The organism is Rubinisphaera italica (assembly GCF_007859715.1).
Lineage (GTDB): Bacteria > Planctomycetota > Planctomycetia > Planctomycetales > Planctomycetaceae > Rubinisphaera > Rubinisphaera italica.
In genome coordinates this window covers 3,413,558-3,874,930 of the sequence record NZ_SJPG01000001.1, presented here as the reverse complement: position 1 = coordinate 3,874,930, position 461,373 = coordinate 3,413,558, and the positions used below count along the sequence as shown (strand labels likewise).

Genomic DNA, 461,373 nt, shown 5'->3' with positions numbered 1-461,373 from the left:
ATTGCCTACACGCCTCCACACTAACGGGATCGGCTGGTGGAACAGTCGGGTTGGTTTTAGAGATATCACCGATGGAACCAGCAACACATTGATGATTAGCGAGCGTTCCGTGAAAAGCGCGGCTGGCATCTGGCCGGGGGTGCGGTCGAATAGTTCAGAAACCGATCAGGTAACCGACACAAGCTACGGCAATGAAATCAATTCCGGACTGAATTCATTTTCAAGTCCACATCGAGGTGGAGCCAACATATTATTATGCGATGGCTCAGTGCGATTTCTCAGCGATCAAGTCGATTCACAACCTCGTGGTCCTGGACAAGGCGACGTCGGAGGCCTTTTTCAGAAATTAGGCTGCCGAAATGATGGTCAGGTTGTGGGTGAGTTACCCGGAGAATAACCAACGCGTCAACAAACAGGGGGCTTGAGCATTGCCCCCGTTTAAAATCTCTTCCAGCAATAAACCCGTAGGTCAGGCTGTGCCTGACGAAATCATGGTTCGCAAATTCTGAGCGTCAATACGCACTCAACTCGTCACTCTTCTACCCGAGTTGAACGCACTGCCGGGTTGCCAGCAGTGGACCCCTTCAACTCTCGATTGGTCTTGGCAACTTATGCCGTGGTCCACTTTGCAAATTGCTCTTAATAAGTTGGCAGTGGATCCATTGGAGCGAAAGCTGTGGTTGGGTAAGGAGTGCTGTAGGTTGGATATCCACCATAAGCAACTGGTCCATTGCTGGGAACTCCCAGGTTAACGCTGGAACCTGTTGGGCTGTAGTAGCCACCACCGCCCGTTGGGGCTCCATAAACTCCGCCAGCTGGTGCACCGCAAGCACCGCCGCATGGTGAGCAGCCGCCGCCGTAGCCGGCACAGCGTGATCGGAAACATCCAACAGTCGACATCAGCATCAAACCAGTGATCGCAAGTGTTGCCAGGCGAGTCATTTTCGAGGTTCCTTTATGAAGGGATTTGTGAGCCTGTTCTGCGATTTTTACCACATCGCAGGCTCAGCAGTTCAGGGTCTTGAATGGTGACAGACATTTTCATGTCTGTCTTGAGAAAGGTTTTCGTAACGAAACGCGTACCGGATGGGCAATCAAATGTGCGTCTCGTTGAGTCGGAAAAGTACGGGAAACCATTGAAAACGGTCAATCGAAATTATTTCAATTCTCGGAAAGACTGGATGTTTGATTAAAGTCGAAACTCTTACTTGCGTTTGAGCCTATTATTACAGTCTGAAACGCCGTTGTGCGTCTCTCTGAAGAACCGTTGTAATCGTTACAAGTTGGCTCGGAATTCCTTCTTGCACAGTGACTCCAAAAACAAGAAACAGCATTTCGACGGTTTTTGACCTAAAGTTGATTTGCACCCTCTTCTGGAAGAGTTGAAATCCTGAGGTTGATTTCCCATTCAGAAGTTCGGGCACAATCTTGCTATTCCCGGAAATATTTCATCCATCCAGGTCGGGCCGTTCATGAGTCAGCAGACAACTTCACAAGTGATTGACTGGAGTGCGATTCGTGTTCAGCTTCTCCCTGAAGGTGCAGAATCGCTGCTACCATCCTCCTGGAAACTTCCCATACTGCCTCAGGCAGTATCCGAATTTCTGCAGCACGCCAGCAATCCCAATTATGACATTAAAAAGCTGACGAAAATCGTTGAGCAGGACACCAGCCTGTCATGCAAATTACTCAAGCATGTCAATTCATCGGCCTTGGGATTGCGTCATCGGATTTCTACAATTCGAAATGCCTTGATGGCTTTGGGGATTCGGCGAAGCAAAATGCTGATTCTGACAGCTGCTGTGCATGCAACGGTTAAGAAGTTCAATTCCCGTTTATTCGATCTTCATGAATTCTGGGCGGATAATCTGGAGCGAGCCAGATTTTCCCGAGCGGTTGCCGAGAAAATTGGCGCGGATGTCGATCTGGCTTATACCGGAGCGATGCTGCAGGATTTTCTGATCCCGATTCTCGGCCATACCAATCTCAAAGAGTATGTTTCCTATTGGAATGACAGTCACAAGCCTGTTTGTGATCTGTATGAGTATGAACATAATAAATTCGGTGTTCAACATGCCCAGGTGGGCGCTATTTGCCTGATGAAGTGGAATGTCCCAGATGATCTGATCTGCAGCATTCTTTGCCATCACATGGATTATGAGCATCTGGATCGTTTAGGACTGGTCGGTACTCACGTGCAGGCCGTCGCGGCTTCATCACTGATACCGACTTCGATTTTGCAGCATCGGGAACTGGCGATTCCGCTATCGATCTGGGATCAACACGACAGCGGATACGATTTGTTCGAAATTGCTGAAAAAGTCGATTCTGAATACACAACTGAAAAAGACGCCGGCAGTCATCGGGAATCGTTAGCCGTGCGAATTGAAGAATGCCTGATGAGTCATCTCTCCAGCGGTGGGCTTCTAACCGAGTTGAAAAATCGTCAGCTTGGAAATTATATCTTGGAAGAGTGCATTGGAAACGGTGCGAGTGGGTCTGTGTATCGTGCCCGACATACGATGATGAATCGCCCCGCAGCTGTGAAAGTGCTTTCTCAGGAAAAACTAACCGAAAGTGACATCGCCCGTTTCGAGCGGGAAGTGCAACTGACGAGTCTGCTGCAACATGCCAATACCGTTTCCATCTATGATTTCGGTCGGACGAATGATGGAATGTTCTATTATGCAATGGAATATGTGAACGGGTATTCGTTGAAACAACTGGTGCAATTATACGGTCCTCAGCCTGAAGGACGTGTGATTCCTATACTTAAGCAAGTTTGTGGTTCAATCGAGAATGCTCATCGAGCCGGGCTGGTGCATCGCGACATCAAACCGGAAAACATTCTGCTTTCACGTAAGTTGCACATGTCCGATCATGCGACCGTTCTCGACTTTGGACTGGTTCGAAATTTGCAGGAAGAAGACGGCTCCAATGAAAAAGTCATTACTGGTACTCCGCTGTATCTGGCTCCCGAGACAATCAGTACGATGGGAACCAGTTCGATATCGAGCGATCTCTATGCCATTGGAGCGGTTGGCTATTTCCTGTTAACTGGACAGCCATTGTTTACAGGAAACAACGCCGTGGATATCTGTCTGAAGCAACTTTCTGAAGTCCCAATCTCCCCTTCTAAACGACTCGGCCGTAAAATTGATGAAGATCTCGAACGACTGATTATGAATTGCCTCAATAAGTCGATAGAAAAACGACCGGATTCCGCTTTTGCACTGGCCGAGCAATTGGCGAGATGTGAGCAGGTCTCATTCTGGAATGAAGATCAGGCAGCCGCCTGGTGGGAGGCTCAAAGTTCATTGCCCGAGGAAACTCGTCTGGGAGAAAATGATCCGACATTGATTTGCGACCTGGATGAGACAAAGTAGCAGACTGGGTTATCAAACCGTCGACAAAAAAATCATAAGACAGATTTTTTCCATGAGAGCATTTCTAAATGCAGTGTGCTTTCGCATGTACGATTATTTGCTTAAATCGCTGCATTTGCTCCTGCTGAACGCTACAGGTAATTTTTGAATATGCTCTGGGATTTATCTCTGATCAGTTGATCGAGTCGGGATTGGCAATATTTTCGTGCTGATAGGGGATGGGATCGTTCTGCAGTTGGCAGAGTGCATTGAGGGCGGCTTTTTGTTCGGCTTCTTTTTTGTTGGCTCCCCAGGCAGGGGCAAAAGTTGTTGGTCCGACGACGGCGGCCACCAGAAAACTTTTGTTGTGATCCGGCCCGACCTCTTCGACAAGACGATAAGTCGGAGTTTCGCTCAGCTCTTTCTGCGTGTATTGCTGGAGCAGACTTTTTGAGTTCCGAATATGTTCGGACTCAGCCGCATGAGAGATCAGATGTTCGAGATTACGATTGATAAACGCAAACGCAGCCTCAAAACCTCCATCGAGATAAATCGCCGCGATAACGGATTCAAAAATTCCTGCCAGAACCGAATGGGGAAGTTCCGGCGACAGATGCAGGCCTTTGCTCATCAAAACGAATTGCTGCAAACCGAGAGAAATCGCTGCTTGAGCGCATGCTGTCCGGCTGACCACTTCCGATTTCATTTGCGTTAATGGGCCCTCTTCGTCGTTTGGGTTGAGGGCAAATAGTCGATCGCAAACGATAGCCCCGAGAATCGCATCTCCCAGAAATTCCATTCGTTCATTGGACTGCAGCCGAGTCGGTGCAATCGAAGCGTGCGTTAAACTCGTCTTCAATAGCGATCTCTGTTTGAATGTATACCCCAGTGTCTGTTCACAGGCAGTCAAGAGAGCTTCGCTCAGAAAGCTATCGTCAGATTCCGTCGTCATGTTCAATTCGATTTCGTGTCAGATCAAAGGCTGAAAGAGCTGAATTCGCTCTGGAGACTGGAGGACTTCGTACTAAAAGGTGAAGTCACCGAAATAATTCTAAAAATATTCCGGCTTCAAGAATAGCAACTTGAGCAGATCAACGGCATAAGAATTATCGTGATTGAACCAAGTGTCGGAAATCTTTCGACGATTCAAGTCGGCCCTGCTGCCAATGGCATTCTCTGAGTTATGAACATTAAACCTCTGTCCTTTATAAGGAAATGGAAGGAAAAAGAGTGAATTCTCGGATATTCGGGCAGCGCGATACCACTTTTCCTGCTTGACTTTTAATCCCTGCATACATACTGCTTGATGTGGTCTGGGAAATTGTATCCAACTGGCATTGAGAATTGCTTTCAAATGTTTAAAACAAAGTTATTGGAAAATTTGTTCCAGCGCACGCCCTGGTGCCTGCGTAGTTAAGTATTGATCACTCAATGTGGTCATCTCCTCGCGGGCAACCTACCAATAAAGACTTTTCATGCAAGTCTCGCCAATTCAAGGAAAGGACACAAAGATGAAATTCAGGACACCGGATTCCCAGCTCAGGCAAGGGAGTTCAAATGCATTAAGTGTATGGGCCATGGCTGTTTCGGGCTTATGCCTGGCTATTGCAGCTGCGATTACGATTGGTCAGGATCGGGGTACGCCGATTTCGCCGAACCAGGAAATTCTCTCTGCTCAGGATTTATCAACTGCCTTCCGAACGATTGCCAAAGAAACATTTCCCGGCATCGTCGCGATTGAAACGCGTGGGATCGCTGTCGAGTCGACCGGCGGAGGTTTGAATCTCGAAGACTTCTTCAAGAGCGATCCTCAGTTCGAGAAATTCTTCAAACAGAATCCAAATCTGAGACCGAAATCCGATTCTCAGCCGAAGCGAAAAGTTGTGCCTCAGGGACAGGGTTCCGGATTCATTATCGACACTGAGGGTCACATCCTGACTAACAATCATGTTGTGGAGGATGCCGAACTGATTACCGTTCGACTTTCCGACGGTCGCGAATATGAAGCGAAACTGATCGGGACCGATCCACGTTCCGATGTCGCTGTCATTAAAATCGAAGAGGAAGGGCTTGAACCAATCCCACTCGGTAACAGTGACGAAACCCAGGTGGGCGATATCGTGTTGGCCTTCGGGAGTCCGTTTGGACTGGAATTGACAATGACTCAAGGCATTATCAGTGCCAAAGGTCGTGGCCCCGGTATCAATGAACGAGAAGATTATCTGCAGACCGATGCCGCGATTAATCCGGGTAATAGTGGTGGCCCGCTGGTCAACCTGCGTGGGGAAATTATCGGCATCAACACTGCGATTTCATCCCGCAGCGGTGGCTACGATGGTGTCGGCTTCTCAATCCCAATCAACATGGCCAAATGGGCTGCTGACCAGATTATGGAAAGCGGATCTGTTCGCCGTGCTTACATTGGTGTGGTTATTCAGCCGATCAATAATGCCTTGGCGAATCAGTTGGGGCTGCATGTGAATGAAGGAGCCATTGTCTCACAGATTATTCCAAACTCTCCTTCCGACAAAGCGGGTCTGGAAACAGGCGATGTGATCCTGAATTTGAATGGTCGCTCTGTCGGTGGCACACGAGAATTGCAGGGTATTGTCGAGCAGCTTTCCGTGGATAAATCGTATCCAATGGAAGTCTTCCGCAATGGCAAAAAGAAGAAACTGACGATCACGATGGCTGAAATGCCAAGCACACTTTCACTGACTTCTGGAGACGAGGGTGATTCTCCCGAACGTCAGGAGGAAACCGAATCGTACAATGCCGAGAGTCTTGGCTTAAATGTTCAGGACTTGACTGACGACCTGGCAGAACAGTTTGGATATCCTGAGAGTGCTTCCGGCGTGATTATCTCTTCTGTCGAAGCGGATGGAGTGGCCGGGCGAAACGGATTGCAAGTCGGAGAATTGATCGAAAAAGTCGGCCAGAAAAAAATTGGGTCTCTGGAAGACTTTCAGGCAGCCATGAAAGATGCAGACCTCGACAAAGGCGTGTTGATGCTCGTTCGTCGGGGGAACTTCACGCGATTCCTGGTCATCAAATCCGATGCCCGTTGATAGCGAAGTAATTCGCTGAGTGTGCAGGTTGAAAAGCCTGAAACATCTTCAGAAAAAGGAGTGAGTTGCACGTGCGACTCACTCCTTTTGTCATTGAACGATCTAGAGAATATTCAAAGATGAACTGCAGCGTCCGGCAGGAGCAAACACAGCGTTTTCAGGGCATTGGCAGTCCAAGCGACTGCAGAAACCATTTGACAATGGTCTCGTGCTTTGTTTCCACTAAATATTAGGATGCAACTGGCTTTGCCAGTGCCTTGTAACTTCGGTGTTAGTCTCGACTTGCACTGGCGAAGTCAGTGGCACACAAATCGAAGTATTAATCGGAACGATCCATTCGTAATCAATTCTGGTTATCGGAAATCTTCACTCGTGAATGTTTCATCTGTGGCAATCGTCACTTCTGTAATGGTGAAACGTCCATTCCTTTGTGGCGTTCCTTCAACTGTGACCAGGCTGCCAGGTTTAATGTATTTGGCATCAGAAAGACTGATGGAAACGGAGATGTTTTTTTTCATGAGAATGGGAGCGGTGTTTTTACCGGACAATGTGATCAGCAGTCGCTCGAAATCTGCATAATCCGGATCAGGTCCTCGTCCAGTGATTTCTCCCGAGATGAAGTAATCTCCTTTGCTTGTCCCCGGTTTTGGGGGAGCTTTGGCGAACGTTCCGACCGGTAAGCGTCCTTTCAGTTCAGGATAGACGACGAATGATTTCCCCATCAAAGTTTCCTGGTTGGGACGATTGATGATCCCTTTCACAAAGAAGCCATTGACCAGCATCGACTCATCTGATTTCGCTCTAACTTCGACCGGGACACGTGAATTGAGCAGGAACTCTTTCTCTTCGCCATCTTCAGTGGTTATGATCAGCGTTTTATTACGGCCTTTTGCATCCAGGCTAACCAGCTTGCCTGTGATGGTCTCTGTCTCTGATTGAGCAAAACTTGATTGCGAGTTCAGAAGAAACGACGCCATTAAAAACAGGCATAGATGATGAGTCAATATTCTGTTGTGAAACAGCATGAATAGCTCCTTGATGAAGAACGAATGTTCGTTGATGGGTTTAATTCATTACAACGGTCTAACCCTTCGACTTCAACCCAAATGTACTTTTAAGTGATTGTTGAACGATTCAATTGAAGACACTCGTAATTTGCGAGCAGTCATTGATAGCAAGTGAATGAGTATGGTCCAGTCTATTCCACTCGAAGCAGAATCATTAAATGCTTTTACCGAATTCGCAAAAACTCGAATTCAATCGCAATCTGAGGAATCACTTCAGGAATGTCTGGCCGTATATTGCGAAGTGCAGGAACTCAAGCAAGCGTTGGCTGAGATTGGAACTCTCCATGAAGCGGCAGCAGGATGTGGGTATTCTCGCAATGAGTTAGAAGCCCAATATCAGGCCCGGCTCGATCGTTTACTAAACCTTCCTGAGTAACTTTTGCCAGGGTGCAGGGGACTCTCAAAGAATACTGATCAGCCATCCCAAAAAAGAGGTTGCGGAAATGTCGAAAACAAAGATCCTGTACGAAGGTCGCTTTCTGGAACTGGTGGCACAGGGGAAATGGGAATACGTCCGTCGCAATAATTCCACAACCACCATCGCGATTCTGGCATTAACGCAAAATGATGATTTGTTGTTTGTGGAGCAGATGCGTCTGCCTGTAGGGGGGCCAGTCATCGAATTGCCGGCTGGTTTAGTCGGAGATGATGGTGATGTGACCGAGCAGCCAATTGTCGCCGCGATCCGGGAGTTGGAGGAAGAAACCGGCTACACGACTGAAAAAATTACCGAACTCGGCACTTTCTGTTCCTCGGCAGGACTGACCAATGAACAGACCACAATGTTTCTGGCGATCGACTGTCGTCAAATCGGCTCTGGAGGCGGTGTCGCAGGCGAATCGATTCAAATTCACAAAATTCCCCGAAAGAATGCTGCCTCCTGGCTGCTGGATCGCGTAAAATTGGGAGAACTGATGGATGGAAAAGTCTGGACTGCATTAGCACTTGCACAACGTCGCAAGTGGAAAGTGCCTAAAAACTAAATCAGAATCCGCAATAATCGTTCTGTCTCATAAAAGTGGATTCTGACTCCGGGAAACGATATGAAATTGAGATTACGACAATGGGTTCGTACCCTGTCAGGGTTTTATTTTGGGTGTCTAATCGCTGCAACGCACTCCGTTGTCGTGCTTTATAACGTTCTGTACCCGAAATTTAGACATTGGCGAACGACGAGTGCTTTATCGATCTGCCTGTTACTGGTGAGCTCGCAGACGCTACAAGCGGATCAGCAGTTAGAGGAAGAATTTCCGCCCATTGAAGGAACGGATCAGGCTGAGGTTCTCGAAAAGTATCGAACCAAAATTGAGCAAATCACAACAGAACTCTCGGCCTTGCAGCTGAAAACTCCCACGTCTCTTTCCTTAAAAGCTAATGATTATGCGTGCTATTTCGACGCCCCCTACTTTGCTCAATATCGGAATGGGAATCAGCAGTACCGATTTCTGATCGGGAGGCTGGTCATTCTGAATGAATCCAAACAGGAACTCTCTTTCAATCCGCGAACTGTGAAGTTGACCGTCGATGGGCAGGAATATGAATATCGACCAGTTGAGGATTACACAGGGCACGCTACATTCCGCAGGCAAAATCGGCATTACAATTTGACCGAATTGAATGTGCCAGAATTGTTGACGATTCCTGCTGGCAAAATTGCTTCTTGTTGGATTGTCTTTAACGAACTCGATCCCGGCTCGGATACCCCTCAGCTCGATTTGGCCTGGAAAATGGGAGACCGTCCTGTATCGGTGAATCTCACTTTAGCTGCTCGTGCCCAAATTGAATGGCGTCAGGAACAGATTGGCCCACATGGAATTATCGCGGTCGGCACAATTCACGGTGAAGTGAATCCACTGAATCTCTCGACGATCATCAATCAGATGATTGATCTGGCGACGAAGAAAGTGGCACGGGTCATTATTCATTTCGATGAAGAGGCGCCCGAACCCGATCCGCATCTTCAACAATGGTTTGAGCTGGCTTCACGAATGGCGGGGCAGAACTCTACCCAGCAAAACACTTGGGAATTCCCGCCGATCCCCTCGTTAATTCAGGAATTACACCTCTCCAATTTTCCGGGCAACAGTAATTATTATTCAGGAAATATTGCCGCGAATAAGCACAAAACACTCAACGAAGCCTACATCGCTGCTTCTCATTCCATATATCAAACGATTCCCCAGAAGGATCTGATTGAGGAAATTCGTTCTGGACATCGCCTGTCTCAATGTGCGGCTTTGATTTACGGCTCCGTACGTTTACCGCGCACGTTCTATCCGGAAATTGCTGAGATTATCACTCATTCCGATGATCTGGATTTGCAGAAAGCAGCACTTACGGCTCTGGCAGAGTTTCCACAGTCAGAATCGCTCGAACTGCTTCGCAAGTATGCTCTGGATCCGAACGAAGAACGTGCTCAGGCAGCGTTAATCAGTCTGGGAAGTTCTCGTTTTCCACAACATCATCAGACATTGCTCAAGATGCTGCAGAATGAGGAGTCGATCCAGAAACAAATCGTGAAAACAATGGCGAATTTTCCACGACCGCTCTGGTCAGAAACGCTCGAACGCTTTGCCCGCGAAGGGGACGATGAAATTCGACAGGAAGCCTTGCGGGCACTCGATTCTCTGGGGCATCCCGACTTGCGAAGCATCCTGACAGAAATTCTGGCCGACGAAGACGACCCGCTCAAAACAACCGCTCTGGAAATTCTCTCCGGACAGGATGATGAACAGAGCCGTCAGTTAGTCATTAATTATGCGTTGAATCAAATTGAACATTCCTACCCGGAACCTCAATCGTTGACAACAATTACCCGCTTTCGCGCGCAGCGGGCGATTCCAATTCTGCTCCCTTACCTGAAGCAGGAACATCCCCATCGAAATCAGGTGGTGCAAACATTAACGGCCATTGGTGACAATCGGATTATCGATCCGCTACTCGAATTGTATCCCGATTTGAACGCTGCCGAACAGCAGACGGTCCTGCGGGCAGTTGCCATTATCGACGAAGGTCGATTTATGAAATTTGCTCCAGAGGCTTTGAAATCGAACGAACAGCAGAATGTGTCTGTGTTAATCAGCCTGTTGCAAGGATCTGCCAGTGAAGACGCAGTAACCGCGTTAATCGCGATGATTGAAGAATTGCCTGACGAAAGTTCTTCAAAAACTTCGCTGATCCGCTCCCTCGGTGGTTTTTCCAATCGTCAATCGCGGGAATTTTTGACGAATCTCCGGGATAAGTCTTCCGAACAAATCAGTCGCTCGGCTGCAGCCGCCCTCGAAACCTCTTACTCCCGTTCTCCATTGAGCCATATTTATCAACAGGCACTCTCGACATTACGTAGCGGGAAAGCGGATCTGGCGGTTAAACAGTTAACGCTCGTACTCGATTCCGATCCAATTTACCCTCAGGCTTTGCAGGCTCGAGCACAGGCTTATCAGAATCTAGGTGACTTCGATGCCGCTCTAACGGACTATCTAAACGTTTTGAAAATCGATCAGAAATGGCCATCGGCTCAGGGATCAACCGGGCAATTGTTAACGTCTCTGACTCGCTTCGAAGAGGCTCGAACTTATCTCGACAAAGCGATTGAGCAGGAACCCGAAAAAGCTTCCTGGTATTCTTCGCGTGGTCATGTCTATTCGATGCTCGAACAATTTCCGGAAGCCGAGGCGGATTATCGTAAGGCATTAAAAATTGATCCCGATCTCATGACCGCTTTAACGGGCGTCGCGCTGTCGTTGGCAATTAATGGTAAGATTGATGAAGCCATCGAACAGTTGAAACAGGGACGTGAGAAACATGGGGACGATTCCATCTTTGCTTACAACGCCGCCTGCACATATGCCAGGGCGATGGAATATGTGATTCAGCATCCTGAACAGTATGTACCAGACGAGCATAAGGCACGGATTGATCGCCTGCGCGATTTCGCATTTGAAGAACTTGATCGGAGTGTTGAACAGGGATATCAGGACAGTAAATGGACACAGAACGATCCTGATCTCAAAAGCCTGCAGGATGATCCTCGTTTTGCGAAAATTCTGAAAACAATGAACGACCCCAAACCAGAAGATGCGAAGACCCTTGGCCTGGATCTGGATGTAAAACCATAATATCTACATTCGCTTAGATGCCATTTAACAAGCACGAAGCGCAAGCGAGTGTGTTTTAAAACATATTTTATCACCACCGCTCTCGCTTCGTGCTTGTAGGATTATTGAACTTCTTCCCCAGCAAAACAACATTTCATGAATGACCTGCAGAATCGCTCCGCCCCCATAAGTAAACCAAAAATTGGAATCGTAACCGTTTCAGATCGGGCGAGCCGGGGGGAATATGAGGATCTCGGTGGACCTGCGATATTCGATTATCTTCAGACGGTGCTCGTGACACCTTTCGAACCGCGAGTCGTTGTGATTCCCGATGAACAATCTCTGATCGAAGCCGAACTGTGTCGACTGGCCGATGAAGAACTCTGCAGTCTGATCATCACAACTGGAGGAACCGGGCCAGCAGCCCGTGATATCACTCCCGAGGCGACGGAAGCCATTTGTCAGAAAATGATGCCGGGCTTTGGCGAGTTAATGCGAAAAGTTTCCCTCGATAAAGTCCCGACGGCGATTCTTTCCCGGCAAACCGCTGGCATCCGTAATGGGAGTCTTATTATTAATCTTCCCGGAAAGCCGAAAGCGATTGCCGAATGCCTGGACGCTGTATTTCCGGCCGTGCCTTATTGCATCGACTTACTGGGCGGTCCTTATTGGGAAACGAATCCCGATCATTTGATTGCTTTTCGCCCGAAACAAAAGTAGCGTGCAGTGTCACGATTGTTTTTTCAAAGGGCCAGTCATGCGATATTCAATTCCAATCTTCCTGCATATACTTCTACTCACAACGATTGCTTCAACTTCTTATGCGGATGAGAAACCACTCCGGTTGACGTGGGAGAAAAACATCCTGCAGATTCATGGCGACTCCATCCCGGGTGGCGTGATTGAGATCTGGTATCTGGAAGCCTATTGCCGTCCCGGTTCGACGGATCGAGACTGGCATCAAACCGTGATTCCTCACGAGACGGTACTGATTTCCAGTAATGACGACGGGGCTCAACTTCAGTTGAAGTGTAATTTGGAAGATGGAGTTGAGGTTGTTCACACGATAAAAAGCTCTAGCGATGAAGTCACTTTTCAAGTCAAAGCTCACAATCCGACAGAGAAAGTATCTCAGGCTCATTGGGCACAACCCTGTATGCGTGTCGGAGGATTTACTGGCTGCGATGATCCTGCTGAAAAGTACGCTTACATTCAGAAAAGTTTTGTCTTCCTCGATGGCAAACTTGCGATGATGCCAACGACTCCCTGGTCGACGACCGCTCGATACATTCCCGGGCAAGTCTGGGCGGCTCCCGGAGTGGATCGCAATGATGTGAATCCGCGGCCATTAAACACCGAAATTCCCAGCAATGGATTGATCGGTTGCTTCAGCAAAGACGACTCGATGATTCTGGCGATGGCCTGGGAACCGTATCAGGAATTGTTTCAGGGAGTGATCCGCTGCCTTCACAGCGATTTTCGCATTGGTGGCCTGAAGCCGGGCGAGACAAAAATGATCCACGGCAAAGTTTACCTGCTGCCAAATGATATTGAGGGACTGTTGAAGAGATATCAGAAGGATTTCTCAAATCAATAATGAAATGAGAATGGTCTCTTAACGAAATTGCAGACAGTTGCTGTAAAAGATGATTGAAAATGAAATCCATGAAATATGTGATTGGGTTGGATCTCGGTACAACATCGATTTCGACGGTTGCGATTGAACAATCGGGCAAAACTCTGGCAGCTGTGAATCATGCACACGAAGCAGCGATAAAGTCTGAGGATGATCGAGTCGCAGTTCAATCGACAGATCTGATGCTGCAGGTTTCGCAGAAATTGATTCGAGAAATTGTCCAGTTCGTCGATTGCTCTCCAAGTGCCATCGGTCTAACCGGACAGATGCACGGCTTTGTCTGTTGTGATGCTTCCGGATTCGCGATTTCCGACTTCATCACCTGGCAGGACAAACGAGTGCTTGCCTCTACCGACATTGAAGATGAAACGTGGTTGAGTGCGTTGCAGAAACGCTTGCCTGAGAACCTGCAATCGAGATTGGGCTGCCAGATTCGACCGGGATACGCCTTGGCAACGCTGGACATGCTGAATCGTTCCGGGCAATTGCAGGAGAAGCTTCATCATATCTCTGATATCACAGACTGGATTGGAAGTCAGTTAACCAGCACTCCTGCCCGAATTGACCCAACATTTGCAGCTTCCTGGGGTGTCTATAATTTGCAGCAGAAGTCGATTGATCAGGACGTGATTAGAGCAGCGGGACTTAAACCGAAATGGTTTCCTCTGTTGGAGTCGAACTGGAAAATACGCGGGACTACGACAACGCAGATAGCTCGAGAATGGAACTTGGCAGAAGGAGTGCCGGTCTTAACTGGAATTGGAGATCATTCTGCTGCAGCACGGGCAACGATTGAAAATCCTGAGAATGACCTTTTAATGAATGTCGGCACCGGTGGGCAAATCGCCTGGTGCACGAAAGACATTCAACCAACGGATGAGATTGAAGTTCGACCATTTTCAGAAAATCTGTTGCTGAATGTTGGCGCGGGATCAACTGGCGGAGAGGCCTGGTTCTGGTTTGCAGAATCTGTGCAGCAATGGTTTCAGGAAATGGGAGTTGAGCTCTCTTATACCGAAGTGCTCGAACGGCTCAATCGATTAAGTCAGGTGCCCGCAGACATCAATAACATTGAGCCTGTTTATTGGGAACCGTTTTTTCAGGGAACTCGAAATGAGACTTCGCGTCGAGCTTCAATCAGCAATATCGGTCGCCACAATTTCAACTTGAGTGAAATGGCACGCGGACTTTTATGTGGGATTGTCGATTCGCTGTATCGGGTTTATAAAAACTCAAAGAACCCACTAACCGATTTGAAACGTCTTATTGTGAGCGGGAATTATTTTGAGCATCACGAATGGCTGGCTCAATATCTTGCGAAACGTTATCGCATCGATGTGGTCACGCCAGATTTTAAAGAGCAGTCTGCCGTTGGAGCCGCGATGCTGGCTGGAAGAGAAGTGTTCAAGAATGAAGACCTGTGGAAGCACTTCCCGATTTCTTACCGAACGCTTGCAAAATCATCTCATCATTGAAATCTGAAATTGATGACGATCTGTTATTGCAGTAGTAATCCATCGCGCGATCTGCGATCGGCCTGGTCAGCAGTGGATGAATTTCCCGGTTGCGGTTGAGGAGCCGAGGAAGGACTTCCGGTGTCAAATCCCGGAAACGGAGGAGCGACGGATTCATCTTGAGCAGTCGATTTCGCAGCCGCGTTCACGGTGCGATATTCTTCAAGATCCGCCTGTGTGAAGTAGGGAGACTCCCGCTGATTCTCAGGCTCCGCGGTGCTGCTCGTGATCGAGACTTTGCCTGCGGTGCCATTCTGATCTGGCATTTTGATGAACTGATTCTGCATCCAGGCGCCGGAGGGCTGGTCGAGTTCGTACTCGGTAATCGCTTTAGGCTTGTCGCGTAGTGATCTGTTTGCGACTGCGGTCGGGTGCTGCATCAACTGATCTCGCCCGAGATGCTTAACGGGGCAGCCTGCGATTTGGGGAGCTTCCCACAATGAGGAGGGCATATGAGGCGGATTGATTTCGACACCATTGAGTGTCAGTGTCATGGTTTTATCTTGCTGAGCCCAGTTCAACTTGATGTGGCGAGGCAGTTTGGCCGATGTGTTCGGGAATTTTTGATAGTCAGTCAACTTAGCACTGGCGACCAGGCGATGGTCGGCATCGAAAAGTTCATGCTCGCGAACTTCTCCTTTTCGCAAATCAACCGTTGTGATTTTGCGAACAGTGTGTCCGGTTTCATTCGTATGATGACTGACCAGTTTCGCGATATAAGGGTTTTCGGGGTCACGGAGTAATTCTGCATTCGCTCCATCAATTTCTTTCACGCCGAGAACTTCCATCATCCAGTCGGGTTGGACAGGGACGGGCAATTGTTGCTGCATGACGGCGAGATCTTGATGACAGACGGCCAGAATTGCCTTGGGTTCCATTTCCCGCATCCAGAACCAGAGGTCAGTAGAATTCGAGCCAATTTCGACTTCGCTTTGACCAGACAGGGGACCAGAAACGGTCATCCGCAAATGATTCGGCTCTTCAACGGCAATCATCGCTTTGAGGGGAACTGGTATTCCAGAAACTCCCACCTGAGCAGAGGTCGCCCGCCAGGAGTGAATAGGAATCGTGCATTCGTTAACGACGGCCAGAATATCTTCTTTGGTGGCATCGGATGGGATGCGCGCTGTGCCGTGAAACATCGCTGGCCACTGTGGGGGCATTCCCCAGGATGAAAAGCGGCAACCAGGCAGGACACACAGTCCAATCAGCATCACGCAGCGCAATACGCTGTCTGTTATTGCTGAGCGGTTCGTCACTGCGGCCTCCTTGCCGATTCGTCTCTGTGAAGCGTCATCCCCGCGAAGACACAGCCATTTCTGAAGTTCATCCAGAAAGGTGGTCTCTTGGGCAAACTAAGATCATTAAGCAGCGTTACGCAAAGGTTGCTGTCCTAAGGTTTGAATTTCCGCTTCCAGACGAGCCACTTCACTCTGGCTCAATGCTTCTTCAGTAATTTCGTAAGTTCCTTCGCCACGAGCACCTTGAAGCTGCATGATGCGAAGACCTTCGGATTCGGTTGTTTGTTCGTGAATCAGCTGCTTTTTGCGGACGAGCAGGAGCGCCAGAACATATCGTAATTTTTTTTGATAGTCGTTGGCCTGTTCACAATACTCCGTGAATAATTCGTAAAGGCGATCCAAGTCGAGGTACCCGGCTGGTTTACTTTCCGGTTCCGGCACTTCAGTCCGCCAAACACCTAAGGCTCCTTCGGGAACTCCTTGCCAGGCAGCCGAAGAGAAATCGAGCCGTTCGAATCGGCCATTCTTTTCGACTAGTACCGAGTAACACAGGTCACCCGGTTGTAATGGTTCTCCACTGTAGGAGCAAGTTTTAGAGAGTGGTTTGAGGCAATAGTCCATGACATTCGAACCAGTGAATGATAAAACGATGAAGAAAAGGTGACGCTGGACGAATGTAGGTAAATTTCCCGCTTGAGGTAAATACTGAAAATGCCTGTTTCTGTGTGTAAAAAATGCAAAAATGGTAACCACCTGGGGCTCAATCTTTATTCTCATCAGGCTCGATGCAATGTCCGCCATGTTGAACCATAATCGTTTGTACTGTGTGCGGCTGGATTTGACTTTGTTTAGAGCCAAGTCGATTGAAATCCACAATCACTGCCGTTTCCTGGGATTTCAATCGGGCATTCAACAGGTCTGTCACATCAGGTTGAGATGTTCTTCGCAGCATGACCGCAGCAAATACGAGAAATAAAATTGTACCGCCAGACATCATGGCTATAAACAAAGGCGGAGGCTCACTGACCATCTGCTGAATGGCCAATACTCCTATGGCGACAACGAATAGTGCCAAACAAAGCAACTGAATGATTGCCATTGGCGAAAGAGAGGATTCATCAAGTTGATGATGGTCGTAAAATCTGACAAACGGATTTGAACTGGTCCTCGACTGACCAGCGACTGAGCCCCGCATTTCAATTTCTGAAGCCGCGGATTCCGCTTCCTGTTTTGAATTAAAAATACCAACAATTGGTCTGGACATGTTTCCTCTCCTTTATGGGGAACCTTTTCTTTCACTCGCTATTTCAAGTGGACTGTCTCGTTACATGGAAATCGATTTGTTCATCGGATGCGGAACATGCAGATCGCTGTCCCGCGTTTTCCAGGCCAGCATTGCATTTTGCTCTTCAGTGAATTTGGCCAGATCTTCCAAAAACGTAACCATCTCTGCACCTTGCAACTGCTGGGCGATCTGATGATAAAAGACGCTCAGAGATGTAAAAAACATGTGTGTTGTAACAAGTAGATCTTCCTCATATTCAGCATGAGCAGGATCGAGCTTATGAAAGAAACCCTGGATTTCTTCATCCGGTATGAATTGAACCCATGTTTCCATGATGGCAGGATCTTGATCGATAATTGAACTTAACAGTCGATTCTCAAAATGCTTTTCACAATCGCGGATCGTTTTCAAAATCATCTGCCCTTGCGGATCGTCAGCAGGAACCACTAATGCAGCCAATTCTCTTCCAAACTGAGTGTGTAATCCCTGAATGCGGTCGATCACTTGATGAATTTGCAGATAAGACATAGCTGTCACCCCTCTTAAAATAGAATTTCCTCATCTCATCAATGGTGCATGGCGTGTGCCAAATGAAGAGAGAACTCTTATCTAAGGGAAATGTCAGTCTAATTCTGCTTATTGGCTCGAAATCTGAGCGATTTCTTCTCAGACTGAGTGTTCATCGATCAATTTCAAGGCGCACTTGTGCATTTTTTTGGGGTGCAATTTCAACTTATTGGCCTCACTCCAATTGTCAGCAGTCTATATATGGGTTTTTAATCAATGGATCTTGGTGTAAAGAATTGCACGGCTGTGATCACAGGAGGGGCTTCCGGAATTGGTTTGGCCATCGTGCAGGCATTTCTCAGCGAGGGATGTCGAATTGCGATTGTTGATTTGAAGCCACCAGTCGATTCCAGTCTCCTCGATAATGAGCAGGTTCTGTATTGTCCCACAGACTTAATGGAACTCCACGCATGTGAGAAAACAGTCGAAAACGTTGTGAGCAAATTTGGTGGAATCGATTACCTGATCAATAATGCAGGGACGAATGATTCCGTGGGATTGGAGTGTGCCCCCGAGAGATTTTCAGAGTCTCTCCAGAAGAATCTCGTTCATTATTTTTCGATGACTCATTATTGTCTGCCGCATTTAAAAGCCAGTCCCGCCGGAGCGATCGTGAACATCAGTTCGAAAGTCGCAGTGACTGGCCAGGGGGGAACCTCCGGTTATGCGGCTGCTAAAGGTGGTGTCAATGCGTTGACCAGGGAGTGGGCTGTTGAATTGGCGCCAGCTGGAATTCGGGTCAATACGGTTGTTCCAGCAGAAGTCTGGACAAAAATGTATGAGAACTGGCTGGGGAAGACTGCTGATCCTGCGGCAGAAAAACAAAGAATTGAAGCAAGCATCCCCTTGAATCATCGCTTTACCACGCCGGAAGAAATAGCCGCGATGGTTGTGTTTCTGGCTTCGGCTCAGTCGTCTCATACGACGGGACAAATTGTTTATGTCGACGGAGGGTATTCTCATCTGGATCGTCGTCTACAATAGTGTCGTGTTGCTCGACGGATTTTCATGAGCGATCCTCTCGACCTGTTCCACTAACTTTTTTAGAGTGCATTTTGCAAAACGACAACGTCAACTCCGAGCGCACTTCTGAGACGCCGACTCCTGAAATATTACCGGTTGGTATTGAGCAACAGCAGGAGCGAACGGAATGGGAACTCTGGAATTTGCTCACGCTGGCAGCTCATCATGTTTTTATGAGACTGGCCTGGATCTTCAAAACCGAAACAGTCATTATGCCAGCCTTTCTGGATGTGATTGCGGGAGCGGGCTGGATTCGCGGTTGTCTGCCGATTTTTAATCGGATCAGTCAGAGTATTGCCCCCGTCCTTGCCTCAGCAAGTTTGCGGAACATGCCCTGTAAAGTCCGCATGATGAAACAGACCACCATGCTGATGGCGTTTCTGTTTGGCTGTCTTTCGTTTTTATGTTTGAACCTTGGCAAAGAAGCGATGCCCTGGTTTCCGGCTGTCTTTCTCATCATCTACGCCATGTTTTTTGCTGCTACTGGTGTCAATCAGCTTTCCTTCAATACCTTGCAGGGAAAATTAATCAGACCGCATCGAAGAGGGCGCCTGATGTCGATTGCCGGCATGGCAGGCTCGCTGGTGGCCATGGTGGGGGCTTATTTTCTGTTGACGGAATGGCTGGCCATTCCCGAAGGTCGTGGGTTTTCCTGGATTTTCGGTTTCACTTCGCTCTGTTTTGTTTTTGCCAGTGCGATCCTGTGGATCGTTCACGAACCGGCAGACAAACAGGGAACAACGGAGTCTCATCCGGGCAAACTGTTCCGCAATGTCTGGCGAACTTTACGCGAAAATCGTTCGATGCAACGCGTTGCACTGGCGGCGATGCTCTTTATCTGTACGCTTCTGCTCTTCCCGCATTACCAATGGCTGGGCAAGGAAGTCCTCGGGGCCGGTCCCACGGACCTGATGATGTGGGTGATTGTGCAGAATTTGTCCGTGGGAATCTTCAGTTGGATCACAGGGTATTACGGAGACCGCTATGGTTATCGTATTGTGATTCGTGTGGAGATGTTCGCATTGGCATTTGTTCCGATTGTTGCGATTGGCCTTTCCGAAATACTGACTGCCGAAACGAGAGGCTGGTACACGCTCACTTTTCTTCTACTCGGGTTGACTCCCGTGACAATGAAAACGATGTTCAATTATGTCCTTGAACTTGTGGAGGAGGAGCAGCATCCCCACTATTTAAGCACTCTCAACGTTTGCATGGCGGCTCCCTTATTCTTCGCCCCGTTGGTTGGCTATCTGATCGACTGGAACTATCGACTGATTTTCCTGATTATCGCAGGAATCGTCTTTACCGCGGGCCTGCTCACCTTCCGCATGGATGAGCCGCGCCTACACCTCAAAAATGAATCGGTACATAGGTAGAACGCATGGGAGGAAGATATCCTCCCTCTAAAAAACAGGAACTCTGATATCTTTCAGAATCCATATTTACTCTTGGCAATCTCATCGACGGCACTCTCGATAGAGCTATTGAGAAACTGATTGTCTTCGTTGTAAGACTCATCTCGTCGGCCATTGCATAATACCACAACATTGAATCCATCGATTCGCTGGAGAGCCATCGCAGTTGTTCCGGGTAAACTTCCGAAATACGTCCAGTAATATCGTTGTGGATTACGAAGCTTACCATCGAGCCAGTATTGTTCCATGTACTTGCACAGTGCGGGAGCCGAGGCGATTAGTCCGCCATGAGAATCCATCACTTCCACGCGAAGTGTTTTGATGGGGTATTCCACTTCTCTCGGATCCCAGTCACGCGGACGATCCCGGCCTTGCTGAATGTCTTTGATGCCAAGCGGATCAAACAACTTTTCCTGAACATACTTTTGGTAAGGCATTCCCGAGGCTTTTTCGACGACTCGTCCCAGCAGGCAGTATCCGAAGTTGGAATAAGACGAACGGGAGCCGGGATCGAACTGCAGCGGTTTTGCCAGCATAAAGCGAATCATATCTTCCGGCTGAGCTTTCCCCCGCAGCCGATATTGCTGTTCGACTTCGCGAGCACGAAACATAGGGTCAAACGTTTCATCACGATCCCAGCCTCCTTCATGCTTGAGCAGATGAGCCACGGTGACGTCTCGCCAGCGCGGATCAAACTCTTTCTTACGTGGTTCACTCAATTCCAGCAGATCGAAGATTTTGTCATCGAGAGAAAGTTTTCCATCCCGAATCAGAGTTTTGATGGCCGAGGATGTGATCGACTTACTGACACTGGCAATCCGCATCAAGGCATCGGCTGGAGTTTCAATCGTGTGCTCCGTATCTTTCCAGCCATAACCCTTAGAGTAAATCATTTTTCCATTGCGGGAGATCGCAATCGTGACGGCATCGCAGCCGATCAGTTTCTGAAATTCTGCGATCGCTTCGTCGATAGCTGCGAATTGTTCGGAGTTATCTGGGCTATTTCCGGGTTGTTCTGCATTGAGGGAAGATGTCAGGAATACTGCAAGGAGACAGAACCAAATCAAAGACAGACATGAAGTAGAGAATCGTGTCATCTTGAGATCTCCTTGAATCAACCTAAGATCGCCGAACAAAACTGAAGACAGATTGTATGAAAACTAACTAACCATCAAAATCGAATTTATAGAACCACAGAGACACAGAGGGCACGGAGAAGTTTTGTAGTTCAATGCGTACCCAAGTTTTGAATATCTTGATGGTTACAGATTTTCCCAATTGAAAAATCTCTCTGTGGTTTTCATTTTCTCAAATTCGTAATGTCGATTTATAAATTCTGATCCAATTCATGATATTGGGTTTGTTTAAGGCTCTCAATAAAAAAAGGGTATGGCAAAGTTATTCACTTCACCATACCCAATGTTTTGTCGCAATGATATTCCAGGAGAGTCAATTAGACAGGCTCAACTTCTCCGTTTGGCAGCACCTTCATGCCGGGGCCCGCTTCCTGTGGGGGACGGGAAAGAATTCCCACAGTGATCGCTTCGTCGGAATCACTTTCTTTGAGGACGCCGACGATTTCGATCATGTTGCCTTCTTCAATGGTCAGGCCGAGGTCGTCGTTCAAGGTGCGGAAAATCAAAGAATCAACACGCTTGAAGCAATTGAGCAGATCTTTCAGATCAAACTCAAAAGCCATGCGGGCACGTTTGCCGTCGTGCTTGCCGCCAAACATTTCGCCATCGCCCAGATAAAACAGGACCTGCCAGCAGTTCTCGTTAAAACGGCAGTCGTATCCGACGCGGGCGGCATCGGCTACTGGCGTGAAGAGGTCGGCGGCATCGTAAATGAATTCGGTCAGCCAGCCGGGGCGAAAACTTTTCTTATCTCGGTTTTCCGCCCACTGTTCGGCTTGCTTAATGAGGTTTTCAAGTGAGGTGTGTGAATGCATTGTTCGGGTCCAAATTGAGTCTGGTAGTCGATCGTTGATGCTGTCCATGTTTACAGAATTCCGTCCCGGAACATGCAATCCCTGCATTAAATCACTCACTCGTTAATGTCGATTCAAGTGCAACATTCATGAGTCAGTTTCAGCAATGGCGGCTTATCAAACCAGCCCTGCTGGGGTGCTCCAGTGTTTTGAAGGCAGAGCCTCGCCCGCTCTTCGGGCATTTGCGATGAAAGTCGATTCGTGGTATCACCACATGATGACTTCGTCGGTCCTTCAACAAAAGCGATCCTGCTTTGAACTGTTCCTCGAATGACTCCTGTCAATCGCGGCGAAGGTGGAGAATTCATTTCTCACACAGAAGCGTTTCGCCTGCAGAACAATCTCTCGCGTCCTGCAAGAAGTATCGAACCGGATGAGGGTCTTACGCCAATAATTTTTTCAGAGAGGCTCGACAGGCCCCGAATCGTGCCATAAATCAGGAACGTGCCACAGGTATCGATCCTGAGTTCTCCTCTTCGCGAAATGGCTCAAATTGTTGTTATTTCGCTGGACTTGTTACAATGTCCTTCAGACGATGATCAAACTCTCATGTTTAACTGGGTAGTCTGCATCGACTTTGCGGCCTGTTTCAATTATTTCGGTAATCCTTCTCTCCAGATGTCTCTGCTAATGATCAATTTGCCTGAACAAACTCTCCCTTTAGGTCACGACGAAGCCGTTCGCAAAGCCAAAACTTTAATCGAAGCCCTCAGTTGGATCCGAGAATTCCGGGATCGTCACGTGGTGATCAAACTCGGTGGCAGTGCCCTGGAAGAAGAAGAGTCCGTTCGCAGCTTTCTGACCGATGTCATCTTCATGGAAACAGTCGGCATGCGACCGATCCTGGTGCATGGCGGCGGCAAGGCGATCAGTCAGGCAGTGAAAGAAGAAGGGATTACCCCGCAGTTTGTGCGTGGTCGTCGTTATACCGATGAACGAACTCTCGAAATCGCCGCTCGTGTTCTGGCGGGAGACATTTGTGAACAACTGGTCGGGGAAATTCAGAGCCAGGGTGGCCGGGCGATTGCGTTAAACCATCTGACACAATCAGTCCTGATCGGTGAAAAACTCCAAATGAAGGATGAAGAGGGGGAACCGATCGACCTCGGAGAAGTCGGACATGTCGTCGGCATCCATCGCGATGTCCTGCTCGCGACTTGCCGCAGCGATACCATTCCGGTTCTGCCATCGATCGCTCTCGACATAGACAATCGAAAACTGAACGTCAATGCCGACACTGCAGCCGCGGCTGTCGCGAAGTTCATTCATGCCGAAAAACTGATTTTCGTCAGCGATGTCCCCGGCATTTTCCTCGATCGAAATGATCCGACCACATTACAGTCCCACCTGAACGCGACTCGCTGTCGAGAACTGATTGCCAGCGGCGTGATCGATTCCGGAATGGTCCCTAAAGTCGAAGCGGCTCTGGAAGCATTGCAGGCGGGTGTCAAAAAAGTCCACTTGGTCGATGCCCGCATTCCGCATTCGCTGATGCTGGAGATTTATTCGAATCAGGGGATTGGGACTGAAATCGTTCTCTAAGATTGCCTGTCACATCCAGCAGCATTGATTTTTGGCGTTCACCCTGCGTATAACAGTTCTTTGATGTTCAAACTTCGAAGGCCGAAGACTGGTCTTTAATTTGTACTGAATTTGTGACAAGACGCCGTGAATTTCACAGTTAATAATTAACTCAGGAGCAACTTTGATGAAAACTGTTCGTATGATGACGCTGGCTATTGCAGCCGTCGCTTTAATTTCTGCACCAGTGATGGCTGGTGAGTGGGTTTCCTTATTTAACGGGAAAGATCTTGATGGGTGGATCCAGAAAAATGGGACTGCCACTTATAGTGTCGAAGACGGAACTATTGTGGGTGTCACCAGCGATGGCAGCCCGAATTCATTCCTCTGCTCAAAGAAAGACTATGGCAACTTCGAACTCGAATTCGAAGTGAAAGTTCACAACAGTCTGAATTCCGGCGTGCAGATTCGTTCACAGACCAAAGAAACCGACAAAAAAGATACCTTTGGCCGGGTCAATGGTCCCCAGGTTGAAATCGAAGCCAGTGGCAGCAACGGAGCCGAGGCTGGTTATATATATGGTGAAGCGACTGGTCGTGGCTGGTTGACACCTCAGGATCAACTCGTTCCTCACAAAAAAATGAAAGATGGCGAGTGGAATAAATTCCGCGTCGTCGCGAATGGCCCACACATCCAGACCTGGATCAATGGTGAAATGGTCTCCGATTTGACTGACGAAGCTATTTATGAAACTCACCCCAAAGGCTTCATCGGCCTGCAGGTCCACGGCATCAAAAAGGGTGACGGCCCGTTTGATGTTGCTTGGCGTAACATTCGTATCAAAACGATTGACTAATAATCTGATCTCAATTCTGGATGAAATCGGGTGACCCAGATAGCTTTGCTATCTGGGTGGACGAAGTCCACAAGAGGTCTTCCGTTTGATGATGATCTCTGCAGAAAACTTTTATTGTCATTATGATACAAGCACGAAGCGCAAGCGAGTGAGTCTAATGACACCTCAATCAAGTGACACACTCGCTTGCGCTTCGTGCTTGTCGTTTTCATGCTTTTATCATAAGTGATTCCGTCTCATGCCTGAATCGACTGCAGATCAATACGATGGCGATGTCCTGCATGATCCTTATGTGCAGCAGGCGTTGACTCGCTATCAGTTGGGTTTGCCACGCTTGCCGACTGCGGGACGGAGTGGGGAATTACTGGGGCGAGGCACCGGAAGTTCGCTTGAATTTCAGGAGTATCGAGAGTACCTGCCGGGTGATGACCTCAGGCATGTCGACTGGAATGCTTATGCCAGAACCGATGCACTGATGGTCCGTCTGTTCCGGGAGGAGATCAGCCCACGCACAGAAATTGTGATGGATGCATCGCTCTCGATGACGACACAGAATCATGTCAAGGAAAAAGTGTCGCTGCAGTTGACCAGTCTGTTTGCTCAGCTGACCAGCCGGCTCGGTGGGCAACCTTCCATTCGGGCTTTGAATTCTGCCCATCCCCCACTCAAACTCGATTTGAATTCGCTTTCGCGAACATCTCTTATCAATTTTGATGGGACGCAATCTCTATCTGAGTTAATGGCAGAGAACGCTCTTACATTCAAACCTCAGTCCGTGCGGATCATCATCAGCGATTTTTTGTTTCCTCACGATCCGGATCAGTTGCTGAAAAGACTTTCCTCTCGTGCCAGTTCCTTGTGGCTGATTCAAGTACTGGCTGACTGGGAACGCAATCCAAAGCCAATGAGCGGGCGCCGTTTGATCGACGTCGAAAACAATCATCATGCCGATATGGTCATTTCCGCGCAGGCAATCGCGACTTATAAACAACGCCTCAATCACCTGCGGGAAAGTCTCACCGTTGCCTGCCGTCGTGCACATGCATCCTTTGTGCAACTGACTGCGGAAAAGGGATTGGAATCTCTCTGTCGGGATGAGCTGGTGGAAGCAGAGATGCTGCGAGTGAATTGATATGGCCCTGTTGAATTGTTGAATGTAATGAGAAATTCACAATGTCCATTTCATTCGACAAAAGACTTCTTAGAATGAAGAGAATCAATTCTCAGTGACTCAGCAGCTAGTTTCTGGAGGAGACTCCATTCATGACCGCATCTCAACAACACAATGATTCTCAAGCAATTGAGACAATCATCCTACAGGATGAAAACGATCAGGCTGGATTGATTCAACAGATAGAGAACTGTTCCAGTGATCTATTAGGAATCACGAAATCATCGGAGATGACAAAACGGGATCTTCCAGCTGGAGAAGCCGATTGTCAGTGGTTGCCACAGGTCAGTAATTCCTTTGCGGATTTCGTGTATCATGAACTTGGCGGACAAATGGCCTCGGTCTGGTTGCCACTTGCTGATGAAGGTTTGATAATCGCGGCTCGTGATTCCTGGTTATCAGTGCTGAAGAAATGCGAATCCTGGCAAGAAGCTCTCGTGAAGCTGAGGTGGAAAGATGTTTCTCCTCTATCCTGTCTGGCAATCGACTGGTCGAATTCTCAAACATTCCTTCCTATCCTTGAGCCACAAGAAGATCGAATATCGAGTGAGGCAACAAGACAAGTATTACAGCAGGCAGATGGCTGGTTGCCGGCTTTTTTTAATCGGAAAAGTCCAGATTTTCAAGCCGTGCTGGCTGGGCTTTATCAGTGGTACGATGCCCTGCATATGTCACATGAATTCTCCCAATCAGTCCAATACACGGGCCGTCATAAAGCAGGTGATTACTGGCATGCGATTATGCATCGTCGAGAAGGGGATTATTCAAATTCGAAATACTGGTTCAGAAATGTCGGCTCTCATCCTTTATATCCGACTTTGAAAAAAGCAGCCGAGGATCTGGCTGAACACTCTGCACTCCAATTACCAGCCTGGTCGCCGGAACAATTTGTCGATTTGTGCAGTCGGTCGGAACCGGGGAGTGATCATGAGAAATATGCACGTCGTATTCAGGCTCTGGAAATGGTCTTGTTGATGCGTCATACTTTGGACGATGCAACTTTGTAACGGAAATGAATGTGTGGGGTTCTTTCTACAGCCTGAGTAGCCTCGCCTATATGGCGATTCTGATTTGGATGCTGATCGATTGTGTTCAACGGGAACAGGATCGAGGCATCTGGATCTGGGTGATGCTATTATTGCATCCGCTCGGGCTCATCGCTTACTTTTTTGCTCGTTATCTTCCTCGTCGAGATATGCGATGGTTACATCGCTGGATGGCTCGATTTCGGACGCGCGAACTGCGTCAGTTGGAAATCGCCTCACGACAAATTGGAAATGCGTATCACTGGATCCAACTGGGGGAGAAGCAAAAGGAGTTGCACAAGTACTCCGATGCGGTGAATTCTTTTCGAGAAGCACTCTCCAAAGAAAGTGATAACCTGCAGGCGAAATGGGGACTGGCGATCAGTCTGGAAAAAACGGGACAGCCGGAGGAAGCTCTCGATCAGGTGGAAGCGATCTTTCAGACGCAACCCGATTATAAATTTGGAGATGTGTCGCTGGCCCGCGGTCGATTGTTGATGGAACTCGAACAGTGGCAGAAAGCCGAATCTCACTTGCGGACCCATGTGGACCGCTGGCGGCAGCCGGAAGGTTTGTATCGATATGCGGTTTGTCTACATCACGACCATCAGGATCAGGAAGCTCGGGAACAGATACAGTCTCTGCTAATGGATATCGAGGCCAGTCCGACATCGATTGCCCGTCAACAACGAGGCTGGAAGAGAAAGGCTCAGTATTTGCGGCGACAGCTGTCAGGATAACGGCAATCTGGTTGATGAATTCTTAATGCTTAAGTTGTGCTTGTAGGACCAATCTGACTTGATATGATATCAGGCTCACTGACTTGTATGGAGTTAACACTGATTTGTTTGCGTTGTTCTGTTGAAACAGTCAATGGACTGCGTTGCAAGTATTGAAACACCAACTAAAAGAACATTCAGACTCAGGCCTGATTGCAAGGATGCGTGAATGGATTCCGTAACCAAAGAACGGATACTTCGATATAGTGTTGCAGTTTTTAGCACAATCATTGCAACGATCCTGCGTATGGAGCTAGATCCCTGGATTGGGGATCGTGTTCCTTTCGGGACCTATCTGCTGTCGGTTCTGCTAACCGCATCCATTGCTGGCACAGGTCCTGCCATTGCCAGTCTGTTTCTGGGTATTCTGGCAGCCACAATTTATATCCTGCCACAAACACAGGGAACCTACTTTGCCGCTCCAGGCGATTTGCTGGCTCTGGGGATTTATGCGATTGTTGGAGCCGCGACCATCTCGCTGTTTTACAGCACGACGCGTCAAAACCGGGTTCGTTGCAAACAACTCGAACAGATCGAAATTCTGACAGCTGAGTTGAAAATTGCCGATCGACGTAAAGATGAATTTCTGGCTCTGCTGGCCCATGAATTACGTAATCCACTCGCTCCCATTCGTAACGGATTGCTGTTGCTCCAGCAGGAAGAAATGGACATCAAAGAGCATAAATCCGTTGTGAAAACCATGTCGCGACAACTGACTCAACTCGTCAATATCGTTGATGACCTGCTTGATGTTTCTCGCTTTGTGCATGGCAAAATTCGTTTGGAATTAAAGCATATCGATCTGCGCGATCTGGTCGAATTCGCTTTGTGCCAGGCGAAAACGGCGATGGAAGAACGTCATCATCATGTTCAGATTTTACTGCCTGCTTCCAAGGTGATCGTCAATGGGGATCGGAATCGAATTACTCAGATTATTACGAATCTGCTGACCAATTCTGCAAAATATACCCCCCGTGAAGGTCGTATTCAGGTCATTCTAGAGAAGAATGCTGATGACGCCACAATTAAAGTGGTTGATAACGGCATCGGTATTTCGAAAGAGATGCAGCAACACATTTTCGAACTCTTCACCCGTTCGGATGTTGCCGTTCAGCGAGACCAGGGTGGCCTGGGTTTAGGATTGCCCATTGCACGTCAATTTGCCTTAATGCATGGAGGTCGCCTCAATGTTGTGAGCAATGGGACTGATCAAGGTAGCCGTTTTGAATTTTCAATTCCTTTGGTGAAGGAAGTGCAGGTCAAGGGGCTAAAGATTGAATCGGATTCGAGTTCAGGGCTCTTCCCTAAACTCCCTGCTCCCGAGGAGGCTCCTGTCGAATTTTACGATCAAAAAGTGCTGATCGTCGACGATAATGTCGATGCCGCCCAGACGATGTCCAGCTTATTGTCCTTCTACAATTTTGACACGGCCATTTGTCACGATGGATTTGAAGCCTTGCGGATGGCCGAAACACAACATCCAGGTATTATCCTGCTTGACATCGGCATGCCAGGAATGGACGGTTATGAATTGGCTCGGCGATTGCGACAGGAGTATGGTGAGACTCCATTAACCATGATCGCGGTTACAGGCTGGGGAGATGAGTCCGATAAGCAAAAATCACGGGAAGCTGGGATTGATCATCATCTCGTCAAACCTGTCGATCCCGATAAACTAACCGATTTAATGCGAAAAGCATCAACCGTCAGCAAGAATGCTTAACGGAGGGATGCGAAGCCGGTTTGATTTCTTTAAGATGGGGCTGAACTCAATTCTACCCCATTTTAGACACCGGATTTCCGATGAGCAGTCAAACCCAGCCGAAACGCGTTCTTGTCAGCGTGAGCGACAAAACCGACCTCTTGCCCTTTGTTCAAAAACTTGTGGAACTCGGTTTTGAAGTTGTCTCGACGGGCGGCACCCGCAAGCATCTGCAGGACGCTGGGGTCGCAGTGATCGACATTTCAGAATACACCGAATTTCCAGAAATCATGGATGGACGTGTCAAGACTCTCCACCCACGCGTTCATGGAGGATTGCTCGGGCGACCAGATCTCGAAAGCGATGCCGCCGCAATGAGCGAACACGGCATTCAACCGTTTCAGATGGTTGTCTGTAATCTCTATCCGTTTGAAGCCACTGTCGCCAAACCAGATGTGACCGTTGCAGAGGCTATCGAAAATATCGATATCGGCGGTCCGAGTATGATTCGCTCTGCCGCCAAGAATCATAAATATCTGGGCGTTGTGACTTCCCCTTCTCAGTACAAGCAGGTCACCCAAGCCTTGAAGGACGATGTTTTCGACGAGGAATTTCGGCGAAAGCTGGCGATGCAGGCGTTTGGTAAAACTGCTGCTTACGATGCTGCGATCAATTCCTACTTTCAGAATTTGCAGGATGAAGCCGGTGAGGATTTGCCGGAAATGCTGAACCTGTCTTTCCGACAGCAGGATTCGCTCCGTTATGGTGAGAATCCTCATCAGCGAGCCGCGTTTTATGTCGAGCCGAATGCAGAAGCCTCAACCATCGCGGCTGCGAAACAGCTCAATGGAAAAGAACTTTCCTTCAATAACCTGCTCGACCTGGATGCGGCCTGGGGACTGGTGACCGAATTCGAGGAACCAGCCGTATCGATTATGAAGCATAATAATCCGTGCGGCTGTGCAATTGCCCCTGTATTGAGTGATGCTTTTGCGAATGCTTATGCAGGTGATCCTGTTTCCGCATTTGGCTCGATTGTCGGAGTGAATCGGGAGGTCGATTTGGAAACCGCAGAGAAAATGTGTGAGCCGGGGCAGTTTATCGAGGCAATTATCGCTCCTGGATATTCTGAAGATGCCTTTGAATTACTGACCACGAAACCGAAATGGCGCAAGAATGTTCGACTTATGAGCTGCCAAATTCCGACACCTTCTCAGCGACAATTGCTCGATTATCGTCGCGTCGCTGGCGGATTATTGGTGCAGGATCGCGATACTCTTCCCGAGCAGGAAGGGGAATGGAATGTGGTGACTGATCGCGAGCCAACCGAGAAAGAACTGCGTGATTTGAAATTTGCCTGGTCGGTTTGCAAGCATGTGAAGTCGAACGCGATCGTCTTTGTTAAAGATGGCATGGTGACAGGTGTTGGTGCAGGTCAGATGAGTCGTCTCGATTCCGCAGAAATTGCTGCAAAAAAATCCGAAGATCGCTGCCTAGGTGGTGTGGTTGCCTCCGATGCATTCTTTCCGTTCCGCGATGGAATCGAACAAGCCGCTCAAGCAGGAATACTCGCCGCAATTCAACCCGGCGGTTCCCGCAACGACGAAGAGGTCATTGAAGCCGCCAACAAAGCCGGAATAGCGATGATCTTTACCGGCCGCCGTCATTTTCGTCATTAAGAAAAACGAGGTGATTGGGGTTGAAGGAAGTGAGCCTCCAGAATTTAACGATCTGGGGGCTTCGCTGCGCTACGACCCCAGCCACCCAACGCGACTTCTGACACTATGGATCTCCTCTCTATATTCTGAGCTATGCTTTATGGACGAATGTGTCCGATGATGTTTTCTCAGAGGAATGAGCGGATGAAATGCAAGTCATGTGGCGGCCCGGTCCGAGTTAATGATCATGCCGGTTATGAACTTTGTCAGCATTGTGGAACGAGAAATCGTTGGGAATCGATCGAATGTTCTCTAGAGGGACTTCAGGTTCTCGATTTGCCATTAGAGTCGAATTGTCCCCGTTGCCACGAGCAACTCTCCGCTGCGACGATCGATAAATTACCGGCCAGGCATTGCACAGGATGCGAGGGAACTCTGATTTCCACCGAAGATTTCGGATTCCTGATCCGTTCTCGTCGAGCCAGCTACAAAGGGCCTGAAGAGAAACCGATCCCCCTGAATCCGCAGGAACTCTCGGAACGCTGCGATTGCCCAGACTGTCAGCAAACAATGGAATGCCATCCCTATTTCGGTCCTGGAAATGTGGTGGTCGATTCCTGCGCAGGTTGTGGTTGGATCTGGCTGGATGGAGCCGAATTCAATCGACTCGTTTCCTCTCCAGGGCTGCGAGCGAGATATTAAGTCTGCGTGATTGCCAGTTCTTACGCGATTGGACAAACCCAGGCGAGCTGGTTTTCTGCTTTACTTTTGCGTAGCAGGTGGTGCCAGTGATTTTTCCAGCTGAAGATCGAATAGAGCGGTGACGGTTGGCTTGTTGTCGCTCGATTTTTCTTCTTGCTGAAGTTCTTCTGGTTCAATGGAGATTTTCTGGGATCCCGGCAGGGGCAGTACAATGGGAGCGTGATATTCATCGGCAGGGGCATCGTCAGGAGCAGCGGTATACACTTCGTGAGTTTGATCCTTCAAAACATGCGTTCCGCCGTGTCCACACCCCCGATTGATGTAACAGGCGATTTCTCGTCCCAATTCGGGATTGGAATAGTACATTGCCCAGGCATGACGAAAGCCGACTTCAAAAGTCAGATCGATTTCCTGAACCTTATTGGCATAAGGCCCAAGTTTTCTACGGTCAAACATGGTTGTCCCTGTCGTCGACAATGCTCGTCCATATTTCGGACCGACTAACGGATAGACAATTAATGCGACGTCTTTGCGGTTGACCAGAGTCAGCATGCATCGAACCTGTGATAGGGCTCGACCGAATTTCTCGTTAGGAGTAAGCCATTCGTGATTGATGGCAGCCGCGGCGAAGATCGCACGAATTGTTCGACAGCCTCCCGAGCAGGGGGGTTTGACACAATTCAAAACTGCTCCACCACCACGATAGTGCAGGCTGGAGGCAATCACGCGGGTTCCATGACTATGGCCCATCAGGCAAATGGAAGAGGTGGCAGGCAGGCAATCGATGAGATGTGCGAGATAGATTCCATTGTGGTCTGCTCGAAAACCATTGTGAACCACACTCAGGCTCGGTAATAAAGTATCGATATCATCGCTGGGCCAGATGAAGAAAATCATGTTCAGCGGGTTGCATCGATTGGAATTTCGCAACCAGCTGTAGGTAAAACGAGCTTCGTTGAGAGCGTGATCGATGTTCACAAAACTTCCGTGCACGAACATGCAAGTTGGTGCGGTCGGGTTGAGGGAAGCCTGCATTTCACTCATCGAACCCGGACGCATCGGCCCGTTGACGGGTTTAAAGTAGCAACGGTAATTGAATGATTTTGGACAGACACCGGGAGTTTGAGGCATCGCATATGTGCTTACGACCCAATAACCTTCGCCATTCGAGCAGTTCTTGCATGCCTGAGCGAATAAGTCAGTCGCTGGCAGACTGCAGAGCAGGATTGCCAGAATGCGAATTGAAATACGCTCTAGAAGTTGAATCACGTGACTGGACTTTCTGCAAACCACCAGCAGACAATGAAAAATGGTGACCGATCAGATCAAATTTGACATTGCCCGGAAAATGATGATCGAATTCCGCTGACGAATGCGCATAGTGAGAGCGGACTGATCTCTCTAATCCACCATTTTATCGGCTATTCGTCAAACAGAATGCGGTAGGAATGGTCTAACATTGCAAGAAACAGGCCAGTTGTTCCAATTCGGCAATATTATGACAATATTTCAATGAATTCGGTCCTCCCGACTGAGAAAACTTTATCAATAAACGTTATTTTTCGTGCTTTGAAGTCAATTTAACGGGATTGCCCTGCATTCTCCGTCGTTAGATTTGAACTTTGAGTCGAGTATCGCTAAAATCACCGATCCATTTGGAACAGAGTTATTGAAACATTGGTTACGAGCTCGTAACGTATTTCGTGGAAACAGTTTATGCCGAATTCAGTCAATGCCAAAAAGGCCCTTCGTCAAAGTCAGAAGCGTCGTCTGCACAATCGTGCTCAGCGCTCTACTCTTCGTACGACTATTAAAAAAGTTCGTACTTTGGTTGAAGAAGGTAAAGTGGAAGATGCTCAGGCCGCATTTAAAGTCGCTACAAAAAAACTTGATCAAGCCGCTGCCAAGCACCTGATTCACCGCAATGCCGCTGCTCGCACAAAAAGTCGTTTGTCAAAAGTGCTCAAAGACGCGGGAGCGAAAGTCGCTTCAGGACAAAGTTCGTAACGTCAAGCCTCACAAAGAGGTTTTGTCTGAATGAAACATGAAAAGCCTGTCCAACTGGACGGGCTTTTTGCATTATTGTCACTGAAGTCTGTAAGATTGTTAATCCTGATGGACAGAGAATTCGTTAATTTGAATTCATGAAGCTTTCAGTTGATACACTTTTACAGGAGATGGAATGTCAAACCGCGCTTCCATAAACGAGCGTATCGTTGCTGGCATTATTGGAGCAACGTTTGGTGGAATTGGCTTGACCGTTCTGATTTCCATGTGGGCGATGCCATTTCACAGTTTTCATTCCCCACCTCTTTTCTTTCGCTTTTTTGCCTCATTTATCGCCCTTCCATTCGTGGCTTTGGGTGGCGCGGGATTGTTTACTCTGTTCACAGGCATTTCAACTGCCCCCAAAAGTTCAGTTGAGAAAATGCAAAATTCCATGCAAACAATGATGTCAAAGCATGTGAAAACTACCAGAACTGGTTCCTTGCGGCAGGTTTGCCCAAACTGTGGTGCTCCACGGGGTGAAGTGGAAGTTTCGCCTTCGGGCGATGTGAAGTGTCCGCATTGTAAAGCCTGGTTTAATGTGTTTGAGGAATCTCAGTGAATGAAATCAGGCTATCTACTGATCTGATCTTTCTGATTGCACGGGATTCGTGATAGACTACCATTCAGAAAATGCCACTGCAGAGAAAGTCAGGGAGGGCAAGGATGCCACTGCTGGAATGTATTGATCTGGTGAAGGACTACCCGGGCGGAAAACGAGCCGTCGACGGAGTCAGTTTTGATATCGAACGGGGCGAAATCGTCGGACTGCTTGGTCCGAATGGAGCCGGGAAATCGACCACGTTCAAAATGACCTGTGGTCTGGTCACACCAACCGAAGGCAAGGTTCTGCTCAATGGGAAAGATGTCACCCGCTGGCCGATGTATAAGCGAGCCCGACAGGGAATGGGCTATCTGCCGCAGGATGAGTCAGTCTTCGGAAAACTTTCGGTGGCCGATAATATCCGGGCCATTCTGGAATTCATGCCGCTCAGTTATCGCGAGAGAAAACATCGAACCGATGACCTGCTTGATCAGTTTGGTTTGCTCGACAAGAAAAAGCAGATCGCAGGCACCCTGTCCGGTGGAGAACGCCGCCGTCTGGAAATCGCCCGTTGTCTGGCCAGCGATCCTGAATTGATTCTACTTGATGAACCATTCACGGGGATCGATCCGGTTACCATTAATGGTATTCAGGATATCATTTACGATCTGCGGGATCGCGGCATTTCTATCTTGCTAACTGATCACCGGGAACGTGAAACGCTCACGATTACCGATCGCAGCAACGTCATTTGTGCAGGCCGGGTGCTCGTTTCGGGAGATGCCGAAACAGTGCTCCGCGATGAATTGGCTCAGCGGCTGTACTTCGGCAGCCGATTTGATGCCGATTCGATCATCGAAGAGAAGGGTAACTTCCGGGTTAAAATGCCGGAAAAAGATGCCGCTTGATAGTTGGCGGCAGGACTAGGCCATTTTCAAATGGTTTCTGCAGTCGCATGGACATCAAATGTCCTAAAAACACTGTGTTTGCTCCTACTGAAAGCTGCAGGTAATTATTGAATATGCTCTAGAAATAAAAAAATCTGGGGGCTTCGCTACGTTTCGCCCCCAGCCACCCTGTTCAAGAAATGGGGAATCAACGAACCTTCATCACTACCAGAGTACAGTCATCAGTCTGACTGGTTGTGCCGGTGAATTCCTGGAGTTGTTTGACGACCGCATCGACAATAGTTGTCGAATTCAAATCGCATCGGCCGACGATTGCTCCCAGACGGTCCATACCGAACTGAGTGTCATCGGTGCCGAAGGCTTCTATGATTCCATCGGTGTAAAGTACAACTCGATCACCGGAAGAGAGTTTTACGGTTGCGTCATCGTAAGTGATCTCTGTACTGATCCCCAGCGGAATTCGGCCTGCTCGATTGAGTGTGGAAACTGGTGATGCTCCACAACGTCGATGAATTGGCGGGTTGTGGCCAGCTGAGGCGTATGCCAGTGATTTATCCTGCGGATTGTAAATGGCGTAAAAGGCAGTCACGAAAATGCCACTTCTGGTCGTAAAATTCTGGCAGAGATGCTTGTTGATATGTGTCATAAACTGACTGGGCAACTCCTGCGACCCGGTATAGGTATGAGCGATCGTGTGCATAATCGCCATCACGACCGCTGCCGGTGTACCGTGACCACTCACATCGGCAATGAAGATTCCGAGCCGACCATCTTGGAGCGGGAAGAAATCGTAATAGTCTCCACCTGCTCTTGCAGATGGTTCATAATAGGTGGCCAGTTCAAGATTCGGGATTTCTGGCAAAGTCTCCGGCAGCAGATCGCGCTGAATTTGGCCAACGGTTTTCAGTTCCCGATCAACTTCCTGATAGGCACTCTCCAGTTCGCGAGCCTTAATGAGGTTCTGGACAGCCTTGCCAAACAGATTTCCCAGCCACACCAGTGCGGAAAGATCTTCCTCTTGAAACCCACTGCCTTCTTCTTTCAATCCGACAATCATTTGAGTGGCATCCCCTTTGTCGAACAAAGGGATAACGCGGAGTGAGTTCATATTCCCAATGAGATCGCGTTCGCTTTCATTGAGTTCATCAGTCAGATTATTGATAATCGTTGGTTCGCCGTTGAGACACAGGTTTTTCAGCAGACCGTCGCCCAGAGGCTGAAAACTGTCCAAATCTCCCCATGGGAGAACTGGTTTGTCCCAGTTGCCCATGCTGGCATAAAGAACCTCATCCGAATTCATATCCGGCCGAGCCAGTGCGATGACTCGGTCGACCGGATAAAACTGTCGAATTCGCTGGACGTATTCCCGAACAATATCAGCTGGATCGGAATACTTGCTGATTTCCCGCATCATATCGGTCACATCTTCCAGACGGGAAGCAGACAGAGTCGCGGAGAAGGGGAGTGTGTTTTCTTCAATTGGCATTACGAAATCCCATTTATTGTGAGCAGTTTACTTTCCTTTTCCTGGGGGGAGAAGGTGGCCGAAGGCCGGATGAGGGGAAGACTTCGACGTTCTTTTTGAATAAACCTCGATTTCTCCCTCACCCTAACCCTCTCCCTGAGGGAGAGGGGACTGTTAATTTCCTTCTGGAGTTACTCGTCTTAAATCAAAGGCTGCCATCTGACGATGATCGCGTACATAGACGATGCCGTCGGCTAATGCCTGAGGGTTCCAGACTTTACTGGAGTCAGGCAGGACCATCATTGAAGTGAGCTCGCGGAACTCGGTTGGGTTCGGTTCAATCAGATGCAGATTGCCGTCCTCGGCCATGACAACAATTGTACCGTCGGCATAGACAAGTTGACCGTGTCCGAAGCGGCCGGCTTTCCATTGTTTCTTGCCGGTCAACGGCTCGATGCACATCATGATGCCTTCATCGAGTCCGTAAATGTAACCTTCCCGGTAAATGACACTGGTAAATTTACTGCGGAGAGTGCGTTCTTCGTGCCAGACCTTTTCGACGGTCCATGAGTTCTTCTCAATTCCTTCAGCGTTGGTATCAACTGACTTCTGCACATCGACCACTGCACTTCCCATCGCGTAGCTGGCAGAAATGAAAATGTGATGTCCATCATCGAGCAGGACCGGCTGAGCCGAGTTCACGCCAGCTACGTTTTCAAAGGGGTAGTGCCAGAGGGTTTCTCCGGTTTCGATATTGCAGGAACGCAAACCTTTGCCCTCAAATATAATTAATTGCTCGACATCGTGAATGTTCATCATGATGGGAGAACTATAACCACAATGATTGGTTTTATTATCCTCGGTATATTTGGATAAACCTGCCGCCTGCCAGATCGTTTTTCCTGTTTCGGGATCGAGGGCAATTAAGCCGTCCCCATCAGGTCCACCTGGGTTGAAGATGATATGATTTTCCAGAACGAGTGGACTGGATGATTGTCCCCAGATGACATTCGGGATATTGAGATCGTCGAGCAGATTACGCGACCAGATCACTTTTCCAGTGAAAAAATCAAGACACAGGGCTTCTCCTGCAGCTCCGGCGATAAACACACGTCCTTCGGAAATTGTTGGTGTTGTACGCGGCCCCAGTCCTCCCATCGCTTCGTAAAATCGAGCAGGGTAGGAGTGAATCCACTTGAGTTGACCGGTGGTCGCGTTGTAGCAGGTCACCGCTTCCTGATTTTCTCGTTGTTCGAGAGTAATCACAGAATTGCCAACAACAGCCATCGAGGCATAACCTGCGCCGACATCGGTTCTCCAGAGTTCTTGCGGAGGATTCGCCTGCCAGTCTTTGTTTAAGGGAGGACTGACAAGGATGCCATCAAAATTTCTTCCACGATAGGCGGGGAAATTTGTGGGGGATTCTTCATAAACTCCGACTTCTTCCTGAACAGGACTCGCATGAGCCTGCTGGAGTATTGGAGGCGGTTCCCAGCGATAGACGAAATTCATTTTCATATCGCCGTCGAATTCGACTCTACGTATGGAAGCCGCCCAGCCGAAACCTATCAGAAGCAAGGGGATCATAATTGTCAAAACGGTTCGTCGTGAAAAAAATGAGAGGAAACTGAACCAGAATGCGAGTATCAATCCTAGAAGTGAAGACATGGAGAACGAGATCAGGTTCACCAGGGCATCGCCCTGAATGGGATCGTAGATGAATTGAGCCCAGACCAACCCCAAACCGAGCAGGACAGTGGCAAAAATCGGTAAGAACGAAGAGCGATACCACTTCCGCTTTTGTGATACTTGAGCTTTCGACTCGGAATCCGTGTTTGCAATGGATTCAGGAGGATACGATGATTGTTGATCAGGGATTTCGTTCATGCATGGAGTTCACAATAAGAAATGGGTTGTTTTGATTCATATTAGACAGCTGATTGTACCCCGGAAACCCCATTTGCGTTGTGCAAGAGTGAGAACCTCTCGAATTTTTCATCGCATCAATAAGATCTGATGGCTATCAGTAGTTCACAAAATCTGCTAAACGTGCCTCATGTTGGTCGGAACCGATTGGTCATGAATAAAATGTGTCATGTGGCCATATTTTCCATTCGACTTGAAACTGCAGAATAATCAGGGAGAATACATTTTTGATCTCTGGCACATTCATCATTCCATAGGAACCGCTGTTGTGAAATTAAGTCATCTGCGAGAAGCGGTTCTGCCTCGATATCGGCGGAAATATCCCATCTATGGGCCAGTCGAGGCAGAAAAACTGAGGATCGCATCGCGATTTAATGCCGAGTTGATGGATGTAATTCGCCCCTTTGTTCAACCGGGAATACGGACATCGGAGCTCAATGAAATCGCTCATCGTTACACCGTGGAACATGGGCATCAGCCGGCCTGCCTGGGCTACCGAGGATATCCCAAAACGATTTGCACAAGCGTGAACGACGTTGTCTGTCACGGTATTCCTGATGAGACCGTTCTCAAAGAAGGAGATATCATCAATGTCGACATGACAACGATTGTCGATGGCTGGTATGGGGATCAGTCGGAAACATTTTTAGTAGGACAGGTGAGCGACGAAGCACGTGCGGTCACCCAGGTTGCTTTTGATTCTTTGTTTGTGGGCATTCGAGCTATCAAACCTTATGGCATGGTTTACGATATCGCCAAAGCGATTACTCGCTATGCACAGGGGCGTGGATATGGTGTCGTCAGGAATTATCAGGGACATGGGATCGGCCAGAAGTTTCATCAGGAACCGGGCATTCCCCATTTCCCACATGAATCGACAAAGAAAAGTATCATTGTTCCAGGCTGCTGTTTTACGATCGAGCCAATGATCAATACTGGTCAACCAGAAACGATTGTCGAAAGTGATGGCTGGACGGTGCGAACGAAAGATCATTCGTTGTCGGCTCAATTTGAACATCAGATTCTGATGACCGAAGAAGGACCGGAAATTTTGACACTGACGAAAAATGGTCCCCAGGAGGGACATCGTTTTGTGTAGTGCACTGTTTGCTTCCGATTTGAGATAAATCCAATAAGCTGCCAGGCAGCGTTAGAACTAAAAGTCATTATGATTGAACATGTTGAAGTTGGAGGAGTCACCTTACACCTTTCTCAGCCGGATACGACGGAAAGTCCGTGGATTGGACAGGGAGAAGTTCTCAAGCAAATTCTTGCCTGCTGGCTTGTGGTCGACAAGCTGGACCAGCCTTTAGCACCACGTCTTGTGGGAACGCCAGGAATAGGAAAAACGACATTGGCGATGGCGGCGGCCCGGGAGCGTCAGCAGTCCGTTTACATTTATCAATGCACGTCGGATACCCGGCCTGAAGATTTGCTCGTCACTCCAGTACTGGGTGAAAAAGGGACCATTCAGTATCATGCCTCGCAACTGGTCACGGCGATGCTGACGGGGGGGATTTGTGTGCTCGACGAAGGGAACCGCATGAACGAGAAGTCGTGGGCTTCGCTGGCACCGCTGCTCGATCATCGTCGGTATGTCGAGTCGATTGTAGCCGGAATTACAATCGAGGCTCATGCCGATTTCCGCTGTGCAGTCACCATGAACGATGATGAATCAACCTTTGAAATACCGGACTACATTTTAAGTCGTCTGCAGCCGACGTTACAGCTGTCGTATCCAAATCGAGATGATGAGATGGCGATTCTCAAATATCATCTTCCGTTTGCCGATGACGAACTCCTCGATCTGACGGTTGAGTTCTTGCAAAAATCCCATCAACTCAAACTCGATTTCTCCACCCGCGATGGATTGAATCTGTTGCGATATGCTCTCAAGCGAATTGCTCAGGATCCGAAACACCCGCTGGCAAAAGAGGTCGCCTGGAGAGAATCGCTGGAACGCTGCCTGGGAGATGATGCCCACGATTTGCAATCGCTGGCCGATAAAAAGAATCAGGCTCTCGGGGGAAGTTCACTGCCAATGGGACTGGGCGATTTCTTTTTTGATCCTAACGATCCCCTGCATCCCGATTACGACGATGAAGAAGATGATGATGACTATGAGGAAGATGACGAAGACTAAGAACGCCGAGCATTAGCGTTTGAGTTTTCGTTGTTCCAAAGAGGCACCTTGTGAACTGCTTGAAAATCATCTGGCCAGGCACGCAATAGTGTGCATTTGCTTCCTTCTTGTCGTATTATTGGGTCCAAGTTCGTATGGAATTGCGTGGGAATCGCTTTTACGGTTTGCCCTGACTCGGTTTGCCCGTAAAATAATGAAAAGTCTGAATCTGACAGGTGCTTGCCAAGACGAGCAATTTAACCATCAAAGAGGACTTAGAGGACACTTCAGCGCGTCATGTGAATCTTCCCCCGAACTTTCCTCCATCTGCCTGCCTGAATATCGTGACAACATCTGCACCAACATCGTTTTCAACCGAATTGCCCATGGCATTCGATTTTTCGTTTCCGACACGCGTGGTTTTTGGCTCGGGATCTTTGAATCAGCTGGGGGGACTTGTCCGGGATTATCAGGGCTCTCATGTATTTTTGATTACAGATCAGGGATTGGCTGCAGCGGGGCATGAACAACGGGCACTGGAATCCCTGAAAGAAGCCGGTATTTCCTGGACGCTTTTCGATGGAGTCACGCCAAACCCCACCACAGAGGATGTTCAGCGAGCGATCGAATCGATCAATGGTCAGACGATTGATTTTATTGTTGGACTCGGCGGTGGAAGCAGTATGGATTGCGCCAAGGGAGTCAATTTCCTGCTGACAAACGGCGGTCGGATGGAAGATTATTGGGGTGTGGGCAAAGCAACCAGGCCAATGCTTCCCTTCATTGCCATTCCAACAACAGCGGGAACGGGAAGTGAAGCTCAATCCTTCGCATTGATCGCCAATCCTGAGACACATATGAAAATGGCTTGCGGCGACAAAAAAGCAGCAGCCAGAGTTGCGATACTCGATCCCGACCTCACTTTGACGATGCCCAAGAAAGTCGCTGCGGTGACCGCTGTCGATGCGCTGAGTCATGCGGTGGAAACCTATGTCACCAAAAAGCGAACATTCGTTTCCCGGATGTTTTCGCTGGAAGGCTGGAAATTATTGACGCAAGCTTTTCCAGTGATGTTCAAGAATTCCGCAGATTTGCAGGCTCGGGAGCAAATGTTACTGGGAGCCCACTGGGCTGGAGCAGCGATTGAACAATCGATGCTCGGAGCGGCTCACGCATTGGCGAATCCTTTGACTGCTCATTTCAATACCATTCACGGAATTGCTGTTGGTGTCATGCTTCCTCATGTGATTCGCTTCAATGCAGAAGTCGTCCCTCAGTTATATGGGGAGCTGGCCGAAGCGATTGGCCTGTGTGCCGAAGATGATCCTGAAGCGGGAGAACGCGTTGCCGAATATGTGCGGCATCTGGTTGAACTGACTGGATTGCCTGTCACCTTGAAAGATGCAGGAGTCGAACGGAGCAAGATCGCTGTGATGGCTCCTGAAGCCGCAAAGCAATGGACCGGAACATTTAATCCTCGCCCCGTCGATGCCGAGAATTTACAGGAGTTGTACGAATGCGCGTGGAACTGAAATCACTGTTAAGATTCACCTGTATGGTGATTGTGACTTTAATGTTTTCCCATTTGTCTTTGGCACAATCCCCCGATCAAACGGGAGACTGGGCCAGTTTTCGTAATGGGAACTCTCTGCACGGAGTCGCCACTTCTTCATTACCCGATAAGCTTACACAACTTTGGACCTACGATTCCAAAGATGGCATCCCGGGGACTCCTGCCATTGTCGATGGACATGTTTATTGCGGATTGCTCGATGGTTATGTCGTTTGCCTGAAACTGAAAACTGGCGAAGATGTCTGGAAGTATCGTTCGATTGAAGATGTCGATCCGAAGTCGTTTGCTCCTGGTTTCAAAGCGGCTCCTCTGGTGACTGAGTCAAGCGTTTTTATTGGCGATGAAGAAGGCATCTTTCATTGTCTGGATCGCAAAACCGGCAAGAAGAAATGGACTCATGAAACGTTTGGCGAAATCGTCAGCTCGGCTTCCATTATCGATGACCGCATCATTTTTGGATCTTACGATAACTCTCTGTATTGTCTTAAAGCGGAGACGGGCGAGGAACTCTGGAAGTTTGAAACCGAAGGGTATGTGAACTGCACCCCGGCTATCATCAACGGCTTTACGTTCGTAACAGGTTGCGACGAACAGCTGCGTGTGATTGATGTGGTCACCGGCGAGCAGGTGAAAATTATGCCGCTCAATACCTATTTAATTGCCTCACCCGCCATCATGGGCGACACGTTATACGTTGGCACGTATGCCAGCGAAGTGATTGCAGTCAACTGGAAAAACCTGACAACCGAATGGGCGTATCGAGCAGCGGTGGGCGAATTCCCGTATCACTCCTCAGCGGCACTCACGAAAGAACTCGTGGTTGTCGGCGGGCGCGACAAGGTTGTGCATGCCATCAATCGATTAAATGGGGAAGAAGTCTGGACATTTGCAACACGCGGAAAAGTCGACAGCTCACCGGTAGTTGTTGGAGAGCGGGTTTTTGTCGGTAGTGATGATGGTTACATTTATGGACTGGAGTTGAATACAGGAAAAGAACTCTGGAAAGAACGCATCGGCCGAAAAGTTCCAGGCTCCCCAGCTGTCGGGGAACAGGTTCTGGTGATTGGTTCAGCAGAAACCAATGGTAAATTATTTGCCTTCGGACAAGCTCCATAGGATGAATTCATCAGATTGAAGGTCAGTCACGACAACAAGGTCAGTCACGACAACAAAGTGCATTAAAGTTATTGGATTCCCAAAACAAAGCCCAGACAGGGCACGAAAGAGTAATTGAACATGGCTACGGAACTTCCACTGACGGAAAAGAAACAGACAGAAGTCGGCAGCTACTTCATCAGTAACTACCCGGCTTATTCAGTCTGGAACAAGCAGGATATCCCCAGCGCGAAAGAAGCTTTGAACAGCGAGCCGGATGTTTCTGTTCCATTTGGAATTTATACTCACATTCCCTTCTGCCGCAAACGCTGCAAGTTTTGTTATTTCCGGGTCTATATTCAGCAGAATGCTAAGACAATTCAGCGTTATGTACAGGCGGTCGATGATGAACTGAGCATGCTTGCAAAGCTTCCCGCTGTGAAAGGACGCCGTGTTGAATTTGCTTACTTTGGTGGAGGCACACCTTCGTATCTCAGCTCGAAACAACTACTGCAGCTACGGGATCGTCTCAGTCAATCGGTCTCCTGGGAGACGGCTCAGGAAGTAACGTTTGAATGTGAACCGGGCACGCTTAATCTTGAGAAAGTCAAAACACTCAAAGAAATCGGGATCACACGAGTTTCTCTCGGCGTGGAAAGCTTCAACGATGAAATCCTGGAAACAAACGGTCGGGCGCATTTAACCGATTCGATCGAAAAGGCTTACGGCTGGATTCAGGATGTCGGTTTTCCGCAGGTGAATATCGATCTGATTGCCGGAATGATTGGCGAGACCGATGAGAACTGGCATCGCAATCTCGACAAGGCTCTCGAAATGGGAGCCGATAACATTACGATTTATCAGATGGAACTTCCTTTTAATACGATCATTTCACAGGAAATGAAGGAGACCGGAAAAACATCACCTGTTGCGGATTGGCCAACAAAACGACGCTGGGTCAGTGAAGCAATCGACCGCCTGCAGGCAGCCGGCTATCACGTTGCATCTGGTCAGGAATTTGTGAAAGATCCGGAAAAAGATCGCTTCCTGTATCGCGATCACTTGTTCCGCGGTCACGATATTTTGCCACTTGGTGTTTCTTCGTTCGGACATATCCAGGGCGTCCATTATCAGAATAACGATCAACTCGAAGAGTACATCAGCATTGTGGAATCTGGCGAACTGCCGATTAACCGGGCGTATGTGCCGACGCCTCAACAGCAGTTGATCCGAGAGTTTATTCTAAGGCTCAAAGAAGGTGTCGTCGAAACGGATTCGCTGGATGAAAAATATGGCGTCAAAACAATCGACGAGTTTGCAGAAGCCTTGAAAAATCAGGAAGAAGCCGGCTATCTGGAAGTTCATGGCACAAAGGTCCAGGTCACTCGAAAAGGTTTGCTGCAGATTGACAGTTTGCTACCTGAGTACTTCGAAGAAGAATATCGACGGATTCGATATACCTAAAACAGACTCTTGAATCGCTATAATCGGCAGGTTCGTTACAACAGAATTACCTGTTTCGAACCTGATCGATGAGTCCATCATCGCGATTTTTTCAGTGATCTCATCGGGTCGAGTTGATACATTCAATCTCCGAATAGTCCCGTCTCCCACTGGGAGAGGGTTAGGGGAATCGAGGTGAACTTAACATGAACATCGAAGGAATCCCCTCATCCAGCCTTCGGCCTTCTCCCTAAGGAGAAAGGAAGATGACCGCTGCCCAAGGAGAAGGAACGTCTTGGGCTGTTAATTTCTGTAACGAAATATTCCCACATTCCTGAACCCTATTTGCTCAAAAAATCGCCGTGAATGCACTCAAGGAATTACAATCTCTGCTCGAATTATTTCCGGACAATCCTCCGCTGCTCGAATCTGCAGAGCATGTCGCCGGATCGACCACTCCCGAACCGTATAAAAGTATGCTCGTGCACGATCATCATATGACGGTGACGATGGAAAACTATCACAAATCGACCGTCGAGGTACAGGTGCTCGATCGTAATCCCGATGAATTCAATTACGGACGAAAAATCCTGCTGCTCAAAGAAGGAACTGATGAAGTCGTTCAGTTCGGCATTGTTCGCTTCAACTTCGAATACGTCACTGATGACGTGAAGCAGGAAATTATCGATGAGAATATTCCCCTCGGCCGCGTTTTGATCACTCATAATGTGCTGCGTCACATCGACCTGGGAGCAATTCTTAAAGTCAAATGCGGCCCAACTCTGGCAAAACACTTCAATTGTGAAGTGGGCACAGAGACTTACGGTCGACTCGCCACCATCTTCTGCAACAATCGCCCAGCGGTCGATCTCCTCGAAATTTCCTCGCCGCTTTCGTGAAAGAGAATAACGAAGTATATGATACTTTAGAGTTCATTCCTTCTCTTTGCATAACACCACGGCCATCACTTCGTTCTGGGATGTGCCACCTGCTCAGCATTCAAAATGGTTCTGTATCGATTATTACGGTTAAGCCGACCTGAAGAATGCCAGTCTCTGCGGATCACTTCTGCATGATGCCTTTTTTCAACATAGAGTTTACTGAGTGAATGCGCCACTAATGGCGTTACATTCAGGTTTCCGTATTGAAAATGTGTGCCGCCGAAGGAGTCGGTTATGTTAGCCGAGGATATCTCAGGATCAACGAACTCAGCCCCATCTGTTACGCAAATGCGGACAGCATCTGTTGATGTCGATTCGCTGATTGTCGGGCGGGCCATCAAATCGCCTTTGCACGACCAGCATGGAGTGTTGCTGCTTTCAGAAGGCGCGATTATCACTGAAGTTTTCAAGCAGAAACTTCGGGATCGGGATATCAAAACGATTGAGGTGCATACCGAAGATGCCAATATCATTTCGACAACGCATGTCGTTCAGAACCTGACACGTGCCCAAGGGCATTCCTCGCACCATGAGGGCATTGATTCACAACTACAAAAAACAATCGATGATGGATTGCAGTTTGTGACCAATGAAGGGCCGGCTTCGAGAGATTCTGTTCGGTGGCACGGCAAGGTTGGTTATGAGCAATCGACTCGAGAGGTGATCGACACGAAAGGGAAGGAGCAATGCGAGGTGCTTGACCAGTTGATGCATTCTTCGCTATCAGCCGAAAGTATTGATGGTTTTCAATTGAGTCGGACTGTCTCAGCTTCCTTATCAAGTCTGCGAGACGATTTTGATTGTGTCAATGCGTCTGCTCTTCATTTATCAGAAGATGCCAGTCTGGCTCGTCATTGCTATCGAATGTCGGTCCTGAGCATGAGTATCGGTATTGAAATGGGGCTTAACGAAGAAAATGTCTGCCGAATTGGTGTGGCTGGTTTACTCCACGACTGGGGAATGTTGAAAGTTCCGGAACATATTCGCAATCCTCAACGGCCGCTGACCTATTCCGAGAAATTGGAATGTCAAAAACACGTAATGTATTCGGTCGATTTGCTTCAGAAAGTTCAGGGGTTGCCAACTTTGGTCGCGCTGGTCTCTTATCAGGTCCATGAGCAAATGAATGGAACCGGTTATCCGCGTGGTCGCCGAGGTTCCAATATTCATCTCTTTGCCCGGATTTTAAATCTGGCCCACCACTATGTGGAAATGACAACCAAACTTCCCTACCAGGATGCAATTGCTCCTTACGATGCAATGCTCAAGCTGTTCGCAGGAGCCAAACAGGGATTGTTTGATCCGTCAGTGCTCCGGGCGATGTTACGAGCTCAGTCTCTGTTTCCTGTCGGAAGTCTGGTGATGTTGTCGACCGGTCGCATGGCACGTGTCTTGCGAGCCAATGGCGATCACTACACCGAACCTGTTGTGCAAGTCATTCAGGACGAACAAGGTCAGACACTGCTGCCGGATTCAGAGAAAAGCGTGATTATTAACATGTCTGAAGATAACTGTTATGTCACACGCGCCTTACCGATTTTGCATGGACCAGAACCAATTCCGGCACCACACTTCCTCAAAAACCCAAACTCATTGAAAAAATTACAAAAGCAGGAAGCTTGAGTTTGGTTCCTGTGAGAAAGTTGCAGGAAACGGTCAGAGATGAAATCATCTTGCCTCATTCACGGGGGATATGTTAAATAGCCGGGTGGTTGTGAACTGATCGCAGCCAGGTAACGTCTTGATGCATTCCAGGAGGGAATGACAATGGGCAGAGATCAGTCAGTGTAAACGTTTACCAGGGATGGTTCGTTGTCCAAAATACTCCATATTTCCAATAAGGATGCTGGCGAAAATCACGTCAGTAATGGAAGTGTCTGGACATATTTCACCTGGTGTTTACCGGTGGGCCTGCTGGCCTGTGCCTGGTTGAGCCTCTCTTATGATATTCCTGTGTCCCGCTTTTTTCAAAGTGGTCAGATTCCCGGTTTCCTGCGTGAAATTGTGGAAAATACGGAACCGTTCGGGCACGGAATCGGCGTTGTGATTTTAATGATGACATGCGCCATTGTGCATCGCGAGCGATCTGGAAGCTATGTTTATGCTGGTGCAATCGCATTGGGAGCCGGCCTGTGTACGAACGTACTTAAGTTTGGCATCGGTCGCTCGCGCCCGCGTGATCTCGATCTGGCAAACTTGAATCTGTCAGAAACATTTTCCGGTTGGTTTCCCTACTTGAACGGTGTTACGACCAGTCAAAGTTTTCCTTCGGGGCATACCACCGTTGCCTGGGCATTAGCGGCTGTTTTTTGCCATTTGCATCCCCATGCTCGGATGTATTTCATTGGGCTGGCGATGTTTGTCGGCTACGGACGCGTTCAGTGCAGTGCTCATTTCCCAAGTGATGTTCTTGTGGGGGCAGCGCTGGGTTGGACTGTCGCATCAGTTGCCGTACGGAGACTTCCCGTCGCATTTGAAAATCATAACCAAAAAAAGACTTCAAATATTACAACTCAAAATTCTCCTCAGGCACAAGCGGCCTGATCATAATTTCAACTTGCCAACACGCCCTTCTTATCTCGGGAAGCGATCTATATCATGTCTGCAAATCAATCCTCGCTGCTTAGCATTTCAGTTGTTGTTCCGATTCACAATGAAGAAGAAAACATTCCGATTCTTCATCAGCAGTTGCACGGCGAACTGTGTGAGACCGGTCGCGAATACGAACTCATCTTTGTCGATGATGGTTCGACCGATTCGAGTCTACAGAAGTTGAGCGAGTTGTCGCAGAAAGATGAGCACGTTGTTGTGGTTCAGTTTCGTCGAAATTATGGACAAACTCCTGCGATGCAGGCCGGGATTGATTACGCGTCCAATGATGTCGTGATCACAATGGATGGCGATTTGCAGAACGATCCAACTGATATCCCCATGATGATTGAGAAAATCGAAGAGGGATACGACCTTGTGCATGGCTGGCGAAAAAATCGGCAGGATGCGTTTATTAATCGAAAATTGCCATCCAAAATCGCCAATCACATTATCTCAAAAACAACCGGTTTTCCGATTCACGACCTCGGCTGCACACTCAAAGCGATTCGTCGCGAGATTGCACAGGAACTCGAGCTCTATGGTGAAATGCACCGCTTCATTCCGATTCTGGCTCATCGTCGCGGAGCCAAGTGTGTTGAAGTCGTGACCAAACATCACGCTCGTCGTTTCGGACAAACCAAATACGGCATCGGCCGAACGACTCGCGTTGTGCTCGATTTGATTACCGTCAACTTTCTGCTCAAATATTTCGATAGTCCGATGAAACTGTTCGGGAAAGCCGGGATGTGGTGCTTTGGAATTGCCGTACTTTCTGGATTGGCGACCGTCGGTATGAAAGTCTTCGGCAATGTCGATATGACTGGCAATCCTCTGCTGCTACAGACAGTGCTTTCCATTATGGTCAGCCTGCAGTTCCTGAGCCTGGGAATTATCGGCGAAATCTGCACGCGATTGTATTACAGCAATTCGCAGAATCGACATTATTCCGTTCGTCAGGTCCTCCGTCAGCACAACAACGGACCGGCTACTTTGCCGGCTCGTGCTGCTTAAGCATTCACAATGATCAGTCGATGCAGGTCAAAAAAATATCAGGCCTGCATCGATTTCAAAGTAGAATGAATTGCGAGAAATGATGAAGCGATGTCAGAAACATTTCAAATGCTTTTTGATGCTCATCAGCTTGTCCAGTTTCTTGAATCCTCAACGTGCATTCGGTTTTGGAAAACTCTTCTCGGTCAGAGTTGCGGTTGATGAGTCGGATGGTGATCATCAAAAAAAAGAAAAACCGCATTCTCATCATCACCATCATGGTTGCGAATGCTCTGAGTGCTGTGACGATGATGACGATGGCTTCTTCTCCCAATTATTTACCGCAGGGATCACTTCCCCGTGGTGGGGACCACCAATTGCTTTGGCAGATAACTCTGCAGAGTCCGGCAAATTTCTCTCTACTCCCTACGAGAATAGCCATCATGGCCTGATGGATATTGAGCCTTTCGGGCAACTCGATTCTCAGGATGTACAGTTCCGATTTCTTGCCGACTACGGCTCGGATTTTTCAGGCTTAACGCGAATTGGCGGTCAGTTCGAAGTCGATACCGCCTCCCGCCTCGGCTTTGAAACTTCCTGGAATCAGTTTCAGGAAGACCTGGGCACCACGACCGATGAACTGTGGCTCGGAGATGCGAACATTACATGGCGATTCGCTCAAAATGAAGCGATGCAATTTCATACCGGCGTCGGACTGAACTGGTTGAATGCTGCCACAAACACCGATACCGGTTTTAACTTCACTTACGGTTTCGACCTCTTCCCGATCAAACCCTGGGTCTTTCGAGGCACGATGGATTTGGGCCGCATTGGCGATACAAGTCGAGTCCACTTCCGTGGAGATGTCGGTCTCGTCTGGAAGCATTTTGAAATCTTCACCGGCTATAATCTTGAACGAATCAGTAATGTGAATCTGCAGGGTGTCTCTGCTGGCATTCAGTTTCGGTTTTGAATAACTATGTAACAGCTATTTCAACAGCTGGCAAAATCGTTCGTAAGCGGTTTGCCATTCTGAGGAGTTCTGTGGTTCAAAACGTCGGGATTCTGTTGATTGGCGGACAATCTTTCGAATCTCACTGAGCGATTCAACTTCGCCAGCCGTGCGGGCCTGAATGAGCAGGTTCCCCATGACGGTTGCTTCGACAGGGCCAGTAATTACGGGGACTCCACAGGCGTTAGCAGTGAATTGATTGAGCAGATCGCTATTGGAACCCCCGCCGACAATGTGAATCACTTCGACCGTTTCGCCAGTCAGTTCCTGAATTCCTTCCAGAACATTGCGATACTTCAGTGCGAGACTTTCCAGAGCACAGCGGACGAGTTGTCCGGGAGTTTCGGGAACGGGTTGTGAATGATCTTTACACCACTGTTGCAATGCGACGGTCATATCATCGGGATGTAGAAACGGATGATCGTTCGGGTCAACCAGCGATCGGAACGGTTCGGCTTCCTCGGCCAGCATCGTCAGTTCGGCGTAGTCGTAAACTCGGCCTTGTTTTTCATAGGCACGTTTACAACCCTGAACGAGCCACAGACCCATCACATTTTTGAGGAGCCGATAGGTTCCGTCGACACCCCCTTCATTGGTGACGTTCATCTTCAGAGCCGCATCGGTCAGAATGGCATCCTGTACTTCAACACCAATCAGCGACCAGGTTCCCGAACTGATATAAGCCCAGTTCGCTTTGCCTGTATGTTCGGTCGGCACGGCAGCCACTGCGGCAGCGGTATCGTGAGTTGGCGGGGTAACAATCGGGATTTTTCCGAGCCCCGTCTCCTTCATGATGCAGTCTCTAAGAGTCCCGAGTTGAGTTCCCGGTGTGACCACTTCTGGGAAAATCTCAGTCGGCAATTCAAATTTATTCAACATGTCGTAGGCCCAGTTGTTTTCCGTCGGGTGAAAACATTGGGAGGTTGTCGCATTTGTAAATTCAACGACTCGGCTACCACATAAGAGCCAGTGAAAGTAATCGGGAATCATCAGGAATTTGTCGACGATCGCGAGCACATCCGGATGTTCTTTCTGCATCGCGAGAAGCTGATACAGCGAGTTGATTTCCATGAACTGCAAGCCAGACTGAGCAAATATCTCGGCTTTGGGAACGCGAGAAAAGGCAACATTCATCATGCCTTCGTTGCGAGTATCGCGATAATTATAGGGGATACCCAGGACTTCGTTTGTTTTGGAGAGCAGGACATAATCGACTCCCCAGGTATCGACACCGACCGAGACAATCGAATCGCCATAACGCTCAGCTGCTTTAGTCAGGCCGATCAGAATTTCTTTCCACAAGCCGACGAGGTTCCAGCGTAATGTTCCGGCTATGTTTGTCGGGCCATTGGCAAAGCGATGCAGTTCATCCAACTGCAATCGCGTTCCATCAAATCGGCCAGCCATCACGCGACCACTCTCGGCTCCCAGGTCGATTCCCAGATAAACTCGTTCACTCATCGTCAGTTATTTCTATTGCGGTTAAAAATGCGTTCATCAATTGATCAACATACATTATCGAATCAGGAAAGGCGAGCCGAGCCAGTCATGACTCGGGTGGAAGTGGTATCCTTTCCTTCTCCTTGGGGAGAAGGTGGCCGAAGGCCGGATGAGGGGATCACTTCGACGTTCAATAAGTTTCCAACTCCAATGCCCTCACCCTAACCCTATCCCAGGGGGAGAGGGGACTCGTCTTAACAAATTATTTCTTATCCGGATCGATTCCCAGTTCCGCCAGCAGAATTTTTAAGTCTTCCCAGACGAGTTTCTTCGCAGGAGGATTTCGCAGTAGATAGGACGGATGATACGTGCAGAGCACGCGGGCACGTCCTCGTTCAAACAACTCCCCTCGCATACGACCGATCGGCGTTTTTGTATTCAGGACATTCTGAGCGGCGATTGTTCCCCAGCAGACGATGTAATCGGGATCGACCGTCTCAATTTGAGCCTGCAGAAATTCACTGCAGTTGTCGGCTTCAATGGGAGAAGGATTCCGATTTCCGGGTGGACGGCAACGAAGAATATTGCAGATGTAAAGTTCTTCACGTGTCCAGCCGCAGGCTTCAATGATTTTATCGAGGAGTTTTCCGGCCCGACCGACAAACGGTTCGCCCTGTTTATCCTCATCGGCTCCCGGAGCTTCTCCGATGAACATGACCGTCGCTTCAGGATCACCCACTCCAAACACGGTTTGCGTGCGCGTCTCTGCCAGTTCTTTGCATTTGGTACACTTGGAGACCCGGCCAGCAATCTCGGTCAGACAGCTGACTCGTTCTTCGCGATTCATCGTTTGTGGTAAACTCGGTTTTGTCACAATGGTTTCCTGTGGTGCTGACGTTTTCGTGATTTGTTCTGAGGGACTTGGTTTTGAGGGTGGGCTTTGTAAGTGTGTCGGTGCGGATGTTGAAGGAGCATCCCGTCTTGTCGGTGCAGGAGTCGATGGAGCTGCATGCCGATCTGTTGTAACCGGAGCCGCTTCCAGTAATCCTTGTACCTCTGAGGCCTGCGCAAGTTCACTCACGCCGGCGCGGTGCCAGGATTCCAGAGTCTGAATGAGAAGTCGATCGAGTTGCATGGAAGATGAGTTATTACTTAGTTGAAAGAGAGATCCTGAAGATAATTGTCGATCCCCGGCGGATCCTCCTGTTGCAATTGACTCAATATCTCCTGACGTTTTCGGCGGTATTGACTGTGGGAGTATTGATACTGCTCCATCTTCTTTTTGGCTTTGGCGGTCTGAGTGATGATCATGATAATCATGAATCCGCCAAACAGGGCAAATGGAGGAAAGAAAAACAGAGTCATTAAAGTCCAGAATCCTGCGAACACAATCCCGAAACCGGACGCGACTAACATGGTTGTATCGGGAATCGACATCTCTCCATTTTTGCCTTTGATCATAAACGACTCCCGCTTCATCATCCATTCCCGGTCGAGTCGTTCCAGTTCGTTTTGAAGACGGATTGTGTCCAGATTGCTGGAATCATTTTCTGAAGATTTCAATGACTGTGGCTGAGGTTGATCCAGATGCAAAAGAGAATTGCAGTAGCCACACTTGGCTGATGTCGCCTTGGCAGGGACTTCCAGCGGGGCACTGCATTGTTCACAGGTGATGGCCCTGAGTTTCATATTGATAATGTTGCTTTAGAAATTTCGTTTTGAGTCTTTAACAGACTATGTTAATCGGTTTGGTCTTCAGTTTCACGTACCAGCTTGACGAGATGTTCTCCCCGGGCTTCATAGTTCAGAAATTCATTAAAACTGGGATAGCCGGGGGACATGAGAATCGTGTGATCCCTCTGAGAATTCTCCCAGCACCATCGCCAGGCAGAGTTGAGATTGTCCTCCACTGTTTGAGGTGTTTCCGTGTTTTGTTGTGCAAATATCCCGGCTAATCGATTTCCTGCAGGTCCCACCCAGGTAATTCCACGTATCATTTGATGCTTTGTCAAACGATCAAGGAGCAATGAAGGATCATCCAAAGAGTCTGCACCGCCAATAATTATCCAGGTTGGTGAACAGAGAGTATCGATGGCTGCCAGAGTTGCGATGGGAGAAGTCGATTTTGAATCATTGATGATGGTGCGATGCAGCGAGTTCGGGATCTTTTCAAGCCGGTGAGGTAATCCCGAATAATGATGCAGAGCCTCGAAAATGACTGACTTTTCGATTCCCAACCATCGAGCAACTCTCATCGTGGCAGCCGCGTTATTTTGATCGTGAGCAGGCCAATCGGGAAATTCTCCGTTTAAGTCTTCTACCCGATAATAAACCCGCTCTGCTTTTCCTGGCCATGATTCACTCCGTTGAGATTCGGGAAACACGCTCAGTTGTGTGGAGTTCTGCCCCTGAAACATCACCGCTTTCGCCTCCCGATACGCCTCAGCTGAGCCATGCCATTCGAGATGATGCGGGATCAAATTTGTGAGCACGGCTGCAGTGAAATCGGGTTGAACTTGTCTGAGGTAATCAAGTTGAAAGCTGCTCAATTCCAGAACGACAAAATCCTCAGGCTGTATTTGTTCCACAATCGGAAGCAGACTCTTCCCGATATTGCCTCCCAGATGAGCTTTGTTTCCAGTTACTTGCAGGATTTTCGCAAGCATGGCTGCTGTGGTCGATTTCCCAACCGTACCTGAAATCGCAAGAACTCGTCCTTTACAGGCATTCAGGAACAAACCGATTTCCGTAAAAACAGGCAGTCCCACTCGTCTCGCAGCGATGATACAAGAATGTTGCGGACGGATAGCCGGTGAAGCGAGGAGGGCATCACAGTTTTTCAAAGAGTCTACCGTCTGCGGACCAAACTGAAATTCAATATCTGAATATTGAGAGAGTCGTTCGATGGAGTCAGACAGCGTTTCCGGATGAGCAGTATCTGTAATTCGTATCTGAGCACCGTGCTGTAGCAGATGTTCAATGGCGGCCACTTGTCCTCCGAAACGCCCCAGCCCCAAGGCACAGATGCGTTTTCCAGCGAATGATCTACGATCTGGTTGCAAAACTGTTTAATTCCTGAATGTCAATAAACTTGGGCGGCACATCTTAGAACTTACTGAGGGGCGTGGTCTTAACGTAGTCTCAGTTTAGTGTCGTTCACCTGGGATGGGAAGAATTAGTTTCGTGAGACATTCGCGCACCAGAAAGCGGTTGAGTGGGTGCAAGCAATGAGCCGAAAAGCGGTTACGGCAGCTGGGAACGGGATTCCGAATCCTCTGAGCCTGGAAAAATTTTATGCCCTGCGATGCTTTGAAAGTATGTTCAATCAGAGTTTTGAGCGAAACTTGCATAGCCAGGAGGGTTCTCTCATTTGAAGAGAACCACTCATTAAAAATCCTTGCAATCAATTTATTTAAGCGTGAAACTGCTTGTTGTCTTAAGTGTCTAAGTGCGATTGACACATATTGCGGTTAATTACTACTTAATGCCTACCTTTGTTGACGATAAGTGCTTTGAAAGCAATGGGTTCCGCATTCCGAGTTGGCATGGGATTTGCGGCATGAAATTTCTTCAGTTAATTGACAATGCTATGCAAAGTATGAAAAATGAATCATGTTGGTGAAAAATAAAATTTTGGCAGAACGGAACTCACCGCTGTGAAACCTGATGTACAAGCATTGTTGTTGGCTGAGAGAATTTGGCAAATAGGCAGTGAAGGGTACATTATTGCTGGAACCTTTACGTCAGTGAGGATTGTAAAGGATGTGGCTCATAAAGTTGTTGAGGACGATACTGGAAATACAACCAAATATGTAACAAGCGGTTCAGCAGGTGCTCCATGGGTTTACGTTAGCTTGACCAACGTTAACAGCGTTACCTCAATACAACTTCAATTTACATGCTTAAAAAAAAATCGAACTCTGTTCGGAATGCCTGTTGAGATCGAATGTAAAGATCGTTTGGCAACAGTGGAAATGGCTCTTCAGCTCCCTGACTTGCGCGATTATATAACTGGGGAAGAAGGCTACTATGCGATGGAGGTGATAAGTGAAGGAGAGATTATCGGTTCTTGTAGGATAAATACATATTACAAAGACAATACTGGGGAATAAATAATGACTGGATCAATATTAATTAATCGTGAACAGCGGCCAATCGAATTAACTGATTGGGAACCGGTCCATGCATTTCGCTGCCATGTTGCAATCGAAAAAGATGCGGATGATTTATTTTCAGTGATCGTATTAAATCTTTCAGGAGCAGGTAGTTCAGGGCCTAATGAAGAAGTAGCACTTGAAAGAACTAAGGAATCTGTTCTTGGGTTGCTTGAATACTATGATGAAAACGGCATAGATATTCCTTGGTTAATGCCTAAAGAGTACGAATCACAGATTCCCGACAACTGCAAGTTGAAATGGATCCTGGTTGATGGCGACTAAGATCCCGAGGATATCTGGAAAAAAAGCGATTAAAGCATTCCAGAAAGCTGGATTTGAAGTTGTTAGAACTAAGGGCAGTCATCACATTATGAATAAAGAAGACCACCCAAGTCCTCTCAATATACCAGTACACGGCAATGAAGACATGGGTATTGGATTGCTCAAAAAGCAAATCACACTTGCCGGTTTGTCTGTTGAGCAATTTATTGAATACCTAAATTCATAATTGCTCAAAAGTGTGCCACGTGAAAGGCACACGAAAAAACGTAGCCGAGTGAATCCCAGCGGAAAGTAATTACGCCAGATGACTGCAATCCCAAGCGGGAAAGTCATTTGGCGTTTATTTATTTACGGAATATTCAGACTGATGATCCTATGTTCCGCGGGTTTTCGATGTTATTCTACTTCAATTCACTATCATATCGCAGCTGGCAAGTCTTCAAAACCAGTCGGTTTGAGTCAGCTCTTATTGTATTACAAGAAATTACGTTCCATGTCGTCGGATCTTCCACGTATCATACTCAAACCACGCCGTTCTCAGCCGTTTTTCACTGGTCATCCTTGGGTCTTTGCCGGAGCCATTTCTCAGATTCCTGAGGGACTGAATGTTGGGGATGAAGTCGTCCTTTATTCCCATGAAAAAAAGGCCATCGCTCGCGGTCTTTACAATCCCGAGAGTCAAATTCGGGTCCGGCTGTACTCCTGGAATCTCGACCAGCCCCTCGATGACGATTTCTGGAGACAACGACTGATCGGCGCCATCGAACTGCGACGGCAGATGTTTCCTGTTGAAAACGACATCCGTGCCTGCCGATTGATTTTCAGTGAAGCCGACGGCATTTCCGGTTTGACGGTCGATCGTTTCGGCGACTGGCTCACCGTGCAGATTACAAGTCAGGCTTTGGCAACACGTTCCGAATTTCTCATCAATCAACTCGATGAGTTGCTCAGTCCGCTCGGCATCTGGCTGCGAACGGAAAAGGGGATGAAAGAAGCCGAGGGAATGACGATGCAGGATGGCCTGCTGCGGGGCGATCCGCCGCCCTCGCCGCTGTATATCGTCGAAAATGAACTCGATTACATCATCAATGTGCAGGAAGGTCAGAAGACAGGCTTCTATTACGATCAGCGCGATAACCGTCTGGCAGCCGCAAAATATTTGCAGGGCGATGTGCTCGATGTCTGCTGCTATTCGGGCGGGTTTACTCTCAATGCCCTTAAGCATGGACGAGCTAAGCATGTGACTGGAGTCGATTCCTCTGGTGGAGCGATTCAGTTAGCGCAAGACAATGCAAAGTTGAATCAGCTGGAAGATCGCTGCGAATTCGTTGATGCCGATGCTCTCAAATTCTTAACGACGACCGACCGTATGTTTGATGGCATCATTCTCGATCCCCCCAAATTTGCCCGCGGTCGCAAGGGAATTCAACGGGCGATGAAGGCTTACTTCAAATGGAATGTGGCCGCGATATCCCGCCTGAAACCGCAGGGAATCCTCGTCACCTGCAGCTGCTCCGGTATGGTTTCCTTTGAAGAATTCGGCGAAGTCATCCGCGATGCCGCCGCAGAAACCGGCCGCTTCGTCCGCATCCTCGAAACCCGCGGCCAGGCAGCCGATCATCCCGTGAGTGCCTTCTGCCCGGAGAGTTCGTATTTGAAATGTTTGATTTGCGCGGTTGAGTAAGAAATATGTTACTCGGATGGTCTTCTGAACTAAGAGGGTTAGTCCTTGCGACTTCGCTCAATTTAAGCTGAAATTGATTTCTTGCCAGATTAAATTTTTTCAAGAAATGAAAAAAAAGAGTCAATTTTCGGTTACTGATCGCATAAAGCATAGGTAAAGTGAACATATCATGATTATATAATGCGATTCTGTTTCGTTATTTAGTTTGGGGAGGTTTCAATGAGGTCGAAGAGAAGAGCATTCACACTAATTGAACTTCTGGTCGTGATCGCAATCATTGCCATACTGGTCGCACTGCTATTACCAGCTGTTCAACAGGCGAGGGAAGCTGCAAGGCGTTCGTCCTGCAAAAATAATTTGAAGCAGATTGGGTTGGCTTTTCATAATTATCACGATACACATTTCGTGTTTCCTATGGGGAATCGCTTTGTGGATCCACCGGGAGGGCATAGCCATCCTTATTCCAAGAGTGCTCCATCAGATGATCAATATAACTCCTGGGGATGGCCGTATTTTATTCTCCCGCAAATTGAATCCAGTGCACTGTACGATAGCTTTGACACCAGTCAGCCCCCTTACACACCGCACGATTACGATAGTGGATGGGGCCAGAATGGTCCTACTCCAAATACGACGAATCAAGTTCCCTGCCAGCAAATGCCATCAACTTTTGCCTGCCCGAGTGCAATCGCTGCAGGGGCTCCCAGAAGTTACAAAGATTACGCGATTAATGCGGGAACGCCTTTGTGTTGTCCAGAGCGGTCCAGTTCTGCGACCGCCTACAATGGGATGGGATTTATGAACAGCAGCCTCAAGTTTAAGGATGTTGTCGATGGAACTTCCAATACGATGCTCATTATGGAGCAGGTTCGATATACCAAAGATCCTAATGATCCCAATGCTCACAATCACTTTTTATTGGTAACCCATCAATCGGAAGGTTATGCCAGTACTGATCGACCGCCCAATCAGCTGAATAACAATTTCGGTCGAGTCTCTCGCAGCGAACATCCCGGAGGAATTCAGGTTTGTCTTGTTGATGGGAGTGTTCGCTTCATCAGTGATAATATCGATTTGACGACATTTCGTAGAATTTCAACAAGATCACTTCGGGAAACCGTTGGTGAATTTTGATTTGTCTTTGCGGATTTGATGTCTTGTCTACGAGATCTCCAGAGGCTAAGTCGCCAGTCTCTGGAGATCTCTTTTAATTAAGCCACTTAAAATTCAATTGATTCATCCTTCACTAGACTGTTCAGGAGTGCGTTACGTTGATAGCAAACATTTTTCGATCCCTTCACGTACTGTTGGTCTCATGCGTAGTCAGCAGCGGCTGTCTGGTGATTCTTGCCGGATGCGGTCAAGGCTCAGGAGCACCAACATTGCATCAAATGAATGGAACTTTAACAATCAATGGCAAACCGGCTCCCGATCTTAATGTCGTCATGCACGTTGAAGGGAATCGCCCCAGTTCTGGACTGACAGACGCGAACGGAAAATTTACGATGCATTACACGTCCACTCAAACTGGGGTTGTCGCAGGGGAAAACTATATCACACTCTCGCCAGCAAATGGAGATACAGAATTGTTTCCAGTCCCAGAAGAATTCAAGGAAGTTGTCGAAAGATATGGAGAAGTTACTAAAGCCTTCAAAATGGACATCGACAAAGATTACGATAATTTTGAACTGAATCTTCAGTAAATCGATTTTCAGAACCGCTCATATGCAATAGCTTTCAACGGCTCAGTGCTTTTCATATCACTTCCGATGCGCTATGCTTATGAAGAGTTCACTCGATTAAAAAAAGACTGGAGCCGATCATTTTTTCAGTTTATCTTGCAGAATTCGATCAATTGCAGACTTTGCGGGACCGCGTCGAGCTGGTGCTGAAGTCGCTGCCGGAAGAAGTCCAACTCGACTTTCTTGAGGATTCCCGCTTTCGCATCGCTCTCGAAAATTATGAGCCCGGTAAGGGCTGGTCCATTTTCATGGAAACCCCAGGTCCGGTGGGCTCGGGCAGTCGTTGTGTGGTGTTACGACCGAAGCTGGATGATTTATCCCACGAGTTTGCCTGTTATGTAATTGCCCATGAATTTGCCCATGCCTTTTTAAGAAATGGGGGCTGGGGTGAAATTACGGATGAAGAACAGGCGGCAGATTCTCTGGCGGCTCATTGGGGATATCCACGGCCGTAATTTGATAGAGGAATGTCATCAGCAGGCACATTTCGCTTGTGCCACATGATTATTGGGCTCTTATGGTCTCTCTTTAGGGAGTGAGCGGAAGTCTTGCCGATCGGGGCTGTTGATATCTTCAAAACACCATTGTTCATCGACCCATTCGAGCATCACAACGTAAGATTCCGATCTGGTTGCCCCAAATTCGACGGCTGCGGTATTGGATCCGCGATAACGAACGGTGAGTGGTTCGGTTGGTTTCCACTTGGAAATGGCTTCCCAACGCCAACCTGAGGTGATCGAATTGTAACGAGGGTGTTTCTGACCGAACTCGGCTAATGCAGCAAACATTTCCTGATTGCCGGGAGTGCTTAGGGCAGAAAGTGATTGGAACTCCTTCTTCTTGTAGGCTTTCAGGCAGGCGACTGCGATTTCTTTGGCATTCTGGCGATCAAGTTTTTCTGATGATCCTGACTTCTCTTTTGCAGGAGATTTCATATTTGGAGGAGCCGGAGGTGTGTCTTCCGGAGCGGCTTTGGGATTGAGTGGAATTGATTCAGGTGACTGTGTTTTTGGAGCAGGCTTCTCGGGTTTATTCTGCTGCTCTAGCTTATCTTTCAGTTTACTGCCGACTTTTTCCACCTGAGCATGAGCTGGGCCGACTAGAAATCCAGTCACGATCAATGAGAAAAACAGGAATCGAGCAAGCATGATGGTTATCCCGGAATGAGGTCCACTGATGAGGCGATGTATATGACATTCATTTTCAATAAGACTTCATTATCCACAGACAGGAATGAAATTCTACAGCAACTTTCTCTTATTGGCATTCGGTCGATTAAATACTGAAATGAGATCCTGTCGCTGGAACAGTCATTGATAACAGATGAACGTTTTTGAGATTCAGCGCATAAAAAAAGAAATCGCCGCAACGATGCCCATTCGTTACGACGATTCCCGACCCTGAAAGATGAACAGGAGTGTGAGGTCCTGTTCAGGTGAGCAATTTGCTCTGGTTCAGTTTTCATATTCTTTGTCGCTGGTTTCCTGCAAACAGGACGTTTGCAGGAAGTTGAGAGCGACGATTTCAAGCATTATGAATGCTTTAGTTCAGTTCGATTCCGAGGAGTTGTTCCTCTTCTTCCTGGATAATGATTCGTGGTGTCACCATCAGCATCAAGCTTTCGGTTTCACGACCCACACCCGAGTTCTTAAACAGTCGGCTGACATAAGGAATCTTGTTCAAGATCGGCACACCAGCCATGTTTCGTCCTTCTCGCAATCGTTTGACACCCCCGAGGAGGACAGTACCTCCATCTGGAACACTCACGACTGTTGAAACGAAGACCTGTTCCTGAATCGGCTGCTGCACGGTCATAGAACCGCCACCGATGTTACCTTGCTGACCCTGTTGGCCCTGCTGACCTTGCTGTTGGCCTCCGCCTTGGTTTCCAATTCCGCCTTGGCCGCCACCCTGGCCACCGAAGCCGCCGATGCCGCCGAAGCCGACGTTACCGCCTCCTCCGCCACCTTGGCCACCAAAGCCACCTTGTTGACCACCCTGGCCGCCAAATCCACCTTGCTGCTGGCCACCTTGCTGGCCACCACCGATTCCACCGCCACCCGAGAAGGTGAAGGTTTGGACGTCGGTAATGTTGGTGAAGGTTGGGAGCACAGAAAGTCGTACATAACGTCGGTCGGCTGAGATAACAGCTAGAACTTCCAGGTTGACCCCTTCGTTGATGAACTGAATCTGAGGTTGGAACCCAACATTGAACACACTGACCGATGGTGTCAGACTGATGACGAATGGTCGAGAGACCTGGTCGGCCACTGTGGCCCGTTGTCCGTTGAACAACGTCACTTTTGGTGCAAACAGGATGTTCGATCGCTCATCAGACTGAGCAGCCTGGATGAAGAAGAAGGCTTCAATATCGGACAGCACAGCGAATCCAACCTGGAGACCAACTTCAGGATTGAAGTTACCGAAGTCTGGTACACCGACCTGGAAAGAACCTTGTCGGAAGGGAATGTCGAGGTCCTGGCTGAAGGAGTCAGGAGAGTTCATTCCGACAATCGTTCCACCGGACTGGTAATTATCGCGGTTGACCAGGTTGAGCAGTGGACTTTGACTGAACAGACCACCGCCGGTCTGACCCTGCTGACCCTGCTGTCCCTGCTGATTCTGTTGGTTATTATTGTTATTATTGTTGTTGTTGTTATTATTTCCGCCACCACCGTTTTGTCCGCCGCCGGTCGTGTCAACTGTTCCGAATGGAGGCAGTGGAACACCGTTGGAGTCGGTTTCAGGTCCGCCGATGGTATCCTGAACATTGAAGTCGAAGTCGATTCCGATTCGTTCGAAGAATCGATCGGAAACGGTGATGAAGCGAACTTCAATCGTTACCTGCAAATCTTGCAGACGTCGCAACTGTTTGAGCAATTCCGCAATTTCATCGTGGACAGACTGTGTCTGACGAATAACCAGGGAGAGTGTTGAAGCGTTCTCACGAACAACTCCGTTACCACCGAGTTGATCCCACGATTCCGGACGAACAACACTTGTGATCAATTCTGAGAGTGCATCGAAATCAGCATCGTTCTGTCGTGGATCACGACCTTTCGTGCTGGTTAATCCATTTCCATTGACCGCACCAGCCATCGCCAGTGGATCGCTGATTTGCGACATTGAGTTGCCGAATGGTTGATTCGGGTAGCTCATGTTGGAACCACCAAGTGGAGTCGCTCCCATCACGCCGTTGTTCGGTGCGAACTGTCCAGTCAGTACTGGCAGAGGCACGACCAGGTCGGCGACGTTGTAAACGATTGGTTTCAATTCACCCTGCAATCGCAGGCTGCTTGTCACTTTCAGAACATCGTCATCAATGCTGTAGTCGAGACCATAAGGTTCGAGCAACAGATTGAAGGCTGATCGCAGTTTGATGCCATCGATATGCATCGTAACTGGAGTGTTACTGCTGGCTCCGACTTCTTCCAGACCTTGTTCGTCGGTCCAGATGTTGATGTCGGCCAGTTGAGCGATTTGACGGAAGACTTCTGAGAGGGGTTCGTTATCGAAGTGCAGCGAGATTGGCTGGCTGAGGCTGTCGATAATTTCCAGTTCTTCAGGAGATCGTTCACGGTTATCCGGTCCGCCAAACTGCTTTCGCAATTTGGACATCTGAGCCCACTCTTTGGCATCGGGATAAGCAATCGAATCTTTGGCAACAGGATTGATCGAAGACTGATCGACCTGATCCAGTTGAGTCCAGAAGTTTTCTTCTTTACGATCTCTGAGATCATCGTTGGAGGCGTTTCGTCGAGCGAATTTCGCTTTCCAGACCATCAGTTCGGTCACAGGTTCATCGGGAGAAAGTTCTTTGGCTTTCTTGGCGACGATTTCCGCTTCCGGATAACGTCGTTCCCGCATCAGCCGATTGAACTCTTCCGTCATATCGGCCAGATCCTGTTCGACACGAATCTGCAGTTTACGTTCCTGTTCAATTTGACCACGAACTTCGTCGTTACGTTTTTGCATCGAAATCAATGGTTCGCGTTGTTCACGATACTTTTCAATCGATCCGCGTGAGCTTCGCAATCGGGAAACCAGGGCATCAGCCTGTTGTGGTGGCAGGCTTGAAGCCGCCAGAGTTGTCATGGCCTGATCGATCAGATCCAATGCTTTCTGAGAATCGGTTTCGCGAAGTCGTTCGGCTTGATAAATCGCATTGAAAGATTCACTGCGAAGGCGATCGAATTCGATAGACTGCTGCTGACGAACCATATTGATTCGATCGGATGGCTCATTCAGGTCGGTATCGAGCACCTGACCATTGACCATCTTGATTTTCTCGTTATGAGACGTCGACAGGTCCCGCAACAGATCCTGCAATTGCTGTTTCTGTTGAGATGTCAAATCGCTTTGATTTTCAAAGGCAACCAGGAAGGCATCACGAGCAGCTGGACGGTCATTATTTCGCAGGTGACCAATCCCTTCGCGATAAGCTTCCTGACCATTCACGACACCGTTGACTTCAACAGGAGGTGCTGAGTTTTCAGCAATTTCGTATGGAGTGGGAGTTGCAGTCATTTTTGGAGTTGCTTCAACACCAGCAATTGGATTGACGTCCGTTTCCCAGACAGTTTCCGGGACCGGTGTCACTGGCGTTTGTGCCAGCATCTGTTGTTTTTCAACCGAGTCGATTTGCGCCATGATCAATTCAGGACGTTCATCGAAGATGTTGTAAGTCACATCGAACTGATTGGCCTGAGCCACTTTGGCACGAGCCTGTGCGAGATTCCCGCGGGCAAGATCAGCCTTGGCTTCATTCAACAGTTTGATTGCCGTTTCACGCTGACGGGTTGAAGTCAAGTCGGCAGTCACTGTTGGCACAGGTGCAACAACCGCTTCTGTTTTCGGTTGTGGCTGGCTGGCAATCATGCGTGAGTTTGAAGCCCGTTCAACCATTGCCAGAATCTGATCAGGCTTTTTGTCGAACAGGTCGTAGGCAACTGGCAACTGGCTGGCTTGTTTGGCCAGGTTACGAGCGTCATCGAATCGACCTTCATGAACAGCCTGTTCTGCGGCTGTCAACAGTTGTTGAGACTGCTGTTTTGCCTGACTGTTCGGTTTAGTCTGCCAGTTCTCTGGTGTGGCAGTTGGTGTCGTATTTGTAGTTGCAACAGGAGTTGCAGCCGAAGTTGTGTTCTCAGCGACTGGAACAGTTTTCGGTTCGGTAATGAACGGACTGTTCTCGAAGCCGGATGCCAACTGATGCTGAGCCGGAGAAGTTTTCAGGCGTGCGACATCAGCCAGAATATGTTCTGGACGTTCATCGAACGGACCGAAAGTTGCCTGCAAAGCGCGAGCTTCCTCGGCTTTCTGCATGGCTGCTTCGGCATTGCCAGCCTGTAAATACTCACGAGCTGTTTTGACCAGATACTGAGCGTACGCATCGCGATCTTTCGGCTCTTCTGAAGCAGGATTCTGTTCTGATACTAAATCAGGTGAAATCCCTTTCAGTTCAGCAATGAGATCACTTGGTTTCAGCTCGTTTTTGGTAAACGTGAGCTGAAAGCGTTTTGCCAGATCGTGAGCCGCAGTCGCTCGACGAAGAGCTTCGGCTTGATCGCCTTTTTCTTTCGATTCCAGCGCGAGTCGTAACTCGTTCTGGATTCGCTGGCGAATCACGGTTTGCTGAGCAATCGACTCCGATCCTTCAATAGGACGGAAGCCGTCGGTTGCTCCTGCGAAAGGATCAGCAGGCTGAGCCTTCGCGTTCGGATTTGTACCTGCGGCTGGTTGCTGCGCCCATGGGGGCAGTGCCGAAGATTGTTGATGGTCCTGGGCCTGGCTTAAGTTAAACAGCCACAATGTCGCTGATGCCAGTGCTCCACATGCCATAAGTCCAATGACCCTGGTCAATTTCCAATCCTCCTTCAGGCCGGTCGAATTCTCAGCATTCGATTTCATGATGATCTTCTTGCGAAGTGGGGTCGATGGGGTGAGTGCAGTTAGTGTGTCAAACGACTTGTCGCTGGATACGTTCATCCAACTGCATAACAAAATAGTTCTGTCTGCCCGTGAATTCCGGATGGAAAACACATCGAGACAAAGAGAAGTGATTTAATTCGATAGGAACTATCGAGTGATGTATCCGATCAATTTGCCTGACGTCAAGTCGCCTTGTCGGCAGAGCATTTTCGATCAATGTTTTGGTGTTTTTACAAAAGGCGTGTGGCCGAATGACCGTTCGAATTGAATTTCAATTCTTGTATGCTTGTGAGTGACAAACTTGATTCAGGATGATTCCAGAATGTCATCGCGATTTGATAGGAATAATGAGGTCTGTATCTTAGTTATCGTGTCGATTCGCCTGGATGTTGATTCCAATTGAGTAAATTGAGGAAAAATTAACAATAAATGAAATATCGCGTTCTTCACTCTGACGAACTCGTCATAAATTATCTGATCGTTAAAGTCTTTTCGATTGGCTAGTGTCGAGAGGCCAGTGGTGAGTGTCAATTACTTCTTTGGCCGCTTAACTCTCAGCTGTAGGTCACAAACTGTAGGGTGCGTCTTGACGCACCCTACTAATATTCTGGCCACGTTATGGTCCCGTTTTTCCAAAATCTCGCATCGCTTCTGCCAGTTCGGGATCATTATCGAATATGGTTTCAATAGTGGCTGTTTTCTTGAGTTTTGCCACGACTTCCTGTTTTTTGTTTTTCTGCAGTTCCGTAAGGATTTTCTTGCGGATTTCCAACTGGAGATCCTCAAACGGTGTGATGTGGGCATCTTCTCTTGCCACGACTTTCACAACTCGGAATCGATCAGAAGCTTCCATGATTTTACTGATCCCGCCAACCGGCATCGTGAATAATTGCTCGTCGATCTCTGTATCTGAGAGGCTCCCTTTTGTGGTCCAGTCCCATTCGCCGGAAAGTGAGGCGGTTGGGCCATCTGAATATTTCTTGGCAACTTCGCCGAAGGTTTTGCCGGCCTGGAGATCCTGAACCGCTTCGTTCAGAACTTTCAGAGCTTCATTTCGTCCGCCATGTTTATTGAAGGAAACGCGAATTTCCTGCCACTTCACTTTGGACGGGAACGAGTAGTCAGCCAGGTGATTGTTATAATACTCAAGAAGTTCCACGCGGCCAATTTCCGCTTTCACTTCTGATTGTGTAGAAAGATACTGCATCGCCAACTGATGTTTGCCAAATGTTTTACGCAGCATGGCCAGCGAAGTGCCCTCTTTCTCCAGCTTCTCATTCAATTCGACAGAGGAAGACGATTGTGTTTTTTCGAGTAGTGAAAGGACGTGCTCTTCAAATGCCTGGTCGAGGACACTATCAAGTTTCTCAGCCTGCTCCTGCTTGAGACTGGTGCGCATCGCATGAGAGAGGAGTGTGCGTTCGATTTGTGATGGCATATCCCGTTTGAGCAGTTCCCGTTGAGCTTGGACGTACTGCTCTTCCGGCATCTTTTCCTTCATCATCTGCATTTGCTTCGAATAAGGAGCAAAGATGTCGCTGGCCAGAATCTGATTGCTGTTCACGACGGCCACGACAGCCGAGTCATCGATAGGATCGGGAGTGATGGCAGAAACTTGAGAAATTCGTACGATTTCACCCGTCGAGGATCCATCCGAAAGAGCGGCTGTCTGCTGAATTTCTGAGACGGCTTTTCCGCTTTGACTGTCATCGAGTGTCAAACGCGGTGGAGCCGGTCCGACCACCGGGTTGTTTGGTCGAACCCGATTAAAATGTTCTTTGAAAGATTGGCATCCCAGGCAGGCAACCAGAGATGTAATACCGAGCATACCCCAGGATGTTCCTGACCACTTTCGGCGCGCAGCCGGGCGTGTGAGGAATCGTGCAGCATGCGGAATCTTTGGGTCCGTTGACATATCAGGCGTTTCACGGGAGACGAGTTTTGTTGACATGCTCACCCCGGACGGGGCTTGCAGAAGGGCTCACAGCTTGCAGATTACTCGTTAAGTTGAGAATTCCGCCTTCAGTAAGCACCGGTCTTAAGGTGGGATTGGGCTTATAGCTCGAATCTCATCGATCCTGCAACACGGATTTCAGGAATTCCAACATCTTTTGTTCATAGCCGGGAGAATTTTCCTGCAAGTCGCCCGGGACGGGAACATAGATTGTATGAGCATCAACCAGGCGCAAGTCGTGTTTAGATAACTCTTTAAAGATTCTCATCTTCTGCGGGGTTCGCCCAGAAAGCACAAAAAACTTGCCTTCAATACGAATTTGATCGATCGAAATCAGGCGGGAATAAATTTGTAACTCTTTCAGCCCCAACAACATTTCTACGGATTCTGGAGGTGTCCCGAAGCGATCTCTGAGTTCTTCCCGCACGTCATTGAGCTGCTGTTCATCTCCGACAGCGGAGATTTTTCGATACATTTCGATCTTGTGGCGTCCCGGTGGCAGATAATCGCTCGGCAAAAACGCATTGATTGGCAAATCGATATTCACATGAGGATGCTCACGCGGAGGCTCATTCTTCAGATTCCGCACCGCATTATCGAGCAAATGGCAATACAGCTCGTATCCGACCACCGAGATATGCCCACTCTGTTCGGTTCCCAGAATATTCCCTGCTCCACGTATTTCCAGATCTCGCATCGCAATCTTAAAGCCTGCTCCCAGTTCGCTGTACTCTTCGATGGCCTTCAAGCGACGGGTCGCAGTCGTCGAGAGAACTTTGCCTTCTTCGACAACCAGATAGCAATAGGCCCGATGTTTATACCGCCCGACGCGTCCCCGTAACTGATGCATATCGGCCAGTCCATAACGGTCGGCCTGATGGATGAAAATCGTGTTTGCATTCGGAATATCGAGCCCACTTTCAATGATCGTCGTCGCGACCAGCACATCGGTTTTGCCGGTCACGAAGTTGAGCATCTGAAATTCGAGTTCATGTTCGCTCATCTGACCATGCACAATCCCAAAACTCGCCTCAGGTACAATCTGCTGCAATTTGTCCGTTAAATCTTCTATGTCGTACACTTTATTGTGCACAAAATAGACCTGCCCATTCCGGTTCAATTCGCGAACAATCGCATTTCGAATCAATTCTTGATCCCAGCGACCAATTCTTGTTTCAATCGCCTGGCGTCCGCGTGGTGGTGTCTGCAGGTTGGAAATATCGCGAATGCCTAGCAGCGACATGTGCAACGTTCTCGGAATTGGTGTCGCGGAAAGCGTGAGAATATCAATTTCCAGACGCAGGCGTTTGAGTGTCTCTTTCGCCTTCACGCCAAAGCGTTGTTCTTCATCGATCACAATCAGCCCGAGGTCTTTAAACTTGATATCCGGCGAGACAATTCGATGAGTTCCGATCACCATATCGACCGAGCCGGCTGCCAGTCCATCCAGAATTTCCTTCTGCTGTTTCGCCGTTCGGAAGCGGGAAAGCATCTCGATATTGAAGGGATATTCGCCCATACGTGTGCTGAAAGAGCGATAATGTTGTTCTGCCAGAACGGTCGTCGGAACCAGCATGGCGACCTGTTTTCCACCATCCATCGCCCGAAACGCGGCTCTCATCGCCACTTCGGTTTTGCCGTAGCCGACGTCCCCACAAATGAGCCGATCCATCGGACGCGGACGCTGCATATCATCCCGAATCGAATCCATTGCCGACTTTTGATCGGGCGTTTCGTTGTAAGGAAATGCGGCTTCAAACTCTTCCTGCCAGTGGGAATCGGCTGGATAAGTGATCCCGACTTTCGCTTCACGGGCGGCTTGCAGACGAATCATATCGGCTGCCATGTCCTCAATCGCCTGCGAAACCTTTTCCTTCTTCTTACTCCAGGTATTCGTACCGATTTTTGACAGCCGGGGCAGTGCTTTACTCGCTCCAACATACTTCTGCACGAGATGAATCAGCGAAACCGGCACATAAATCCGCAGGTTATCGGCGAATTCGATGACCAGATTTTCTTCGAGCCGTTCTTCGGCATCGACCATCTTCATGCCGCGATATTTGCCAATCCCATGACTGACATGCACAACCAGATCACCTTCAGACAGTTCCAGAAAACTGTCAATCGCTCGCGTTTGCAGCGTCCGCTTTTTCTGATTCGGGCGGACATCCCGACGTCCATACAACTCGTGATCGCTGACAACGAGAATGCGCTGCGAAACGAGCCGAAATCCTTTGGAACAACGTCCCAGACAAAGCCGCGTGCGAGAAATCAAATCGGGATGTTTTTCCTGAATCAACTCGGTTAAACGGGATCGCTCTCCTTCATTGAGACAGCAAAGTAAGACGATTTCATCGGGAGCAAGCGACTGTTTCAGTTCCAGTAGGGGATCGGAGTCGCCGACAGCAAATCGCTCGATCGATTCGGTCCGCAATTCACAACTTTGCTCAAGACTTCCAATTGAAATGGCTGAAATACTGACAGAAGGAAACTGCGTACAGGCTTCAATCGCCCCTTTGACATGGAACAATCCCGTTCGATCCTCCAGCCGATCCAGATACAACTTGCCTTCATCATTGAGTTCCTGCAGTTCGGAGAGCACAAACCAACTCGATGTGGGCAGGTAAGAAGTGAGATGCTGAGAAAACTCTTTGGCGGGATTGAACGCTTTCTTTCCTTTTGCCGATTCTGAGGGAAAAAGTGTGAGTTCGATGGAATCGAGCGTTTCAATTTTTCGCTGAGATCCGACATCAAAAGTCCGAATCGATTCGACTTCGTCCCCAAATAATTCAATGCGATAAGGTTGCAAGGCATCCGTCGCAAACAGATCGATTATCCCCCCATGAATCGCAAATTCACCCGGGAATTCAATCGCAGTGGTCCGTTCAAAGCCTCTTTCCACGAGCCAGCGGGAGAATTCATCGAGATCAATTTCGTCACCCACGCTCAAAGGGCGAGAGAACTGACGGAGTTGTTCCGCAGAAGGAACGGGCTGCATGAGGGCTTCGATAGAAGTGACCATGCAGGTAACTGGTTGATCGTTTTCACCAACCGCTGCCAACTGCTTTAAGAGGCTGAGCCGTTGACCGTATTGCGGATCCGACATTCGCCAGTTGGCCGGGCTGCCATCAATTACGGGAAAAACAGCTGGTTCTTCCCCTAAAAACTCAGCCAGATCGACCGCCAGTTCATCGACATCCGACGCCCGGGGGGCGACAACAGTCAGAGTTCCCTCACAGCTTTTCACAAAAACGGCAGCTGCCAAGGCGCGCGCAGAACCCCAAGCACCGTCAATTGTTCCGCTCTCTCCCCGCGCCAGCGCAGAGACTATATTTGCCACCTCAGGAACGGACGCCAACAACGGAACCAGATCAGGAATCCCGGAGATGGAAACCTCCCCAGCCACCTTCTTCTGCTTCGTGGTCATCCAAACATTGTAGAGTTTGCGGAAAGAGCGTCCAGCGAATAGGCAAAAATGGAATTCTGCTAAGAACCGAGTAGAACTCGCGGAAGTACGCGGTTATTCAGATCATGCTTGAACATGACTGTCATCTTGGATAGGGATAGTCATGAATAAGAAATTAATCTGTTTTTGCATTTTTGAATGAATACTTTTTCGATACTTCTTCAGGAGTACCAAATTCTTTGATTAGATGCTCAGCGACAAACTCACCATAAATGTGATGACAATATGCGTTTGGATGAGTGTCGAATTCGGAAACGCGAAAATCAGTCCCCTCATATTTTTCAATATAGTTTTCTATCGTCCAGTGGGTGACGTTAGCTTTCTTACATAATGACTCAATAATTTTTATATACTTTAACTGCTCACGTTGAACGTTCGCGTCAGAGAAAATAAAAACGCGAAATTGAATACCTGCAGATTCGCAAAGTTGCTCGATAGACATTAGTGAGAGTAAAAAACGTTCCTGTGTAACTGACTGCTCCCACTCTTCAAGAGAATGTCCTTCCCAAGCTCCCTGACTAGGAAGGAAGTCACTTAAAGTGGTTGCGTAAATGAAATACTCCGGATTCAAATCCTTGATCAATTCTTCTGTACGCATTTCCACATCGACGGCTGACGCCCCTGAAAATCCCCGATTAATAAATTCAACTGGAAAACCTTCTTTATGTAACATCAACTCCGCTTGATTCGTGAAGATTTCACTTTCTTTCACGCATGCACCATAAGTATAGGAATCACCAGTTACTAATACCCTCAAACGGTCAGTGCGTTTCGGAGGTGTTGGAGCAGAACGTCGATACCCTTGATCATCGACAATGTGCAAAACCCCCATGTAACAAAATATGTTATAGAATTCGTCATCGAATTTTATAACTGGTAGATTATATCTCTTCAGGCCGATTGGAATCTCTTCTTCCTGCACTTCTTGTGCTGAGCTAACGCTGACTTCATTTAATTCCTGACTACTCTTCCTCGCTGAAACTCCAGCAACCCCGATGCATGAAATCAGCAGTAACACTAGTAAAATGGCGGCAAACTTCTGATAGTTGCCAACGATCATGGCAATCGAAAAATTTATTTTGCCGTGACTCAATTTTAATAAGGGTAATTCTAAATATTTGTACGAGACTATCGCCAATATCAGGGAAACTCCAACAGCTGCAATCCCTGATGTCCATCTGGGTTGGATATCGGAATCGGTAAAGCCGAACATGAAGTATACTGGCAAGTGATACAGATAGAGGCCATAACTGACCCGCCCAATCTCTCGTAGAACTGGAATTCTCCCCAGTGATTTCCAGCAGAGCCCCAGCCCAAACAGGCCCGCGCTCAATAAATGAACACAAGAAGGATTCACAATACCACGAGCCAGAACCCGAGCTGTCTGAGTATATAGCTGAAGATCGCACCAGATACTCATCAAATAATAAAGGAGTCCGCTGACTAGAATGGAAGCAATAGACCAGAATACGAGACTCTGATATATCTTTTTGGTCTTCACGGAGTCTTTTTTCGACAGGGAATCCTCAAATATTGCGACCAGACAACCCCAGGAAATCGCTGTAAGTTGGGTGAACGTTATTCGCTGGAGCAGACCATAAATTTCGAGTCGTTGAAATCCATATTCCTGTAAGATTCGCTGTGTTGCCCAGGAGAACACAGGAGTCAACAAAATGATTCCAATTGCAAGTACAGCTGCAAACCGAATTCGAAAGACTAACAAAGTTATAGGCCAGATCAGATAAAAATGTTCTTCTACGCATAAACTCCACACATGGGTGATAGGTGGAATGGGGGCATTCACAAACTCGACAAGAAAATAATCCATTTTTCCTGTGACATACAGAAAATTGAAGCAAAACGTCGCTGCCCAGATCAGTTCTTTAGCGGGCCAGACAACTGCCAGGACAAAAAGCATCGCAAAATAGGGTGGAAGAATCCGTGCGGTTCGACGCTCGTAAAATCGGATCAGGTTCTGGTCTTTGTGGATTAAACCACGCGTAATCAGGAATCCGGAAAGAGCAAAGAAAATCCCGACTCCGACTGCTCCCAGGTTCTCAGGAATCCATCCCAGTCCGCTGAGTGTCTTCAAATGTGCAAATAATACGAGTAGACAGGCAATGGCTCGCAGTGAATCCAGTTGCGGGAGATATTTGCCAAACGTGGAATTAATAGTAGTAAATTGATCGATTTCCGTAGAGTTCATCTTCAATTTCAAGATATCAGAGTATGGAATTGTGCTACAATTCCATCTAATCATTGCTTCTGACAAAGAAGTTTCGTAGATACTCGTTCAAGATTAATATTGTATTAAGGGGATCGCATAAAGATCAGACTTTCAGGTTCCTGTAAATCATTCTTCACCTCTTGATCTCACGAAATCGTTAATGCACTATCTTCATACAATAATATTTTCAGTGTTGTTACTAATTTGTAGTCTGATAGGCTGCGAGCAGTCAGAAATCGTTCAGGAAGGGGATGCGGTCTGGTATGAGCCTGAGGGCCAGATTACCCAGCCGGAAGAGACATCCTCTGTTCCAATGAATACGGAATCTGAAGTCTTCGTTTTGAATACGGAGTCGATTCATGAAGACAAGAAATACGGAATCGGTGTCTCGCTAAATGGGTTCCGACCGTTTCCAGATGACGATCCCTGGAATCAGAAGATTGATCAGGCCGAAGTCGACCCAAAGTCGGATCAAATGCTGGCTTATATCGGTCTGCACGGGCAATTGCATCCCGATTTTGGTTCGGGAACCTGGGAAGGGGCAAAAATCGGTATCCCATATATTGTTGTGCCGGGAGAGCAGCCTCGCGTTTCTGTGAAATATGAAGCCTACGGCGAGGAAAGTGATGCCGGGCCTTTTCCCCTGCCATTTGAGACGCCCGTCGAAGGTGAGCCGTTTGATCGCGGAGATCGTCATGCGATTGTGATTGATCGTGACAACTGGGTGCTGTACGAGTTGTATCGCGCGTTTCCACAGAACGGAGGAGCCAGCTGGCAGGCCGATAGTGGAGCGATTTTCGATTTGAAGAAGAATACCAAACGTCCACGCGGGTGGACCAGCGCCGACGCTGCTGGTTTACCGATCTTTCCGGGATTAGTCCGCTATGAAGAAGTTGGAGAACTCAAAGAAATCCGCCACGCGATTCGCTTTACACTCGACAACACACGGCAAGCTTTTGTTCCACCTGCTTCGCACTGGGCCAGCAGTAACGATCATCCTCTGTTGCCACCACTGGGGATGCGTGTCCGCTTGAAGCAGGATTTTGACCTCAGCAAGTTTCCAGCCGACGTGCAGGTGATTCTGCAATGCCTGAAAACTTACGGCATGATTCTAGCCGACAACGGCAGCGACTGGTTCATCTCCGGCTCCCCCGATGAACGCTGGAACAACGACGAACTTCGCACATTGCGGCAGGTAAAAGTCAAAGACCTGGAGATCATCAAAATGGATGGGTTGATGACACCTTATAGCTTTTAAGGTATTAGATTTCATAGAATAGGGTGGTACGCCCCTGAGCATCGCGAAGTGCGTGGTCTTGTGCAATCGCCACGCCCATTACTTCGTTCGGGGACGTGCCACTCAACTTTTACGCCAGAATCGAATGCAATAAGGACGCCGAGGGGATCCCCTCATCCGGCCTTCGGCTACCGCTCCCCAAGGAGAATATAAGATTATTGCACTGCTAAGCAGCTGAACTTTTTCAAAAGAGGGTGGCTGGGGTCGTGGCGAAGCTCTCAGATTCGTGAAGTGTGGCACTGGCAGAACCAGTGGCACACAATTCGAAAACATTGGACTACGCTGCTCGTTCTCTCAACGCTGGTTGGGAATCATTCGCTTCTTCAAGCTGATCCAGCAAATTGCGAATCACCTGCTCGGCTTCTCGGCGGTCGTTTGTGCGGGATTGCTGTTCGGCTTCCCAATCTTTGCGGGCGGCAATCAGGCGGCTGCGTTCCTGCTCGGCAATCTGCTTTTGGTGTTCCCATTTGATCAAACCATCGGTCATCCAACGGCGGGTAGCCGTCTCGTGTTTTTTGATCTCCTCAAGATACTCGTGTAACTTGTTGAAATCGTCGCGCAGTGTACTCGCGATCGTTTCCACTTGCATACGACTCTCTTGAAAGTCACTTGAAAGTCGCTCATGCAATTCCTGCATCCGGCTTTCATCGACGTCTTTCCCAGAAGCGACGGCCAATTCCGAACGGAAGGCTTCGATTTGCATCCGAAGTAGCAAGGTCTCGCGATGTTTGTCTTCGATTTCCGTACGAACAAGTTGAATTCGTTCCTGCTGATGCAATAAAAACGCCTGCTGACGATGCAACTGGTCTTGCTGTTCCTGATGCCGATGATTGAGCTGCTGGCGTTGAATATGCCATTCATTCTGATCTCGTTCGAGGTCGGCACGTTGACGATTTGTGGCTTCGCGCTCCTGTTCCAACTGTGCTCGAACGACACTTTCTTCCCGGTCGAGAGCCTGTACACGAACTTCCAGAATCTGCCGTGCTTGAGCGGTCTGCTTCTTAACCATCCGATTTTGCTCGGCGAATTTTTGCAAAGCTGCCAGCGATTTTTGAGAATCCTCCCTGGCGATCCGCTTCTGCTGTTCTACTTGAGTGCGCAAGCGTTCCAGATGATCTTCCTGGAGTTTTAATCGGCGAGTCGCCTGTGCCTGTTGATGAGAGAGGTCTTCGAGTTGTGTCTGACAGAACTCTTCAAACTGCTGCCGTTTGTCGGCGAGCATTTCGTCCGTTTCCTGCTGAACACGTGCAATTTCTTCCAGACGGGTGGTGCGTAAATGTTCGACTTCGTCTTCCGTTTCGCGGAGTCGTTCTTCCTGCTGAGCTTTTTCGATTTGCCAGGTTTTTTGAGCAGCGATCAACTCTTCCTGATCAATTTCAATTTGACGGGCTTCGTCTTCGAGGCGTTGCTGACGGCGTTCGACGGTTGATTCCCGCTCGGTCACCATTTCTTCACGCTGATCGAGATCGAGCTGAGTTTGCTGGACCGATCGGGTGAATTTCTCCTGACGTTCGTCGAGCTCTCGAGCTTTTGCGTCGACCTTCTGTTCCCGATGATCGAGCTCAGTCAGCCGAATTCTCAACTGATCGAACACGCGGCCCGCTTCGGAAAGCAGGGCATCTGGGGCAGGTTCAACCGGTTTTGTGGCAGGAAATTGCGGGCGAACAGTGGACGATTCCTTCAAATCCACTCGCGGTCTGTGACCAATCGACTGAGCCTCGGTTTTCTGTGGAAAACGAGGGGCAACTGGCTTCTGAGATTCCTCCGCTGAGGATGCATCGCTCACGGGGACTCCTTTCCCTACGAGACTGTCATTTCGTGTCCGCAGTGCGAACTGTGCAATAATTGCAATAAATCGTTACAAGCACGAAGCGCAAGCGAGTGTGTGCATTCTGCGTCAAGGACACACTCGCTTGCGCTTCGTGCTTGTATTTTCATCTGCTGCAGGGATCCTCCCTGAGAACAAGTGAAAAACAGCTGCGTCACTGATAACGACAATGACGCAACTGATGTTCTCATTGCAACTTCCGTGATTATAGGTGTTTATCGAGAGTTGCTGCAAGCTGTTCTTTCGGAACGACTCCCGTCAAACGTTCGACCAGTTCGCCACCTTTGAAGACCATCAGAGTTGGAATCGCGCTGATGCCGTGTTCTGAAGCGGTATTCGGGTTATCATCGGTATTCAGTTTGCCGACGCGTGCTTTGCCTTCGTAATCGTTGGCGAGCTCTTCGATGGTTGGGGTCAGCATTTTGCAGGGGCCGCACCAGGGAGCCCAGAAATCGACGAGAACTGCCTGATCTCCCTGCAATACTTCCGTTGAGAAATTGTCATCGGTAAACTCAATCACATTACCACCGGCCATTTTCGTAATCCTTGATTTTCGTCAGCTTGTGCCGGTCTTGGACCCGCGTTCCTGAACTGTATTTTGATAAAAAGTAAATTGAATCGACAACGATTCAGTAATTCACCCTTCGACAGCGTTATTATAGAAGCGTCGATTGTGGTGTCAACATTTTCGGGAATCCCCCAGTTTTACTCATTTGACCTTTTGCCAGACTTCGCAGACTATGCAGTGTAAGAACAAAATGACAATCTTTAATAGCCATTCCAGTTTCACCCAGACGGTTGGTTGGCAATGTTCATTCCTCTTCTCACATGCAATGTTGCTACCCCTTGTGGTTATATGTGCAGTAGTTTTTCATGTAGAGATGACATGGGCACAGGAATCGCCATTTGGGATCTCGGAAACACAGGCGGTTTCTGTTGAGAATCTCAGTCCCTGGCTGACGGAGATTCCTCTGAAAATCAAACGCACGGGTTTCCTTCCGGAAGAGAATGAAACCTATTACCTCGTACTCGGTTACGCCAGTTCTGCGAATTCGAAAGAAGTTAAGGATGCAGCGACTGATTTTTTGAAACAACGCTGGGAGCAATCCAAGTATAGTCATCTCCCTTTTGAACAATTCCCGGTTTATGTCGATATGTACCTCAATCCAAAAGCCTATCAGGGGCGGCCGGTCACCATGTCCGGGCATCTACAGCGGACTGTCATCAGTGAGCCTGGCAAAAATGAACATGGTGTCGATCAACTTTGCGAAGCCTGGTTGTACACGGACGACTCTCAATCGAATCCAACCGTCGTGCTTTCCACGAGCTTTCCAGAGGGCATGCCCATTGGTGAGCAGGCGATCGATCATGTGACCGTCACAGGCTATATTTATCGCATGTATACTTACGAAGCTCGCGATACGGGCCGTTTTGCTCCTGTTTTGATGGCTAATCACATTCAATGGACACCTCCGCAGGCTAAAAATTCGTCCGACTATTCACTCCTGCAGATCATTTTCATCTTTGGACTATTGCTCGGACTAAGCCTCTTTATCGCCTTGGTGTTGCAGCAACGCTGGCTAGTGAAACGCGAACAGGAACGCATCGCTCAAAGTTTGCTGGAAGAAGAGCCGCCGAAGTTTTAACGATTTTGCTTTCCCAGGATTATTTATTCCTTACTTCAATATTTACTTGAATCAGATTTTTATTCGCAGATGACTTACCCTCCCTCCGAGCCCATTGCACATCCTGTTCGACTTGCCGTTCTAATCTCCGGCGGTGGGACGACACTTGATAATTTCATGACGAGGATTCAATCGGGAGAACTGAAAGCAGAGGTCTCACTGGTCATCGCTTCGCGTCCCGATTGTGGCGGCATCGAAAAAGCAAAACGGCACGGTTTGCCGTTGGAAATTCGCCCGCGAAAAGAGTTTAATTCCGTTGCTGAATTCAGTCAGTCGGTCTTTGAAGCCTGCCGTCGGCAGAATGTTGAACTTGTCATTCTCGGCGGCTTTCTGAGCCTGTTGGAAATCCCGGACGACTTTATGTGGCGAGTGATGAATATTCATCCATCATTGATCCCCGCATTTTGTGGACAGGGGTTTCATGGCGCGCGCGTGCACGAAGCGGCTTATGAGCGAGGTGTGAAAGTCTCGGGCTGCACCGTCCATTTTGCAGATAATCAGTACGACCACGGCCCGATCATCCTGCAGCGAACCGTCGCAATTGACCATCAGGATCAGCCAGCCGACATTGCAGCGAAAGTTTTTGTGCAGGAATGCGAGGCATACCCGGAAGCGATCCGCCTGTTTTCACAGGGGCGATTAAGTATGGAAGGGAAGCGGGTTGCGGTGAGATAATAAAGGCGACCCGAGTCAGTCATGACTCGGGTGTTGTCACGATTCCTGTGCGATCTTTTTTATAATTCGCCGTTAATGACCCAAACCCACCCGAGCCATAACTGGCTCGGCTCGCCAGTGTAATTGCTGTAGGTCAGGCTGTGCCTGACGAAATTCAACGTCAAATGTTAATCATGTCAGGCAATAGCCTGACCTACAATTTATAGACAAATTTCCATGCTCAGTGTTTCCGAAGCTTTCCAACTCATTGAACAAACCATCCTCCCCGCATCCGTCTGTGAAGTCCCTCTTTCTCAGGCAGCAGGGCGAGTCTCTGCCTGCGATGTGATTTCCGATAGCGATTCGCCTCCATTTAACAAAGCGTTGATGGATGGTTTCGCGATCCGCACGCTGGATATTCAGGATGATGTCCGACTGAAAGTCATCGAACGAATTACGGCTGGTGAAGTTCCTCAATGTTCTCTCGAACCAGGAACCGCCATTCAGGTGATGACGGGGGCTCAGTTGCCAGCCGGGACTGACGCGGTCATCCGAATTGAAGATGTCCTCACGCCTGAGGAAGACGAAATTTCCTTCACCATTGACTCGATTTCCCCAGGTCGAAACGTAATGTCCCGTGGCGAAAGTATGCAGATGGGCGAAGTCGTCGTCGCCTGCGGAGAGCGGCTCGCGTTTCCGAAAATTGCTTTACTGGCAGAGTTGGGACGCAGCAAAGTCTCGATTATCCCACAGCCAAGTGTCGCCGTTCTGGCAACAGGCAATGAACTCGTACCGATCGATCAGACGCCGGGACCTGGACAAATCCGCAATTCCAACGAAACGATGCTGGTCGCTCAGGTGGAAAACGCAGGCGTAAAAGCAGTCCCGCTGGGAATAGCCCGGGATGATCGGGACGATTTGCGATCCCACATGAAAACCGGCCTGCAGTCCGATTTCCTCTTACTTTCCGGCGGAGTTTCTGCGGGAGTGCTCGATTTGGTACCGAGTGTGCTGGCCGAACTCGGGGTTCAGCAGGTCTTTCATAAAGTGCATATGAAACCCGGGAAGCCAATCTGGTTTGGAGTCCGACCAGCTGATGCAGAGAATTCTCGTCCCTGCTATGTGTTTGGTTTGCCCGGAAACCCGGTCAGTTCCATGGTTTGCTGTGAATTATTCGTCAAATTTGCCTTGAATCGGATCGAAAATCTTCCGGGGCTACCTGCAGAAAGTCGGAAAGCCCGTCTGAGGCAAGCTCATCTAGTCAAAGGAGACCGTCCGGTTTATTATCCCGCCAGAATTACCCACAACGATCACGAATTAACGGCGACCCCGGTCCGCTGGGTCGGCTCGGCTGATTTGCGAGGAGCATCGGAAGCGAATGGCATGATTCTGTTTACTCCGCGTGATGCAGAGTATCAGGAAAATGAAATCGTTGATGTGTGGAAGTGGATTGAAATAATTTGACAAAGTACCACGGGGCTTTGACCCGTGTTGGGTGGGTGGCACGACCCTGAATGAAGCGAAGGGCGTGGTTGTTGCAATCGCCACGCCCATCACTTGTTCTGGGACGTGCCACCCTGCAAACGTAATTGAAAACATAAATACAAGCACGAAGCGCAAGCGAGTGTGTCATTTCGAGTGTCCTTTAACTCACTCGATTGCGCTTCGTGCTTGTAAAAGAATGATTGTCGACAACAGAAAATCGAGACTCTCATGGATGATGCAAACACGATGACGGCTCCAGAAACGCAGACGCGACAGTCTCAATCAGTCCCAACGGAGAAAAGGAAACGCGGTCGCGTGGAATTGAGTGTTCAGCAGATTATTGAAAAGGCAGAAAACGAGCCTGTCAAATTTCGTTATGCGGCGATCTGGTCAGCCTGTGCGGGACTGATGCTCTGGGCGAGTTATCCTCCTTTGAGTTGGAGTCCACTGGCGTGGGTTGCCATCCTGCCCTGGTTACTGTTGATACGCATCGAACAACCGACTCGCCGCATGCTGTTCGCCTCTTATGTCGGCGGATTATGTTTTACAATTCCAGCTCTGCAGTGGATGCGTTATGGCGATCCGCTCATGTATATCGGCTGGATGGCGCTCGCGTTTTATATCGCCGCGTATGTCCCGGCATTTATCGGAATTACTCGAATCGCCGTTCATCGCTGGAAATTACCTTTATTGGTCGCGGCTCCCGTTGTCTGGACAGGACTCGAATACTTACGCGGTTTTCTCTTCACTGGCTTCGGCTGGTATTATCTGGGACATTCGCAAGTGCTATGGCTCGAACTGATTCAAATCAGCGATCTTGTCGGTGCCTACGGCGTCAGCTTTGTGATGGTCCTGTTTGCTTCGGCTGTCGCTTTGCAAATTCCAGCCAGCTGGATGCGTCGCATCGGGATTCTCAAGCCAGGTGCAGAACAAATCGAACCACGAGCCATGCGTTCGCTTATCATCGCCACTGCCGTACTCGGATCAACCCTCGGCTACGGCTATTACCGTTGTTCAGTTGCCGACTTCCAGCCTGGACCCCGAGTCGCATTGATTCAGGGAAATTTCCGGGCCTCTCTGGTTGTTCCGCCCAATGAGTATGAAGAATCGTTTCTGGTTCATAATGAATTGACGGGCATGGCAGTTGAACATCAGCCGGATCTGATTGTCTGGCCTGAAGGCATGTTTCGTTATGCTCTTCTCGAAGCCGATGAAAATCTCTCGGCAGCCGACTTAAGCCAGATTGCTCCGCATATTTCTCCCGGCAGTTGGAGAAACAGCGATGTGAATAGTACCTTGGCCACAATGAGTGAGAAAGCCGGGGCGGCTCTCGTGATTGGTCTGGGTGCCTACGTCGCTTCGACTGATGGACTGGCACAATACAATGCCGCTCAGTTTGTGACTCCCGAAACGGGCATCGATCAACGCTACGACAAACTTCACCGTGTTCCCTTTGGAGAATACATTCCCGGTTCCGACTATCCATTGCTCTCAGGATTCTTCCCACAGAACTTCGGCCTGACTGCCGGCAAGCAAGCGGTTCCGTTTGATTATGAATCGTGGCGTTTTGCTCCGGTCATCTGTTTTGAAGATACCGTCCCACATGTCACGCGAAAAATTACACACGCGATTGAATCGCAATCGGAAAAGCCCGTCGATGTGCTGATTAACCTCTCGAACGATGGCTGGTTTGCAGGATCAAGCGAACACGATCAGCATCTCATCACGGCTCAGTTCCGAGCCATCGAATTGAGAAAGCCACTTGTCCGAGCCGCCAATATGGGAATCTCATCCTGCATTGATGGCAATGGTCAAGTTCTCGAACCCGAAGTCTTCATGACCAAAGATCAAGTCAACTGGCAGCCCCGCGAAATTTCTTTTATCGATCCTGATACGGGAACGTATCGCAAGAAACTGGAAGCAGTACTCGTGCAAACGGTGCCCCTCGATAATCGCAGTAGTCTGTATCTAATGCTCGGGGACTGGTTTGCGGCTTTTTGCCTGTTCGCTTGTGGAGCGTTGATTTTGTCACGCTGGTTTCCGAAGCGCGAGACGGCTAACAGCAACGCTTAATCCCAGTTTCATCGGGGCGATTTTTCACATTTTAGTGTTCAAGTTCCTGACGAGCGGTTATGATCAGTTTTCGTTGATTCGTACATGCGAATGACTGATTCATAAGTTAAATCACTTGATGTGTTGATCTCACACTTCCATTGTGAGTGTCTTTGTCAAAGTGATGAAATCCACAAATCCCCGGCAGGAAATCGATGGTTAAACTTCTCGCAACAGCAGTTTTACTGGTCGTGTCATCTCTCCACGCCAAAGCAGCCGATGTTGATTATGTACACGATGTGCGGCCCATTCTGCAGAAGCATTGCTATTCCTGTCATGGAGCCGAAACGCAGAAAAGTGGACTCCGTCTCGATATCAAATCCGAAGCGTTCAAAGGGGGCGATGGTTGGGGGCCGAGTCTGATCGCGGGGAAGTCTGAGGAAAGCCCAATCATTGAACTGGTTTCCAGCGATGACGAATCTTACCGGATGCCACCGGAAGGAAACGGACTCAGTGCAGCAGAGATTGAAACGCTCACACGCTGGGTCGATGAAGGTGCCAACTGGCCAGACGGCGTCGATCTTGCCAAGCTGGAAGACCGGATGGATCACTGGTCTTTCAAACCGCTGACTTCACCAGATGTTCCTACGGTGGAGAATTCGGAATGGGCTCGCAATGAGATCGATCGTTTTATTCTTGCGAGGCTGGAACAGGAAAACCTGAACCCTGTGACTACTGCGGATGCGACCACCTGGTTGCGGCGCGTGACATTGGATCTGACAGGACTTCTGCCGACTCCACAGGAGTTGAACGAGTTTATTGAAGATGCCGAGCATGGCGAGGCGGCTTATGAGAAAGTCGTCAATCGCTTGCTGGCATCTCCGCGCTACGGCGAGCATTTTGCGCAGCATTGGCTGGATGTCGTTCGTTATGCCGATACGCACGGATTTGAAGTGAACACCGAAAGACCGAACGCCTGGCCTTATCGCGATTATGTGATCGAAGCGTTCAATAAAGACACGCCTTACGATCAGTTCATTAAAGAACAGCTGGTCGGCGATGCGATGGGAACTGATGCAGCGACCGGTTTTCTGGTCACCGCTTCTGTCTTATTGCCGGGACAAATCGGGAAAGATGCTCCCTCGATCCGACTGGCTCGACAGGATGCATTAGACGAGATTGTAAACAATATCGGCCAGACGTTCCTCGGTCTGAGCATCGGCTGCGCCCGTTGTCACGATCACAAATTCGATCCGATTTCAGCCAAAGATTATTACTCGATGCAGGCCTTTGTCGCTGGAGTTGAGTATGGGGATCGTCCGATGCAGACTCCCGAAACCGAAGCGTTACAACTTCAAGCGAAGTTGCATCGGAAACGAGTAGAAGAGATTGATCAACAATTACTCGCCTTCGTACCACTGGCACATCCGCGGCAGGACGCTAGTAATAACTCAGGCACGACCAGTGCCGAGTTGAACGTCGAATCCTTTTCTCCCATCGAGGCAAAGTTCGTTCGGTTCACCATTCACGATTGCAATCTGCATCCGAAACTCGGATTGATCGAGCCCTGCATCGACGAATTTGAAATCTGGACCGATGAAGAGTCTCCCCAAAATATCGCCCTGGCTTCACACGGCACAAAGGTGACAGCTTCAGGCAGCCGGATTTCAGCCAGTCATAAACTCGAACATATTAATAATGATGTGTATGGAAACTCGAGCAGTTGGATGTCCGACACTCCAGGAACCGGTTGGGTGATCTTTGAACTGCCGACTGCGACACGGATTTCAAAAATCATTTGGAGCCGCGACCGCAACGGACAATTCAACGACCGACTTCCGACCTCCTATACCCTCGAAGCTGCAATTTTTGAAGACGATTACACACAATTGAAATATGTTCCACCACAGCGTTCGCCCGTTGTCACGACTATGAATACGGATCGTTTTGTACCAGTCCGTGCAAAACGACTCCGATTCACTGTCCTCGCGACCAATAGCCTTGAACCCTGTATTGATGAACTCGAAGTCTACAATACAAATGGCCAGAACATCGCCCTGGCCAGTCAGGGAACAACCGTGAAAACTTCGGGCGAAACCATCGTCAGTAATCGACATGAGTCTCAGTTTCTAAACGATGGGAAATATGGCAATTCACGAAGCTGGTTGTCTAATCAGACCGACCAGAGTTGGGTCGAACTGGAATTCACTCAAGAACAGGAGATTGATCGCGTTGTCTGGGGGCGGGATCGAGAAGGAAAACTGAAGGATCGGTTGCCGATTGAGTATCAAATCGAAATCAATGCCAACGAAGAGACGTGGCAACTGATTGCAGACTCTTCGGATCGGAAATCATGGAGTGCGAAGGACGAGCAGAAATCAGGTTTTTCAACGGTCGGTTTGAGCAATGAAGAAGCCAAAGCGGCCAACCGATTATTGAACGAACAAAAAAGTCTGAATGCGAAAATCAAGTCTGCCGAGAATGGTCAGCTGGCATTTGCGGGCAAGTTCCGCAAGCCGGATGAGATCCATCTGCTCCGTCGTGGCGATCCCGAGCAACCAGCAGAGAAAGTAACTCCAGCTGTTTTGAGTTCACTGGACGAGTTCACGCTTCCCGCGACAACTCCCGAGCAGGAGCGTCGAATACAGCTTGCCGAATGGATTGCAGACCCCGAGAATCCACTGACGGCCCGGGTGATGGCAAACCGCATCTGGCAATGGCATTTTGGGACTGGATTTGTCGATACCCCGAACGACTTTGGTCGTAATGGCACTAAGCCGACGCATCCGGAATTGCTGGACTGGCTGGCACAGGAGTTGATACGCTCAGACTGGTCTGTCAAACAGATGCATCGGAAAATAGTCCTCTCGTCGACGTATCGCCAATCAACTCAGTTTAATGCAGAAGCTGCCAAGATTGATTCGGAATCGCGCCTGCTATGGCGGTGGCCAGCGCGACGGATGTCAGCTGAGTCGATTCGCGATTGTATTCTCGCCGTCAGTGGGCAGTTGAATCTGAAAATGGGCGGGCGGGGATATAACCTGTTCAAACAACGGGGCGGACTTTCCGGCTATACACCAATCGAAACGTTTGAACAAGATGGACTGCGTCGAATGATTTACGCACACAAAGTGCGTCGCGAAAGAGACGCGGTTTTCGGAGCCTTTGATTGTCCGGATGGCGGACAAAGTCAGGCTCGACGTATCGAATCGACAACACCAATTCAGGCACTCAATCTATTCAACAGCCGCTTTGTTATCGATCAGGCAGAAGAGTTTGCGAAGCGTGTTCAGTCGGAAGTGGGAGACGATACGAATCAACAGGTTCAACAGGTCTATCTGGTTGCACTGAATCGCAACCCCAGCGATGAAGAATTGAAGGATATTGAGCCGATCGTCCGTGAGTACGGTTTAGCAACACTGTGTCGAGTTCTGTTTAACAGCAACGAGTTTTTGTTTATTCCATAATATTTACATACTGGGCGGCCCCAAAAGATTCTTTCGGGGCGGCGCTGCCGTAAGAGATTTTGCTATTAAACATGATATCTACTGAAAAACCTCTTATGGACTTCGTCACCCAGATGTGTAGGTCAGGCACTGCCTGACGACTTTCAAGGTGGTACGCACAATTCGTCAGGCAGTGCCTGACCTACAGTTTTCCAGCATAGAGACGAACCATGTTCAATTCAAATCCGCAGATTTCAATCAACGGCCGACAGCTCTTGAATCGCCGTGGTTTTCTCAACGAATCGGCGACGGCTCTCGGCTCAATCGCTCTTCTGGATTTACTGGCAAACGATCGCCTGCTCGCAGAACAGCCTGCGATTAATCCTGCTCACCCCTTTGCACCGCGGGCCAGTCATTATCCGGCTAAGGCAAAAAATGTCATTGTGATTTTCTGTGCGGGAGCCGTCAGTCAACTGGAGACCTGGGACTACAAACCGGAGCTCATCAAGTATGACGGGCAACCCCTCAAAGGTGGTCCGGCTGTCACGTTTCAGGGCCCAGCAGGAGATCTGGCTCGGCCGCAGTATGAGTTTCGTCAACGGGGAGAAACCGGGAAGTGGGTCAGTGAGATGATTCCTCATCTGGCCGAGTTGACCGATGACATCGCCTTTGTGCATTCCCTCACCAGTAAAAGTAATACGCACGGCCCCGCAGAAAATTTTCTTTCGACAGGAACGCCACTGGATGGTTTTCCGAGTCTCGGTTCGTGGGTCAGTTATGCACTGGGAAGCGAGAATCAAAATTTGCCCGCTTATGTCGCCATTCCTGATCCACGCGGCGTCCCTCAAAATGGTTCAAACAACTGGGGCCCAGGATTTCTACCAGCTGCGTTTCAGGGAACTCCTTTAAGTTCCAAAGAGCCGATCCGTCATCTGAAACCTCCAAAGATTTCTTCAGAGGCTGATCGTGAAGCCAGGCAGCTCCTACAGCGAATGAATGAGCGTCATCTGGATAAGCATCCCGGTGACAGCAAACTCGCTGCTCGAATTGCCAGTTACGAACTGGCGGCTCGCATGCAGTTGAGCGTGCCTGAGATTACCGATTTGGATTCCGAACCTGCCCACATCCTCAAAAGTTATGGAGCGGATGATGAATCGAATCCGATCCGCGCCGCGTTTGCCCGCAATTGCATTCTTGCTCGCCGTATGATTGAAAGTGGTGTCCGTTTCGTTCAGTTGTTTAACGGAGCCTATGCCAGTGGCGGGGAATTGAATTGGGATGGTCACAGCAAACTCAAGGAACAATATGACAAACATGCCTCCATTTTGGATCAGCCAACTGCGGCAATGATCAAAGACATGAAAGAGAGAGGATTGTTAGAAGATACCCTGGTCGTCTGGTGTACGGAATTTGGCCGGATGCCGTTCTTCCAGAAGGGGGCCAAGGGGCGTGATCATAATCCCGATGGCTTCACTTGCTGGCTGGCAGGCGCGGGCGTTAAGCCCGGGGTGAGTCATGGGGTGACGGACGAGTTCGGTCAGAAAGCCGTGCAAGATATTCATCCGCTTTACGATTTCAACGCCACGATTCTGCATCTGCTCGGACTTGACCACGAACGCCTGACCTTCGAACACAACGGCATCGAACGCAGGCTGACCAATGTTGAAGGACATTTGATTAAGGAAGTACTTGCTTAGAACTTCCCGTAATGAAGACCCGGGTGGCGGGGGCGCTCTCGAAGAGAAGCCCCCGAATAATCGAACTTCCGGGGGCTTCCACTAACGCGGATCGCCCCCGCCACCCAGAATATTTTGACAAAATTATGTTTTGTCAGCGGTTCTGAATCAACTGATGATTGGCTCAACAACATGACCATGTACGTCGGTCAGTCGGAAATTTCGGCCAGCGTAGCGATAGGTCAGTTTCTCGTGATCCAATCCAAGTAAGTGCAATAATGTCGCGTGCAGGTCGTGCATGTGAACTTTGTTTTCCACAGCTGTGGAACCGAGCTCATCGGTGGAACCATAGGAAAGTCCGGACTTCAGACAATCGCCAGCCAGCCAGGTTGTGAAACCTCCGGGGTTGTGGTCCCTACCGGTTCCATTGCTTTGTGAGTAAGGAGTTCGTCCAAACTCCCCGCTCCACCAGACAATGGTATCTTCGAGTAACCCCCGTTGTTTGAGGTCCTGCAGCAGGGCTCCAATTGGCTTATCGACAGCGCGAGCATGTTGTTCATGTCTGGGCAGATTAGAATGCTGGTCCCAAGCGGGGTTAGCCGAGTTGTCGCCGTAGTTGACCTGGATAAAGCGGACACCAGACTCACAAAGTCGACGCGCCATCAGGCATTGCCGACCGTAATCATCGGTTTCCTTATCGCCGATGCCATACATGTCGAGTGTTTCTTTGGTTTCCTGATTCAGGTCCAGCACATCGGGTACATTGTTCTGCATTCGCCAGGCGAGTTCAAAGGAATTGATGACCGCTTCGAGTTCGGAATTTTGAGAATGAGAGCCTAATTGCTCCTGATTCAGATTTTGAAGGAATTCGAGTTGTCTGCGTTGTTGAGTGGGACTCAAATTGGCATTGGATAAATTCCGGAGCGTGGCCTCTTTAATCGCTTTACTGGCATTGCCAATTGCAGTCCCCTGATAAATCGCTGGGAGAAATGCGTTTCCATAATTCCGTGGACCGCCGTTTCCTGTGGAAGGACTCAGGGAGACAAATCCGGGAAGATTCTCATTTTCGGAGCCGAGGCCGTAATTGACCCAAGAGCCAAAGGAAGGTCTCACAAAATTTGTTGAGCCGCAATGCAGGAATAATGTCGCTGGTCCATGAGCGACACCATCCGTGTGCATGGAATGGACAAAGGTCAGATCATCCATGTGGCTGGCTGTTTCCGGGAATAAATCAGAAGCGGCTCGGCCCGATTCCCCATACTGTCGAAATTCCCAAGGCGATTTCATGACATGTTGAGACGTTCCCCGCTTTCCGGTCTTGGCAATCGTGCGTGCGTCATTGAAAGTAAAAGACTTGCCATGATTGGCTTCCAATGCCGGTTTGTAATCGAACGTATCAACCTGACTGGGACCACCCTGCATGAACAAAAAGATAATCCGTTTAGCCCGGGGGGGATGATGTGGCTCTTTAATCGATTGAAGTGATGAACTTTTCTTGCCGGCAGTCGCGGTATTTTCTGCACAGAGGCCAGCCAGAGCCAGTCCTCCGAATCCACATGCGGTTTTCTGGAGTACATCTCGGCGTGTCATTGGAGTTTGATAAACATGGTCCATGGAATAACTCCTCAGGCTATTTGAGATATCGAAATTCGAGGCTGGAAAATAACGACTGCACAAACTGAGTCCAGGCTTCCTGGCTTGAACTCAGTTGTGTTGTCGATTCGATAAAATCACGGCTGATTTTGCGTTCGGTGTTCGTGGGATGTCTCGCAATCGTCAGCATGTAGGCATGATCAATTCGAGAGTCTGCATCATCGAACGATTCTGATAATAGCTGTGTTGCGGTTTTACTTGCCTGCTTGCGAACAAAGGGATGGTTCATCAGGAACAATGCCTGCGGAGCGACGGTACTGACATTGCGCCGCCCAGAGACCATACTCGGATTTGCGAAATCAAACGCCTCAAAAATTTCTGGCAGACTGTTACGGAACACAGGGGCATAGACACTTCTGAGAGGTTCCTTGAATTGAAAACCGTAGTCACTGGAGAGATTCTCCGGGAATGTTCGACCACCGGGTGTCAAATCGAGTTGCCCGGAAATTGAGAGCATCGCATCACGGAGTGACTCGGCATCCAATCGATTTCGATGACAATGCGATAACAATCGATTCTCTGGATCTGTGGCTGGAGTCGTCCCAACTGAGGAAAGGCGATAGGTTCGCGACATCACAATCGAACGAATCAACTTCTTAACGGACCATCCCTCTTCGACAAATCGGGTCGAGAGATAATCGAGCAGTTCCGGATGAGAGGGACTCTCTCCCGTCGTTCCGAAATTATCGACCGTCCGGACAAGTCCAACTCCGAACAGCCAATGCCATACGCGGTTGGTCATCACTTGAGAGGTTAAAGGATGCTCGGGATCTGCCATCCATTTTGCCAGTTCCAGTCGCCCACTTTCATCGCTAGGCATCATCGGAGCAGCACCATAGTTGGCCACCTGAAGCACGCCCCGGGGAGCAATTTCGCCAAGGTTGTGCACGTTGCCACGAATATGAATCGGCAGGTCTTCGCCTTTGTCCTCTTCAAGAACAGTCATCGTTTTCGGAATGACGGGAGCCGATTTCTCCAGCTTCTTGAGTTTCACTTCCAGTGATTGGATCTCTTGCTCAATCGATTCAAACTTCTGTAATTCAGCCAGCTGCGTCTCTTCCTCTTTGGTACTCGACTGATTGGATGATTTCTGGTCAGCCAGCTCAGATTCATCGACAGGAAGAAATTGAACCGCATCGGCAATCACGTGCCCAGTCGTTCCTTTGTTTTCGACCAACACAAAACTCTGTCCAGCGACTTCGAATCGATAGGTTCCCAATGAGACAAAGCGTCCATCAATTTTGGGTGGCTGTTTCTGATTCAGGAGTATTCTTTTTTCACCATCGGCACTGAAAACTGTAATCGGAACATCGACGGCTCGATTTACCGAATGACTGTAGGCAAACCGAACTTCATAGCGGCCATCCTTGGGCAACTTAGGGAGAAATGTGATCGTCTTGTCGCCCTTACCATTGGCTTCATCATGGCAATAACCATCTCCGACATAGTTCTTGAACGACTGGGAATCTTTCCAGGTGCCGACTTTACGAGCCTCGGAATCATCAACGACAATGCCAGGCAAGTCAGCAACTGCGACAATCTGATATTTGGGAGTTGTATTCTGATTGGCCGGTAGCTGTGATTTTAGCTTAGCAATCGATGTTTCCAATGCGGTTACAGAGGCATTATGAGCATCCAACTTTTGTCGAACTTCATTGGATACAGGGAGAGGAACCTCGATCCATTTGGAGATATTGGCATGATTGAGAGCTTTGACATTTTTTAGAATGCCCGCCATGGCGTAATAGTCGCGGGTGGGGATCGGATCGAATTTGTGATCGTGACAGCGGGCACAGGTAATGGTTTGAGCCAGGAATCCTCGGCTAATCACATCCAGTTGCTCGTCAACGAAATCCATTTCCAGTTTTTGCTTATCCTGATCTTCCAGATTGCTGTTGCCCATTGTTAGAAATGTTGTGGCAATCAGATTTCGTTGACGCTGTTCCAGAGATGTACTGTCAATTAAATCGCCCGCGAGTTGCTCGATGACAAATTGATCATAAGGGCGGTCATCATTAAAAGTGTCAATCACATAGTCTCGATATCTCCACGCTTCGGGCATGACAAAACCGCGCAACGTGACGGACTCTGCATAACGAACAACATCCAGCCAGTGGCGTCCCCAGCGTTCGCCGAAATGAGGGGAGTTCAATAATTCATCCACCACTTGCTCATAGGCTTGCGGAGAAGGATTATTGACAAAAGCTTCGATTTCTACGGGAGTCGGTGGTAATCCAATGAGGCTGAAATAGAGACGACGAATTAAAACTTCTTTGTCGGCATCTTTCGTCGGTTTATGACTAGCTGCTTCCAATCGGGCGAGAATAAAGTGATCGATTTCATTGGCTGGCCAGGATTGATCGTACACTTCAGGAATCGCAGGATTCGAAACGGGTTGATAGGCCCAATGGCTGCGACCCGCCTCAATATCAATTTCACGTGGCTTTCCTGTGGTCGTTATTGCTTCGCGGGGATCAGCCGCTCCGTCACGCACCCAGTGTTCAAAATCGGCGATGACGTGCTCAGGCAGTTTGCCTTTGGGAGGCATCTCGAAACTGTCGAACTTCAGTGCGGAGATGAGCAGACTTTCATCAATATCATTGGGCACAACAGCGGGGCCGGAATCTCCACCGGTCAGGAGACCATCGCGGGAGTCGAGAAGTAATCCGCCCTGCAGGTTTTTGGAATCCGCGGCATGGCACTCATAACAATGAGTGACGAGGACAGGACGTATTTTCTTTTCAAAAAAATCAAGCTGCTCGGAAGTCGGTTCTTCTGCGCTAATTTCTGAATTCAGAAATTGCGAGACCACTAAGAGAAGGAGAATTCTCACAAGCATATTCACAGGATATTTCTGTGCTTGCATGTATTATGCTCCGTTGACAATGAGAGATTCGCTTGTTTCGAGGCGTTGTTCAGTTGCGGAGATCCCGAGTTGATCTCAATAGAAAACCTTTTGCCACCAGATATGACCAGTGGCATAAGGTTATGAATCAAATTGATTATCGTGTCAGTCGATCGATCAGGTATTCTGTCGAGTTTTTGAACTCTGGATTCTCAACACCGGGTGTCACCAGCAATACTTCCACTCCAGTTGATTCGAGTTTTTCAGCAAGCTTGACCCCCATGACTCCGGAATGAGTCGGGTCTTTGGGAGAAGAGCCGACGACGGGAACTTCTCCGCGATAGAACAGGGCGATTGGAGGATCATCTTTGGAAACGAGCTCAATTGGCGAGTACTCATGAATCCAGGGAAGAACGTCCTGACGGTTATCAATCAGAGCCTGAAAGTTTGGAAGTCCGAAGGCGTGAGCGCCGTATCGGTAGTTGGGCATCCATTCGCGTAATTCTTTGGGATCGAGAGAAACCTGTGCGCCGTTGACGGCTGCACAATAGAGCCGGGTGGATTCGTGACTGATCGGATCGTCGCTGTTTGGATCGGCCATGTCATCGTGGAATGCAAGCCACAATGAAGTGCAAGCACCGGCAGAACCTCCGGTCGCTCCGATTTTTTTCTTGTCCAGATTCCACTCGTCCGCCTTGGAGCGAATGAACTGCAATGCACGAGCCGCATCACCTAATGGTGCTTTGACGGGTGGAACTACGTTTTCTGCAACTCCGTTCTGCACGTATCGGTAGTTGATTGCAATGACGGTGATCCCGCGATCCAGGAACGGCTTCGGATTGGTTTTCTTATCGCCACCTCTCCAGCCTCCGCCATGAATGTAAAGGACGACGGGTGTCGGTTTGTCGGACTTGGCCGGGTAGAAGTCCATCACATTTCGCTCGTGAGGTCCATACTTCACATTCATCTGAGGTTTTAAATCTTCAGCGTGAACGGCTACTCCGTAAGACAGGACAAACATCAGCATGACAAAGCGGCGGATCATTGTGTGCTCCTAAGGTTGGTTGGTATGGATGTGTTGATGCGTGAGGTATTGTCAGCATAACCAGAAGCGGACTTGTACTGCCAGTGTTTCGTCGAAACTCCGGCTAAAGAAATTTTGCTTCACCACCGTTGTCCGCATTTCTTCAGTCCATTAGTGGAGCGAAGGTAAAGATAACTTTGCACATTCATTTCGTGATATGGAGCAAGTAATTCAACTGTGGCTCTCTGATACAAATTGAAAGAGACACCTTCCACTTCATCCAGAGTTAGCCAGGCATTTTCAGAGATTTCGTAGAGTTCGCCTTCAATATTATGACCGTTGGGGTCATGTACCAGTCCCGGGTATTCACCGCAGTCGTAAAGAAGATAGCTGGCTTCTGTTTTGGCTTCTCCAATGAATTTTGCTTTCTGGAGATAATGGTCGCGGCAGTAGCCCCGTTTTAATGTGCCGTAGACGAACAGGAGGGGGGATTCTGAAGTCATCATCTGACCTTAGTTTTCGGGACGCAAGCATGAGGTGGAAACTACCTCGCCCATCACTTTGTTCTGAGAGTGCCACCCAGTTTTATGCTTGTAATGTGTATCAATGACTGGGAAGGAATATGCAGGACAGACTGGAAGCCTGTCCTGCCGGTTAATTGACTTTAACGATTAGGCAGTTGGGATCAATTCTATTGAAAGAGATTAATTTGGCGCTTTTAATCTCTCTGATAATGATTCGCAGTCGAATGATCGCAACGAATGTGATTGGACTCAATCCTCAGTGTGGATTCTTTCGATAGCCAATAAGGGTTAATCCCTACATTCAATCTTTCTGGCATTTCTGGCCGGGTCTTCAGAAATGCATCATGATAATAATTCCGCTGGAATTTATGGCGAGCAACTCACTGAACGTCGCCGAAATCCCCAGCAGAACATTCCCGGAAACAGGTTCCTGTGCTCGAATATATCGACAACTTCTATCGAAATTACAGTCGGCATTTACTGGTGCTGATGTTCATTTCGTTGCCATTGCTGGCTTACGAAGCGGCTCAGATTCCAACGAACAACGATGTCGAAACCTGGTTGCCTGCTCAGTCGGAATTGAAACTCCGCTATGATCGATTTCGGCAGGACTTCGGCAGTGAAGAGATGCTCGTTCTTGGCTTCAAAAATGATGCCAACAATCCTCAACTGGTTTCTGCATTGGCAGAACGGCTTGAAACTCTGAAGGGGGTTCGTCAGGCGTGGGATTCGAAACGCTTTCGGGATGTGATGCGTGAATTGCAGGTTCCAGAAGAAGCAATTCAGGAGCGTCTGATTGGTATGACGGAATCGGTCGATGGAAATTATCGAGCGATACTTGTGCTGCTTTCCGAAGAAGGGACTGCTGATCGAGGGCTTGTTGTTCAGGCAATTCGGGATCAACTCGAGTATTGTCAGATCACCACCGAGCAGTTCGCCTTTGCCGGTGGTCCAGTCATCGTTTCCGAATTGAATCGGCTCGGTGGTCCGAAGAATAATCGCAAGTTCTTCCTGCTCACGTTATTCCTGGGATTTCTGTTGCTGCTGGCAATGCTGCGAGACTGGCGGACCAGTGCATCAATGATTTTGCTGACAGTGTGGGCGATTCAGGCAACAACTGCTGGCGTGAAGTTTCTCTCGGGTGAGATGAATTTCATTCTGGGAGCATTACCTGTGATGGTGATGGTTTTCACGCTGGCGATTTCGATTCACTTTCTGCATTATTTTGACACGTTTCGCAATCGAACTTTTGCGGTTGCTCGCGGTTTGAGTGCCGCCTGGAAACCTTGCCTGTTTGCGACATTGACGACCACGATTGGTCTGGCGTCATTGTGCATGAGTGACATTATGCCGGTTCGACAATTCGGATACGCAGCTTCGCTTGGATGTGTGGTCTCGATGGTCACTTCACTGGTGATGATGCCAGCTGTCGTTTCCGCACTCGGATTTCCTGGATTTGGGGAAACCTCTTTGCTGAAAGTTCAGCGAAGTATTTTTGCGAAAGTGATCCGCTTCCGTCATGCCGGAGTTGTGATTCCACTGGTCCTGGTGGCGGTGACAGGAATAGCCGTTCCAGAATTGAGAAGTCGGCTCGAACCACTCGATTTTCTACCATCCTCCAATAAAGTATTGACTGATTTTCAGGAGATTCAGGAAAATCTGACCACTCTGGATTCGATTGAAATCATTGTGGATTTCGATGGGAATGAAGGAGCGTTTCTGGATCGGATGGATGAAGTTCGGGCGGTGGAGCGGTTGGTTTCAGTCCATCCCTGGGTGCGGAGTACTTCATCACCGGCCAGTTTTTTTCCGACGATCGATCAGATGCCAGAATCGACTCGTGATATCGGCTTGCTGTTAAAGTCAGCTAACTCACGAGCAGATGAGAGCGATTATCTGGCATGTGGGCAGCGTTTCTGGCGAATTTCAGCACGCATCGAGCCGGAAGCTCGAGAACATCAAACGCAACTGGTTGCTGAAATCCAGAAGAGCCTGGCTGGTTATCAAGTCGAAATTACAGGTCTGTCTCCACTGGTGAAGCAGGCACAGGATCAGATTTTCGATGGCTTCTGGTCGAGTTTTGGGACTGCATTTGTGATTATCACAATCGTAATGATGATCGCGTTACGCTCGATCACCATTGGTCTGTTCGCGATGATTCCGAATTTGACACCTTTGCTGATTGTGTTTGGATTACTGGCCTGGTTTGAAGTTCCGATTGATATCGGCATGATGATGTCGGGCAGCATTGCATTGGGTATTGCTGTCGATGGGACGTTCCATTTTCTGCTTCGATATGAATCCGAATTGAGGAAGGAAGGGGACTCGGCTGTAGCTTCGGCTCTGTCATTGGATCATACGGGCCCGGCGATTGCCGAAGCAGCGATTATTGCAGCGGTTGGAATGCTGGCATTGAGTTTGAGCCAATTTGCTCCGACCGCACGCTTCGGCATGTTGATGACTGCTCTTTTAATCGCCGCATTGATTGGCGATCTGGTCCTGTTACCAGCGATGCTGGCCTTGCGTTCACGGAAACGCTCCATGTCTGAAGAGGAGGATCAAGCTGTCCGGTTAGAGCTCCGTGGGCCACATCAGCTTCAATCATTCCAAAACTATTCCGCAGCAGGAATGAAATAATACGGAGTGGCCATACGGTACTCACGATAGTAACGACTGCAACTCCAATCGGAAAAGTCTGCTTATTCTGCCAGCTTCATGGCCGATATGCTCTTATAACTGGTTTTCTTTCAACATATTATTGACATTTCATCCTGTTGAGGCAAATCTGTTAGTCTGGGGTATTTATGGACCATGGAACGACAATAATGATTAATACTGCGAAATCCGAGACAAATTATTTATTAATGACTGGGGCGACCGGGCTGTTAGGTCGTTACCTGATGAAGGATCTGGCGATCGCTAACGTTCCGTTGGCTGTTGTTGTGCGTCCTTCGCGTCGATTGTCTGCGGAGTCCCGCATAGAATCGATCATGGAATCGTGGGAAGATCAACTGAATCGCCCATTGATGCGTCCAGTGGTTCTGGCTGGAGAACTTTGTGAAGATTCTCTGGGCATGGAACCCAATGATATTCGCTGGGCAATCGAAAATTGCACAGGCATGATTCACAATGCCGCTTCTCTTTCTTTTGTCAGCACCGGTCCCGAAGCCGAGCCTTATCGCTCGAATGTTGGCGGAACTAAAAATGTGCTGCAGTTTTGCCAGGAAGCCGGCATTCGCGAGTTCCATCATGTTTCCACAGCTTATGTTTGTGGACTGCGGAATGGAACGGTTCTGCCATCCGAGCTCGATGTCGGTCAGGAATTCGGCAATCCTTATGAAGAGAGTAAGGTGATGGCTGAAAAAATGGTCCGAGGTTCCGATTTTATCGACTCGCTGACCGTCTATCGTCCCGGCATTATTGTGGGAGACTCCAAGAATGGTTTTACGAATACCTTCCATGGATTTTATGCAGCCGTTCAGTTGATTCATACAATTTTGAGGAATCAGGATCTTGTGGGCGAGACAGGATTTTCTGATGTCTATCCAACGAGAATTAACCTTGATGGCACCGAAAGTAAAAACCTTGTCCCTGTCGACTGGGTTTCGGCAGTGATGGCTCATATTCTTTCGCATGACAAACTTCATGGCGATACCTATCACCTGACACCACGGAATGCTGTCGAAACACGCACAATCAATGCGGCTCTCTGTGCTTCGTGTCGGTTTTACGGTTCGACCCTTACTGGGGCAGATACGCATTTTGAAGAGCACACGGAGCTGGAAGAATTCTTCTACGAGCATATACGAGTCTACAATTCCTACTGGCGAAACGATCCAACATTCGACAGTACCAATACGCAGAAAGCGGCTCCTCATCTGCTTTGCCCGCACATGGATTACAAGATGCTCAAGTTCCTGGCCGATCAGGCCATCAAGATGAATTTCACCTTTCGTGAAAAGCCAGTCATGCAGAAAGCGGATCGTGCTGTAGTGAATGCTCAGTAAGTGATTGGCGGCTTGATGTTATTGATTCTCAATACGTACAGATGCGTATCTGTGCGTAAATAAAGAGCCTTGCCAGCGACTGCTGGTGAGGCTTTTATGCGTCCATCGAGACGATTTACCTGGACGAGTTCCATTTGCGGGTCTGCGTTAATCACACTAATTTTGCCTTCTTCACTGCAAAAGTAAAGTTTGTCATTAGCAAAGATAGGGGATGCGGAATACGCGCCAATAAAGCGGCGTTTTCCCAGCACATCGCCAGTTTCGCAACTCAGGCAGACGACGATTCCACCCGGGTTGATTGTGAAAATCATATCGTCAATCAGGATGGGAGACGGGACCGTGCTCACGCTACGATCATAAGTCCAGTCGATGTTCGTCTCGGTAATGTCGCCTCGTCCTTCTGCGCGAATGGCCAGAAGCTGAGTTTCATAAAAACCGGTACAGACGAAAACATGGGACCCATTGGCCACCGGGGCAGGCACATTCGAGAAGCCTGTGTACCGCACATGCCAGCGTTCTTCGCCCGTGGAGGGATCATAGGCATGAACCTGATCGGCCCCGGGGCTGATTAAGAGATTCGTTTCATCTCTGTTCCAAAGAAACGGGGTGGCAAAAGCACGATGAGTGATTTTGTTTTCCCGTAATGGGGCAGAGCGTTTCGTCTTCCATTGAATTTCTCCAGATGTTTTGTCCAGAGCAGCGACAAATTGTTCGTTCGCTCCATCGCAAGTCAGGATGAGCAGATTTTCAAATGCAACAGGAGAACTTCCCGGTCCCCCTTGATGCTCGATTTCCAGTTCTTCATTTTTCCAGAGAATTTTCCCCGTGTGGTGGTCAATTGCTGCCGTCCCAAAGGTCCCAAAATGGCAATAGATGTTTTGTTCGTCAATGATGGGAGTTGGGGATGCATAGCTGTTGTCGTCATGAATCTTTTCGGGATTCGGTATACGAAACAATTCGATTTCATGCAGAACTTTTCCAGTCGCGACTTCCAGGCCAATCGCCCGTAGCGAGAGTGCTGGTTCCGTTTCCTCCAGATCGACAGCTGTCGTTAACCAGACTTGATCACCCCAGACAACAGGAGTTGACCAGCCCAGCCCCGGAATTGCCTGTTTCCAGGTGATGTTGGTTTCTTCATCAAACTTTACTGGAATCTCTGCACCGACTGCATATCCTTGCCCTGAGGGGCCTCGAAACTGAGGCCAGTTGGGCTCTGCAGCGTAAGAGTTAGAAGCAGATAAGAGACTGAAGACCAGAATTGAAATTGAGAGATCCCACATATACGCTCCAGTTGCTTGGTTCAATGGTTCTTCATGGATTTTAGAGGCTAAAAGTTGTTCTCTGAATAGCTCCTGAAGATTCTATTGGAGAATTTCAACAATTTATTGGAACACTGGTGATCACCAGTTGAATACTGGAAAATAATCAAACCCGGGTGGCGGGGGTGCTCTCGAAGAGAAGCCCCCGAATCGTTGAACTTCCGGGGCCTTTGCATAAGCGGAACGCCTCCACCACCCCGGAGGTCCTTTTTTAAGATGTCACCCTGGGAAGGAGAAAACAAATTGAAAATCAAAACAGTCAATAAAAAACACTGCTGGTAAGCCAGCAGTGGCACACTCGTTCTGAATAAATTCGGTTTGAATCGTATTAAGCCGCAGTGCGGGAACGGGATTCGATTTGGACATCGTCCAGGGCAACGTAGCGGTTCACTACTTCCCAAAGTGTATCAGACAGAGCGGATGGATTATTGTTCAAAGAGCTCTGCAGCTGTTGCAGATCGGCATTGATTTGCATGGTCGAAGGAGCATGTCCGGCTCCGAGAATAATTTTCTCGTGAATCTTTGGTGCACTCTGTTCGTGCTCATAGAACAGTTCTTCATACATTTTCTCACCGGGACGCAAACCGGTGAACTTGATGTCGATATCATCCGGATAGCTCAGCCCGGATAGGCTGATCATGTCCTTGGCCAGATCGACAATTTTTACGGGATCACCCATATCGAGAATTAGAACATTTCCGGTTCCTCCAACCGCTCCTGCTTGAAGCACGAGTTGGACCGCTTCCGGAATCGTCATGAAATAGCGGACCATATCCTTGTGCGTCACCGTCACCGGCCCACCGCATTCGATTTGTTTGCGGAAAGTCGGTACAACACTGCCAACAGAATTGAGAACATTTCCAAAGCGAACCGTAATGTAAATTGTCGAGGAAATGTTAGACATCGCTTGCAGATATTTTTCGGCCAGCAGCTTCGTGGCTCCCATCACTGAAGTTGGACGGACGGCTTTGTCGGTGGAAATTAACACAAAACGTTCCACTTGATGTTTGTGAGCGATGTCGACAACGGCTTTTGTCCCCATGAAATTGTTGCGGATCGCTGCGTAAGGATTATCCTGCATCAATGGGACATGTTTATAGGCAGCCGCATGAAATACGATTTCTGGTTGGTGACGGGCGAACGCTCCTTCTAGAGCATCCTTGTCGAGCACACTGGCGGTGAGATAACACAGCTCAATCTCTCCGCAATCGCGTGCTACAAATTCGCGTTCCATTTTGAAAACGCCAAATTCGGAATGATCGAAAATGATCAACTTGGCAGGTTCGAATCCGATAATCTGACGGCATAATTCGCTGCCAATACTTCCCGCTCCACCAGTGACCAGAACCGTTTTTCCAGTGATCGAATGGCCGATCTTTTCGAGGTCGAGTGATGTGGGTGGGCGACGCAACAGGTCATCGATATCCAGTTCGCGAACTGCCAGTCGAAATCGTCCTTCAACAATTTCTTCAACAGTTGGAACTTTATGCAGCTGAATGTCGGCTTCCTGGCAACGACTTAATAAATCTCGTACGACACGTCCTGAAGTCGACGTTGGTACAAGAATATGCTGGATCGGTGTGGCAGTCTTTGATTCCCAGCAATCTTCAAGCGAGTAGACTTGTTGACCACCAATCAGGGATCTTTGTCGTTCTCCACTTGAGTTGATGAATCCAACGATCCGAAATCGACCCAAATGACCGTTGCTTGACATGACCATTTTCCAGATGCCAATAGCCGAATCATCAGAGCCAAAAATTAACGCTGTTTCTGTCGGTTGTTCTCGGCTGTTTGGTTTTCGACTGGACCAGATCATACGACAGGCAATCCGAAATCCCAATATGGCCAGCAGGCTGATCAATCCGTCAATTAATGTGACAGAGCGAGGTAAAGACATCGGAGACTGCGGACTGATATAGTGTAATGCCAGCAAAACGCTTGTCATAAATCCACAGGTGCCGACAATAAGGATTCCGTCAGTAATGGAAACATGCCGATAGGATCGATTCCACTCGCGGGAGATCGCGGCAATCAGCAACTTGGCTGCGATGATGTATGGGAGAGCCGCTGTGAATTTTAAGAGTTCCGAGCTTCCCATCGCGAAATCAAAACGCAGACAGAATGCTAGAAATAGCGAGGCTGTAATAAGAATTGTATAAATGGGCAAAATGATTGCCAGACGGTGGCGCATGAGAAGCTCCGTATGATCTTGAATCGTCCCAAATGGCGTGTCCCCCGTCGATCGTTGCAAGAACTGATCGATACGATTCATCGGATCTCTGCGAAGAGAATCCGATACGCGATATTCCATTCGCGTGGCGGAATTGTAGTCGTTTCAGACTATCGAGTCCAGATGCGTGTTTTGGCCCATTGTGAAACAAGAGGGAGTGACTCCTCAAAAGTGACCTCAATCAGGGTTGATCGCATAACTCCCTTGGGGTTAATGACTTATGGCCGTCGAGTTTTTGTAATCAGTAAGGTTCCAGCCATCGCCCAAATTGTAAATCCTGCAATGGAGATCATCAGACCCCATCGAAAACTACGAGATCGATAGTTCCAAGTGACCTGATGAGAGCCTGCGGGGATCTCCAGACCACGGAACATGCCATCGATGCGGATTGACTCAGCGGGTTGACCATCAATCGTGGCCATCCAGTTGGGATCGTAAAGTTCGGTCAGGATGAGTTGCTGAGCGATGGGAGTTTCAACCTGGAGAGTTATTTGCTCAGAGGACTCCTGCTTCCAGTTGATCGAAGTGCTTTCAGAGTTTTGATCCCATGAGCCTCGTCCCCGCGTGCCGAGCAGTGCAGAGAGATAGATTGGTTCCTGATATCGCCCCCAGGCTCCATTTAATAAGGGGTCCATTCCCTGCCACAACAATTGCAAGGACTCATTTTGAGGATCGGGTGGTGCATAAGTCAAAAGGTGAGTCACCCCGGCTTGCTGAAGCCATTGGGTTTGTTCGGCAGTGAATGTCGCCCAGGGGCTTTCTGGCGCATCAGTTTTGGATTCCGGATAGGTCAGTTTCGGATCGAAATACTCGGCTGGTCCGATTCCCAGATAAACCGGCGTGGCAGCGACACCTGTAATTGTCAATAAGTTTGGCCCTGGTCCAAACAAGCGTGCAGGAGCAGGTAAGTCTTTGAGCATTTGACGAACCGGACTCTTTTCAATTCGAGTCATCGGCGTGTCCGGGACCATAAATGCATAGGTGATTTTCTGACTGACCCAGGAAAGATCGAGCAGGGTGCCGATGCCAATCAGTATTGCTAACAAGACTTTCCATCTCGGTCCCAAAAATTGACGAATCGTATCCCAGCCACGAGCGGACCAGAGTGCTGCAGCAAGGGCCGTAACAATGCCATAGCGACCGGGGCCTCGAAAGAAACTGAAACCAGGAACGTTTTGCAACAACGGCAGCAGCCACCCAGTTGCATAGACAAGAGCCAGCAGCCCGAACCCGCCCAGCCATAGCAATCGTCGATCGCTTTCATTGTGGGAATGAAATAATGAAATCCCTCCTGCAACAGCCAGGATCATGGGCAATATCCCGAAATACAGATGAGCTTCAACAGGATTAGTCGCGGTCGGGTAATCGAGAAACTGATGCGCATTCAGTCGGTTATCAAGTTCATGGGCCCGACCATACCAGTACCAGGGCATAATCACTTGCGAGAGATATCGGGGAGGGATGTGTCCGTATCCTGGATCAAAGTCTGCAGAGGCTGATGTTTCTCGTTGACTGTTTTGTTTCAACGACCAAGTTGGCAACAATTGCAGACTCGCCAGGAGTATTCCCACCGAAATAGCAAGTGCAGGAAATATCAAAGTTTGAGCAGTCGAACTGGCAAAGCGGCTCACAGAGGGTTCATCAGGTTCACTCTCAGTCAATTCCGGAGTTTTTTTTGAACGTAACTCTGAAATCCATTCACATAGTGACCACAGTGTGAGACAAATCAATGTGATGAAAGCCAGATGAAAATGTCCGGGGAGCAATTGCAGACATAGTATTCCAGAAAGACCCCACAGCCACAAGAAATTTCTGGTTCGGAAATAGCGATTGAACATAGCAAGAGCGAGTGGTAACCAGGCTCCCGTCAGAATCGCCCATTCAAGGCAACATCGTGGAGCAAACCATCCATACACGAAGACCAGTCCGGAAAGTAAAGCTCCGAACAGTGAGATTCCCAGATCCCGTGCCAGCCAGACTGTCGCACAGAATGCCAGAACATAGTGAAACAGATGGTTCACATTGTAAGCCGTGTTGACATTCAGGAATCGATAAAACAACAGATTGAATGGATAAAAAACACCCGTCTGGCTTTCTGCCACCAGGGGATATCCATGTCCGACGAGCGAATTCCAGAGTGGAATGTGTCCCTGTTTGAGGGCTTCTGCATAAAAAGTTTTCTGAGGAAAGTAATAGGTGTAAACATCCCCGCCAATCAATCCGCCTCCCAGCCACAGGTCAAGCCAGAACCACATCGTCAGTGCAATTCCAACAGCGAGTGTGATAAGAATCGCAGACGATTTCATTTTCATTGGACGACGGTCAGTGGAAGTATCCATATACTTTGACGTAAAAAACTTTTCAAAACGGAATAAGCGGACAACTTTTCAGCACGGTCTTCAAGTCGCTATACTGAGTGTTGAACTGCCATAGGAATGATCCAAAATATTCACAGAGAGATAAATTGACCTCACTCAGTTTAGGATCTTTTCCGAGTTGTAAACAGTGACGCACTCACGCATGACAATTGATGAAGGATGCATAACATGCCCGCAGAGATGACTGTCCACGCGAAGTTGACTGAAATCGCAAATAACCTTTGGTGGAGCTGGCAGCCGGAGGTGGACGATATCTTTCGCCGCATCGATCCCATCCGGTTTACCGAATTGAGCCATAATCCCGTCCAGTTACTCAAAGAATATACTCCGAACAAGCTTGAAAAACGCTGTCGCGAGGAAGTTCTGCATTCAAAAATTAACTGGGCCTTCCGACGGTTCAAAGAATATCTGGCTTCCGATTCCACTTGGGGAGATACACATGCGGGACTGCTGAATTTTCGGCCTGTGGCTTATTTTTCCGCTGAATTCGGAATACACGAATCGCTGCGGGTCTACTCGGGCGGTTTGGGAGTTCTGGCAGGCGACCATTTGAAAAGTGCATCGGATCTCGGTGTTCCTCTAGTTGGAATTGGTCTGTTTTATCATGAAGGCTATTTCTCACAGGCAATCGATGAAAACGGCTGGCAACAGGAAACTTATACCGAGGTCGATTCTGAAACGATGCCTCTGACGGTTCTCAAAGGTCCAGACGGGAAAGAGATTATCATTTCCGTGGAAACTCGAAATGAAAAAATCTATGCCCGCATCATGCATGTCATGGTTGGTCGCATCCGGTTGTATTTACTCGATGCCAATGTCCCACAAAATTCTGACGAAATTCGCAGTTTGACCGCCCGCTTGTACGGAGGAGATCAAACAACCCGAATCCGTCAGGAAATGTTACTTGGCATTGGCGGAATGCGCGCCTTGGAAGCGATTGGAATCAATCCTCGTGTCATTCATATGAATGAAGGACACTCCGCATTTGCGGGACTGGAGGTTATTCGTCAACGCATGCATAAAGATGGGATGACGTTTGACAATGCCCTTCGCGAAACAGCTGCTTCAGGTGTCTTCACAACTCACACTCCTGTCGCTGCAGGTCACGATCGTTTCGATGGTGGGTTGATCGATTATCATCTCGGACCAATGGGCGATGCACTGGGACTCGATCATCATGGCTTAATGGCATTGGGTCGAGTCGATCCGCAAAATCATCACGAAACGTTTTGTATGACGGTTCTTGCTTTCAAAACTTCTCGTCGTGCCAATGCCGTATCCAATTTGCATGGTGTTGTTTCCCGAAAAATGTGGGCTTGTTTGTGGCCTTGGCGCAGTGAAGAAGAAATCCCAATCGGGCACATTACGAACGGAGTACACGTGAACTCCTGGCTGGCGACTCAAATGCGAGTCATTTACGATCGCGTACTTCCAGCTGAGTGGTTCCTGCGTACCGGAGAACCGGAAGTGTGGGCCGGGTTCGAACAAGTCACACCCGGAGAATTGTGGGAAACTCATCAGGCTCTTAAAGCTCGCCTGATTGTTTATATGCGGAGTTGCTTAATGAAGCAGGCCGCTCGTAAAAATGCGAGTGACAGTGAACTGGCCGATCTTTCAGAAATGATGGACCCGCAGGCATTGACGATCGGCTTTGCCCGTCGATTTGCACCGTATAAGCGAGCAGACCTGATTTTACACGATGCCAAACGTCTCGCTCGAATTGCGCACGATGCCAATCGTCCTGTCCAGTTCATCTTCTGCGGAAAAGCTCACCCTGCTGATGAAATCGGCAAATCGATTTTGCAGAAAATTGTCAGGCTCTCCGAGACTGACGAGTTTCGCGGTAAGATTGTCTTCCTCGAAGATTATGACATCAACTTCACACGCCATCTTGTGCAAGGAGTCGATGTCTGGTTGAATAACCCACGTCGTCCTTTGGAAGCCTCCGGGACGAGTGGCCAGAAAGTCGTACTCAATGGTGGATTGAACTTCTCGGTGCTGGATGGCTGGTGGGCGGAAGCCTACGACGAGACAAACGGCTTCGCAATCGGTGATGGCCATATCCACGCCAATGACGACATTCAGGATCAACGGGATGCGGAAAGCCTGATTGATGTTCTGGAAAATCAAATTGTCAAAATCTACTACGAGCGCGATACCGATGATCTGCCTCAGGATTGGATTATGCGAATGAAGCATTCCGTCAAAACTCTCGGCTGGCGATATAATGCTGACCGTATGGTGATGGACTACGTGACAGGAACCTACATTCCGGCAGCCGGCGGCGAGTCCGCAGAAATGCGCATGATGCCGTAATTTTCTGATACATTCAGACAAACACGAAACGAAAGCGAGTGAGTCCAGACCAATGGGACTCACTCGCTTTTTTCGATTTATACAAAAGTGTGGCTTCTATGAAAGCCCTCAGCTTTCATAGAACAACTGGAGTCGTAGTGCAGCGAAGCCCCCGGAATTACTGATTGTAAACACCTACATCAACTCATTGACCGATGATTCAATTGTCTGGCAGAGAGCATCCAGGTTCAGATCTTCATCATGGTAACCAAACGGTTCTTCGATGTGTTCTGCGACGACTTCCATGGCAATCATGAAGTAAGCCATCATGCCCGTCAGGATGGGAGTCCACCAGCCAAAGTCCTCAATAATCCCCCAGGGCAGCGTCAGTAAAAACAGGAACACACATTGTCGAGAGAACGTACGGTAGGAACTGACAATCAATGTTTTTCGAATCCGCTCACACCCGCCGCAAATATTCAGATAAACTCGCAAGTCCTCATCAATCACTCTCAGCTCATCACCATCAAGCAGATTTTGTTTCCTGCCAGCGGCCAGAATTTCGTAGATTCGATTGACCAGATTGCTTGGTGTATGGGTAATTGAGGAGGCGAGTTGATCGAAGATGGGATATTGATTCGGATCAACTGGTTTTCTCAGATGGTCTCGCAGGACTTGCGGAAAAGTCCGGAGGATTTCCTGACATTTCAATCGGTCGGCTTCGGAGAGCCGAGTCAGTCGATTCAATTTGATTGACAGATTGCGACTTGCGTTCACAAGTTGCCCCCATAACGTTCGCGCTTCCCACCAGCGTTCGTAAGCCTTGTTGGTACGAAATACGAGCAACCAGCCCAGCACCAAAGTGAGAGCGGCATGTAATTCAGCCGGTGTATCACCCACATTCGCAAATTGTGAATTTTCTTTCCAGAGTGGCAGCAATCCATAACAGGCAACAACTGCAGCGCCGATTCCAACTTTATTCAGCGTGTTCATAAAATGTCGTCAGTCGTTTTCTAGAGCAAATTCAAAAATTACCTGCAGTGTTCAGCAGGAGCAAACACATCGTTTTTAGGACATTTGATGTCCATGCGACTGCAGATACCATTTGAAAATGGTCTAATTCATGCCTGCTTAGGCCGCGAATTTCTTCGAGCGCGTGATCGCCCAGTCGTAATAAATGGCTCCTAGTGTCATCAGCAATCCAATGACCAGCAGCCAGGAGAAGGGGTTATCAACATGGATCCCCAGTGCGGGACCACGGATACTGGAAGGACGCTCTCCGGGAAGCAGTTGTGTTAAGTCGGATTCTTCCCGGTCGAAAAAATTGACCGCAAACTCTCCTAGTAATTCTTTACCATCAATCACTTGATACAAGCCAACTTCGGATCGAGGAGGAATTTCCATATTTTCCATTCGAACGAGCGACTTTTCTGTTTCCCCATGCTTGAGGGTCAGTTGCTCCGATTTTTCAAGGCTATCCAACGGAAGAGTAAACGGAATTGATTCATCGAGATGAAAATTCCAGCGACGAAAACCGGGGCGTGAAATACGACATTGTTCGATCAGGTTCGTCCAGAAAATCGGCCAGTCGGGACTTTCTGTTAAGTTCGTTGAGGCCAGATCGATATTGAGCAAATAAGCATTGGACGAAGTATCCAGTCGCTGTCCAAAGAGTAAAGTCGAACCGGCACTAACGATGGGCGTTAATTCTTCGGGCGCATTTTGGATTCCACCCCAGACAACTCCACCCAGAACGATCCCATTCATCAACGGATTTTGTTTTTCGATCAGATAGGGGCCGATTAACGTCTTTCCGTTTTCGGCGACAGTGTTCGGATTTAACGGACCGATCCCCAGCCACCAGAGCGAGCGGTCTCCAGCAGGATTCTCCGCGGCCTGGGAAATGATCAAATCGGAATTGGGGGGATCGCCCAGTTGAACATTCGGTAACACACCAAGGATTTTTTTGATTGGTTCAAAGGCAGAGTGATTCGATGGTAAAGTTACTGCGACTGTCACCAGTCGGACTTCTGGTTCAATCAGGAGGATTTCATGATCGATTGCAAGCGGATCATTTTGGGCTTCAGCTTTAAATTGAATCTGTGAGAGTCCTCCTGGGACAGCCCACTGCATTGCTTTTTCCGTATTGGCAGGAAGAGAGATCGGCTCATCAATCAACTGGTTCGAGCCAGCCGTTGCGGAGAGTTGAACCGTCGCCTCCTCAGATCCCAGATTGGCAATGCGTGTAAACAGAGTTCCTTCGCCTGTGTCGGCATCGAATAACCAGCGAGCGGCGGTAATTGCGACGTTGTTCATTTTTCGACCGACAGAAACAGTCTCCATTCGTTCGGGGACAATTTCGCTTTCGCCGGGAAGACGATCTGTCAGGAACGCAATCCGGCCTTCTTGTTCACCGGCCAGTTGAGCCGCCAGATCCCATGCTGGTCCAAAATCGTGGCTGGTCGATTGGGGTTGCCAATCTTCCAGCGCGATCAACATTTCCTGCCAACTCGCACGGGGGCCAGCGATTAATGTCGGACGGAGACCCGTTAGCAATACAGAAACAACGCCGCCACGTCCCAGTGAGGATTCCTGCTCTTTAAGCCAGTCAATTGCCCGTTCCCTTGAAGAGCTTCCACCGGTTTGAGCAGACATCGAGGCGGAATCATCGAGTACAACCACGAGGTGGGGCTTAGTCATCGTTGAGGCATCTCGAGGATCTGCCAGAAGTAAAGCAATCAGTATTGCAGCCAGCAGTTCCAGTAGTAGTGAACGAGTAATGGGAAGTTGCTCACGTTTTCTACCAGGAGAGTCCTTTCGTGTTTCCTGAGTCCATAAATGCAGGCCTGCAATTGGTAGAGGAGGAAATCGTCGATGGTAGAGATGGATCACGGCAATAATCGGTAAGGCCAGCAATCCAAGTAAACCCCAGGGATTTGCGAAATACATCAATTACCCTTTCCTTAGATTGGAGAAAAGGGATGGACTGGCATTATGATGCGATATCATCGGTCGAGGTTCGTGTTGAATCCTCAGAATGGTGTCCGAATGGTGCATAGGGCCGATGGTTATTCTGAAAAAGTTGAATGCAAATGACAATTGATATCGTCGCTTACCCGAAGTGGGTTGATTATGAATGATCAGACATTTTCGAGTTCAGGGGAAATTCGTCCTGCACGAACTATCACAGAGCAGCGAGATGCGCTCGAACTTCTGGTTCGCGATTCCGGTTCCTTTCAGCTTGATCACGATGTCTCACTGATACTGAATCAGGCGGAAACTGGTGAGTTTGATCTGACGAATTTACTGGTTGCCAGTCAAACAACTGACGAACAAAACTCCTCCCCCATTATTCTTGGAGCAATTCTACTGATTGTCCAGCCAGATGGAACAGGTTTGGTCTGGCCACCTTCGGTCTGTGTAAAAAATGTGATTGCCGAAAAGAGGAACGAAATTCGAGACTGCTTGCTCAATTACGCTACCAAGGTTGCTCACTCCTGCGATTGCACACACATGCAGTGTTCCGTCAGTGCTGATCAGGAGGTGAATCTGGAAGTCTTCCAGAAGTCCAAATTTCAAGAGTTAGGGAATTTGCTTTTCCTGGCGAGGAAGGCTGCAATGAAATCCGGCCTGCCCAGATCTGCCATGCGCAAAAACCTGAAGTTGATTCCCTATCAGAAAATTATTGACGAGTATCAGCTGGCAAAATTGATCGATCGCACTTATGAAAATTCACAGGATTTTCCTGAACTCCAGGGCCAGCGAACCGGAGAGCAGGCCATTCGATCTCATCAGACTCAGGGGAAGTACCATCCTGAATGGTGGCTTGTCATTGAACATGAAGGTGAAGGGGTTGGGATTCTCTTTTTTGCAGAACATACCGAGTTTGAGCAAGTCGAATTGATTTATATCGGAATTACAGAAAAATACCGAAAACAGGGATTTGCAAAAACAGCACTCGCACAAGCGCTCCAGAAATTTGAACGAGATGAGAAATCGGTTTTTCTAGGGGTAGATGCCCGAAATCATCCAGCAGTAAGACTTTACGCATCGTTGGGGTTCGTTCAGATTTCGGAACAACGGATTCTATTTCGCCCACTGAAGAAACACGGAGATTGAAATCAGCACGTTTTGGACAATACTTTGAGGTCTACTTCTGCGACCGGTGATGCTGCAATCTCATGCAGTTCAAGACCTTTGGGAGAACCGAAAAAAAGTTTAAGCTTCGCGAAATCTTTATCAGATTTTTACGTTTGACACACCGTTTCAGATCGATACGATCGACGCCGCTGAGTGAGTAAAACCTGAGTCCATTCAACCAACTGAATGAGACCTCTCGAATAAAATAACTTTGAGAAACTCTCAGTATTTACCATGTGTTGTATGTATTTGGGACGAGCTCGAATTTTTGGGCTGACCAACCCTTTCTGTCAATTTAATAACCCGTTATAACTCTCTGATAACCAACCGAATGAACTCGCCCAGTTCGCCATTACGGCGAAATCTGGCGGGGAATGTTTTGCGTGTTGGGAATCAAATCCTGGGAAATAGACTTATCGAACGAGTCTATCAGGATAACTCGCTGTACAAGGATGTGATTTAATCACAGTGCTCCCTTAAAGATCTGATCTCCCCAGCAGGTAGAACGAATATCTTCGCAATTGATATTCTTTGGGATGATGATCAGGAAAACCAACGGCTAGCTGGGGACGCAAGATGCCACCCGAATGGAGTCATTCGAGCAATGAAGGTTCGACCCAATCGATTTCTACAGATCGCCCATATGCTGAAAAATTTCAGCAGAGTTTGCGACAACTCATTGGAGAATCACGCTATCAGAAGTGGTTTCAAAACCGCAGCACGGTTACCATTCATGGTGACGTGTTAGTGGTGGGAGTCGCCAGTCCTTTTCTCACTAAATGGATGTCGAAAGAATTTCAGCAACCTGCAACTCAAATCGCCCGAGAATGTCTGGGGCTTGCTGCGCAGGTTCGCTTTGAAGTCGATGCGGCAGCGGCAGAACAGTTGAGTGCGTTTCAGTCTCAAGTTTCATCTTCATCGGAAGTGAAGTCCGTGGTAACGACACTACCTCATTCTGCGAATGAAGAATCGAAGGATGGTTCGTCAGTCACAACTGCGGCTACTCTGCCTGCGATGAAAAAGAATCAAAAGATTCGCGGCCGACTGGCTCCCCGCCGGCGTCGATTTGCAAGTCTGAACGATTTCGTGACCGGCCCGGGAAATCATGTCCCACATGCCATGGCTAAAATTGTCGCCGAACATCCCGGCGAGCAATACAATCCGCTCTACTATTACGGAGGGGTTGGAATCGGGAAGACGCATTTGCTCGAAGGGATACATCGGGAAGTCCGACAAAACTATCCCGATTGGCAAGTGATGTCCCTGACCGCAGAAGCATTCGGGAACTATTACACGAAAGCTCTTTATGAAAAATCGCTACCGGCTTTCCGAAAAAAGTTTCGAGCAGTCGATGTGTTGATTGTTGATGACATCGATTTTCTGGATGCCAAGAAAGGTTTTCAGGAAGAGTTCTGTCATACGATCCAGGAACTGATTTCCTACGGTCGTCAGGTCGTACTGGCAGCAGATCGACATCCTCGAATGCTGACTCACCTGCGGCCTGAACTGAGTACCCGATTCCTTTCAGGACTGGTCACACGATTGGAATCTCCCGATCTGGAAACTCGTCGTGAGATTGTCAGGCGTCATACCGATAAACTTTCTCTGCCTGTCACAGATGATGCAATCGATTTTGTCGCGACAAAGTTTTCACGCAATGTGCGTGAACTGATCGGAGCGATCAATTGCCTGCAGACTTATCATCACATGACTAAACGAATGGTCGGCATTACCGCCGCCCGCGAGATTTTACGCGACCTCGAGCGGGACTGTCTGAAGATTGTACGGACATCTGATATTCAACATGCCGTCTGTAATTTGTTTGGGGTCCAGCCGGAAGATTTGATTTCTGCCAAACGATCCCGCAATCTTTCTCAGCCGCGGATGCTGGCCATGTATCTGTCTCGTCAATGGACGCAGGCTGCTTATCATGAAATCGGTAAACAGTATGGCGGTCGCAATCACAGCACGGTCATGTCGGCTGAAAAGCGAATGAAGCAGATGCTCGAACGAAATGAATCGATCCAGATTTCAACCCGCAAATGGTCTGCTCAAGAGATTGTTTCAACTCTCGAAGAACAATTGCAGGTTGGATAGAATTTTGAACCACGGATGGACGCGGATAAACGCAGATCTTGAAAATCCGTGCTTATCCGTGTCCATCCGTGGTTCCTTTCATACAGATCGATTTTCTATTCAGATGCTTCCCGCCATTTCATAATGGCCTGCCTGTCGATTTGCTGATCTCTTACTAACAAAAACGACAACTTCTGGCAGAGTTCCGTCGAGGCTGTATTCCACATTTCAGTGAAACGGAGTGGGGTTCCCGGATTGAGCATTTTTGATTCGACCACTTGCAATAGGAACAGAATTCGGTCTCCTGTTTCCCAATTCCGTTCGACCTGACAATCGAATGCACAGATTGCGTCTGAAAGAACAGGGGCTCCTGTTTTAAGCGTTTGAATATCAATCTGTGCGAATTTATCAATTTTCGCGCCAGACGGAACTCCAAACTTCTCTACCCATTCGCATTTCTCCTGACTGAAGAGATGCAGTACACAGGTGCCTGATTCTTCCAAAAGCCGACAGGTTTCATGCTGTCGAGCCAGTCCGATGACAAACCGCGGACAATCCGGCACGATCGATGCTTTTGTCACAAACGTTGCAATTAGACCACTACGGCGATTCTGGGAGGCCGATGTAATCAACCAGAGTTGAGGATCGATCAATGCGAAGGGGTCATTTGAAATTGGATTATCGTCAGAATTCATACAGTCCAAACCTGTTAAGAGGCACTCTATTTATTGAATATGCCGTTCGGGAAAAATCTTATCAATTGTAATCACTCTGAACTGCGCACGTACTCATTGTGAACTATGGTTAAGTGTTGAGTAGAACGCGACATGAATGCTGAGCGAAGAGCGTGCATCAACTTGTCGAACTTCTGCAAGCATAACAATGGAATCATGCACAATTACAACGCTGATGGAGACTCTCGATGGCCCCTGTAAAACCTCCTCAAACACGCACAACCCGCAATGGTGTTTTTTCTCAGGACGATTTTGAAACCCTCAAACGTCTGATTCATGGCAAGTTGGTCGATAAGCTCGATCTGTCTCGCCTGGGAGATTTGGAAGGGGATACGCTACGACGAGAAATTCGTCTTGTTGTCGAGCATTTGTGCGATACCGAAAATCCTCTGCTGAACCGTTCCGAACGCGAACGCTTGATTGACGAAGTTCTCGATGAGACCTTCGGTTTCGGCCCTCTCGAAATCCTGATGAAAATGGATGACGTGGCCGACATCATGATCAACGGTCCCAAGAATGTCTTTCTGGAAAAAGCGGGACGAATTGTCAAATCGGAAGTCACATTCCGCGACAATGCTCACTTGCTGCAGATTCTGGATCGAATCGTTTCACGCGTCGGACGACGTGTCGATGAGAGTACCCCGATGGTCGATGCCCGGCTGCCGGATGGGTCTCGTTTGAATGCCGTCATCCCGCCGCTGGCTCTGGATGGTCCTTCACTGACGATTCGAAAGTTCGGGGCGAATCCGCTGACGCTGGAAAGTCTCCTCAAATTTGGAGCTTTCACTCCAGAGATGGCGATGTTCCTCGAAGGAGCCACTAAGGCACGTCTGAATACAGTGATTTCTGGGGGTACTGGTTCCGGTAAAACGACATTGCTCAATACACTGTCGAGTTTCATCCAGCCAGATCATCGTATCATTACGATTGAAGATGCAGCCGAGCTTCAACTTCAGCAGGATCACGTGCTACGGCTCGAAACACGTCCAGCCAACATCGAAGGGAAAGGCCGCGTCTCTGCGACTGACCTCGTGAAGAACGCACTACGTATGCGACCAGACCGAATCATCATCGGGGAATGTCGTGGAGCAGAAACGCTCGATATGTTGCAGGCGATGAACACGGGTCACGAAGGTTCGCTGACCACGATTCACGCTAACAATCCTCGCGATGCCGTCTCCCGTATGGAAACCATGATTTCGATGGGCGGAATCGAACTGCCGATGAAAGCGATTCGCCAGCAGTTCAGTGCAGCCGTCGATTTGATCATTCAGTCGAATCGACTGCAGGGTGGTCCTCGAAAGGTGACTCATATAACCGAAGTGCTCAACATGGAGCAGGAAACGATCATCATGCAGGATATTTTCCTGTTCGTACAGGATGGAATTTCTGAAGACGGACGTGCGTATGGTCACTTTGAATCGACGGGGGTTCGTCCTCACTGCATGGATCGCATGGAAGCGGCTGGAGTTCGATTGCCGAGCAATTTGTTTTCAGCCCGAGTATTGGGATAACTGAAAACTGTAGGTTAGGCAGTGCCTGACCTACAAGTGATGATTAATTCAACTTGTTCCCAAGGAGGACCTTGGGAACAAGTATATAATTTTAATTTCAATCAGATGCATGCATTTCAGAATATTTCGTTTTGCAGGAATTGGCTGAAGCAACTGCTATTGCCGATCAGATAAATTCAGGTGTCACATGGATCCACTTTTCATTTCAATTGTTGCCTTTGTCGCTGTTGTTGCGATTATTGTTGCCATCATGCTGGTAATGAATGACTTCAGCAATACCGATGTTGAAGATCGTCTGCAGGTCCTGACCGGCCACAAGAACGATACGGAAGAAGATGGTGACGACGATAAGATTCTCAAGAAGCAGATGCTTAAAGATGGCGTCGGCGGGATGTCGAAAGCCTTTAACAATCTGATTTCCAAGTTCGGAAATCTCCCACTGATTTTCGAGCAGGCTCACTCTCCGATTGGGATTGAAGTTTTTGCGGTTATTTCGATTGTGTTTGCAGCTGTTGGAGTTGTCGGAGGAATGGCCGCTCATGCTCCTACCCCGTTATTGCCGGTTTGTGCAATATTTGCAGGCATTTTGCCGTACATGTGGATTTTACGTCGACGGAAAAGACGCTTTGCCCGATTTGGTGCTCAGTTACCGGATGCATTGGAATTGATTGCCCGGGCATTGCGATCTGGTCATAGTCTGGCATCCGGGATTCAGGTGGTCGTCCATGAAATGCCAGAACCAATTTCCAACGAATTCGGAATGGCCTACGAAGAACAAAACCTCGGGATACCGATCGATCAGGCATTAAAGAATGTATTTCGTCGTGTGCCGAACCTCGACTTCAAATTCTTCGTGACTGCAGTTGCGATACAACGTCAGGCTGGGGGAGATCTGGCGGAAATTCTCGATAAGATCGGACATATCGTTCGTGAACGCTTCCGCATTATGGGACAGGTTCAAGCCTTGACTGGGGAAGGTCGTATCAGTGGCGTCGTATTGATGGCTCTGCCGATTGTGCTGTTTTTCGTGATGTACTACCTGAATGCAGAATACATGATGCTCCTCTTCACTGAAGAGTTAGGCCGCAAGATGATTGCAGGAGCCGTCTTCTTGCAAATACTGGGGGCGATCACCATTAAAAAGATTATTGAAATTAAGATTTGAGTTGTTGCCAGGTAGGACAGGCTTCCAGCCTGTCTGAATTAACATTTTGCGTTTTCTGCTAATCAATGATTCAATAATTACAGGCAAGATGCCTGTCCTACAAATAATATTTATAGAAGTTCAATTTCGAGGTTCCGACAATGGATATGGTCACAATTCTGCCGTACGCAATTTTTGGCGGCATCTCGGCTTTGATCTGGTTTGCCGTCAGCCATTTCAGCGAAAAGGACGATCGCGTTTCCGAACGTCTGATGGACATTCGCGATCCCGGACGTCGCAACAAAGAACAGCAGGAAAAGTCGGAAGGTGTTTCCGGCATGATCGGCAAGGCTGCCCCGACATTGTCGAAGGCCTTGAAACCGAAAACGGAACTGGAAGAAAGTGTTCTGAAAGTCCGCATGGCCAATGCTGGTTTTAATTCCCCCACAGCTCCTCAGGTTTTCCTTTCGATCAAACTACTTTCGATGATTGTAGGCGTGATTATCGGTGCGGCTTTTGGATTCATCAGTTGGGGGAACACCCAAAGTGGCTGGTCGGCGTTTGCAGTTGGAGCAGGACTTGGATTTTATATTCCGGAGTTGGTCATGGGATATCTGCGCATGAAGCGTAAGCAAAATATCTTCCTGACGATGCCTGATGCACTCGACCTGCTGGTCGTATGTGTGGAATCCGGTCTCGGTCTCGATGCCGGAATGCGACGGGTGTCGGAAGAATTATCAGATACTGCTCCAGATATCTGTTCAGAATTTAATCTGGCAAACTTTCAGTTACAAATGGGCCGTCCCCGACGCGAAGTGCTGCACGATATGGGTGTTCGCACAGGTGTCGACGATATGAAAGCCCTGGCTGCGATTCTGATTCAAGCCGACCGCTTCGGCTCCTCAATCGCCCAGGCATTACGGGTTCAGTCCGACAGTATGCGTGTCAAACGTATGCAAATGGCAGAAGAAAAAGCTCAAAAAACTGCGGTGCAAATGATCTTTCCACTGGTGCTCTTCATCTTTCCCGGAATCTTCGTGGTACTGGTTGGACCAGCTGCCATTTCGATGATGGACAGTCTGCTGGCGATGTAAACGATTGCGGTTACACGTTCTGTAACGATTGTGGAATCGGAAAAAACATGTGATCAGGCTGATCTGGGAGGAATTTCCTGTTAAGATCGATGAGATATTGCACAATGAATGAAGATTCTCCTTCACTTATTGAGAGCATCTACATTCGTTTTTCTGTTATTGCCATTCCGTCGTTGAATTTAACTGTATTCTCAGCATTATGATCTCATCGATATCTACCTGTCCGAAATGCAAAACCCTCATTCTGGATGACACGTTAATCTGTCCCCAGTGTCACCATGTTTTGCAGGAAGGAGCCGACCACGTCGCGGATGTTTATACATCCTCGGACGATCGTTACGACGGTTCCAATGAAATTGCCTGTCGTGACTGCAAAGCCATGAACCGCAAAGGGCTGGTTCGCTGCTGGCAATGCGGTGCCTTTATGCAGGAAGACATGGAAAAAGTCTATCAGGAAATGCTCCTGAGGCCGGCAGCGATCATTGAAGATGATGACTTAGAAATCCAGGAAATAACTGCGAAAACTCAACAGTCTGATGCGACTGCCATTCCATCACTCGACGAAGACGAAGACGATGACGATTTCGAGTTGGATGTCAGCTTTGACATGGTCGAAGCGGAAGAGAATTGGTTTCCAGATTCTAATCACGATGCCCCCGCATTCGATGATGACGAAGAAGAAGCCGAGTCTGCACCCGTTGCCAAGCTAGAACCAGAAGTCGAAGAAGAGGAAGACCTGCTCAAACTGGCAGAGAAAGAGGAAAAAGAGCTTTCCCGTCAAAAATCACGTAAGAAGAAAGCCGCGCCTAAGAATACGTTTCTCATCCAGGGACCTTGCGGCGACTGTAAAATTCGCGTTCAGCGATACCATCAGGGAGAAATCGGACAATGCCCCAAATGCACATTGCCGTTTCTGGTTCCGATTATCGATAAGCCAAAAAGTAAGAAGGCTGAAAAGGAAACAAAAAAAGAGCCTCTGCCTGAGAAACTCAAAATTGAAGGCGTCCACTGGCATGAAATCGCCATCGCCAAATTCAAGCCCAAGGCGAATGCCCTCAAAGGCAAAGGGGAAACCCCTGATTTAATTCGCTGGAACGATGAATTGATTTTCGTCTGGCCAAAACAAAAAGGAGTGAAGGGGAACGCTGCCAAACAGGCGGAAACGGTTCGGCAGAATGTGGCCGAACATCTGCAATCAGGGAAGCCCATGCAGGCACTTCCGACAGATCGATTCGAGGTTCTTCCCAAAGGACAGCTTTCACAGTTGTTCCTGGTTCAGCCTCCTTATGACAATAACTTCACAAATGGCGAACAGGTGTTTGGTCCGGGAGTGTTAGCAATAGAATTGCCACCTGCTCCTGTTATCGCAGCAGAAACTCAACATCCCTCGTTAACGCAAACAAAACCGGGTAAGAAGCCAAAGAAACCCAAGAAGCCTGCTCCTCCCAAAGAGCCGCCAACGCGTTGCGTTGTCTTGACTCTCTCGCAATATCGCAAAGTGCAGATGTGGTTGGCTGAGATTCTTGATCAATCTGATTTCCTGAAAATGGATGGTATTCCACTCCAAACTCAGACCGCTACGCACACGTGTGCTTTAGCCGAGCATGAATTTGAATCGCTTGAGTTACCTGAATATTATCAGGCTGATCCCGCATTACACGTTGTAGAAGTGGGCTGGCTTTGTCAATGCGGCGAAGTTGCGATGTGTGAAGAACATCGCGCCGAACAGAAATTTGGTGGTAAAAAACCTGCCGGCCTTACAAAAGCCAAATGTCCTAAGTGTGAGCAGAAATTTGGTAAGAACCCACTCTTCCATTTGAAATCCGTTGTGGCTCCCGAGCCAGAAAAAACGGAAGAAGAGAAACTCAAAGAGAAGCAAGCCGCAGAAGGAGAATCGGATGAGGGAGGAACTAAGGAGGAAGCCAAATCGAAGTTCAGCCTGGGCGGATTGCTGAAGAAGAAACCTAAGGGCGAACAGCCAGAGAAAACCTCTGACAAAAAAGCTTTGAAGAAAGAGAAAACAAAGACTCCTGAAGTCTCCACTGCTAATTCAGATACGACGGAAGCAAAAAGTAAGACAGAAGAGAAACCAAAGAAGTCGATGTTTGGTGGTCTCTTCAAAGGGAAAGCCAAAAAAAATAAAGACGAGAAAGCAGATGCGATTCCGCCCGAAGCCAAAGCGGCTGACAACTCTGATGAAACTCCAGCTGACGACACGAAATCCACATAATCCAGGAACTGGACAAAGAGATATTGACGAATTCGGTTGTGATGAGTAGCTTTAATTAGAGTTACTAAAAAAAACGAACTTCACTGCGAACTGAATTCCAAGGCATTATAATGACCTCCAAGTAATTCAATTCGATAGCGGTTCACAGGACGTGTCCGATTATGCACACCGGGTTCGAGTTGCCGCTTGTTCTCCAGGCACCGGCGAAACTCAATCTTTTTCTGAAAATACTGGGGAAACGATCAGACGGATTTCACGAAATTGAAACGCTCATGCAGACTCTCGATCTGCACGATACGCTTCGCTTTCTGTCTTCCTCAAGCGGGAAAGTCTCCCTGCAGATTGATCATGTTTCACCCTGGCAGGCTGCCCGCGAAGTTCTCCCAACCGATCAACGCAATCTCATCGTCCGCGCAGCTTTGCTGCTCAAGGAGCGGACGAATTGTCAGGCGGGTGTCGAAATTCTGCTTCGTAAGCGGATCCCTTCTCAGGCTGGTCTGGGAGGTGGTTCTTCGGATGCTGCAACAACGCTGCTGGCTCTTAATAAGCTCTGGAAACTGGAACTCAGTCCATCGGAGTTGATCCTGATGGCGGCTGAGCTTGGAAGTGACATTCCTTTTTTCGTTACCCGGCAATCAATGGCTATCGGATATGGACGTGGTGAGCAATTGCAGGCAGTGTCAGGCAAACCAATTTCTTATGTGCTCGTAAAGCCGGATTCCGGATTGTCAACAGCAGAAGTTTACTCAAATTGTACAGTTTCCCTATTCCCGCATTCTTCAAAAGAACTGCTAAATGCTCTGCACGGCCCGAACCTCTCACGTGTAAAATACCACTTACATAACAGTTTGCAGGAACCAGCAGAACAACTCAACGAGGATGTTCAAACTGTATTGTCCGTGATGCAGCAGCAGGATTTTTTAGCAACGATGATGAGCGGAAGTGGGACAGCCTGCTTTGGGATTTGTCGCAATCGACGCGAAGCAAACTCTGTTGCCAACAAGCTGCGAAGTTTGTCTCTGGGAACTGTAATTGTCGCTCACAGCCGTGTTTAGCAACTTCGAGGAGTAGGCAGACTATGGAGATTACTGAAGTTCGCATCAAATTGATGGAGGATTCTGGGGAAAGGCTGTGTGCATTTTGCTCAATCACACTCGATTCTTGCTTCGTTATTCGCGATCTGAAAATTATTCAGGGAACAAAAGGAGTCTTTGTGGCGATGCCGAGCCGCAAGCTGACCGACCGCTGCCCGAAGTGTCATTTTAAAAACCATCTTCGAGCGACCTTCTGCAATCAATGCGGAGTGCGCCTGCGTCCCGAACGAGCCGTCAAAGATGACGATGGCCGTGCTAAACTTTATGCAGATATTGCACATCCAATTAACTCGGAGTGCCGCGATTTAATTCAGAAAACCGTGATCTCCGCTTACGAGGAAGAATTGATTCAGGCAAAAAACGAAGGTTACATTTGCTCGTATGACGACTACGGTGAAAGTGCCTTTGCCTCACTGGATGAACAGGAAGACCTGCATCTTCACGAGTCTCCTTCACCAAAACCTGATTCTTCATCAGCAGGAAAGCAGGCCTCCCGTATGACTCTTGAAACCGAAGACGGTAAAGTTCACCGAGTCGATTCCGAATCAAAACCAGAAGTGAATTCGACAAATAATAAAGACCAGTCTTTACGGAATATTCCGCAGAACAACCGCCCATCGAAGGATCCATTCGGTGATGGGATCATATGATATTTCCCGTTAGACCATTTTCAAATGGTTTCTGCAGTCGCATGGACATCAAATGGCTTAAAACACTCAGTTTGCTCCTGCTTTGCGCTGCAGTTCATTTTTGAAAATGCTCTAACAGCAGAGTCCGTTATGATTCGAGAATGGTCGGAATTTATTCGACTGATTCTCTGAATACAGTCGCATATTGATTGTGACAAAACTCGTACCATTACTGACACGGCTCGCCAACGGTTACTGTAAATCGGCAGCAAGTTTCTCAACTACCGATTTCCAGTTACCCCATTCGGCTTGTCGATAAAGCTGCATGGACGGATACCAGGGAGAGTCCTTGCGGTTCAAATGCCATCGCCAATCTGGTGTATGAGGTAGCATGTTCCAGACTGGGCGTTGCATTGCCCCCGCGAGATGGCAGATGGCGGTGTCGACGGTGATCAATAAGTCAATTTCCTGGAGAATTGCTGCTGTGTCTGCGAAATCTTTAACATGATCTTTCGCAGGAATGATCTCTCCTGGCCATGTCTCCAATTCATTTTCATTGGCATCCATTTGCAGACTGACCCAGCGTATCCCTGGAATATCGCTGAGTGGAAATAACGTTTCCAGAGTCATCGTCCGAACGTGATCCTGTGCCTGGGCTGCATTCCCACGCCAGCATAAGCCGACTGTTTTCTGGCTATTCACCGATGTGCTTTCCAACCATTTGACGATCTGTGGATTCTCAGGAGATTGCAGATAAGAGTTCTGCATCCCGATTCCTTCAATTTCCAGATCGAACTGGGACGCTGCGCTCATCAGAGGAAACATGCAATCGGCTTGAGGCAACGGGTCGTCTTCAGAAATGAAAATATCTGCCAGTGGTAAACCCTCCACTCGGCTCGCATTGAGCAATCTCAGCATTTCCGGTGGTGCTCGGAAAATGGTGACGGCATCGGAACGCTCTCGAATCAAGGGGAGAAAGCGTGCGAACATCAATAAGTCTCCAAACCCCTGATCACACACGATGAGTAATTTTTGACCAGAGATTTTTTCCCCAGACCAGCGTTTTAATCCGTTGAGTTCTTCAGGCTGTGGTATCAGACTCAAGCGACGTTCATAATCGGCCCAACCCGCGGAATAGTTTTCAGTCAACAGCAGTGTACTTCCGCGATTGAATGTCGCCAGTGGCAAATCGGGATTCAGTTCAATCGATTTGGAAAACGCCGCCAATGCCTCATCCATTCGATGGGCTGAGCGATAGGCGACTCCCAGGTTATTGGCGATTTCAGCCGAATGAGGAGCCTTGTCCTGAGCCTCAAGACCGGCTGCAATTGCCTTGTCGATTTCGCCAATATGTTCGTAGAGATAGCTGAGGTTGGCCAGAATCGAAATATTCTCCGGCTGCCGGGCCTGCACCTCTTCGCTCAAACGGGTCGCTTCCACATAATTGTGCAGTTGAGCCTGGACAAAAGCAGCTTGTGTCTTCCATTCTATCTCCGTTTCAGAAGACAGATCTTTCTGAAGCAACGTTTCAATTTCCTGAGACGCTTCGGTCCATTGTTCGGTCGTAATCAAGGCCTGGATCCAATCCTGACGACAGGCTTGATCGTCCGGCAATAAACGGACCGCTTCGCGATAGCATTTCTCGGCTTCGCGGACATGTTTCATTTCAAAGAGCAGTTTCCCAAGATTCTGCCACCCCTGTGGGTAATTCTGGTCCGCTTTCAGAGAAGCCTGAAACGCTTTGACCGCTTCCTGTCTCTGATTGAGCGTTTGGTAAGCGACTCCCAGATTATTATGCAAATCGGTCGATTCTGGATGTCGCTCCGCAATCGGCTTGAGATGTTCCACTGCCAGAGCAGCATCCCCTTTCTGCAGAAGCAGAGTTCCGAGCAAGTAGCCGACATTGTCATCCTGATGGGAGTCCAGCAATTGCCTATACAGTGCTTCGGCCGCTTGGAAATTCCCCTGCTGATGGGCATTGGTAGCTTGGGCAAGTTGTTGATCGCGAGTTGATTCCGAAGGTGTCATGGAAGATTTCTTCTCACTATGTATGATGGCTGCTGAAGATCGATTCTCCAGCAAAAAGTAGGACAAGCTTCCAGCTTGTCTTCATGTTGGTTACCACAAACTTCGTTTTCGATAATTAATTAATTTTCTCGCACATCATAACTCATTCAGGATTTCCAACAACATGCTGATGATTGCTCGCCGAATTCATTGGTCATTCCTTTGCGGTCTCGTTTTATTTGCAGGCTGTCAGGATCCTGCAGTAGAGAACAGTTCATCAAAGGAATCCGAATCGACTCAGGCTCCTATGCGTATCGCCAAAGCGATTGATGGAGAGCCTGAGATTTCCGTGGCAACCTTGCGTAAAAAGCTGGGAGCAAATGATCAGGCGGAGTTTACGAAAGCGGGCGGTAAGGTGATTGCGGTCAATTTGGCTCAATCGGGCGTGACTGATATCGCGGCTCTGGAAGGTTTGCCGATCAAGTATTTGAATCTGATGCAACTGCCAATTGAATCGATCGCACCCCTTGAGGGAATGCCTCTGGAGGAACTTTATCTACTGGGGACAAAAGTTTCTGATATTACCCCGATCAAGGGATCTCCCCTGCGTGTTCTCGATATTACGAATACTCCGATCGAGAATCTGCAAAACCTTGTTGGTTTGAAACTGCAGGAACTGTATCTGGAAGGGACAAAAGTCACAGATTTATCACCCCTGGTAGGTATGCCCCTGCAAAAGCTGCGGATGGAACATACACCAGTGGTCGATATCTCCCCACTCGAAGGCATGCAATTGGATCAGCTCGGATTGTTTGATACGCAAGTGACCGACATTTCACCAATTCGCGGCATGCCTCTCGAAACTTTATGGCTGACGGAGACTCAAGTTCAGGACATTACTGTCCTGAAGGGGAATCCCGTGATGAGTCTGGATATTGAAAAAACTCCGATATCCGATTTGAGTCCACTCTCAGGGAATACAAACCTGAAGCGTCTTAACATTGCCGATTCCGCAGTCACCGATTTGACTCCCCTGAAAGGCTTGAAACTGGAACGACTGATCTTCTCACCAGAAAAGATTGAAAAGGGTTTGGATGTCGTGATGACAATGCCGAGCATCCAACAGATTGGGCGAACATTCGATACTGTCACTCAACCCGCAGTCTTCTGGTCTTCATTGCCTCAGCCGACTCCTGAAAAAACCGAAACGCCTCCTCCGGCAGGTACGACTGAGTAATTCCAGATCTGTAGGTCAGGTACAGCCAGACCTGCGCTTTTATTTTCAGTTAAAGTTTATCTGCTCTACACTCCCCAGAATTGAAGAACATTATGCCACAACGAAAACGTCCGGTTCGCTCTCAGGTTCGTAAGCAACGTCAGAAGCAACCTCCTTCAATTCCGCGGACGATTCGCCATGCCGTCTATATCCTGATTGAACGCTATCGCACAACCGGTCAACTCGTGCGGGATCAGGTTCTGGAATTGTTCCTCAACGATGAGATTCGCCCCCAGGCGGTCGCCTGGTCGGAACGCTTGATTTTACGGCAGCGGACAATTGACCGTGTTCTCAAAGAATGTGTCAGCCGGCCCGTCGATCAGGTCCAGGCTTCTTTGTGGACAATTTTACGAATGGGCGCGAACGAATTGCTGTTCGGTCCAGCCGACTCTCAACACGCCGCTATTTCCGAAACGGTAGAGATCTGCCGTTTACTCACGCATCCGGAATGGACCGGATTTGTGAATGGTGTGTTACGTGGTGTACAACGTTTATTGACGGATCAAGTGACGAAAGAAATCGCCGCGAATGCATACCCGTTCGAAAATCATGAATACCGTGTCTTGAACAAAGAGATTTTCCCCGATCTGGAAGCACACTTTCCAAGTTATATGGGATTTGCGTTCAGCTTGCCAGAACCACTGATTCGCGAATGGGATCGACGATATACGCGAGAAGAATTTATCGAATTATGTTGGTCGACCCTGGAAGCTCCGCCGATGCATGTCCGACTCAATCGGATTGCCGTCGAGCCAGCCCAGTGGGTAGAACGTTGTCGCGAAGCAGAGATAGCAGTATCGACAACTGAGGTTCCCGAGTCGATTCGTATCGATCAGAAAGTTCGGCTCAGTAACCTTCCCGGTTTTGAAGCGGGAGAATTTGTTGTCCAGGATATCGCAGCCACGCATGCCGCGAAATTATTGAATCCGTATCCGGGACAGCGGGTACTTGATTTGTGTGCTGGTCCGGGGACGAAAACGACTCAATTGGCAGAACTGATGCTCGATCGTGGAGAATTACTGGCTACTGAAGTCAGCCCGCGTCGAATCGAACAGATTGAAGAAAACGCAAAACGTTTACAAATATCGTGCATCAAGACCTTATTGATTGATCGAGAGGATCCGTATATCTCCGACGAACCTTTTGACGCCATTTTAATCGACGCACCGTGTAGCAATACGGCTGTGCTGGGGAAACGAGCCGAAGCGCGCTGGCGATATTCGATCACCGAGTTGCATCTATTGAACGACATCCAAATGCAGCTGCTTGATACCGCTTCTGAGTTACTAGTTGAAGATGGCCGGATGGTCTATTCGACGTGTAGCATCGAGCCGAAAGAGAACGAGCAGTTGATTTCACGCTGGCTGGAAACTCATCCGGAATTTACTTGTTCAGAAATGAAATCAATTTTGCCAAATGCGAACCGAGATGGCGGATTCTGTGCTCTTGTTGAGAGGCGTGAGAATTCTGAGGAAATTGAAAATGTTGATGAGTTAAGTTGAGTTAAGCAGTTTATTTTATGGCTTCTCAAGAAGCCGATATTCCAGTCGGTCGTTGAGCGATCAATCTGGCTTGTCAACAGCCCAAATCTAATTTGAATGAAAGAAAAACAATCTTTTCAATGAAGGAGGAGGATCTCAGGAAAATATTATTTAAATGTTTTCGTTTATTAAACACAGGTAATTATGCATTATACAAGAAGTGACCCGGGTTATTTCATGGGTTCCGGTTGAACTGGCACAGTCGTTGCAACTTATCACCGATGTAACAACAACTTTCAACTGGGAGACTTTGATAATGAAAACACTAACGACACCGAAATCAAAAAAATCCACCAACGGCTGCAATGTTGCTCCTTATATCCCGACTCCTGCAGAAATCCGAGCGGAATGCAGTGATATTCAGCAATCCTGGAGCGAAGAAGAAATGATGCGACGTCAGCGTGTCACACGTCCGACGAAATTTGCCAAGCAAGTCTATCGAATTCATTTAGATTCGCCGGATATGGAATCGTATTCTTAAAATCAATTGATGACCGCTTGCTGGGACTCAATCATCTCAGTTAAAAAGCATCCGCTCAAAAGAACCTTGACTCCATTGGTGTCAAGGTTCTTTTGCTTAATCGCTTCTTCGTTCCAGGTTGAGCAGGCTGATTTCTGGTCGGGCGCCGATTCGCAGGGGATGTTTTCCTGAAACACCGCGTGAGACGTGCAAGGTCGTTGGTGGTTCATGAAAGACGCCATCTGCGTAGTGCACACCATATCGACTGGGTGAATAGACTGGCCCCAGAATTGGTAGTTTGATCTGGCCGCCATGATTGTGCCCGGAGAGCATGAAAGCGATCTGGTTCTGTCGCGCCCATTTGATGTTATCGGGCGTGTGGCTGAGCAGCATGCGAAAAGTTTGCTCATCAACCTGGTTGAATTTAGGAGCATTTCCCATCCAGGGACGTTCATCACCAGCGATTGCGATTTGTCCTGATCCCTTCGTGATGAATTCCGGTTTCTCTCCGCAAAGTTGCCAGCCGAGTTTAGCCATTCTTTCCCTGATGGGATCGCATTCGAGATGCCAGTCGTGATTTCCCAGAATGTAATAACATCCCAGTGGAGCATGCATCTGTCCAAAAGTTGTGTCGATCCACTCGATCTTTTCCGGTCGATCCAGCAAATCTCCCGTGAAGACGATCATGTCCGGACTCCACTGCTGTGCCTTCTCAAAAACAAGTTCGTAAAAAGGTCGATCAATAGTTCCCAGAAAATGGACATCACTAATATGGAGAAGCTTCGTACCGGAAAACTCTGCAGGCAGACGGTCGAATGTGAATGTTTTCTCATTAAACTCCGGCGAAAAAGCCTGATTGCCGGGAACTCTCAGCAGCTTTTGGTAGGGGCCTTCACCGCGTGATTTTTGTCCGAGGATTTGTTCCGTATGAACGATTTCCCGATGGTCGACAGAATAGCCGGGAGGCTTGATTCTCAGAAATCTTTTCAGCAGCGTTGTACTGAGCATGATCAAGCCGACTCCTGAAAGCAGCCAGGGTGTGAAAAGCCAGATTTCATTTTGCTGAGGAAGAGCAATAATTCCCGCAATCTGATAATGCGATGTCATCGAGACGCGAATCAGGCTGAATAATAGTGCGAAAGGGACTGTGAGGATGCCGATGTCGTGCGCAATTCGATATTTATCGAGTGTCTCCGATGGTATCGGCAAACTGTAAACCCGATTTGTATACGACGTCCAAAACCAGGAATTTCCCAGCACACCCAGAAACAGCAATCCAATTGCAGTGAAAATTTCCATGATCAGATTCACGATGGCCAGAAATATCTGGTCTGAGAGGCTTCAATTTTTGCAAACTGAAAGCAGAATTCATTTCATGCAAAAAGACAAACATCCTGTCTTTTCAGAACCCGGATCGTATCAGTGCCGGAAATATTCAACAAGATGGCTTTGAACCAGTATTTAAAGCCATCTTAATAGTGTTTGGTTAGCGAGTCGGGTTCTCATACCAGATTACACCCAGATTATCCCGTTCTTCACAGGTGAGCAGATCCAGGTCACCGTCGGCATCCAGGTCGATCATTTCGATCAGATCGTACTTGATCCCTTGTTCCGTTCCTGAGATTTCATGAAATACTGGCTCTGAGATTTGACAGGCAGCATTCTCAAGCTTGAAGCCAGAGAGCCAGTAAACCCCATGCTTTTTCTCAGCATGTTCGCAGGTTGCGATTAGATCGAGTTGATGATCGAGATCGACATCCACCAACCTCGCACATTTGGCCGTTCCAACTTTCTCAGGGTAGTGCAAGGAGACAGACTTGAATGTTGGTGTCTTTAATGCTTTCGATTGTGAGGGAACATTCCAATAAATTTCAAACTCTCCATTTTTTACCGGGCAGACAAAATCGATTAGGCCATCATGGTTTGCATCGGTGGTCGTCAAAAACATGACTTCTTTTCCCTGACCACCGATAGCGATTTCCAGCCAGTTGGCCGGATCAGTGCGATCTCCCGGATTAATTCGACACCAGCAGCCGCGCCGGGGACCTTTGCGATCCGAATAGAAAATGTCCAGATCGCCATCGAGATCGATATCGACCTGATCGAGAGTCATAATCCAGCCGGCTGGTCCGATTGGGTACCAGTTCGCATCTGCAGGATTCTCCGCAACTGGATCGTACCAGCCGATTTGTCCATGCGGATCTTTCGAGCCACACAGCAGCTCCCAACTCAAATCCTCATCCAGCTGAGCAGCTTGTCCGAACATCCAGCGGGTTTTCTTTTGCGAATCGACAATGGCCTGAGTTTCCCAGTCAGAGGATTTCAATAACTGAGCAGGTCCGAACGGGCACAAATGCACGAAGAGTGACTGCTGATTTCCTTCGCAGCAACTGACAATATCGAGCTTACCATCGGCATTTACATCCGCGAAAAAAGCATCTTCTGGAGATTTGACTTTCCCGACGGTGACCGCCGGCCAGGGTTGTTTCACGAGAGAGCGTGCGGGTTGAATGTAGAGGCGAATCTGTCCTCCTTCTTCCCATCCGGTGGTGATATCGAGCAGATGATCGCCATTCACATCCGCCAGCTTTATACCGTCTGCACCGCGCGATGTATTGTCGATGACGTGCATATTCCAGGGTTCTGCTGAGACTCCAGTGGCGAGAGATAAAGAAAGCCATGTGAACAGAAAAACGTGTCGCAGGTTGATTTTCACAAGAAGCTCCTTGGGTCATCACAGAGTTATTGCTTGCACACTTTCGCATCGTCGTGGGAATCCGTATTGTAACAGAGTTGATTCATATGATTGTAGCTCCGCACATAATTCTTAAGATTTTTACTTCATCAGGTTTTTCATGTCACTCTTTCATTCTCGAAGAACTGCTCTCAAGCAATTGGCAGCCGCAGGTCTGGTTCCATTTGTCTCACTGGAACAAATCTTCGCGGCTCCTGCCGAAAAGCTGCCGCCCGTTCGCACGATCACAAAAGGCCCTAAACATCATTGGTTCGGTTATTACGACAAACTGGAATTCGATCCAACAAATCGATACGTCCTCTCCAATGAAGTCGAGTTTGAACATCGGACCCCGAATGCAGACGACCGCATCGCAGTTGGCATGGTCGATACTCAAAATAATGACGAATGGATTCCCCTCGGCAAAAGCGATTCCTGGGGCTGGCAGCAGGGGTGCATGCTGCAGTGGCGGCCGGGATCAAAATCGGAAGTTGTCTGGAACGATCGGGAAGGGGATCAGCATGTCTGCCGTGTGAAAGATATCCAAACGGGAGCCACGCGAACATTGCCTCGGCCGATTTACACGCTCAGTCCCGATGGAAAATGGGCGATCACTGCTGATTTCTCCCGCATTCAAAGGATGCGTCCCGGCTATGGATATGTCGGTCTGGAAGATCCCTGTCGAACCGAACGTGCACCGGAAGAATCGGGTGTCTGGCGGATGGACATGACCACCGGCGAGACGCAATTGATTTTCTCACTGGCCGATGCGGCTGCCATTCCTTTTCAAGGCAAATCGCTGCAGGAAAAATGGAACTACTTCAATCACCTGTTGATCAGTCCGGACAGTTCACGATTCATCGTGCTGCATCGCTGGCGGGAAAGCACTGGTGAAGGGACAGAGGCAGAGCCGACGGGTCGGTTTGATACGCGGATGTTTACAGCCGATATTGATGGATCGAACCGCTACATTCTCGATCCTTCGGGTTACACGTCACACTTTATCTGGAGAGATCCCGAGCATATTTGTGCCTGGACGAAACCGGAAGGCAAAGACTCGAAATTTTATCTCTTCAAAGACCAGACCGATCAGGTGGAAGTTGTGGCTCCCGATGTCATGGCGGTCAATGGTCACAACACCTATCTCCCAATTGCGAATGGCGACTGGATTCTGAACGATACCTATCCCCAGGGCAGCGAGCGATTGCAGACACCGTACCTGTATCACGTTCCCACAGGACGCCGATTCGATCTGGGACATTTCCATCTCCCATCAAAATATAAGGGAGAATGGCGATGCGATCTGCATCCTCGTTCCAGTAACGATGGCAAAACAATCGCGATCGATTCGCCTCACACCGGAGCAGGGCGGCAGGTGCATTTGATTGATGTCAGCGAGATTGTTGGTTGAAAAGTGAATCGATTATGTAACGATGACTCTGTAGAACAGAAACCGCTGTGACCATCTCATATAATAATATTGTCAATTTTGAAAGTAATTCCGAGTGAAGACAAACCCAGTAAAGCGTGCGTTAAAAGAAGGCAAACCTCAAGTTGGAACGTGGTTGTCTCTGGAAAGTATTTTTGCGACCCGCTTCATGGCGCGTGTTGGCTTTCCGTGGTTAACCGTTGATATTGAGCATTCGCCGGTAAGTTGGGAGACGGCTGCCCACATGTTTGCCGCCATCGCCGATGCAGGTTGCGTTCCGCTGGCCCGTGTCCCACGCGGCGATCACGATCATATCAAACGTGTTCTCGATGCCGGTGCGATGGGAATTGTCGTGCCGATGGTCAATACGGTCGAACAGGCCAAAGCTGCAATTGCTGCTGCCAAGTATCCCCCGGTGGGAGATCGTTCTGTGGGCGGAGCAATTCATGCGCTGAATTTCAATGCTGCTGCAGGCGACTATTTCAAACATGCTAACGATGAAATCCTCGTTGTTTTACAGACTGAATCGCCGGAAGGAGTCGAAAATGCGGAGGAGATTTATTCGCTCCCCGGAGTCGATGCAATTTTTGTCGGGCCGAACGATCTGAAATTTCAGATGCGGAATTTCACGGAAGATGGCAGCGATCCAACTCCCGAAGAGTTCGAAGCGATGCTGCAGCGGGTTCTTGCCGCAGGTAAGAAAACGGGAACACCCGTCGGAATTCATACGATGACTGTCGAAGATTGCCAGCGGCGAATCGACCAGGGCTGGCAGTTCCTCGCAATGGCCAGTGAACTCAAAATGATGGTTAATGAGGCCAGCCGAGTTGTTAAAGAACTGGGATTAGCCGCTGAATCGGATTTGGCGAAGTATTAATTTTACAATTACGGAAGCTACGTTAATCAACATTGAGTAACAAATCATATTTGATAAGACAGAACTGAAATAGGGTGGCGGGGGTGATCCGCGTTAGCGGAAGCCCCCGGAAGTTCTACGATTCGGGGGCTTCTCTTCAAGAGCGCCCCCGCCAACCGAGTTTTAAGGACTTTCGTTACTGATTTTATTATGAAGTAAAGATTGTCGTTCAAAATTGATAAGGAGATAATTACGATGAGCGTTTCCACCAAAGTTGAAGTACTTCCCGAAGTTGCAGCATTTCTGGATCAAAGTCCGTTTGCGGGTTTCGTTGGCGGCCGCGAATTTCCGGCTGCATCTGGAGAATTGATTGCCACAATCGATCCCGGTTCTGGAGAAAAAATCGCAGAGATCCATGATCTGGATGCAGCGGAGATCGATAAAGCCGTCGATATTGCCAATGAAGCCTTCCCGGCCTGGTCAGGGTTATCTCAGAAAGAGCGGAGCAGTATTCTGCGAAAACTGGCTGATGCGGTTGAAGAAAGAAAACCAATCCTGGCACAAATTGAAGCCTTGGATGCTGGCAAAATTGAAGCTCAGGCTGCTGGTGATATCCAGAACTTTGTGGATACCCTCCGCTACTTTGTCGGACTAGCCGATGAGGTTCAATTGCGAACAACACTGGATGTTCCGGGCCACGATGCCTGGACCTTCAAACAACCCTGGGGAGCGTGTGCGTTTATCTTCCCCTGGAACTTTCCATTTCTGCTCATCGGCTGGGGAATTTCGCCTGCTCTGGCAGCAGGAAATACGGTCATCATTAAGCCCGCGGAAGATACTTCGCTCTCCGCAATCTACCTGGCTCATCTTGCTAAAGAAGTGGGTGTGCCCGATGGTGTGATTAATGTCGTCACCGGACGTGGTGCGACGGCTGGTTCTGCACTGACGAACAATTCGAAAATTAAACGGATGTCCTTCACAGGTTCGCCCGAAGTTGGACAACTGGTTGGAGAGGCCTGCGGGCGCAATCTGGTTCCGGTCAAACTGGAACTGGGAGGCAAAGGAGCGGCGGTTGTATTTGATGATGTCGACGTGAAGTCAACGGCAGAAGCTCTTGTCGGTGCCATCACCTTCCACACCGGTCAGGTCTGTTGCGATGCTACCCGCTGGTTGATTCATCAGGACATTTACGATGAATTTGTCGGGTACTGCAAGGATCTCATGCAGGACATTAAAATCGGACATCCACTCGATCCCGAGAGTCAAATGGGGCCAGTTGTTAATCCAAAGCAACACGAACGCGTGCTCGGATATCAGACCAAGGGAAAAGCAGGCGGAGCGGAATGCCTCTGCGGCGGCGGTCCTGCTGAGGTGGAAGGATACGAGGGCAATTATGTCAAACCGACATTGCTGGCAGGTTCTCTCGACAATGTCGCAGCCCGTGAAGAAATCTTCGGGCCGGTTGCTTATCTCTCGACATTCAAAACCGAAGAGGAAGCGATCGCAAAGGCCAACGATACCGATTACGGTCTAGCCAACAGTGTCTGGACTAAAGATGACGATCGCGCCAACAGAGTCGCTGAAGCGATGACAGCTGGAAACAGTTGGATCAACGCACACAACGTGTTTGCCCATGGCGTCCCTTATGGTGGAGTCAACAAGAGTGGAATGGGGGGTGGCGTGCTCTCCATCGAAACACTGATGGACTACTACCGTAGTACTTCAGTTGTTAGACCACTCTAAGAAGTCCAATAAGCTGAAACCCGAACTCATAACGTGTGTCATTTCGAAAAGGGTGGCGGGGGCGCTCTCGAAGAGAAGCCCCCGAATCGTTGAGTTTTCAGGGGGCTTCCGCTAAGGCGGATCGCCCCCGCCACCACATATCAATATTTTCAGATCACGTATCGTCTGACGTTCTGAATCTCTCTGCTCAAAGAACTGCGAACGTAAAATGAATCAGCCTCGCAACGTCATCCATCCTCGTGATGAAATCATGCGAACGATGGACCGCATTTATCGTTATCGAATGACAACCACGTCTGGTGGTAATCTTTCAATACGCGATTCTGCAGGGAACATCTGGATTACACCCGCTCGTGTCGATAAGGGTAATCTCACTCGGAACGATATCGTTTGTGTGCATCAGGATGGCTCGATTGACGGACTTCATCCTCCTTCTTCGGAGTTTCCTTTTCACAAGGCGATTTACGAAACTCGACCGGATATCAACGCCATTGTACATGCGCATCCGGTTGCACTGGTCGCGTTCAGCATTTCCCGGCAGACCCCCAATACAAGGCTGTTCCATCAGGCACATAGTGTTTGTGGAAAGGTCGGATTTGCTCCTTATGCCTGTCCGGGCAGTGAGGCTCTCGGTGAAAGCATTGCCAAGATGTTCGCACAATCGTGCGACAGTGTCATTCTTGAAAATCACGGCGTGGTTGTTGGGGGAAGTGATCTGGCACGAACCTTTGAGCGATTTGAAGCGTTCGAGTTTGCAGGCAAAACGCTCGTCAAAGCAAATCAATTGGGAGAGGTACGCTATCTGACTGATCAACAATTGAAACAGGCTGCTCAACGTGGTGTCGATTTTGAATCGTATGATCCCGGTGTCGCCTCGGCGAAGGAACAGGAACTGCGTCGACAGCTTTGTGATTTCGTCAGACGCGGATGCCGGCAACGATTATTGATTAGCACGGAGGGAAGTTTTTCCGCTCGCGTCGATGGCGAATCGTTTCTTATCACGCCGACACAAAAAGATCGTGAACTGTTACGAGCCGAGGATTTTGTACTCGTCGATGGAGATCGTCGTGAAATCGGCAAACTGGCCAGTCGAGCCGCACGTGCTCATCAGACGATTTATCAAAAGCATCCTCACGTGCAGGCGATTGTGTTTGCACACCCCGTCAATGCAACGGCTTTCAGCGCGACGGACGTGCCATTGGATGTTCGCACGATACCGGAAAGTTATGTCTTTTTGCGAGATGTGCAACGTGCAGAGTACGGGGTTCAATACGGAAATGATGGTGGGATAGCCAACTACGTCTCGGCCAGCAATCCGGCTGCTATTCTGGAAAACGATGGTGTGCTCGTCACCGGTTCGAGTGTGCTGGACGTCTTTGACCGTTTAGAAGTTCTGGAGTCAACTGCAGAAGCGGTCATCGACGCCCAGGCGATCGGCAAAGTATCGGTCATGCCTGATAGCGTCATCGAAGAATTACGTGAGGCATTTCATCTCAAGTAAAATACTCATTAAACTGCTGATTGGTCTCATAATGAAATCCAACTTAACGCGTCATCTGCTTACCGTCTTGCTAACAAGCCTCATGGCCTACTCACTCGCTCATGCAGACGACAGGCCAAATATGATTTTTATCATGGCCGACGACATGGGCTATGGAGATGTTCAGGCTCTAAATGCAGACTCGAAAATTCCGACGCCGAATTTGAATCAGCTGGCTTCAGAGGGGATGAATTTTACGGATGCACATACGCCATCGGCCGTTTGTACACCGACACGTTATGGAGTTGTAACAGGGCGATATTGCTGGCGAACATACCTGAAAAAAGGCGTGCTGAATGGCTACGGCACACCGCTGATTCAAGATGACCGCCTAACAATTGCTGAGTTTCTCAAAGACAACGGTTACGCCACAGGTGTCGTTGGAAAATGGCATTTGGGGCTCGGTTTTGTAAAGGATGGCGATCAGTTCGATTTCTCGAAACCGGTCAGCAATGGACCGCATACTCATGGGTTTGATTATTCTTACATCATCCCGGCGTCTCTCGATTTTCCACCCTATGTGTATATTGAAAACGGGAAAATCACAGAGTATCCCGAGTTGACTCAGCAAGCTCAAAAATTTCCGGCCTTTCTTCGTAAGGGAGAACGAAGTCCTGATTTGGTCATGGAGAATGTTCTGGATGATATTGCAGCTCAGGCCGAGAAGTATATTGCTGATCGAGCCGAGAAGTCTTCTCCCTTCTTCCTCTATGTCCCGCTAACGGCTCCTCACAAACCGGTCATGCCTCATCCCCGGTTTCAAAATCAGACAGACCTGGGGCCATACGGAGACTTCGTGCATCAGGTTGATGCGACGGTCGGAAATATTCTCAAGTCGATTGATGATGCGGGTGTGCGTGACAACACACTTGTCGTTTATACGAGTGATAATGGCTCCTACATGTATCGACTTGAAAATGATGATAAGGATCATGTCGATGAAGAATCGGTGCAGGGATATCGCCCTGAGCATCACATGGCAAACGATAGCTTTCGCGGCACAAAAGCCGATGTCTGGGAAGGTGGACATCACGTGCCGTTTTTTGTCCGCTGGCCAGGAAATATCAAAGCTGGAGCCAAATCGAAGGAGACAATTTGTCTGACCGACTTTTTCGCCACTGCAGCCGATGTGATCAACAAAGACCTGCCGGAAGGGGCCGCTCCCGATAGTTTCAGTCTCTTACCTTTGCTGAAAGGTGAGACTCGAAAAACATCACGTGCTCCAGTGATTCATCACTCGGCCAATGGAATGTTTGCCATCCGTGCTGGGGAATGGAAACTGGTGTTAGGGAATGGTTCAGGAGGTCGGCAGGCACCGAAAGGAACTCCGTTCGAACAGCCTTACTTTTTATTCAACATGCAGGATGATCCTGCTGAAACGAAGAATGTGATCGAGTCTCACCCTGAGATTGCCAAGCGACTGGAAACGGAATGCCTCAAAATTCGCGATTCAGGTTCGAGTAAATCTATGGAGTAGTTCAAGCGTACAAGCACTACGTGCTTGTAATTATTGTTTAATAAACTTATGGCAAATTCAATTGTTTTTGAATCTCGTTACCATTTCTCAGAATCGTTACAGAAACCATTTGAGCAGGTTTGAAGTTGTCGGCTCCGTGAATTAGCAAGTCGGTTTCTGTGAGCAGATCCAAAGTGCCATCAAAGCTGGTGATGATATCGCCTTCTTTGAAGCCGGATCGCCGGGCAAAGTTGTGAGGCGGATATTTGCCGACATGCTGGATACGTAGAGCAAGTTGATCGGCAGGTATTTTTGCCTGCTCTCGTTCTTCACTGGTCAGTTCTTCAAGTTTCATCCCCCCGAAGTACTTTCTTCGAAGTTGCCAGGTAGAAACTCGCCAGGAGATATCGCCGTTTCGACGCCAGCCATCCTGTAGTTCAATAGTCAACTTCTGTGGACGTCCATTGCGAACAACTTCCGCTGTCAACTGATCGCCTTCAGGGTTTGCTTTGTCGAGTACCCATTGAACATCGGCAATAGAGAGGAGAGGTTGATTTTGCAGAGACACGATTTCATCGCCTGCACGTAAACCTGCTTTCGAGGCAGGTGTGTTTGAGGTGACTTCCTTAACGGTTGCTTTGGATTCGGGATCGAGAATCAAGCCGATTGATTTCGGGTGCGGGTAAGGGAACAGCAAATCTTCCGGTAACTTTTTTCCCTGACTCCAGTAGTAATCCCGGCGAGCATCGCCGATTTGATGACAATGAATACAACTCTTAACGACATTGCTGTCGGCGAAATCGATTGAATCTCGATATTTATCTTTGAGTGACGGATATTTTTCGGGCGACGCATATTCGAGGGGCTTTCCGCGTTTGCCAGAAAGCTCTGCTTTGTTAGACGGGTAATTCTGATGCAATTTCAGGGCTCCCTGAAGAGCTTTGGCTAAGCCCGTCAGAGAAACATCCTCGTACCAGTCGGTACGGTGTGAGCGGGTGCCGAAGCGGCCGTAAATTGTGCCATCGGCATTGAGCATGAAGACGGCAAAGGATTGATCGGTATCGTACTGAAACAATGAAAGATCGAGACCATTTGTGGAAACGATTCGCACGCAGACGAACTCTTTAAGCAGCGGTCGAATGACAGGATCCTGATCGACAAGTTCGTCATCCAGTTTCACACAGGCCACGCAGGGGATACAGCGTAAAACGACAACAAGAGGTTTGCCGGTCTGACGAGCCTGTTCGAATCCTTTGGCCAGATCGTTGTAAATCCAGAAGCCATCTTCAAGGACTTTCTGACGATCCGACCGGACTTTTTCTTCACGGGATTGAGCAAAAGAAATCGAAGCAGGGATCAGAGTCAACAACAGGAGACAGAGCAAATTTCTGAATGACATTGCCTAATCCTTAGAATTAAAATTTCAGCAGCCAAACATTTTGGAGTCGAACGATCCTCAGAAGAATGATCAGCTGTCGTTGATGTTATCTTGATCGGCTTCGATTTTAAAGACAAGCAACTGGAAATGTCCGATGGATGGAAATGAACGAAGTTGCAGGTCGGCATCGTAAACGAGCGGCTCCCAGCCGCGTTGCTGGGCCATTCGGACAAACTCGAGGACGAGAGCGCGACCGGGATCTCCAATCCAGATTTGCCCACCTGGTTTGATCAGTTGTGTGATTGTCTCCAGCAGCGGCTCGTGAAATCGAGCTTCGTAAAGGACATCCGAAGCGATGATCCAGTCCCAGCGTTTTTCTTTGGGAGGATGAAACCAGTCGAGTTGCAGCAATTCATAATTCTGTAGATTGTTTTGTCGGGCGTTATATTCCGAAAGCTGCAAAGCTTCGAGTCGATTGTCGCTGAAGGTCACTTCGATTCCATTAGTCATCGCTGCTAGGCCAACAAGTCCACAGCCGCAACCGATCTCCAGCAATTCTTTTGAATGCGGATCTTTCAGCGAAGCCATGATGTTGGCAAAAGATCGAGCTGCTGGCCAAAGGTAAGCCCAGTAGGGGACATAATCTGTCTGCCGATTTTCTTCGAGGACCTCAGGGCGATCGAGCAAGGCATCGGGATCTTCGGGAATGGTCAACTGAAGTGTACGGACTCCCAAATCAATTTCTTCATCTCGCCAGAGATCAATGCAATCAGGGAGTGAGGTTTTATGAGCTTTTGTCAACGACATCTCGATAATAGAATTCAGCAGGAAGTAATACGCGGTTTAGGGCTTCGCAGAAATCTGGCATTCACAAACCTCTGCCATGCAGCGCGGGCAACCCTTGCAGTATTTCTTGGCGACAGCCTGCTCCAGATCAATCCCCGTCAAATTGGCCAGTGTAACCAGCCAGGCGAGCACATCGGCAAATTCGCCAGCGAGTTCTTCTCGATTATCCGAGCGCAATGCCCCGGCCAGTTCGCCGACTTCTTCCATAAACCACATGAAGGTTCCATCGACCCCGCGTTGGGAGTCTTTGTGACCAAACATCTCCTGAATCGATTTTTGTAACTTGTTGACCGTCAGCTGAGAGTCGTTTTCGTGTCCAGGTTTTTTCGACGTCATTGTCATTAGAGATATTCCAATATCAGACCATTTTAAATGGTTTCTACAGTCGCATAAACACGAAATGTCCTGAAAACGCCGTGTTTGCTCCTGCTGAACGTTGCAGGTAATTATTGAATATGTTCGAGAGCGCATCTGAAGTCATGATATCTGATTGAGGTGAGATCAGAAAAGTGTTTTGAGACGCGAACGAATCAATGAGGGGCATATTTTGTTTTCAGAGAGAGAAAATAGCTTTCCAGGAATTTGAATGAGAGTACGCTGCAACCAACTGAAAGTCCTCCGACAACGATCAAGCCGAGCGGTGATTCTGTAATGCCCCAATATTCACGCACAAGCACTCGAATGATTTGATGGTACACATACAAGCCGTAACTGTATTTTCCGAACCAGCGGAGAATACGAGAACGTAAAGTTTTTTTGAGTAACGAATCCCCTACGCCAAGCACCGTACAGAAAATCGGTAAGTAAGCCGCGGCTATCAAGGTGGGCAGGATGAAAATCAAAATGGGATCTTCGATGCGAAAGCCTCGAAAAATCAGAAACAGACAGGCTGTCGCTCCAAGAGATATTGTGCCAATGATTTGGGGAAGTCGATAATTGGGTTGCTCACTGGTAAACCGTAATGCAATAAGGGCTCCAATGGACAATCCATCCAATCGACAGAGCGGAAAGGCGTATTGAGTCGCCCATGATTGAGTCGTCAGCAGGATCCCGAATCGACAAATAAGAGAGCAGGCAATGGCGGCTATTAAAATCCGATGAAGTCTCTTTCGAGATGTGTAAAATACAAGAAACGGCCACACCAGATAAAACTGTTCCTCAATACACAAACTCCAGAAATGATTCAGGAGCGGAGCTTCAGGCCAGTCATACAAGGCAACACGGATGTTGAAGGTGTAAGTAAAATGATAGACCAGATCGCTGAAGACCTCCCGGAAAGGGGAGATATTCAGACAACTCAAGAGAAGGACAATACCGAGTACAAAGAAGTAAAGCGGAAATATCCGCAGAGTTCGTCGAATATAGAAGTTTTTGAGTCGGTGCTCAGCCTCTTTCTGTGTGATGAGAATTGATGTGATCAAAAACCCAGAAAGCACGAAGAACAGATCGACACCAATCCACAGACTGCCAAAGACGAGATCAAGAAAAGAGAGAGCAGGGATCGTATGAGAAAACCGCAGGCAATGAAAAAGAATAACGGCAATGATTGCCAGCCCGCGAATCCCATCCAGTTCTTCAATCTTTTTCATACACCTGACTGCTTATCAAAGAGGAGTTTGAAATGGATTGAAGAGAGACGTGAGAAAACTACCTCAGGACAGCCGCCAGTTCCTGCTCACAATTAGCGACAATTTGGGCATGAGCAGTATCGACTTCTTCGCCGGTCAGGGTGCGTTCTGCTGACCGAAACGCTGCTCGCACAAGATAAGTCTTCTTTCCGGATTCGATCGGCTTGCCGCGATATTCGCTGACGAATTCCACACCCGTGAAAAGAGGTCCACCGGATTTAGTAATCGTCCCGGACAACTGCTGCCACGTGATTTCATCGTTGATCAGGAAGTTGAAATCCCGTTCGACTGCTGGGAACTGTGGAATTGCCTGTGCCTGAGGAGCCTGGTCGAGAATGTCAATCAGCGGCTGCAATTCAAACTCAGCAGCAGTAACCGCATCTCTCAAGCCCGCTTGATCCAGCACCTTTCGATCCAGTTCACCAATCCAACCCCAGTCTTTCCCGTTTAAACTCAGTCTGGCAACTCGGCCGCTCGCATAGCCCGTTGCTTCACAAGCAGTTGCTTCGAAGTGGAGTTGTGGGTTCAAAGTGCTGACGAGCGTTTCGAGCAAACCTTTGAGTTCGAAGAATGATTGACTGGTCACGCAGCCAACGGAGAGCGGCTGAATCGCTCCCACTTTGGTCCAGCCTGTGAAGACTCGCGAGATTTCGTAAAGTTGAGAATTGCTGGTTCCAGTTCGTTCATTCGCTCGACGAGAAACCAGCAAGCTTGGAATGAGTGATGACCGCAGCTGATTGTCTTTCTTCCGTGATGAATGCTCGACCTGCAATTGTGTTTCGAGTCCACGCGGGTTGAAGGCTGCAGAAAGTTCGGCTGAGACAAACGACATCGTAATTGCTTCATAGAAGCCCGCAGCATTGAAGACATGATGAACGATATCGGTCGTCCGATCCTGGTCGGACTTAGCCGTCGCACGAACCAGAGGAGGATCGTTTTCAGGAATTTGATCGTAGCCGTAGATGCGGGCGATTTCTTCAATCAGGTCTGCTTCCCGAGTTAAATCTGCACGCCAGCTGGGAGGAGAATAGATGGCAGACTCGCCTTGAAAATCATGCTCGGTCAAACCAAGTTTTTTCAGAATCTCTCGGCTCGCATCAACCGGCACATCAATTCCCAGAATCCGAGGAACCTGAGCGAATCGTAATGTGATCCCCTCTGGTAATACTGGCTCAAAATTTCCGACCTTGATCGAATCTTCCAGGATCTCACCGCCTGCGACCTGCACAATCAATTCGCAGCAACGTCGGCTCGCCCAGTCGATTTGGCGAACATCAACTCCTCGTTCGAAACGGAAAGAGGAATCACTGAACAATGAAAGTTTGCGAGCTGTTCGGCGCACTGATAGAGGAGCAAAGTTGGCCGTTTCAATCAGCAGGTCAGTTGTTGATTCATCAACCTCGGTCTCTTTGCCGCCCATCACACCAGCAATAGCAACCGGATTAGACGCATCGGCAATAACGCACATCTGCTCATCCAGTTCGTAGGCCTTGCCATCAATCGCCTGAATCTTTTCCCCTTTTTTCGCCTGTCGGACGACAATCTTCTTTCCATCCAGTCGATTCAAATCAAACGCGTGCAATGGCTGGCCGCATTCGAGGAGCACATAATTAGTCACATCGACGACATTATTGACGGATCGCAGTCCAAGAGTTTCCAATCGCTTTCGCAACCATTCCGGACTTGGGCCAACTTTCACGCCCCGAATGATGCGTGCCTGATACTGAGTACAATGTTCGGGCGATTGATTCTCGACCGAAGTGACATCTGAAGTTTTTTCGGAAGAAGTGGAAATCTCTGCGGCTGGGATCTGTAATGTCTTATCAAACAGTACAGTCAACTCCCGCGCCACACCGATATGTCCCAGACAATCTGGACGATTGCTGGTCACTTCCAGATCGATGGCGAAATCATCACCCTGAGACTCAATCTCCTCGAGATTCAAACCGGACATCATCAGCTTTTCTGCAGCCGTGACGTGATCGCAATCGAGGGTGACGTAATCTTTTAACCAGTTCCAGCTGACTATCATGTGATCGGGTTTCGGGACTCGGGGTTCGGGTGTCTGGAGATCTTCGCAACTTACAGGTTGAATTTATTTGTCGTTGATAATCTGCAGCAGCTGATCTTTCATCGCAGCTGTGACTGACATACCGTTTTTCGAATAGATGGTTGCATTTCCATCTCGATCGATGAAGTGGCCGCCGGCTTCTTCGAGAATCGGCAGCAGAGCTGCTGCGTCCCATTCGCTCAGTACTGGGTCAACCATAATATCGGCTCGGCCCGTTGCGACCAGGATGTGTCCGAAACAATCACCCCAGCCTCGGGTCAATTGCACGCCATTGCAGAGAGTATAATACGGTTTCGAGAGACCTAACTGTTCCCAGCGGGCGACATTGGTTGTGCAGAAGCAAGCCTCTGAAAGATTGGTGTTCGTGGAACAACGTGCGGGAATCGGTTCGTTCTCTTTAATTTTCCACCAGGCTCCTGAACCTTTGGCTGCATACACCACTTCATCGAGAGCAGGAAAACGACAGACGCCAACAACACAATGCCGCTCATCATTCTTGCCGATCTCTTCCAGTCCAATCAGGCAACCAAACAGGGGAACGCCATGCACGAAAGACTTTGTGCCATCAATCGGGTCGAGAATCCAGCGAAACTGATTCTTCCCCGGCTTCTCCGGAAATTCTTCGCCGAGAATTCCATCCTCTGGAAAACTCTTTTCCAGCAGTTCCCGGATTAACAATTCCGCTCCGCGATCAGCTTCGGTCACGGGCGTGTCATCTTTTTTGGAATCGATCGCCAGATCCTGATTCTGATAATACTTCAGAATCAGATCCTGAGCCTGCTCAGCTGCATCGAGAGCGAATTCGAGACGTGATTGATAATCGGTATTTGGCATAGTTGATTATTATTTGAATTAGAAAACAGGCATTGCCTGTAGAATGTTTGATTTCATCACAAATTATTAAATAGTATCCGTGTACTTCAATCTTTGAGTCGATACAAATGCTCGCCAGCCTTCCGGACCAGCAGGATTCCCTCATCTTCACGATTGGCGAAGGATTCGATATCGATGGTCTCAGGATCGCGATAACCGAGGCTGATTTCTTCACAAACCTCTTTCGGAATCTGCGAAGCGAGAGTCACTTTGACGCGTGGGGATTCAACGCCATCCTCGAATGTTCCACCACCGCGAACATGAGTTGAGTGAGCCAATACGCCGCGAGGAATATGACTGAACTTTTCTGGTTGTTTCACAAAATAATCTCGAACATGATAGCCGATTTCGCGAATCAAATCGCCATGCGTGATCGAGATTTCCGTTAAATGAGGTGCATAGATAATCAGCTCGCCTCCATCTTCGACAACAGGTTCCAGCTTATACATACATTTTCCAGCCACCCACAATTCATCGTACATTTCGGGGGCACAGGACAGGATTTGCTTGAACGGCTTATCCTGCCATTTGATGTGGACCTGCGAAGAAATATCGGCCGCAGCATTCCACGCAAACTCGGGTGTGCCGTAGGAAAGTCCATACAAACTGGCATCGGGAGCGACGACAAATGTCATGGCCCGTTTCTCACACGGAATCAGTTTGGCGGCTCGATCGACTACGCGACGGACGGGAGTGTCTTTAACACCAATAATTGACGCATTTGTAATTAAAGCTCCCAGCCAGTGAAAGAAATTGAGCACTTCCGGACCGGATATCCCAGGGAAGAAATACTTGTTCCCTCCTGAAAACCCGACTACCTCATGCGGAAAAACAGGGCCAACAACGAACAGCATGTCGTAATCGAGAATTCGTTTATTGATTTTGACGGGGACCTCTTCCCGCATCAGCCCGCCGGAAATTTCTTCGGTGTCATCTTCGGTCAACACTCCGAGTTGCGTCAATCGCTCGTCTTCATCCCATTCGTGATTGAACAATCCGAGCTGAAAAAAGAGCCGTTGCCGTTCGGTTTCATCAATTCCGAGCAGTTTGCACATCTGAGCTTCGGACATTGGAGGATGGGTGCCGAGGGCGAAAATAACATCCAGTGCCTCAGTTTTCGGCTTGAGCAGTCGATGAAGTTCATCAAATAGTAGAGGAAGTGGAGCGGTGCGCGTCGCGTCGGGGACAACCATCAGCACTTTCTTACCGACAAAATCCTCCAGAACCACGTTCTCCTGAATCCAGGTCCGAACGGCTGCTTCCGACATCGTTTCCAGTTTTTTTGATTCAATTGTTGATGTCATAACTGATTTTCACCAAAGACGTTAGCCTCAATATCGTCGACGAGTCTCAACTCGTTTCCTGCAAGCAGGTCAGCTTAGCAGAGTCGACATAGAGGAACCAGCCAAGACAATTATGCCCTTAAGAGATTCTATAATTTTAAGGCGTCCTCGCTAAAATGAGGCAATAGCCGTTCAGCTCAACTTAAATTTTGGGTAATAAAAGGATTAAAAGCGAAAATAGTGGATTGTAACGCATAAGACTTTGGGTTGTGTGGCACTGGCTTGGTCAGTGCAAGTCGCGACTAAGACTGAAGTTATGATGCACGGGCCAAGCCAGTGCCACCCTAAATTTTAGTTGGAACAGAGTAATAGAGCCGCATTAGAAACCCTGGATGGATCGCCATGAAAATCCTTATAACGATAGGAAGTGAAGTTTCGATTGAATTCGATCGTGTTAAATTTGTCCAATTCCCTCACGAATATCAGGTTCCCGATATTTCAAAATTCATTCCAGGTCGGCCAGGACGGGGATTGAAGTTTCGCAGCCTGCTCGAATCCCTCAAACCTGAGGGAGTGGATATTGAACTAATCAGCCTCAAGGCCAGTCACGATCAATTTGAAAAGTCGATTCAGTGGCAACTAATCCCCGTGGGGGCTGTACTTGTCTATGAGATTCATGGAGAGGAAATCCCCCTCGAAAAGGGAGGCCCCTTTCGCTTATATGTTCCGGGAACGGTTGTTTGTGGACAGGCAGAACTCGATAACTGCGTTAATATCAAGCATTTGGATCGTATTGACGTTGAACTCGTCACAGTGTGAATAGATTGCGTATTTTTCCAATTGACAAAAAAGAGCAAATTTGACTTGTCAATCAATTTTTTCGAGGGTAAAAATCACCGCACCAATCTCAGACAGAGTTTGAGAACTGGTGTGAACGAATGGATGGATTCCATTCGGATCGCGAATTCTCAGTCTTGAAGACTGAATTCCCGTGACTTAAATTTTTGATCATTCGGTCGAAAGAAAGGCTCAAGGATGAGTTGCATATCGATCTACCGCCCCAGCGGTACCGCTCTGGACGAACCTTCTATCATTCCATTTCCGCGGCTTAGAATCAAAGCATATCGTGAAGAAGAACTGGGTTCCTCGACTTTGAACCGTGCTCGACTGCTCCACGAGAACACCAGCTGTTGTTCCTGCGGATCCTGTGCCGTCGATCCCATAGAATTGAACGATGCCGATTTGAACTCCTCAGGTCGAACAATTCCCGGCACAGCCACAATCGTCGCCTTCCACTGCAACAAATGCTACCATGAGTGGCCAGTTCGGTCGTAATACCGGATTGCTCTGTCTATGGTATGTCATTCGACGTGTGCCACTGCTGGCCAGACCTGCAGTGATTGGCAGAGTGCATCCAGAAACACGCTGCATTTGTTATTAATGGATATGCTCAAATGTTACGATCATCGGTCATCGTTACCTCATTCCTGACGATACTGGTACTTAATCCCGTCACCCTTCAAGCCGGAGATTGGCCTCAAATCCTGGGGCCAAATCGAAACGGGGTTGCTCGTGGTGAACAACTCGGTCTGAACTGGGACGAGGCGGGACCAGAAAAAATCTGGAAAGCACCTGTCGGTTCCGGGGTAGCGGGTGTCGCTGCCAGTGATCAGATTGCCGTTTTCGTCCACCGGATTGATGATGAAGAAATCGTCGAAGCTCGCAATCTCACTGATGGTCAACTCAAGTGGACAACGAAGTTTCCCACGAACTATCAGCCTCGCGTCGTGCCGGAAGATGGACCGCTTTGCGTTCCCACAATTGCAGGCGATCGTGTAGTCATCTTTGGTGCCAGCGGAGACCTGCATTGTTTGCAACTTTCTGATGGAAAAGTGATTTGGACGCGACAGACGCATCAGGACTTTGGAGCCGATGAAGGATACTTTGGAGCTGGTAGTGCTCCTGTCATCTTCGAAAACGCGGTTCTGGTGAATGTCGGCGGGTTCCGTCAGAATGCCGGCGTGGTCGCATTTGATCTCAAAACTGGCAAAACTCTCTGGCAGAATGGAGCCTGGCAACCGAGTTATTCTGCTCCTGTGCTCACCGAATTCAACAATCAACCCATCGCGATCTTCTGCACGCGATACGAGACTGTCGGACTCAATCCCAAATCCGGTCAACTTCTCTTTCAAACGCCTTTCGGTATGCGGGGACCAACCGTCAATGGAGCTGCTCCGCTGGTTATCGATGATCATCTCTTTTTGACAGCCAGCTACGGGATTGGAAATGTCTGGGCGAAGTTCGATCAACAATCCATTGAAGTCCTCCACAGTGGACTCGAACCGCTGGCTTCTCAGTACACGACTCCCGTGCCGGTGAATCAATCGCTCATTGGTATTGATGGACGCCAGGATGGGCCACCAGCCGATCTTGTCAGCTTTAATCCGGAGACTGGAAAAGAAAACTGGCGTCAATCCGGTTTCGGCTACGCGACGCTCATTCGCGCCGACAAGCATTTGCTGATCATGAAAACCGATGGAGAACTCGTCATCGCCAAAGCGGACGATGCGAAGTATCAGGAAGTCAAACGTGCTCAACTCCTGACGGGAACGACCCGAGCATTACCGACTCTCTCGAACGGCTATTTGCTCATCCGCAATGATAATGAAGTCGCCTGCTTCAATTTGAATGCTGCTGAATAGCGAAAACTGAATCACTCATCGTGAAAACGAATAATTTTCCACTTGTGGATTGTTCATGCGTGAACAAAGTGATGTGTTATGGTAGGATTTGGGTAAACGTTTTTACATTATCGATGCGATGCGCGATCGAAACACGATTAACTTCCCAAATTGAGATATTCCATGCCAACTTCGATCGTCGCTGTCTGCCCGCATTGTGATAAAAAGCTGAAAATCAAAAAACTTGAACTGGTCGGTAAGAAAATTCGCTGTCCACAATGCCGGGAACCCTTCCGAATTGAGCCTCAAACATCAGAAAAAAAGAAAGAGGACAATCCCTTCTCTTACGAAGATGATGACTGGCTGGATGGAGTCGACGAACTGGAAAAGTCGGGAGAACGAATTGAGTCCGACGATTTGCCACCTGCTCCAGCACCCGTCACCCGAAAAGTAAATACTCGCAGTAGTGAAGCGAAGGTCAAATCCTCCAGTTCACAAAAGCGAAGTCAGTTTCAGTCGTATGAGGGACTGGGCATTATTGGCTGGGTGATTGGAGGCTGTGTAGCGGGTTTTATCGGGGCTCTAATCTGGGGTGGAATTGCTTATGCAACAGGTTATGAGGTCGGTTGGATCGCGTGGGCAATTGGAGGCATGGTCGGATTCGGCGTGCTGATGGGAGCCGGGGAGAATGCAGATACCGCTTCGGGAATCGTCGCTGTTTTCATCGCCATAGGCTCTGTATTTGCGGGCAAAATCTTTGCGATCTGGATGTTTTTTATGGCCCTCATGCCGGCGGTCAATGACTTGGAAGAGTTCAAAGCCAGTGACTCGTACATGATTTCCGAATATGCCGATGTCATCGTCGAAGAGAAAGAAGCTGCCGGCCTCGAAATTCAATGGCCAGAATATGAGGATGACGATAACACGGATTTCGAAAATTACGATTATTCCAAGGATTACCCGACCGAGATTTGGAAGCAGGCAGAAGTGCAGTGGGCTGCTCTTTCCGCCGAAGAAAAGGCTGCCAAAATCAAAGAAGCCGAAGAATTCGAGGGGGCATTCAATGTGACTGCATTGTTTGGGTGGGCTTCCATCGTAACTGTATTTACGACTTTAGGCCCGTTCGATGCACTATGGATTCTCCTGGCAGGAGCGACGGCTTATCGAATTGGATCGAACAGTTTTGAAGGAGATTGAGTTTCCTGCGAGGTCTCAATTCTTTAGCTCATATTCTTTAATCTTGCGATATAGCGTTCGCTCTCCAATGCCTAGCATGGAGGCGGCTTCTTCGCGTTTGCCGCCTGTCATTTCCAGCGCTTTTTCGATGTAGTATTTTTCCACATCACGTAAAGGCTGGCCAACGAGTTGATCGTATCCCAGACCAATCCCAGCCAGATGCTCAGCGGCTTCTTCTTCGTTGTATTCCAGTGGGGCAATCTCTTCAGGGAGATCGTCAAGATCGAGAATACCATCGGTATCGAGTAAGACCATGCGTTCAATTGCATTGCGTAATTGACGAATATTGCCGGGCCATTCGTACTCCATCAGAGAATGCCGAGCCGCACGAGAGGGGCCAGTGACTTCTTTATTGTATCGCTTCGACATATCTTTGAGAAAATGATCGATCAGTAGCGGAATGTCGACTCGACGTTCGCGTAGTGGCGGCAGATAGATCGTCACAACCTGCATGCGATAATACAGATCCTGTCGAAAAGATCCTTCTTCGACCATCTCCTGCAGCGGAGCATTCGTCGCTGCGACCAGCCTCACATTGATCTGCTTCTCTTCGTTGGTTCCCAGTCGGGTTATTTTTCGATCTTCCAGCACTCGCAGCAGTTTAATCTGTGTTTCCATCGGCATTTCGCCAACTTCGTCGAGGAAGAGAGTGCCACCAATTGCGTATTCGAATTTCCCAATCCGCTTTGTTGACGCTCCGGTAAATGCCCCCGGTTCATGGCCGAACAGTTCGCTCTCCAGAATACTTTCCGGCAGAGCAGAGATGTTCAATGGCACGAAGGGTTTGTTTTTACGATCGCTGTTTTGATGGATCGCGCGGGCAACGAGTTCTTTTCCGGTTCCGCTTTCTCCCTGAATCAGCACCGTTGCATCTGTTGGAGCGACGTTTTTCAGTTTTTCGATCAGTTTGTGCATGGCCGGACTGTTGCCAATCACACCCTCAAATCCAAACTTTTCATCGAGTCTGCGATTCAACTCCGCATTCCGCCGAATCAGCCGTACACGCGTCGCTGCTTTCTCGACCGCTGTTCGTAACTCGTTGATATCGAGCGGTTTGGTCATGTAGGTGTAAGCACCGCCCTGCATAGCGGCAACCGCAGAGTTGATCGTTCCGTGACCGGTCAGCAGAATCACTTCGGCATCGGGCAATTCTTTTTTGGTGCGTTCGAGAATATCGAGACCATCGTAATCGTCCATCATCAGGTCGGTCACAACAACGTCGAAATTCTCACTTTCGATCAGTTCGATGCCTCGCTTGCTCGACGCCGAAACCGTGCAATCGCAATTGATCCGTTTCAGCGCATCGGCGACCGCCTGAGCGTGCGGCTCATCATCATCGACCACCAGGACGCGAATCCCATATCGATTCAAATCATTCTTATCTGCGGGCATAATTGAGAGTTATCTTGTCTGTTTACACAAAGCGGTTGTAGTCCCATGGGATTGGATTTACAGCACTATAGCATTTCCAGGGTCGGTTCTGAATCACACGGCTGGAATTTAAGGCTTGTTTTTCGGTGTCACCAGGACCGAATCCTCATCATCGTAGGAGTGTTTCAATTCGACGAGCCGCCGGTTGTAGCAGGCGATCGTTTCTTTGCGTCGAAGCATGCCAATGATAATTCCACGGTCCGTCGAGGAGACAACGGGGAGTTCATCCAGATTCTTCATTGTGAAATGCATGAGAGCCGTATTGAGGTTGTCGTCAGCAGTGATCGTAATCGGATTGACCGTCATTACGTCGCCAGCGTTGGCAAGACTCCAGATATGCTCGTTATACAGATAGGCTCGCACATCATCGGAAGAGAAAATTCCGACCAACCGACCTTTTTCATCAACAACAGGATAATAATGCTGATGGGTATCGGCGACGATGTGGACAATCTGTTCGAGCGGCATCGATTCGGGGATCATTCGCAACGGGCGATTCTTGCGATAAACTTCTTCCACTCGAATTCCTTCCAGCACATCGACAATAAAATCACCTCGATGTGCAGGAGATTCGAGCCGGGAGTGGACCTGCTGTAAGTACAAATTGTGCTTTCTCATCATCAGAAAGCAGAGCGTCGAAACCCACATCGTCGGAATGAGCAGTTTATATTCACCCGTCAATTCCGAAACCATAATGATCGTTGAAATCGGGGCGTTAATACATCCCGCGATAAATCCTGCCATCCCGACAACGCCATAGGCCTGAGGTTGATGAATCAATCCTTCCGGGAACAGAGGCTGAAGAAACTGAGCAACTGCAACTCCTGTGCAGCCTCCAATGACCATGGAAGGACCGAAGACTCCTCCTGATCCCCCCGAGCCAACAGTAAACGAGGTCGCCACAATTTTTCCAAGCACAATGGCTGCCAGTACCCCGATGGCCAGAGGCTGAGCTCCGGTCAATGCATTCTGGAGAGTTCCATATCCGCGACCAGCGATGCCCATTACGGAATCCTGTCCCGGAATAGAAAAGAAAAATAATAGCGTGATCACTCCCGAAGAAAACGCGCCCAACCCGACGCGTGCAAACAATGGGAGCTTGATTTTCTCGAACAGGTTGTGAGTGTTGTGATAGGTTTTGGTAAACAGAATGCCAACAAAAACGATCACAATCGCCATGATTGTGTACGGTATCAGTTCGAATGGCGATAGAAAATTGAATCGCAGTTCCTGCCCGAACAACGGCATATATCGAATTTCTTGCGGGAGAAACATGGAATAAACGCCATAAGCAATGATGGACGACATTGCCGCTGGTACAATCACTTCAGCTTCGAAGTCGGCATCTTTATATAAAATTTCTGCAGCAAATAACGCACCGGCCAGCGGTGCCCGAAAGATCGCACCAACACCAGCTCCCATACCGGCAGCCAGTAAGATCCGACGATCGCGTCTCGTCAAATGGAGACGTTGGCCCAGCCAGGCTCCCAAAGCCGCCCCGATTTGAGCAATCGGACCTTCACGACCACCCGAGCCACCCGTTCCTACGGTGATAGAAGTGGTGAGGATTTTCACCCAGACAATTTGCCACCGCAAATAACCTTGACGAAAGTGAAATGCATGGATTGTCGCCCCGGTTCCTGAGCCTGACGCATCTGTGGCAAATCTCTGCAACAGATAGCCAGAGAGTAATCCCCCAAGGGTCACCACCAGTAACAAAATCCAGGGCTCTGGGCCTCGTGATAAATCCAGCAGGCTCGCAAACGGGTCAAATTCTCCCTCGGCTTCGCCCGGATTAAACCCGACTAGTCCCCGTAGAACGATGGTTTCAACGAACAGAGAAAGATGGTCAAAGACAACCGTGACTAGCCCAACCACAACACCTAAAATCATCGAGAGCAGAAACCATTTGCTGGAGAGCTGGAAATCTCGGGATTCCATACGCTCTAATAGCTTGCGGAGCCAACTCAAAGGGAGACGCATCTCAGTTTCTGACGGTCGGTAGGTGTTATGGGTTTCTGGAAAAGCTTCCGAACAATATCATTCAAGGCAGATCCCTTCAAGTAGCCGCGATTTGATCTGTTATGTAATCGCGAAGTAAGATCAACAGAAACGAATTTGAACCACCGATGGACACAGATAAACACTGATGCGAAATATCTGCGTTCATCCGCGGTTCCATTTTTCTGAAAAAAGTCCTCTTAGCATTCGAACTGCAACTCAATAAAGGAACATGATGCTGATTCTTGGGCTGGAATGTACGGGCAAAAAGAGTTCTGTTGCTTTAGTGCGCGATGAGAAATTGATTGCGATTTCGCCGCTCCAGTCCGATTTCGGACAACCGACTCAGAAACTGTTTTCGACTGTGCAATCGCTTTGCCAGGATAACGAGGTTTCCTGGTCTGAGATCGAATTGCTGGCAATCACACACGGGCCTGGAAGTTTTACTGGATTGCGTGTTGGCATTACGTTCGCGAAGACGTTTGCTTATGTGACGGGGTGCCCTCTCAAAGCGGTTTCAACTTTTGCAGCAACCGCACAAGGTCTGACTATCTCTTGCGAACGGGTCGAAGTCATTGAAGACCTGCGAAAAGGTCAGGTTGCCTGGCAACGGTTTGAAGTTCAGGATGATGTCTGGATTCCTTCTGGTCCTCTCATAGCCGAAGAGCTAGATGTCTGGAAAAACCACGATCATTCCGGTGTCATCTATGCAGGTCTGGGAATTCCCAGACTGACTCGCCAACTTCCCAATCAGACCTGGCCTGCAGATTGGAAACTGGCCCCTGAAGATGACTGGTCTCCCGATGCAGCCACTGTTGCTCGTTGTGGACGCCTGCGTTTTCTTGAAGAAGGCAGCGACGATCCTTTTCAGCTTCAGCCGTTATACATTCGACGCAGTGCAGCCGAGGAAAAAGCACAGGCAAAGTAATAGCAATTGTATCTATTGTGCCTCGACAAACTCTGCCAATCCCGTTTCCACAAGTTCGCTACCCGTGACAAACCTTCCCGGCTGGGTCCAGGCATCCAGTTTTGAGCGTTCAATCGGAAACAATGTTACCAGCATATTTTCGATCACTTCCTGCAACTGCTGAAAGTGACGCGTCCACTCGGCTGCTTCTTCCAGCCGTACGTTTTCTTCGCTCTCCCATTTCATCGGATGGAACAGGTGTGTTGAATGTGGTGTGACAAACCGTTTGCGACAAGCGGCGAAGGGTAAAAGAGCAGCCGAGGAACATTCTCCCAACACAATGCCAGTCGCTTTAAGTCCACGAACCTGCATCAGCGTGACGAGAGACATGGCCGTGTAAACACTCCCGCCGTTGGAGTCGAAATACAGTGTTCCCGAACTGTTTTTCGGTACTTCGACCAGCGTTTCCAGTAGCTCGACGTGCCGATCGTTGAAGTCACCGGCGATCAGTAATTCCCAGTTTCGATTGGACTCATCAACTTTTCCGCCTCGCATGGGAGCAGGAGAGGAGGATTTACTGCGTTTGGAAGATTCTGAATTTCGAGGGGAGGTCATCAAGGTGAGTTCTAATTGATAAGTGGTAGGTCAGGCTAAAGAACTTTGTATTTCATAAGATCAATTGCTTGTGTTTTAGCGATGTCATTGCCATAAAATCCGATTTTATAAATATCATCATCCATGATTTTACGATGAATCAATTCTCTTTTTACAATTTCGGATTCAAAGAGATTGTCCTCGTACATCGCTTCAATCAACTGGAGATTAGAGAGTTGAATAAGGCTTTGAGCAATTTCCTGCCTATGTGTTGGTTGAAATCTAAACTGTCCTGTTCGAAATTTTTCAAATGCGATGTCATTAATTTGCAGCATCGCGTCCTGTTTTGACTTGAACAGATTGTCACAATCAAGTTGTCTCTCAAAGCCAAGAATTTCACAGCGAAGAACATGTCGACAGCCGTTTCCGTGTCCCATGTAAAAGTCATACAGGTTATATCATTTTCTGAAATCAACATTTAGCAGTAACTCACTGAGATTGATTTTCGCTTTACTGCAAGTTTTTCATTCAAAAACAGCCATTACTTTTTCCGGGACTTCCGTCAATCGCGACCAGTGATGCTTCGTTTTTCCATCCAGGTCTGCGAGATACATATCTGATACACAGATGCTTTCGACAGTTTGTCGCAGATCGTCTCCCCAGGTTTTTTTGACATATTCGAGCCCGGACTCAGGTCCGCCTCCAGTAATCGTGAAGATGACCTGCTGTTTTTCAGGGTCGTATCTCCAGCTGTATTCGATTCTCAGGTGCGAGCCGACAAACATGCGGGCCATCATGTTGGCCTGATAATAAATGGTAGCTGTTCTGTCCTCGCGGACAATCAGATGTCGCTCGCCGTAGTACTGTGAATGCCAGGTTCCCAAGACAATGGCGTCAATCTGCTCTTTAGTCAGTTGATCGGGAGTGACTGGTTCCTGAGGCAATTCCAGTTCTTTTTCAGGCTCTTTGACTCCAGAGTTTGCAGAACTGCTTGTCTCAGTTGGGGAACTAGAGCTGATTTCTGTAGGGAGAGATCGTTTTTCCGGATAGGCAGGCATCCAGATCGCCCAGGCAGTGACCACTCCCAGAACAACAATTAAACCGAGCAGTTTGCTTTTCCCCGAAATTGATCGAGAAGTCCGCTGTGTGGAATCATCCATCACGTTTCTCTCCATAGTGCCTTTTCAAGGCTTAGAATTGAGCGTCGATACCAGTTCAATGCACTCCTATAAGTGCATGTCCAAGATCATCAACCCGAATTATTAACACAAATGATGCTTGAGTTATGAAGTTTCCGGTGCTGTGAGATACAGATTCACATCAAAAAATTGTAGACTAATCGATGACGAGTGTCATCAGCACAATTAGGAGTGGACACGAAAACACTATTAATTATCGCACAGGCCAGCTTTGGAGTTGAAAGCAGAACTATGAGTATCGACTGGTCCGGATTGCGTACAATTATTGACAACAACCAGCATTTTGTGATTACCAGCCACGTCCGGCCCGATGCTGATGCCTTGGGCTCTGAACTTGCATTGACAGGATTGCTGGAATCGATGGGGAAAACCGTCGAGATTATCAATCCGAGTTCAACTCCGAAACATCTTTATTTTCTCGATCCCGAGAACAAAGTCCATTGCCTCAACGATTCGTCAGCCTTGTCGGAATCTCTGCAGAAATGCGATGTCCATATCATTGTCGATACCAGCGCATGGATTCAAATTGGCGATGTCGGCAAAAAGATGCAGAAGTCGGACTCCATCAAGGTCGTGATCGATCATCACGCCAGTTCCGATGATTTGAGTGCTCACGAATTCAAAGATGTGACTTCACCGGCTGCCGGCTGTTTGATTTATGATTTGATGGTTGATTGCGGGTATCAACCGACTCCTCAAGAAGCCAACGCTTTGTATTCAGCCATCGCCACCGATACCGGCTGGTTCCGCTTTCCGGCGACCACAGCCGAGACGATGCAAATCATTTCGGATCTCATGAAAGCCGGTGCCAGTCCATCGGAGCTTTACACTAAGTTGTACGAGCAGGCCTCGCTCGAACGACTCAAGCTTTCAGGCATTGCATTACAGCGGGTGCAACTCGCCTGTGAAGGTCAGCTCGTTTATACCTACGTGACTCAAGCTGATTTTGCCGAAACGAAAGCACATCCAGCCGACACCGAAAGCCTCGTCAACGAGTGCATGAAAATTAAAGGAACACGAGCCGCCTTCATTCTCGTTCAACAACAAAACCGCCAGATCAAAGCCAGCCTCCGCAGCCGGGAAGGGGTCGATGTCACCTTAGTCGCCGAACAATTCGGCGGCGGCGGTCATCGACTCGCCTCCGGCGCGATGATTACGGGATCGATGGAAACCGTCATCGAAAAGTTGATCGAACTCTTCCAGATTCAACTCGGGACACCAGCAGTTGCGTCGGAATAAAAATACAAGCACGAATCGCAAGCGAGTGAGTCGACGCCATCACTGTCAATAAGTTGTGAGTTTATTGTTCAACTCAGGGTTAAATAAAAATGGCACAGTCCACTAGGGTTGATCGATTTAAACAATACGTATCTGATTGCTATCCATTTGGAGTGTTAATTTTATTGGCATTCGTAGTGGTTTTGGGTTGCGATTCAAATAATTCCTCCTTGACTGAACAGAATCCATTTGGTGAGGTTTATTTATCTGAAGAAAAGTTTAAAAAAGAGGTCTACAAAAATGAGGAGAATTACAAAATCGTTTCAAATGCTGCAACTGTCGAAGCATTTACTATTGATCCCTCTTCCCAGTGGCAAAGTTGGGGCCAAGCCACTGTAGAGGATTATCCCATCATTGAAGGCCCAGTTGGATTAAATCCTGAGATTGCTTCTGAATTTATCAATTTTATGACTTCAAAAAAGTCTTTCAATGTGATTCTTGGCGCCAAGGGATGCAGGCCAATGCCGGGAGTAAGAATAAAATTTACTGGCAAAGTGAAGAGCATTGATGTACTGATCTGCTTTTTGTGCGCTCACCTTGGTGTGTTTGAAGATGGAGAACTGATTGGATGGGGAGATTTTGATTGCACAGAAAAACGCTTGATTCGCTTAGTGCAGAGTGTGTTTCCGGATGATCCGAAGATTCAGGAACTCTCTAAATAGATTTTCTCTGAATATTTTCTTGTCCCCAAGGGGGACCTTGGGGACAAGAAAATCCGACACACTCGCTTGCGCTTCGTGCTTGTAAATTCAGTCATCACTGAGAGTTCAAACTACCAGTTTCCAACTCCACCAGAGTTGATGTCTGGCCGCTCGATGATCCATTCGCGGCAATTGTTTCACCACGTTGAATCATGGCCGGAGCAGAAGCCTTGGAGTGATCCTTCCCCTTATAGACATTGAAATCGTTGAAGAAGAAGCGTTTTGCAATGCGATAAGCCCAGCTCTTTTCCGGAACTTCACTGCCGGGATTGTATTGAGAGGTGCGAACGGTCATCGCCTTCAGTTCCGGGAGAGCCGTCTTGCGGGCAGTCACATCTTTGGCGCCGTGCTTTTCGACAAGATTTGCCAGCAGGTCGGGACGTTCAAGCACAATGCAGCCTCGGGTGGTGTCGGCTGCCAGTTCGCGGAATTCTCGCAGGAAAGCCGAGCCGTTGATTTTTTCTTTGATCGTTCGGCCTTCTTCGTGGATCGAATCGGTACTGAATTGAATGATCGGGCAGGGTTCGACATCGCCCCATGGATTGATGTGATGCGTGATTCCCGTCGCAGCCGGGCAGAGCGCGCCCCCTTCGCCATCGAAGTAGGCATCGACAATGATGATTGGCTTTTTGGCACGCATCTCGACAACGAACTTGCGAGCGCGGAGTTGCTGTTCGGGAGTCAGACATAAATCGGGAGACGAATTCGGGCCCATCGGACGATAAACGTGAAACCAGGTGTACATCACGCCCATCTCGATCAGGCGATCGACCCACGATTCCTGCAGCAGATCGTCAATATTCGTCTGGCAAAGACTGGTGCAAACTCCAGTGAAGATTTTATTGTTCAGGCAATTCTGAATACCATCGATCGTTTTGTCATAAACACCCGCCCGCCCGCGACGTTCATCGCTGACGATTTCGTTGCCTTCAACACTGATCAGCGGCGTGACATTTCCCAGTTTACGCAGTCGTTTGGCAACTTCATCGGTTATGAAATGACCATTCGTAAAGACCTGGAAATAACAATCGGGGTGTTCGGCGAGCATATCGAGCAAGCCGCTGTGCATGAACGGTTCACCACCAACGATGCCGAAAAAGACATTCCCCTCGGCTTTGGATTCATTCACAAGCCGATGAAAGGCTTCCGGCTCAATTCGCTGTTGTTTGTGAGCGACATCGACCCAGCATCCCTGACACCGCAAATTGCAGCTGTTGATGATGGATACGTACAGAAATGGGGGGAAGTACTCGCCTTTTTTCATCCGTCTTTTATGCAACTGAACCGAGCGGCTCCCTTTCAGCCCCATGTTGTAGAACAATTTCCACAGCAAGCGTTTATCACTTTCCATGAGAATTCGCTTGGCCAACCGAAGGTACATATCTTATTCCTGTCGTGAAGTAATTCACTTAATGTTTGAATGAATAATATCATCATAACCATAAACCAGTGTCGATCTCGACCGAAATTGGATTTTAGGGTTGGACTCGCCAGATTTTGGACTTCAAAAGCACATCCATAATTGAATTCCTTGCGAACTTTATGAAAAACGAGGGTGGCGGGGGCGCTCTCGAAGAGAAGCCCCCGAATAGCAGAACAATGTTCGGGGGCTTCCGCTAAAGCGGAGCGCCCCCGCCACCCCAAAGTGAATTTGACTTAATTACGATTTGTTAGACGTTCTTGGATAAGTTTGTGCAGTCATCTCTTTCCTCAGGCTTATAGCATGGCTACGATGAATTTTTTATAATTGTTATACTTTCCTGTGACAGATGCACAATCCTCTGATGAGTCTGCAGTGCGGGGACCTCTTCCGCAGACATTAAGAGGCTGATGAGAGAATAGATACGGACTGATGGATTTCAGCTCATCGAAGGGACTGGCCAAAGAACTTGTTGTCATGCGGCTGATCACTAAAGATCAGGCGAATGCCAGCCTGCGTAAACTGGGTGGCAAGAATAAGACCGGCTCCGACCTGCTCGATGTGATGCTTGAAACGTCCGTACTCACGCCATTTCAGGTTGAAAGTATCAAACGACTCGATACCGATGTGCTCATTCTGGGTGGCTGTAAGTTGCTCTATCCCAATGCCGCAGGAAGTTTTGCACGGGTGTTTCGAGCAGAAGAAATTGAGACTGGAAAAGTCGTAGCCGTCAAATTGCTTCGGCATCGATGGGTTAATGATCCCGAAACAGTCGATTTGTTTCGGCGCGAAGCTGAACTCGGGATGAAACTGAAGCATCCGAATATCGTGCCGATTCACAGTGTTGGTTCTGAGAACGGCTATCACTTTTTCATCATGGATTTTGTTCAGGGAGGCAATCTCAAGGATTTCGTACAGATCCGCAAACAGATTGAACCTGCAGAAACCGTGAAATATGCGATTGATATGGCTCGAGGTCTCGAGTATGCCCTCAAGCTCGGGTTTACGCATCGCGATTTGAAAATGACCAATGTCGTTTTCAGCGTCGATGGGTCGGCCAAATTGATCGATTTCGGTTTGGCAACCGATGACGAATTGCTTGAAAAAGTTGGTGATGGAGGCGTCCAGCATGCTCTCGAATATTCGACACTGGAAAAGAAAACCGGAGCCCCCCGTAACGATCCCCGTAGCGATTTGTTCTTTCTGGGAACCATCCTTTATGAAATGTTACTGGGAGAACCGCCTTATCCTCGAACTCGCAGTCGAGAAGAACGCAAACAGATTACCCGCTATCGAAATATTCGTGCACTGAGCGATGCAATGCCCGGCTGCCCGAGGCAGGTTTCATTTATTATTGATCGTCTACTTCACATCAATCCTGATGAACGTTATCAGTCCCCGACCGAATTACTAACCGATTTGATGGAAGCAAAAGCTAAGCTCGATATGACTGCGGCGGCTCAGCAGAAAGATGAGGAATCGGGAGAATTGGAACTGCCTGAGGAAGTGATTCTGATGTGCATCGAACGCCGCCCTCGTGAGCAGGATGTCCTGCGAGATTATTTCAATCGGCATGGTTTTCGGGTGCTCGTTATTTCTGATGTCGAACGAGCAGTCAGGCGGATAAATACTGATCCGCCTCACATCGTTCTGTGTATGACGACCCTTCGGAATGGAGAAAATCTACAGGATGTCTACGAAGATTTGATTGCTGCTGTCTCGATCAAACGCATTCCGACCTTGATGATGGTTGCGGATGTGGATGCCGATCACAAAATACCAGCAGGTCGCGAAACCATTATTCATCTTCGTCCACAGCCAATGGCCTTAAGGGATATGCGAAAAGAATTAACAATTGTCGGTCAGCAGGCGGGGATTATTCCTAAAGAAGTCCCGAAATAATTTCTTTGGGCGAGTCGAGTCAGTAATGACTCGTACCCACCCGTCGCATGACTGCGCCAGCTCACCTGATTTCCTTAGAGTTGTAACAAACCTCAAATCTAACGCCTAATGCCTAATGCCTGACACCTTCGAACAAGAAGTTCTCGCTGTCTACGACTGGGTCGATGCCCAGGTCGCTGCTGCCAGTCCACGTTGTGATATCAGTGGACGATGTTGTCGGTTCAAAGACTATGGTCACAAACTCTTTCTAACCAGAATCGAAGCGGACATTCTGTTCCGTAAGGAACTGCCTACTGAACACAATACCCCTGAAAAAACGGCTCGCGAAGCGGTCAACCAGGCCTGCCCATATCAACACAAAGGCTTATGTACGGCTCGGGAAAATCGTCCGACGGGGTGCCGAATCTTCTTTTGCGACCCAGCTTATGACGAAAAATGCTGTGAAATAACCGAAGCAGCGATTCTGCAACTAAAAAAATTACATGAAAAGTATCATAAGCCATGGGAGTATAATGAGTTATCTCATTTTTTTGACCAGTCGAATCGTGAATTCCTATCCAATGAGCCCAATGAGCGGGTTGACAGTAAATCCTCACTGTGAATACACTTAGATCGCTCCCGGTGTGGGAGGGGTTGTTTGCAGTCGAGCCAGGATAAGGGATTTTCAGCCGTGACTAAAAAAGAGATTGTGAAGGCGATTTCTGAAGAACTCGGCCTGACGCAATTGCAAACGAAAGCGATCGTGCAGAAGACGTTCGAGTCGATCATCGATACGCTGGTGGAAGATCCCAAGCATCGCATCGAACTGCGTAACTTCGGCGTTTTTGAAGTGAAAAAACGTGCCGCCCGGAAAGCTCGTAATCCCCGCACGAATGAACGGGTCGATGTCGAAGAGAAGTACGTCGTGACCTTCAAGCCGGGCAAAGAGATGGAAGAACGCGTCAGCCAGCTGATGCTCGATAAAGAACGCCAGGCCGCTGAAAGCGAAAACGTTTCTGCATCAGCAGAAATCAGTCCTTCGACTCCCATTGAATCGACTCCAACTGCACCACTTTCCGATGTGCCACCAGAAAGTTCACCGGCTGAAGAGATTGCAGAAATCGAATCTCCACCGGTTTCTTCGCCTTATAATCAGTAGGCTGAATCTACTTAATGCAGATGCAAGTGGCACAGACATTCCTGTCTGTGCTTTTTTTGTTGGATAATTGCTTTTTGGTCAGTCGTGTGTCAAAGAGTGGACATGCAGTCACGCTCTGTCTCCATCAACATGGCAAAATCGGAAAAATCGGCATATTTTACCTGATTCGATTCACTATGAGTTTCCGTAAAGACGATATCAACACCAGAGAGACATCCTCTGTCGAGGGGTAAATTATACGTCATCAGCAATTCTCTGTTGGAATTGTGAAACGCCCCCCAGATTCAGACTGACTGTGTGCAAACGAGATGACATCGTTTGTGTGTTGCATGGAGGCGACAATGCGGAGATTCATTTGCATCCTCATACTGGTTGCGATTGCCGGGACTCAGGTCGGCTGTTTTGTACCGATCTGGTCGGCAGAACGCGACCGCCGAGCACGCCAATTGATCTATCAATCTGAATCCTTCCGGCACGTTCCCAATATCTGGGAACGCATCTGGGGTTTGGATATGCCCGATCTGGCGACACCGTACCGAACTCACGGCGGCGTGATCTAGAGCATTATGCATGTGCAAACACTGGTTCATAATGCTCCGGCGAACCGAGCCAGTCATGGCTCGGGTTTTGCCATGATCATTGTTCAGTGATAGTAGATAATTTCCAGCCAATATGGGCCTGGCGCGACTTCATTTGTATCAGTACAAGTCGGGCGATACACTTTGGCTGTGAAATCACTTGAGAATCATTAACGCTCAGCGTGTTTATTCACGTTGAGCGTTTTTTTGATTCTGCAGCAGTACCTGACCGACAGTAATTGAATCCGTGACTGATACTTCCCTGAATGTGACCTTGGGACGACTTCGTCTCCGAAATCCAATCCTGACCGCGTCCGGCACGTTCGGATATGCACGGGAAATGGCTCCCTTCGTCGATTTCAAAGAGCTCGGCGGCATCATCCCCAAAACAGTCACCCGGGAAGCCCGAATTGGAAATCCGCCGCCTCGCACTATCGAAACTGCATCGGGCATGCTCAATTCTATCGGGCTCGATAACGACGGACTTGATGTCTTCATCCAGAAGCATATCCCTTACCTGCAGGAACTCGATACGGCTGTCATTGCGAATATCGCCGGTCGAAGTGTCGAAGATTACCAGACGATGGCCGCAAAACTGGCACCTTTCGAGAAGCTGGCGGGGCTCGAACTGAATATCTCCTGTCCGAATGTAAGTGGTGGAGTCGATTACGGTACAAATCCCGAATCGACGGAAGAAGTTGTGAGAGCTGTCCGCAATGCGTGCGATCATCCCATCATCGCCAAATTGACGCCCAATATCACGAATATCGTCCCGATTGCCGATGCTGCCAAACGAGGCGGAGCCGATGCGGTTTCACTGATCAATACTCTCCAGGGAATGGCGATTAACTGGCGAACCCGAAAACCGATTCTCGGAAACATTATGGGCGGTTTGAGTGGACCAGCTATCAAACCTGTTGCATTACGGATCGTTCATCAAGTCAAGCGAGCCGTTGATATTCCGATTATTGGTGTCGGAGGCATATCAAGCATCGATGATGTGATGGAGTTTCTGGTCACAGGGGCTTCAGCAGTGCAGGTCGGCACGGCTACTTTTTTCAATCCCTCTGTCAGTGGCACATTAACGCAACAACTACGCAGTGTGATGCAGGAACAAGGTATAGAACGTCTCGAAGATTTCATCGGAACCTTACGCATCGACCAGCAACCGCGATCTCCTGTGATGGAATCGACCAATATTGCCAAAAATTAATTTTCCGACTGAATCATTAGCACGTATCTCGTGTCTGACATATTACATGGGTGGCGGGGGCGCTCTCGAAGAGAAGCCCCCGAAAAGTTGATACGTCACGGGGGCTTCCGCTAAAGCGGAGCGCCTCCGCCGCCCAATCATCACTACTAATAAAGCAGCGAAATTACCGATGCGAGTACTTTCCGGCATTCAACCGACAGGCCGATTTCACTGGGGCAACTATTTTGGTGCCATCCAGCAATACATCGCTCTGCAAAACAACGAGCAAGCTTTCTACTTCATTGCTAATCTACATGCACTGACTACAGTTCGCGATCCAGCTCTCCTTCAGGAATACGTCTGGGAAGCAGCGGTCGATTTGTTGGCATTGGGTTTAGATCCTGATCAGGCTAGCCTGTTTGTGCAGTCTGATGTGCCGGAAATTTCTGAGCTGACTTGGTTGCTGATGACGGTCACTCAAATGCACCTCCTCGAAAAATGCCATGCCTATAAAGATAAGAAGGCCAAGGGGATTGCAGCCGATGCCGGTCTGTTCACATATCCTGTTCTGATGGCTGCCGACATTATTTTGTACGACAGCGATGTCGTTCCGGTTGGGAACGATCAGGTACAGCACATCGAAGTGACCCGGGATGTGGCCCAGCGATTTAATCATCTCTACGAAACTGAAGTGTTCGTATTGCCTAACGCAAGTGTGCTCGATCAGACCGCTAAAGTTCCCGGCACCGATGGCGAGAAAATGTCGAAAAGTTATAACAATACCATCGAAATCTTTTTGCCAGAAAAGAAGCTGAAAAAGAAGATCAATTCGATCAAAACCGATTCCAAAGCCGTCGAAGATCCCAAAGATCCCGAGTCCTGCCCGGTTTATGCTCTGTATCGTCTGTTTGCGGATGAGCAACATCAGCAGGAATTGGCAGAACGTTATCGAGCCGGTGGAATGGGATACGGTGAAGCTAAAAAACAGGTGTTGGATGCTGCTCTGGAGTACTTCGGCGAGGCTCGTGAAAAACGACTGCAACTCGAAGCGGATCCCGATTATGTTCGAGATGTCCTCAAAGCCGGAGCAAAAGCCGCCAGGGAGAAGGGCCGTACTGTTCTGGAACGTGCCCGGGATGCCTGCGGTCTGAAACAGTTTGCGACTGGTCAATAGATATTTGAACAAAGGTTGGCTGGGGGCGTAGCGAAGCAAAGCCCCAGAGTTGCAGACATAAAATTACAAGCACGAAGCGCAAGCGAGTGTGTCCACTAATGCCGTTTAGACACACTCGCTTGCGCTTCGTGCTTGTATTCTCAACATCAAATCATTTCACTCGTTCCCAAGGAGGACCTTGGGAACGAGTACAACATGACCTGCTCATGGTGGACTCCTGATCGCCAAGAATCTCCCAGTCCGAAAAATTCACACGAAATTCTTTGAGAATCTGAGGGAATGGGGATAGGGAACTGGAAACAGAATGGCGCATGGGTATGATAAAGTTGTATGCGAGAGATACCATCAGTTCTTTGCAGCTGCTGCATAAAAGTACGATCCGTAGCCGATTGCACATCAAAATCTGAGTTTTGAATTCCTCCGGCTGCTCGAATCCCATTAAAATGGGCTCCCCTGATTATCGCTGACTCTTTCGGAACGTAAATTCATGGCCGAACTGTTTCACGAATGTGGCATTGCTGCGGTTTATCATCTCATTCACGATGATGTCTCCCCGCTTGTCCCAAATAACGACCAGAATCAAACAGCCGCTTTGATTCCTCGCCTGCTCCTCGATATTCAGAATCGAGGTCAGCTCGCAGCCGGAATGACGAGCTACAACACCGAGCGAAAGCAGCTCATCCGCACTCATAAAGATATTGGCGGAGTGAATGAAGTTTTCCGACTGGGACGCAAAGAAAAAGCCGAGCAACTGATCAAAGAGTACAACGGACGAGCCGCCATTGGCCACGTTCGCTACGCCACCTGCGGCACCGATGACCGCAGTTATGCACAACCGTTTGAACGTTCTCATGTGCAAAAATCCAAATGGTTCAGTTTTGGATTCAACGGCCAACTGGCCAACTATCAGAAACTTCGAGAGCAAATTGAAGAACAGGACGATTTCCATCTGGCTCGTGAAACCGATACGGAAATCATTATGCATCTGCTCTCTCAGGATTTCTCAATTCATGGCCGAGGCGATCTCGTCGGCACCATGAGCCGCATGAGTAAAAAACTCGATGGTGCTTATAACATTGTCTTCCTTAATGCTCGCGGCGATATGTTTATTGCTCGCGATCCTCTTGGCATCCGTCCAGTCTGTTATGCGATTGATGGCCCGATGTTTGCCGCGGCCAGCGAAAGTGTCGCGCTCTGGAATCTCGGTTTCGACAATTCCAGCATACGCACTCTTGAACCGGGTGAAATGATTCTCGTTCAGCATGGTCGCATCGAAAAACATCGATTTGCCGAAAGTCCTCGAAAAGCACATTGTTTCTTCGAATGGATCTACTTCGCCAACGCCGCCAGCTCTCTCGACGAACGCAGCGTCTATCTTTCACGAACACAACTCGGCGTACATCTGGCCAAGCAGGAAAGGCTGGAAATCGACGAAGATACTATTGTCGTTCCCGTTCCGGATACCGCCAAGTCTGCTGCTTCTGCGATGGCCTACGAACTGAATATTCCGTGTCTGGAAGGTTTGATGCGAAATCGTTATGTCGGGCGAACATTTATTGAATCGAAAGATCGAGCCGACAAAGTCCGCCTGAAATTCACTCCGCTCCCAGAAGTCTTCCGCAATCGCAAAGTGATTCTCGTCGAAGATTCGATCGTCCGCTCGACGACAATGAAAGGACTGATCGATCAAATCCGAGTTCGTGGTGGAGCCAAGGAAATTCACGTCCGCGTTGCCTGTCCGCCGATTATCTCTCCCTGCTTTTATGGCATCGATATGTCCAACATCGGCGAATTGTTCGCACCGAAATTCATGGACGGCCCGGAAATGACCCCGGCTATCGAAGCAGCGATGGCGAAAAAACTGGGAGCCGACTCCTTGCGATATCTTCCAATTGACACATTGCACGAAAGCATTGGCATCGAGGAAAGCTCACTCTGTCGTGCATGCGTCAATTCCGAGTATCCGACCGAAGCAGGTCGCGAACTGTATCAGCTGGCTCTTGAATACAAAGACGATCCTGAACGTGCACAAAGCGAGCGGGCTTATGATGTTCAGACTTTGATGTCGACGCGGTCTTAAAACTATGTATTGCTTAGTTGACTGTAGCAACCTGTCCTTCTCCATGGGGAGCGGTGTTCTTTCCTTCTCCTTGGGGAGCGGTTTCCTTTCCTTCTCCTTGGGGAGAAAGTGGCCGAAGGCCGGATGAGGGGGGCGCTTCGATGTTTTTATTGTAATCAACATCGATTGCCCCTCGCCCTAACCCTCTCCCGGAGGGAGAGGGGACTTCGAGATTGAGAAGAACGCTGATTGTGAACCCACTCAATTCTTCTTTTCAAACTTAGGATCTGGTTTTGCTTCGATAGGCCCGATCACGATCGGCTTAACGCCCGTGCCTTCATAACCTTTTTCCGGTTTACCGTTTTCCTGCAGGTGATTGGTTGCCCAGAGGACGCCTCGGGAAACAACATCCAGCCAGACGTCGGTGTTCATGGTCTCGTTATGATGTCCCAGTGAAGTACCGAACATTTTTGTGCCACCGAATTGATTCGACCAGATCACCACCATGTCACGTTCATTCTCCGCACTGTAAGCAGTGGCCAGTGGCGTGCAGTTCTCCCAGATTTTATCGATCTGATAGAGCTCACCGTTCGGTGTTTCCCATTTCTCTGGAAACGCTTTCATGATCGGATTATCAGGAGCCTGATTCACGACATCGAGGGAAAGTTTGGCTCTGTCGTGACGAACGGAAGTCAGTCCGATTGCTTCTCGCCAGGAGTCCGCCCCTTTAGTTGAGTTGCGGTAACTGTGTAATGCACAGTGAATGAAGACGCCTGGTGTTCCGCCATAGTGAGCAGCCGCAACCGATTTCACAAATTCATCATCTGTCACACCACCAAAACATTCGTTGTGGACAATGATTTCGTAATCCTTGGCCCAGCCTTCCTTTTCGTAGACAGAAACCTTGTGATCTTTCCCCGAACCTCCTTCGTGGACAATATCCCAGCTGATACTTAATCGTTGGCTTAAACCTTCGGTAATGATTCGTTTCTGATTTTCGTAATCGTGACAGCACCCTCCAGTGATCAAGAGACCTTTCAGTTTGGTTGGGGCTTTCGTTTTAGTATCGTCTGCAATCACACGATTTGAAGTTGTCAAATTCAGACAGGCCGTAAGCAGGAGTATCAGAAGAGGAATTGATCGCATGTAAAATCCTTTGTTCAACAATGATTTTGATATTTGGTTTGAATAGTGACTGACTTTCAGACTCCCTATCATTCCCAGAAGGACTCAAGAGTGCAACTCATATGAAGTGATCCTGTTGTGTTGACTCGCTCGGCAGTCTTTCTCATGATGAAATCGAAAAGACAAACGCCAAAATCCAGATAGATTGAAACGGAGCCTTAATGCGATACTTGTATATGATGATCGGACTATTTTTTGGCATAGCCAATATCGCTCAGGCTGCTGACAAGCCAAACATCCTTTTTCTATTTGCTGACGACCAACGAACAGACACCATTGGCGCCTGGGGAAATCAGCATATTCAGACTCCCAACATCGACAGCCTCGTCGAACAGGGATTCAGTTTCCGCAACAACTACTGCTTTGGCTCCAACAGTGGAGCCGTCTGTATGCCGAGCCGGGCGATGTTGCATACGGGCCGCATGTGGATGCACTCCAATAACAATATGGATGGCGAAGTCACACTCGGCGAACTTTTGCGGGAGCAGGGGTATGAAACCTTTGCGACTGGCAAATGGCACAACGGCGGGAAGTCGATTCTAAGAAGTTTCGAGCACGGCCAGAATGTTTTCATGGGAGGCATGTCCGACCACACTCGGGTTCCACTCTCAGATATTCAGGATGGCCAGCTGATTTCCCGCGGGATCGCCAAAGATGGTTTTTCGAGTGAACAATTTGCCGACGCAGCGGTTTCATTTTTGAAAACTCAGAGAGGCGAGCAGCCATTCTTTGCGTATGTCGCATTCACATCTCCTCACGATCCTCGGAATCCGACTGAGAAGTATCGTGAAATGTACTACAACAATCGCCCGCCTCTCCCGGAAAACTTCCAACCACAGCTCGACTTCAACAATGGCAATCTGGTCATCCGCGATGAAATGCTGGCTGCCTGGCCGCGAGAGAAATCGGTCATCAGCGATCAACTTTGTGAATACTATGGCTTAATCACTCACATGGATAAGCAAATCGGTCGCATTTTGAAAGCTCTCGATGAAATTGGACAACGTGAGAACACCATCATCGTTTACGCAGCCGACCACGGCCTCGGCATGGGTAGTCATGGTTTACTTGGAAAGCAAAACGTCTTTGAACACAGCATGAAAGCCCCTCTCATCTTTGTCGGCCCCGGAATTCCTCAGGGGAAATCGAGTGAGGCTTTTACCTATCTCCTCGACATCTATCCCACGCTATGTGGTCAACTTGAAGTGGAAGCTCCAGAACGAGTAGAAGGAAAAAGTCTTTCAGGAATTTTCAAGGGCGAACAGAAATCGGTACGCGATTCTATCTTTCTGCCCTATCAGAACACTCAACGGTCCGTCCGTGATGAACGCTGGAAGCTTTGCGTTTATCCACAGATCAATTTTCAGCAGCTGTTCGATCTGAAAAACGATCCTCACGAAATGCATAATCTGGCGGAGATTCCAGAATACGCCATGCAAAAATCAAAAATGCTCGAACTGATGAAAACCTGGCAGACAGAAGTCGGAGATGAGCAGACGTTAACCGTCAAAAATCCTCAACCCAAAACCAAAGACCTTACAGGCCATCCACGCAAACCCGATGTCCATCAGCCCAAGTGGATTGTCGAAAAATACTTCGACTAAGTCCTGTCATCTTAACCCGAAGCGTCAGCGAGGGGACGGCTTAAGTTAGTAATTTCGGCTAAACGTTCATCAGTAAACCGTTATGTCTTTTGAAGCAATAAAAGTCTGAATATTAACTGTTTGTACACACTCCAACCGGTGTTCTCATTCTCTGGATCCATGCTAAAATGCTCAATTGATTCACAGATTGTGACAGACAAGCATTTTGTTATAGCACGTAGAAATCGTTTCAGGAATGACTGAACCAATTATTGCCGATCAATCCGTCCGTCACCGTTCCATTCGTGATGGTCGGGTCTGGCTGGCGGTCGGCTTAGGAACCGGCCTCTCTCCATTTGCTCCAGGAACATTCGGCACAATTCTCGGCTTGCCACTCGTCTGGGGCTTAAGCAGTCTGGGTGTGATTGGCCTCTGGTTAATCCCAGTGACAATTCTGCTCTTTGCTGTAGGAGTGCCAATTTGCAGTTCAGGAGCCAAGCACTTCGAACGCAAAGATCCGCCGTGGGTCGTCTTTGACGAAATCGCGGCTTTTCCCATCCTTTATATTCTCTCGCCATTTACAATTACGACGGCAATCCTCGGCTTCATCATCTTCCGCTTTTTCGACATCCTCAAACCCTGGCCGATCAAACGCTTCGAAAAACTCGCAGGCGGCGTCGGCATCATGATCGACGATACGATTGCTGCTGTGCATTCGATGATTGTCCTGAAGATCATCCTCATGATTATTGCCAGCGGTTACGTCGTAAGTTGATCAACACTGACAAGCACGAAGCGCAAGCGAGTGTGTTCATATTTGGAAAGGCTCACTCGCTTGCGCTTCGTGCTTGTATTTGAATCGCAATCTCTCCCCGATTGTTCTCCCAGCTGTTCGCGTGATCGTTAATCCGGAAGAATAGCATTCCTGATTTTGCAGCGATCAGGGTTTTCTCACGACCAATCCGAATCGGCTTCAAAAAGACTCTATCCTTTTGGGCATCCGGCGTTTCCATGTTGTAAATGACTGCCTGAACCATTCCGAGAGGAAACCCGTCGACATATTCCACGGAAACCCCCTGAGGCTCGCAGATCCAATCTTTGGGATCGTTGTCGACAATGTATTGTCCCTCAGTTGTGACCTGGTATGTTTTTCCAGCCGTCACCTGATAGCCAGAATTCTGCCAGTTATGATCGGCCTCCAAACTGAAGGAGACATCAGCAGACGTCAGCTGAGATCGAGCCGACCAGTCGATCAGCATTTTTTGAAAATTAAAATTCGGTTCCAGTTGAGAAGTGAAGACCAGCCAGTCGGCTTTGAGTCGATCGGTTTGCTGACTCAGCATTTCTTCGGTCATCTGCTGAAACTGCTGAGCCGATTTCGCATCAGATAATAACGCAAACTGAACTTTCGTCTGAGGATGTTCCGCCAGGAAATAACACATTGCCCAAGACCATGCATAAGAGGTATCTCCCGAATAAAACTCCCGAGGCTCAATCTCACGCACTGCATTCAGAGTCCTGAAACGACCTGCTGCAATTTCCTCCCGAATCAATTGCATCCGCCCAAAACCACCATCGACCTGCACATCCCCCGGCACCTGTGCAAATAAAACGTTCCCCTTTTCATCATTCTGATGAACCGCGATCCGCTCGGCCATTCCTTCATGAAACCAAACAGGAATTGCGTATCCATGTACATCAAGCAGACAATGGACCACTTCGTGAAACATCAAGTGCCGACGGAAATAATCCGTCTCCTGCTCCCGCATCCAGAATTCCTGACCTCGATACAAACCATGTCGAATATCTTTCAATTCCTCAGGAGCCAACCCGGCCTGCAGGAACAGTGCAGGGTCCTCCATGATCGATCCCCGCACTTTGGTTGCATTCTGAACTTCCCGTTTCTCCTGAACCCAGGCAATCAGCTGATCGACGTAGCCGGGCAGCCGTTTGAACTCACCCTCATTCGATGGCTGCACCGCATCACTTCGCAACTCAAACTGAGTCGACGAGAAGATTTCAATCCCCAGCTCATTCAACTCGGCTTCACTGAATTTCGGACCAGGATCAGCCTGCATATTCGCCTGAGGAAGTGAATCTGAAGCCATCTCCGGCTCGACTGGCCTCAGCCGAAGAGCATCACTCTGATTGATCCTGGGACGTCCCGCGAGAATTTCCACTTCAATCGACTCAGGAATGACAACTTCTTCAGCGGGAGGAGCAGGGGAGGACGGAGCAGAATCACATCCCAGATTAAGCAATCCGCACAGAATCCCGGAAGTACAAATCCAGAAATGAAGCGATTTTCGCGAACCTGACGGCAAAAAAATCTGTCGTATCAAAAACATTCGCTTCTCATTCCTAAATAGGGTGCATAGACCTATCCTGAATCCAGCCAAACACTTAGAATCATTTTCGATCTGATGATGCTTCCTGTTACTGTGCCGTATGCAGGAAATTTGATCAAGTCGAAACGAAAAATATCCGAAGTAATTGACTACCTGTGTGGATTAGCTAAGATGCTCCCACACAAACAATTTGGCCCTGTAGCTCAATTGGTTAGAGTACCGGACTGTCGATCCGGTGGTTGCGGGTTCGAGTCCCGTCGGGGTCGCTTAAGGTCAGTGAAGTTCCTTCTTCCTGACCTGCGAAATTTGAAAAGCCTCTGGATTTTTCCAGAGGCTTTTTTTATTGGATCCACGGGATGAATCGTTGGATAAGGGCACGGTGAATGACTCCACACGATACGCAAACTGCCTGAAGCGACAAGCATTGGCAACCTGTTCGAGAAATTTAGGTTGAGGTACAATTGGTATTGATGGGTTCAAATCAGAAGTGTGCACTTGCTGGTTTTGTGAAGGTTGCGGCATCGCACGTACTCCGATGCGGTATCGTATCATTGGATCGTCAGCGTTCTCTGGCAAACTAGCTAGACATTCTTTCATAATTAAGTTTATTTATCCATACTCAACCGAATAAATGCGGTAAAACATTACCGTACTTCGGCGGTCGAATACCTGTTCTGCCAAAGATTGTAGGAATCGTATGTGGGTTGACATTTTACTCGCTGTCGTTGCACTGGCGGGCGTCACATATGGAATAGCAGGTGATCCTCGCAAAGATGGAAAGCTCACGATGGCAGGCAAGGGCATTGTGGTTGTGGCGGCTGTTGCCCTCGTACTCAGTATCATCAAGAGTGTTGGTGACGAAAACGATCGTGTAGAGCAAAAGACCACGCTTACGTCCGTGAGAGAGGAACTTGTCGGAAGCAAGTCAAATACTGATCGCATTCCCAGTCTCATTGAAGAGATTGCTAGGTTGCAGAAGAACACGGAAGACATTCGATTGTCAACCGCGACGGCCGCAAGTGAAACGGCAAAACTTCGCGGGGCGATATCGCAATCTTTGAAAGTGTACGCGTAGAGAACGATCAATTAATCCTGAACGTTCCCGACAGCATTGTCGTCAAGAAGCAGATTCTTGGGCAGGCCGTGACTCAACGTGTCTCTGTTGACAAGGGAAGCGTCGTGAAAGAAGTACGCAAATTTCAAGGGGAGATGGACAGTCTTGAGAAGCAATTGCTATCGAAGTTCGATCGGATCGAATCGCTGTTTGAGACACTAACCGCAACCGCTGGTTCCTCTGGATGATTGGCCGAATGGCAGAACCAGGCAATGCACCCGAGTCGCGACATCGGGGGGGGTGACAATGGACAATCTCTTGTCGCGACCGGGTGATTGCAATAGTTCTGCCTTAAAGTCGAAGCCAGATGGCAATTGCATTTGAACTAGTAGCTGGCTTCGCGGGCGACAAAGGCGCAGCGGATTGCTGCCGCCGGTGGCTCGAATCCCGTATTGGCCCGGTACAGATCGACGAATACACAATCACGATTCACGCCCCGCTTATTTCCGGATACCCATACAACGATCCGACGCGGTTCCAAGTGTTGATTGTGCCTGCAAACGTTGGTTGCGGCGTCGCACTTGACGAAACCGACGAACGGATTCCTCTTTCCAACGCACAACTGACTCGCCTGGGTGTGTTTCTCTATGAATGTCTACGCGGCGCACCGGGCTATCAGCTCGCGATGGTTGGCTGGGACGTCGACTTTTTACTCGACGTTGATGAACTCAACACAGATTGGGCGTCAAAGATTCTTGACGGTTCATTTGGCGGAATCGTCGCAAGCAAATCGCTTCTAAAACAACTTCCCGCATCCAAATACTTCGTAGAGTTCGATGACGCGCACGTGTGGATACCGTATACTGGCTCTGAGGCAATCTGACGCCTCGGAAACGGCAGAACCATCGCATGCACGGGAGTGGCGGTGGCCAGCCGTTTTTTGAAATCAACGTCAACTCCCGCCACCCCGTGATGCGGGGCGTTCTGTCACTGAAGTATGACCGGAGGATTCGCCATCAAATTGCTTGACGACTTCCATCGCTATCTCGTGGACCATGGCGTGACGCTGACGGAGCTCCCACGGAAAGAATCGTTTGCCATCACAAAACGATGGACGTCGGTATTCGCGGTGGAATCTGACGATCTCCACGAAACTCAAGGACTGAAAGCGATCGACAAATGGCTGAAGACTACTGATGACCAACTGATTTTGCTCTTTCTATCGTCACGAATCACCGCATTTCCGATCTCGGAGAACGGCGGGCCATGCACCGCGCACAGGTATACTGGTCGAATCATTGATCTATCCGCCTACAACCAACTAGAATTCGCCGTGTTCCCCGAAACATACGAATGGACCCTCATTCATACGCACGAAGATGGTGCGTTCGGCGGTCCGTATTTTATCCGAATCGAACGCACTCCCTCGACGCGTGACAGAACAATGCCGTGAACCGGAGCGGCGAAGTTGGGCGGCTTTGAAGAGGAAAATATTTCGTAGCCGTCCGGTTTCGGCCGACGTTAACTGAGTTCATTAACTACTGCCATCAAGGCCCTTTGAGCAGAAATAGAAATATATTCCCAGTTAATGACAATCTCCTGTAAATCTGGATTGTTGTGAATGATTTCAAAGATTTCTTCCTGGATTTCCGGGGGGACCCGAGAATGGTCATGAGGAACGTAGCGCAACCCGGTTGGTTCTCTTGACGTATCCTCTTGTGGGTGAATTGGTTGAGGAATTTGACGTTCAGACTGTCGATCCGGTGGTTGCGGGTTTCAGTCTTGTGGTTGGCTCTGAATGTTTCTCTTTAAGGGGTGGTGCAGTCGTAAGTATAAATCTTTGGAGTATCCTTTCTCTCTAAAGACTGTTTCTGGATATTGTGTATCCAGTCAGCAAATCAAATTGGGTCACCTGTTGTCTTGGCATTGTTCACTTTCAGAATTTATTGATTCAAATTTGCCGCAGCAATGTGGTAGACTTATTGCACTACCGCGGTTGAATCCCTGTTAGCCAGGAGTGCTTTTTGTGGAACATGCTGAGCAAACACCATCCCGAAATCGTCTGATTCCCCTTTGGGGAATTCTCCTTTTTGGAGGCTCGTTAATTGCAGGAGTAACTGCTGCGTTCTCTGCCACAGATATGACCTGGAGTGATCGGCTGTATGTATTCCTGATTGCAGGGGACATCCCAATGATGGTGTTTGCCGTTCTCGGTCTCATCGTTGCTGCTGCCTGGTACTATCAAAAACGGCAACCGGGTTACATCAAGTCCGTCCGCCAGCATTTCGCTGAGGCATACCCGGAAAGAATCATTCGATGGGTGCGTGTTCGTGGGGCAACTCCGCAAGGACCGATCGTCGCAGTGCTTTTTGGTTCTACGATTTCTTCGACTCCTGCTTACCAGTACTTTCAGGTCGATTCTGAATCTGGAAGGATCACAGATTTGGGATCATCACCGTTGATTCCTGAAAGCCTCCCAATTGGCCCTGAATGATTTTCTTTCAGGCGGCGCAGCCGTTCGCAGAATCGTATGGATGGTGCCACTTCTCTTGAGACCTCTTATGGACTTCGTCCACCCCAGAAAGAAAAGCTATCTGGCTCACCCGTGTTGCGACCTGACCTATCGAACGTCGCGTGTGAGCTTATCGAGCGTTTGATTGGTCGGGTGACCCCGATTACGGTTCCAGAGGCGGGGCACTTTCTCGCAGGTCCAACGAAGAATGCGGGGGGAGCGGAAAACTGCTACGATCTTTATCAGGAATGACATAAAAACAAATTCCGTTCACCTGCGGCGTTTGACCACAGTATGACCAGAACATTACAGAAGGAGCCTGCTCCATATGAGCCTATTCCATAGAGCTTTCCATCTTGCACATTATGTCTTCCCTCAGGGAGGGACCTGTTTGGAATTCGGTGTATTCAAGGGGGGGACATACTGCTATCAAGCACAGCAAATTCTTGAGAAGTACTCCGGGTCCACCCTCATAGGCTTTGATTCATGGCAGGGCTTGCCTGTTGAGTCAAGTGAAGTCTGGGCACCTCAACGACATGGCCCCGGGGAATTCGCGGCTCCGAAGACCGAGCTACTTGGCAAACTCTCCGGTTTGGGGATTGAGCCTGGCGACGGACAGTTCCGTCTCATAGACGGCTTCTTCTCGGATAGCCTTACGGACGAATTGAGACAAACGATCCATGATGTTGTCTTCATCAATGTGGATGTTGACATACACCGCTCAACAATCGAACTTTTGAATTTCGTGCGGCCGTTGCTAAGGCCGGGTGTTGTGATCTACTGGGATGACTGGAAGGATCCAAAGGATGAAGCGGCTGAGCCTTGGGGGGAACATCTTGCTTGGTCCGAGTGGTACCCCAATCAGGAGGGGCTTGAGGTCGAGACTATAGAAGTCAATCCCATCAATCAACGCAGCATGCTCGTCACACGCGTTGGCGATCTAAAACTTTCGTCTCCAATTCCCTCGTTGTTAGAGATACGTCACCACGCGAGTCAGCTTGCCGAGGCTGCACAAGGGGCGGCAGATCTGGACTCCGATTATCAGCATTTTCTCAAGCTGAAAGGAATTCTTAGACGTATCCCCCTTGCCAAACCGATGGTCCGGATGCTTCGAGCCGTGATGAGACGATAAGCATCAAGCAAGGACGTCCAACAAGCCAGATGCATACGACGGCTTAAAACTGCACTGGTCTGCAACAAAATGTTGCTCAGCGTTGGCTGCGGGAACCTCCATGATTACTGGAATCGAGGAATATTTTTTAAGGGTTGTGGTCGCTCCGATCGATTTGCCACTTCAGATTGTTCGGCAAGGCACTGGAGGTGGTTGTCTCCCATCAGGGTAAGTCATGTCGGCTCGTCAGATCTGGACACATACAGGCAAGATTCTACAAATCCTCCCAGTTGGCCCTGGATGATTTTCTTTCAGGCGGCACAGCCGTTCGCAGAATCGCATGGATGGTGCCACTTCTCTTGAGACCTCTTATGGACTTCGTCCACCCAGATTGTTCTCCTTTATAAAGGATTCCAGGATTCGCTAATTCCATAACGGATTGAGTGACCTTATACCCCGAAGCATGGCACCCGTTTTTGATTTGGAAAAACTATATTCAGTCCTGCGTCGCCAGCGCCATGACCGCCTGTTCGCTCAGTTGCTCTCTGGTCAGCTCTCCCTTGATCTCCCCCTCGCGCATGACTAGGACGCGGTCGGAGATGCCGATGATTTCTTCCATTTCGCTGCTGGCGAATAGAATGGCGACACCAGCTTTGGCAAGTTGATCGATCAGATGATAGATTTCTTCTTTGGCGCCGATGTCGATGCCGCGAGTTGGTTCGTCGAGCAGTAAGACTTTCGGCTTGAGAGCGAGCCACTTAGCCAGCACAACTTTCTGCTGATTGCCGCCTGAGAGCAGGCCAACCAGTTGAGTCGGACCAGCCATGCGGATGCCGAGGGATTTTTGGAATTCCTCGCAAACGTCGCGTTCGTAAGCGGCATCTACAAAGCAGCCATGCTTCGCATGCGCAGACAGACTTGCCAGCGAAGCGTTTTCGCGGATCGACATTTCGAGAATCAAGCCCTGCTGCTTGCGATCTTCCGGCACGAGTGCCAACCCGGCTGCAATTCCAGAGCGGACATTTTGCAGAGGAATCGATTCTCCGTCAATTTCTAATGACCCTGTCAGCGGTCGATCGACTCCGAAGACGGCTCTTAAAAATTCGCTGCGGCCTGCTCCCACAAGACCAGCCAGTCCGACTATTTCGCCTTTACGAACCGTCACCGTATTCCGATGAGTGGGCCATGCGGTTGTAGAAAAGTCTTGCACTTTGAGAACGACATCGCCCGGTTGGTGGGAGGATCGCTGATAGAATCTAGAAACATCCCGGCCAACCATGCGGCTGACCATCGCAGCATGCGTGATTTCTGCTTTCTGCAATTCGCCTGCATTCTGACCATCACGTAATACAGTAACCCGATCTGCGATTCGTTGGATTTCCGCCAGTCGATGAGAAATGTAAAGAATACTGACGCCCTGTTCGCGGAGTTGATCGATCACCTGCATCAGCGTTTCGGTTTCTCGCTGTGAAAGCGAGGAGGTCGGCTCATCCATGATGAGCACTTTGGCATTGATGGAAAGAGCTTTGGCAATCTCAATCAACTGCTGTTGACCGATCGCCAGATCTCGAACGAGAGTTCGTGGAGAAATCTCCAAGCCGACCTGAGAGAGAAAGTGGCGAGCTTCCTGTTCCATTTGAGAGCGACGAATCCAGCCGAGGACGTTCGGTTCGCGTCCCAGAAAGATATTGGCGGCGGCATCGAGATTGTCGGAGAGATTCAACTCCTGATGAATCAACGCGATCCCGGCATCGAGGGCATCATCCACAGATTGGAATTCGGTGGCAGTTCCCTCGATCAGCATTTGACCGGCATCGGCTGTTTGCACGCCGGCCAGAATTTTCATCAACGTACTTTTGCCAGCTCCATTCTCGCCGACCACTGCCAGCACTTCACCAGGGGCGACATGCAGATCGACATCCTGCAAGGCGATCACACCGGGGAACTGTTTGGTGATGCCGCGAACTTCGAGACGTGGTGGAGTTGATGAATTCATGATGATATATGATGGCGAATGTCAAAAATCTGGGGGCTTCGCTGCGCTTCGACCCCAGCCACCTTTCGCAAGTCGAATTCGCACGGCTGACACAGCCGTGGCACGAAAGATTAATTACTCAGTTAACTCTTTCAATCTCGCCCAGAAGGTTTCGACTTCGAATTCATTTTTAGCTTCCGGATTCGGTGTTTTCTTGATGATTCGAGCTGGGAAGAGGATGGTCTCATCTTCCTCAACCAGCACGCCTTCTGTCGCCTTCATGAGTGTTTTCAGATCTTCACCACGAGCCAGTCCAGCGAGAATGCGGATGGAGTCGTACCCGTACATGTACGGGTTTTGCACGACGGTGCCGAAGATTTCTCCATCGATAATTCCTTGCAGCGTACCGCCTTCTTCATCGAATCCGACGATTTTGATTTGATCGAGTTTTTCAGCGTCTTTGACTGCTTGCAGACAGAGTGGGGGATTGTAGGCGAACAGGCCAACCATGCAGGCGAGGTTGGGATATTTGGAGATGGTGTCGGAAGCATCGGCTTTTGCTTTGGCGAAATCGGCTCCATCGGTGCGGGTATCGAGGATGGTGTATTTGTCGTTCTTGACGACTTCGCCGGGGTTATCGTATCGGCTCGAATCGGGCTCGCGTCCGAGAACCGCATCGATCACTCCCTGACGTCGCAGACGAGCATTGATCTGATCGAGATTGCCAACATACAGCATGATCTCGCCGCCTTCGGGAATGGCCTGTTTAACGAGTTCGCCACAGGCAAGGCCAGCGTCGTAATTATCGATACCAATGTAACAGAGGCGATTTGTCTCGGGAGCATCGGAATCATGGGTGACAAGATTCGTCTGCTCGGCTGCGCTGTTGAGCATGTCCATTTGACCTTCCTGGTCGATGACGGTAATAGCAATGCCATCAATCCCCCGAATCAGCAGATCTTCCACGATTCGCTTTTGCTCGGCAGCATAGTCGGTCGGCATGAAAATTTTGACATCCGCATTGAAATCCTTCCCGGCAGCCTCGGCTCCTTTCTCAGCCACTTCCCAGAAGGAGGCGACGACATTGGTAATGAAAGCCAGTGAAACTTTGTCATCCTTGCCGACAGTACTTTTCCCACCAGAATTTTCGGGCTTTGTGCAGCTGGACAGCATCGCAAGCGTGAGAGCTGTCACAACTACATAAGGACGAAAGGAAAATCGAGCGAATCGTGGAATCATGAGTGGTCCCTTGAATGGGTCAATGAAGAGTATCATTTAATATAAGCACGAAGCGCAAGCGAGTGAGTTAGATAGTCAGTATCATTACACACTCGCTTGCGCTTCGTGCTTGTAAATCTGGAATGAACATCAGTTGTTATTGATGCAATGTACCAAATGACCCTTCACATTTCCCCTCAAAAGCGAGAAAAGTATTTGTTAGTTTGCAGAATCGACATAAGCAAATTGCCCGCCCTGGAGCAGAGCATAGGATTCGCCGCCCTGCAGAGCATTTCGGAGTTCTTCTTCATCGGCCAAGGGGATGCAAAACAGACTCTCGACGACATCCTGTTCGAGATTACTACGCAGATAGACCTTAAACCGATTCGCCAGGCTTGCCAGCGCAGCCACCGCTCGTGCTTGAGGATAGGGACTGCGGTTGAGTGCTCGCAACACCTGACCGGCATCGGAGGAGGCTTCGAATTGTCGATGCAGGTCTTCCGGAAATTTCTGCAGATCGGTCATGATAATGACGCGACCATCGTCAGTCGTTAGCTTTTCGGCAACTCGACAAGCCCGTGCAGTTGCGGCCCAGGCATCGACTTCATTGGCATGAGGAATCGAGACGATGACGGTTTCAGCCCGAGTCGGAATGGTCGAACGCCAGGCGTCATTGAGCAGTGAAACCGATTTCTGATAGACGGAATCGCAAGCCCCGGAAAGGACTTGTGAAAGTTCGCCTGATCCCGAGGGAATCACCTGCACACAGTACTGAAGTCCGAGTAGCCAACCAATTTCATCGATGATTTGCCGGACGCCACGGGAATCTTCCGGAGAGAGTTCCTGGTGACCTTTCCCGAGATACTTCGCCTTTTCATCCTCGGTCGCGAAAGCTGGGAATACAGTGGAGTGCGTGCCCCGATAGCCCCAGTGATCATCGAAACCGAATCGGCCAATGGAGATGATGTAATCGGCTTCTCCAATTTCCTCGGGAAGATAAATTCGCTCTCCCTCAGCAGTTGAGGCCAGATAGACCGCACGGCCTTCCATCACCTGTTCATGAGGGACGATGGCATAGGGAACCTTCGAAACACCCGCTTGATTGTTTGATTCCACTTCTGCATTGAGCGAAATTCGTAATGAACTTGGTTCAACTCCCCGCTTCTCCAGCTGACTGCCAATGACACTCACAATTTCCGGCCAGGAAGGCGTTTCCGGATCGACGACAATCGCGACACGATCGCCAGGGACAACGGCTTCGTGAACTGGGGGATAGTCGAGCGGATCACTCAACGTCGCCTGGATCGCTGCGGTGATATCGGAATTGGTGGCAGGCCCCGTTTGAGCCCAGCGGACGAGAGATTCGTTGAGTTCGAACGAAAATTTTCGATCGTTGCCGTAAGTAAATTGATAGTGTGCCAAAATTTGTCCTTGAGGTTTTGTTGATCAGAATATTTAAATTCAGCCTGTATTTCAGTCTCTAGTAGCAGTTTAAATACTGATGTTCGGTAAGTTTTTGCCGGTCGATGCTGTGTGGAATCGCAATTATAATCGATTTTTGCGACACTGCACGTAATGCAATTCGCAGGAAGCCGCTTATTCAATTGAGCGGCGTTATCGTCCAGTCTTTAACGATCGCATTGGCAGAGCTCTGAATCAGAGCCATTTTCAATCATGCATGATGAAAACGACAATCTGATGATTCGTATTCAGACCGGAGACAATACGGCTTTTAACGAACTGGTTGCGCTGCATCAGCGACCGCTCATTGGCTATTTTGTGCGAAATACGCGTGACTGGCAACTGGCTGAAGATTTGTCTCAGGAAACCTTGCTGCGAGTTTACAATCAGGCGTGGGATTATTTGCCGGTCGGACGCTTCAAACCCTGGATGTACCGAGTCGCTCGAAATCTGCTGATCGATAATGTTCGTAAGCGTTCTCACGACGCCTTAATTCGAGCTTACCAAACCCGCAATGAGGAAAACGATACGGGGCTCTCGCGTATCGCTGGTGAGTTTGCCACTCCTGAAGAGAAGCTGAACGATCAGGAGTTTTGCGAAATCGTCGACCAGATGCTCGAAGAGATTCCTGAAGAACAGCGACAGACATTTGTGCTGCATCATTATGTGGGGCTCAATCTGGCGGAAGTTGCTGAGATTATGGATGCCAATGCCGCGACCACCAAAAGTCGATTACGACTCGCTCGCGAAAAACTGCAGGAGAAACTCCGTCCGCTCGGGATTAAATCAGCCACGGATACTTCGGCAGTCAGTTGAAATTTCAGCGACGATTCCGCGAATAATGCTGAAGAATTTCACATAATTGCTGGACGATTTTCACGATCGTTTGCTATGCTAAGAGCACATATGGATAAATCCTGATGCAATCAGTTACAGTATTCACTCCCTACCTGCTTGCATCATAAAAACAGGCATCCCGCTCCGACGTGGATCGCTCATTCCAATCTAAAGAACAATTCTGAAAAGGCAGTGGTCATGGCGTTCAAAGCGTACTGTCCCGATTGTGGTGCCTCTTATTCGATGTCGGATCGTTCAAAAGAAGGCAAGAAACTGAAGTGCAAAAAATGTGGTGGAAAATTCGTCGCGGAGTTAGAAGAGTCTTCCAGCAGTAAGTCCAGTAAGAGCCGCAGTAAGCCTGAGAAACTCAAAGCTCCTCCTCCAAAGGTTCGCGGGAAAGATTCCATTCGCAATGAACCTACCACGGAAGAGTTGGAAGTGGTTACTGCTGGAGGGGCATCCAAACCGGTCATGATTGGTGCAATCTTTCTGTTTATCGCATTCTGGGGTGGTGTGATATTTGCGGTGTCGCAAATGGAATTCAAACCGTCTGGGCCTCAGGAAGTTCAGCAGGTGTAGCTCCCGATGACCCAGGGCAAATCCAAACAGGGGAACATTGGTGTCGAATACCCTTCCGAATGGAAATTCGAAACAGATGGCGGGCAAGGTGGTGTAGCCGAGTGGATTCGCATTACCGGCGACGATATTTCGGTTTCGATTCGAACCAACCTCAAAGCCTCGGCTATGGGCGATATCGCCTCTGCAGGAGGCACGATTCAGGATGAAGAAGTTCCCGAAGAACTCGAACCGATCGCAGCCGTCCACGATTTTCTGCAATCGGATATGCAGAGCATCATGGAACCTTACGAGGAAGAATCTCCCGAAAAGATCGAAACCAAAGCCGGCAATTCCCGTATCTCCAAATTCCAAGGAGACCGGGGATTTGTTAACGGCGGCATGGCCTATGGCTATCGAGCAACACTTCCTAGCGGCAACGACAAACTCAAAGTTGTTTGCACGTGTGAATCCGAGAAGGATCTGGAGAAGTATGATAGTCTCTTGCGAAAAATGATTTTGAGTATTGGGCGCCCATAATTATCTAGAGTTAATTCACCTGTAGCGTCGAGGTAGCGACATTTCACGCGGATCCCGTCCCAGTATTGCTCCTAATGCACCACCTAGGGTTAAGCCAAGACCTGCTAACAAGGGTAAAAATAGAATTTTTAGAAATGGGATTGGGTACTCTCCGGGCTTTATCCCGGATTGTACGACACCATACATCAATCCGATGGATAACAGAGTCGTAATGACACCCGCGATAAGAAATTTTATCCCACTTATCCGGTTTGTCTTTCGTTCGAGTCGGTTGGGATGTTCACCATAAGCGATCATTACGGTTCCGAAGAGGGCAGCTATTATCATTGGGAAGCCCGCATAGTAAGACATCGCTGTAAATCTCTCTGACTCATGTGCACTTCTGGTACTCTGATTAACGATCATCACATTAACGATGCCTGCCAGAATTACGACAGCTCCTAAAACTCGCACGATCAGGTCACTCGTAGACCAGGTAGTATTCTTCGACTTTTTTGACTTCTTTCGCGGAGAAGTCCGGGGGTTAGGGGAGGGTAAAGTCTCACTTTCGAATTGATCCAATTCGAGATCGTTGAGTGCCCATTCCTCATCAGGAGGAATATTTTTAGAGTTCTTAATTACCTGGATATGCTTGCAGGCATTGCATCGCATTTTTTTACCGCGTTTTTCGTCTAAAAAACGATACTTTTTCCCACAGTTTTCACATTCGAGTGAAATCGCCATGATATGCCACTAGCTTAAAAATAGATCGTCGACTTGATCACACGAGTTAAAAACAAAAGAACAGTATTAAACAATATGCTTTCGCGAGACACAAGCTTGGTTCCCGGCAATTGAAAGTGATGCCACAGAAAGTAGTGTACGCACAGCGTACACTACCTGAGGATCCAGAGGCTATCGCTCCGGCCAGTCCAGATGCTTATGCAAAAAATCGAATGTCCCTTGGCCATTGATTTTGTGCGGGCCGACGAACCATTCGAGTTCACAGCGGTCGCCGATGCCGAGTTTGGCTTGATAGAGGTGACGGACTTTTGCGAATTCGTACCCGACCCATTCATCGGCTGCGACTCCATCGAAATGGCCTCGTTCGACCATAAACGGACGGGGGGCGATCAGGGTCGCCATCTCGGCATAGTTGAACGTGCTGCCCAGGTCAAACTCGAAAATTTCATACTCGCCTGTCCAGACATAACTTTCTTTGTGACGTGTCGACGCATTTTTCAGCACCCACTCGTTGAAATCAGCCGAGCAGATTGACAGGCAGTAACGGTCGACCAGAGCCGGGATTCGCATCGCACTTTTCCCGCCATAGGAGAGACCGTAAAAGCCGATTCGTTTTTCATCGACGAAGGGTAACGAGGCCAGCCATTCGGTGATCGCTTCATGTTGCGGCACAATGATAGAGAATAATGTCTTCCCGAGTGGATTCGCTTTGCGTTGCAGAGTGCGAAATCGATCTTTGAAAATGTAGGGATTCTGCGGAGCAAACACGACAAACCCCTGGTCGGCCAACTCAGCTGCGTAATTGGCATAGGCGCGATGATTCTCCAGAAACGTATCGGTCGGACGCCCTTCGAGACCGTGCTGACAAACAACGACGGGGCGCTTTTCGTAATCTTTCAAGTCTTTCGGAACGAGTAAGACACCGTACGCGAAGACATCGGGAAAGACATCGAGGACGACTTCATAGCCAGTCCACAATTCTGAACCGTAGGTTAAACGAGTCCGGGGATTGAGCGGCAAGCGTTTATCGTCTAATTCGCCGATGACCTCTTGCCGAAAGAGGCTTCGATAATTATCAACGCTCTTCTGAAATGTGTCCAATGAAGACGAATTCAGCTTCTTCATGAACTCCTGTCGCACAAACGGGCTCTCCCTCAACAAGAGTTGATTGTGTCGGTCAAGCTCTTCGAGTTGCTGTTGTTGGCGGGCGATCAGATTGGGAAGGTTGCGAATCGCTTTCGGTGAATCCCCATTCGGCACTGTTGGAGACTCTGGTGGCAGCAGAGTATCAGTGTTCGATTTCGCGCCATTGCGTACTCGATATGAAGGATCAAGGTGAAGCAGTAACTCAGTTAGTGCATTGTCGGAAACGAGTGTGGACTTTATCTTTGGTTGAGGAAAATGCAGCAGGTTTTTTGAAGCTTCCGGTAACTTATCAACGAGTTCGCTTATACGGTCGACTTCCATTTTGATCGACGTGGTCTCCAGAGGGAGAATCGAACCTGGAGCTCCACCGCCTTCGCTTTTTAACTGGACGTCTGGTGGCGTTGACTCATTGATAATCAATTGACGTGGCAACACCATCGCTGCCACTTCCGCAGCCCCATATCCTTTGAGAAATCCAAACACATTCCGATCAACAGGTTCAGACCACATCTGTTCGCGTGGCCCAAAAAATCCCAGGACTGCGGTGGAATCGATGCGAGTATCCAGAGCCCCGGCAAATAATGCGAGCATGCCTCCTTCGCCATAGCCGATGACGCCGGTCTTCAACTCGAGTTGATGCTCGTTACTGACTGTTTCAAAGTAATCGACTCCCGCCAGAATCTTCTGCAGTTCGTAGCCGATGATATGGCGGCCGAGTTCGTAAGCCGAGCGATGCACAAATTCCCGATTCGTCATCACGGCTCGACCATTGCGAGCTTTGAGTTCCCGGTTGATCAACACGGGTACGAGAACATTACAGCCAGCCTCGGCAAGTCGGCGAGCATACTGCGAATCTCGATCAATCCCTTCCACGAGCCCGGCCAGTTGCTCTGGAGTTTGGTCGGCATCGGGAATCGCGATAACATTGGCAATCGGTCGAGATTTAGGAACCAGCAATAAGCCAGCCGCGGTCACAGAAACGGTGGATTTCCGATTCGGATCGGGATCAGCAAGCACAGGCCAGGTTACGGCATGAATCGTATAGCCATCGCCAGTCGCAATTTTATTCGATCGCTCAAAATTATCCTTCCATTCGGAAGCGGAAAGTCGGATTCGCTCATCGCGCAGGCCGAGAATTTTCTTTAACCGATCACGGTTTTCCTGAAGCGATTCATTGTAGGCTTCGACAGAATTCGTGTCATGTAACCAATACACACTTCTTTCCAGTATCGACTCCTCCGTCTTCCGAAGTAGAAACTGATCAATCCCATCAATCATCCGCGAAGCCAGATCCCCCTCCCATTCGAGAGGTTGTCCGGTCCAGGAAGGCTCGTCGGCCTGACATAAATTTGCGATCAATGAGCAGTGCAAAGTGATCAAGACAAGGCTTCGCATCAAAACGGCAACTCGGTTCATCGGTGGTCTTTCGTCGTCTGCCGAAAACATTTCGTGTTGTGTCACTCTTCAGTCCACATATCGTATCACGAAAGTATATCTGGTAGAGTCTCAAGGTCGACAGCGTTTGTGAAGCAAATTTACGAAAGTATCTTAACCCGATTCGTCAGCGAGGGGACGGCGACCGAATGAGATTTCAGTTTAGCATTAATTTACAACGCGTTTGTGTCATCAATAGAAAATGAATAGTGGAGTATTCCTGGTCAAATGACATCCCACGATTTCCCCTCGCTGACGCTTCGGGTTAAGAAATTCTACTGATCATTAATCCGATACAATGGCAAAAAGCGGTAATAGACTTCCAAAGAGAGCGTCGCCAGAGCTGTTGAATAGATGCGGCCGCCGTAGCCGCCCCAGGGGCCGTCGGGGTTCCAGGAACCTGCCAACGGGCCTTGCTTGCGTTGTTTGGCGATCAGCAATTCACGTACCTGCCCGTTCCATTGATTCCACTCTTCGCCACCAAACTGATACATCGCCAGTGTGCCGTAATACCAGTAGTAGAGGTTGGGAGTAGAGGCTTTGGGGGCATTCGTCTTGGCCAGTAAGTACTGAGCAGCTTCCTGACTGGCCGGGTTACTGCGGCGAATGCCCATCATCTGTTTGCAGAAAAGTCCTTCGGCAGTCATCGCCGCTGTGACCTCTGGACCATACTCCGGGTGATAGGCGGCTAATCCTTTGCGGCTTCCCAAGCTGCGATCGGTCAGGAATTTGACCATCAATGTTCGAGATTCTTCGGGGATATCGATTCCTGCGATTTCTGCACTTTTCAGGGCCATCATGTGCCAGCCGAACATGCTCATATCGCCCGACCAATCCGGCAGGTATCGCCAGCCACCATCCTCTTTGTTTTGCATTCCGACTGTGAACTGAACGCCTTTGAGAACCGCCTGACTCAGTTTATCGTTGATCGTCCGGTCGCTTCTCATCCCGTAAGCTTCGGCTAGAGCATATGTCGCCATGCCATGACAATACATGCCAGCATAACGAGTCGCATTTCCTCCGAGGTAGCCATCTTCACGCTGCTGGTCAATCAACCAGTTGATCGCCTTAGTGACTGCTCCCGTATACTTGCCTTCTTCCTGCGTGTAACCGGCTCCCAGGAATGCGAGAATCGTCAACGCGGTCAGGCCGGTGTCGGCGTTGATGCCCGCTTTTTGACGATCGATCCCCGCTTCATCAATTTCAATTTGTCCGGAACCCTGTTTGGATCCATCCCAAAAACCAGCTGGTTCCTGTGTACTAACCAGCCAGGTCAAGGCTCGTTCGACAGCTTCTTCAGAAGCATCGGTGCCGCCATATTTTCTGGCAATATCTTTGCGGCGTTCTAAATCTCGCAGACGATATGTCGCTGGGATTTCCGCGGATTGATCTCGACGGACAGCATCAAAATTCGGAGCCGGGAAGCCTGTCATGCGCGGAATTTCGTCGCTGCCCTGTTTCATCGGAATTGACATCGCCAATGACGGTTCAAACTTCGTATCTGGTACGGGACCCGAGTTGCGAGTTGGCGTATTCATTTCATTGGCGGGTGCATTCCCCACGCGAGGAGAACGAGTAACAACACGATTTTCACTGGGACTTGGTTGCGAAGAACCATCCCCGTTCGGAGACATTTCTCCGGTAATGAGATTTTCTGAAGTCGCCTGCTCCGGAGTTTTGCGACGTTCGACAGTCTCTGAAACAATTCCCTTATTCGGAAGTTCCGGCCGGGGACCCCGTTCAATATCCGGAGAACGGAGTTGAACCTGATCTTTAAATTGAGGGCTGATACTGTCGCTACCACCGGGAGATGGCCGTTGAACATCTTCAGAAAGAGTCATGCTGCGAGGAAGTTGACTACGGCTGCGCTCGGGAACTTCGGGATCGGTTCCATTAGGACTCGGGACGGGAAGTGCAGGTATTTCCGGCGATTCAATTTCTGGAATTGCTGCAATTTCCCGATTCTGCGGTGCGGGAGTCGCCATCGCCAGTTCCGGCTGCTCCACAGGAGCGGTCTTGATTTGATCCGGTTCCGGCATCACCGCACTGAGATTAATCGGCTCTTCCAGATTGCGTTCCGGGATACTTGAAGGAGTCGGTCGAAACTGCTCACGCTCCATGCGTGAGAGAGGATTTGTTTCCGTCAGAGGCACCGATTCCCAGATCGGTGTATTGCCCGCCTCGTCTGTGCGAGTTTGCCTCACTCCTGCAATTTGGACATCGTGAATACGTATCGGTTCCAGATCCCGAACAACTTTTTCACGGACAGGTTCTGGAGCCAGAGCAATTACGCCCACACCTGATCCCAAATGAACCAGTAATGAAAACAGAAGCGATTTTGAGGAAGCATGATGATCGCCCCAGCGCGTGACCAGCATGGTAATCAAATGGACGGTTGCGAAGATAAACCCGAGGACAATTCCCCCCCACACCCATTGTTCAACAATGTTTGCAGGAACCTGGAAATGGTCAGCTAACCAGAGGTAAAATTGCTGAAATGAGACGTTCACGAATTGTCCTCCTCAGCCACGCGATTAGCGAGTGAGAGATTCGTAATCCCGACACGATGGCAAATCGCCAGTATGTCCATCACGTTCTGATAAGTTCCAGCTGCATCGCCGCGCACGACAACACCCTGATCGGCATAGCGTTTTTTGGCAAGTTTGAGTTCATCTTCGAGTTCGATAATTGTGACAAGTTTATCACCAAGAAACATCTCTCCCGTTTTGGCTACGCTCACGACAACTTCGTCTGGTAATTCGGTGAGCGGAAGCGCATCGGAAACTGTTGGCAATTCAATTTCGAATTGACGTTCCGCATCCGAGAACTTCGTCCCCACCATGAAGAAGATGATCAGTAACAATACAATATCGATCATCGGAGTGAGGTTGAGAACCGGCTCTTCTACTTCTTCGGTTTTCAACGGCATCTTTATATTCCACGATTACAATGCTATAGGTCAGGCACTGCCTGACGCGATTAACCATCGACATCAATTTCATCAGGATGTGCTTGATCGACAACCCGAGGAGAATGTCGCAAAAATGCGAGAATTCTCAACTCCTATTAGTATATCGACCTATGCCCGATGAAATCCAATTTTCCTGAAAAATGCCTGCAACTCGAACATATTCATTCTGCCTAATGTTCGACAGAACGGAAGAGCGGGGAGACTGGGTAATCTGTAAGGATTTCTTGAGACGCGATTGAGAAAATTAAGCGAATGAGAGGAAATTTTCTCAAGTGGAAAGTTCTGCCAGAGAGCCAATTTTTCCAATAACTGCGATCCCATTTTCACTAATAGTGAATCCATTGCGTCGGTCTTCGTTTTGATCAAAACCAATTCGGAAATGCTCGGGGATGACCACGCCTTTATCAATGATCGCATTTCGAATGTGGGCATGTCTGCCGACGATGACATTGTCGAACAGGATCGAATTTTCGACCGTCGCCCAACTGTTGATCCGCACATTCGACGAAATGATCGAGCCTTCAGCCCGACCTCCGGACAGGATTGAGCCTGTGCAGACCAGACTGTCGATTGCCTCTCCAACTCGTGGGGGGGACTGCTTCTTTTGAGCGAATACAAATTTTGGTGGCGGCAACAACGGTTGATAGCTGCGTATCGGCCAGCTTTGATCATACAGATTCAATTGCGGATCGACGGAGATCAGGTCCATATTGGCGGCATAATAGGAATCGATAGTGCCGACGTCCCGCCAGTAAGCCGATTCCCCCGTATTTTTATCCTGAAACGGAAATGCCTGCACGTGATGTTCGTGAATGATGCGGGGAATAATATCTTTTCCGAAGTCGTGACTGCTCCCGCGGAGAGTCGCATCGCGGCAGAGTTCTTCGTACAGAAAATCAGACTGAAACGCATACACGCCCATCGAAGCCAGGCATTTCGTCGGATCGTTCGGCAGCGGCTGTGGTTTGGCGGGCTTCTCCTGAAAGTCGATCACGCGACCACAATCATCGACAGACATCACACCAAACTGCCGCCCCTCTTCCAGCGAAACCGGCAGACAGGCAATTGAAACCGAAGCGGAGGCTTCGACGTGCCGGTCGAGCATTTCGGAGTAATCCATCTTATAAATGTGATCGCCCGAAAGAATCAGCACATTGTCGGCTCGTGTTTTCTCAATCGAGTAGATGTTCTGATAAACCGCATCGGCTGTCCCCTGATACCACTGCTCGTCGAGTCGTTGCTGAGGAGAAAGTATGTCGACATATTCATCCAACTCCCGACACAAAAACCGCCACGCCTGATTGATATGCCTGTCGAGACTGGCCGCTTTATACTGAGTGAAAACCAGAATTCGTCGCAATCCGCTGTTCAGACAGTTCGACAACGTAAAGTCGATGATGCGATAACTCCCTCCAAACGGCACCGCCGGCTTAGCTCGGTCCCGCGTCAACGGTTCCAGCCGGCTTCCCTTGCCACCCGCCAAAATCAATGCCACATCCCGTCGCATCATGCTGCCCGCCTGAACTGGAGTTGTATGTTGAACGCTTGCTATAACAAAGATTGTAGATTTGTTGATGCGTCTTTGGCAAGTCGGGAATTTTTTGAAGGCGGAAGGCGGAAGGTTGAAGGTGGTGTTCAGGTTTGAACTACGGAATGGATTTACGTTACTCTTCCAATATGCTTTTCAAAGGCTATTAGACCATGAATCAAACACTCTAACCTCTCCCGCTAATCTCTAACCTCACCCGGGCTTCTTTCATGAATGAATTGACGACCACTGTTCTCCTGGCATTCATCGGACTGTCGATAGGGATTGCTCAACCAACTACAGCTTTCGCTCAGCAATCTCGACCGGCTGCAGAAGTGAATGGGAAAGTAATCACCGAGTATCAGGTCAACGAAGCCATGAAGACGCTGGGGGTTTATGGCAACGACAATCGCGAAACGTTCGAGCGGATGCGGGAACGATTGGTCGAGCGGACATTGATCGATCAATTCCTCAAATCGCGTGGCATCACTGCTCCAAAACTGCTGGTCGAACGCCGTATGAATCACGTCGAAAAGATTCTGGCTCAGGAAGGCGATCCCGACCAGGCCCTCGAAAATCTACACCTCACCCGCGAACAGTTGCGCAAAGAAATCTCACTGCCACTCGCCTGGCAACGCTATGTGCGACAAGTTTTGACCGATGGTCAGATCAGCGAATACTTTCAGCAACATCAGCAGGAACTCGATGGCACAAAACGAACCGTCAGCCAGATTTTCCTCAAACTGCCACGCGATGCGAGTGAATCTGAAGTTGAAGTTGCTCTGCGAAAACTAAGAAATTCCAGTCAGACGGTCGGCAAAAATGGAGTCAGTTTTGCAGACGTCGCTCGCAGAATGTCAGAAGCCCCCACGGCTAAACAGGGAGGGCTGATCGGAACCTTCGCCTTCACCGGCCAGATGCCAAAGCAAATTGTTGAGGTTGCCTTTCAAACTCCAGAAGGAGAAATGAGCGAACCCTTCCGCAGCGTCTACGGCGTGCATCTGCTCAAAGTCGATAAAGTCATCCCCGGCCAACTCACCCCGGAAGACGCCCGCCCACAAATCCTCGAACACTTCGACAAACAACTCTGGCAGGAAACGGTCAAACGCTTAAAAGCAGAAGGCAATATCAGTTATTCTGAATTGCCGTAGGTCATTAATAGTGCTCTGTCACCGCTTAATGTCACCTAACGGGTGCCACTACTGGCTTGCCCAGCAGTGTTGTATTCAACTTTGAATACAAAATCAGGCGACATTCAGGTGGTATGAACAACAACGCACTGTTGGAATTCCCATAGACTGGGGCGAATGTGACTAACCTCTTGTGGTATCGCCACTGCAGAACGCCACAGGGATGTACTTGACATCATCAACAAGATTGCGGGCGCATGCAGCTACTTCCTACCGATCTTCACGATGCCATCAAGCACACTGGCGGAATAGCAACGAACAAATATGGCTAAGGAGACTATTATGGCAACAATTGAGGACGCTACTGGCGGATTGAACGAAGAACGGCTGGCGGACCTGGAAATGCAATGGGGCGTTGCGTTGCCGTCTGCCTTCCGCCAATTTCTGCTAACTCACAACGGTGGTTATCCAGTACCGGATGCGTTTACACTCGTTGGTTCAGAGGACGGCTCGTCGGTTCATCGGTTTTTGGGTGTTGAGGTGGGATCACATAGCAATTTAGAGAACTATATGAAGACATACGAGTCTCGAATCCCTAACGACCTTTTCCCAATTGCTCATGACCCAGGTGGTAATCTTGTTTGCATAGGCACTGGCGGCAGCAATATGGGGAGGATCTTTTTTTGGGACCACGAAACGGAGATGGACCAAGGCCCACCAAACTATTCGAATGTTTCTGCGATTGCCGATTCATTCGATGACTTCCTTGATGGACTGTATGAAGTGAATCTTGATTGACGCCTGCCGGGTGCCATGCTCACACTTGTGTGAGCATGCAATGCGTGTCGAATACAATTTGGAAGTTATTCTTTCAAATGAACGCACAATAACAAACATGTAAATCGAGTCAGATTGGGCTTGCCCGAAGTTGCCCCCAATACTGCATTCAGCATGCCCTCGGCAAGCGTGGATATGCACTCGGCATGCATGCTACCAAGGAATACAAAACTATGAATTATCACTCGGAAACAACATCGCACAGAATATTATTCAGATCTCTGCAAGCAACTCTCTTACCAATCGCTCTGATTTCCATTCTGATTACGAATTCGCATGCAGAAGATCAAGCAACGATTACCACGAAAAATTCTCGAAACATCGAAGCACAAGGATCGGATAACTCGATTGGTGCACCAAGATTCCTCGCAGCAAACAACTTGTCGATTGCAACAGGCAAACCATCTTTGGTTCTGATGTCCAGTGGTTCAACCCATATTCCGGTGTGGTCACTCTCGGGAGGCACAACCGGCCAGTCCGTAGCTGGTGTCGTGACCGGCTTTTCAAAGGAATGCGCTGCAATCAAAGTTGAAATTACTGTAACGTCGAATGACCCGACAACCAGTCCAGAGTTTGAGGATGTCTATCGAGTTCATCTGTCTCAAATGATCGAAGGAGCCCCATTCACGTCCCGGTATCATCTTGGCAAGACAGTCCGAACTGCACTTCCAGCCGGTCCTTTCTATTCACGAAATATTGTCTTGGAATCCTGGTATGAAGTTGAACCGGAGGCTCCGCTGTGGATTCGCATTCAGCGAGAACCGGGCGATGCGGGGGATACATTCACCCGTCCAACTGGATTGGCAATGGTCAAGGTGACACCTCTAAAAGCTCTCGCAGAGCCCCGTATCGTGCAGGATGTGCCCGGCTATAACTCATGGCCAATGATTCAGGCTCTCGATGAGAAATTAGTCTGTACTTACAGCCGAGGTTCAGCTCATACAATTCACGAAGACGCCCGCGGCGTCTATGCTCGCACCTCCATGGACGGCGGAAAAACCTGGACAGCCGAAACCATTGTCGCCGAGACTCTGGGCTATGGAGAAGTCACTGTCGGTAAGGGACTGGATTCCGCAGGAGCGATGCTACTCTGGGTAAGACGCATCGGAAAGGACTGGAATCACGACCTTTACCGCACCACCGATGGAGTGAGCTTCACACGGATCGCAACACCGGAACTCGCCATTCAGCCGATGCAGATTACTGACGTCTTTTCAGTCCCCGATGTCGGGTTGATGGCTTTGTGGTTCGCTGGAGATTACAGTGACAAACCGAACCAATCGTGGGGCACGCTGACCAGCAAGGATGATGGTTTAACCTGGACACAAACCCCTGTCGAGACCGAACTGACCAAACCAAACTGGCCGACGGAACCCTCTGCGGTTTATCTCGGCAATGGTCGGATTCTCGCGATCGGCAGAACGGAAACCGGCCCCGCTCAATTTCAGTTAGTCTCTTCAGATTACGGTAAGACCTGGACGAAAACTCAAACGAACATCAGCGATATCTCTGCTTCCACTCCCAGCCTGATCCTCGACGAAGAAACCGGGTTGCTGAGCAACTACTATTACGAACGCGGCAGAGGAATCCTTCGTTGTCGCGTCGTCGATCCCGAGAGCGTTTTCGAACATCCTCTCAACTGGCCCGACTCCGAAGCCATCACCATCGCCAGCCCAATCGCCTGGGATTCCGGCAACGCAAACGCGACGGCACTCGGAAACAACCATTACATTTCCTTCTATTCAGGCAAAGCTCCTGATACTTCGGTGATGGTTTCTGAGTTCCCCATTACAGGAGAAGAGAGTGTTCAGCCAGATGAACTTAAAAATAAATGAGCAGTCAGACAGGTGTCACAGGCTCGCAAGAGCAAGATGATTTTGCGATTCGCAGGGTGGCCCGACTGACTTTGTCGGTTGGTCGCGAAGCGAAAAGGTGAAACCACCCTGCAGGTTCTTATTTTGAGGGATGTCCATCAATCCCCAAAGTCAACCAATGGTTAAACTTAGTGTCGATAACGAGAAGCAGATTCACTTCCTCGCGTTCTCAAGCGAGAAAACGTCAGAACTGGCCTCGTAGTTTGGAGATTGAAGATAATTTGCCGTTCAATAAACATGCAGAGCGAACGGTGAGACATCTTGTGCTTTCAGCACCCAACCGACAAAGTCGGTCGGCCCACCCGCGTTGCGGTTAAGCGGTGATCTTTAATGTTAACTATGCTTTGTGCTTGTTTCTACGCGTAAAAACTGGGGGGCACGATTCTCACTCCAAGTAACTCGTTCATCGATATCGAAGATGTCATGAGACATGATTAGTTCAAAATAATAAATATGCACGAAATTTGACTCCAAAATCCTAGATGATTGTGTTATTCTGTACAAATATTCTTGTGTTTCAGGATGGTCAATTCTATCAATCCCCTTCTTTAGCTTTATTCAAAGGCCTAACGTATGATGAATCTACGTCGAAAGATTACTCGAAAAGCTTTTACGCTGATTGAACTATTGGTGGTGATCGCAATTATTGCCATTCTGGTGGCTTTATTGCTTCCAGCGGTTCAACAGGCACGCGAAGCGGCTCGACGTTCTTCCTGTAAGAACAATCTGAAACAACTTGGCTTAGCGATGCATAATTACCACGATGTCCATCAAATTTTCCCTTACGGCTACAACACAGCTCCAGGGTCCTGCAGCACAGATGCTGCTTCGACACTGGACATGTTTAATGGCTGGGGATTTCACATTCTCCCTTACATCGAGCAAGCTGCGCTTTATGATGACCTGAATTCCAAAGGGGCTTCTGACTGTACTCGCTGGAACAGCACTCCCGCATTGGTGGCAGCAGGACAGGGGGCAAATACCATTATTAACACTTACAATTGTCCTTCAGATCCGGGGGGTGGGCTTAACACGAAAATTAGCAGTCGTGGAAAATCCAACTATAAAGCCGTGACTCGGGACGCATCCAACAATGCCTTTGCATTTGGAACAAGTAGTATTAGAACCAGAATTCGGGACATCACAGATGGTACCAGCAATACTTTTCTGATAGGTGAAGCTGGGACAACAGGAACCTATAGAGGAGGGCTATGGATGGGTATTGTCAGCGATGTTCATGATAATTCTGCAAATATTACTGACACAGCAGGCTGGCGCATCAACGGAACTGAACCGGAAGCTTTCAACAGTAAGCATACCGGGGGTTGCCAGTTTCTTCTCGCTGATGGGGCAGTCAGGTTCGTTTCGGAAAATATCGACGGCCCCCTTTATGTCGCACTGGGAACTAAAGATGGTGAAGAAGTTATTGGTGAATATTAAGCCGCATTTCTGCCTGCTTGGACAACAATGCAAACTCCTCAATAATATAAAAATTCTTGAGGAGTTTGCATGTTTAGGCAGAGGTGAGTTCCTTTCAGAAATATGACCTTAAAACTGGCATCATAACGGGGGGCTTGTCACTTCTTTCTCCGAATCTCGCGATTTCCAACAATTGGCATTGTCTGATCACGTGGCGTCAGCAGGTAGGCCCGACGGGTGGCTGGGGTCGAAGCACAGCCACGTAGGGCAGGCTCCTGCCTGCCTTCCTACTTTTCCAGAAAGACAGAAAATCAGTAAAAGCTCGTTTTTGAGTTGAGAAAGCAGCTTTTCCGCGGGTGGCACAGGTTGATGCGAAGCAGCTAACTGTGTGGCAATGCCACAAGAGGCAGGCGTTTGAGGATTGACTATCACGGCAGGTAACTTGCGGCTTTGCCGCCCCGACAGAATCTTTCGGGGCTATCCTGCGGGGATCAACGATATTGGTGACAAGTCCCTGAGTAGTGTGAAAAGCGTAGTCCAGAGCATGCTAACCACGCCATCATTCTGGGCGTGCCACATCAAATGAGAAACTACCGGTTCAGCATCACTTTTTCGACTTCGGCCAGCTGATCCTGCGTGTTGACGCCCATTGCTTCCTGGATGTCGAGGGTGTTGGCGGCTAGAACGGTTTTGCCTTCATTGAGCAGAATTTCGGCACAGTCGGTCAGGTAATATTCGGCCTGCTGGTTTTCCGGGCGGAGTTTTTTCAGAGCCGCGAAGAGGGACTGGGTTTGAAATGCGAAGCAGCCGGTGTTGATTTCCTGAATCTGCAATTCGACTTCGCTGGCATCTTTGTGCTCGACGATTTTCAGAAATTTACCAGCTTCATCGCGGACAATCCGACCAAGGCCATGATTGTTCTCGGTGATCGCCGTTCCCACGATGCAAGCCGCTCCGTTTTCCTGCTGAACATCGAGCAGTTTTTGTAATGACGAGCCTTTGAGTAACGGCGTATCACCAGCCAGAACCAGAACGGAACCTGTGTGATCTTTGAGAGCTTCTTCGGCCATCATGACCGCGTGACCGGTTCCTTTTTGTTCGGCTTGCAATGCAAACACGACATCTGAGTGATGATCGAGAGCCGCTTTGACTTCGTCGGCTTTGTGACCCACGATGACCACGATTTTCTGAACGCCGGTTTCACGAACCGCGTTAATCACATGATCGATCATCGACTGGCCGCAAACCTGATGCAGAACTTTCGGTGTCTCCGATTTCATCCGGGTACTTTTCCCGGCAGCCAGAATAATCGCAACAGGTGAGTCAGACATGATTGGTCCAGAGACTTGAGTTTAGGGGCAGGGGGGAATAAAAAAAGTCAGGCATGTAGCCTGACTTACGAATTCGTATGTTATGTAAATCGGCGATGAAAAATCCATGAGGTCCAATGCCCTCAAGGCACTAGACCCTGGACTCTCGACTAGTAAGACATTCCATAGCGAATCATGAAGGTTTCGCCGGGATCGAGTGGGACGACAGAGCTCAGGCCGTGGACGCTGTATTCGCGATCAAACGCATAGCCGAAATCGAGATACGATTCCCAGGCACAGCTTTCCCAGCGGAAACCGGCAAACGCGCGCCATTCTTCGGTTTGGAGTTGGGCATTGCCACTGATTTCTCCGGCTTGCCACGATTGAACATCGTACTCAGCTCCCATGTACATCCAGGTTGCCAGGCCAAACGGTGTTCCCACGAAAACCTCTGCTCGCGATTTCGGGAAGGTCGCACGGATTTCCCAGAACTCGTTGGGATTCCAGACCACACCGGCATTCGGCAGGATAATGTCCTCGGCTCGATCCCAATACAACACACCAGCGACAAACATTAAATTCGGGCTTGTGCGGATGTACGAAGTCACATCGGCATCGAAGTTCCAGGCTTTGGAATTGAGTTGACGTTCAAAATCGGAATTGATCGAAGGAGTGAATCCCAATCGCCAGCTGGCCAGTCCGTACTGAGGCGATGTTGTTTCCAGTCGATAACCCAGACGATAGTAATTGTCGGCTATTGCAACGGGGACTCCAGCTGGAGGGGCGACAACGGGGTCGGCCAATTGAGAGGCTTCAATATTTTTGAAGTTCATTTCTGTGTAGTTAATTTCAGGAGACTGTTTCCAGGTCCAGCCATTCGGAGCCATCGTGATATTGTCGAACCGAAAGTTGTATTCGTATTGAGTCAAACTTCCCTGCTGGCCGGCCACCGGGCCTTGCTGCAGATCAGCTTCGCCCAACCAGGCAAAATCGAAGTGTGTCGACCAGCCGAGTCGAACCGGTTGAGGTCCAACGACTCCATAGCCGAACTGACCAGCCATCGGATCGCCCGTCGCACCGGCATACGGCGAAGCCATGAACGGATCGTATCCCTGGGGAACAGGTTGTCCGCCATAGATTTGACCTGAGTTTGGATAGGAACCCATGTTCGGATCGAACTGCGGCGCGATCTGCGTTTGTGTGCCCGGGCCGAGATCGTAGGTTTGCGGAGATTGTCCGCGAATTACGAGATCGAATTCCGGATGCAGTCCGAAGTTAGGCGACTCCTGAGTCGGTGCCTCAACAATTGGCGCAGACAAAGCGACTTCCACTGCGAAGGGAAGTGCCAGGATAAGTGATGGTAGAGCGAAGAATGCAGGATTCACGGTCTGTCCCTGATTGATTTCAAAAGAGGTGGCAGAGTTCCAGTTGAATGACGACAAAAGACAGGCCCGGTCGCCCCACCCTGAAACAGTGATGGAGCGGAAATTTCGTGAAATATCGAAAACAGGTCAAGATTGATTCAAGCTATTCATGTCGATAACCGCAGTTCCTGCAAAACTCAATGAGCGATTTGCCCTGTTTCTAAGGCGTTTTAGCGTTTTTTCAGTCAACTTTAATGAAATTTCTGCTTTCTGATGGTCATAATCAATTTGCCCGAGAATTGTAAAAAGCACAAGTCTCATATTGAACGCTGCCGATGTAAGTGTTAGCCTATAAACACCTTCCGCGCTTCCCACCAGATAAACAGGGCCACCTACCATGCTGAATATTGCCGGCCGTAGTCATAAACTTTGCGATGGAATTTCTCGTCGAGACGCTCTCAAAATAGGGGGCCTCGGGTTGGGCGGGCTCAGTTTGCCGCAACTGTTACAGGCAGAATCGCGTGCGGGGCTTGGGAAGTCTCAAAAATCGATCATCATGATTTACATGTGCGGAGCTCCCTCTCATCAGGACATGTACGATCTGAAAATGGATGCCCCTTCGGAAATTCGCGGCGAATATCGGCCTATCGAAACCAGCGTCCCCGGCTTGCAGATTTGCGAGCATTTGCCAAATCTGGCTCAGGCGATGGATAAGTGCGTGCCACTTCGTTCGGTTTATGGTTCTCCTAACGGAGCCCACGATTCGTTCATTTGTTATACGGGACACACCACGCAAAATCAGCCTCCCGGCGGCTGGCCTTCCCTCGGTTCCACCATTTCCCGCGTCCAGGGTCCAACGAACCCGGCGATTCCTGCATTTGTCGGACTCTCTCCCGATACAAGACATCCTCCCTATGGATCGCCCGGACATCCCGGATTTCTCGGCGTCGGCCATGCCGCTTTCCGACCTTCTGGCCCGACTCGTAAAGATATGGTCCTCGGTCAGGTCGATAGCAATCGCCTTTCGAGCCGCAAGGAGTTGCTGAGTTCGCTCGATTTAATCCGCCGCAATATGGATGCCTCGGGCACAATGGCCGGTCTCGATCTGCTAACTCAGCAGGCCTTCGATATCCTCACTTCCAGTAAACTGGTCGATGCACTCGATATTTCCAAGGAACCTCAGGAAGTCCGCGATCGCTACGGCAATCAGGGCAGTGAGAAAAACTATGGCGATGGTGCCCCGACGAATCCCGAGCATTTTTTGATGGCTCGTCGACTTGTTGAAGCCGGTGCTCGCGTAGTGACCCTGAATTTCGGCCGCTGGGATTTTCACAGTAACCATTTCAATGGTATGAAGAAAACACATCTACCTCAGTTCGATCAGGCGTTGGCCGCTCTGATTAACGATCTTCACGAACGGGGCTTGGCTGATGATGTCGCCGTGGTGGCCTGGGGTGAATTCGGTCGCACCCCCCGCATCAATAAAGATGCCGGCCGCGATCACTGGCCCCAAGTCGGCGGAGCCTTGCTGGCTGGCGGCGGCTTCCGCACCGGACAGGTTATCGGCGCGACTGATCGCCTCGGAGCAGAAATCACTGAACGCCCCATCCACTTCGGCGAAGTCTTCGCCTCCCTCTATAAATTCATGGGCCTAGATCCCCACGCCATCACATTGGATGATTTCTCAGGCCGCCCACAATATCTGGTCGATCAACAACATCATGCGCTGCCGGAGTTGATGTGAGAATGAAAGATGGAAGTACCAGCCAGTGCTGAAATTTGTGACTCAGAGTTTGACGGCGACATCAGAATCAAGGGATATCATAAAAAGCAACGTATATTTAATCTAGCTGATTTTTACGTTCGCCGCAATTATCGAAATCGACTCTCACTGTTACTTGACAGATTTCAAAATCTCCTAAATTCACATGAGTCCTTAATCGTCTTTAAGGCGATCTGGTCGAATAGAACTCTACTGCCTTGGTTGCTGGAACGGGGAGTGCATCCCGATTGTCGAATGGGGAAAAACTGTAACACTCCATTGATGCAAGCAGCGTCTGATGGGGATATCGAAACGGTATCCATACTTATTGCCTATGGCGCAGATTGTAATGCCCGAAATCAGGTTAATGAACTTCCTCTTGGCTTTGCATGCACTTGGAAGCAATGGGCAGCAGCCGAACTACTGATTGACTCCGTTGCAGATGTCAACGGAATTGAAGACGATTGGGGAACACATCTGGATGTCATGCTGCGTTGTGAATGTTCAATCGGAATTAATCTCCTTCGTTCCAAAGGAGGACTTATGCAAAGTGAACTTTTCTGATCAACAACTGTTGATTGCCTTCGAGCTAAGTTTTGTAGGGTGCGTCCTGACGCACCTTGCTATGATTTCAGAGTCCAATCAACGATCAGTTTCAGGCGATCTCAATATGCTCCAGTTCAACGGTGGAACCAACTAAACTGGTGTTAAGACGGCGTTCTAACTTCGAGTGAATGGTGCGTCTAGACGCACCCTACTGCACTACTGCACTGATTAGGCATAATGAAATTACAAAGTATTCACCTTCACGATAAGTCTGGAACGTTCGTTTGACTAAGTAAATAGAGTTCCTCTTAATATCAAAACATCCCATTTTCATTTGCTGAATCTTCTGGCACAGTTTGAAGAACGTCCCAGTGTTCGACAATCTTGCTGTTATCGTCCAGGCGGAAAATATCGATGCCTGCCCAGTCAGAGCCTCCCGGCCAGATTTGGTGGCAATGCAGTACAACATAATTCCCTTCAGCGATGACCCGAACGAACTGGACTTGCTTGCCGGGGTATTCTTCTGCCATTCGCACGAAGTATTCAATGAAAGCTGCCTTGCCATCAGCCACTCCAGGATTGTGCTGGGTGTAACTCTCACCCACATACTTCTCTACAGCCTCAGCAGGGCGGCACTGGTTGAACATCAAGTCGTAAAATGCTTTCACATTTTGTTTATTATCGTCAAGTCGATCATTCATCTCTTTGATCTCCAAAATAGCTATGCAGGATGGGTTAGCAAAGCGTAACTCAACGATTGTGAATTGATCATAATGTGTGTTGGGTTAAGTCTGCGGCTAACCCAACACACATGGCTATTTTCTGAGTCTGTTTATTCAGCTGTATAAATTTTACCCTTAATTGAATCCCTTACTAACGTCCCCCGTTTAACGGGCTGGAAAGGCGATTTCTCACAAAGGGAATTGTTGATTCTGACGTCGTGAACATGAAAGCTTACGGTAAAAACAATGTTCTGGGGGTTTTCGAACGCAGTTTCATCTTCCTGCAGTTCCTTAAGATTCATGAAGACCGATCCCGTTGGAAAATAAACTTGCTCTTTATCGGGGATTGATGTGTATTCCACAGTCGATTTCGATTCGAACAACTCACCTCGTCTTTGTACAACAGAAGTCGGCAAATAATTAAACTTCGGATCGCACTTCAGCATCCAGCGTTCGGCCAGATGAGGAAATCTAGGTTTGTTCTCCTTAAGGCCAAGCAGGACATACCGGCTTCCAGTGTTAGGGTCGATCTCTTCACTTGAAAATTCGAGGATCCAATTGGTCAATGCGTCAGTCATTCGACCGATACCGCTTTGAGCCCCATAATCACGCGGGTCAACAAGTGGCATACCGCCGATCGATCCGTCGTCCATACTTGTGCGGACTATTACCGGTCCGGATTCAGTGTCACTCAACATTGACTTGGGCATGAAGATTTGAAACTCTTCTCCATTTGTGGCAATCACATTTTCGTGGTAATTCCCTAAATACGATTCTGCTCGTAGATTATTACCACATAAGACAACTTTGCGGATGGGATCCGATGTCTGAGTCAGTCGGAATTTTTCATATTCGGGATCGACTCTCGCTTCAACCAACTTAAAATCTCCGATATCGATGGAGTCCTCTGCTGTTGACTCGTCTAAATTCAGTGTAATTTTCCATTTGACGGTGCATTCCAAGCCCCCTAACGACGCATGGTTGGATTCAATCGCATTGGATACTAATGTTCGAAGTTCGTTATTGGGCGTACCGGCTGGCAAACTTGAACTTTGCGAATCTTGAGAGAACACATGTTGAGAGAAGTGGCACGACATGCAAATGAGCATGCACGTTATTGATCCAAGCCGACACAAATGATAAAGATTCATCGCCTACATTCCTTTGTAAGATGAAGCATTCGTTAACCCAACGAGAGTGAATTAATCGTAGCTTTTGTTGGGTTACGCCTGCGGCTAACCCAGCCTACCTGATTATTATCCACCGTTCAAATTTTCCGTCAAATACTCCACCAAATCCGTTGTCATTTTGCTGCGGGGGACGACGAGGTGGCAGCCGGCTTGGCGGGCTTGTTTGAGGCGGGTGACTTCGACGTGGGAGCCGAAAGCGATGACTTGCAGGTCGGGATATTGTGCAGTCAACTCGGCGACTTCGCCGAGCATGGATTCGGCTGAGTCGAGATCGATAATCCACAAGCCGATTTGTCGATGTTCTAATTTCTTGTGAATCGCCGTGATATCGGTCGCGACATGCACCGACTTGCTTAATGCGGCGGCGGTATCGACAATGCGTGTCGTGAAAAAAAAATCACTGCTGGAGAGCAGGCCTTCGGGGCTGGTTGGCTGATCGTCTGTCATGATTGATTCTTCTGATTCGATTCCCGTGATTTGTCCTGCGGACTACGATTTCGATCGTCCCAGGGAATATCAATCGAGCGGACAAACACAAACCAGGAAAGAGCCCCGATTGTAATCGTAAACAAAATAACAAAAATCGGCAGCCAGAGAGCAGCAAGCGTTTCCATATCGCAGAGCCTGATTCGGTATTAAAAATGGTGTTGGTGTATAAATATCATATCAGCAATCCTGCTTCGAGTGCTATAAGATTCTGCTGCTGGCGAATTTGACGCACTCGTAATTTTGAACCGCGGATGGACGCAGATAAACGCGGATCAAATTCATCTGCGTATATCCGCGTTCATCTGCGGTTCCATTCTCAAGTTGAAACAAAGAGATAACACCTAAAGAATTGAAAATGTACTCAACGACTGAACTGGATACCGAACAGACGATAGCCGCGATTGCTTCGCCGCCCGGGGCAGGGGGGCGAGGGATTATTCGGATCAGTGGTGTCGACACGCTTGAAGTTCTGGCGAAGTTTCTGAGTGAGGCTCAGCCTGAACTGGAGATTCACCGTCGGATTGCTCAGCGTTATTGCTGTTCGATTCCTTTTGGTGCGTCCAAAGCTCCGTTGCCTATTTCATTGCTCGTCTGGCCGGGGACGAAAAGTTATACAGGACAGCCGACGGCTGAGATTCATACGATTGGATCGCCGCCCATTCTGGAAAGCCTGCTGACTAAACTCTATCAATGGGATATCCGTCCTGCGCGTCCCGGCGAATTTACGATGCGATCGGTGCTGGCAGGGAAAATGTCTTTACTGCAGGCGGAGGCGGTGTTGGGGGTGATCGATGCGGAGTCGGAACGGGAGTTGGATCAGGCGTTAACTCAGCTGGCGGGAGGCATCTCGAGCACAATGCGAACGATGCGGGATACTCTACTTTCGGATCTGGCCGATCTCGAAGCCGGGCTCGACTTTGTCGATGAAGATATCGACTTCGTCAATCGGCATGATTTTCTGCAACGCCTGATCGGAATCGAAGCGGAACTGGCTGCGATGTGCGAATCGGCAGAGCGACGCATGTTGAATCGGGTTCATTTCCGTGTTGTGCTGGCTGGTTTGCCGAATGCGGGGAAGAGCACTCTGTTTAACTGTCTGGCAGGTCAACAAGCCCTCATTTCCGATATCGCGGGCACTACCACAGACTATCTCTCGGCTACCGTCACGCATTCTGGAATGCAACTGGAAATTCTCGATACGGCTGGTTGGGAACTGGATCAATCGGGCATCTCTCATTCAGCGCAAATCCATCGGCAGCAACAGGTTGCCCAAGCTGACCTTATTCTCTGGTGCAGTTCTGCGAATTTGAGTACTGAGGAACAGGTCGATGATGAAAATCGTTTCTCAGAGTTGATGACTGTAGAAATCCCCGTGGTCAGAATCAGGACCAAGGAGGATTTACAGGGAGAATCGCCGTCTGGACAATGTGAAATTGCGGTCAGTGTCGAAAAGAATACGGGAATCGAGGAAGTTTGGCAGCTGATTGCTGACCGATATGAATCGCGAAAAAGCCAGAGGAGTGAATTGCTGTCTTCGAGTGCTGCTCGATGCCGGGATGCTCTGGAACGGGCTCGATTGAATGTTCACTCTGCTCGATTACTGGCAGAAACGACTGCAGGGGATGAATTGATCGCCGAGGAGATTCGTGGAGCTTTGCGTGAGTTGGGAATGATTCTCGGACAGGTGCATACGGACGACTTGCTTGATATTGTGTTCAGTCGATTCTGCATCGGGAAGTGAAATCGCTGTTTGTTTATGCGTCACTTTGTCGCAAAGGCTCTATAGACAAGTCCTTGCGGCTTGATATTGACCGTCAGATCGGGAGAATAAGCTGTACTTGGAATTACTCCTGTGGAAATTACTCATTACCTGTCTGAACTGTGATTTCCAGCCAATTCCATATCCTGCCCCGTAAAATAATGCTCCGAGAAATCGATGTTGAATAGATTTGTCGCTCAAAATTTCATTCCCGAACCAACAACTGCCTCACTCTGGCTGTTACTGGTGTGTGTCGTCGCTGGACTGAGTGGATGTGATCAAGTGGAGAGCGATTTTGTTTTCAATGAGAAAACACAGGAACTTCTCCCCGAAGCGGAAGTGAAAGTCAAAAACACGCTGGTTTCCAGTTTTGGCTCGCCCGCTCAGCCGACCATCCCCGCATTTTTCCCAGTCGATCGTGGTCAAATTACACTGGAAATCGCCGATTTTGATCCAGAAAAGCCAACGGAGTTACTGATCGAGCCTGTCGAAACAGATGTCGATCTGGTGGGTAAACGACTGCAGTTTCTCTTTGATCCTGAAGATCAATTTGATGTCACGATGGAAGCGATCGAAGAAGAACTTCCCGATCCGATTGCGGAATTGGATGGGATTACGATTGCTGCTTATGATGCTGAGTCTGGCAAGCTGACGCTTTCAAAGGCTTTGCCGGATCTGGAGTTGGTTGAGCCGGGGCTGGAATTGGCGGCGAATCCGAATTACAAGCTTCATCAGGGGCAGTTTCTTTACGAGCAACACTGTCAGCATTGTCATGGAGTTTCGGGTTCGGGCGATGGGCCAACTGCTCGATATATGGAGCCGAAGCCGCGAGATTATCGAAAAGGCATCTTCAAATTCACTTCGACAGGTTCACGGGATCATGTCTCAACGGCTGATTTGAAGCATATTTTAATCGAAGGAATCCCCGGTACCTACATGCCCTCCTTCAAACTGCTCTCAGAGGAAAGCCTGGATTTAATCGTTAATTACGTGAAATTTCTGGCGATGCGCGGGGAAACCGAGGGCATGCTCAATGTTGAAGTTGGACTCGATTTCAACAAAAAAGTTCTGGCAGATGAACTCGAAGGCGAGACGGATCCTAAAGAGATCGAAGAGATTACGTCCGACTTCAAAGAGGAAATGAACGAGTTTCTGGCAGTCGACTATCCTGAAATCGCATTCTTTGGACAGTTGGATCTGGCGGATGCCTGGATGGAAGCCGACGATGAAGATGCAATTGTGCACGCTTCCGTTCCTCAGACCGATCCTTACGGCCCTTCTGCAGCGGATCCTTCTCTGACTTCTATCGAAAATGGACGCCTATTATATTTGGGAAAAGATGCTCAATGTGCATCCTGCCATGGAGATGGTGGCAAGGGGGATGGATTTCAAACTCGTCAATTGCAAAAGCGTCCTGATGGAGGGGAATTCAGTTTGCCTGGCCTGCATGATGACTGGCTCAACCCATTAAAGCCTCGGGATTTGACGAGCGACATTTATCGCGGCGGACGACGCCCGATTGATATTTTTCGGCGGTTATACGTTGGCATCAAAGGGACACCGATGCCGGCCTTCGGCGGAAAATCACTGACGGACCAGCAACTTTGGGATATTGTCAACTATGTGATGTATCTTCCACATGAAGACACGATGCCTTTGCCAAAGTTGCCAAAATCGGAAGCCAGCGAGAGTCCTGCTGTTAGTTTAATCGAATAATTATAAATAACCCCTATGCCTGATGGGAGTATTTTGTGAAGCGTTTGTGGTGGATATTTTTTCTGATGATCTGGCCGGTGTTGGCGCTGGTTGTCTGCGCGATGACGCCGGGACTGAAATGGGGATTTCCGGGAGACGGACTTTCCGATTCAACCATCGGCGTCGAGATCGATCACCTGTTTTATGTGATTCTGATCATTTGCACGGTCGTCTTCATCGGGACGCAAGTCGCGATTGGTTACGTACTCTGGACTGCTTCCTCAAGACCGGCAGACCGCCGTGCTTGGTATAGCCATGGGAATCATAAACTGGAAATGATCTGGACGGTTATTCCCGGAATTATCCTGCTGTTTCTTGCATTGTATCAGACACGAACCTGGGCAGGATTTCGCATGAATTCTGCTTATCCCGAAGCCGCGAAAACAAATATTATTGCCGAAGTGAATGCCCGTCAGTTTGAATGGCGAATGCGTTACCCGGCTCCCGGAAAAACACTGGAACGGAAGCCGCAAATCGATGATATGTATCAAGTGAACGAATTGCATGTCCCGGCTGGTACTCCCGTCACAATTCAATTACGAACTCAGGATGTGCAGCATTCCTTCTTCCTGCCGACGATGCGAATCAAGCAGGACGCCGTTCCCGGAATGATTATTCCGGTTTGGTTTGAGGCGAAAGAACCCGGGGAATATCCTCTGGTCTGTGCCGAATTGTGCGGATGGGGCCATTATAAAATGGGAGCGAAAGTCATCGCCCATCCTCCTGCTGAGTACGAAGCTTATATGAAGTCGCTTCATGAAGAACAGTTTGAAGATGGCTATGTTGAATAGCAATAAAAGTAATTTTAAAAGACAGGTGTAGTTCAGGCACTGCCTGACGAAAAGGACGTCAATTTTATATTCTCTCAGGCATGCCTGACCTTAAAATAATTCGCCTGCATCATGCAGGGATCGACAACAAGAACGGAAAGTGAATCTGTGACCAGCGAAGTCCAGACCTCTGGAGAACACGGCGATTCTGGTGATTCTCATGGCCACCACCATGTTGATAATCGCTGGTGGATCAGCAAGTACGTCTTTTCGACCGACCATAAAGTGATCGGTATTCAGTTCCTGTTCTCGACATTGCTCCTGATGCTTGTCGGAGGAGCATTCGCACTGGCGATTCGCTGGCAACTGGCATTTCCGAATACACAAATGCCTTTCGTGAACACGACATTTTTTGCCGAAACGGGCGGTCAGATCACACCCGAGTTTTACACCATGCTCTTTACGATGCACGGAACTGTGATGATTTTCCTGGTCATTATCCCGATTCTGGCTGGGGCTTTTGGAAACTTTCTGATTCCACTGATGATCGGTGCGCCCGATATGGCGTTTCCGAAACTGAATATGATGAGCTACTGGTTCATGTGGCCAGCGACTTTCTGTTTCGGTTTGAGCCTGTTTTATGAGGGTGGGCCTGCTGCGGGTTGGACTTCATATCCAATTCTCGCAGCGATTTATGATGCGGCTCCCGGTTCGGGATTCGCCCAGACCTTATGGCTCCTGGGCATCACGTTTGTCGGGGTCTCCTCGATGATGGGGTCGATCAATTACATGACGACGATCATCAACATGCGGGCTCCGGGGATGACGTTTTTCCGCATGCCACTCACAATCTGGGCAATGTTCATTACCGCGATTTTACAGGCATTCGCCTTGCCTGTTCTGACTGCAGCTGGTTTGATGCTGATCGCTGATCGTGAATTCGGTACATGCTTTTTCGTTCCTGCTGGAATCGTCATCAACAATGCCGAGGCGACTGTCGGTGGTGGGCAGCCACTTTTGTGGCAGCATCTGTTCTGGTTTTATTCGCATCCAGCTGTGTACATCATGTTGCTCCCGGCCATGGGGATGATTTCAGATATGCTTTCCTGCATGTGCAGAAAGCCGGTTTTTGGATATCGCCCGATGATTTATTCGATGTCTGCAATTGCGGGTCTTGGGTTTATCGTCTGGGGGCATCACATGTTCATTTCTGGAATGAACCCGGCCTTGGGAATGACCTTCATGGTGGCGACCATCATGATCGCGCTGCCCTCGGCGATTAAGGTGTTCAACTGGATCGGGACGATCTGGGGTGGGCATATTGAATTCAATACTGTGACTCTCAATGCGGTCGCTTTTGTGTCGATGTTCATCGTCGGTGGGTTGAGCGGGATCTTTATGGCTGCGGTGCCGGTCGATATTTATATCCACGATACTTACTTTATTGTCGCACATTTCCATTACATTCTGTTTGGAGCAACATTATTTGGTATCTTTGCTGCGATCCAGTTCTGGTATCCGAAGATGTTTGGTCGGATGATGAGCGAGCGACTGGGCAAGTTGCATTTTGTTTTGACATTCATCGGCATGAACGGCACCTTCTTCCCGATGCACATGCTGGGAATTGCAGGGATGCCACGGCGATACGCGAATCCATATCTGCATGAATATTTAGAGCATTTGCTGCCGTTGAATCAGTTTATGACTTACTCGGCAATTCTGATGGGGGCTGCTCAGTTTCTGTTGTTGATCAATGTGTTTGGCAGTCTGATCTGGGGTAAGAAGGCTCCGAAGAATCCCTGGAATGCCAACGGACTGGAATGGCAGGCACCTTCGCCACCGCCCCACGGTAATTTTGAATCTCAGCCACTCGTTTATCGAGGGCCTTATGAATACAGTAGTCCAGACCATCTCGATAAAGATTACTGGCCTCAAACCGAGCGGGAAGTTTACGACCCGACACTCACTTCGACAGTGTGATTGCTACCCTTATGTAGGTTGCGTTAGCGAAACGTAACCCAACAAAGAGAATAAACTCCAAATAACGCTCTCTATGAATAACTCACCCGACATCCCGACGCCTTGGATTCATCGCGTAGCCGTGCTGACAACAGCGCTGGCGTTGCTACCGATTTTTCTGGGGGCGATGACGACCACTGCGAATGCCGGGATGGCATTTCCGAACTGGCCGAATTCCGATGAATACACCATGTTCAGTTATCCCTGGCTCGGTTTGATTCAAGATATGGGAACGAACAAAGAGAACTACGATAAGTTTCTCGAACATGGACATCGCCTGGCGGGAGTTGTGATTGGTATCGCTGCCATCGTTCTGGCAGGACTTTGCTGGACTAAACGAACGACAAGCACTTTAACCTGGCTGGGGACGGGAGTTTTGCTGGCGGTGATTGGTCAGGGAATGATCGGTGGATTTCGAGTGTTGGAGCGGATGCCGGAACTTGCCATGCTGCATGGTTTGTTTGCTTCCATCGTGTTTGCCTTGATGGCCATCACGGCTACGGTCGCCTCTTCACGCTGGTCCAATCAGGAAGCGATGCTCTCTGCGAATTCAGTCAAAGGAGCAAAAATTGCTTCGACATTTTTACTTTTTTATCTGCTGATTCAATATGCATTGGGCGGCATCATTCGGCATCCTATGACGGGTATGCGGGCTCCCATCCATGAACATCTTGGATTGGGGATACTCTCAATCGTAGTCGTTGGTATCGTGTCGTTTTTTGAGTTTCGCTCGAACAGTAGTTGGTTGAAGCGGGGCATGGGAATGGTGCTCGGATTGATTGTTCTGCAGGTCCTGATTGGACTGGTCACTTATGCCATGAAATTTGGTGTGCCTTCGATGGGCATTGTGGCAGTTGCGGAATCGGCAGGACAGGTGATTTCTCGAACGGCTCACATGATTACAGGCGTGCTGGTGATTGGTGCGACAGCGGTGCTGACGATTCGAACTTACCGGGTTGGTTATGTGAAAAAATATTCTGAGCTGGCTGTTTTAAGTCAGTCAGCAGCTAAGTGATGTGAAATAAAATTTAAGTGGGTGGCTGGGGTCGAAGCGAAGCGTAGCCCCCAGATGTTAAATAAAACTGAGTGTTTCCAATGAAGCCACTCGAATCGTTTTCTGTTTATAAAATTGGCCTGAAAATAGGCTGTACTTAAGCTCTTTGAGCGATAGAGGAGTTATTGTGAGTCAATATCCGACTCAGCCGGGAAGTTCGCCGGCTAAAGCGATTGCGATTCCAGCTGAAAATGTCTGGAGAGCAAAGCTGACTGATTATATTGAACTGGCTAAGCTGCGGATTTCCGTCATGGTTCTGGCGACGGTTGTCGTCGGCTACCTTCTCGGATCGCGCGGCGAGTTTAATATCATCGTCCTTCTGCATGCCCTCTGGGGAGTGGGACTTGTGGCTGCGGCTTCAAGTATGTTGAATCAGGTATTGGAACGTAGAACAGATGCGTTAATGCCGCGAACGCAGAATCGACCGTTACCGACAGGACGAGTGACCTCACTTGAAACAATTCTGTTTGCCTCGGTCTGTGGGATTTATGGCACGCTGCATTTAATGCTGTTCGTGAATCCGCTGACGGCTTTTCTGACATTGTCGACACTCATCATGTATGTGGCGATCTACACGCCTTTGAAACGCTGCACTTCATTTTGCACAACAATTGGCGCGATTCCGGGAGCCTTACCGCCGGTTCTGGGATTTGCTGCGGCTGGGCATGGATTGACATTAGATGCATTCTGGTTGTTTGCCGTAATGTTCCTTTGGCAGTTCCCCCACTTTCTGGCAATTGCCTGGATGTATCGTGAACAATATGCCAAAGCGGGTCTGCACATGCTGCCGGGACAAATGCCGCGGAAATACGTGACGGGCAGTATGGCTGTGCTGTATGCGATTGCATTGCTGCCAGTCAGTTTAATGCCGGTTTACTTCGGCGTTGCCGGTCCTGTTTATGGGGTTATTGCAGCGGCATTTGGAGTCGCTTATCTGGTGTATTCGATTCGATTTCTGAGGGACGAAACTCGACAGACGGCTCGTAAACTGCTGTTCTGTTCGCTGTTTTACCTGCCGGTTATCCTGACGTCCTTAACAATCAGTTATTTGAATACTTAAGTCACTGTATCTATATTCATAGACGAAGTTATTCAGATATTGCCTAACCCGCAGAACTCTGATCTGCAATATCTATCTGTGTTCATCCGTGGTTCAAATTTCATCCGACCTCGAATTTGGTGCGTCAGGACGCACCCTACGGTTTGACAACAACGAAATCAGCATCGTGAGAATAATTGTATGAATCAAGCTGTTGCCGAGCCGCCGACTCCTCCGAAGATGGGATTGCCGCTGCCGAATTCGAAACTGGCGATGTGGCTGTTTCTCGGTACGGAGATTATGTTCTTCACGGGGTTGATTGGATCATACATCGTACTTCGCTTTGGTTCCCCTGGCTGGCCGACGGATCCGGAAGTGACTCATATCAATGTGATCGCTGGTGGCGTGAATACGTTTGTGCTCATCTGTTCGAGTTTTCTGGTTGTGTTGGCTCACGCTTCAATTCAGGCCGGCAAGATTGGGCGAACGCAGCTTTGTCTGGCAGGGGCATTAATTCTGGGAGGTGTTTTTCTCGGGATTAAGTCGGTCGAGTATCGTGGGAAATTCGTACATGACATCATTCCGGGTCATGTCGCAGAAGATGATGAACAGGCGATGGATAAAGCCGTTCACGAACTCCAGCAGGCTTTCGATGAGTGGACTCACAAGTTGATGCCGGGCGAGGAATCGGCACTGAAGAAAATACCTTTCGTTCAACAGAAGTTGACAGAAGCGGGAGAGAATCCACCGGCTGAGTTGTTGGCCTGGAAGGAATTTAACGATGCCCTGTCGACGATTCGGGATGGAGTTTCTGCAGGGACAGTTGTTTTGGGAACTCATGCAGAGCATTCAGAGTCTGCAGAATACAAGGTTCCATTAACGCTTCCCGTCGCCCTGAGTGAAGGGGGCGTGAATGGAGCCTTGGAATGGTTAAGGCACGATGAACGGTTCAATGAACAGATGGCTCAGGTTCACGATCCTCACCCGATTAAATACGGCAATCTGTTTGCGTCGACTTATTTCTTCATTACAGGAACTCATGCCCTGCACGTGATTATCGGTATGTTTCTGTTTTTAACGGTCTTGATTTGGGGACCAGCCTTGAAAACCTCAGCGGCTACATACGTTGAGAATATTGGACTATACTGGCACTTTGTGGATTTGGTTTGGATCTTTTTGTTCCCATTGATTTACATCATCTGAAATAGTGTTGGTCAGGAACTGCCTGACGAAATTGATATTGTTCATAAAAAATCTCAGGCCATTCCTGACCTGCAAATATTGTTACACGAAAGCAATCAGATGTCGGCGACTCTATTGGATGGCAAAGGGTTAGCAGCCCGGCTTCGTGAAGAACTGCGTGGCGAAGTCGAAACTTTTACCAGTCAAACGGGAGTGACGCCGCATCTGGTGGTTGTGCTGGTCGGTGAAGATCCTGCCAGTCAGGTGTATGTTCGTAATAAAGAAAAAGCCTGTGTCGCTGCGGGGGTGAAAAGCACACTGTATCGGCTCTCATCCGAGACTTCGCAGAATGAATTGCTGGATTTGATCGCAAAGCTCAATACCGATCAGGATGTGCATGGCATCCTTGTGCAGTTGCCATTGCCGAAACAAATTGAAGAGCAGGCGGTGCTCGATTCCGTTTCTCCTCTGAAGGATGTCGACGCCTTTCATCCTGAAAATGTTGGCTTACTGGTGCAGGGACGTCCCCGTTTTCTTCCCTGCACACCAGCTGGTTGTATGCAGTTGATCGCCGAAGTTTGTCCAAACACTTCAGGAATGCATGCGGTTGTATTGGGACGCAGTGAGATTGTTGGCAAGCCGATGGGACTGCTGTTGATTCAGCGGGGAGCTGATGCAACGGTCACGACGTGTCATAGTCGGACACGGAATCTGCAGGAGATCACCCGTCAGGCGGACATTTTGATTGCCGCGATTGGTAAAGCCAATTTTGTGACTGCTGAGATGGTAAAGCCGGGGGCGATTGTAATTGATGTTGGGATCAATCGTGTTGATGGCAAGCTAGTCGGTGATGTCGACTTCACTCCCGTCTCCCAAATTGCTTCTGCGATCACTCCAGTTCCCGGTGGTGTGGGGCCAATGACAATTGCGAACCTGCTTAAGAATGCATTGACGGCCGCTCGATTGCAGACGTTTTCAAAATAATAGTGAGTTGGTCAGGCGGTTATGCTTGCCGAAATCTAGAGCATATTCAAAAATTACCTGCAGCGTTCGGCAGGAGCAAGCTCAGTGTTTTACGGTCATTTGGAGTCCAAGCGACTGCATAACCACCCATTTGAAAATGGTCTTGGACGCCTGTGTCTACTGCAGTTGAACGCGTTCGAAGGTTTCTCGTAATGTCTGCATGACTTCAGCATCCGGAATCGCCACTCGATTGGGAGGCGTTTCCTGAACACCACGCAGACGATAGCGGGAAAAGATCGGACTGTCGAATGGAGACAGGCTTCCACTGGCTGGACGAAAACCTTCGTTGGCGAGTTTTGTCATCGATTCGGAATTGAGGAGATGATTCAGAAATGTCGCCGCACCATCAGCCTGATCGGCGGGTATTTGTGAAATAATTCCCGCAGTTCTTTGCCATTGTGGAGCCGGATCGAGATAAACGACCTGCACGAACTGATTCCACTTTTTTTCCAGATCAGGCAAAGCCTTCAGGGCAGCCTGCTCTGTCATAATCAGGACGTCTGCATAATCTGGACCAGACTGCACGGCCTGATTCACAATCTCCAGCATCGCATCTTCACTGGATCTCGGATTGATTGCTAATTTATCCAGTCGTCGAAGGTCGTCTCGCAGATTTGCATCACTGATCTGCAAAGCAGTTAATGGCTCGGAGGTATTGAGCGACTGATGGGAAGCTGTCAGCAGCATCAGATCTCCCCAATAAGGGTCGTTAAAGGAAGGCATGGAAAAACGGAACAGACCCCACTGAGGTTTTCCAGCGATTGTGTTCCAGTCGGCATCGCTCACAGCCGCCTGAAGAATGTTCTTCAGGTTGACCTCGCCATACTTCTTCTGAAATTCGAAATAACGCGATTGCCACATCAGGCAGACAAGAGGCGATGAGTAGAGAGTTTCTTCTCGAGAAAACATCTGGCTTTCTGGATACTTCTCAGACCACAATTGTTTCAGTTGCTGATTTTCGAATGATGAGCGGGTTGAGAGTAGAGCAGGGTGGTTATTGGATCCACTTTCCAGAATTTTTTTCATTAACTGAAATGATGTCTGGTCAGACTGAGCATTAAATGCCAGATTCACTTTAGCGTTGACGGAATTGAGTTTGCTGAAGTCCTGAATCTGTTGATCAATCCAGGCTTGTTCTTCAGGCACAAAGCTATAAGCCAGGCCAACGGGAACTTTGGCGACTTCGATTCTCTCGCTGTGTCCTTCACGGGAAATGGTTCGCGTTTGTCTTTTTGTTTGTTGCTTGACGGTTTCGTTGCTCAATTGCAGGCCAAACCAGACGGCTCCAACAAGTATGGAAAGCAGCGTCCCTCCAATCAGATAGACCGCTTGCCGTTCGGAAAGTGCTTTTCCGAAGACTTCTGTTTTAAGCACAGTGCTGACATGCTCGCTCTCGTGGCTGCTGGCGGCATGGATCTTCGAGTTGTAATTCGGATTCAACTTCAGTAGCGTGAGTGATTCGACATCGTTTGCGATTTGCAGTCGGCTGCCGCAACCGGAGCAGGTGGCAATCATGCCCGCGTGCTGAGAGCCAACGACCAGTTTCTTATCGCACTTTGGGCAGGGGATTTTTCCAGGCGAAACCGCTTTTGCTGTTTGTGTGGCTATGAATTTCGGCGGACGATTGACGACCGTTGAACCTTGGCCTGTGACTGAACTCTGATCTGACGGGCGAGTTGGAATGCTGTGGCTCGACAATCCGGTGAAAACGGAGGACATCACCGCATCGGCAAACTCTTCACAATTCGAATATCTCTTCAGACACGATTTTGAAAGAGCTTTCAGCACGGCTGCATTCAATGGCAGCGGAATATTCGGGCTGAACTTTGTCAGTGGGGGTGGTTGTTTGGTCGTCTGATTGACCATTGTTGCTGAGGCGGTTGGTCCTTCGAGAGGCGTTTGAGCGGTCAGAAATTCATAGACCGTAATCGCCAACGAATACTGATCGGCTCGTCCATCGTAAGTTTTGCCCAGCACGATTTCTGGCGCGACATAATTCGGTGTCCCGACGACAGCTCCTTTAGCCGTCAAGCGATTGTCTTCTGGAGAATCTTCCTCCATTAGAAGTTTCGACAAGCCGAAATCACCTAGAAATGCATTGTTATGATCATCAAACAGGATGTTTGCAGGTTTGACATCGCGGTGAATGCACTCCTGCTCATGCATGAAATCGAGAGCTTTGGCAACACTCGGTAGCCAGTGTTTCAAATCTTTAATGGGACGCGGATTCAAATTCCCATTCGCATCCTGCATTCGATCGAGCAGGGTGCCGCCGCCAATAAATTGCATGACGATGTAAGGAGTGTCATCCTCAACACCGACATCAATAATATTGACGACTTGCGGGTGAGCAAGTTTGACGAGGAAGCGAGATTCCTGCTCGAAGCGGCGGACAAAATCTGGATCGGAAAGGCGAGCCGTTGTTGGGACTTTAATACAGACGTAAGTTTCCAGACGGTTATCGAACGCGCGATAAACGTGGCCCATGCTTCCCGTGCCGATATGAGAGAGGATTTCATAGCGACCACCGGCAATCGTCATTCCGATGCGATCAGCCGTTTTCACAGACATTCGTTTTTACTCCGGCTCGGCAATTTAATTCTGCCTGCGGGGATTTCAGGAGGGTATTGAAACTGAAGAGGGGACTTCATTCCCCTCAAACGGAATCTTTCCGCCTTTCAGTCAAGTCATGAACTTATTCGTGCATTGTCACGAATTTACAACTGGACAACAGCCCGCAATGCATGAATTCATCAAGTCTTAACAGAGTTCCTGCCAGTCTCGACGGATGATCATATCATGTCTTTCCAATCAATTCGGTTCTTTGAATAAAGAACTATTGATGTGGCCCTTTTCAGCACGTTCAAATTGCGCAATCGGCAAAGATTAATAAGAATAATTGAATGTGTGACTCCAGTGTAAAAAACGTCACACATGCCAGTCGGATCGCTTTCAGAATACACAGGCATCGGTTACGCTTAGCAGAACTCGCAGTAATTTAAGACCGATGCAGTGACGAACCCGTTTTCAGGTTCGTTTCAGGAGTACAACCATGAGTCAAGCCAACCCGTTTAATGCAGAGCAAACTCTCAAAACTTCTTTTGGGGATTATCAGTTTTTCAACATCCAGACTCTAGCTGAACAGGGATTGGGCGACGTCTCAAAATTGCCCTTCTCGATTCGTGTTCTACTCGAATCGTGTCTGCGAAACTGGGATGATTTTGTCGTCGGATCTCACGATGTCAAAAATCTGGCCAGTTGGGATGCTCAGAACGTTCAGCAAGTGGAAATCCCCTTTCATCCTGGTCGAGTTGTACTTCAGGATTTCACCGGGGTGCCCGCGATTGTGGATCTGGCTGCTCTTCGTTCAGCGATGGTGCGTATGGGGGGCGATCCTACAAAAATCAATCCCCTGGTCCCCTGCGACCTCGTGATCGATCACTCCGTCCAGGTCGATGCCTTTGCCAATAACATGGCTCTTGAACAGAACGTCGAAATCGAATTTGAACGAAACATGGAGCGGTATCAGTTCCTCCGTTGGGGGCAGCAGGCGTTCGACAACTTCCGCGTCATTCCACCAGCGACCGGAATTGTTCATCAGGTCAATCTGGAATATCTGGCCAAAGTTGTGCTGCAGAAAGATGGAGTTCTGTCTCCGGATTCATTGGTTGGTACCGATTCGCACACGACAATGATCAACGGTCTTGGTGTCCTCGGCTGGGGAGTTGGCGGTATTGAAGCTGAAGCAGTCATGCTCGGTCAGCCAATATATATGCTGATGCCCGAAGTGGTTGGATTCAAAGTAACGGGAGAACTTCCAGAAGGAGCAACTGCGACCGATCTCGTTTTGACAGTCACCCAAATGCTGCGGGCTCATGGTGTCGTCGGCAAATTTGTGGAATATTTCGGGCCTGGATTGCAATCGATGCTGCTTCCCGACCGGGCGACTTTGGCTAACATGGCTCCTGAATACGGGGCAACCTGTGGCTTCTTCCCGGTCGATCAGGAAACATTGCGATACATGGAACGCACGGGGCGGACAGCTGAAGAAGTCGAACTGGTCGAGAAGTACTATAAAGCTCAGGGGATGTTCCACGATGCGAATACGCCTGATCCCACTTTCACATCTGTATTGGAACTCGACCTCAGCACTGTCGAACCTTCTCTGGCTGGCCCGAAACGTCCACAGGATCGAATCCTGCTCAACGATATGAAACCTGTCTGGGAAAAGGCTCTCGAAGAAACCTTCAAGCGGACGGAAGACTCTCCCGAAGTTGAAGTGAAGTTCAATGGACAAAATCCTAAAATCACTGATGGAGCCGTCGTAATCGCAGCGATTACCAGCTGCACAAATACTAGCAATCCTTCGGTGCTGATGGCCGCTGGATTGCTTGCCCAGAAAGCGGCTGCAAAAGGCTTGACTCGCAAACCGTGGGTGAAAACCTCACTGGCTCCTGGTAGCCGGGTCGTGACCGATTATCTGGAACGAGCGGGTTTAATGCCTTCCCTGGAAGCCCTCGGTTTCAATACGGTTGGATATGGCTGCACGACGTGTATTGGTAACAGCGGACCATTACAGCAGGAAGTATCTCAAGCGGTTTCCGAAGGGGATCTGGTTGTGAGCGCTGTCCTCTCGGGGAATCGAAACTTTGAAGGTCGAATTAACCAGCAGGTCAAAGCAAATTATCTGGCCAGCCCGCCGTTAGTTGTTGCATATGCTTTGGCAGGAACGGTAAATATCGATCTGGCAAACGATTCCCTCGGAACCGATCAGGATGGCAATGCTGTTTACCTGAAAGACCTCTGGCCGACTCGCGAAGAAATTCTCAGTGCCATCGCTGGAAGTATGTCTCCAGAAATATTTGTGGAAGAATACTCGAAAGCAACCGATGGGCCCGAGCAATGGCAGCAAATTTCGGGAGCAGAAGGCCAAATTTTTGAATGGGATCCGAAAAGCACCTATGTGCAGGAACCACCATTCTTTGTCAATATGCCTAAAGATCCTAAAGAGATTGAATCGATCGATGGAGCCCGCTGTCTGGTGCTACTCGGCGATTCCGTCACAACCGACCACATCAGCCCTGCTGGTGCCATCAAGTCGACTGCTCCAGCTGGTCTCTATCTGCAGGAGCAGGGGGTCGCGATTGACGACTTCAACAGCTACGGTTCACGTCGTGGTAACGACCGCGTTATGACTCGTGGAACCTTTGCGAATATCCGCCTGCAAAATCGACTCGCGCCCGGTACCGAAGGCAGTGTTTCGGTCTACTTTCCGACGGGTGAACAGACATCGATTTTTGAAGCGGCGATGAAGTACAAGGAAGACAATACACCTCTTGTTGTCTTAGCAGGAGCAGAATACGGAACCGGATCTTCTCGCGACTGGGCCGCAAAAGGGACTTATCTACTCGGCGTGAAAGCGGTTATTGCAAAATCGTACGAACGAATTCACCGTTCCAACCTCGTAGGTATGGGAGTTCTACCCCTTCAATTCCGTGAAGGTGAGGACTATCAGTCACTCGACCTGGATGGAACCGAAACGTTCCACATCGCTTTGGATGATACGTTGAAACCGGGACAAGCCGTCGAAGTTGCTGCAACAAAATCGAATGGTGACGAAGTCCACTTTGTAACGACCTGCCGAATTGATACACCAATTGAAGTACAGTATTACCGCCACGGCGGCATCCTGCATAAAGTGTTGCGAGAGTTGGCGAGGAATTAATTCAATAGATTTCGAATTCAATTCGATAAGCACGAAACGCAAGCAAGTGTGTCTTCTCAAGTGTGACTCACCCATTTGCAATTCGTGCTTGTTATCGTTTACTCGCAGCAATGCCAGCCATTATTCCAGTAATGGCAACTGAGTAATTTTTCGAGCACAAGTTCGTGAGTCACGTTCTTACTGGCGATGTTGAAGTGCGTGATTTTTCTTGCAGGCAGGCAAGTGCTTTTGAGTTCTGCGTTAATCATGACTGTCGAACAGTTACTGGCTTGTAGAGGGACTCCACGGAAAATGGGAATGCGATCTTTCAGGCCTCTTTCTTCGTAGAGATTAAAGCAGTAGCGGACATTGCCGGGGACTTCATTCTTGCAGAATGTTGTTTCAATTAAAATCATACTATCAACGCACATTCCCATTTCTTCGAGCTTCTGGCAAAGCACAATCGCCGCATCACAGCCCAAACTGTATGCGATGATATTGACGGATTGACCTGGGGTATTCTCTCGGCAATAACAGGCGATCTGACCTGCTTTTTTGATCGCTGTGTAGGGATGGTGTATGGAAACGGTCATTCCCTGCTGCATGACTCCTTCTGCAAGATGATCGACTTTCGGCCAATATCCTCCCACTCCCCGAATCATGACGACGTGGGGAGCGACACATTGCGTCTGACCCTGAGGGCTGAATTCATTTCTGGCGAATACGGAATCATTCAAGGTAATAACAAGTACCAGCACGACAATTGATAAGAATGATATTTTCCGCATAACTCTCAAACTCTCACGCAATAACCCTGGATACAATCAATACCTCAACCAGAAAATCGACTTCAATGCTCAACAGACTTAAGCTTCGATATACAAGGGGTTTGATTAGTTCAGTTGAGCGTTCGGATGTAACACGTTTGACGGTTCCCTTCTTTTATCCATATGGGATCAGTGAGAAACGTATGTCACCGGAAAAGCCTCAATACGAGTCTCCTTCGCAAATACAGCAGCTTTGCATGCGTATTTTTGCTTTTGTCAGAACGAAGCTCATTCCGACTTCAGTACTCAAGCGGAGAATGAAAACCAGCAAATCTCCACTGATGAGAGAGTTTTTCCGGAATCCTGGCGGCTGGCAGTCCATGGAACTTATTTACGAGAATGCGAAGCCAGCAAATCTTTCCGATTGGTACGCTCTCAAAAGACTTCCATTGAGTATGGAGGCTCGCAATCGTAGGAAATATGTGCTCCACGAGTTTGTCAGCTGGATGCAAGAAAATCGCGAACGGGAAAAACTCCGGATACTTGCGTTGGGATCTGGACCAGCACTGGAGATACAGGAGGCAATACTGGCGACTTCATCAAACGTGATTGTCGATGCCGTCGACCGGGATGCTTCAGCAATTGAACGTGGCCAGCAAGTCGCACAGGAGCGGGGATTGAATCAGCAGATATCCTACTGCTGTGGCGATGTCTGTGAAATGATGATTCAGTGGAGTGAGAAACGATACGATCTGATTTCGCTGATTGGAATTATCGAATATCTGCCTGACGAAGTGCTGCTCAGCTTGTTAAAGCAGCTGAAAAATATGATGTCGCCAAATGCGGAATTGTTCACGCATGGTTATCAGAATCGATTTGGCGCTCAGGAATCCTTGGGAAAACTATTCAATATTCAACTCATCGAACGCACTTCAGATCAGGTCACAGTGTTGTTGAATCAGGCAGGCTTGCGTGTGGTCAAATCGGAAGTGACACCACTTGGGGCGTATCCGATGATCGTCTCGACTCAGAGCAGAGAACCAGCTAAAGAACCCATTTCAGCAAATCGTATCGCGGCTATCGTCGATACGGATCGGAAGAAAAGTCGACTGGAATCTTAACTCAGTATTGGACTTCGAGCAGTAAGCGTGCTGGGATTCTCTGCAGCAATTCCTTAGTTTTGACAACCACCGCGTGCGATTCCATCCAACTGGGAATCGTCTCTCCTTCCAGCCACCAAGTCGCCACCCAGCGCATTGAACCGTGCGATGTCTGGAGTTCCACCAGCGATACAATTCTTCCACTCTCAGTCTGAAAGTTGTCATTGTCAGTTTCTGAAAGATGAGAACTCAGAGGGAACAGCAGAATTTTTCCAGATGGGAGGTCATCAGGAAAGAGTGATCCTTGTCGTGGAGAAGAACTTCGTTGCTCAAAAAGCGTGGCGACATCGACATGTTGAGATTTCAAATACTCGCGACGTTCCTGCACCATCTCACCTACTTGAGAAACTGCGAATTTCTCCTGTGGGCTCTCGGTCTCAAAAGTGATAACGGGCGGATCCTGTAACGCCACTGAATGATGATGAGATTGATCTTGATTGATGATATCGGAAATTTCATTCTGTTGATCGATCGTCGAATAATTAATGACTTTAGGTTGAATATTGCTTGGCTGCGTTCTCTGTGGGAGAAAAGATTTGCGAGGAAATGCCCTTTGACCGGAATGTCTCAGGACATCGTGAATGAGCATCGTTTCCCAGAGTCGCCGACTGAATTCCTGCAGGTCAAAATTGATTCCATCAGTCAATAGGGGAGACAATTTGCCCGTTCGCCAAAGTGGGCAAGTCCGATAATTATCCAGCGTTCGTCTGGAAAGAGCCGTCACTCGGGCATAGACATAAGCAGAAAAACAGGAATATCGCTGATGAATTTTCCCATCGGTCGAGCAGACAACGACATTTTTACCATCTTCAATGAAGTCTCTGGAGGACTCGAGGATGATGAGCCGTTCTTCCAGGGAAGTCGCTGAGTTCGACGTTTCCCAAGTCCCAAGCTCGCTGGCTAGAACGATCCAATTCTGAGGAAAAGCGGGGTGAAAAGCCTTTGTTTTTGCGACAACCACCGGTAACGCAGCTACGCCCGTTCCTCTCCAATATCCAAAGTTGAGCAGGAGCCATTGCAAGGTGGCTGGAAGTTTGACACCCAGTTCGCGCTCGGCACGAGATATGACTTCTTGAGTTTCAGGTTGAGGCCCCCGAAACCAGGTTTGATTCGCACGCACTAATTGTTCGAACTCAGTTAACGACATGACTTCCATTTCAATATTCGTGAACTCAACATCAAGTCACACACTCGGTTGTGAGTCGTGCTTGTAAACTAAATTATTCCCTCTGTTCTGGAAGATAAACCAATTCCCATTCCTTGGGAGAGTTGCTGTTTTTTCGGGAAAGAGAGAGAAAACCGGAACTCTGTTCTCCTTCCAAACGTAATTCCCAGCAGATTTCCGATTGCATGAGCGGGATATACATCCCTTGATCAATCCGCTTTACGAAACCACGATCTCCACTGACAGGCCCTTCATATTCCAAATATCGCATACGATGATCGGGTAACTGGACGACCGTGAGTTTGATCTCATTTTCTGATAAATGCTGCAATTCCTGTACCGGATGTACATCAGCGGTCACGAATGGTTCCGGTAATCGCCATGTCTTAAGAGTTTCGCCTGATTCCAGCATGAAATCCCAATGCAAGGCTGGGTGGTCATGTTCGAGGAGTACAAAGCGTGGCATTTCAATTTACAGTCGAAAATCTGTCAGTAATTCATCCCAGAACCAGCAATCTTTGATTGAACTGCCGAAGGCTCTACTCATCCTAAGAAATTATTCTCCGTGTGCCAATTGCGATTTTAAGCACGAAGGTCTCTCTGAATTTCAAATTATGACTATTTCTTTGCTTAAATTATGCGCACAATAGCTAGACGGTATACTGTTTGCATAACAGATTTGACATGAAATACGACTTTGATCATACAAACTGCCCGTCCACACCTAAGATTGGCTCACTACGAAACAGGCGCTCAATATGACTCCCAGAGAGATTTTAGCTCTTTGTCGAGAACATCAGGTTCGTGCAATCGATTTGAGATTCATGGACTTTCCCGGCACACTTAAGCACTTCACAATTCCGGTGCAAGTCCTTACAGAGAAATCATTTGAGGAAGGTTTCGACTTCGACGCCTCCTCCATGTATGGCTGGCAGGCGATTAATGAAAGCGACATGCTCGTCGTTCCTCAACCCGAGACGGCTTTCGTCGATCCCTTTTTGCCCCACACCCTTTGTCTCTCCTGCAACATTCAGGATCCCATTACCCGGGTCGATTATGCTAAAGATCCGCGCAATGTTGCCCGAAAAGCAGACGCTTATTTGAAGTCGACAGGCATTGCCGATGAAATCCGCTTCGGACTTGAGCCGGAATTTTTCATTTTCGATAATGTTCGCTTCGATCAAACCATTAATCAGGGATATTACCACCTGGAAAGTGCCGAAGGGGAATGGGCTCGCGGGAAATTCTCGGAAGGGCCTCAGAGCAACGCCGGTTACCAGATTCGCAAGGGAGAGGGCTATTTTCCAGTTCCTCCAGGCGATATTCTGCACAGCCTGCGGAATGACATGATGATGGCGTTAACAGAATGCGGCATCGAAATCGAAGCTCATCACCATGAAGTTGCCACTGGCGGTCAGGCAGAAATCGATCTGGCTCACAAGCCTCTGCTCCAGGCAGCTGACTTACTACTGCGATTCAAATATATCGTTAAAAATGTCGCTTCCCGAGCCGGTAAAACAGTCACTTTTATGCCGAAGCCACTCTGGGGCGATAATGGTTCAGGTTTGCATATGCACCTTTCTCTCTGGAAAGATGGCGAAACCTTATTTGCGGACTCCGGCTACGGGGGTCTGAGTGAATTGGCACTGCATGCAATGGGCGGAATTCTGCATCACGCACCAGCGATCATGGCATTTTGCTGTCCGACCACAAACAGTTACAAACGACTGGTGCCAGGATTCGATGCTCCCATCAACTTGACCTACAGTTTTCGAAACCGCTCGGCTGCGATTCGAATTCCAGTCCACACTTCAAACCGAAACAGTAAGCGATTTGAACTCAGATTTCCAGATTCTTCATCGAATCCTTATCTGGCGATGTCTGCAATTGTCATGGCCGCTTTGGACGGCATACAAAACAAAATCGATCCCGGTCCTCCACTCGATAAAGATATTTATGATCTTGAGCCGGGCGAATTGGATAATTCCCCGAAAACACCGGTCAGTCTCGACAAAGCTCTCGATGCCTTGAGAGCCGATCATGATTTCCTGCTTCGGGGAGATGTCTTCACCGAAGACGTAATCGATACCTGGATCTGGTACAAAACCGAGCGGGATGTCAAAGCCCTCCGCGAACGACCTCATCCCTGCGAATTCCTGATGTACTACGACATTTAGTTGTCGTAAAGTCGAGCCGAGCCAATTATCGCTCGTGTATTGTTCCAGTATATAAATCGGGTTGTGTGCCACTGGCTTCGCCAGTGCCATCCTAATATTTAGTTGGAACAGAGCATTCGGATGTTTTGGCGATCATTGTGCTTTCACATTCGTGAGTTGGCGTCCGCGCATAAAAAAACAAGGCGTAACCAACTACACCGTCGGTTACGCCATGTTTAGAATGCAAGAAGAGTGCGGGCCAACTCTCCTCTTGCGTCTATAATTAAATGCATTTGGCGTGCCAATAATTTCTCTCCGAGTGGAATTTTCATTACTCATTGCTATGATACACGTTACGACATTTCAGTAATGTTTGATCTAATGAGGTTGATCGATTTTGCTACAGTCGTCTCTGTCTGAAAATACTGCTGTGTTGCGTGCTTGAACATAATATCTTGGGGAATGGCGATGCGATTCATTTTTGGCTTAATATGTTTCTTGATGTCCTACTCATTAAGTGCAGCAGAGCGTCCGAATCTGCTTTTCATCATTGCCGACGATTGCACTTATCGTGACCTCGGCTGCTATGGTGGTGAAGCTCAAACGCCGCATATTGATGCGTTATGCAACGAAGGCATGAAATTCACGCAGTGTTTTCAGGCGGCTCCGATGTGTTCACCCACACGGCATAACATTTATACGGGGTTGTATCCGGTGAAGTCAGGGGCGTATCCAAATCATACATTTGCGAAGGCAGGGACAAAGAGCATTGTTCACTATCTCAAACCGCTTGGCTATCGCGTGCATCTTTCCGGCAAGACACATATCGCACCGAAGGAAGTCTTTCCGTTTGAGTATTCCAGCAAGAACAATAATCCTAACATGCAGGTCATAGAGCAATTTTTCAAAGAGTGCAAAGCAGGCGATCAGCCTTTCTGCCTGTTCGCCTGCTCGAACGAACCTCACACACCCTGGAACAAAGGGGATGCCTCTCAATACGATGCCGACAAGTTGACGTTACCGCCCTACATTCCCGATACGCCTCACGTCCGCGAGCAGTTCACGAAGTATCTGGCCGAGATCACTTATTACGACAGTCAGGTCGGTCAGCTTCTGAAATTGTTGAAACAGAATCAGCTCGTTGAGAACACTCTCGTGATGGTCGTTTCCGAGCAGGGAAACAGCCTGCCGTTTGCCAAGTGGACCTGCTATGAAGCGGGACTGGGTTCTGCGATGATCGTCCGCTGGCCTGGACATGTTCAACCGGATTCGGTGACCGACGCCTTAGTCGAGTACGTCGATGTCCTGCCGACATTCGTTGAAGTCGCTGGCGGGAAACCATCTGCAGAACTTGATGGAAAAAGTTTACTACCGGTCTTACTGGGAGAGAAAACCTCGCACAAAGATTTTACCTTCGGCTTGATGACAACTCGCGGCATCAACAATGGATCCGAGAATTATCCGATTCGCTCAGTTCGCAATCAGCAATACAGACTCATCTGGAATCTGAATTCCGAAGCAACGTTTACCAATGCCTGCACAAAGGGATCGGAATTCCAATCGATGCTGGCAGCAGCCGAAGCGGGTGATCAACAAGCTCAAAAATACACGCAAAAATATCAGCATCGTCCCGAGTATGAACTCTACGACGTTGTCAAAGATCCTCATAACATTCACAACCTGGCCAAGAATCGGCAATACTCAGGAGTGATCGAGGATTTAAAATCAGAACTCAATCAATGGATGATCGACCAGGGCGACAAAGGCATCGCCACAGAAATGGAAGCGATGGAACATCAGAAACGTGGACGAAAGAAATCAAAAGAGTGAGTAAGTGGTCAAGGATCAAAGCACTCTGACCTCTTGTGGCTACGCCACCCAGGTAGATGCTTCGCATCAACCTGGGCCACCCGTCACTCATTTATCGTGATAACTCTAACCTCTTACCCCTAATCCCTCACCTCTTAAAACTCCGCATTTTTCGGTGTGCGGGGGAAAGGGATGCAGTCGCGGATGTTTTGCATGCCGGTGAGGAGCTGGATGAGTCGTTCGAAACCGAGACCGAAACCGGCGTGTGGCACGGTGCCGTAGCGACGTAAGTCGAGATACCACCAGTACTCTTCCGGATCGAGATCGCACTCTTTCATGCGGGCTTCAAGGACATCGAGACGCTCTTCACGCTGGCTGCCGCCGATGATTTCTCCAATTCGCGGGACGAGAACGTCCATCGCCCGCACGGTTTTGCCATCTTCGTTGCACCGCATGTAAAACGGTTTAATAGAGCGGGGATAATCGAACAGGATAATCGGCTTTTTGAAATGTTCTTCGGTTAGAAAACGTTCATGTTCAGATTGCAGATCGTGGCCCCACTCGACCGGGAATTCCCACTTCTTCTTCTTTGAGGAAGTGAGGATCTCGACGGCATCGGTGTAGGAAACTCGTTCAAAGTCGTGGTCGACAATGTGTTGGAGTGTTTCGAGAACGGTTTTCTCAATCCGCAGATTGAAAAATTCCATATCTTCTGCACAGGTTTCGAGCACGTGAGAAATCACATGCTTGATGAAGTCCTGTGCCAGCTGCATATTGTCGTTCAGGTCAAAGAAGGGAATCTCCGGTTCGACCATCCAGAACTCAGCCAGGTGACGAGTCGTATTGGAATTCTCAGCTCGGAATGTTGGACCAAATGTGTAACAGGGGCCGGTGGACGTCGCATAGATTTCTGCTTCGAGCTGACCACTCACAGTCAGTGAAGCGGCTTTACCGAAGAAATCCTGCGAGTAATCGATTTCTGTCTGGATGCCTGCTAAGCGAGCCAGGTCGAGAGTGGTGACCCGGAACATTTGCCCGGCTCCTTCGCAATCGCTTGTCGTAATGATTGGCGTATGCACATACAAAAAGTGACGCTCTTGAAAGAAATTATGAATGGCTGCAGAAGCGGCATTGCGAACGCGGGCGATGGCACTGAATGTGTTTGAGCGTGGCCGCAAGTGAGCAATTTCGCGAAGATACTCAAAGGAGTGTCGTTTCTTCTGCAGAGGAAACGTTTCGGGATCGGCGGTACCGAGGACCTTGAGTTCGCTGGCATGCAGTTCAACACGCTGACCTTTTCCAGGAGACTCCTTGAGAGTACCCGTAATCGTGAGTGCAGCTCCAGTCGAAATCTCTTTTGTCGACTCGGCAAAACCTTTTGTGTCTTGATCAACAACAATCTGCAGATTTCCCAGGCAACTTCCATCATTCAGTTCGATGAAGGCAAAGCCCTGCTTGGAATCCCGACGGGTTCGGACCCAGCCATTAACGGTCAATTCTTCGCCGGGGTTTCGTTCATCCCGAACTTCTTTAATGCGAGCCATGATCTTCCTCCGTGGAGATTTTGCTTTTGAGTTTAATTGATTTTCAGGAAACGCATCGCGTTAGCCGTCGTTATCTGGCACAGTTCTTTATAGCTCATACCGTAACAATCTGCGAGGACTTCGGCGGTATGCTTCACATAGGCAGGTTGATTTCGTTTGCCACGATACGGCATCGGTGCCAGGTAGGGTGCATCGGTTTCGACCAACACACGATCCTGCGGAACAGTTGCTGCGAGTTCACGAAGTTCGACATTTCGTTTGAAGGTGAGCATGCCGGAGAAGGAAAGCATCATGCCCCAGTCCAGGCATTTTTGAGCCGTCTCCGCCGAACCGCAGAATGAGTGCATCACACCATTGAGGGGGCCATGTTTCTGATACTCAGCCGCAAGGACCTCCAACACATCCGGCTCTGCATCCCGACAATGCACAATAAAAGGTTTCCCGGTCTCGCGTGTCAATTGTAGATGACGTTTGAAGTAATCGACTTGCAAATCGATTGGCGAGTGATCCCAGTAGCGGTCCAGTCCGGTTTCGCCGATTGCTTTTACGGAATCATATTGAGCAAACTCGACGATAGCATCCCAGTCGGAAGGACCAGCCTGGGAAACATAATTCGGATGAATCCCGACGGCTGCACAAATACGTTCATGGTTTTCTGCTAACACAATCGAACCACGACTACTCTCCACTGTGGTTCCAATCGTAAGCACACCAACCAAGCCGTTTTCCTGACACGCAGTAAGCAACTGTTCCGTTTCAGCAGCCAGCGAAGGTTCGTCCAAATGAGCATGAGTGTCGAATAGTGGGGGAAGATTAGCCATGTGAGATCAATGTATTTTTGAAAGTTTCAGATGAAATGATAATAATTCTAACGTATCCGAATTGTGGTATCATGAGCATGTGCTTGTCGATCAGTATATCAGATCGAATTCAAAGCATCTTCAACCCGCTGCTTCAGTTGAGGATTATCAACTCCCTGTATTTCAATCACTTTGACAGGGGACGTCTCGCCACTAATCAGGGACATGGATTCGCGAGGAATGTTCAGTTTGGTGGCTATTAACTCAATCACGGATGCATTGGCCTTACCTTTTTCGGGTGGAGCTTTCACTTTGATTTTCAGTGCTTCTCCAAGCCAGCCGACAATTTGGTCGCGGGAAGAGGATGGCACAACTTTCAGATGAAGTCTTCCCATATTTATTCAGCCTCGACGGCTTCTTCGTTTTGTTTGTCGCTCCGCATTTCGAATAAAAATCGCGAAGGGACTGTCTTGCGGGGTTTGCCCCATTTTCTACGAGTTTCCGCAAATGTAAGCGTGAGGGATTCTTGAGCGCGAGTCACGCCGACATAGGCCAGACGACGTTCTTCTTCAATATCCTGACGGGTCCCTTCCACCGAACGTTTGTGGGGCAAGAGACCTTCTTCCATGCCGACGAGATACACTCGAGGGAATTCGAGACCTTTAGCGCTGTGAATCGTCAGGAGTTTAACCGCATTCTGATCGAGTTCTTTTTTCTTGTCAGTGCCAAATTCATCACGGTCGTTCAGGGCGATTTCATCCAGAAAACTCTGCAGACGCGGATTAGCGACGCGTCGTGTGTAGTCGTCTACAGAATCGGCCAATTGTTCGATCGACTCGAGACGCGTCTGCACCTGAGCTGGTTCTTTGTAGGAACGCTCCACTTCGGATTTGTATTTCAGTGACTCAATCAACTTGCGTAGACTTTGTCCGAGAGATTGATTGGTCGTGGCAAACATTGCCCGCCAGGTTTTGAGTTGTTCTTCAAACCTCAATACTGATTGACCGGCTCGTTCTGAAAGTTCCCCGGATGCGATTGCATTACGTGTCGCTTCAAAGAAGGGAGAGCCTTCGATGATCGAACGTTTCATGATTTTTTCAATCGTCGTCGTGCCGATGCTACGGGCAGGGGTGTTGATGATGCGCAGCAATGCGGATTCATCGCGAGGCTGAGAGATGATCCGCATATAGGCCATCAAATCCCGGATTTCTTTGCGATCAAAAAAGGATTGGCTCCCCAAAATCACATAAGGGATTTGTCGTCGTCGCAATTCGGATTCAAAAGCTCGGGGTTGCTCGTTTGTTCGGAATAGGATTGCAAAATCAGAAGGTTGCCGATTTTTCTTGGCTATCATGTAGCTGATTTCCAAACCGATTCGCTCGGCTTCGGTCACTTCATCGGAAAACTTTTCGTAGCGAACTGGCTCGACTGCTTTCTTAGTGGATCGCAACACCTTGTGATGACGTTCACGATTGAAGCTGACCAGGCGGTTGGCAACATTCAGAATTTCATCCGTACAACGATAGTTGTCTTCGAGTCGAACGATTTTGGCAGTCGGGAAGTGCGATTGAAACGAGAGGATATGTTTGACCTCTGCTCCTCGCCACGCATAAATTGATTGATCGTCATCTCCGACCACGCACAAATTATTGTGAGATCGAACTAAAGCTTGAATCAAACGAAACTGTAGCTGATTTGTGTCCTGATATTCATCGATCTGGACATAATCAAATTTATCCTGCTGACGTTTCAGGGCATCGGGATGCTTGGCGAAGAGTTGGTCTGTCAACAGGAGTAGATCATCAAAGTCGACACTATTGCGAGCTCGGAGTCGATCACAATATTTTCGATAAGCCATCGAGGCGAGGAATTCCCGGTCATCGAGGGCGTGGTCACCTGCTGATTCCGGTTGAACGCCATTCGTTTTCCAACGGCTGAGAATCGCGAGCAGATCTCCCGGCTTGAGAGTCGATTCCTGAACTCGGATACTTCGTAACACTTCACGCGCGAGCGATTCCTGATCGCCCCGATCAATGATGGTGAAGTTTTTTCGATAGCCGAGGACTTCAATTTCGTCCCGGAGTATTTTCACACACAAAGAGTGAAATGTGGAGATTAACGGTTTCACTTTGCGGCGACCAATCAATTCCCGGATACGTTCAGCCATTTCCTTGGCGGCTTTGTTGGTGAAAGTGACTGAAAGGATGCGATCGGCTGCCGTTCCGCGGTTAATTAAAAGAGCCATGCGGGTTGTGATCACACGTGTCTTCCCAGTCCCGGCTCCAGCCAGAACCAGGAGAGGCCCTTCAACCGTCGTTGCCGCATCCCGTTGCGAGGGATTCAACGAAGCTGTCAATTCACGAGGAGTCATTTTGGGGCCAGGGCTTTTGGTCAAGGGGCAAGGGGTGAAAAGTTATAGGGTCAACCTACTTCCTGGACTCAGGACCATAGACCCTCGACCATTTCACTTTGGTGTTGCGGGGCGTTTGCGGACGAGGTTGCGGAAGGCGATTGTCATTTCGCGCACGGATTGCCAGCGTTCGTCGGGATTTTTTTCGAGCCCGCGTTCAATGACCTGTGCCACAGGTTCCGGGATTCCGGGTGAGGTTTCCCGGATATTTTTTGGGGGCTGATTCATATTCTTAACGATGGTCTGCAAGTTTCGTCCCTGAGCGTATGGCAGTTGATTCGAGAAAATCTGATAGCAGGTCACCGCATAGGAATAGACATCGATTCGCTGATCGGTTCGTTGCCGTCGAACAAGTTCAGGAGCCATGTAGTCGGCTGTTCCCGTTCGGTTGCCCGGTGCCTGGAATGGAGGCGTATTCGGGACCGCTAAACCGAAGTCGATCAGTTTAATCCGGCCAGTGGTTGTCGTCAGGATATTTTTCGGGCAGAAATCGCGATGAATCCAGCCCTGCTCGTGAAAGTATTGCAGAGCTTCTCCCATCGTAATGATCCATTTCATTCGATGTTTCAACAGGGTTTCGTTCTGCAGTTCAATCAGCTGCTGTAAGCCGTAACCGTCGATGTATTCCATCACAATGAACGGTTCGTCTTCGGTACTCAGACCGAATTCGTAGGTTTTAACGATGTTAGGATGTTCGAGTGATTTGCCCACCACACCTTCTTCTGGACGATTCAAGCCGGGAAAGCGGGCGTTCATTTTCGCGAGGGCTTCGCGGTCGATCAATTTCAAGGCAACAAATTGCTGGTTCTGGCGATCGTTCGCCTTCCAGACTTTGGACATTGTGCCCAGTCCCATTTGGGAAATTCGCTCAAATCGTGTCTTTAGATTCACACGATCGACTTTGGGTTGATTTCGCTGAAAGAGGTTTTTAATCAATTGCATTTTGACTTCCATGCCGGTTGAGGCTAACCCACACGCTCGAGTTTTTAATTGGTTCAAGCTTATTGAAAAAACGGCAGTTCTTTATTTAACCGCCAAGACGCCAAAGTAGCCAGCAAATTGGATCAAGTTATTTTCGACTCTGATTTTCAGGTAATTATTTCGTTTCATCAGACCTTGGCTGGAGCAATTTCGAAGTAGTCGATGAATGCGGCTAATTCGGAACGTAAGTCTTTACGGTGGATGATCCGGTCGACGAAGCCGTGTTCCATCAAAAATTCACTGGTCTGGAACCCTTCAGGCAGTGGTGCTTTGACAGTCGCGACAATGACTCGTGGGCCCGCAAAACCAATCATCGCTTTTTCTTCAGCAACAACAATATCTCCCAGAGATGCGAAGCTGGCGGCGACACCTCCCATTGTTGGGTTTGTCAGGACAGAGATAAAAAAACCGCCTTCTTCATTGTATTTTCCCAGTGCTGCGGAGACTTTGGCCATTTGCATCAGGGATAAAATTCCCTCATGCATACGGGCACCACCTCCAGAACCGCTGACGATAATCAATGGTAGTCGAAGTTCGGTCGCTTTTTCAGTCGCCCGAGTCAGTTTTTCTCCCACAACAGATCCCATACTACCCATGATGAAATCGGGATCTGTCACAGCAATCACTACAGGACGCCCACGCAGGTAACCACGCCCGGCTATACAGGCATCGACCATGCCGGTCTTTTTTTGTTCGGATTTCAGTCGGTCTTTGTAGGGACGGGAATCGACAAAGCCGAGCGGGTCGACCGAGTGCATCTCGGTCATCCACTCCTCAAAACTGCCGACATCGAGCAGTTGTTCGAGTCGGGCTCGTGCTCCGACTTTGAAGTGATGATCGCATTCAGGACAGATACCAAGTAATCGATCGACCTGTTTACGGAAAACCGTGGCCTGACATTCAGGACATTTCAGCCACAATCCCTCAGGAACGCCTCGTTTCGCAGGACGGTCATTTGAATTCGGCTCTTCGTCAGTCATCGAAATACTTTGGTTGCTTGAGGGTTGATTGTTTAGGGTTGAGTGTTTTCTTAATTACACCAATCTTACACTGGCCACACATCTCTGGGCATTCTAAGCTCGGTGCAGTTTCTGCAGTTTGCAGCGTTTAATGTCCTGAGGCTGATGATGCAGGCAGACCTTTCGGCCTTCGACATTACAGGCGATTAAAGTCGCCAGCGGTTCAGGGGCGACAATAAGAATGTGTTTATCTTTCCGCCCATATTGTTTCATTAACTTGATGACACGTTTCACTGCTGCTTCAATTGGTTCGGCATTGGGAATGGCGACTTCCAGAGGCGCATCTTCCCAGTGACGGTAAACAGTTGGGTATTTGCGCTTCACTTCATCGACTTCTAAACCTTCCCAGATTCCCTGGCTGACATTCCGTAAAAGTTCAGAGGACTTAAAAGGGACATCCAGTTTTTCGGAGATGATTTCAGCAGTGCTATGAGAAGGTTCGTTAGGGCCTGAAAGAATCAGATCGATTTCCTGATCTGCCAGCGACTCGATCAAGGTTTCAACTTCTCGAAATCCACCCTCATTGAGAGGCAGGTTCAAAGAGCCTTGAACTCTGTGCTGGGAATCGTAATCGGTTTGTCCGGGACGAACCAGAAAGATTTTGCACATACACCAACCGTGAATTAGCGAAATAATTGCCTGGAACCTCTTCGTTCCTGACGGATACATTCAAATGCAATTTTGCATCGGAATCCAAACGGCACAGTCTATCGAGTTTTGATATTGATTTCAGCTAATAAACCCGAAACCGCCTCAGAATAATCGTCCTTATCGAAGATCGAACTTCCACAGACGAATAAATTTGCCCCATGCTGTGCACATTCCCCTATTGTGTCCAATGCGACGCCACCGTCAATAGAGAGAAACTGATCGTCTCGCAGTAACTCTTTGATGGCAGAGAGTTTATCTAATGCTACTGGCATGAATTTCTGTCCCCCAAAACCCGGATTTACGCTCATCACGAGCACCAGATCACAGGCTGAGATCCAAGGCTTGATTGCCTCGACAGGTGTATCGGGGTTTAGAACGAGGCCCGGAGAACACCCTGACGCTCGAATTTTTTCCAGCAATTCTCCCGGTTCAGGAACGGCTTCGATGTGAATGGTGATTGCATCGCATCCGGCGTTTACATAGTCCTGATAGTATTTTTCAGGATCGCTGATCATCAGATGAGCATCGAATGGTAAGTCGGTACATTTGCGAATCTTCTCAATGACGAGTGCTCCATAGGAGAGATTCGGAACGAAATGTCCATCCATCACATCCATGTGGAGCAGGGGGGCATTCGCTGCTTCGAGCCGAGCGATATCTGTATGCAAATTGGCAAAATCACACTTCAGCATTGAAGGGGCAATTAAAGGACGCTTACCCAGCAGAGATTTCATCCGAGCGTTCATTTTGAAAATCTTTATGAGAGCCGATAAAAAAGGAGCCGCACGCAAAAAAATGTGTGCGGCTGCGGATTTCTGTCAAATAATTACTTCTTGAGCTGATAGCACATCAGGCGATCCTGCTCACGCAGATAAAGTTTGCCATCGACAACCACGGGATGCGCCCAGCTTTTATCTTCCTGATAAACCGGCACAAACGTATTGACCACTTTGTAGTCAGTGGGAGTCGCTTCGATGATGGCCACAAGACCATCCTGATAGCGAAAAATGATTTTGCCATCAACATACAGAATAGCCGCTGAGCCTTTGCCTTCTCCGCGAAGCCCATCGCCACCCCAGACGATTTCTCCCGTATCGAACTTCAGGCAGGTTGGGAAGCCCTGGTTTTGATTGTGGCCGCCGAATAAATAACCATCCTGCAAAACCATTCCTCCGTGATGATTGTTGAATGTCCGTTTTTCAAGCCAGTAGACAGGATCCGCTGACACGCCGTCTCCATCCTTTTTCAAGTGGAGCAATACAGAACCACCACCACCGTAACTTGAGGTGGCAAACACGTAGTCACCTTGAGCAATTGAAGTCGGAATGTTGGCAACCTCGTTTGCGACCTGATTGTAACCCCAGAGAAATTTACCGTCTGAAGCCCGAACTCCAACAACGCCCCGCCCGATCAACTGCACGTATTGTTTGACGCCCGCTCCGTTAGAAACAACAATTGAAGAATAGCCAGCTCCATCTTTCCCTTCGGTTTTTTCCAACTCTGGTTCCGTAAATTCAGGGACAGCGGATCGCCAGACTTCGGAGCCGTCTTTTTTGTTCAGACAGACAATCATCGCTTCGTCACCACCGGGAGTGCAAAGGACATGATCACCATCGACCAATGGAGATTCTGAATATCCCCAGCCGGACATCATCTTGCCGTTCCATTCTGATTTAAAGTCTTTTTCCCAGACTTTCTTACCGGTATTGGCATCCAGACAGGCAATTTTTCCAGAAGAAGCCACAACATACAGTTTGCCATTGTCGTAAGTTGGAGTGCAGCGGGAACCGGGATAACTGTGTTCTGGATTTCCTTCGGTCAGAAAGGTTGTCCACATGATTGATCCTGTTGAGGCATCGGCTGCGATGACAGCTTGTCCATCTCCTTCGCCACCATCCACATTCCCGGTTGTGTAAAGTATCCCATCGACAATCGAGACACTGGCGTAACCACGCCCGAAACCTTCCGCATTAAAAACCAATTCAGGGCCATCATCGTCCCAGCTCCAGTCGAGATTAGTTTCCCCAGATTTGTCATCGTTGTTAGCCCCTCTCCAGCGTGGCCAATCTTCTGCCATTGCGGAAGCATCGATCAGACTGATGGCAACCATTGCAGTCAGTGAAAGACTGAGGAGTTGATTCATGGTGGGAGTTCCTTTGAACAATGAAATATTTGAGGTGGGTGGCAGTTCAGGAGTTATTCAAATTGATGCCAATCCCGATGCTGATTTAGAGCATGGTCAGACGGCATCGATTTCGCGAGCTTAATACGAATGTGCACGATAGCTGATTCTCTGCTGTTTCTCAATTCTGATGAGTCTAAACCCCGTTGCACATTATTCCTGAGTTTTGTCCGGCTTCTCGGTATCTGAAGGCGTTTCTTCTGACTCTTCTTTTTCTTGATGCTCCAGCGCCATTTCTTGCCCATGATTGATTGCCGGGTCGGTATGAGCGCTGGAGGGGATTTTTGGGCCATTTTCATATTGATTGAGTATGGATTCGAGATGCTTAGAGTCCATGACTTCCATTTCAATCAGGTCTCGTGTCATATGTTCCAGAATGTCCTTGTGCGTTTCCAACATACCAGTCACTTCTGCCAGGCAGGTATCGATAATCGATTTGACTTCCTGATCGATCTCACGAAGGGTGTCCTGAGAATGTTCGTAATCGACACTGCTTCCACTGCCTGCTAAAAACGGAGAACGCCTGGCCGTGGAATAATTGACCGTTCCCATTTTCGCGCTCATGCCGAATTCTGTCACCATACGTCGTGACATATCGGAAGCTCTTTCGAGGTCATTTTGCGCGCCTGTTGACTGTTCACTGTAAATTACACGTTCAGATGCCAGACCGCCCAACATCACGCAGATCCGATTTTCCAGTTCGGATTTTGTGACCAGATAACGATCATCGGTCGGTCTCTGCAGGATATATCCCAGCGCACCAAATCCGCGCGGGATAATTGAGATTTTGTGAACTGGATCGGTCTTTGGTAGACAGCAGGCGACCAGCGCGTGTCCGCATTCGTGGTACGCAACCCGTGTCCGTTCCTCATCACCAATAATTCGCGTGCTTTTTTCGAGACCAGCGACCACACGTTCGATTGCTTCTTCGAATTCCGCCATCGTCACATGTTTCTTATCGTTACGAGCGGCCAGCAAAGCGGCTTCGTTGGCCAGGTTGGCCAGATCTGCACCGGAAAAGCCGGGAGTCAGTTTCGCGAGCCGGCCCAGATTGACATCTTCTCCCATTTTGATGCGTGAGGCGTGAACTTTCAGAATCTGCTCGCGACCTTTGTAGTCTGGCTTGTCCACCAACACATGCCGATCGAATCGACCGGGACGCATTAAGGCAGGGTCGAGAGTTTCCGGACGGTTTGTGGCTCCCATGACGATGACTGAGGTTTCATTCGAAAACCCGTCCATTTCAACAAGCAATGCGTTGAGAGTTTGTTCACGCTCATCGTGTCCGCCCGGCATTCCGCTGCCGCGAGTTTTACCGAGTGCATCGAGTTCATCGATAAAGATAATGCTGGGTGAACGTTGAATCGCCTGCTGGAAAGTATCGCGAACGCGAGCCGCACCTACGCCGACGAACATCTCGACGAAGTCAGAACCGGAGAGTCCGTAAAACGGAACTCCCGCTTCCCCGGCTACCGCTCGAGCAAGCAATGTTTTTCCAGTTCCCGGAGGGCCGACAAGTAAAACTCCGCGGGGAATACGACCGCCTAAGGCTTGGTATTTGGCCGGCGTTTTCAGAAATTCGACGACTTCCCGCAGTTCACTCACCGCTTCATCAATTCCTGCCACATCGCCGAATGTTGTTTTGACATCGTCCTGCGAAACAAGTTTGCCGCGAGTTCTACCGAACGACATCGCTCCACCAGCTCCGCCCATGCGACGAAACATCATGATGAAGAACAGGATGAATAAGACGAGGAAAAGCAAATACAATAGCGATTCGATTTGAGCCGGCGGCGAGGAACCATCGTAATCGATTTCGTTGGCTTTGAGCGTTTCTTTCACACCCGCGAGCGTTTCAGAAGGAATCCCGACGATATTAATTCGATATTTCAGCAGGCTTTTTGTGTCAGCCGTTTTGGCATCATCTTTGGCTGATTCTTCAGATTCTGTTTCACTGGTTCCGTCTTCATCTGGAACATCTGCAGCAGGCTTAGAATCATCTACACTGGCAGCCTGATTTTTTCCCAGAGCAGCAGCATCTGCTTTGGAAAGATTCTGAAACGTGACCGATGTTATGCCAAAAACCAGTTCGTGGACATTGTCTTTATTGAACTCGCCGGAATCGAGCTTGCGTTCAAATTCGCTGAGCTTGATCTTCTTAACCTGAGTATCATTTGTAATATAAGTGAACACAGCAGCGAGGAGCACACCGCCGATCAGCAGCAACCAGAAGGAAACACTGGATGGCTTTTTCTCTTTCTTACGCGAAGACCCTTCCTCAGGCGGTTCTGGATTCTCATTGGATCCGTATGGTGGTTTACTCATATGTGCTTACCTGAAAACCTTCTAATACGCTATCTCAACGGCATCACGCCGGGATTCAATATTTATTTAATGAGAGAATGAACGGCTGGCAATCCGACCGCTCAACGTCCAATGTTTCACCTGATGATACTAGGATTCGAATAGAAACCAGTCAAACCAGTCAAAGAAGAACAATTGTGCGAATATTGTACCGTAGAACCTGAAAATCTGGTTCGATGAATTCGAATCAGATCAATTCACAGCATTCGCGGAGTGAATGTGATGCATTCGATTGAAATTCTGAATTCAATTTATCTTCAGTGTATTAATGATGGGAATAAATTCAGTTCTCCTTTCCAGTTGCGTATTATTTGCCTTTGCATCAACTCCTGCTACCTCATCGGTTCCATCAACATCCCCAACGCCTGCCCATGCGATTATAGTTCAGTATGATTACACGTTTCATGATGCAACCGGTCGCATGTGCGGAATTTTTAAAACAGATTCTTCTTCCTTATTTTTTTCCGATCAATGGGGTTACTGTCTTGGAGGTTCGATTCAGTTTTTTAGCAGTCCCTTCACAATGGTCATTTCAACGATCATGGTATCAATGATAATACTTTCATTGGCTGCTTTTGCGATCTGGATATTCAAAAAGCACCAGACCAGCAGAGTAAATAGAGATTGAATCATCACTCACGGGGTCAATTCATTTCCCCTGAATGACTTTTCAACGCTTTTCAACACAACCTAATTGTCACAGTCCCCTAATTTTTTCAGCTGGCAGGCGCGGTGGTCCGGAGCAGACTGGTTTCATCTCGATCCTCCCCGGCATTTATTTCATTTCTCACTCCCCGCACTGATGAGATTGCTGGATTCAACCGGATTACATGCCATTCCCAGCACCATTTCAGCCTCAGGCAAAATCCGTTTGGCTGGATCCAGAGTGCCCTCAATAAGACGGGCTGGTTTCCCCGAAATCGGCTCTATACGCGATTGCATAATCACGAAAAACTCGGGAAAAAACAGCTGAGCAGTTGGGCCGTGATGGTGGTTGAAAGCTTTCTCGTGATTCTGCTTTCCCCGATTGCCGTTGGATTGAGTATCTTAGCAGCGATTTTTCGGAAGGGTGCGACGATTCACATGGTGGCAATCCGCCGTTCTCAATCAGGTCATGAAGCCTGATTGGGAATCTTGATAAGTAGCGAAATCAAGGGTCTGATATTATTTCAGTTTCTCAAGATAAGATTGAATTTCTTTATCCTGAGAATGTACTAGTTTATTTGATTCTTAAAGTAACCTTCTTGAATTCCAGTGTGTCCTAATATCATACTACTCAAGTTCATGACCACTTGGGTCGGGCGGTGACAATTCGATTGCGATTCTCCAATCGCAACTGCGTCGAGGCCGATTATCCATGGCTCCAGCGACATAAAAATTATACTTTGTTAATTTTGACGGTCGATTTGAACCTTTGAAGCCGAAACGAAATTTTGTCTTTGCAAAATATTGATCATTCAATGGATTCAGTGTGATGTCAATTTCAAATGGTTCTATTATAGAACCAGACTCATTTCCTAGCATCCAGACTGATCCAAGGAGCTTGAAGCAGTTTGGCTTATTCGAGGAATGATGTATCTCAAGTTCTTTGATTCCATCAGTGAACCAGTCGCCAGTTAATTTTGGCAAATAGCTGTAACATTCATAAATATAATATTCAAGGTTACTGGCAATCTCGTATCGGACTGTGCAATCTTCTTCAAATAACTCTTCATGATTTGCACGCCATTGACGCAAATTCTTGATCAACCGTGTTTCGACTGGAATATATTTTCTTCGGGATGGGGTGTAATCGTCGCAGGTACTTTCCTCAATAAATTAAAAGTGCAAGTTGTTTACGGACGACGAGCGGTCTAAATCAACTTCTCATCCGCCGAAGTCTTCCGCGATTTTTTCGGCTCTTGCCAGTGTTGGCGGTTATCGGTCAGGATACCCTGACGCATCGCGCAGTTGAGACAGACTTTTTCGCTGCCTCTGGTCACATAAAGTTCACCGGTCTGCAGTAGATGAAAATGTTCTTCGCCCGGGTTGCGATAGTAGCAGTATTCTTTGACGGCATTCGGTTTAACGACTGCCTCCCACCCATCATTATGCGGCACATACAGACGCATGTCCCGTGTCAGTTCGTGAGATACGAAATCCATAATCCGATCCGTTCTGGTAGAATAATCAAAAAGTCTACTAATTGAGAATAGTCTGAAGAGAGCAAATCGCAAGGTTAATCAGAGTTTATCGGCTTCATTCTTGCGGCATATCACATTTTGAAGTGGAACCGCGGATGAACACGGATAATCACGGATGCAAAAAAATCTGCGTTTATCCGTGTGAATCTGCGGTTCTGAAAATCAGATTCCTACGGAGATATTTGTCCATCGGATTGAAAACAGAGGATGATTTATTATCCAGATTTGACTATCATTTGGCTCACAGCATATTATCCGCCGTTGCTCGATGAATAATGAATATGCAGATCTCTTCAGGATGGAGTGGGACGAGATGGAGTCAGGACGACCAGATGCACGCTTTGCACAGACCGATTTTAACTCAGGTTCCGCTCCCGAATTTCCTGTCAGTGTCAATCGTTCTGAATTCTTCGGGGGCGATCAAAATGATCCAAGCCCTTTGGGCAAAGCGATTTCTGCGACGGCTCAGTTTCTGAAAGAGCGACAGCACGCCGAAGGATTCTGGGTAGCCGAGTTGGAAGGGGATACGATTCTCGAGTCGGAGTACATTCTCCTGCTGGCTTATTTAGGCGAAGAAAACTCAGAGTCTGCCAAAGCCGCAGCCGCGTATATTGTGGAGCAGCAATGTTCGCATGATGGCTGGGCGTTGTTTCCAAATGGGCCATTGGAAATCAGTGCATCAGTCAAAGCGTACTGGGCATTGAAAATTACCGGGCATGCTCCCGAAGCCGAATACATGCAGCGTGCTCGCGAGGCAATTCTGGCAGCGGGCGGGGCGGAGAAGGTCAACAGTTTTACGCGATATTATATGGCTCTACTCGGTTTGATCAGCTATCACCAGTGCCCGGCTGTGCCGCCTGAACTGGTGCTTTTGCCTCGCTGGACCCGGCTGTCCATTTACGATATGTCGGCCTGGTCGCGAACGATTTTAATGCCCCTGAGTTTGCTGTGGGCCTACAAGCCCCATCGGGATTTGCCGGAAGAGCAGCAGATTGAAGAACTGTTCATCAAGTCGGCCCGCAAGCTTCCCATCTGTAATGATGTGACGGAGAAAGTCGACGATCTTTCTTACCGCTCGCGGATTCCGTGGGCGTGGATGTTTCGTCAATTTGATCGTGGTTACAAACTGATTGAACGATGTGGCGGACCACCGCTGCGAAATAAATCGATTCGAATCGCGGCTGGCTGGATTCTGGAGCGATTGCAGAACAGCGATGGACTCGGAGCGATTTTTCCGCCGATTGTCTGGTCGCTGGTCGCTCTGAAATCGCTGGGATTCGAAGACGATTCCTATGAAGTTGTCACAACGCGGCAACAACTGGATGCTCTGATTCTCCAGGGCAAAAATGCTCAGGGAGAAAAGACGGTTCGATTGCAGCCTTGCAAATCTCCCGTGTGGGATACCTCGATTGCGACATTGGCATTGGCAGAAACTGGTCAGGCTGATTGTAAAGAAGCAGTCGCGGCTAGTTCGAAGTGGATGCGGGCTCAGGAAATCCGTTCTTATGGCGACTGGAGTATTACGCATCGCGATGTGGAGCCGGGGGGGTGGTGCTTTGAATTCAACAACGAGTTTTATCCCGATGTCGATGATACCGCGATGGTTTTGATGGCACTTTTAAAAAGCTTGCCCGATGATTTACATGCCGACTGGCTGGCGGAATTGGTTCCTCAGTCGGAGCGGAGTCTGGAAAAACGACTTTCAACTATAGTGTCTGGAAAGTCTGAGCACTGGCAATCGGCAATGAGTGATGTCTCTCGTCTGCAGCCGAGTCTGGATGCGTTTCGCCGCGGAGTGCAGTGGTTACTGGCGATGCAATCAAAAAACGGGGGATGGGGAGCGTTCGATTCCAATAATGATTTTGAACTGTTAACCCGCGTTCCCTTTGCCGATCATAATGCGATGATCGATCCGCCCACGCCCGATATTACCGCTCGTGTTCTGGAAGCACTGGCGATGTTAGGTGTGAATTCCCAGCACGAGGCGATTCAAAAGGCGTTGACTTTTTTGTGGGAACATCAGGAAGAGGACGGAAGCTGGCCCGGGCGATGGGGAGTGAATTACATATATGGGACCTGGCAGGTTGTTGTCGGTTTGATTGCTGTTGGGATCTCTCCTGAAGATGCCCGCATCCAGAAGTCAATTTGCTGGCTGAAAGCTCGTCAACAAGCTAATGGCGGCTGGGGCGAGACCCCTGAATCTTATGACAGGCCAGAATTAAAAGGGACAGGGGTCGAGACACCTTCACAAACAGCCTGGGCAATTCTGGCTCTGGTTGCTGCTGGGGAATCGCATTCGACGGCTGTTTCCGATGCTGTCCGTTATTTGATCGAGACTCAACAAGCCGACGGGTCGTGGAATGAGACTGAATTTACCGGGACAGGATTTCCCAAGGTGTTCTATCTGCGTTACCATTATTACAGGATTTATTTTCCACTGTTGGCATTGGCGAGATATCGTCAAGCGGCTCGCATAACGACACCGTCTTGAGATGAAGTTAATCGAGGGAGAAGCAATGAACAGGATGCCAGGACGACTGGGAACATTGGTCGCCCGCGATGTGATGTCGACCGAAGTTCTCGTTCTTCCAGAAGAGACGACTCTGGTCGATGCCGTTGAGATGCTTAAAGAACATAAGCATTCTGGTGCTCCGGTCGTTAACAGCAGGGGACATCTGGTCGGCACGTTTTCATTGCGAAATTTAACCGGTGTCAAACGGAATCAAACCGGAGGGGAGAATCAGAAAGAGGTCTCTGGTGTCGAATCGGGTATCATCTCTGCAGCTGCTCTCGAAAAACTAATGAAAACCTCGGCTGCACAGGAACGAGTAGTCGATCGCATGACAGAAAATGCTCCTTCTGTTACCGAGAATGCCACATTAATCGATGTCGCTCGACTGATGTGCGACTTTCACACACACCGTATTCCCGTAACGAACTCGCGAAGTGTGCTGACGGGAATTATCACCACGATGGACATCCTGGCTGCCTTGGTCCATACGGCGGATGAGTTAACCGAGTGAGGATCGGGCGAAAAGGCCAGTGTTAAGCTGCCAGAGGGGAGTGGAATAATGATTTACCTACACACTGCTGAACACTGGCCACGTTAGAAGTTCGAATCGACCTTAACTTTAATCTCTTATACCGATGTGAGTGGTTGGGATTCTTGTAGCTGTTGGCTTTGCATAGTTTCGACCCCAAAAATTTTTGACATGGCACTGCGAGCAATCTCACGTTTTTCTGCTTCGCCATCGAGGTTGCTCTTCCATAATGAGGGGTCAACGAACAGCAACTCGGCTACTGGCAATTGCTCCTGAATGGCTAATTGTTCTATGAAGAGAAGTTCTTCTGCAGTCAGTCCCAGTTCCTGGGCGAGTGTTTGCAGCAGCGAGGCATTATTCTGCGAATCGGCTGGTGAATCGGAAGAGCGGATTTTCTCCAGCAATGTAATGATCAGTCCAACGATCAAGACGATGGCAATAAATCCTGCCAGGATCAGCACAAAATTGGTTGAGCCATAGCCTCTACTATGACGCGAAATATCCGATAAGTCGGCGAGTATTGTCAGGGCCATTATGAGCGTTCCTTTACAGTCGCGTCGACATCTGGAGACTGTTCTTCCGAGAGTGCTTGAACAATATTTTCGATGGCAGCCACAGCCGCTTCCCGAACACGTGGGCTGGGATCGTCGTGCAGAGATTGGAGTGTTGCCAGAATTTGTCGGGTCGGAACATCAGCCAGGATTTCTACAACGACTCTTCGTATTATGGAATCGTTATCGAGCAATAATTCCAGTAGTGCGTGAGATAATTCCTTTTGAAGTTGCATGAAATGAATCGCCTGAGCAGTTCGCAGGCGGCGGGACCGGACGGGATTGGCCAGTTCCCGGCTCAGTTCCTGAATGGCAAGGGGATTAATTTTCAGTAATAACTCTGCCAGTTTCGGTCCGATAGAGGGTTTGGCTGATTCACAAAACTCGATCGCACGCTGTACATCGAAACGCCCCAGGATGTCCCGCACCTGATTCACGACTTCTTCGTGAGGACTATCCAGTCGATTGACGAGCAGCCGATATTTGTTGGTCAGATTCGAATCGCGAACTTGAGTCACTCCCCAGGCTTCGGTTTCGGAATCATCGGAATCGAGAGCTGTCAGAACGCAGGCATCGTACTCTTCCTGCTTCATTAACCCCTGAAATTCTAAAGCCGCCTTTCTGGCGGGAATGGCTGCATGGAGGAAGATACTATGCGCAAATGACTTTTTGATTGGTGCGTTGAATGACATCAGTTGGATCAGTTGAACGATCTGAGGATGGAGTTCTGGAGGCATCGTTTTCCAGAATTCCTCTGTTGCCTGTAACCAAATCAACCCATTGAGTTGCCGATAATTTCGCTCCTGATGAACAGAGGGGCGCATCGGTGTCGCACGAATCATCTGGAGCTGGAATTCAATGTCTTGTCGTGTAGAGATGATATCCAGCATTTTCGGTGAAACATACTTCACATTCAAAGCCGAAGTCAAAAAAACCAGTACGCCTGGGTGTCGGGATTCTTGCAAAACATCCCATGCGATCGCCTGGATTTCGTTAGAAGAATCTTTGAGTAACATGCGTGCGATGGCATTATCACCATGAGCGAGAATCAAAATCGATTCCACGATTACATGCGGACGATGTGAGAGTTCATGGGTGGATAATTCTGTCCAAAACTGTTGGATGGCTAACTCGCAAGATTGCTGATAGGCAATCTGTTTCTCATTTTTTGCCTGTGCCGTATTTTCGCTGAGCGAATCGACCAGTCGCGAGAGCACTTGCTCGCAGCGATCAGCCGTTTCCCCTGTCGCTTTGCGAAGCAGTTGCAACAGAATGGGGATTTCCTCATACAATTGAGCCGATTCAACAGTATCTAAAGCACGCAGAACGACAGCGCTGTCACCATGTAAGAGACAGTGCCTGAGTGGAACCGCGATATCATGATTTTGCGAACTGAGTAACGCGACGACATCCGGCGATAATTTCTGGATATTTTTGATGATCTCAATTTTGCCGAGTGAACTTCCACTTCTCAATATCATCCGAGCCGCAGTATCGCGAATGGCAGGGATATCAACCTGCAATGCATGAACCAGAGCAGCCATCGCATTGGCAGAATGCGAACGCTCCAGCGTTTTCATCGTTCGTTCGATAAGTTCATTATGATTCATATCAGCTTTCGCTTCCACAATTCTTTTCGAAATGATCAGCTTTCCAACGACTGATGAGGTCCTGAGAATTGTCTTATTCTCTGCACATGCAAACAGACTCGCATGCGTGATGCGAGTCTGTTCTTAACGAGGCTTCCGTGCCTTATGCCATCGTATTCAGTATTTCGAATTTGATTTTAGTACAGCATGCCGACAGTCTGTCGAATGCTGGGCATGATGAAACTGGTTGAGTCTTCATCGGGGACGTAATTTCCTTTTTTCATTTTTTCCCGTTCCGCTGACGGGGGAGCGGGTTTGTTATCTTCTTTTTTTACTTCCACCTTTTCGGGCATTGGAGGAGTGGTTACTTTGGGAGTGACCCGGGCGTCCTCTTTCTCAATCTTTATCTCAGTGGTTTTATAGTATTTGTTTTCCTGAGAAATCGGACAAGACTGCAGGCAACTTTCATCGATGCAATTATCGCAGCAGCCATCAATACAGCATCCGTCAGTGCAACCGTCGAGACATCCCTCAACACAGTATTTACCGAAGCGATATGGGACTGAGTAACCGCAAAGTCTCAATGCCTGGGCTGCTTCACGTCGGACTCGCCAATTCTCATCGTTCAAGGCACATTTGAGTACACTGATTAATTGACATGAACAACAACAGTGACTTTTCCGAAGTTGATCCCCAATTTCGTCTGCAGCTTCAACGCGAACGTAGGCTTCGCAGTCATGCATAGCGTACATCAAGGCACACATGACTTCTGGATAATTTTTGCAGCAGAAGTCTGTACCAATACGATGAATGGCACGGCTACGATCAAACATTGAACAAGCGGTCTGGGAACGATAGATCAGTTTTGCCAGAATTTTGCATCGATTATTGTGATTGATATCGATCATCGTGTCGGCACAGCAGTCGGTTTCGCAGCAACTCCCACCGATACAGCAATCATCATCGGAGCAACACAAATCAACTTCGCAGCATTCGTTCCCACATACGCGAGATAACCAATGAACAGGGCGATTAAACAATCGACCAGAAAATGAGATTGGTTTCAATTCGTCGCAACAGCCGATTTCGTCACAACAAGGAATATCACAGCACGTCGGTGAGCAATTATCGTCAATGCAGACATCGACGCAGTCTTTCGATGACTTCTGCCAGAACTTCCAATTTGGCCAGCCCGCTTGTGTTGTTGAGCAAAGGGCGAGCAGTAAACTGAGTGCCGAGATTGCGTGAATGATTTTGATCATAGACTCTGACTCATCGTAATGTTGAGTGTCGAATCGGCTAACCCTAAATCTTCGCCTTACTCGATCCCTGACGAAGCTTGACCCAAGTGAATGCCGTATGGAATTTCATTTGTGGAGATGAGGTAGTTCAACAGAATTGCAATGCATCATGCAGTTGTTTGTGCAATCACTACCGGTCCACAATTCGTATCGACAGGCCAGAACGCTTTCTTCAATACAGGCAGGAGGAGATGCTATAATCGTCACAGTCGTCAGCATGAGAACTGCTACAACCGCAATTTATCGCAGACGTTCAGGTGTTTTCCTGACATTCACTCAGAATGTCACTGGACATTATCCGTGCTTGAGTTTAACGATTATGACAGTGATATTATTTATTCTAATTACGTCAGCTCTTGTAGAGACCACTTGTGCCCAATGAGGTGAACGATGAATCCGACTTATTTTCAGACATACCGGATTGCACGTGAGAGATTTCTTGAAGCGACTGAGCAGGCGCATGGTAAGGTGAATTCATTGATTCATCCTCAGAAAGGACCTGAGCAGGAAGAATTGTCGCTCGATGTTGCACAGACAGGAGATCCGCAGGCAAAACGTGTTATCGTTATTTCGAGTGGATTGCATGGTGCGGAAGCACAATTAGGCTCGGCTGTCCAACTGGCGATTCTCGAATATCTGAAATCGAATGAGTTACCGACTGATGTGCGCATCGTCCTGCTCCACGCATTGAATCCCTGGGGGTTTGCTTATGTTCGACGCGTGGATGAGCAGAATGTCGATGGTAATCGTAATTTTTTGATTCAGGGGGAAAGTTATCAAACAGATGAAAATGAGTTGTATGGGCAACTCGATCAATTTCTGAATCCTGCTGATCAATCGCAATTGCAACGTTCTTTCCTACTCCAGGCGGGTCAGTTATTGCTGAAGCATCCTTATCAGAAAGTTTTCAAGGCGATCGCCTCGGGGCAGAATCGTTTTCCTCACGGGTTATTCTATGGGGGCGATGCTCCCAATTGGACGACCAGGCAATTCACAGAGTATTTCCCTGCCTGGATTGCAGGTGCGACCCACTGTTGTCATCTCGATTTTCATACCGGATTAGGGAAGTACGGTCGGGGAGAATTGCTGATTGATACCCCGCTTGATGAGCAGACTCAACGCTGGTTGAAAGAGGCATATTCGGGTGAAAGCCTGCATTCTTTTCACAAGCAAAACGAACCACCTTATCAGGCACGTGGGAGCATTTCTCGCTGGGTGCACAGCAATTCGACAGCTTCCCATACAATTTCCGCATGTGCTGAGTTCGGCACCTATTCTTCTTTGAAGATGCTGAAGACGTTGCGCCAGGAGAATTACTATGCCCAATTTGGTGCCCCTGATTCGAAGGCCTTTCAATCGGCTCGAAAAAAACTTCAGGAAGCCTTTTGTCCGAGTTCAAACCGATGGAGACAAAACGTGCTGGAGCGGGGAGTAAGTTTGATACGGTCAGCGATTGAAAATGTGCATCGCTGGTAGACTTTTCGCAACCAGACTCAAATCGCGGTTTCTGAAACTGGCTTCAATAGCGGTCTTAAAATTTCGATGCTATTGTTTCGTTGAGATGCAGGAGTTGAAACAGGATGCGATTTCAGGCTCCAGCGAAGTATCAGGTAAGCGAACGGTCCCATCAGTAGAATAAATCCGTATTCCCACCGGCGAGGTTTCACATTTTTGTGCTTCGCATAACTTCGGTAATGAAAGAGAAGACCTGCTGAGATCACCAAGAGCAATATGACGACAGGCAGGCTCATTTGAAATAACTTCATGACGGCTTCTGTCGTCGAGAGATCGTATTGTAGCTTAATTTGTTCGACAGGAACTGTCAGCATGCAAAAAAGAAAAGTGAGAGGAGCCGGTTGTACGCCAGCTATAATCCATTTTTGTATATCTAAATCATTAGGGTAATAATTTACGATAACATCATCTCTGGTTTGAGTAATGTTTCCTTCGTAATCAGCCCAGTAGAGATCCGTTGCATATTTTCCCGTCTGCAGATCTCTTTCCATTACTTCATACAGGAGTTGTTTTCCCTTGAGATAATGTAAGGAAAAATTTTGCTTATGCAGTTCTTCCGGGATTTTCACTTGAAAACTCTTATCTTCCAGCAAGCCGTAAGTGAGCACGGACTCCGGTGTGCGAAAGGAGACAACAAGTTCCGCTTCGCGGTCTGAGGTTGCCCAGTTCTCTGGAGAATGATTCTTTGGCAGTCTCCACAACTTCATGCTCAGGATATCACTGCGATCGAGAAAATTTGTGACTTCACCCGTGATGAAATTGATCTGTTTGACTGCCCCTTTGCGTGTCAGAAGTAAACCGGAATCGCGAAAGAGATCCTGTCGCTGGTATTTCTGGTATCCAGTGCTTTGGGGAATACCAGGATAGGAGTTCCAGTTGTAGGTGCTTTCATCCATAAGCAGGAAAGTAAGAAGTTGGTTTGTTGCGGTGCCGTAAATGGGAAATTGTTCTTCAGGAGTTGGGATAGAATTCTGAAAGCCATTCTGACCCAGGTAATGAATGATTTGTTTAGTGACAGGATGGTAAGCCACGAAATAACCCGTCGAATGTAACTTACTATCGTAGATGAAATACCAGTAATTAGGTTTTTGCTCTTTTCCCATTAAACTTGCGATTGAAATCGAGGGAGTGAAGGGAGTCAAGCTTTGGTAATATTTCTGCGTTTCACCAATCAAGGAAATCCCATTACTAACCACCTCATTCTGCTTTAATATGTACTTTTCTCCATCGAGTGTCGTGTAGTAGACGTCTGAAATATTGCGATGCCAGGTATTGTGATAGATCAGTACCGTGTCATCACCGAGAACAGTTACATTTTGAGAATGTTGTTCTTTCTGTGGAAGCAGATACGTCGCAACCGTGGTGGAAACCCAGGTGACGATGATGACATACAGGATGGACAGCCCTGCTGTCAGAATGATATTGGTCGGGAAACTGGTTGTTTTCGATGGAGTAGACATATCATTGAATTCCAAGGCTGAAAACGAAGTGATTAGGAGAAATCTTCGAGATGGCATTGCGTGAAAATTGCTGCGATCAGAATGGCATCGACTGCGAAAATGAGTAGTAGCGAGAGACCTGCGTAGTATTCTGTTGTCGTTGTCAACAGGAAAGCACCGCTGACTGCCAGGACGGGCAAGAGACGAGTTCCATACCAGCGGGCTTGTCGTAATCCCGAGAGATAACAGCTCAGATAAATCATCGAGAGTCCGAAGCAACTCTTCCAGTACATGAGAGTGTTTTCCCAAAGGAAGGGAGCAGCGATGCTTCCTTTGCTGCCTGCCCACAACGCATAGACCAGCATGGGTAAGACCATCACGAGCCAGATCAAGCCAATTCCGCTGACTAATTTCACCAAGGTAATTCGCATTCGGGAAACTGGTCGATGCCACAGGAACAACCACGTCCCGCGCATCGATTCGGATAGCGTTTGCCAGTATCCGGTGGTTCCTGCCAGCAAGGTTCCAACCACTGGTAATAACTGAAATGTGGTGATGTTATAAAAAGGAATTTCAGCATGTGAATTACTATTAAAAAAGTAGAGTAAATTGATACCGCACATTCCCAGGATTGTCAGCAGAACAATTGCGAAACCAACGATCTGTATCGGCAGCAGTTGTCGGAATTCTTTGTAAGCGAGCGTGAGTGGCCACATGGGAGAGACTTTCACGAATGAGATTTGAGTTGATCGACAAAGACAGGAACACTGTTTCGATTCGTGCGAGTATATTCCAGGAAGGAATCTTCCAAATTCATCGATTCGGTTTCAATTTGCTTCGGCTCCAATCGCTCAGCCAGGAGCCGATGTTCGTCATTGAGATTCACAATGATCACTTCCAGTTGATTCAGAATCGATCGACTGCCCACAACACCCTTGCACTCTGGAAATGCAATCGATCCATTCACCGGACGATCGAATTCGAGCACAAGTTTGCTGACCGATTGCTTGAACTCTTCGGTTGTGCAATCGACCTGCAGGCGGCCATCAACCATAATTCCAATCCGGTCGGCAACTCGTTCCACATCACCAAGAATGTGAGACGAAAACATAATTGTTCGGCCTTCCCGCTGGATGATTTGAATCATCGACTCCAGGAATTCTCTGCGGACGACCGCATCGAGCCCCAATGTCGGGTCATCCAGAATCAGTAACTCCGGTTGAGGAGCGATTGCCAAAGCCAGCGAAACCTGAGCCTGCTGTCCTTTGGAAAGCCTGCGGATTTTGCGGGTGAGGGGCAGTCCAAAATGTTCCAGCACCTGTTCGAGCAATTCCTGATTCCACTTTTTGTAAAATGGTTTCGTAAAGCGGATCGCCTCACGAATACTCATCCAGGAGTAGAGTGGATGTCCTTCTGCAATGTAAGCGATTCGTTCGCGAACCTGGGGATCGAGTGTAGAGACTTCGTGTCCGAGCAGTTTTGCAGAGCCCGAATCGGGAACGACCATGCCCATCAGCATTTTGGTCGTGGTCGATTTCCCGGCTCCGTTGCAGCCGAGGAATCCGAAGACGCAGCCAGTGGGTATCTGAAAGCTGACATCATTCACAACCGCTTTGCCATCATAATATTTCGTCAAGCCCTGCACTTCGATGGCAGGAGAAGGGACCGGTTGAGCGAGGTCTGTCATTTCTTCCCCTTCACGAGATTCCACTGATACTTGCCGAGACGAGCTTCCACAATCTGGCGAACTTCATCGGCATCGAAACCCAGATACACCGCCGATGTCAGACAGATATCCAGCGATTCCTGCAGCTTTTGCACGCGGATCGCTTTCGTCAATTCGATACGGGGTTGCGTCACAAACACACCTAAACCAGGGCGGGTCGTTAAAACACCTTCCCGTTCGAGTTCCGTGTAAACCTTCGCAATTGTATTGGGATTCACGACCAACAATTTAGAGAGTTCACGAACCGAAGGGAGTTGATCCTCCGGCGCGAGGTGTCCCTGGGCAATCCCTTCGCGGATCTGTTGTGACAGCTGACGATAAATCGGCTGCGAACTGGATGGATTGACCTGAAAATTCATTGCGTGTTCCTTCTGTACTAATAGTGGTAGTACAGATGATTTTTGTCAAGAGGGATTTATGTAAAATTAGAAAAATAAGAAACAGCAAGCAGTGTTTCTTGCTTGAAGAAAATCGATCCAAAATGAATCTTCACGATTCCTTTTTGTCTTATCTCAACAAAAAAGAATGTTCTTGTGATTCACAATTGAGAAACGAAATGACGATTTCGCAACTTATCAAGCTATTCAGCCGCAAGCTAAGTTCATCGCGATTTGACGTGCAGGTTGGACAGATCGTGTGCTGGGTGTTTGCAATATTTGTGATGCTGATCGGGATTACCAAGGTCTCGCGCATGGGTTTGAGCGAGGCTCAATTGATCTTCGGCATCCTGCTTGTCGTGGTACTGACATTGCAAATGATCATTTTGGGAATGATTCTGCCGATGGTTGACTATGTATGTCAGAAGCAGAAAGAGAACCCGTAATCTCTTGCGATAAGCAAAGATTAAATCCCCAGTAATTTCCGGGGGTTGTACCGGACGAGACAATCGATTTCCAATGAAGTCAACCCAATTGTTTGCAGATTGGCGACCATGGTTTTCAGTGGGCAGGCCGAACCGACGAAGTGAGAACGATCTTCTGCCCAGGGGACTAGATCCTCTTCAATAATAACGGTCTGATCGGCGAGATGGTAAGTTCCCGGCCCCAGGCCAGCTGCGCTGATGGTGTCTGAAACAACGATACTATGTTCAATCCCCACGCATCGAATATAATTTTTCAGGGCAAACAATGGGATATGGGCTCCGTCGGCAATGAAACAAATAATGAGTTTGTCGGATAAAGAAAGAGCCCGTTGAATAATATTATCGTGGCGGTGCATCTGCATCGGGCAACCGTTTCCGAGATGTGTGAACAGCTTCAAGCCAGCATCAATCGAAGCTTTCAGTTGATCCAGACTGGGATTGCAATGCCCGGCTGCGACTAGAATTTCCTGATCGTTCAACCAGCCAGTTGTTTCCCCTGTGAGATCCTGTTCAGGGGCGAGTGTGAAAAGTCTCGTCAAGCCATCACCGGCTTCCAGTAATCTCTTCGTCAAATCCAGATTAGCCGGGCAGGCATGTTCCGTCGGATGAGCTCCGATGTATCCGGGGATAGGAGATAGAAACGGACCTTCGATATGCAGGCCAATAATCATCTGAGCGACAGACGATGATTGCTCTCGAATTTTCGCAACATTTGCCAGTCGTCGGCACATCGCATCGTGGTCTGCGGTAATAATAGTTGCCAGAATTCCATTGACGCCATCTTGACGCAAACGTTCACATCCGTGCTCAACTTGCTCGAGTGTCAGTTCGTCAGAATTAAAATCGACGCCGGCATAACCATTGACTTGCAGATCAATCATGACATCTTTCGGTGGGATTTGTGCAAAATTTGGGAATTGTGAGCAACGTGGAATTCACAATCCAGAAAGGAAATTAACGAGTTGTTCAATTTCATCCTCTGTCAATTCTGCCCCTGAAGTCTCTTCAGGGCGATGATAAAGGGTGAGGACCTGTTTGAGGGAATGAGCCCGGCCGTGATGCAGGTATCGTCTTCGCGAGGAAATTCCACGGAGAGCAGGGGGATTAAAGACCTGATAAATCGAATGACTTTCCACACGACCGACAGCATATCGTAATCCTGAGGAAAAGTCTGGCTCCTGATGGCAGGAAATGCAACCACCTTTTCCATAAAAGAGTTCTTGCCCAGCTTCTCGATCGACCGAAGCGGGCAACTTTGTTGCAGAGATCGGTTTGAGAGTTTCCAGATAACTGGCCAGCGCACGAGCATCGTCGAAAGATGCTGCGTGTGGATCATGCATCGTTTCACGCAGTGATTTTGACATCGACTCTGTCAAGTCGGGCTGCCAGCCATGCCATGTCCAGGGTTCAGTTTTGGCCACATCATGCAGCGAGAGTGTCAGCTTTTTGGTGTCGTAGGTCACGTCATTGAGAGTATCGAACATCTGCCCGGAGGTATGGCCATCGTAATGACAGGTGTGGCAACTCATCCACCCATCTTTAGATCGCAGTCCGTCGTAAAAGATTTGCTCCCCACGAGCAATTTCGGATTTGTGATTCGAGTGAGACAGCTTTAATTCTTTAGTAATTGATCCAAGCTTTAAATCTATCAGGCAGAGTGAATCCTGCATCTCATTGGCAACCAGCACTGTTTCATTGTCGAGGAATTCCAAGTCGATTGGACGTCCGGGGATTTTAATGCGTGTGAGAATTCCGGGAGTCTCTGTCAGATAATGCGGGGCAAAATCATCAACACCAGATGTCGGCCAGATAAGATCGCTCGTTTTCAGGAGAATGAGTTCCTGAACGCCGCTGGCCAGTACGGCTAGTTTAGTGCCGGCTGGATTGGAACGAACAAGAGTTAAATCGGCGACTCCATGCCCACGCACATCGAGTCCGAATTGACTTTGCTCGAGTTCGTTACCAGATGGAACGTTGAACTTTGCCAGTCGATTATTGACTGCCCAGCCGCGAGTTAAGTTTCCTTCGGTGATCGGAAAATCTCGATTGATTGTCAGGGGGACAATCACTTCACTGCCAGAGAATAACTCTGGTTGACCGAGGTTGAACGCCGTTTGATGAGCTTCCTGACGACTGAGTAACTGTCCAGTATTTCTATCAAAGCAATAGAGACTGCCGGGCAATTCGCAAGTGACACAAAACCAGGTTTCATCGGGCGAGAGAACCAGAAAACGAGGCAGGTTGCCGCAGTGATACTCTCGGAGTAATGCTCCCGAATCTACGCTTATGCATTGAACCGAATCCGGATGTTGTAATGAAACGAGTAACTCCTGGCAATTTCTGGCATGTGTCATGCTGACGGGATGACCGGAAAGAGAAATCGTTCGCAAGATTTGCAGGCGAGATCCCTCTCGTTCAAAAAGCTTCACGCATTGATCGCGATACACAGCCACTGCGATTATGGAATCCGATAACCAGAGAACATCCAGAGGTTCATTCCCGACATCGACTTCACGAACTTCAACATTACTGTGAAGTTGCATCTCAGGTAGCGAAACGAAACTGAGTGTCCCAGCAATTCGATTCGCAGTGACCACACAGGAACGATCCGGCGATACGGCCAGGGCGCGAGGGCGTACTCGATCTTGTGCGGATACCGCTGCTGTGAACAATGAGATCAATACCAGCAGGATTCCCAACTTTCTGATGAGAATTCTGTTGGCAGGCATGAGTATGTTATGGCGACTATTATTCATCATGGCTCGTTGGGGGTGACATCCTGCAGGACGGAATAGAGAACAACGTTCATCGCAATTTTTGCGGCATCATCGGGAGAATAGCCGATGCAGGAAAGCGAGGTCTGTTTTTCGAGAGCACAGGAAATATCGTATTTGCTATAGATAACCGCATAACGCCCATTTAGAGAAATCCCTTCAAGAAATGGAGGTCCTTCGCGTTCGATCGGATTCAAGGCCTGGTCATTCTGGTTATTAGAAGGCGCTCGCCGTTTGACCGATTCGAGGTTGTGCCCGATTGCCTGGGAAAACATTTCATGATCGACCGGGATTCGCTCCATTGGTGCATCGGGAAACATGCGTTGCATCAGATCTCGAAAACTGGCATCGAATTTCGGAGCCCCGCAGCACGCATCGGCAAAGAGAACGCCACCACTTTCGAGGTATTTGCGAACATTGCGAATCTCGTCGGGAGAGAGTTCGAAGTTTCTTTGGCCGTGCATATAGAGCAGGGTGAAACGATAGAGTTCGGGATCGCCAGCCGGGATTTTATAAGGCTGTGTTCCGGCGACAACCCCGAAGGATTTCTCCAGAGTGAGCAGTAATTTTTTAATTGCATTTGGAGCGGCATCCCAATCGCCGGAATGTCTCAGCTTGGCGATGCCGAGAATCCCACGCAGGGTATCGGTGTCGTCCTGCTTGCTGACAAGTTGCTGCTCGTCGAGTTTATTCGGCGGCTCACGGCCAGTGACATAAGCGACAACATTCACACCAATCCGCAAGCTCCTGGCAATGGCTGTTTTGATATCCTGTTTCCGATCGGGAGGATCGACAACCATGCGTTTGTCCCAAAGACAACCGAGATCTTCCGGCGAGTAGATGATGGCGGTCCGACATCCGACATCGACTCCCTGCAGTGGTACGTTCGCCGGATCGAGTAGATACTCACTGCGATAAACCGGATGCGTTTCCGCGAGTGGCATCAAGTCATTGAGGCCATCGGGATAAAGCCGTTGGATCAGGCGACGGAGCCCCTCTTCAAACGATTTGCTTTCACAACCACGTGCGACAAACAGAAATCCGCCATTGATCAGGTATTCCCTCAACAGATCAACATGCTGATCAGTCATCAAATCATTCAGATCATTTTCGGATGTCACAAACAGGATCGGAGCCTGTAGAACTTCCTGTACATTCTGATTCGCGACCGCTTTATCAAAATCGAGTGTTTGCCATGTCAACAACTTGGGCCATTTCGGAAGTGTGCTGATATGTTCGACAAGATTACGGACATCTTTCGGGTGACGGTTCCACAGATCTCCAATCACCAGTTCCGCATTATCGGGATCTCGGGGGCCTAGCTTCATTTTGTTAATCATGACAGGAGCCAGTCCCTTGGAAAGGAACAATAAAGCCAGCGGAGTGCCGATATTTGGTTGTCCTTCCATGCCTCCTTCCCCTCGCCAGGAGCCATCCCGTTTTGATTGTCGAGCCAATAATACACGTGCCCCTTCGCGATACCAGTCGTGAGAGCCGAAGAAACGACGACCACTCAATCGACCGGAGCGTTCGAGACCATACAGATAATACAGCCACCAGGTGTCGTAGAGCGGATTGGTTTGTACGGAAAAGTTTCGCCCCATCCAGCGGAAAGCACGTTCGAGGGCCTCGTTAGGTTCAGGAGGCTGGCAGCATATGGGAGTTCCATCGGGATTGGTATCTTCGCTCGATTTCAGAAAAGCGGCTGCAATCGAAAGCGAGGCAATTCCGGCGACCGTCATGCTGCCATAGCTTTGGCGACCATCTTCCAGCTTATAATTCCACCCGCCATCGGGGAGTTGACTGTTCTCCCAATATTGGCGAACACCCTCCCAGACTTTCCGATCAACCGGAGTGCCATAATAGGCGGCATCACGCAGTCCGAGAATGGCATATTGGGTATTACTGCGATCAGGCATTCCGCTCCCCATGTTGCCGCTATTCGAATATCCCCAGCCTCCTTTGTCCAGGCCTGTTCGCTGCTGTCCCTTTTCCAGTTGTTGAGCCAGACTGAATACGAGCAGACTGTCTTTGGCTCCCTCCTTTGCAGTCGTCAGAGCCATGATCATCAACGAAATTTCATAAGTTAACGTCGGCTTTTGTTGCCGGAGCCATTTTAATCCACGAGAGATTGCGGGATCATCCGAGGTGAGGCCAGAGTTCATCAGCGAGAGCAGGCTCAGGGATGAAATCCCAATTTTATAAGGCGAGGCCGTTTCCGTACTCCAACTCCCATCAGGAAGTTGTTGACTGATGAGATAACGTCGCCCTTTTTGAATCGCTGCCAGCACGTTTTCTGCTGATAATTCGTCCTGCGCAATGACTGGTCTGCTCGACGAGGCCAACAGGCCTGCAACAATCGAGTAGATCAACACTCGTTTCAGGAGAGAGTTCTGATTCCGCATGTCAGTACAGGATCTCATAAAAGGATTTGAAATTCGGGATCACTTCATCATAACACTCAATCATGTGATGGTCATCCAGAAAAACGATCACATGACGTTTGCAGTATGAATTCTAACTAATTCGACTGAGTAAGTTGGGGGACACTCCGCGTCCTTTGCGATTTTTGCGCGAAAACTTTAGATTCTAAGTGGAGGACCATCTAGCAAGATACCGCGTTTCCTCGTTCCCAGGGAGGACCTTGGGAACACGTTGAATTTTGAGCAAACATACATTCACATCAATAAATTACGAAGAGATTCTTCATGGAACGTCGACGCATTGGGAAAACATCATTGATCGTCTCGGACATCTGTCTCGGAACAATGACCTTTGGCTCAACCTGTGATGAGGCCGAAGCGTTCCGGATTATGGATCGAGCATTCGATGCCGGGATCAATTTTCTGGATGCCGCTGAGATTTATCCCGTGCCACCAGAAAAAGAATGGGTGCATCGGACTGAAGAAATTGTCGGTCGCTGGATGAAAACGAAATCGCGAGATGCCATACAGATCGCCACAAAATTCTGTGGTCCAGGACACGGCTGGTTCGTCCCTCCAGTGCGAGAAGGGTATACCTGCATCGATCGCCATCACATTCGCAAAGCGATTGAGGGTTCGCTCCGCAGGTTGCAAACAGACTATGTCGACCTGTATCAAACCCACTGGCCCGATCCCGACTTTCCTTACGAGCAGACTCTCGAAGTTCTGGATGAACTCGTCCATGAAGGCAAAGTGCGTTATGTTGGCTGCAGCAATGAAACACCCTGGGGAATGATGAAATCGTTATCAGCAGCTGAGCTTTCCGGGACAGTCCGATACGAATCGATCCAGAATAATTTCAGCCTGATTAATCGTCGTTTTGAAGATTCTCTGGCCGAGATTTGCCGTCGTGAGAAAATCAGCTGTCTCCCTTATTCTCCCATCGGCGGTGGGGTGCTGACGGGAAAGTATCTCGATGGAAAATTTCCCGAAGGAGCCCGCTTCTCAACTTATATGCAAAAAGGAGAACGTCAGCAGGTGATGGTCCGACGATTCGTTAACGAAAAATCGTTAGCCACCACCCGAGAACTCTGCAAACTGGCTCAGGAACTCGGAATCACCCCGGCAACATTAGCGACCTGCTGGAGTAAGCAACACGACTTCGTAGCCTCCACGATCATCGGTGCCAATTCGCTGGCTCAACTCGATGAAACCCTGCCCGCCTGTGACTTCATTCTGGATGAATCGACTTTGAAACGGATCGATGAAATCACGGCGAAGTATCCGTATCCGTTGGGGTAAATCAATTATTCAAAGACTCCAGCACTCTCAAATTCCGTTCGACAATTTGAATTGGTTGCACAAATTGCTGTCCGTCGAGGAGTTGTCGGATTTCGGACCACGCGGATAAGGTTTGAGGAATCTGGCGATGAAAACTGCCGTAGCCGGACGAGATTGCGATGCTCAGATCCTGACAGTCCTGAGCAAAAGCCCAGGCTGCATAGGCGGCGCGACGATTATTCTGCTCCCGAGTCAATTGTAGGATTCGCTGCGATTCGACCTGCAGTTGATCGACAATTTGAGTTAGATCATTGTGCGGTTGATTGGTCGGTGCGACTGTCAGCTCATCGCGCAGGTCGTGCATCACCTGAAAAATCCTGCGGCCAGTTTGCCAGTTCTGTAAGCCGAAATTCGGAGTTTGATACAGCGAAGAGCTCAAGTTTGCCCAGGCAGAATCGACCTGTTGAAAAGAGCGGGCGACATCATCATAGTCGCCATCACGCCGGACGGTATTCTGAAAGGAATTTGCAGACTGTGCCAGAATTCCCGGATACCGACGGCCACGTTCATCCAGTGCAATTCCCCCATAACGATTTTCTCGAACGAGTTGTGCAGTCAGACCAGCCAATTCATCAGCCAGTTTTGCAACCTGATTCCGGTTGTAGGAATTTGCCTGCTCGAAATGCATCTCGGCATGAAACGTATTATCGAGTTGATTGATGGAGTTCACCACATAAAGCATGCGATTTGAATACGGTCCCTCAGCAAACAATCGGGCAGCCGGGTGCCAGGCTTGATCGAATGCCCCATACTCGGCTTGTAATCGATTGTAATCCGCTCCACGGATCAGCAGGTTCGCAAACTGATCGGCATGCTGCCGGGCGATTTCAATCAATTGAGACTGTTCCCGCGACATATTCTCCCGAATGGAAAGAGCCTGCAAATAACTCGTATTCGAACGCAACTGAGTCGCGAGTGTTTGATAGCGATAAGGATCATTTCCGACAACTCCCCCCGGCTGGTAACCGGGCTGAAACCCAGGTTGATAACCGCTCGGGTATTGTGTATTCGCAGGAGGAGAGACGGATCCACCCCAGTTGAATGTCGGAGGATTATTATAGGTCTGTCCGGGAGGCGTGAATCGGGGGCTGTTGTCCGGATTATTGAAGTTGTTGGAATTGTTAGAGGGAGTGAAATTGTTCCGTCGATTATCGAATTGAGGAGGCGTCAGTATCGGACCGAGTTGAGGCTGATAAGGAGTTGAACTCGGCTCGTCGAAATACCAACGATTGTTTTTGGCATCGTACTGCAAATGCTTTGCTGGTACGTCTCCCGGTTGATTGAATTTTGATTTCTTCTGATCGGATTCGTTTTTGCCAGAGTTCTTTTTTCCTTGAGCCGAGACATTCTGAATTGGAACGATGGCCATTCCTAAAATACAGAATAGTACAAGTTTCAGAGGTGTTTGACTAAGAACGGACATCGGAATCACTCCATCAAATAACTATTGCACCCCAGGAAACTCATTTCCCTGATGAAGCATTTAAGGTGAAGCCAGATCTTTCCTGGCTCATTTTTCAATTTTTATCATATACCATTCCTTTTGAATTGACATCGCAAAAACAAAAGTACACTATTGCAGTTCTGCTATTCCTCTGACATTTCGTCAACGAGTCACCAGTCAATTTAAGAAAGTGCTCTATTCATGAATTTGCAAACCGTAATGCGCTGTCTCGGTATAATTTGCCTGCTATTGATTTGTGGCTGTGTCAAGAAAACAGTAAAAGGCGATGTAAGTATTTACTCATACGATCTCAATACAATCCTGATGGTTATTGCAGGTTTTATTGCAGCCTTGGGGTATGGAGTCTATCGCGTTAGGCAAAAAGAGTATTGGAAGGGTGGTTTTACCGTACTGATCGCCTTGGGAGTGGGAGGATTTTTCATACCCAGCTTTTGTGGCGATTCGCTCAAAATAACACCGGAGCGTATGATTTTAACTCGTGTTGGCTTTGCCTCCGACAAAAGTGCCGATTTGAACTTTGACGATATCAATCACGTCACCATTACGATGAAAGAAACGCGAGGTCGTCGAGGTCGAAAAAATAAAAATTACTATCTGAACTGCTCGATGAATTCGGGTGAGGTTAAGGTTGTTCCCATGGGAGAACTTGTCAAAGAAGGCCTTAGCGATATCGTCGATAAACTCCAGGCACGGCAAATTATGATCGTCGACAACTCAGGGAGCTGATTCAAGTGATTTGCTTTGCAATATGAGTTCGGGAATGCATTCTCTGGTTTGATTGCATCCCCCATTCTGTGTTGGCATTTTTAGAGCATATTCAATTATTTACTGCGGTGTCCGGCAGGAGCAAACACAGCATTATTCGGGCACAGGCGTCCAAGCCAATGCAGATACCATTTGAAAATGTTCTCAATGAAAACTTTTGCAATCTTAACTGATTTCGAGGCCACGAATACCAGCTGCGGTGCTAGAGCCAAACTGATCCATCTCTAAACCCATTCGTTGAGCAAACGTCACGAACAGATTCGCGAACGGAGTATTGTTTTTCTCATCGTGTGCGACATACGCCCCATGTCGATAGCCCCCTCCTGCAACGATAATTGGCAGGTTGTGCCAGTCGTGAGAAGACGCATTTCCAAGATTGGAACCAAACAGTATGGAAGTGTTGTCGAGCAATGTTTTACCCTGTTCATCCACTGCTTTGAGTTTGTTCAGAAATTCATTGAAGACGATAAATTCATGTTCTTCAATGATTTTCAACTCTTCGATTTTGGCATCATCCTTGCCATGATGAGACAGATTATGCCAGTCGGTTTTGACACCTGGAATATTACTGGGAACGGCATTCAAACCCCCTAAAGCATAGGTCATCACACGTGACGAATCGGTTTGCAAAGCCAAGGCCATCATGTCATACATCAAGCGTTGTTTAGCCAGAATATCGACTTTATCGGCGACATCTTGTGGGGGAGCATAATCGACAGCCGGCTTGGGTCGTTTCGCCCAGCTTTCGGATTGTCCGATTCGTACTTCAAGATCGCGGACGGAAGTCAGATATTCATCGAGTTTGTGACGATCCTTCGCCCCGAGGGAGCGATCCAGCTTATTGGCATCGTACAAAACCGTATCAAGAATGCTGCGGCCTCGTTCCAGTTCTCTCAGTTCGTTTTTGACTTCCCGTTCATTGCCAGAAATGAACATCTTTGCAAACAGTTTTGATGGAGAAGATTCCGAAGGAATCCCGACTCCGCCTGCCGTCCAGGAAAGTGAGCCGCCGCCGTTGGAGAGGCACAGGTAAGGGAAGCGAGTTGTTCCACCGAGATGATGAGCCATCAGTTGGTCGAGTGAAACAGTATTTCTGAAACCCGCCAGACCAGGACGCATGGCTGAAGTCAGCCAGGTCATCCCGGATGCGTGACCGTTATTACCGTTTTGCTCAGGATGCGACAATCCGGAAATGACGGTCATCTCATTCCGATGAGCAGCCAGTGGCTGCAGATACGGGGTGAGCTGATAGTTCTTACCTGTTTGCTCCGGAAACAAATAAGGCGTATGAAATCCCAAGTCGCCACAAATCGCCACAAACCGATGAGGCTCTTTCGTCGTACCCGATGCCGCATAGGCAGGTGACATTGCACTGAGCAGTGGCAGAGAAACAATCGTCCCTGCACCTTTCAGGAAATGCCGTCGATTGATCGCGTTTCGTTTCATGATATTGCCTGATCTACTTTACTGACCCACTTTAGTTTTGTGTTCAACCTTCAACCTTCCGCCTTGTTTCCCATCACTTTTGCTGAAAGATGTCACTGGAAATTGCCTGATGCAGTAAGTCTTTCATGCCATAATTACTATCTGCACATTGCCCAACTATTATGTCAATTTCCTCACGATCGGAAAATCCAAGTTCGCGTCCGGTGGCAAATGTCAGTAACTTTTCTGTGAATGCTCGAGCAAGGATTTCCGGTTTGCTCGCCAGCAGTTCTCGAAATTCGAGATAGTTGTCGAAGTTGCGGCCATCGGCCAATTGACCTGAGGGATCGACTTCCGGCCCCAGTCGATATCGGACTCCACGACCGTTGACTTGCTTGTTAACCCGCTCTCCTTCTCCCAGTGAACGATATCGTTCACGGTAACCACCGATCGGATTGAACGATTCGAGAGCAAATCCCGGGGGATCAATCACATTATGACACGGCTGGCAATTTGCCAGTGAGCGGTGTTTATCGAGTAACTCTCGCAGTGTTGAAGCACCGCGAATATCTGGTTCAACTCCGGGAATCCCGGGTGGAGGGGGTGAAGGCGTTTCTCCCAGAATCCGTTCCATCACCCATACGCCGCGAACGACCGGTGAAGAATTCGTTCCGTTTGCAGAGACTTTCAGAATACTCGCCTGTGTCAGCAATCCTCCCCGCAAATGATTGGCTGGCAGTTTTACTTTTTGAACTTTGGCTCCGGCAACATCAGGCAGTTCGTAGTGAGTTGCCAGTCGGCTATTGAGCATGGCGAAATCGGATTTTATGAGATTTTGAATCGGAAGATTCGCTGCAATCAACTCTTGCAAAAAAGCTTCCGTTTCGAGAGGCATTGAATAACGCAGGTAATTGTCGTATTCCGGAAAGAGAGAACTATCCGGGACGGTGAAATCCATTTCCCGCAGATTCAGCCAGGCTTCAGTAAAGTCTGTCAGGAATCTTGAAAACCGAGGATCAGTCAGTAATCGTTCTGTTTGCTGCCGCAGGATATCCGGTTTCGACAGCTGGCCAGCCTCTGCGAGACGGAGCAGTTCCGCATCAGGTGTTGTCCGTGTCAGAAAATAGGAGAGTCGACTGGCTAGAGCGTAGTCATCCAACTGACCTGATGTTTCCTTCAGAAACAAAAACCGAGGCGAGCAAAAAATAGCCGTTGCTGCTGTTCTCAATGCATCTTCAAAGGAGTTGCCTTTGTCGCGCTCACTATGGAATAAGGTGAGATAGACATCAATTTCAGATTTCTGCACTGGTTTACGAAATGCCGCTTCTGCAATTCGCATCAATGAATTCGAGACATCGGACTGCGTGTTGATTGATTGGATTTCAAATCGAGGTCGATACCAGGATTTCAGTTTGTCCTTCGGATTACCCGGTTGAATCTCTGTCCGATTCAGACCTTCAAATATCAGCTTGTGACCACGTGATGGAAACTCTTCCGCAAGAGGGCCATCTAGAATTACCGAGTGTATCGCCAGTCCCGGTCCCTGATACTCATCGACATTTTCCCGCTTATAACGATTGGGATCCGAAATGCCGTAAGGCTCGATTTCGATCATGTAATTGGATTCGATCCAGGCTTCGAATTCGATCGACTGTGGAGAGTTTTCAGGGGTGCCGGGCTTGAATGAGAAGTATCCATAAGTTGGTTTTTCCGAACCCCTCTGGAATGAGGTGCCTCCGACAGAAAATGTAATCGGTGTCTCCGAACGATATGCATATCCATTCACTTTCACCTTGTATCGACCTGGCTCACGCACGCCACTACCTCGCATCATGCCGGAGGGGTAGCCTCCCCCTTCAAAGCGAACGACCGAACCATCAGACAACTCTTTCCAGACTTTGCCGATGAACTTATCGCCTTCGCCTGACCCTTTGTAGCTGGCTTCAATATGATTTTCCGTTGGCTTATCGACCGTCTTTGCAATCGCCGCATCGAGCACCTGGGACATGGCATCAATGTATGACTGCATGTGAACCATCGACAGCCCCAGAGTTGAGCCGACGTTGTCAAATTCGTGAGAACGCCCATCCTCTGGCAGCATCTCTTCCAGATTCAGATTCGTCCCGAATATATCGTTCAACGTGTTTTCATATTCACGACGATTCAACCGCCTTAATACGGTTCCCTTGCTCTGGCGATGAGTCTCTGATAATTGTAGATGCAACAGCCGCTGAAAATCCAGGCGGTTCGTCGAAGTCGGTTGCTCGGCATCTTTGGGTGGCATTTCGCCTGCATTGACTCGATCGTATATCCGCTCCCACACGGCAAAGGTTCCGGCATCGGTCAATGTTGTACTGAGTGATTCAATCTCCAACCCGGCTTCTGCAGAGGAACCCGTGTGACAGTCGCTGCAATAGGTCGCCAAAAACTGTTTCTTTTGCCCGTCAATAGCAAGGCAGTTTTGGTGCATGACAAAACCAACGAAAGTGGCAATCAGCAATCTCAGGGCTTTGGAAAGGTCACAGGAATAATTTATCAAACGCATGTACGGAATCTCAATAAATTGATTCGGCTTGCCAGGAAGAGTCCCGGGCTACTTATCAGACGTGGCTGATATCATAGCATCAGTTCAGGCAAGTCTCAATTTTCAATTCAGAAGATTCTGAGGAAGAATTTTCAGAACGGCAAGTCGATTCCTATTTTTCTGTCCTTCCCGCGTTCAACAATCAGAGAGCCGAGGGCGACATCTTGAAGGCCCAGTCCGACAGATTTGAACAGCGTAATCTGCTCATCAGTATCGCGGCTGACTTGACCCGTGACGACCTCCGAAAGTTCTGCAACGTTATCCCAACTGAGAATACCTTTTGATAGAGCCTCGACAAAATCACCAGCTTCCAGGCGGCATTGGTCACGAGAATCGCATGCGATGATGTCAGCTTTTTTCAGTGTCTCAAGATCAAGTTCCGTTTTCTTCAGGAAGTTGGAACCAACAGCATTGATGTGTGTCCCTGCTTTGAGGCGTTTACCATCAAAGACAGGAGTTTGGCTGGTTGTTGCCGTGACAATCACATCGGCTTGTTCCACAGCCTGGTCAGCTGATTCGCAGGCAATGACTTCAAGGGAAAGATCCTCCGCGAGCTGCTTTGCAAATGCCGTGCGTCGCGCTGCGTTTCGACCGTAGATGAAAATCTGCTTCAAGTGACAAACTTCAGCAATCGCCCAGGCTTGAGTCCGAGACTGCAGGCCAGTACCGATTAAACCAAGAGTTTCAGAATCGTTCCGGGACAGGTACTTCGTTGCAACTCCTGAAGCAGCCCCGGTGCGAAGTTGTCCCAGATAATCGGCCTCGATCAAAGCTTCCAGTGTCCCAGAAGTCCCATTGTAAATGCCGACGAGAAATCGAGCGGCAGTGCGGGTCGTGGTGTACATCTTCCAGCCAAGCTGATTGGCTGTCCGGTCGACTCCTGCGAGTGCGTGTAACATCACATCATTGGTTCGCAGTCGACCACGCGTTTGATTGAACGCTGCTCCTTCAGCCAGATGCCGAAATGCCTGCTCGGTCACCTTAACGGCATCCGACATATTGACGAGTTGCCGGACATCCTCTTCTCTCAGAAAGATTGCTGTCATATTACTATTTACTATTTGCCCTGGGAATCCTTAAGGGTGACTCGGGTTGAAAGCCGGGGGATCGCTGGCAGGAAAAGACTCCTCAGAGGCTTCATCAATTTTTTCTTCGTCATCCTTTTTCTCAGTATCCGTTCGCGGTTCTTTGTCGTCGGTCAGAAATGCAGCACTCATGACTCTGTCTTTCTCGATAGGATGCTTCAACAGATGTGTGATCTCAACACGATAACTCTATTGTCTCATGTTTTCAAAATAATCGAGAGCGAATTCCATATCTCTTGTCCGGATTATCATTTTTATTTTGAAGTAACTCGACGAACTCATTTTCTTACGTCAACGCCGCCAGATACTCCTGCCTCACTCCATCAGGTCCCGTATTTCCCACTCGTAGATACATCGTATTCTCGACAATCGAAGGCGAAGCAAATACATCGGTGGCAACCTGTTCGCGAGCGAGCAGTTCAAAGCGTTCGGGATTCGGTCGATAAGCAAAATGCTCTCCCGCTTCGCTGAAGACGTGAATGACATCTTTGGCCAAAGTCGGCGAGCTGCTGTACGGTCCCCCGAAGCGTTCCCGCCACATCAGCTGTCCATCACTCGCCCGCCAGCAATAAGCGATGCCCGTATCGTTCACGCAATAGACGGCTCCCTCGTGATAGAGCATCGATTGCTCATAACATTTTTGATCGTTTTTCCAGATCACTCGACCTGAACCATCTGAAGCGATACAAACCGTTTCGGGTTTCGGATACCCTCCACTGGCGTAGACACGTTCTTCATCCCACACAATCGAGCCACAAGTCGCGGCTGTTGTGGCTGCGGTTGTCCACAATTGTTGACCGGTCATCGGATCGTAACTGGCAACCTGATTGGCTCCACTGATGACTAACTGATCTCGTCCGCTCGTCCGCGCGACAATCGGAGGGGAAAACGAATAGTTATTGGGGCGTTTGATTCGCCAGATTTCATTTCCAGTCGCCCGATCCAGCGCCACGATATACGCTTCGAGTTCATACTCAGCTGCAATCAGAACAAAGTTCTGGTAAATAATGGGGGAGGGGGCATATCCATAAGGATATTTATCAGGTTTATACGAGCCGAGTGTTTTCTGGTAGAGCGTTTCGCCCTGTGGATTGAGAGCAGTCACATGGATGGCATCGGCATTGAAGAAGACGGCAAATAGCCGTTCTCCATCGAAAGCAATGGTCGGGGTCGCTTCCGTATTCTTAGGATGATTCTTGTGATTCAATCCTCCCCGATGAATGACCTGCGACCATAACGGTTTTCCATCCGTTCGATTGAAGGCCAGCACAGACTGCGTTTGCTGAGCCCTGTCGGCTGTCGGGAGATAGATCGCATTTTCAGTGACAGTAGCGGAAGCATGTCCACGGCCCGGCACCGGAGTCGCCCACTTCATTTTGTCTTTTTGCAGCGAGTGCGAAATTGTCTGATCGCAAGTCCCATCTCCATTCGGCCCCCGCCAGCACCACCAGGCTGACTTAGCGCCTTGCATTTTCTGCTGAGCGAAGACCGGCGAGGAAATTGCCCCCAATGCCAATGTACTCGATGCCGCTAAGAAGTGACGTCTTCCCATCTGAGAATTCATAAACCCTTTACCTTATAAACAGTTGTTTGAAGACATAAAGCGAAATGCGAATAAACATCAAACTACCGCATTCCGAGTAACCTGTCGACAGGAACCTGTTTCATTGACTACAAAACCAAGTGCCCGGTGCCATGCTTGCATCGCGCAGCAGGGCAAGCATGATTGGAGGTTGCTTGCAAATAGACTCGTAGAATATTCCAAAATGATATATTCAGGAACATAATTTAAACGAGGATGGCGGGGGCGCTCTCGAAGAGAAGCCCCCGAGTTAATAAACCTTCGGGGGCTTCCGCTAAAGCGGAGCGCCCCCGCCACCCCCATTTGGTTTTGTCTCGATTAAGCTTTGATTGGTGGCATTATTCATCGCTTCGAAACGCACCCCGAATCAACTCCTGATACAACCACGGTTGTAGCATCGCTGTACCGATATGATCGATATCTTCAGGAGCATAAAAGGTTTTCAGCTTATTACAGTTCGATTTCAGCAGTTCGGCCTGTTCGAAAGGAACGACACGGTCAGCCTGACCGTGAATAATTGTGATTGGGCAGTCGATTTCACGGATGGAATCGAGAGGACGCATCGCCGTTAAATCGGAGCCTGTCTCGATCCAGCCCACCAGCCTGGCTAGTGAGACCATTCCGATGCGAATTCCTTTCGGAAAATATTTCAATTGATGATGCACCATCAAATTCAGATCGGCAAATGAGGAGTCGACAATCGCAGCTTGAACTTGAGGCATTTCCGGCAACGCCAGTAGTAGAGCGCTCCCACCCATCGAAACGCCCAGGGCATACAATTTATTAGGATCAGTGTCGGGGTGGGAAATAAGATAGTCATAAGCCCCCAGCACATCTCTCCGTTCGCGGGTGCCGTAGGTAATGGTGTGGCCATCACTTTCACCATGGCCGCGAAAATCAAAAGTCAGTACGTTATACTCGCTCTCATAAACCTGTTCGACGATGGCAGAAATATCGCTTCGATTTGCTCCCACTCCATGACAGACGATCACGCTCCCTTTCGCAGCGGGATGCGTCAGGTATTCTCCCCGCAGGACCAGAGGATTCTCTTCTCGACTCTCAAACTCAATGGCTTCAACGAAAGCAGGATCAGCGAATTGAAACCCGGCTGGCAAAAGTTTGGGACGATGGATTCCGAAAATCGTCAGCAGAACCGGTATCAGAATCAGATAGGCACAGCCTCTTAGTAGCACCCGTCCGATTGCTCCCCAGAATTTATTCAGACGGGATTTCACATTGGCATCCAGAAAATCCAGCCCATTAAAAAAGTAGAGCAGGGGGATTTCGATGCAGAATACGAAGAAATAGACCACGATCAACAATTCACGCCACGAAAACGGGGACTGACACAACTTGACGAGGCCGACGTAAAAGAGGATCGGAAACGACCACAAAATGATCAGCATAAACCAGCGAGTCCAGAGACTTTGCCGAGGCAACTCCGGCTTGGGGATCACTTGCAGGTAATAAGCCAGCAGCCAGATATAACCGGGAAGAAACATCCAGAAGCGTTCACTCGGTTCACGGATCAAATATTGACCGACCAAATGGATCAAGCCAATTCCAAAAAGGCCAATCGCCCATCTCCAGATGAAATGAGTTTGATTGATCGTAGATGGATTCAAAATCAATAGAGATGAGTCCGAAGATGTGGGCGGAGAATTTTCCAGTGGATCCCTGACAGCGTTAGAGGTGTATCGTGATTGATGATTTGATAAAATGAAATATGCTCTGATCCCATTTTGACGTGCTTACTGATGAAAAGGCAAACCGACGGCATGTCCGAGACTATGAATGAACATGTTTCAATCCGCGCTGCGGAGAAAGAAGACGCGGCTCGACTGCTCGAATTCATCCATCCGTTTGTAGCCGAACATCGTCTTTTGCCACGTACTGAGGGGGAGATTGACCTGCTCGTCCGCACAGGATTTCTCGCCGAGGTCGACAAAAAACTGGTTGGCTTCGCATCGCTGGAAATCTATTCGAGTAAACTGGCCGAGATCCGTTCACTGGCGGTTTCACCGATTTACCAGGGGCTCGGCATCGGAAAATTACTTGTGGCCCGTTGTGTCGAAATGGCTCGCGAGCGCCGCATCCTCGAAGTGATGGCGATTACGTCTTCGGAAGAATTCTTCAAGGGCTGTGGTTTCGACTTTATTCTGCCCAGAGAACGAAAAGCACTCTTTCTGGAAACGTTCCAGGATCCATATGATGTGTCAGATCCGGAGCATATTGAACGATGAAAGGCCAGTGGCTAGTGTCCAATGGCTAGAGAGTTGATCCTGATACTTGTAAGTTCAAATTCGTTTCTGTGGAAAGCGTAAATATGATTTCTCGCATCAGTTGTCTGTTGATTACGATTCTTCTGATGAGTGTCGTGCCGATTTTGGTTACGGCGGATGAGAAAGCATTGAGCAATGATCAACAAGTCGCTCCGCCTGCACTCCCGGAGAAACTGCAGAAATTGTTGAAGCAGGCGACTCCTCTCAATCCTCAGGAGACTCTGTTTCTGGATCGGCCTGCAAAAGCGATTTATCTGAAGGCGACCGTCGCTTTGCAGGAAGGTTTACTTGAAATGCTTTGCTGTCCCGAGCAAACGAAAGAGCACGAATCGATTCTCGCCACCAATTGTTCCGCGACCCCCATTCATACGGCTTTGCTTGCATTAGGGGCTCAATCGGGCGAGCCGGTCTCGTTCGATCCCGTTTTCAAAGCTCCCACGGGTGAAGTCCTCGCGATTACAATCTTATGGAAAGCAGACGACGGAGCCGTTCGTGAGCAGGATTCGCGTGAGTGGATTCAGACGGTCACCCGCCGCTATTTCATCGCTCCCCTCGCATCGCTGCCTGCTGGACTGACACTTCCAGAAGATTCTGATTTGATGTACGACAAAACCAATCAGGAATTGCTGCACTTCGGCATGATGTCTACTGAAGATCAGAAAAAACTCCTGACTCTTTCGAATGATCCCGCATTTCAAAAAGCGATTCAGGATCTGCAAAAATCGAGTCAGCCCAGTCCTCTGGATGCCGACTGGGTATTTGCCGGCAGCATTATTGATGTTGATCCGACCACCGGACAAAAACGCTATTTGGCCGACGGGGGGGATTTAATTTGCGTCGCTAATTTTCCTTCCGCAATGATCGACATCGCCATCAAAAGCAGTGCGAGTGATGGTCAGCGAGGCTATGAAGCCAATCCGCAAGCTGTCCCGGTTCCGGGAACACCTGTAGTCATCAAAATTCAATGTCAAAAAGACGTGACGACAAAACAGGGAAATTAGAAAGCTTCTTCTGATTGTTTCGGTTATTGAAACTGTTTGATCGGGAGAAATTGCTTAAAGTTTACAGCGTGCAACTGTTGAAACTCTTGATGCGGTTATTAATTCTTCAAAAAAATTGGTCATTGCGATGAAGTCACTCAGCCGAATTTTAAAGTATCACGAATGACTTATCGTTGCCAATTCCGCAAGATGCGATTCAGAATGGCATTTCTGAAAGTATCCATAACGCAGCCCAAGTCAGTCACTGATTACTTCACCTGTTGTGAATTGTTCGGGCACTGACGACTCATCGGCTCAGACTCCTGACTATTCACACAGAGTCCCAATTAATAGACAGGGCGGCTCATGCAGTCCCGTTGCGTGCAGATAACAGGAAGCATCTCATGACGAGAGATCTTCAAAGATCTAAAAAACAAGCATCTGACAGTCTACGGAACTTCGTAGCGGCCATGCTGACTGGCGGTGTTTTCAGTTGCCTGTACTTCAGTTTCGATTCTGCCATTGCAGACGATCCGATACAGATAACCAGACTCTCCAGATTGGAAGTTCAGTCGATCATCGAAACTCCTGATCGTGCAGACATCCAGGTTCTCGAAACTCAGAAAGTTCCGAATCCTCAAGACCAGTTGAATTCGACGGCAGAAGTTGTTCCGGCTAATCCCAATGTCATCGCTATCAAGCAGGCTATTGATATTCTTCAACAAGGAGTGGCGCGGCTCGAAAATGTGGACAAGTATTCCTTCATCTTTAATCGGCAGGAGCGCATCGAAGGAGAATTGCGTGACGAACAGCAAATCGCAGTCAAATTGCGACATGCTCCCTTTTCCGTTTACATGAAATGGATGACTGGCGATCGAGGCCGGGAATTACTTTACACAGAGAATGAAAATGATGGTCGTATGCTTGTGAAACTGGGTGGGCTAAAAGGTCGGTTCGTGCCGACTCTTAAACTCGACCCGCATGGAGAACGAGCCAAGGCAGAATCTCAGCATCCGGTGACTCAAGCTGGTCTCAAAACAATGGCCAACGAATTGATTAAAATCCGCATGCACGACCTGGAACTTGCCAAGACGCCAAATTGTATTATCGAAGAAGGGCATACCTTTAACGATCGTCCGTGTATCAAAGTTTACGTGGAATACGTTTCCAAAGAATCGTCACCAGAATTTCGCAAAGCAATTACTCTGATTGATAAAGAATTATCTTTGCCCGTTTACAGCCGATCGTACACTTGGCCTAACGAAAATATGGTCGATGTCGAACAGGAATCTCTGGTTTCCTGCTATCAGTTCAGCGATATCGTATTTGAAACCGAACTGGCCGATGCAACTTGGAACACGGAAAACCCGGACTACCGATTCCGCTAACGCAAAGTTCATTTGACAGGAATGTTAACTTTTAAGATCAGGAGGGTCTTTACCATATCCACCCGAATCAGCTACGGCTGACTCGGGTGTTTTTTTATAGGAACGACGATAAGACCTGCATCGCAATGGTTCCAACCATCAATGATTTACTCAAGACGTATCATTCACCTGCAGTTAGCTTTCGACATGTATTACATCCAGACACAAATTGAACTGTGTTGTTATCGAAGAGACGGCTTTCGTCTCTTCGGCAGTATTGGTGCATGATCGAATAAACCATACTCATTCACACTCCATAACGATCCGAAGGGTTGGAAGCTTTTATCAGCTTTCAGCCCTTTTTTTATTTGCAAATTTTATTCAGTAAGCAAAAAGGGTCGCCCAGATAGCTCCGCTATCTGGGTGGACGAAGTCCACAATAGGACTGCAGTTTAAGGGTTTATTTTCTAACTGGCTTCTTGCGACTTTGCCGCCCCGAAAGAATCTTTTGGGCGAACTGGAATTTTGTCATTGACACAAAAATTATTGATGAACAATAAAAAAGAGGCACGTCTCCGGAAAGACGTGCCTCTTTTGAATTCATTGGACGCGATTCGCTTTAGCCCATTTCCTGCATCTTCTTACAGATGGCTTCTGCCATTTCCTGGGTTCCGACGGCCGTTGGGTCGTTGCGATCTTTCTTCAGGTCGTAAGTGACATCTTTGCCTTCAGCGATGATGGCTCCGATAGCACGATCCAGTTTCTGAGCAGCTTCCAGTTCGCCCAGATATTCGAGCATCAGTTTGCCGGAGAGAATCAAAGCGGTTGGATTCACTTTGTTCTGACCCGCATATTTCGGAGCAGAGCCGTGAGTCGCTTCGAAGATCGCTGCATCAGGGCCGACGTTTGCACCAGGAGCGACTCCCAATCCGCCGACGAGTCCTGCACACAGGTCGCTCAAAATATCGCCATACAGGTTTTGAGTCAGAATGACATCATAAAGTTCTGGCTTGAGCACCAGCTGCATGCACATGTTGTCGATGAGACGTTCTGTGTAAGTCAGGCTGCTGCCATCTTTAACATTTCCAACCAGTTCGGGAGAAGGCTGCACGCCATTGGCGAGTTCTTCCCATTCAAACTTTGCTCCATAAGCCAAAGCGACTTCGCGGGAAACATCGTACCACAGGCCATCCGTATATTTCATGATGTTTGCTTTGCAAACCGATGAAATGGATTTTCGCTTGGTACGAATCGCATAATCGAAGGCAAAGTTGGCAATTTCTCGAGAACCTTCCCGGCTGATCGGCTTGATGCTGATTCCCGTTGTGCTCGTTGATGTATTGATCTTCTTGCCAGTCGCGAATTCGTTGATTGTTTTGATCAACTGAGCCGTTTTTTCTTCACCAGCCTGGAATTCAACGCCTGCATACAGGTCTTCTGAGTTTTCTCGGATCAGAACGAGATCGACATTCGCATCCGAATAGCGAGAGAGCATTCCGGGATAGCTTTTGCAGGGACGCACACAGGCAAACAGGCCTAACTCTTGTCGCAGGAAGACGTTAACACTGCGGAAACCTTTTCCGATGGGGGTTGTGATTGGAGCTTTCAGTGCGATTTTATTGGAACGGATTGAATCCATCACTCGATCGGGCACACTACCTTCTGCTTCGATGACTTCGATACCACATTCCTGATGATCCCACTCAATTTTTACGCCAGTCGCATCAATCACTTTACGGGTGGCTTCAGCGATTTCCGGGCCAACTCCATCCCCTGGAATCAAAGTGACTTTATACATTAGTTCCCCTTACTCATAAGTTGCGTAATAAATGCGAGCTGTCGTCTGATTTTCTGATGAAAATGATGTCTTTACAGCGTTTGAAACACATTATCGTAACCATCTATGCACTGCAAGCGGGCAGAGTTTGAACGTCTTCGCTGTGACAAAAAAGTAAGGGGCAATGATTCAAGCCAGCTCACTTTCACTTATGACTCAAAAAGTCCAAATCTCAGTAATTTCCAATGATCTCTAATTCCCGCCTAAAAAATGCTTCGGGGAGTGTCGGGGCTATGTTAAAATTGCCGATTCTTATGATAAATGAGTTTCCTACTGGCGCGTAAGGTGTTCACCATTTCATTCAAAATACGCAATTTGAACTCGGGGATGTGGCCTCAGTTGCTCACAGCAATGCTGGTTCTGCTGTTTGTCTCTCCGCTTACGGCTGGGGAGGCAATAATGCGGAGTGGGTTCAAGATTGAGTTTGAAGGCAAGCCAGAACCTGTTCAGGGGCTGACTCTGGATCTGATTCGTCGCGGAAGTTCGGGACCGATTACCAGTTATCCATTCACGAAATTTGAAGATGGTCCCCGAATTACTTACCTGCCGCAGGCTCAGGTGCAGGAAATTCAACTCGGCTCGCCGAATGTCGAAGAGTTTAATATCACAATTCCACCAGGTTCGCGTACGATGACTTTCGGATCTGTCGGCGGTTATCGCGTCATTCAACCATTTTCGGATTTCGGTCGTCGAATCATCGCATTGAATACACCTCGGGGAGAATTGAATGTCGTGCAGTCGATTTCCCTGTTGCGTCCTGATTATGTCAGACTCAAAGCCCTCAAAGAGAACTGGGAATACGCAGTGACCACGCAGAATATTCCACCTGATGTCCTGCGATCCACGCTCTCAATGGCCATCAATGAGAAAAATCCGAATGATCGATTGGCAATCGTTCGATTTTTCATTGATGCCGACATGCTGATGCAGGCTCAGCAGGAATTGGATCGCATTGAAAAAGAAGGAGAATTCCCAGATTTTGCGAATCGTATCCATGAACTCCGCCTGCTGATCCGACAGCTCCAGGCGTTGGAGTTTTTAAACGAATTCAAAACTCGACTCGCAGCAGGGCAATATGAACTCGTTTATGAGAAAGCTCATCAGTTCCCGCGAAAGGACATCAACCAAGCAACTTTGCAAGAAGTCGATCGCATCATTAACGAGCATGAAGCTGCATACGAACAGATGGACCGGATTCGTGCGGAGTTATCGCGATTGCAGGTTGAAGTCAAAAGCCCGGAACAATTAGTCCGCTTTCAGGATATGCGTTCGGTCATCGACAAACGTCTCACTCGGCATAATCTAGAAAAGCTGACACCGTTTACCCAGAACCTGGACGACCAATTCTTGTCGGCAGAGCAAAAACTGGCTCTGGCTTACTCCGGTTGGGTCGTAGGTCCTGCATTAGCGGAAACCGATGCTGACACCGCCATCAGTTACTGGGATGCCCGCGATTTGGTCCGTTCTTATCTGCAAGTGACAAATCCCATTCGCAAGCAGGAAATCTATCATTCTATTTCCCAGCTTGAAGGGATCGGTCCCGATATTCTCGCAGCAATCGTGCAGAATATGGGACCAGCTTACGAAACTCCTGCCTCACAAGTTGGTGTGCCCTTCACATTGAATACGATGAATGTTGGCAATTCCTATCGCTATCAGGTGTTGCTGCCACTCGGGTACTCTGCGGATCGGTCTTATCCGCTGGTTCTGGCTTTGCCATCTGCGGGAGTTCCTGCTCAAGCGGAGGTTGCCTGGTGGGGTGGTTCGTCTTTGGGCGGGCCTGCTCATCGGAATGGTTACATTGTTATTTCACCGGAATGGCCAGCCGAAGATATTTCGGGTTCCTCGGCTGTGCACGAAATCGTACTCGATATTTTACGCGATGCCCGCAAGCGGCTGGCAATTGATAGCGACCATGTATTTCTGGCGGGGCATGGTACGGGAGCCAGCGCGGCTCTGGATGTCGGCATGTCTCATCCTTCCGAATTTGCAGGCTTGATTTCGATTGGCGGCCGGTTCAACGAATACGCGCATCATTATTGGAAAAACTGCGATGCCCTGCCTACCTATTTTGTAGTCGGCGAACTCGATGGCGATCTCTACAACGCCAATTCCAGCGAGTGGACACGCATGATGAAGTATGGTCAGGATGTCGTCCTGACACAGTATAAACAGCGTGGCGGGGAAGATTATCGGGATGAACTTCCCCGGATTCTCGACTGGATGAAGCTGCATATTCGCGAATTGCCACCGCTGGAATTTGAGCGAGTCACGATGCGATCTGGCGATAACCGCTTCGACTGGTTCGAATTTTCCGGGCTACCCGAAGCAACCCTCAATCCTCGAGTCAGTCCAGGAGGCCGTCTCATTCCGGCGACGGCCCTGCCTGTCGAAGCGACAATCACGCCCGGTAATAATATCTACGTGAAAGTGGCAGCTAATCGCGTCACACTCTGGCTGACGCCGGAGTTGGTCGATTTTACAGATCGTGTCAAAATCCGCTGGAAAGGCCGAACTCAATTCAACGATTTCCCGGAACCAAACGGCGAAACGATGTTGCAACACTTGGACTTCACCGGAGATCGCAACAGGCTGTACTGGATGCGCGTCGATTTGTAAATCAAGACCGTTACTTGGGGGCGACTGGTCGCACATTACAACTGTTGGAACTGCAAGATTCGAACTCTTTCTCGAATTCATCAGACAGAATCCCGCTGATTGTCGAAATAATATTGAACGTATCGTATCATTCTTCAGGTTGATTCTATTCCTGAGAAGTTACTCCCACGTTCAAAGTATTCATGGCTGAAGAAATTCTGAAATCTCTGACACTCTGGCTTCCCGGTGTCAGTATTATGATTGCACTTACGGTCGCTTCGGCTTTTTTCTCAGGCAGTGAAACGGCTGTTTTTTCGCTGACTCGCGATGACCTGCAAGGCTTTCGGAATGGTAAACCGGGTGAAAAGCAAATCGTCCAACTGCTGATCGATCCTTCGCGACTGTTGACCGCGATATTGTTCTGGAATCTGGTGATCAATCTTTCCTACTTTGCTGTGAGTGTGGTGGTCTCTCGCAGATTGCTCATCAATGGCTACGATAGTGTAGGCTGGTTGCTGAGCATTTTTGGAGTTGTTTCGATCATTCTATTTGGCGAAGTCCTTCCCAAAAGCCTTTCCGTTGTGATTCCTGGAGCCATTTCTCGTCTGGTGGTATGGCCGTTATCTATTTCGGTTCGCATGCTCGATCGTGTTCTCCCGATTTTGGCGGTCATCACAAGAGGTTTGACGCGGGGTTTCTGGCCGAAACTCCAGGAAGAAACCATTATCGATGCCGAGGATCTTGAAAAAGCGGTGGATCTTTCTTCGCAATCCAGTGAGATGATCGCCAATGAGCGGATTATTTTGCATCACATTTTAGACCTGTCAGAAATCGCGGTCGAAGAAATCATGCGGCCGCGGGGAACGTATTTGACAGTTAATGAAGAGGCGATCTGGCAGGACTTTGGTCATTCCACTCCGCCAGGAGGCTTTGCCGCGATTGTTGAATCGGGTACCGATCAAGTGCAAGGCGTATTCTGGATGCATGGGACCATATACTCCGAATCCAAAGGTCTAAAATCATTTCGTGAAACCGTTGTGTATGTCCCCTGGTGTGCGGACGCAGCTCGGACTTTGAGCCTGATCCGTGCAAAGTTGTGTCATGTTGCAGTTGTGGTCGATGAATATGGCCAAACCATTGGTTTACTTACTCAACAAGATTTACTGGACACGATTCTCTCAACATCCCCAAGTCGAGCCCGACGGATTTTGAAGCGGGAGGCGATGCTGAAAATTGGCGATCACACGTTCCATCTCGATGGGCTGACAACGCTTCGTTATCTTGCATCGCATTTAGGCATTGATTTCGATTCCGATCAGGAACCGAGTGTAACCGTTGCAGGTTTGCTGCATCAGAACTTACGACGGTTTCCGGAAGTGGGCGATGAAATGCTCTGGCAGGGCTGGAAGCTTCGCGTCATTGATGTGACCGCTCCAGGGCGTGTGCGTGTTCTACTGGAACCAGGTGATAACAGTTTCCTTCAGAATACGGAGGGCTCTGAATGATTGTCTGGATAGGTATTCTGTTGCTGTTTCTGGTGGGGATTCGACTTTCTGCATTTTTCAGTGGGATCGAGACCGCCTTTTATCGGGCGAGTAAACTCCGGCTCAATATAGATGCACAAACTGGAGACAAGCTTTCAAAACGCATCTTCGGATATGTCAGCGATCCCTCTCGTTTTGTGGCAACAATTCTGATTGGCAATAATCTGGCCAATTATGTAACGACCTGCGCAATTGGGTATGGAGCAATTCGAGCGTTGGGAAGTCTTTCCGAGGCGATGGAAGTCGGAGTGACGGTGTTACTTTCACCGGTGATATTTATCTTTGGGGAATTGCTGCCGAAGACTTTGCATTATCGGTCACCGCTAATGATGCTCAAACGCTACTTTCGTTTCTTTGAAGTGGTTCATTTTATTTTACTGCCGATGAGTTGGCCTTTGATGATCCTCACAAAGTTGTTTCAAAAGTTTGGTGGAACCGAACTGCAGCCGATGCTGCGAATACTGGGACGTCGTCCTTTGGCCAGCGTGATTGGACAGGGACGTGATGAAGGGATTGTGACCGACGTGCAGCACAATCTGATGCAAGGGATTTTCGTCAACGCCAGCAAATCGATTCAGGCTCTCATCGTTCCGAAAAGCGTGGCTTTCAGTTTCGATGGAGAACTCTCTCAGTCGAATTTGATGGAACATGCCAAAGCGTATGGCCAGGTCTATGCTCCCGTTGTGACAGAAACTGGGAATGGGCCATTGCCAGTCTACTTTCGTGTCAGTGATCTGCTGCTCTCTCGGGCACCCCTTCAGGAAATTCAACACGAGTTGCCTCGAATCGACTCGGATGCCTCGCGTCTGGAAGCCTTGCTGATTTTGCAGGAAAGCGAACAGGATCTGGGAGCCGTCTACAATAAAGGGAAACTGATCGGCATCATTTACCGTCAGGCACTGTCGGAAACGTTGTATCAGGGTGGAATGTCGGTGACTGCAACAGTGCTGTAGGGAATTTTTTTTTGATCAGGCGAGCCGAGTCAGTCATGACTCGGGTATTTTCATGATCCCTGTGAGATATTTTGAACAGAGGAAAGTCGCTGATTAATTGGACCTACCCGAGTCATGACTGACTCGGCTCGCCTTAAATGTATTCAAGAAGTCACTCAATGTCGGTTAGGTTATTGAAACTCATAACCAAACGATTCGGAATATAATTGTTCTCAGTGATTTTTCCGATTTATTGGGATACGCTTCGCTAGCCCACCCTACTTTCACTTGCAGTCGCCTAACTTGAGTCGTTTTTTCAATTTGCTCGAAAAACCTTAAAAATAAGTGGTTTTCAGATGTTAGAAGACGTTCTGCCCCCGAACTTGATGTAATTCTTTCAAGCTCAGAACGTTTCTGGGAAACTCTTGACCGTCCGGGGATTCTTGCATTAAAACCCGCCTCGTCAGGTGACGGCAAGCAGTCAGGACGACAGCGAGTTTCACCCGACATTCATTTCACTGACCCATCTCATCGTTTGCCCAACGAACGATATTTCGAAGTCAGCAGTCGCAAGGACGCGGCTGTGAGATTTCACCCTGATCATCGATGCGAGCCTGCCCTGAAAACTCGATGTGAGGGATTGAACCCCGTCTTCCATAAGACTTGCGTTCATCACTGACCCAGACCCAATCATACACTTTCACTTAACCAGGACTGTGCCCATGTCGTTTCCACGATTCCGTCCTTGGACGGCCGCCTTTTCGACAGCGTTGTTGCTGTCGGTTGTCAATCAAGCAGATGCTCAACTCTTCCGTAATGGTCTCTTTGGAGGCAACGGAGGTTGTAATGAATGTGCAGCAACTCAACAGGTTTCCTTTGCTCCTCAGCAAGTTGCCTATGCACCACAACAGACCGGATATGATCCCTGCAACGTCTGCTCTCAGCAGCAGGTTGTTTATCGTCAGGTTCCTGTAACCGAATACCGTCAGGTGACTCAAACTGTCCGTAAGCCAATTGTTGAAACGGCTTACGAAGATCGACAGTTCACCGAATATAAAACTGTTTACGAAACCAAAACTGCTCAGATCCCAACGGTCTCTTATCAGAATGTCACAGAGTATCAAACTGTGCAACGCGATATGGGACGCTGGGTCAGCTATCAGCAGCAGAATCAGAAAATTTCACCGTGTGCGTATGATGGCTCGCCTGGCCTGTTCGGCATGTTTAACCGCACACGGCAATCCCTCAAAAATGCGTTTACGCCTTCGGTCACAACGCATCGTAAGTATTGTTCGAATGTCGTTGCTCAGCAGGTGCCCGTCACTCGTCAGGTAGCGATTCGCGGAGAAAAGACGGTCAGTTATCAGGTGGCCCGTGTGGTTCCTGAAACAACGACTCGACAGGTTGCAGTTCGAAAAATTCGCTGGGAAGACGAACAGGTTGTTGCGTCTCTTCCAGTGACAAGTTATCGCACCGTGCCGATTGGAACTCAGACTGCATTCGGATTCGTACCTTACCAGGAAGGTGCTAACAGTTCTGTGACTGCTCAGGCTCCTGTGCCTGATCCGATCTCGGTTCGCAAAGCAGAAGCACCGACTCCTGCCGTGAAGAAAACGGCTGAAAAAGACAGCAAATTTGAACCAGAACCAGCAAAAAAAGATAACGGCGGAACATTCAGCCCCTTCGGCTCGGGAATGAATGAATCCAAAGAGCGAAATCATGTTCAACCTGCGACTTACCAAGAGGTTGTCCAAACGAACCACTCCCCGGCATCCCCTGCCAAACCAACTGCTCCTTCGATGATTCGATCGAATGGTTGGCGTGCTCGGACCACTCTGTCCGAAAACTCCTCTCTTTCTTCAGGCTCGTCGACGGACGGACCTGCCCTCCAAGTGGTGAAAGCCACGAACTGATCCCCCCTTGAATGTGTGCGTCCTGCTTGCTCGCTCCCTGTCCCCCCCCCTCGCGAGCAGGGCGAACTAGCACATTCCCCCCGCGGCACCGGAATCATTCCGGTGCCCTTTTTTTATGCGCGGATATAATTTACGTGAGTGCCGATCAAATTCACTTGTTCCCAAGCTGCTGCTTGGGAACACTCAGGTTTGAAGCTCTGCTACAAGTCGTTTCGGTATGCAATGTTATTGCCCCGAAGCGGAGATTCGAGTATTGGCGTTTCCAAGGAGGTCCTTGGGAAGGAGGATAATTTCCTGTTGTTTTCTCACAGAATCACGCAACCTCTACGTCTTTCGTTGCGTTTCGTACGCCAAGACTGAATAATCGAAGTTCATTTCACACTGGAAATCAACACTCACTTCGATTGATAGACGTTAAGGCCAGTTCATGTCGATAAAGTTTCGCTGTCCTGATTGCGGTCACGGAATCAAAGCTCCTGATGCCGCAGCGGGAAAAGGGGTCCGTTGCCCGAATTGCAGCAAGAAGGTCAGAATTCCTGACGGTTCCGAGAAGAGTCCATCCTCTACACGTCGCAAAAAAACGAAAGAGCCGACGTCAGAGGACAGCAATGCATTTCTCGAGAACATCGATTTGGGAAATGCTGAAGCAGCTGGTGTGGTCCTCTGTCAGAAATGTGCTGCACAAATTCCACCTGAGGAAACGACCTGTCCGGAATGTGGCTTCGATCCCGAACAATTGACCACAGCCGGTCGCCGTCGCTCGAAGATGGCAGCGAAAGGAATCGATCCAAAATCGTATTACGCGAGCCTCTGGAAAGAGCCGTTTGCATTTACGAAGTCGAATTTCAAACAGGTGATGAAGACCGGATGGATTCTTGCTTTCTTCTTTGTTCTTTCCTGCTTCTGCGGCTATTGGCTGACATGGGTGGCCACTGGTCCACCATTTGGTTTCTGGACACTCCTGACAACGGTCACCACGATGATACCGTTGGGATGGTTGTTGGTTCAGCATCTCGAAATCGTGCAACTTTCGATGGAGAAGAAAGACACCATCAAGAAGATTCGCTTCGATTTTGCGTTATGTGGCATGAGCGGAATCAAATTTGTGTTCTGGGTTTTTATTTATGGATTACCATTCTGGATTGTCTTTGGCGGTCTGGGAATTCTGTTGGATTCAATGGGAATAGGCATCGGACCAGCAATCGGTATTAGCCTGGGTTGGATCTCGATTCTCATTTTCACTCCGCAAGCGATGTCTCATCTTGCGATGCCTGTGGAATCCCAAGGTTGGATCTTTCCTAAGGTTGCCAAAACACTTCGTCTAACGTTCGTACCTGGGCTGATGTGGGCATTGCTGTTTCTGGCTGTGAACTTACCTGTGATTGGTGGTATTGCTGGCGTTTATTTTGTCGGAGGACAGAAGTTTGAGCAGTTTATGAAAGTGCACGAGGAGCATGCACAATTGCATCGAGCCAAAGTGGAAATAAAACTTGCCGAATCCTCAGGGATGGATGATCGTAAAGCTGCAGCCCAGGACAAATGGGGCGCAATTGCTCAAAAGGAAGATTTGGAATCCGAAAACTACACAGCTCTGATTCTTCCCATTGTCATTGGAATTCTCTGCTGTTTTCTGATTGGTTTTTCCAGTGTTGTAACCGCACGAGCGAACGGATTGTTCACTGCCAATCTCCGAAAAGGATTGAATCTGATCGGTTCCAAGAAGGAGCTGACTTATGTCAAGAAACAAGATGGCAACGACAAAATCCGCAATCGCAAAACAACTGTGATTGCACCTATTGGAATGCGAAGCCTGGCATATGTAATCGATGTGCTGGCACTGATGGCATTAAACGGCACTGTTCTCGGAATGATTTATTATGTGGCGACTTCATTTGACGCCGATTTCGAGTCATTGACCGCATACATCATCAGTTTATGTGTGTCTTCCATTGGGCCAACCATCGCGTTTGCCTTCTACTTCATCAAAAATGAAAGTGGTTACGAACAGACAACTCCCGGCAAAGGAGCCATGAAACTGTTTGTAGCCGAGGATGAACGGTGTCAACCAATCACAACGGGGCAAGCCGTGATTCGTTTTCTTTCCTTCTGGTTTATAAGTTGCTTTCTCACAGCCGGGATCGGAAATTTGATCGCCTGTTTCCGGCCAGATCGCAAAACACTTCACGATATAATCTCGGGAACACAAGTACGCATGGATACGCCTAAGGCAAGTGAACCGCCGGCTGAGTAGAAATAAAACTTCTCTCTACCGTACACCATTTAAGCCCTGTTCCGATTGGTCACTGGATTTCCTGTAACATCTTGAAAAGGACCTCCGGAACGTCCCCGCCACCTGGGTTTAATTATTTTCCGGTATTCATTTGGAATTCGGTAAAGAATGGTTTCTGCAGTCGCATGGGTATCAATGTGCCTTTGCATTTATGCTTTATGTCCTGAATTGTTGTTTGCATCAGTCCAAATGCAGAACATTCAAATTGGAACTGCTCTAGCTCAGGCGAGTTGAGTCGAACATGACTTGACTTGCTTTTTTATTGGTGCAATGCCTGGAAAAAACTGCAAAAATCCGGGTCATATTGACACAAATGTGGAATTTTCTCTAAAGATTCCTACTGTCAAAGTTCTCATCCTCAATTTTCTGCCATCGATCAAGGATGGCTTCAGGTTTTTCCGCGCACAAAAACACTGATTATCCCGCCCATTTAACTGTGTCTGGCTCTCATGGCCGCAACTCCTCCTGTCGAATCTGATACCGATCTCGACGACTTGCCGATTGAACAATCGAGCACGTCGATGTTCGGAATCTATCCCATGCTGGCGCTGGCTATCATTATTGGGATTGGATTGCCGACGGGAATCTGGGTGATGATCAGTGAGCCGGAGATGACCCCTCTGGAAAAGACGGTGGAGTCAATCGAATTCCTTCGACAAGGACGAACACGAACGGCCTATATGCAGGCCATACAAATGCTGGATGAAGGAGTCGCGGAACCGGAAATTGGGGGGTCGCTCGAATATGTCATCGGTGTTGCCCTATTTCGTAAAGCCGAGCGGGTTTCCCAGGAAGCCGCAGTCGGGTACGAGGGAATCGTCGAGCCGACATACCGACTGGCAATGCGCTATCTGGAAAGGGCGAATCAAAAATCGCTGATGGTGGAATTGATTCCCAGCTGGCAATACGCCTTGGGCTCCTGCTATTACAAACTGGGACAAATCTACGATGCCCGGGAAATTCTCGAATCGGCTTACGATATCGCAGAGGAAGATCGCGATGATATCATTCTGATGCTTGCGCAGTGTTATCTCGATCCCAACGTGCTGAAATCCTCATTGGTTCATCCGACTAATATCATTGAACAACACAAGAAACGTTCCGAAATTATTCAGGGACTCAGACACGAATTTTCAATTCCAGAACCCCAGCTCAGCGACGCTGATTTAGAAGCTGGCGAAGTATCCGAGACAGATAAGCTCGAATATTCTGAATTAGAAAAACGCCATCTGGCAACACTATGTTTAGCTGATTTACAGCGACAGGATGGCGATCTTGTCGCAGCAACTCAAACGGCTAACAGTATAAAAGAACTCGATTTTGTCGATGAGCTCTCCCTGGAACGACTGGCAGAATTGCATGATAATCTCATAATTCTCAAAGCTCGGATCCTTCTGGATCAAAAGAAACCGGTAGAAGCTCGCGAACTGTTAAGTCAGATTATTGATATGAAATCGGGTTTAGAGCAGAAATTGATCCTGCAGGGACATTTTCTGATGGGAATGACATATGCTGCAGAAGATCGGTTCGATGTTGCACTGAAACACTTTAGTAAACCAGCAGCAGTTTCTGATTCCACTGTCTACTTTCCAGCGAACATGTATGCCGGAGATATCGCACGCAAACGAGGTCTTCACGAAGAATCACTTACTTATTTTCTACACGCCTTGTCGAATGTCGAATCGACCGATCAGTTTGCTAATCCCTGGATCGATCTGGATGAAGCACGCCAATTGATTCGGAATGCCTGGGAAGACTGGGGGAATTCCGAGAGTTACGAGCAATATCGCCTGGCGCACGAACTGACTCAGAAAATGGTTCCTCTGTTCGCCACAGGATACACGAATGGATTGACCGCACTCGTGAGCCGGAAGCGTGCGGAGTTGATTTCTCACGAGTATGAATCTCAAACGAACGATGTCATAAAATTTCAGGATGTGCAGGATCATTGGAAAAATGTCGGGCATGCGTATGCACAACTGGCTAACAGTTCTCGGGCGACCAATCGATACGCTCAAACCCTCTGGGAATCGAGCGAATATTATCGTCGGGGTAACGATTTTGAAAATGCATTACGAATGCTCGATCGATACATCGCCTCGAATCCCAGAACGGGCTTACCAGCGGCTTTCAATTTCAAAGCAAAATTACTACTCGATCTGGATGGTTACGATGAAGAACCCCGAATCGAGCAGGCCATCCAAATACTGCAGGCGACTATCCGCGACTATCCCAAAGATCAACTTGTTTACGATGCCCAACTCTTGCTGGGACGTGCATTGCTCGAGAACGGACAAACCGATGAAGCGATAGCAGTCTGGCGGTCACTGATTCTCGAAAGTCCGCTCACACCGGAAGCCACCGAATGGCAACAGGCTTTGTTTGCATTGGGGCGGACACTTTTTCATGTCACTGAAACCCGCCCAGACTTTTTGCAACTCAAACCAAAAACGCCAGCAAAGGCTCAATCTCCACAACAGGACCAGCGCTATAAACGAGTCGAAGAAGCCATTCAATGGCTCGATGAATTTGTGAGACGTATACCCGATCATGAATCGATCCACGAAGCCCGTTGGTTGCTCGCCAAAGGATTGCGGTTCCGGGCTCGACGTCCTGAATCGCAGTTGCGCATGGCAGAAACAGAAAACATGAAGCAGGAACTCAAAAGCGAAATCTATCGCTATCTGGATCAATCCAGTCAACAGTATCAGATCCTCAGTGAAGAGTTATCGTTGCTGGACCAACGTGGCAAACTCGATAGTATTTCCAAACAATTTCTGCGCGATTCCTATTTCGAACCGGCTCATATTCAATTCGATCTTGGTCAATTTGAAAACGATGACGATTCCTACCGCAAAGCCATCGACTTATACAGCAATGCCGCTTTTTATTTTGCCGGGCAACCTGTCATTCTGATTGCCTACTATCGCATCGCGGAATGTTATCGCAATTTGAATGCTTATGCAGAAGCTCGGCGTCAGTTGGAACAGGCTCGCGTGATCTTAAATCAGATTCCAGGTCCATTCCCACATACATCAACGAATTTCACCAAGCAGGAATGGGAAAAACTACTCGAACAATCCATTCGCCTGTATGACCTGGCAATCGATGCGGATCCCCAAACATTCAATTGAACTCATCTATTTGACAATCGATCGAGCTCCTGAAAGACAATTTATGACTACGAAACTATATTCTGCTGATGAGATGCAGTCTATCTTTCAACATCGATTTGAATACAGTCGTTTATTGACAGAGTTGACGGACGAGCAATCGACCTTCATTTCCAGTGAGGATTATAGCGGCTTGATTGAACTACTGATGCGGAAACAAACCGTGATCGAAGCCTTACATCAATACTCCAATGGAGAACCACCACTGCAGCAACAGTGGTGTGACTTGAGGGATTCTCTGAATTCTCAGATCCGCTCGAAGTGCGAGCAATTGCTCGACGCGACCGAGCAGAATCTGGCTGAAGTTATGCAAAAGGAAGCTGCATGTACTCAGCAAATGCAATCCCAGCGGGATCATACCCGTGCTCAACTCGAGTTGGTCTCTGGTGGAATCGCGGTTCAGGATGCTTATCACGATGACGATCAATCCTCTCAATTTGACAGTAATTTTTAATGAGTAGATCAGGCACTGCCTGACGAAATTCGACGTCCATTATTATTCATGTCAGGCAGTGCCTGACCTACAGCTTAACATTACGCGGACAACATCATGCTTGATCCCATTTTACAACAGACAACTCTCCCCATCCTCGAGCAGGCGGCCATTTTTGGTCAGAAGCGGCATCAGGTGCTCGCGGGAAATATCGCCAATATCGATACACCCGATTATCGCACGCGCGATCTGTCTGTTGACAAATTTGAAGAATCGCTCAAACAGGCCATCCAGGCACGCAGGCACAACGCCCATCCGCAACCGATGCTACCGAATGTGCTGGGCCAGTCTCCGGGCAGCCCCTCCCTTTCACAACTGCATTGGCAGCAGGCAAGTCTGGGAAATCCTTCGGTACTTAACTCCACCGGACAAATGGGGCAGGTTCAGCCGAAACTCGAAGATTATTTTCCAAAGTCTCTTTCCGTTGCAGAATCGGTTAACAACCGGAACTTGACTTTCCACGATGGAGCCAACCGCAGTATCGAAATGGAGTCGATGGAAATGGTGAAGAACGCATCCCTCCAGGGATTCGCCATCGAAGTGATGCGATCTCAAATGAGCATGCTTGAGGCGGTGATCAGCGAGCGTGTCGTTTAAGGCAAACCGAATCAACTTGCTCATCTACAACATTAAAACACAGGAGTCACTCATGTTTCGCACAATCGACATCATTACCAGTGGCCTGGTTTCACAGCGTCAACGACTCAACACAATTGCCGAGAACGTGGCCAATATCAACACAACTCGGGATGCCGAAGGGAATACCGCTCCGTTTCAAAGACGGTTCGTTGCCTTTTCCGCTGAAAAATCTGACGGTAAAGCCGCAGGAGTCGAATATCAAGTTGAAAAAGACACAACTTCCGATCCTCGCAGAGTTTACGAGCCGAATCATCCCGACGCGGATGGTGAAGGTTATGTCAGTTACCCAAATATCAATCTTGTCACAGAGTTCGTAAATGCATTAGAAGCATCTCGTGCCTACGAAGCCAACGTCGTCTCGTTCAATACCACTCAGAAAATCGGCGACATGGCACTGCGAATTCTCGCCTGATCCCTCCCGCATACTTCACATCTCCTCCCTGAGGAAAACATCACATGAATCCTTCGATTCTGCCAACCTCAATCACTCCTGCGAATTTGCCAACCTGGACCCCCCCAGTCAAAAGCACTGAAGGATCCCAGCCGGTCGATTTTCAGAAGATGTTGTTTGATTCGATCCAGGAAACGAGCAACCTTGGACACACTGCCGAGCAGAATATTGAAACACGATTGATGGGGGGCGATATCACGTCCGCGGAAGTTTTTACCAGTATGAAGAAAGCCGATATGGCTCTCAAAATGATGATGCAGGTGCGGAACAAAGTGGTCAGCGCGTACCAGGAAGTTCAGCAGATGCGGATGTAGTTCACTAATTTTCAAAGCAATCAACATTACTTTCACTGATATCATTCTCAAAGATTGGGAATATGGACATCTTCAAAGAAACATATCGTCAGTTCCGCGATTTATTCGTGTCGATGCCGGTCAGCCAACGGATGACCATGGTCACGGTGACGGTCTTGATTCTTGGTGGGTTCGGATATCTGGCGTGGAACGGTTCTGGAGAAGGAAGTTTCTCACCAGTTTCCGTCGGCAAAACATTTTCGGTGGCTGAGTTGATTCGTGCAGAAGAGACGCTGATCAGTCAGGGTAAAACCGACTTCAAACGTCGTGGACAGCGGTTGCTCGTCCCTGCCAATAAAGTCGAAGAATACAACGCGGCTCTCCTGGCAGCAGGCAGTCTGCCTCAGAACTGGGCCGAAGAGTGGGAGCAGCAATACACCGACATTGGCCCCTTCGCCAACAACAAACAGATGGATACACGCAAGGAAATCGCTCGCGCAAAACTTGCCAGTCAAATGCTCTCGGCTTTGCCGGATATCGATTATGCAAATGTCGTATGGGATCAGGAAGAGAAAGCCCGCTGGCCAGCGCAGCCGAGAACGACGGCCACTGTTTCAGTTCGTCCCAAACCCGGTCATGAAATTCCACAAACGCTGGTGCACGCAATTCGTGTTTCGATTTCGGGCATGAAAGCGAATTTGAAACCGGGTGATGTGACCGTCCTCGATCTCGGTCGTGGGATTGCACATCAGGAGTCTTCCGAAAACGATCCCTTCAACGATCGTGTCCTGCAGCGAATACAGCAGCTCAAAGAGATGTATCGTAACGACATCCTCTCGGCGATTGATTACATCGATGATGTACGGGTGGCGGTAAACGTCGATATCGACAATATCAAAACTTCGGTTAGTCGCGAGCAGATCATGCAGACGCAGGGCTCGACACTTTACAGTGAAAACTACAACGTCAAGAACAACAGCAATCAATTTGCCACTCAGAAAGAGCCCGGGCAAAATGCCAATGGTCCGATGAATTTGGCTGCCACTCAGCGGCCGCAACAAACGCAGGATACTTCCACAACCAAAGAGTCTGTTTTAACCGCTCCTTCCTACAAAGTGATTGAGGAGGCTGTTATTGGAGCCTTGCCGGAGAATGTTCGCGTCTCGGTTGTTGTTCCAGAATCGTATTATCGTGTTGTCGCCATGCAATCCGGTGAACTTACAGCGGAATCGACGGAAGATGAGATTCGGGCGGCTGCTCAGAAATATCAGCCGGAAGTGGAAGAGGCTCTCAGAAAGCGTGTCTCCAAAATTATTCCGATCCCAACCGGACAGAATGCGAGCGACTTTATCGACATTGGGTCTTACATTGCGACGCCCCATCAGGAGCAGACTTTCACCACACCGTGGACAGAAACCTTATCGTACTTCTTCAAGCAATGGGGCAGCGCGATCGCACTGAGTATTTTTGCACTCTGGGCATTCTGGATGTTAAATAAAACCGTCCGAAGCCAGACGCCTCCTGAAATTCCTGAAGAAGATCCTCTCGCAAAAAGCAAAGTCACTGAGGAAGCCGAAGAGGAAGAATACGACGATCTCACTCCTCAGGGAGATACGAAACGCGTCGATCATCTCCAAAGCCTGGTTCGAAAAAATCCCGATATGACTGCCTCAATCATCAGTTCCTGGATTCAGGAAGCGAAGTAATCAAAAGGCAGGACAGGCATCCAGCCTGTCTTGTCAGTTATGTAACTATTTTGTAAGCGTTTATTCCTGTTACTGGAATCAAAGAGTCTCGCATGGATGCCATTCGAAAATCAGCCATCTTATTATTGACGTTGGAAAAGCCACTCGCACGCGAAGTGATCAGTCAGATGCCGCGCGAACTGGTTGAAAAGGTAACGCTCGAAATTGCGAAAATCAAAAATGTTTCCCGCGAAGAGCAGGAAAAAGTACTTGACGAATACTACTCAGCTGCTCGGGAACGAACGCCGATTGAGCGGGGAGGGTTGCAGACCGTCGATGATTTACTGAAAGATTCGTTCGGAAGCGATGGGGCTTCGATCCTCGAAAATGTTCGTCAGTCCATGAATTCCGTTCCGTTCGGATTCCTGCATAAAGTGGGGGCAGAAAACGTTCTGACTTTTATTGTCGAAGAACATCCGCAGACCATCGCATTGATCCTCTCTCATTTGCCAGCCTCACAGGCTGCGGAAGTTTTGAGTGGATTGCCAGCCAACAAACAACTCGAAGTGATTCGACGAGTTGCTCATATGGAGCAGACCAGTCCGGAAGTTGTCGATGACGTCGAGAAAAGTCTCGAAGGTCGTATGCTTAGCACGATCAATCAGCAACTTGAAAAAGCGGGCGGTGTGCCGATTGTTGCGGAGATTCTCAACCTGACTGACCGCATGACCAATCGAGGCATCCTGGAAAATCTTGAAGAGGAAGACAGTGAACTGGCCGATGAAATTCGCCGACTGATGTTCGTCTTCGATGACCTGATGAAACTCGATAACAAAGCCATTCAATCGCTCCTCAAAGAAGTGGATAACAGCCAGTGGGCATTGGCGCTCAAGGGAGCCTCGGAAGAGATTCGCGAGAAAATACTTTCCAACCTTTCCCAACGTGCTTCTGAAATGCTCCGGGAAGAAATGGAGTTCCTTGGCTCCGTACGCGTCAGCGATGTCGAAGCGATGCAGTCTCAAATTGTCGATGTTGTTCGACGTCTCGAAGATTCTGGAGAGATTGCCGTTTCCGCTGGGAATTCCAGCGAGCAGTTTATTGCATAAAAATATGAAGATTTGAGATCGCAATGAGTTCCAGTACCCGAGTCATGAAATCGAATACGATTAGCGCAGCGCTGGCTGGTGGCCAGTTTAACTTTGAAGATCTGCAACTACGCTGCGAAAATTATCTGGAAACCGTCCGGCAACAATCTCGTCAAATGTTGCTCGATGCTCAGGAAGAAATCGAACAGCTCAAGCAGGAAGCCAAAGCAGAAGGTCATCAGCTTGGTCTGCAACAGGGTTTGCAGGAGGCTGAGAAAACATCACAAGAGAAAGTGAAGCAGGAAGCAAAAACTCAGGTGGACAAAAAGTTGCAAGCCGTCCTTCCAGGATTGCAGCAGGCGGCCAGCCAGATTCAGGATCTGCGTCAGGATGCAGAAGCGTATTGGCAGCAGCAATCAATCGAGTTAGTGCTCGCGATCACTCGGAAGTTGATCCATCGGTCGATCGCCAACGATCCAACGATTGTTGCCGATCGAATCAAAGATGTCCTGAAACTTGTGATGGGGCAATCCGAAATCCAATTGCATGTTTCCGAGCAGGACCTGGAACAACTGAGTGATCAGCTCGAACAGGTGACCAGCAGAATTCATCAGACGAAAGTCCAGTTAATTGGCCAGCCAGAATTGGCATCAGGAGAGTGCATCGTTCAAATGAAATATGGTGAGATTGATGCCCGTATCGAAATGCAACTCCAACGCATAGCCGAGGAATTGCTGGGAGAAGCGAGTTAGTCTACTCGTAGGTCAGGCACAGCCTGTCCTGCATTTTTGAAAACGAATTTATAGAAAACGTTCATGGACGGACGAAATCAACTTCAGTGGAGCACGAAGCTGGATGGTGTAATGCCCTATGGCTTATCGGGACGGGTTACGCGCATCTCAGGAATGTCTGCGCATGTGAAAGGTTTGCCGGCTCCGCTCGGCGCTTTGTGCCGGATTTCCAGTGCTCACCGCTCTGCTGTCGATGCCGAAGTCGTCGGATTGAATGACGATGAAATTATCATTCAACCCTATCAGGATTTGGCCGGTGTCAAAGGGGGTGATCTGGTTGAATTGAAACAGACCAGGCAGTCCTTACGAGTCGGTGAGGCATTGCTGGGGCGTGTTGTCAACGCACGTGGACATTATATCGATGGTGGCCCCAATACAATTTTACCACATGCGATTCCACTCCAGTCTGCCCCCATTCCTCCGCTCAATCGTCCCCGTATCGATCAAACTCTGGAAACGGGTGTACGAGCCATCGATAGTATGCTGACCTGCGGTCAGGGGCAACGGCTCGGAATCTTTGCAGGCAGTGGTGTCGGAAAAAGTACATTGCTGGGACAATTGGCCAAGTATGCCTCAGCAGATGTGAATGTGGTTGTCCTTGTTGGAGAACGAGGTCGGGAAGTCAGAGAATTTCTGGAACGCGATCTCGGTCCCGAAGGACGTGCCCGCAGTGTACTGGTTGTTGCGACCAGTGAAGAATCCGCATTGTTACGACGACAATGTGCCTATACAGGAACAGCTATCGCGGAGTTCTTTCGAGATCTTGGCCTGAACGTTCTGCTCATGATGGATAGCGTGACCCGCTTTGCGATCGCTCAACGCGAAATTGGTCTGGCAGCTGGCGAACCACCTGCGACCCGCGGATATCCGCCCAGCGTGTTCGCTCAACTTCCGCGACTTCTGGAACGAAGTGGACGTACAGAGCAGGGCAGTATTACCGGATTATACACCGTGCTCGTTGAAGGTGATGATACCAATGAGCCAATTTCGGATACCGTTCGTGGTATTCTGGATGGACATATTATTCTCTCGCGTGATTTAGCTCATCAGTCTCATTGGCCAGCGATTGATGTGCTCTCGAGTATCAGTCGATTGATGAATGAACTGGTCACTCCCGAACATCTGCAGGCCAGTCAAGGCTTGAAGCGACTGCTGGCAGCGTATCGGCAATCCGAAGATATGATCAATATTGGAGCCTACCAAACCGGTTCCAATCGCGAAGTCGATCGAGCGATGCAATTGAAACCACTCATTGATCGGTTCCTGCAGCAATCTTCTATTGAACACATGCCTGCTCAGGAAACCATTCAGCATTTGTTGAAATTGGGTAGCCAGTTGATCTCAACCCCAACCATCCCAAAACCGGAACCTCAATCGGCAACGGCCAACTAATACAATCCCTAGTCCCTAGACTCAGGTCCCTCGACCAACCATGTCCTTCAAATTTCGACTCGAATCTCTGCTCACCTATCGTCGCTTTCAGCTCGACCAATGTCGGCAGTTGATGGCTGAGGTGATGCGTGATCGAGCGAATTGTGAAGAGTCAATGGAATCACTTCGGGGAGAGCGTGAACTCAGTCTGGAAACAATACGCAATGAGAACAGTTCAGGTCAGGTCAATATCCGTCGCATGGCCTCATTAAGATACGACGTCTCTCAACTCGATCAAAATAAGCGGGAGTTAATGTCTCACTTTCAACGATATGAACATCAACTGCAGTTGTGTCGGCAGGCTGTCCAGCAGGCTGATGCGGCTGTGAAAGCGTTGGAGCGTTTGAAAGAGAAACAGCAAAAAGTTGATGAAGCAAAGCAGTTGAAAAAGTCTGAAATCGAACTTCAGGATGCCTGGGCAGCTGTTAATTTGAGATCGTAAATAGAAGAGAGTTGAGTCATGTTTCGAATACTGGGAACCGTCATCGGTATCTTTTCTACAGCGACGCTGCTCACAGCGATGCTGGTGGGATTGTATGCCTGGGGCGAGGGTAATCTGACACGAGAGTCGACTTTGGAAATTGCAGCAATTTTGAAAGGCGAGCCCAGTCCAGCTGTTCTCTCTGAAGTGAAGGAACCTGTCCATATGACTTCGTTCGATCAGGTCGTGGAGATGCGAACGGAGAAAATCCTGAGTATTTCTTCTCGGGAAAGCGAATTGGCCATTCTGAAGAAAGCGATTGATGATCAGGCCAAGCTGGTTACGAAAGAACGTGAGGAGCTTAGGCAAGTTAAGCAAACCTTTCAGGAAGATCTCGATAAAGAATACGAGAAAATCAAATCGGAATCCGTTGAACAAGCCCGAGGAATTCTGCTGAAAATGGAAGCCGAATCTGCGGTCGAAAAGTTGCTTTCATTAGCCGTAAGTGACTCTGTGCTCTTGATTAAGGGCATGGCAGAGAAGGACGCAGCTCGCATTTTAGATCAATTTCGTACAAGAATAGCCGGGAAAGATCCGCAGGAACGTTACGAAAAAGCCGAAGAAATATATAAGGCGATCTATTTCGGCGAACCGTTGATTGAACCTGCTGAGCGCGCCAGACAGGCAATGTTGAATCAACCGGAAAGTAATCTCACTCCTCAGTAATTTTCGTAACGAAGTTCAGGTTGGAAATCTGTACTGGAGTCGTAAGTTATTTCTTGAGGAACTTTTACTGGAAAACCGTAATTTATCGCAGATCATCAATGGAGCGATTTGCATGGATGCAGTCGTATCGCATTTTCCTGTGGATAAGAAACGGGCACAAGGATGTTGTCACGCCAGGACGCATTGTCTCCCATTACGTTTATCGCCGAACGTACGCTGACGAATCTTGCAGAATCTCAAAAGAGTTCGACTGCCACTCAGCCTCTTGCGAACGCGAATCGCCCAGCTTTCGCAGATCGCCTGAAAAAATCCCAGTCGAAGAAACCGCAATCTGCACTGGAATCGACTTCAAATGCTCGCCCTGAATCGGCATCATCAAGAAAGCCGTCCGGTCGTACACCAATTCGTGAGACAAGCGTCGAACGTTCTGCAGAGACAAAACCGAAACAAGCAGAGACGCGAAATGAGCCAACGGAAAATTCAGCCATTCCAGAAGAGGCATTGGAAGTTTCCTTAGCATCTGTAAATACAACTCCGATTGCGGATACTGATGAGGAAAATTTAGATCTGGAATCATCGAATCCAGAAAACAATTTCTCAGCTCCGGAGACTGATCATTCAGTCGAAGTCACAATGCCGTTAAGTTTACTATCCGCCACAGCGAAGCGTCAGCAGATCGACACTTCAGAAGCAGAGGCTCTGGATGAGCCAGTCTTCTCCGAAACGGGTGCAGCAACATTGGCCCCAACAGCATTTTTCAAAGCGTTGGATCAGAATAAAAACTCAACGGAGAGTCCGCTGGAAAGTCAGCCAGTCCTCTCAATGGAAGAACTGCAGGCCGCAGTTAAAGCTGCAGGCTCTCCTGGGAAAACTTCTTCTGAAGTTGGCGTTATCAGCCAGCCGGAACCTCAAAATCAATCGACTGAAAACGAAGAAGTTGGAGAAGAGTCGCCAATCTATTCTGTTGAATCATTGGCGAGCACGAATAGCGAGGCCGAAACTGAGGTTCAACAGGCAACTGATCAGGAGCAGGATTTAGAGAATCAATCTGAATCCAAACAGAGTTCTCATGTCACTTACGAAACTCCGAGTGCATATTCTTCACCAAGTCAGAACAGTGTCGATCTGCCAGAGAGCCATTCGGAGCCGGAATCGGCTAAGTCAAATGGAACTGTTCAAATTCCTCAAGCTGAGGATGTTGTTCATGAAGGAAAAGTCGAACTCAAGACAGAAAGTCAAATCGAGGTTCATAAGAAGGAGCAGCCAACGGAAGTGGACTCCGGAAATGAGGACACTTCTGACGAATCAAATTCGCAGCAGGTTTCTCGATATGGAAACTCTTCAATTCCGGTTACAGAACACGTCAATCCACAGGCGAAGCCTTCGACAAACGATGTGAGTGGACAGACTGTTTCTAATCCGACCTCTGATGTGCAGCCCGTTACGCTGGAAACTGTTGCCTCTAAAATATCGTCGATTGATGAGCAGTCCAGTCGCACACGGATGACTGAGACCAATACACTCGCTGCGGAGAATCGCCCCTCAGTTTCTGAGGGGAAAGCGGAAGTCGTACGTCCGGTTCTCGATACTTCCAAGAGTGAAGTTCCGCAAAGGCTGGCCAGCTTTATTCAGCAGGCAGCCGAGCAGGGGAAGGCTTTGAAAATTCGCCTGCATCCACCGGAATTGGGGACAATGCAGATCGAAGTGAATCGATTAAATGGTCAAGTGACAGCCAAAATCGAAGTCGAATCGGCTGCGGCTCGAGCCGTGATCTTTGAACAATTGGGATTACTCAAGGATTCCCTGACGCAGCAAGGAATTAAGGTTGACCAACTGCAAGTGGAGATTAACGAGCAACTCGCCAATGAATCAGGAAACTCTTTTTCGAGTGAATCCGGTTCAAGCGATATGGCGCAGGATCAGCAGCACCAGCGGGAGCAATATGGCACCACTGGAGTTGAACGGGATGATACCACCGAAGCCGAAGAAAAACAAAATGCACCCACTTCAAAAATTGGTGTGAGTGAAATGGATGTGCAAATCTAAAGTCTATTATTGCGTCACCTGCTGTCGTCATTTGAAATCAATGGATCGATTTTCGGGCAGCAGTTTGAAGACAATTATTGTCAGATAAGGAATAGAACATGGCTGTTATTGATACGGTCTACAGTCCCGATGGGAAACCGATCAGTGTTGTCGATGAGGCGAGCACCGGATTCAATGCCCTTAATGCGGAAGAGTTTCTCAAGCTTCTGATTGTGCAATTGCAAAATCAGGATCCGACCGAGCCGGTTAGTAATGAAGCTTTGCTAGGGCAGATTTCTGAAATGCGAGGTCTGCAGGCGAGTATCGATCTGGAAGAATCTCTTGATACGCTTACGAAAAACCAGACCAGTGCCGCATCGGCTTCATTTGCCTCATCTGCGGCTTCGATGATCGGGCGGTATGTCACTGCAACCGTGAATAACCCGCTGACGGGTGAAGATGAAACCGTCGAAGGGGAAGTGACTCGCGCCATATTGAAAGATGGCAAAGCTTATGTCGGAATTGGCGAAGACGAAATACCAATTGAAAACATTACGGCTGTCAGCGATGTCGCTGCGTGACAAATGGTAAAATAGGAGAAGACTGCGGATTTTTCCGCAGGATGCCGATAGAGACTGTGATGCTGATCGTTATGTCAATGAATCACTGACTTCTGATCAGCTTCGGAAAATAAAACGACAACAAATCCGTTCCTGGGGGGAAGGGTTTGTCAGGGATGATTAACTGTCGGGGGACACTATGGGATTAACGTCCGCACTTACGACGTCATTGAATGGTCTGGCACTTAACGAACAGACGATCGATGTCATCGGTAATAATATTGCCAATGCCGGTACGAACGGCTACAAAGCTTCGAACGTATTGTTCCAGACGCAGTTGTCTCGAACACTCTCAGTCGGTTCGCGACCGACCACTGGTAACGGGGGGACGAATCCCAAGCAGATCGGTTTGGGAGCCAATTCGGCTGCGATCGTCAAAGACTTCACGCAGGGCTCAATTACCAACTCAGCAAGCCCTTCCGACCTGGCCATTCAAGGGGATGGATTTTTTATTGTCAGTGGATCTGACGGGAATGTTTATACCCGTGCTGGCAATTTCAATTTGAGCAGTGAAGATTCATTGGTTACACCAGCTGGCTTACGTGTTCAGGGTTATGGTGTTGATGAAGATTTTAATCTGGTCACCACTCAGTTGACCGATATCGAAATTCCTCTGGGGGATTTGACCGTCGCTCAGCAGACGCGAAATGTCGAAATCAGTGGAGCAGTGCTTTCTACAGGTAGTGTCTCCACGCAGGGAACGACACTTTCCTCACAGGATGCTTTCGTAAATACCGCTGGAGGAACTGTTGTCGGTGGAGATACAGCCTCGGGGACGACCTTATTGACTGATTTATACAAGGATGGGGATACAACGGCACTTTTTAATGCTAACGATGTCATCACTTTTACTCCACGAAAAGGGGGACGGTTATTAGAGCCACAAACGTTGGCTGTGACTGCGACTACAAGCCTTGCTGAGTTGTTGACGATGATGGATCAAACACTCGGAATTCATAGTGGGGGGGATGTCCCTACTGAAGGTGGTTCCAATCCCGGCATCACGATTGATGCGAACGGTCTTATTCAAGTTATCGGGAATCGAGGATCGGTTAATGATATTTCATTGACTCTGGGCGACTTCACCAAAACTGACGGAACCACATCCGCCACTGTTGAAATTCCATTTTCAAAAAATCAGACGGCTGATGGTGAAAGTTCGATTACTGACTTCATCGTTTACGATTCTCTCGGACAGGAAGTCAACGTTAAGCTGACGACCTATCTGGAATCCCGAGATTCAACCTCTTCAACATTCCGTTACTTCCTGGAAAGTAACGATGACAGTGATGCAGATGTTGTTCTTGCCAATGGCTCGTTTGTGTTTGACGGAGTCGGGGAGGTTTCATCGGGAGCTATTCAGCAGTTCTCAATTGATCGGAACAATACTGCTGCGGTCAGCCCGATGCAGATTAATATCGACTTTTCGACATTAACCGGGATTTCGACTACCTCAGCAGGAAGTGCAATCACGCTGCAATCGCAGGATGGTTCGAGTCCGGGATCGTTGTCTCGTTTCGTGATTGATGAAACGGGTGTGATCAATGGTATCTTTGATAACGGAATCATCCGGACATTAGGCCAGGTTGTTTTAGCTCGATTTTCAAATCCCCAGGGTTTGCTCGATAACGGGAATACGACATTCCTGGAAGGAGTCAGTTCCGGAACACCTTTCCTGGTGACAGCTGGGAACTTCGGAGCGGGAACGATTCGCTCCGGTTCGATTGAATTGTCCAATACCGATATCGGGCGAAATCTGGTCGATTTGATTGTCTCCTCGACCAACTATCGAGGAAATGCCCGCGTGATCGATTCCGTACAACGGCTCGTCGATGAACTGTTGTTGTTAGGTCGATAATAATCGTTTGTAGTGCGGCTCAGAGAATTCGGGTGTGAAGGAGCATCCCTTGATTAAATTAACAAAACTCAATGGCGATCAATTCGTACTCAATGCGGAATTAATCCGCTATATCGAAAGTCGGCCTGATACCTACATCACTTTGACATCCGATGATCGCCTCATTGTGCTCGAATCAGTCGATGAAGTCGTAAAACGCAGTGTCGACTATTCGCGTTCGGTTCGACGGATTCCTGGGATGGGAACATAACCTATTTGTAGGACAGGCATCTTGCCTGTCTATTACTAACGGTGAGCGGGGCATTTGACAGGCAGGATGCCTGTCCTACTTGAGCCTTCAACTCTCAGCACTCAATCTGAAACACACTTCTCAACCAAAGTCAGGAATAATGGATAAGGCGACCGTAGGCGGATTGGTCATGGCTTTCGGGCTGCTGGCGCTGGCTGTTATGCTGGCACCGGGCGGATCGTTCCTTGCCTTCTGGGATGCGGCTTCTGCAGCTGTCGTGATTGGGGGGGCGATTGCAGCCACCTGCATCGCTTTTCCGTTTGCAGCGTTATTCCTTGTTCCCGGGGTGATGAAGAAAGTCTTCAACCCAAAAGTCAGCGATTTGAAACCGGTCATCAGCCAACTGGTTGAATTTGCCGAAATCGCTCGTCGGGATGGAATTCTGGCACTGGAAAGTAAGACGGAAGAAATTTCCGATCCCTTCATCCTGTTGGGCATACAAATGGCGGTCGATGGGACCGATGCCGAATTGATGGAAGCAGTGTTACGAACCGAAATGGAAGCCGTCGCCATGCGGCATAAAACGGGCAAAAGCCTCATGGAGACGGTGGGACGATATGCTCCCGCCTTTGGAATGATCGGTACCTTAATGGGGTTGATCATCATGTTGGGGAATATGGACGATCCGGCGGCTATCGGTCCCGGTATGGCGGTCGCACTGATTACTACACTCTATGGTGCGATGGTTTCCAACATGATTTTCCTTCCTTTTGCCGACAAACTCGGCTTCTACAGCAAACGGGAACTGGAAGTTCGCGAAGTCATTGTGAGAGGGATTCTCTCCATTCAGGATGGAGACAATCCCCGTGTCCTCGAACAGAAACTGAGCACTTTCCTGCCTGTGAGCCAGAGAGCGTCGGAAGACAAAGAGGCGGCGTAGTTAATAGTTACTAACCCGACTGCAATAGAATCTGCAATTAACCAACAATGAGGACATCTGGAGGCGGAAATGGATGATGATGGACCGCCTGGAGTTCCCGAGTGGGTAGTAACCTACGGGGACATGATGTCACTTTTGCTCACCTTCTTCATAATGCTGGTTTCACTCAGTCAGATGAAGCAGGATGGACAAATGCGGGCGATGATGGACGCACTGAACGAACGATTCGGTTCGTCGCCAATGAGTGTCAGTGGTGTTCCCGGTCCTTCATTCCAGACAAACTCACCATACAGTTCCTTCAAATCGAAGGGAATGCGGTCTGAGGAAGGACTTAAACACAAAAGTCAGGACGATGAAGGTCATGTCGGGGCTCATAAAGCCGTCAGCCGAATTAATCACGGATCTGTTGTGACGATTGGTGGACCAGCCAGTTTCGATCCTGAGGGAGCCGAACTGAGCGATGAGATTAAGCAAACTTTAGACATCCTGGCTGAGATCATCAGCAATAAGCCGAATTTGATCTGTATCCGTGGCCATGCTTCTCCCGTCCCACTCCCAGCTGATAGTCAATATGCTAATCAGTTCGATCTTTCCTTTGCACGTGCGAAAAACGTTGCAAAATACTTAGTCGACGAGAAGAAAATCAGTCGAGACCGCATCATCGTCAGTGCTGCTGGCGACACCGAACCGCGTATGCTCACGCGCGATTCTGATCAGCAATCGCTCAATCATCGGGTTGACGTGTTTTTGATTGACACGTATATAAAGCCCTAAAGCGAATTAAACGCAAAATACGCCTGATTCCCGGAGGGATGGGCAAAATGCGAAGACTGGTCTGGAAATGGCCTGCTTGAATTACGCTGATGGAATGATTGTTTTCTGCGAACTGGGAAATTCACGGCCTTAAATGACTGAGGCCGTTCATAATTTTGATCCCAAAGCAGAATTCAGAATTGAAGCGACTCAAATGGTTTTCATCATGGAGGATGAGACATGGCGACAGAAACTCCCGAAGCACCAGTACAGACAGAAGAAGCATTATCTGCCAAGCCTTCTGGAAGCGGATTCTGGTTGAAGTTCATCGCAATTGCCGGATTACTGATTGTTGTGATGATCGTTCAGTTTCTGATGCTGTATTTCATGTTCGGCGAATCGGATCCCGGAGAGATCGATCCCAAAGATCCGACATTCCTGGCCGGAGAAACTCTCGACGATACCGAAACCACAGAAGTCGATATCTCACCGTTATTTAACTGCACAAACAGTTTATCTAGTGGCGGTCAGGCAATTCATGTTTCATTCAATTTGCATGTTGAAGTTCCCTCTCATCTGGCAGAGCCATTTACAGAGGCTAAAAAAACTCATAAGAACAAAATTCGACAAACGGTCAATACCATCATTCGCAGTGCCGCCATTGAAGATTTGAATGATCCACATTTGAGTATGGTGAAACGGCAGATTCGCGAAGAAATCAACAAAATTCTCAGTCAGAGTTTTGTGACATCCGTCATCATTACGGATTATCGAAAAATGGAACAGTAATTTGATAGAGTTGAGTAGTAAGCGTTTTGTATTGAGTATCTCTTGGATTCGCGGAGAGTAACGTGGCTGACGACGACATGATCGATCCGAGCGAAATTGAGGCCATGCTCAATAATCGAGATGGCATTTCGTCTGATTCTCCGTCTTCAGAATCCGATGAAGAATCATCATCGGATAACACAGAGAATATTTCTGATGGAGATTTGCTTGATGCCAGTGACATCGAGGCCTTGCTGGCAGGGGCAAATTCTGGTCAGTCACCCGAGCTTTCCGGTTCGGAAACGCCACCTAAACCTAAGCCAAGTCATGCGACCGAAGAGTTATTGAATGAAGCGGAAGCGAATCTGGCTGCTGCGATCTCCGCAGACTTCGGCAATCATTCCAGTCAAAAAAAAGATGTTTCGGGAGCGACTTCGCTCCCACTACAGGACCTGAATCGTGTTCTGGGGAACTCGCAACGTGGCGAGTTGAACCTGCTTCAGGATGTCGAACTCGATTTGCGAATTGAGTTGGGCCGTGCGGAACTTCAGATTGAAGAAGTCGTTTCGTTAAAGTCGGGAAGCGTTGTGCCTCTTGACAAATTAGCCGGCGATCCGGTCGATATTCTCGTGAATGGTCGATTGATTGCCCGGGGGGAAGTCCTGGTTTTGAACGATAACTTTTGTGTGCGTGTCGCAGAAATTTTGACACCACAAAAATAGGTCATTCGATTCCAGACAGTTAAATGCCGCAGTACATCTGCGACGTTGAGGAGTGGGGGCACGGATGCTTCTCTCAGGGAATCGTTACGGACAGACAGAACCGAAATTGGCAGAGGCGATTTCATTATTGCTCGGTCGGTTTGCGTCAAAATTCGTTCTACTCTCTCTTCTGCTGATTGCCTCCTTTTCGGCTTCTCTTACTGCAGACGAATTTCCAACTGGGAAGCCAAACACGTCAGAAGTCTGGGCTCAGCAACCGGCGGAAAGTCCTTATTTCTCAGCTCCTTCTGCACAACCGCAGCAACCCAGGGCGGTGAGAAATTATTCGCCCACGATCAATCTTCCCGAATCCTTTCAATCTCAAATTCCGCCCAAACAGTCACAGACTGTTGAACCGAAATCAGAAATACCTCATCAATCGGCTCCTGCTAATTCTAAACCTTCCGAGACATCTCCAGGAGATTCTGGAGTCGATCCGATCCCCCTGAAAAAGGCGACCGGACGATTTGCTTTGAACGAAGATGGCACCAAAGCGAGTCACTCTGGTCAATCGAGCGTTAGTAAATTTTTGACGCCAGTCCTGGCTCTTGCCGGTGTAATCAGCATCATTTTTTTCCTTTCACGAATCGTCAAAAAACAGATTCCCTTTGCGTCTCAAAATCTTAGTGCCGAAGTGCTCGATATTCTCGGTCGTAAGGTTGTCGATCAGCGACACAGCATTGTTTTTGTCAAAGCAGGGCAAAGAATACTAGTGCTTGGTTCCTCACTGGATGGCCTGAATACATTGGCAGAAATCACCGATCCTGTCGAAGTCGATCAGATTCGCGGACTCTGCAAAACCGCTGCACCTCAATCCGATATGACATCCTCATTCAAAATGCTGCTTTCGGGCGGCCTGAAAAATTCTGAAAAAGTCAATCTCGATCGCCAGCATCGCGAGCGACAAAAACAGCAGCGACGTCAGCCGATCACCTCGGAACCAATTTCTTTTTCCTTCAAAGAGGCTCGCAAAGCCTCCTCAATTTCCGCTGAGGATATTGCGGATCTGGAAAAAACACTCGAAGCCGCGCGGGAGGGACGACTATGATCCCTGCGAGAAGTGCTATTGGATTCCTTGTTATAGCTTCCTTCGTTTTATCAATTGGAACAGTGGAGGTATTCGCGCAATCGGACATGATTTCCAACCTTTCGGGATCACCCATTGCTCCTTTATTGCCGCTGGAATCCGGGCAAGCGGACATCGTTGGGGCACCCGCGGAGTCTGTTTTTCCTCAGGGATTCGATCCCGACAAGTTGGTGTCTCCACAAGGATTAACGCCGACTTTGAAGCTGATGGTCATGCTCACGCTGATCAGTCTGGCTCCTTCCATTTTGATCATGACGACCTGTTTCATTCGCATCGTCATTGTCCTCGGGATTCTGCGGCAGGCACTGGGGACTCAGCAACTCCCCCCGAATCAGGTTTTACTTTCGCTCGGCATGTTCCTGACAATCATGGTGATGTGGCCGGTCTGGAAGCAAGCGTATGAGAATGGGATTCAACCCTATTCCGAATCGACTTATGAAACGACGCAGGATCAGGAAGTGGGCCTGCAATTGGCTGCCGAGCGATCTCTGAAGCCGATCCGGCGGTTTATGAGCGATCAGATTTTCCGCACCGGAAACGAGAATGCCGTCTGGATGTTCATCGATTATCAACGCCCGGCCCCCGGCACCCCCGAAGCCTCCAACTGGAAGGCTCCTGAAAACTTTGATGAAGTCCATACAACGGTTTTAATTCCCGCATTCATGCTCAGCGAATTGAAAACGGCATTCATTATCGGATTTCAAATTTATCTCCCATTCATCATTATCGATATGGTGGTCGCCTCGATTCTCATCAGCATGGGCATGATGATGCTGCCACCAGTTCTGATTTCACTCCCATTCAAACTTCTGCTCTTCGTCCTCGTCGATGGCTGGTACCTCACGGTCGAAATGCTCCTCCACAGCGTCCAACCATTTACCGGCACAGGGTGAGAAAATTATTAACGATCTAAGACATGTTCCCTCTCCCCTCAGGGTTAGGGAAATCCGCGTGAATTTAATGAGAACGCCGATGTGATCCCCTCATACGGCCTGCGGCCACCTTCTCCTCAAGGAGAAGGGAAGAATACTATCCCCAATGTGAAGGAAAGAGGATGTTTCCGGAATGCACAGATTAATCAAATACTTGAATAGATAACTCCCGCAAACATGCTTGTCCTGCTTCGCGATACAAGCATGGCACACGATTATAAGAACATACCCTGGACCCAAGTCCCTAGACCCTAGACCAAACATGAACATCGATCTCGCCGTCGAAATTACTCGATCTGCCATCGTCTTGGCTTTACTGGTTGGCACACCTGTGATGCTGATTGCCATGGTCGTTGGCCTGGCGATCAGTCTGTTTCAAGCCGTCACACAATTGCAGGATCAGACCCTCAGTTTCGTGCCGAAGATCATCGCCATGGTCGGGTCGGTACTTGTGTTGATGCCCTGGATTTTCGGCATGGTTGTTGAGTACACCATAGACCTGTGGCAATCGATTCCCAATAACCTGTAGTTAACGACAAATAAAACATAGCAGTAGGGTGCGTCTCGACGCACCGGAATGGACATTCGAATGCAGGAAACTCATTACCTGTAAAAATACTGTACAAGAAGCTCTCAAAATCACTCTGGAAGTGAAGCCGAGTCTGGTGCGTCGAGACGCACCCTGCAAACTACTGATTTCATTTGAAACATTCCCACTCATGTTTGAAGCCATTGATCAGATTTCTGGAGGAGCCCTCAATAACTGGGCACATCATCTGGTGGTCGATGCCGCGCTGGCTTACTTTATGACATTCATCCTGGTGCTGGTCCGCTTGAGTGGGCTGATGCTGATTGGACCATTCTTCGGACATACCTCGATCCCCTCGAATGTCAAATTTCTGTTTGCGTTCTCGCTGGCATTAATAGTGACGCCCTCCCTGCCGGACATCCGTGCACGTGGTTTTGAAACGCTTGATGTCGATCAAAACGGAGTCCTTGAAGGAAATGAAGTCCCGCGTCCATTTCATTCGCAAGCACTCGATACGAATCTCCCTGAAGAGGAAATCCAGAAAGTTCGCTTGACTCGCCAGGAGTTTCTGGCGGCTAAAGGGGTGCCTTCGACGTTGTTCGATCTGATCTGGATTGCTTCCACCGAACTGGCGATCGGCATGATGCTCGGGCTGGGAGTGAACATCATTCTGACCGGCTTACAACTGGCGGGCGAAACGTTCGATCAGCAGACGGGAACCGCACTCAGCGAAATCTTTAACCCGGCTCTGGGAACAAGTATTTCACCAACGGGACAACTCTTTTTTCTGCTCGGCACAACCGCCTTATTAGTGATGCCGCCATTTGATGGTCATCTGATGATGTTGATGAGCCTGATGAACACGTTTGAAGTGATCCCCGTTGGGATGGCCTGGGCTGATGCCGGTTCGCTCGAAGTGATGCGAAATCTGATGGCTCAATCGTTAGCATTGTCCATTCAAATTGCCGCACCATTACTTGCGGCTATGGCTTTACTATCCGTGGCAATGGGCTTTCTCGGTTACACGGTTCCCCAAGTCAATGTCCTCGTCCTCGGCTTTCCGATTCGAGCGATGGTCAGCCTGACGATTCTTACCGTTACACTTTCCGGAGCCGCAGATGGCATCGTCGAACTCTTCCCGCAAGTCCTCGACGCGATGACTCATTCCTTAATCTCGAATGGGCAATAAACTGTAGGGTGCGTCCTGACGCACCTTATGGAAGAACGATTTCAGGCAACACGGTGCATCAAGACGCACCCTACAAATCTAATACTTAATTAACCCATCATGGCTGATTCCGATCAGGGTGACAAAACTGAAGATCCAACCGACAAACGTCGCAGCGAGGCCCGTCAGAAGGGCAACGTGGCGAAGAGTGTGGATGTTAACGCGGCTGCTATTATGCTGGTCGCGACGGGGGGCTTATTGTTTTTCGGACCCGGTATCGCTCAGGGATTTGCAGTCATGTTGCAAACCTATCTCTCCGGGCCGGCTTTGCTCGAACTCGATGCCGCTGGTGTGACCCAGGATATGAGGCAGATGTTTTATCATGTCTCCGATTTTATCCTGCCATTTCTGACATTAATGTTCTGTGCCGCTCTGCTGGCTAATCTGGCCCAAATTGGATTTCTGTTCACGAGCGAACCACTCAGTTTGAAGTGGACAAGACTCAATCCGATTTCAGGTTTTCAAAAAATCTTTTCCGTTGCCAGTCTGGCGAAACTCGGGACCAGTGTCGCCAAAATTATCGTGATGGCTTCAGTTGCTTCGTGGTTCATCTATACAAACCTGCCTAAACTGCAAATTCTGGGAAATGCCGAGACGAACGTCGTCATGGAAATGATCGGCTCGACCATTCTTGAGCTCTCATTTCAGTTGGCGTTGGCGATGCTCGTGATTGCGATCCTCGATTACAGCTTCCAGAAATGGAAGTATGAGCAGGATCTCAAAATGACGAAGCAGGAAATTCGTGATGAAATGAAAAACATGGATGGCGATCCGCAAATGCGTCAGCGTCGCAAAGAGGCCCACCGCAAACTCGCCTCTGCAAAGGAAATGGGTTCGGTGAAGGATGCTGATGTCGTGATTACGAACCCGACACACATTTCGATTGCCATCAAATACGATCCAGAAAAAAACGAAGCTCCGTATATCGTCGCCAAAGGGATGGGCGAAATCGCGATGAAAATCCGGGAGATTGCTCGCGAACACAACATCCCCATTATCGAACGCAAACCGCTCGCCCGCGCTCTCTACAAAGACGTCAAAGTCGGCCACCCGATCCCTGTCGACCTCTACGAAGTCTTCGTCGAAATCATGGCCTACGTCTACCAGGTCTCCGGCAAGAAACTGCCGAGTTAATCGAGGTTAGAGATTAGAGGTGAGTGGTTAGAGTTAGAATGGGTTCCAAAAAATACTCTCACCTCTCCCCTCTAATCTCTAACCTTTTCCCATTCATCTGCTAAAATCAATCCGCATATATTTTCCCTCACCCATTGAAAAACATTTGATCCCCACATGTCTCACGATTATCTGGCTGAAAGTCTCGTTCACGATCCGATTCACGGATACATCTCCTTCACTTCGCGGTACGGGCTGCCCGACAACGAAACGTCTGAGCAGGAGATTATTGATAATCCCTGGGTGCAGCGGATGCGTCAGATTCATCAGCTGCAAACCGCCTGGTGGGTCTTTCCCTCGGCTGAACATATGCGGTTTCAGCATATTCTGGGAGCAATGCATCTGGCATCACGGTGTATTGATCAATGGTACGATTCCCTGGCCGATTCCTGTGACAGCGTTCCCAGCAAACCTTATGTGGAAAGTCTGTGCCGATTAGCGGCTTTGTTGCATGATGTTGGCCACGGCCCCTTCGGTCACTTCTTCGATGATCATTATCTCGATCAATACAACCTGACTCACGAAGATGTCGGAGCTTATCTGATCGAGCATGAACTCGGAGATCTCATTCGAGGCGTGCGTCGAAATCCTCACGGAGCCTTTAAACCCCTCGAAGTACTCGACCCCCGGCAAATCGGCTGGTTGATTCGGCGGCCCAAAAGTGTGCAGGATGACGAAGGGCACCCCGTCTGGCTCAGAAGACTGCGATCTCTCTTCAGCGGAATTTATACCGTCGACAACATGGACTTCGTCCTTCGCGATGCCTATATGTCAGGCTACAACACGAAGGCTTTCGATATCTCCCGGCTGCTGCACTACAGCTTCTTCACGCCGCAGGGGTTGACCATTCACATTCGCGGGCTGCCTACACTGGTCAACTTTATCGAGACCCGGGCGAATCTGTTCCGCACTATCTATTTTCATCGTACGGTTCGGGCATTGGATATCGCCTTGGAAGATCTGTTCCCACAAACGATGAAACATCTCTTCCCAGGTAACCCACTCGAACATCTCGATGAATATCTGCATTTGACAGAGACTTCTTTTCTGGTCGATATTGCCCGCTGGTCGAAGAGTTCGAATCCTGAGATTCAGGAACTGGGACGACAATGGGATGCAATTTTGCGTCGCGATGTCAGCTGGAAAATGGCCTGCGAACGAACATTGAACTTCCATACAGCCGGTGCTGCCCGGATGACGATATTCTCCGAGCCGGAACTGGTTCTAAAACGCGTGAAAGAGCGGCTGCCAAGCGAACTTCGGGACATCGATTTACGATACGATGTCGCCCAGCACTACCATCGACCGAGTGCCAAACTGCCGGTCAATGGGCAAAATTTTCTGCTCGATCCCGCAGTCGGAATGCCAACAGAACTGAACGATGACGAACTCTTCCGACAACTTCCGATCAGCTTCTTGATCTTCCGAATTTACACTCAGGATCACGGCCAAGAACCGCTGATCACAGCCGCCCTGAATTCCATTCTGGGTGATGCAACCGATGCGAAAACGAATATGTAACTTATCATTTGGGTGGCCCCGAAAGGTTCTTTCGGGGCGGCGCAGCCGTAAGAAGAGTGCGGGAAATACCTACGATTTAATTGAGATCTTTTATCGACTTCATCCACCACTCTGGAGTTTCTTATTTGTCATTTGGAGATAGTTCCACATGCCGATCCTTGTCATAGCAGTATACCACTGTGAAGTTGCGGGTGAGCCTACGGAAAGCCTGGATTATCAGGTTCGCTACTTTGCTTCTGATTCCATTGACGAGGTCATGTTGCGATTAACAGCTGAAGAGCCGGTGACATACAGAAATGCAAACGGACAAGAGGTCAGGTGGGTTTTCGACGACACGGTCGCGATTGAGTTTGATCCTGATTTCCAGGACGGTGCCGAGATCATTGGATTTATCACTGGAAAACCGAAGGAATTAACCGAATAAGGTGGTGCCTGAACAATGTCGTTAGTTTGCATCAATATGCGATTCCTGTCAGAATTAAATACATTCAATCGACTCCAATTATCCTGCTTCAAATGCCTTGATGGACCACATCCATGACCGATCAACCCAAACGCATTCTGGCAATTCATGCTCATCCCGATGATATCGAACTTCAATACGCGGGCACGCTAGCATTGTTGAAAGATCGAGGCTGTGAAATTGTTTACTGCACAATGACCGCGGGCGACCTAGGAAGTATGGATTTATCGCAGAAGGAAATCGCGGCTGTTCGGCGTGGTGAGGCAGAGAAGTCGGCTCAGATGTTGGGGGCGGAGTTTGTCTGTGGAGAATTCGGTGATCTGGCGATTTTTAACGATGACGATTCCCGTCGTCGTGTGACCGAAATCATTCGAAAAGCTCGACCCGATATCGTTATCACTGCTCCACCGCTCGATTACCATTGCGACCATGAAGCAACCAGCGTGCTTGTGAAAGATGCCTGTTTCGGAGCCACAGTGCCGAATTACAAAACCCATCAATGGGACCCGGCTCCTTATCTGGATCACTTGCCACATCTGTATTATGTCGATCCCATTGAAGGGACTGACTACTACGGCAATCCGATGCCGCCACAGTTTGTTGTGGACATCAGTGAGAAGATGGACTTAAAGCTGGAAATGCTGGCCTGTCATGCGAGTCAACGCGAGTGGTTGCGGGCGATTCACGGTATGGATGAATATCTCGACAGCTGCAAACGCTGGAGTGCAACCCGCGGCGAAGAAAATGGCTTCGCCTACGGAGAAGGTTTCCGACAACACAAGGGGCATCCTTTCCCACACGATAATCTGCTGGGCGAATTACTGAACTTAAAATAATAGATTTGTAGGTCAATAACAGGTTAAGACAATGATTGATAATGAATTAGCCATTCCAGAGGATCAGCCAATCGATGACGATGATGTTCTGGCTGGCAATATGCTAGGGTGGATGCTGAGTCTGTTTTTTGCTTACACAATCTTCACTAGCTTTTACGTCATCTGGTGGACCTGGAAGAGCATTCAGGCAGGGCAATTATAAATAACATAAGCAATGGGTGGCTGGGGACGTAGCGAAGCGAAGCCCCCAGTTTGTCTCACACAGTGAGGATGCAAATAACAGAGTCCTCACTGACTCGGCTCACCTGGTTGTGCAATTCATTTGCTTATCGGACTACAGTATCCGACAAATCGTCTGGAAACTCAGCAGTCTGATGCAACTGGACTGGTTCCAGTTCAACAGTTTTTTTGTTGTTCTCTAAGTCGAGGATAATATTCCCCGCGACGGCATAACTCAGTGTGATTAAAATGCCATACGTTACAATGTTTGCGGCATGATCTTTGCCAATCATTTTAAGAGCCGTCCCTGCCGATTTCTTCAGTCGGACACGAACTCCAGTCCATTGAACACTGTAGGCTTCATCGAGTATCAGATGCGAGAAGAAGCCAATCATGATGCCGAGAGCAATCAGCCATTTGGTCGGAATGGGGGAATCACAATGAGCCAGAAAGGCAATTTGTCCCGTAATTAATGCCGCAGGAATGCTATGAAACATTCCCCGATGCGTTGCGACTTTTCCGACCAGATAGGCTCCGCCATAGCGGATTAATAAATACAGGGCAATGAACGTCAAGGCTCCCGATTCACGAGTGGGTGGGAGATGCAAGGCTTTCAACGTTTCACCTAAGACCAGCAACGGCCCTACGGCAGCCAGGATTCCAAAAAGTTCGCGAACCGGACGCGACGTTTTTGAATCCAGATCGGGTAACATCCCTCCAAATGCGGTCAGAAATCCCGCCAGAGTCGATTCGATCGGCGTGAAGCCATAAGCAATCCAGGCAGTCATGCCATATCCCAACCCTAAAACGCCACTGACGGTTACGTGTTCTCGAAATGCTGCCATGATGGATTCACGCTTTTGCTGAGGCTGCGAAAGGACAGACACTTAGGGCGAAGACCCATCAGTGTGGTTTGGAATCAATTGAGATGAGAATTGAAAAGAGCTAAGGACCAATCAGAGCATCGGAACGTAACTGATTGGCTCGATTGAGGAGATCGTCGGTAGGAATGATTTTCTTGGGTCGTAATGGCCAGGTATATTCGTGGCGATTAGTCACCTGAAATGGAGAGAGATTATCCGAGAAAAAATCGATTGGAAATTTCTGATACCAGGGAGCGGAAATTTTCTGCAGAATGGTTTCGGTTTCGTAACCATCCTTCACGAGTTCGATTTCATAAGTACCATAGTAAGTGAAATCGGTGGAAACGGGCGAAAAACCGAGCCGTTTGCCGTTCAATTTGACCAGTGCCCCCGGCGGATTGGTACGGATCGTAAGCCGGCGACTGACGCACCCTGAGCCCAGGCTGAGGCAGAAGACAATCATTATTAGGATGGGTATAACCGGATGACGCATGAAAAGAGTGTCTTATTTGGAACCATTCTCCCTGGAATAGCAGCGGAAGTTTATCGAAAGCACGAAAATGAGCCAAGACCGGATTTTCAGGCGAAATCACAGGAAAAAGGGCCCAATATATTAATGAACTGCCAAGACGCCAAGGATTGAAAGCAGGTAAAAAACAGAGCTTATTCAAATTGAATGAAATGACTCGTGATTCAAAAAAACAGTCGCAATCTTGTGGTCATACTTCAAATCTCTCAATTTCGGCGTCTTGGTGGTTCATTTCGTCACTTACTTCCGAAACCTCACGCTCTAACTGATCCGGCTCAAATTTACCTGCAAGGCCACGCCACAATTGACTCTAGCCTCTCGATCAACGAAAATCAGTGCACAATTATGAACCGATTTCAATCGTATCGCCTTCGTCTGACCGGACTTGGCTGCTAAATATCTTCGAATAGAAATTTCACCTATGTTTTGCTCTCGATGGGCGCAGTGCTCGAAAATGAATTCTCTGTCGGGCTGGATCGTTTTCTCGATTCTGACCTTTGTCTGTGTTGGTTGTGGCACGAAAACCTACGAGGATCGTCTGGAATTCACGACAACCTATTTCGATTTCATCGATCGGCTGAATCAGAATCTCAGTCCGCAGTTCATGAAAGATGGCGTGACGATTCGGATTCCCAAACAGCTAACAGAAATCCCCGCTCCTCCACCACGTCCCAAATCCTCTGAAGAGGATGAACCTCCGCAGGTCGATCCGAGACAGCCCACATTTGTGGAAATGGAACTTCCCGGCATGTCAGCTGCATGGAAAGCGAATCTCACAACGGTTGATGCTTCCGGAGCCACTTCATCCGAAACTGGTTATCTCTATTTACTGACAAACTATGACTACTGGCGGACTTTCAAAACGAAAGATGAGATTGGCGATCCCCTCAAGTTTCATGAAGATGTCCTGAATGACATGGTCGATGCATTACAAGTTGTGATCGATGAGAAAAAAAGTGGTACAGCGACCGATCGCGTCAATAAATGGTTTCATGAAACCGTTCCCGAACCTAAAGATGAGAAGTTTGCACCTCCCAAAGAATTCACAACGATCACCCTTGTTCCAGAAGAACCAGCCGAAGATGGTCTTGCACGGCAATACCAGGTCTATCTCTACCAGAATGGCGACATGCGAATGGCACTGGTCTACGCATTACCTCGAAATGTGAGTGCGGGAGAAGAGCTGGAAAATCGAATCCTGCTCTCTCTCCAGACGGTCGATCTGTCGACTGAAAAACCGGCCGTAAAACGTGCCCCGGCTCAACCAGCCCCCAATGGAAATGGAGCGCCTGCTGCATCTCCTGAAACACCTGCAGCAACTACACCTTCAGCATCGCCTTTTTAATGACTTGGAGAATAGTCAGCTACATGGTTTGCTGTTGTGAAATTGCCTGAAAAAATCAATTCGCAGTGAAAAATTAGTGGATAATAATTGCGGCGATCTCAATGTTTCTGATTGTAAAATTGATTGTGTTTTTCGGTTCCCTCTGTTACGGCATGAGTCTTTCATCGCAGCAAGTTTCATCTGAAGAGTTTAAGGTCTCGGGCAACAGCAGGATCAGCAGTCCACTGGCCAATTCAGAAATCGTAATCACAACAACCGAGAGACTTGCTGGCGCCATTGATTCCATAACCTGGAATGGTCAAGAGTTCATTAACAGCGCCGATCACGGTCGTCAGTTGCAATCGGCAACGAACTTCGACTTCGGTTCTCCGATGATTCCCGAAACCTTCAACCCGACTGAAGCCGGTTCGGTCGCCGATAGTGCTGGCCCGACTTCTTCAAGTCGACTGCTGCATCTGATTGCTGATAAAAATCTGTTGCAGACGACTACTCAAATGGCATTCTGGTTACCACCAAACGGAAAGTCATTTGGAAATCCAGCTAAGAATCAAACGATTCTTTCCAACCATACGCTTACCAAACGTGTGCAGATTGGTATCAAAGACTTGCCTCAAGTCATTGAGTATGAGACCACTTTCGGTTTACCGATTGATGAACGGCATAACTTCGCACAGTTCGAAGTGCTCACTGGCTACATGCCTCCTGAGTTCGATCAGTTTTTTACTTACAATCTATCGAGTGGCGAAGTATTGCCGATTTCCGTTGGTCCCGGCGAGCAGAAACATCCTTTAATATTCACCACAACCGATAAAAAACATGCTATGGCTTGCGTCATGCCGCCGGTTAACTTTCCCGATGGTTGGCAAGGACCTGGCTATGGTCGATTTGATTTTCCCGCTCATCGTGTCGTGAAATGGAATTGCGTTTGCCGCTATCGAAACACCTCAGGAGTTCCCGCGACCGATTACCAGTTTCGCACGTATGTTCTGATTGGAGATTGGGATCTTGTTGTCAATGGGTTGACGGAATTGAATAAGCGGTTTCAGTAATTTCACTATCTTGGATGAAATCCTATGGTTTCCAGTCAGGCAAAAACGGTTACTGACTACCTGAATTCTTTACAGGAAGATCGGCGTGAGATCATCAGCGAACTGCGCCAGTTGATTCTCGATAATTTGCCGCAAGGCTATGAGGAGACGATGAACTGGGGAATGATCAGTTATGAAGTTCCCTTGAATCGCTATCCGGAGACTTACAACAAACAACCACTCAATTACATCGCACTGGCTTCGCAGAAGAATTACTGCTCGCTGTATTTGATGTGCGTCTATCAGGAGGCGGGGAAAATGGGGCGGCTCGTCAAGGCATTTAAAGCAGCCAATAAAAAGCTCAACATGGGAAAATCCTGTATTCGCTTCAAATCACTTGATGATTTGCCTCTGGAAACAATCGCCGAAATTATTGCCAGCACGTCAGTCAGTGATTTTATTGCTGAGTATGAACAGGCGCGGGAACAGCGGGGAACTTGCTAAATTCTGTTTGAAAATTAACACAAGTGAGGACGCTCCATGACGATTCCCATTGAAGGTTATGCCGTAGTCATGCTGAAAAGTCGCATTCAGCATCTGCTCGATGATGGCACCTTGAAACCAGCCAACTGTAAAACAATTGCTGATGACCATCTGTGGTCCAGCAGTTTTATGACTCAGGAAGATGCTTTTAAATATCGGGAGTCTCTCGAAGAATTGGACATCAATGGAACACAGGGACCGGATTCTGATCTCGTGATAGTGAACGAGTTTGATCAGTCGGTGACTCCTTACTGCGAATGGCTTGCTTCAACACGCTGGGAAAAGGCGATAATTGCCTGGAAAGTTGGAACAGATCCCCAAAATCTTTTTACCTATGAAGGCTGGGATCCTAAAGTCGGTTCTGGATTACTTTACGGGACTAAAGAGGACATGAAGGATATGGAGTTTGTGCGCGTTGAGGGGAATGTCGAAGTCTATCGAGATAAGAACTCCGGTAAAGAACTCTTCATTGGACGGACATCAACTCCAGTGGAGGCTTATTATAAAACGGCTTCTGAAATTATCCAGAAACATTTTCATAATCCCGGTCAGCCATTTTTGACCGGACAGGCGGCAATAGATGTTCAGGAGGCTTTAACATTGCTGGATCAGGTTCTTGCTGAAGAGCCTGACTGGTGGAATGCCCTCTGGTTTTATGGGAAAGGGCATTCGTCTCTTGGAAATACGGAAAAAGCGTATGAAGCTTTTCGTCGAGCGTTCGAACTGGAAAAAGGAGTGGAAGCAATTCCTCGTGAGCTGGCAGGAGCCTGTTTGAGTCTCAATAAGTTTGATGAAGCCGTCGAAGTGAATCAGCATGCTGCCAGTTTGCAGCCAGACAATTCTCCGACGATTGGTAACCTGGCCATCGCCTATTTGCTGGCGGGGAAATTACCGGAGGCTGAAAAAACGATTCGAGCGGCTTTGAAACTGGATCCTCAAGACAAGATCAATCACAACATTCAGAACATCATCAATGATGTTTCCAATGGTGACCGTCCCCAGCCGAAATCGTTTGACGAACTGATAAAACCGAAATCGATACCAAAAGCAGATAAAAAGAAGCCCTGGCAGTTCTGGAAAAAATGATCGTTATTCAATTCCAAAGTTCTTATAAACAATCTCGGCCAGATCAACATCGCGGATGCGATCACCCGAAATCAGGCTGGCATCTGAACTGATCAGCACGGTCTCTCGCGCAGGAGAATCGGCAGGATAACCATGCGAGCCTTTGACGAGTGTTGCATCGAGCGGTGTCTGCATGCTCGGCATATTGATAAACATCTCGCACGGATCGTAACCCGGTTTGCGATGGATATCGATCGTTCGGGCAAAGCCGGGAGCTTTGTTATCATCCAGCCAGTAGTAATAGGCAAACCAGGCATTCGGTTTGGAAATGATGACGATTTCACCACTCCGCTCATGATCGAGATTCAAGCTCGCACGTTCCGCTCCTACCAGTACCTGTTCAATCAGGGGATCGGCTCGCAGAACTTCGGCGACCTTTTCAATGTTGCCAGCCTCTTTCACGAAGACGTGCCCAAACTGATGATCCGCCAGGACCCAGGCAGGTGTGTTGGCAAAATCAATCCACTCGCCGTCGTCTTTGGTTTCGACGGTCAATAACCCTGCTTCGCGTAACAATCGATTCGGATAGGAAACCGCATCAACTTCTGTGATTGCATATTCTCCTGCGAACAGCCACAGCACATCTTTCAAACCAGCCTGCTCAAAACCACTGATGAGTTTTTCCAACTCTGCATCCAAGTCGACAAGAGCCTGTTTCGCTTCCGGACTGTTTGGACCAAACTTCTGAGCGGCATAGTCCAGATGCGGCAGATAGATGAAGTAAAACCGTGGAGCATATTTCTGAGCGGCGACGATAGCCGAGTCGATAATCCAGGCACTCGATTTGATATTCGCAAGTGGTCCCCAGAAATGTTTGAGTGGAAAATGACCCAACTCATCCCGGAGTTCGCCATAAAGTTCGGTTGGCTTTGTATAACACCAGAGCGATTCCGAACCATCGGGATTATGGATGGGTGCAAAAGTGCAGGCATAATCTGAAGAGGTGCCTTTGGTTAGTAACGGAAACCAGACCGCTGAAGTGAGTTCCTCATCGTGTTCCCGCAGTCGGTCCCAAATCCGCGGTGCCTGAATGACTTCATTCCAAGCCGTCCACATTTCAACCTGATGCTTATCCCGCCAGTAAAAACCGTTTGCAATCACCCCATGCTCGGAAGGATCTACTCCGGTTGACATGGAAATTTGCACGGGACAGGTCACGGGCGGGAACGAAGGGACAAGCGGAATCTGCGAACCTTCACCCGCCAGTCGAGAGAGTGTTGGCATCTGGGCGATGTCTTGAGCACGAAGCCCGGGAATCGAGACTAGAGCAGCGGAGCGGTGAGACATGGTGTTGATCAAATCTAATCTCTTAACCCGAAGCGTCAGCGAGGGGGAAAGTCTGCAATTTAATTAATGGAAGAATACTTAACCGACGATCACGTCCAGCGAGTCATCGCCATGTAAAGTGGTCCAAGTTGCCGTTGTGTTGAGAGGTAGGCAATCAGCGAATATTTGTCGATCTGATGATCGCTCATTAACTGCTGAAGCAGCGGGCAGACAATCGAACGGAAATAAATCCGTTGTCGAAATCGAACCAGCGAACCGACGGACACCAGAATGACTGTCGCTGCAGCCAGATACAGAACCCAATCTGACCAGCCCAGATGAATGAACTGCTGCATGCCAATGCTGACCGCATAAATCAAAAGCAAAGACAGAATCAGTGGACGGGACCAGAAGTGTCTCAGTTTCGCATTCGTGGCAACGAGCCGTCCGTAAAATTCGCGGTTGATCACGCCAACAGTCGTTTCTGAACCCGTTTGAGAATCCATGAAAGGTTCGCAAACCAACTGGCCACGACGTCGACTGATGATGACCGACTCTCCTTCGTCAGGGAGATTTTCGGAGAGATATTCCAGATCTTCATAAGGATTATTCATCGACTTCAACCGTTTCCTGTTTTGTACTCAGAAGGATTCTGAGCAATTCAGTGCTATATTCTGCATTCGTTCGCCTCTCGAAATTCATACTATCGAATTTTACGGAGTTTCTTATGCTGGATTCAATCCCCAGCAACTATTCCCCCGAATATTGCTCGATGACTTCCATGATTTTGTCGAAATCGTTGTCGACACGAATGGGGGCATTCCCAAAGTGAGGTTCAACTGCACCATGCTTGGCGAGAGCTTCACGATCGCCGGAATGATAAGCGACAGTTACGGTCGGATCCTTTAATTGATGGCCCGTCAAAATACAGACAACCCGATCGCTCGGCGCAATGATACCCTGTTCCCGCAGCAATTTGGCCCCGGCAACACTGGCACCACTGGCTGGTTCACAGCCGAAACCGTGCCGACCAACCTGGGCTTTGCCATCGAGAATCTCTTCGTCGGACACATCGCGAACGACACCATCACAAACGGAAAGTGCTCTTAAACATTTCGTCAAATTCACCGGTCGATTGATTTCAATCGCCGAAGCCAGCGTACCGGCTCGGCCGTCCTGTTCATCCATGCGTCGGAAATATTCGGCGATCAGATTCTGATCAGGCTTACCGTCATTCCAGCGCAGACCTTCATCGTTATACATCCGGGTGAGTGTGGAAGCACCGGCTGCATTGATGACGGCCAATCTTGGTATGCGGTCAATCAGACCGAGTTCTTTGAGTTCCATGAACGCTTTGCCGAACGCGCTCGAGTTGCCCAGGTTTCCGCCGGGAACGACAATCCAGTCGGGAACTTCCCAGCCGAGTCCTTCAAGTACGCGATACATGATCGATTTCTGACCTTCGAGTCGGAAGGGATTTACGCTGTTGCAAAGATAAATGCCAGCTTGATCGCAAACGCGTCGCACCTGTTTGAGGGCATCGTCAAAGTCGCCATCAATTTGCAAAGTGACGGCTCCGTAATCGAGGGCCTGTGAAAGTTTTCCGTAAGCGATCTTTCCCGAGCCGACAAATACCAGTACCTGAAACAGTCCCGTGATACCTCCATAAATGGCCAGAGATGCACTCGTATTACCGGTTGAAGCACAGGCGGTAAACTTGGCACCGACCATGCGGGCATGAGTCGAGGCGGCAGTCATGCCGTTGTCTTTGAAACTGCCGGAGGGATTCATTCCTTCGTATTGCAGATAAAGTCCACCCGAATTGATTCCCGCATATTTGGCGACACCATCATTCTGCTGCAGAACGGTTTGACCTTCACCAATCGTGACGATTTGATTCTCTGGAGCGAAAGGGAACAGTTCCCGGAACCGCCAGACACCCGAGTAATCGAGGGGATTGTTACGGGTTGACCAGCGTTTTTCGAATTCCTTCAGGCTCGAGGGAACAGGAATTTTGTCCCAGTCATAACGGATGTCGAGCAGGTCGCCGTTGGTTCCGTTCGTACGGACTTCACTCAACGAATATGTTTCGGTGTTCTCGGGCAATAAGCACGCCTGATAAGCGGCTGAGGAATAGTCGTTGAAAGTGGTAATGAGTAAACTCCCGAATTAATCGTCGATCAGACTGTTGGGTATCTTTAATTTCCTTCTCTTGGGGAGAAGGAACATCTCAGTTATCTTGTAATCGGCTTAAACTGCGAGCGAGAAGGACGATCCGAAATATCCCCGAGTCGTTCTCTTCGCTGGATGTCATACATCTTGTAATTCCCTTCAAACCACACAACATTTCCATCGCCTTCAAAGGCCAGGATGTGTGTGGCAATTCGATCCAGGAACCAGCGATCATGGCTTGTCACCATTGCACAGCCGCTGAAGTTGTTCAATCCTTCTTCAAGGGACCGCAATGTTTCGACATCCAGATCGTTCGTCGGTTCATCCAGCAGCATTAAATTTCCACCAGATCGCAGCAATTTACCAAGATGAACGCGGTTTCGTTCTCCCCCAGAGAGATCGCCGACAAATTTCTGCTGATCGGAACCCTTGAAGTTGAAACGTCCGCAATAGGCACGTGCGTGGATTTTTGAGCCGCCGATTTCAAGGGTATCGTGTCCACCACTGATTTCCTCGTAAACCGTTTTCTTGCCATCGAGTGCATCGCGGCTCTGGTCAACATAAGCCAGGTCGACCGTTTCGCCGATTTTAATTTCGCCGGTATCTGGTTTTTCTGTGCCCATGATCAGTTTGAACAGAGTCGTTTTACCGGCTCCATTCGGACCGATGACGCCGACAATTCCTCCACGAGGCAGGTTGAACTCGAGATCTTTGAAGAGGGTCCGATCGCCAAACGATTTCGAAACTCCCGTGAATTTCACAACAAGATCTCCCAGCGGACGGGAAATCGGAATCTGAATGTCGGCTGCGCCTTCACGTTCGTCATATTGCTGACTTTGCAGGTCATCCAGTCGTTGCAAACGAGCTTTGTTTTTAGTCGCCCGAGCCTTGGGAGACATTTTCGACCATTCCAGTTCCCGCTTCAATTCTTTCTGCCGTCGCGATTCCCGTTTCTCTTCAACTTCCAGTCGCTTCATTTTCTGCTCAAGCCACGATGTATAATTCCCTTCGTAGGGATATCCGTGTCCGCGATCCAGTTCGAGAATCCAGCCAGCGACATTGTCCAGGAAATACCGGTCATGGGTCACCGCAACGACGGTGCCCGGGAATTTGTCGAGGAACTGCTCCAGCCAGGAAACCGATTCGGCATCCAGATGGTTGGTTGGTTCGTCGATGAGGATCATATCCGGGTTTTTCAACAGGAGTTGACACAAGGCGACCCGACGCTTTTCACCCCCAGAGAGATGTTCAACGATTGCCTCAGCAGGTGGCAGACGCAATGCATCAGCCGCGATTTCGAGTTGACGATCGAGTTCCCACAGGTTGCCGACATCAATCTTATCCTGAACGGCAGCCTGCTCTTCGATGAGGGCTTCCATTTCTTCGGGAGTCATCTCCTCACCAAATTTCATATTGATTTCGTTATAGCGATCGAGAATCGCGCGAGATTCCTCGACACCATCTTCGATGCATTCTCCCACGGTTTTCTGGGGATCGAGCTGGGGTTCCTGCTCGAAGTAACCGATTTTGACACCCTTGGCAGGCTCAGCCGTGCCCATGAAATCCTTATCCTTCCCAGCCATAATTCGGAGCAGGGTACTTTTTCCGGATCCGTTGCTGCCGAGGACTCCAATTTTTGCACCCGGATAGAATGACAGCCAGATATTTTCCAGAACCGCTTTCTCATCGTAGATGCGGGTCAGGTTTTCCATTTGAAAAATGTATTGTTGAGCCATGTTTCACTTCTGTGATTAGATTTTTCGCCGTCAGTCAGGCTCTGCCTGACAATTCAGCTATGTTAAATAATTAGTGCCATGGCTCTGTGAGCCGTGCAGTTCGAATTACACGGCTCACAGAGCCGTGGCACCACTCGTAATGAGTTAATTACCGGTTCAAAACATCAGGCACAGCCTGACCTGGAGGTTCAATTCTTGATCAACGCTTGCAGTAGCTTTCCCGTCTGACGAGAAATTCCCGGACTGGTCGATTCTCTCGGCCCGGCGACGTTCAATACCTCGATTTTATGCTCTTTGAGCCAAGGTTCAATCAAGTCGGCTGTGAATAATCCATTTGGGGAGAGGATCAGCAGAGGTTTTCCCTTTTTGACAGCCAGATCTTGCGTCAATTTCGTACCACCGAGCAGCGGTTCCGGGGAAATTATGAGGGTTCCGTCGGAATCCATGATATTCGCAGCCGTGCGGACATCATAGCGACGTTCTTCCGTTTCCTGAAGCGGATAACAATCAGGAATGACACCATCTTCCGCCCGACGCCCTGCCGGGCACCAGCCTCCGCAGGGGATGCCGTGTTTCAATGCAAAATCCAGAGCCGCCCGATCGACCCCCGATTGACCACCTGAAACAATCTTCTGAACCAGTAACTCAGACTTCACGATCCTCGCCATCTTCTTTGTAGACGACTTTGTAAAGATCGCGTCGGCGATCGTTCCAGTTCTGGACGCTGCCGCCGAGTTTGTGACGGCGGACCTGTTCGAGGTCGACATCGTGAATGATCATCGTTTCGATGTTCGCATTGCACTCAGCCGCGATGGCATCCCGGGCAAACTCGGCATCAGCCGGGGTGAAAATCGCCGACTGTGCGTAATGAATATCGGAGTTTTCGACAAAAGGCAGGTTGCCTGTGCAGCCGGAAACAGCAACATAAACGTGATTCTCGACACACCGAGCCAAGGCACAGTGACGAATTCTCAGGTAGCCGTGACGCGTATCGGTATTGAACGGCACAAAAATTATCTGAGCCCCTTTTTGAGCCGCGATCCGGACCAGTTCCGGGAATTCAATATCGTAACAGATCAGAATAGCGACCCGACCACAATCGGTATCAAACACTTCTACTCGATCTCCCGGTAAAACCCCCCACCATTTTCGTTCGCTGGGTGTGATGTGGATTTTGTATTGCTTCCCGAGCGTTCCATCCCTGCGGAAAAGGTAGGAAATGTTGTAAAGGGTTTCATTTTCAATGACGAACTGCGATCCGCCGATGATATTGATGTCATACTTAACAGCGAGTTCTGTCAGCAAGTCCAGATATTGCGGCGTGTATTCGGCAAGATGCCGAGCCGCATGGCCTGGTCGGGTTACACTCGTGCAGGAGAGTAACTGAGTCGTAAACAACTCAGGAAACACAACAAAATCGCTGTGATATTCGGACGCGGTATCGATAAAGAACTCACACTGCCGGGCAAAATCTTCGAATCCGGAGATCTGTCGCATTTCATACTGCACGACGGCTAAACGAATCGGTTCGATCGTGTGCGCGACTCGACGTTTCGATTTCGGAAGATAATCCAGGTTCTTCCATTCCAGGAAGGTCGCATAGCCTTTGGAGTGAGTATCGGTAGGGAAGTAATTGGAAATCAAGCCCTGCAGGAAGAAACCGTTGGCAATTTGGGCGGTCAAAACCGGATCATATAATTTTTTGTCGAAAACCTGATCGACATACTCACGAGCGGTTAATTTATCAGCATGTTCCGAGTAGCCGGGAATGCGACCGCCGATAATGATTCGTCGCAGGTTTTTCTGACGACAGATCTCTTTGCGGGCCTCATAAAGGCGACGAGCCAGCTTCATCCCCCGAAAATCGGGATGCACCATGATTTCGATGCCATACAGCGTATCGCCTTTGGGATTGTGATTACGGATGTAGCCATCGTCGGCAACTTTCTTCCAGTCGTACCAGGCCATATCGGGATCGTACTGGAGCATCAGGCTGCTCGAAGTCGCTGCCAGTTGCCCGTCAATTTCGATACAGAGTTGCCCCTCTGGGAAGTTTGCGATCTGACTTTCAATCTGCGCAATATCCCACACCGCCATGCCGGGAAAGCAAAGTTCCTGCAGGGCAATCAATTCATTAAAGTCATCAATCGTCAACTTGCGGAGAACGGTTTTCCATTCGAATTCACTGAGATCAAGCGCGGGCATTCTGAGAATCAATTCTTAATGAATATAAGTCAGGGTCAACCTGATAATTAGAGCGGATGCACATTGGTGTGCTTCGGTCAAGTCGGCACGTAATAAAAAAGTCCTCTTACTGAATTACTCTTTTCGTGCCTCACGCAGTCTGTCAGCACTCCATTTTTGCGAAGGACGGTAATCCTTCAAGGCCTTCATGATCGATCCATTGTAATAAGTCGCAAAAAGTGCTTCGCCATGGTTTTCAGAGAAATGTTGGCGTGTCAACTTGTACCAGTCGGAAGGCTTGTCGTAGCCGAGTTCTTTTCCCAGCCAGCGAAGGTAAGTCTGACGGTTCTTCTGCTCTTTCCAGAAGCCTTGAGGAACCGTTGCAAATCGCCAGGGAACCCATTTTTTCTTGGGAGCATATTCCCGCAGGGCTCGGAATACAGAATCGCCATAATAATTGGCCAGCATGCCTCCACCATGATTGGTGTGGAAATGCGAGCGGCTCACCTTATACCAGTCTTCCAGAGATTTCAGACCAAGATGTTCGCCGAGCCAGTCCATATAGGCCAGACGATTCTTTTTATCCTGCCAGAATCCCTGGGACGTACTGCGAAACAGCCATGGTCGCCATTCATACTCGGGGAAATGTGCTAACACGGCCTGCTGCGGAGAATCATGATAATAGTTGGCCAGCAAACCACCACCAGAGCGAACGTGAAAATCCTGCTTGGAAACCTGATACCAGTCTTCCGTCTTTTTATAACCTAACTCTTTAGCTAACCAACGCATATAGGCTTTTTGGTTCGTAACGTGATCCCAGTATCCACTGGGGACCCGTCCCTGGAGCCATAGTTGCGACGATACTTTTTTAGCCATCTGTTTTCATCCTCTACCGCTCATTTGTCGTCTTGATCAAATCGTCATTGTCGAGAGTGATGATTCGTTGGAAGAGTGGCTTAACGAAATTCGTAGACAATGCTATGATATTTATGTTCAGGTGCCATGGAGGATACCATAAATAGCGATCATAGCAATCCGAATCTAAAAAGACAGACGCAACAGGCAGATTTTTTTACCACAATGTTAAATGCAATTGTGATTGACTACACTGAATGGAATAACCTTGATGTGCCTGTATTTGAAATGAAGCGAGATATGAATCCCATCGAATTGATCATTCCGAACCGTAAGATTAAAGGATATTCTGCAATTTTGCTACCCTTGACAGGTACGGGGGCTGTCGACTGGAACGGATTCGATGCCCATGTCGAACGAACTTATGCTGCGGGGCTGATTCCAGCGATCAATATGGACACCGGCTATGCGAATCTGATCGATTCTGCCACCAAAGTTGAGGTTCTTTCCCGCACGCGAGATATCGCTTCGGGAAAGGAATTTGTAGCCGGGGCGTATGTGGGTGATCGTGAAGGGGATGCCTTTCGCCAGTCCGAATACCACACGGAAATCGAATTGATCGACAGCTTCGGCGGCACGTCCGTACTCTTTCAGTCCTACGGGTTAACCAGCGGAACCGACGAAGAAATCGCCAGGCGATATGCGGCTTTGGCAAGCAGAACAGACCGTTTTATCGCCTTTGAACTCGGCACCATGTTCGCTCCCTTCGGAAAAATTTATTCCCTCGATTTATACAGCAAGCTTCTCAGTATTCCCCAATGTATCGGTGCGAAACATTCTTCTCTCTCGCGGGAACTCGAATGGGAACGACTCCTAATCAGAAATAATCAACGCCCCGACTTCATGGTCATGACAGGGAATGATCTGGCGATCGATATGGTGATGTACGGTTCCGATTACCTGCTCGGCTTATCGACATTCGCTCCCGATTTGTTTGCAATACGGGATCGATTCTGGGAAACCGGAAACAATGAGTTCTACGAATTGAACGATACGCTGCAGTATCTGGGGCATTTCGCGTTTCGCGTGCCGGTCCCCGCCTATAAGCACAATGCGGCTCAATTCCTGCACTTGAGAAACTGGATTGAAACCGACGAAACTCACGTCAACAGCCCGAAACGCCCAGAATCCGACCGCTTCATCCTCCAGGAAATCCTCGACCGATTACAACGCTGGATGTAAAAAATCCGTATTGCCCGATTTTCAGTTCGTTCCCCCAATCGATCTTTGGAGTGAGAGGAAAAAACAGTATGGGGTGGCGGGGGCGCTCCGCTTCAGCGGAAGCCCCCGAAGTTCTACGATTCGAGGGCTTCTCTTCGAGAATGTCCTTGCCACTCGTGATATTTTAGATTTTGGCACGTCAAACAGGCTGACCACAATGCTCCATCGCCAGTAATTTCACCGCCTTGAGATCCATCTTGCCGGTTCCCAGCAGTGGAATTTCTTCGACTTCGATAAATCCATCATTACCAGGCAACCAGAGGTTGGGCAGGTCGGATTTGTGAAGCTCCTTGATCAACTTTTCACGATACTCACCCAGCGGAAGATGCAGTACCACAATCCGTTCCCCTTTTTTCTCATCAGGAACGGCTGAGACCGCCAGGCGAATTTTGACGACATCATCATTTTCCGCATTGGTCATCGGAGCGATCTGTTCGAGCAGCGTATTGAGGACTTCTTCAATCCGAATATGAGGCACCATTTCGCCACCAATTTTTGAAAATCGACTTTGTCGGCCTGTCAGCGTGATGTAACCATCGGGGTCAATTTTTCCGAAGTCGCCCGTGTTGTACCAGCCATCGTGCACGACCTCAGCCGTCTTGTCAGGTTTGTTGAGATAACCCTGCATCACATTGGCACCAGTTACCATGAGCAGTCCTTCTTTGTCGTGGGGAAGTTCTTCGTGGGTTTCGGGATCAACAATTTTTCCAAAGACTCCCGGCACACATTGGCCGACCGTTCCGATACGGTTCATCGTGAATTCCGAGTTTTCATCTTTATGATCCGGCTGATTCGCAGCGACCAGAGGCGACATTTCCGTCGAACCATAGCCTTCAATCGGAGTGACCCCAAATTTTTCTTCGCAGGCCTGCGATAAATCAGCGGGTAGTTTCTCGGCTCCGACGACAATCAACCAGAGATGAGACATCTGCTCGGCTGGAATTCGTTTCACATAAGATCGCAGGAACGTTGGCGTCGCCAGGATAATGGTTCCCTTATACTTTTCGGCCAGCTTGCCAACCTGCCGGGCGTCGAGCGGATTGAAGTGATAAGCCCCAGCCGGTTTCATCGCCAGTACCAGCCACATGGATATTGTGTAACCGAACGAATGGAAGAAGGGAAGAATACCGATTAACGTATCTTCGTGTTTGAGCGAGAACATGTAATCGACAGATTCCACATTCGATAACACGTTCAAATGAGATAACATCACGCCCTTAGGTTCACCCGTTGAACCCGATGTATAGATGATGGTCAGCAAATCATTCTGATCAATTTTTAGTAATCCGAGCATTCGCTCGGAAAGAAAACTGGGCAGTAAATAGGCGTAAATTGCCCCGATCAATTTATCTGTCGATTTCACCTGCTCTTTCAGGTCTTCCAGAAAGACAAGTTCCGCATCCAGTTGCACCGGCTTTTTCTCGATGAACTTTTTGCTGGTCAGAACATGCTTCACACTCGCATCGTGAATACAATGATTCATGACCGCATCGTCGAGTGTATAGTTCAGATTGACTGAAACTTTTCGACTCAGCGCCAATGCAGTATTCGCCAGCACGCCACCAACGGAGGGCGGCAGCAGCACTCCGATATTCAGTTCGGACTTCGAATAAACATTCCGCTCCAGCACGCGTTTGAAGGCGATGCTGCTAGCGAGCAGTTTTCCACCGGTCAGTTCGAGAGATGAGGAATCGGAAACTTTTCTGCGAAACAGGCTGGAACGACAGGACCGGACAAACTGCCGGGGAAGAACTGGACGTCGCAACATTTGATCCTGCATCGACTCGGCTGAAATTTCCTCGACAGCTTGGTGCAATCCCGCGACATGATCAATGTTGTAACGAGGTTCGCCGACATAAATATCGACCCTTCGTCGCCAGCGGAATGGACTCTTCAGTAGTCCATTCCGAAAACTGACTTTGCTGCCCCACATGCCGTGAATGTATATCGGATAGACCGGCACATCGGTTCCCTGAACGATCTTCAGAACACCCTTGTTAAAGGTCATCAACCGACCGGTTCGAGAAATCCCACCTTCGGGGAAAATACAGACCATCTCCCCATTCTGCACACTGTGCCGGGCATCCTTGAGCGATTTGATAATCGCTTTCGGCCCTTCAGTTGGTGAAAGAGGAATCACTCGAAAGACCGAAGCGAAACTTTTCAACCACCAGACGCGGGTATATTTCGCATAAATAATGAATCGCACAAACCGCGGAGCAAATCCACAAAGCATCGAGCCATCGAACCAGGAAATGTGATTCGGAACCAGCAACGCTCCCCCTTCACGCGGGAGTTTATCAAACCCATGCAGATGGACGGAATACAGGCAGTTCGAAATACACCGCTGCAGGAATCGCAGGAAATCACAGAAGTACAATGCAAAGCTGATCACAATAATCGGCAACGCCAACAATCCGGCGATCATAAAGACCCAGGCCGGACTTAAACCCGCGTTTTCGCGCAGAACAAAGAACATTCCCATGGCCAGTAGCATGAACGAATTCGTCAGCGCATTTGCAGCAGAGAGGATGGTGCCACGAATTGCATGTGGACTGCGGTGCTGCAGAAAGGATTCGAGCGGAATATAAAAGAAGCTGCCGATGGTTCCGAGCAAAAACAGCCAGACAGCCGTCGAGTAGTAACCGGTATTAATCGATTCCGCCGACGACGCATCGACATTCCAACCGATAATCCCTAGCACCATTGTCGTAAAGGCGATACCCACCGCGCCAACTGGGACCATTCCGAGCTGAATCATCCCCCCCGAAATCCAGCCCGCCAGCACACTGCCGACACCAATTCCCAGGACCAACATCGGCATCAGAAAGGCGATTTGTCCTTTATCCATGTGCAGGGTATGTTCGCCGAAGGCATCGATATTGACCTGATACAGAATCGCCAGGAAGTAAAACGCGGCTATTCCCAATGCGGCTCGCGCCAGGGGAGGATCGCGAAAGAGTTGCTTGAGACTGGGACGAAGTTCTTCAATCGGATTGAGCAGCAATTTGCGATTCACATCGGCAGCTGGCTGTGTTCGCACAAAGAAACTGACAATCCAGCCAATCACCGCAATCCCTAATAGCGAAGCTGCGATCGGAGTCAGGTTCGTCAGCAGGCCCGCTTCGTCATAAGTGAAATCGTAAATTTTCAAGCCAGCGAACGTTCCCAGAGCACAGGCGGCGATGGTGATCATCGCCATCAAGCCGTTTCCTTCCGACAACGCTTTCAGAGAAAGCAGTTCGGGGATCGCTCCAATTTTGGCCGGGGAGAACAGGGCACTTTGTGTGCCCATACAGAACACCAGAAACAACAGCAGATACACATTCCCATGCCAGATGGCGAACACGCCAAGCGACATCACAAAGATTTCCGCCAGCTTGCAGGCAATGATGACGGATCGCTTAGAAAAACGATCTGCCAGAAAACCGGCAGCTGGAGCAAAAATCAGATAAGGCAGCGTAAACAGGACTGCTCCCCAGGCCAGGGCGGCACTGTCGCCCAGAAAGTTCTGACCAATCGGCACGACCAGCCAGCGAAACAGATTGTCGTTAAAAGCCGTGAAAAATTGCGTCGCCAGCAAAGCCAGAAAGCCCGGCTGGAGTAATTCTCTGCGATATTTTGTATCATCGGCGACGGGGGAAGACGTTTGTTCCATGTGTGGCAAAAACCAGTCAGAATGTCGAAATGAGATGTCCTGCAAGGGATGAAACTCGATATTTGAACGAATTCATGTCATATCTGCTATACTAATCAGGACTTAAAGCCGATTTGCTGACGGGGATCAACAGCTGGGATTGTCCGCAGGTACATTCTGACATATCCTCTGCAGTGTCTGAATTTGCATAAACAATCTTAACCCGAAGCGTCAGAGAGGGGACGGCTATCTACCGGCAATCGGGTTGAGCTTGTTTCCAAGAGCTGTTGGGTGTGTCTTGACGCACCTTTCACATTCGCTTGTGCTTCGTGCGTATATAAATGAATTGGAACTGTTTGTTTCCTCAACAGAATCAAGATTGAACAGGGATGGCTAGAAAAACCGTTGTCACAGGAGCAGAACATCAGGGGCAAATCCCACCTGGGGCTCCACCCACCAAAACCGCTTTTGCGTTCGATGATCCCGAACACGATGATGATTTGCGTCCCTCATCACTTAGTGAAGTCGTGGGACAGCGGAAAGTCGTCGAGCGGATTCAAATTATTCTGGAAGCGGCTCAAAATCGGGGCGATGCGCTCGGGCATCTGCTCTTTGAAGGCCCTCCCGGTCTCGGAAAAACCACTCTGGCAATGGTGCTCCCCAAGGAGATGAATTCCGATTTTCAAATCACGTCCGGACCAACTCTCCGCGCTCCCAAGGATTTACTTCCCTATTTAACGCGTGCCAGCGAAAAATCGATTCTGTTTATCGATGAAATTCATCGTCTGCCCCCAGCCGTGGAAGAGTTTATTTATCCGGCTATGGAAGACTTTCGCGTCGATATTGCTCTTGGCGAAGGTTTGAATGCCCGCACAGTGAACATGACCTTAAAACCGTTCACCATTGTGGGAGCGACCACTCGCAGCGGGATGTTGACTGCTCCCCTGCGGGATCGATTCGTCAATCGTGCCCATTTCGATTTTTACGAACACGATGAACTGGCGACTCTGCTAATGCGGAATGCCAAAAAACTGAAAACATCTCTGACAGAAGAAGCGGCTCTCGAATTGGCGATTCGAAGTCGAGGGACGCCGCGAAAGGCGAATAATCTGTTGCGGTGGACACGCGATTTCGCTCAGGTTCGAAATGCACCGAGTCCGATTTCAGAAGCTGTGACCAAAGAAGCACTGGCGATGATCGAAGTCGATGCCATCGGCCTCGAAGAGATGGATCGTCGCTATCTGACGACTCTCATCACGGTTTTTACCGGAGGACCAGCCGGTATTCAGGCCATTGGCCACTCCATGAACTGTCCGCCTGATACTCTCGAAGATGAAGTCGAGCCATTTCTGCTCCGTCAGGGTTTTATCCAGCGAACTCCCAGAGGCCGCATGGTCACCGCAGCCGCCTGGGAGCATTTGAAAATTGAACCTCTGATGTAGCGTGATCTCCGAGGGTGGCGGGGGCGCTCTTGAAGAGAAGCCCCCGAATCGTAGAACCTTCGGAGGCTTTCGCAGAAACAGAACGCCCCCGCCACCCAATCATTATTCAGTCATCGCCTTCGGAGTGCCGTAATATCAGACAGGCAGTCCCTGCCAGTTCAAAATCTCTGCAGAATTGCGGTCTCCACTCGTAATGTCGACATTGTCGCTGAATGGGATCGAACCACAAACATTGTGTCTGAGGTTCCTCGCCGCGTCGCAAGCCTCCAAAATGATTATCGATTTCCGCAATCAAACTAGATGGTAAGCCGGCTGGTCGGAAGGGATGTGAACCCGAAGTTCGTTCGTCCGTCTGATACAACAAGACTGGCGATCCTATTCCCTGGCAGCAGAGTCCACACCCTTCGCAGGAATCTGGTTCGAGCTGCTGAAGATTCAGGGCCGTCAAAATTTGCTCCGGATATTCATGAAAATGTTACCATGTATTATCGGATGGAGATTCTAACATCTTTGGTGGCAGGGAGATAGGGTTCGTCCTCTACGATGTTGAGTTCAGATTTGTGATAATTGATCTGTCAGGAAATAAACATTGGTTCATTCCTACCTCTCCCGATTCCTCCGTTGACTCAAACCGTCTATTTGCAGATACTTACACACTTCTTAAACCAAATGATAATGATAGGGTGCCCTAATACGCATTCTTACAATCTCTTAACATTAAACACTCAACCCTTACTCACATGACAACGACTATCGAAGACTTGACACAATACACCGACCGCGTTGCCAATCAGGCAGCCGCTTCGACGACTCCTTTGGTTTCTGCTTCCGGACAACAGAAAATTGACTGGTTGCATGCGACAGCCGAGGCGTTGCTGGATCGTCAGGAAGAATTGATTCGTGCGAATGCGAATGATCTTGCCAATGCCGATCAATATCAGTTGACCGAGGCGATGGTCGATCGTTTGCGTCTGACGGAAAAAGGCTTGCAGGGTATTGCGACTGCTGTTCGGGAAATTGCTGCACTTCCAGAACCGATTGGCGAAATTATCGACAGTACCGTCAGACCAAATGGTTTGCTGGTTAGCCGGGTTCGAGTTCCTCTCGGTGTTGTGTTCTTCATTTATGAGTCACGTCCGAATGTAACCATCGATGCCGCGGCTCTCTGTGTCAAAAGTGGGAATGCGGTCATTCTGCGGGGCGGGAAAGAAGCGTTTCACAGTAATCATGCCTTCCACAAAATTCTGGTGGAAGGATTGATCGCACACGATCTGCCCGAACATGCCGTGCAAATGGTGGAAACAACTGATCGGGAAGCGGTCGGACACTTCTTGAAACGTAGTGACAAAATTGATGTCACTATTCCGCGAGGCGGGAAGTCGCTGATAGAACGCGTGGCCAAAGAAGCTCGGATGCCTGTCATCAAGCATTTTGATGGCAATTGCCATGTGTATGTGAATCGGGATGCCAATCTGAAAATGGCTCAGGAGATTCTCTTCAACAGCAAGTGTCATCGCACCGGTGTTTGTAACGCAGCTGAGTCGCTGGTTGTGGATGCCGAGTTTGCTGAGAAGCATATGACGGAACTTGTCGCTCCGTTACTCAAAGCAGGTGTCGAGATTCGAGGCTGTGAGCGGACCTGTCAGTACGTCTCAGCGGCCAAGCAAGCAACAACGAAAGACTTTGGTGAAGAGTTTCTAGGAATGACTATTTCCTCGAAGATCGTCGAATCTCTGGATGAAGCTGTCAGTCATATCAACAAATACAGTTCCCGTCACACTGAAGCGATTGTGACCGATAATCTGTGGGCTGCCAGACAATTCACCACACAAATTGATTCTGCAGCGGTGATGGTGAATGCCTCGACCCGGTTTAATGATGGTGGTGAATTCGGGTTGGGAGCGGAAATTGGAATTAGTACCGATAAATTACACGCTCGCGGACCGTGCGGTCTGCGTGAGTTGACCAGTTATAAATATGTCGTCCAGGGAGCTGGACAGATCCGCTGAAGCGGTAACGAGTAGGCAATCGTCAGGGAGGACGAAGCATGGCCGATGTTCTCAGTCAGGGAGAAGTCGAATCGCTGTTGGCGGCATTGGATGCCGCACCGGCTGAAACGAGTGGCTATGCCCCTCCGTCGACTCATAATTCTAACGAATCCATCGGCCAGATCAGCGTCTACGATTTCAAACGTCCTGAACGAGTCAGTAAAGAACAGATGCGGGCTTTTCAGGCCCTCCATGAAGGTTTCAGTCGCGAATTCGGGGCAGCGGTCAGTGGGATGCTGCGCTCGATTATCGAAGTGAAATTGATCAGTGTCGACCAGCTGACTTATGGCGAATTCGTATTCAGTCTCGAAAACCCAACCTGCTTCAATCTGCTCTATTCCGACAAACTCAACGGTCACATCATTCTCGATTTGAATCCCTCAATTATCTATCCGATTGTCGACCGTCTGCTCGGCGGAGGGAAATCGGCGACCCAATCGTTTCCTACACGTCCATTGACGGAAATCGAACTGAAACTCGTCTCCCGCATCACAAAGTCAGCTATTTCTGCTTTGGAGAATTCGTGGAAGAATATCAGTGAATTGAATTTGCGGGTCAGCCAGATTGAGAGTAATCCTCAACTGGTACAAATCGTGCCGCCGAACGAAGTGATTGTGCTCATCAGTTTTGAAATCACGATGGGCGATTTGCGGGGGGATTATGAACCTGTGCATTCCCTTCAACACGATTGAACCACTCGTTGGCAAACTCTCTTCAGATACCTGGTCGGCATACTCGAAGCACGAGCTGACCTCGGAAGAAAAAGCTCAACTCGAAGTCGGCATTGGCTCCGCCGAGGTGGAAACGGTGGCGGTATTAGCTGAGACGACCATGAGCACTTCCGATTTACTGCACCTGAATGTTGGAGATGTGATTCTGACCGAACGGGACGTCAGCGAAGGCATTACGCTGCACATCGAAGGTTACCCCACATTCACAGCCGACATCGGACAACTCAAAGGCCACAAAGCCCTGCAAATCCGCGAGCCATTGCTGCAGGTTCGTGATATCATCAAAAATCACATGGATGCGAAATTGGGAACGGAAAATCCAAAACCGAAAGTCGCTACGAAACCGTAGTGCTTTGACTTCCGTTCAATCTCCATCAACGTGTGCCACTGCTGGCTTGCCCAGCAGTGTTTCCTTCGACGTAGAATTTATAATCAGACGACATTGAATGATAGACGAAATCGTAGGGTGCGTCCTGACGCACCATGACATCGATTGTGAATATCATCCTAAGTCTGAATAATCAGTGAAAAGATACCTTAAAAGTCATTAGTATATCACTCTCATAAAGTCTCTATTGTCTTGTTACACTCCACATCTGCTGCACGGTGCGTCAGGACGCACCCTACTGGTCTAACTATCGCTAAATGTCACTCGATGTGTGCCACTGCTGGCTTGCTGAACGGTGTTGGATTCGGCTATGAATTTCTGAAATGGGCGAAATATTATAGTAGGCAAGCCACAATTTATTTGCAGTTAGAAATTGACATGGCGATCGAAAACGAACTGAGTATTCATGAGCGTCAAGCATTCAGGCTCATAGCTGGTTTAGTCGTTGCGGTGATGTTCCTCATTGGAATATCAATAATTTTGATGTCACTAATCTATTGGAGTCTCAGCGCCACTGCTTTGAAGTTACTGCCAAGCTGGCAAAATCAGATTAAGTGGTTGAGTGACAACTTTCATTTTGTAATGAACCCTTGGGGAATCATAACACCTTTAGTTGTTATCACTGTAATTGGATTTTTGATTGGATCAAGGATTGGTCGGGACATCTGGCTTTGTAAACGAAAATATGTAATTTTGATTGCATTTCTGTTAACTGCCGAATTGATTCTTGCTGGGCCATTCTTGCTTTTGAGCGATGATTTCACTTTGTGGTTGCTAATATCGATTTTTTATGTGTTCATTTTACTGGTGCCCGCATATATCAAGACTTTACACCTACCAAACTACAGAATTTGGCTACTGAAGCAGGAGGAAGCAGCTAGATTGAAGAGTGAGAATTCAAGCTTATCCGATCAAAATTCTCCTCCATCGTTGGATGCATCTTGACTTACCCTGCCAACGATCAGGTAAACCTATCAGCAGAATTATTGAATGAAAATAGTCATGGCAATCGATGACGAATTGAATACTCTGGAACGGATGGTCTTCAGATTATTAACTGGGTTAATTGTCGGAAAGATGTTTTTTTTTGGATTTTTGATGTTGTTAATGACATTGACTCCGCGGAGCACGCATCTCACGCATCTCACGATCTCAGGCTCTTCTACCAGCTGGCACCTTCTTTTGATGCAGTTTTTGAATTTGTTTGATGTTGTAAGGCGAAGTTGGTTTTTTATCCCAATCGGACTCGCAGTTTATATCGTGGGATATATTGCTGGCTTTAGAATTGGGAGAGATATCTGGCTCTGTCAACGAAAATATTTGATGCTGACAATTTTCCTCTTGACTGCTCAGTTGCTAATTGCAGGACCTGCCTTGCTGTGGTTTTACGATTCCAAGGACGTACAGAAAATACTCATATCCTGTGGAGTGATTTTATTGGTGCCAGTGTTTATTAAATATTTACTTGTTCCTATTTTCAAAATATGTTTGCTGAAGCAGCAGGAAGCAGTCAGGTTGAATAGCGAGAATTCAAATATTCCCGAATAAGGTTTTGCATGTTCCCACGGGTGAGCTTGGGAACAAATACATGCTCAAATTATCGGAGTTTAACCGAAATTTTATTTGGGAGCCGTCCCCTCGCTGACGCTTCGGGTTATGATTGTGCCTGCATCTGTTGGGGACTTTATGAAAAGTATTTGCTGCATTTAAAATGGTTTATTCACTGGAATTGATTGTCGAGCCGTATCAATCCGGTGCTCGTGTGGATGCGTTTCTGGTGCAGCAGTTGCGGAATTATTCGCTCTGGCAGATTCAACGGCTCGCGCATTGGAATGCGTTAACGGTCAATCATCAGCCGGCTGATTTGATGCGTCGTTTATGGCCCGGAAATTCTGTGCAGGTGAAACTGCTCGAACCACCGGAAACGCTGTACGATCCTGAACCGTTTCCGCTGCATATCGTGTATGAAGATGCCTGGATTGTGGTTGTCGATAAACCCGTCGGGGTGATCGCGCATCCGACCGGGAATATGCAGTCGGGAACGCTTTGCAATTTTCTGCAGGCTCATTTTGATCAGCAGACACCGATCAAGGGTTTGCTGCGACCAGGCATTGTGCATCGGCTCGATCGTGAGACGACAGGGTTAATTATCGTCGCGAAAACTCATCAGGCTCATCGGAATCTGGTCGACTCCTTCGAACATTCGCGCGTCTCTAAAACGTATATTGCTTTGGTGGAAGGGAATCTCAAAGAGTCAGCCGGGACAATCGATTTGCCGATTGGTCAGGATCACTTCGGCTCGAAAGTTCTCATGTCGACCCGAGCCAATACCAAGAATGCGAAGTTGGCGAAAACGCATTGGGAACGGCTCAGAAATGTCGGCGATTATTCCCTCGTGATGGCTCGTCCAGTCACCGGGCGGAACCATCAGATCCGCGTGCACTTTGCAGCGATTGGCCACCCTTTAGCAGGTGACGAATTTTATGGACCACGCGGCCAATTCAAAACCGCATCGCGACAAACGCTTGAGGAAGGCCGGCGGATGAAAGAAATCCGCTGCGAAAAAACAGGCCTCAAACGCCACGCCCTGCACGCGGCTCGAATCGAATTCGCTCATCCGATCACTGGAGTCTGGCTGCAACTGACCAGCAACCTCCCAGCCGACATGCTCGCCGCGGTATTGAGTTTGGAAAGCCAGAGCAGTAATTCGTAGTTTGGGTTAGCGAAGCGTAACCCAACGGGGAATCACAGAAGCCATTTATTTGGTGGATAGACTCCTGTTTGTCGATGAAGTTTCTCGAATCTTTCCCCACGACCAGATTGCAATCGCCATCCAGCAGAGCGTGCCTGATCCTATCCAGCGATAAATAGCCAGTTTCCCAGCCATACCACCTGCATTGTCGGGCATAAACATTTCCGCCACGATTAGACTGGCAAGGCCGATCAAGGCTGAAATCGAAAAGGGGATGAAAAAGAACCAGTAATTTGGCTGTGAATAATTCTTATTCAATTGCATTTCACGTTTCTCCACAAACACAGCTATTAGAGTGAAAACCTTCATACGGATAGGATGATTCGGTAAAGTCATCCACAATTTCAGGGTGCATTATTCTACCGTGAAATTCTGTGCATTGTAAATACAAGTAAACAAATCTCGATCAAAAAATAACAGGACCACAAAATTTCAAATAATAGTTCATCTATTCCAGGGAATCGAATAATCACGAGGAAAGTCCAGCCCTGTATGGCTCCACACGCAGTCAGCAGATAAATAAATTGATTCCTACCCAGATTGGTCGTGCAGACTCCATAAACGGCAATCAAAAAAGTGGCTGTCGAAACGAAAAGTAAAATTAAAATCAATATCCCCGCACCAAAAACCCATCCCATAATCAATTTCTCTCCAATTTATGGTTCGATTCAACTTCCAGAATTCTTCGCTCACGATCTTCCGGTCGGACAGGCGCGTCCCATCTGGTGACGAATCGGGGAACTTCGGCTTTGATTTTTTTGAGAATCTCAGCATCAAACGTGGACGAAATTCCGACGTTTTCCAGAGTCGGATGCGATTTTAATTGCGTCACACCTTCCCAGGTGAAGTTGGGATGACCAGTCGGTGAGGAGCGGGTGAATCGTAAATCGACGAACTCCAGTTTGGTGAGGTGGTGAAGTTTTTTCAGCCCCTCATCGGAAATATTCGAATTCGCGATCCCCAACGAAGTGAGGGATCCAGAGACGGGTGAGAGTTGATCGATCAGTTCATCGCCAATTCTCGCATTCTTCAGATCAAGAATCTTTAGGCGAGGGAGATTTTTCAGGTCCACTTTTTTCAGCGTCAAATAGTTGGAATAGAACTCTTTGAGTGATTCCAGATTATGCAGGGTCAGGCTGCCATCGTCGACAATTTCACAGCTCTCGATGCGTAACTGCACAAGATATTTGAGCTGACTGAGATTTGACATCGAATTGGAGTTAAGGAAGCAGCCAGTAACGGTAAGTTTCCGAAGTTTCTGGAAGGAGGGCAGCAGATCAAGTTCGAATTCGGAGGTGAGTTGACGTGAGGAATTGAAGACGCCATGGATCTCCATTCGCCAAATTCGCGTTGCGTATTTCTCCAGTTTCGCTTTCTGTAAAAGTTCAAAAACCCAATCGGGAGCTGTTTGTGTGGTTTTTATATTGATGTGACAATCGGGATGTATCTCCTTGAAACTGTTAATCGCTTGGAACTCTCGATGACTCGGATAGAAGTAGCCGAGCACGAAACTTATAAGGAGGGTCGTGATCAGTGTGAATTGCACAATTAATGGGTGCCTGGTAATCCAAATTGGCATTTTCATGGAAATCCCGCAGTTCGCTATGCGTGCTCGTTAGGAAAAATCGAATTAACTGAGCGGATTTGTAAGAATTCGCAGAAACAGGTTTTATGGTCTCAATAGCCTGTGATGTTAATCTGAGGGGAATAGGCAGGCGATTCCAATTGCAAGACAAAGTTTCTGGTTCCGATTTGGTAAGTCTTGCGGATCGTATCAACATTTACAGGCTGAAAATTCGATTAAGACGAATGTGCGAATTGTTTGATTCGTGCGTTGTAGAACGGATTCTCAATTCTAAAGTCGTCGCGGAGCGAATTCATGGTATCACTGGGTCCTACGAGATGTAAACAGAGCTGGATGAGCAGAGTTCGTTCTGAACTCCAGCTAAAATATGTGCTCGGCATCATTTGTACGACACTTCTGGCATTCCTGCCGAACACAGCCTCGGCTCAGCCGGGCGGTGGCCAGCCAACTGAGACTGTGGGGACGTTCACAATCCAGTTCTGGGACCAGGGTGATAATGGTGGAGCAGGGGCCGTCGATGCCAATGGCAACGTCGTCGCCAATGCTAACCTCGGAACCTGGACCAATGCAGAAAAAGCCGCCATTCGACGAGCTTTTACCTATTGGTCTAATACCCTGAACGCGACTCCAGCCACTACGCCTGTGATTCGATTGATTAAGGATGACAGCACGGCTCAGTTCGGTGGATTAGCGATTTCTCAAGAAACCGCAGCAGGTATGACTGCCCAGACCAATACCTACAATATTCTGGCAACGGGTGGAGTGCCTGCTCCAACAGCAACCCAGATTGATGGTAGCATTTCTTTTGCTTCTGGAGCTGGCGGAAACTTTGGAACCAATCGAATTCTTCAGTTAGGAACAGAAGCCCGTTCGCTTGAACAGGAAGCGATCTTCAATATTGCGGCTTTACTGGGTGTCGGCAATGTGGACGATGTCAATAACTTCGTCGCAGCGGATGGCAACAATGTCAACGCACCGTATTTGAATCTGATCAATCCCGATGGGAACGGAAACAACACCTTTCAGGGTGCGACTGCACTGACCATCTTCGGTCCCAACGGATTGCCATTGCCACTCGATGGGACGCAAACCGATGGGGTGAATGAAGCGTTTACAAACCTGCCAAATCATAACTCCTCGAATATCGCGAATTCCATTCTTAATATTCCACACTACGCACCCGGCGAATTGGCGATCTTCGATGACATCGGCTACAACGGCTACAATCCAGCCAATCACTTCGGCACCGCCATCTACCAAGATGGAATTGCTCCGCAAAACTTTGGAGCTGCTACTCCAACTGCTGATTACGGAATTGGACTGTTCCTGCAGGCAGACAATCATGTGCTGACGCAAACAGGTAACATCACAGCCAGTGGTTTTGCTGCAACCGGTATTCGTCTTTCTGATGCCAATAACAACCGGGTCAATATCGCGACAGGTCAAACCATTACCACGAACGGTTCTCAGGGGATCGGCGTGCTGGTCAGTTCAGGCTCGGGAAACACGATTGTTCAACAGGGAACGATCAATGCGATCGGTATGAATGGACGTGGTTACGTTTTTGCTTACGGTGTTAACTCCTATCAGAATGTGGTACCAAACAGCACCGTGCCATTTGTCGATCAACTCGATATCACGGGCACGATCAACGCAGCGACAAATGCCATTCAAATTGGTAATCCTCAGCCAGTAGGGACAGTCAATCCTTTGACTCCGGGTGTGGGCACTATCAATGTGATGCAGGGCGCGAGTATTACCGGTAATATCTTTAGCGATGCGTTCATCCCAGGTGGTGGTTCCGCACCAATGCTGACATTCGGTAAGCTTGCCAACGCCGATGGAACCGCAACTGCAACTGGAAACAGTGCGTTCAACTTCACTTATGGTGGCAACATCCTGGGCACTACAGGTGGCCGAGCCGTGCTCGATCTCGATTTCTTCAACGGTACGACGACGCTTAATGGAAACGTCACTGCTGGCAATTCTCGATTGCAACTTGGAACACTCAACACGAATGGCATTTTCAATGTCAACGCATTAACAGTTGATGGGGGAACAGCCAACTTTGCTGGTGATACTGATGTTGTTAACAATGTGGTCATCAACAATGCAGGCCGCATCAATGCCACAAGTACTTTCAATGCACTCGATGTGGCCATCAACGGAACTGGTGGTTTCGTCACTTCTGGAACAACTCTTCTGGATGATGTGACAGTTAATAATTCCATGACAATGGGAAATGGTTTCGCAGTCACAGCTGGAACGACAACGTCCGACCAGTTTGTGCTCATAGAAGGTAATACGGTTGTCCTTTCTGGAGCAACTCTTAACTCGAACAACTTCACCGCCAACGGTGGTCAGGTCGATCTCTCTGGTAACCTGAATGCTATGGGAGCTGGCGGAAACTACACTCAGAATGCTGGCGTGTTGAATATCACCAGTGGTGGAGTTCTAACAACTTCCGGTTATCAGCAGACTGGCGGAACTGCAAATGTTATGTCAGGAGGAACACTCACAGCGAACCTCGCAGCTTCCAATGTGAATGGTGGCATCCTGAATAATAACGGAACCATCAATACCGCCATGGGACTCAACATCAACAATGGCGGTACCATGAATGGTACAGGGACCGTGAATGGTAATGTGACCAATAATGTCGGTGGTACCATTGCTCCCGGAAACAGTATTGGAACTCAGAACATCAACGGCAACTTTGTGACTGCCGGTACCTTGAATATTGAGGCTCTGCCAAGTGCGGCTCCGGTTCCTGGAACTGATGTCGACAACATTGCCGTCACGGGCACAGCGACTGTCAATGGTGGAACGGTCAATGTGACCGACTTCCAGACACCTGCCGGAACTACCGATTACACAATTGGTACTCAGTACAACTTCATCAACGCCGCTGGCGGGGTGACAGTGAATGCGAATCCAATGTTTACCGACGATATCGCAAATCGTCGTGCCATCGGAATCATGGGAACCAACACCTACGGTTTCCAAATTGCCAACGATACCAACTTTGGCACGATCGGGATTACTGACAATCAAATCGCTTTCGGCGAGTATCTTGAACTTGTTAAGAACACTCCCAATCCGGGCTTCCAGAATCTGAGAGATCAAATCGACCTGTTAGGTAGTGATGATCTGGTTCGTGATGCTTTCGATCAACTCTCAGGCGATGTCTATGCCTCAGCTCCTGCAGCTGCTCTTCAGACGACAACTCTGCTGTATCGTCAGCTGAGCCGTCAGGTTGCCAAATCGACTGCTCCAAGTGGTGTCTTCAATCCGATTATTGCCGGGCTTGATGAAACGGAATTGAACATTAATCTGGCTGGTCAGGAATACGAGAGTCTTGTCGTTCGCGGTCAGTGCGACAAAGGGACTTGCCGAGTTCGTTGCCGTAACCCCAAAGATGCTTGGATCACTTATTATGCTTTGGGCGGAGAAATCGATTCGGGAATGAACCCGACACCGGGTGAATACTCTTCAAACGGAACGATGTTCGGTCTCTCGACCTTCCATAACGATCAGGTTCAGTTCGGACTGTTCGGAGCCTACGGACGATCTTATCTCGACACAAACAATCCAACACAGGGTGTCGATGCTGAGAATGTTCACGCGGGTGCCTACATGAACATTGCAGATTGTCAGGGAACCTTCCTGGCAGCAGTCGGCTTCGGATATGACGATTACGATTCCCAGCGTCAAATCAATATTGGCAATGTGAATACAATTGCCAATGGTGATTTTTCAGGTCAGCAGGCGACTGCTTATCTGGAACGAGCCTGGGATCATTACTGGGGTAACTTCTACCACCGACCAATGGTCGGTCTGCAATATGTGCATATTTCTCAGGATGCATTTGCAGAGACTGGGGCAGGAGCAGCGAATCTGATTGTGACTTCAGAAGACATGGACTCACTGCGAAGTATCTTTGGTTCCAGCATTGCCTGGGACCATGTCGGAGAACGCTGCTGGCGATTGACTCCAGAAGCTCATGCGTACTACATGCACGAGTATCTGGAAACGAGCAACGCCATCGTCTCCGGCCTCGGACCAGCACCAGTTCCCGGCTTCAGTGCCCGCGGACTCGACACCGGTCGCGACTTCCTGATGTTCGGTACAGGGCTGACATTCTCACCATTCGATTCGCTCAGCTTCGCACTGAACTACGATCTGCAAGCCAGCAACAATCTGGTCCTGCACATCGGCAGCGGAAATATTACCAAAGTGTGGTAAAAAATTGTCCGCTTCAGCTCGACTGACTTAATGAGCACATAAAAGACTCCCTGGCATCAGGGAGTCTTTTTTGGGTTCAGGCTTCAATATTTTCCGTAACAGAAGAAGGAGGAACATCAATTCCAGCTTCCCGCATGCCTTCGATGTGAAGAGGAATCGCTTCCCGCATGCGTTCTTCGACTTCCTCGTGAGTAGCACCTGTGGCGATGCAACCAGGCAAATCTGGTGAAAATGCGGAAAAGTTTTTTGTGGTCTTCTCGATGACGATCAGAAATTTTGCTGACATGTCAATTGCGCCTTCGGGTTTGTTTGCCTGATGAAGTTCATCCTCTGATTCAACTTAGTGTAGGATAGGTAGGATGTCTGTCCTGCGGGGGCGGAAAAAATTATGCTGACGATTAAGATATGATCCATTCATCATCTTATGACCTGCAAGTTTGCATAACATTCGTGGATACAAATTTTGCCAATTCATTTGTTAAGAATGGTTTTGCGTCGTAAATCTCCGAAATGCTTGACAGGAAAGAGGTTATCTTCATAGGATTCCCGCATTGAGACTCCGTTATCGTGCTTCTGAGATGATTAGAAGACGAGAACCGGCTGACACAGTTGCAAACCTCGCCGTTTTTGCGAGAATGCTCGCTTATTACCGGAATGGTGGCAAAATCCCACTCTGTGTAGCAATGCAAAACAATGAATAGTGTCTCATCAGTAATTGGTGAGACTCTTGAATTCAAGCACGCCGGCGTGTGTGCAATACTGAATCGGTCAACTATTTTACAGGATGATGTGGAGATTCCACATTCGTAAGTGAGTGAATCATGGCAATTCCAAAGAGAAGACAGTCCAAAACCCGGTCCCGCAAACGTCGTAGTCATGATGCCGTCAAACCGCTCAAGCTGCAGTATTGCTCACAGTGCGGTCAGGCAACCCCAAGTCACGTCGCCTGCCCGACTTGCGGTCATTACATGGGACGTACGGTAGTCGAAATAGACGACTAGTCAATTTTATCGATTGAAGCATTGAGTTGTGTGCCACTGGCTTTGCCAGTGCAATTCGAGACTGGCACTGAAGTTACAATGCACTGGCAGAGCCAGTGCCACAATGACTTGCTGTTTAAGTTAGATAAGCATTACTGACGAACTGGCCGCTTATTAGGAGCGGTCTGCGGAAAGATGATGGATTCATGCGGATTGCCCTGGACGCAATGGGGGGAGATGACGCTCCCGGCATTAATATCGATGGGGCATTGAAAGCTCTGGCGAAGTGGGATCATCTCGTCGTCGATCTCGTCGGTCCTGCTGATCAACTCAATGAACTCCTGGCACAGCACGATAATGTCTCTGATCGTTTGAATGTTTTACATGCTTCCGAATTTGTCGGCATGGACGAAAAACCGACGGAAGCTTTGCGAAAAAAACCGAATGCTTCAATAACGGTCTGCTGGAAATTGATGGCCGAGAAGAAGGTGCAGGCTGTTGTCAGTGCTGGAAACACAGGAGCCGTCGTTGCTGCCGGTTTGCGAACACGGCTTTTCCTCAAGCAGGTCAAGCGGCCTGGTATTGCAGTTGTGCTGCCGACTCTCAAAGGACAGTGCGTGCTGATGGATGTCGGAGCAAATCCAGCCGCTCGAGCCGATCATCTCTATCAATACGGCGTGATGGGCTCTGTTTATGCCAGTGAGATGCTGGGCATCGAGCGTCCGCGAATCGGATTGCTGAATATCGGCAGCGAAGATGGCAAGGGGACCGATTTAGTTCGAGAAGCCCATGCAATGCTTTCGAATTCGTATTTGAAGGATCAATACATTGGCAATGTCGAAGGGCGAGGCATTTACCAGGGGGAAGCCGATGTTGTCATTTGCGAAGGATTCGTCGGGAATGTCGTCCTAAAGGTGAGTGAGGGGATGGCGGATATGATGTTCCGTGTCCTGTCTCGCGAAATTGTCGGTGCACTCGATACCGAACGTGATAAAGCTGGCCAAGCCTTCAAGGCCGCTGCCGCCCGGTATGAATACCGCGAATTTGGAGGAGCCCCCTTATTGGGAGTCGATGGCTTGTGTATGATAAGTCACGGCTCCAGTGATGCTCATGCAATGTCGAATGCATTGGGAACCTGCATCAAAATGCGAGAACGACAGATCAATCAAATGGTGGTTGATAATCTGGCCGGTTCACCTACCCCGACCGCATAGTTTACAATGGGGCTGGGGTCGTAATGCAGCGAGGCCCACAGTGAGGATTCCAATTTAATACTCGAGCCCTTATTCTTGTTCCCGGGGGGCCCCTTGGGAACACACTGGTTTGAAGCTCTGCTTCAAGTCCCTAAGAAAATGAATATCCATATTACCGAAGCGGGAGCTTCGGAATCATGCGTTCCCAGGGAGGACCTTGGGAGCGAGGAAGAGAGACTGAATAATGCCAAAAACAGCCTTTTTGTTTCCCGGACAAGGCGCCCAGCAAATTGGAATGGGCGTAAAAGTTGCCGAGAAATATCCTGCCGCACGTCAGTTATTTGATCAAGCTGCTGAAATCCTCGGTTTCGATCTCCTGAAATTATGTGCCGAAGGTCCTGAGGAACGAATCAATGCGACCGAAATCAGTCAACCGGCTTTGTATGTTTCGAGTTTGGCGTCGCTGGAAGTGGTGAAAGATCAGTCGCCAGAGGCATTCGATCAGGTCGAAGTGGCAGCTGGATTGAGTCTGGGCGAATACACGGCACTGGCATTTGCTGGAGCGATGTCTTTTGAAGATGGTTTGCGGGTTGTCCGAGTGCGTGGTCAGGCCATGCAGGCTGCAGCCGATGCGACTCCTTCCGGGATGGTCAGTCTTCTGCTTCTCGATGAAGAAAAAGTTCAGCAGGTTTGCGACAAAGCCAGCGATGCTGGTTTGATTCAGATTGCGAATTACCTGTGTCCGGGGAATATTGTCGTTTCCGGGGATCAGGCTGCCTGTGACAAGGTCGTCGGGCTTGCAGAAGAGGCAGGTGGCCGGGCGATTCCGTTAAAAGTCGCTGGAGCGTTTCACACACCAATTATGCAGTCGGCAACGGAGAAGTTAGCGGCGGTTCTGGAATCTGTGGAAATTCATGCTCCGCGAATTCCCGTAGTCTCCAATGTCGATGCGAAAACACATAGCGATGCCTCTGAAATTCGTGATATTCTCGTCAAGCAGGTCGTGCACCCTGTTCTCTGGGAAAAATCGATGAATGCATTGCTGGAAATGGGTGTCGAGCAGTTTTATGAAATCGGTCCTGGGAAAGTTCTAAAAGGCTTGATGAAGCGGATTGCCAGAAAAGCAAGCGTCGAAAATTACAACGATGAATCAATTGCCTGATACTTTGATCCAATTTTAAATCAGGGTGGCACTGGCTTTGTTTGACAGTGCCACCAATCGCCAGGTTTAAATGGAGCAATTCACCAGCAGGATTCAGCATTTATTTCAGAGATTTTGCCACGGATTCCCAGCTTCCTGTAAAATGAGTAAAAACAGGTCGGGATTAGAGTTTACACAAATTTCAAAAAGCGATATACCACGGAAGCAATGTCAATTTTACTGTTGGCAGTTAATTCTCAGTCGGACTTGTCAGGCTGAACGAGAAACGCGATATTGGGCCATTGAATACAGGATTGGCCTGCCAGAATTATCAACCCGAAAACAGGAGAGGGTTCGAGTGGACATTGAGGAAAAAGTTATCGGCATTGTGAGCGAGCAGCTGAACTTCCCTAAGGAAGAAATCAACTCTCAAAGCTCATTTCAAGACGATCTGAAAGCCGATTCACTGGATTTGGTTGAACTCGTCATGGAGTTTGAAGAAGAATTCGACATCACAATTCCAGATGACGACTACGAAAAAATTCGTACCGTTGGTGATGCTGTCAAATATATTCAGGAGAAGTCCTGAACGATGCGCCGACGTGTTGTAGTCACAGGATGCGGGGTTGTGACCCCGCTCGGCTGTGAAGTGGCTGAGTTTTGGGACAAGCTTTGCGCAGGCAAAAGCGGAATTGGCCCGATTGAACGGTTTGACTGTTCAGAATACAAAGTCACTTTCGGGGGTGAAGTACGCCACTTCAAACCCGAGGATCACATGCCGCTCGATATTCGCGAACAACGCCGCATGGACCGCTTTGTCCTGTTCGGTATGGTCGCCTCACATAAAGCGATCACGCAAGCTGGTATCGATCTCTCTCAGGGAGATCCCTACCGACATGGTGTGCTGATCGGCAGTGGGATCGGCGGACTGAATGAGATCGAAGATCAACACGACGCGCTCTATAATAAAGGGCCATCCCGCGTTTCTCCTTTCATGATACCCAAGCTGATGGTCAATGCCGCCAGTGGGAATATCTCAGTGAACTGGGGGCTCAAAGGACCAAACTCAGCGGTTGCTACTGCCTGTGCCTCAGCAACGAATGCAATTGGTGATGCTTATCGACTGATCCAATATGGCGAAGCCGATGTCATGGTGACCGGTGGTAGCGAAGCAGCGATGACCCCGATGGGATTATCCGGTTTTGCCCGCATGAATGCACTCTCCAAAAGAAACGACGAGCCCGAACGGGCGAGTCGGCCTTTCGATACTGACCGCAACGGTTTCGTCCTTTCCGAAGGAGCCGGTGTTGTCATCCTTGAAGAGCTCGAACATGCCAAAGCTCGTGGAGCCAACATTCTCGGCGAACTTGTCGGTTACGGCATGTCCGCAGATGGCACGCACATGACCGCCCCCGATCCCGAAGGTCGTGGAGCATCCTATGCAATGAGACGCGCTTTGGATGATGCCGGAGTCAAACCCGAATTCATCGATTACATCAATGCCCATGGCACGAGTACACCACTTGGCGACAAAGCCGAAACTGCTGCCATTAAAACGGTCTTTGGTGAACATTCGAAAAAACTGACTGTTTCAAGTACGAAAAGCCAGCTCGGTCACATGCTGGGAGCCTCTGGTGGTGTGGAATTCGTGATCTGTACATTGGCGTTACAGGAGCAGGTTGCTCCGCCAACAATCAATCTCGAAAATCCAGATCCAGCTTGCGATCTCGATTACATCCCCAATGAAGCCCGTCAGATAAAGATGTCTCACATCCTCACCAACAGCTTCGGTTTCGGCGGCCACAATGCCTGCCTGGTTGTTAAGACGTTTGAGGGGTAATTTTTGCTAGACCATTTTCAAATGGTATCTGCAGTCGCATGGACATCAAATGTCCTAAAACGATGTGTTTGCTCCTGCTGAACGCTGCAGGTAACTATTGAATATGCTCTAGTTCAATTGATTGGATCGCAATTCTACAAGCACGAAGCGCAAGCGAGTGTGTCCTCAACTCTGTGACACACTCGCTTGCGCTTCGTGCTTTTATTTTCAGGCGAGCCTTGCCGGTTATTGCAGGGGTGTTCTCACGATCCTTGTGCGACTTTTGAGATCAAGCCCAAGGTGACTCGACCCCACCCGAGTCATGACTGACTCGGGGCGTTTCACCTGACAATGAATTTGCTCACTAAAACTTGGTTAGCCCCGAAAGAATCTTTCGGGGCGGCGCAGGCGCAAGTAGACTGTGGGAAATTCAGTCAACAATCTGAAGTCCTCAAGAGGCCTTCGACCACTCAGATAGCGAAGCTATCTGGGCTATCCTTCATCCGTAATGATTAATGCACGCGCTGGCCCGGCTGTGCCCCCGAATCGGGTGTTAACAGGAAGACTTCTTTTCCGCCAGGACCAGAAGCACAGACCATGCCTTCACTCAGGCCGAAACGCATTTTGCGGGGTTTCAGATTGGCGACGCATACGACCAATCGACCAACCAGGTCTTCCGGGCTGTATGCAGCTTTAATGCCTGCAAACACATTGCGGCGGTTCTCTCCACCCAGACTCAAGGTCAGTTGCAGAAGCTTATCGGCTCCTTCAACGTGCTGAGCTTCCAGAATACGGGCGACTCGCAAATCAACTTTTACGAAATCATCGATGGAACACTCTTCCGACATCGGTTCATCTTCCAGCGGTTGGGCAGAATCATCCCACTCTGGAGCTGTATTCTCTTCGGGAATTTCCTGACCTTCTCGACTTTCTTCAATCATTTTCTGAACCTGTTCTTCTTCAATTCGCTTCATCATGTGAGTAAATTTATTGACCGTATTCCCGGTTAAGGGCGTCGAAGCCTGGCTCCATGCATCGAGTTTTTCACTGAGTAATTCGCCTGTTTTCGTGGCCAGGTCTGGCAGGACTGGCGAGATGTAAATTACGATTTGCCGGAACAGATTCAAGGCAATCGAGCAGACATTCCGTAATTCGTCCTGCTTTTCTGGATCTTTCTTCAAAGTCCACGGCTGCTGGTCTTCAATGTATTTATTAGCGACTTCCGCAAGTTGCATAATTTCTCGCATGGCCTGAGAGTAATCGCAATTTTCATAGCAAGCCGCGATCCGTTCACCCGCTTCGGCTCCTGCATTGAACAGCCCGCCATCATCGGGATATGGGGTGCTCATCTCGTTGCCGTTGATGAACTTTGCACAGCGACTGGCGATGTTGACCAGCTTTCCAACCAGATCCGCATTCGCTTTATCTATGAATTCCTGCAGATTCAGATCAAGATCGTCGAGTCCATTACTCAACTTAGAGGCAATGAAGTATCGGAAATAAGCCGGGTCGAGATGATTCAAATAGGTGCGGGCATTCACGAATGTGCCGCGGCTCTTGGACATCTTTTCGCCATTGACAGTCAGGAAGCCGTGAATATGGACTTTAGTAGGCAAATTGAATCCAGCCGTCTTGAGCATGGCTGGCCAGAACAGTGTGTGGAAGTACGTAATATCCTTCCCAATGAAGTGATGGATTTCCGTGTCATTGCTCTGCCAGTATTTTGAAAGGCCTTCATCCTGCTTTTTACACCATTCCCAAGTCGATGCAATATAACCAATCGGGGCATCAAACCAGACATACCAGTAGTGACCGGGCGCATCTGAAATTTCGAACCCGAAATACGGGGCAGGGCGAGAGACATCCCAGTCGCGAAGTGGCTCAGAGAGAAACTGCTTCTTGAGATAGTTGCTCACTTCCGGCTGCAAATGATTGCCGGTTTGAGTCCATTCCTCGAGAAATTCATGTAGTTTTTCGATACTCACAAATAAGTGGGGAGCTGTGCGAATTTCCGGAGTTGTACCTGAGAGAGTCGAAATCGGGTTCACTAACTCTCCGGGACTATAAGTCGAACCACAAACCTCGCAGTTATCCCCATATTGGTTTTCTGCACCGCACTTCGGGCAAGTCCCTTTAACGAATCGATCGGCTAAAAAAGTCTCTTCTTTGGTATCGAACAGTTGAGTGACATCTTTTTCAGAAACGAGGCCTGCATCGCGGAGGGCGACCCAGATTCGATTACATAATTCCTTGTTTTCTGGACTGTTTGTGCTGCCATAGTTGTCGAATTCGATTTGGAAATCGTTGAAATCCTGCAGATGGGATTCCTTCATTTCAGCAATCATTTCTTCTTCGCTGCGCCCTTCCTGACGAGCACGAATCATGATCGCGGTGCCGTGAGTATCGTCGGCACAGAAAAACAGGCATTGATTCCCACGCAACTTCTGAAAGCGGACCCAGATATCGGTCTGGACATACTCGACCAGGTGTCCAATATGGATTTGACCATTGGCATACGGCAGGGCAGCCGTCACTAAAATTCGCCGAGACATAGTGTTCCTCAATTCAGGTGATTCTTATCGAAACCTGATTGTAATCGCTCATTCAGATACTGCCAACGAGCAGCCGGGAATTCGAGTCGTCGACAGGATTGATACCGGAAAGTGACTGCATAAGCAGCTGATGAGAACTTTGTTTGTTATGAAAATGCGCAATAATCAAACAGATGACGTTAATAATTCGTAAAATCCTGAAAGCAGATGCTGATTCGATCAAATTGAAATTGCTCTCTAATATGACATTCAAAGCGATCTGGCTCATCAAGCCATCTGCATATTGCCGTGGTTTGGGGAAAACGCTACGATTGAGTGAAGTCGGGTACTCAGGGAGGAGATGACTGACAAGCGATTCGCTTACAAGTGATCGTGATTCCCCTTTCCGAACCTGTCCTCAGGGACTGCCTGCAGGATTTTCGCACATTCGCATCCGGGTCACTGGATTTGATTCCAATAGATTCGGCAGGCAATCGGCCATGATATCTTCTAAAAAATTTACGTGGGAATCTCTTATGAAATCGCCATTGTTTCGACGCATCGCGCTACTCTCTATTGTTGGGGTTTGTCTCATCGTTTCCACGATTGGAGCTCAACAACTTGCGACCGAGAATGGCGGCGACACTGCGACGGCTCGTCTTGTCTGCAAAATGATTGAAAAATCGCACATCGGTCAGCACAAAATCGATGATGAAATTTCGATGGGGCTTTACGACCGATTCATCGAAGATCTCGATCCCAACAAACTCTACTTCCTGAAGTCAGACATCGATTCCTTCGTGAAGGATCGCAAAAATCTGGATGATCAGCTTTTGGTTGGCAATATTGACTTTGCCCGTAAAGTGTTTGCCCGCTATCTCGATCTGGTTGATCAGCAGATAAACCGTGCCCACGAGTTGATCGATCAGGATTTCGATTTTACTGTCGATGAAGATATTATTACTGATGCCGATGCGATTGATTATGGAACTGAAGCCGAACGGGAAGAACGCTGGCGGAAGCGAATCAAATATGAAATGCTCGATCTCAAGCTCGAAGAAAAAGATAAAGAAGAGGACATCAAAGAGATCCGCGAACAGTTGCATCGCCGGTACCGAACGATTGCCAGCAACCTGCGACTGACAGATGATCATGAAATTCTTGAAATGTATTTGACAGCTCTGGCTCGTTCTTTCGATCCACACTCAAGCTACATGTCTCCACAGACACTGGAAGATTTCCAGATCAATATGCGATTGTCTCTTGAAGGAATCGGTGCACAACTGCGATACGAAGATGGCTTTACCGTTGTGTACGAAGTTGTCAAAGGGGGAGCAGCCGATAAAGATGGTCGCCTGCAGGCTAAAGATAAAATTGTGGCAGTTGGTCAGGAAGATGGCGAATTTGTCGACATTGTCGAAATGAAACTGAAAAACGTTGTTCGCCTGATTCGTGGAAAAAGTGGTACAAAAGTTCGTCTGCGTGTGAAAAAAGCCGAAGGCGGAGATACTGCTGTTTACGAAATGGTTCGTCAGAAAATTGAGTTGAACGAGCAGGAAGTTAAAGGCGAAGTTCTGAACCTGCAGGACCGAATTGGGCAACCTGTGAAAGTTGGAGTGATTAACATTCCTTCGTTCTACCGCGACTTTGCCGGTGCTCAAAATGGTGATCGTGACTTTAAAAGTACTGAAAAAGACGTCCGCAAAGTTCTGGCTGATTTCAATCAACAGGGTGGCGTCGATGCTGTTGTGATCGATCTGCGAAACAATGGTGGTGGAGCACTCAGCGAAGCGATTGGTGTTTCCGGGCTGTTCATCACTGAAGGACCAGTCGTTCAGGTTAAGGAAATTGATGGCACCGTCCGCTCTCACAAAGATGAAAACAGAGATCTCGTTTACGATGGGCCTTTGGTCGTGATTTGCAACCGCCTCTCCGCTTCGGCTTCAGAAATTTTCGCTGGTGTGATTGTCGATTACAATCGTGGAATTGTCGTAGGAGATTACACAACTCACGGAAAGGGAACTGTTCAAAATGTGATGCCGGTGGCAGATCCTCTGTTCCGTTTCCGATTGTTCCAGCCTCAAGACCGAGGTGCACTCAAGTTGACGATTCAGCAGTTCTATCGCGTCAATGGAGACAGCACACAAAACCGGGGCGTACGATCTGACATCGTCCTGCCTTCTCGAATCGATCACATGGATCTGGGAGAATCATTCCTGGATAATGCGTTGGAATTCGATCACATTCCCCGGGCCAAAGGTGTTTACAATGCTGGCTTTACTTCGGGGCCGATCATCGATCAACTCCAGAAAGAAAGCCGGGAACGTGTTGGGGAAACTGAGGAATTCCAGAAACTGGAAAAACAGATCGCCCGCTTGGTGGAACGCAAGAATCGTAAAAGCGTTAGCCTGAATGAATCCGTCCTTGGAAAAGAACGGGCACAGGATGATAACGAAAACAACGATCTCTTCCCGGATCTCAATAACGATGAGAAGAAAGACGAAGAGAAAGAAATTTTTCCTCAAACGTTCTATAACGACGAAGTTTTGGAAATCACCAGTGACTATGTCTCTGTGCTCCGTCAGATGAAAATCGTCCAGGGCCGATAAGCATTGGCTGTGAAGTCATTCCAGAAAAGGCAGGTCTTGAGACCTGCCTTTTTTTGTTCAGTTGGTAATAAATCGCTAACACGCCAAAATGAGAGAGATAATTTGCTCGTGGTGGAAGAAGTATGTTGGGCTACAGGTAGAACCTCTCTTCGTGCCTTCGTGGCCATAATATTACACAACAGTGATTATGGAATTGAATTCGATCGTGAATTCTCAGATGCACTTGACTGGCGATCGCGAAATTAGCATCTACACTATAGAAAAAGAATCACCGAACGATCGCTCAATTTATGTCTGCAATTATTGATGTCTCCCAACTTGGCAAGCAGTATCGTGTTTATCGCAAACACGAAGGTCTGTGGGCATCGGTATCGCATTTATTCAAGCGAGAATATTCAACTGTCGATGCGGTTAAATCAATCAGTTTTCAGATTCAGGAAGGGGAAATTGTCGGTTTTCTTGGACCAAACGGAGCCGGCAAAACGACCACTCTCAAACTTCTTTCTGGTCTGATTTTTCCGTCTTCGGGCACCGCAACTGTCCTCGGGCATGTTCCCTGGAAGCGGGAGAATGCTTATCGACGTAATTTTTCGCTGGTGATGGGGCAGAAAAATCAACTTTGGTGGGACCTGCCTGCTCAGGAATCCTTTCGACTGCATCAGGCCATTTATAAAGTCCCGGCAGATGTGTTTAACCGCAGACTGGACGAACTGACATCTCTCCTGGAGGTGAAGCGTTTAATCGGGCAACCGGTTCGCGAACTTTCGCTCGGCGAACGGATGCGGATGGAATTGATCGCCTCCTTGCTGCACAATCCTCGCGTTCTGTTTCTGGATGAGCCGACGATCGGACTGGATGTTGTCAGTCAGAAACGTGTGCAGGAATTCTTGAAATATTATCAGCAGGAAGAGCGGATCACGGTCGTACTGACTTCGCATTATATGAAAGATGTCGAAGCGCTCTGCAAACGGGTCATCATTATCGATGAAGGAGAAATTCGCCACGATGGTTCCCTCAGCGATATGGTCGATCGTTTCAGCCTGCACAAAGTAATCGCCCTGCAGTTTTCTGATGGGGAAATTCCAGAGGACCTGGAGCGGTTCGGGGAATTGCTCAGTGTTGACCTGGGTGTCGCAAAACTGAAAGTCGAACGCGAACAGGTCTCCCATATCCTGGCCACTTTACTGGATCGGTATGACATCCACGATATCACAGTTCACGATCGCCCTCTGGAAGACGTCTTCGCAGAACTCTTCGACAGTCACCGAAAGCCGGAAACGGAAGAGGCCGTTGTCTGATTTAGTTGGGAGAAATCGAGGTTGAGTGTGTTGGTGAAATTTGAACCACGGATGGACACGGATTTTCACAGATAGAAATAGTAGATACGATTTGCTTCAAAGACTTCCTCTCTTACAGAACGCCCCGCAATCCTGATGAATTAAATTTTAATACCTTTCGAGCTATCGAGAGACACCGCAAACCATTAAGCCCATCCGTTGTTCCAAAGTAATTTTAGCCAGAGAGATTGAAATTGAGTCAGCAAAATACAACTCGGAAATCAGCACTGGTAGCCAGTTGTGAAGCGGTGTTCTCGTCGGTTTATATCAGCTGGATTATTTTCAAAACCTGTGTTGCCGAGCGGCTCGTTTATCGGGGTGACTTTTTCTTTTCAACGTTCATTCGCTTTCTGCCGATTGTCACTCAGATATTTCTCTGGCACAAAGTTTATTCCATCGGAACATCTAAGCAGATCGAATCGCTCAACGGATACAGTTATGAAGATATGGTGGCCTACTATCTGCTGGCGATGGTCGCACGTGCGTTTTCGAGTATGCCAGGGTTAGCAAGTGGGATCGGAAACGATATTCGTGATGGCAGTATTAAAAAATATGTGATCCAGCCGATCGATTTACTGGGATATCTGTTCTGGCATCGGATGGCTCATAAGCTCGTTTATTATTTGATTGCGACAATTCCCTTTGCGGTCGTCTTTTATTTTTGCAGCAGTTATTTTCCGACGACGCCATCTGCCGAAGTCTGGCTGGCTTTTGTGTTATCTCTCCTGTTGGGATTTCTGGTTGGCTTCTTACTGGAAGCCTTGATCGGGCTGATTGGTTTCTGGTTTCTGGAAGTCAGCTCGCTGCTGTTCATTTATATGATGTTCAATTATTTTCTCTCCGGCCACATGATCCCCCTCGACTGGCTGCCTGGACCAATATTTCATGCGATTGAGTATCTGCCTTTCAAATATCTGGCATATTTCCCCGCCGCAATTTTCCTGGAGAAGATTCCAGAACAGAACCTTTGGTTTGAAATTGGTGTCGAGTGTGTGTGGGTCCTTGCATTGTTACTTGCCAATCGAGTTATGTTGAAGCGAGGATTGAAACGCTACGGAGCTTACGGGGGTTGAGCATCAGGTTATTATGCGAGTCCAACCGGACACGCTGAAATGTCTTTATGTTTTGATGCGTTTCGAGCTGATGCAGAAATCCTGCAATGCTCGAAAAGACAGGTTGTCAGTCAGCCTGATCTCCGTAGAATATGGTCTACAAACTTAATTTCCTTCCTGAATTGAACCAGCTATGAGTTCTTCTATTCCCGACCAGTACGCCACGACTTCAGGCGTGGGTACGTTGGAGGGAGTCACCATTTCGCAGGTAGAATCCCCGCAGATCGCTTCAATCTACAATTCCATATTCTGGTGGGCATACATCGCCAATCTGATTCTCGTTTCGGCCAATGCACTCACCTTTCGATTTGCCGATATGATTAACATGCTCGGCGGAAGCGATCAGGTTGCCGGGACAATTGTGAGTGTTGGATCCATAGGCGCACTGGTCGGACGGCTGTTTCTCGGGCAATGGATCGATCGATATGGAGTCCGTCCGTTATGGATTGCCTGTTCACTATTGTATCTGACAGGCATGCTGGTCATGGTTTTCCTGCCATCACTCGGCTTTCTGATGTATGGCGGACGGACGCTTTTCGCCTTCGGTCTGGGGGGGATGTTCGCCTGTTCGATGACACATATTCAAAATCAAGTTCCGCCGGAACGTCGTACGGAAATGATTGCAACACTCGGCTCCAGTGGGTTTCTGGGGATGATCCTCGGCTCACAATTGGGAGACGTTGTTTTACAATTCACACCTGATAGCCTTTTGAGGCACAGTGTTTTGCTGGGAACTTCTTCAGTAATGGCGGGGGTCTATCTGGTGATTGTTGCGATGATCACCCGGCATGAACGAATGGAACTTCAGAGAGACAGCCCCGCTGCGTGGCCGTTGCTGAAACGATACTGGCCTGGATGGGTTGTTATTGTTGGAATCATGATTGGGATGGCTTTTGCCTGTTCGACAGTCTTTATTGCGCGATACGCTACGACTTTAGGTTTGAAGGGAGTAGGCACTTACTTCACTGCGTACGCCGTCAGTGCGTTTATCGTTCGCTTGCTCACCCGTCATACCAGTAAAGTTTATGGTCGGCATCGAATGATCGTCCTGGGTATGATCGGACATGTGATTGGATATACGGGACTCTGTTTTGTGACAGCCGAGTGGCAGTTTATTTTGCCAGCGATCTGTAGTGGGTTCGCTCACGCATTACTGTTTCCATGTGTGGTCTCGTTGGGGACGGAACACTTTCCGAGACAATACCGTGGAACCGGAACAACGCTCGTTCTGTGCTTTATCGATATTGGGGGTGTTGTCTTTGCACCATTGTTAGGCGCAATTATCGATCAGTTCGGTTTTCGTCCCATGTTCCTGACAACAGCTGGAGCTGCTTTGGCTACGACTGTCCTGTATGCCTGGATGACCGCTCGCACAACCGATCCGGAAATGTTGCATCAGGGAAAATCACATAAGAATAAGTGTGATTCGGCAGCAGACGTCGAAACAGAATCTCTTGCGACTGGACCGGTTCCAGAAACGTGCAAGAGTGGCTGTGCCTGAGCCTGATCAATCGTCGATTGGGTTTTGTTGGAAAAGATCAATGGGTTCAGTCGAGATGACATGTGGCTGCGGATTCAGATTTCTGAATTCTACCGATAATCGTTCCTATGTTGCTCATTGGATTGCTGATCAGGATCTGGATGAGTTTTGGGGACATATCGATAATGCGATTGAGAAATCGGGACCATCAGCACGCGAAAAAGAAGCCGCCTGCATGAATTTGCGGCGGCTACTACTTTCAGCCCGACAAACCATCTGGCAATGTCCTGAATGTGGTCAGGTTCGACTGAATGATCCTGATGATCCTGCTGGAAATACTCATGCATTCCAACCTGAATCTGACTCGCCGCGAAACATACTGAAATCGCGGAAACTCAAATCGCGATGAGAATTTATTCGTTGGCCGATTCCAGACAAGTCATTTCTGTCCCAGTCCGAATCAGAATGTGATCCTGCGCGACAATTGCGGCATATAAAGTTGGACCTGCGAATGGATTCGTGGCGTCAGCTTCTTTAGTAAACAGCTCGACAGTTTGAACCAGTTCTGGCTTTTCGCCGAGCCGAAAAATATCGAGTGTTCCTGACTTACCAAACAGGAGCAGGTGGTTCTCGGTTAAGAGCGGCGTCGCCCAGACGCTGCCCGAAGTTCGCTCAGCCAGTCGTTCTTCGCCGGACTTGAGATCGAGACCAAATAGGATGCCCGTTCTATTGACGAAAAATGTCATTTCCTGGTTGGCAACGGGAGTCCCGAACGAACTGGTCGCTTTTTTGGCTTTCCATGCATAATTTGCGGACCATGTTCCTTCAACTGTTTTGGAGATTGCGATCACGCCATTCGATTCAGCCGCCCGACCTTCGTTGCCATCTCCCTGTCCAGTCGTCGCTCCCATTAAAAAGCGGCCGTCAGCAAGTGGAAAAGGTGTCGGTGTCGAGTTTCCAGTGATCTCTGTAAATTCCCAGATTTGAGAACCCGTCTCCGGATCCAATGCAACAATCTTACCGATGCCACTCAACAGGAGTTGATCACGTCCCTCGGCAGTCATGATTCGTGGACTGGCCCAGCTGGTCACGCCTAAACCGGGAGCTTTCCAGAGGACTTCACCTGATTTCTTATCCAGACACAGCACATAGGGATCAGTCTGACGTTCGACCCAGATAAAGACATTGGCCGCGTTTTGTTCCAGTGATGATGAGAGACCATGACGGGAATCGATTGGTCCTAAATCTTCGATGAGATTTTTCTGCCAGTTTAATTTTCCATCGAGCGAAAAGCAGGCGAGTAAACCTCCTTCAAAGAATGTGACAATTTGATTTCCATCGACCACAGGAGATGGAGCCGCCTTGCTCACATATGATGTCGCTTCGACGGGTGAAGGATTTACCAGCGATTGCTGCCAGAGCTGTTTGCCATCATTCAAAGAGTAAGCAGTGATCAGACAATTGTCTTTGTTTTCCCCTTGGACGCTGGTGATAAAGATCTGGTTGCCTAATGTGACTGGGCTCGATTGGCCATAACCATCCAGTTGAATCTTCCAGGTTGTTTTTGGGGGCAGCGACCAGTTCCAGGATTGATCGAGTTTAACCTGCTGATGATCCTGAAACCCAGTCCAATTCTCAGCAGCTGTTGCGGAGCAGGGGAGAGTCAACATGCCAATTATGACAACACAATTGAAAAGACGATTCATCTTGGTTTCCAGTTTTCAGTGTTTGTATTGAATAGATTTAATACTGGAGTATTGCAAAACTTCAGTTTGAAACCAAACTTCGAAAATGACTCAACAGATTTTGAGAAAGATTAAAACCACAGAGGCACAGAGGACACAGAGAAAATTTCGGAAAGGTCTGTCATGCTCAAGTAATCGAACTCTTCATAAGACTTGGATATCAAGACTTCTCCGTGTCCTCTGTGCCTCTGTGGTGCAAAAACTAAATTTCAGTTTTGTTAGGAGTTCTTATTTCTCCGGTTTTCAAATTGATCTTGCAATAGACTCACTCGCTTGCGCTTCGTGCTTGTAACTGAGGTTATGCAAACTTCAGTTATTATTAATAATAGCCTCAGAGAGCACAGAGAAAAATAACTGAATCATATGACAGTCTGGAATCAGCGACCATATTCCGAGTGCAAACACTCTCAAAAATCTCTGTGAACTCTGTGAACTCTGTACTCCCTGTGGCTAAAATAAAGTTGCGTTTGTGGGAGTTCTGGATTTTATTGAATTCAATAACAGATTAATAAAAATGCTCAAGGCTCGATTGTCATCGTATGCCCCGAACATATTTGATTCTCAAATGCTCACGATGGCACTAGTTTTTTGACAGTGTGTTCAAATCAAGTTCGTCGATTTCTTCAAACTTGCCAACGGACATACTGGAGCCACCAACGAGTAAAAGTTTGTTTTCGTTCTTAGGTACCATGCGGTGGAAGAAGCGGGCATTTTCGAAGTTGCCCAAGTTGTTCCATTGAGAACCGTCTTTCGAGAGGGTTTGCAAAGTGCCATCGTAAGTGGAAACAAACAACTGCCCATCAGCCGCAAATGAAGAGGTTCCGAAACCGGTCATGGAATGACCAATCAATTGTGGCCCTGCGGACCAGCTCGAAGTTTTCGGATCATAAATGGATACTTCGGTTGTCGGCTTGCCTTCAGAGGACATCCCTCCGATGGCATAAATTTTTCCCTGATAGGCGGCAACCGAAAGGGCACGTTTTCTAAATGGTGGCGTTGGAAGTTTCGTCCACACAGCTGCTTGATCATTCAGGTCGAAAGTCCAGGCGGTATCGTGCCAGGTGCTTTCGGCATCGCCTTGCATGGACCACCCTCCCATCACATAGATTTTGCCATCGAGAACAGCGGCATCAAAGGAAGATCGTGGCTCGGGCAGAGCAGGAAGGTCGGTCCATTTTTCAGTTCTTGGGTCGAACATCGAGAAGGAATCCTGTGACCACAAGTCCTGATCTTCACCCTCTGCGTTCTCGGCCGTGAAGCCACCTATGCGATACAGCTTGCCATCGTGAGCGACCATCGCCAGTCCCTGCAGACGTGGGCCTTTTGCCAGAGCTTTCCATTCACTTTTCGTATTCAGGTCCAATGCCCACAATGTGTTTGCCTGACCTTCATTCGAGTATTCATGAGCGCCGCCGGTATGGCCGCCATAGATGTAAAGAACATCGCCCGAAATCGCGGCTCCGAAACTGGTGACCGTTTCAGGAATTTCCGGATAAGGGGTGCTGACTTGCAGAGTCTCGTAACTGGCAGCTGGGAAGGTGAGTGTGGAATAATGACGAATTTCGTCATAAGATTTCTCGTCGAGGCTTCCCGATTGCTTTTCAACAAATTTCACACGAACGGCATGAATACTTTGCTTGCTGATATCGACAGTTGCAGTTCCATTCTTATCGGTTTCCTGCCTGTCGAGTTCGACAAGGTCGTGCACGAAAGTGACTTCAGCTCCGACAGCAGGTTCTCCCTGATGTTTGACAATGACAGTTAATTTATTTTCATCGAGAGAGGGAATGACTGTGAAATCCAGAGTTTTGTCCATGGACTCCGCTTGCTTCCAGGCCCAGGATTTCAATGAAGGACCCGTTTCGCTGTAGTATTTGACGAGAAAACTACTCTCACCCCGATTCATCACACCGAGTTGATGGTCCAGGATGAAAATGGATTCGGCCTGATCAGGTTCAATCGCAAAAGACATTTCTTTTTCGATATCATTCCGTTCCAGCAGAATGGGATCCCCCTTGCGTTGCAGGCGATACACTTTCGCATCGGCAACATATTTCAGGAGTGTGGGATCATCGTCGGTCGGCGATTCTGAAAAATAGCAGACAAGTTTCTGATCGGCAGTCTGGCGTTCGGAGACATCCAGCCAGGGAAAGTGAGCCTGTACGGAATTTGACATGTGGCTGAACAGAGTTAGTGTCATGAGGCTGAGTGGAAGAAGTTTTTTAATCATAGAATGTTTCCTTTGGTGTGGAAATCCTTTGTGGAGTGTCAATTACTCCATAAGGTCTGTTATTTGATTATAGAAGGTCGTTCTTGTGAGAACATATGAATTTTCAGTTTCGGGAGACGTCGCTACGAATTGGCATTATCTCTGAAGTTGAAATTCGAATTCGTTGGTTTCGTTTTCTTTGACGATAGCCTTCAATGGACTATTGGCTCCATATTTCTCAGGTACAAGGATCACATCAATTTTATTAATGTTATTTTCCTTGAGATGCTTGAGAGCCGTTTCGTCATCGCGGGCAAAGCCACCATCATCTGTAGACTCGACTTCGACCCGATGAGTTCCTGCAACTGGTCCATATCGACTTTCGATGAGATAAGTTCCATTTTCGATTTTGACTGATGTTTTAGGGCCGGGAGTTCCTTCCACGGGCACGAAACGAATCAGCCCTTCTTTGAGAGGTTCTCCATCGAGAGTGACGAAGCCAGCGACTTCCTGTCGAGTTTCGATAAAAGGATCGGTTTGGGAAGAGCAGCCGATTGAAAACGCAGAAAACATAGCGAGTAACAACTGCTTATTGTGGTTGAGCCTCGGTTTAAAATTCACCAATGACCTCCCCGCCATTTCTGGTCGCTAATGCATCAAGCACTTCAGCAGAAATGTTTTCGGCAATGAAGTGAACCGAACCATCGACCATTGTGAATTGCACGCCCCCTTTGTGTTCACTGCGGAATGTGCGAGTCCAGTTGTCATCGAAGATGCCGTCGTCTTTGACATCATGAGGATTGAAGCCGAATTCCGTCGTGCAGGCTGTGGAACCGGGGTAAGGGACTGACCAGTAAGTGTAAGAATAGCGGGATTCCCCCATGCAGCTTCCGGATGAAAATTTATAGTCGGGAAGATTGAAAGCGGTTTCTCCGATGAGCAGGGTTGTTGTCGTGCCATCAGTCATATCACGAAATCGCGTCGAACCATCCTGAGAACCCGTGTAAACAATTGGTCCATCCAGAGAGGGAGCAGGCAAGCCGTAATAGGGCCAGTATTGATTGTAATCTCGACTTCCAATATTGACGGCATAGGTACCTGCGGCTCGTCCAGAATCAGAATCGCAACTGGGGACCTGGCGCCGGATGGGGGCAGAAGGGCACATGTAAGAAGAAATCGTTTGGCTGGTTACAACGACATTGTACGGATCGGAATTAGTGAGGTTGAAATCGTAATGATCGAAGATGTTCCCTTGATCAACCAGGGGCAGAATTGATGTGAAAAGGCTGCCGCCGCTTAATTCACTGTTGGCATTCGCGTTCGGAAATGCTGTGTAAATGTCATGATAATTGTGGATCGCCAATCCGATCTGTTTCAGATTGTTTTTGCAGCTTGTTCGCCGGGCTGCTTCTCGGGCTTGCTGGACGGCTGGCAACAGTAATGCGACCAAAATAGCGATGATCGCGATGACGACAAGCAATTCAATTAAAGTGAATGCTCGACGAAGGGGGTGGGAAACGTGGCGCATAGGATGCCTCCATGAAAAAGAGTTCAGCTTTCTTTCGGCAAATTAACCGAGAGTGATTTCCGACATCGGAGAATCCTTCAAAAGTTGGCTGGCTCTTTTTCAAGTGGCTGGCTGGAGAGTCAAAACTTCGGGAGATGAGTTGAAATTGAGACTCAGTCTCAATATAGTAGCGGTCGTTCAACGACTCAGCAAGCCCCTGCAGCCAAAATTTCTGTTATTTTTTGCCAGCCAGGTCGTTCCAGTACGATCCCCCCTGAATAACGGATTCCTACCATGTCGAATGACAATGATCTTTCTCCAAAATCCCCTCAGAATAATGCGTCTTCTACCGAAAATGATCGCATTTCTTTTTCTGAATTGTCACGGGGAAAACGCGAAGTTCTCCTTGAGCATGAAGGTCAGTTGTACCGGTTGCGATTAACCCGAAATGGAAAGCTAATATTGAATAAGTAGTCGCAAAAGCGGAAGGGGGAGAGCGGAAAACCGATTTTTTAGGGAAGGTAAATGAACGCCTAACGCCTCACGCCTATTAGTTTTATCGCAAGTTCAACCGCTTGGTTGAGGCTGTTGACATTGGCTTTGCCTTGCCAGGCGATGTCGAATGCGGTGCCGTGATCGACGGATGTGCGAACGATGGGAAGTCCGAGCGTGACATTGACAGCGTCATCAAAAGCGAGGGCTTTCAGGGGGATCAAGCCTTGGTCGTGATACATGCAAATGTAGGCGTCGGTCACTTCCCGACGGCGTTTCATGAAAGCCGTATCAGGGGGAAAGGGGCCTTCAATCAGAATGCCTTGCTCTCTGGCCCATTCAATCGCAGGCTGAATGATTCTCTCTTCTTCCTGCAGGCCAAACAAGCCGTGTTCTCCCGCATGCGGATTTAACCCACAGATGGTTAGTTGCGGAGTGCGGCCACGAATCTGTTTCATCGCAGCATGTGTCAGTTGAATCGTTTCACAGATCCGCTCAGTGCTCAGCAGGGATGAAACTTCGCTCAGGCCGACATGTGTCGTCACGAGACTGCAGGTGATTTCCGGGCTGGTCAGCATCATGACAATTGGATCTGCTCCCGTTTTCTCGGCCAGAATTTCTGTATGGCCAGGGTAAGGATATCCCGCCTGATGCAAAGCTTCTTTATGGAGGGGAGCCGTCACCAAGGCATCCGTCCACTTATTCAGACAAGTATGGATTGCTCGATTAAGATAGCAAAAAGCGGCTTGCCCGGCGGGAGCTGAAACTTCGCCAGGCGACAGGCTCTGCAGGTTTTCGCAACCCATGTCGATGATTGCGGGTTGGGAGAACTCCATTGGATTCTGCTGAAACTGATCCCATGAAATCACTGGGACAGTTATCGAAAACGCATCTGCTGGTGACTTTGAGAGTTGTGCAGAAACTCGCTTGAGAATGGAAGCATCCCCATAAATCAATGGCTGGCAAATGGATGTGACTTGCTTGAGATTTAACAATTGCAAGCATAATTCCGGCCCTACTCCCGCAGGGTCTCCCATGGTGACTGCGAGTCGAGGATGATGATTCAGAGGAGTGCTCATGTTATGGATCTTTAAGCTGCATCTGTTGTGAGAGGTTTAGTGTTTGACCACGTTCTATCGATTATACCGATTATCGAACTGTCGGATATTGCTGTCGTGCAGTTCTGAAAAAAACAAGCAATGTCATCGAGTCAAAGCGGCGTAAAAGGCTGAACATGACGATGAAATGAATACCGTTCTACAGGAATAATATTTATTGAATGAAGAGAAATGTCGTCATCGGGCCAGGAAAATGTGACGGAAAATTGGTTGCGAAATGCTTGTCAGCGCATGTCAGGTGATCGTATGCGGTTGGAGTATTATCCAATCACATCTGAGTCTACTGAATGTTCGAGACAACTTTGGGATGGTTCCGAAGTCATCTGGCAACGGGAAGTGCATTTGGAGCCAGGGCGGGAAGGTGTGATGCGAATCCGTATTGATTCTGCTCAAACTGCGGATCAAAGTGTACTCAAGTTGTGCCACTTTGCAGATCACCTGGTGCATCTGGCGGAATCTCCACGTGTGCTGTCGGCCCCAGATGATTCTCGAATCAGTTCTAAGGACGTCAGGAAGTATTCGACAAAAAAAGCTGCAGACCAAAACGCCGATGCCCCACTGGCTGTGAATCGTTCGATTGATGCTAGCCTGGAGTCGATACTCAAGTTGACGAATTATCGCGGTGCCGCCTTTTTGATGTTGAATGAATCTGGTCAGGAACTGCGATTGAAGTCTTATGTGCATCAGTCATTAAATCCGTTACCCTTTCCCGAGCGAAAACTGGCGGATTCAAACATTGACCGACTGGCGATGCTCGAAGGTTATGGGGTTTGTCGAGGAAATCACACCCAAGGGCGTGTCTGGTTACCAACTGATGTTATGACAGGCATTTGCGTTTCGGTTCGCTTTACCACGGGAGTGATCGGTACCGTTTGGGTGTTTGATCGGCGAAATCGGGAGGTGTACGATCGGGAATTGCATGTCGTGCAATCCATTGCGGCTCAATTGGGAGCAGATCTTGAAGAGCGTTTGCGTGATCAACAAAATACTGATCATCGTCGAATGAGGACGGAATTAAAATTAGCAGCTTTAACTCAACCAGCCCGTCAAATCCTGTTTTCAGATCGGACGGGTTCTGTTGATGCTCATGGCTGTTGTATGAGTCGATATGACGTTGGTGGGGATTTGTGTGAGATTTTCCCGATGAGTGAAAGTCAGTTTTTTGTCGCCATGGGGGATGCGTCTGGGAATAGTTTGCCAGCTGCGATGGTGATGACCGCAGTGCGTGGAGCCATTTATGCCATGCTGTACCAGATTCGAGCAGAATCGATCGAGAAATTTCAACCTGCTGAATTTGTAGGACGTTTGAATCAGATGCTGGATGATCTCACAGGAGCTCATCAATTCATGACCTTCGTTTGTGGCCTCGTCGATTTGACGACACGCACTTTTCGATATTGCAATGCCGGTCACCCACAACCCATTCATATTCAAACAGAAAAAGTCGAATATCTGGCATCAAATGGTCTGATAATGGGTGTAGATGGTGATGCCTATTATTCCGAGTCGGAAATCAATTATGAGGCTGGTGAAGCATTGGTGTTTTATACGGATGGGATCAGCGAGGCACTCAATCGGGAGCACCGCCAGTTCCGTCAGGATGGCATTGTAGCCGCTGCTCAGCCACGACTGAATCATTCAGCAAAGAGTATTTTTCAGGGGATCTGGTCGGGGGTGAAATCTCACCAAATGGGAGATTCCGAAAACGATGATGCTTCCGTGCTCGTGCTGAAATTTTGAACGGGGTGAGTTACCGTTACCTGAGGCCCAAATCTAAGAATTGAAAGGGCGAGGGCCGATAAGAAGCGTCTATCAGGTCAAGTTCTGCTTGAGCAAATGCAGCTGGAATTGCTCTAATCCCATTCGTCCATCATGAGCTCAATTTCCATCTCTTCAACATTCGGTGCCTGGGGCTTTGCGTTCGAATTTGAAGTTAATGCGGTATTGTGATCTGTAGAGTCTGACTTCGTTGCTCTGGTGGGACGTGATGCGACTGCAACAGATTTTGAAATGGTGTGTGAATCTGACACGGTATTTTTGGGTAGCGAACTGATCTCTGCATATTTCAAATTCTGAGTCTTCTGCTGATAGGAACTCAAAATTACTGGTTTTGCCACAACCGGTGCAAGAAGTTTGTGAATCTTGGCGATGAACAAATCTTTTTTGAATGTTGTCTTGATGATGTAGTCATCTGTGCCAGCATGAATGGCAGAGACAACCGTTTCCTTCGAGGCATCGGATGTGAGCATGACGAATTTTGTTGATGAAAAATTCGGATGTCTGCGGAATTCCACCAAGGTCGTGATGCCATCCCAGCCAGGCATCTGAAAGTCGATAATGACTAAATCGGGGCGATGAATAATTGCTTTATCTAACCCAGTTTTGCCATCAGCTGCGACAGCAACCAGATAGTCTTTGCGGAGAAACGAAACCACAAGGCTGCGAAATATCGGGTCGTCTTCAATGACGAGTATCCGTGAACGACCCTGCATAAAAAACTCCGAAGAACTTATTGTGTTTAAGCACACGCAACTTGGTAATGAATTCGTTTTCTCTCAAATTGCTTGTGGCTGTAGAGAGAAACCACTTGATGACACTGAAACTTGATTCGATAACTGAGCGTGTCGTGGATCTTTAAGTGCTTATAAGGATATCGGCACAATGACTGAAGGAATTTACCTTAGTCATTCCATGAGCATGTGTTGATCGATTTTGCCTACATGTACACCTTGGTGTAAACTGTAACTCTTTTCCTTATCAGGGGTTACAATCATGTTGTTTAAGTCGAGCAGCATTTGCAGATGCTCTTCGCTGAATTCGAGAACGTCAACTGTGTCTTGGATTGCAATCATCATTCGATTTCTATTCTAAGTGTGTATACCTGTAGAATAGGGTGAAAAATAACTTGAGGTCGTTCCTGACAGCAAATGATTGATATTGAGAGAAGAAAACGAAATAGAATCGGTAAAGGTGTAACGGATGGAAAAATCTTAATTCTTGATTCATTTTCATTCGAGGGTGAAGGCAAGCATATTTTAGCTTAAGTGTCACGCAGATTCCGCCAGGAATAACTTTTTCGGAAACCGAATTCATTATTATTCGTAAGTGCTTGCCATTGTAGAGGATAGGCGCAGGAAAGTCGGAGCCGATCAATTGCTCTCCAGGGCTGGTTTTGGTAAACTGACGCTAATAATTTTCTTCGGAATTTCCCTCTGAATTAATACAGAGGATTTCGTCCGGAATAATGAAGTTTATTCGCTGTAACTTATTGTTTAATAAATGATTATGGCGATTTTGTGTGGTTGGTCAGGAGTTCTCACGCGAGAGGGCCTCTGATCACTGTGAATGCCGCAGGGTATACCAGATTGAGTCCATTTCAACGCGTTTAGAGTCTGCAGGAGCACCCCTTGAGTAACGGAAATGATGACGACGGCAACCTCCCTACTGGCAAATTTGCCGCGCCCGGTGATGATCGGATTACCCAGCTCGATATTCAGGATGAAATGCGGAACAGCTATCTGACCTACGCAATGAGCGTAATTGTCAGTCGAGCATTGCCGGATGTTCGAGATGGTCTGAAGCCTTCTCAACGCCGCATTCTGGTCGCCATGAACGATTTGAACCTCGGGCCGAATGCAAGTCGAACGAAATGTTCGAAGATCACTGGGGAAACGATGGGCAATTACCATCCCCACGGTGATGCAGCAATCTATTCGACACTGGTTCGCATGGCTCAAAACTGGGCGATGCGGGAGACATTGGTCGATAAACAGGGAAATTTCGGCTCATTGGCGGGCTTGCCGCCTGCTGCACATCGATATACGGAAGCTAAGCTGTCGAATGTGGCGGCTGATATGCTTGCGGATATCAATCGGGATACGGTCGATTTCATTCCGACATACGATCAGGTACGAGTCGAGCCGACGGTCTTGCCTGCTCGTTTTCCCAATTTATTAGTGAATGGATCGAACGGAATTGCGGTCGGCATGGCGACCAGTATTCCACCTCACAATTTGAATGAGGTCTCCGAAGCGGTCAAATTGATGATCGATGATCCAGAGTGCAGTGTCGACGATTTGATTCAAGTTCTTCCCGGTCCCGATTTTCCAACCGGTGGCGTCATTTGCGGCCGATTCGGAATTCGTCAGGGCTATTTGACTGGACGATCGACAATCACACTGCGTGCACGGACTCATTTCGAAACGGAGAAAAATTCTGATGTCATCGTGGTCACAGAAATTCCTTATATGGAAACTCGGGATCGCATCCGTGAGAAACTCGAAGCACTTGTCAAAGATGAGCGAGTCAAAGGGATTTCACGCGTTGTCGATTTGACCGATCGTAAAATTCCAAGTTGGCAGGTTCGGCTGCATATCGTGCTGAAACGGGATGCGGACAAGGATGTCGTGCTGGCTCAATTGCTCAAGTATTCGACGCTGCAGACGACATTCAGTGTCATTCTGCTGGCTTTAGTCGGTAACCGTCCGAAATTGATGTCGGTTAAAGACATGCTGCTCGAATTTATTCGGCATCGTGTTTCCGTTATTCGACGACGCACCGAGTTCATGCTCTCTGAAGCTCGCAAGCGCAAGCATACGGTTGAAGGGATGTTGATCGCTCAGCTCAATATCGATGAGGTGATCGATACGATCCGCAAATCACCATCCCGGGCAGAGGCCAAACTTCGCTTACGGGATATTAAGGTTCCGGGAGAAATGATTGCCCGCGCCCTGGGAGAGCGAGGTTTTACCGAGTTCACTCGTGAGCAGGGAGTGCAGGAAGATTATTCGCTGTCGTTGAATCAGGCCGAAGCGATTGTTTCGATGCAGCTCGGTTCTCTAGCCAATCTCGAACGGGAAAAGCTGGGGGATGAGCACAGCACTCTGCTCGATGAGATTATGGAATGCCTGCATCTGCTCTCGGACGAAGCCAATATCCGTCAGGCTGTCCGCGATGAGATGGACGAGTTGCAGAAAAAGTATCCCGATAAACGCCGTACGGAAATTACCGATGAAGAACTTGGCGATGTCGATAAAGATGCCCTGATCACCGAAGCCCCGATGGTCGTGACTTTGACTCGGCGTGGCTACATCAAACGAACGGAGTTAACGACCTATAAAGCCCAGAACCGAGGGGGAAAAGGCATCACGGGGGCCAAGCAGGATGACGAGGATCCCATCCAGCACGTCTTTGTCGCCAGTACGCATTCCTATCTCTTGTTCTTTACAAATCTCGGGAAGGTTTATTGGCAAAAGGTCTACGATTTGCCGCTGCAAAACAGAACGGCTAAGGGACGGGCTCTCGTCAATCTGCTTTCTTTGGCAGAGGGTGAGTATGTTGCGAATTGTGTAGATGTTCGTGAATTCGATGACGAACGATTTCTGATGATGGCCACCAAAAAAGGAATCGTTAAGAAAACATCACTGACTGCTTATAGTCGACCAATGAGGGGGGGCATCATTGCGATCAAGCTCGATGATGATGATCAGTTGATCGAAGTGGTCAAAGTTTCTCCTGACGACGATGTTGTCCTCTCGACTTCAAAAGGGATGCTGATTCGTTTTCATCACGAAGATGCCCGCGCGATGGGCCGAAATACACGTGGTGTGAAAGGAATTTCTCTCTCAAAGGGGGATCATATCATTGGCATGGTCGTGGCAGAGGAAAACCTTTGTCTTTTGACGGCGTGTGAAAACGGGTATGGAAAACGCACCCCATTTGGGATTGCGGATAGCAGCGAAAGCGAAGAGGCTCCAGAAGGGAACGGAGAATCCAGCGAATTGCCAGAAGAGGATGCCGTGGAAGCGGAAGCATCGGAAGATGATAATTCCGATGAAGCGAAAGAGCCGGATTTGCGTAGTAGTATGCGATATCGTCGTCAGCGCCGTGGCGGCAAAGGTCTTCGCGACATTCGTACGACAGACCGAAACGGCAATGTCATTGGCATTCTGGCAGTCGATGATGACGACGATGTCCTGATCATCAGCACCGGCGGAAAAATCCAGCGTCTTAGAGCTGCCGATATCAGCCAGGTTGGTCGAAACACTCAGGGAGTTCGCATCATGCGACTCTCCGAAGGGGATCAACTGGCGGCTCTGGCTCGAATTCCTGCATTGATTGCGGTGGATGGGGCGGAAGATACGGTTGTTGCAGATCCCGCTCAGGAGCAACCTGTCACAGAAACTACTCCAGAGGTTTCAGGAGGTTCAGATGTTCCAGAGCCGGAATCTGATAATCCCGAGCAGGATTCTGAGGCTTAATGCGATCAAGCAAAACGAAGGAAATTGACTACTGAAGCAGGCCGAGTTGTTCGTGACTCGGTCTGCTTATTTTTTACAATACGACTTCAGAGTGGAATTCGTAATGCAAAAAGCCTCGGAAAAATCCGAGGCTTTAATGAGTGCGTGTTGAGAAAAAAAAGAGGTGCGAGCGGGATTCGAACCCGCGAATAATGGATTTGCAATCCATCGCCTTAGGCCACTTGGCTACCGCACCGTTGTATTGTTTCCTGATCTGCTTGAGTTTGAGGTTTTTTAGTTTTCCTCACTTTGAGGTACCAATTAAATCGGCAACAATTTGATTTGACATCAGCCATTTCAAAAGGTTCTCGCAGAATAACTGAAATCGTATTTTCTCAAAATTTCACTCAAGTAGTCGAGTTATAGCACAGCCATTTTGGGTAAAGCAAGCAATCTGAAATGACTTTTCGGGTTGAAGTTCAAATCCGAAATTGATCTCGGGAGTCGTTATTGGAAATACACTGCGAATCTGGGTAGGATCAAAACGATCCGTATTAACATAGATTCAAAAATGCCCTCCATCGAGTGCAAGTTTCCTGAATCCCTATTCCAACTGATGAAATTATAAAAAATGATAGATGCTGAGAATAACCCCAGTGTTTCCGATGGTTCTGAAACAGAAGAAAAACTGATCGAACGCGCCCGAGGTGCCTTATCGAGCTGCAACTGGGTCATTGGTGAATGTGCTGCTCGCTGGACAGAAAAATATGCCCGAGGGCGGACAGATGGTGATTTTGGCGCTCAGATTGGTCTCTCGGCTGATCAGATTTTTCAGCGTCGTCGCGTCTGGGAGTCTTTCCATGATGTCCGCGAAGAATATGCCACATTGAAATGGTCTCACTTTTATGTGGCGATTAACTGGGACGATTCAGCGGAGTGCCTGAGCTGGGCCCTTGAAAATGAAGCGACAGTTGCCGAGATGCGTGCCTGGAGACGTTCGGTCCATGGGGAAGACTTAACCACCGATGCAGACCCTCTTGGTTTGCAACTCCTCGACTTTGCGCCCGCATCAGTTCGCGAACCAGGTGATTTCGCTGGTGCAGGGGTAAGCGATGTCCCTTTTGAAGCAACCGGATCACGATCCTCATCAGGTGAAGGCGAACAAACTCCCTATTCTCCATACCGTAAAGATGCTCGTGGTGAATACACTGGCGATGATTCTCAATCCGAGCCCGTCTCATCGAGATCGAGTGGTGTTGCTGAAGCAGAAACTCCACAGAGAATCGTCAAGCGGGTTGTTAATAACCTCCGTCGAAGTCAGCAACAGCTTTCAGAACTCTCTGAAGAGGACTATAATTCACTATCTCCAGATTTAATCAACGAATTATGGGATATGTATGATGATCTGGCGCGCGTAATCAAACGCCGAGATTAAATCTGGACTCTCTGTATCTTCGCTTAAACCCTGAATCCCTCAGCCCATTCAGAAGGAGTGAAAGTCATGAATGAAACTTCTTCTGATGCCAGTAACAGATCTGGTGAATTTTCACAACGACGTGATGCACAAACCGGGCCGATGGTCAATGGCTGGCTGGTGATTGCACTGCTGGTTTGTGGGGCTGTCTTTATTGTACGGGAGTTCTATCCCAATCCGCTGCCCCTGTTTAATCCAGATGCAGAGTCCTTACCGATAACGCCACGTGGCGATCTGGCAGCCGATGAGCAGACGACCATTGAAATATTCAATGATGCTTCCCGAGCCGTCGTGCATATCATGACGGCTGATCTGGCAGCCAATCAAGCGAATTTCAATATTCAGGAAACTCCCCTGGGGTCGGGGACTGGGTTCATCTGGGACAATAATGGCTACATCGTTACGAATTATCACGTCATTCATAATGCTGCCCGCTTTCGAGTAACGCTCTCAGACAACACGACGCATAATGCCGTTCTTGTCGGGGGGGAACCGTCACACGATATTGCCGTTTTGCGGATTGATTCCCGACGTCTCAATTTGCATTCGATCAAATTGGGGCAATCGTCTGGATTGCAGGTCGGACAAAAAGTGTTTGCAATCGGAAGTCCATTTGGATTGGATCAAACTTTAACGACAGGAGTGATCAGCGGATTGGGCCGGGAAATTCAGGCAATCAATGGTCGTGTGATCCGCGATGTGATTCAAACCGATGCCGCAATTAATCCCGGCAATTCCGGCGGCCCATTATTGGACAGTGCAGGGCGATTAATTGGGGTCAATACTGCAATATTCAGTCCAACAGGGACTTCCGCAGGAATTGGGTTTGCTGTTCCAGCAGATATTCTCAATCGTATTGTGCCGCAGTTGATTCAGAATGGAAAAGTCAGTCGACCGGGACTGGGAGTGTTTATCTTCGATGATGCGACTGTGCGTCGGCGACTGCAGCGAACAGGTGTCCTGATTCGCGATGTTGCTCCCGACAGTGCAGCCTCGGAGGTCGGCTTGCGGGGCACAAAGTATGATGAAGAGGGCGAATTAATTCTTGGCGATTTGATTATCGCTGTCGATGAGACGCCAATTGAAACTCAAGCTGATTTGTTTGCCGCGCTTGATAAAAAAGAAATCGGCGATTCTGTCACGCTTCATTTTCTGCGTGACGGTGAAGAAATGCAGAAGAAGGTCGAGCTGCGGCTTATCGAGTAATTTGCGATGCAAGCATTCAATACGATTTCAAGCACGAATCGCAATCGAGTGTGCATTTACTTATCAATACACTCAATTGCGATTCGTGCTTGTGAATCGATGAGAATTTCTGAAATCAACGTGGAAGTCGGACACAATCGCCAATGAGGGCGACCTGGTCTTCAGTTGACGGATCGTCGATTTGAAAGAAAACCTCGTCATCCTGGATGTCGAGAACAGTAACCGTGTAGCCGTCGATTTCAATCGACTTGCCTACCTCTAAATCGAGATGCAGCACAGAGATGCTCCTGGATTTAATGAGTTCAAACAGCCGAAACAAGGACATCCATGTCTTCAGCACATGCTTGAAGTGGATTGGTAATGCCAATCAAGAGGGCGGATATTATCAAGCTGCAATTGACATGACAATTGCAAAACGTTGGTCAAATTTACAAATCAGCGATCTACTGCAGCTTGCAGTTTACTTAAGTGGTCTATTGATGGCTTAAACGCTCAATTTTCAGTCAATGACCTGCTCTACATTCGTGGTTTCGTCTAAATTCCCGGAACTGGAAATTCAACGGCGAAATCTTTTACCTGTTCGTGGATGCCAGCGATTGCATCATCGTCATCGACATGCTTAAGCACATCGACAATCCACCCGCCAACTTTCTTCATGTCGTCTTCAGTCATGCCGCGCGTCGTGAGAGCAGCTGTGCCGATGCGAACTCCACTCGGGTCGAGTGGCTTGCGGGGATCGTACGGAATCATGTTCTTATTCACTGTGATTCCAGCACGATCCAGAGCCTTTTCTGCCACTTTGCCCGTGGTGCCGATGGACGTCACATCGACGAGCATCAGATGGTTTTCAGTTCCGCCGGAAGCGAGTTTCAGTCCACCTGCCATTAACACATCAGCGAGAGCTTGAGCGTTATTGACGATCTGCTGGGCATAGTTCTTGAAATCCGGCTGCAGGGCTTCACCAAAGCAAACCGCTTTTGCCGCAACTACGTGCATCAAGGGGCCTCCCTGTAGTCCAGGGAAAACTGTACGATTCAGATCTTTGGCGTATTCCTCTTTGCACATCACAAAACCGGAACGAGGACCGCGTAATGTTTTGTGCGAAGTTGAGGTGACGAAATCGGCATGAGGAACCGGGCTGTTATGAATTCCTCCGGCTACCAGACCCGCATAGTGAGCCATATCGACCATAAGTTTTGCGCCGACATCGCGTGCGATCTCAGCGAATTTGGCGTGATCGATTTCTCGTGGATAAGCACTGGCACCGGCGATAATCATCTTCGGTTTATGCTCTTTGGCCAGTTTGGCAACCTGATCGTAATCAATCCGATGATCTGACTCCCGAACGCCATAATGCACGGGATTGTAAAGGATACCGGAGAAATTCAGGTGCATCCCGTGTGTCAGGTGACCACCATGAGCCAGGTCCATAGCCAGGAATGTATCTCCAGGTTTCAGGATGGACATAAATACGGCCATATTGGCCTGCGAACCCGCATGGGGCTGCACGTTCACATGCTCGGCACCAAACAATTTTTTGGCTCGTTCGATAGCCAATGTTTCGGCATCATCGACAAATTCACAGCCTCCGTAATAACGGCGGCCGGGATATCCTTCGGCATATTTATTCGTCAGGACACTGCCGACGATTTCCTGAATCGCAGCCGAGGTGTAGTTCTCGGAAGCAATCAGTTCCAGACCTTCTTTTTGACGTCCCATTTCTTGTTCGAGGGACTGAAAAATCTCGGCATCCTGCTGTTGAAGAGCAGAAAATCGACTGGCGACGTTATCAAGCATGTGTTTTTCCAGCGGTTGTTTAATGATCGGTATTGGCTGATGTGTAACCCGTAGAACAAGCTTAAACTCATTCCTTCGACGTTATGTTTTCAGAATGACCTACGACTTTTTTGAATCAATGTCAGGGAGTTCAATCCCTGTATGAAATCTTAGCGGAATTGGCAGGAAATCAAACTTCAAATGATTTATACTCAGATCAAGCTCGAAATGCCAACGGGCGGAAAGTCATTTGTCGAAAGATGCTCCGCTATCATTTCTGGCTGTTGAGAAACTTTTATCAGGGATTTTTATTCTGCCATGGACGATGTCGGACACACAATTCGAATGACCGACTTCAATCAATCGGGCCTGAAACCTGTAGAGGCTTCTGAAGAAGTCTCTGGCGACAATACACCGGTTTTATCGGGTGAAATTGTCACGATAACGGGGACACTGGCTTCGATGACGCATGAACAGGCCTATTTGCAAATTTCCGAACATGGTGGGCAGCCTGTCCACCATATTTCTCGTCACACGACATTGCTGATCGTCGGTGAAGAAGGCTGGCCACTCGAAGAGGACGGCAAGCCCTCGGTCAAACTTCAGCAGGCTGAGTCTCTGATACACGAAGGGTTTCCCATTCGAGTCGTGAGCGAATCCGACTGGTTGCAGATGCTGCAGCTTTCTGTGGAAAATGTCGATGTTAAACGTCTCTACACCCCGGCAATGCTCAGTCAGCTGCTCAAAATCCCTGTGCAGGTGATTCGCAGCTGGGAACGTGCAGGCCTGATTCGAGCCGAGAAGAAGATCTTTCGACTGCCTTATTTTTCTTATCAGGAAGTAACAACTGCCCGCCGCCTTTCCGAATTGATGCAGGCAGGAGCGACACAGCAGCAACTCAGTCGCAGCCTGAAGTTAGTTCAAAAATATCTTCAGGAACCTGGGCGGGCATTTGAACAGCTGGAAATGCTTTCAGATCATCGTCAACTGGTCATGAAAGACGAGCACGGCTACTTCGAGCCTCAAACCCGGCAGCGATTATTCAGCTTTGATTCTCAGGAAGTGGCTGAGTCCGATCCCGAATCTTTCGATGTTGAAAGTTTTCAGAACTCGCATCTTCTGAAATTCGTTTCACCGGATCCCGATTCCAAAACCGCAAAAGACTGGATGGTTGAAGGGTGTCGTCGGGCAGAAGTGTCAGACACCTCGGGGGCAATTCGTTGTTTCCGTAAAGCCCTGCGAATACGTCCCAACGATGCTGAGGCGCATTTTTATCTGGCCGATGCGCTTTATCGTTTAGGAAAACCTGAAGCCGCCTTGGAGAGATATCTCTCCGCAATTGAACATGATCCCGAATATCTGGAATCGTGGACGCAAATCGGTTGTCTTTATACCGAATTGCGGAAATTCAATCAGGCGATCGAAGCCTTTGATGAGGCAATTGCCATTCATCCGGCTTATGCGGAGGCCCACCTCCAGAAGGCAGAAACACTGTATCAAATGCAGGACTCAGCCGGGGCCATTAACGAGTGGCAGAAATATCTCGAATACGATGAACGTGGCCCGTGGGCGGAACTCGCATTTCAACGTCTCGAACAATTCGGCATTGAGTTTTCTGAGGAGTAGAATTATCGATTAGGGTGGCACGCTCAGAACGAAGTGATGGGCGTGGAAATCGAATTCACCACGCCCTTGCGGTGCTCCTATTGTTTATACATAACTCACTTTCCTTCTCCTCTGGGGAGAAGGTGGCCGAAGGCCGGATGAGGGGATCACTTCGACGTGCATATTGCAATCCACACTGTTTGCTTCTCACTCTAACCCTCTTTCAGAGGGTAAGGCGACAAAAATCAATGGTGAAGATCTGGAGGCTTCGCTGCGCTACGACCCCAGCCACTCAATTAGCACAATAGCTGTCAACTACGCAGCGCGATTTGTCAGCACGTTTCTGGGTGTCGTGGCTGGTAAATTGTGCTTACGCAGTACGCTGAGTCGAACGCGTCGGAAAACGTTTTGCATGTGGATCGCATCCCGGAAACGTCCGCGTGGTCGCGGGTCAATCGAGCGTTCGAGGAATTCGACAAAGCCTGAGGTGACCCGTTTGCGGACTTTGGTAATCCCCGGGCCAGGCCAGTCGTACGGGTATTCCGGCCATTGTCCGCTGACCATTCGGTAGATGATCAAACCGAGTGAAAAGACATCCGATCGGAACGAAGGCTTGCCCATTGCCTGTTCGGGGGCCATGTATCCGACCGTCCCGGTCCCGGCTCCGCGGACTGTTTTCTGGGCGATTTTTGCGATTCCGAAGTCGGTCAGTTTGAGAACATTGTTCGGGAAAATCAGCATGTTTTCGGGTTTGATATCGCAGTGTATGATTTTCTGAGAATGCGCGTAAGCGGTTGCTTCGAGCATTTGGGTTGTCACATTAAGGATTGTCGCAATTGACATCCGGCTGCGAAGGCGATCTGAAAGTGTCTTTTCACCCAGTGGATAGACGATGACGAAATGATCATCGATAAAGCTGGCATCTTTGATGGACAGGATATTCGGATGATCCATCTTGGCCAGCATGCGGACTTCCCGGCGGAAATCGCTGAGCGTATCATCGGTCACAAAACCGGGATGAGGAGCCTTGATGGCGACGCGAATTCCTTCAATGGTATCAAAGGCCTGATACACCGAAGCATAACCACCATCGGCAAGTTTGCGCTCGATGCGATATTTTCCAAGTAATTGTCGGCTTTTGAATGTGGCGATTGTAGTGCTCCCCATCAGAATCTCTCATGACTGCTTAAGCGGTATCACTCATTATCGGATGAAACGGAAAACTCTCTGCAATAGTTTCTGGACGACCATTTGACACATTCGACAATCGACCGACATAATCAATGGATGATTCGATCTGGCGAAGGCTTGACGGTTACGCAGCTTTGGAAAGCTGGCGCGGGTTAATGACTCAGAAAAAAGGATAACCTTCGCATTGCATCCTTGAAGCGAAATCGAATCGAGTACGAATTCTTCCCTGAGAACTATGGGAGAAAACGATTCCCCCGATGCCAGAATCATCCCTGGGCGAATCGAAATTTTATCAGAGCATGTGGGCGATGATGGGACATTAGTCCGCAACCCACGGCTCTAAGCTATCGGCTTGAGTCGATAGTTTTCAGTCACCACTGGTAGATCAGAGGATTGAGCGCTCATGAGATTATATGCAATTGTGATTCTATTTGTCTGTTTAGCGGCATCAAATTTGGAGGCAAAATCTCCGAATATTGTGCTGATTATTTCTGACGACCAAGCCTGGACCGATTACGGCTTCATGGGACACCCCGAGATTCAGACACCGCATCTGGATCGACTGGCTGCTGAATCGATTACGTTTCGCCGGGGCTATGTGCCCGACAGTCTCTGTCGTCCATCATTAGCGACAATGGTTACTGGGCTTTATCCCCACCAGCATGGTGTTGTGGGCAACGACCCTCCGCCGCCAGCCAAATTGAAAGACCTTCCTAAAAGGAAACAATTTGCCAGCAAAGAGTACCTAAAAATCCGCAATGAATATCTGAAGCAAATTGATGATGATCCTAAACTCGCCGAGATTCTGCAGAAGAAGGGATATTTGAGTCATCAATCCGGAAAATGGTGGGAAGGTCACTTCTCTAAAGGCGGATTCACTCACGGCATGACACACGGCGACCGCACGCGGGGTGGGCGACATGGGGATCTGGGATTGAAAATTGGTCGGGGAGGTCTTGAGCCCGTCAAAGAGTTTGTGGATATGGCAATCGAAGAAGAGAAACCATTTTTCGTGTATTACGCTCCTTTTTTGCCTCACACACCACACAATCCTCCGCAGCGTCTGCTTGATAAGTACAAAGAGAAAACTCCGCATTTGTCGATTGCCAAATATTGGGCGATGTGCGAATGGTTTGATGAAACTTGTGGCGAGTTGATCGACTTTATTGATGGCAAAGGGTTGGCCGAGGATACGATTTTTCTTTATGTCTGTGATAATGGATGGATTACAGAAGAAAATGCGTCACGATATGCACCTCGCTCCAAGCGATCCCAATACGATGGTGGAACCCGCACACCGATCATGGTTCGCTGGAAAGGTCATGTGCAGCCGCAGATGAACGAAACTGATCTGGCCAGTTCGATTGATCTTGTACCGACCGTTTTGCATGCCGTGGGGCTTGAGTCGGAAATCACTCCGGAAATGGATGGGATAAATCTGCTGGATGCCGAAGCGGTGAAGTCGCGACACAAAATCTTTGGTGAAATCCTGGAACATGATATTCAGCACATGACCGATCCTGTCGCATCACTCCGCTTCCGCTGGGTGATTGATGGAGAATGGAAACTGATCCTGCCGCACAAAGGTCGCGAACCAGACGCACCAGTGGAATTGTTCCACATTACGGCTGATCCGTTCGAGAAGAAAAACCTAGCAGAATCAAAGCCGGAACTGGTGTCAAAATTGACGAAGGAAATCAATAACTGGTGGCCAGTCGATTGATGCCAGTTTTGATAAACTTGGGGGCTGGGGTCGTAGCAAAGCACAGCACCCAGAACATTTAAGGATCTGGAACTCTTATTAAAACTTGATTATCAAAAAACGATAATGGGTGGCGGGGCGCTCTCGAAGAGAAGCCCCCGAATCGTTAACTTTCGGGGGCTTCCGCTAATGCGGAGCGCCCCCGCCACCCTCCGAATCGCTGTTTCCTCAACTTCCGAATTTTTTTAAAACAATTCAAATCTATCCTTATCCTCAATGATAAATCAAAATAAAAAATCAATTTCCATCGCCGCCATTCAAATGTCCTGCGTCTCCGACAAAGCGACCAATGTTGCTCATGCGGAAAATAAAATACGCCAGGCTGCTCAAGCTGGCTCAAATGTCGTCTGTCTTCAGGAACTGTTTCACGGACTTTATCCCTGCCAGACAGAAGAGCATGTCCGTTTTGAGGAAGCCGAGCCAATTCCGGGGCCGATTAGCGAATCGATGGGAAAACTGGCTGGTGAACTGGGAATCGTGTTAGTGATTTCGATGTTCGAACGCCGTGCTCATGGCCTATATCACAATACGGCTGTTGTCTATGACGTCGATGGATCGACCTGTGGTCTCTATAGGAAAATGCACATTCCCGATGATCCTCTTTATTACGAGAAGTTTTATTTCACACCGGGTGATCTGGGGTTTCGCAGTTTCGACACGCGATACGGTCGGATAGGCGTGTGTGTCTGTTGGGATCAGTGGTTCCCTGAAGCGGCTCGCTTGACGGCTCTGACCGGAGCAGAAATTCTAGTCTACCCAACGGCTATCGGCTGGCATCCGAGTGAAAAAGAGGAGTTCGGCGAAAGTCAGTATGCTGCCTGGCAAACGATGATGCGTTCGCATTCGATCGCCAATGGTGTCTATGTTGTTGCTCCCAATCGCGTCGGTGCAGAAGGGGAGATCGAATTTTGGGGAGGCTCTTTTGTGACCGATCCCTACGGCAATATTTTGACAAAAGCCTCCCACTCAGAAGAAGAAATACTGCACGTGGACTGCGATCTTTCGCTCATCAATACTGCTCGAACGCACTGGCCATTCCTGCGGGATCGACGCATTGATGCCTACGGTGGATTATGCAAGCGTTTTCTGGATGCTTCGACTAATGGTTGAAATGTTAACGCCCAAAGAAATGGGTTACCGTTGGCCGGCTGAGTGGGAATCTCATGCAGCAACCTGGTTGTCGTGGCCGCACAATCGAAAGTCCTGGCCTGGAAAGTTCGAACCGGTTCCGCAAGTCTTCGCAGAATTTGCCCGACAGATCTCGCGGTTTGAATCCGTCAATATTCTTGCCAGTGGCGATGCCCTGACTCAGGCGAAGGAATTGGTCGGTCATGTAGAAAATGTATTTCTGCACGATGTGCCGACTAACGATTGCTGGGTTCGCGATCATGGTCCGTGGTTTCTAACTCAACCAGAGATGCCACCCTTGATGATCGATTGGGAATACAATGCCTGGGGCGGCAAGTATCCTCCCTTTGACTGTGACAATGCTGTGCCCGGAAAAGTCGCCGAGATTTTGGGGTTCGATCATTATTCGCCTGGATTGATTATGGAAGGGGGCAGTGTTGAGAATAACGGAGCAGGAGTTCTGCTGGTCACTTCTCAATGCCTGCTGAATCCAAATCGGAATTCTCAGTCGACAAAAGAGGAAATCGAACGGGCGTTGTGCGATGTGAGTGGGGCCGACAAGGTGCTCTGGTTGTTTGATGTCGAAGATGGCTCTCTGGCTGGGGATGATACCGACGCCCACATCGATCAACTCGCCCGATTTACTTCAGCAACGAATATCGTGGCCAGCTGGACGGATTGTGAAGGCGATCCTGGTTTTCCGTTATTGCAAAGCATGCACAAACAGTTCAAGAGCTTTCGCGATCTGCACAATCAGCCGTTCAATATCATTCGCTTACCACTTCCAGAACCGGTGATGTATGAAGACCATCAACTTCCCGCCTCTTATGCCAACTTTTATGTCGGAAATGGCTTTGTGATCGTGCCGACCTTCCGCTGTAAGCAGGATGAACAGGCCAAATCCATATTGCAGGAACAATTTCCCGATCGAGAAATAATCGGCATCGATGCGAGCGATCTCGTCTGGGGACTGGGAGCATTTCACTGTGCGAGTATGCAGCAGGGGATGTAGTTTTTTACGGTGCCACGGCTCTGTGAGCCGTGGCACGTTCGAAATGATTGTGCCTACCGAAGATTACTCAGTCGATTCTGCAAATCTGATGGCAATGAGCCCAGCGAGATGCGGGCTTTGTTGAGCTGATTGAAGACGCGTTGATCGAGGCGTGTGTAGAGATCGGTTGTTGGATCGGGATCTGGTGAATTTTTCAATAGATCGGCATGCCAGTCTTCCAGAACAGCGACGGTGACGGAATCCGGAACGCCCTGCAAGGCGTAGACGACTTCTTCCATAATCGACTGCTGGGCATCGAGATGGTCGGAATAGACGCCGGCAATTTCTTTGAGCAGCGTTGCCCGGTGTTGTTTCCAGTCGGTCTCAGTATTGGCTTTAACTTCTGGAGGACGGCCGTTTTTCCACTGGTCGGCGACCTGACGGATCAGCCCCGGCATCCCCGTGCTGAGTTCCTTGATGAGATCGGCTCGATCTTCCGGGCTTGTATTTTCAATCGACTTGTAGACGATCTGTTGCAGATCTTCTCCGAAGAGGCCGGGGATTTGCTGGACCATTTGCTGAATGGTTGGGCTTGGAGTCGAATTGTTATTGTTGCCAAAAGGATTTGGCAAAGGTGTGACGGAAGAATCTCCGTGGTCGTGTCCATCGTGATCGTCATGATCTTCTTCGTGATCGTGAGTATCACTGCCGAGATAACCATTTCCAACAGGATGATCGTGCTTGTGTTTTGCGATGGAATCTTTATCAAAACCATCCATATAGGGCTCTAACAATGCTTCTAGCTCACCTGGGAGGACGGGATAAATCTGCTCAAACAGCACAGCCGAAGCATAACCCGCATTAGAGTGTATGACGGTTTCTCGTGTGTTCTCTGTCATTGTAAACATGAAGAACGAAACGACCAGACAGATGATGGCCCCTTTAATGGCTCCGAAAATCGCTCCCAGATGGCGGTCGTAATCATCGAATTTTGCTTTTTCAAGCCCACCTTTTATGGTTCGGGCAATTGCAAAGGCAACAAACGAGCCAACAATATAGAGGCCAAGAATCGAAACCCAGCGGCTCAATGGTTCTTGGAGACCCGTCATCGGCGCGATAGCGAGCGAGACTGTTTCCGCAAATACGAAACAGATAACCAGCCCGGCAATTGTCGCCAGTTGCCAGACAAATCCTTTGACCAACCCGCGCCACACAGACAGCGCGAGAATCACGAGGCAGACAACGTCGTACCACATCGGCAGCATCCTTGCTTAAAAACTCAGCCCATAGATAAAGAGTTGGTGGCAGTATATCGCCCTGTACGGATGAGGAAAAGACGAATTATCACCACACTGGTCTTATAAATGAGTCCGCTTAGAAAGCTGGGGAATTGCCTGGAGTTGCTGGAGTATTCCCTGGTTTTTGAGGGGTAGAGTCAGGTTTTGCAGGATTCGCGGGAATAACTACAGTCCCATCGACCAGCGATTGAGAACTTTCCGTAATCAGCTCATCCCGATCCTGTAGAGGGCCGGTCACATACGAACGACCTTCACCGACTGGTCCGAGAAGTTCCACTTCAATATCGCGAACGACATGGTCACGAATAACCTGAACAATTCGAGTTCCTGTTTCTGAGTTGTTCAATGAAGTGTTTGCCAGTTCGATTACGGGCTGGCGTGGAACGATATTGGAATAAGCGGTTTGTCCATCATGATATTTGCCTGATTTATTATCGATCACGACTACGGCAATGGCAGCCGTGTCGACGAGTTGACGCAGTGCCTGCCACTCTTCAGTGAGAGGCAAAATCGTCTGAACAGTTCCACTGACCGAGCCATTGTCGAGGGTGACTTCCATCTGGTCACCAGCTTTGACGTCATTGCGATTTACGGGGATTCGGACAGAAAGTTCCGAAGAATCGCGCAGGGACATCAGCAAATCCCCTTCATTGACAAAGGCACCTTGAACAGCATTCACCTGCAGGATTTCCCCCTGAAAGGGTGCTCTGACAGAAGTGTTATCAAAATTCAGCTGAGCCAAATCGAGATCGACTTCTGCGACATCGAGTTCGGCTTCTGCCAAGTCGAGAGCGGCCTGTGGTTGTTTTCCTTCACCAACCTGGGTTTTTGCCAGATCGCGACGCAGGGTCGCAGCTTTCACGTTTGCTTTGGCTCTTTCCAACAGCTTGGTCGCCTTGGCAGATTCAATTCGCAGGACTTCTTCCTGAGCACTGACTTTCGCTCCTGTTTTGACGCGGACATTCTGCACAATGCCTTCGACCAGAGACCGCACATCCAGCTGACGAGTTGGCTTGAGACTGATCGGCACACGGAACTGGTCCGGAGAAATCAAATGAATTGCATCCCTCTTGATCACAAGTTGTGTACCGGAAGGCAAACTCGGGTCGGCAGCAGGTTGAGCAGTGCAGGAGTTGACTGGCATCAACAGGCAGCTGGTCAAAACAATTCCATAAATCATAACAGGATAGGCGTATGAACGCATTTTTGTTCTCCAGATGAATCTCAGTGAGCAATATTGCAGACTATTCAAGTCTTCAGATTAATTTAATGAGGTTGAGACAGAATGTGAACTCATGGCGATTAAATGTTAAGGCTGGAGATGAAGATTCAATGAATAATCGAATATCGCAGTAATCAAGTTTTCAGAGGATCTCTGCTTTGAGAGCGTGAGAGAGCCGTTCAAGTTCAGAAAAATCATTATAAAGGTGGCTGGAAATCCGGATGTGCATGCGGCTGCTCCATTTGACGATCGGAACTTCAATCCTGTGTTTTTGTGCCAGTCGTTCCTGAAGAGGATGAGGTCGCCCCGTCCATTTAGCCGGAACCGGGACGCTTTCCGGCAGTGGAATAGTCACCATGGAACCGAACCAGTCCTGTTGCCGAGTCGAGTAAGGCTCTGTCCGAAATTGTTTGGAGAACAGGTCATAGGTCTGAGAGGCCATATGATAAGTTTCTTCGCGAAAGCGTTCCAGGCCATAGTCTTCCAGGAAATCGATGGCGTTTGAAATTGCCAGAAAGCGAGATGGATCGCTCGTTCCGACCCACAGAAATTCATTCTGCCAGCTTTTTTCTCGTCCATACATTGTGCCACCCCAGCTGGTATTGACCGTCGAGATGTTTTGCTGCCATTGGGGAGCAACGTACAGAAACCCCGTTCCAAAGGGAGCACATAGCCACTTATGACAGCTCGCGGTGTAGAAATCGCAGTTGAGAGTTTTCAGATTTAACGGCCGCATCGCAATGGCATGTGAGCCATCGATACAGACTGTTAATTTTTGTTCGCGGGCCCGCTGGCAGATCTTTTCGACCGGTAATACCAGTGCTGTCGGAGAGGTGACATGGCTGATGACAAGCAGTCTGGTTTGAGGAGTGACACTGCGAAACACAGCCTCGACAATTTCATCGGCATCCTGAAATGGAATGGGTAGCGTGGCGATGACGATCTTTGCTCCCACAGAGGCGGCTTTCTTTTGCCAGATCCGTTCAACGGCTCCGTATTCATGATTGGTGAGCAGAACTTCGTCCCCGGCCTGCAAAGGGACCGAGTTCGCGACGATGTTCATGCCGAAAGTCGCATTTTCAACGGGAATGAGGCAGTTCGCGGGAGAGCCGATGAACTGACCAAGTTTTGCCAGCATTTCATCGAGCAAGCGTTCCCGCTGCCGGACAAGGAATTCCATCGGATTGGATTCCAGTTGCGACATCCACTCCCGTTGAGCCTGTTGCACACAATTGGGTGACGGTCCAAACGAGCCGTGATTCAGATAAGTAATTTCAGGATCCAGCGACCAGGATGATTTCATGACAATTCGATGCGTCAGGAGGGAATTAAGTGATTAATACCTGAAGCATCTTAATGTATGAACCGAGGTTCGACTATTATGGGCGAAACTCGACAGTCCCTTCATAGATGTACTGGGAATCGCGACTTAATCCACTTTGGAGTTGCAGACGATTAATACGGAAGGACGAGCGGACAGTCATACCAGGATAAATTGATTTATACGGCGTACGATAAGCCGAGCGATAATAAGGTTCGGGAGTAACCGCAGCCACTTCCGGAGTGAGTGCATGGCTGTAGTAGGATCTTTGAAATGCCCAGTTTTCTGCAGTGGCGACCGAAGGTAAGGCGATCACGAAACAGAACGTCAATAGGCTTTTACAAATTTCAGTAGTGAATTGATTGAGAAGTCTCATCACTGTTTGCCAATCTCTGGAATGCATCACCTGATGTTGCATGAATGAAACACAGGGCGATTGATGTTGCGATTTCTCACCAGAAAGCCAGTAATTATCGCAGGTTTTGAACTCTTTAGAGAGAGTCGCAATCCAGATGCCAGAGTGGCTAAAATGCAGAATCGAGTACAAGCACGAATCGCAAGCGAGTGTGAGATCTCACTGATGATGATATTCAGATATTCGCAAACTCGTTTCAACACGACTGGGCAAGTCAGCAGTGGCACACCTCAAACGGTATTTGATACTACGGCAGCAGGCCTGTTGTTTCGTCGTAGCCGCACATCAGATTGAAATTCTGCACCGCGACTCCCGACGCACCTTTAATCAAATTATCGAGTACTGAAAAGACCTGTACGGTTCCTCGGGAGACGCGAACTGTCATGTCGCAGAAGTTTGTGTGGGCGACATCTTTCGTACGTGGGAGTGCCTCAATCACGCGGATGAAGGGCTTGTTCTCGTAGAACTTCCGCATGACTTCCAGCATTTCTTTCTCCGAGGCATCGCTGCTGGCTCGGGCGTACATTGAGCATTGCAGGCCACGATCCATCGGGATGAGATGGGGTGTGAAAACAACTTCAACTTCTTTTCCGCTGACATCACTGAGAACCTGATCGATTTCCGGCGTGTGGCGGTGATTGCCGACGGAGTAGGCCATCACACTTTCATTACACTCAGGGAAGAGGGTGATCATTTTGGGAGAGCGGCCGGCTCCTGAAACGCCGCTTTTTCCATCGATGCAAATGCCGACAGGATCGATATGTCCGCCGCAGAGCAGAGGAGCCAATCCCAAAATCGAGGTGCTGGTGTAGCAGCCGGGATTGGCAACCAGATCCTGACCGGGAATTTGATCGGCATACAGTTCGGGTAAGCCGTACACAATGGTGCCGAGACGTGTGGGATCTGTATGTACATGGCCATACCATTGCTCGTAAACTTCGGGATCGACGAGCCGATAATCGGCACTCAAATCGATCACTTTCACATTCTCGGCCAGCAATTTTGGAATCGCTTCCATGCTGGCGGTATGTGGCAGACAGGTAAATGCAACGTCGGCTGCCTGAGCAATTTCCTGTGGATTGAGCAGTGTGCAGGCCAGGTCGATGCGATTTCTCAGTGATGGATGAATCTCACTCAGTTGGGGGGCATCTTCCTGGCGCGTTGTCGCGACGGTGATTTCGACATGCGGGTGTCGTAATAAGATGCGAATGAGTTCCAGTGCGGTGTAACCGGTGGCACCAATGATGGCGACGCGTGTTTTTTTCGTTGAGGAAGGCATGAGTGGTCGAGGGTCCGGGGGCTTGTGTCCAGTGGGAAATCGAGTCTTTTCTGAACGTTGACTCTATTCCAGACACTCTAACCAATCAAGCCGTTCGCTGGAAATGCGTGAGAAGTGCTAAGTCGGGTTTGCCTGGATTTCTCACGTATGTTGTCAAATATTTTGGTCCTACAAGCACGAATCGCAAGCGAGTGTGTTATCGCGTGTTTGACACACTCGCTTGTGCTTCGTGCTTGTAAAATCAATCGCTGTGCTTCGAGTCCAGCCAACCTATAAGGGATGTTCTTACGACTTTTGTCGAGCACTTTCGACTTTACGGCACATCAAGTCGTAGGTTCGTTTCGCTTCATTAGCGGTCAAGAGAGCATCGCAACGGGTTTCGAAGTTTGGCGATATGTTCCAGCGAGACAGGACATCGAACATTGCTTCTGCGCGAGCGGTGTCGAAGTTAAACTTCTTTTTCAGGCGATCGGCTTCGTCCGGCGGCAAATCGGAAAATTGTCCGATGAGCAGGAAATCTCCGTCATTGGAAAGTTTCAGATGCAGCGAACGAAGTTCGTTTGCAAGACTGGCATCGACATTCACTTTGACATCCACGGGACCGCGAGCCAGTAATCGACTGACAACAGCCGCTTCGTCTTCGCAGGATCGAGCAGCCGTTTCACAGGCGGCATAAACGATTGCTTCATCGACGAGATCAGCTTCGTAAACATCGGGGCTGATATGTTTCCACCAGGTTGTAGCCAGAAGATCCATCTGCACATGCGGCGGAACCGCCCGGAGAAACGGAACTTCGGTCAGAAAGCCGAATCCGGTTTCCTCGAGGGAATCGAATTGCAGTGTCCAGGAAACACGTTCCATTGTGTCAAGCATCGCCGTGCGAAAGGCGATGTAACTGAGGAACGTCTGAGGCAATGTGTCTTTGGCTATAGTGATCATGTCGCTCATGTTCTCAGCCGGTGCAGGCGGTCGCAAGAGCGAACTTGAATTTATTTGCCAAATTGGGTGTCGACTTTTGGCAACACCTCGGAAGATTTGCCAGAACTCGCTAAACAGATAATTTTCCCTGTATTACCAAGCTTGTCCAGCAGGAGAGCGACTTACTGAATTTCAATCGGTTCGAGCATAATAGATTTGCATTAGACTACTTAGCCCGAAGCCATCCAAGTGGATTCCGATTTACTGACCTTCCTGAATCAACGTAACATCTCCATCAATCGCGACCAGCAGGGCACCGATTTTCTGATAGAGGCGTTCAGAAAAGCGATGATCATCGATGATTTCAGCGGCATGCTGGCGAACACTCATGTCGGAGAGTGATTCCGTATTGGAACCATGTTCCTGAATTGTCCTGCTCAAATTACGGGCTTTGGGAATGAAGCCATTGTCGAGATGATCGACCAGTTCACGCATCAGACGATCGGCTTCGGTCAACTTTTCACGGAGGGTCATCTTTTCAATAGATTCGTTCATAGCCCGACTTCATCAATATCAATAGAGCGAGGTTAAAATCTAATCTTGAAGTGATGTCCAGTATGCACCACTCCAACTCAGATACATTGATAATGCCGTCCGCAGGGCCGTTCTGTCAAATCTTTATCCGAGGATTTCTTTTTTTCTGGAAACGTAATCCCAGATCACAAAACGATCCAGATCATCTCCAGCAGTAAAAATAACCCGGCCTTGTGTAGTTTCTGCCAATTTATGCGCAAATTGAATGTCTTCTTCGGTTTGTGACCAACTCGGCACCAGGAAAATATTGATCGTGATCCCTTCCCGCTGACACAGCATCGCTTCTCGGAATGTGAATTCTTCCGTCCGCTCATGTGGCGGGTACAACAGATAAAGCCAACTCTCTTCAAAGTGAGCAGTGGGAAGTCCATCGGTGATGACGATCACCTGACGATTCGGCGTATCCTGAGTCGCCAGATATCGCCGGGCCTGCTGAAGCCCATGTTGAATGTTGGTGAAGTGTGGCGGAATCATTGGCTCGCTGACATCGACCCGGCTCATATCGACTTTCAACTGCACAACGGGATCGCTGATTGTCACCGGCTTCGGCAGCAGATTGATGATCTCGCCCCTCGGCACCGGTTTCGCAAACGATGCCATTTCAACAAACTGTAGATAGTCGCCCGGATACTCACTGCGAATAAGACCATCTAAAGCCAGCGCCATCCGTTTCACATTCATATACTGACCGTTGTAGCGAGTTGAGCCAGAGACATCCATCACTACGACCGTTGCACACTTGGGAGAATTGCGGGTTTTGTGGATCTCGATATCTTCATTACGAAACTTGAGCGGTTGATCGGTTCCCTGTCGCAACATCGAGTTGATAATCGATTGCGACATATCCATTTGGGTAATCGAGTCGCCGAATTCGTAAGGCTTGGTCTGCTGCATTTCGACAGCTCCCTCGCCGACAATCGGTCCCTGATGCCGCCCACTGCGGGAAGCCTGCAGGTTCGAGAAAATTCGCGACAGCAGTTTTCCCTGAAAGATTTTATACGCTTCTGGAGTCAGTCGGAAGGCTCCATTGCCATCCAGTTCCAGCCCCTGCCGCTCGGCCATTTCTTTGAGATAATCTTCCACCTGCTTTTGCAGATTTCTCAATTCATCCATCTGGCCAGACTCGGCAAACTCTTCGAGTGCTTCCATATCAATCACGCCGATGGTCGCGTTTTCCATCGCTTCAGCTATTTGCTCAAGCAGTTCATCGATCTTTTCGAGCTGTTCTTTAATTTCGAGTGCCTCGGAAACGGTCATCGATTCCCGACCGGTAAAGTCGTACTTGGAAGCGAGTTCATCGACCTGATATTTATCCCCCATTGTCTGCATGACCTGCAATAAATGATGCGCAAACGGATTGTGTTCATCATCGTTGGCATACCAGAGTCGTTCCAGTTCGTAAATCTGTTCATGAAAGATCGCTTTACGATATCTCTCAGCAAGTGGCTTCGGCGGCTTCTGTTCGCGACCTTTGGCGACCAATAGCTTAGCGGCTCGATCCTGAACGGTATCTGTCTCGTAAGTCGCCAGGATTTTGCGTTTGCGTTCTTCAAGCATTGCCTGAATGGTTTCCAGGCTGGGGCCGAATCCCTGGATTTGACTCGGATCAATTTTTACAGCCCTGGCCAGTTCTTCCGGAGTCAGCTTGCGATGATTTCCAAACATCAGTGAATGTTCAAAAGCCGAAGAAACCATATCGGGAGGCGGTTGAGTCGGGCTGGGGAGATTGACGGGATCGTACTTCTGATAAGTGTGAACGATGCCACCATGTTTTGCTGAAGCCATAGCTTTTATTTCTCGTTGAAGGAATCGTATATTAGTCTGGCAATATGAATGATCGACAGACTTCAATGCGTTTCGGAGTTTGTCTATTATAGGACAAAACGTCACACGTCCACATGGGGAAAAGAAATCATGTTTCGAAATCTTGTTTCGGTGAGTTTCATTCTAGCAATGAGTGTACTTTCAATAAGTGGCACTGTGTCAGCTGAGGATCAGTCGAAAGGCTGGACTGCTGATCCAGATTTAGTCAAGAAGTTTGAAAGCCGTTCGAGTTCGAATAATGGCGGACGGGATTTTATTTACAGCGAAGAAAAAGTTCCCGAGTATTCTCTCCCCGACATTTTGACAACAGATGCTGGAGAGAAGGTCACGACCGTCAAAGAATGGGAATCGACGCGCCGTCCGGAGATTTTGGAACTCTTCCGCAAGCACGTCTACGGAAGAAACCCTGTCGGACGTCCTGAGCAGATGTCCTTTGATGTTTATGATGTCGATCCCAAAGCGATGGATGGCAAGGCAACCCGCAAGCAGGTGAAAATTACGTTCGAGAATAACGGCAAATCGCTCTCGGTGAATGTCGTGATCTTCATTCCGAATGACGCTGAACACCCAGTGCCTGCGTATTTGTTGATATGCAATCGGGACAAAACGAATATCGATCCGACGCGCGAGAATAAAATCGAATACTGGCCCGCTGAAGAAATTGTTGCTCGTGGATATGCCGCGGTTGCCTTTCACAATGCCGATATCGACCCCGATGATTACGACAAATTTCAAAATGGGATTCATGGTGTGTTGGATGAGGGAGAACGTCATGATGATGCCTGGGCGACTCTGGCAGCCTGGGCATGGGGTGCAAGTCGTGTGCTTGATTACCTGGAGACCGATCGCATGATTGACGCCGAACATGTCGCTGTCGTTGGGCACTCTCGTGGTGGCAAGACATCGCTATGGGCCGGTGCTACCGATGAGCGTTTCGCGATGGTTGTTTCCAACAACTCCGGCTGCGGGGGAGCTGCTCTGTCCCGTCGTCAATATGGCGAAACCGTCGGCCGCATCAATCGCGCCTTTCCGCACTGGTTCTGTGAAAAGTTTTCCGAATACAACGAAAACGAATCCGAAATACCCGTCGACCAGCACATGCTACTCGCGCTGGCTGCTCCCCGGTTACTCTACGTCACCAGTGCCAACGAAGATTTGTGGGCCGACCCCCGCGGCGAATTTCTCTCCTGTAAAGAAGCCTCGACCGCTTACGAAATTTATGGGAAAACCGGACTTGGAACGAATCAGATTCCAGCCCTGAACGAACCCGTTCAACAAGGCAACATCGGCTATCACGTCCGCAGCGGTGGACACGGATTGACGCTCTATGACTGGACTCAGTTTATGAACTTTACTGATAAGCACTGGAAAAAAAGGTGAGTGATTAGAGGGGAGAGGTGAGAATGAAGCTGAGTTTCAATGATTAACGTTTTGTTTGTGTGTGGTCGTAATAAATGGCGTAGCCCCACTGCTGAAACAATCTATCGTAATGATGATCGTTTCAAGGTGCAGTCAGCAGGAGTGAGTGACAAGAGTTCGCGAACAGTGACCGCAAAAACAGTTGAATGGGCAGATATAATTTTTGTCATGGAGTCGGAATACGGCTCTCGAATTCGGAAAATGTTTCGCAACAATAACCTGCCAAAGATTGTCAATCTGGATATTCCAGATGATTACCAATTTATGGATGAGGAATTGGTCGAATTAATTCGTCAGAGAGTGGAGACATATTTCGACGATTCAGTTCAATAATGGAGTTACTCAATCTCATATGTCACCTGCCCGTGATATTGAGCCCTGCTGATACGATCCGTCGCATGCAAACCGGCGAGTACGAATTCAACGCAGGATGCGCGGACGGCGTCATCCTCAGCGGCATTGAGTTCGAAGGCTTTTTGCCAGATGGGGGGGACATGCTGCAGTCGTTCTGCATAATGGTTGGAGGGGAGCAGGTCGCCGACTTCGATTTTTACGCCACGAGCGAAAATCTGTGAGATTTCTTCGAGGCCGTGCTCTTCAACGTACTCCTGAAAGACGATGCGAATCGCTTCGGCAATGATCGCTTCGAGCACCTGCGATTCCCGCATTTGATGACTGCCCATCAAATCGAGTTCGAGTTTGCCCAATGAAGAAGCGGTCAGATGGCCAAGATCGCTGATGCGAGGGACAGCTGGCTGCTCCTTCAACAAGACGGCTCGACGACGAGCACTGGCAATCATGGTCCGATAGTTCGCGTTGGAGAATCGGGCAGAGACGCCGGAGTCCTGATCAATGTATTTCGATTTCCGGGCCTGGACAGTGATCTGCTCGATAATTTCCCGCATGAAATAAGGAACAACAACAGGATAATTTTCATCGTCGTGAATTCCGGCTTCCTGCTGAGTGATCTGAATTCCCAAGTCGCGATCGCGGGGATAGTGCGTTTGAATGAGCGACCCGATGCGGTCTTTCAACTGAGGAATCACTTTTCCACTGCGGTTGTAAGTGGCTGGGTTGGCGGAGAAGAGAATTAGAATATCGAGGTCAAATTTGATCGGGTAGCCGCGAATCTGCACATCGCGTTCTTCAAGAATATTGAACAGGCCGACCTGCACCAGTTCATCGAGTTCGGGCAACTCGTTCATGGCAAAAATGCCACGATGCATACGGGGAATCAGGCCAAAGTGCAGAGCATTTTCGGTCGACATGCTCACGCCGCCGATCAGTTTTGACGGATCGATTTCACCAATGACATCGGCAAATTTTGTGCCCGGGGAAAGTCGTTCGGCGTAGCGTTCTTCGCGAGGCCACCAGGCGATTTTGACATCCTGAGGCTCTGATTCAGCGAGATATTTTTTCCCGGCAGCGGTAATCGGCTGAAACGGATCGTCGTGCACAGGGATGTCGGGATGATCGAGATAGGGAATTTCAGGATCGAGAAAGCGGACTAGCGAACGCATGATACGACTCTTCGCCTGCCCCTTTTCACCTAAAAAAAGCATATCATGCTCGGCCAGTAAGGCGATGCTGATTTCCGGAATGACTGTGTTGTCATATCCAATGATGCCGGGAAACAGTTCTTCTCCTGTCGAAAGAGCCTTTAAAAAATTCTGACGAAGCTCCTCTTTAACAGTTCGAGATTTCCAGCCACTTTCCTGAAGTTCCTGCAAGGTCGTGGGGTGTTGTGACATACGTTTTGACTTTCCGTGTATTGTTATTGAGCAAGGCTCAGATTTAATTTGATCTATCCATGTAATCATGGGTGGCTTCTGTGAAAGCACCAAGCTTTCATGGAACAACTAGGGTCGAAATGAAAGTAAGCCCCGAGTACGTTTAACGAATCTGGGGGCTAAGCTTCGCTCCGACCCCATCCACCCAAGAGAATAAGAGCTTGCTCTATTATTGCGGCTCACTCGTCATCGCCAAGTCGGATCGGGGGAATTGTCCGTTTCCCTCTTTGATTTGGAGGGAGCAGTCTTTATTGATATGTCCAGAAAATCAGCCGATTTTCGAGATTCCACGAAACAGCTTTCGTGTTTCAAAGTTTAATCAATTGATGAAGTTGCTTCAGACGCGGAAAATCTGTCAGGGGAATACAGAAATGATCAGGATGGCTAAAAACATTTGCACATTGATGTCGGTTGGGGTGTTATTGTCCATCACTGTATCTGTATGTCACGCCGGCGACTGGCCTCGTTTTCGTGGGCCGAATGGTTCGGGGATTGCAGCCGATGATGCGAAAACTCTTGCAGAATGGAGCCCGACAAAGAATCTGAAGTGGAAGACCGAGTTGCCAGGTTCTGGGGTTTCTTGCCCGATTGTGGTCGGAGAACGCGTGTTTGTAACGAGTTATTCCGGCTATGGTCTAAGCCGTTCCGAGCCAGGAGATCCACAAAATTTGAAGCGGCATTTGCTCTGCTTTGATCGAAAAAATGGAAAACAACTGTGGGAAAAGACAGTCCCCGCAGTGCTGCCGGAAGATCTATACACAGGCATGGGAGTTCCCGTGCATGGTTATGCTTCGCATACGCCCGTTTCCGATGGGAAAAACGTTTATGTCTTCTTTGGCAAGAGCGGGGCTTTGGCATTCGATCTGCAAGGAAATCAGTTGTGGCAAACTGGAGTTGGAACCAACTCTGATCCGAAGCGTTGGGGCTCGGCATCGAGTCCGATAGTCGTGGATGACACGCTGGTTGTGACGGCAGGACCGGAAGGACGTGCAGTCGTTGGTTTGGATAAGAAAACCGGCAAAGAACTCTGGAAAGCCGAGTCGTCTGGGCTGGGTGATGTCTGGGGAACGCCGATTGTCACTCCCGGTGAGGATGACCGAACCGATATTGTGATTGGGGCTCCGTATGAAATTTGGGGCATCAATGCCGCGACTGGAAAACTCTGCTGGTTCTGTGAAGCGATTCCAAGTGATTCTTTCAGTTCGAGTGTGGTCTTTGCCGAAGGTTCGATTTTTGGAATAACTGGCCGGAGTGGAGGTTCGATTGCGGTGAAGGCCGGCGGATCGGGCGATGTCTCTGCAGCAAACGTGGTCTGGTCCGGACGGGATCGTAATCGTTATTGCACGCCCGTTGTTTACGAGGGACGTCTGTATTATATGTCTTCCGGAATTGTGACCTGCCTGAATGCGACAACCGGTGAAGAAATTTTTAAATCACGACTCGGTGGTGGAGAAGTGGCAGAAGAATCTTCCTTCGGCTTTGGAGGAGGTCGTGGACGCGGTGCTGATTATTCTTCACCAGTCCTGGCGGATGGGAAAATTTATTATGTGGCTGCGAACGGACTCACCTACGTCATGAAAGCGAGCGACACCTATGAGCCCTTGGCGGTCAATCGCGTGACGGAGGATGATGAAACGTTTAATGCGACACCGGCCATCAGTAATGGCGATCTTTTTCTGCGTTCCGATAAATATCTTTATTGCGTCGGCGAGTAATTGGCACGGGAATCAATTCAATTCCTGTCATGGACCTAGTAAACTGAGTGAACACTCATGTTGGACTTTGCAGGACAGGATTTTTTATGATCTCGACGAAACTGAATTTATGCAGGCTGGCAATTTTCTCGCTCGCAGTCGGCTTTGTTTTCACCAGTTTGAATACAACTCTGCAGGCCGCTCCTGAATATGCGGCTGTCAAACCAAAGCTGATTCAACCTCGCGATGGCTTGGGCAACGTGCTTGCCAAATTGAAGGATGGGCAGCCGGTTAAGATTGCTTATCTGGGAGGTTCGATTACCGCTGCCAATGGCTGGCGAGTGAAAACCCGCGAGTGGTTTGCCAATGAATTTCCTGATGCCGAAGTCGAAGAAATTCATGCGGCTATTGGCGGGACAGGAAGCGATCTGGGCGTATTTCGTCTGCAGCGAGATGCTCTGAAATACAAGCCGGATCTGTTATTTGTCGAGTTTGCAGTCAACGATGGCGGAGCTTCTCCGCAACGAATCTGGCAGGCGATGGAAGGGATTGTCCGACAAACCTGGGCTCAGAATTCCCGCATCGATATCTGCTTTGTTTATACATTCCGAACCGGATTTGAAGAACCGCTTCGAAAAGGGGAATGCCCGCAATCGATTTCAGCAATGGAAATGCTGGCCGATCGCTATGGAATTCCTTCAATCAACTTCGCGATGAAAATCGTCGAACTGGAACAGGCCGGGAAGCTTATTTTCAAGAGTGATCAGCCAACGAAAGCAGGCGTAGTGCGATTCTCTTCCGATGGCGTGCATCCTTTGGATGAAGGGCATCAGATTTATTCGGAGATTGTCGCAGATGCTGTTTCGCAAATGGAGAAAACATCCACGCCTAAGGATCATCAACCCAAGTTGAGTACCACTTTTGTGGACGATCACTGGCAGGCTGCGAAAATGGTTCCGATTGAGCAGAGCATGCTCTCACCGGAATGGAAGCAGTTACCGGACGATGCGTCACTCGCCAGACGTTTTGGAAAACGAATGGGCACGCTCTGGGAAACAAAAACTCCTGGCAGCACATTAACCTTCAAATTTCGAGGCTCGACCGCCAAGCTTTACGATCTCCTCGGCCCCGATGGTGGGCAGGTCTGGATTACGGTCGATGGAAATCAACGCGACAAACCTGTGGCACGGTTTGACAGTTACTGCACCTATCATCGAATTGCGACGCTTTCCGTTGCCAGTGGTTTAGATTCCGATGAAGTGCATACAGTGATTGTCAAGGTTGATGAGGAACAGCCCGATCGGCAGCCGGTTGCGTTTCGCTTGAAGGATCCGGAAGTCGAATTGAAAGCTCCGAAGTTTCAAGGGACCAATGTCCGTGTCGGACAGATTTTAATTCTCGGAGATCTCGTTGAATAGATTTTCAGCTTAACTTTCGACTCAATAAAAAACGGGTGGCAGGGGATCCTCATCGAGGTCACCAAGCCACCCGTATTTTTTTAAGGGATCTTAACCAGGATACTCAGCCACATAAACGGCTTTCACCTGCGTGTAATCCAGGAAAGTCTCTTCACAATTCACGCCTGCTCCCGGACCGCCGGAAATTCCCTGACCGCCGTAGGGGAGTCCATAAGCGATGGAGTTGTGACAGTTCACCTGACAGGTTCCATCGCGGAACTGCTTGGCGAGGGCAATTCCCTTTTCGATATCTTTAGTCCATACGCTGGCTCCCAATCCGTATGGCGAACTGTTCGCCAACTGCAACGCTTCCTCAGCTGAGGAAACAGGACAAATGGTGGCGAACGTGTGAAAGACTTCCTGCGGATTGCAATCGACACCGGGAGCGGTTTTGTAAAGGGCAGGTTTGATGTAGTTCCCCTGTTTGCCGCTCACTTCTGCGACACCGCCGGCAAGAATTGCCTGACCGCCACGCCAGCCTGCTTCTTTCTGAGCTTGGAGGATGCGTCGTTTCTGAGTGGTATTCACGACGGCTCCCAATTGAGTCCCGGCATCGGCCTGATAACCGATTTTGAGGTTTTCCATAAACTCGCGTTGAGCGTCGATGAAGTCGTCTGCAATTTTGTTATCGACAAAAACGCGATGAATCGTGCAGCAGGTCTGCCCGAAATGCTGATTGGTGTACTTGCCGACCATGCGGGCGACCACTTCGGGATCGGCATCGCCCAGCACGATAGCGGAACCATTGCCGCCCATTTCGCGTTTCATGCGGGTGCCGTGACGATCGCAGGTTCGCAGAATCGCCTGACCAACGCCCGGAGAACCGGTGAAGGAGATGTATCGAACCCCCGGATTTTCCGCGATGCATTGGCCGGTGATTTCGCCGCGACCGGGCAACACATTAATCACGCCGGGTGGAAAACCGGCCTCTTCTGCCAGTTTGCCGATGTAGAGAGCAGAGAGCGGAGTGTCTTCGGCTGGTTTGATCAGAATTGTGTTTCCGGAAAGTAGAGCCGGGAACATGAACCATGAAGTGAGGACAATTGGATAATTCCAGGGAATGATTCCTGCGACAACTCCCCAGGGTTCGCGATAAGTGAAACCTTCAACACCGGGTGAGACCTGCATGCTCGGACCATCGCCCATCGGAATTTTGCGGGCGATATCGACAAAGTATTCGGCACAGGCACGAATCTGACCGAAATCACCTTCGGCTAACTCAGAGACTTTTCCGCCATCGAGAATTTCGCAGGCGAGGAACACGTCACGATCCCGCTCGCAGAGTTCGACCAGTTTATTGACCAGTTCAATTCGTTCTTCGACATCAACACTTTTCCAGCCTTGAACACCATCGCCATGAAAGGCTTTCGTCGCCGCATCAACAGCCATGGAAACTTCCGCTTCTCCCATTTCACAAATACGAGCGAGGATCTCCTGAGATCCAGGATCGGTCGATTCGAAGGTGGCATTCATGGAACCTGGGACTGATTTGCCGTCAATAATTCCACCAAGCGGTTTTCCACCGTTCTGACAGAATTGTGAAAACTTCTGCGGCGGAGTAAACGCAGCTGCGGTGTAAGCCTGAATGTCTTTCGTCGCGGTTGCCATATCGATTGTCCTTGCGCTTGGGAATAAGGGAATTCATCCAGAATCAGGATGAACAGAGTCGAAGTAATTTGATCGATCAAATTTAGTTGATGTTATGTCATTATTACAGATTTGCAACGAGATTTTGTACTCACAGAAGTCATTGGCAGTATGCAAACTTCAACAATCAGCATGACAAATGCATGGAAACTTATGTGATCGAATGCTACCATCGGGGGAGGAATAAATCCGCTCTGCGACTTTTATGGTTCCATCTTTACTCATTGAGTTTGATGGAATTTCGATTTCAGGAGATTTTGTATTGAGAAACCGAATCATCCAAAATCTAGGCTGGATTTCTCTTTGCTTTGGGATTCTCTCGTCATCACCTATTTGTGAATATGCTGCCGCTTCAGAGAATATCGACTTCGAAAAGCAGATCGCTCCTCTCTTTGTTTCTCATTGTCTGGAATGTCACAATGCTGTCGAGCCTGAGGGAGGTTTGACTCTCACTGAAGCTAAGCTTGCCTTCACCGGTGGAGAGAGTGGCAAAGCAATTCTTGCTGGAGATTCTGAAGGCAGTTTATTGTGGGAACGCGTTCAGGCCGATGAAATGCCGCCGAAGCATCCCCTGTCTGATGATGAGAAGCGCTTACTGAAAGTCTGGATTGAGCAGGGAGCGGAGTGGCCTGCTGGCGTGATCGATCCGTTGGGAAAATCGACTGCAACACGAGCTGGTCGCGACTGGTGGTCGTTGCAACCATTGCGGGAGGTGAATCCGCCAGAAGTAGATCAACAGGAGTGGATCCACGGTGCGATTGATTCGTTTGTTATGAAGAGATTGGAGCAGTCGAGTTTGACACCCTCGCCGGAAGCGGATGCTCGAACTCTGATTCGTCGGCTCTATTTCGACCTGATCGGTTTGCCGCCGACTCCAGAGCAAGTGGCCGATTTTATTGCAGATCCTTCTGAGGAAGCGTACCAGCAAATGGTTACGGAATTATTGAATTCCACCTACTATGGCGAACGCTGGGGACGGCACTGGCTGGATGTCGTTCGCTTTGGAGAAAGCGATGGATTTGAAAGAAACTTTCAGCGGGAGAATGCCTGGCATTATCGTGACTGGGTGATCGACTCTCTGAATGCCGACATGCCTTACGATGAATTTGTCAGAAGGCAATTAATTGGCGATTTGGAGCAGGGGAATATCGAAGGAGCCGCTTCGACTGGGTTCTGGGTTGCGGGTGTGCATAACACGGTAGTGGGTGGCAGCAAGCGGATGAAGTTACTTGCCAGGCACGACGAAATTGAAGAAGTTCTGGCGACTGTCGGTCAGACTTTTTTAGGACTTACGATCAACTGTGCCCGTTGTCACGACCACAAATTCGATCCCGTTACACAGAAAGAGTACTATCAGTTTGCTTCGGCTATTTCCGGGCTCGGTTATGGTGAACGTGTTGAATCGATTCCAGGCGAACGAAAAATACTGGCGGAGATTGAGCAGAAACTGTCGGCTGTGAAGTCAGAATTATCACAAATTGACGAGATAGCACGTCTTGAAATCCTGAAGGAACGTGAAACGAACAACGATTTTATTCCAGAAACGCCAGCTCCTTATGCTCGTTGGGAGTTTGACGGAAACTTACTGGACTCCGTTGGCTCTCTCGATGGCGAGGCTGTTGGGCAAGTTCAGCTCAAAGAGGGAGCACTGGTCCTGGATGGAAGCAGTTATGTGAAAACGGAGTCGATCTCTCAGAATATTTCTGAGAAAACTCTGGAAGTCTGGGTTCAACTCGCCAGTCTCGATCAACGGGGCGGAGGTGCGATGTCGATTGAAAAGCGAGATGGCAGTCTGTTCGATGCGATCGTTTTCGGCGAACAGCAATCTGGCCATTGGATGTCGGGCAGTAATAATTTTGCTCGAACGGAATCGTTTAGGGGAACGCAGGAAACCGAGGCCGACAATCGAGCAGTACACATAGCCATTGTGTATCAGGAAGATGGCACAATCATTGGATATCGCGACGGAATGCCTTATGGACAACCGATCAGAAAATCGCCGCTTCAGAAGTATGCTGCTGACGAGACGGAAATCCTCTTCGGATTAAGGCACAAGCCACCAGAAGGAAATCGCTATCTGAAAGGTAAGATTCATCGCGCCGCTTTTTATAATCGGGCACTCACTGCAGAGGAGGTTGCTGCCTCCGCGGGCAGGGCTATTGATTATGTCTCAGAGACGCAAATTGTTGACTGGCTGAATGAAGTTCAACGCCAACGTCGTATCCAACTTAAATCTAAAATCGCGGAATTGACTCATGAACGCGATCAACAGTTAAAAATTACCAACCAGAAAATCTACACGTTGACTCCTCGCAAGGGTGAAGTTACGAAAGTCTACTTGCGTGGAGACCCTGCCAATGAGGGGGAGGTCGTTTCGCCAGCAGCGACGGAAGCAATTCCTGCATTGTCGGGTTCGTTTGACCTACCACCAGATGCCCCGGAAGCTGAGCGACGTCGGAAATTGGCCGCATGGATTACCAATCCTGCGAATCCTTTGTTTGCACGGGTGATTGTCAATCGGGTCTGGCATTATTACTTTGGAACGGGCATCGTCGATACTCCGAATGACTTCGGATTCAACGGAGGCCGCCCCTCGCATCCGGAGTTGCTCGAATACCTGGCATTGCAGTTTCAGCAGAATGGATATCGTCTCAAGTGGTTACATCGATTGATTGTGACCTCGAGCACATATCGTCAGGCGACTTACGGAAAGAGTCTGACAGAATGGGAGCAGGCCAAAAAGATTGATTCCGGTAATCGATTGTTGTGGCGTGGCAATTCTCGACGGTTGGAAGCGGAAATTCTGCGGGATGCGATTTTGTCTGTCTCTGGAAAGTTGTCAGCCGAGCAGGGGGGGCCGAGTTTTAAGGATGTTTCCGTCACATTGAATAGTGGGACAACTTATTACGAACCGATTGATGTTGATGGTCCAGAATTCTGGCGGCGAACCATCTATCGATTCAATCCTCGTGGCGGACGAAGTGCACTGCTCGATACGTTCGATTGTCCCGATCCCTCTGCGACTGCTCCCCGCCGCACAGTGACAACGACGCCGTTGCAATCGTTGAGTCTGATGAACAATGTGTTTGTCTTGAGAATGGCCGACTATTTCGCGGAGCGTGTTGAAAGTGAAGCCGGCGAAAACGTTGACGCTCAAGTCGTACATGCCTGGCAGTTGGCGGTTTCCAGAGAGCCGAATTCCAGGGAACTCGAATTGTCAAAGCAATTGGTGAATAACCATGGGCTGTCCGCTTTGTGTCGTGGTTTGTTCAATCTCAATGAATTTGTGAGGATTGACTGAATGGTGAATAATTTTAATTTGCAGACGCGCCGTGAGTTTTTTAACTGGGGCATGAATGGCCTTGGTGCGACTGCGTTGGCGACGCTTCTCAGTCGAGAATCGACCTTAGCTGCTTTGAAAGACAGTAAGTTACAACCGAAAGCCAAGCGAGCGATTCATATTTGCCTTGTTGGCGGGATGAGCCATGTCGATTCGTTCGACTACAAATCGGAACTCAAAAAGTTTCACGGCAAGTCTCTGCAAACCGATGAGCAGCCCGATCTCTTCTTCGGCAAAATGGGGCTGCTGCGTCAACAGGACTGGGAGTTCAAGCCTCGCGGAAAGTCCGGTTTGATGATTTCCGATATGTTTCCTCACATCGCAGAACTGGCCGATGATTTGACGATATTGCGATCGATGGAATCGAAGTCGGCCAATCACACGCCCGCACTCTTTCTGGCCAATAGCGGATTTGAATTCAATGGTTTCCCCTCGATGGGCAGCTGGATTTCCTACGGGATGGGACTCGAAAATGAATCGCTGCCCGCCTACGTTGTGCTCAATGATGAACGTGGTGCACCGAATACAGGTGCTTCGACATGGAGTAGTTCGTTTCTGCCTTCTAATCATCAGGGCGTTGTCTTTCGTGGAGGTGCACAACCGGTCCGCGATCTGTTCCCGGCTCGTGAAGTTAACTCTCAAAGCGATGCTGCGACCCGTGAGTTTATTCATTCCATTAACGAGCAACACGTGAATCAACTTGGAGTCCAGTCGGCTTTGAATGCTCGCCTGAAAAGTTATGAACTGGCAGCGAGAATGCAGACCTCCATTCCCGAAGTCAGCAGTTTTGCAGAGGAAACGGAACAGACGCAATCGGAATACGGAATAAATGAGACCCAAACAGCAGACATGGGCCGTCGGTGTTTGTTGGGACGACGGCTGCTTGAACAGGGCGTGAGATTCGTCCAGCTTTTTTCGGGTGGACCCGTGGCGGGAAGTCCGCGCGCCAGTTGGGATGCTCACGAGAATGTTAAAGAGAATCATACGATCGAAGCAGGCCGGATCGACAAACCAGTTGCCGCATTATTGAAAGATTTGAAACAGCGAGGCATGCTCGATGAAACTCTCGTCCTGTTCACGACGGAATTTGGACGAACTCCCTTTGCTCAATCCGATGCTGACAAAGTCGGTCCTGGACGCGACCACAACCGCTACGGCTTCAGCTGCTGGATGGCAGGTGCAGGACTGAAGCCGGGCTTTGCCTTTGGCAATACCGATGAAGTCGGCTGGAAAGCGGTCGAACGCCCAATCCCCTGGCACGATTTTCACGCCACTATTTTACACCTGTTCGGCATCGACCACGAACAACTCACCTTCTACCACAACGGCATCCAACGCCGCCTGACCAACGTCCACGGCGATGTCGTTCACGAAGTCCTTGCCTGACATCCAGAGACACTATGATTTTAGTGACAATTAATGGAGATGTTTGTCGAAGAAACTTTTGATTGCTTCTTGGATCTCCGGGGCCTGAAATTCTTTACCGCCATGTCCTGCTTCGGGAACAATGATCAGTGTTGAGGAAACGCCAGCCTCCTGCAACTTGTCGTGAAACTTCTGACTTTGAATCAAAGGCACATTAAAATCTTTGTCGCCGTGCATAATTAAAAATGGAGAATCCTCGGCACTGACCTGATAATACGCACTGGCTTGCTTCGCAAGTTCGGGATGTTCGATGACTGTTTTGCCAAGAAGTTTCGCTCCATTGGAATTCGCAACATCTTCAAGCGTCCTCCCGTTTTCCGGAAGGTTGGGGGGCATGGTGAGCAAATCGGTTGGTCCGAACCAGTCGCAAACCGCTTGAACCCTGCTCGATGTTTTTTCATTTTTCGGGGCATCAAGTGTGCCCATCAGAGCGACCAGATGACCGCCAGCCGAACTTCCCCAGGCTGCAATGTGGTCGCCATCCAGTTGAAAACCTGCTGCATTTTCTCGAACCCATCGCACTGCGGCTCGACAATCCTCAATTTGTGCAGGCCACTGGGCCTGGTCCGTCAGGCGATAATTAATACTTACAACGGCATAGCCCTGTTCGACAAGCCAGGTCGCAGGGCAGCGATTTTTACTTCCATTTTTCCAGCCCCCGCCGTGAACCCAAACGATCACAGGGACAACTTCAGTAGACTCCGCAGGTCGATACAGATCCAGCAAAAGAGCCTGCTCGCCTGCTCGGCTGTATTCGAGATCTTTATAAATCACGGTATCAGCGGAGCTTTGCTGATGCTTTGAGTTCTTTACTTTCAGTCCCGCTCCTGCTTTAGCCCGCTCGATCGTGAACTCCACGAGATTCTGGCAATGAAAAAATCCTGTCCAGAAATTATGTCCCTGGCCATGGGGCACCATCAGTTGACATAGTTTTGATTTGTCAGCTTGTTTGTATTGAGTTTGAAGTGTCTCGGAGTTTTCATGGAGAGGAACAACAGTATCTGCATTTCCATGAATAATACAGACTGGAATGCCGGCCTCTGCCAGTGCAGAGGTTTTAGCAATCGGATTGAATAGATCGAGCTGCTTTTCCAGTTCTTCAGCTGTCATCTCAAAGGCAGGAGCCGCTCGCTTAAGGCCTGGGTAAGTATTTAAGTCAAATACTGGATAGATACCTGCCAATCCAGATACTTTATCCGTATTCTTCACGGCCCAACTACTGACCCACAAGCCCCCTCGACTGCGACCCAGCAAACAAGGTTTCGGAGCAAATCCACGATTCCCAACGAGTTCTTCATACAACGCGGTAAATGCCTGCTGTGCTCGGGGGCTACCATATGCCTCCCCGATATCAATCCCGGCGACCGCGATACCGGCCTCCAGAAATTGCTCATGCATCCACTTTTCATGCTTATCAGGATAAGCTGGCAACGTGGGAGCATAGAATACCCAAGGTTGAGGAACTTTTCGCTTCTCGCTGGCTGGCCACATGATAAACGCGGGATGGTCATCGACCAGAAACGATTCTCCAGGAAGAATCAGCTTTTTAACACCCTCGTCCGCTGGAGCAATCGCATCAAAGCAGATCAGCATCAGCAAACAGACGATCTGGAATCGGCGGAAAATCCACTTGTTCATCGACTTTACTTTCTATTGAAAACCCTTCGGAGGAAATGAAACACCGAAGAACAAATCAAAGTATATCGATTCAAATGCCAGTCGTCAGTGCAGGGCAACAAATCGGCTGTTTCAACCGATTGCTACGACCGAGTCACGACTTAATTTGTGAATCTCCGTTAATAAATTGGCGGATCTCAAACCGAAATCGAAGCAGTAAGGCAACTCGATATCACTGTGCGCACTTATTAGTCAGTACTACGTCTGGCAATGCCTGATCTCCATAGGACAACTCATATTTGTGGACAGATTGATACGAATTATGTCAGCGACTTCTTGGGTGGCACGTCCCAAAACGAAGAGATGGGCGTGGGAAATGCGCTCGACCACGCCGATTGCTTTGCTCATGTTGTGCCACCCGATCATTATTCATTTTCTGTTTCAATCGTTAGCCAACTGTCCAATAATCGCGCACGGTACATTCAGCACGTTACGTTGTATCGAATCATTCAGACGAGACAGTAAGCCCTGAACAATAAGGGATGTCGGACGACGAAGTTCCAAGCTAATCCTGAGTCAGCTTTTCGAGTACGTTACGGGTGATTTGTTCCACGAGCTGCGTTTTACCTGTCAGGCCGTGGGCCCAATCGGTCGAGCCCGTCGTTATGACCGTTCCGCCATTCGTGTAGATACCGAGAGTGGCGGAGCCTTCGCGGTCTTTGGGGAATTCGGGATACCACCAGCTGTCATCTGGATGCCAGCGAACAGGGCAAGTTCCCAGGATTTCAAATGTTTTTGGCGTCCCATCTTTGTGAGTCGGATAGGGAAGTCCTTCCCGCCACACCATGTCGCAGCCATCACATTCATAACCGACGATTGTCGCTTCCCCACCGAACCGGTCGCCCCGTTTGAGATTTGTGCCAGCAAACAACCAATGCTCTGGACGATGCACTTCGTAACTGCCTGAGCCATCCATATATTGACCATGACTGAGATGGTAACCACCATATAGAAAGCAGACGCCAGTCAGTTCATTTTCGGGGCGACCAATCAATTCGTGACTCCACAATGTGCTCAGCAACTTGTGATCGCCTTTGCGGAACAGGGGATCGATATTGTACCACTGTTTGTAGCAGGTCAATGCCCGACCATCGTCTTCGCTGCGGACTTGCCAGCAACATGTGTTGCCACTGAAAAAAGCGACATTTCCACCTTCTGCGATGAATGCTTCGAGGTGATCCCGCATCTTGGCCGACCAGTATTCATCGTGACCGACACTGAGCACGAGGCGATAGTCTTTCAAAATATCGGGATGAAATTCGAGATCCGAATTAACCGCGTAATCGATAGCAAATCCATTCTGTTCGGCCCAGGTTACAAACGGTAGTTCCCATTTATAGAACTGTGACGAGAGGGGCCGATCAAACGAAACCCGATGCCCCTGCACGCCATCCCGATCGTGATATGAGTACAGTGAATGACCGCCCCAGTTGGTGTAAGCGTTGTAAGTGTTGGTTGAGAGCTGAAGAAGAATTTTCGACTGCTTCCCCGGTGTCGCCGACCGCACAACAAAAAACAAACTGCTGCTGGCTTCACGGCGATTGCGTTGCACGAATTGGCCGCCACCGTCGCGAACTGTCATTTTGACTTCGTAATATCCGGTGGACCAATCTTCGGGAATTGTTAATTGAAATGTATCCGGCCAGTCGCAGCCATGAGATGATGCTCGATCTGGAATCAGATGATAGCCGACAGGAATCTGACCTTTCTGAAACATCTGGGTCCGCTTCGCCCCCACTCGTTCAATTGTCATCTCCATCTGGCTGGCTGAGGAACTGCAATGAAAATGAACAGTCTCACCCGGAGTGTAGCTCAGTTCGTTGGTGTATCCTTCCACAAACAAACCGGGTGGCTCGGCTTGTTCTGCCAACACAGCTGAGAGATTGAGTGCAATAAAAAGACAGAAGGTGACAACAAATCTTCGGGCAGGCATAGTGATTCCAATCGGAGTTAACTCGGTTTGTTGGTCATCAGTTGAGGACATGGCTTGGAAAGTTATTCGCTGGTCTTTTGAGACTCATCATCGGAGGCTTTTGAGGTCGCATCAATCACATAAGCAATCACGTCGGCCAGTTGATCGACGGACAGTTCCTTTTCCAGACCGACTGGCATCAACGAGAGTTGACTGCCGTTCATTAGTTCGATTTCACTACGGGGAATAACGGTCGATTTTCCATTGCTCAAGGCAAGAGTCAAATTCGATGCTGTTTCCTCCTGAAGAATTCCCGTCAACACTTGCCCACGTCGTGTGACAATCTGGTATTGCAGATATTTGGCTTCTACTGCTCGATTGGGATCGATGATTGCAGTCAACAACGCATCTGCGGAACGATTGAGCAGTCGACTCAAATCCGGGCCGATGTTTTGACCTGTCTTGTCGAGTTGATGACAGCTCGAACAATTCTTGACGAACAACTGGCGACCCTTCTCGGTATTCCTGTTCCCTGTATCGACCAGTTGGATCGTGGGTTCGTATTGATTCAGCACGGCAGCACGATCTGCATCGACCTGGCCGAGTAACTGTTCGGATCGGTCACGTATCTCCTGGCTGCGATGCTTCGTTAATCGCTGTCGCTGCTCTGCGGATAATGATGTGGGACGAATGTCGCCATTTTCCATAGCGGTCAATAACGGGGAGATCCAACCATCACGACTGAGTAATCCGTTGAGGATCGTAGCACGAATCTCTGGACTGTGTCCTCGCCAACCCTTCAGCACAAGTTTAGGGACGGCCTCGGTGGGGATTTCGAGTAGCTTGACGGTCGCCGCGAGTTGTAATCGGGGATCAAACTGAGGATCGATTAACAGGGACAACAGTTCCGCATCAGACGAATAATGCCCCGGCTGATACCCAAGCGGTTGCATCGCTGTGATACGTTCGGGCATTGGTCGGTTTCCATCATTGACTCTCGTTCGAGCCTGATTGAGCAGTGCTTCGAGTTGAGCAACATCTTCTGCTGGAAGCTTTTTCCAGAGAGAGACTGTCTGGGAACCGAGTTGATCGAACCACTGCCGGAGCGTTAACCATGTTGAATCATTTGAGGATAATTCTCCAAGCCACCCCGAAACGGCATTTACCTCTCCAAATTTCACAGACATTGCGGCGAGTTGACCAATCAACTGAGGATCTGAACTTTGCCTGCGAGTGTTGGCGAACAGTCCTGCAATATTTTCCTCGTGAACGCTACTGAGCACTCCAGCAACAAGATACGGATCCGCTTTGACCTGTTTGAGCAAAGCCGCCAGACACTCTCCCGCCCATGCTGCATCGCATTCTCCGAGCAGATATGCCAATTGCAGTTGAACCTGAGGCTCATCTGTTGTTCGGTCCGCTAATGTCCGACTCACAGTCGGTTCATCAGCTGCACCGGGCATGAATTGATTGAGACAGCGAATCGCGTGACGTCTCACACCGGGATGTGAGTCCGTGACGGCTCCGAGTGTTACTTTCAAACTGAGCAGCCCCATTCCATCCAGAGTGCACAAAGCCTGCAAGCGTGTTTGGGGGCGATCGCAATTCTGCAATAACTCATGCAGCAGTTGAGTCGCTGAAGCGTCGTTTCGCTGAATCAACATCCGCTGCACTTGATCCCGCTGCCAGCCGCTCGATGAATCGAGAGCAGCGACAAGTGACTTGGTATCAAGATCGTTGAGCGGCTTGAAAATTCGGCGGGCCGTTTTCACGGGAGCAATTCGATAAATCCGCCCCAGTTCTTCTCCCGAGCGAACATTCAATGTCTTTTCCAGCTCATCATCAATCCATTCAGGATGCTCAATCACTTCCCGTATCATATCAGCAACATACAACGCACCATCGGGGCCGACATGCAATCCCGCTGGTCGCGACCACGGATTTTTGGATCGAAAGAATTCCACCTCTCCCTCGTGCAATTTGTGACTTTGAAATGTGGCTCCGTCGGGCGTGAGTCGTCGGGCGTGCACAATGTTGTAAACCGGTTCGCTGGTGAAGGTCACATTCTTATAGTCGGAGCCGAACAGATCATCACGATAGACCATCGTCCCACATGCCGAAGTAAACCGAGGGATCGCTCCAACTGGTCGGTACTTCGTATCACAGTGGCTGATGATCGGCCCAATTGGATAAACGCGTGAATCGCCGATGCGAATATCCCGGCGAACCGGCGGCGGGCTCAAGTGAGGATTCCGACTCAGCGATCGTTCGTCGAGGACAAAATGAAAAATTGGATTCGGATTATTACACCCGAACCAGTTGCCCCAGTCATCGCGATTACGTCCATACTGCGTCCGCCCGGCGACCAGTTCCATCTGACCAGTCTCCGGCCGAATGCGTAAATCAAACCCAGCCAGATTGAGTGTTTCTTTCGTTTTATGAGACAGAATCTGCCCACCACTATCGCCGTTCGCCAGATAAATCCAATTATCGAGTCCCCATCGCAAACCATTGACGCGGTGCTGCTCATTGCCTTCGGAAAATCCCGAATAGAGCTTTTCAATAACATCAGCCTTCAGATCTCCATCGGTGTCTTCCAGATACAGGATATCGGGACAAGCTGTTACCAGTACGCCATCACGCCAACGGAGAATACCGTTCGGTGTCTGCAGTTGATCGGCAAATAGAGTCGAAGTTTCATAACTGCCATTCTGATCTCGATCTTCAAGCACGCGAATTCGACCACCAGCCGAACCCTTCCCGTCCAGCCCATGCGGGTAGTCGGCCATCTCCACAACCCACAATTTTCCGTCCGGCCCCCAGTCGAAATCAACAGGATCCTGCACCAGCGGTTCAGCCGCCACCAGACTGATCTCAAACCCCTCAGCGACTTCGATCTCATCAAGTGGATCGGCTCTAACCTGTGGAATCGTGCAAGTCAGCATCATGCAAAATACCAAAGCGATCCAGGACCAATGGTGGATTTCATCACTCCAACGCAAACATTCAAATCGCATCATTAGATTCGCTTCTCGTTATGGTGTTGCAGGCGGCAAGCAGTCCTTCACAATGACGAAACTCGAATCGTTTTTCCAGATCAACCGTTCCGAACTGATAGCAGGCGAGAAAAAAATGAACTGTACGCAAGATCAATGTCACTCGGGTGGCGTAATTGCGAATGAGATTCTTTCGACAGTGGCGAAGCGCTAAGCAACCCGCAGTGACTCTCTATTTTCAATCGGAATAGAATCTGGAAGAGAAGAGAACTTATGCATGTTTCGCAATTTTCGGGAACTGTCTCAAAGTGATGTATGAATATTACAGGCAGGACCTTGACTCACATCACGACGAATTATCCAATGTTTCCGCCCCGAAATCGTGTGTGGAAGATGCAGGAATTGTGCAGTATTGCGTAGAAGTGGTGTAAACGAAAAATAGAAAAACGCCTGAAATGTAATATTTCAGGCGTTTTTTAGTGTACGTCATTGGGCGATGAGGGACTCGAACCCCCGACATCTTCGGTGTAAACGAAGCGCTCTAACCAACTGAGCTAATCGCCCGATATTTTCAGTTAGACCCGATATTGGATCTGTGGTTCGCTTATTATGGAAGGTTAATCGTAAGTGTCAATCCTGCAGGACAACATTGTGATGGGCTTGAGATTTTCAGAAGGACATCTCAACCAGTTTATCGATTGCTGAAAAAGTTCATCAGTTCGCAGGGATAGGGATGATTTCGGTAACGTCAAAGGCATTAATGACTTACGTTATTTGCCAGCGAGATGGTCGGCCCAGTCCATTTCAATATCGAGTGATAAATTCTGGGTGGTATTTCTCTGGATGCGGCGATCGAGTTCGAGTTGACTGAGAGAATCGGAAATTTTGAGGTGTGATTCCTCAGCAAGATTGATCAATCGATTGCTGACCGGATTGCAGCGCGAGTCGAGTAAGGCTTTAACGACTGGCATATCGTAACTCTCAGGATTGTTTCGCAGGACTTCGGCAACGAAACCATTGCTCAATTCTACGAGTGAGCCAATTGGAAACAGAGAAGTTGTTTTCAGCAGTCCACGGAATGCATCTGGATCGAACAAAGTGTTCTGCGTATCAGTGAGTAGCATTTTGATTGCCTGGTAGGGTGTCATCGCGGAGCGATAGGGTCGCATGGAAGTCAGGGCGATATAGACATCAGCCACGGCAGCAATTCTTGCCAGGGGATGAATTTGTCTTCCGATTCGTCCACGCGGGTAGCCAGTTCCATTCCAGCGTTCATTGATTTGCCAGGCGACCTGTCGGGCAGTATTTGAGAGATCACTGATTTTTTCCAGGGCATGCCAGGTTAAGCCAGGGTATTTTTTAATTTCGAGTCGTTCGAGAGTGGAAAGCTCTCGGTTAAGATTCATTAGCCGCTGGAGTTCGGGAGTAATGCCGATTCGAGCAATCATACAACCGATTCCTGCCTGAGTGATGTCTTCTTCTGAATGGCCCAATATTGCAGCAATGGACATTGTCAGTTTTGCGACACGATAGGTATGCTGGCAGGAGTTGGCTTGATCTTCCGTTTGAATGGCTGTTTTTACGAACAGATCGATATCGCTGAGCAGCATTTCAATCGATTCGTTGGAGATGCCCTGAATAGGTTCGATACGGGTTCGGGAACTGTTTCTCACTTCATCATAAAACGATTGAACATTTTGGGCATGTTGCCTGCTGTTGACCATCATTTGTTTAATGAGAGTGGGATTGTATTCGAGTTCTGCAGGTTTGGTGATACGATTTGATAGCGGTAGCTTCTGAGCTTCATTTTGTTGACGTTGTTCTGCGAGATGGTGTTTTTGTAGTTTGACACCAGTTGAGCCTTTGTTCTCGTTATTCCAGATGCTCCCCACATATCGGCTATCAATGGAGATTGCTTTGATGCCACGGGATTGCAGTCGGCTGAGATTTTCTGTTGTCAGCGTCAGTCCGCAATTGAGTAACATTACCGTGCTGTTATCAGCATCATAAATGGCAGCAGGTAATATCGCCCCAGCGCGAAGCTCTCGAATTGGAATTACCGTCGTAGCCATGGACTCTCAGTATTCGCAGGAAGAGGATTGAGTCAGTGTTGATAGAGTACTGTATGCAGTATGTTTCTATGTATTTGAACTTAGCTTGAGCAATGTTCGGAAGGTCGACCGATTGCAGGAACTGTCGAAGTTTACTGTGTTCAAAATGCGGATTGCAGCGAATATGCAGTTTGACGAGGATAGATTGGCCGTAATGAGCGTTGATATTCAGTAGATGACATAATTATTCATCAAGATAAAATTTCAATGGAGTCGTCCGGAAGAAAATGAGAGTGGAATTACCTGAGAAGGCTCGACCGGTTTACGGAACGATTTTCATTGGAAGCCTGCTGCTCTTTCTCGTCGCTGTCGGAAAAGCATTCGTGGTGAATCGATTGAAGATCGATCAGTTGATGATTCCGATTCTCATGTTTGCAGGCTCAGTCGTTCTTCGCAAAATCATTGCTGCCCGCTGGGATCGATTGACGAAAAAATCCATGCCCGGGCTGTGGATGATCCGCACGATCTTTGGAAAGCAGGCCTCTCAAATCATTCGCAGTCGGCAAGAGATGCTCTCCTATATGATGTATTATGCCTTGATGTTTTTGGAGCCTCTTATCCTCGTGTTCGTGGCAGCCATGCTGTTTTCGGAAACTGGATTCTGATGGTGAAGTCATAATCTGAGAGCACGATTTCGTCAGAAAATGCCTGACCTTTATCATTACCAATTTGCATTCGGGCCATTAGGAACTTTGACCAGAGCGGTGGGGACTGAGGATTCGCGTTCGCCGTGACGTTGTTCGATTTCCTGAATGAGCGTGTCGAACATTGCGGTTGATTCGAGAGTGCGGAGTCGGTCTTCGAGGTCTTCAGGGATGCCGAGACGGGAACCGTACCAGGCTGCAAATTTGCGAAAAAGAACGCACGCATACTCTTCATGAGCGGCGACCATCAATTCGAAATGCCGGACAAGAAATGCGATTTGTTCGGCTGGTGTCGGTTCGTTGATTGGCTTCCCGTTCGACATCTCTTTGAGCTTGCGAAAAATCCAGGGGTCGAGCATCGCTCCACGACCAATCGCAACGGCATCACAACCGGTAATGCGTCGCATATCAAGAGCATCGTTCACGTTGCGGACATCTCCATTGCCGATAATCGGGATATGATTGACCGCTTCGACAACTTGTCGAATACCAACCAGATCGACATCACCATGAAATCCCTGTTGTCGGGTACGACCATGAATGGTGATCGCGGCGACGCCCAACTGCTCAAACTGAGCGGCCAGCATGGGAGCTGAAATGTGATCGGCATCCCAGCCGAGTCTCATTTTTACAGTGACGGGAATAGAGACCGCGTTCACAACAGAGGAGACAATCCGCGTGGCATTTTCGCAGTCGCGCATCAATCGGGCACCACCTCCACTACTGTTGATCTTTCCCATTGGGCAGCCCATGTTGATATCGATTCCGCCATATCCTTCCGTTTCCAGTTTTTGGGAGGCTTGAATCAATTCGTCGGTATTGCCTCCAAAAATCTGCACCGAAAGAGGTTGGTCGAAGTCGTTCGTGCGAATGAGAGCCTTCGATTTATTACTGTTGGCGATTAATTGGGGAACCAGAACCAGATCGGTCGTCGCCAGTCCGACTCCGCCCAACTCGCGAAGAGCGGTACGCAACGGAAGGTGTGTGTAACCAGCCAGAGGTGCCAGAAAATAGCGGCTATCAAGAAGTCGATTACCAATACGGATGCGATTGGAAGTCTCTTCGATGCAATCGAGATTTGAGGGATTTGAGGACATATACAACTTTAAGTCTGGAGTGGACTTGGCGGATGGCTGTCGCTGAGTATTGCCAAGTGCATAGGCCTGTGTCTTAGCCACGGCTGTTATCGCGTTTTGGGATCTGCCACCCGAATTGATAATGTTTCAAGAACGAAGCACAAGCCAGTGAGTTTTCCCGCATAGTAACATATGCGTTTGCGATTCGTGATTGTAAAAGATTCTCCTCTCGACCAATTCCCGAAATTCTGATAAGAATTGCCATGTTAAATTTTGCAGCCATCATCTCGGGGAAGAACGTGTTATCACATCGTGGTATTCAATTAGGCATAAGTCTTTGTCTCGCAATGAGCTGCGGTTGTGTACGTCCCTGGAATACCGAGCTGCCGATGGTTCAATCGGGGTCGCCTTATTATGAGCAACAGCGAATTGAACGCTTCGATCCCTTCGCTTCGACCGAATTGGGACCTTCGACAATGTCCCGGCCTCGGGGGTATGAACAATCGCCCAATATTACGAGAAGTAGCCAGGAATCAGGAGCCTATACGGCTCCAGTCGTTCCGGGCACGGTTCATCCCCAATTTGCACCGCAGGCCTCTTATCCTCAACAGCAGTACCCGGGCGTCGTTCCTTTGAATTGAGGATTAGTTGGGTAGGACAGACTTCCAGCCTGTCTATCTTCTTGTTTGCGGCATTCTTTTCAGTATCGATCAAGGATCCTATTGTGATTCAGACAGGCAGGATGCCTGTACTACTTTGCTTTCTTCTCATGGGATAGGCAGATTTTCCCATCAACGCATCATACTGTGTTGGGAATCTGGTGAAGGCTCGTAATTTCGGCCTTCTTCAACTTGCATCAATCCGCAATCCTGACGAAACTCCACACTATTAATTCTGCCTGTTGACTGTCAGTGAAATCTGACAGAAGATACATGGAGACAGTAGTTCGCGATGAGTGTTTAAGTCGATGATTGGAGGCGACTGAGATGAAAGTCTGGCCGGGAAATCCGTATCCCCTGGGGGCCACTTGGAATGGTTCCGGGGTAAATTTTGCGATCTATTCTGCAAATGCAACCAAAGTTGAACTCTGCCTGTTCGACTCGATCGATGACATCAAAGAAGTCGCCAAAATACCGCTGCAGGAGAAGACCGATTTCGTCTGGCACTGCTTTCTGCCCGAACTCAAACCGGGACAATTGTACGCCTACCGTGTGCATGGCCCGTATGAGCCCCATCACGGACATCGCTTCAACGCAAACAAGATTCTGCTCGATCCTTATGCGAAATCCATCGCACGGGGAGTTCGCTGGACCGATGCCATGTTCGGCTACTCGGTCGGACATCCTCAGGGCGATCTCTCCTTCGATGCCCGCGACAATGCTGGCTCGGCTCCGCTGAGTGTCGTTGTTGATAACCGTTTTCGTTGGGGAAACGATACACAACTCAAAACGCCCTGGCACAAAACGCTCATCTACGAAACGCATGTCAAAGGGTTCACGATGAAGCATCCCGGCGTGCCGAAAGCACTGCGGGGAACATATGCCGGGCTCGCTTCGAATGCCTCAATTCAACACCTGCTCGATCTTGGGGTGACGGCTGTCGAACTGATGCCGGTCCATGAGAAAATTCACGATCGGCATCTCGTCGATAAAGGACTCTCCAATTACTGGGGCTACAACACGCTCGGCTTCTTTGCTCCTGAACTCAGTTACAGTTCGAAGAAAGATCCACAAGGGAGTGTGAACGAGTTCAAGTCGATGGTGAAAAAACTCCATCAAGCCGGGCTCGAAGTCATTCTCGATGTTGTTTACAACCACACCGCAGAGGGAAACCATTACGGTCCGACTATTATGCTGAGAGGGATTGATAACAGTTCCTACTATCGCCTCGTGCATCGCCAGCAGCGGTTCTATATGGACTACACTGGCTGCGGCAATACGCTCAATATGCTCACCCCGCATGTGCTGCAACTGATTATGGATTCACTTCGCTACTGGGTGCAGGAAATGCATGTCGATGGTTTCCGCTTCGATCTCTGCAGCGCTCTCGCCCGGGAACTTCACGAAGTCGATCGGCTGGGAGCGTTCTTCGATATCATTCATCAGGATCCCGTTTTGTCTCAGGTCAAACTGATTGCAGAGCCCTGGGATCTCGGAGAAGGGGGCTATCAGGTCGGCAACTTCCCGATTCTCTGGACCGAATGGAACGGCAAGTATCGCGACTGCATTCGTCAATTCTGGCGAGGCGACGGCGGCACGATGAACGAGTTCGCCACCCGCATCACAGGTAGTAGCGACCTCTACGAACACAACGGGAGGCGCCCTTATGCGAGTATCAATTTTGTGACCTCGCATGACGGATTTACATTGCAGGATCTGGTCAGCTACAACGACAAACACAACAGCGCCAACGGGGAAGATAACCGCGATGGTGATAATCACAATCTGAGTTGGAACTGTGGCGAGGAAGGTCCAACGACCGATCCCGATGTCCGCAAACTTCGCGAGCGGCAAAAACGAAATATCATCACCACATTGCTGCTCTCTCAGGGAGTACCAATGATTTGCTCGGGGGATGAACTCGGTAAAACTCAGGGCGGCAATAACAATGCTTATTGTCAGGATACCGATCTGAGCTGGATCGACTGGGAGATGACTCAGGATAAAGCACGGTATTTCAAATATGTGAAGAGTGTGGTCAAGATCTGGAAAGAGAATCCTGTCTTCCAGAGACGAAAATTCTTTCAGGGGCGACTCATTCGCGGCGAAAACGTTCAGGATATCACCTGGCTAACACCGAGTGGGAAGTCGATGACCGATAAAGACTGGCACGAGCCGCACGTGCGGTGTCTGGCGGTTCGCTTCGAAGGCGATCAGATTCATCAGGTCGATGAGAAGGGCCGGGAGATTACAGGCAATACATTCCTGATGCTGCTAAACGCCCACGATCATTCCATCGATTTCACTTTGCCACAGCATGAAGCGAACGAATTCTGGAAGCCAATGCTCGACACGAGCGACATCTCCCGCAAGACGGGACTGATGCGACAAAATCAGGTCTACCGCGTGACGGCTCATTCGATGGTCGTACTGAGAATCAAATCCGTCTCGTCCAACATAGCCGCCCGACTCATCCAGTGGATGCAACCCGAAATGGCGACCTCTCTGTTTCTTCCTGAAAAAACGGAAGAGCCTGAAGAAGTTGTCGTGACGGATCCCTCAGTAGAAGAGACGGTCGCAGAGGAATCTCCGGATCTTGAGGAAGTTTCTGTTTCTGAAAAGGTGAATGAGTCCACTCCAGTTGAAGAAGCTGTCGGAGAAGAGACACTGGTGGAAGAGGATCTGGTGGAAGAACCAATCGAAGAAATGACGCCAACCACTTCCGCGATCGAATCTACAGTCGATGAATTTGACGTTGAAGAGGAAGATCCAGCAAAAGACGCGGCTGCTGGTGAAGTTTCCGAGAAGACTGCTCATAAATAACAACAAATGCTATTGACTTGTATTCAATGAAAATTGATGAGTGTTATTAAAAAGGAACTGAATCATCTTCAACACCAACAACTTCATTGTCTGCTAATTCTGACATAATGTTTTCCAATGCGGAATCCCACTTAGTAACAGATCTGTAGGCTTCGTCACGCAATTGGGAAAGTAATTCATAGTTAGGTTCAGAATCATCTACTATGCAAGACATAACTGTAGTGCCATTTGAGATTAATTGCGCTTGAATGTAATCAGGCGATGAATCGGGAGATGTAAAAGTTAATTGAAAGAATGATCCATCTCGGAATCTAACACCATATTCTTCTTTGATTGATTCAAATTTTTGCCATCTTACTTGATTCTCCCGAGATTTTTTCAGTAGCAATTCAAGCATTTTTATGAATTGATCATTTGTAATCATGTGGATTACCCTAACTTAGTGCCGAATGGTTTTAAATGTTCGGAAATTTTGCTGCTTAATTCGCTATCAAGTTTATTCCATTTTCCCTTCATATTATCGGAAATGGAAGATTTGTTTGCATGTATTTTTTCGAATGATTTTCCCATGGAGCGTGTTCTATCCGACAGTTCTCTCCATTGGGAATCCATGACATCAAGCTGGTTTAACAGGTTGGCAATATCTGACAATCTTACTGCAGCCATGTTCCAATTAACGTTAATGGAATGGACACGACCTTCCGACAACAATCTGGAACATTCATTGATAATATATCGATTGTACTCAAATCGACTATGATTAAGTGCTTCAATTGCCGCTTGTGTCGCAGAATTGGTTTTCTTAATCTGAATCCAGGCAAGCCAGACACCAATTGCAGTGAGAATGAATCCAATCCCACCAATACTGGTCAGTAGATCTCGCCCAAAATCATTTAAGAAGGGATCAGTAGGCATTTTATACTGGTTTTTCTTAAAAATCAAAGTTGTCTGTACGCAGTGACACTATCGTGGTTAACGATTTGAGAAATGTCAATTCAACACGATTTGACAAATAAGGATTTGAAGATGTTTACGGGATTAATCGAAGGCCTCGGCTCAATCAAACAACTGGAGCAGGAAGCCAGTGGGTTGCTGGTAGTTGTGACCATTCCTCAGGAAATGCTGCAGGAAACGACCCACGGGGCCGCGGACATTGGCGATAGCGTCGCGATTAATGGTTGTTGCCTGACGATTGTGGGAATGGAGGGCGATTGCTGGTCATTTCAGGCGGGGAGTGAAACTCTCAGTCGCACAAATTTGGGGGCTCTTGCAATTGGTTCACCTGTGAATCTGGAACGGGCGTTGCCTGCTCATGGTCGACTCGGGGGCCATTTTGTGCAGGGGCATGTCGATGGGCTAGGGCAGGTCGCGGAGATTGATCGTGATGGCGACTGGATCAAAATGTGGTTTCAGGTTTCAACTGAACTAGCCCGTGGGATGGTGGAAAAAGGTTCGGTGACGGTTGATGGTATCAGTCTGACAGTCGTCGATGCCGAAGCTGATCGTTTCAGTGTCGCACTGATTCCGCATACGCTTTCCGTCACCACATTGGGCATTCGCGATGTGGGAGATGCAGTGAATATTGAGACGGATATTCTGGGTAAGTATGTCGCAAAAATGCTGGCCACCAATTCCTGAAGCGTGTTGCTCCTTGCATTGTCTGGCTGGTCTGATTCAAATGAAGGTATCACTTCATCAAGTCAGGAATAGCCATGCGATTAAGTTTTAAAGTATGCAGTTTTGCATTACTCCTCGTGGGAATAATGTTCAGTTCAACCTCGGCTGAGCCACGCAGGAACTCGGAGAATTCTCGGATGAACGTCTTGTTCATTATCTCCGATGACCTCACTGCGACAGCACTATCCTGCTATGGCAATAAGTATTGCCAGACACCAAACATCGATCGTCTGGCTGCACGCGGCACCCGCTTTACCAATTCCTATTGCAACGCAACCTATTGCGGTCCTTCGCGAGCATCATTCTTGACGGGTTACTATCCCCACGCGACGGGAGTTCTCGGCTATAACAGCCCGCGACCTGCGATTGGGGATCGGGAGACGTGGCCGCAGATGTTTAAGAACGCAGGTTACTATTCGGCTCGCGTCAGCAAGATTTATCACATGGGCGTTCCGGGCGGAATCGAATATGGTGGAGATGGTCGCGATCACAATAATTATAATGGCGCAGACGATGAAGCCTCCTGGACAGAGCGGTTCAATAGCCCCGGTCCTGAATGGAAAGCGGAAGGGAAGGGCGAAACGCTCGAAGGAAATCCCGATGGCAAGAAGCCTGTTGTTGGTGGAAACACGTTTGTTGTGGTCGAAGCCGAGGGCGATGACCTCGTCCATTCTGATGGCAAGACCGCTGCCAAGGCGGTCGAATTGATCGAGCAGCATGCTGACAAACCTTTCTTCCTGGCAGTCGGGTTTGTTCGTCCGCACGTCCCCTTTGTTGCTCCCAAGAATTATTTCGAGCCTTTTCTCCCCTACGATAACAATGAGCTGCCCCCCAAGATTCCCGGTGACTGGGACGACATTCCCGTGCCAGGCATCAACTACAAAACCAGCAAGAATATGAAGATGGATCTTCGTCGGCAGAAGAAAGCCGTGGGAGGCTATTATGCAGCCGTCTCTTACATGGATGCTCAGGTCGGCAAGGTTCTGGATGCTCTGGAAAAATCGGGCCAGGCAGACAATACGATTGTGATCTTCACGAGCGATCACGGCTATCATCTGGGCGAACACGACTTCTGGGCCAAAGTCAGCCTGCACGATGAATCTTCCCAGGTTCCGTTGATTATCAGCGTTCCCGGAAAGCAGCCTGCTGTTTGTGACTCACTGGTTGAATTGATCGACCTGTTCCCAACCACGGCTCAACTATGCGGCTTTAATATTCCCAATAGGATTCAGGGAAAAGACATTTCTCCCCTGTTAGATGACCCCAGTCTTGAAGTTCGAGAAGAGGCCTTCTGTGTTGCACCGATGCGTAAGGGCTTCCTGCTTCGAGACAACAACTGGGCGTTCCTCTCCTATAATGAAGACGGCTCAAAAGGGATCGAACTGTATGATGTTCAGAAAGATCCTCATCATTACACAAATGTTGCCAATGATCCCAACATGGCAAACGTGGTCGCCAAGTATCAACAGAAGTTGACCAGGAAGTTGAAGTCAATTCGGGAGAATGATCTCAACTAACATTCCTCATGGAAGTTTGAAATCCCTCTCGGATGAACGCTCAATCTGCCAACGACCTGCTCCCCAGGGTCCCTGAATCCAAACCGCTCCCTCTTCCGCGGCTCTGCGGAGATCAAGCTCAGGAACAGGTTTGGCTTGTTGATCGTTTTTTATGAAATGCTGAATCGAGCCAAGTTCCATTTCTTGAGACAAGAGAACTGACCTCTTAGGCAGATCCTTCGCAGATTCCTTTGTAGGTAATACTTCAGAGGATCGCACACTCTCCAAAAGTGGCCAGCTGGGATGGCTCTGGTTGAAGTATATGTGTGGAGAGCTTTCCAGTTCAAAGAAAGTCTTTTGAACGGATTGCTCCTGAGATACTGCCTCCTCGGTCAAAGTGAGTTGATCTCGATACAAGGTCGAATCCACGAAACATTTCTCGAATGATTCACCTCCCGCAGAAATCAGGGCGATTCCTTCCTCGGCTTGTGCAACACTGGTTCCGAATAACACAAGCACGATCATCGAATATTTCATTGACTCTTCCTTGAAGAATTATTGTAAATCAAATGGAAGATGATTGTTCCCTCTCCCTCTTGGAGAGGGTTAGGGTGAGGGAATCGACGTTAATTGTATGAAGAGCGTCGAAGTGATCCCCTTATCCGGCCTTCGGCCGCCAACCGCTCCCCAAAGTGAAGGAGCCGCTTCACAGCAAGATCATCTCATCATCGACCAGATGGGCCAATATTGTTGAAGAAATCGATTGTCACACGGTTAGCATACAGCGACTCAATTACTCCATACCAAGTTTTTCTTTCAACTTGGTAATCATATCCTCATCAGGATATTTGGCGGCTTGTTCCTGCTTGAGGGCATTACTCCAGGCTTCTTTGGCTTTCTCGGTTTTATCGATCGCCTGATAGCAATCGCCTAAGTGGTCCCACAAAACCGTATCGCCTTCTTCGGAGCCTTCAACGGCTTTTTCCAGATAGGTGATTGCCTCATCATATTTCTTCATGCGATACAGAATCCAGCCCATGCTGTCGAGGTAAGCATGATTTTCCGGCTCGGCTTCCATCGCCTTTTTAATCATCTCGTAAGCCTGATCGAGTTTCTTACCGCGATCGGCGTACAGGTATCCAAGGTCGTTGCAGACGGAGGTATCGTCTGGATTCTTTTCATAAAAGACTTCGAGAATTTCCTCGGCTTTGTCGAACTCATCGTTTTGGGCGTAAGCAGCAGAAAGAGAAAATTTCGCCTGTCTGATGATGGTATCGTTCGGGTTTTTTGATTCCAGGGCCAGTAATTCCTCGAATGATTTAATCGCAGCGGCCCAGTTGTGGGTGTAATAATGGATCCAACCCTTTTGGAATCGCCACAGTAATTCATTCGGTTCTTCCTGGATCGCTTTGTCGATTAATGTGATCGCTTCTTCGGGAAGTCCCAGAAATGCCAGGCAGCGAGAAGAGTTGTACCGAGCTTCTCGCGCGATCTGTGGCAGTTTTTGTTCCTCTGCTTTTTCGAGCAGAGGAACGAAGATTTTGACGGCTTCTTCCCAGTTCTCGCTCAGGTAATGGACACGACCTTCCTGGTAAGTCCACAGCAGATTATCGGGATCAGTTTCTCGAACATCAGCAATCAGTTTGAGGGCCTTATCATTCTGTTCATTCGCAACGTAAACCTGAATCAACTGTAGTTGAAAGGCCTGCTTTTGATTGGATAATGTTGGGGAGTCAATCGCTTCCTGCAGGATTTCTGTCAATGGATCATATTCTTCGAGATTATTCAGGTAGTCGATCAACTCGGCATACAGTGTAACCTGCACCTGACGCTCGTCTCGAAGAGCCAATGCCCTGCGGTAGAAAAGAATCACTTTGTCGACCTGTTCCTGCTGCATCGCCAGTTTGGCCAGCAGATAGGTTTGTGTGAAGGCTTCACGAGCATCTTCGGGTTGTTTTTCCTGAATGCCAATATTGACCATGGCGTTGGCCAGTTTTTCATTCTGTTTGATCAAATCGAGTTCCGCTTCGAGACGATCAGCTTTGGCGCCATTCATCATTGCCTGAGCTAGTGCGGTCAATGTTTTCTGAGCATCTTCCTGCTGACGATAAATCTGCAACAGGCCCAGTTGAATATCAGCCTGATTTTTCGAATCTTTCAATGCTTCAAATATCTTCTCAGCATCGTCATAACGTTTGTTGGCAATGTACTGTTCGCCAAGGAATAGCCGCAGAGTTTCATTTTTCGGATCCTGTTCGAGCAGTTCCTCAAGTTGCGGAATGATTTCTGATTCCTGATCGTTGGCAATCAGGAGTTCTGTCAGGAGGAGATAGGGGCCTTTGCCTTTGCTTTGCAGTTTAGCTGCAAAGTAGGTATTCAGTTTTTCCAGGGCTTCTGCAGGCTTTTCTTTGCGGGAAAGGACGCGTGCCATCTGATAATTTAAAACTTCGGGGTCTTTTCGAGTCGCTTCTGCAGCTAACTCAAAGGCCTGCTCGGCGATATCGAGTTGATCGGTCAGCAGGAACAGTTCTCCAAAAGTTTCGAACGTTTGAGACTTATCTCCCTGCATGGTTTCGAGGGCGCGTTGTGTGCGGAAATCGAGCGAATAATCATCGGGGTGGGTGATCGCCTTGAACACAATCGCGTACGCATTGGCCGCTTCTTCCGTTTTGTTGATCGAAAGGTAGAGTCGTCCGAGTTGACTCATGATCGAAATGTAGGGACCACCTTGTTTATCGACCGTCGAACTTTCGATTGCTTTTTCGAAGTAACGAATTGAGCCAGGAATGTCGCTTTGTCGGAGTGCATAGATGCCTAATTGACTAAGCAGTTCAAAATTATTGGCATCTAACTCTACTGCTTTCTGAGCGTATTGAATGGCTTCAGTCAGTTTGTCGAGCCGAAATGCGAGAGGGATAATCGCCTTGTACAACGCGATCGATTTGTTATCGATTTCAATCGCTTTGGTATACGCTTCGTAGGCTTCAACAAATTTATTGGTGTGCTCGAAGGTCCGCCCCGTCATGTAATAAGCGGCTGCTTTTCGTCGTTTATTGACTTCTTCATCGGTCGCCGATTCGGGAAGTCGGTATTCGTAAACATCATCGCCAGGTTGACTCAGCATTTCGATGAGTTGTTGCAATGCTTCGGGCGGCGTTGAATCAACTCCTGGATCAGAGGTTTCTGCTGCCGGTTCATCTGCAAAACTCGATGCCGGGAGAGAAAAGGAGAAACCCCCAAAGACAATTGTCAGACAGATTCCGAAGCAGATTTTATTCCGATAGTATGGTTTTCCAGTCTGACATTTTTGTGGTGGCTGAGAGAATTGAGTTTGCATCCGCATCGTATTCACTCCTCTGATGCGATCAACATGGGCTGATCGTTGCATTTTGTCTGAATTCCGCAATATAAAGACTGATTCGATTTTCCGTTCGAATTGACAATCAGCCAAGCGTTTTTTTAACACGTTTTACGCATTTTACCAATAGAGGACGGCTCGAGTTGTGAGCAATTCCCCAGATCAGTGAGCTATTTATTGACGAATTGAACACGGATTATTTGTTTTCTGCCAGAATTTCTTGACTCAGAAACCTGTCCGCGTTAAAAAAAACTTGTTATTGTCAATAATAATTGGGGGTGCTCTGTCGATGTAATACGATAGAGTAAACACTAACGAATAGTTCGTTAATGTTTAATTATAAGGTGGTGTGTTTGGTAAAGCACGACAATGGAGTGCGTTGCCGTCATTAGGCACCACCATGAAGACCCTGCCTGGGATTGAGTGTGAATGTAAGTTGAATTTTCGGCTTGGCACTCAAAACCCGCGGAAAATTCCTGCGATATAAGGAGCAGAAAATCGAGACGACGCATCGGGTGAATGATCAGATCAGGATCACACCAATTCGAGTTGTGAATTTTGATGGCGAAATGCTGGGTGTTATTGAAACGAGCGAGGCTCAGACTGTTGCAACTGAAAATGGTCTGGATCTTGTGGAAGTGGCTCCAAACGAAAAGCCACCCGTTTGCCGTATCATGGATTACGGCAAATTCAAGTATGAACAAAAGAAAAAGTTGAGCAAAAACACCAAGCAGCATCAGACTCAACTCAAGGAAATTCGATTGCGACCCAAAATCGGGGAGCACGATATCGATTTCAAGATGAAGAAGGCTCGAGATTTCCTGCTTCATCACGATAAAGTCAAATTGACCGTCATGTTCAAGGGGCGTGAAAATGCTCACCACGAACGGGGACGGGACATTTTGGAAAGTATTGCCAAGTCACTTGATGACATCGCCAAACTGGAAAAAATGCCAGGTATGGACGGTGGACGAAGTATGACCGCAATTCTGACTCCAAGATAAATTTCATTGTTATTTTGGGCTGTGTGGGGTCACCAGTCTGAGATCTCTGGAAGAAAAGTTTTTCAACGCTGGTCGGTTTGACTACCGAACAGTCTTGAGGATCGTTATAATGCTCGACTTGTTCTCAATTCGAGTGCGATGACTGTGCAGGTAGGTTCCACAAGTGGTTAAGCCTGTTGATGTTATGTCTGTTTAATTATCCCGTTCGCGGGTCACACACAATTCTAACTGGTGATACTGTGCCAAAGCAAAAAACACACAAGGGAATGCAGAAGCGGTTCAAAATTACCGCAACTGGTAAAGCGAAGCATCGCAAAGCGAATCGCGGTCACATCATGAGCAAGAAGTCTGCCGATCGTAAACAAGCCTTGCGGGGCGATGGTGTGATCACAGGGACAGTTGCCAAGAAAATTGCGGACGCCTTGCGTCCAGGTCTCTGAGTTGAACGCATCTGGTCTGATTATGGAGACAGGCGGGAAGTCTGTCCTACGGGTTGATTAGATTGGAACACTTGCGGAAATCCTCAGAATTTGAACATTTACAGAATTTGAACAAAGCGGCAGAGAGTCAAAATGAAAGTCAGAAGTGGCAAAGCTCGTTTGAGATCAAAAAGACGGTTGTTGCGTGAAGCCAAAGGCAATTTTGGTGGACGTAAGAACCTCAATCGTACCATCCGTGAAACTATCTTGCGGTCCCGTGCTTACGCCTACCGCGATCGCCGTGTGCGTAAACGCGAAATGCGTCGTTTATGGATTATTCGTCTGAATGCGGCTTGTCGTGAACACGGCCTGCGGTATTCCGAATTTATTAACGGATTGACTAAATCTGGCCTGACTTTGAATCGTAAATCACTGAGCGAATTGGCATTCCACGAGCCAGCGGTATTCGCGGAAGTATTCAATGTTGTCAAGGCCAGCCTGTAATCAGGCGATATTTGAAATACGCATGAGTTCGTGTTTCAGCGGCCCTGAGATAAGAATAAGAGGCGGATGAGATTCTCAGCCGCCTTTTTTCGTAGAATTTTCTACGACGCTTCAGGATTTTTATGGGTATTATACATCGGGTAAGGGGAGCCCAGATAGCCCTGCTATCTGAGTGAACGAAGTCCACAAGAGGTTTTCAGTTTGATAGTGGAAATTTCCCATAGGCTTCTTGCAGCTACGCCGCTCCGAAAGAATCTTTCGGGGCTAAACCTGAAAAATACTGTCAACCACAAAAATTAATGAAGTACTATAAAATCAGTCAAAATCACAAGCCTTATAGCGAAGATCCCATTCGATGAATTTGCTCCAAGTCCTGGATGATTATCAAAACGAAGCTTTGCAGGTCATCAGTCAGTGTGGCGAATTGTCGGACATCGAAGAGGCACGAATTCGCTTTCTCGGCAAGAAAAAAGGACGTCTGAAAGAGATTCAGACTCAACTATCGACAGCTAAGCCGGAAGAACGCCCTGAACTTGGGAAACGCTTCAATGCGGCCAAAAATGCGGTTGAAGCTTCTTTGAATTCCCGCAAAGACGAACTGGCTAAGCCCGTCAAGCAAGCCGCTGGATTGGACGTGACTCTCCCCGGCATTGCATCCCCACTCGGGAAACGGCATCCGATTTCGAAAACGATCAGCGAGTTCAAGGAAATCGCGGGTCGCCTCGGTTTCGATGTCGCTGATGGCCCAGAAGTTGAAGATGACTATCACAACTTTGTTGCTCTTAACATCCCGGATGACCATCCCGCACGCGATCCGCTCGATAATTTCTACCTTTCGGTCGCTCAGGAGGGGGCTGGTGGTCCCTGGCTGCTGCGAAGTCAGACTTCCACTGTCCAGATTCGAGTCATGGAACAGGTTCCTCCTCCCGTTCGCATCGTTTCTACGGGGCGGGTTTATCGGCCCGATACCATTGATGCGACTCACTCCTGCATGTTCCATCAGATGGAAGGCTTGTACATCGACAAGCATGTCACGATGAGCAACCTGAAAACAACACTCAAAATGATTGCGACTCAATACCTGGGGGATGACATCGCGATTCGTTTCCGTCCGTCGTTTTTCCCATTCACTGAACCTTCTGTCGAAGTCGACATTCAGTGGGGAGAGAGTTGGATGGAAGTTGGCGGGGCAGGGATGGTCGATCCAAATGTATTGAAAGCGGTCGGCTACGATCCCGAAGAAGTGAGCGGTTTTGCCTTCGGACTGGGCATCGAACGCCTCTGCATGAAGCGTTATGGCGTTAAAGATATTCGCCTGCTTTATGAGAACGACCTGCGATTTCTCTCACAATTCTGAGATGAGATTAATGCACAAGCACGAAGCGCAAGCGAGTATGTTAAGTCTGCATTTGAACACACTCGCTTGCGCTTCGTGCTTGTAAAAAAACTATCATCATCAAATCAAGCTTCCAGCGTGATATGCAACCCGCCTGAGCAATGGTAGCATAATACATTCTGATTTGCCATTTCGCGATTAGCGCGAATTCTTTTTGTGCAATGTGGGCAGTCGACATACACTCCCTGCAGGTTGCTCATTGATTCCTCAATCCTGCAGATAAAACCCGCATCACAGCGATTGCACTTCACGCTGGAATTCAAAAAATTCACCGGGATCTTAAGTTCCTGCTGACATTTCGGACAACTCAGGTAAATCCCCTTGGCACGAATCAGGAAGATTTTGCTGGAGTTGTTGGCTGGGGCTTGTTCGATGGCGGAAGAACTACTTTTTTTTTTCGTCTATGGTGACTTCCTGCAAGGGAATAAATTCAGGAATATCGACAAAAGTGACTTTCAATTCCGAATTCAAAAGAGCACGGCACGTCTGGCATGTGATTAAATTTGCGGGCATGTGATCCCCACAGTCCGGACAAGCTCCACCTGGCCAAGCTGGCATGGCATCAGTTCCTTGAAAAATAGTAGCAAAAAATATGAATAGAAAAGTTTTTGAGCAAATTGGATACCAGTAATTGACACAAGTTCACGCCAACTGCGTTAAGAGCAGGATGATAAGAATAAAATATGGCGAAAAGTTGCAGAACAATTGAGTTGGTAAAATCCAAGCCCAATCATGAAGAATGAATATAGAGAGTGTCTTCGACGAAAATATCGTGAATTCTGGGTGTACAGTTTATCAAGACATCCATCAGTTCGAAACTATTTTTTGGGAAGACAATACAATTTTGTAGCGGTTTTTAGATACATCCGCCCGTTGGCGACAACCGGTGTTGCATAAGAAAGGTCATTTAAAGGAACGCGGCCAAGTTCCTGAAACTCACGGCCAGCGGCCAGAACGACAACAGTGCCTGCTTCGTCGATGACATACAGCTTATTTTCCAGCCAGATCGGCGAACCACTGAAGTTTCCGCCAATTCGCTCTGTCCAGATTTCTTCCCCGGTTGTGGCATCCAGGCAAGAAGCGACACCGACATCGAGAATCATATAGATTAGTCCATCTTTATAGACAGGAGTCGGCACATAAGGGATTGTCCGGGTTAATGTGAATTTGGGTGTGACCTGACCAGTCTGATCCAATTCAACCGCATACAGATTTTTCCCTTTTCCACCACCTCCGCTCACGGAAATGACTAGATTGTCCGTCAGGAATGGTGAGCCGACAGTTCGTTCGGGAAAACGTTCGGCTCTCCAGAGCAGTTCTCCCGTATTCACATTCATAGCGGAAATTCCCATGATGCCACTCACGCAAATCACCTCTTCGATGCCATCTTTGCGTGTCCGAACAATGGGTGTTGCGTACGATGTGCGGTTGAATTCCCGTTCTGTCTGCCAGACCTGCTTGCCAGACGTCAAATCGTAAGCTGTGACGCTACTCGGGCCTTTCATGTCTTTGGGAACAATGACCAGATTTTTGTGGATGATCGGCGAGCAGGAAGGGCCATGTTCGCTGATGAATTCACCCAGATCATTCCGCCACAGTTCCTGACCATCCTTCGTCCAGCAGGCGATAATAAACTGGCCTTCATCGGCAAAGGCAGCCACAACATGTGAACCATTTGTGGCTGGGGAGCCTGAGGCAAAGCTGTTTTTGTTGTGGAGATGCACATCATTAAGCGTCAAATCCCGTTGCCATTTTTCTTTTCCGGTCACTGCATCCAGGCAAAGCAGACGACGAACGGAACCATCGTTGAGACCCGTTGTCACATACAGAGAGTCATCCCAGACAACAGGTGAAGAGTGAGACAGACCGGGCAAGTCAATCACCCAGGCGTAATCGTCTTCGGTCCAGGTGACTGGAAAACCGGTTTCCGGAGAAATTCCCTGACCATTATTCCCGCGAAACCGAGGCCAGTTTTCAGCAGATGCACTAGATAACGAAGTCAGTGCCAGACATAACGAGCACACTGCAAGTACTGAAAAACGAAGCATGCTGAACTCCCGGGATCCAAAAGGCGAAAATTAACCGATTAATGTCTACAAAGATAACAAAACCTGAATGTGACAACCAGCGAATGGATTCAGCTTCGGAAGCATCTTGAGTAAATGATCAGGTTAAAGGCAATAACTCTGCAGCGCTTGAACCTGTGAACGAGGATCATCATAATCTTGGTTGAATCCTGATAAAATCTGATAACTGTAAAAGTAGATTCCGCCAACCCATTGCACCGGTGACCCGGTTCGACAGTAAAGTAAACTATGAAGACTGACGACTTACGCGATGCCTATCTCGATTTCTTTTCCGAAAAAGGCTGTGTTCGCCGCCCGAGCGATGTTCTCGTGCCAAATGATCCGACCGTACTGTTCACTCCAGCCGGGATGAATCAGTTCAAGAATCAGTTTCTGGGTATCGGGCAGCTGGAATTCAGCAAAGCGACGACTTGCCAGAAGTGTCTGCGAACGGGGGATATCAGCAATGTTGGCGTGACGGCATATCATCACACGTTTTTCGAAATGCTCGGAAACTTTTCGTTCGGGGATTACTTCAAAAAGGAAGCGATTCACTGGGCCTGGGAATTTCTCACGACCAAAAAATGGCTGGGACTCGATCCCGATCGCCTGACCGTCACCGTTTATCTCGATGACGATGAAGCCTTCAATATCTGGGAAAAAGAGATTGGGCTCGATCCGAAACAAATTTCCCGCGAAGACGAATATGAAAACTTTTGGCCAGCCGGGGCTCCGACCGATGGACCGGATGGTGTCTGCGGACCCTGTAGCGAAATCTATTATCACCCGCCGGGCGGCGGAAAATGCGTGGAAATCTGGAATCTAGTTTTCACACAATTCAATCGAGTCGGCTCTCCGCCAGACAACCTGCGACCTTTGCCGATGAAAAATATCGATACCGGCATGGGACTCGAACGAACGGCTTCGACATTGCAGGGTGTCGAAAGCAATTTCGAAATCGACACGCTCAAACCACTCTGTGAAACTGTCGGTGAAGTGCTTGGCTCCAAGTACACCTACGCTGGCGAACATGGAAGGGCGATGCGACGAATTGCCGATCACGTTCGAGCCGTCACGATGTGCGTGCACGAGAATGTTCTGCCAGATAACAAAGAGCAGGGCTACGTCGTGCGTCAGTTGCTGAGACGAGCCGTGCTGGAGTCTTACCTGATCGGGAAGCAGGAACCGGTGCTGCATACACTCGTTCCGAAAGTCGTCGAGATGCTCAGTAAGCCTTATCCCGAATTGAAAGAGACGACTCAATCGGTTCAGGAAGCGATTCGCGAAGAAGAGTCTGCCTTCCTCGATACGATTGAACGTGGCTTGAATCGCTTCAATAAATGTCTCGATAATGCCAAATCCTCGGGTGTCATTCCGGGAGAAGAAGCGTTTCATCTGCATACCACTGATGGCTTCCTGTATGAATTGACCGAAGCCCTGGCTGCCAAGCATAACCTGAAGGTTGATCGTTCTGGTTTTGAAACGCTGATGGAAGAGCATGGCATCATTTCCAATGCTGGAAAGCAGAAATCCGTCATGGCAGAAGGTCCACTGGATGCCATTCGCAAAACTTCTGGCAATACCGAATTCCTGGGATACGACTCCACCGAAGCAACTGCGAACGTGGTCGGAATCATTGCTGAAAAGCAGTTGGTTGATGAACTGGATGAAGTTGGACACAAAGATCTCGTGGCCATCGTGCTGGATCGCACCCCTTTTTATGCCGAGTCCGGCGGGCAGGTGGGAGATGTCGGCTCACTGACCGCAGAGGGCATCGAATTTGACGTACAGGATACACAAAAAGATGGCGAGCTCTGGTTGCACATTGGCCATCTGAAAAAAGGCAAAATCGGGATCGGTCAGGAATTGGCGGCGAATGTCGATACTAATCGCCGAGACGGCATCAGCCGGGCTCACTCGGCCACGCACATTATGCACCATGCATTGCGATCGACGTTAGGCGAAGGAGCGACCCAGCGGGGATCGAAAGTTCAACAGGATGAACTCCGCTTCGACTTTGCTCATAAGCGACCACTCGCTGCTGAAGAACTGACAGTGATTGAAGACATCGTCAACACGCATATATCCGAAGGGGCAGACGTCTCCACAAAAATGCTGCCGATCGCCGAAGCCCGTGAAGCCGGAGCGATGGCATTGTTTGGAGAGAAGTATCCGGATTTCGTTCGCGTGGTTTCCATGGGTGATTTCAGCAAAGAACTTTGCGGCGGGATCCATCTCACCAACACTGGGCAGGTGGGAATGTTCAAAGTGATTGCCGAAGAACCGGTCGCTAAAGGGGTACGACGTCTTGTGGCCTATACGGGTGAAAAGGCAATTTCGGAAGTGCGTGCCAAGGAAGCCGTGTTGAAGGAAGTGATGACTGAATTGAAAGTCGGCTCGACGGAGGAAGTCGTCCGGAAAATTCAGCAGTTGCAGAACGATCTGAAAGATGCCAAACGAAAACTCTCGGATCAAATGCGGCAGTCCATTGGCGATGACGTAAACGATCTGCTCGCGAAGGCAGAAAAGATTGGCGATGTTTCCCTGATCGCTCATCAACTCGACAATGTCGATAAGGATGTGCTGCGGGATTATGCCGATCGTCTGCGAAAGAAAACAAAAGCCGTCGTCATTCTAGCTACCGAAATCGATGGACGAGTCGCCCTGCTGGCTGGCGTGACTTCTGAATTGACGAAGCAGGGGATCAATGCGTCAAACTGCGTGAAAACAGCCGCCAAACTGGTGAAGGGTGGTGGAGGGGGGCGCCCTGATCTGGCTGAAGCAGGTGGCAAAGACCCGGCTGGAATCTCCAAGGCCCTCGAAGCTGGCTTGCAGTATTATCGTGAGCAACTTCAGAAGTAATGAAGTTAGAACGATTTATCGTAACGGGTGGCGGGGGCGCTCTTGTAGAGAAGCCCCCGAAAGTCAAACGTCTGGGGGCTGCTGTTAACACAGTGCGCCCCCGTCACCCTTCACATTGCTTGCGAAAATTCAGTGTTCAAATGGCGGTTCCGTGAAGGTTTGGTGAAGTTCATGGAGAAGCTGTTAATAATTGGCCTCTATAGAACGACCGGCTTTGCTTCTGAGTTTCTGTCTGTATTATCTCCTGACGAATGGGAGTAAGTAGTAGACGGGGCTCAGGTAAGGGCGGTTTATGATCATCAAGGCACAGCCGTTGCCGCATGTCGCGCGTGCACTTCGGGGAAATAAACGATTAAAGATTCTCAAAATGACACAAAGCGGCGTCTATTGCCTGACTGATGAAGAGACGTATCAAAATTTAATCCGTCAGGCTCAAGAGAATTCTGAGGCAGAGGACCAGTCGCAACCAGGTTTTGAGACGAACCCAGACATAAGCGTCTAATCCGTCAGGCTGTTTTTGCTTAATTTCACAGACATCATGAAAAAAACCGAGTTATGACTGGCTCGGCTCGCCAGGGCTTTTACCCCAGCCCCCGCCACCGGGTGTTTCTATTTTTAAGCGGTCGCCCGGTTTTACCTGGATTGCAAAGCAGCCTTCGAGTTCTTCAGAAGAATCATCATGTGACTGATACCAGGTTGTTTGACCGGCTTGACCTGTTCCTCCGCCTTGAATTCCAAAGGGGAGATAAGACTTTCTTCGCTGTGCGAGTAATGTCGCTGAGAGCGGTTGAAGAAATTCCAATTCGCGAATCAATCCGTTGCCTCCACGTTGCTTTCCTTTGCCGCCTGAGTTTTTGCGAATAGCGTGTTGGATGACTCGAATAGGATAGCGATGTTCGAGGATTTCGACATCAGTCAAGCGGGTGTTTGTCATGTGCGTGTGTACGGCATCGCAACCATTTGCCTGAGATGTGGCACCGCTGCCGCCGCAGATGGTTTCGTAGTAGCCGAAGGTTTTGTCTCCAAAGGTTAAATTATTCATCGTTCCCTGACTGGCAGCTGCGAGCTGTAAAGCACCCAGTAGCACATCGACAACACGCTGGGATGTCTCTACATTTCCGCCAACGACAGCCGGACAGAGGGCAGGGTCAGGATTTCCGGGAGGATTGAGTAGACATTCCGGCAGGATGATATCGATCATATCGAGCACACCGCTATTGAGAGGAATGTCTTCATCAATGAGGCAGCGAAAAACGTACAGCACTGCAGCCGTCACAATCGCTCGATTTGCATTCAGGTTTGATTTCAGGACTGGTCCTGTGCCTGTGAAATCGACAGTGACGCGTTCGCTTGTTCGTGTGATCGAGACTTTGATCGGGCTGCCGTCATCGAGGTGATCGGTAAATGTCATCTGTTCTTGGGGCAAGCGGTCAAGTGAAAGTCTCGTTTTCTCTGCGGCTGTTCGACGAATTTGTGTCACATAGTGATTGACCAGTTCTGTCGAATGTTCATGGGTTAATTGTTCGAGTAATCGGACTCCAACCTGATTGGCTGCGAGTTGGGCCCGCACATCGGCCAGATTTTCTTCGACTTTCCGCGACGGATATTTTCCGGAACTGAGGAGACTTCGGAGTTCCTCAAAAAAATCAGCCTCGGCTGAGAGTAGACGAAAAGGTCGAATGACGACCCCTTCCTCAGCCAACGTTTTTGAAAAGGGAGGCATGCTGCCAGGAGTGATACCGCCAATCTCGGCATGATGAGCACGCGAGGCGACCAGAAACTGCAACTTCTTTTCGATACCGGAAAACATGGGAGTGACAACAGTCACATCGGGCAGGTGCGAGCCGCCTTGATAGGGATCGTTTGTGATATAGGCATCTCCCGGTTGCATCGCTGAAAACTCAGCTAGCAGATGTTTGACCGTTTCGCCCATCGCTCCCAAATGGACGGGAACATGAGGCGCGTTGGCGATCAATGCTCCCGTACGATCGAACACGGCACAGCTGTAATCGAGACGTTCTTTCACATTGACCGATTGAGCGGTCTGACGAAGAGTTTCGCCCATTTGCTCGGCGATGGAGGCAAAATGATTGTGAAATAATTCCAGTAGAATCGGCGAAGTTTTTTCCGTTGGAGAAATTGTATTCCGGGTTGAGTGAGTGGCTTCTACAGGAGTGATGGTGAGTAATCGTTCTTCATCAATGACCGCGCGAAAAGCCGGGGCAATGAGAATGGTAGAATGTTTTTCGAGCAGAATGGCCGGGCCAATGATTTCTAATCCCGGTGGAATCTGATGAAGATCATAAACTTGAGCAGATTGCCAGCTTCCATTGATGAAAATGTTGTGAGTCTGTGAGTCAATGGCCTGTGTCTTGTTCATCTCAGGATGATTTGTCTCGGTATTGGTCGAATTGAATCGTGGTGTTTTGGCTATGACTTCGGCGCGAGCCGTCACGACTTCAATGGGTTGTTCTGGTCGAGAATAACCGAACCGGGTGTGGAATTCCTGACGGAAAGCCTGCGAGAAATCTTCATCCTCAGGTTGAGAAATTGTGAGTGGAGTTTCGGTGCCGGCATATCTCATATCGAGTGAGAATTCTGCAGTGTCGAATTGATTCGGTTCCACTCCTTGATCTCTCAGTGCTTTCTGAGCGGTCCGTTCCAGAATAAGGAGTTGATTCGTCAGTTCTGATTTTGTGATTTCTTGCAGAAGTTTAAGAATCGATTGGGATTCGATTTGACGTTGATCACCACAGCCAATTCCATACGCACTGAACAAACCTGCCAGGGGATGGATCACAATTTTCTGAATGCCTAATTCTTTTGCGATCGAACAGGCATGCTGTCCACCTGCACCTCCAAAGCTAACCAGGACATGGTCGGCGGGGTCGTAACCACGAGCTGCGGAAACTTTGCGAATGGCGCGTGCCATGCGGATGTTGGCAATTTCCAGGAAGCCTTCTGCCAGTTTTTCCGGCGTGAAATTTTGTGCGAGAGTCGAGTTGGCAATTTGCTGGCAGAGAGTTTCGAGTTTAGTTCGAACGGCTGCGACATCCAGTGAAAATGGAAAGTGTTGCGGGAGGACACGTCCAGTAATCACATTCATGTCGGTGATGGTTAACGGGCCATCATTTCCGTAACAGCAAGGACCGGGATTCGCGCCTGCAGATTGAGGACCGACTTGCAGACGCACACCATCGAAATGGCAAATACTTCCACCACCTGCAGCCACGGTTTCAATGGCTAGCATGGGCGTGGCCAGTCGAACTCCTGCTTTTGTCGTTTCAAATTCCCGATGAAATTGCCCATCGTAACGACAGACATCGGTGCTGGTTCCACCCATGTCGAAGCCAATGATTTTCGGAATTCCTCGTAGCCTGGCAATTTCGGCCAGGCCGACAACTCCGCCAGCAGGGCCGGAGAGGATACTGTCCTTGCCACCGAAGTGATCGGCTGAGACAAGACCACCGCTGGAAGACATTAATTTGATTGTGGAGCCGGGCAGGGAAGCGCGAATGGAATCGAGATAAGTTCGCAGAACAGGATTCAGGTAAGCGTTCACGAGCGTTGTATCACCACGAGCGATTAATCCGATCGCTGGACTGACTTCATGCGAAAGGCTGATTTCCGTAAAGCCGAGTTCCCTTGCCAATGAGCCAAGTTGCTGTTCATGAGCAGGATTTCGCCAGGCATGTAGCAGGCAGATGGCAATGGAATCGATTTTCTGATCTCGTAATTCAAGGAGTAACTCACTGCAAGTATTCAGATCGATCGCTTGAATGATTTCACCTTCAGCCGAGATTCGTTCGTCAATTTCAATGACGCTCTCGTGCAGGGGGAGTGGTTTCTGGATATTGAGATCGAACAGCCGGGGACGATCCTGATGTCCAATGATGAGAGCATCTCGAAAACCAGCAGTTGTGATGTAACCACAGCGGGCCCCCCGACGTTCGAGCAGGGCATTGGTGCCGCGCGTTGTGCCGAGACGCAGGTCCAGTGGCGGGATGGGAGCGTGTCGATCCAGCCCTAAGAGGTAGCGAATTCCGATGACGGGGGCCTGTTCGTCGCTGGTCAGCTCGTAATTTGAACCTAGCAGGGAATCGGGAATTTCTACTGAGAATTGCAATTCCCCTGTCATTCCAGAGGAACTCACCACAGTTGAGCAATACGGCTGATCAGTGGGATGCTTTATTGTAAATGTGTAGCCTCGCCAGACATTATCGGGATCACCAATACGCGACTTATCAGTCAGGCAGGAATCGGCTAGCTGCTGGATCTGCCCTTTGACAGCCCCCGATGAGAGAATTTTATGGGTAACAATTGAACCGTCCGGGCGTTGAGCAACCAAGTCTGTGAAGGTTCCGCCGGCATCAATGGAAAATTTCCAGCCTGATTTGGAGGACATGAGAGAGGGATTTCTGAATGAAAATCGGAGAGTTCAGTCCATTAATGATCGCATGAGGCGATGTGGATGTGAGTTTAGGGGGATCGTAGCAGATTAATACATGATAATTAGACAGTTTTCTAATTCCAGGAAAATTCAGCCATTGTGTCTTGTCGATCTTTATTATTAATTGCACAATTGGTGTACACCATTAACAACAGTAATGGATATTCAGTAAAACCGGAAGGATTTGTTTTATTGGCACCAAATATGCGAATGTTTCGCATGAAGGAGTTCTCACCAGGGTTGGTAATCACAGTCATCGAAGTTGAGTCGAGGACGAGTTTATGATCAGGATGTTTATTCGAGATGAGGCTGGTTTTGTCGTGTCGGCTGAACTGGTACTGATTGCCACGATTTTAATTCTAGGCCTGATTGTCGGCTTGAGTTCAATTCAGCATGCGATTGTTTCTGAGTTGAATGATATTGGTGTTGCGACTGGAAATTCCAACCAGAGTTACTGGTATACTGGTTTTTCTAGCGAAAAAGATTTCGCTAACGGTGGCTTTTCGGCTTATACCCGAGGATCAGCCGGTAATGATACACAGGATGATTGCGATAACGATCAGTGCGATATTTCTTGTGACGTGCCGGTCAATGAAGGACCAAAGAGCCTTTAATTGGATCAAAAGGCATTTGGCAAAATAATCGCCAGTCCGATTGTCATCAAAAATCCGGCAATGCTTAATATTGCCAGCAAGGCTGTCCAGGTTTTAATGGCTTCCAATTCGGTCAGTCCTCCCATCTGAGAGAAGACCCAGAAGCCGCTGTCGTTCATCCAGGAAATTCCGAGCGATCCAAATCCGATCGATAATGCCAGATAAACCGGATGAATTCCCATGGCATCACCAGGGGGAATCAGAGCGGCAACCATGGAAGAGGCGGCCATCATAGATACGGTGCCGGAGCCTTGGGCGATTTTCAGTAAAAAAGCCAGCCCATAGCCAATTGCCATCAAAAATAATCCCTGACTGGCCGCTTCTGCACTGAATAATTGTTGAACGGCTGTGCCAACGTCCGCTGTTTTCAACATCGCTCCAAAGGAACCACCAGCTGCGGTGATCAGAATAATCACGCTTCCACTGCTTAACGAGAGTTGGATTTCATGAGAGAGGTCGTCAAATGTTGGCTTTTTCTGTCGAACATACACAATAATGGCTGCGACCGCGGCCAGCAGCATGGCGACATTCTTATCGCCCAGTTCGAGCATGATATTCCAGATCGGCGAGGAATAATCCTTCCCCAGAAAACGGCTTCCGAAGGTGACTCCCGAAATTAAAAGTACGGGCAAGGCAATTGGTAACAGTGAGGCGAACAGGCTGGGAGCAGGAGAGTTTTCATCGGCAGTTTTTGGAAGAAAATCCATGAGCCGTTCAGGAGCGATCTGTATTTTGCGATCGATCCAGTAGGCATATCCGAGACCGATTAATGCACATGGTAACCCAATAATTCCTCCGATGAGGATCATGGTTGTCAAATCTACACTCAGGGCATCGGCCATAAATAATGGGCCGGGAGTTGGTGGAACGAGCGTGTGTGTGATCACGGCTCCTGCTGCAATGGCGACGAGAAATCGGACATAATTTTTCCCGGTTTGACGATACATCGATTGGGCTAGCGGAACCAGGAGATAAAATACGGTATCGAAAAAGACAGGAACCGAGAGGATAAAACCACTCGACATCAGCGCGAGTCCCCCTTTTTCCTGGCCGAATAATCGGAGAGTCGATTTCACAATCTGGTCGGCTCCCCCACTTAACAGGAGGCATCGACCAATAATGGTTGCAGCGGCAATGACCAGACCAATTGCCCCGGCAGTATTTCCGAAAGCTGTTGCCATGCGGGGAATTTTGTCAGCCAATTCCCCTGGAGCCAGCAGGCTGACAACGACAGCTGCAGTCAATAAGGCAATAAAGGCTCCCAATCGCATAAATACGATGATGCCAACGACTATCAAAATGCCAATCAGCAGAATCAGCAGTGGAGACATGTCCCCTCCGTTCCCAAGGTGAAATCAGCAAAACCTGATGCGAGGCAGCATATTCGATGGGCTGAATAAATGTTATCGAGCAGACGTCGAGATTTTCAAAAATCAATATCATGTTTGAAAATTACATGTGTACAAATGGGTGGATTTTGATTTCCCTGTTGAAGTAAAAGGCGACTTAGGCGTACAATCTCTTGATCACGATCAAATTATAAGATTGCGTAACAGGATCGCGGTTCGTCTTTATGACAGGGCTGCTCTCTTTATTCACTGTTGAAATGATTCAGCAGGCAATCTTTTAGAGTCGAATACGACAGGGAGGGCGTGAATGAATATTTCAGGAATCGGATCCACGAACGGCAGTTGGCCTGTTTCTAAGAATCAAATTCCGGCTCAACAGACTGGGGCAACTTCGAATTCTCGAATCAATATCCCCTCCGACGAGTTGGACATTTCCCCGATGGCACGCATGATGGCGGAATTGCAATCGATTGAAGAGAACGATCCCTCCAGAGCCGATCTGATCGCGAGAATTCGTGATGAGATTCAGCAGGGAAATTACGATACCGACGAAAAACTGGAATCAGCCCTCGTCAAATTTCTACAGCAAATACAAACCGATAATGGGTAATTACGTGGCGCAGTCTCGCACCGCAGGAGAATGAACAACCGTGAGCAGTTTGGGAACCGTGGAAGTTTCCGCCAGTCCGAAAGAGAAATTTCGAGAATACCTGGCGACACAAAAAATGCGGCTCACGCCGGAACGTGAAATTATTGTCGACGAAGTTTTCGATAATCACGAGCATTTCGATGCCGAGGAATTGTCGGATCGCCTTAAAGTCAGCGGTCGCAAACGTGTGAGCCGTTCGACGGTTTACCGAACTCTGGAATCGATGGAAGCAGCTGGGCTGATTCGTAAAGTCGCCCGTCCAAATGGCAGCGAAATCTGGGAACACGATTACGGTTATCCCCAGCACGATCACCTCATCTGTCGCAAATGTGGAAACCTCGAAGAATTCCAAAACGAGCAGATCAAAGCGATTCTGGAGGAGATTGCCGATTCGATGGGCTTTTTTAAGGATGGGCATCGTCTCGAAGTCTTTGGGCTGTGCAGTAGTTGCCGCAAAGCTCCCGTTCGACGTCACCGTAAACTCGATATGATTTGACGTTGCTTATTCTCTTGTTCCCGAGGTGCCCTTGAGAGCGAGAGAAAAAGACTGTACCACGGCTCTGTGAGCCGTGCGATCAAAAATAAAACGCACTCTCACGGCTCGCAGAGCCATGGCACTTGGCATACAGTTTTGAGCGTACATTGAACCAGCCTCACGCACATTTGATTGGCATCTCAGGTGCAGGTTTGCGTTCTCTGGCTGACTACCTGCTCGATTCCGGGTGGACAATTTCCGGCTCCGATCAAACGATCTCTTTGACTTTGCAGTCCCACTTCCAGGCGCGTGACGTTTCGCTTTTCGATGGGCATCTTAGCGAAAACATTCCGCCGGAAACGACTCTCTGCATTCACAGTCTGGCAATTCCTGAGTCGAATTCAGAACGGGAAGCGGCGAGACTGAGAAATTTGCCTCAATTCAGTTATGTGAAATTTCTTAGCAAGCTTATTAATGAACAAACTGGAGTCGCCATTGCGGGGACGCATGGGAAAACCACGACATCCCTTATGCTGGGGCATCTTCTCAAAGAAGCGGACCGTAACGTTGGTTTGATTGCCGGCGGGAGAATGGTCGGCTCCGAAAAGTGGGGCTATGCCGGTAAAGAAGCGACCCTAATCGCTGAAGCCTGTGAGTTTCGACAATCCCTGCTGGAACTGAGTCCAATATATGCGGCTGTTTTGGGAATCGAGACAGATCATTTCGATTGTTATCCCGATTTGAATTCCTTGACGGACGTCTTTCGCAAATTCTGTGCTCAGGTCAATCGTGAGGGTTGTCTGGTCTTAAATGCAGATTGCCCCGCGACCCGAATCGCAGCCGAAGCCGCGACATGTACCCGACAATGGTTCACATTAAAAGAAGAACTCGATATCGAACTTCGTGAAACCGATATGCTGTGGACGATTTCCAATATTATCCGGCACAAAGAGGGTGTCGATTTTTTTGTGACGAGTCATACTGGTATTTCTGCGATGCTGCAAGCTCCCGTTTACGGAATTCATCAAATTCAAAACGCGACCGCTGCTTTGTTATTGGCCCTTCAATTGAAAGTCGACTGGTCGGATATCACGACAGGATTGATGAGTTTTCCTGGTGTGGAACGACGGTTTCAGCAACGTTCTCATCGTTCGGGTGCGATTTTTGTAGATGATTACGCCCATCATCCAAGCGAAATTCGAGCGACTCTCAACGCTTTGAAACAAAAGTTTGGCGAGACTGCCAGGCATGTGGTATTTCAGCCGCATCAGGTTCAGCGGACGGAAGCCTTATTTGACGAATTTGTTACAGCTTTGCTGCCAGCTGAAAAAGTCACGCTGCTGCCGGTGTTCGCTGCTCGCGAGACGGTTGATGATCGAGTAGAATCGGTGCCACGTCGACTCGTCGAAGCGGGAAATCGGCAAGGTGGGCAGTTTGAATATTGCCCGAGCCTTGACCATTTGTGTTCCAGTTTAGACGATTCATGGAAGAACGTGCCGGGAAGTGGCGGAGAAGTCATCGCGACACTTGGTGCAGGAAATATTGATCGGATTTATGATGAGCTGCCTGGATTCATTTGCTGAAATTCTCAGAGAGGACGAACCTCTCGCCCCTTACACCTGGCTGAAACTGGGCGGACCTGCTCAGTATTTCGTCGAGCCACGTTCAACCGATGAGTTGATCAAGGTTCTGAACTGCTGCCGCGATGAAAGATTGGACGTCCACGTACTCGGCGAGGGTTCGAATCTGTTAATCCGCGATGATGGCGTAAGCGGAGTGGTCATTCGACTTTCCGCTGGCGAGTTTTCCGAAGTCGATGTCGATGGGACAAAGGTTACAGCTGGAGCAGGGGCATTGCTGTCACATGTGATTTCTCGTTCCGTCGCTTCCGGTTTGACAGGCCTGGAAGATCTGGCAGGCATCCCCGGAACAATTGGTGGAGCAATCGTCGGCAACGCCGGCAGCAAAACAGGCGATATCGGCACGAAAGTCGAGTCGATTTCTGTGCTGACTCAAGATGGCAAGCAGGAAACCATTGCAGCCGATTTGATTGGCTTTGAATATCGAACCAGCCATATCGATGCAGCTGTCGTTTTGGGAGCGACGTTGAATCTGGCTGCTGATGATCCGCGTGAGATCACCAAGCGGCTGCGAAAAACCTGGATCATGAAACGGTCTTCGCAGCCGATGTCGTCACAGTCTGCGGGCTGCATTTTCAAGAACCCGCCGGGACTTTCTGCGGGAACGTTGATCGATCAGGCAGGCTTAAAGGGGACACGCGTCGGAGATTGCGAAGTGAGCGATATCCACGCCAACTTCATCGTCACCCACGAAAACTGCACCAGTTCCGACGTGATGCGACTGATCGACCTGGTTCGCTCCAAAGTCTCGAATGAACATGGAGTGGACCTCGACCTCGAAATCAAAGTCTGGCCGAATTAGACCATTTACCAATGGATTCTGCAGTCGCATGAGCATCAAATGACAGTAAAATGCTATTTTTACTCCTGTCCAACGCTGCAGGCTATTTTGAATATGCTCTGGACAATTTTCATGATGATTGGAAATAAAGCGGTAGGTCAGGCACTGCCTGACGAAATTCGACGTCAATTATTAATCTTATCAGGCTGTGTCTGACCGACTTGGCTTCTCCACTGCTGAATCTCCTCAAAGAGCCACTCACGTTCCGGCTCGCGGAGATATTCTCCGATCTCTACGCGAATCGCTCCGTCATCAAAACGGAGTCGTTGTTGCTGGCCGAAACCTTCGAGGATGATCCGGTCGACATCAGAACGATTGAAGGAATAGCTTTTCGCTTTGCTGAACACGAAAGAAATCGGGTTGAAGTTGTGCCGTTTCTTTCCCAACCAGTGGAAATTGACAACAGAGATTGGCCCTTTTCCATCTTGGAAAATCAGTTGCTGTTCGCTAAATGCAATATTTTCGAGACGATTTCTTTTTAGAAACAAGTATGCCAAGAGCATGACCAAAGGGAAAAAAATCAGGAAAATAAAGGGCCCCAACATTCTAAATATGTCAAATGTATTCTCTTGATTATAAAACGCTCGTGAGAAGTCAGAGTAGGACATAAAAATGAATATAATTCCAAAAACAAAATAATAACCACCGAATAAAAAACGAATGGGGTCATTGGGGCGATGTTTCCAGGCGAAAGTCATAGCCGAGTCATTTTCTTCGATTCGGAATTGGTGTCCGCTGGGTGGTTCTGGTCTGTTCATTATTATGTTTCAGCTTTATTTGAGTGATTTTTCTGCGATATGCGGAAACCTCGATGGGTCTCTTTGCATTTTGATCGGAAAATTGACAGAATCGCCGTTTCAACACAACTTTATTAAGAACGGCCAACAAAACTCAAAAATCAAATCATATACGAAAGTCATTGAAACTAGGGTGGCGGGGGCGCTCTCGAAGAGAAGCCCCCGAATCGTTGAACTTTCGGGGGCTTCCGCTAAAGCGGAGCGCCCCCGCCACCCCAAATTGGTTTTTTCATGATCAAGTTTTGTTAGGTTTTCTAAGTTTCACAACGAAAAAATTAGCGTGGGAGTTCAAGCGAAATGGCGAATGTGGCAAAACTGGCGGCTGATGCACTGACTGAAGGTGGCGGGATTTTTCGATTGGCTCCGACCTGGGTGCCTCGTTCGTTTTTGCAGCCGGGACGTCGTCTGAAATTGCGTCCGCAAGATTATTATGCCCTCGGAATGCATCGCGGCGGGATCGATGAACGCTGGTTTGGTTCCACCACCGAGGCGGCAAACGAAAATCGAAATGAGGACGAAGGTCTTTCCTACTGCGTTCACAATGGCGAACGATTCCTGCTGCGGGATGCTGTAGCCGAGTTGAAGGGCGAAGTCATTGGCGATGAAATCTGGGATACTTACGGCAAGTGGCCGGTCTATTCCAAGTTCTTCGACAACATGGGCCCGATTCCTCACCACATGCACCAGAATGCTGAGCAGGCCAAACTGGTTGGGCAGGAAGGGAAGCCGGAGTCTTACTACTTCCCGCCGCAGATGAATCAGATCGGTAATAATTTTCCATATACATTCATGGGATTAGAACCCGGCACATCTAAGCAGGATGTGATTGACGCTCTGGATCGCTGGAATGAAGGCGATAATGGCATTCTGGATCTCTCCAAGGCGTATCGTCTGAAGCCGGGGACTGGCTGGTTGATTCCACCATGCGTGCTGCACGCTCCTGGTTCATTGGTGACTTATGAACCACAATGGGGCAGCGATGTGTTCGCGATGTATCAATCATTGGTTGAGGGTCGGATGACGCCGCGTTCTCTGTTGACCAAGGACTTCCCGGAAGAGAAGCACAATGACAACGCTTACTTGGTCGAAGCACTCGACTGGGAAAAGAACGTCGATCCAAACTTCAAGGATAATAACTATCTTGAGCCGATCGTCTCCGAAGAAGGCGAAGGCTGGGTCGACAAATGGATTGTTTACGGCAAAGTCGACAGCAAACAACTCTTCACAGCCAAGGAACTGACACTCCAACCGGGGGCGAAATGCACTGTCAAAGACGGCGGAGCTTACAGCTGGATTACCGTGCAGGGGTCTGGCCGAATTGGCAAACTGAAGTTGCAGTCCCCAGTGATGATCGCCTTTGGCGACATGACCGAAGACGAAGTTTTCGTGACCGCCAAGACTGCAGGCGAAGGCGTCGAGTTCGAAAATACCGGAACCGAACCACTTGTCGGACTTCGTTACTTCGGGCCAAATGCTCAGCCAAACGCTCCGGAAATTGGAGCCTGGAAGAAGTAGTTTGAGAATGAAATGAGAATAACCCGTGTCCTGGTGGCACGGGTTTTTTCTTGGTATTTCAGATGAAAAGCGGTATTCTTTCTGAAAAAATTCAGGGAGATTAATTATGGCTATTGCTGAACAAACTGCGACGAAAATGACGGTTGAGGAATTTCTGCTTATTGCCGATGAGGAAGGTACGCATCGTGAATTGATCGATGGAGAGCTGAGGGAGTATGATGTGACTACAAGAAATCCCCGGCATTCAGTAGCAATTGCATGCACGACGTTTGTTTTGCGAAAATGGCTGAAAAGCCAGTCTCAAAAGATTGGAGTGATTGCTTGTGGCGATGCCCGTTGTCGGCTCAATCTTGATCTGGAGTCAGTGGTCGGGATCGATGTGGCTTATTTTGAAGGTGAAGAGGCGATCCGTCAGTTCCATGAAGAACCCTATTTTTCAGGCCCGCCGACACTGGCCGTGGAAGTGCTTTCTTCATCGGATGTGCATGAGAATGTGATTGAGAAATCGCAGAAGTATCTGGCGGTTGAAACAAAGATGCTGTGGATTGTCGACCCCGATTTGCAAACGGTGATGATCCTCAAGCCGAATGCGGAGCCTGTTTTATTCAATAAAACTCAGCGATTGAATGCACTGGAAGAATTGCCGGGCTTCGATGTTGCCGTGAGGGAATTGTTCGAGCCGTAAGGGTGAATGGCCAGTGTTGAGTGGCCAGAGAATTTTAGAGAGAGCTGCAATGTCATCTCACCACTGGCCTCTGGGCACTAACCACTCTTGATGGTGTGTTTCATCCAGGTTTGAGTTAGAATTATGCCACCAAAACACTCAACATTAAACCCTCAACACTCACCCCCCCCCTCATGGACGAACCCCAACCGCCGCAACTCGATTATTCTCGAATTCCCGATTCGATTCGGGAAATCTACGAGACGATCGAAAATGAGCTGACCTGGCTGCATGGTCGTTGGATTATGTATCGGCAGCTGTTTGGTGGAGATTCTGAGACGCTGACGCTACTTAATCAATCTGCTCCCACATTCTTCGGGATGCTGCAGTTTCTGTGGCTCGATTACGTGGTATTGGAAATTTGCAGTCTGACAGATCGTCCTGCGACTTTTGGCCGAGAAAATCTGGTCCTCAAGCAACTCTATGAAAAGCTGGATCGTCGAAAATATCCCGACTTAGGAAGGGAGTTGATCGAGCGTGATCGTGACGTCGAAAAAACCTGTGGCAGGCTGCGTACGATTCGAAATCGCAGAATCGCCCATCGCGATCAAAACGCGGCTTTGGGAGCTTATCAAACTCCTGTTCTCGGTGTTTCTCGCAAGGATATCGATGATGCTCTGGAAGCGATACGGGCCTATGTCAATACTTTCCGACTGGCTTTCATGGATTCGGAAATGGCGTTTGATCAGTTTGAGCTTAACGATGATGCGATGACTTTGGTGGAGAAGTTGCAGTTTGCTTTAGAGAATATGCCTGAGAAGAGAGAATCCAGCTAACAAAGGGAATGTTGTCTCCAGTGCAAACGCAAAAAACACCTGCAGATACCATTTGAAAATGGTCTAAGAACACCGCAGTTAGAATTTCAATGGGATATTCCATCTTTATGAATTGTAATAAATCTGTCGATTAAAGTGTTTTATTCACGTTAGGTTCTGCAGGGAATCAAATCATTCCAATCGAGTCTGCAATTTTAAGCTAAATTCAAAGCAAGGACTGTTTTGAATCTTTAGTTGATTGAGGCCCGCACATGATTTCGATTCCTTCGTATCTGGAAAATTGGACTCCTGAGCAGTATCAAATGCTGGAAAAGTCGGTTCTGGTTGCGCAGCATCGTATCCACGAAACCGGACTGTTTTCGGATGAAGCCTTGTGCGAACTGATTGATCGCCATCCCGATAATTATCTGACGATTGCCGGGATGGGGAATGATGCAAGTAAGTTTGAGTGGATGACCGGAGAACGGGGGGATTGCTCGGCTGAAGATTTGCTTCGAGCTGTGAAAGAAGGTCAACTCTGGTTGAATCTCGTTTGTCTTGGGCGGTTTCACCCTGAATACAATCGACTGGTGAATTCTGTGTATGATGAACTCGAAGCGAAGAGTCCAGGGTTCAAGGCCCGACACCGTTCTTCGAATCTCTTAATTTCCTCACCGAATGCGATGGTTTATTTTCATATTGATCTGCCGGTCAATATGTTGTGGCATCTGCGGGGAGAAAAGCAGGTCTGGGTATATCCTTCGTTTGATTCTCGGTTTGTTTCTGCCCGGAATATCGAGCGGTTGATCAATGGAGAGATGGCCGAGGACATGCCCTACCAAACCTGGTTTGAGGATTACGCACTCTCATTTCGAGTCAAGCCGGGCGATATGATTACCTGGCCTCAAAATACACCTCATCGAGTGACTAACTGTGATGGTTTGAACGTATCCCTATCGACCGAACATCGTAATGTGATTGCGAAACGCAGAATCAATGTTCATCTGGCCAATTCATTTCTACGCAAACAGTTTGACTGTCAGACGCTTTCCAGTGATGTTCGCGGAATCTCTGCACAGATGAAAGAGATGTATGCCCGTTCGATGGTGCTGTGGAATCGATTATGTAAACAGAAGAGTTGTGAACCATTTTCCTACCGCAAACGATTCCAGGTCGATCCCGATGCCCCGAAAGGGTATGTTATGATAGAGACTGAGGATTCAGGCTCGTTCCATGAAGAAGAACAATTGCTGGCAAGCGTTTGATTTTTCAATTAATCGACTAGCTGTTCCTCAACTCTTCCTCCCTTTGATAATGCAATCTTTTAAGTATGATTGACCTGCCTGATTCAACAATTGAAACTTTAAACCGGATGCGCGAGATCGAATCGCAGGTGCAGCCGAAGAGGTTTCATTGGAAACAATTGTTTCGTTTGAAGCGGGACAACCTGGTGCTTTTCGGCATGATTGGATTACTGGGAGTTCTGGCAGTGGGAATGTCCTGGATGGTGCAGGAGCGTCAGTCGCACGAGCAAAAACTAGCCGAACGTAAGGAGATGGTTGCGAGCTATAAAAACCAGAAGACTCAGGAAGTTTCTCTTGGCGAGAAGGAGTTTGTGTCTTCGAGTCAGAATAATTCTGGACAGGCGGAGATGGTCAGTTATGAGGCGGTATTGACAGTCGAAGGATCCGAGCACGATTACGGCTTAATTCGCTCCCGAATTGATCAGCATCGCAATAAAATCAATGAGAAAATCGAAATGCAAGTTTCCTCTGCACCAGAAGAAGACTTTAAAGACCCTGCGTTGTTGAAGTTGCGGAATGATTTACGACTGGGAGTCAATGAAATTCTGGGAGAAGGGGAAGTGCTGGAAATCAACTTCTCGAAGTTCGTACGCTATGAGCTAAAAACGACTTATTAGCTGGAGTTATACAAAATGCTTCTTGCTGAAAAATAACCACGGATGAGCACCAGATGAAAACATCCGTGAGACTTACTTAAATATCAAGTCAGTCAGAGCCTGGCCTACTATTAGAGTTCTTATTTCCAGCTGATTTGCAGCGTCTCAATCGGTAGCACATCGTTCATGCTGCCCGATCGGAAACCGGCCAGATCAAGTGTGATATAGCGAAATCCCAACTTCTGCAATTCGAGGAGGATTTCTTCTCGTACGGTGTTATCCATAATCGCAGTCAGTTCCGAAATGGGCAGTTCGATGCGAGCCAGATCGTGGAATTCATGACGGACTCGTAATTCATTCAGATGCAGTTTCTCTTTCAGATAGCGCTCAGCCGCATCGACTCGGCGAACTCGTTCTTGAGTCACTTCGAGTCCATGAGCAATTCGACTCGAAAGACAGGGGCTGGCCGGTTTGTCCCAAACTGGCAGATTCCAGGCTTTTGCAAGTGCTCTTACGTCGGCTTTATCGATGCCTGCTTCAACGAGCGGACTGCGAACCGAATGCTGGGAAGCGGCTTCGAGTCCAGGGCGATAATCACCTATATCGTCAGTATTCGTTCCATTCACGATGACATCGAACGAAATCTCATCAGAATGCTGCTCGATCGTTTCATACAAAGTGTCCTTGCAGAAGAAGCAACGGTTGCCTGAATTCGCACGGTATTTCTCGTTTTCGAACTCCGTCGTTTTGAGAACCTTGAGTTCAATTCCGATTTGACTGGCAATTGAGCGCGCCTCATCCACAGCACCCAAAGGTAATGAGGGACTTTCTGCAATTACAGCAATACCTTGTGAACCAGTGGCCAGCACAGCTGCTTTGGCAACAACGGCGCTATCGACACCTCCCGAAAATGCGACCGCGACCCGGCCCATTTCACGAATGATCTGGAACAGATGTTCCTGTTTGGAAGTGAGATTTTGTTCTGACATCGGGCGGCTTTCATGGATCAAATCGGTTCACAAGCCAAAATGAGTGAGAATCGGCGATTGCGAAATGGGTTTGGTTCAGTATAAACTAAATGCTCGAAGTGAGAACACTTGCGTGAGTGGAATACTGAACTCCTGGAAATGAGGCTAATCGATGTTCGCACCCAAGGTAAGCAAAAGTCTGAACTGGATACGAAGAATCGTATTTGTGCTGATGACCTGTGCAATGTTTCATATGGCGTCAGAGATTTCGCTCGGACAGTTGACATCAGGCCAGCGTCGGGAATTGAACGATTTGCGTCGTGAAGTCACCAAAGTGGCTTCGACGATTCGCCGCAAAGATTATGAAGACGCAAAAAAGGCTCTGACTTCGGCTGAAGAAGCCCTTAACAAAATAATGACTGATGCTGGCGTGGATGCGAGCGATCGTTCGGTTGCTTTAATTCAGAAGGCAATCGATGTGCAGAAGCAAACACTGGCTCGTGCTACGGGTAATAATAACGGCGGAGCGATGGGCGGCGTCAGCTTCGCTAAAGATGTTGCCCCGATTCTGGCAGGCAAGTGCATGGGCTGCCACGACCAGACAGCCAGTGGTGGTTTACGATTGGATACGTTTGCCGGTTTACGTCGTGGAGGTCGCAGTGGTCCATTAGTCGTACCAGGGGCTCCACAACGAAGTCCTCTGGCCATGAAACTAATCTCTCCCCCTCCTCAGCGAATGCCAAAGAATGGCCCAGCCTTGCCAGCTGATGAAATCAAGACAATTGCTGACTGGATTACGCAGGGAGCCAAATACGATGATGATGATCAGAATCGATCTGTTTCCGAATTGGCCGAGAGTGCGAAGAATGGCGGAATGAAGAAGCCGGAAATCACTGTCGCAAAACCGGATGGAACTGAAACCGTTTCGTTTACTAAAGATATCGCACCGATGCTTGTGACGTTCTGTCATGGATGTCACAGCGGAAATAATCCAGCCAGTGGATTGTCGGTCGAGACGTTCGAGAAACTTCTGATTGGTGGTGATAGCGGCGAAGTTTTGATTCCGGGAGAACTGGAAGACAGTCGTTTGTTCCGACTGACGGGTGGACTGGAAAATCCTCGAATGCCTCAAGGGCAGGCCCGCATCACGCGCAAAAATTATGAAGACCTGAAAGCCTGGATTTCTGAAGGAATCAAGTACGACGGAAAAGATCCCAAAACGCCGATACTCGAGCTTGTGCCTTCAGCTTCAGATATTCGCTTGATGGAATTGCGGCAAATGTCGGAAGCCGATTTTGAGAAAATGCGTCGAGAACGAGGTGAGTCACATTGGAGACGCACACTTTCGTCTGCGAATCCTGCCACTGTGATGGATGGAGATTTTCTGGTGATGGGAAATGTCGATCCGAACCGCTTGCAGCAGGTCCTTGACTGGTCGAAGGAGATGAAGTCTGGCCTGGCAGAGAAAGTTGGATTGACTGCAGCTCCGAAGTGGAAAGGTCGATTGGCGATTTATGTCTTTAAAGATCGCTACGATTATGACGAGTTCAATCGATCGATTGAAAATCGACAGGCTGCCAAAGGATTATTTGGGCATGCCAAAGTTGTCAATGAATTTGAAGATGCCTATGTCGCAGTTCTGGATACCGGCGATACCTCTTCTGCGGATACGCCTAAATTGCAGTGGACGTTGCAAAAGGCGTTAATCTCGGCTGCGATGCAATTGAGGGGGACCACTCCGGTTCAATGGTTGACGGAAGGCACGGGGTGGGCCAAAGCGGATTCTGACTTGCGAAGTCCGGAATTTGAAAGAGCTTTGACTCTCAGTGCGGCCCGCGCAATACAGGATTTGAATCGTCCCCAGAATTTATTCACTGCGGGGACGTTTGCGCCCGATGTGACCGAGCATGCCGGCTTCCTGGTCGTTCGCTTTTTGATGGGAAGTGGTTCCACAGAACAATTCAACAGATTCGCAGGAGTATTGCGGGATGGCCGTACTCCCGATGAAGCCTGTCGAGCAGCCTACAATACGACAGCTGCTGACCTTGCCAAGGCGGTGGTTGCAAAACTGCGGTAGTGGAATTTCTCAATTCCTTTGTTCTCAAGGAGAGCTTTTCTTCTCCTTTGAGGGAGATTTTTCCTACTCCTGGGGGGAGATCTTTCCTTCTCCTGGGGGGGCGGTGATCTTTCCTTCTCCAGGGGGAGAAGGTGGCCGAAGGCCGGATGAGGGGATTTCATTGACGCTCTTAGTAAAATTAAGTCGATTTTTCCCTCACCCTGAGCCTCTCCCAGAAGGAGAGGGGACTAAATTCTTCCTCAGATCTTTTTAGTGTCTAAAAGTTAAGCGAATGATTACAAGTGACGTACTGATAATTGGCGGTGGCGCCATTGGGCTGACAACTGCTTTTGAATTGAGCAGAAGAGGCCATTCGGTAGCGGTGCTCGATCGTCAGGCTATTGGTTGCGAAAGTTCCTGGGCAGGCGCAGGGATGATTCCGCCTGGCGAAATTCATCTTGAGAATTCGAGCTATCGACTATTTGCCCAATTGAGTTCAGGTCTCTGGGCTGGATTCGCAGAATCACTGCAAGAGTATTCTAAGATTGATATTGAATACCGAACCTGCGGAGCGCTGGTTTTGCCTGCAGAACAAAAAAGTTCAACTACACAAACTGAATTTGAACTTTGGCAGCAGCAAAAGATTCCCGTTGAGCGATTGCAAAGAGATGAACTGATTGCGTTTCATCCCAAGTTTCGCAGTCCCGTCGATGAGGCTTATTTCTTGCCAACGCAGGCTCAAGTGAGAAATCCTCGATATATCAGAGCTTTAAAAGCAGCCTGCGATCAACTGGGAGTTCAATTTTATGAGCATGAACAGATCCGGGAAATCAAGTTTCATCACGGGCAAGTGACAGACATATTGACTGAAACCGAAGCCTACAATGCGAGTCGGGTTGTGATTGCTACCGGAGCCTGGACGAGTCAGTTCGCTCAATGGTTCGACGTTTCGATTCCGGTGGAACCGGTTCGCGGTCAGATTGCTCTAGTGAAATTGCCGGAAGTTTTCCCATCGATTATCGAAAGAGGAAAGTGCTATCTGGTTCCGAGAGCAGATGGTCACATTTTGATTGGAGCGACTGAGGAACTTGTCGGTTTTGATCGCGATTGCGAAGCAGAAACGGTTAAACGTCTTCTAGATTTTGGAGCCGAGTTGATTCCAGCAATCCGTGATTTGCAGGTCGAAAAATCATGGTGTGGCTTTCGTCCGGTCACTCCCGATCACTTACCTGTGATCGGCTTTGTGCCGGGATATGAAAATCTTCTCGTCTGTTCGGGACATTATCGTGCAGGCTTATCGCTCTCTCCGGCATCAGGATTGGTTATGGCGCAGTTAATTTGTGGGGACACTACAGAACTGAGCCTTGAGGATTTTGATCCTGAGCGATTTCATCTGGAAATCACAACCAACTAACTAAGTGTTGTGAGAGACCATTCACTTGGCTGACTTCCCAATGAATACCTAATAAATAATCAAACCCGGGTGTCGGGGGCGCTCTCGAAGAGAAGCCCCCCGAATTGTTGAATTTCCGAGGGCTTCCGCTGAAGCGGAGCGCCCTCGCCATCTCGTAATTCCTTTTTAAAATGTTACAGGAAATCCGGTTTCCAATTGGAACAGAGTTTAGAGCGATGCAGTAAACTTTCAGATAATTATCTCTACGGCTGCAATGCTCGTCCCACCATCCACGACGCAAATCCATGAAAAAATCACCTACAATTGCCGTCATCGGTGCAGGTCCTGTCGGGCTTGAGGCTGCGCGGCAGGCGATTGATACAGGATATCAGGTTAAACTGCTTGAAAAAGGTGAGATTGCCAGTGCGGTTCGTAAATGGCAGCATGTCCGATTGTTTTCTCCACGTGAGATGAATACAACGACAGAGGGGCGAACTCTCATTTCCGATGCAGGGAGAGAGGCAGGATATTGCGAAACGGGTGCGGAATTTATCGAGTCTTATCTGCTCCCGTTGTCACAGTGGATTTCTGCCCGAACCCAGGTTCTCACGCAAACAACAGTGAAGAAGATCAGCCGTGGTGATCTTCTCAAAGGGGATGCGGTCGGCTCTCGGAACCGTCACGAAGAACCGTTTCGATTGCTCATCGAAAATGCTGCTGGTGAGCAAATCGAACAGGCTGACTTCGTTCTCGATTGTTCGGGAGTTACTGATCAACCCAATTGGCTGGGGACTGGCGGGATTCCCTGTCCAGGCGAGAGAGATGTACTGGAGAAGATTACTTACGGACTTCCGGATCGTGAACAAATTTCGGAGATCCAGAAATGCGCATCAGTTCTCATCGTTGGGGCAGGTTACTCGGCTGCGACTCTGGTTAACGAGTTAATTCAACATCGGAAAATCGAAACTCAACCGAAAATTCTCTGGCTTACACGCAATTCTTATCCGTCTGGACCTCTGCGAGTTCTCCAGGATGATCCATTGCCAGGACGAATGCGGCTTTCCGTCATCGCAAATCAACTTGCGTTGAGTTCTCGGAAGGATCTGCACTGGATTTCTAATTCGGTTGTAGAACGTATAAGTACTACTGGGACTGGTGATGGACTGGAAGTGACGGTGAGAAGTCTTAAAACGTCCTTCTCAGAGACCATTGAAGTGGAGCGGGTCGTCGCCTGTACTGGATATCATCCTGATCTTTCATTAACTTCTGAATTGCAGATTCATGAATGCTATGCAACGTCAGGGCCGATGAAGCTGGCTGCCAGTTTGATGGGGCAAGCGGGGCTTGACTGCACGAAAATTACTGTCGGAGACGTAGAGACGTTAAGTAGTCCTGAGACGGGATATTATTTTTTGGGAGCCAGGAGTTATGGTCGGAATTCGCAATTTCTGATGCAAACAGGGTATCAGCAAGTGTTGCTCGTCTTGGAACAGATTAAGCAATCATTGGACGTCGGTTAGATATTGCCTGGCGTGATTAAGAAGTGACGTCGAAATTGGCAGGCACAGCCTGATCTAAAATTTACTGAGAATGCAAGGGCTCAATGATCGCAACGACATCAAATCGAGAGGTCCCCACTGTTGAACTTGAAAGTCTGGATATTCTCTGGTTTCAGGTTTCGGGAACCTTGTGCAATTTGACCTGTCATCATTGTTTCATCAGTTGCAGTCCGACCAATAAAACATACGGCTATCTCTCTTTGGACGATGTGGAAAAGCAGTTACGGTTGTCTGTCGACCAGGGTGTTCGAGAATACTATTTCACGGGAGGCGAGCCTTTCTTAAATCGTGATCTGGTGCCGATGATCGAACGGTCGCTCAATTATGGTCCCGTCACAGTTTTGACAAACGGAACCGTATTGAAAGAAGCCTGGCTGGAACGTTTGCAGTCGGCTGCCGAGACTTCGATTTACAGTCTGGAGTTTCGTGTTTCCATTGATGGACCAACATCGGAAATTAATGATCCGATTCGCGGGGCAGGGACGTTTAACCGGGCTCTGGAGGGTATTCGCAAACTGAGTGCTTATGGTTTTCTACCAATCGTGACGATGACGCAAACTTGGGAAGATTCGGAAAGCGAAGAAATTTTGAATCAGTTTCGTAAAACGCTCAAGCGAGCGGGGAATGAACGCCCCCGTTTGAAAATACTTCCTCGCCTTAAAATAGGAGCGGAAGTCGAGCGGACGAGTGGTTATGAAACTTATGAAAAAATCACACCGGATATGATGGACGGTTACGATGCCAGTCAACTGCTGTGTAGTCATAGCCGGGTGGTGACTGATCGTGGAATTGCGGTCTGTCCAATTCTAATCGATTCCTCGGGTGCGATTTTAGGCGAGACTCTGAACGAGGCGACACGACCATTTGAATTGACGCACGGTGCGTGTTACACGTGTTATCAATACGGTGCCATCTGTACGAATCCTTCTTCCAGGAGAAGTCAGGATTCTTGATCAGCCTGCATAATAATTCATTGACGTATCAAAAATCTGGCGAAAATTGTGACATGGATAGACAGACCTTCGCCTTCTTTGGTGGAATTTATAACAACTATCTTGCTCTTACCGCTGCGATTGAAGATGCACGAACTCGAGGAGCCGAAGAATTGTTTTGCCTGGGTGATCTGGGTGCATTTGGACCGTATCCTGATCGTGTGTTTCCGCTGCTGATCGAAAATGACGTGCAAACGGTACAAGGAAATTACGATCACAGTATCGGCAATGGATTGAATGATTGTCAGTGTGGTTATACCGATCCCCGTGATAATCATTTTGCTCAAATCAGTTACGATTACACGCTGGCAAATACCAGTCAAGCAAATTGCGACTGGCTGAAACAATTGCCAGTGGAAATTCGATTTGAAGTCGCAGGCTTGCGCTTTTTGCTCTGTCATGGCAGCCCTCGCCGTACGAACGAATTCCTCTGGGAATCAACCACGAGCACACACTTTTTGAACTGCCTGGCCGATGACTATCAAGCTGATGTGATCTTAGGAACTCATACGGGATTACATTGGTCGCGGGAGTTGAGTGGTGAGCGTCAGTTTGTCAATGTTGGAGTGCTGGGAAGGCCGGCGAACGATGGGGATAAGCATGTCTGGTATACATTAGTTAAAGTGAGTCAGTCGCAGGGGAAATCGCAGGTCAAACTGGAATTCATTCCCATTGAATACGATTGGGAACGACTGGTTGCAGAGATGCAGTCGGAAGAATTGCCGGTAGAGTTTCAGGAAACCATTCGGACAGGCTGGTGGACGACCTGTCTGGAAGTTCTGCCTGGGAAAGAACGATTACGCGGTCGATATTAAAAAAGGACCTCAACAATAAAGTCGAGGTCCAAAGTTCGTTTATGCATTACCGAATTCACTTTTCGGAATATCAAAACTCTCCGAGAACTTCTCCATCATCAATCTGACCTAAATTTCTGTAGGTTTCATAATGCGTGTTTTCACTCAAAAAGTGAACCGAACCATCTGCCATCAGGAATTGAATTCCTCCCTTGTGAGGACTGGAAAAGTTGACGATATGGTTGGTGGTATTGGGAGTGTGTGTCATGGCTGGCATCGACATCGGCATCGTCATAGCGGGTTGGCCGACATGCCCTAATACAAGTGAACCCTGCCATTCGGTCATCATTGGCATCGACATCATACCTGCGTTGCGTTCCACATTGGGGATGGCTGCGTACCAGGTCGAATTCGCAGCTGCGGGAGTTGCCCCCTGCACAAAGTTGTGTTGATAGGTCCGCTCACCGACCAGCATACTGTTACTGGTGCCATCGGTAATGTCGCGAAGTTTCGTGCGACTGTTTCTGTAGAATGCTCCTTTTCCAGCTGGAGATCCTGGAGTCATCGAGACACTTCCGTAGCCGATAACGCCCACATAATTTGCAGACGCGATTTCATAATCGTTTGTGCCATCGTTGACAGTGAAGGTCTGAGGAGCAGGATCGGAAGGGCAGAGGTATGTCGAAATGGTTCTACGCCCCATCGCCAGGTTTTGAGTATCAGTCGCATTCCCCTCAAAGTTCATGCCATCGTAGAGGGCAGGTTGTTCGACATAAGGAAGAATCATTGTTCCCCAGGCAAAGCCGGGACCATTTTGAGCGGTCTCCATGCTCGCCATTTGACTGGCAGCGATATTACGCACGATATAGCCTGGAGGTAATACAGAAAAGGTATCGTGATAGTTGTGCAGAGCGACTCCGATTTGCTTGAGATTGTTTTTACAGCTGGATCGCCGAGCCGCCTCGCGTGCCTGTTGGACAGCGGGAAGCAATAAGGCGACAAGGACTGCAATGATTGCAATCACTACCAATAGTTCGATCAGTGTGAAAGCGCGACGGCTTCCCAGATAAGGACAATATTTCATTGCGCAAGAACCCCTGAAAATAATAAGAGAGAACTGCTGAAAACGACGCAAAGCAAGTCAATTTGACACTTGCATACGTGGAGTGATTCACCTGAGAAAACTCAGGGAATCAGACTATTCAGCAATAGATGTAAAGAGAATTCAGCAAGTCTCTTCTTTCGGAGGGGGCGTGAGCAGTTCGTTGAGTGGGCTCTCGTAGAGCGAGAGGGTTGGGACTGAACTCTGAATGATTTCAGAACCAGCGATCTGTCCCAATTCGGGAGGAACATCCAGGATTTCTGTGAGCGATAAGTGAGATGTGCTGACTTTGCCACACCGACACAATGCATTCAGATTCGGATTCTGAGATGATGATTGATGACTATTAGAGAGTGTTATGCTGGAACTGCAATTGCAGGTGGATGATCCCGTCGATTTACATTGAGGTGTGTTCTCGCTCAAGTTTTTCAACTGACATGCAAGAGGCTCATTATTTCTTGAATTGTTCTGGCAGCACGAGCGACTTGGGCTGGTGGAACGGGTAGAAGACTGGCAGCAACTCTTACCGGGAGTCGAATCCGCATGCTCCGGGGATGGGCTTTGGCAACCACAAGGACAATCGGGGTGGCTGGCAGCCTGGGAATACAGGGGGAGTCCGATGGTTGTGATCGTAAACCAGACGATCAATGCACACTTCCTGTAAGAATGCAGGAGGTTCGCCTGAGCGATCAATCTGGAAAGTGGTTTGGACATCGAAATGCGATTTTGGCAGGGAGCATGTCTGAAGGAGTTTAATTCAGTATCGCCATCTCGTGATCTAATGCAAGTTACGAGGTGAAAATTCAGTCAAAAGCAGTCGTCGCCCTGGGAAGTGTACTAAAATACACTTTTCGTGCCGGGTTATTCGCTGAATTGCCAGGACTATTACAAATAATGCAATAAGTCTGGGTAACGATTGTGTCGAAAAAATAATTTGGGAACTTTGCTTTCGTAGGATATGATTCACGAACTACAGAATCCCACCTTCGAAAGTTCACCCTCTTTCTCACCACACCTTCATTCGCTCGCGGAGTCATGTCATGGATCGACGCTCCTTTTTGTCACAGTTTGCATTGACTGCAACCGGTTTCACCTTCATCGGCTGCAAAGGTCGTCAGGTCGCGCATATACTCGATGAGAGCGACAAAGACATGGTCGGCAGTCATACTGCCGGTGCGGAAACCTGGAAGCCACTCATTGATGAATCCGTCGGCAAGCTGCTCGGCCGTCAAATGCAGACGATTCAAACAGTTTCTCACGAGGGAGCCATCGGTGTCCAGCAGCCTTGCATTAAGCATGTCTGTTTTATGGGCGTCGAAAACAAAAGCATCGAAGAAGTCGGCGACTTCAAAGAACAGATTTACGAACATATCGATTCGATGGTCAACTCCTCAGAAATGTTCCGCATGATCAGCCGTCGGTTTGTGGAAGCCGGTTTACGGGAATCGCATCTGGCTCCCGGAGATTTATTCATTCCAGCCAACCAGCGAATGTTTGCAGCCGTTCTTGAGCAGATGCAACAACCATTCGATTACCTGCTGTTTGCCAAAATCACATCCGGGACAACATCCAGTAATAAGAATAATTACCAGCGTGATTATCTGCTCACTCTCGAAATGGTAAATGTCTACGACGGCTCTTATGACAAAGAATCGGCCACGATTCGCAAGGGCTATCACAAATCGGCAGTCGGTAAAATGCTCCAGTATTAGTTGTAGGGACCGCTGTCTGAGTTGTTCATTCACTGGAAAAAATTTCAGAGAAAGGTGCGTCGAGACGCACCCTACATGCCAAATCGCTGATTTTCGGCTGTCAACATGACATACGTGACCTGTAATCATTCCCTGAAAATGTGTCACCGGAAACGGACATGGGAACGATATGCTTGTTCGCTAAAACTGTGTCTATTATTTGTCTTAATCATAGTGAGTGGATGTGCGACTCATGCTGATAAGGCAACTGCGCTGCGGTCATCATTTTATAGTGGAAATATTTCGGCTGCTCTGGCTCAGACCGATCCTGCCAAGAATAAGAAGAGTCACGATGCAGATGTTGTCAGTCTGGACAGGGCCATCTTGCAACTGACGGCTGGAAATGCAGCCGAGGCTGAACAGACTTTACGAGTCGTTCGAGATCGCTTCGATAAACTCGAACAGCGATCGTATGCCGATAAAGCGAAGGCTCTGCTCACCGATGATCGTCAGTTGAATTATGCAGGCGAAGAATACGAACGAATTCTGATTCGCGTGATGCTCGCTCTTTCTAACCTGATGCACAGCGGAGGCGACGTTCCCGCATATGCATTACAGATTACCAGCAAGCAGCAGGAATTCCTGCAGGCTTCCAAGCAGGTGAAGGAAAATCCGAATCAGCAGCCAATCGATTACACACCACTCACAAAACAACTGGCGATTGGTTCCTATTTGCGGGCGGCAGTGCTGGAAAGCTCGCCACTCGATTACGACGATGTTTCCCGTTGCCGGGTGCAGGTTGCCAACTGGCAGCCGGATTTCCGTGATGCCAAAATCGATCTGGCTCGTGCGGAAACGGGACGCCATTCTTCACCCGGGCATGGTGTGGTGTATGTGATCAGCCTTGTGGGTGAAGGTCCTTATAAAGAAGAAGCGGTTGAGGCTCCAACAACGGTATCTCTATTGATTGCGGATCGAATTCTCTCGGCTATTGGAAAGTATGAATTGCCACCAACTGTGGCTCCGGTGCGGGTGCCTCGGGTTGTTCGACCGCATCAAACGCTCGACAGCATCGAAGTTTCCGACGGACAGGGACCACTCGGCTCCACGACGACCATCATGCACGTTTCGAACTTGGCGATTGAGCAGAATCGCCTCGAGAAAGATCAAATCATCGCTCGCGCGGTAGCTCGACGTATCGCAAAAAAGGGAGCCGTGTATGCGATGAAAGATGGCTTGAATGTCGAGAAATCTCCCGAACTCGATTTGCTGTTTACCGTTGCGGGCGTTGCCTGGGAAGCGACCGAACGAGCAGACACACGCTGCTGGTCGTTATTGCCGGACCGAATTCAGGTTCTCCGTCTCGAATTACCCGCTGGTCCACAGGTGTTGAAACTGACGCCGAAAAAACTTCCTGGTGTCAACGGAGTTCCCGTCGCTGTTGATGTCAATGTGGAGAATGGACGCACTTCGTTTGTTCTGGGTTCTTTCCCAACGGATCGAGCCATCGGCGAGGTGCAGGTGAAGACGTATCATTGATTAAGTGGTATTCTTCAGACTGGTTTTCGCGTATCATGATGTGAGTGATAAAGTTTCATTCACTTAGAGACGGGAAGCCATCATGAGCGAGCAACACGACTCGACCGAATCAAAGCCCATTGACCATTTGACTCGCTCACTCCTATTCGCGTTTCTCGCACTCGTAATCTATATTCTCAGCCCATTGCCAGTGCTGATGGTCGTAAAACTCTATCTGCCACAGATGGAGGGAACCGTTGAAAACGGATTTTACGCTCCGCTTGTCTATTGCTATGACAACTTAGAATGGGTCGAAGCGTTTTATGATTGGCAGTTTGAGTTGTTGAACTGGATTTGATTGCAGGGGCATGCGAACCGATTATTGCCAAGTTCAAGGTGGTACCATTATGAGTAATTCGGAAGAGGTGACGAATTCTTCAGCTGCTGGATCTGGTGGTCGTATTGCATTATTTGTCTTGATATTGTTCTTGTGTTATCCGCTGAGTCCTGTGCCTGTTATTTTCTTGCTGGAGGTTAGTGGAATAAAAGAATATTCGGGTGTGGAGTCGATATTTAGCATGATTTACGCACCACTCGGATATCTGATTGAGAAATATGACTGGATTCAGGCTTTTTACGAATGGCAAATCAGAACGCTGTACTTGGTAATACTCAATAAATGATCATTCAAATACTCAAATGGATCTGGGTCAGCCCCTGGAGTCTGGTCGGTTTGGTGATCGGTTTGATCAGTTGCTCGACAGGCGGCAGTGGAAGACGTGTTGACCACACACTCGAATTTCAGGGCGGGTTAGCCTGCTGGCTTCTGGAACGAACACCGATTGGTGCGATTGCGATTACGGTTGGTCATGTGATCCTCGCTCGGAATCAGGCGGCTCTGGATTTCACTCGCAATCATGAACGTGTCCATGTTAAGCAGTACGAAAAATGGGGCCCATTATTTGTGCCGGCTTATTTTCTACTCTCCGGCATTGTCTGGATGCGAGGTGGGAAAGCGTATCGGGATAACCCGTTCGAAGTTGAAGCATTTGCGATTGACGATCCACATAATCATCGGCCAATAGTTTGATGATGCCTCTGTCCTACGAGGTTTGTGTCTGAAATTTCTCTTCGGATTCCCTGCGAATGCCATTGAGCATCGCCTGAAAAACGAAATGATGCAGCGGGGCGACGCTGTACCAGTAGAGAATTCCGGTCAAGCCGCGAGGGCGGAATCGAGCCGTTTGGGTCACTCGACATTTTGAGTCTGATATTGGTTCAATCGTGAAGTCTAACTCAGCATCTCCTGGCACCCACATTTCTGCATAGAGTGTGAGTTGTTTGAAGGGGACAATTTTCCGCACTCGCCAGAAGTCGACCGCTTCGCCGTATCGTAAATGAGTCGGGTGACGACGACCTCGACGCAATCCGGGTCCTCCGATCAACTGATCGAGTAAACCACGAAAACGCCACAAATAATCCGAACCCCAATAACCATGTTTCCCGCCAATGGTGCAGATGACTCGGTAGGCCGTTTCAGAATCAGCTTCAATATCAGTCGTTCGTTCATCTCGATAAACAGTCCCGCCCGCCCAGTCAGGATCGCCGGGAATCTTTCCCGCCATCGACCAGTTCGTTTCAATGTCGCCCTCGTTAGTATGATTGAGCGCGGAATGAATTGCTTCGGTGACCGTGAGTAATTTCTCCTGAGGTAAGAGTTGCTGAGCAAGGTCGTTGCGGCAAACCGTACGGTTTTTTAATCCCTCTGCCAGTGGCCGGGCGATTTTTGAGCTGACCGGTGTGACGAGTCCGATCCAGAGAGAACTCAGTCTCGGTGTGAGTACAGGAACAGGGAAAATCCAGCGTTTGGGAAGTCCCAATTCACGTGCCATGATTCGCATCAATTCTTCATAACGTACGACATCAGCCCCACCAATATCGATTGTCTTTCCACGGGTTTCGGGAACTTCCAGGCAATCCGTCAGATAAGTGATGACGTTATCGACGCCAATCGGTTGTGATTCCGTCTGGACCCACTTGGGAGTGACCATGACGGGAAGTCGCTGAACGAGATAACGGAGAATTTCAAAAGAGGCTGAACCGGATCCGATGATGACAGCTGCCCGGAATGCCGTGACGGGAACAGAAGAGCTGTTCAGAATTGATTCCACTTCGCGTCGCGAACTCAAGTGCTGACTCAATCCCTCACCCAGTTCACCGAGACCACCCAAATAAATGATTTGCTTGAGACCACAAGCTTGAGCAGCTCGCGCAAAATGTTCGGCCAGTTCGCGATCTTTTTTGGCATAGTCTCCGCCAGCTGATTCCATCGAATGAATCAAGTAGTATGCGATCTCGCAACCAGCCATCGTTTTCGTGATCGATTCCTGATCTCTGACATTCCCTTCAATCACTTCCAATCTGGGATGATTTCGCCAACTGCGACATTCCAGCTTGGCGGGATTACGCACTAGACATCGAACCGGATATCCTAATTCGAGCAGTTTAGGAACAATTCGTCCGCCGATATAACCGGTTGCCCCGGTAACAAGAATTTTGGGTTTGGATTGGTCAATCAAAGGAGGTGGGCCAAGGAAAGGGTCAGAAATTCGCAAGATAAATCTATACAACTTTATCTAACTATTGCTGTTTTATAATCTGGTCTTAACTGAACACAATTGTGACTTTTCAAATTCTGTGTTTTTTTGAGGAACTTCAAGAGACACAAATGGCCTGAGTCGTGTTGAGTCTCATTCCGTAAGTCGCCCTCTTACCTTGTTTCCGCCTTCCATAAAGATGTTACAATAACACGACATTCCCAATAATTTTACGCTTAAAACTTTCATACAACAGCTATCCATTATGTTAAATGTCGTGACAGGAAAAACCGGGCAGGGGAAGACCACTCTCTGTTTGGAGCGATATCGCTCTGTATTAATGGAAAACATGCAAGCCGGGGAAATCGGACAGACGCTTTGGATTACCCCAACGCATCGTTCTGCACGACAGTTGGTATTCGAGTTATTTGATGACGAACTACAAGTCTGCTTTGAACCAGGAGTGGTGACGTTTGATCAGTTTGCTGAGAAGTTATTGCGGATGTCGAATGTCCAGGCATCGATGTTGAAACCGGATCAACAGCGGATGTTGCTACGACAGATTGTTGAGGACGCGATGCAGGCAAGAGAACTGCGTCATTTCCAGAAGGTGGCGGGGACTTCCGGCTTTGTGAATTTGCTGGCCCGGTTTATCTCGGAATTAAAACGGGAAGAAACCTGGCC

General features: G+C 48.7%; 372 protein-coding genes, 3 tRNA genes and 1 pseudogene (2 of these 376 only partly in view). 224 read left to right on the top strand and 152 right to left on the bottom strand.

The features are described from left to right. On the top strand, positions 1 to 397 hold the 3' end of the coding sequence (locus Pan54_RS14480) for a DUF1559 family PulG-like putative transporter (protein WP_146504159.1). Its footprint begins 524 nt before the window's first position; 397 of the gene's 921 nt are visible here — the last part of the coding sequence; the start codon falls outside the window, past its left edge; it ends in the stop codon at positions 395 to 397. Positions 398 to 639: 242 nt separating this feature from the next. Here the strand turns inward: Pan54_RS14480 and Pan54_RS14475 are convergent, their stop codons facing one another. Further along, positions 640 to 942 carry a hypothetical protein gene (locus Pan54_RS14475; protein WP_146504158.1) on the bottom strand — a complete coding sequence of 101 codons (303 nt, stop codon included), beginning with the start codon at positions 940 to 942 and terminating at the stop codon, positions 640 to 642. 530 nt (positions 943 to 1,472) lie between these two features. Here Pan54_RS14475 and Pan54_RS14470 point away from each other — a divergent pair. Further along, positions 1,473 to 3,386 (top strand): protein kinase domain-containing protein, encoded by a 1,914-nt coding sequence (locus Pan54_RS14470; protein ID WP_146504157.1) that lies wholly within the window; start codon positions 1,473 to 1,475, stop codon positions 3,384 to 3,386. A gap of 172 nt (positions 3,387 to 3,558) precedes the next feature. On the opposite strand, the gene rnc is transcribed toward Pan54_RS14470, so the two are convergent. Next, complete coding sequence (gene rnc, locus Pan54_RS14465) at positions 3,559 to 4,317, bottom strand: ribonuclease III (protein WP_146504156.1); 759 nt, start codon at positions 4,315 to 4,317, stop codon at positions 3,559 to 3,561. 559 nt (positions 4,318 to 4,876) lie between these two features. Between rnc and Pan54_RS14460 the strand changes: the two genes are divergently transcribed. After that, entirely contained in the window at positions 4,877 to 6,433 is a 1,557-nt protein-coding gene (locus Pan54_RS14460) for a Do family serine endopeptidase (RefSeq protein ID WP_165441779.1), read from the top strand. A 353-nt stretch (positions 6,434 to 6,786) separates the two neighbouring features. Here the strand turns inward: Pan54_RS14460 and Pan54_RS14455 are convergent, their stop codons facing one another. Further along, positions 6,787 to 7,458: a hypothetical protein gene (locus tag Pan54_RS14455; protein WP_146504154.1), complete on the bottom strand. Its 672-nt coding sequence runs from the start codon at positions 7,456 to 7,458 to the stop codon at positions 6,787 to 6,789. Between the two features lie 163 nt (positions 7,459 to 7,621). Between Pan54_RS14455 and Pan54_RS14450 the strand changes: the two genes are divergently transcribed. The 6 genes from Pan54_RS14450 (at position 7,622) to Pan54_RS14425 (ending at position 14,708) form a co-directional block, all read left to right on the top strand. After that, positions 7,622 to 7,876 (top strand): hypothetical protein, encoded by a 255-nt coding sequence (locus tag Pan54_RS14450; protein WP_146504153.1) that lies wholly within the window; start codon positions 7,622 to 7,624, stop codon positions 7,874 to 7,876. A 67-nt stretch (positions 7,877 to 7,943) separates the two neighbouring features. After that, positions 7,944 to 8,483, top strand: coding sequence for an NUDIX hydrolase (locus Pan54_RS14445; protein WP_146504152.1), 540 nt, complete (start codon positions 7,944 to 7,946; stop codon positions 8,481 to 8,483). A gap of 60 nt (positions 8,484 to 8,543) precedes the next feature. After that, complete coding sequence (locus Pan54_RS14440) at positions 8,544 to 11,618, top strand: HEAT repeat domain-containing protein (RefSeq protein WP_146504151.1); 3,075 nt, start codon at positions 8,544 to 8,546, stop codon at positions 11,616 to 11,618. 165 nt (positions 11,619 to 11,783) lie between these two features. Beyond that, the gene (gene mog / locus Pan54_RS14435) at positions 11,784 to 12,317 is read left to right on the top strand and encodes a molybdopterin adenylyltransferase (RefSeq protein WP_146506445.1); all 534 of its coding nucleotides are present in this window, start codon (positions 11,784 to 11,786) and stop codon (positions 12,315 to 12,317) included. Between the two features lie 37 nt (positions 12,318 to 12,354). Beyond that, positions 12,355 to 13,194: a hypothetical protein gene (locus Pan54_RS14430; protein WP_146504150.1), complete on the top strand. Its 840-nt coding sequence runs from the start codon at positions 12,355 to 12,357 to the stop codon at positions 13,192 to 13,194. 59 nt (positions 13,195 to 13,253) lie between these two features. Next, a complete protein-coding gene (locus tag Pan54_RS14425) occupies positions 13,254 to 14,708 on the top strand; it encodes a sedoheptulokinase (RefSeq protein ID WP_146504149.1) in 1,455 nt (484 codons plus the stop codon). 23 nt (positions 14,709 to 14,731) lie between these two features. On the opposite strand, the gene Pan54_RS14420 is transcribed toward Pan54_RS14425, so the two are convergent. The 4 genes from Pan54_RS14420 to Pan54_RS14405 all read right to left on the bottom strand — a co-directional run bounded on the left by Pan54_RS14420 (position 14,732) and on the right by Pan54_RS14405 (position 17,801). Then, positions 14,732 to 16,006: a hypothetical protein gene (locus Pan54_RS14420; RefSeq protein ID WP_146504148.1), complete on the bottom strand. Its 1,275-nt coding sequence runs from the start codon at positions 16,004 to 16,006 to the stop codon at positions 14,732 to 14,734. 105 nt (positions 16,007 to 16,111) lie between these two features. Then, positions 16,112 to 16,609, bottom strand: a complete 498-nt coding sequence (locus tag Pan54_RS14415) for a hypothetical protein (protein WP_146504147.1) — start codon at positions 16,607 to 16,609, stop codon at positions 16,112 to 16,114. 139 nt (positions 16,610 to 16,748) lie between these two features. Then, positions 16,749 to 17,252 (bottom strand): hypothetical protein, encoded by a 504-nt coding sequence (locus tag Pan54_RS14410; RefSeq protein ID WP_146504146.1) that lies wholly within the window; start codon positions 17,250 to 17,252, stop codon positions 16,749 to 16,751. A gap of 60 nt (positions 17,253 to 17,312) precedes the next feature. Next, a complete protein-coding gene (locus Pan54_RS14405; RefSeq protein WP_146504145.1) occupies positions 17,313 to 17,801 on the bottom strand; it encodes a hypothetical protein in 489 nt (162 codons plus the stop codon). A 255-nt stretch (positions 17,802 to 18,056) separates the two neighbouring features. Here Pan54_RS14405 and Pan54_RS14400 point away from each other — a divergent pair, with 255 nt between their 5' ends. Both Pan54_RS14400 and Pan54_RS14395 read left to right on the top strand, forming a co-directional pair. Next, positions 18,057 to 18,824 (top strand): SDR family oxidoreductase, encoded by a 768-nt coding sequence (locus Pan54_RS14400; RefSeq protein ID WP_146504144.1) that lies wholly within the window; start codon positions 18,057 to 18,059, stop codon positions 18,822 to 18,824. Between the two features lie 71 nt (positions 18,825 to 18,895). Continuing rightward, positions 18,896 to 20,239, top strand: coding sequence for an MFS transporter (locus Pan54_RS14395; RefSeq protein WP_146504143.1), 1,344 nt, complete (start codon positions 18,896 to 18,898; stop codon positions 20,237 to 20,239). 53 nt (positions 20,240 to 20,292) lie between these two features. Here the strand turns inward: Pan54_RS14395 and Pan54_RS14390 are convergent, their stop codons facing one another. Next, on the bottom strand, positions 20,293 to 21,375 hold the full coding sequence (locus Pan54_RS14390) for a serine hydrolase domain-containing protein (protein ID WP_146504142.1): 1,083 nt from the start codon (positions 21,373 to 21,375) through the stop codon (positions 20,293 to 20,295). Positions 21,376 to 21,731: 356 nt separating this feature from the next. Then, positions 21,732 to 22,229 carry a hypothetical protein gene (locus Pan54_RS14385; RefSeq protein WP_146504141.1) on the bottom strand — a complete coding sequence of 166 codons (498 nt, stop codon included), beginning with the start codon at positions 22,227 to 22,229 and terminating at the stop codon, positions 21,732 to 21,734. Between the two features lie 669 nt (positions 22,230 to 22,898). Here Pan54_RS14385 and argB point away from each other — a divergent pair. From argB to Pan54_RS14345, 8 genes are all read left to right on the top strand, one after another. After that, positions 22,899 to 23,810 carry an acetylglutamate kinase gene (gene argB / locus Pan54_RS14380; protein ID WP_390621949.1) on the top strand — a complete coding sequence of 304 codons (912 nt, stop codon included), beginning with the start codon at positions 22,899 to 22,901 and terminating at the stop codon, positions 23,808 to 23,810. A 166-nt stretch (positions 23,811 to 23,976) separates the two neighbouring features. Next, on the top strand, positions 23,977 to 24,645 hold the full coding sequence (locus tag Pan54_RS14375) for a 3-keto-disaccharide hydrolase (protein WP_146504140.1): 669 nt from the start codon (positions 23,977 to 23,979) through the stop codon (positions 24,643 to 24,645). 238 nt (positions 24,646 to 24,883) lie between these two features. Continuing rightward, entirely contained in the window at positions 24,884 to 25,777 is an 894-nt protein-coding gene (locus tag Pan54_RS14370; protein WP_146504139.1) for a DUF58 domain-containing protein, read from the top strand. Positions 25,778 to 25,908: 131 nt separating this feature from the next. Beyond that, complete coding sequence (locus tag Pan54_RS14365) at positions 25,909 to 26,823, top strand: hypothetical protein (RefSeq protein WP_146504138.1); 915 nt, start codon at positions 25,909 to 25,911, stop codon at positions 26,821 to 26,823. An 11-nt stretch (positions 26,824 to 26,834) separates the two neighbouring features. Next, entirely contained in the window at positions 26,835 to 27,581 is a 747-nt protein-coding gene (locus Pan54_RS14360; protein ID WP_165441778.1) for a tetratricopeptide repeat protein, read from the top strand. A 208-nt stretch (positions 27,582 to 27,789) separates the two neighbouring features. Next, the gene (locus Pan54_RS14355) at positions 27,790 to 29,343 is read left to right on the top strand and encodes an ATP-binding response regulator (RefSeq protein WP_146504136.1); all 1,554 of its coding nucleotides are present in this window, start codon (positions 27,790 to 27,792) and stop codon (positions 29,341 to 29,343) included. 80 nt (positions 29,344 to 29,423) lie between these two features. Then, a complete protein-coding gene (gene purH, locus Pan54_RS14350) occupies positions 29,424 to 31,001 on the top strand; it encodes a bifunctional phosphoribosylaminoimidazolecarboxamide formyltransferase/IMP cyclohydrolase (RefSeq protein ID WP_146504135.1) in 1,578 nt (525 codons plus the stop codon). A gap of 183 nt (positions 31,002 to 31,184) precedes the next feature. Next, positions 31,185 to 31,682, top strand: a complete 498-nt coding sequence (locus Pan54_RS14345) for a zf-TFIIB domain-containing protein (protein ID WP_165441777.1) — start codon at positions 31,185 to 31,187, stop codon at positions 31,680 to 31,682. Positions 31,683 to 31,742: 60 nt separating this feature from the next. On the opposite strand, the gene Pan54_RS14340 is transcribed toward Pan54_RS14345, so the two are convergent. Further along, positions 31,743 to 32,951, bottom strand: a complete 1,209-nt coding sequence (locus Pan54_RS14340; RefSeq protein WP_146504133.1) for a hypothetical protein — start codon at positions 32,949 to 32,951, stop codon at positions 31,743 to 31,745. 447 nt (positions 32,952 to 33,398) lie between these two features. Between Pan54_RS14340 and rpsT the strand changes: the two genes are divergently transcribed. From rpsT to lptB, 3 genes are all read left to right on the top strand, one after another. Then, positions 33,399 to 33,689, top strand: a complete 291-nt coding sequence (gene rpsT, locus Pan54_RS14335) for a 30S ribosomal protein S20 (protein WP_146504132.1) — start codon at positions 33,399 to 33,401, stop codon at positions 33,687 to 33,689. Positions 33,690 to 33,864: 175 nt separating this feature from the next. Then, positions 33,865 to 34,290, top strand: a complete 426-nt coding sequence (locus Pan54_RS14330) for a hypothetical protein (RefSeq protein WP_146504131.1) — start codon at positions 33,865 to 33,867, stop codon at positions 34,288 to 34,290. 104 nt (positions 34,291 to 34,394) lie between these two features. Next, complete coding sequence (lptB, locus tag Pan54_RS14325) at positions 34,395 to 35,180, top strand: LPS export ABC transporter ATP-binding protein (protein WP_146504130.1); 786 nt, start codon at positions 34,395 to 34,397, stop codon at positions 35,178 to 35,180. 187 nt (positions 35,181 to 35,367) lie between these two features. On the opposite strand, the gene Pan54_RS14320 is transcribed toward lptB, so the two are convergent. Together Pan54_RS14320 and Pan54_RS14315 are read right to left on the bottom strand one after the other, a co-directional pair. Further along, positions 35,368 to 36,666 carry a GAF domain-containing SpoIIE family protein phosphatase gene (locus Pan54_RS14320; protein WP_146504129.1) on the bottom strand — a complete coding sequence of 433 codons (1,299 nt, stop codon included), beginning with the start codon at positions 36,664 to 36,666 and terminating at the stop codon, positions 35,368 to 35,370. Between the two features lie 153 nt (positions 36,667 to 36,819). Further along, positions 36,820 to 38,532: an outer membrane protein assembly factor BamB family protein gene (locus Pan54_RS14315; RefSeq protein WP_146504128.1), complete on the bottom strand. Its 1,713-nt coding sequence runs from the start codon at positions 38,530 to 38,532 to the stop codon at positions 36,820 to 36,822. A gap of 208 nt (positions 38,533 to 38,740) precedes the next feature. On the opposite strand from Pan54_RS14315, the gene map reads away from it, so the two are divergent. From map to Pan54_RS14265, 10 genes are all read left to right on the top strand, one after another. Further along, a complete protein-coding gene (gene map / locus Pan54_RS14310) occupies positions 38,741 to 39,670 on the top strand; it encodes a type I methionyl aminopeptidase (protein WP_146504127.1) in 930 nt (309 codons plus the stop codon). Positions 39,671 to 39,739: 69 nt separating this feature from the next. Beyond that, positions 39,740 to 40,714, top strand: coding sequence for an AAA family ATPase (locus tag Pan54_RS14305; protein WP_146504126.1), 975 nt, complete (start codon positions 39,740 to 39,742; stop codon positions 40,712 to 40,714). Positions 40,715 to 41,079: 365 nt separating this feature from the next. Beyond that, complete coding sequence (locus Pan54_RS14300) at positions 41,080 to 42,225, top strand: iron-containing alcohol dehydrogenase (RefSeq protein ID WP_146504125.1); 1,146 nt, start codon at positions 41,080 to 41,082, stop codon at positions 42,223 to 42,225. Beyond that, positions 42,210 to 43,382, top strand: a complete 1,173-nt coding sequence (locus Pan54_RS14295) for a beta-alanine-activating enzyme beta-propeller domain-containing protein (protein WP_242631329.1) — start codon at positions 42,210 to 42,212, stop codon at positions 43,380 to 43,382. Before Pan54_RS14300 ends, Pan54_RS14295 begins: the two co-directional genes overlap by 16 nt. Positions 43,383 to 43,502: 120 nt before the next feature. Beyond that, entirely contained in the window at positions 43,503 to 44,825 is a 1,323-nt protein-coding gene (locus Pan54_RS14290; protein ID WP_146504124.1) for a coproporphyrinogen-III oxidase family protein, read from the top strand. A 341-nt stretch (positions 44,826 to 45,166) separates the two neighbouring features. Continuing rightward, a complete protein-coding gene (locus tag Pan54_RS14285; RefSeq protein WP_146504123.1) occupies positions 45,167 to 45,703 on the top strand; it encodes a hypothetical protein in 537 nt (178 codons plus the stop codon). 276 nt (positions 45,704 to 45,979) lie between these two features. Beyond that, the gene (locus Pan54_RS14280; RefSeq protein ID WP_146504122.1) at positions 45,980 to 47,368 is read left to right on the top strand and encodes an HD-GYP domain-containing protein; all 1,389 of its coding nucleotides are present in this window, start codon (positions 45,980 to 45,982) and stop codon (positions 47,366 to 47,368) included. Positions 47,369 to 47,557: 189 nt separating this feature from the next. Then, positions 47,558 to 48,289 carry a phosphatase PAP2 family protein gene (locus tag Pan54_RS14275; protein ID WP_146504121.1) on the top strand — a complete coding sequence of 244 codons (732 nt, stop codon included), beginning with the start codon at positions 47,558 to 47,560 and terminating at the stop codon, positions 48,287 to 48,289. 54 nt (positions 48,290 to 48,343) lie between these two features. Next, positions 48,344 to 49,348 carry a glycosyltransferase family 2 protein gene (locus Pan54_RS14270; RefSeq protein ID WP_146504120.1) on the top strand — a complete coding sequence of 335 codons (1,005 nt, stop codon included), beginning with the start codon at positions 48,344 to 48,346 and terminating at the stop codon, positions 49,346 to 49,348. A 79-nt stretch (positions 49,349 to 49,427) separates the two neighbouring features. Further along, positions 49,428 to 50,300 (top strand): hypothetical protein, encoded by an 873-nt coding sequence (locus Pan54_RS14265; protein ID WP_146504119.1) that lies wholly within the window; start codon positions 49,428 to 49,430, stop codon positions 50,298 to 50,300. A 15-nt stretch (positions 50,301 to 50,315) separates the two neighbouring features. Here Pan54_RS14265 and Pan54_RS14260 read toward each other — a convergent pair whose 3' ends face one another. The 4 genes from Pan54_RS14260 to murD all read right to left on the bottom strand — a co-directional run bounded on the left by Pan54_RS14260 (position 50,316) and on the right by murD (position 54,841). Continuing rightward, positions 50,316 to 51,800, bottom strand: a complete 1,485-nt coding sequence (locus tag Pan54_RS14260) for a rhamnulokinase (RefSeq protein ID WP_146504118.1) — start codon at positions 51,798 to 51,800, stop codon at positions 50,316 to 50,318. A gap of 241 nt (positions 51,801 to 52,041) precedes the next feature. Next, positions 52,042 to 52,914 carry a uracil-DNA glycosylase gene (locus Pan54_RS14255; RefSeq protein ID WP_146504117.1) on the bottom strand — a complete coding sequence of 291 codons (873 nt, stop codon included), beginning with the start codon at positions 52,912 to 52,914 and terminating at the stop codon, positions 52,042 to 52,044. A 17-nt stretch (positions 52,915 to 52,931) separates the two neighbouring features. After that, positions 52,932 to 53,468 (bottom strand): hypothetical protein, encoded by a 537-nt coding sequence (locus Pan54_RS14250; protein ID WP_146504116.1) that lies wholly within the window; start codon positions 53,466 to 53,468, stop codon positions 52,932 to 52,934. A gap of 50 nt (positions 53,469 to 53,518) precedes the next feature. Continuing rightward, entirely contained in the window at positions 53,519 to 54,841 is a 1,323-nt protein-coding gene (murD, locus tag Pan54_RS14245) for a UDP-N-acetylmuramoyl-L-alanine--D-glutamate ligase (protein WP_146504115.1), read from the bottom strand. A gap of 594 nt (positions 54,842 to 55,435) precedes the next feature. Here murD and Pan54_RS14240 point away from each other — a divergent pair. The 7 genes from Pan54_RS14240 to Pan54_RS14210 all read left to right on the top strand — a co-directional run bounded on the left by Pan54_RS14240 (position 55,436) and on the right by Pan54_RS14210 (position 60,099). After that, on the top strand, positions 55,436 to 55,891 hold the full coding sequence (locus tag Pan54_RS14240; RefSeq protein WP_146504114.1) for a hypothetical protein: 456 nt from the start codon (positions 55,436 to 55,438) through the stop codon (positions 55,889 to 55,891). Between the two features lie 3 nt (positions 55,892 to 55,894). Then, a complete protein-coding gene (locus tag Pan54_RS14235; RefSeq protein ID WP_146504113.1) occupies positions 55,895 to 56,218 on the top strand; it encodes a hypothetical protein in 324 nt (107 codons plus the stop codon). Continuing rightward, the gene (locus tag Pan54_RS14230) at positions 56,208 to 56,444 is read left to right on the top strand and encodes a type II toxin-antitoxin system HicA family toxin (protein WP_146504112.1); all 237 of its coding nucleotides are present in this window, start codon (positions 56,208 to 56,210) and stop codon (positions 56,442 to 56,444) included. The genes Pan54_RS14235 and Pan54_RS14230 overlap by 11 nt, the downstream gene beginning before the upstream one ends. Before the next feature lie 267 nt (positions 56,445 to 56,711). After that, positions 56,712 to 57,902, top strand: a complete 1,191-nt coding sequence (locus tag Pan54_RS14225) for a class I SAM-dependent rRNA methyltransferase (protein ID WP_146504111.1) — start codon at positions 56,712 to 56,714, stop codon at positions 57,900 to 57,902. 219 nt (positions 57,903 to 58,121) lie between these two features. Further along, a complete protein-coding gene (locus Pan54_RS14220) occupies positions 58,122 to 59,036 on the top strand; it encodes a DUF1559 domain-containing protein (protein WP_146504110.1) in 915 nt (304 codons plus the stop codon). Between the two features lie 248 nt (positions 59,037 to 59,284). Continuing rightward, a complete protein-coding gene (locus tag Pan54_RS14215) occupies positions 59,285 to 59,605 on the top strand; it encodes an Ig-like domain-containing protein (RefSeq protein ID WP_146504109.1) in 321 nt (106 codons plus the stop codon). Positions 59,606 to 59,757: 152 nt separating this feature from the next. Next, complete coding sequence (locus Pan54_RS14210) at positions 59,758 to 60,099, top strand: hypothetical protein (RefSeq protein ID WP_207310145.1); 342 nt, start codon at positions 59,758 to 59,760, stop codon at positions 60,097 to 60,099. A 60-nt stretch (positions 60,100 to 60,159) separates the two neighbouring features. Here the strand turns inward: Pan54_RS14210 and Pan54_RS14205 are convergent, their stop codons facing one another. The 5 genes from Pan54_RS14205 to Pan54_RS14185 form a co-directional block, all read right to left on the bottom strand. Then, positions 60,160 to 60,792, bottom strand: a complete 633-nt coding sequence (locus Pan54_RS14205) for a hypothetical protein (RefSeq protein WP_146504107.1) — start codon at positions 60,790 to 60,792, stop codon at positions 60,160 to 60,162. 394 nt (positions 60,793 to 61,186) lie between these two features. Next, the gene (locus Pan54_RS14200; protein ID WP_207310144.1) at positions 61,187 to 65,554 is read right to left on the bottom strand and encodes a type II secretion system protein GspD; all 4,368 of its coding nucleotides are present in this window, start codon (positions 65,552 to 65,554) and stop codon (positions 61,187 to 61,189) included. Between the two features lie 637 nt (positions 65,555 to 66,191). Further along, a complete protein-coding gene (locus Pan54_RS14195; RefSeq protein WP_146504105.1) occupies positions 66,192 to 67,526 on the bottom strand; it encodes a peptidylprolyl isomerase in 1,335 nt (444 codons plus the stop codon). 118 nt (positions 67,527 to 67,644) lie between these two features. Further along, positions 67,645 to 70,956: a transcription-repair coupling factor gene (gene mfd / locus Pan54_RS14190; RefSeq protein WP_146504104.1), complete on the bottom strand. Its 3,312-nt coding sequence runs from the start codon at positions 70,954 to 70,956 to the stop codon at positions 67,645 to 67,647. A 154-nt stretch (positions 70,957 to 71,110) separates the two neighbouring features. Next, on the bottom strand, positions 71,111 to 73,267 hold the full coding sequence (locus tag Pan54_RS14185; protein WP_146504103.1) for an acyltransferase family protein: 2,157 nt from the start codon (positions 73,265 to 73,267) through the stop codon (positions 71,111 to 71,113). Positions 73,268 to 73,412: 145 nt separating this feature from the next. On the opposite strand from Pan54_RS14185, the gene Pan54_RS14180 reads away from it, so the two are divergent. After that, on the top strand, positions 73,413 to 74,480 hold the full coding sequence (locus Pan54_RS14180; protein ID WP_207310143.1) for a hypothetical protein: 1,068 nt from the start codon (positions 73,413 to 73,415) through the stop codon (positions 74,478 to 74,480). A gap of 316 nt (positions 74,481 to 74,796) precedes the next feature. Here Pan54_RS14180 and Pan54_RS14175 read toward each other — a convergent pair whose 3' ends face one another. Together Pan54_RS14175 and trxA are read right to left on the bottom strand one after the other, a co-directional pair. Further along, positions 74,797 to 76,305, bottom strand: coding sequence for a hypothetical protein (locus Pan54_RS14175; RefSeq protein ID WP_146504102.1), 1,509 nt, complete (start codon positions 76,303 to 76,305; stop codon positions 74,797 to 74,799). A gap of 247 nt (positions 76,306 to 76,552) precedes the next feature. Further along, positions 76,553 to 76,882 carry a thioredoxin gene (trxA, locus tag Pan54_RS14170; protein WP_146504101.1) on the bottom strand — a complete coding sequence of 110 codons (330 nt, stop codon included), beginning with the start codon at positions 76,880 to 76,882 and terminating at the stop codon, positions 76,553 to 76,555. 346 nt (positions 76,883 to 77,228) lie between these two features. Here trxA and Pan54_RS14165 point away from each other — a divergent pair, with 346 nt between their 5' ends. The 6 genes from Pan54_RS14165 (at position 77,229) to Pan54_RS14140 (ending at position 87,366) form a co-directional block, all read left to right on the top strand. Then, positions 77,229 to 77,993: a hypothetical protein gene (locus Pan54_RS14165; RefSeq protein WP_146504100.1), complete on the top strand. Its 765-nt coding sequence runs from the start codon at positions 77,229 to 77,231 to the stop codon at positions 77,991 to 77,993. A gap of 69 nt (positions 77,994 to 78,062) precedes the next feature. Continuing rightward, positions 78,063 to 78,707, top strand: coding sequence for a phosphoribosylglycinamide formyltransferase (gene purN / locus Pan54_RS14160; RefSeq protein ID WP_146504099.1), 645 nt, complete (start codon positions 78,063 to 78,065; stop codon positions 78,705 to 78,707). Positions 78,708 to 78,923: 216 nt separating this feature from the next. After that, positions 78,924 to 80,150 (top strand): molybdopterin molybdotransferase MoeA, encoded by a 1,227-nt coding sequence (locus tag Pan54_RS14155; RefSeq protein ID WP_146504098.1) that lies wholly within the window; start codon positions 78,924 to 78,926, stop codon positions 80,148 to 80,150. 249 nt (positions 80,151 to 80,399) lie between these two features. Continuing rightward, complete coding sequence (gene lnt, locus Pan54_RS14150) at positions 80,400 to 82,244, top strand: apolipoprotein N-acyltransferase (RefSeq protein WP_146504097.1); 1,845 nt, start codon at positions 80,400 to 80,402, stop codon at positions 82,242 to 82,244. 194 nt (positions 82,245 to 82,438) lie between these two features. Continuing rightward, entirely contained in the window at positions 82,439 to 85,690 is a 3,252-nt protein-coding gene (locus Pan54_RS14145) for a PSD1 and planctomycete cytochrome C domain-containing protein (protein ID WP_146504096.1), read from the top strand. A gap of 209 nt (positions 85,691 to 85,899) precedes the next feature. Next, a complete protein-coding gene (locus Pan54_RS14140) occupies positions 85,900 to 87,366 on the top strand; it encodes a DUF1501 domain-containing protein (protein ID WP_146504095.1) in 1,467 nt (488 codons plus the stop codon). Between the two features lie 147 nt (positions 87,367 to 87,513). Here the strand turns inward: Pan54_RS14140 and Pan54_RS14135 are convergent, their stop codons facing one another. The 4 genes from Pan54_RS14135 to Pan54_RS14120 form a co-directional block, all read right to left on the bottom strand. Beyond that, positions 87,514 to 88,959, bottom strand: coding sequence for a DUF1501 domain-containing protein (locus Pan54_RS14135; protein ID WP_146504094.1), 1,446 nt, complete (start codon positions 88,957 to 88,959; stop codon positions 87,514 to 87,516). A gap of 16 nt (positions 88,960 to 88,975) precedes the next feature. Beyond that, positions 88,976 to 91,864: a DUF1553 domain-containing protein gene (locus Pan54_RS14130; RefSeq protein WP_207310142.1), complete on the bottom strand. Its 2,889-nt coding sequence runs from the start codon at positions 91,862 to 91,864 to the stop codon at positions 88,976 to 88,978. A 136-nt stretch (positions 91,865 to 92,000) separates the two neighbouring features. Beyond that, entirely contained in the window at positions 92,001 to 92,888 is an 888-nt protein-coding gene (locus tag Pan54_RS14125) for an alpha/beta hydrolase family protein (protein WP_146504093.1), read from the bottom strand. Between the two features lie 119 nt (positions 92,889 to 93,007). Next, positions 93,008 to 93,373 carry a gamma-glutamylcyclotransferase family protein gene (locus Pan54_RS14120; RefSeq protein ID WP_146504092.1) on the bottom strand — a complete coding sequence of 122 codons (366 nt, stop codon included), beginning with the start codon at positions 93,371 to 93,373 and terminating at the stop codon, positions 93,008 to 93,010. 450 nt (positions 93,374 to 93,823) lie between these two features. Here Pan54_RS14120 and Pan54_RS14115 point away from each other — a divergent pair, with 450 nt between their 5' ends. Then, a complete protein-coding gene (locus Pan54_RS14115) occupies positions 93,824 to 96,028 on the top strand; it encodes an efflux RND transporter permease subunit (protein ID WP_146504091.1) in 2,205 nt (734 codons plus the stop codon). Positions 96,029 to 96,216: 188 nt separating this feature from the next. Continuing rightward, positions 96,217 to 97,398: an SDR family oxidoreductase gene (locus tag Pan54_RS14110; RefSeq protein WP_146504090.1), complete on the top strand. Its 1,182-nt coding sequence runs from the start codon at positions 96,217 to 96,219 to the stop codon at positions 97,396 to 97,398. Here the strand turns inward: Pan54_RS14110 and Pan54_RS14105 are convergent. From Pan54_RS14105 to Pan54_RS14095, 3 genes are all read right to left on the bottom strand, one after another. Next, on the bottom strand, positions 97,392 to 98,678 hold the full coding sequence (locus tag Pan54_RS14105) for a PQQ-binding-like beta-propeller repeat protein (protein ID WP_146504089.1): 1,287 nt from the start codon (positions 98,676 to 98,678) through the stop codon (positions 97,392 to 97,394). The two genes, Pan54_RS14110 and Pan54_RS14105, sit on opposite strands and share 7 nt — an antisense overlap. Before the next feature lie 367 nt (positions 98,679 to 99,045). Further along, positions 99,046 to 100,908, bottom strand: a complete 1,863-nt coding sequence (locus Pan54_RS14100) for a nucleoside-diphosphate sugar epimerase/dehydratase (RefSeq protein WP_146504088.1) — start codon at positions 100,906 to 100,908, stop codon at positions 99,046 to 99,048. Positions 100,909 to 101,165: 257 nt separating this feature from the next. Continuing rightward, a complete protein-coding gene (locus Pan54_RS14095) occupies positions 101,166 to 103,286 on the bottom strand; it encodes a YfhO family protein (protein ID WP_146504087.1) in 2,121 nt (706 codons plus the stop codon). Between the two features lie 207 nt (positions 103,287 to 103,493). Between Pan54_RS14095 and glgP the strand changes: the two genes are divergently transcribed. After that, entirely contained in the window at positions 103,494 to 105,641 is a 2,148-nt protein-coding gene (gene glgP, locus Pan54_RS14090; protein ID WP_146504086.1) for an alpha-glucan family phosphorylase, read from the top strand. 174 nt (positions 105,642 to 105,815) lie between these two features. Here the strand turns inward: glgP and Pan54_RS14085 are convergent, their stop codons facing one another. Beyond that, positions 105,816 to 106,613 carry a bestrophin family protein gene (locus Pan54_RS14085; RefSeq protein ID WP_146504085.1) on the bottom strand — a complete coding sequence of 266 codons (798 nt, stop codon included), beginning with the start codon at positions 106,611 to 106,613 and terminating at the stop codon, positions 105,816 to 105,818. 138 nt (positions 106,614 to 106,751) lie between these two features. After that, on the bottom strand, positions 106,752 to 108,569 hold the full coding sequence (locus Pan54_RS14080) for a vWA domain-containing protein (protein ID WP_146504084.1): 1,818 nt from the start codon (positions 108,567 to 108,569) through the stop codon (positions 106,752 to 106,754). A 183-nt stretch (positions 108,570 to 108,752) separates the two neighbouring features. Here Pan54_RS14080 and Pan54_RS14075 point away from each other — a divergent pair, with 183 nt between their 5' ends. Both Pan54_RS14075 and dnaA read left to right on the top strand, forming a co-directional pair. Beyond that, a complete protein-coding gene (locus tag Pan54_RS14075; protein WP_146504083.1) occupies positions 108,753 to 109,739 on the top strand; it encodes a GNAT family N-acetyltransferase in 987 nt (328 codons plus the stop codon). 597 nt (positions 109,740 to 110,336) lie between these two features. After that, positions 110,337 to 111,857, top strand: coding sequence for a chromosomal replication initiator protein DnaA (gene dnaA, locus Pan54_RS14070; RefSeq protein ID WP_146504082.1), 1,521 nt, complete (start codon positions 110,337 to 110,339; stop codon positions 111,855 to 111,857). A 95-nt stretch (positions 111,858 to 111,952) separates the two neighbouring features. On the opposite strand, the gene Pan54_RS14065 is transcribed toward dnaA, so the two are convergent. Next, complete coding sequence (locus tag Pan54_RS14065) at positions 111,953 to 112,531, bottom strand: flavin reductase family protein (RefSeq protein WP_146504081.1); 579 nt, start codon at positions 112,529 to 112,531, stop codon at positions 111,953 to 111,955. Positions 112,532 to 112,758: 227 nt separating this feature from the next. Here Pan54_RS14065 and Pan54_RS14060 point away from each other — a divergent pair, with 227 nt between their 5' ends. From Pan54_RS14060 to Pan54_RS14035, 6 genes are all read left to right on the top strand, one after another. Further along, positions 112,759 to 114,084 carry a CpaF family protein gene (locus Pan54_RS14060; protein WP_146504080.1) on the top strand — a complete coding sequence of 442 codons (1,326 nt, stop codon included), beginning with the start codon at positions 112,759 to 112,761 and terminating at the stop codon, positions 114,082 to 114,084. Positions 114,085 to 114,271: 187 nt separating this feature from the next. Beyond that, positions 114,272 to 115,249, top strand: a complete 978-nt coding sequence (locus tag Pan54_RS14055) for a type II secretion system F family protein (protein WP_146504079.1) — start codon at positions 114,272 to 114,274, stop codon at positions 115,247 to 115,249. A gap of 140 nt (positions 115,250 to 115,389) precedes the next feature. Further along, positions 115,390 to 116,322 (top strand): type II secretion system F family protein, encoded by a 933-nt coding sequence (locus Pan54_RS14050; RefSeq protein WP_146504078.1) that lies wholly within the window; start codon positions 115,390 to 115,392, stop codon positions 116,320 to 116,322. Between the two features lie 199 nt (positions 116,323 to 116,521). Further along, a complete protein-coding gene (locus tag Pan54_RS14045) occupies positions 116,522 to 118,552 on the top strand; it encodes a hypothetical protein (protein WP_146504077.1) in 2,031 nt (676 codons plus the stop codon). Between the two features lie 161 nt (positions 118,553 to 118,713). Further along, positions 118,714 to 119,607, top strand: a complete 894-nt coding sequence (gene ispE / locus Pan54_RS14040; RefSeq protein ID WP_146504076.1) for a 4-(cytidine 5'-diphospho)-2-C-methyl-D-erythritol kinase — start codon at positions 118,714 to 118,716, stop codon at positions 119,605 to 119,607. Positions 119,608 to 119,630: 23 nt separating this feature from the next. Continuing rightward, positions 119,631 to 120,296: a SpoVG family protein gene (locus tag Pan54_RS14035; protein ID WP_146504075.1), complete on the top strand. Its 666-nt coding sequence runs from the start codon at positions 119,631 to 119,633 to the stop codon at positions 120,294 to 120,296. 231 nt (positions 120,297 to 120,527) lie between these two features. On the opposite strand, the gene Pan54_RS14030 is transcribed toward Pan54_RS14035, so the two are convergent. Beyond that, on the bottom strand, positions 120,528 to 122,303 hold the full coding sequence (locus Pan54_RS14030; RefSeq protein WP_146504074.1) for a tetratricopeptide repeat protein: 1,776 nt from the start codon (positions 122,301 to 122,303) through the stop codon (positions 120,528 to 120,530). 163 nt (positions 122,304 to 122,466) lie between these two features. Between Pan54_RS14030 and Pan54_RS14025 the strand changes: the two genes are divergently transcribed. The 3 genes from Pan54_RS14025 to Pan54_RS14015 all read left to right on the top strand — a co-directional run bounded on the left by Pan54_RS14025 (position 122,467) and on the right by Pan54_RS14015 (position 125,580). After that, the gene (locus Pan54_RS14025) at positions 122,467 to 123,519 is read left to right on the top strand and encodes a leucine-rich repeat domain-containing protein (RefSeq protein ID WP_146504073.1); all 1,053 of its coding nucleotides are present in this window, start codon (positions 122,467 to 122,469) and stop codon (positions 123,517 to 123,519) included. 92 nt (positions 123,520 to 123,611) lie between these two features. Further along, entirely contained in the window at positions 123,612 to 125,060 is a 1,449-nt protein-coding gene (locus Pan54_RS14020) for an RsmB/NOP family class I SAM-dependent RNA methyltransferase (protein ID WP_146504072.1), read from the top strand. Between the two features lie 295 nt (positions 125,061 to 125,355). Next, positions 125,356 to 125,580, top strand: coding sequence for a hypothetical protein (locus Pan54_RS14015; RefSeq protein ID WP_146504071.1), 225 nt, complete (start codon positions 125,356 to 125,358; stop codon positions 125,578 to 125,580). A gap of 96 nt (positions 125,581 to 125,676) precedes the next feature. On the opposite strand, the gene Pan54_RS14010 is transcribed toward Pan54_RS14015, so the two are convergent. Together Pan54_RS14010 and Pan54_RS14005 are read right to left on the bottom strand one after the other, a co-directional pair. Beyond that, positions 125,677 to 126,858 (bottom strand): metallophosphoesterase, encoded by a 1,182-nt coding sequence (locus tag Pan54_RS14010; RefSeq protein WP_146504070.1) that lies wholly within the window; start codon positions 126,856 to 126,858, stop codon positions 125,677 to 125,679. A 187-nt stretch (positions 126,859 to 127,045) separates the two neighbouring features. After that, complete coding sequence (locus tag Pan54_RS14005; protein WP_146504069.1) at positions 127,046 to 128,275, bottom strand: FG-GAP repeat domain-containing protein; 1,230 nt, start codon at positions 128,273 to 128,275, stop codon at positions 127,046 to 127,048. Positions 128,276 to 128,414: 139 nt separating this feature from the next. Here Pan54_RS14005 and Pan54_RS14000 point away from each other — a divergent pair, with 139 nt between their 5' ends. The 5 genes from Pan54_RS14000 to Pan54_RS13980 all read left to right on the top strand — a co-directional run bounded on the left by Pan54_RS14000 (position 128,415) and on the right by Pan54_RS13980 (position 135,338). Next, positions 128,415 to 129,704, top strand: coding sequence for a hypothetical protein (locus Pan54_RS14000; protein ID WP_146504068.1), 1,290 nt, complete (start codon positions 128,415 to 128,417; stop codon positions 129,702 to 129,704). Positions 129,705 to 129,798: 94 nt separating this feature from the next. After that, positions 129,799 to 130,599, top strand: a complete 801-nt coding sequence (locus Pan54_RS13995) for an HpcH/HpaI aldolase family protein (protein ID WP_146504067.1) — start codon at positions 129,799 to 129,801, stop codon at positions 130,597 to 130,599. 234 nt (positions 130,600 to 130,833) lie between these two features. Continuing rightward, on the top strand, positions 130,834 to 132,321 hold the full coding sequence (locus Pan54_RS13990) for an aldehyde dehydrogenase family protein (protein ID WP_146504066.1): 1,488 nt from the start codon (positions 130,834 to 130,836) through the stop codon (positions 132,319 to 132,321). A gap of 208 nt (positions 132,322 to 132,529) precedes the next feature. Continuing rightward, entirely contained in the window at positions 132,530 to 133,822 is a 1,293-nt protein-coding gene (locus Pan54_RS13985) for a class II aldolase/adducin family protein (protein WP_146504065.1), read from the top strand. Between the two features lie 31 nt (positions 133,823 to 133,853). Beyond that, positions 133,854 to 135,338, top strand: a complete 1,485-nt coding sequence (locus Pan54_RS13980) for a sulfatase family protein (protein WP_207310141.1) — start codon at positions 133,854 to 133,856, stop codon at positions 135,336 to 135,338. Positions 135,339 to 135,384: 46 nt separating this feature from the next. Here the strand turns inward: Pan54_RS13980 and Pan54_RS13975 are convergent, their stop codons facing one another. The 7 genes from Pan54_RS13975 to Pan54_RS13945 form a co-directional block, all read right to left on the bottom strand. After that, a complete protein-coding gene (locus Pan54_RS13975) occupies positions 135,385 to 136,716 on the bottom strand; it encodes a Trx7/PDZ domain-containing (seleno)protein (protein WP_146504064.1) in 1,332 nt (443 codons plus the stop codon). 69 nt (positions 136,717 to 136,785) lie between these two features. Then, positions 136,786 to 137,502 carry a class I SAM-dependent methyltransferase gene (locus Pan54_RS13970; RefSeq protein WP_146504063.1) on the bottom strand — a complete coding sequence of 239 codons (717 nt, stop codon included), beginning with the start codon at positions 137,500 to 137,502 and terminating at the stop codon, positions 136,786 to 136,788. A gap of 36 nt (positions 137,503 to 137,538) precedes the next feature. Beyond that, on the bottom strand, positions 137,539 to 137,877 hold the full coding sequence (locus Pan54_RS13965) for a MazG nucleotide pyrophosphohydrolase domain-containing protein (protein WP_146506440.1): 339 nt from the start codon (positions 137,875 to 137,877) through the stop codon (positions 137,539 to 137,541). 194 nt (positions 137,878 to 138,071) lie between these two features. After that, on the bottom strand, positions 138,072 to 139,130 hold the full coding sequence (locus tag Pan54_RS13960) for an acyltransferase family protein (RefSeq protein ID WP_146504062.1): 1,059 nt from the start codon (positions 139,128 to 139,130) through the stop codon (positions 138,072 to 138,074). 58 nt (positions 139,131 to 139,188) lie between these two features. Further along, on the bottom strand, positions 139,189 to 141,201 hold the full coding sequence (pheT, locus tag Pan54_RS13955; protein ID WP_146504061.1) for a phenylalanine--tRNA ligase subunit beta: 2,013 nt from the start codon (positions 141,199 to 141,201) through the stop codon (positions 139,189 to 139,191). A 63-nt stretch (positions 141,202 to 141,264) separates the two neighbouring features. After that, entirely contained in the window at positions 141,265 to 142,074 is an 810-nt protein-coding gene (locus Pan54_RS13950; protein ID WP_146504060.1) for an inositol monophosphatase family protein, read from the bottom strand. An 86-nt stretch (positions 142,075 to 142,160) separates the two neighbouring features. Beyond that, positions 142,161 to 143,417 carry a lactate racemase domain-containing protein gene (locus Pan54_RS13945; protein WP_146504059.1) on the bottom strand — a complete coding sequence of 419 codons (1,257 nt, stop codon included), beginning with the start codon at positions 143,415 to 143,417 and terminating at the stop codon, positions 142,161 to 142,163. 381 nt (positions 143,418 to 143,798) lie between these two features. Here Pan54_RS13945 and Pan54_RS13940 point away from each other — a divergent pair, with 381 nt between their 5' ends. The 4 genes from Pan54_RS13940 (at position 143,799) to Pan54_RS13925 (ending at position 147,274) form a co-directional block, all read left to right on the top strand. After that, on the top strand, positions 143,799 to 144,215 hold the full coding sequence (locus Pan54_RS13940) for a molybdopterin-dependent oxidoreductase (RefSeq protein WP_146504058.1): 417 nt from the start codon (positions 143,799 to 143,801) through the stop codon (positions 144,213 to 144,215). 216 nt (positions 144,216 to 144,431) lie between these two features. Continuing rightward, complete coding sequence (locus Pan54_RS13935; protein ID WP_146504057.1) at positions 144,432 to 144,731, top strand: hypothetical protein; 300 nt, start codon at positions 144,432 to 144,434, stop codon at positions 144,729 to 144,731. 119 nt (positions 144,732 to 144,850) lie between these two features. Next, positions 144,851 to 146,098 (top strand): outer membrane protein assembly factor BamB family protein, encoded by a 1,248-nt coding sequence (locus Pan54_RS13930; protein WP_146504056.1) that lies wholly within the window; start codon positions 144,851 to 144,853, stop codon positions 146,096 to 146,098. A 162-nt stretch (positions 146,099 to 146,260) separates the two neighbouring features. Beyond that, on the top strand, positions 146,261 to 147,274 hold the full coding sequence (locus Pan54_RS13925) for a hypothetical protein (RefSeq protein ID WP_146504055.1): 1,014 nt from the start codon (positions 146,261 to 146,263) through the stop codon (positions 147,272 to 147,274). 15 nt (positions 147,275 to 147,289) lie between these two features. Here the strand turns inward: Pan54_RS13925 and Pan54_RS13920 are convergent, their stop codons facing one another. After that, positions 147,290 to 148,705 (bottom strand): sigma-54-dependent transcriptional regulator, encoded by a 1,416-nt coding sequence (locus Pan54_RS13920; protein ID WP_146504054.1) that lies wholly within the window; start codon positions 148,703 to 148,705, stop codon positions 147,290 to 147,292. Positions 148,706 to 148,813: 108 nt separating this feature from the next. Continuing rightward, positions 148,814 to 150,727 carry a chloride channel protein gene (locus Pan54_RS13915; protein WP_146504053.1) on the bottom strand — a complete coding sequence of 638 codons (1,914 nt, stop codon included), beginning with the start codon at positions 150,725 to 150,727 and terminating at the stop codon, positions 148,814 to 148,816. A gap of 250 nt (positions 150,728 to 150,977) precedes the next feature. On the opposite strand from Pan54_RS13915, the gene tsaB reads away from it, so the two are divergent. Beyond that, positions 150,978 to 151,673 carry a tRNA (adenosine(37)-N6)-threonylcarbamoyltransferase complex dimerization subunit type 1 TsaB gene (gene tsaB / locus Pan54_RS13910; RefSeq protein WP_146504052.1) on the top strand — a complete coding sequence of 232 codons (696 nt, stop codon included), beginning with the start codon at positions 150,978 to 150,980 and terminating at the stop codon, positions 151,671 to 151,673. A 12-nt stretch (positions 151,674 to 151,685) separates the two neighbouring features. On the opposite strand, the gene Pan54_RS13905 is transcribed toward tsaB, so the two are convergent. The 3 genes from Pan54_RS13905 to Pan54_RS13895 all read right to left on the bottom strand — a co-directional run bounded on the left by Pan54_RS13905 (position 151,686) and on the right by Pan54_RS13895 (position 153,406). Continuing rightward, a complete protein-coding gene (locus Pan54_RS13905; RefSeq protein WP_242631325.1) occupies positions 151,686 to 152,267 on the bottom strand; it encodes an ATP-dependent Clp protease proteolytic subunit in 582 nt (193 codons plus the stop codon). Positions 152,268 to 152,302: 35 nt separating this feature from the next. Further along, positions 152,303 to 152,581, bottom strand: a complete 279-nt coding sequence (locus tag Pan54_RS13900; RefSeq protein ID WP_146504051.1) for a hypothetical protein — start codon at positions 152,579 to 152,581, stop codon at positions 152,303 to 152,305. A gap of 189 nt (positions 152,582 to 152,770) precedes the next feature. After that, complete coding sequence (locus Pan54_RS13895) at positions 152,771 to 153,406, bottom strand: hypothetical protein (RefSeq protein ID WP_146504050.1); 636 nt, start codon at positions 153,404 to 153,406, stop codon at positions 152,771 to 152,773. Positions 153,407 to 153,676: 270 nt separating this feature from the next. On the opposite strand from Pan54_RS13895, the gene Pan54_RS13890 reads away from it, so the two are divergent. Together Pan54_RS13890 and Pan54_RS13885 are read left to right on the top strand one after the other, a co-directional pair. Continuing rightward, on the top strand, positions 153,677 to 154,684 hold the full coding sequence (locus Pan54_RS13890; protein WP_146504049.1) for a DHH family phosphoesterase: 1,008 nt from the start codon (positions 153,677 to 153,679) through the stop codon (positions 154,682 to 154,684). Between the two features lie 89 nt (positions 154,685 to 154,773). Continuing rightward, positions 154,774 to 155,385: a hypothetical protein gene (locus tag Pan54_RS13885; RefSeq protein ID WP_146504048.1), complete on the top strand. Its 612-nt coding sequence runs from the start codon at positions 154,774 to 154,776 to the stop codon at positions 155,383 to 155,385. A 94-nt stretch (positions 155,386 to 155,479) separates the two neighbouring features. On the opposite strand, the gene Pan54_RS13880 is transcribed toward Pan54_RS13885, so the two are convergent. Continuing rightward, complete coding sequence (locus Pan54_RS13880; RefSeq protein WP_146504047.1) at positions 155,480 to 156,805, bottom strand: radical SAM/SPASM domain-containing protein; 1,326 nt, start codon at positions 156,803 to 156,805, stop codon at positions 155,480 to 155,482. A gap of 471 nt (positions 156,806 to 157,276) precedes the next feature. On the opposite strand from Pan54_RS13880, the gene Pan54_RS13875 reads away from it, so the two are divergent. From Pan54_RS13875 to Pan54_RS13845, 7 genes are all read left to right on the top strand, one after another. Then, positions 157,277 to 158,746, top strand: a complete 1,470-nt coding sequence (locus tag Pan54_RS13875) for a serine/threonine protein kinase (protein ID WP_146504046.1) — start codon at positions 157,277 to 157,279, stop codon at positions 158,744 to 158,746. A 115-nt stretch (positions 158,747 to 158,861) separates the two neighbouring features. Beyond that, complete coding sequence (locus Pan54_RS13870; RefSeq protein WP_146504045.1) at positions 158,862 to 159,347, top strand: hypothetical protein; 486 nt, start codon at positions 158,862 to 158,864, stop codon at positions 159,345 to 159,347. A 69-nt stretch (positions 159,348 to 159,416) separates the two neighbouring features. After that, positions 159,417 to 159,884: an HU family DNA-binding protein gene (locus Pan54_RS13865; RefSeq protein ID WP_146504044.1), complete on the top strand. Its 468-nt coding sequence runs from the start codon at positions 159,417 to 159,419 to the stop codon at positions 159,882 to 159,884. 341 nt (positions 159,885 to 160,225) lie between these two features. Continuing rightward, entirely contained in the window at positions 160,226 to 160,444 is a 219-nt protein-coding gene (locus Pan54_RS13860) for a hypothetical protein (RefSeq protein ID WP_146504043.1), read from the top strand. A 265-nt stretch (positions 160,445 to 160,709) separates the two neighbouring features. Next, positions 160,710 to 161,675, top strand: a complete 966-nt coding sequence (locus Pan54_RS13855) for a dihydroorotate dehydrogenase (protein WP_146504042.1) — start codon at positions 160,710 to 160,712, stop codon at positions 161,673 to 161,675. A 169-nt stretch (positions 161,676 to 161,844) separates the two neighbouring features. Then, a complete protein-coding gene (gene trpS, locus Pan54_RS13850) occupies positions 161,845 to 162,828 on the top strand; it encodes a tryptophan--tRNA ligase (protein ID WP_146504041.1) in 984 nt (327 codons plus the stop codon). A 487-nt stretch (positions 162,829 to 163,315) separates the two neighbouring features. Continuing rightward, positions 163,316 to 164,908, top strand: a complete 1,593-nt coding sequence (locus Pan54_RS13845) for an amidophosphoribosyltransferase (protein WP_146504040.1) — start codon at positions 163,316 to 163,318, stop codon at positions 164,906 to 164,908. 240 nt (positions 164,909 to 165,148) lie between these two features. Here the strand turns inward: Pan54_RS13845 and Pan54_RS13840 are convergent, their stop codons facing one another. Beyond that, entirely contained in the window at positions 165,149 to 166,033 is an 885-nt protein-coding gene (locus Pan54_RS13840; RefSeq protein ID WP_146504039.1) for a ThuA domain-containing protein, read from the bottom strand. A 200-nt stretch (positions 166,034 to 166,233) separates the two neighbouring features. Between Pan54_RS13840 and Pan54_RS13835 the strand changes: the two genes are divergently transcribed. Continuing rightward, on the top strand, positions 166,234 to 167,676 hold the full coding sequence (locus Pan54_RS13835; RefSeq protein WP_146504038.1) for a sulfatase-like hydrolase/transferase: 1,443 nt from the start codon (positions 166,234 to 166,236) through the stop codon (positions 167,674 to 167,676). Between the two features lie 235 nt (positions 167,677 to 167,911). Next, complete coding sequence (locus Pan54_RS13830) at positions 167,912 to 168,430, top strand: phosphatidylglycerophosphatase A family protein (RefSeq protein WP_146504037.1); 519 nt, start codon at positions 167,912 to 167,914, stop codon at positions 168,428 to 168,430. 52 nt (positions 168,431 to 168,482) lie between these two features. Here the strand turns inward: Pan54_RS13830 and Pan54_RS13825 are convergent, their stop codons facing one another. After that, positions 168,483 to 170,003, bottom strand: coding sequence for a hypothetical protein (locus Pan54_RS13825; RefSeq protein ID WP_146504036.1), 1,521 nt, complete (start codon positions 170,001 to 170,003; stop codon positions 168,483 to 168,485). Between the two features lie 192 nt (positions 170,004 to 170,195). Here Pan54_RS13825 and Pan54_RS13820 point away from each other — a divergent pair. The 7 genes from Pan54_RS13820 (at position 170,196) to Pan54_RS13790 (ending at position 174,701) form a co-directional block, all read left to right on the top strand. Beyond that, positions 170,196 to 170,269, top strand: a tRNA-Asp gene (locus Pan54_RS13820). A 431-nt stretch (positions 170,270 to 170,700) separates the two neighbouring features. After that, on the top strand, positions 170,701 to 171,078 hold the full coding sequence (locus Pan54_RS13815) for a hypothetical protein (RefSeq protein ID WP_146504035.1): 378 nt from the start codon (positions 170,701 to 170,703) through the stop codon (positions 171,076 to 171,078). Between the two features lie 346 nt (positions 171,079 to 171,424). Then, complete coding sequence (locus Pan54_RS13810; protein ID WP_146504034.1) at positions 171,425 to 171,940, top strand: hypothetical protein; 516 nt, start codon at positions 171,425 to 171,427, stop codon at positions 171,938 to 171,940. 138 nt (positions 171,941 to 172,078) lie between these two features. Continuing rightward, on the top strand, positions 172,079 to 172,510 hold the full coding sequence (locus Pan54_RS13805) for a hypothetical protein (RefSeq protein ID WP_146504033.1): 432 nt from the start codon (positions 172,079 to 172,081) through the stop codon (positions 172,508 to 172,510). 573 nt (positions 172,511 to 173,083) lie between these two features. Next, positions 173,084 to 173,551: a hypothetical protein gene (locus Pan54_RS13800; RefSeq protein ID WP_146504032.1), complete on the top strand. Its 468-nt coding sequence runs from the start codon at positions 173,084 to 173,086 to the stop codon at positions 173,549 to 173,551. Positions 173,552 to 173,587: 36 nt separating this feature from the next. Continuing rightward, the gene (locus Pan54_RS13795) at positions 173,588 to 173,821 is read left to right on the top strand and encodes a hypothetical protein (protein ID WP_146504031.1); all 234 of its coding nucleotides are present in this window, start codon (positions 173,588 to 173,590) and stop codon (positions 173,819 to 173,821) included. A gap of 76 nt (positions 173,822 to 173,897) precedes the next feature. Further along, on the top strand, positions 173,898 to 174,701 hold the full coding sequence (locus Pan54_RS13790) for a class I SAM-dependent methyltransferase (protein WP_146504030.1): 804 nt from the start codon (positions 173,898 to 173,900) through the stop codon (positions 174,699 to 174,701). A gap of 475 nt (positions 174,702 to 175,176) precedes the next feature. On the opposite strand, the gene Pan54_RS13785 is transcribed toward Pan54_RS13790, so the two are convergent. The 3 genes from Pan54_RS13785 to Pan54_RS13775 form a co-directional block, all read right to left on the bottom strand. Beyond that, positions 175,177 to 176,676, bottom strand: a complete 1,500-nt coding sequence (locus tag Pan54_RS13785; protein ID WP_146504029.1) for a sugar ABC transporter ATP-binding protein — start codon at positions 176,674 to 176,676, stop codon at positions 175,177 to 175,179. Positions 176,677 to 176,790: 114 nt separating this feature from the next. Beyond that, on the bottom strand, positions 176,791 to 177,894 hold the full coding sequence (locus Pan54_RS13780) for a substrate-binding domain-containing protein (protein WP_242631324.1): 1,104 nt from the start codon (positions 177,892 to 177,894) through the stop codon (positions 176,791 to 176,793). 198 nt (positions 177,895 to 178,092) lie between these two features. Further along, positions 178,093 to 179,295 (bottom strand): lactate racemase domain-containing protein, encoded by a 1,203-nt coding sequence (locus tag Pan54_RS13775; protein ID WP_165441776.1) that lies wholly within the window; start codon positions 179,293 to 179,295, stop codon positions 178,093 to 178,095. A gap of 276 nt (positions 179,296 to 179,571) precedes the next feature. Between Pan54_RS13775 and Pan54_RS13770 the strand changes: the two genes are divergently transcribed. From Pan54_RS13770 to Pan54_RS13760, 3 genes are all read left to right on the top strand, one after another. Next, the gene (locus tag Pan54_RS13770; RefSeq protein ID WP_242631323.1) at positions 179,572 to 180,150 is read left to right on the top strand and encodes an RNA polymerase sigma factor; all 579 of its coding nucleotides are present in this window, start codon (positions 179,572 to 179,574) and stop codon (positions 180,148 to 180,150) included. Between the two features lie 219 nt (positions 180,151 to 180,369). After that, the gene (locus Pan54_RS13765; RefSeq protein ID WP_146504026.1) at positions 180,370 to 180,750 is read left to right on the top strand and encodes a hypothetical protein; all 381 of its coding nucleotides are present in this window, start codon (positions 180,370 to 180,372) and stop codon (positions 180,748 to 180,750) included. 6 nt (positions 180,751 to 180,756) lie between these two features. Continuing rightward, positions 180,757 to 181,266: a hypothetical protein gene (locus Pan54_RS13760; protein ID WP_146504025.1), complete on the top strand. Its 510-nt coding sequence runs from the start codon at positions 180,757 to 180,759 to the stop codon at positions 181,264 to 181,266. 15 nt (positions 181,267 to 181,281) lie between these two features. On the opposite strand, the gene Pan54_RS13755 is transcribed toward Pan54_RS13760, so the two are convergent. The 5 genes from Pan54_RS13755 to glgC all read right to left on the bottom strand — a co-directional run bounded on the left by Pan54_RS13755 (position 181,282) and on the right by glgC (position 189,092). Continuing rightward, on the bottom strand, positions 181,282 to 181,989 hold the full coding sequence (locus Pan54_RS13755; protein WP_146504024.1) for a hypothetical protein: 708 nt from the start codon (positions 181,987 to 181,989) through the stop codon (positions 181,282 to 181,284). A 171-nt stretch (positions 181,990 to 182,160) separates the two neighbouring features. Beyond that, positions 182,161 to 184,596: an alpha/beta hydrolase family protein gene (locus Pan54_RS13750; RefSeq protein ID WP_146504023.1), complete on the bottom strand. Its 2,436-nt coding sequence runs from the start codon at positions 184,594 to 184,596 to the stop codon at positions 182,161 to 182,163. 248 nt (positions 184,597 to 184,844) lie between these two features. Continuing rightward, positions 184,845 to 187,079 carry a prenyltransferase/squalene oxidase repeat-containing protein gene (locus Pan54_RS13745; protein WP_146504022.1) on the bottom strand — a complete coding sequence of 745 codons (2,235 nt, stop codon included), beginning with the start codon at positions 187,077 to 187,079 and terminating at the stop codon, positions 184,845 to 184,847. After that, entirely contained in the window at positions 187,076 to 187,498 is a 423-nt protein-coding gene (locus Pan54_RS13740; RefSeq protein WP_146504021.1) for an ExbD/TolR family protein, read from the bottom strand. The genes Pan54_RS13745 and Pan54_RS13740 overlap by 4 nt, the downstream gene beginning before the upstream one ends. A gap of 310 nt (positions 187,499 to 187,808) precedes the next feature. Next, on the bottom strand, positions 187,809 to 189,092 hold the full coding sequence (glgC, locus tag Pan54_RS13735; RefSeq protein ID WP_261343202.1) for a glucose-1-phosphate adenylyltransferase: 1,284 nt from the start codon (positions 189,090 to 189,092) through the stop codon (positions 187,809 to 187,811). 206 nt (positions 189,093 to 189,298) lie between these two features. Here glgC and Pan54_RS13730 point away from each other — a divergent pair, with 206 nt between their 5' ends. The 5 genes and pseudogenes from Pan54_RS13730 (at position 189,299) to Pan54_RS13710 (ending at position 194,349) form a co-directional block, all read left to right on the top strand. Further along, positions 189,299 to 190,219, top strand: a complete 921-nt coding sequence (locus Pan54_RS13730; RefSeq protein WP_146504019.1) for a peptidylprolyl isomerase — start codon at positions 189,299 to 189,301, stop codon at positions 190,217 to 190,219. A gap of 221 nt (positions 190,220 to 190,440) precedes the next feature. Continuing rightward, positions 190,441 to 190,530: pseudogene (locus Pan54_RS26815) on the top strand (HNH endonuclease); the annotation flags it as partial. 10 nt (positions 190,531 to 190,540) lie between these two features. Continuing rightward, on the top strand, positions 190,541 to 190,996 hold the full coding sequence (locus Pan54_RS13720; RefSeq protein ID WP_165441775.1) for an SMI1/KNR4 family protein: 456 nt from the start codon (positions 190,541 to 190,543) through the stop codon (positions 190,994 to 190,996). Between the two features lie 419 nt (positions 190,997 to 191,415). Beyond that, complete coding sequence (locus tag Pan54_RS13715; protein WP_207310140.1) at positions 191,416 to 192,870, top strand: sialidase family protein; 1,455 nt, start codon at positions 191,416 to 191,418, stop codon at positions 192,868 to 192,870. Positions 192,871 to 193,482: 612 nt separating this feature from the next. After that, a complete protein-coding gene (locus tag Pan54_RS13710) occupies positions 193,483 to 194,349 on the top strand; it encodes a DUF1559 domain-containing protein (protein WP_146504016.1) in 867 nt (288 codons plus the stop codon). Positions 194,350 to 194,918: 569 nt separating this feature from the next. On the opposite strand, the gene Pan54_RS13705 is transcribed toward Pan54_RS13710, so the two are convergent. From Pan54_RS13705 to Pan54_RS25895, 3 genes are all read right to left on the bottom strand, one after another. After that, positions 194,919 to 195,659: an NTP transferase domain-containing protein gene (locus Pan54_RS13705; RefSeq protein ID WP_146504015.1), complete on the bottom strand. Its 741-nt coding sequence runs from the start codon at positions 195,657 to 195,659 to the stop codon at positions 194,919 to 194,921. A 149-nt stretch (positions 195,660 to 195,808) separates the two neighbouring features. Then, positions 195,809 to 197,023 carry a hypothetical protein gene (locus tag Pan54_RS13700; protein WP_146504014.1) on the bottom strand — a complete coding sequence of 405 codons (1,215 nt, stop codon included), beginning with the start codon at positions 197,021 to 197,023 and terminating at the stop codon, positions 195,809 to 195,811. Between the two features lie 126 nt (positions 197,024 to 197,149). Further along, a complete protein-coding gene (locus Pan54_RS25895; RefSeq protein ID WP_165441774.1) occupies positions 197,150 to 197,401 on the bottom strand; it encodes a hypothetical protein in 252 nt (83 codons plus the stop codon). Here Pan54_RS25895 and Pan54_RS13695 point away from each other — a divergent pair. Beyond that, positions 197,400 to 198,746, top strand: coding sequence for a DUF1501 domain-containing protein (locus Pan54_RS13695; RefSeq protein ID WP_146504013.1), 1,347 nt, complete (start codon positions 197,400 to 197,402; stop codon positions 198,744 to 198,746). The genes Pan54_RS25895 and Pan54_RS13695 overlap by 2 nt on opposite strands. 9 nt (positions 198,747 to 198,755) lie before the next feature. Next, positions 198,756 to 199,328 carry an ankyrin repeat domain-containing protein gene (locus Pan54_RS13690; protein ID WP_146504012.1) on the top strand — a complete coding sequence of 191 codons (573 nt, stop codon included), beginning with the start codon at positions 198,756 to 198,758 and terminating at the stop codon, positions 199,326 to 199,328. A gap of 296 nt (positions 199,329 to 199,624) precedes the next feature. Here Pan54_RS13690 and Pan54_RS13685 read toward each other — a convergent pair whose 3' ends face one another. The 4 genes from Pan54_RS13685 to Pan54_RS25890 form a co-directional block, all read right to left on the bottom strand. Beyond that, a complete protein-coding gene (locus Pan54_RS13685) occupies positions 199,625 to 200,011 on the bottom strand; it encodes a nuclear transport factor 2 family protein (RefSeq protein ID WP_146504011.1) in 387 nt (128 codons plus the stop codon). Between the two features lie 131 nt (positions 200,012 to 200,142). Beyond that, positions 200,143 to 201,183 carry a hypothetical protein gene (locus tag Pan54_RS13680; RefSeq protein ID WP_146504010.1) on the bottom strand — a complete coding sequence of 347 codons (1,041 nt, stop codon included), beginning with the start codon at positions 201,181 to 201,183 and terminating at the stop codon, positions 200,143 to 200,145. 105 nt (positions 201,184 to 201,288) lie between these two features. Further along, entirely contained in the window at positions 201,289 to 201,669 is a 381-nt protein-coding gene (locus tag Pan54_RS13675) for a response regulator transcription factor (protein ID WP_146504009.1), read from the bottom strand. Continuing rightward, a complete protein-coding gene (locus tag Pan54_RS25890; protein ID WP_165441773.1) occupies positions 201,666 to 201,836 on the bottom strand; it encodes a hypothetical protein in 171 nt (56 codons plus the stop codon). Before Pan54_RS25890 ends, Pan54_RS13675 begins: the two co-directional genes overlap by 4 nt. Positions 201,837 to 202,066: 230 nt before the next feature. On the opposite strand from Pan54_RS25890, the gene Pan54_RS13670 reads away from it, so the two are divergent. The 8 genes from Pan54_RS13670 (at position 202,067) to folD (ending at position 212,273) form a co-directional block, all read left to right on the top strand. Next, positions 202,067 to 203,452, top strand: a complete 1,386-nt coding sequence (locus tag Pan54_RS13670; protein WP_146504008.1) for a tRNA modification GTPase — start codon at positions 202,067 to 202,069, stop codon at positions 203,450 to 203,452. 195 nt (positions 203,453 to 203,647) lie between these two features. Continuing rightward, positions 203,648 to 205,186: a c-type cytochrome gene (locus Pan54_RS13665; RefSeq protein WP_146504007.1), complete on the top strand. Its 1,539-nt coding sequence runs from the start codon at positions 203,648 to 203,650 to the stop codon at positions 205,184 to 205,186. 35 nt (positions 205,187 to 205,221) lie between these two features. After that, a complete protein-coding gene (gene coxB, locus Pan54_RS13660) occupies positions 205,222 to 206,016 on the top strand; it encodes a cytochrome c oxidase subunit II (RefSeq protein ID WP_146504006.1) in 795 nt (264 codons plus the stop codon). A 111-nt stretch (positions 206,017 to 206,127) separates the two neighbouring features. After that, entirely contained in the window at positions 206,128 to 207,975 is a 1,848-nt protein-coding gene (locus Pan54_RS13655; RefSeq protein ID WP_207310139.1) for a cytochrome c oxidase subunit I, read from the top strand. A gap of 73 nt (positions 207,976 to 208,048) precedes the next feature. Continuing rightward, positions 208,049 to 209,029, top strand: a complete 981-nt coding sequence (locus Pan54_RS13650; RefSeq protein ID WP_146504005.1) for a COX15/CtaA family protein — start codon at positions 208,049 to 208,051, stop codon at positions 209,027 to 209,029. 166 nt (positions 209,030 to 209,195) lie between these two features. Beyond that, positions 209,196 to 210,128, top strand: coding sequence for a heme o synthase (gene cyoE, locus Pan54_RS13645; protein ID WP_242631322.1), 933 nt, complete (start codon positions 209,196 to 209,198; stop codon positions 210,126 to 210,128). Positions 210,129 to 210,308: 180 nt separating this feature from the next. Further along, entirely contained in the window at positions 210,309 to 211,310 is a 1,002-nt protein-coding gene (locus Pan54_RS13640; protein ID WP_242631321.1) for a cytochrome c oxidase subunit 3, read from the top strand. Positions 211,311 to 211,409: 99 nt separating this feature from the next. Further along, positions 211,410 to 212,273, top strand: a complete 864-nt coding sequence (folD, locus tag Pan54_RS13635) for a bifunctional methylenetetrahydrofolate dehydrogenase/methenyltetrahydrofolate cyclohydrolase FolD (RefSeq protein WP_146504004.1) — start codon at positions 211,410 to 211,412, stop codon at positions 212,271 to 212,273. Positions 212,274 to 212,429: 156 nt separating this feature from the next. Here the strand turns inward: folD and Pan54_RS13630 are convergent, their stop codons facing one another. Next, positions 212,430 to 214,883 (bottom strand): serine/threonine protein kinase, encoded by a 2,454-nt coding sequence (locus Pan54_RS13630; RefSeq protein WP_146504003.1) that lies wholly within the window; start codon positions 214,881 to 214,883, stop codon positions 212,430 to 212,432. Between the two features lie 481 nt (positions 214,884 to 215,364). Between Pan54_RS13630 and acnA the strand changes: the two genes are divergently transcribed. After that, entirely contained in the window at positions 215,365 to 218,037 is a 2,673-nt protein-coding gene (gene acnA, locus Pan54_RS13625; RefSeq protein WP_146504002.1) for an aconitate hydratase AcnA, read from the top strand. 98 nt (positions 218,038 to 218,135) lie between these two features. On the opposite strand, the gene Pan54_RS13620 is transcribed toward acnA, so the two are convergent. Further along, positions 218,136 to 218,804 (bottom strand): hypothetical protein, encoded by a 669-nt coding sequence (locus Pan54_RS13620; protein WP_146504001.1) that lies wholly within the window; start codon positions 218,802 to 218,804, stop codon positions 218,136 to 218,138. 236 nt (positions 218,805 to 219,040) lie between these two features. Between Pan54_RS13620 and Pan54_RS13615 the strand changes: the two genes are divergently transcribed. After that, a complete protein-coding gene (locus tag Pan54_RS13615) occupies positions 219,041 to 219,904 on the top strand; it encodes an SAM-dependent methyltransferase (protein ID WP_165441772.1) in 864 nt (287 codons plus the stop codon). 1 nt (position 219,905) lies between these two features. On the opposite strand, the gene Pan54_RS13610 is transcribed toward Pan54_RS13615, so the two are convergent. Together Pan54_RS13610 and Pan54_RS13605 are read right to left on the bottom strand one after the other, a co-directional pair. Further along, positions 219,906 to 221,090, bottom strand: a complete 1,185-nt coding sequence (locus Pan54_RS13610) for an SMI1/KNR4 family protein (protein ID WP_146503999.1) — start codon at positions 221,088 to 221,090, stop codon at positions 219,906 to 219,908. A gap of 73 nt (positions 221,091 to 221,163) precedes the next feature. Beyond that, the gene (locus Pan54_RS13605) at positions 221,164 to 221,574 is read right to left on the bottom strand and encodes a DNA polymerase ligase N-terminal domain-containing protein (protein WP_146503998.1); all 411 of its coding nucleotides are present in this window, start codon (positions 221,572 to 221,574) and stop codon (positions 221,164 to 221,166) included. A gap of 292 nt (positions 221,575 to 221,866) precedes the next feature. Between Pan54_RS13605 and glnA the strand changes: the two genes are divergently transcribed. Together glnA and Pan54_RS13595 are read left to right on the top strand one after the other, a co-directional pair. Continuing rightward, a complete protein-coding gene (gene glnA / locus Pan54_RS13600; RefSeq protein WP_146503997.1) occupies positions 221,867 to 223,285 on the top strand; it encodes a type I glutamate--ammonia ligase in 1,419 nt (472 codons plus the stop codon). 480 nt (positions 223,286 to 223,765) lie between these two features. Beyond that, entirely contained in the window at positions 223,766 to 225,094 is a 1,329-nt protein-coding gene (locus tag Pan54_RS13595; protein ID WP_242631320.1) for a sulfatase family protein, read from the top strand. Between the two features lie 134 nt (positions 225,095 to 225,228). On the opposite strand, the gene asnS is transcribed toward Pan54_RS13595, so the two are convergent. From asnS to Pan54_RS13550, 9 genes are all read right to left on the bottom strand, one after another. Continuing rightward, positions 225,229 to 226,617, bottom strand: a complete 1,389-nt coding sequence (asnS, locus tag Pan54_RS13590) for an asparagine--tRNA ligase (RefSeq protein WP_146503995.1) — start codon at positions 226,615 to 226,617, stop codon at positions 225,229 to 225,231. 32 nt (positions 226,618 to 226,649) lie between these two features. Next, positions 226,650 to 227,438 carry a TatD family hydrolase gene (locus Pan54_RS13585; RefSeq protein WP_146503994.1) on the bottom strand — a complete coding sequence of 263 codons (789 nt, stop codon included), beginning with the start codon at positions 227,436 to 227,438 and terminating at the stop codon, positions 226,650 to 226,652. A 98-nt stretch (positions 227,439 to 227,536) separates the two neighbouring features. Then, a complete protein-coding gene (locus Pan54_RS13580; RefSeq protein ID WP_146503993.1) occupies positions 227,537 to 227,812 on the bottom strand; it encodes a DUF167 domain-containing protein in 276 nt (91 codons plus the stop codon). A 2-nt stretch (positions 227,813 to 227,814) separates the two neighbouring features. After that, positions 227,815 to 229,788, bottom strand: a complete 1,974-nt coding sequence (locus tag Pan54_RS13575; RefSeq protein ID WP_146503992.1) for an ATP-dependent helicase — start codon at positions 229,786 to 229,788, stop codon at positions 227,815 to 227,817. A 93-nt stretch (positions 229,789 to 229,881) separates the two neighbouring features. Then, positions 229,882 to 230,769: a serine/threonine protein kinase gene (locus Pan54_RS13570; RefSeq protein ID WP_146503991.1), complete on the bottom strand. Its 888-nt coding sequence runs from the start codon at positions 230,767 to 230,769 to the stop codon at positions 229,882 to 229,884. 167 nt (positions 230,770 to 230,936) lie between these two features. Continuing rightward, positions 230,937 to 231,788, bottom strand: coding sequence for an acetyl-CoA carboxylase, carboxyltransferase subunit beta (gene accD, locus Pan54_RS13565; protein WP_146503990.1), 852 nt, complete (start codon positions 231,786 to 231,788; stop codon positions 230,937 to 230,939). A 93-nt stretch (positions 231,789 to 231,881) separates the two neighbouring features. Further along, entirely contained in the window at positions 231,882 to 232,436 is a 555-nt protein-coding gene (locus Pan54_RS13560) for a histidine phosphatase family protein (RefSeq protein WP_165441771.1), read from the bottom strand. A 98-nt stretch (positions 232,437 to 232,534) separates the two neighbouring features. Beyond that, entirely contained in the window at positions 232,535 to 233,212 is a 678-nt protein-coding gene (gene rpe, locus Pan54_RS13555) for a ribulose-phosphate 3-epimerase (RefSeq protein ID WP_242631319.1), read from the bottom strand. A gap of 92 nt (positions 233,213 to 233,304) precedes the next feature. Continuing rightward, the gene (locus Pan54_RS13550; protein ID WP_146503987.1) at positions 233,305 to 234,621 is read right to left on the bottom strand and encodes a PQQ-binding-like beta-propeller repeat protein; all 1,317 of its coding nucleotides are present in this window, start codon (positions 234,619 to 234,621) and stop codon (positions 233,305 to 233,307) included. On the opposite strand from Pan54_RS13550, the gene Pan54_RS26575 reads away from it, so the two are divergent. After that, positions 234,620 to 234,745: a hypothetical protein gene (locus tag Pan54_RS26575; RefSeq protein ID WP_261343180.1), complete on the top strand. Its 126-nt coding sequence runs from the start codon at positions 234,620 to 234,622 to the stop codon at positions 234,743 to 234,745. The genes Pan54_RS13550 and Pan54_RS26575 overlap by 2 nt on opposite strands. 68 nt (positions 234,746 to 234,813) lie before the next feature. Here Pan54_RS26575 and ftsH read toward each other — a convergent pair whose 3' ends face one another. Further along, on the bottom strand, positions 234,814 to 236,985 hold the full coding sequence (gene ftsH, locus Pan54_RS13545) for an ATP-dependent zinc metalloprotease FtsH (protein ID WP_146503986.1): 2,172 nt from the start codon (positions 236,983 to 236,985) through the stop codon (positions 234,814 to 234,816). Positions 236,986 to 238,877: 1,892 nt separating this feature from the next. Beyond that, positions 238,878 to 239,168: a hypothetical protein gene (locus Pan54_RS13535; RefSeq protein WP_146503985.1), complete on the bottom strand. Its 291-nt coding sequence runs from the start codon at positions 239,166 to 239,168 to the stop codon at positions 238,878 to 238,880. A 352-nt stretch (positions 239,169 to 239,520) separates the two neighbouring features. On the opposite strand from Pan54_RS13535, the gene Pan54_RS13530 reads away from it, so the two are divergent. Together Pan54_RS13530 and Pan54_RS13525 are read left to right on the top strand one after the other, a co-directional pair. Beyond that, positions 239,521 to 241,698 (top strand): terpene cyclase/mutase family protein, encoded by a 2,178-nt coding sequence (locus tag Pan54_RS13530; protein WP_146503984.1) that lies wholly within the window; start codon positions 239,521 to 239,523, stop codon positions 241,696 to 241,698. 25 nt (positions 241,699 to 241,723) lie between these two features. Beyond that, a complete protein-coding gene (locus tag Pan54_RS13525; protein WP_165441770.1) occupies positions 241,724 to 242,230 on the top strand; it encodes a CBS domain-containing protein in 507 nt (168 codons plus the stop codon). A gap of 116 nt (positions 242,231 to 242,346) precedes the next feature. On the opposite strand, the gene Pan54_RS13520 is transcribed toward Pan54_RS13525, so the two are convergent. The 3 genes from Pan54_RS13520 to Pan54_RS13510 form a co-directional block, all read right to left on the bottom strand. Beyond that, entirely contained in the window at positions 242,347 to 242,781 is a 435-nt protein-coding gene (locus Pan54_RS13520) for a hypothetical protein (protein WP_146503982.1), read from the bottom strand. Further along, positions 242,781 to 244,409, bottom strand: a complete 1,629-nt coding sequence (locus Pan54_RS13515) for a HEAT repeat domain-containing protein (RefSeq protein WP_146503981.1) — start codon at positions 244,407 to 244,409, stop codon at positions 242,781 to 242,783. Before Pan54_RS13515 ends, Pan54_RS13520 begins: the two co-directional genes overlap by 1 nt. A gap of 176 nt (positions 244,410 to 244,585) precedes the next feature. Further along, a complete protein-coding gene (locus Pan54_RS13510; RefSeq protein WP_146503980.1) occupies positions 244,586 to 245,650 on the bottom strand; it encodes a HEAT repeat domain-containing protein in 1,065 nt (354 codons plus the stop codon). Between the two features lie 429 nt (positions 245,651 to 246,079). On the opposite strand from Pan54_RS13510, the gene Pan54_RS13505 reads away from it, so the two are divergent. Then, a complete protein-coding gene (locus tag Pan54_RS13505) occupies positions 246,080 to 247,165 on the top strand; it encodes a DUF2817 domain-containing protein (protein ID WP_146503979.1) in 1,086 nt (361 codons plus the stop codon). 17 nt (positions 247,166 to 247,182) lie between these two features. On the opposite strand, the gene Pan54_RS13500 is transcribed toward Pan54_RS13505, so the two are convergent. The 4 genes from Pan54_RS13500 to Pan54_RS13485 are packed head-to-tail and all read right to left on the bottom strand — an operon-like array spanning position 247,183 to position 250,728. Beyond that, positions 247,183 to 248,664, bottom strand: coding sequence for a hypothetical protein (locus tag Pan54_RS13500; protein ID WP_146503978.1), 1,482 nt, complete (start codon positions 248,662 to 248,664; stop codon positions 247,183 to 247,185). A gap of 32 nt (positions 248,665 to 248,696) precedes the next feature. Next, on the bottom strand, positions 248,697 to 249,359 hold the full coding sequence (locus Pan54_RS13495; protein WP_146503977.1) for a hypothetical protein: 663 nt from the start codon (positions 249,357 to 249,359) through the stop codon (positions 248,697 to 248,699). Between the two features lie 11 nt (positions 249,360 to 249,370). Next, positions 249,371 to 250,330 carry an ABC transporter ATP-binding protein gene (locus Pan54_RS13490; RefSeq protein ID WP_146503976.1) on the bottom strand — a complete coding sequence of 320 codons (960 nt, stop codon included), beginning with the start codon at positions 250,328 to 250,330 and terminating at the stop codon, positions 249,371 to 249,373. Beyond that, a complete protein-coding gene (locus tag Pan54_RS13485) occupies positions 250,327 to 250,728 on the bottom strand; it encodes a GntR family transcriptional regulator (protein ID WP_146503975.1) in 402 nt (133 codons plus the stop codon). The genes Pan54_RS13490 and Pan54_RS13485 overlap by 4 nt, the downstream gene beginning before the upstream one ends. A gap of 197 nt (positions 250,729 to 250,925) precedes the next feature. Between Pan54_RS13485 and Pan54_RS13480 the strand changes: the two genes are divergently transcribed. Further along, the gene (locus Pan54_RS13480; RefSeq protein WP_146503974.1) at positions 250,926 to 251,192 is read left to right on the top strand and encodes a hypothetical protein; all 267 of its coding nucleotides are present in this window, start codon (positions 250,926 to 250,928) and stop codon (positions 251,190 to 251,192) included. 20 nt (positions 251,193 to 251,212) lie between these two features. Here Pan54_RS13480 and Pan54_RS13475 read toward each other — a convergent pair whose 3' ends face one another. From Pan54_RS13475 to Pan54_RS13465, 3 genes are read right to left on the bottom strand one after another with little or no spacing between them, the layout of a single operon-like run. Continuing rightward, entirely contained in the window at positions 251,213 to 252,112 is a 900-nt protein-coding gene (locus tag Pan54_RS13475) for an N-acetylglucosamine-6-phosphate deacetylase (RefSeq protein WP_146503973.1), read from the bottom strand. A gap of 54 nt (positions 252,113 to 252,166) precedes the next feature. Then, entirely contained in the window at positions 252,167 to 253,960 is a 1,794-nt protein-coding gene (locus Pan54_RS13470) for a c-type cytochrome (RefSeq protein WP_165441769.1), read from the bottom strand. Between the two features lie 26 nt (positions 253,961 to 253,986). Beyond that, positions 253,987 to 256,410 (bottom strand): DUF4159 domain-containing protein, encoded by a 2,424-nt coding sequence (locus Pan54_RS13465; RefSeq protein ID WP_165441768.1) that lies wholly within the window; start codon positions 256,408 to 256,410, stop codon positions 253,987 to 253,989. 303 nt (positions 256,411 to 256,713) lie between these two features. Between Pan54_RS13465 and Pan54_RS13460 the strand changes: the two genes are divergently transcribed. Then, positions 256,714 to 257,730 (top strand): aldo/keto reductase, encoded by a 1,017-nt coding sequence (locus Pan54_RS13460; RefSeq protein ID WP_146503970.1) that lies wholly within the window; start codon positions 256,714 to 256,716, stop codon positions 257,728 to 257,730. Position 257,731: 1 nt separating this feature from the next. Here Pan54_RS13460 and Pan54_RS13455 read toward each other — a convergent pair whose 3' ends face one another. After that, positions 257,732 to 259,192 (bottom strand): hypothetical protein, encoded by a 1,461-nt coding sequence (locus Pan54_RS13455; protein ID WP_146503969.1) that lies wholly within the window; start codon positions 259,190 to 259,192, stop codon positions 257,732 to 257,734. A gap of 222 nt (positions 259,193 to 259,414) precedes the next feature. Here Pan54_RS13455 and Pan54_RS13450 point away from each other — a divergent pair, with 222 nt between their 5' ends. Then, complete coding sequence (locus tag Pan54_RS13450) at positions 259,415 to 259,960, top strand: hypothetical protein (protein ID WP_146503968.1); 546 nt, start codon at positions 259,415 to 259,417, stop codon at positions 259,958 to 259,960. Between the two features lie 204 nt (positions 259,961 to 260,164). Here the strand turns inward: Pan54_RS13450 and Pan54_RS13445 are convergent, their stop codons facing one another. The 6 genes from Pan54_RS13445 to Pan54_RS13425 form a co-directional block, all read right to left on the bottom strand. Further along, positions 260,165 to 261,445 carry a DUF1552 domain-containing protein gene (locus Pan54_RS13445; protein WP_146503967.1) on the bottom strand — a complete coding sequence of 427 codons (1,281 nt, stop codon included), beginning with the start codon at positions 261,443 to 261,445 and terminating at the stop codon, positions 260,165 to 260,167. A 73-nt stretch (positions 261,446 to 261,518) separates the two neighbouring features. After that, positions 261,519 to 263,969 (bottom strand): DUF1592 domain-containing protein, encoded by a 2,451-nt coding sequence (locus Pan54_RS13440; RefSeq protein WP_146503966.1) that lies wholly within the window; start codon positions 263,967 to 263,969, stop codon positions 261,519 to 261,521. A gap of 131 nt (positions 263,970 to 264,100) precedes the next feature. After that, entirely contained in the window at positions 264,101 to 265,054 is a 954-nt protein-coding gene (locus Pan54_RS13435) for an ornithine cyclodeaminase family protein (RefSeq protein ID WP_146503965.1), read from the bottom strand. A 30-nt stretch (positions 265,055 to 265,084) separates the two neighbouring features. Next, positions 265,085 to 265,225 (bottom strand): hypothetical protein, encoded by a 141-nt coding sequence (locus tag Pan54_RS25885; protein WP_165441767.1) that lies wholly within the window; start codon positions 265,223 to 265,225, stop codon positions 265,085 to 265,087. Between the two features lie 154 nt (positions 265,226 to 265,379). Then, a complete protein-coding gene (locus Pan54_RS13430; protein ID WP_146503964.1) occupies positions 265,380 to 266,657 on the bottom strand; it encodes an outer membrane protein assembly factor BamB family protein in 1,278 nt (425 codons plus the stop codon). 356 nt (positions 266,658 to 267,013) lie between these two features. Then, positions 267,014 to 268,231, bottom strand: a complete 1,218-nt coding sequence (locus Pan54_RS13425; protein WP_146503963.1) for an alpha/beta hydrolase — start codon at positions 268,229 to 268,231, stop codon at positions 267,014 to 267,016. A 222-nt stretch (positions 268,232 to 268,453) separates the two neighbouring features. Here Pan54_RS13425 and Pan54_RS13420 point away from each other — a divergent pair, with 222 nt between their 5' ends. The 3 genes from Pan54_RS13420 (at position 268,454) to Pan54_RS13410 (ending at position 271,325) form a co-directional block, all read left to right on the top strand. After that, positions 268,454 to 268,918: a GNAT family N-acetyltransferase gene (locus tag Pan54_RS13420; protein ID WP_146503962.1), complete on the top strand. Its 465-nt coding sequence runs from the start codon at positions 268,454 to 268,456 to the stop codon at positions 268,916 to 268,918. Positions 268,919 to 269,001: 83 nt separating this feature from the next. After that, the gene (locus Pan54_RS13415; protein ID WP_146503961.1) at positions 269,002 to 269,958 is read left to right on the top strand and encodes a YdjY domain-containing protein; all 957 of its coding nucleotides are present in this window, start codon (positions 269,002 to 269,004) and stop codon (positions 269,956 to 269,958) included. A gap of 383 nt (positions 269,959 to 270,341) precedes the next feature. Next, positions 270,342 to 271,325 (top strand): DUF1571 domain-containing protein, encoded by a 984-nt coding sequence (locus Pan54_RS13410; protein ID WP_146503960.1) that lies wholly within the window; start codon positions 270,342 to 270,344, stop codon positions 271,323 to 271,325. A gap of 598 nt (positions 271,326 to 271,923) precedes the next feature. Here Pan54_RS13410 and Pan54_RS13405 read toward each other — a convergent pair. Next, on the bottom strand, positions 271,924 to 273,102 hold the full coding sequence (locus Pan54_RS13405) for an isocitrate/isopropylmalate dehydrogenase family protein (RefSeq protein WP_146503959.1): 1,179 nt from the start codon (positions 273,100 to 273,102) through the stop codon (positions 271,924 to 271,926). A 366-nt stretch (positions 273,103 to 273,468) separates the two neighbouring features. Here Pan54_RS13405 and Pan54_RS13400 point away from each other — a divergent pair, with 366 nt between their 5' ends. From Pan54_RS13400 to Pan54_RS25880, 33 genes are all read left to right on the top strand, one after another. Continuing rightward, a complete protein-coding gene (locus Pan54_RS13400; protein WP_146503958.1) occupies positions 273,469 to 275,760 on the top strand; it encodes a carboxylesterase family protein in 2,292 nt (763 codons plus the stop codon). A gap of 182 nt (positions 275,761 to 275,942) precedes the next feature. Then, positions 275,943 to 277,244: a CNNM domain-containing protein gene (locus Pan54_RS13395; RefSeq protein WP_146503957.1), complete on the top strand. Its 1,302-nt coding sequence runs from the start codon at positions 275,943 to 275,945 to the stop codon at positions 277,242 to 277,244. Then, the gene (locus tag Pan54_RS13390) at positions 277,241 to 278,236 is read left to right on the top strand and encodes a CNNM domain-containing protein (RefSeq protein ID WP_146503956.1); all 996 of its coding nucleotides are present in this window, start codon (positions 277,241 to 277,243) and stop codon (positions 278,234 to 278,236) included. The genes Pan54_RS13395 and Pan54_RS13390 overlap by 4 nt, the downstream gene beginning before the upstream one ends. A gap of 701 nt (positions 278,237 to 278,937) precedes the next feature. Then, positions 278,938 to 280,128 carry a hypothetical protein gene (locus Pan54_RS13385; protein WP_146503955.1) on the top strand — a complete coding sequence of 397 codons (1,191 nt, stop codon included), beginning with the start codon at positions 278,938 to 278,940 and terminating at the stop codon, positions 280,126 to 280,128. 427 nt (positions 280,129 to 280,555) lie between these two features. Next, on the top strand, positions 280,556 to 282,379 hold the full coding sequence (locus Pan54_RS13380; protein ID WP_146503954.1) for an RDD family protein: 1,824 nt from the start codon (positions 280,556 to 280,558) through the stop codon (positions 282,377 to 282,379). Positions 282,380 to 282,867: 488 nt separating this feature from the next. Then, positions 282,868 to 285,552, top strand: coding sequence for a tetratricopeptide repeat protein (locus Pan54_RS13375; protein ID WP_146503953.1), 2,685 nt, complete (start codon positions 282,868 to 282,870; stop codon positions 285,550 to 285,552). Positions 285,553 to 285,595: 43 nt separating this feature from the next. Then, positions 285,596 to 286,045 carry a hypothetical protein gene (locus Pan54_RS13370; RefSeq protein ID WP_146503952.1) on the top strand — a complete coding sequence of 150 codons (450 nt, stop codon included), beginning with the start codon at positions 285,596 to 285,598 and terminating at the stop codon, positions 286,043 to 286,045. A gap of 96 nt (positions 286,046 to 286,141) precedes the next feature. After that, positions 286,142 to 286,681 (top strand): flagellar basal body rod protein FlgB, encoded by a 540-nt coding sequence (locus Pan54_RS13365; RefSeq protein ID WP_146503951.1) that lies wholly within the window; start codon positions 286,142 to 286,144, stop codon positions 286,679 to 286,681. Between the two features lie 52 nt (positions 286,682 to 286,733). Further along, entirely contained in the window at positions 286,734 to 287,135 is a 402-nt protein-coding gene (flgC, locus tag Pan54_RS13360) for a flagellar basal body rod protein FlgC (RefSeq protein WP_146503950.1), read from the top strand. Between the two features lie 44 nt (positions 287,136 to 287,179). Then, positions 287,180 to 287,488 (top strand): flagellar hook-basal body complex protein FliE, encoded by a 309-nt coding sequence (fliE, locus tag Pan54_RS13355; protein WP_146503949.1) that lies wholly within the window; start codon positions 287,180 to 287,182, stop codon positions 287,486 to 287,488. A 62-nt stretch (positions 287,489 to 287,550) separates the two neighbouring features. Next, complete coding sequence (locus tag Pan54_RS13350) at positions 287,551 to 289,173, top strand: hypothetical protein (protein WP_146503948.1); 1,623 nt, start codon at positions 287,551 to 287,553, stop codon at positions 289,171 to 289,173. Positions 289,174 to 289,265: 92 nt separating this feature from the next. Then, positions 289,266 to 290,258 carry a flagellar motor switch protein FliG gene (fliG, locus tag Pan54_RS13345; RefSeq protein WP_146503947.1) on the top strand — a complete coding sequence of 331 codons (993 nt, stop codon included), beginning with the start codon at positions 289,266 to 289,268 and terminating at the stop codon, positions 290,256 to 290,258. Positions 290,259 to 290,281: 23 nt separating this feature from the next. Continuing rightward, entirely contained in the window at positions 290,282 to 290,989 is a 708-nt protein-coding gene (locus Pan54_RS13340) for a FliH/SctL family protein (protein ID WP_146503946.1), read from the top strand. Positions 290,990 to 291,052: 63 nt separating this feature from the next. Beyond that, positions 291,053 to 292,420: a FliI/YscN family ATPase gene (locus tag Pan54_RS13335; protein WP_146503945.1), complete on the top strand. Its 1,368-nt coding sequence runs from the start codon at positions 291,053 to 291,055 to the stop codon at positions 292,418 to 292,420. A gap of 40 nt (positions 292,421 to 292,460) precedes the next feature. Continuing rightward, positions 292,461 to 292,901 (top strand): flagellar export protein FliJ, encoded by a 441-nt coding sequence (locus Pan54_RS13330; RefSeq protein WP_146503944.1) that lies wholly within the window; start codon positions 292,461 to 292,463, stop codon positions 292,899 to 292,901. 18 nt (positions 292,902 to 292,919) lie between these two features. After that, positions 292,920 to 293,606 (top strand): hypothetical protein, encoded by a 687-nt coding sequence (locus Pan54_RS13325; RefSeq protein ID WP_146503943.1) that lies wholly within the window; start codon positions 292,920 to 292,922, stop codon positions 293,604 to 293,606. 162 nt (positions 293,607 to 293,768) lie between these two features. Next, positions 293,769 to 295,652 (top strand): flagellar hook-length control protein FliK, encoded by a 1,884-nt coding sequence (locus Pan54_RS13320; RefSeq protein ID WP_146503942.1) that lies wholly within the window; start codon positions 293,769 to 293,771, stop codon positions 295,650 to 295,652. Between the two features lie 98 nt (positions 295,653 to 295,750). Further along, positions 295,751 to 296,212, top strand: a complete 462-nt coding sequence (locus Pan54_RS13315; RefSeq protein WP_146503941.1) for a flagellar hook capping FlgD N-terminal domain-containing protein — start codon at positions 295,751 to 295,753, stop codon at positions 296,210 to 296,212. Between the two features lie 178 nt (positions 296,213 to 296,390). Further along, positions 296,391 to 298,109: a flagellar hook-basal body complex protein gene (locus Pan54_RS26660; protein ID WP_146503940.1), complete on the top strand. Its 1,719-nt coding sequence runs from the start codon at positions 296,391 to 296,393 to the stop codon at positions 298,107 to 298,109. A 49-nt stretch (positions 298,110 to 298,158) separates the two neighbouring features. Continuing rightward, positions 298,159 to 298,359 (top strand): flagellar FlbD family protein, encoded by a 201-nt coding sequence (locus Pan54_RS13305; RefSeq protein ID WP_146503939.1) that lies wholly within the window; start codon positions 298,159 to 298,161, stop codon positions 298,357 to 298,359. A 139-nt stretch (positions 298,360 to 298,498) separates the two neighbouring features. Next, on the top strand, positions 298,499 to 299,278 hold the full coding sequence (locus Pan54_RS13300) for a motility protein A (protein ID WP_146506432.1): 780 nt from the start codon (positions 298,499 to 298,501) through the stop codon (positions 299,276 to 299,278). 69 nt (positions 299,279 to 299,347) lie between these two features. Then, the gene (locus Pan54_RS13295; protein ID WP_146503938.1) at positions 299,348 to 300,052 is read left to right on the top strand and encodes an OmpA/MotB family protein; all 705 of its coding nucleotides are present in this window, start codon (positions 299,348 to 299,350) and stop codon (positions 300,050 to 300,052) included. 219 nt (positions 300,053 to 300,271) lie between these two features. Beyond that, a complete protein-coding gene (locus Pan54_RS13290) occupies positions 300,272 to 300,820 on the top strand; it encodes a flagellar basal body-associated FliL family protein (protein WP_146503937.1) in 549 nt (182 codons plus the stop codon). A gap of 62 nt (positions 300,821 to 300,882) precedes the next feature. Next, complete coding sequence (fliN, locus tag Pan54_RS13285) at positions 300,883 to 301,521, top strand: flagellar motor switch protein FliN (RefSeq protein ID WP_207310138.1); 639 nt, start codon at positions 300,883 to 300,885, stop codon at positions 301,519 to 301,521. A 64-nt stretch (positions 301,522 to 301,585) separates the two neighbouring features. Beyond that, positions 301,586 to 302,608, top strand: coding sequence for a FliO/MopB family protein (locus Pan54_RS13280; RefSeq protein WP_146503936.1), 1,023 nt, complete (start codon positions 301,586 to 301,588; stop codon positions 302,606 to 302,608). Positions 302,609 to 302,694: 86 nt separating this feature from the next. Beyond that, on the top strand, positions 302,695 to 303,540 hold the full coding sequence (gene fliP, locus Pan54_RS13275) for a flagellar type III secretion system pore protein FliP (RefSeq protein ID WP_242631318.1): 846 nt from the start codon (positions 302,695 to 302,697) through the stop codon (positions 303,538 to 303,540). A gap of 301 nt (positions 303,541 to 303,841) precedes the next feature. Further along, on the top strand, positions 303,842 to 304,108 hold the full coding sequence (gene fliQ, locus Pan54_RS13270) for a flagellar biosynthesis protein FliQ (protein WP_146503934.1): 267 nt from the start codon (positions 303,842 to 303,844) through the stop codon (positions 304,106 to 304,108). Between the two features lie 190 nt (positions 304,109 to 304,298). Further along, entirely contained in the window at positions 304,299 to 305,297 is a 999-nt protein-coding gene (locus tag Pan54_RS13265; RefSeq protein WP_146503933.1) for a flagellar biosynthetic protein FliR, read from the top strand. A gap of 99 nt (positions 305,298 to 305,396) precedes the next feature. Continuing rightward, on the top strand, positions 305,397 to 306,470 hold the full coding sequence (gene flhB / locus Pan54_RS13260; RefSeq protein WP_146503932.1) for a flagellar biosynthesis protein FlhB: 1,074 nt from the start codon (positions 305,397 to 305,399) through the stop codon (positions 306,468 to 306,470). Between the two features lie 156 nt (positions 306,471 to 306,626). Then, positions 306,627 to 308,030 (top strand): HD domain-containing protein, encoded by a 1,404-nt coding sequence (locus Pan54_RS13255; RefSeq protein WP_146503931.1) that lies wholly within the window; start codon positions 306,627 to 306,629, stop codon positions 308,028 to 308,030. A 148-nt stretch (positions 308,031 to 308,178) separates the two neighbouring features. Beyond that, positions 308,179 to 308,454: a hypothetical protein gene (locus tag Pan54_RS13250; protein WP_146503930.1), complete on the top strand. Its 276-nt coding sequence runs from the start codon at positions 308,179 to 308,181 to the stop codon at positions 308,452 to 308,454. Between the two features lie 113 nt (positions 308,455 to 308,567). Next, positions 308,568 to 309,329 carry a PIG-L deacetylase family protein gene (locus Pan54_RS13245; RefSeq protein ID WP_146503929.1) on the top strand — a complete coding sequence of 254 codons (762 nt, stop codon included), beginning with the start codon at positions 308,568 to 308,570 and terminating at the stop codon, positions 309,327 to 309,329. A gap of 31 nt (positions 309,330 to 309,360) precedes the next feature. Then, positions 309,361 to 309,531: a hypothetical protein gene (locus Pan54_RS25880; RefSeq protein WP_165441766.1), complete on the top strand. Its 171-nt coding sequence runs from the start codon at positions 309,361 to 309,363 to the stop codon at positions 309,529 to 309,531. Positions 309,532 to 309,655: 124 nt separating this feature from the next. Here Pan54_RS25880 and Pan54_RS13240 read toward each other — a convergent pair whose 3' ends face one another. Together Pan54_RS13240 and Pan54_RS13235 are read right to left on the bottom strand one after the other, a co-directional pair. Then, on the bottom strand, positions 309,656 to 310,393 hold the full coding sequence (locus tag Pan54_RS13240; protein ID WP_146503928.1) for a metal-dependent hydrolase: 738 nt from the start codon (positions 310,391 to 310,393) through the stop codon (positions 309,656 to 309,658). 100 nt (positions 310,394 to 310,493) lie between these two features. Then, positions 310,494 to 310,904: a PEGA domain-containing protein gene (locus tag Pan54_RS13235; RefSeq protein ID WP_146503927.1), complete on the bottom strand. Its 411-nt coding sequence runs from the start codon at positions 310,902 to 310,904 to the stop codon at positions 310,494 to 310,496. Positions 310,905 to 311,394: 490 nt separating this feature from the next. On the opposite strand from Pan54_RS13235, the gene Pan54_RS13230 reads away from it, so the two are divergent. From Pan54_RS13230 to Pan54_RS13215, 4 genes are all read left to right on the top strand, one after another. Continuing rightward, entirely contained in the window at positions 311,395 to 312,285 is an 891-nt protein-coding gene (locus Pan54_RS13230) for a hypothetical protein (RefSeq protein ID WP_146503926.1), read from the top strand. Positions 312,286 to 312,386: 101 nt separating this feature from the next. Next, entirely contained in the window at positions 312,387 to 313,334 is a 948-nt protein-coding gene (locus tag Pan54_RS13225) for a hypothetical protein (protein ID WP_207310137.1), read from the top strand. A 24-nt stretch (positions 313,335 to 313,358) separates the two neighbouring features. Further along, positions 313,359 to 313,817, top strand: a complete 459-nt coding sequence (locus Pan54_RS13220; protein ID WP_146503925.1) for a DUF1801 domain-containing protein — start codon at positions 313,359 to 313,361, stop codon at positions 313,815 to 313,817. A gap of 36 nt (positions 313,818 to 313,853) precedes the next feature. Beyond that, positions 313,854 to 314,942, top strand: a complete 1,089-nt coding sequence (locus Pan54_RS13215) for a tetratricopeptide repeat protein (RefSeq protein WP_146503924.1) — start codon at positions 313,854 to 313,856, stop codon at positions 314,940 to 314,942. A 3-nt stretch (positions 314,943 to 314,945) separates the two neighbouring features. Here the strand turns inward: Pan54_RS13215 and Pan54_RS13210 are convergent, their stop codons facing one another. The 7 genes from Pan54_RS13210 to Pan54_RS13180 all read right to left on the bottom strand — a co-directional run bounded on the left by Pan54_RS13210 (position 314,946) and on the right by Pan54_RS13180 (position 323,215). Beyond that, positions 314,946 to 316,268, bottom strand: coding sequence for an alkaline phosphatase family protein (locus tag Pan54_RS13210; protein ID WP_146503923.1), 1,323 nt, complete (start codon positions 316,266 to 316,268; stop codon positions 314,946 to 314,948). Between the two features lie 89 nt (positions 316,269 to 316,357). Then, positions 316,358 to 316,861, bottom strand: coding sequence for a hypothetical protein (locus Pan54_RS13205; RefSeq protein WP_146503922.1), 504 nt, complete (start codon positions 316,859 to 316,861; stop codon positions 316,358 to 316,360). Positions 316,862 to 316,997: 136 nt separating this feature from the next. After that, the gene (thrC, locus tag Pan54_RS13200) at positions 316,998 to 318,353 is read right to left on the bottom strand and encodes a threonine synthase (RefSeq protein ID WP_242631317.1); all 1,356 of its coding nucleotides are present in this window, start codon (positions 318,351 to 318,353) and stop codon (positions 316,998 to 317,000) included. Between the two features lie 128 nt (positions 318,354 to 318,481). Then, a complete protein-coding gene (gene ettA / locus Pan54_RS13195; protein ID WP_146503920.1) occupies positions 318,482 to 320,155 on the bottom strand; it encodes an energy-dependent translational throttle protein EttA in 1,674 nt (557 codons plus the stop codon). Between the two features lie 188 nt (positions 320,156 to 320,343). Continuing rightward, positions 320,344 to 320,811 (bottom strand): putative molybdenum carrier protein, encoded by a 468-nt coding sequence (locus tag Pan54_RS13190; RefSeq protein ID WP_242631316.1) that lies wholly within the window; start codon positions 320,809 to 320,811, stop codon positions 320,344 to 320,346. Further along, positions 320,801 to 322,360, bottom strand: a complete 1,560-nt coding sequence (locus Pan54_RS13185; RefSeq protein ID WP_146503918.1) for a bifunctional GNAT family N-acetyltransferase/carbon-nitrogen hydrolase family protein — start codon at positions 322,358 to 322,360, stop codon at positions 320,801 to 320,803. The genes Pan54_RS13190 and Pan54_RS13185 overlap by 11 nt, the downstream gene beginning before the upstream one ends. Before the next feature lie 114 nt (positions 322,361 to 322,474). Next, a complete protein-coding gene (locus Pan54_RS13180) occupies positions 322,475 to 323,215 on the bottom strand; it encodes a hypothetical protein (protein WP_146503917.1) in 741 nt (246 codons plus the stop codon). Between the two features lie 279 nt (positions 323,216 to 323,494). Between Pan54_RS13180 and Pan54_RS13175 the strand changes: the two genes are divergently transcribed. Next, positions 323,495 to 324,436, top strand: a complete 942-nt coding sequence (locus Pan54_RS13175; RefSeq protein WP_146506429.1) for a dihydrodipicolinate synthase family protein — start codon at positions 323,495 to 323,497, stop codon at positions 324,434 to 324,436. A 178-nt stretch (positions 324,437 to 324,614) separates the two neighbouring features. Here Pan54_RS13175 and Pan54_RS13170 read toward each other — a convergent pair whose 3' ends face one another. Further along, the gene (locus Pan54_RS13170) at positions 324,615 to 328,133 is read right to left on the bottom strand and encodes an MFS transporter (protein ID WP_146503916.1); all 3,519 of its coding nucleotides are present in this window, start codon (positions 328,131 to 328,133) and stop codon (positions 324,615 to 324,617) included. Positions 328,134 to 328,501: 368 nt separating this feature from the next. Between Pan54_RS13170 and ruvB the strand changes: the two genes are divergently transcribed. Next, positions 328,502 to 329,554, top strand: coding sequence for a Holliday junction branch migration DNA helicase RuvB (ruvB, locus tag Pan54_RS13165; protein WP_146503915.1), 1,053 nt, complete (start codon positions 328,502 to 328,504; stop codon positions 329,552 to 329,554). A 106-nt stretch (positions 329,555 to 329,660) separates the two neighbouring features. Here the strand turns inward: ruvB and Pan54_RS13160 are convergent, their stop codons facing one another. Next, positions 329,661 to 330,002 carry a YkgJ family cysteine cluster protein gene (locus tag Pan54_RS13160; protein WP_242631314.1) on the bottom strand — a complete coding sequence of 114 codons (342 nt, stop codon included), beginning with the start codon at positions 330,000 to 330,002 and terminating at the stop codon, positions 329,661 to 329,663. Positions 330,003 to 330,294: 292 nt separating this feature from the next. On the opposite strand from Pan54_RS13160, the gene Pan54_RS13155 reads away from it, so the two are divergent. The 6 genes from Pan54_RS13155 to Pan54_RS13135 all read left to right on the top strand — a co-directional run bounded on the left by Pan54_RS13155 (position 330,295) and on the right by Pan54_RS13135 (position 335,434). Next, positions 330,295 to 331,563, top strand: a complete 1,269-nt coding sequence (locus Pan54_RS13155) for a glutamate-5-semialdehyde dehydrogenase (RefSeq protein ID WP_146503914.1) — start codon at positions 330,295 to 330,297, stop codon at positions 331,561 to 331,563. A 38-nt stretch (positions 331,564 to 331,601) separates the two neighbouring features. Next, the gene (locus Pan54_RS26375) at positions 331,602 to 332,294 is read left to right on the top strand and encodes a flagellar motor switch protein FliM (protein WP_242631313.1); all 693 of its coding nucleotides are present in this window, start codon (positions 331,602 to 331,604) and stop codon (positions 332,292 to 332,294) included. Then, positions 332,263 to 332,682 (top strand): FliM/FliN family flagellar motor switch protein, encoded by a 420-nt coding sequence (locus tag Pan54_RS26370; RefSeq protein ID WP_242631312.1) that lies wholly within the window; start codon positions 332,263 to 332,265, stop codon positions 332,680 to 332,682. The genes Pan54_RS26375 and Pan54_RS26370 overlap by 32 nt, the downstream gene beginning before the upstream one ends. A 306-nt stretch (positions 332,683 to 332,988) precedes the next feature. After that, a complete protein-coding gene (locus tag Pan54_RS13145) occupies positions 332,989 to 333,666 on the top strand; it encodes a hypothetical protein (RefSeq protein ID WP_146503913.1) in 678 nt (225 codons plus the stop codon). A 57-nt stretch (positions 333,667 to 333,723) separates the two neighbouring features. Further along, entirely contained in the window at positions 333,724 to 334,269 is a 546-nt protein-coding gene (locus tag Pan54_RS13140) for a hypothetical protein (RefSeq protein ID WP_146503912.1), read from the top strand. Between the two features lie 163 nt (positions 334,270 to 334,432). Beyond that, on the top strand, positions 334,433 to 335,434 hold the full coding sequence (locus Pan54_RS13135) for an RluA family pseudouridine synthase (protein ID WP_146503911.1): 1,002 nt from the start codon (positions 334,433 to 334,435) through the stop codon (positions 335,432 to 335,434). 45 nt (positions 335,435 to 335,479) lie between these two features. Here the strand turns inward: Pan54_RS13135 and Pan54_RS13130 are convergent, their stop codons facing one another. Continuing rightward, on the bottom strand, positions 335,480 to 335,737 hold the full coding sequence (locus Pan54_RS13130; RefSeq protein ID WP_146503910.1) for a hypothetical protein: 258 nt from the start codon (positions 335,735 to 335,737) through the stop codon (positions 335,480 to 335,482). A 376-nt stretch (positions 335,738 to 336,113) separates the two neighbouring features. Next, on the bottom strand, positions 336,114 to 337,052 hold the full coding sequence (locus Pan54_RS13125) for a hypothetical protein (protein ID WP_146503909.1): 939 nt from the start codon (positions 337,050 to 337,052) through the stop codon (positions 336,114 to 336,116). Between the two features lie 339 nt (positions 337,053 to 337,391). On the opposite strand from Pan54_RS13125, the gene Pan54_RS13120 reads away from it, so the two are divergent. Beyond that, the gene (locus tag Pan54_RS13120) at positions 337,392 to 341,303 is read left to right on the top strand and encodes an autotransporter outer membrane beta-barrel domain-containing protein (RefSeq protein ID WP_165441765.1); all 3,912 of its coding nucleotides are present in this window, start codon (positions 337,392 to 337,394) and stop codon (positions 341,301 to 341,303) included. 76 nt (positions 341,304 to 341,379) lie between these two features. Here Pan54_RS13120 and Pan54_RS13115 read toward each other — a convergent pair whose 3' ends face one another. Next, positions 341,380 to 341,589 carry a type II toxin-antitoxin system HicB family antitoxin gene (locus tag Pan54_RS13115; protein WP_146503907.1) on the bottom strand — a complete coding sequence of 70 codons (210 nt, stop codon included), beginning with the start codon at positions 341,587 to 341,589 and terminating at the stop codon, positions 341,380 to 341,382. 535 nt (positions 341,590 to 342,124) lie between these two features. Between Pan54_RS13115 and rpmF the strand changes: the two genes are divergently transcribed. The 5 genes from rpmF (at position 342,125) to fabF (ending at position 346,457) form a co-directional block, all read left to right on the top strand. Continuing rightward, a complete protein-coding gene (rpmF, locus tag Pan54_RS13110) occupies positions 342,125 to 342,304 on the top strand; it encodes a 50S ribosomal protein L32 (protein ID WP_146503906.1) in 180 nt (59 codons plus the stop codon). A 185-nt stretch (positions 342,305 to 342,489) separates the two neighbouring features. Next, positions 342,490 to 343,497 carry a phosphate acyltransferase PlsX gene (plsX, locus tag Pan54_RS13105; protein WP_146503905.1) on the top strand — a complete coding sequence of 336 codons (1,008 nt, stop codon included), beginning with the start codon at positions 342,490 to 342,492 and terminating at the stop codon, positions 343,495 to 343,497. 223 nt (positions 343,498 to 343,720) lie between these two features. After that, complete coding sequence (gene fabD / locus Pan54_RS13100; RefSeq protein ID WP_146503904.1) at positions 343,721 to 344,638, top strand: ACP S-malonyltransferase; 918 nt, start codon at positions 343,721 to 343,723, stop codon at positions 344,636 to 344,638. A gap of 337 nt (positions 344,639 to 344,975) precedes the next feature. After that, a complete protein-coding gene (acpP, locus tag Pan54_RS13095; RefSeq protein ID WP_146503903.1) occupies positions 344,976 to 345,206 on the top strand; it encodes an acyl carrier protein in 231 nt (76 codons plus the stop codon). A gap of 3 nt (positions 345,207 to 345,209) precedes the next feature. Continuing rightward, a complete protein-coding gene (gene fabF, locus Pan54_RS13090; RefSeq protein ID WP_146503902.1) occupies positions 345,210 to 346,457 on the top strand; it encodes a beta-ketoacyl-ACP synthase II in 1,248 nt (415 codons plus the stop codon). Positions 346,458 to 346,948: 491 nt separating this feature from the next. Here fabF and metG read toward each other — a convergent pair whose 3' ends face one another. Then, positions 346,949 to 348,988 carry a methionine--tRNA ligase gene (gene metG / locus Pan54_RS13085; protein WP_146503901.1) on the bottom strand — a complete coding sequence of 680 codons (2,040 nt, stop codon included), beginning with the start codon at positions 348,986 to 348,988 and terminating at the stop codon, positions 346,949 to 346,951. Between the two features lie 515 nt (positions 348,989 to 349,503). Here metG and Pan54_RS13080 point away from each other — a divergent pair. The 5 genes from Pan54_RS13080 (at position 349,504) to Pan54_RS13060 (ending at position 355,914) form a co-directional block, all read left to right on the top strand. Beyond that, positions 349,504 to 351,576 (top strand): carboxy terminal-processing peptidase, encoded by a 2,073-nt coding sequence (locus tag Pan54_RS13080; protein ID WP_146503900.1) that lies wholly within the window; start codon positions 349,504 to 349,506, stop codon positions 351,574 to 351,576. A gap of 290 nt (positions 351,577 to 351,866) precedes the next feature. Then, positions 351,867 to 352,874, top strand: a complete 1,008-nt coding sequence (locus Pan54_RS13075; RefSeq protein ID WP_146503899.1) for an ABC transporter ATP-binding protein — start codon at positions 351,867 to 351,869, stop codon at positions 352,872 to 352,874. 233 nt (positions 352,875 to 353,107) lie between these two features. Further along, positions 353,108 to 353,986 (top strand): ABC transporter permease, encoded by an 879-nt coding sequence (locus Pan54_RS13070; RefSeq protein ID WP_242631311.1) that lies wholly within the window; start codon positions 353,108 to 353,110, stop codon positions 353,984 to 353,986. Positions 353,987 to 354,158: 172 nt separating this feature from the next. Then, on the top strand, positions 354,159 to 355,526 hold the full coding sequence (locus Pan54_RS13065; protein ID WP_146503898.1) for an MFS transporter: 1,368 nt from the start codon (positions 354,159 to 354,161) through the stop codon (positions 355,524 to 355,526). A gap of 40 nt (positions 355,527 to 355,566) precedes the next feature. Beyond that, a complete protein-coding gene (locus tag Pan54_RS13060) occupies positions 355,567 to 355,914 on the top strand; it encodes a hypothetical protein (protein WP_146503897.1) in 348 nt (115 codons plus the stop codon). A 4-nt stretch (positions 355,915 to 355,918) separates the two neighbouring features. Here the strand turns inward: Pan54_RS13060 and Pan54_RS13055 are convergent, their stop codons facing one another. From Pan54_RS13055 to Pan54_RS13040, 4 genes are all read right to left on the bottom strand, one after another. Next, positions 355,919 to 357,211 carry an outer membrane protein assembly factor BamB family protein gene (locus Pan54_RS13055; protein WP_146503896.1) on the bottom strand — a complete coding sequence of 431 codons (1,293 nt, stop codon included), beginning with the start codon at positions 357,209 to 357,211 and terminating at the stop codon, positions 355,919 to 355,921. Positions 357,212 to 357,830: 619 nt separating this feature from the next. Next, entirely contained in the window at positions 357,831 to 359,480 is a 1,650-nt protein-coding gene (locus Pan54_RS13050) for a Kelch repeat-containing protein (RefSeq protein ID WP_146503895.1), read from the bottom strand. Between the two features lie 135 nt (positions 359,481 to 359,615). Then, complete coding sequence (locus tag Pan54_RS13045) at positions 359,616 to 360,080, bottom strand: hypothetical protein (RefSeq protein WP_146503894.1); 465 nt, start codon at positions 360,078 to 360,080, stop codon at positions 359,616 to 359,618. Further along, a complete protein-coding gene (locus Pan54_RS13040; RefSeq protein WP_146503893.1) occupies positions 360,070 to 360,987 on the bottom strand; it encodes a DUF1559 domain-containing protein in 918 nt (305 codons plus the stop codon). Before Pan54_RS13040 ends, Pan54_RS13045 begins: the two co-directional genes overlap by 11 nt. A 273-nt stretch (positions 360,988 to 361,260) precedes the next feature. On the opposite strand from Pan54_RS13040, the gene hemP reads away from it, so the two are divergent. Continuing rightward, complete coding sequence (gene hemP, locus Pan54_RS26570; RefSeq protein WP_146503892.1) at positions 361,261 to 361,440, top strand: hemin uptake protein HemP; 180 nt, start codon at positions 361,261 to 361,263, stop codon at positions 361,438 to 361,440. 59 nt (positions 361,441 to 361,499) lie between these two features. Here the strand turns inward: hemP and pdxA are convergent, their stop codons facing one another. Beyond that, positions 361,500 to 362,537, bottom strand: coding sequence for a 4-hydroxythreonine-4-phosphate dehydrogenase PdxA (gene pdxA / locus Pan54_RS13030; protein ID WP_242631310.1), 1,038 nt, complete (start codon positions 362,535 to 362,537; stop codon positions 361,500 to 361,502). A 210-nt stretch (positions 362,538 to 362,747) separates the two neighbouring features. On the opposite strand from pdxA, the gene Pan54_RS13025 reads away from it, so the two are divergent. Beyond that, positions 362,748 to 364,316, top strand: coding sequence for a PP2C family protein-serine/threonine phosphatase (locus Pan54_RS13025; RefSeq protein WP_146503891.1), 1,569 nt, complete (start codon positions 362,748 to 362,750; stop codon positions 364,314 to 364,316). 113 nt (positions 364,317 to 364,429) lie between these two features. Here Pan54_RS13025 and Pan54_RS13020 read toward each other — a convergent pair whose 3' ends face one another. After that, the gene (locus Pan54_RS13020) at positions 364,430 to 365,068 is read right to left on the bottom strand and encodes a response regulator (RefSeq protein WP_146503890.1); all 639 of its coding nucleotides are present in this window, start codon (positions 365,066 to 365,068) and stop codon (positions 364,430 to 364,432) included. A gap of 915 nt (positions 365,069 to 365,983) precedes the next feature. Here Pan54_RS13020 and gyrA point away from each other — a divergent pair. Beyond that, on the top strand, positions 365,984 to 368,836 hold the full coding sequence (gene gyrA, locus Pan54_RS13015; RefSeq protein ID WP_242631309.1) for a DNA gyrase subunit A: 2,853 nt from the start codon (positions 365,984 to 365,986) through the stop codon (positions 368,834 to 368,836). Positions 368,837 to 368,997: 161 nt separating this feature from the next. Here the strand turns inward: gyrA and Pan54_RS13010 are convergent. Continuing rightward, positions 368,998 to 369,071, bottom strand: a tRNA-Cys gene (locus Pan54_RS13010). A 375-nt stretch (positions 369,072 to 369,446) separates the two neighbouring features. Here Pan54_RS13010 and Pan54_RS13005 point away from each other — a divergent pair. After that, positions 369,447 to 370,250: a hypothetical protein gene (locus tag Pan54_RS13005; RefSeq protein WP_146503889.1), complete on the top strand. Its 804-nt coding sequence runs from the start codon at positions 369,447 to 369,449 to the stop codon at positions 370,248 to 370,250. A 66-nt stretch (positions 370,251 to 370,316) separates the two neighbouring features. Continuing rightward, positions 370,317 to 371,495 carry a S1C family serine protease gene (locus Pan54_RS13000; RefSeq protein ID WP_207310136.1) on the top strand — a complete coding sequence of 393 codons (1,179 nt, stop codon included), beginning with the start codon at positions 370,317 to 370,319 and terminating at the stop codon, positions 371,493 to 371,495. 115 nt (positions 371,496 to 371,610) lie between these two features. On the opposite strand, the gene Pan54_RS25875 is transcribed toward Pan54_RS13000, so the two are convergent. Together Pan54_RS25875 and Pan54_RS12995 are read right to left on the bottom strand one after the other, a co-directional pair. After that, positions 371,611 to 371,772, bottom strand: a complete 162-nt coding sequence (locus Pan54_RS25875) for a hypothetical protein (RefSeq protein ID WP_165441764.1) — start codon at positions 371,770 to 371,772, stop codon at positions 371,611 to 371,613. Between the two features lie 257 nt (positions 371,773 to 372,029). Then, on the bottom strand, positions 372,030 to 373,292 hold the full coding sequence (locus Pan54_RS12995) for a serine hydroxymethyltransferase (RefSeq protein ID WP_146503888.1): 1,263 nt from the start codon (positions 373,290 to 373,292) through the stop codon (positions 372,030 to 372,032). Between the two features lie 297 nt (positions 373,293 to 373,589). Between Pan54_RS12995 and Pan54_RS12990 the strand changes: the two genes are divergently transcribed. Beyond that, complete coding sequence (locus Pan54_RS12990) at positions 373,590 to 374,897, top strand: tetratricopeptide repeat protein (RefSeq protein ID WP_146503887.1); 1,308 nt, start codon at positions 373,590 to 373,592, stop codon at positions 374,895 to 374,897. Positions 374,898 to 375,191: 294 nt separating this feature from the next. On the opposite strand, the gene Pan54_RS12985 is transcribed toward Pan54_RS12990, so the two are convergent. After that, the gene (locus Pan54_RS12985) at positions 375,192 to 376,043 is read right to left on the bottom strand and encodes a serine/threonine protein kinase (RefSeq protein WP_146503886.1); all 852 of its coding nucleotides are present in this window, start codon (positions 376,041 to 376,043) and stop codon (positions 375,192 to 375,194) included. A 427-nt stretch (positions 376,044 to 376,470) separates the two neighbouring features. Between Pan54_RS12985 and Pan54_RS12980 the strand changes: the two genes are divergently transcribed. The 3 genes from Pan54_RS12980 (at position 376,471) to Pan54_RS12970 (ending at position 379,969) form a co-directional block, all read left to right on the top strand. After that, positions 376,471 to 377,790: a sulfatase family protein gene (locus tag Pan54_RS12980; RefSeq protein WP_146503885.1), complete on the top strand. Its 1,320-nt coding sequence runs from the start codon at positions 376,471 to 376,473 to the stop codon at positions 377,788 to 377,790. A 255-nt stretch (positions 377,791 to 378,045) separates the two neighbouring features. Then, on the top strand, positions 378,046 to 378,939 hold the full coding sequence (locus Pan54_RS12975) for a carbon-nitrogen hydrolase (RefSeq protein WP_146503884.1): 894 nt from the start codon (positions 378,046 to 378,048) through the stop codon (positions 378,937 to 378,939). Continuing rightward, complete coding sequence (locus Pan54_RS12970; protein ID WP_146503883.1) at positions 378,932 to 379,969, top strand: agmatine deiminase family protein; 1,038 nt, start codon at positions 378,932 to 378,934, stop codon at positions 379,967 to 379,969. The genes Pan54_RS12975 and Pan54_RS12970 overlap by 8 nt, the downstream gene beginning before the upstream one ends. Positions 379,970 to 380,022: 53 nt before the next feature. On the opposite strand, the gene Pan54_RS12965 is transcribed toward Pan54_RS12970, so the two are convergent. The 8 genes from Pan54_RS12965 to Pan54_RS12930 form a co-directional block, all read right to left on the bottom strand. Next, positions 380,023 to 381,204, bottom strand: coding sequence for a CvpA family protein (locus Pan54_RS12965; protein WP_165441763.1), 1,182 nt, complete (start codon positions 381,202 to 381,204; stop codon positions 380,023 to 380,025). Between the two features lie 118 nt (positions 381,205 to 381,322). Next, the gene (locus tag Pan54_RS12960; RefSeq protein ID WP_146503881.1) at positions 381,323 to 382,450 is read right to left on the bottom strand and encodes an efflux RND transporter periplasmic adaptor subunit; all 1,128 of its coding nucleotides are present in this window, start codon (positions 382,448 to 382,450) and stop codon (positions 381,323 to 381,325) included. A gap of 160 nt (positions 382,451 to 382,610) precedes the next feature. Continuing rightward, the gene (locus Pan54_RS12955; RefSeq protein ID WP_146503880.1) at positions 382,611 to 383,771 is read right to left on the bottom strand and encodes an aminotransferase class V-fold PLP-dependent enzyme; all 1,161 of its coding nucleotides are present in this window, start codon (positions 383,769 to 383,771) and stop codon (positions 382,611 to 382,613) included. 76 nt (positions 383,772 to 383,847) lie between these two features. Continuing rightward, entirely contained in the window at positions 383,848 to 384,105 is a 258-nt protein-coding gene (locus Pan54_RS12950; protein WP_146503879.1) for a hypothetical protein, read from the bottom strand. Positions 384,106 to 384,451: 346 nt separating this feature from the next. Then, complete coding sequence (gene argC / locus Pan54_RS12945; RefSeq protein WP_146503878.1) at positions 384,452 to 385,483, bottom strand: N-acetyl-gamma-glutamyl-phosphate reductase; 1,032 nt, start codon at positions 385,481 to 385,483, stop codon at positions 384,452 to 384,454. Positions 385,484 to 385,768: 285 nt separating this feature from the next. Further along, a complete protein-coding gene (locus Pan54_RS12940) occupies positions 385,769 to 386,422 on the bottom strand; it encodes a hypothetical protein (protein ID WP_242631308.1) in 654 nt (217 codons plus the stop codon). A 240-nt stretch (positions 386,423 to 386,662) separates the two neighbouring features. Beyond that, positions 386,663 to 386,956, bottom strand: coding sequence for a hypothetical protein (locus Pan54_RS12935; RefSeq protein ID WP_146503876.1), 294 nt, complete (start codon positions 386,954 to 386,956; stop codon positions 386,663 to 386,665). 123 nt (positions 386,957 to 387,079) lie between these two features. Further along, the gene (locus Pan54_RS12930) at positions 387,080 to 388,780 is read right to left on the bottom strand and encodes a hypothetical protein (RefSeq protein ID WP_146503875.1); all 1,701 of its coding nucleotides are present in this window, start codon (positions 388,778 to 388,780) and stop codon (positions 387,080 to 387,082) included. A 129-nt stretch (positions 388,781 to 388,909) separates the two neighbouring features. Between Pan54_RS12930 and Pan54_RS12925 the strand changes: the two genes are divergently transcribed. Together Pan54_RS12925 and Pan54_RS12920 are read left to right on the top strand one after the other, a co-directional pair. Next, positions 388,910 to 390,199 carry a dienelactone hydrolase family protein gene (locus tag Pan54_RS12925; RefSeq protein ID WP_207310135.1) on the top strand — a complete coding sequence of 430 codons (1,290 nt, stop codon included), beginning with the start codon at positions 388,910 to 388,912 and terminating at the stop codon, positions 390,197 to 390,199. 39 nt (positions 390,200 to 390,238) lie between these two features. Continuing rightward, positions 390,239 to 390,571: a low molecular weight protein tyrosine phosphatase family protein gene (locus Pan54_RS12920; RefSeq protein WP_146503874.1), complete on the top strand. Its 333-nt coding sequence runs from the start codon at positions 390,239 to 390,241 to the stop codon at positions 390,569 to 390,571. 5 nt (positions 390,572 to 390,576) lie between these two features. On the opposite strand, the gene Pan54_RS12915 is transcribed toward Pan54_RS12920, so the two are convergent. After that, a complete protein-coding gene (locus Pan54_RS12915; RefSeq protein ID WP_146503873.1) occupies positions 390,577 to 391,989 on the bottom strand; it encodes a magnesium chelatase in 1,413 nt (470 codons plus the stop codon). Between the two features lie 419 nt (positions 391,990 to 392,408). Here Pan54_RS12915 and Pan54_RS12910 point away from each other — a divergent pair, with 419 nt between their 5' ends. Continuing rightward, the gene (locus Pan54_RS12910; protein ID WP_165441762.1) at positions 392,409 to 393,743 is read left to right on the top strand and encodes an outer membrane protein assembly factor BamB family protein; all 1,335 of its coding nucleotides are present in this window, start codon (positions 392,409 to 392,411) and stop codon (positions 393,741 to 393,743) included. 86 nt (positions 393,744 to 393,829) lie between these two features. Beyond that, a complete protein-coding gene (locus Pan54_RS12905; protein WP_146503872.1) occupies positions 393,830 to 395,140 on the top strand; it encodes an SGNH/GDSL hydrolase family protein in 1,311 nt (436 codons plus the stop codon). A 90-nt stretch (positions 395,141 to 395,230) separates the two neighbouring features. Here Pan54_RS12905 and Pan54_RS12900 read toward each other — a convergent pair whose 3' ends face one another. Next, positions 395,231 to 396,787, bottom strand: a complete 1,557-nt coding sequence (locus tag Pan54_RS12900; RefSeq protein ID WP_146503871.1) for an aldehyde dehydrogenase family protein — start codon at positions 396,785 to 396,787, stop codon at positions 395,231 to 395,233. Between the two features lie 301 nt (positions 396,788 to 397,088). Here Pan54_RS12900 and Pan54_RS12895 point away from each other — a divergent pair, with 301 nt between their 5' ends. After that, on the top strand, positions 397,089 to 400,127 hold the full coding sequence (locus Pan54_RS12895) for a DUF1553 domain-containing protein (protein ID WP_165441761.1): 3,039 nt from the start codon (positions 397,089 to 397,091) through the stop codon (positions 400,125 to 400,127). Continuing rightward, positions 400,128 to 401,552: a DUF1501 domain-containing protein gene (locus tag Pan54_RS12890; RefSeq protein ID WP_146503869.1), complete on the top strand. Its 1,425-nt coding sequence runs from the start codon at positions 400,128 to 400,130 to the stop codon at positions 401,550 to 401,552. A 30-nt stretch (positions 401,553 to 401,582) separates the two neighbouring features. Here Pan54_RS12890 and Pan54_RS25870 read toward each other — a convergent pair whose 3' ends face one another. The 5 genes from Pan54_RS25870 to Pan54_RS12865 all read right to left on the bottom strand — a co-directional run bounded on the left by Pan54_RS25870 (position 401,583) and on the right by Pan54_RS12865 (position 410,248). Then, positions 401,583 to 403,229 (bottom strand): alpha/beta hydrolase, encoded by a 1,647-nt coding sequence (locus tag Pan54_RS25870; protein WP_165441760.1) that lies wholly within the window; start codon positions 403,227 to 403,229, stop codon positions 401,583 to 401,585. Positions 403,230 to 403,773: 544 nt separating this feature from the next. Further along, complete coding sequence (locus tag Pan54_RS12880) at positions 403,774 to 405,201, bottom strand: N,N-dimethylformamidase beta subunit family domain-containing protein (protein WP_207310134.1); 1,428 nt, start codon at positions 405,199 to 405,201, stop codon at positions 403,774 to 403,776. Positions 405,202 to 405,263: 62 nt separating this feature from the next. Beyond that, positions 405,264 to 408,200, bottom strand: coding sequence for a PVC-type heme-binding CxxCH protein (locus Pan54_RS12875; RefSeq protein ID WP_146503868.1), 2,937 nt, complete (start codon positions 408,198 to 408,200; stop codon positions 405,264 to 405,266). 466 nt (positions 408,201 to 408,666) lie between these two features. After that, positions 408,667 to 408,740: transfer RNA gene (locus tag Pan54_RS12870), tRNA-Val, on the bottom strand. A gap of 206 nt (positions 408,741 to 408,946) precedes the next feature. Beyond that, positions 408,947 to 410,248 (bottom strand): HD-GYP domain-containing protein, encoded by a 1,302-nt coding sequence (locus Pan54_RS12865; RefSeq protein WP_146503867.1) that lies wholly within the window; start codon positions 410,246 to 410,248, stop codon positions 408,947 to 408,949. Between the two features lie 266 nt (positions 410,249 to 410,514). On the opposite strand from Pan54_RS12865, the gene Pan54_RS12860 reads away from it, so the two are divergent. Next, entirely contained in the window at positions 410,515 to 410,892 is a 378-nt protein-coding gene (locus Pan54_RS12860) for a hypothetical protein (protein WP_146503866.1), read from the top strand. 56 nt (positions 410,893 to 410,948) lie between these two features. On the opposite strand, the gene Pan54_RS12855 is transcribed toward Pan54_RS12860, so the two are convergent. Next, positions 410,949 to 412,109, bottom strand: coding sequence for a tRNA dihydrouridine synthase (locus Pan54_RS12855; protein WP_242631307.1), 1,161 nt, complete (start codon positions 412,107 to 412,109; stop codon positions 410,949 to 410,951). A gap of 287 nt (positions 412,110 to 412,396) precedes the next feature. Here Pan54_RS12855 and Pan54_RS12850 point away from each other — a divergent pair, with 287 nt between their 5' ends. Both Pan54_RS12850 and glgX read left to right on the top strand, forming a co-directional pair. Continuing rightward, positions 412,397 to 412,648 (top strand): hypothetical protein, encoded by a 252-nt coding sequence (locus Pan54_RS12850; protein ID WP_146503865.1) that lies wholly within the window; start codon positions 412,397 to 412,399, stop codon positions 412,646 to 412,648. Positions 412,649 to 412,993: 345 nt separating this feature from the next. Next, on the top strand, positions 412,994 to 415,489 hold the full coding sequence (glgX, locus tag Pan54_RS12845) for a glycogen debranching protein GlgX (RefSeq protein ID WP_207310133.1): 2,496 nt from the start codon (positions 412,994 to 412,996) through the stop codon (positions 415,487 to 415,489). Positions 415,490 to 415,535: 46 nt separating this feature from the next. Here glgX and Pan54_RS12840 read toward each other — a convergent pair whose 3' ends face one another. Then, positions 415,536 to 415,913: a hypothetical protein gene (locus Pan54_RS12840; protein WP_146503863.1), complete on the bottom strand. Its 378-nt coding sequence runs from the start codon at positions 415,911 to 415,913 to the stop codon at positions 415,536 to 415,538. Positions 415,914 to 415,918: 5 nt separating this feature from the next. Next, positions 415,919 to 416,404, bottom strand: a complete 486-nt coding sequence (locus tag Pan54_RS12835) for a hypothetical protein (RefSeq protein ID WP_146503862.1) — start codon at positions 416,402 to 416,404, stop codon at positions 415,919 to 415,921. Between the two features lie 111 nt (positions 416,405 to 416,515). On the opposite strand from Pan54_RS12835, the gene Pan54_RS12830 reads away from it, so the two are divergent. Beyond that, positions 416,516 to 417,127: a riboflavin synthase gene (locus Pan54_RS12830; RefSeq protein ID WP_146506419.1), complete on the top strand. Its 612-nt coding sequence runs from the start codon at positions 416,516 to 416,518 to the stop codon at positions 417,125 to 417,127. 125 nt (positions 417,128 to 417,252) lie between these two features. Beyond that, on the top strand, positions 417,253 to 418,683 hold the full coding sequence (locus Pan54_RS12825; protein ID WP_207310259.1) for a sulfatase: 1,431 nt from the start codon (positions 417,253 to 417,255) through the stop codon (positions 418,681 to 418,683). A 6-nt stretch (positions 418,684 to 418,689) separates the two neighbouring features. On the opposite strand, the gene Pan54_RS12820 is transcribed toward Pan54_RS12825, so the two are convergent. Next, positions 418,690 to 419,199, bottom strand: coding sequence for a hypothetical protein (locus Pan54_RS12820; protein WP_146503860.1), 510 nt, complete (start codon positions 419,197 to 419,199; stop codon positions 418,690 to 418,692). A gap of 256 nt (positions 419,200 to 419,455) precedes the next feature. Next, positions 419,456 to 422,050: a tetratricopeptide repeat protein gene (locus Pan54_RS12815; RefSeq protein ID WP_146503859.1), complete on the bottom strand. Its 2,595-nt coding sequence runs from the start codon at positions 422,048 to 422,050 to the stop codon at positions 419,456 to 419,458. A 419-nt stretch (positions 422,051 to 422,469) separates the two neighbouring features. On the opposite strand from Pan54_RS12815, the gene infC reads away from it, so the two are divergent. The 4 genes from infC to pheS all read left to right on the top strand — a co-directional run bounded on the left by infC (position 422,470) and on the right by pheS (position 425,304). Beyond that, entirely contained in the window at positions 422,470 to 423,024 is a 555-nt protein-coding gene (gene infC / locus Pan54_RS12810) for a translation initiation factor IF-3 (protein ID WP_242631304.1), read from the top strand. 239 nt (positions 423,025 to 423,263) lie between these two features. After that, a complete protein-coding gene (gene rpmI / locus Pan54_RS12805; protein WP_146503858.1) occupies positions 423,264 to 423,464 on the top strand; it encodes a 50S ribosomal protein L35 in 201 nt (66 codons plus the stop codon). A 132-nt stretch (positions 423,465 to 423,596) separates the two neighbouring features. Next, positions 423,597 to 423,947 carry a 50S ribosomal protein L20 gene (rplT, locus tag Pan54_RS12800; protein WP_146503857.1) on the top strand — a complete coding sequence of 117 codons (351 nt, stop codon included), beginning with the start codon at positions 423,597 to 423,599 and terminating at the stop codon, positions 423,945 to 423,947. 355 nt (positions 423,948 to 424,302) lie between these two features. Then, on the top strand, positions 424,303 to 425,304 hold the full coding sequence (gene pheS, locus Pan54_RS12795) for a phenylalanine--tRNA ligase subunit alpha (RefSeq protein ID WP_146503856.1): 1,002 nt from the start codon (positions 424,303 to 424,305) through the stop codon (positions 425,302 to 425,304). Positions 425,305 to 425,727: 423 nt separating this feature from the next. Here the strand turns inward: pheS and Pan54_RS25865 are convergent, their stop codons facing one another. After that, entirely contained in the window at positions 425,728 to 425,901 is a 174-nt protein-coding gene (locus Pan54_RS25865) for a hypothetical protein (RefSeq protein ID WP_165441759.1), read from the bottom strand. A 260-nt stretch (positions 425,902 to 426,161) separates the two neighbouring features. Next, entirely contained in the window at positions 426,162 to 427,391 is a 1,230-nt protein-coding gene (locus Pan54_RS12790; protein ID WP_146503855.1) for an outer membrane protein assembly factor BamB family protein, read from the bottom strand. 267 nt (positions 427,392 to 427,658) lie between these two features. Here Pan54_RS12790 and alaS point away from each other — a divergent pair, with 267 nt between their 5' ends. Together alaS and Pan54_RS25860 are read left to right on the top strand one after the other, a co-directional pair. Further along, a complete protein-coding gene (alaS, locus tag Pan54_RS12785; RefSeq protein ID WP_146503854.1) occupies positions 427,659 to 430,271 on the top strand; it encodes an alanine--tRNA ligase in 2,613 nt (870 codons plus the stop codon). Between the two features lie 292 nt (positions 430,272 to 430,563). Continuing rightward, positions 430,564 to 430,773: a hypothetical protein gene (locus Pan54_RS25860; RefSeq protein ID WP_165441758.1), complete on the top strand. Its 210-nt coding sequence runs from the start codon at positions 430,564 to 430,566 to the stop codon at positions 430,771 to 430,773. A 51-nt stretch (positions 430,774 to 430,824) separates the two neighbouring features. On the opposite strand, the gene Pan54_RS12780 is transcribed toward Pan54_RS25860, so the two are convergent. Next, positions 430,825 to 434,676, bottom strand: coding sequence for a hydantoinase B/oxoprolinase family protein (locus Pan54_RS12780; RefSeq protein WP_146503853.1), 3,852 nt, complete (start codon positions 434,674 to 434,676; stop codon positions 430,825 to 430,827). Positions 434,677 to 435,002: 326 nt separating this feature from the next. Here Pan54_RS12780 and Pan54_RS12775 point away from each other — a divergent pair, with 326 nt between their 5' ends. After that, positions 435,003 to 435,335, top strand: coding sequence for a hypothetical protein (locus tag Pan54_RS12775; RefSeq protein ID WP_146503852.1), 333 nt, complete (start codon positions 435,003 to 435,005; stop codon positions 435,333 to 435,335). Between the two features lie 5 nt (positions 435,336 to 435,340). On the opposite strand, the gene Pan54_RS12770 is transcribed toward Pan54_RS12775, so the two are convergent. Further along, entirely contained in the window at positions 435,341 to 436,705 is a 1,365-nt protein-coding gene (locus Pan54_RS12770; RefSeq protein WP_146503851.1) for a GntP family permease, read from the bottom strand. A 325-nt stretch (positions 436,706 to 437,030) separates the two neighbouring features. On the opposite strand from Pan54_RS12770, the gene Pan54_RS12765 reads away from it, so the two are divergent. The 4 genes from Pan54_RS12765 to murB all read left to right on the top strand — a co-directional run bounded on the left by Pan54_RS12765 (position 437,031) and on the right by murB (position 440,289). Then, positions 437,031 to 437,333 carry a flagellar biosynthesis anti-sigma factor FlgM gene (locus tag Pan54_RS12765; protein WP_146503850.1) on the top strand — a complete coding sequence of 101 codons (303 nt, stop codon included), beginning with the start codon at positions 437,031 to 437,033 and terminating at the stop codon, positions 437,331 to 437,333. A 40-nt stretch (positions 437,334 to 437,373) separates the two neighbouring features. Next, a complete protein-coding gene (locus tag Pan54_RS12760) occupies positions 437,374 to 437,868 on the top strand; it encodes a Fur family transcriptional regulator (RefSeq protein ID WP_146503849.1) in 495 nt (164 codons plus the stop codon). Between the two features lie 146 nt (positions 437,869 to 438,014). Further along, complete coding sequence (gene murC, locus Pan54_RS12755) at positions 438,015 to 439,430, top strand: UDP-N-acetylmuramate--L-alanine ligase (RefSeq protein ID WP_165441757.1); 1,416 nt, start codon at positions 438,015 to 438,017, stop codon at positions 439,428 to 439,430. Beyond that, entirely contained in the window at positions 439,402 to 440,289 is an 888-nt protein-coding gene (gene murB / locus Pan54_RS12750) for a UDP-N-acetylmuramate dehydrogenase (RefSeq protein ID WP_242631303.1), read from the top strand. Before murC ends, murB begins: the two co-directional genes overlap by 29 nt. Positions 440,290 to 440,453: 164 nt before the next feature. On the opposite strand, the gene Pan54_RS12745 is transcribed toward murB, so the two are convergent. Beyond that, positions 440,454 to 440,825, bottom strand: a complete 372-nt coding sequence (locus Pan54_RS12745; RefSeq protein ID WP_146503847.1) for a DUF2244 domain-containing protein — start codon at positions 440,823 to 440,825, stop codon at positions 440,454 to 440,456. A gap of 597 nt (positions 440,826 to 441,422) precedes the next feature. Here Pan54_RS12745 and Pan54_RS12740 point away from each other — a divergent pair. The 5 genes from Pan54_RS12740 (at position 441,423) to Pan54_RS12720 (ending at position 446,040) form a co-directional block, all read left to right on the top strand. Beyond that, positions 441,423 to 442,640, top strand: coding sequence for a hypothetical protein (locus tag Pan54_RS12740; protein ID WP_146503846.1), 1,218 nt, complete (start codon positions 441,423 to 441,425; stop codon positions 442,638 to 442,640). A gap of 106 nt (positions 442,641 to 442,746) precedes the next feature. Then, complete coding sequence (locus Pan54_RS12735; protein WP_146503845.1) at positions 442,747 to 443,325, top strand: Uma2 family endonuclease; 579 nt, start codon at positions 442,747 to 442,749, stop codon at positions 443,323 to 443,325. 173 nt (positions 443,326 to 443,498) lie between these two features. Further along, a complete protein-coding gene (locus Pan54_RS12730; RefSeq protein WP_146503844.1) occupies positions 443,499 to 444,140 on the top strand; it encodes an AbiU2 domain-containing protein in 642 nt (213 codons plus the stop codon). A 251-nt stretch (positions 444,141 to 444,391) separates the two neighbouring features. Beyond that, on the top strand, positions 444,392 to 445,384 hold the full coding sequence (locus Pan54_RS12725) for a cupin-like domain-containing protein (RefSeq protein ID WP_146503843.1): 993 nt from the start codon (positions 444,392 to 444,394) through the stop codon (positions 445,382 to 445,384). Between the two features lie 65 nt (positions 445,385 to 445,449). Continuing rightward, positions 445,450 to 446,040, top strand: a complete 591-nt coding sequence (locus Pan54_RS12720; protein WP_146503842.1) for a hypothetical protein — start codon at positions 445,450 to 445,452, stop codon at positions 446,038 to 446,040. Between the two features lie 119 nt (positions 446,041 to 446,159). Here the strand turns inward: Pan54_RS12720 and larE are convergent, their stop codons facing one another. Beyond that, positions 446,160 to 447,008: an ATP-dependent sacrificial sulfur transferase LarE gene (gene larE, locus Pan54_RS12715; RefSeq protein WP_146503841.1), complete on the bottom strand. Its 849-nt coding sequence runs from the start codon at positions 447,006 to 447,008 to the stop codon at positions 446,160 to 446,162. 151 nt (positions 447,009 to 447,159) lie between these two features. Between larE and Pan54_RS12710 the strand changes: the two genes are divergently transcribed. From Pan54_RS12710 to Pan54_RS12690, 5 genes are all read left to right on the top strand, one after another. Continuing rightward, positions 447,160 to 449,064, top strand: coding sequence for a c-type cytochrome domain-containing protein (locus Pan54_RS12710; RefSeq protein WP_146503840.1), 1,905 nt, complete (start codon positions 447,160 to 447,162; stop codon positions 449,062 to 449,064). 271 nt (positions 449,065 to 449,335) lie between these two features. Continuing rightward, positions 449,336 to 450,457 carry a glycine oxidase ThiO gene (thiO, locus tag Pan54_RS12705; protein WP_146503839.1) on the top strand — a complete coding sequence of 374 codons (1,122 nt, stop codon included), beginning with the start codon at positions 449,336 to 449,338 and terminating at the stop codon, positions 450,455 to 450,457. 284 nt (positions 450,458 to 450,741) lie between these two features. Continuing rightward, positions 450,742 to 451,956, top strand: coding sequence for an FAD-dependent oxidoreductase (locus Pan54_RS12700; protein WP_146503838.1), 1,215 nt, complete (start codon positions 450,742 to 450,744; stop codon positions 451,954 to 451,956). Between the two features lie 83 nt (positions 451,957 to 452,039). Further along, entirely contained in the window at positions 452,040 to 452,948 is a 909-nt protein-coding gene (locus Pan54_RS12695; protein ID WP_146503837.1) for a radical SAM protein, read from the top strand. A gap of 53 nt (positions 452,949 to 453,001) precedes the next feature. Then, positions 453,002 to 453,802, top strand: coding sequence for a metallophosphoesterase family protein (locus Pan54_RS12690; protein WP_146503836.1), 801 nt, complete (start codon positions 453,002 to 453,004; stop codon positions 453,800 to 453,802). Between the two features lie 70 nt (positions 453,803 to 453,872). Here the strand turns inward: Pan54_RS12690 and Pan54_RS12685 are convergent, their stop codons facing one another. Further along, a complete protein-coding gene (locus Pan54_RS12685; RefSeq protein ID WP_146503835.1) occupies positions 453,873 to 454,865 on the bottom strand; it encodes a DUF1559 domain-containing protein in 993 nt (330 codons plus the stop codon). Positions 454,866 to 455,426: 561 nt separating this feature from the next. Between Pan54_RS12685 and Pan54_RS12680 the strand changes: the two genes are divergently transcribed. The 6 genes from Pan54_RS12680 to Pan54_RS12655 all read left to right on the top strand — a co-directional run bounded on the left by Pan54_RS12680 (position 455,427) and on the right by Pan54_RS12655 (position 459,182). Then, complete coding sequence (locus Pan54_RS12680; RefSeq protein WP_146503834.1) at positions 455,427 to 455,639, top strand: hypothetical protein; 213 nt, start codon at positions 455,427 to 455,429, stop codon at positions 455,637 to 455,639. 284 nt (positions 455,640 to 455,923) lie between these two features. Then, positions 455,924 to 456,595 (top strand): penicillin-binding protein activator LpoB, encoded by a 672-nt coding sequence (locus Pan54_RS12675; protein ID WP_207310131.1) that lies wholly within the window; start codon positions 455,924 to 455,926, stop codon positions 456,593 to 456,595. Positions 456,596 to 456,700: 105 nt separating this feature from the next. After that, positions 456,701 to 458,113 carry a COG3014 family protein gene (locus Pan54_RS12670; RefSeq protein ID WP_207310130.1) on the top strand — a complete coding sequence of 471 codons (1,413 nt, stop codon included), beginning with the start codon at positions 456,701 to 456,703 and terminating at the stop codon, positions 458,111 to 458,113. Between the two features lie 82 nt (positions 458,114 to 458,195). Then, the gene (locus Pan54_RS12665) at positions 458,196 to 458,450 is read left to right on the top strand and encodes a hypothetical protein (protein WP_146503832.1); all 255 of its coding nucleotides are present in this window, start codon (positions 458,196 to 458,198) and stop codon (positions 458,448 to 458,450) included. 49 nt (positions 458,451 to 458,499) lie between these two features. Next, positions 458,500 to 458,775, top strand: a complete 276-nt coding sequence (locus tag Pan54_RS12660; protein WP_146503831.1) for a hypothetical protein — start codon at positions 458,500 to 458,502, stop codon at positions 458,773 to 458,775. After that, a complete protein-coding gene (locus tag Pan54_RS12655; RefSeq protein ID WP_146503830.1) occupies positions 458,772 to 459,182 on the top strand; it encodes a hypothetical protein in 411 nt (136 codons plus the stop codon). The genes Pan54_RS12660 and Pan54_RS12655 overlap by 4 nt, the downstream gene beginning before the upstream one ends. 13 nt (positions 459,183 to 459,195) lie before the next feature. Here Pan54_RS12655 and Pan54_RS12650 read toward each other — a convergent pair whose 3' ends face one another. Beyond that, positions 459,196 to 460,707 (bottom strand): SDR family oxidoreductase, encoded by a 1,512-nt coding sequence (locus tag Pan54_RS12650; RefSeq protein ID WP_207310129.1) that lies wholly within the window; start codon positions 460,705 to 460,707, stop codon positions 459,196 to 459,198. 247 nt (positions 460,708 to 460,954) lie between these two features. Between Pan54_RS12650 and Pan54_RS12645 the strand changes: the two genes are divergently transcribed. Next, positions 460,955 to 461,373 carry the beginning of a PD-(D/E)XK nuclease family protein gene (locus tag Pan54_RS12645; RefSeq protein ID WP_146503829.1) on the top strand. It continues 2,935 nt past the right edge of the window, so 419 of the gene's 3,354 nt are visible here — the first part of the coding sequence; the start codon lies at positions 460,955 to 460,957; its stop codon lies off the right edge, out of view.

Bases quoted from the DNA above. Each gene is read 5' to 3' on its own strand.
- Pan54_RS12930 (WP_146503875.1), bottom strand. From the start codon at position 388,780: ATGGCTTCAGCAAAACATGGTGGCATCGTTCACACTTATCAGAAGTAC.
- Pan54_RS14410 (WP_146504146.1), bottom strand. From the start codon at position 17,252: ATGTCCAGACCAATTGTTGGTATTTTTAATTCAAAACAGGAAGCGGAA.
- Pan54_RS13720 (WP_165441775.1), top strand. From the start codon at position 190,541: ATGGCAACAATTGAGGACGCTACTGGCGGATTGAACGAAGAACGGCTG.
- metG (WP_146503901.1), bottom strand. From the start codon at position 348,988: ATGTCTCGGCGAATTTTAGTGACGGCTGCCCTGCCGTATGCCAATGGT.
- Pan54_RS13780 (WP_242631324.1), bottom strand. From the start codon at position 177,894: ATGATTCCACGATTCGCTCGATTTTCCTTTCGTCCTTATGTAGTTGTG.
- Pan54_RS13385 (WP_146503955.1), top strand. From the start codon at position 278,938: ATGTCGTTTCCACGATTCCGTCCTTGGACGGCCGCCTTTTCGACAGCG.
- Pan54_RS14355 (WP_146504136.1), top strand. From the start codon at position 27,790: ATGGATTCCGTAACCAAAGAACGGATACTTCGATATAGTGTTGCAGTT.
- Pan54_RS13610 (WP_146503999.1), bottom strand. From the start codon at position 221,090: ATGTCGTTAACTGAGTTCGAACAATTAGTGCGTGCGAATCAAACCTGG.
- Pan54_RS25890 (WP_165441773.1), bottom strand. From the start codon at position 201,836: ATGGAAACGCTTGCTGCTCTCTGGCTGCCGATTTTTGTTATTTTGTTT.
- Pan54_RS14230 (WP_146504112.1), top strand. From the start codon at position 56,208: ATGGCGACTAAGATCCCGAGGATATCTGGAAAAAAAGCGATTAAAGCA.
- Pan54_RS13835 (WP_146504038.1), top strand. From the start codon at position 166,234: ATGCGATACTTGTATATGATGATCGGACTATTTTTTGGCATAGCCAAT.
- Pan54_RS12775 (WP_146503852.1), top strand. From the start codon at position 435,003: ATGATCAGGATGTTTATTCGAGATGAGGCTGGTTTTGTCGTGTCGGCT.
- Pan54_RS13680 (WP_146504010.1), bottom strand. From the start codon at position 201,183: ATGAATCTTTATCATTTGTGTCGGCTTGGATCAATAACGTGCATGCTC.
- Pan54_RS12875 (WP_146503868.1), bottom strand. From the start codon at position 408,200: ATGATGCGATTTGAATGTTTGCGTTGGAGTGATGAAATCCACCATTGG.
- Pan54_RS12910 (WP_165441762.1), top strand. From the start codon at position 392,409: ATGGCTAAAAACATTTGCACATTGATGTCGGTTGGGGTGTTATTGTCC.
- Pan54_RS12900 (WP_146503871.1), bottom strand. From the start codon at position 396,787: ATGGCAACCGCGACGAAAGACATTCAGGCTTACACCGCAGCTGCGTTT.
- Pan54_RS25895 (WP_165441774.1), bottom strand. From the start codon at position 197,401: ATGGTAGGTGGCCCTGTTTATCTGGTGGGAAGCGCGGAAGGTGTTTAT.
- Pan54_RS14265 (WP_146504119.1), top strand. From the start codon at position 49,428: ATGATGAAGCGATGTCAGAAACATTTCAAATGCTTTTTGATGCTCATC.
- Pan54_RS12835 (WP_146503862.1), bottom strand. From the start codon at position 416,404: ATGCCTACTGATCCCTTCTTAAATGATTTTGGGCGAGATCTACTGACC.
- Pan54_RS13435 (WP_146503965.1), bottom strand. From the start codon at position 265,054: ATGACAGCAATCTTTCTGAGAGAAGAGGATGTCCGGCAACTCGTCAAT.
- Pan54_RS13730 (WP_146504019.1), top strand. From the start codon at position 189,299: ATGAATGAATTGACGACCACTGTTCTCCTGGCATTCATCGGACTGTCG.
- lptB (WP_146504130.1), top strand. From the start codon at position 34,395: ATGCCACTGCTGGAATGTATTGATCTGGTGAAGGACTACCCGGGCGGA.
- rpsT (WP_146504132.1), top strand. From the start codon at position 33,399: ATGCCGAATTCAGTCAATGCCAAAAAGGCCCTTCGTCAAAGTCAGAAG.
- Pan54_RS12915 (WP_146503873.1), bottom strand. From the start codon at position 391,989: ATGTCACAACACCCCACGACCTTGCAGGAACTTCAGGAAAGTGGCTGG.
- Pan54_RS12660 (WP_146503831.1), top strand. From the start codon at position 458,500: ATGAGTAATTCGGAAGAGGTGACGAATTCTTCAGCTGCTGGATCTGGT.
- Pan54_RS13760 (WP_146504025.1), top strand. From the start codon at position 180,757: ATGACCCAGGGCAAATCCAAACAGGGGAACATTGGTGTCGAATACCCT.
- Pan54_RS14280 (WP_146504122.1), top strand. From the start codon at position 45,980: ATGTTAGCCGAGGATATCTCAGGATCAACGAACTCAGCCCCATCTGTT.
- Pan54_RS14445 (WP_146504152.1), top strand. From the start codon at position 7,944: ATGTCGAAAACAAAGATCCTGTACGAAGGTCGCTTTCTGGAACTGGTG.
- Pan54_RS13830 (WP_146504037.1), top strand. From the start codon at position 167,912: ATGACTGAACCAATTATTGCCGATCAATCCGTCCGTCACCGTTCCATT.
- Pan54_RS13815 (WP_146504035.1), top strand. From the start codon at position 170,701: ATGTGGGTTGACATTTTACTCGCTGTCGTTGCACTGGCGGGCGTCACA.
- Pan54_RS13375 (WP_146503953.1), top strand. From the start codon at position 282,868: ATGGCCGCAACTCCTCCTGTCGAATCTGATACCGATCTCGACGACTTG.
- Pan54_RS12725 (WP_146503843.1), top strand. From the start codon at position 444,392: ATGATTTCGATTCCTTCGTATCTGGAAAATTGGACTCCTGAGCAGTAT.
- Pan54_RS13695 (WP_146504013.1), top strand. From the start codon at position 197,400: ATGCTGAATATTGCCGGCCGTAGTCATAAACTTTGCGATGGAATTTCT.
- Pan54_RS13000 (WP_207310136.1), top strand. From the start codon at position 370,317: ATGAATGAAACTTCTTCTGATGCCAGTAACAGATCTGGTGAATTTTCA.
- Pan54_RS13470 (WP_165441769.1), bottom strand. From the start codon at position 253,960: ATGCCTGCCAACAGAATTCTCATCAGAAAGTTGGGAATCCTGCTGGTA.
- Pan54_RS13620 (WP_146504001.1), bottom strand. From the start codon at position 218,804: ATGCGGAAAATATCATTCTTATCAATTGTCGTGCTGGTACTTGTTATT.
- Pan54_RS14270 (WP_146504120.1), top strand. From the start codon at position 48,344: ATGTCTGCAAATCAATCCTCGCTGCTTAGCATTTCAGTTGTTGTTCCG.
- Pan54_RS12815 (WP_146503859.1), bottom strand. From the start codon at position 422,050: ATGCAACGATCAGCCCATGTTGATCGCATCAGAGGAGTGAATACGATG.
- Pan54_RS12680 (WP_146503834.1), top strand. From the start codon at position 455,427: ATGCTCCGGGGATGGGCTTTGGCAACCACAAGGACAATCGGGGTGGCT.
- glnA (WP_146503997.1), top strand. From the start codon at position 221,867: ATGACTCCCAGAGAGATTTTAGCTCTTTGTCGAGAACATCAGGTTCGT.
- ruvB (WP_146503915.1), top strand. From the start codon at position 328,502: ATGGCTAGAAAAACCGTTGTCACAGGAGCAGAACATCAGGGGCAAATC.
- Pan54_RS12740 (WP_146503846.1), top strand. From the start codon at position 441,423: ATGGCGAATGTGGCAAAACTGGCGGCTGATGCACTGACTGAAGGTGGC.
- Pan54_RS14235 (WP_146504113.1), top strand. From the start codon at position 55,895: ATGACTGGATCAATATTAATTAATCGTGAACAGCGGCCAATCGAATTA.
- Pan54_RS14085 (WP_146504085.1), bottom strand. From the start codon at position 106,613: ATGAACACGCTGAATAAAGTTGGAATCGGCGCTGCAGTTGTTGCCTGT.
- Pan54_RS13180 (WP_146503917.1), bottom strand. From the start codon at position 323,215: ATGGCTAAAAAAGTATCGTCGCAACTATGGCTCCAGGGACGGGTCCCC.
- Pan54_RS13860 (WP_146504043.1), top strand. From the start codon at position 160,226: ATGCGGAGATTCATTTGCATCCTCATACTGGTTGCGATTGCCGGGACT.
- Pan54_RS14035 (WP_146504075.1), top strand. From the start codon at position 119,631: ATGGAGATTACTGAAGTTCGCATCAAATTGATGGAGGATTCTGGGGAA.
- Pan54_RS13495 (WP_146503977.1), bottom strand. From the start codon at position 249,359: ATGTGGCCACTCACGCTCGCTTACAAAGAATTCCGACAACTGCTGCCG.
- Pan54_RS14320 (WP_146504129.1), bottom strand. From the start codon at position 36,666: ATGCCAATTGAAGAAAACACACTCCCCTTCTCCGCGACTCTGTCTGCT.
- Pan54_RS12670 (WP_207310130.1), top strand. From the start codon at position 456,701: ATGACATACGTGACCTGTAATCATTCCCTGAAAATGTGTCACCGGAAA.
- Pan54_RS12920 (WP_146503874.1), top strand. From the start codon at position 390,239: ATGATTAACGTTTTGTTTGTGTGTGGTCGTAATAAATGGCGTAGCCCC.
- larE (WP_146503841.1), bottom strand. From the start codon at position 447,008: ATGTCAGAACAAAATCTCACTTCCAAACAGGAACATCTGTTCCAGATC.
- Pan54_RS13825 (WP_146504036.1), bottom strand. From the start codon at position 170,003: ATGTTTTTGATACGACAGATTTTTTTGCCGTCAGGTTCGCGAAAATCG.
- Pan54_RS13790 (WP_146504030.1), top strand. From the start codon at position 173,898: ATGAGCCTATTCCATAGAGCTTTCCATCTTGCACATTATGTCTTCCCT.
- Pan54_RS12665 (WP_146503832.1), top strand. From the start codon at position 458,196: ATGAGCGAGCAACACGACTCGACCGAATCAAAGCCCATTGACCATTTG.
- Pan54_RS13185 (WP_146503918.1), bottom strand. From the start codon at position 322,360: ATGCCCGCGCTTGATCTCAGTGAATTCGAATGGAAAACCGTTCTCCGC.
- Pan54_RS13380 (WP_146503954.1), top strand. From the start codon at position 280,556: ATGTCGATAAAGTTTCGCTGTCCTGATTGCGGTCACGGAATCAAAGCT.
- Pan54_RS14055 (WP_146504079.1), top strand. From the start codon at position 114,272: ATGGATCCACTTTTCATTTCAATTGTTGCCTTTGTCGCTGTTGTTGCG.
- Pan54_RS13175 (WP_146506429.1), top strand. From the start codon at position 323,495: ATGAATCCCATCGAATTGATCATTCCGAACCGTAAGATTAAAGGATAT.
- Pan54_RS13930 (WP_146504056.1), top strand. From the start codon at position 144,851: ATGTTACGATCATCGGTCATCGTTACCTCATTCCTGACGATACTGGTA.
- hemP (WP_146503892.1), top strand. From the start codon at position 361,261: ATGTCGAATGACAATGATCTTTCTCCAAAATCCCCTCAGAATAATGCG.
- flhB (WP_146503932.1), top strand. From the start codon at position 305,397: ATGGCTGATTCCGATCAGGGTGACAAAACTGAAGATCCAACCGACAAA.
- Pan54_RS12770 (WP_146503851.1), bottom strand. From the start codon at position 436,705: ATGTCTCCACTGCTGATTCTGCTGATTGGCATTTTGATAGTCGTTGGC.
- Pan54_RS12985 (WP_146503886.1), bottom strand. From the start codon at position 376,043: ATGGGGAGCACTACAATCGCCACATTCAAAAGCCGACAATTACTTGGA.
- Pan54_RS14165 (WP_146504100.1), top strand. From the start codon at position 77,229: ATGACATGGGCACAGGAATCGCCATTTGGGATCTCGGAAACACAGGCG.
- Pan54_RS13605 (WP_146503998.1), bottom strand. From the start codon at position 221,574: ATGCCACGCTTTGTACTCCTCGAACATGACCACCCAGCCTTGCATTGG.
- Pan54_RS14135 (WP_146504094.1), bottom strand. From the start codon at position 88,959: ATGGACCATGTTTATCAAACTCCAATGACACGCCGAGATGTACTCCAG.
- Pan54_RS12990 (WP_146503887.1), top strand. From the start codon at position 373,590: ATGGACGATGTCGGACACACAATTCGAATGACCGACTTCAATCAATCG.
- ftsH (WP_146503986.1), bottom strand. From the start codon at position 236,985: ATGAGTAAACCACCATACGGATCCAATGAGAATCCAGAACCGCCTGAG.
- Pan54_RS13410 (WP_146503960.1), top strand. From the start codon at position 270,342: ATGACGAGAGATCTTCAAAGATCTAAAAAACAAGCATCTGACAGTCTA.
- tsaB (WP_146504052.1), top strand. From the start codon at position 150,978: ATGATGCTGATTCTTGGGCTGGAATGTACGGGCAAAAAGAGTTCTGTT.
- Pan54_RS13560 (WP_165441771.1), bottom strand. From the start codon at position 232,436: ATGTGCAAAATCTTTCTGGTTCGTCCCGGACAAACCGATTACGATTCC.
- folD (WP_146504004.1), top strand. From the start codon at position 211,410: ATGTCGGCGACTCTATTGGATGGCAAAGGGTTAGCAGCCCGGCTTCGT.
- murB (WP_242631303.1), top strand. From the start codon at position 439,402: ATGATGAGCTGCCTGGATTCATTTGCTGAAATTCTCAGAGAGGACGAA.
- Pan54_RS13225 (WP_207310137.1), top strand. From the start codon at position 312,387: ATGTTTCTGATTGTAAAATTGATTGTGTTTTTCGGTTCCCTCTGTTAC.
- map (WP_146504127.1), top strand. From the start codon at position 38,741: ATGTGGCCATATTTTCCATTCGACTTGAAACTGCAGAATAATCAGGGA.
- Pan54_RS12730 (WP_146503844.1), top strand. From the start codon at position 443,499: ATGGACGAACCCCAACCGCCGCAACTCGATTATTCTCGAATTCCCGAT.
- Pan54_RS13920 (WP_146504054.1), bottom strand. From the start codon at position 148,705: ATGCCCGCAGATAAGAATGATTTGAATCGATATGGGATTCGCGTCCTG.
- Pan54_RS13450 (WP_146503968.1), top strand. From the start codon at position 259,415: ATGAATTTGCAAACCGTAATGCGCTGTCTCGGTATAATTTGCCTGCTA.
- Pan54_RS14390 (WP_146504142.1), bottom strand. From the start codon at position 21,375: ATGACACGATTCTCTACTTCATGTCTGTCTTTGATTTGGTTCTGTCTC.
- Pan54_RS14110 (WP_146504090.1), top strand. From the start codon at position 96,217: ATGATTAATACTGCGAAATCCGAGACAAATTATTTATTAATGACTGGG.
- Pan54_RS13675 (WP_146504009.1), bottom strand. From the start codon at position 201,669: ATGACAGACGATCAGCCAACCAGCCCCGAAGGCCTGCTCTCCAGCAGT.
- Pan54_RS13315 (WP_146503941.1), top strand. From the start codon at position 295,751: ATGGCTGTTATTGATACGGTCTACAGTCCCGATGGGAAACCGATCAGT.
- Pan54_RS12850 (WP_146503865.1), top strand. From the start codon at position 412,397: ATGGTTCAATCGGGGTCGCCTTATTATGAGCAACAGCGAATTGAACGC.
- fliQ (WP_146503934.1), top strand. From the start codon at position 303,842: ATGAACATCGATCTCGCCGTCGAAATTACTCGATCTGCCATCGTCTTG.
- Pan54_RS13525 (WP_165441770.1), top strand. From the start codon at position 241,724: ATGAACAGGATGCCAGGACGACTGGGAACATTGGTCGCCCGCGATGTG.
- Pan54_RS13515 (WP_146503981.1), bottom strand. From the start codon at position 244,409: ATGAATCATAATGAACTTATCGAACGAACGATGAAAACGCTGGAGCGT.
- Pan54_RS14050 (WP_146504078.1), top strand. From the start codon at position 115,390: ATGGATATGGTCACAATTCTGCCGTACGCAATTTTTGGCGGCATCTCG.
- Pan54_RS13550 (WP_146503987.1), bottom strand. From the start codon at position 234,621: ATGAATCAACTCCTCAGTCTTTCACTGACTGCAATGGTTGCCATCAGT.
- Pan54_RS14290 (WP_146504124.1), top strand. From the start codon at position 43,503: ATGGCTACGGAACTTCCACTGACGGAAAAGAAACAGACAGAAGTCGGC.
- Pan54_RS14080 (WP_146504084.1), bottom strand. From the start codon at position 108,569: ATGTATTTCGCAAATCCCTGGGGTTTACTTGGATTGCTGGCCTTACCG.
- ispE (WP_146504076.1), top strand. From the start codon at position 118,714: ATGCACACCGGGTTCGAGTTGCCGCTTGTTCTCCAGGCACCGGCGAAA.
- Pan54_RS13240 (WP_146503928.1), bottom strand. From the start codon at position 310,393: ATGGCAGCATTTCGAGAACACGTAACCGTCAGTGGCGTTTTAGGGTTG.
- Pan54_RS14145 (WP_146504096.1), top strand. From the start codon at position 82,439: ATGGTTAAACTTCTCGCAACAGCAGTTTTACTGGTCGTGTCATCTCTC.
- Pan54_RS14060 (WP_146504080.1), top strand. From the start codon at position 112,759: ATGGCCCCTGTAAAACCTCCTCAAACACGCACAACCCGCAATGGTGTT.
- Pan54_RS13765 (WP_146504026.1), top strand. From the start codon at position 180,370: ATGGCGTTCAAAGCGTACTGTCCCGATTGTGGTGCCTCTTATTCGATG.
- trpS (WP_146504041.1), top strand. From the start codon at position 161,845: ATGCGAGTACTTTCCGGCATTCAACCGACAGGCCGATTTCACTGGGGC.
- Pan54_RS13320 (WP_146503942.1), top strand. From the start codon at position 293,769: ATGTTGTCACGCCAGGACGCATTGTCTCCCATTACGTTTATCGCCGAA.
- Pan54_RS13040 (WP_146503893.1), bottom strand. From the start codon at position 360,987: ATGCGCCACGTTTCCCACCCCCTTCGTCGAGCATTCACTTTAATTGAA.
- Pan54_RS12700 (WP_146503838.1), top strand. From the start codon at position 450,742: ATGAAAAAATCACCTACAATTGCCGTCATCGGTGCAGGTCCTGTCGGG.
- Pan54_RS13290 (WP_146503937.1), top strand. From the start codon at position 300,272: ATGGCGACAGAAACTCCCGAAGCACCAGTACAGACAGAAGAAGCATTA.
- Pan54_RS14365 (WP_146504138.1), top strand. From the start codon at position 25,909: ATGACCGCATCTCAACAACACAATGATTCTCAAGCAATTGAGACAATC.
- Pan54_RS12825 (WP_207310259.1), top strand. From the start codon at position 417,253: ATGTTCAGTTCAACCTCGGCTGAGCCACGCAGGAACTCGGAGAATTCT.
- Pan54_RS13390 (WP_146503956.1), top strand. From the start codon at position 277,241: ATGATTGTCTGGATAGGTATTCTGTTGCTGTTTCTGGTGGGGATTCGA.
- flgC (WP_146503950.1), top strand. From the start codon at position 286,734: ATGTTTCGCACAATCGACATCATTACCAGTGGCCTGGTTTCACAGCGT.
- Pan54_RS14470 (WP_146504157.1), top strand. From the start codon at position 1,473: ATGAGTCAGCAGACAACTTCACAAGTGATTGACTGGAGTGCGATTCGT.
- Pan54_RS13965 (WP_146506440.1), bottom strand. From the start codon at position 137,877: ATGACGTCGAAAAAACCTGGACACGAAAACGACTCTCAGCTGACGGTC.
- Pan54_RS13670 (WP_146504008.1), top strand. From the start codon at position 202,067: ATGTACTCAACGACTGAACTGGATACCGAACAGACGATAGCCGCGATT.
- Pan54_RS12935 (WP_146503876.1), bottom strand. From the start codon at position 386,956: ATGAACGAATCTATTGAAAAGATGACCCTCCGTGAAAAGTTGACCGAA.
- Pan54_RS13595 (WP_242631320.1), top strand. From the start codon at position 223,766: ATGTCCTACTCATTAAGTGCAGCAGAGCGTCCGAATCTGCTTTTCATC.
- Pan54_RS13650 (WP_146504005.1), top strand. From the start codon at position 208,049: ATGAATAACTCACCCGACATCCCGACGCCTTGGATTCATCGCGTAGCC.
- Pan54_RS13770 (WP_242631323.1), top strand. From the start codon at position 179,572: ATGATTCGTATTCAGACCGGAGACAATACGGCTTTTAACGAACTGGTT.
- rpe (WP_242631319.1), bottom strand. From the start codon at position 233,212: ATGAAATCTCTGCTGGGTAAGCGTCCTTTAATTGCCCCTTCAATGCTG.
- asnS (WP_146503995.1), bottom strand. From the start codon at position 226,617: ATGGCTCGCATTAAAGAAGTTCGGGATGAACGAAACCCCGGCGAAGAA.
- Pan54_RS13975 (WP_146504064.1), bottom strand. From the start codon at position 136,716: ATGTCATTCAGAAATTTGCTCTGTCTCCTGTTGTTGACTCTGATCCCT.
- Pan54_RS12925 (WP_207310135.1), top strand. From the start codon at position 388,910: ATGTTTCGAAATCTTGTTTCGGTGAGTTTCATTCTAGCAATGAGTGTA.
- Pan54_RS12960 (WP_146503881.1), bottom strand. From the start codon at position 382,450: ATGCGTTCATACGCCTATCCTGTTATGATTTATGGAATTGTTTTGACC.
- Pan54_RS14250 (WP_146504116.1), bottom strand. From the start codon at position 53,468: ATGAAACTCAGGGCCATCACCTGTGAACAATGCAGTGCCCCGCTGGAA.
- alaS (WP_146503854.1), top strand. From the start codon at position 427,659: ATGAAGACTGACGACTTACGCGATGCCTATCTCGATTTCTTTTCCGAA.
- Pan54_RS12995 (WP_146503888.1), bottom strand. From the start codon at position 373,292: ATGCTTGATAACGTCGCCAGTCGATTTTCTGCTCTTCAACAGCAGGAT.
- accD (WP_146503990.1), bottom strand. From the start codon at position 231,788: ATGACTGACGAAGAGCCGAATTCAAATGACCGTCCTGCGAAACGAGGC.
- Pan54_RS13740 (WP_146504021.1), bottom strand. From the start codon at position 187,498: ATGCCGTTGAAAACCGAAGAAGTAGAAGAGCCGGTTCTCAACCTCACT.
- Pan54_RS12865 (WP_146503867.1), bottom strand. From the start codon at position 410,248: ATGGCTACGACGGTAATTCCAATTCGAGAGCTTCGCGCTGGGGCGATA.
- Pan54_RS25870 (WP_165441760.1), bottom strand. From the start codon at position 403,229: ATGAACAAGTGGATTTTCCGCCGATTCCAGATCGTCTGTTTGCTGATG.
- Pan54_RS12975 (WP_146503884.1), top strand. From the start codon at position 378,046: ATGATAAATCAAAATAAAAAATCAATTTCCATCGCCGCCATTCAAATG.
- pdxA (WP_242631310.1), bottom strand. From the start codon at position 362,537: ATGAGCACTCCTCTGAATCATCATCCTCGACTCGCAGTCACCATGGGA.
- Pan54_RS13985 (WP_146504065.1), top strand. From the start codon at position 132,530: ATGAATCAGCCTCGCAACGTCATCCATCCTCGTGATGAAATCATGCGA.
- Pan54_RS13615 (WP_165441772.1), top strand. From the start codon at position 219,041: ATGCGTATTTTTGCTTTTGTCAGAACGAAGCTCATTCCGACTTCAGTA.
- plsX (WP_146503905.1), top strand. From the start codon at position 342,490: ATGCGGATTGCCCTGGACGCAATGGGGGGAGATGACGCTCCCGGCATT.
- Pan54_RS14460 (WP_165441779.1), top strand. From the start codon at position 4,877: ATGAAATTCAGGACACCGGATTCCCAGCTCAGGCAAGGGAGTTCAAAT.
- fliE (WP_146503949.1), top strand. From the start codon at position 287,180: ATGAATCCTTCGATTCTGCCAACCTCAATCACTCCTGCGAATTTGCCA.
- fabF (WP_146503902.1), top strand. From the start codon at position 345,210: ATGCGCCGACGTGTTGTAGTCACAGGATGCGGGGTTGTGACCCCGCTC.
- Pan54_RS13220 (WP_146503925.1), top strand. From the start codon at position 313,359: ATGGTTTCCAGTCAGGCAAAAACGGTTACTGACTACCTGAATTCTTTA.
- Pan54_RS13500 (WP_146503978.1), bottom strand. From the start codon at position 248,664: ATGTCTACTCCATCGAAAACAACCAGTTTCCCGACCAATATCATTCTG.
- Pan54_RS13510 (WP_146503980.1), bottom strand. From the start codon at position 245,650: ATGATCAAAATCATTCACGCAATCTCGGCACTCAGTTTACTGCTCGCC.
- Pan54_RS13025 (WP_146503891.1), top strand. From the start codon at position 362,748: ATGTCGTCATCGGGCCAGGAAAATGTGACGGAAAATTGGTTGCGAAAT.
- acnA (WP_146504002.1), top strand. From the start codon at position 215,365: ATGAGTCAAGCCAACCCGTTTAATGCAGAGCAAACTCTCAAAACTTCT.
- Pan54_RS13115 (WP_146503907.1), bottom strand. From the start codon at position 341,589: ATGTCAGCAAAATTTCTGATCGTCATCGAGAAGACCACAAAAAACTTT.
- Pan54_RS14000 (WP_146504068.1), top strand. From the start codon at position 128,415: ATGTCACTCTTTCATTCTCGAAGAACTGCTCTCAAGCAATTGGCAGCC.
- Pan54_RS12695 (WP_146503837.1), top strand. From the start codon at position 452,040: ATGATCGCAACGACATCAAATCGAGAGGTCCCCACTGTTGAACTTGAA.
- Pan54_RS13120 (WP_165441765.1), top strand. From the start codon at position 337,392: ATGAGCAGAGTTCGTTCTGAACTCCAGCTAAAATATGTGCTCGGCATC.
- Pan54_RS14200 (WP_207310144.1), bottom strand. From the start codon at position 65,554: ATGAAATCGAATGCTGAGAATTCGACCGGCCTGAAGGAGGATTGGAAA.
- Pan54_RS12710 (WP_146503840.1), top strand. From the start codon at position 447,160: ATGTTCGCACCCAAGGTAAGCAAAAGTCTGAACTGGATACGAAGAATC.
- Pan54_RS13875 (WP_146504046.1), top strand. From the start codon at position 157,277: ATGGATTTCAGCTCATCGAAGGGACTGGCCAAAGAACTTGTTGTCATG.
- Pan54_RS14300 (WP_146504125.1), top strand. From the start codon at position 41,080: ATGGCATTCGATTTTTCGTTTCCGACACGCGTGGTTTTTGGCTCGGGA.
- Pan54_RS14475 (WP_146504158.1), bottom strand. From the start codon at position 942: ATGACTCGCCTGGCAACACTTGCGATCACTGGTTTGATGCTGATGTCG.
- Pan54_RS13230 (WP_146503926.1), top strand. From the start codon at position 311,395: ATGAATTCTCTGTCGGGCTGGATCGTTTTCTCGATTCTGACCTTTGTC.
- Pan54_RS13485 (WP_146503975.1), bottom strand. From the start codon at position 250,728: ATGAATTTTCAGGTCAATCCATCCAGTTCGCAGCCGATTTATCGTCAG.
- Pan54_RS13970 (WP_146504063.1), bottom strand. From the start codon at position 137,502: ATGTCGTTGACAAAAGCTCATAAAACCTCACTCCCTGATTGCATTGAT.
- Pan54_RS12860 (WP_146503866.1), top strand. From the start codon at position 410,515: ATGAGAGTGGAATTACCTGAGAAGGCTCGACCGGTTTACGGAACGATT.
- Pan54_RS14030 (WP_146504074.1), bottom strand. From the start codon at position 122,303: ATGACACCTTCGGAATCAACTCGCGATCAACAACTTGCCCAAGCTACC.
- Pan54_RS25885 (WP_165441767.1), bottom strand. From the start codon at position 265,225: ATGAGTGCTGCATTTCTGACCGACGACAAAGAACCGCGAACGGATACT.
- Pan54_RS13490 (WP_146503976.1), bottom strand. From the start codon at position 250,330: ATGACAGACCTCGCTCAACCGGTCCCTTCTCCTGCCATCGAAGTGCAG.
- Pan54_RS13810 (WP_146504034.1), top strand. From the start codon at position 171,425: ATGGCAATTGCATTTGAACTAGTAGCTGGCTTCGCGGGCGACAAAGGC.
- Pan54_RS12820 (WP_146503860.1), bottom strand. From the start codon at position 419,199: ATGAAATATTCGATGATCGTGCTTGTGTTATTCGGAACCAGTGTTGCA.
- Pan54_RS13400 (WP_146503958.1), top strand. From the start codon at position 273,469: ATGTGGCCTCAGTTGCTCACAGCAATGCTGGTTCTGCTGTTTGTCTCT.
- fliG (WP_146503947.1), top strand. From the start codon at position 289,266: ATGGATGCCATTCGAAAATCAGCCATCTTATTATTGACGTTGGAAAAG.
- Pan54_RS13870 (WP_146504045.1), top strand. From the start codon at position 158,862: ATGCCTGACACCTTCGAACAAGAAGTTCTCGCTGTCTACGACTGGGTC.
- Pan54_RS12970 (WP_146503883.1), top strand. From the start codon at position 378,932: ATGGTTGAAATGTTAACGCCCAAAGAAATGGGTTACCGTTGGCCGGCT.
- Pan54_RS13140 (WP_146503912.1), top strand. From the start codon at position 333,724: ATGGCAATCGATGACGAATTGAATACTCTGGAACGGATGGTCTTCAGA.
- rplT (WP_146503857.1), top strand. From the start codon at position 423,597: ATGAAAGTCAGAAGTGGCAAAGCTCGTTTGAGATCAAAAAGACGGTTG.
- Pan54_RS13365 (WP_146503951.1), top strand. From the start codon at position 286,142: ATGCTTGATCCCATTTTACAACAGACAACTCTCCCCATCCTCGAGCAG.
- Pan54_RS14260 (WP_146504118.1), bottom strand. From the start codon at position 51,800: ATGAGTGAACGAGTTTATCTGGGAATCGACCTGGGAGCCGAGAGTGGT.
- Pan54_RS14020 (WP_146504072.1), top strand. From the start codon at position 123,612: ATGCCACAACGAAAACGTCCGGTTCGCTCTCAGGTTCGTAAGCAACGT.
- Pan54_RS14405 (WP_146504145.1), bottom strand. From the start codon at position 17,801: ATGTCTTATCTGCAAATTCATCAAGTGATCGACCGCATTCAGGGATTA.
- Pan54_RS14255 (WP_146504117.1), bottom strand. From the start codon at position 52,914: ATGCAACTCGATCGACTTCTCATTCAGACTCTGGAATCCTGGCACCGC.
- Pan54_RS25880 (WP_165441766.1), top strand. From the start codon at position 309,361: ATGATTGATAATGAATTAGCCATTCCAGAGGATCAGCCAATCGATGAC.
- fabD (WP_146503904.1), top strand. From the start codon at position 343,721: ATGCCAAAAACAGCCTTTTTGTTTCCCGGACAAGGCGCCCAGCAAATT.
- Pan54_RS13665 (WP_146504007.1), top strand. From the start codon at position 203,648: ATGTTGAATAGATTTGTCGCTCAAAATTTCATTCCCGAACCAACAACT.
- Pan54_RS13950 (WP_146504060.1), bottom strand. From the start codon at position 142,074: ATGCCAAATACCGATTATCAATCACGTCTCGAATTCGCTCTCGATGCA.
- Pan54_RS13945 (WP_146504059.1), bottom strand. From the start codon at position 143,417: ATGACATCAACAATTGAATCAAAAAAACTGGAAACGATGTCGGAAGCA.
- Pan54_RS12675 (WP_207310131.1), top strand. From the start codon at position 455,924: ATGGATCGACGCTCCTTTTTGTCACAGTTTGCATTGACTGCAACCGGT.
- Pan54_RS13785 (WP_146504029.1), bottom strand. From the start codon at position 176,676: ATGAATTCATCAACTCCACCACGTCTCGAAGTTCGCGGCATCACCAAA.
- Pan54_RS13925 (WP_146504055.1), top strand. From the start codon at position 146,261: ATGCCAACTTCGATCGTCGCTGTCTGCCCGCATTGTGATAAAAAGCTG.
- Pan54_RS13055 (WP_146503896.1), bottom strand. From the start codon at position 357,211: ATGAATCGTCTTTTCAATTGTGTTGTCATAATTGGCATGTTGACTCTC.
- Pan54_RS13005 (WP_146503889.1), top strand. From the start codon at position 369,447: ATGATAGATGCTGAGAATAACCCCAGTGTTTCCGATGGTTCTGAAACA.
- Pan54_RS13135 (WP_146503911.1), top strand. From the start codon at position 334,433: ATGGTTTATTCACTGGAATTGATTGTCGAGCCGTATCAATCCGGTGCT.
- Pan54_RS14400 (WP_146504144.1), top strand. From the start codon at position 18,057: ATGGATCTTGGTGTAAAGAATTGCACGGCTGTGATCACAGGAGGGGCT.
- Pan54_RS12830 (WP_146506419.1), top strand. From the start codon at position 416,516: ATGTTTACGGGATTAATCGAAGGCCTCGGCTCAATCAAACAACTGGAG.
- Pan54_RS12955 (WP_146503880.1), bottom strand. From the start codon at position 383,771: ATGAAATCATCCTGGTCGCTGGATCCTGAAATTACTTATCTGAATCAC.
- Pan54_RS13050 (WP_146503895.1), bottom strand. From the start codon at position 359,480: ATGATTAAAAAACTTCTTCCACTCAGCCTCATGACACTAACTCTGTTC.
- pheT (WP_146504061.1), bottom strand. From the start codon at position 141,201: ATGATAGTCAGCTGGAACTGGTTAAAAGATTACGTCACCCTCGATTGC.
- Pan54_RS13690 (WP_146504012.1), top strand. From the start codon at position 198,756: ATGGAAGTACCAGCCAGTGCTGAAATTTGTGACTCAGAGTTTGACGGC.
- Pan54_RS14440 (WP_146504151.1), top strand. From the start codon at position 8,544: ATGAAATTGAGATTACGACAATGGGTTCGTACCCTGTCAGGGTTTTAT.
- Pan54_RS26575 (WP_261343180.1), top strand. From the start codon at position 234,620: ATGGTGGGAGTTCCTTTGAACAATGAAATATTTGAGGTGGGTGGCAGT.
- Pan54_RS13575 (WP_146503992.1), bottom strand. From the start codon at position 229,788: ATGACTCCTCGTGAATTGACAGCTTCGTTGAATCCCTCGCAACGGGAT.
- Pan54_RS14330 (WP_146504131.1), top strand. From the start codon at position 33,865: ATGTCAAACCGCGCTTCCATAAACGAGCGTATCGTTGCTGGCATTATT.
- Pan54_RS14455 (WP_146504154.1), bottom strand. From the start codon at position 7,458: ATGCTGTTTCACAACAGAATATTGACTCATCATCTATGCCTGTTTTTA.
- dnaA (WP_146504082.1), top strand. From the start codon at position 110,337: ATGCCACCCGAATGGAGTCATTCGAGCAATGAAGGTTCGACCCAATCG.
- Pan54_RS25860 (WP_165441758.1), top strand. From the start codon at position 430,564: ATGATCATCAAGGCACAGCCGTTGCCGCATGTCGCGCGTGCACTTCGG.
- Pan54_RS13170 (WP_146503916.1), bottom strand. From the start codon at position 328,133: ATGGAACAAACGTCTTCCCCCGTCGCCGATGATACAAAATATCGCAGA.
- Pan54_RS13895 (WP_146504050.1), bottom strand. From the start codon at position 153,406: ATGGATGATTCCACACAGCGGACTTCTCGATCAATTTCGGGGAAAAGC.
- Pan54_RS13885 (WP_146504048.1), top strand. From the start codon at position 154,774: ATGGCACAGTCCACTAGGGTTGATCGATTTAAACAATACGTATCTGAT.
- Pan54_RS13420 (WP_146503962.1), top strand. From the start codon at position 268,454: ATGTCCGAGACTATGAATGAACATGTTTCAATCCGCGCTGCGGAGAAA.
- Pan54_RS13245 (WP_146503929.1), top strand. From the start codon at position 308,568: ATGACCGATCAACCCAAACGCATTCTGGCAATTCATGCTCATCCCGAT.
- Pan54_RS14220 (WP_146504110.1), top strand. From the start codon at position 58,122: ATGAGGTCGAAGAGAAGAGCATTCACACTAATTGAACTTCTGGTCGTG.
- Pan54_RS13295 (WP_146503938.1), top strand. From the start codon at position 299,348: ATGGATGATGATGGACCGCCTGGAGTTCCCGAGTGGGTAGTAACCTAC.
- Pan54_RS13075 (WP_146503899.1), top strand. From the start codon at position 351,867: ATGTCTGCAATTATTGATGTCTCCCAACTTGGCAAGCAGTATCGTGTT.
- Pan54_RS14425 (WP_146504149.1), top strand. From the start codon at position 13,254: ATGAAATCCATGAAATATGTGATTGGGTTGGATCTCGGTACAACATCG.
- Pan54_RS12655 (WP_146503830.1), top strand. From the start codon at position 458,772: ATGATCATTCAAATACTCAAATGGATCTGGGTCAGCCCCTGGAGTCTG.
- lnt (WP_146504097.1), top strand. From the start codon at position 80,400: ATGGATGATGCAAACACGATGACGGCTCCAGAAACGCAGACGCGACAG.
- purN (WP_146504099.1), top strand. From the start codon at position 78,063: ATGACTTACCCTCCCTCCGAGCCCATTGCACATCCTGTTCGACTTGCC.
- Pan54_RS13205 (WP_146503922.1), bottom strand. From the start codon at position 316,861: ATGAATAATCCTTATGAAGATCTGGAATATCTCTCCGAAAATCTCCCT.
- Pan54_RS13430 (WP_146503964.1), bottom strand. From the start codon at position 266,657: ATGAATTCTCAGATGGGAAGACGTCACTTCTTAGCGGCATCGAGTACA.
- Pan54_RS13340 (WP_146503946.1), top strand. From the start codon at position 290,282: ATGAGTTCCAGTACCCGAGTCATGAAATCGAATACGATTAGCGCAGCG.
- glgP (WP_146504086.1), top strand. From the start codon at position 103,494: ATGCCCGCAGAGATGACTGTCCACGCGAAGTTGACTGAAATCGCAAAT.
- Pan54_RS12685 (WP_146503835.1), bottom strand. From the start codon at position 454,865: ATGAAATATTGTCCTTATCTGGGAAGCCGTCGCGCTTTCACACTGATC.
- ettA (WP_146503920.1), bottom strand. From the start codon at position 320,155: ATGGCTCAACAATACATTTTTCAAATGGAAAACCTGACCCGCATCTAC.
- Pan54_RS13480 (WP_146503974.1), top strand. From the start codon at position 250,926: ATGACGATTTCGCAACTTATCAAGCTATTCAGCCGCAAGCTAAGTTCA.
- Pan54_RS26375 (WP_242631313.1), top strand. From the start codon at position 331,602: ATGGCCGATGTTCTCAGTCAGGGAGAAGTCGAATCGCTGTTGGCGGCA.
- Pan54_RS13980 (WP_207310141.1), top strand. From the start codon at position 133,854: ATGAAATCCAACTTAACGCGTCATCTGCTTACCGTCTTGCTAACAAGC.
- Pan54_RS13265 (WP_146503933.1), top strand. From the start codon at position 304,299: ATGTTTGAAGCCATTGATCAGATTTCTGGAGGAGCCCTCAATAACTGG.
- Pan54_RS12940 (WP_242631308.1), bottom strand. From the start codon at position 386,422: ATGATCACTATAGCCAAAGACACATTGCCTCAGACGTTCCTCAGTTAC.
- Pan54_RS12690 (WP_146503836.1), top strand. From the start codon at position 453,002: ATGGATAGACAGACCTTCGCCTTCTTTGGTGGAATTTATAACAACTAT.
- Pan54_RS14415 (WP_146504147.1), bottom strand. From the start codon at position 16,609: ATGGACTATTGCCTCAAACCACTCTCTAAAACTTGCTCCTACAGTGGA.
- Pan54_RS13905 (WP_242631325.1), bottom strand. From the start codon at position 152,267: ATGACCTCCCCTCGAAATTCAGAATCTTCCAAACGCAGTAAATCCTCC.
- thiO (WP_146503839.1), top strand. From the start codon at position 449,336: ATGATTACAAGTGACGTACTGATAATTGGCGGTGGCGCCATTGGGCTG.
- Pan54_RS13065 (WP_146503898.1), top strand. From the start codon at position 354,159: ATGAGTTCTTCTATTCCCGACCAGTACGCCACGACTTCAGGCGTGGGT.
- Pan54_RS13990 (WP_146504066.1), top strand. From the start codon at position 130,834: ATGAGCGTTTCCACCAAAGTTGAAGTACTTCCCGAAGTTGCAGCATTT.
- Pan54_RS12980 (WP_146503885.1), top strand. From the start codon at position 376,471: ATGAGATTATATGCAATTGTGATTCTATTTGTCTGTTTAGCGGCATCA.
- Pan54_RS12720 (WP_146503842.1), top strand. From the start codon at position 445,450: ATGATTGACCTGCCTGATTCAACAATTGAAACTTTAAACCGGATGCGC.
- Pan54_RS14195 (WP_146504105.1), bottom strand. From the start codon at position 67,526: ATGTCAACAAAACTCGTCTCCCGTGAAACGCCTGATATGTCAACGGAC.
- Pan54_RS13710 (WP_146504016.1), top strand. From the start codon at position 193,483: ATGATGAATCTACGTCGAAAGATTACTCGAAAAGCTTTTACGCTGATT.
- trxA (WP_146504101.1), bottom strand. From the start codon at position 76,882: ATGGCCGGTGGTAATGTGATTGAGTTTACCGATGACAATTTCTCAACG.
- Pan54_RS12905 (WP_146503872.1), top strand. From the start codon at position 393,830: ATGATCTCGACGAAACTGAATTTATGCAGGCTGGCAATTTTCTCGCTC.
- fliP (WP_242631318.1), top strand. From the start codon at position 302,695: ATGATTTCCAACCTTTCGGGATCACCCATTGCTCCTTTATTGCCGCTG.
- Pan54_RS26370 (WP_242631312.1), top strand. From the start codon at position 332,263: ATGAACCTGTGCATTCCCTTCAACACGATTGAACCACTCGTTGGCAAA.
- Pan54_RS13215 (WP_146503924.1), top strand. From the start codon at position 313,854: ATGACGATTCCCATTGAAGGTTATGCCGTAGTCATGCTGAAAAGTCGC.
- Pan54_RS14305 (WP_146504126.1), top strand. From the start codon at position 39,740: ATGATTGAACATGTTGAAGTTGGAGGAGTCACCTTACACCTTTCTCAG.
- Pan54_RS13530 (WP_146503984.1), top strand. From the start codon at position 239,521: ATGGAGTCAGGACGACCAGATGCACGCTTTGCACAGACCGATTTTAAC.
- Pan54_RS14075 (WP_146504083.1), top strand. From the start codon at position 108,753: ATGAATGATCAGACATTTTCGAGTTCAGGGGAAATTCGTCCTGCACGA.
- Pan54_RS13580 (WP_146503993.1), bottom strand. From the start codon at position 227,812: ATGGGAAGACTTCATCTGAAAGTTGTGCCATCCTCTTCCCGCGACCAA.
- Pan54_RS12735 (WP_146503845.1), top strand. From the start codon at position 442,747: ATGGCTATTGCTGAACAAACTGCGACGAAAATGACGGTTGAGGAATTT.
- Pan54_RS14315 (WP_146504128.1), bottom strand. From the start codon at position 38,532: ATGAACGAAATCCCTGATCAACAATCATCGTATCCTCCTGAATCCATT.
- Pan54_RS13915 (WP_146504053.1), bottom strand. From the start codon at position 150,727: ATGCGTCTCCCTTTGAGTTGGCTCCGCAAGCTATTAGAGCGTATGGAA.
- Pan54_RS13845 (WP_146504040.1), top strand. From the start codon at position 163,316: ATGGCCGAACTGTTTCACGAATGTGGCATTGCTGCGGTTTATCATCTC.
- rnc (WP_146504156.1), bottom strand. From the start codon at position 4,317: ATGACGACGGAATCTGACGATAGCTTTCTGAGCGAAGCTCTCTTGACT.
- Pan54_RS13415 (WP_146503961.1), top strand. From the start codon at position 269,002: ATGATTTCTCGCATCAGTTGTCTGTTGATTACGATTCTTCTGATGAGT.
- Pan54_RS13890 (WP_146504049.1), top strand. From the start codon at position 153,677: ATGAGTATCGACTGGTCCGGATTGCGTACAATTATTGACAACAACCAG.
- Pan54_RS13685 (WP_146504011.1), bottom strand. From the start codon at position 200,011: ATGAATGATCGACTTGACGATAATAAACAAAATGTGAAAGCATTTTAC.
- Pan54_RS13335 (WP_146503945.1), top strand. From the start codon at position 291,053: ATGGACGGACGAAATCAACTTCAGTGGAGCACGAAGCTGGATGGTGTA.
- Pan54_RS12780 (WP_146503853.1), bottom strand. From the start codon at position 434,676: ATGTCCTCCAAATCAGGCTGGAAATTTTCCATTGATGCCGGCGGAACC.
- Pan54_RS13300 (WP_146506432.1), top strand. From the start codon at position 298,499: ATGGATAAGGCGACCGTAGGCGGATTGGTCATGGCTTTCGGGCTGCTG.
- Pan54_RS13405 (WP_146503959.1), bottom strand. From the start codon at position 273,102: ATGTATAAAGTCACTTTGATTCCAGGGGATGGAGTTGGCCCGGAAATC.
- Pan54_RS13655 (WP_207310139.1), top strand. From the start codon at position 206,128: ATGCAGGGATCGACAACAAGAACGGAAAGTGAATCTGTGACCAGCGAA.
- Pan54_RS13020 (WP_146503890.1), bottom strand. From the start codon at position 365,068: ATGCAGGGTCGTTCACGGATACTCGTCATTGAAGACGACCCGATATTT.
- Pan54_RS13640 (WP_242631321.1), top strand. From the start codon at position 210,309: ATGAATCAAGCTGTTGCCGAGCCGCCGACTCCTCCGAAGATGGGATTG.
- Pan54_RS12765 (WP_146503850.1), top strand. From the start codon at position 437,031: ATGAATATTTCAGGAATCGGATCCACGAACGGCAGTTGGCCTGTTTCT.
- Pan54_RS13705 (WP_146504015.1), bottom strand. From the start codon at position 195,659: ATGTCTGACTCACCTGTTGCGATTATTCTGGCTGCCGGGAAAAGTACC.
- Pan54_RS13210 (WP_146503923.1), bottom strand. From the start codon at position 316,268: ATGTCTCACCGCTCCGCTGCTCTAGTCTCGATTCCCGGGCTTCGTGCT.
- Pan54_RS14010 (WP_146504070.1), bottom strand. From the start codon at position 126,858: ATGGAAATTTTCACTGCAATTGGATTGCTGTTTCTGGGTGTGCTGGGA.
- Pan54_RS13130 (WP_146503910.1), bottom strand. From the start codon at position 335,737: ATGCAATTGAATAAGAATTATTCACAGCCAAATTACTGGTTCTTTTTC.
- Pan54_RS12890 (WP_146503869.1), top strand. From the start codon at position 400,128: ATGGTGAATAATTTTAATTTGCAGACGCGCCGTGAGTTTTTTAACTGG.
- Pan54_RS13125 (WP_146503909.1), bottom strand. From the start codon at position 337,052: ATGCCAATTTGGATTACCAGGCACCCATTAATTGTGCAATTCACACTG.
- Pan54_RS13255 (WP_146503931.1), top strand. From the start codon at position 306,627: ATGTCTCACGATTATCTGGCTGAAAGTCTCGTTCACGATCCGATTCAC.
- Pan54_RS13330 (WP_146503944.1), top strand. From the start codon at position 292,461: ATGTCCTTCAAATTTCGACTCGAATCTCTGCTCACCTATCGTCGCTTT.
- Pan54_RS13630 (WP_146504003.1), bottom strand. From the start codon at position 214,883: ATGTCTGTGAAAACGGCTGATCGCATCGGAATGACGATTGCCGGTGGT.
- argB (WP_390621949.1), top strand. From the start codon at position 22,899: ATGATCAATTTGCCTGAACAAACTCTCCCTTTAGGTCACGACGAAGCC.
- mfd (WP_146504104.1), bottom strand. From the start codon at position 70,956: ATGACCACGAAGCAGAAGAAGGTGGCTGGGGAGGTTTCCATCTCCGGG.
- Pan54_RS13535 (WP_146503985.1), bottom strand. From the start codon at position 239,168: ATGGATTTCGTATCTCACGAACTGACACGGGACATGCGTCTGTATGTG.
- Pan54_RS14130 (WP_207310142.1), bottom strand. From the start codon at position 91,864: ATGCAAGCACAGAAATATCCTGTGAATATGCTTGTGAGAATTCTCCTT.
- Pan54_RS13840 (WP_146504039.1), bottom strand. From the start codon at position 166,033: ATGCGATCAATTCCTCTTCTGATACTCCTGCTTACGGCCTGTCTGAAT.
- Pan54_RS12880 (WP_207310134.1), bottom strand. From the start codon at position 405,201: ATGCCTGCCCGAAGATTTGTTGTCACCTTCTGTCTTTTTATTGCACTC.
- Pan54_RS26660 (WP_146503940.1), top strand. From the start codon at position 296,391: ATGGGATTAACGTCCGCACTTACGACGTCATTGAATGGTCTGGCACTT.
- Pan54_RS13370 (WP_146503952.1), top strand. From the start codon at position 285,596: ATGACTACGAAACTATATTCTGCTGATGAGATGCAGTCTATCTTTCAA.
- Pan54_RS14370 (WP_146504139.1), top strand. From the start codon at position 24,884: ATGCCTGAATCGACTGCAGATCAATACGATGGCGATGTCCTGCATGAT.
- Pan54_RS13520 (WP_146503982.1), bottom strand. From the start codon at position 242,781: ATGGCCCTGACAATACTCGCCGACTTATCGGATATTTCGCGTCATAGT.
- Pan54_RS13145 (WP_146503913.1), top strand. From the start codon at position 332,989: ATGTGTGCCACTGCTGGCTTGCTGAACGGTGTTGGATTCGGCTATGAA.
- Pan54_RS13755 (WP_146504024.1), bottom strand. From the start codon at position 181,989: ATGGCGATTTCACTCGAATGTGAAAACTGTGGGAAAAAGTATCGTTTT.
- Pan54_RS13960 (WP_146504062.1), bottom strand. From the start codon at position 139,130: ATGAAAAAGATTGAAGAACTGGATGGGATTCGCGGGCTGGCAATCATT.
- Pan54_RS13235 (WP_146503927.1), bottom strand. From the start codon at position 310,904: ATGCGTCATCCGGTTATACCCATCCTAATAATGATTGTCTTCTGCCTC.
- argC (WP_146503878.1), bottom strand. From the start codon at position 385,483: ATGCCTTCCTCAACGAAAAAAACACGCGTCGCCATCATTGGTGCCACC.
- Pan54_RS13585 (WP_146503994.1), bottom strand. From the start codon at position 227,438: ATGGCTAATCTTCCCCCACTATTCGACACTCATGCTCATTTGGACGAA.
- Pan54_RS13460 (WP_146503970.1), top strand. From the start codon at position 256,714: ATGGAACGTCGACGCATTGGGAAAACATCATTGATCGTCTCGGACATC.
- Pan54_RS13475 (WP_146503973.1), bottom strand. From the start codon at position 252,112: ATGATTGATCTGCAAGTCAATGGTTATGCCGGCGTCGATTTTAATTCT.
- Pan54_RS14225 (WP_146504111.1), top strand. From the start codon at position 56,712: ATGTCGTCGGATCTTCCACGTATCATACTCAAACCACGCCGTTCTCAG.
- Pan54_RS14385 (WP_146504141.1), bottom strand. From the start codon at position 22,229: ATGCATTCACACACCTCACTTGAAAACCTCATTAAGCAAGCCGAACAG.
- Pan54_RS13060 (WP_146503897.1), top strand. From the start codon at position 355,567: ATGGGTTCAGTCGAGATGACATGTGGCTGCGGATTCAGATTTCTGAAT.
- Pan54_RS13250 (WP_146503930.1), top strand. From the start codon at position 308,179: ATGCCGATCCTTGTCATAGCAGTATACCACTGTGAAGTTGCGGGTGAG.
- Pan54_RS14140 (WP_146504095.1), top strand. From the start codon at position 85,900: ATGTTCAATTCAAATCCGCAGATTTCAATCAACGGCCGACAGCTCTTG.
- Pan54_RS13880 (WP_146504047.1), bottom strand. From the start codon at position 156,805: ATGTACCTTCGGTTGGCCAAGCGAATTCTCATGGAAAGTGATAAACGC.
- Pan54_RS13935 (WP_146504057.1), top strand. From the start codon at position 144,432: ATGAGTTGCATATCGATCTACCGCCCCAGCGGTACCGCTCTGGACGAA.
- Pan54_RS14430 (WP_146504150.1), top strand. From the start codon at position 12,355: ATGCGATATTCAATTCCAATCTTCCTGCATATACTTCTACTCACAACG.
- glgX (WP_207310133.1), top strand. From the start codon at position 412,994: ATGAAAGTCTGGCCGGGAAATCCGTATCCCCTGGGGGCCACTTGGAAT.
- pheS (WP_146503856.1), top strand. From the start codon at position 424,303: ATGAATTTGCTCCAAGTCCTGGATGATTATCAAAACGAAGCTTTGCAG.
- rpmF (WP_146503906.1), top strand. From the start codon at position 342,125: ATGGCAATTCCAAAGAGAAGACAGTCCAAAACCCGGTCCCGCAAACGT.
- Pan54_RS25865 (WP_165441759.1), bottom strand. From the start codon at position 425,901: ATGCCAGCTTGGCCAGGTGGAGCTTGTCCGGACTGTGGGGATCACATG.
- Pan54_RS14345 (WP_165441777.1), top strand. From the start codon at position 31,185: ATGAAATGCAAGTCATGTGGCGGCCCGGTCCGAGTTAATGATCATGCC.
- Pan54_RS13900 (WP_146504051.1), bottom strand. From the start codon at position 152,581: ATGCTGCAAATTAATGACATCGCATTTGAAAAATTTCGAACAGGACAG.
- Pan54_RS13940 (WP_146504058.1), top strand. From the start codon at position 143,799: ATGAAAATCCTTATAACGATAGGAAGTGAAGTTTCGATTGAATTCGAT.
- Pan54_RS13080 (WP_146503900.1), top strand. From the start codon at position 349,504: ATGAAATCGCCATTGTTTCGACGCATCGCGCTACTCTCTATTGTTGGG.
- Pan54_RS12790 (WP_146503855.1), bottom strand. From the start codon at position 427,391: ATGCTTCGTTTTTCAGTACTTGCAGTGTGCTCGTTATGTCTGGCACTG.
- Pan54_RS14375 (WP_146504140.1), top strand. From the start codon at position 23,977: ATGAAAACTGTTCGTATGATGACGCTGGCTATTGCAGCCGTCGCTTTA.
- Pan54_RS14450 (WP_146504153.1), top strand. From the start codon at position 7,622: ATGGTCCAGTCTATTCCACTCGAAGCAGAATCATTAAATGCTTTTACC.
- Pan54_RS13445 (WP_146503967.1), bottom strand. From the start codon at position 261,445: ATGAAACGAAACGCGATCAATCGACGGCATTTCCTGAAAGGTGCAGGG.
- Pan54_RS13350 (WP_146503948.1), top strand. From the start codon at position 287,551: ATGGACATCTTCAAAGAAACATATCGTCAGTTCCGCGATTTATTCGTG.
- Pan54_RS14120 (WP_146504092.1), bottom strand. From the start codon at position 93,373: ATGATGACTTCAGAATCCCCCCTCCTGTTCGTCTACGGCACATTAAAA.
- Pan54_RS14025 (WP_146504073.1), top strand. From the start codon at position 122,467: ATGCTGATGATTGCTCGCCGAATTCATTGGTCATTCCTTTGCGGTCTC.
- Pan54_RS13325 (WP_146503943.1), top strand. From the start codon at position 292,920: ATGTTTCGAATACTGGGAACCGTCATCGGTATCTTTTCTACAGCGACG.
- Pan54_RS12965 (WP_165441763.1), bottom strand. From the start codon at position 381,204: ATGTGGTACGACGTTGTCTGCCTCGTGATTCTCGCGCTGTCTGTGTGG.
- Pan54_RS14205 (WP_146504107.1), bottom strand. From the start codon at position 60,792: ATGCTTGCTCGATTCCTGTTTTTCTCATTGATCGTGACTGGATTTCTA.
- Pan54_RS14045 (WP_146504077.1), top strand. From the start codon at position 116,522: ATGATCTCATCGATATCTACCTGTCCGAAATGCAAAACCCTCATTCTG.
- Pan54_RS13505 (WP_146503979.1), top strand. From the start codon at position 246,080: ATGAATCCGACTTATTTTCAGACATACCGGATTGCACGTGAGAGATTT.
- Pan54_RS13465 (WP_165441768.1), bottom strand. From the start codon at position 256,410: ATGCGGAATCAGAACTCTCTCCTGAAACGAGTGTTGATCTACTCGATT.
- Pan54_RS14105 (WP_146504089.1), bottom strand. From the start codon at position 98,678: ATGTGGGATCTCTCAATTTCAATTCTGGTCTTCAGTCTCTTATCTGCT.
- Pan54_RS13795 (WP_146504031.1), top strand. From the start codon at position 173,588: ATGGATGGTGCCACTTCTCTTGAGACCTCTTATGGACTTCGTCCACCC.
- Pan54_RS13570 (WP_146503991.1), bottom strand. From the start codon at position 230,769: ATGCAATTGATTAAAAACCTCTTTCAGCGAAATCAACCCAAAGTCGAT.
- Pan54_RS13155 (WP_146503914.1), top strand. From the start codon at position 330,295: ATGACAACGACTATCGAAGACTTGACACAATACACCGACCGCGTTGCC.
- Pan54_RS13280 (WP_146503936.1), top strand. From the start codon at position 301,586: ATGCTTCTCTCAGGGAATCGTTACGGACAGACAGAACCGAAATTGGCA.
- Pan54_RS14295 (WP_242631329.1), top strand. From the start codon at position 42,210: ATGCGCGTGGAACTGAAATCACTGTTAAGATTCACCTGTATGGTGATT.
- Pan54_RS14095 (WP_146504087.1), bottom strand. From the start codon at position 103,286: ATGGATACTTCCACTGACCGTCGTCCAATGAAAATGAAATCGTCTGCG.
- Pan54_RS14125 (WP_146504093.1), bottom strand. From the start codon at position 92,888: ATGATCCGCCGCTTTGTCATGCTGATGTTTGTCCTGTCTTACGGAGTA.
- Pan54_RS14100 (WP_146504088.1), bottom strand. From the start codon at position 100,908: ATGCGCCACCGTCTGGCAATCATTTTGCCCATTTATACAATTCTTATT.
- Pan54_RS13395 (WP_146503957.1), top strand. From the start codon at position 275,943: ATGGCTGAAGAAATTCTGAAATCTCTGACACTCTGGCTTCCCGGTGTC.
- Pan54_RS13455 (WP_146503969.1), bottom strand. From the start codon at position 259,192: ATGTCCGTTCTTAGTCAAACACCTCTGAAACTTGTACTATTCTGTATT.
- Pan54_RS14065 (WP_146504081.1), bottom strand. From the start codon at position 112,531: ATGAATTCTGACGATAATCCAATTTCAAATGACCCCTTCGCATTGATC.
- Pan54_RS12840 (WP_146503863.1), bottom strand. From the start codon at position 415,913: ATGATTACAAATGATCAATTCATAAAAATGCTTGAATTGCTACTGAAA.
- Pan54_RS14155 (WP_146504098.1), top strand. From the start codon at position 78,924: ATGCTCAGTGTTTCCGAAGCTTTCCAACTCATTGAACAAACCATCCTC.
- purH (WP_146504135.1), top strand. From the start codon at position 29,424: ATGAGCAGTCAAACCCAGCCGAAACGCGTTCTTGTCAGCGTGAGCGAC.
- Pan54_RS14015 (WP_146504071.1), top strand. From the start codon at position 125,356: ATGAAAACACTAACGACACCGAAATCAAAAAAATCCACCAACGGCTGC.
- Pan54_RS13440 (WP_146503966.1), bottom strand. From the start codon at position 263,969: ATGCGTTTGATAAATTATTCCTGTGACCTTTCCAAAGCCCTGAGATTG.